The organism is Streptomyces sp. Mut1 (genome assembly GCF_030719295.1).
Taxonomy (GTDB): domain Bacteria; phylum Actinomycetota; class Actinomycetes; order Streptomycetales; family Streptomycetaceae; genus Streptomyces; species Streptomyces castrisilvae.
The window spans coordinates 518,334-979,706 of record NZ_CP120997.1 but is presented as its reverse complement, the minus strand read 5'-3'; the positions used below and the strand labels follow the sequence as shown (position 1 = coordinate 979,706).

390 protein-coding genes, 3 rRNA genes, 5 pseudogenes and 3 riboswitches (2 of these 401 running past the window's edge) are annotated in these 461,373 nt (G+C 72.2%); of the genes and pseudogenes, 209 read left to right on the top strand and 189 right to left on the bottom strand.

The genetic code is table 11. The features are described 5' to 3' along the window. Positions 1-170, top strand: partial view of a helix-turn-helix transcriptional regulator gene (locus P8A18_RS03920; protein WP_306051864.1) — the 3' portion only. Its footprint begins 670 nt before the window's first position; only the last 170 of its 840 coding nucleotides appear in the window; its start codon lies off the left edge, out of view; the stop codon is at positions 168-170. Between the two features lie 112 nt (positions 171-282). Here P8A18_RS03920 and P8A18_RS03915 read toward each other — a convergent pair whose 3' ends face one another. Further along, complete coding sequence (locus tag P8A18_RS03915; protein WP_306051863.1) at positions 283-1,446, bottom strand: putative PEP-binding protein; 1,164 nt, start codon at positions 1,444-1,446, stop codon at positions 283-285. Positions 1,447-1,512: 66 nt separating this feature from the next. Continuing rightward, a complete protein-coding gene (locus P8A18_RS03910) occupies positions 1,513-3,393 on the bottom strand; it encodes an FAD/NAD(P)-binding protein (RefSeq protein WP_371933758.1) in 1,881 nt (626 codons plus the stop codon). 361 nt (positions 3,394-3,754) lie between these two features. Here P8A18_RS03910 and P8A18_RS03905 point away from each other — a divergent pair, with 361 nt between their 5' ends. The 4 genes from P8A18_RS03905 to P8A18_RS03890 all read left to right on the top strand — a co-directional run bounded on the left by P8A18_RS03905 (position 3,755) and on the right by P8A18_RS03890 (position 6,326). Further along, positions 3,755-3,913: a hypothetical protein gene (locus P8A18_RS03905; RefSeq protein WP_306051861.1), complete on the top strand. Its 159-nt coding sequence runs from the start codon at positions 3,755-3,757 to the stop codon at positions 3,911-3,913. After that, positions 3,913-4,653, top strand: coding sequence for an RNA polymerase sigma factor (locus P8A18_RS03900; RefSeq protein ID WP_306051860.1), 741 nt, complete (start codon positions 3,913-3,915; stop codon positions 4,651-4,653). Before P8A18_RS03905 ends, P8A18_RS03900 begins: the two co-directional genes overlap by 1 nt. Continuing rightward, a complete protein-coding gene (locus tag P8A18_RS03895) occupies positions 4,650-5,921 on the top strand; it encodes a M48 family metallopeptidase (RefSeq protein ID WP_306051859.1) in 1,272 nt (423 codons plus the stop codon). The genes P8A18_RS03900 and P8A18_RS03895 overlap by 4 nt, the downstream gene beginning before the upstream one ends. A 255-nt stretch (positions 5,922-6,176) precedes the next feature. After that, complete coding sequence (locus P8A18_RS03890) at positions 6,177-6,326, top strand: SCO1431 family membrane protein (protein WP_018551289.1); 150 nt, start codon at positions 6,177-6,179, stop codon at positions 6,324-6,326. Between the two features lie 72 nt (positions 6,327-6,398). Here the strand turns inward: P8A18_RS03890 and P8A18_RS03885 are convergent, their stop codons facing one another. Further along, on the bottom strand, positions 6,399-7,673 hold the full coding sequence (locus P8A18_RS03885) for a glycoside hydrolase family 18 protein (protein WP_018551288.1): 1,275 nt from the start codon (positions 7,671-7,673) through the stop codon (positions 6,399-6,401). A gap of 383 nt (positions 7,674-8,056) precedes the next feature. Here P8A18_RS03885 and P8A18_RS03880 point away from each other — a divergent pair, with 383 nt between their 5' ends. Next, a complete protein-coding gene (locus P8A18_RS03880; protein WP_306051858.1) occupies positions 8,057-9,229 on the top strand; it encodes an acyl-CoA dehydrogenase family protein in 1,173 nt (390 codons plus the stop codon). Positions 9,230-9,620: 391 nt separating this feature from the next. On the opposite strand, the gene P8A18_RS03875 is transcribed toward P8A18_RS03880, so the two are convergent. Beyond that, on the bottom strand, positions 9,621-10,022 hold the full coding sequence (locus tag P8A18_RS03875; protein WP_306051857.1) for a hypothetical protein: 402 nt from the start codon (positions 10,020-10,022) through the stop codon (positions 9,621-9,623). 202 nt (positions 10,023-10,224) lie between these two features. Between P8A18_RS03875 and P8A18_RS03870 the strand changes: the two genes are divergently transcribed. The 4 genes from P8A18_RS03870 to fxsA all read left to right on the top strand — a co-directional run bounded on the left by P8A18_RS03870 (position 10,225) and on the right by fxsA (position 14,337). After that, positions 10,225-10,665 (top strand): Lrp/AsnC family transcriptional regulator, encoded by a 441-nt coding sequence (locus tag P8A18_RS03870; RefSeq protein WP_018103953.1) that lies wholly within the window; start codon positions 10,225-10,227, stop codon positions 10,663-10,665. A 73-nt stretch (positions 10,666-10,738) separates the two neighbouring features. After that, a complete protein-coding gene (locus P8A18_RS03865; protein WP_306051856.1) occupies positions 10,739-12,379 on the top strand; it encodes an amidohydrolase in 1,641 nt (546 codons plus the stop codon). 527 nt (positions 12,380-12,906) lie between these two features. Next, entirely contained in the window at positions 12,907-13,674 is a 768-nt protein-coding gene (locus P8A18_RS03860) for a polyprenol monophosphomannose synthase (RefSeq protein ID WP_306051855.1), read from the top strand. A gap of 72 nt (positions 13,675-13,746) precedes the next feature. Then, on the top strand, positions 13,747-14,337 hold the full coding sequence (gene fxsA, locus P8A18_RS03855; RefSeq protein ID WP_306051854.1) for an FxsA family membrane protein: 591 nt from the start codon (positions 13,747-13,749) through the stop codon (positions 14,335-14,337). Between the two features lie 103 nt (positions 14,338-14,440). Here fxsA and P8A18_RS03850 read toward each other — a convergent pair whose 3' ends face one another. The 4 genes from P8A18_RS03850 to yczE form a co-directional block, all read right to left on the bottom strand. After that, positions 14,441-14,815 carry an RNA polymerase-binding protein RbpA gene (locus P8A18_RS03850; protein ID WP_003959706.1) on the bottom strand — a complete coding sequence of 125 codons (375 nt, stop codon included), beginning with the start codon at positions 14,813-14,815 and terminating at the stop codon, positions 14,441-14,443. Between the two features lie 275 nt (positions 14,816-15,090). Next, complete coding sequence (locus P8A18_RS03845; RefSeq protein WP_018551282.1) at positions 15,091-16,464, bottom strand: MFS transporter; 1,374 nt, start codon at positions 16,462-16,464, stop codon at positions 15,091-15,093. A 31-nt stretch (positions 16,465-16,495) separates the two neighbouring features. Further along, positions 16,496-17,275: a glycerophosphodiester phosphodiesterase family protein gene (locus P8A18_RS03840; protein WP_306051852.1), complete on the bottom strand. Its 780-nt coding sequence runs from the start codon at positions 17,273-17,275 to the stop codon at positions 16,496-16,498. Further along, a complete protein-coding gene (yczE, locus tag P8A18_RS03835; RefSeq protein ID WP_306051850.1) occupies positions 17,272-17,934 on the bottom strand; it encodes a membrane protein YczE in 663 nt (220 codons plus the stop codon). Before yczE ends, P8A18_RS03840 begins: the two co-directional genes overlap by 4 nt. Before the next feature lie 100 nt (positions 17,935-18,034). On the opposite strand from yczE, the gene P8A18_RS03830 reads away from it, so the two are divergent. Beyond that, complete coding sequence (locus P8A18_RS03830) at positions 18,035-19,534, top strand: SCO1417 family PLP biosynthesis transcription factor (protein WP_306051848.1); 1,500 nt, start codon at positions 18,035-18,037, stop codon at positions 19,532-19,534. A gap of 54 nt (positions 19,535-19,588) precedes the next feature. Here P8A18_RS03830 and P8A18_RS03825 read toward each other — a convergent pair whose 3' ends face one another. Beyond that, the gene (locus P8A18_RS03825; protein WP_306051846.1) at positions 19,589-21,184 is read right to left on the bottom strand and encodes a P-loop NTPase family protein; all 1,596 of its coding nucleotides are present in this window, start codon (positions 21,182-21,184) and stop codon (positions 19,589-19,591) included. A 35-nt stretch (positions 21,185-21,219) separates the two neighbouring features. Then, on the bottom strand, positions 21,220-21,414 hold the full coding sequence (locus P8A18_RS03820) for a hypothetical protein (RefSeq protein WP_018103962.1): 195 nt from the start codon (positions 21,412-21,414) through the stop codon (positions 21,220-21,222). Between the two features lie 311 nt (positions 21,415-21,725). Between P8A18_RS03820 and P8A18_RS03815 the strand changes: the two genes are divergently transcribed. From P8A18_RS03815 to P8A18_RS03790, 6 genes are all read left to right on the top strand, one after another. Further along, positions 21,726-22,118: an ankyrin repeat domain-containing protein gene (locus P8A18_RS03815; protein WP_306051843.1), complete on the top strand. Its 393-nt coding sequence runs from the start codon at positions 21,726-21,728 to the stop codon at positions 22,116-22,118. A gap of 218 nt (positions 22,119-22,336) precedes the next feature. After that, complete coding sequence (locus P8A18_RS03810; protein ID WP_306051842.1) at positions 22,337-23,758, top strand: HEAT repeat domain-containing protein; 1,422 nt, start codon at positions 22,337-22,339, stop codon at positions 23,756-23,758. Positions 23,759-23,858: 100 nt separating this feature from the next. Then, positions 23,859-27,488 carry a hydantoinase B/oxoprolinase family protein gene (locus P8A18_RS03805; RefSeq protein ID WP_306051841.1) on the top strand — a complete coding sequence of 1,210 codons (3,630 nt, stop codon included), beginning with the start codon at positions 23,859-23,861 and terminating at the stop codon, positions 27,486-27,488. Positions 27,489-27,589: 101 nt separating this feature from the next. Next, the gene (locus tag P8A18_RS03800; protein ID WP_306051839.1) at positions 27,590-29,116 is read left to right on the top strand and encodes a hypothetical protein; all 1,527 of its coding nucleotides are present in this window, start codon (positions 27,590-27,592) and stop codon (positions 29,114-29,116) included. Positions 29,117-29,213: 97 nt separating this feature from the next. Beyond that, positions 29,214-30,134 carry a hypothetical protein gene (locus P8A18_RS03795; RefSeq protein WP_306051837.1) on the top strand — a complete coding sequence of 307 codons (921 nt, stop codon included), beginning with the start codon at positions 29,214-29,216 and terminating at the stop codon, positions 30,132-30,134. Between the two features lie 70 nt (positions 30,135-30,204). After that, positions 30,205-35,016, top strand: coding sequence for a hypothetical protein (locus P8A18_RS03790; RefSeq protein ID WP_306051835.1), 4,812 nt, complete (start codon positions 30,205-30,207; stop codon positions 35,014-35,016). 21 nt (positions 35,017-35,037) lie between these two features. Here the strand turns inward: P8A18_RS03790 and P8A18_RS03785 are convergent, their stop codons facing one another. Continuing rightward, positions 35,038-35,523, bottom strand: coding sequence for a hypothetical protein (locus tag P8A18_RS03785; protein ID WP_371933635.1), 486 nt, complete (start codon positions 35,521-35,523; stop codon positions 35,038-35,040). 400 nt (positions 35,524-35,923) lie between these two features. Between P8A18_RS03785 and P8A18_RS03780 the strand changes: the two genes are divergently transcribed. Genes P8A18_RS03780 through P8A18_RS03765 form a run of 4 tightly spaced genes read left to right on the top strand, consistent with a single transcriptional unit; the run spans position 35,924 to position 40,195 of the window. Next, on the top strand, positions 35,924-38,728 hold the full coding sequence (locus P8A18_RS03780) for a nitrate- and nitrite sensing domain-containing protein (RefSeq protein WP_306051833.1): 2,805 nt from the start codon (positions 35,924-35,926) through the stop codon (positions 38,726-38,728). Continuing rightward, a complete protein-coding gene (locus tag P8A18_RS03775) occupies positions 38,725-39,168 on the top strand; it encodes a roadblock/LC7 domain-containing protein (RefSeq protein ID WP_306051831.1) in 444 nt (147 codons plus the stop codon). The genes P8A18_RS03780 and P8A18_RS03775 overlap by 4 nt, the downstream gene beginning before the upstream one ends. Before the next feature lie 9 nt (positions 39,169-39,177). Further along, the gene (locus P8A18_RS03770; protein ID WP_306051829.1) at positions 39,178-39,600 is read left to right on the top strand and encodes a DUF742 domain-containing protein; all 423 of its coding nucleotides are present in this window, start codon (positions 39,178-39,180) and stop codon (positions 39,598-39,600) included. Continuing rightward, positions 39,581-40,195 (top strand): GTP-binding protein, encoded by a 615-nt coding sequence (locus P8A18_RS03765; RefSeq protein ID WP_306051827.1) that lies wholly within the window; start codon positions 39,581-39,583, stop codon positions 40,193-40,195. The genes P8A18_RS03770 and P8A18_RS03765 overlap by 20 nt, the downstream gene beginning before the upstream one ends. 21 nt (positions 40,196-40,216) lie before the next feature. Here P8A18_RS03765 and P8A18_RS03760 read toward each other — a convergent pair whose 3' ends face one another. Beyond that, positions 40,217-40,573 carry an Mpo1-like protein gene (locus P8A18_RS03760; RefSeq protein WP_306051825.1) on the bottom strand — a complete coding sequence of 119 codons (357 nt, stop codon included), beginning with the start codon at positions 40,571-40,573 and terminating at the stop codon, positions 40,217-40,219. A 120-nt stretch (positions 40,574-40,693) separates the two neighbouring features. Then, complete coding sequence (locus P8A18_RS03755) at positions 40,694-41,500, bottom strand: M15 family metallopeptidase (protein ID WP_306051823.1); 807 nt, start codon at positions 41,498-41,500, stop codon at positions 40,694-40,696. 111 nt (positions 41,501-41,611) lie between these two features. On the opposite strand from P8A18_RS03755, the gene P8A18_RS03750 reads away from it, so the two are divergent. Further along, positions 41,612-42,169, top strand: coding sequence for an NUDIX domain-containing protein (locus P8A18_RS03750; RefSeq protein WP_371933634.1), 558 nt, complete (start codon positions 41,612-41,614; stop codon positions 42,167-42,169). Positions 42,170-42,175: 6 nt separating this feature from the next. Here P8A18_RS03750 and P8A18_RS03745 read toward each other — a convergent pair whose 3' ends face one another. Continuing rightward, entirely contained in the window at positions 42,176-44,527 is a 2,352-nt protein-coding gene (locus tag P8A18_RS03745) for a glycoside hydrolase family 31 protein (RefSeq protein ID WP_306051819.1), read from the bottom strand. A 251-nt stretch (positions 44,528-44,778) separates the two neighbouring features. Here P8A18_RS03745 and P8A18_RS03740 point away from each other — a divergent pair, with 251 nt between their 5' ends. Together P8A18_RS03740 and P8A18_RS03735 are read left to right on the top strand one after the other, a co-directional pair. Beyond that, positions 44,779-46,755, top strand: coding sequence for an acetoacetate--CoA ligase (locus P8A18_RS03740; protein ID WP_306051817.1), 1,977 nt, complete (start codon positions 44,779-44,781; stop codon positions 46,753-46,755). 40 nt (positions 46,756-46,795) lie between these two features. Further along, on the top strand, positions 46,796-47,740 hold the full coding sequence (locus P8A18_RS03735; RefSeq protein ID WP_306051815.1) for a DUF8829 domain-containing protein: 945 nt from the start codon (positions 46,796-46,798) through the stop codon (positions 47,738-47,740). Between the two features lie 83 nt (positions 47,741-47,823). On the opposite strand, the gene ptsP is transcribed toward P8A18_RS03735, so the two are convergent. Together ptsP and P8A18_RS03725 are read right to left on the bottom strand one after the other, a co-directional pair. Next, on the bottom strand, positions 47,824-49,494 hold the full coding sequence (gene ptsP, locus P8A18_RS03730) for a phosphoenolpyruvate--protein phosphotransferase (RefSeq protein ID WP_306051813.1): 1,671 nt from the start codon (positions 49,492-49,494) through the stop codon (positions 47,824-47,826). 79 nt (positions 49,495-49,573) lie between these two features. Beyond that, the gene (locus tag P8A18_RS03725) at positions 49,574-50,023 is read right to left on the bottom strand and encodes a PTS sugar transporter subunit IIA (RefSeq protein WP_306051811.1); all 450 of its coding nucleotides are present in this window, start codon (positions 50,021-50,023) and stop codon (positions 49,574-49,576) included. Between the two features lie 695 nt (positions 50,024-50,718). Here P8A18_RS03725 and P8A18_RS03720 point away from each other — a divergent pair. From P8A18_RS03720 to P8A18_RS03660, 13 genes are all read left to right on the top strand, one after another. Next, positions 50,719-52,244: ribosomal RNA gene (locus P8A18_RS03720) — 16S ribosomal RNA — on the top strand. Between the two features lie 307 nt (positions 52,245-52,551). Next, a 23S ribosomal RNA gene (locus P8A18_RS03715) occupies positions 52,552-55,676 on the top strand. A 95-nt stretch (positions 55,677-55,771) separates the two neighbouring features. Beyond that, positions 55,772-55,888, top strand: a 5S ribosomal RNA gene (gene rrf, locus P8A18_RS03710). The 16S, 23S and 5S rRNA genes sit together here, the layout of an rRNA operon. Positions 55,889-56,035: 147 nt before the next feature. After that, positions 56,036-56,644: a cardiolipin synthase ClsA gene (gene clsA / locus P8A18_RS03705; protein WP_306051810.1), complete on the top strand. Its 609-nt coding sequence runs from the start codon at positions 56,036-56,038 to the stop codon at positions 56,642-56,644. A gap of 112 nt (positions 56,645-56,756) precedes the next feature. Further along, complete coding sequence (locus P8A18_RS03700; RefSeq protein WP_018555061.1) at positions 56,757-59,252, top strand: mannose-1-phosphate guanyltransferase; 2,496 nt, start codon at positions 56,757-56,759, stop codon at positions 59,250-59,252. Positions 59,253-59,374: 122 nt separating this feature from the next. After that, a complete protein-coding gene (locus P8A18_RS03695; RefSeq protein ID WP_306051808.1) occupies positions 59,375-60,277 on the top strand; it encodes a DUF881 domain-containing protein in 903 nt (300 codons plus the stop codon). Beyond that, positions 60,274-60,606 (top strand): small basic family protein, encoded by a 333-nt coding sequence (locus tag P8A18_RS03690; RefSeq protein WP_003970459.1) that lies wholly within the window; start codon positions 60,274-60,276, stop codon positions 60,604-60,606. The genes P8A18_RS03695 and P8A18_RS03690 overlap by 4 nt, the downstream gene beginning before the upstream one ends. A 5-nt stretch (positions 60,607-60,611) precedes the next feature. Continuing rightward, positions 60,612-61,400: a DUF881 domain-containing protein gene (locus P8A18_RS03685; protein ID WP_306051786.1), complete on the top strand. Its 789-nt coding sequence runs from the start codon at positions 60,612-60,614 to the stop codon at positions 61,398-61,400. A gap of 82 nt (positions 61,401-61,482) precedes the next feature. Then, positions 61,483-62,346 (top strand): FHA domain-containing protein, encoded by an 864-nt coding sequence (locus tag P8A18_RS03680; RefSeq protein ID WP_199783868.1) that lies wholly within the window; start codon positions 61,483-61,485, stop codon positions 62,344-62,346. Between the two features lie 43 nt (positions 62,347-62,389). After that, complete coding sequence (gene ftsR / locus P8A18_RS03675; protein ID WP_306051784.1) at positions 62,390-63,133, top strand: transcriptional regulator FtsR; 744 nt, start codon at positions 62,390-62,392, stop codon at positions 63,131-63,133. 53 nt (positions 63,134-63,186) lie between these two features. Then, positions 63,187-63,663: a bifunctional nuclease family protein gene (locus tag P8A18_RS03670; protein ID WP_003946924.1), complete on the top strand. Its 477-nt coding sequence runs from the start codon at positions 63,187-63,189 to the stop codon at positions 63,661-63,663. A 168-nt stretch (positions 63,664-63,831) separates the two neighbouring features. Further along, positions 63,832-64,449, top strand: a complete 618-nt coding sequence (locus tag P8A18_RS03665; protein ID WP_306051763.1) for a MerR family transcriptional regulator — start codon at positions 63,832-63,834, stop codon at positions 64,447-64,449. Between the two features lie 92 nt (positions 64,450-64,541). Beyond that, positions 64,542-66,002 carry a DNA polymerase IV gene (locus P8A18_RS03660; protein ID WP_306051761.1) on the top strand — a complete coding sequence of 487 codons (1,461 nt, stop codon included), beginning with the start codon at positions 64,542-64,544 and terminating at the stop codon, positions 66,000-66,002. Here the strand turns inward: P8A18_RS03660 and P8A18_RS03655 are convergent. Continuing rightward, positions 65,927-66,295, bottom strand: a complete 369-nt coding sequence (locus P8A18_RS03655) for a PRC-barrel domain-containing protein (RefSeq protein ID WP_306051759.1) — start codon at positions 66,293-66,295, stop codon at positions 65,927-65,929. The genes P8A18_RS03660 and P8A18_RS03655 overlap by 76 nt on opposite strands. 113 nt (positions 66,296-66,408) lie before the next feature. Beyond that, positions 66,409-66,505, top strand: a riboswitch (glycine riboswitch). 190 nt (positions 66,506-66,695) lie between these two features. Here P8A18_RS03655 and gcvP point away from each other — a divergent pair. Further along, positions 66,696-69,581, top strand: coding sequence for an aminomethyl-transferring glycine dehydrogenase (gene gcvP, locus P8A18_RS03650; RefSeq protein ID WP_306051757.1), 2,886 nt, complete (start codon positions 66,696-66,698; stop codon positions 69,579-69,581). Positions 69,582-69,666: 85 nt separating this feature from the next. On the opposite strand, the gene P8A18_RS03645 is transcribed toward gcvP, so the two are convergent. Continuing rightward, on the bottom strand, positions 69,667-69,873 hold the full coding sequence (locus tag P8A18_RS03645; RefSeq protein ID WP_026250277.1) for a DUF5999 family protein: 207 nt from the start codon (positions 69,871-69,873) through the stop codon (positions 69,667-69,669). A gap of 320 nt (positions 69,874-70,193) precedes the next feature. After that, a complete protein-coding gene (locus P8A18_RS03640) occupies positions 70,194-70,790 on the bottom strand; it encodes a hypothetical protein (RefSeq protein WP_306051755.1) in 597 nt (198 codons plus the stop codon). Positions 70,791-71,272: 482 nt separating this feature from the next. Between P8A18_RS03640 and P8A18_RS03635 the strand changes: the two genes are divergently transcribed. Then, positions 71,273-72,778, top strand: coding sequence for a glutamate-cysteine ligase family protein (locus P8A18_RS03635; protein ID WP_306051752.1), 1,506 nt, complete (start codon positions 71,273-71,275; stop codon positions 72,776-72,778). 66 nt (positions 72,779-72,844) lie between these two features. Here the strand turns inward: P8A18_RS03635 and P8A18_RS03630 are convergent, their stop codons facing one another. Beyond that, on the bottom strand, positions 72,845-74,629 hold the full coding sequence (locus P8A18_RS03630; protein ID WP_306051750.1) for a substrate-binding and VWA domain-containing protein: 1,785 nt from the start codon (positions 74,627-74,629) through the stop codon (positions 72,845-72,847). Between the two features lie 184 nt (positions 74,630-74,813). On the opposite strand from P8A18_RS03630, the gene P8A18_RS03625 reads away from it, so the two are divergent. Beyond that, entirely contained in the window at positions 74,814-75,593 is a 780-nt protein-coding gene (locus P8A18_RS03625; RefSeq protein WP_306051748.1) for a CPBP family intramembrane glutamic endopeptidase, read from the top strand. 53 nt (positions 75,594-75,646) lie between these two features. On the opposite strand, the gene P8A18_RS03620 is transcribed toward P8A18_RS03625, so the two are convergent. Continuing rightward, positions 75,647-76,465, bottom strand: coding sequence for a PhzF family protein (locus P8A18_RS03620; protein WP_306051746.1), 819 nt, complete (start codon positions 76,463-76,465; stop codon positions 75,647-75,649). Positions 76,466-76,626: 161 nt separating this feature from the next. On the opposite strand from P8A18_RS03620, the gene P8A18_RS03615 reads away from it, so the two are divergent. Both P8A18_RS03615 and P8A18_RS03610 read left to right on the top strand, forming a co-directional pair. Next, on the top strand, positions 76,627-77,319 hold the full coding sequence (locus P8A18_RS03615) for a HEAT repeat domain-containing protein (protein ID WP_306051744.1): 693 nt from the start codon (positions 76,627-76,629) through the stop codon (positions 77,317-77,319). Positions 77,320-77,325: 6 nt separating this feature from the next. Then, on the top strand, positions 77,326-78,333 hold the full coding sequence (locus P8A18_RS03610; protein WP_306051742.1) for a HEAT repeat domain-containing protein: 1,008 nt from the start codon (positions 77,326-77,328) through the stop codon (positions 78,331-78,333). Between the two features lie 141 nt (positions 78,334-78,474). Here the strand turns inward: P8A18_RS03610 and P8A18_RS03605 are convergent, their stop codons facing one another. Continuing rightward, positions 78,475-79,038, bottom strand: coding sequence for a DinB family protein (locus tag P8A18_RS03605; RefSeq protein WP_306051739.1), 564 nt, complete (start codon positions 79,036-79,038; stop codon positions 78,475-78,477). A gap of 262 nt (positions 79,039-79,300) precedes the next feature. On the opposite strand from P8A18_RS03605, the gene P8A18_RS03600 reads away from it, so the two are divergent. After that, the gene (locus P8A18_RS03600; protein WP_306051736.1) at positions 79,301-79,921 is read left to right on the top strand and encodes a PadR family transcriptional regulator; all 621 of its coding nucleotides are present in this window, start codon (positions 79,301-79,303) and stop codon (positions 79,919-79,921) included. A gap of 105 nt (positions 79,922-80,026) precedes the next feature. Here P8A18_RS03600 and P8A18_RS03595 read toward each other — a convergent pair whose 3' ends face one another. Both P8A18_RS03595 and P8A18_RS03590 read right to left on the bottom strand, forming a co-directional pair. Next, on the bottom strand, positions 80,027-80,458 hold the full coding sequence (locus P8A18_RS03595) for a type II toxin-antitoxin system Rv0910 family toxin (protein ID WP_306051734.1): 432 nt from the start codon (positions 80,456-80,458) through the stop codon (positions 80,027-80,029). A gap of 78 nt (positions 80,459-80,536) precedes the next feature. Further along, positions 80,537-80,737: a hypothetical protein gene (locus P8A18_RS03590; RefSeq protein ID WP_018555090.1), complete on the bottom strand. Its 201-nt coding sequence runs from the start codon at positions 80,735-80,737 to the stop codon at positions 80,537-80,539. A 191-nt stretch (positions 80,738-80,928) separates the two neighbouring features. Here P8A18_RS03590 and P8A18_RS03585 point away from each other — a divergent pair, with 191 nt between their 5' ends. Beyond that, complete coding sequence (locus P8A18_RS03585; RefSeq protein ID WP_306051731.1) at positions 80,929-81,942, top strand: EamA family transporter; 1,014 nt, start codon at positions 80,929-80,931, stop codon at positions 81,940-81,942. Positions 81,943-82,060: 118 nt separating this feature from the next. On the opposite strand, the gene P8A18_RS03580 is transcribed toward P8A18_RS03585, so the two are convergent. Then, positions 82,061-82,756 (bottom strand): pyridoxamine 5'-phosphate oxidase family protein, encoded by a 696-nt coding sequence (locus tag P8A18_RS03580; protein ID WP_306051728.1) that lies wholly within the window; start codon positions 82,754-82,756, stop codon positions 82,061-82,063. 35 nt (positions 82,757-82,791) lie between these two features. On the opposite strand from P8A18_RS03580, the gene P8A18_RS03575 reads away from it, so the two are divergent. Further along, positions 82,792-84,123 (top strand): aminotransferase class I/II-fold pyridoxal phosphate-dependent enzyme, encoded by a 1,332-nt coding sequence (locus tag P8A18_RS03575; protein WP_306051726.1) that lies wholly within the window; start codon positions 82,792-82,794, stop codon positions 84,121-84,123. Here P8A18_RS03575 and P8A18_RS03570 read toward each other — a convergent pair whose 3' ends face one another. Beyond that, positions 84,124-85,239, bottom strand: a complete 1,116-nt coding sequence (locus tag P8A18_RS03570) for a DMT family transporter (RefSeq protein ID WP_371933633.1) — start codon at positions 85,237-85,239, stop codon at positions 84,124-84,126. 74 nt (positions 85,240-85,313) lie between these two features. On the opposite strand from P8A18_RS03570, the gene P8A18_RS03565 reads away from it, so the two are divergent. Next, positions 85,314-86,240 carry a LysR family transcriptional regulator gene (locus tag P8A18_RS03565; protein WP_306051721.1) on the top strand — a complete coding sequence of 309 codons (927 nt, stop codon included), beginning with the start codon at positions 85,314-85,316 and terminating at the stop codon, positions 86,238-86,240. Positions 86,241-86,249: 9 nt separating this feature from the next. On the opposite strand, the gene P8A18_RS03560 is transcribed toward P8A18_RS03565, so the two are convergent. Beyond that, the gene (locus P8A18_RS03560; protein WP_306051719.1) at positions 86,250-86,726 is read right to left on the bottom strand and encodes a pyridoxamine 5'-phosphate oxidase family protein; all 477 of its coding nucleotides are present in this window, start codon (positions 86,724-86,726) and stop codon (positions 86,250-86,252) included. Between the two features lie 156 nt (positions 86,727-86,882). Between P8A18_RS03560 and P8A18_RS03555 the strand changes: the two genes are divergently transcribed. After that, complete coding sequence (locus P8A18_RS03555) at positions 86,883-87,539, top strand: cysteine hydrolase family protein (RefSeq protein WP_306051717.1); 657 nt, start codon at positions 86,883-86,885, stop codon at positions 87,537-87,539. Positions 87,540-87,564: 25 nt separating this feature from the next. Here P8A18_RS03555 and P8A18_RS03550 read toward each other — a convergent pair whose 3' ends face one another. The 3 genes from P8A18_RS03550 to P8A18_RS03540 form a co-directional block, all read right to left on the bottom strand. After that, positions 87,565-89,718 carry an alpha/beta fold hydrolase gene (locus tag P8A18_RS03550; RefSeq protein ID WP_306051715.1) on the bottom strand — a complete coding sequence of 718 codons (2,154 nt, stop codon included), beginning with the start codon at positions 89,716-89,718 and terminating at the stop codon, positions 87,565-87,567. 87 nt (positions 89,719-89,805) lie between these two features. After that, entirely contained in the window at positions 89,806-91,347 is a 1,542-nt protein-coding gene (locus P8A18_RS03545) for an MDR family MFS transporter (RefSeq protein ID WP_511101559.1), read from the bottom strand. Between the two features lie 169 nt (positions 91,348-91,516). After that, the gene (locus tag P8A18_RS03540) at positions 91,517-92,119 is read right to left on the bottom strand and encodes an acyl-CoA-like ligand-binding transcription factor (protein WP_306051710.1); all 603 of its coding nucleotides are present in this window, start codon (positions 92,117-92,119) and stop codon (positions 91,517-91,519) included. Positions 92,120-92,317: 198 nt separating this feature from the next. Between P8A18_RS03540 and P8A18_RS03535 the strand changes: the two genes are divergently transcribed. Further along, positions 92,318-93,148 carry an IclR family transcriptional regulator gene (locus tag P8A18_RS03535; RefSeq protein WP_306060661.1) on the top strand — a complete coding sequence of 277 codons (831 nt, stop codon included), beginning with the start codon at positions 92,318-92,320 and terminating at the stop codon, positions 93,146-93,148. A 211-nt stretch (positions 93,149-93,359) separates the two neighbouring features. Here P8A18_RS03535 and P8A18_RS03530 read toward each other — a convergent pair whose 3' ends face one another. After that, positions 93,360-93,932, bottom strand: a complete 573-nt coding sequence (locus P8A18_RS03530) for a flavin reductase family protein (protein WP_306051708.1) — start codon at positions 93,930-93,932, stop codon at positions 93,360-93,362. A 323-nt stretch (positions 93,933-94,255) separates the two neighbouring features. On the opposite strand from P8A18_RS03530, the gene P8A18_RS03525 reads away from it, so the two are divergent. The 7 genes from P8A18_RS03525 to P8A18_RS03495 are packed head-to-tail and all read left to right on the top strand — an operon-like array spanning position 94,256 to position 102,025. After that, positions 94,256-95,122, top strand: a complete 867-nt coding sequence (locus tag P8A18_RS03525) for an alpha/beta fold hydrolase (RefSeq protein ID WP_445978188.1) — start codon at positions 94,256-94,258, stop codon at positions 95,120-95,122. After that, positions 95,119-96,816, top strand: a complete 1,698-nt coding sequence (locus P8A18_RS03520) for an FAD-binding protein (RefSeq protein WP_306051705.1) — start codon at positions 95,119-95,121, stop codon at positions 96,814-96,816. The genes P8A18_RS03525 and P8A18_RS03520 overlap by 4 nt, the downstream gene beginning before the upstream one ends. Continuing rightward, positions 96,813-97,844: a ferredoxin--NADP reductase gene (locus tag P8A18_RS03515; protein WP_306051703.1), complete on the top strand. Its 1,032-nt coding sequence runs from the start codon at positions 96,813-96,815 to the stop codon at positions 97,842-97,844. Before P8A18_RS03520 ends, P8A18_RS03515 begins: the two co-directional genes overlap by 4 nt. A 55-nt stretch (positions 97,845-97,899) precedes the next feature. Beyond that, positions 97,900-98,808, top strand: a complete 909-nt coding sequence (locus tag P8A18_RS03510) for an acetaldehyde dehydrogenase (acetylating) (protein ID WP_306051700.1) — start codon at positions 97,900-97,902, stop codon at positions 98,806-98,808. Between the two features lie 28 nt (positions 98,809-98,836). Further along, positions 98,837-99,871 carry a 4-hydroxy-2-oxovalerate aldolase gene (dmpG, locus tag P8A18_RS03505; protein ID WP_306051698.1) on the top strand — a complete coding sequence of 345 codons (1,035 nt, stop codon included), beginning with the start codon at positions 98,837-98,839 and terminating at the stop codon, positions 99,869-99,871. 8 nt (positions 99,872-99,879) lie between these two features. Next, the gene (locus P8A18_RS03500) at positions 99,880-101,064 is read left to right on the top strand and encodes an acyl-CoA dehydrogenase family protein (RefSeq protein WP_306051695.1); all 1,185 of its coding nucleotides are present in this window, start codon (positions 99,880-99,882) and stop codon (positions 101,062-101,064) included. Between the two features lie 40 nt (positions 101,065-101,104). Then, positions 101,105-102,025, top strand: a complete 921-nt coding sequence (locus tag P8A18_RS03495; RefSeq protein ID WP_306051693.1) for a VOC family protein — start codon at positions 101,105-101,107, stop codon at positions 102,023-102,025. Between the two features lie 141 nt (positions 102,026-102,166). Here the strand turns inward: P8A18_RS03495 and P8A18_RS03490 are convergent, their stop codons facing one another. Both P8A18_RS03490 and P8A18_RS03485 read right to left on the bottom strand, forming a co-directional pair. Beyond that, on the bottom strand, positions 102,167-102,436 hold the full coding sequence (locus P8A18_RS03490; protein WP_306051690.1) for a ferredoxin: 270 nt from the start codon (positions 102,434-102,436) through the stop codon (positions 102,167-102,169). After that, a complete protein-coding gene (locus tag P8A18_RS03485; protein ID WP_306051689.1) occupies positions 102,433-103,590 on the bottom strand; it encodes a 3-ketosteroid-9-alpha-monooxygenase, oxygenase component in 1,158 nt (385 codons plus the stop codon). The genes P8A18_RS03490 and P8A18_RS03485 overlap by 4 nt, the downstream gene beginning before the upstream one ends. A gap of 333 nt (positions 103,591-103,923) precedes the next feature. On the opposite strand from P8A18_RS03485, the gene P8A18_RS03480 reads away from it, so the two are divergent. The 14 genes from P8A18_RS03480 to P8A18_RS03415 all read left to right on the top strand — a co-directional run bounded on the left by P8A18_RS03480 (position 103,924) and on the right by P8A18_RS03415 (position 119,139). Continuing rightward, positions 103,924-105,084, top strand: coding sequence for a steroid 3-ketoacyl-CoA thiolase (locus P8A18_RS03480; protein WP_306051687.1), 1,161 nt, complete (start codon positions 103,924-103,926; stop codon positions 105,082-105,084). 10 nt (positions 105,085-105,094) lie between these two features. After that, entirely contained in the window at positions 105,095-107,290 is a 2,196-nt protein-coding gene (locus P8A18_RS03475; protein WP_306051685.1) for an acyl-CoA dehydrogenase family protein, read from the top strand. Between the two features lies 1 nt (position 107,291). Beyond that, entirely contained in the window at positions 107,292-108,185 is an 894-nt protein-coding gene (locus P8A18_RS03470; RefSeq protein WP_306051683.1) for a MaoC/PaaZ C-terminal domain-containing protein, read from the top strand. Next, entirely contained in the window at positions 108,185-108,829 is a 645-nt protein-coding gene (locus tag P8A18_RS03465; protein ID WP_306051681.1) for a PaaI family thioesterase, read from the top strand. Before P8A18_RS03470 ends, P8A18_RS03465 begins: the two co-directional genes overlap by 1 nt. 13 nt (positions 108,830-108,842) lie before the next feature. Next, positions 108,843-109,604, top strand: a complete 762-nt coding sequence (locus P8A18_RS03460) for an SDR family NAD(P)-dependent oxidoreductase (protein ID WP_306051679.1) — start codon at positions 108,843-108,845, stop codon at positions 109,602-109,604. 272 nt (positions 109,605-109,876) lie between these two features. Beyond that, positions 109,877-111,535, top strand: a complete 1,659-nt coding sequence (gene casI / locus P8A18_RS03455; protein ID WP_306051677.1) for a steroid-22-oyl-CoA synthetase — start codon at positions 109,877-109,879, stop codon at positions 111,533-111,535. 45 nt (positions 111,536-111,580) lie between these two features. Beyond that, positions 111,581-112,747, top strand: a complete 1,167-nt coding sequence (locus tag P8A18_RS03450) for an acyl-CoA dehydrogenase family protein (RefSeq protein WP_306051675.1) — start codon at positions 111,581-111,583, stop codon at positions 112,745-112,747. Continuing rightward, complete coding sequence (locus P8A18_RS03445; RefSeq protein ID WP_306051673.1) at positions 112,744-113,715, top strand: bifunctional MaoC family dehydratase N-terminal/OB-fold nucleic acid binding domain-containing protein; 972 nt, start codon at positions 112,744-112,746, stop codon at positions 113,713-113,715. Before P8A18_RS03450 ends, P8A18_RS03445 begins: the two co-directional genes overlap by 4 nt. Beyond that, positions 113,715-114,833, top strand: a complete 1,119-nt coding sequence (locus P8A18_RS03440) for an acyl-CoA dehydrogenase family protein (protein WP_306051671.1) — start codon at positions 113,715-113,717, stop codon at positions 114,831-114,833. Before P8A18_RS03445 ends, P8A18_RS03440 begins: the two co-directional genes overlap by 1 nt. Next, on the top strand, positions 114,830-115,279 hold the full coding sequence (locus P8A18_RS03435; RefSeq protein ID WP_306051669.1) for a MaoC family dehydratase: 450 nt from the start codon (positions 114,830-114,832) through the stop codon (positions 115,277-115,279). Before P8A18_RS03440 ends, P8A18_RS03435 begins: the two co-directional genes overlap by 4 nt. Then, positions 115,276-116,457 carry a lipid-transfer protein gene (locus P8A18_RS03430; RefSeq protein WP_306051667.1) on the top strand — a complete coding sequence of 394 codons (1,182 nt, stop codon included), beginning with the start codon at positions 115,276-115,278 and terminating at the stop codon, positions 116,455-116,457. Before P8A18_RS03435 ends, P8A18_RS03430 begins: the two co-directional genes overlap by 4 nt. Beyond that, positions 116,454-117,290, top strand: coding sequence for a MaoC/PaaZ C-terminal domain-containing protein (locus P8A18_RS03425; RefSeq protein WP_306051665.1), 837 nt, complete (start codon positions 116,454-116,456; stop codon positions 117,288-117,290). The genes P8A18_RS03430 and P8A18_RS03425 overlap by 4 nt, the downstream gene beginning before the upstream one ends. Beyond that, positions 117,283-118,098: a 2-keto-4-pentenoate hydratase gene (locus P8A18_RS03420; RefSeq protein WP_306051663.1), complete on the top strand. Its 816-nt coding sequence runs from the start codon at positions 117,283-117,285 to the stop codon at positions 118,096-118,098. Before P8A18_RS03425 ends, P8A18_RS03420 begins: the two co-directional genes overlap by 8 nt. A gap of 99 nt (positions 118,099-118,197) precedes the next feature. After that, positions 118,198-119,139 (top strand): 3-oxoacyl-ACP reductase, encoded by a 942-nt coding sequence (locus P8A18_RS03415; protein WP_306051661.1) that lies wholly within the window; start codon positions 118,198-118,200, stop codon positions 119,137-119,139. A 49-nt stretch (positions 119,140-119,188) separates the two neighbouring features. Here P8A18_RS03415 and P8A18_RS03410 read toward each other — a convergent pair whose 3' ends face one another. Continuing rightward, positions 119,189-119,800 (bottom strand): TetR/AcrR family transcriptional regulator, encoded by a 612-nt coding sequence (locus P8A18_RS03410; RefSeq protein WP_306051659.1) that lies wholly within the window; start codon positions 119,798-119,800, stop codon positions 119,189-119,191. Between the two features lie 179 nt (positions 119,801-119,979). On the opposite strand from P8A18_RS03410, the gene P8A18_RS03405 reads away from it, so the two are divergent. The 4 genes from P8A18_RS03405 to hsaA all read left to right on the top strand — a co-directional run bounded on the left by P8A18_RS03405 (position 119,980) and on the right by hsaA (position 125,284). After that, positions 119,980-121,530: an FAD-binding protein gene (locus P8A18_RS03405; protein ID WP_306051657.1), complete on the top strand. Its 1,551-nt coding sequence runs from the start codon at positions 119,980-119,982 to the stop codon at positions 121,528-121,530. Between the two features lie 105 nt (positions 121,531-121,635). Further along, positions 121,636-122,430 (top strand): SDR family NAD(P)-dependent oxidoreductase, encoded by a 795-nt coding sequence (locus P8A18_RS03400; RefSeq protein ID WP_306051655.1) that lies wholly within the window; start codon positions 121,636-121,638, stop codon positions 122,428-122,430. A gap of 46 nt (positions 122,431-122,476) precedes the next feature. Next, positions 122,477-124,078 (top strand): FadD3 family acyl-CoA ligase, encoded by a 1,602-nt coding sequence (locus P8A18_RS03395; protein WP_306051653.1) that lies wholly within the window; start codon positions 122,477-122,479, stop codon positions 124,076-124,078. A 39-nt stretch (positions 124,079-124,117) separates the two neighbouring features. Next, positions 124,118-125,284 (top strand): 3-hydroxy-9,10-secoandrosta-1,3,5(10)-triene-9,17-dione monooxygenase oxygenase subunit, encoded by a 1,167-nt coding sequence (hsaA, locus tag P8A18_RS03390; RefSeq protein ID WP_306051652.1) that lies wholly within the window; start codon positions 124,118-124,120, stop codon positions 125,282-125,284. A gap of 16 nt (positions 125,285-125,300) precedes the next feature. Here hsaA and P8A18_RS03385 read toward each other — a convergent pair whose 3' ends face one another. The 7 genes from P8A18_RS03385 to P8A18_RS03355 all read right to left on the bottom strand — a co-directional run bounded on the left by P8A18_RS03385 (position 125,301) and on the right by P8A18_RS03355 (position 133,689). After that, entirely contained in the window at positions 125,301-127,811 is a 2,511-nt protein-coding gene (locus tag P8A18_RS03385) for an ABC transporter permease (RefSeq protein ID WP_306051650.1), read from the bottom strand. Then, positions 127,808-128,623 (bottom strand): ABC transporter ATP-binding protein, encoded by an 816-nt coding sequence (locus P8A18_RS03380; RefSeq protein WP_306060659.1) that lies wholly within the window; start codon positions 128,621-128,623, stop codon positions 127,808-127,810. The genes P8A18_RS03385 and P8A18_RS03380 overlap by 4 nt, the downstream gene beginning before the upstream one ends. Positions 128,624-128,752: 129 nt before the next feature. After that, positions 128,753-129,541, bottom strand: coding sequence for an SDR family oxidoreductase (locus tag P8A18_RS03375; protein ID WP_306051648.1), 789 nt, complete (start codon positions 129,539-129,541; stop codon positions 128,753-128,755). A gap of 38 nt (positions 129,542-129,579) precedes the next feature. Further along, a complete protein-coding gene (locus P8A18_RS03370) occupies positions 129,580-130,653 on the bottom strand; it encodes an acyl-CoA dehydrogenase family protein (RefSeq protein ID WP_306051646.1) in 1,074 nt (357 codons plus the stop codon). Next, positions 130,650-131,666, bottom strand: coding sequence for an acyl-CoA dehydrogenase family protein (locus tag P8A18_RS03365; RefSeq protein WP_306051644.1), 1,017 nt, complete (start codon positions 131,664-131,666; stop codon positions 130,650-130,652). Before P8A18_RS03365 ends, P8A18_RS03370 begins: the two co-directional genes overlap by 4 nt. Beyond that, positions 131,666-132,841, bottom strand: a complete 1,176-nt coding sequence (locus P8A18_RS03360) for an acyl-CoA dehydrogenase family protein (RefSeq protein WP_306051642.1) — start codon at positions 132,839-132,841, stop codon at positions 131,666-131,668. Before P8A18_RS03360 ends, P8A18_RS03365 begins: the two co-directional genes overlap by 1 nt. Beyond that, complete coding sequence (locus tag P8A18_RS03355; RefSeq protein ID WP_306051640.1) at positions 132,841-133,689, bottom strand: enoyl-CoA hydratase; 849 nt, start codon at positions 133,687-133,689, stop codon at positions 132,841-132,843. Before P8A18_RS03355 ends, P8A18_RS03360 begins: the two co-directional genes overlap by 1 nt. 48 nt (positions 133,690-133,737) lie before the next feature. Here P8A18_RS03355 and P8A18_RS03350 point away from each other — a divergent pair, with 48 nt between their 5' ends. From P8A18_RS03350 to P8A18_RS03325, 6 genes are all read left to right on the top strand, one after another. Beyond that, a complete protein-coding gene (locus P8A18_RS03350; protein WP_306051638.1) occupies positions 133,738-134,904 on the top strand; it encodes an acyl-CoA dehydrogenase family protein in 1,167 nt (388 codons plus the stop codon). Continuing rightward, positions 134,901-135,686, top strand: a complete 786-nt coding sequence (locus P8A18_RS03345; RefSeq protein ID WP_306051636.1) for an SDR family oxidoreductase — start codon at positions 134,901-134,903, stop codon at positions 135,684-135,686. Before P8A18_RS03350 ends, P8A18_RS03345 begins: the two co-directional genes overlap by 4 nt. Next, positions 135,683-136,285, top strand: a complete 603-nt coding sequence (locus tag P8A18_RS03340; protein WP_306051634.1) for a TetR/AcrR family transcriptional regulator — start codon at positions 135,683-135,685, stop codon at positions 136,283-136,285. Before P8A18_RS03345 ends, P8A18_RS03340 begins: the two co-directional genes overlap by 4 nt. A gap of 32 nt (positions 136,286-136,317) precedes the next feature. Then, positions 136,318-137,475, top strand: a complete 1,158-nt coding sequence (locus P8A18_RS03335) for an acetyl-CoA C-acetyltransferase (RefSeq protein ID WP_306051632.1) — start codon at positions 136,318-136,320, stop codon at positions 137,473-137,475. A 205-nt stretch (positions 137,476-137,680) separates the two neighbouring features. Further along, entirely contained in the window at positions 137,681-138,832 is a 1,152-nt protein-coding gene (locus tag P8A18_RS03330) for an eCIS core domain-containing protein (RefSeq protein ID WP_371933632.1), read from the top strand. 91 nt (positions 138,833-138,923) lie between these two features. Next, positions 138,924-139,883 (top strand): DUF4862 family protein, encoded by a 960-nt coding sequence (locus P8A18_RS03325; protein ID WP_306051630.1) that lies wholly within the window; start codon positions 138,924-138,926, stop codon positions 139,881-139,883. 112 nt (positions 139,884-139,995) lie between these two features. On the opposite strand, the gene P8A18_RS03320 is transcribed toward P8A18_RS03325, so the two are convergent. From P8A18_RS03320 to P8A18_RS03305, 4 genes are read right to left on the bottom strand one after another with little or no spacing between them, the layout of a single operon-like run. Further along, positions 139,996-141,045, bottom strand: a complete 1,050-nt coding sequence (locus P8A18_RS03320; RefSeq protein ID WP_306060654.1) for an NAD(P)H-dependent flavin oxidoreductase — start codon at positions 141,043-141,045, stop codon at positions 139,996-139,998. Between the two features lie 14 nt (positions 141,046-141,059). Further along, positions 141,060-141,839, bottom strand: coding sequence for a CoA-transferase subunit beta (locus P8A18_RS03315; protein WP_306051628.1), 780 nt, complete (start codon positions 141,837-141,839; stop codon positions 141,060-141,062). After that, on the bottom strand, positions 141,836-142,687 hold the full coding sequence (locus P8A18_RS03310; protein ID WP_306060652.1) for a CoA transferase subunit A: 852 nt from the start codon (positions 142,685-142,687) through the stop codon (positions 141,836-141,838). The genes P8A18_RS03315 and P8A18_RS03310 overlap by 4 nt, the downstream gene beginning before the upstream one ends. Before the next feature lie 14 nt (positions 142,688-142,701). Beyond that, on the bottom strand, positions 142,702-143,457 hold the full coding sequence (locus tag P8A18_RS03305; RefSeq protein WP_306051627.1) for an enoyl-CoA hydratase family protein: 756 nt from the start codon (positions 143,455-143,457) through the stop codon (positions 142,702-142,704). A gap of 158 nt (positions 143,458-143,615) precedes the next feature. On the opposite strand from P8A18_RS03305, the gene P8A18_RS03300 reads away from it, so the two are divergent. Then, complete coding sequence (locus P8A18_RS03300; protein WP_306051625.1) at positions 143,616-144,536, top strand: SDR family oxidoreductase; 921 nt, start codon at positions 143,616-143,618, stop codon at positions 144,534-144,536. 66 nt (positions 144,537-144,602) lie between these two features. Here P8A18_RS03300 and P8A18_RS03295 read toward each other — a convergent pair whose 3' ends face one another. Continuing rightward, positions 144,603-145,100: a nuclear transport factor 2 family protein gene (locus P8A18_RS03295; protein WP_306051623.1), complete on the bottom strand. Its 498-nt coding sequence runs from the start codon at positions 145,098-145,100 to the stop codon at positions 144,603-144,605. Further along, positions 145,097-145,966, bottom strand: a complete 870-nt coding sequence (locus P8A18_RS03290; RefSeq protein ID WP_306051621.1) for a TIGR03619 family F420-dependent LLM class oxidoreductase — start codon at positions 145,964-145,966, stop codon at positions 145,097-145,099. The genes P8A18_RS03295 and P8A18_RS03290 overlap by 4 nt, the downstream gene beginning before the upstream one ends. Before the next feature lie 196 nt (positions 145,967-146,162). On the opposite strand from P8A18_RS03290, the gene P8A18_RS03285 reads away from it, so the two are divergent. Next, a complete protein-coding gene (locus P8A18_RS03285; RefSeq protein WP_306051619.1) occupies positions 146,163-146,939 on the top strand; it encodes an SDR family oxidoreductase in 777 nt (258 codons plus the stop codon). A 186-nt stretch (positions 146,940-147,125) separates the two neighbouring features. Here the strand turns inward: P8A18_RS03285 and casG are convergent, their stop codons facing one another. Next, complete coding sequence (gene casG, locus P8A18_RS03280; protein WP_306051617.1) at positions 147,126-148,769, bottom strand: steroid-24-oyl-CoA synthetase; 1,644 nt, start codon at positions 148,767-148,769, stop codon at positions 147,126-147,128. 360 nt (positions 148,770-149,129) lie between these two features. Here casG and P8A18_RS03275 point away from each other — a divergent pair, with 360 nt between their 5' ends. From P8A18_RS03275 to P8A18_RS03245, 7 genes are read left to right on the top strand one after another with little or no spacing between them, the layout of a single operon-like run. Next, positions 149,130-150,743 (top strand): ABC transporter substrate-binding protein, encoded by a 1,614-nt coding sequence (locus P8A18_RS03275; RefSeq protein ID WP_306051615.1) that lies wholly within the window; start codon positions 149,130-149,132, stop codon positions 150,741-150,743. A gap of 43 nt (positions 150,744-150,786) precedes the next feature. After that, on the top strand, positions 150,787-151,755 hold the full coding sequence (locus P8A18_RS03270; protein ID WP_306051613.1) for an ABC transporter permease: 969 nt from the start codon (positions 150,787-150,789) through the stop codon (positions 151,753-151,755). Then, positions 151,748-152,782 carry an ABC transporter permease gene (locus P8A18_RS03265; protein ID WP_306051611.1) on the top strand — a complete coding sequence of 345 codons (1,035 nt, stop codon included), beginning with the start codon at positions 151,748-151,750 and terminating at the stop codon, positions 152,780-152,782. The genes P8A18_RS03270 and P8A18_RS03265 overlap by 8 nt, the downstream gene beginning before the upstream one ends. Next, on the top strand, positions 152,779-153,822 hold the full coding sequence (locus P8A18_RS03260; protein WP_306051609.1) for an ABC transporter ATP-binding protein: 1,044 nt from the start codon (positions 152,779-152,781) through the stop codon (positions 153,820-153,822). The genes P8A18_RS03265 and P8A18_RS03260 overlap by 4 nt, the downstream gene beginning before the upstream one ends. Further along, positions 153,819-154,826, top strand: coding sequence for an oligopeptide/dipeptide ABC transporter ATP-binding protein (locus P8A18_RS03255; protein ID WP_306051606.1), 1,008 nt, complete (start codon positions 153,819-153,821; stop codon positions 154,824-154,826). The genes P8A18_RS03260 and P8A18_RS03255 overlap by 4 nt, the downstream gene beginning before the upstream one ends. Then, a complete protein-coding gene (locus P8A18_RS03250) occupies positions 154,823-156,049 on the top strand; it encodes an NADH:flavin oxidoreductase (RefSeq protein ID WP_306051604.1) in 1,227 nt (408 codons plus the stop codon). Before P8A18_RS03255 ends, P8A18_RS03250 begins: the two co-directional genes overlap by 4 nt. Further along, positions 156,046-157,440, top strand: a complete 1,395-nt coding sequence (locus tag P8A18_RS03245) for an amidase (RefSeq protein ID WP_306051602.1) — start codon at positions 156,046-156,048, stop codon at positions 157,438-157,440. Before P8A18_RS03250 ends, P8A18_RS03245 begins: the two co-directional genes overlap by 4 nt. A gap of 55 nt (positions 157,441-157,495) precedes the next feature. Here the strand turns inward: P8A18_RS03245 and P8A18_RS03240 are convergent, their stop codons facing one another. Continuing rightward, positions 157,496-158,482, bottom strand: coding sequence for an alpha/beta hydrolase (locus P8A18_RS03240; protein ID WP_306051599.1), 987 nt, complete (start codon positions 158,480-158,482; stop codon positions 157,496-157,498). A gap of 264 nt (positions 158,483-158,746) precedes the next feature. Here P8A18_RS03240 and P8A18_RS03235 point away from each other — a divergent pair, with 264 nt between their 5' ends. Then, positions 158,747-159,547 carry an SAM-dependent methyltransferase gene (locus tag P8A18_RS03235; RefSeq protein ID WP_306051598.1) on the top strand — a complete coding sequence of 267 codons (801 nt, stop codon included), beginning with the start codon at positions 158,747-158,749 and terminating at the stop codon, positions 159,545-159,547. 239 nt (positions 159,548-159,786) lie between these two features. Here P8A18_RS03235 and P8A18_RS03230 read toward each other — a convergent pair whose 3' ends face one another. The 5 genes from P8A18_RS03230 to P8A18_RS03210 all read right to left on the bottom strand — a co-directional run bounded on the left by P8A18_RS03230 (position 159,787) and on the right by P8A18_RS03210 (position 167,321). After that, positions 159,787-161,967, bottom strand: coding sequence for an RICIN domain-containing protein (locus P8A18_RS03230; RefSeq protein ID WP_306051596.1), 2,181 nt, complete (start codon positions 161,965-161,967; stop codon positions 159,787-159,789). A 178-nt stretch (positions 161,968-162,145) separates the two neighbouring features. Then, entirely contained in the window at positions 162,146-163,951 is a 1,806-nt protein-coding gene (locus tag P8A18_RS03225; RefSeq protein ID WP_306060650.1) for a glycoside hydrolase family 35 protein, read from the bottom strand. 53 nt (positions 163,952-164,004) lie between these two features. Further along, positions 164,005-164,952, bottom strand: coding sequence for a carbohydrate ABC transporter permease (locus P8A18_RS03220; RefSeq protein ID WP_306051594.1), 948 nt, complete (start codon positions 164,950-164,952; stop codon positions 164,005-164,007). Next, positions 164,949-165,911 carry a carbohydrate ABC transporter permease gene (locus P8A18_RS03215; protein WP_371933631.1) on the bottom strand — a complete coding sequence of 321 codons (963 nt, stop codon included), beginning with the start codon at positions 165,909-165,911 and terminating at the stop codon, positions 164,949-164,951. Before P8A18_RS03215 ends, P8A18_RS03220 begins: the two co-directional genes overlap by 4 nt. A gap of 108 nt (positions 165,912-166,019) precedes the next feature. Next, the gene (locus P8A18_RS03210; protein WP_306051591.1) at positions 166,020-167,321 is read right to left on the bottom strand and encodes an ABC transporter substrate-binding protein; all 1,302 of its coding nucleotides are present in this window, start codon (positions 167,319-167,321) and stop codon (positions 166,020-166,022) included. Positions 167,322-167,555: 234 nt separating this feature from the next. Here P8A18_RS03210 and P8A18_RS03205 point away from each other — a divergent pair, with 234 nt between their 5' ends. The 11 genes from P8A18_RS03205 to P8A18_RS03155 all read left to right on the top strand — a co-directional run bounded on the left by P8A18_RS03205 (position 167,556) and on the right by P8A18_RS03155 (position 177,835). Beyond that, positions 167,556-168,602: a LacI family DNA-binding transcriptional regulator gene (locus P8A18_RS03205; RefSeq protein ID WP_306051588.1), complete on the top strand. Its 1,047-nt coding sequence runs from the start codon at positions 167,556-167,558 to the stop codon at positions 168,600-168,602. A gap of 521 nt (positions 168,603-169,123) precedes the next feature. Next, a complete protein-coding gene (locus P8A18_RS03200) occupies positions 169,124-169,504 on the top strand; it encodes a hypothetical protein (RefSeq protein WP_306051586.1) in 381 nt (126 codons plus the stop codon). A gap of 60 nt (positions 169,505-169,564) precedes the next feature. Then, a complete protein-coding gene (locus P8A18_RS03195) occupies positions 169,565-170,500 on the top strand; it encodes a 1-phosphofructokinase family hexose kinase (protein ID WP_306051584.1) in 936 nt (311 codons plus the stop codon). Next, a complete protein-coding gene (locus tag P8A18_RS03190; protein ID WP_306051582.1) occupies positions 170,481-171,323 on the top strand; it encodes a class II fructose-bisphosphate aldolase in 843 nt (280 codons plus the stop codon). The genes P8A18_RS03195 and P8A18_RS03190 overlap by 20 nt, the downstream gene beginning before the upstream one ends. Before the next feature lie 273 nt (positions 171,324-171,596). Continuing rightward, positions 171,597-172,457, top strand: coding sequence for a HipA family kinase (locus P8A18_RS03185; RefSeq protein ID WP_306051580.1), 861 nt, complete (start codon positions 171,597-171,599; stop codon positions 172,455-172,457). Next, positions 172,454-172,837, top strand: coding sequence for a DUF3037 domain-containing protein (locus P8A18_RS03180; RefSeq protein WP_018555172.1), 384 nt, complete (start codon positions 172,454-172,456; stop codon positions 172,835-172,837). The genes P8A18_RS03185 and P8A18_RS03180 overlap by 4 nt, the downstream gene beginning before the upstream one ends. 216 nt (positions 172,838-173,053) lie before the next feature. Beyond that, the gene (fabG, locus tag P8A18_RS03175) at positions 173,054-173,815 is read left to right on the top strand and encodes a 3-oxoacyl-ACP reductase FabG (protein ID WP_018555173.1); all 762 of its coding nucleotides are present in this window, start codon (positions 173,054-173,056) and stop codon (positions 173,813-173,815) included. A gap of 20 nt (positions 173,816-173,835) precedes the next feature. After that, on the top strand, positions 173,836-174,591 hold the full coding sequence (locus P8A18_RS03170) for an SDR family oxidoreductase (protein ID WP_026250290.1): 756 nt from the start codon (positions 173,836-173,838) through the stop codon (positions 174,589-174,591). Between the two features lie 118 nt (positions 174,592-174,709). Further along, positions 174,710-176,290: an ABC transporter substrate-binding protein gene (locus P8A18_RS03165; RefSeq protein ID WP_306060646.1), complete on the top strand. Its 1,581-nt coding sequence runs from the start codon at positions 174,710-174,712 to the stop codon at positions 176,288-176,290. A 100-nt stretch (positions 176,291-176,390) separates the two neighbouring features. After that, positions 176,391-177,074, top strand: a complete 684-nt coding sequence (locus P8A18_RS03160; RefSeq protein ID WP_306051578.1) for a uracil-DNA glycosylase — start codon at positions 176,391-176,393, stop codon at positions 177,072-177,074. Between the two features lie 275 nt (positions 177,075-177,349). Next, positions 177,350-177,835 (top strand): hypothetical protein, encoded by a 486-nt coding sequence (locus tag P8A18_RS03155; protein ID WP_018555177.1) that lies wholly within the window; start codon positions 177,350-177,352, stop codon positions 177,833-177,835. Positions 177,836-177,868: 33 nt separating this feature from the next. Here P8A18_RS03155 and P8A18_RS03150 read toward each other — a convergent pair whose 3' ends face one another. Continuing rightward, positions 177,869-178,300: a hypothetical protein gene (locus tag P8A18_RS03150; protein ID WP_306060644.1), complete on the bottom strand. Its 432-nt coding sequence runs from the start codon at positions 178,298-178,300 to the stop codon at positions 177,869-177,871. 168 nt (positions 178,301-178,468) lie between these two features. On the opposite strand from P8A18_RS03150, the gene P8A18_RS03145 reads away from it, so the two are divergent. Beyond that, the gene (locus P8A18_RS03145) at positions 178,469-179,368 is read left to right on the top strand and encodes a Gfo/Idh/MocA family protein (RefSeq protein WP_306051575.1); all 900 of its coding nucleotides are present in this window, start codon (positions 178,469-178,471) and stop codon (positions 179,366-179,368) included. A 78-nt stretch (positions 179,369-179,446) separates the two neighbouring features. On the opposite strand, the gene lnt is transcribed toward P8A18_RS03145, so the two are convergent. Together lnt and P8A18_RS03135 are read right to left on the bottom strand one after the other, a co-directional pair. Further along, positions 179,447-181,030: an apolipoprotein N-acyltransferase gene (gene lnt, locus P8A18_RS03140; RefSeq protein ID WP_306051573.1), complete on the bottom strand. Its 1,584-nt coding sequence runs from the start codon at positions 181,028-181,030 to the stop codon at positions 179,447-179,449. Between the two features lie 100 nt (positions 181,031-181,130). After that, a complete protein-coding gene (locus P8A18_RS03135) occupies positions 181,131-181,997 on the bottom strand; it encodes a universal stress protein (protein ID WP_306051571.1) in 867 nt (288 codons plus the stop codon). Positions 181,998-182,103: 106 nt separating this feature from the next. On the opposite strand from P8A18_RS03135, the gene P8A18_RS03130 reads away from it, so the two are divergent. The 4 genes from P8A18_RS03130 to P8A18_RS03115 all read left to right on the top strand — a co-directional run bounded on the left by P8A18_RS03130 (position 182,104) and on the right by P8A18_RS03115 (position 184,398). Then, complete coding sequence (locus P8A18_RS03130) at positions 182,104-182,481, top strand: hypothetical protein (protein WP_026250291.1); 378 nt, start codon at positions 182,104-182,106, stop codon at positions 182,479-182,481. Between the two features lie 100 nt (positions 182,482-182,581). Next, the gene (locus P8A18_RS03125) at positions 182,582-183,391 is read left to right on the top strand and encodes a hypothetical protein (RefSeq protein WP_306051568.1); all 810 of its coding nucleotides are present in this window, start codon (positions 182,582-182,584) and stop codon (positions 183,389-183,391) included. A gap of 206 nt (positions 183,392-183,597) precedes the next feature. Then, positions 183,598-183,747 (top strand): hypothetical protein, encoded by a 150-nt coding sequence (locus tag P8A18_RS03120; protein WP_018555184.1) that lies wholly within the window; start codon positions 183,598-183,600, stop codon positions 183,745-183,747. 162 nt (positions 183,748-183,909) lie between these two features. Then, the gene (locus tag P8A18_RS03115; RefSeq protein WP_306051566.1) at positions 183,910-184,398 is read left to right on the top strand and encodes a DinB family protein; all 489 of its coding nucleotides are present in this window, start codon (positions 183,910-183,912) and stop codon (positions 184,396-184,398) included. A 105-nt stretch (positions 184,399-184,503) separates the two neighbouring features. On the opposite strand, the gene P8A18_RS03110 is transcribed toward P8A18_RS03115, so the two are convergent. Together P8A18_RS03110 and P8A18_RS03105 are read right to left on the bottom strand one after the other, a co-directional pair. Continuing rightward, the gene (locus P8A18_RS03110) at positions 184,504-185,376 is read right to left on the bottom strand and encodes an undecaprenyl-diphosphate phosphatase (protein ID WP_306051564.1); all 873 of its coding nucleotides are present in this window, start codon (positions 185,374-185,376) and stop codon (positions 184,504-184,506) included. A gap of 183 nt (positions 185,377-185,559) precedes the next feature. Next, positions 185,560-186,276 (bottom strand): TVP38/TMEM64 family protein, encoded by a 717-nt coding sequence (locus tag P8A18_RS03105; RefSeq protein WP_306051562.1) that lies wholly within the window; start codon positions 186,274-186,276, stop codon positions 185,560-185,562. Between the two features lie 375 nt (positions 186,277-186,651). Here P8A18_RS03105 and tuf point away from each other — a divergent pair, with 375 nt between their 5' ends. Both tuf and P8A18_RS03095 read left to right on the top strand, forming a co-directional pair. Then, complete coding sequence (tuf, locus tag P8A18_RS03100) at positions 186,652-187,821, top strand: elongation factor Tu (protein WP_306051560.1); 1,170 nt, start codon at positions 186,652-186,654, stop codon at positions 187,819-187,821. A gap of 95 nt (positions 187,822-187,916) precedes the next feature. Then, entirely contained in the window at positions 187,917-188,762 is an 846-nt protein-coding gene (locus P8A18_RS03095; protein WP_306051558.1) for a spermidine synthase, read from the top strand. On the opposite strand, the gene P8A18_RS03090 is transcribed toward P8A18_RS03095, so the two are convergent. Together P8A18_RS03090 and P8A18_RS03085 are read right to left on the bottom strand one after the other, a co-directional pair. Further along, positions 188,724-190,037, bottom strand: coding sequence for an MFS transporter (locus tag P8A18_RS03090; RefSeq protein WP_306051556.1), 1,314 nt, complete (start codon positions 190,035-190,037; stop codon positions 188,724-188,726). The genes P8A18_RS03095 and P8A18_RS03090 overlap by 39 nt on opposite strands. 51 nt (positions 190,038-190,088) lie before the next feature. Beyond that, positions 190,089-191,162: a DUF8017 domain-containing protein gene (locus P8A18_RS03085; protein WP_306051554.1), complete on the bottom strand. Its 1,074-nt coding sequence runs from the start codon at positions 191,160-191,162 to the stop codon at positions 190,089-190,091. A gap of 146 nt (positions 191,163-191,308) precedes the next feature. Here P8A18_RS03085 and P8A18_RS03080 point away from each other — a divergent pair, with 146 nt between their 5' ends. Together P8A18_RS03080 and P8A18_RS03075 are read left to right on the top strand one after the other, a co-directional pair. Then, positions 191,309-191,746 (top strand): DUF4442 domain-containing protein, encoded by a 438-nt coding sequence (locus P8A18_RS03080; RefSeq protein ID WP_306060642.1) that lies wholly within the window; start codon positions 191,309-191,311, stop codon positions 191,744-191,746. A gap of 151 nt (positions 191,747-191,897) precedes the next feature. After that, complete coding sequence (locus P8A18_RS03075; protein WP_306051552.1) at positions 191,898-192,560, top strand: DedA family protein; 663 nt, start codon at positions 191,898-191,900, stop codon at positions 192,558-192,560. A gap of 15 nt (positions 192,561-192,575) precedes the next feature. On the opposite strand, the gene P8A18_RS03070 is transcribed toward P8A18_RS03075, so the two are convergent. Next, the gene (locus P8A18_RS03070) at positions 192,576-193,106 is read right to left on the bottom strand and encodes a gamma carbonic anhydrase family protein (protein ID WP_306051550.1); all 531 of its coding nucleotides are present in this window, start codon (positions 193,104-193,106) and stop codon (positions 192,576-192,578) included. A 165-nt stretch (positions 193,107-193,271) separates the two neighbouring features. Between P8A18_RS03070 and P8A18_RS03065 the strand changes: the two genes are divergently transcribed. Further along, the gene (locus tag P8A18_RS03065) at positions 193,272-194,009 is read left to right on the top strand and encodes an acyltransferase (RefSeq protein WP_306051548.1); all 738 of its coding nucleotides are present in this window, start codon (positions 193,272-193,274) and stop codon (positions 194,007-194,009) included. 13 nt (positions 194,010-194,022) lie between these two features. Here P8A18_RS03065 and P8A18_RS03060 read toward each other — a convergent pair whose 3' ends face one another. Beyond that, positions 194,023-194,886: a DMT family transporter gene (locus P8A18_RS03060; RefSeq protein ID WP_306051546.1), complete on the bottom strand. Its 864-nt coding sequence runs from the start codon at positions 194,884-194,886 to the stop codon at positions 194,023-194,025. A 93-nt stretch (positions 194,887-194,979) separates the two neighbouring features. Between P8A18_RS03060 and P8A18_RS03055 the strand changes: the two genes are divergently transcribed. Together P8A18_RS03055 and P8A18_RS03050 are read left to right on the top strand one after the other, a co-directional pair. Then, positions 194,980-195,552 carry a helix-turn-helix domain-containing protein gene (locus P8A18_RS03055; RefSeq protein ID WP_306051544.1) on the top strand — a complete coding sequence of 191 codons (573 nt, stop codon included), beginning with the start codon at positions 194,980-194,982 and terminating at the stop codon, positions 195,550-195,552. Positions 195,553-195,595: 43 nt separating this feature from the next. Continuing rightward, positions 195,596-196,165, top strand: a complete 570-nt coding sequence (locus P8A18_RS03050) for a YbaK/EbsC family protein (protein ID WP_306051541.1) — start codon at positions 195,596-195,598, stop codon at positions 196,163-196,165. Between the two features lie 59 nt (positions 196,166-196,224). Here the strand turns inward: P8A18_RS03050 and P8A18_RS03045 are convergent, their stop codons facing one another. Further along, entirely contained in the window at positions 196,225-196,632 is a 408-nt protein-coding gene (locus P8A18_RS03045) for a CoA-binding protein (protein ID WP_306051539.1), read from the bottom strand. A gap of 59 nt (positions 196,633-196,691) precedes the next feature. Between P8A18_RS03045 and P8A18_RS03040 the strand changes: the two genes are divergently transcribed. The 3 genes from P8A18_RS03040 (at position 196,692) to P8A18_RS03030 (ending at position 201,631) form a co-directional block, all read left to right on the top strand. Continuing rightward, positions 196,692-197,318, top strand: a complete 627-nt coding sequence (locus tag P8A18_RS03040; protein WP_306051537.1) for a YigZ family protein — start codon at positions 196,692-196,694, stop codon at positions 197,316-197,318. 99 nt (positions 197,319-197,417) lie between these two features. Continuing rightward, the gene (locus tag P8A18_RS03035; protein ID WP_306051534.1) at positions 197,418-198,584 is read left to right on the top strand and encodes an exonuclease SbcCD subunit D; all 1,167 of its coding nucleotides are present in this window, start codon (positions 197,418-197,420) and stop codon (positions 198,582-198,584) included. Continuing rightward, entirely contained in the window at positions 198,581-201,631 is a 3,051-nt protein-coding gene (locus P8A18_RS03030) for an AAA family ATPase (RefSeq protein ID WP_306051532.1), read from the top strand. Before P8A18_RS03035 ends, P8A18_RS03030 begins: the two co-directional genes overlap by 4 nt. On the opposite strand, the gene P8A18_RS03025 is transcribed toward P8A18_RS03030, so the two are convergent. Next, positions 201,621-202,067 carry an Lrp/AsnC family transcriptional regulator gene (locus P8A18_RS03025; protein ID WP_306051530.1) on the bottom strand — a complete coding sequence of 149 codons (447 nt, stop codon included), beginning with the start codon at positions 202,065-202,067 and terminating at the stop codon, positions 201,621-201,623. The genes P8A18_RS03030 and P8A18_RS03025 overlap by 11 nt on opposite strands. Positions 202,068-202,159: 92 nt before the next feature. Here P8A18_RS03025 and P8A18_RS03020 point away from each other — a divergent pair, with 92 nt between their 5' ends. Further along, positions 202,160-202,648, top strand: a complete 489-nt coding sequence (locus P8A18_RS03020) for a rhodanese-like domain-containing protein (protein WP_306051528.1) — start codon at positions 202,160-202,162, stop codon at positions 202,646-202,648. Between the two features lie 46 nt (positions 202,649-202,694). Here P8A18_RS03020 and P8A18_RS03015 read toward each other — a convergent pair whose 3' ends face one another. Next, positions 202,695-204,380, bottom strand: coding sequence for a DUF885 domain-containing protein (locus P8A18_RS03015; RefSeq protein WP_306051526.1), 1,686 nt, complete (start codon positions 204,378-204,380; stop codon positions 202,695-202,697). 38 nt (positions 204,381-204,418) lie between these two features. Continuing rightward, the gene (locus P8A18_RS03010; RefSeq protein WP_306051524.1) at positions 204,419-204,949 is read right to left on the bottom strand and encodes an Lrp/AsnC family transcriptional regulator; all 531 of its coding nucleotides are present in this window, start codon (positions 204,947-204,949) and stop codon (positions 204,419-204,421) included. 59 nt (positions 204,950-205,008) lie between these two features. On the opposite strand from P8A18_RS03010, the gene P8A18_RS03005 reads away from it, so the two are divergent. Next, positions 205,009-206,250, top strand: a complete 1,242-nt coding sequence (locus tag P8A18_RS03005) for a trans-sulfuration enzyme family protein (protein ID WP_306051522.1) — start codon at positions 205,009-205,011, stop codon at positions 206,248-206,250. Here P8A18_RS03005 and P8A18_RS03000 read toward each other — a convergent pair. From P8A18_RS03000 to pdxR, 4 genes are all read right to left on the bottom strand, one after another. Further along, on the bottom strand, positions 206,186-207,607 hold the full coding sequence (locus tag P8A18_RS03000) for a GNAT family N-acetyltransferase (protein ID WP_306051520.1): 1,422 nt from the start codon (positions 207,605-207,607) through the stop codon (positions 206,186-206,188). The genes P8A18_RS03005 and P8A18_RS03000 overlap by 65 nt on opposite strands. 290 nt (positions 207,608-207,897) lie before the next feature. Beyond that, positions 207,898-210,558 (bottom strand): DUF7824 domain-containing protein, encoded by a 2,661-nt coding sequence (locus tag P8A18_RS02995; protein WP_306051518.1) that lies wholly within the window; start codon positions 210,556-210,558, stop codon positions 207,898-207,900. Then, on the bottom strand, positions 210,555-211,928 hold the full coding sequence (locus P8A18_RS02990; protein WP_306051516.1) for an SWIM zinc finger family protein: 1,374 nt from the start codon (positions 211,926-211,928) through the stop codon (positions 210,555-210,557). The genes P8A18_RS02995 and P8A18_RS02990 overlap by 4 nt, the downstream gene beginning before the upstream one ends. A 46-nt stretch (positions 211,929-211,974) precedes the next feature. Beyond that, entirely contained in the window at positions 211,975-213,435 is a 1,461-nt protein-coding gene (gene pdxR / locus P8A18_RS02985) for a MocR-like pyridoxine biosynthesis transcription factor PdxR (protein WP_306051514.1), read from the bottom strand. A 47-nt stretch (positions 213,436-213,482) separates the two neighbouring features. Here pdxR and P8A18_RS02980 point away from each other — a divergent pair. Beyond that, positions 213,483-214,331: pseudogene (locus P8A18_RS02980) on the top strand (DMT family transporter); the annotation flags it as partial. A 57-nt stretch (positions 214,332-214,388) separates the two neighbouring features. On the opposite strand, the gene P8A18_RS02975 reads toward P8A18_RS02980, so the two are convergent. Continuing rightward, positions 214,389-215,219 carry an alpha/beta fold hydrolase gene (locus P8A18_RS02975; RefSeq protein ID WP_306051511.1) on the bottom strand — a complete coding sequence of 277 codons (831 nt, stop codon included), beginning with the start codon at positions 215,217-215,219 and terminating at the stop codon, positions 214,389-214,391. A gap of 502 nt (positions 215,220-215,721) precedes the next feature. Between P8A18_RS02975 and P8A18_RS02970 the strand changes: the two genes are divergently transcribed. Then, positions 215,722-216,489: a GntR family transcriptional regulator gene (locus tag P8A18_RS02970; protein WP_018555213.1), complete on the top strand. Its 768-nt coding sequence runs from the start codon at positions 215,722-215,724 to the stop codon at positions 216,487-216,489. 75 nt (positions 216,490-216,564) lie between these two features. Here P8A18_RS02970 and P8A18_RS02965 read toward each other — a convergent pair whose 3' ends face one another. From P8A18_RS02965 to P8A18_RS02955, 3 genes are all read right to left on the bottom strand, one after another. Continuing rightward, complete coding sequence (locus P8A18_RS02965) at positions 216,565-217,722, bottom strand: ROK family transcriptional regulator (RefSeq protein WP_306051509.1); 1,158 nt, start codon at positions 217,720-217,722, stop codon at positions 216,565-216,567. 98 nt (positions 217,723-217,820) lie between these two features. Then, complete coding sequence (locus P8A18_RS02960) at positions 217,821-218,471, bottom strand: response regulator transcription factor (RefSeq protein WP_306051507.1); 651 nt, start codon at positions 218,469-218,471, stop codon at positions 217,821-217,823. 4 nt (positions 218,472-218,475) lie between these two features. Further along, positions 218,476-219,648: a sensor histidine kinase gene (locus P8A18_RS02955; protein WP_306051505.1), complete on the bottom strand. Its 1,173-nt coding sequence runs from the start codon at positions 219,646-219,648 to the stop codon at positions 218,476-218,478. Positions 219,649-219,756: 108 nt separating this feature from the next. Between P8A18_RS02955 and P8A18_RS02950 the strand changes: the two genes are divergently transcribed. From P8A18_RS02950 to P8A18_RS02935, 4 genes are all read left to right on the top strand, one after another. Next, a complete protein-coding gene (locus P8A18_RS02950) occupies positions 219,757-220,710 on the top strand; it encodes an ABC transporter ATP-binding protein (RefSeq protein ID WP_306051503.1) in 954 nt (317 codons plus the stop codon). Positions 220,711-220,712: 2 nt separating this feature from the next. Beyond that, a complete protein-coding gene (locus P8A18_RS02945; protein ID WP_306051501.1) occupies positions 220,713-221,450 on the top strand; it encodes an ABC transporter permease in 738 nt (245 codons plus the stop codon). 398 nt (positions 221,451-221,848) lie between these two features. Beyond that, the gene (locus tag P8A18_RS02940) at positions 221,849-222,598 is read left to right on the top strand and encodes a methyltransferase domain-containing protein (protein WP_306051500.1); all 750 of its coding nucleotides are present in this window, start codon (positions 221,849-221,851) and stop codon (positions 222,596-222,598) included. Positions 222,599-222,709: 111 nt separating this feature from the next. Next, entirely contained in the window at positions 222,710-223,150 is a 441-nt protein-coding gene (locus P8A18_RS02935) for a hypothetical protein (RefSeq protein ID WP_306051498.1), read from the top strand. Positions 223,151-223,199: 49 nt separating this feature from the next. Here the strand turns inward: P8A18_RS02935 and mug are convergent, their stop codons facing one another. The 10 genes from mug to bioB form a co-directional block, all read right to left on the bottom strand. Then, positions 223,200-223,748: a G/U mismatch-specific DNA glycosylase gene (gene mug / locus P8A18_RS02930; protein WP_306051496.1), complete on the bottom strand. Its 549-nt coding sequence runs from the start codon at positions 223,746-223,748 to the stop codon at positions 223,200-223,202. Between the two features lie 25 nt (positions 223,749-223,773). Further along, positions 223,774-225,216 (bottom strand): adenylosuccinate lyase, encoded by a 1,443-nt coding sequence (gene purB, locus P8A18_RS02925; RefSeq protein ID WP_306051494.1) that lies wholly within the window; start codon positions 225,214-225,216, stop codon positions 223,774-223,776. Positions 225,217-225,275: 59 nt separating this feature from the next. Further along, on the bottom strand, positions 225,276-226,160 hold the full coding sequence (locus tag P8A18_RS02920; RefSeq protein WP_306051492.1) for an SGNH/GDSL hydrolase family protein: 885 nt from the start codon (positions 226,158-226,160) through the stop codon (positions 225,276-225,278). Positions 226,161-226,243: 83 nt separating this feature from the next. After that, positions 226,244-227,263, bottom strand: a complete 1,020-nt coding sequence (locus P8A18_RS02915) for a hemolysin family protein (protein ID WP_306051491.1) — start codon at positions 227,261-227,263, stop codon at positions 226,244-226,246. Continuing rightward, entirely contained in the window at positions 227,260-228,597 is a 1,338-nt protein-coding gene (locus P8A18_RS02910) for a hemolysin family protein (protein ID WP_306051489.1), read from the bottom strand. Before P8A18_RS02910 ends, P8A18_RS02915 begins: the two co-directional genes overlap by 4 nt. A 184-nt stretch (positions 228,598-228,781) precedes the next feature. Next, positions 228,782-229,201 carry a GNAT family N-acetyltransferase gene (locus P8A18_RS02905; protein ID WP_306051487.1) on the bottom strand — a complete coding sequence of 140 codons (420 nt, stop codon included), beginning with the start codon at positions 229,199-229,201 and terminating at the stop codon, positions 228,782-228,784. A 65-nt stretch (positions 229,202-229,266) separates the two neighbouring features. Further along, entirely contained in the window at positions 229,267-230,550 is a 1,284-nt protein-coding gene (locus P8A18_RS02900) for a cytochrome P450 (RefSeq protein ID WP_306051485.1), read from the bottom strand. 234 nt (positions 230,551-230,784) lie between these two features. Continuing rightward, a complete protein-coding gene (bioD, locus tag P8A18_RS02895; protein WP_306051483.1) occupies positions 230,785-231,474 on the bottom strand; it encodes a dethiobiotin synthase in 690 nt (229 codons plus the stop codon). Between the two features lies 1 nt (position 231,475). Further along, positions 231,476-232,780: an adenosylmethionine--8-amino-7-oxononanoate transaminase gene (locus P8A18_RS02890; RefSeq protein ID WP_306051481.1), complete on the bottom strand. Its 1,305-nt coding sequence runs from the start codon at positions 232,778-232,780 to the stop codon at positions 231,476-231,478. Then, positions 232,773-234,002 (bottom strand): biotin synthase BioB, encoded by a 1,230-nt coding sequence (gene bioB / locus P8A18_RS02885; protein ID WP_306051479.1) that lies wholly within the window; start codon positions 234,000-234,002, stop codon positions 232,773-232,775. The genes P8A18_RS02890 and bioB overlap by 8 nt, the downstream gene beginning before the upstream one ends. Positions 234,003-234,145: 143 nt before the next feature. Between bioB and P8A18_RS02880 the strand changes: the two genes are divergently transcribed. Then, entirely contained in the window at positions 234,146-235,288 is a 1,143-nt protein-coding gene (locus P8A18_RS02880) for an 8-amino-7-oxononanoate synthase (protein WP_306051477.1), read from the top strand. A 13-nt stretch (positions 235,289-235,301) separates the two neighbouring features. Here P8A18_RS02880 and P8A18_RS02875 read toward each other — a convergent pair whose 3' ends face one another. Further along, positions 235,302-235,493 (bottom strand): DUF397 domain-containing protein, encoded by a 192-nt coding sequence (locus P8A18_RS02875; protein WP_306051475.1) that lies wholly within the window; start codon positions 235,491-235,493, stop codon positions 235,302-235,304. 25 nt (positions 235,494-235,518) lie between these two features. Continuing rightward, positions 235,519-236,379, bottom strand: a complete 861-nt coding sequence (locus tag P8A18_RS02870; RefSeq protein WP_306051471.1) for a helix-turn-helix domain-containing protein — start codon at positions 236,377-236,379, stop codon at positions 235,519-235,521. 204 nt (positions 236,380-236,583) lie between these two features. On the opposite strand from P8A18_RS02870, the gene P8A18_RS02865 reads away from it, so the two are divergent. Beyond that, entirely contained in the window at positions 236,584-237,015 is a 432-nt protein-coding gene (locus P8A18_RS02865; RefSeq protein ID WP_306051468.1) for an ATP-binding protein, read from the top strand. 37 nt (positions 237,016-237,052) lie between these two features. On the opposite strand, the gene P8A18_RS02860 is transcribed toward P8A18_RS02865, so the two are convergent. The 14 genes and pseudogenes from P8A18_RS02860 to P8A18_RS02795 all read right to left on the bottom strand — a co-directional run bounded on the left by P8A18_RS02860 (position 237,053) and on the right by P8A18_RS02795 (position 255,148). After that, complete coding sequence (locus P8A18_RS02860) at positions 237,053-237,526, bottom strand: C40 family peptidase (protein ID WP_306051465.1); 474 nt, start codon at positions 237,524-237,526, stop codon at positions 237,053-237,055. A 3-nt stretch (positions 237,527-237,529) separates the two neighbouring features. Next, positions 237,530-237,702: riboswitch (cyclic di-AMP (ydaO/yuaA leader) on the bottom strand. A 311-nt stretch (positions 237,703-238,013) separates the two neighbouring features. Continuing rightward, positions 238,014-238,322: a hypothetical protein gene (locus tag P8A18_RS02855; protein WP_306051463.1), complete on the bottom strand. Its 309-nt coding sequence runs from the start codon at positions 238,320-238,322 to the stop codon at positions 238,014-238,016. A 7-nt stretch (positions 238,323-238,329) separates the two neighbouring features. After that, a pseudogene (locus tag P8A18_RS02850) lies at positions 238,330-238,902 on the bottom strand (ATP-dependent Clp protease proteolytic subunit); the annotation flags it as partial. A gap of 140 nt (positions 238,903-239,042) precedes the next feature. Beyond that, the gene (locus P8A18_RS02845) at positions 239,043-240,092 is read right to left on the bottom strand and encodes an NAD-dependent epimerase/dehydratase family protein (protein WP_306051461.1); all 1,050 of its coding nucleotides are present in this window, start codon (positions 240,090-240,092) and stop codon (positions 239,043-239,045) included. Positions 240,093-240,155: 63 nt separating this feature from the next. Beyond that, positions 240,156-240,869 carry a lysophospholipid acyltransferase family protein gene (locus tag P8A18_RS02840; protein WP_306051458.1) on the bottom strand — a complete coding sequence of 238 codons (714 nt, stop codon included), beginning with the start codon at positions 240,867-240,869 and terminating at the stop codon, positions 240,156-240,158. 128 nt (positions 240,870-240,997) lie between these two features. Beyond that, the gene (locus tag P8A18_RS02835) at positions 240,998-242,587 is read right to left on the bottom strand and encodes a sigma-70 family RNA polymerase sigma factor (RefSeq protein WP_306051456.1); all 1,590 of its coding nucleotides are present in this window, start codon (positions 242,585-242,587) and stop codon (positions 240,998-241,000) included. A gap of 166 nt (positions 242,588-242,753) precedes the next feature. Further along, entirely contained in the window at positions 242,754-244,898 is a 2,145-nt protein-coding gene (locus P8A18_RS02830; RefSeq protein WP_306051454.1) for a glycoside hydrolase family 6 protein, read from the bottom strand. 139 nt (positions 244,899-245,037) lie between these two features. Next, complete coding sequence (locus tag P8A18_RS02825; protein ID WP_306060640.1) at positions 245,038-247,800, bottom strand: glycoside hydrolase family 48 protein; 2,763 nt, start codon at positions 247,798-247,800, stop codon at positions 245,038-245,040. Positions 247,801-247,969: 169 nt separating this feature from the next. After that, positions 247,970-249,532: an endo-1,4-beta-xylanase gene (locus tag P8A18_RS02820; protein WP_306051452.1), complete on the bottom strand. Its 1,563-nt coding sequence runs from the start codon at positions 249,530-249,532 to the stop codon at positions 247,970-247,972. A 1,019-nt stretch (positions 249,533-250,551) separates the two neighbouring features. Then, entirely contained in the window at positions 250,552-250,710 is a 159-nt protein-coding gene (locus P8A18_RS02815; protein ID WP_018522815.1) for a hypothetical protein, read from the bottom strand. Between the two features lie 174 nt (positions 250,711-250,884). Further along, positions 250,885-251,835 carry a cytochrome c oxidase assembly protein gene (locus tag P8A18_RS02810; RefSeq protein ID WP_018555243.1) on the bottom strand — a complete coding sequence of 317 codons (951 nt, stop codon included), beginning with the start codon at positions 251,833-251,835 and terminating at the stop codon, positions 250,885-250,887. A 118-nt stretch (positions 251,836-251,953) separates the two neighbouring features. Beyond that, positions 251,954-252,979, bottom strand: a complete 1,026-nt coding sequence (locus P8A18_RS02805) for a 6-phosphofructokinase (RefSeq protein WP_306051448.1) — start codon at positions 252,977-252,979, stop codon at positions 251,954-251,956. Between the two features lie 167 nt (positions 252,980-253,146). Then, the gene (locus P8A18_RS02800; protein ID WP_306051445.1) at positions 253,147-253,875 is read right to left on the bottom strand and encodes a type 1 glutamine amidotransferase; all 729 of its coding nucleotides are present in this window, start codon (positions 253,873-253,875) and stop codon (positions 253,147-253,149) included. 34 nt (positions 253,876-253,909) lie between these two features. Next, the gene (locus P8A18_RS02795; RefSeq protein WP_136205529.1) at positions 253,910-255,148 is read right to left on the bottom strand and encodes a Mur ligase family protein; all 1,239 of its coding nucleotides are present in this window, start codon (positions 255,146-255,148) and stop codon (positions 253,910-253,912) included. A gap of 391 nt (positions 255,149-255,539) precedes the next feature. Between P8A18_RS02795 and P8A18_RS02790 the strand changes: the two genes are divergently transcribed. Beyond that, on the top strand, positions 255,540-256,706 hold the full coding sequence (locus P8A18_RS02790) for an alanine--tRNA ligase-related protein (protein WP_306051439.1): 1,167 nt from the start codon (positions 255,540-255,542) through the stop codon (positions 256,704-256,706). 49 nt (positions 256,707-256,755) lie between these two features. Here the strand turns inward: P8A18_RS02790 and P8A18_RS02785 are convergent, their stop codons facing one another. Then, a complete protein-coding gene (locus P8A18_RS02785) occupies positions 256,756-257,955 on the bottom strand; it encodes a right-handed parallel beta-helix repeat-containing protein (RefSeq protein WP_306051437.1) in 1,200 nt (399 codons plus the stop codon). A gap of 305 nt (positions 257,956-258,260) precedes the next feature. Between P8A18_RS02785 and def the strand changes: the two genes are divergently transcribed. Continuing rightward, positions 258,261-258,815, top strand: coding sequence for a peptide deformylase (def, locus tag P8A18_RS02780; RefSeq protein WP_306051435.1), 555 nt, complete (start codon positions 258,261-258,263; stop codon positions 258,813-258,815). Positions 258,816-258,826: 11 nt separating this feature from the next. On the opposite strand, the gene P8A18_RS02775 is transcribed toward def, so the two are convergent. Next, positions 258,827-259,477: a TetR/AcrR family transcriptional regulator gene (locus tag P8A18_RS02775; RefSeq protein ID WP_306051434.1), complete on the bottom strand. Its 651-nt coding sequence runs from the start codon at positions 259,475-259,477 to the stop codon at positions 258,827-258,829. A gap of 170 nt (positions 259,478-259,647) precedes the next feature. On the opposite strand from P8A18_RS02775, the gene P8A18_RS02770 reads away from it, so the two are divergent. Beyond that, a complete protein-coding gene (locus tag P8A18_RS02770) occupies positions 259,648-260,874 on the top strand; it encodes an acyl-CoA dehydrogenase family protein (protein WP_306051432.1) in 1,227 nt (408 codons plus the stop codon). A 156-nt stretch (positions 260,875-261,030) separates the two neighbouring features. Further along, positions 261,031-261,429 carry a hypothetical protein gene (locus P8A18_RS02765; RefSeq protein ID WP_306051429.1) on the top strand — a complete coding sequence of 133 codons (399 nt, stop codon included), beginning with the start codon at positions 261,031-261,033 and terminating at the stop codon, positions 261,427-261,429. Between the two features lie 31 nt (positions 261,430-261,460). On the opposite strand, the gene P8A18_RS02760 is transcribed toward P8A18_RS02765, so the two are convergent. Together P8A18_RS02760 and P8A18_RS02755 are read right to left on the bottom strand one after the other, a co-directional pair. Continuing rightward, entirely contained in the window at positions 261,461-261,949 is a 489-nt protein-coding gene (locus tag P8A18_RS02760; RefSeq protein WP_306051428.1) for a glutathione peroxidase, read from the bottom strand. A 34-nt stretch (positions 261,950-261,983) separates the two neighbouring features. Beyond that, complete coding sequence (locus P8A18_RS02755; protein ID WP_306051426.1) at positions 261,984-262,526, bottom strand: GNAT family N-acetyltransferase; 543 nt, start codon at positions 262,524-262,526, stop codon at positions 261,984-261,986. Between the two features lie 241 nt (positions 262,527-262,767). On the opposite strand from P8A18_RS02755, the gene P8A18_RS02750 reads away from it, so the two are divergent. Together P8A18_RS02750 and P8A18_RS02745 are read left to right on the top strand one after the other, a co-directional pair. Then, complete coding sequence (locus P8A18_RS02750) at positions 262,768-263,202, top strand: DUF7144 family membrane protein (protein WP_306051423.1); 435 nt, start codon at positions 262,768-262,770, stop codon at positions 263,200-263,202. Positions 263,203-263,382: 180 nt separating this feature from the next. Beyond that, positions 263,383-263,607, top strand: coding sequence for a DUF6011 domain-containing protein (locus P8A18_RS02745; protein ID WP_306051420.1), 225 nt, complete (start codon positions 263,383-263,385; stop codon positions 263,605-263,607). Between the two features lie 4 nt (positions 263,608-263,611). Here the strand turns inward: P8A18_RS02745 and P8A18_RS02740 are convergent, their stop codons facing one another. Beyond that, positions 263,612-264,496, bottom strand: a complete 885-nt coding sequence (locus tag P8A18_RS02740) for an acyl-CoA thioesterase (RefSeq protein WP_306051418.1) — start codon at positions 264,494-264,496, stop codon at positions 263,612-263,614. A gap of 40 nt (positions 264,497-264,536) precedes the next feature. Beyond that, positions 264,537-267,050 (bottom strand): DEAD/DEAH box helicase, encoded by a 2,514-nt coding sequence (locus tag P8A18_RS02735; protein ID WP_306051416.1) that lies wholly within the window; start codon positions 267,048-267,050, stop codon positions 264,537-264,539. A gap of 171 nt (positions 267,051-267,221) precedes the next feature. Between P8A18_RS02735 and P8A18_RS02730 the strand changes: the two genes are divergently transcribed. Then, positions 267,222-268,013 carry a metal-dependent hydrolase gene (locus P8A18_RS02730; protein ID WP_026250306.1) on the top strand — a complete coding sequence of 264 codons (792 nt, stop codon included), beginning with the start codon at positions 267,222-267,224 and terminating at the stop codon, positions 268,011-268,013. Positions 268,014-268,076: 63 nt separating this feature from the next. Here the strand turns inward: P8A18_RS02730 and P8A18_RS02725 are convergent, their stop codons facing one another. After that, the gene (locus P8A18_RS02725) at positions 268,077-269,858 is read right to left on the bottom strand and encodes an ABC transporter ATP-binding protein (RefSeq protein ID WP_306051414.1); all 1,782 of its coding nucleotides are present in this window, start codon (positions 269,856-269,858) and stop codon (positions 268,077-268,079) included. Next, a complete protein-coding gene (locus P8A18_RS02720; RefSeq protein WP_306051412.1) occupies positions 269,855-271,690 on the bottom strand; it encodes an ABC transporter transmembrane domain-containing protein in 1,836 nt (611 codons plus the stop codon). The genes P8A18_RS02725 and P8A18_RS02720 overlap by 4 nt, the downstream gene beginning before the upstream one ends. Positions 271,691-271,991: 301 nt before the next feature. Between P8A18_RS02720 and P8A18_RS02715 the strand changes: the two genes are divergently transcribed. After that, positions 271,992-272,711 carry a L,D-transpeptidase family protein gene (locus P8A18_RS02715; RefSeq protein WP_371933757.1) on the top strand — a complete coding sequence of 240 codons (720 nt, stop codon included), beginning with the start codon at positions 271,992-271,994 and terminating at the stop codon, positions 272,709-272,711. A gap of 19 nt (positions 272,712-272,730) precedes the next feature. On the opposite strand, the gene P8A18_RS02710 is transcribed toward P8A18_RS02715, so the two are convergent. Both P8A18_RS02710 and P8A18_RS02705 read right to left on the bottom strand, forming a co-directional pair. Beyond that, positions 272,731-275,706, bottom strand: coding sequence for an FAD-binding and (Fe-S)-binding domain-containing protein (locus P8A18_RS02710; RefSeq protein WP_306051407.1), 2,976 nt, complete (start codon positions 275,704-275,706; stop codon positions 272,731-272,733). Positions 275,707-275,762: 56 nt separating this feature from the next. After that, the gene (locus tag P8A18_RS02705) at positions 275,763-276,206 is read right to left on the bottom strand and encodes a MarR family winged helix-turn-helix transcriptional regulator (protein WP_018555349.1); all 444 of its coding nucleotides are present in this window, start codon (positions 276,204-276,206) and stop codon (positions 275,763-275,765) included. A gap of 205 nt (positions 276,207-276,411) precedes the next feature. Between P8A18_RS02705 and P8A18_RS02700 the strand changes: the two genes are divergently transcribed. Both P8A18_RS02700 and mltG read left to right on the top strand, forming a co-directional pair. Next, positions 276,412-278,220: an ABC transporter ATP-binding protein gene (locus P8A18_RS02700; protein ID WP_306051404.1), complete on the top strand. Its 1,809-nt coding sequence runs from the start codon at positions 276,412-276,414 to the stop codon at positions 278,218-278,220. 97 nt (positions 278,221-278,317) lie between these two features. After that, positions 278,318-279,166: an endolytic transglycosylase MltG gene (mltG, locus tag P8A18_RS02695; RefSeq protein WP_306051402.1), complete on the top strand. Its 849-nt coding sequence runs from the start codon at positions 278,318-278,320 to the stop codon at positions 279,164-279,166. A 16-nt stretch (positions 279,167-279,182) separates the two neighbouring features. On the opposite strand, the gene P8A18_RS02690 is transcribed toward mltG, so the two are convergent. Beyond that, positions 279,183-280,310 (bottom strand): NAD(P)-binding domain-containing protein, encoded by a 1,128-nt coding sequence (locus P8A18_RS02690; protein WP_306060638.1) that lies wholly within the window; start codon positions 280,308-280,310, stop codon positions 279,183-279,185. 134 nt (positions 280,311-280,444) lie between these two features. Here P8A18_RS02690 and P8A18_RS02685 point away from each other — a divergent pair, with 134 nt between their 5' ends. Beyond that, the gene (locus P8A18_RS02685) at positions 280,445-280,867 is read left to right on the top strand and encodes a secondary thiamine-phosphate synthase enzyme YjbQ (RefSeq protein ID WP_306051400.1); all 423 of its coding nucleotides are present in this window, start codon (positions 280,445-280,447) and stop codon (positions 280,865-280,867) included. A 144-nt stretch (positions 280,868-281,011) separates the two neighbouring features. On the opposite strand, the gene P8A18_RS02680 is transcribed toward P8A18_RS02685, so the two are convergent. Next, positions 281,012-281,677 (bottom strand): nitroreductase, encoded by a 666-nt coding sequence (locus P8A18_RS02680; protein ID WP_306051398.1) that lies wholly within the window; start codon positions 281,675-281,677, stop codon positions 281,012-281,014. Positions 281,678-281,951: 274 nt separating this feature from the next. Here P8A18_RS02680 and P8A18_RS02675 point away from each other — a divergent pair, with 274 nt between their 5' ends. The 10 genes from P8A18_RS02675 to P8A18_RS02630 all read left to right on the top strand — a co-directional run bounded on the left by P8A18_RS02675 (position 281,952) and on the right by P8A18_RS02630 (position 292,602). Further along, a complete protein-coding gene (locus P8A18_RS02675; RefSeq protein ID WP_306051396.1) occupies positions 281,952-282,080 on the top strand; it encodes a hypothetical protein in 129 nt (42 codons plus the stop codon). A 253-nt stretch (positions 282,081-282,333) separates the two neighbouring features. Further along, positions 282,334-283,356: a LacI family DNA-binding transcriptional regulator gene (locus tag P8A18_RS02670; protein WP_306051394.1), complete on the top strand. Its 1,023-nt coding sequence runs from the start codon at positions 282,334-282,336 to the stop codon at positions 283,354-283,356. 234 nt (positions 283,357-283,590) lie between these two features. Next, entirely contained in the window at positions 283,591-284,835 is a 1,245-nt protein-coding gene (locus P8A18_RS02665; protein ID WP_306060636.1) for an extracellular solute-binding protein, read from the top strand. A gap of 61 nt (positions 284,836-284,896) precedes the next feature. Further along, the gene (locus P8A18_RS02660; RefSeq protein ID WP_306051392.1) at positions 284,897-285,781 is read left to right on the top strand and encodes a carbohydrate ABC transporter permease; all 885 of its coding nucleotides are present in this window, start codon (positions 284,897-284,899) and stop codon (positions 285,779-285,781) included. Between the two features lie 11 nt (positions 285,782-285,792). Continuing rightward, positions 285,793-286,677, top strand: coding sequence for a carbohydrate ABC transporter permease (locus P8A18_RS02655; RefSeq protein ID WP_306051390.1), 885 nt, complete (start codon positions 285,793-285,795; stop codon positions 286,675-286,677). Positions 286,678-286,767: 90 nt separating this feature from the next. Continuing rightward, a complete protein-coding gene (locus P8A18_RS02650; RefSeq protein WP_306051388.1) occupies positions 286,768-288,915 on the top strand; it encodes a right-handed parallel beta-helix repeat-containing protein in 2,148 nt (715 codons plus the stop codon). A gap of 137 nt (positions 288,916-289,052) precedes the next feature. After that, positions 289,053-290,666, top strand: coding sequence for a glycoside hydrolase family 13 protein (locus tag P8A18_RS02645; RefSeq protein ID WP_306051386.1), 1,614 nt, complete (start codon positions 289,053-289,055; stop codon positions 290,664-290,666). Positions 290,667-290,785: 119 nt separating this feature from the next. Next, positions 290,786-291,181, top strand: a complete 396-nt coding sequence (locus P8A18_RS02640; protein WP_306051384.1) for an FKBP-type peptidyl-prolyl cis-trans isomerase — start codon at positions 290,786-290,788, stop codon at positions 291,179-291,181. Positions 291,182-291,271: 90 nt separating this feature from the next. Next, a complete protein-coding gene (locus P8A18_RS02635; protein WP_306051382.1) occupies positions 291,272-291,655 on the top strand; it encodes a BlaI/MecI/CopY family transcriptional regulator in 384 nt (127 codons plus the stop codon). Continuing rightward, the gene (locus tag P8A18_RS02630; RefSeq protein WP_306051380.1) at positions 291,652-292,602 is read left to right on the top strand and encodes a M56 family metallopeptidase; all 951 of its coding nucleotides are present in this window, start codon (positions 291,652-291,654) and stop codon (positions 292,600-292,602) included. The genes P8A18_RS02635 and P8A18_RS02630 overlap by 4 nt, the downstream gene beginning before the upstream one ends. 32 nt (positions 292,603-292,634) lie before the next feature. Here P8A18_RS02630 and P8A18_RS02625 read toward each other — a convergent pair whose 3' ends face one another. The 9 genes from P8A18_RS02625 to P8A18_RS02585 form a co-directional block, all read right to left on the bottom strand. After that, positions 292,635-293,465, bottom strand: coding sequence for an ABC transporter ATP-binding protein (locus tag P8A18_RS02625; protein WP_306051378.1), 831 nt, complete (start codon positions 293,463-293,465; stop codon positions 292,635-292,637). Then, positions 293,462-294,541 carry a FecCD family ABC transporter permease gene (locus P8A18_RS02620; RefSeq protein WP_306051376.1) on the bottom strand — a complete coding sequence of 360 codons (1,080 nt, stop codon included), beginning with the start codon at positions 294,539-294,541 and terminating at the stop codon, positions 293,462-293,464. Before P8A18_RS02620 ends, P8A18_RS02625 begins: the two co-directional genes overlap by 4 nt. After that, positions 294,538-295,545: a FecCD family ABC transporter permease gene (locus tag P8A18_RS02615; RefSeq protein WP_306051374.1), complete on the bottom strand. Its 1,008-nt coding sequence runs from the start codon at positions 295,543-295,545 to the stop codon at positions 294,538-294,540. The genes P8A18_RS02620 and P8A18_RS02615 overlap by 4 nt, the downstream gene beginning before the upstream one ends. A 55-nt stretch (positions 295,546-295,600) precedes the next feature. Continuing rightward, positions 295,601-296,644, bottom strand: a complete 1,044-nt coding sequence (locus P8A18_RS02610; protein ID WP_306051372.1) for an ABC transporter substrate-binding protein — start codon at positions 296,642-296,644, stop codon at positions 295,601-295,603. A 104-nt stretch (positions 296,645-296,748) separates the two neighbouring features. Further along, complete coding sequence (locus P8A18_RS02605; protein ID WP_371933756.1) at positions 296,749-297,474, bottom strand: ABC transporter permease; 726 nt, start codon at positions 297,472-297,474, stop codon at positions 296,749-296,751. A 76-nt stretch (positions 297,475-297,550) separates the two neighbouring features. Next, entirely contained in the window at positions 297,551-298,399 is an 849-nt protein-coding gene (gene efeU, locus P8A18_RS02600) for an iron uptake transporter permease EfeU (RefSeq protein WP_306051368.1), read from the bottom strand. 44 nt (positions 298,400-298,443) lie between these two features. Next, the gene (gene efeB, locus P8A18_RS02595; protein ID WP_306051366.1) at positions 298,444-299,682 is read right to left on the bottom strand and encodes an iron uptake transporter deferrochelatase/peroxidase subunit; all 1,239 of its coding nucleotides are present in this window, start codon (positions 299,680-299,682) and stop codon (positions 298,444-298,446) included. Between the two features lie 29 nt (positions 299,683-299,711). Then, positions 299,712-300,872: an iron uptake system protein EfeO gene (gene efeO / locus P8A18_RS02590; protein ID WP_306051364.1), complete on the bottom strand. Its 1,161-nt coding sequence runs from the start codon at positions 300,870-300,872 to the stop codon at positions 299,712-299,714. Positions 300,873-301,018: 146 nt separating this feature from the next. Beyond that, a complete protein-coding gene (locus P8A18_RS02585) occupies positions 301,019-301,840 on the bottom strand; it encodes an alpha/beta fold hydrolase (protein ID WP_306051362.1) in 822 nt (273 codons plus the stop codon). Between the two features lie 340 nt (positions 301,841-302,180). Here P8A18_RS02585 and P8A18_RS02580 point away from each other — a divergent pair, with 340 nt between their 5' ends. Beyond that, the gene (locus P8A18_RS02580; protein WP_306051361.1) at positions 302,181-303,014 is read left to right on the top strand and encodes a PIG-L family deacetylase; all 834 of its coding nucleotides are present in this window, start codon (positions 302,181-302,183) and stop codon (positions 303,012-303,014) included. Positions 303,015-303,099: 85 nt separating this feature from the next. On the opposite strand, the gene P8A18_RS02575 is transcribed toward P8A18_RS02580, so the two are convergent. The 5 genes from P8A18_RS02575 to P8A18_RS02555 all read right to left on the bottom strand — a co-directional run bounded on the left by P8A18_RS02575 (position 303,100) and on the right by P8A18_RS02555 (position 310,001). Next, entirely contained in the window at positions 303,100-304,215 is a 1,116-nt protein-coding gene (locus tag P8A18_RS02575; RefSeq protein ID WP_306051359.1) for a hypothetical protein, read from the bottom strand. 13 nt (positions 304,216-304,228) lie between these two features. Further along, positions 304,229-305,362, bottom strand: coding sequence for an SPFH domain-containing protein (locus P8A18_RS02570; protein WP_306051357.1), 1,134 nt, complete (start codon positions 305,360-305,362; stop codon positions 304,229-304,231). A 127-nt stretch (positions 305,363-305,489) separates the two neighbouring features. Beyond that, on the bottom strand, positions 305,490-308,012 hold the full coding sequence (locus tag P8A18_RS02565) for an ATP-dependent Clp protease ATP-binding subunit (RefSeq protein ID WP_306051355.1): 2,523 nt from the start codon (positions 308,010-308,012) through the stop codon (positions 305,490-305,492). A 269-nt stretch (positions 308,013-308,281) separates the two neighbouring features. After that, a complete protein-coding gene (locus P8A18_RS02560; protein WP_306051353.1) occupies positions 308,282-308,941 on the bottom strand; it encodes an HAD family hydrolase in 660 nt (219 codons plus the stop codon). 76 nt (positions 308,942-309,017) lie between these two features. Continuing rightward, complete coding sequence (locus P8A18_RS02555; protein ID WP_306051351.1) at positions 309,018-310,001, bottom strand: polysaccharide deacetylase family protein; 984 nt, start codon at positions 309,999-310,001, stop codon at positions 309,018-309,020. Positions 310,002-310,393: 392 nt separating this feature from the next. Between P8A18_RS02555 and P8A18_RS02550 the strand changes: the two genes are divergently transcribed. The 7 genes from P8A18_RS02550 to P8A18_RS02520 all read left to right on the top strand — a co-directional run bounded on the left by P8A18_RS02550 (position 310,394) and on the right by P8A18_RS02520 (position 319,610). Then, positions 310,394-311,566: a cellulose binding domain-containing protein gene (locus P8A18_RS02550; protein ID WP_306051349.1), complete on the top strand. Its 1,173-nt coding sequence runs from the start codon at positions 310,394-310,396 to the stop codon at positions 311,564-311,566. Between the two features lie 172 nt (positions 311,567-311,738). Beyond that, positions 311,739-311,951, top strand: coding sequence for a hypothetical protein (locus P8A18_RS02545; RefSeq protein WP_306051347.1), 213 nt, complete (start codon positions 311,739-311,741; stop codon positions 311,949-311,951). Further along, a complete protein-coding gene (locus tag P8A18_RS02540; RefSeq protein ID WP_306051345.1) occupies positions 311,948-312,727 on the top strand; it encodes an HAD family hydrolase in 780 nt (259 codons plus the stop codon). Before P8A18_RS02545 ends, P8A18_RS02540 begins: the two co-directional genes overlap by 4 nt. Next, a complete protein-coding gene (locus tag P8A18_RS02535) occupies positions 312,724-315,114 on the top strand; it encodes a glycoside hydrolase family 65 protein (protein WP_306051343.1) in 2,391 nt (796 codons plus the stop codon). Before P8A18_RS02540 ends, P8A18_RS02535 begins: the two co-directional genes overlap by 4 nt. Positions 315,115-315,243: 129 nt before the next feature. Then, the gene (locus tag P8A18_RS02530; protein ID WP_018555379.1) at positions 315,244-316,467 is read left to right on the top strand and encodes a chitinase; all 1,224 of its coding nucleotides are present in this window, start codon (positions 315,244-315,246) and stop codon (positions 316,465-316,467) included. Positions 316,468-316,644: 177 nt separating this feature from the next. Further along, positions 316,645-318,891: a serine/threonine-protein kinase gene (locus P8A18_RS02525; protein WP_306051341.1), complete on the top strand. Its 2,247-nt coding sequence runs from the start codon at positions 316,645-316,647 to the stop codon at positions 318,889-318,891. Positions 318,892-318,935: 44 nt separating this feature from the next. Continuing rightward, positions 318,936-319,610, top strand: a complete 675-nt coding sequence (locus P8A18_RS02520; RefSeq protein WP_371933630.1) for a response regulator — start codon at positions 318,936-318,938, stop codon at positions 319,608-319,610. A 16-nt stretch (positions 319,611-319,626) separates the two neighbouring features. On the opposite strand, the gene P8A18_RS02515 is transcribed toward P8A18_RS02520, so the two are convergent. From P8A18_RS02515 to P8A18_RS02505, 3 genes are read right to left on the bottom strand one after another with little or no spacing between them, the layout of a single operon-like run. Continuing rightward, complete coding sequence (locus P8A18_RS02515; RefSeq protein ID WP_306051337.1) at positions 319,627-320,850, bottom strand: sensor histidine kinase; 1,224 nt, start codon at positions 320,848-320,850, stop codon at positions 319,627-319,629. A 41-nt stretch (positions 320,851-320,891) separates the two neighbouring features. Beyond that, on the bottom strand, positions 320,892-322,259 hold the full coding sequence (locus tag P8A18_RS02510) for an FtsX-like permease family protein (protein ID WP_306060634.1): 1,368 nt from the start codon (positions 322,257-322,259) through the stop codon (positions 320,892-320,894). A 7-nt stretch (positions 322,260-322,266) separates the two neighbouring features. Further along, complete coding sequence (locus tag P8A18_RS02505) at positions 322,267-323,019, bottom strand: ABC transporter ATP-binding protein (protein WP_306051335.1); 753 nt, start codon at positions 323,017-323,019, stop codon at positions 322,267-322,269. A 141-nt stretch (positions 323,020-323,160) separates the two neighbouring features. On the opposite strand from P8A18_RS02505, the gene P8A18_RS02500 reads away from it, so the two are divergent. Beyond that, positions 323,161-323,778, top strand: coding sequence for a class I SAM-dependent methyltransferase (locus P8A18_RS02500; protein ID WP_306051333.1), 618 nt, complete (start codon positions 323,161-323,163; stop codon positions 323,776-323,778). Positions 323,779-324,097: 319 nt separating this feature from the next. Further along, positions 324,098-326,326: a catalase/peroxidase HPI gene (gene katG, locus P8A18_RS02495; RefSeq protein ID WP_306051331.1), complete on the top strand. Its 2,229-nt coding sequence runs from the start codon at positions 324,098-324,100 to the stop codon at positions 326,324-326,326. 59 nt (positions 326,327-326,385) lie between these two features. Here the strand turns inward: katG and P8A18_RS02490 are convergent, their stop codons facing one another. From P8A18_RS02490 to P8A18_RS02455, 8 genes are all read right to left on the bottom strand, one after another. Then, entirely contained in the window at positions 326,386-329,736 is a 3,351-nt protein-coding gene (locus P8A18_RS02490) for a GH92 family glycosyl hydrolase (RefSeq protein ID WP_511101550.1), read from the bottom strand. A gap of 213 nt (positions 329,737-329,949) precedes the next feature. Continuing rightward, positions 329,950-332,160, bottom strand: coding sequence for a HelD family protein (locus P8A18_RS02485; RefSeq protein ID WP_306051329.1), 2,211 nt, complete (start codon positions 332,158-332,160; stop codon positions 329,950-329,952). A gap of 337 nt (positions 332,161-332,497) precedes the next feature. After that, positions 332,498-336,418, bottom strand: coding sequence for a non-ribosomal peptide synthetase (locus P8A18_RS02480; protein ID WP_306051327.1), 3,921 nt, complete (start codon positions 336,416-336,418; stop codon positions 332,498-332,500). A gap of 79 nt (positions 336,419-336,497) precedes the next feature. After that, the gene (locus P8A18_RS02475) at positions 336,498-337,130 is read right to left on the bottom strand and encodes an isochorismatase family protein (RefSeq protein ID WP_018555392.1); all 633 of its coding nucleotides are present in this window, start codon (positions 337,128-337,130) and stop codon (positions 336,498-336,500) included. Between the two features lie 31 nt (positions 337,131-337,161). After that, positions 337,162-338,835: a (2,3-dihydroxybenzoyl)adenylate synthase gene (locus P8A18_RS02470; protein WP_306051325.1), complete on the bottom strand. Its 1,674-nt coding sequence runs from the start codon at positions 338,833-338,835 to the stop codon at positions 337,162-337,164. Next, a complete protein-coding gene (locus P8A18_RS02465; protein ID WP_306051323.1) occupies positions 338,832-340,043 on the bottom strand; it encodes an isochorismate synthase in 1,212 nt (403 codons plus the stop codon). The genes P8A18_RS02470 and P8A18_RS02465 overlap by 4 nt, the downstream gene beginning before the upstream one ends. Positions 340,044-340,103: 60 nt before the next feature. Further along, positions 340,104-340,901 (bottom strand): 2,3-dihydro-2,3-dihydroxybenzoate dehydrogenase, encoded by a 798-nt coding sequence (locus P8A18_RS02460; protein ID WP_306051321.1) that lies wholly within the window; start codon positions 340,899-340,901, stop codon positions 340,104-340,106. After that, complete coding sequence (locus P8A18_RS02455; RefSeq protein ID WP_306051319.1) at positions 340,898-341,185, bottom strand: hypothetical protein; 288 nt, start codon at positions 341,183-341,185, stop codon at positions 340,898-340,900. Before P8A18_RS02455 ends, P8A18_RS02460 begins: the two co-directional genes overlap by 4 nt. 351 nt (positions 341,186-341,536) lie before the next feature. Here P8A18_RS02455 and P8A18_RS02450 point away from each other — a divergent pair. After that, positions 341,537-341,799: pseudogene (locus P8A18_RS02450) on the top strand (ATP-binding cassette domain-containing protein); the annotation flags it as partial. Between the two features lie 127 nt (positions 341,800-341,926). On the opposite strand, the gene P8A18_RS02445 reads toward P8A18_RS02450, so the two are convergent. Further along, entirely contained in the window at positions 341,927-342,130 is a 204-nt protein-coding gene (locus P8A18_RS02445) for a hypothetical protein (RefSeq protein ID WP_306051317.1), read from the bottom strand. Then, positions 342,102-342,286, top strand: a riboswitch (cyclic di-AMP (ydaO/yuaA leader). It overlaps the preceding gene by 29 nt. 3 nt (positions 342,287-342,289) lie before the next feature. Between P8A18_RS02445 and P8A18_RS02440 the strand changes: the two genes are divergently transcribed. The 4 genes and pseudogenes from P8A18_RS02440 to P8A18_RS02425 all read left to right on the top strand — a co-directional run. Further along, on the top strand, positions 342,290-343,162 hold the full coding sequence (locus tag P8A18_RS02440; RefSeq protein ID WP_306051315.1) for a transglycosylase SLT domain-containing protein: 873 nt from the start codon (positions 342,290-342,292) through the stop codon (positions 343,160-343,162). Positions 343,163-343,330: 168 nt separating this feature from the next. Then, complete coding sequence (locus tag P8A18_RS02435; RefSeq protein ID WP_018555401.1) at positions 343,331-343,519, top strand: antitoxin; 189 nt, start codon at positions 343,331-343,333, stop codon at positions 343,517-343,519. Between the two features lie 136 nt (positions 343,520-343,655). Then, complete coding sequence (locus tag P8A18_RS02430; protein ID WP_306051313.1) at positions 343,656-346,223, top strand: SpoIIE family protein phosphatase; 2,568 nt, start codon at positions 343,656-343,658, stop codon at positions 346,221-346,223. A gap of 18 nt (positions 346,224-346,241) precedes the next feature. After that, positions 346,242-346,352 (top strand): annotated as a pseudogene (locus tag P8A18_RS02425) (DUF6059 family protein); the annotation flags it as partial. A 22-nt stretch (positions 346,353-346,374) separates the two neighbouring features. Here P8A18_RS02425 and P8A18_RS02420 read toward each other — a convergent pair. Together P8A18_RS02420 and P8A18_RS02415 are read right to left on the bottom strand one after the other, a co-directional pair. Continuing rightward, the gene (locus P8A18_RS02420) at positions 346,375-347,697 is read right to left on the bottom strand and encodes a geranylgeranyl reductase family protein (RefSeq protein ID WP_306051311.1); all 1,323 of its coding nucleotides are present in this window, start codon (positions 347,695-347,697) and stop codon (positions 346,375-346,377) included. A 419-nt stretch (positions 347,698-348,116) separates the two neighbouring features. Next, on the bottom strand, positions 348,117-348,602 hold the full coding sequence (locus tag P8A18_RS02415; RefSeq protein ID WP_306051309.1) for a potassium channel family protein: 486 nt from the start codon (positions 348,600-348,602) through the stop codon (positions 348,117-348,119). Positions 348,603-348,944: 342 nt separating this feature from the next. On the opposite strand from P8A18_RS02415, the gene P8A18_RS02410 reads away from it, so the two are divergent. Beyond that, positions 348,945-351,548: a SpoIIE family protein phosphatase gene (locus P8A18_RS02410; RefSeq protein WP_306060630.1), complete on the top strand. Its 2,604-nt coding sequence runs from the start codon at positions 348,945-348,947 to the stop codon at positions 351,546-351,548. Positions 351,549-351,626: 78 nt separating this feature from the next. Here the strand turns inward: P8A18_RS02410 and P8A18_RS02405 are convergent, their stop codons facing one another. Continuing rightward, positions 351,627-353,810 (bottom strand): discoidin domain-containing protein, encoded by a 2,184-nt coding sequence (locus tag P8A18_RS02405; protein ID WP_306051307.1) that lies wholly within the window; start codon positions 353,808-353,810, stop codon positions 351,627-351,629. A gap of 464 nt (positions 353,811-354,274) precedes the next feature. Between P8A18_RS02405 and P8A18_RS02400 the strand changes: the two genes are divergently transcribed. Continuing rightward, the gene (locus P8A18_RS02400; RefSeq protein WP_306051305.1) at positions 354,275-355,705 is read left to right on the top strand and encodes a helix-turn-helix domain-containing protein; all 1,431 of its coding nucleotides are present in this window, start codon (positions 354,275-354,277) and stop codon (positions 355,703-355,705) included. Between the two features lie 64 nt (positions 355,706-355,769). Here P8A18_RS02400 and P8A18_RS02395 read toward each other — a convergent pair whose 3' ends face one another. Continuing rightward, complete coding sequence (locus P8A18_RS02395) at positions 355,770-359,252, bottom strand: M28 family peptidase (protein ID WP_371933754.1); 3,483 nt, start codon at positions 359,250-359,252, stop codon at positions 355,770-355,772. Positions 359,253-359,686: 434 nt separating this feature from the next. Between P8A18_RS02395 and P8A18_RS02390 the strand changes: the two genes are divergently transcribed. Then, on the top strand, positions 359,687-360,610 hold the full coding sequence (locus P8A18_RS02390; protein WP_306051302.1) for an oxidoreductase: 924 nt from the start codon (positions 359,687-359,689) through the stop codon (positions 360,608-360,610). Position 360,611: 1 nt separating this feature from the next. After that, positions 360,612-361,604, top strand: coding sequence for an aldo/keto reductase (locus P8A18_RS02385; protein WP_026249251.1), 993 nt, complete (start codon positions 360,612-360,614; stop codon positions 361,602-361,604). Positions 361,605-361,614: 10 nt separating this feature from the next. Here the strand turns inward: P8A18_RS02385 and P8A18_RS02380 are convergent, their stop codons facing one another. From P8A18_RS02380 to P8A18_RS02365, 4 genes are all read right to left on the bottom strand, one after another. Beyond that, positions 361,615-362,919, bottom strand: coding sequence for a serine/threonine-protein kinase (locus tag P8A18_RS02380; protein ID WP_511101549.1), 1,305 nt, complete (start codon positions 362,917-362,919; stop codon positions 361,615-361,617). A gap of 132 nt (positions 362,920-363,051) precedes the next feature. Continuing rightward, positions 363,052-363,534: an Lrp/AsnC family transcriptional regulator gene (locus P8A18_RS02375; protein ID WP_018549772.1), complete on the bottom strand. Its 483-nt coding sequence runs from the start codon at positions 363,532-363,534 to the stop codon at positions 363,052-363,054. Positions 363,535-363,670: 136 nt separating this feature from the next. After that, the gene (locus P8A18_RS02370; protein WP_018549773.1) at positions 363,671-364,261 is read right to left on the bottom strand and encodes a lytic polysaccharide monooxygenase auxiliary activity family 9 protein; all 591 of its coding nucleotides are present in this window, start codon (positions 364,259-364,261) and stop codon (positions 363,671-363,673) included. Positions 364,262-364,537: 276 nt separating this feature from the next. Further along, a complete protein-coding gene (locus tag P8A18_RS02365; protein WP_306051298.1) occupies positions 364,538-365,620 on the bottom strand; it encodes a M64 family metallopeptidase in 1,083 nt (360 codons plus the stop codon). A 682-nt stretch (positions 365,621-366,302) separates the two neighbouring features. Here P8A18_RS02365 and P8A18_RS02360 point away from each other — a divergent pair. The 3 genes from P8A18_RS02360 to P8A18_RS02350 all read left to right on the top strand — a co-directional run bounded on the left by P8A18_RS02360 (position 366,303) and on the right by P8A18_RS02350 (position 370,688). After that, positions 366,303-367,721, top strand: a complete 1,419-nt coding sequence (locus P8A18_RS02360) for a tetratricopeptide repeat protein (protein ID WP_306051296.1) — start codon at positions 366,303-366,305, stop codon at positions 367,719-367,721. Positions 367,722-367,986: 265 nt separating this feature from the next. Continuing rightward, positions 367,987-369,501, top strand: a complete 1,515-nt coding sequence (locus tag P8A18_RS02355) for an FUSC family protein (protein ID WP_306051294.1) — start codon at positions 367,987-367,989, stop codon at positions 369,499-369,501. A 128-nt stretch (positions 369,502-369,629) separates the two neighbouring features. Further along, positions 369,630-370,688, top strand: a complete 1,059-nt coding sequence (locus tag P8A18_RS02350) for a lactonase family protein (RefSeq protein WP_306051292.1) — start codon at positions 369,630-369,632, stop codon at positions 370,686-370,688. A gap of 61 nt (positions 370,689-370,749) precedes the next feature. Here P8A18_RS02350 and P8A18_RS02345 read toward each other — a convergent pair whose 3' ends face one another. After that, a complete protein-coding gene (locus P8A18_RS02345; RefSeq protein WP_306051290.1) occupies positions 370,750-371,673 on the bottom strand; it encodes a sirohydrochlorin chelatase in 924 nt (307 codons plus the stop codon). Between the two features lie 127 nt (positions 371,674-371,800). Beyond that, entirely contained in the window at positions 371,801-372,835 is a 1,035-nt protein-coding gene (locus tag P8A18_RS02340) for an N-acetylglucosamine kinase (protein ID WP_306051288.1), read from the bottom strand. A gap of 83 nt (positions 372,836-372,918) precedes the next feature. Between P8A18_RS02340 and P8A18_RS02335 the strand changes: the two genes are divergently transcribed. Further along, positions 372,919-373,596 (top strand): uracil-DNA glycosylase, encoded by a 678-nt coding sequence (locus P8A18_RS02335; protein ID WP_026249254.1) that lies wholly within the window; start codon positions 372,919-372,921, stop codon positions 373,594-373,596. Between the two features lie 10 nt (positions 373,597-373,606). On the opposite strand, the gene P8A18_RS02330 is transcribed toward P8A18_RS02335, so the two are convergent. Continuing rightward, positions 373,607-374,695 (bottom strand): WD40/YVTN/BNR-like repeat-containing protein, encoded by a 1,089-nt coding sequence (locus P8A18_RS02330; RefSeq protein WP_306051286.1) that lies wholly within the window; start codon positions 374,693-374,695, stop codon positions 373,607-373,609. A 102-nt stretch (positions 374,696-374,797) separates the two neighbouring features. After that, positions 374,798-375,733 (bottom strand): substrate-binding domain-containing protein, encoded by a 936-nt coding sequence (locus tag P8A18_RS02325; protein WP_018549782.1) that lies wholly within the window; start codon positions 375,731-375,733, stop codon positions 374,798-374,800. A gap of 337 nt (positions 375,734-376,070) precedes the next feature. Between P8A18_RS02325 and P8A18_RS02320 the strand changes: the two genes are divergently transcribed. The 9 genes from P8A18_RS02320 (at position 376,071) to P8A18_RS02280 (ending at position 390,647) form a co-directional block, all read left to right on the top strand. Beyond that, complete coding sequence (locus P8A18_RS02320; protein ID WP_306060628.1) at positions 376,071-377,306, top strand: ABC transporter substrate-binding protein; 1,236 nt, start codon at positions 376,071-376,073, stop codon at positions 377,304-377,306. Positions 377,307-377,308: 2 nt separating this feature from the next. After that, complete coding sequence (locus P8A18_RS02315; RefSeq protein ID WP_018549784.1) at positions 377,309-378,238, top strand: carbohydrate ABC transporter permease; 930 nt, start codon at positions 377,309-377,311, stop codon at positions 378,236-378,238. A 4-nt stretch (positions 378,239-378,242) separates the two neighbouring features. Next, positions 378,243-379,136, top strand: a complete 894-nt coding sequence (locus P8A18_RS02310; protein WP_306051283.1) for a carbohydrate ABC transporter permease — start codon at positions 378,243-378,245, stop codon at positions 379,134-379,136. A gap of 52 nt (positions 379,137-379,188) precedes the next feature. Then, entirely contained in the window at positions 379,189-381,603 is a 2,415-nt protein-coding gene (locus tag P8A18_RS02305) for a beta-xylosidase/alpha-l-arabinosidase (protein WP_306051281.1), read from the top strand. A gap of 260 nt (positions 381,604-381,863) precedes the next feature. Continuing rightward, positions 381,864-385,046 carry a glycosyl hydrolase 115 family protein gene (locus P8A18_RS02300; protein WP_306051279.1) on the top strand — a complete coding sequence of 1,061 codons (3,183 nt, stop codon included), beginning with the start codon at positions 381,864-381,866 and terminating at the stop codon, positions 385,044-385,046. Positions 385,047-385,117: 71 nt separating this feature from the next. Beyond that, positions 385,118-385,498, top strand: coding sequence for a hypothetical protein (locus tag P8A18_RS02295; protein WP_306051277.1), 381 nt, complete (start codon positions 385,118-385,120; stop codon positions 385,496-385,498). Between the two features lie 94 nt (positions 385,499-385,592). Then, the gene (locus P8A18_RS02290; RefSeq protein ID WP_306051275.1) at positions 385,593-385,865 is read left to right on the top strand and encodes a DUF1876 domain-containing protein; all 273 of its coding nucleotides are present in this window, start codon (positions 385,593-385,595) and stop codon (positions 385,863-385,865) included. A 140-nt stretch (positions 385,866-386,005) separates the two neighbouring features. Then, positions 386,006-387,103, top strand: coding sequence for an NADH:flavin oxidoreductase/NADH oxidase (locus P8A18_RS02285; RefSeq protein WP_306051274.1), 1,098 nt, complete (start codon positions 386,006-386,008; stop codon positions 387,101-387,103). A 241-nt stretch (positions 387,104-387,344) separates the two neighbouring features. Beyond that, positions 387,345-390,647, top strand: coding sequence for a LamG-like jellyroll fold domain-containing protein (locus tag P8A18_RS02280; RefSeq protein WP_306051272.1), 3,303 nt, complete (start codon positions 387,345-387,347; stop codon positions 390,645-390,647). Positions 390,648-390,728: 81 nt separating this feature from the next. Here P8A18_RS02280 and P8A18_RS02275 read toward each other — a convergent pair whose 3' ends face one another. Then, a complete protein-coding gene (locus tag P8A18_RS02275; protein ID WP_306051270.1) occupies positions 390,729-391,748 on the bottom strand; it encodes a LacI family DNA-binding transcriptional regulator in 1,020 nt (339 codons plus the stop codon). A 165-nt stretch (positions 391,749-391,913) separates the two neighbouring features. On the opposite strand from P8A18_RS02275, the gene P8A18_RS02270 reads away from it, so the two are divergent. Then, positions 391,914-392,753 carry a phytanoyl-CoA dioxygenase family protein gene (locus tag P8A18_RS02270; RefSeq protein ID WP_306051268.1) on the top strand — a complete coding sequence of 280 codons (840 nt, stop codon included), beginning with the start codon at positions 391,914-391,916 and terminating at the stop codon, positions 392,751-392,753. 56 nt (positions 392,754-392,809) lie between these two features. On the opposite strand, the gene P8A18_RS02265 is transcribed toward P8A18_RS02270, so the two are convergent. Together P8A18_RS02265 and P8A18_RS02260 are read right to left on the bottom strand one after the other, a co-directional pair. Continuing rightward, positions 392,810-395,080 (bottom strand): AbfB domain-containing protein, encoded by a 2,271-nt coding sequence (locus P8A18_RS02265; protein ID WP_306060626.1) that lies wholly within the window; start codon positions 395,078-395,080, stop codon positions 392,810-392,812. Positions 395,081-395,229: 149 nt separating this feature from the next. Then, positions 395,230-397,674 carry an RICIN domain-containing protein gene (locus P8A18_RS02260; RefSeq protein WP_306051266.1) on the bottom strand — a complete coding sequence of 815 codons (2,445 nt, stop codon included), beginning with the start codon at positions 397,672-397,674 and terminating at the stop codon, positions 395,230-395,232. 514 nt (positions 397,675-398,188) lie between these two features. Here P8A18_RS02260 and P8A18_RS02255 point away from each other — a divergent pair. The 6 genes from P8A18_RS02255 to P8A18_RS02230 all read left to right on the top strand — a co-directional run bounded on the left by P8A18_RS02255 (position 398,189) and on the right by P8A18_RS02230 (position 405,462). Continuing rightward, entirely contained in the window at positions 398,189-399,274 is a 1,086-nt protein-coding gene (locus P8A18_RS02255; RefSeq protein ID WP_306051264.1) for an ABC transporter substrate-binding protein, read from the top strand. Between the two features lie 178 nt (positions 399,275-399,452). Next, positions 399,453-401,108, top strand: coding sequence for a sugar ABC transporter ATP-binding protein (locus tag P8A18_RS02250; RefSeq protein ID WP_306051262.1), 1,656 nt, complete (start codon positions 399,453-399,455; stop codon positions 401,106-401,108). Further along, the gene (locus P8A18_RS02245) at positions 401,105-402,079 is read left to right on the top strand and encodes an ABC transporter permease (RefSeq protein WP_306051260.1); all 975 of its coding nucleotides are present in this window, start codon (positions 401,105-401,107) and stop codon (positions 402,077-402,079) included. Before P8A18_RS02250 ends, P8A18_RS02245 begins: the two co-directional genes overlap by 4 nt. Continuing rightward, a complete protein-coding gene (locus P8A18_RS02240) occupies positions 402,076-403,134 on the top strand; it encodes an ABC transporter permease (protein ID WP_306051258.1) in 1,059 nt (352 codons plus the stop codon). The genes P8A18_RS02245 and P8A18_RS02240 overlap by 4 nt, the downstream gene beginning before the upstream one ends. 112 nt (positions 403,135-403,246) lie before the next feature. Beyond that, positions 403,247-404,281, top strand: coding sequence for a LacI family DNA-binding transcriptional regulator (locus P8A18_RS02235; protein WP_018549800.1), 1,035 nt, complete (start codon positions 403,247-403,249; stop codon positions 404,279-404,281). Between the two features lie 101 nt (positions 404,282-404,382). After that, complete coding sequence (locus tag P8A18_RS02230; RefSeq protein WP_306051255.1) at positions 404,383-405,462, top strand: aldose epimerase family protein; 1,080 nt, start codon at positions 404,383-404,385, stop codon at positions 405,460-405,462. A 15-nt stretch (positions 405,463-405,477) separates the two neighbouring features. Here the strand turns inward: P8A18_RS02230 and P8A18_RS02225 are convergent, their stop codons facing one another. After that, positions 405,478-406,062 (bottom strand): YdeI/OmpD-associated family protein, encoded by a 585-nt coding sequence (locus tag P8A18_RS02225; RefSeq protein ID WP_306051253.1) that lies wholly within the window; start codon positions 406,060-406,062, stop codon positions 405,478-405,480. A 170-nt stretch (positions 406,063-406,232) separates the two neighbouring features. Here P8A18_RS02225 and P8A18_RS02220 point away from each other — a divergent pair, with 170 nt between their 5' ends. Further along, complete coding sequence (locus P8A18_RS02220; RefSeq protein ID WP_306060624.1) at positions 406,233-406,583, top strand: ArsR/SmtB family transcription factor; 351 nt, start codon at positions 406,233-406,235, stop codon at positions 406,581-406,583. 206 nt (positions 406,584-406,789) lie between these two features. Here P8A18_RS02220 and P8A18_RS02215 read toward each other — a convergent pair whose 3' ends face one another. The 5 genes from P8A18_RS02215 to P8A18_RS02195 all read right to left on the bottom strand — a co-directional run bounded on the left by P8A18_RS02215 (position 406,790) and on the right by P8A18_RS02195 (position 410,220). After that, a complete protein-coding gene (locus tag P8A18_RS02215; RefSeq protein WP_306051251.1) occupies positions 406,790-406,969 on the bottom strand; it encodes a hypothetical protein in 180 nt (59 codons plus the stop codon). 70 nt (positions 406,970-407,039) lie between these two features. After that, a complete protein-coding gene (locus tag P8A18_RS02210; protein WP_306051250.1) occupies positions 407,040-407,741 on the bottom strand; it encodes an HAD family hydrolase in 702 nt (233 codons plus the stop codon). Between the two features lie 46 nt (positions 407,742-407,787). Further along, positions 407,788-408,480 carry a phosphatase PAP2 family protein gene (locus P8A18_RS02205; protein WP_306051248.1) on the bottom strand — a complete coding sequence of 231 codons (693 nt, stop codon included), beginning with the start codon at positions 408,478-408,480 and terminating at the stop codon, positions 407,788-407,790. A 130-nt stretch (positions 408,481-408,610) separates the two neighbouring features. Then, a complete protein-coding gene (locus tag P8A18_RS02200) occupies positions 408,611-409,546 on the bottom strand; it encodes a M56 family metallopeptidase (RefSeq protein ID WP_306051246.1) in 936 nt (311 codons plus the stop codon). Between the two features lie 86 nt (positions 409,547-409,632). After that, the gene (locus tag P8A18_RS02195; RefSeq protein ID WP_306051244.1) at positions 409,633-410,220 is read right to left on the bottom strand and encodes a DUF5134 domain-containing protein; all 588 of its coding nucleotides are present in this window, start codon (positions 410,218-410,220) and stop codon (positions 409,633-409,635) included. Between the two features lie 243 nt (positions 410,221-410,463). Here P8A18_RS02195 and P8A18_RS02190 point away from each other — a divergent pair, with 243 nt between their 5' ends. Next, positions 410,464-411,024 (top strand): GNAT family N-acetyltransferase, encoded by a 561-nt coding sequence (locus P8A18_RS02190; protein WP_306051242.1) that lies wholly within the window; start codon positions 410,464-410,466, stop codon positions 411,022-411,024. A 31-nt stretch (positions 411,025-411,055) separates the two neighbouring features. On the opposite strand, the gene P8A18_RS02185 is transcribed toward P8A18_RS02190, so the two are convergent. Beyond that, on the bottom strand, positions 411,056-411,739 hold the full coding sequence (locus P8A18_RS02185) for a glycerophosphodiester phosphodiesterase (protein WP_026249259.1): 684 nt from the start codon (positions 411,737-411,739) through the stop codon (positions 411,056-411,058). Positions 411,740-412,030: 291 nt separating this feature from the next. Here P8A18_RS02185 and P8A18_RS02180 point away from each other — a divergent pair, with 291 nt between their 5' ends. From P8A18_RS02180 to P8A18_RS02170, 3 genes are read left to right on the top strand one after another with little or no spacing between them, the layout of a single operon-like run. Beyond that, positions 412,031-413,428 (top strand): DUF6421 family protein, encoded by a 1,398-nt coding sequence (locus P8A18_RS02180; protein WP_306051240.1) that lies wholly within the window; start codon positions 412,031-412,033, stop codon positions 413,426-413,428. 26 nt (positions 413,429-413,454) lie between these two features. After that, entirely contained in the window at positions 413,455-414,222 is a 768-nt protein-coding gene (locus tag P8A18_RS02175; protein ID WP_018549812.1) for an SDR family NAD(P)-dependent oxidoreductase, read from the top strand. After that, positions 414,201-415,283, top strand: a complete 1,083-nt coding sequence (locus tag P8A18_RS02170) for a threonine aldolase family protein (RefSeq protein ID WP_306051237.1) — start codon at positions 414,201-414,203, stop codon at positions 415,281-415,283. Before P8A18_RS02175 ends, P8A18_RS02170 begins: the two co-directional genes overlap by 22 nt. A 70-nt stretch (positions 415,284-415,353) precedes the next feature. Here the strand turns inward: P8A18_RS02170 and P8A18_RS02165 are convergent, their stop codons facing one another. Then, a complete protein-coding gene (locus P8A18_RS02165; RefSeq protein WP_306051235.1) occupies positions 415,354-416,076 on the bottom strand; it encodes a lysophospholipid acyltransferase family protein in 723 nt (240 codons plus the stop codon). Between the two features lie 216 nt (positions 416,077-416,292). Between P8A18_RS02165 and P8A18_RS02160 the strand changes: the two genes are divergently transcribed. From P8A18_RS02160 to P8A18_RS02140, 6 genes are all read left to right on the top strand, one after another. Continuing rightward, positions 416,293-416,622, top strand: coding sequence for a TlpA family protein disulfide reductase (locus tag P8A18_RS02160; RefSeq protein WP_371933629.1), 330 nt, complete (start codon positions 416,293-416,295; stop codon positions 416,620-416,622). A gap of 9 nt (positions 416,623-416,631) precedes the next feature. Beyond that, the gene (locus tag P8A18_RS34250; protein WP_371933752.1) at positions 416,632-416,775 is read left to right on the top strand and encodes a putative leader peptide; all 144 of its coding nucleotides are present in this window, start codon (positions 416,632-416,634) and stop codon (positions 416,773-416,775) included. A gap of 43 nt (positions 416,776-416,818) precedes the next feature. Next, the gene (locus P8A18_RS02155; RefSeq protein ID WP_306051233.1) at positions 416,819-417,328 is read left to right on the top strand and encodes a flavin reductase family protein; all 510 of its coding nucleotides are present in this window, start codon (positions 416,819-416,821) and stop codon (positions 417,326-417,328) included. Between the two features lie 201 nt (positions 417,329-417,529). Then, positions 417,530-418,315 carry an electron transfer flavoprotein subunit beta/FixA family protein gene (locus P8A18_RS02150; protein ID WP_306051231.1) on the top strand — a complete coding sequence of 262 codons (786 nt, stop codon included), beginning with the start codon at positions 417,530-417,532 and terminating at the stop codon, positions 418,313-418,315. A gap of 59 nt (positions 418,316-418,374) precedes the next feature. Continuing rightward, on the top strand, positions 418,375-419,337 hold the full coding sequence (locus P8A18_RS02145) for an electron transfer flavoprotein subunit alpha/FixB family protein (protein WP_306051229.1): 963 nt from the start codon (positions 418,375-418,377) through the stop codon (positions 419,335-419,337). A 166-nt stretch (positions 419,338-419,503) separates the two neighbouring features. Beyond that, entirely contained in the window at positions 419,504-420,802 is a 1,299-nt protein-coding gene (locus P8A18_RS02140) for a DUF6986 family protein (RefSeq protein ID WP_306051227.1), read from the top strand. Between the two features lie 11 nt (positions 420,803-420,813). Here the strand turns inward: P8A18_RS02140 and P8A18_RS02135 are convergent, their stop codons facing one another. Beyond that, positions 420,814-421,842 carry a LacI family DNA-binding transcriptional regulator gene (locus P8A18_RS02135; RefSeq protein ID WP_306051225.1) on the bottom strand — a complete coding sequence of 343 codons (1,029 nt, stop codon included), beginning with the start codon at positions 421,840-421,842 and terminating at the stop codon, positions 420,814-420,816. A gap of 179 nt (positions 421,843-422,021) precedes the next feature. On the opposite strand from P8A18_RS02135, the gene P8A18_RS02130 reads away from it, so the two are divergent. Beyond that, positions 422,022-422,981, top strand: a complete 960-nt coding sequence (locus P8A18_RS02130) for an ROK family protein (protein WP_306051223.1) — start codon at positions 422,022-422,024, stop codon at positions 422,979-422,981. A 90-nt stretch (positions 422,982-423,071) separates the two neighbouring features. Here P8A18_RS02130 and P8A18_RS02125 read toward each other — a convergent pair whose 3' ends face one another. Together P8A18_RS02125 and P8A18_RS02120 are read right to left on the bottom strand one after the other, a co-directional pair. Next, positions 423,072-425,108: an NPCBM/NEW2 domain-containing protein gene (locus P8A18_RS02125; protein WP_306051221.1), complete on the bottom strand. Its 2,037-nt coding sequence runs from the start codon at positions 425,106-425,108 to the stop codon at positions 423,072-423,074. Between the two features lie 372 nt (positions 425,109-425,480). Continuing rightward, on the bottom strand, positions 425,481-425,876 hold the full coding sequence (locus tag P8A18_RS02120; RefSeq protein ID WP_306051219.1) for an excalibur calcium-binding domain-containing protein: 396 nt from the start codon (positions 425,874-425,876) through the stop codon (positions 425,481-425,483). A gap of 298 nt (positions 425,877-426,174) precedes the next feature. Here P8A18_RS02120 and P8A18_RS02115 point away from each other — a divergent pair, with 298 nt between their 5' ends. Continuing rightward, positions 426,175-426,441, top strand: coding sequence for a hypothetical protein (locus P8A18_RS02115; RefSeq protein WP_018550894.1), 267 nt, complete (start codon positions 426,175-426,177; stop codon positions 426,439-426,441). Positions 426,442-426,498: 57 nt separating this feature from the next. Here P8A18_RS02115 and P8A18_RS02110 read toward each other — a convergent pair whose 3' ends face one another. Continuing rightward, entirely contained in the window at positions 426,499-426,675 is a 177-nt protein-coding gene (locus P8A18_RS02110) for a DUF8839 family protein (protein ID WP_018550895.1), read from the bottom strand. Positions 426,676-426,858: 183 nt separating this feature from the next. On the opposite strand from P8A18_RS02110, the gene P8A18_RS02105 reads away from it, so the two are divergent. Next, the gene (locus P8A18_RS02105) at positions 426,859-427,896 is read left to right on the top strand and encodes an NUDIX hydrolase (protein WP_018550896.1); all 1,038 of its coding nucleotides are present in this window, start codon (positions 426,859-426,861) and stop codon (positions 427,894-427,896) included. On the opposite strand, the gene P8A18_RS02100 is transcribed toward P8A18_RS02105, so the two are convergent. Both P8A18_RS02100 and P8A18_RS02095 read right to left on the bottom strand, forming a co-directional pair. Then, entirely contained in the window at positions 427,855-428,565 is a 711-nt protein-coding gene (locus P8A18_RS02100; RefSeq protein WP_306051217.1) for an MBL fold metallo-hydrolase, read from the bottom strand. The genes P8A18_RS02105 and P8A18_RS02100 overlap by 42 nt on opposite strands. A gap of 87 nt (positions 428,566-428,652) precedes the next feature. Continuing rightward, entirely contained in the window at positions 428,653-430,017 is a 1,365-nt protein-coding gene (locus P8A18_RS02095) for a dipeptidase (protein ID WP_306051215.1), read from the bottom strand. Between the two features lie 184 nt (positions 430,018-430,201). On the opposite strand from P8A18_RS02095, the gene P8A18_RS02090 reads away from it, so the two are divergent. Beyond that, a complete protein-coding gene (locus P8A18_RS02090) occupies positions 430,202-431,416 on the top strand; it encodes a geranylgeranyl reductase family protein (protein ID WP_306051212.1) in 1,215 nt (404 codons plus the stop codon). 33 nt (positions 431,417-431,449) lie between these two features. Here the strand turns inward: P8A18_RS02090 and P8A18_RS02085 are convergent, their stop codons facing one another. Further along, positions 431,450-431,908, bottom strand: coding sequence for a nitroreductase family deazaflavin-dependent oxidoreductase (locus P8A18_RS02085; RefSeq protein WP_306051210.1), 459 nt, complete (start codon positions 431,906-431,908; stop codon positions 431,450-431,452). A 131-nt stretch (positions 431,909-432,039) separates the two neighbouring features. Between P8A18_RS02085 and P8A18_RS02080 the strand changes: the two genes are divergently transcribed. The 3 genes from P8A18_RS02080 to P8A18_RS02070 all read left to right on the top strand — a co-directional run bounded on the left by P8A18_RS02080 (position 432,040) and on the right by P8A18_RS02070 (position 434,849). Then, positions 432,040-432,786: a TetR/AcrR family transcriptional regulator gene (locus tag P8A18_RS02080; protein ID WP_306051209.1), complete on the top strand. Its 747-nt coding sequence runs from the start codon at positions 432,040-432,042 to the stop codon at positions 432,784-432,786. Positions 432,787-432,897: 111 nt separating this feature from the next. Next, positions 432,898-434,187, top strand: a complete 1,290-nt coding sequence (locus P8A18_RS02075; protein ID WP_306051207.1) for a sensor histidine kinase — start codon at positions 432,898-432,900, stop codon at positions 434,185-434,187. Further along, on the top strand, positions 434,184-434,849 hold the full coding sequence (locus P8A18_RS02070) for a response regulator (RefSeq protein WP_306051205.1): 666 nt from the start codon (positions 434,184-434,186) through the stop codon (positions 434,847-434,849). The genes P8A18_RS02075 and P8A18_RS02070 overlap by 4 nt, the downstream gene beginning before the upstream one ends. A 19-nt stretch (positions 434,850-434,868) precedes the next feature. Here P8A18_RS02070 and P8A18_RS02065 read toward each other — a convergent pair whose 3' ends face one another. The 3 genes from P8A18_RS02065 to P8A18_RS02055 form a co-directional block, all read right to left on the bottom strand. Then, positions 434,869-435,624 (bottom strand): maleylpyruvate isomerase family mycothiol-dependent enzyme, encoded by a 756-nt coding sequence (locus tag P8A18_RS02065; RefSeq protein WP_306051203.1) that lies wholly within the window; start codon positions 435,622-435,624, stop codon positions 434,869-434,871. A gap of 22 nt (positions 435,625-435,646) precedes the next feature. Continuing rightward, positions 435,647-436,018 (bottom strand): SCO4225 family membrane protein, encoded by a 372-nt coding sequence (locus P8A18_RS02060; protein WP_306051201.1) that lies wholly within the window; start codon positions 436,016-436,018, stop codon positions 435,647-435,649. A gap of 79 nt (positions 436,019-436,097) precedes the next feature. Next, positions 436,098-437,219 carry an MFS transporter gene (locus P8A18_RS02055; RefSeq protein WP_306051199.1) on the bottom strand — a complete coding sequence of 374 codons (1,122 nt, stop codon included), beginning with the start codon at positions 437,217-437,219 and terminating at the stop codon, positions 436,098-436,100. Positions 437,220-437,470: 251 nt separating this feature from the next. Here P8A18_RS02055 and P8A18_RS02050 point away from each other — a divergent pair, with 251 nt between their 5' ends. Next, positions 437,471-438,685, top strand: a complete 1,215-nt coding sequence (locus tag P8A18_RS02050; protein ID WP_018550907.1) for an ROK family protein — start codon at positions 437,471-437,473, stop codon at positions 438,683-438,685. Positions 438,686-438,688: 3 nt separating this feature from the next. Here P8A18_RS02050 and P8A18_RS02045 read toward each other — a convergent pair whose 3' ends face one another. Further along, positions 438,689-439,270, bottom strand: coding sequence for a DUF4865 family protein (locus tag P8A18_RS02045; RefSeq protein WP_306051196.1), 582 nt, complete (start codon positions 439,268-439,270; stop codon positions 438,689-438,691). Positions 439,271-439,280: 10 nt separating this feature from the next. Next, a complete protein-coding gene (locus P8A18_RS02040; RefSeq protein WP_306051194.1) occupies positions 439,281-439,859 on the bottom strand; it encodes a TetR/AcrR family transcriptional regulator in 579 nt (192 codons plus the stop codon). 179 nt (positions 439,860-440,038) lie between these two features. Between P8A18_RS02040 and P8A18_RS02035 the strand changes: the two genes are divergently transcribed. Beyond that, positions 440,039-440,326, top strand: coding sequence for an SHOCT domain-containing protein (locus P8A18_RS02035; RefSeq protein WP_306051192.1), 288 nt, complete (start codon positions 440,039-440,041; stop codon positions 440,324-440,326). Positions 440,327-440,386: 60 nt separating this feature from the next. Here P8A18_RS02035 and P8A18_RS02030 read toward each other — a convergent pair whose 3' ends face one another. Beyond that, complete coding sequence (locus tag P8A18_RS02030) at positions 440,387-440,905, bottom strand: ATP-binding protein (RefSeq protein WP_306051190.1); 519 nt, start codon at positions 440,903-440,905, stop codon at positions 440,387-440,389. 209 nt (positions 440,906-441,114) lie between these two features. Continuing rightward, complete coding sequence (locus P8A18_RS02025) at positions 441,115-441,432, bottom strand: hypothetical protein (RefSeq protein WP_306051188.1); 318 nt, start codon at positions 441,430-441,432, stop codon at positions 441,115-441,117. A gap of 228 nt (positions 441,433-441,660) precedes the next feature. Here P8A18_RS02025 and cds1 point away from each other — a divergent pair, with 228 nt between their 5' ends. Further along, positions 441,661-442,797: an L-cysteine desulfhydrase Cds1 gene (gene cds1 / locus P8A18_RS02020; protein WP_306051186.1), complete on the top strand. Its 1,137-nt coding sequence runs from the start codon at positions 441,661-441,663 to the stop codon at positions 442,795-442,797. A gap of 10 nt (positions 442,798-442,807) precedes the next feature. Here the strand turns inward: cds1 and P8A18_RS02015 are convergent, their stop codons facing one another. The 3 genes from P8A18_RS02015 to P8A18_RS02005 form a co-directional block, all read right to left on the bottom strand. Next, a complete protein-coding gene (locus P8A18_RS02015) occupies positions 442,808-443,287 on the bottom strand; it encodes an SRPBCC family protein (RefSeq protein WP_306051184.1) in 480 nt (159 codons plus the stop codon). A gap of 122 nt (positions 443,288-443,409) precedes the next feature. Further along, positions 443,410-443,862, bottom strand: coding sequence for an SRPBCC family protein (locus P8A18_RS02010; protein WP_306051182.1), 453 nt, complete (start codon positions 443,860-443,862; stop codon positions 443,410-443,412). Positions 443,863-443,917: 55 nt separating this feature from the next. Beyond that, positions 443,918-444,760 (bottom strand): DeoR/GlpR family DNA-binding transcription regulator, encoded by an 843-nt coding sequence (locus P8A18_RS02005; RefSeq protein WP_306051181.1) that lies wholly within the window; start codon positions 444,758-444,760, stop codon positions 443,918-443,920. A 269-nt stretch (positions 444,761-445,029) separates the two neighbouring features. On the opposite strand from P8A18_RS02005, the pseudogene P8A18_RS02000 reads away from it, so the two are divergent. Then, positions 445,030-447,296, top strand: a pseudogene (locus tag P8A18_RS02000) (hypothetical protein); the annotation flags it as partial. Here P8A18_RS02000 and P8A18_RS01995 read toward each other — a convergent pair. Together P8A18_RS01995 and P8A18_RS01990 are read right to left on the bottom strand one after the other, a co-directional pair. Continuing rightward, the gene (locus tag P8A18_RS01995; protein WP_306051180.1) at positions 447,269-449,689 is read right to left on the bottom strand and encodes a right-handed parallel beta-helix repeat-containing protein; all 2,421 of its coding nucleotides are present in this window, start codon (positions 449,687-449,689) and stop codon (positions 447,269-447,271) included. The pseudogene P8A18_RS02000 and the gene P8A18_RS01995 overlap by 28 nt on opposite strands. Positions 449,690-449,909: 220 nt before the next feature. Beyond that, complete coding sequence (locus tag P8A18_RS01990; protein ID WP_306051179.1) at positions 449,910-450,506, bottom strand: Rv1733c family protein; 597 nt, start codon at positions 450,504-450,506, stop codon at positions 449,910-449,912. Positions 450,507-450,742: 236 nt separating this feature from the next. On the opposite strand from P8A18_RS01990, the gene P8A18_RS01985 reads away from it, so the two are divergent. Then, on the top strand, positions 450,743-450,928 hold the full coding sequence (locus P8A18_RS01985) for a hypothetical protein (protein ID WP_306051177.1): 186 nt from the start codon (positions 450,743-450,745) through the stop codon (positions 450,926-450,928). A gap of 15 nt (positions 450,929-450,943) precedes the next feature. Here the strand turns inward: P8A18_RS01985 and P8A18_RS01980 are convergent, their stop codons facing one another. Further along, the gene (locus P8A18_RS01980) at positions 450,944-451,417 is read right to left on the bottom strand and encodes a DUF6643 family protein (RefSeq protein WP_306051176.1); all 474 of its coding nucleotides are present in this window, start codon (positions 451,415-451,417) and stop codon (positions 450,944-450,946) included. Between the two features lie 269 nt (positions 451,418-451,686). Between P8A18_RS01980 and P8A18_RS01975 the strand changes: the two genes are divergently transcribed. After that, positions 451,687-452,340, top strand: coding sequence for a hypothetical protein (locus P8A18_RS01975; RefSeq protein ID WP_306051174.1), 654 nt, complete (start codon positions 451,687-451,689; stop codon positions 452,338-452,340). On the opposite strand, the gene P8A18_RS01970 is transcribed toward P8A18_RS01975, so the two are convergent. The 7 genes from P8A18_RS01970 to P8A18_RS01940 form a co-directional block, all read right to left on the bottom strand. Then, on the bottom strand, positions 452,315-453,175 hold the full coding sequence (locus P8A18_RS01970; protein WP_306051172.1) for a hypothetical protein: 861 nt from the start codon (positions 453,173-453,175) through the stop codon (positions 452,315-452,317). The genes P8A18_RS01975 and P8A18_RS01970 overlap by 26 nt on opposite strands. Before the next feature lie 54 nt (positions 453,176-453,229). Continuing rightward, entirely contained in the window at positions 453,230-455,074 is a 1,845-nt protein-coding gene (locus P8A18_RS01965) for a N,N-dimethylformamidase beta subunit family domain-containing protein (protein ID WP_306060620.1), read from the bottom strand. A gap of 65 nt (positions 455,075-455,139) precedes the next feature. After that, the gene (locus tag P8A18_RS01960; RefSeq protein WP_306051170.1) at positions 455,140-456,585 is read right to left on the bottom strand and encodes a condensation domain-containing protein; all 1,446 of its coding nucleotides are present in this window, start codon (positions 456,583-456,585) and stop codon (positions 455,140-455,142) included. Continuing rightward, on the bottom strand, positions 456,582-456,848 hold the full coding sequence (locus P8A18_RS01955) for an acyl carrier protein (RefSeq protein ID WP_306051168.1): 267 nt from the start codon (positions 456,846-456,848) through the stop codon (positions 456,582-456,584). The genes P8A18_RS01960 and P8A18_RS01955 overlap by 4 nt, the downstream gene beginning before the upstream one ends. Further along, positions 456,845-457,069, bottom strand: a complete 225-nt coding sequence (locus P8A18_RS01950) for an MbtH family protein (protein WP_306051166.1) — start codon at positions 457,067-457,069, stop codon at positions 456,845-456,847. The genes P8A18_RS01955 and P8A18_RS01950 overlap by 4 nt, the downstream gene beginning before the upstream one ends. 4 nt (positions 457,070-457,073) lie before the next feature. Beyond that, positions 457,074-460,094: a non-ribosomal peptide synthetase gene (locus P8A18_RS01945; protein ID WP_306051164.1), complete on the bottom strand. Its 3,021-nt coding sequence runs from the start codon at positions 460,092-460,094 to the stop codon at positions 457,074-457,076. Next, positions 460,091-461,373: the 3' portion of a class I adenylate-forming enzyme family protein gene (locus tag P8A18_RS01940; protein ID WP_306051162.1), read on the bottom strand. It continues 223 nt past the right edge of the window; only the last 1,283 of its 1,506 coding nucleotides appear in the window; its start codon lies beyond the right edge, outside the window — the gene reads right to left on this strand; it ends in the stop codon at positions 460,091-460,093. Before P8A18_RS01940 ends, P8A18_RS01945 begins: the two co-directional genes overlap by 4 nt.

Genomic DNA, 461,373 nt, shown 5'->3' with positions numbered 1-461,373 from the left:
CGGAACTGGACGGCCCGTACCACCGGCCGCTGCACGCCGTCCCGTCCGGTGAGGCAGGGTTCGCCGACAGCGGGTTCGGGAGGGCTCCCTGTGCGGGCGACTGCCAGGCGGATCCGTGGGGCCGGGCCGGAGCGCATCGGCTGAGGGCCGTGCCGGAGGTGTCACCCTAGGCCCTGTCGGCACATTCCCGTCTGCCGGCCGACGCCATGCGCGCCCTCTCGCCGCACCGGCCCCGGACCCGAGTACGCCCAGTACGAGGGTCCGGGGCCGGCACGTCGAGAGTCACGACCTGAGGATCACCTGCTGGAGCTCGGCCGTGCACATCATGTAGCCGTCCGGGGTCGGCAGCTGCTCCAGGTAGTGGCCGAGGTCCGCCCCCAGCGCGAACACCCTCACCGGGGTGCCCGCCGCGCGCCCGGACTCCACCACCCTCCGTATGCCGTCGATGACGGCCGGGTGCCGGGTCTGATAGGACCCGGCGACCAGGTGGTTGCCCCGGTCCGCCGCGAGGTAGAACTGCACCAGGTCCTTCGTGCCGACGAACAGCTCGCTGGCCCCCGAGGCACAGATCTCCGCGGTGGCGTGCACCGCCGCGGGCGTCTCGATGAACGCGGACACCGGCATGTCGGCCGGCAGTTCCAGGTGCCTGCTCAGCGTGGCGAACTCCTCCGCGTCGTTGACGAAGGGAATCGAGAGGTGCACCCGGCCCACCTCGTCACCGAGCCGCTTGCGCAGGGATCCGAGCACCGCGTGCAGCGCGTCCCGGTAGGCGTCCGAACCCAGCAGCCAGCGGGCGCCGTGCAGGCCCAGTTCGGGGTTGGGTTCGACCGCGACCTGAGCCAGCTCGGTGACCCGGGCAGCGTGGTCGGAGCGGAGGTCGAGCAGCCGCAGGACGAGCCGTTGCTCGGGCAGGAGAGCCTCCACGAACCTGCACAGCCGGTCCGCGACGGCCTGCCCGTACGCCGTGATGTCGGCCGGGCTGCCGCCCACCGCGTCCAGCGGACGCAGGCCCGCCGCCAGGCAGAGGAACTCCTCCCGGATGAAGAAGGAGTCGACCCGCTTCGCGTCCGGACCGCAGGCGTTGATCGTGGCGATGTCCTGGAGATCCGCGATGACCGCGCAGGCCGAGCCCAGATCGTCCAGTGAGGGGTCCGCCGCCGGGCTCGCGGCCCGGGAAACCGTGCCGGACTCCACAACGATCGACTGGCTCTCCAGATGCAGCGTCACCTCGCCGGTGACGCCGGCGAGGTCGCTCTCGTCGACACGGAGCACGGGTATCCCCCTGCCGCGGCAGATGGACTGCATGTGCCCGGTCAGCCCGCCCGCGCCGCAGACGACCGCACGTGACGCCACCATTGCGTCGTAAAGGCCCGCTTCGAGGGAACTGGCGACGAGGATCGATCCCTGAAGTGGACTCCTTGTGCGGTTACAAGTGCCGCGCAGCACCTTCTCTGTTCCGTCGCTCAACAGGAACCCTTGAATTCGTCGCCCGCTCAACTGGTCCTCCGCGTCCTAGGAGTTCGCTATCCCGAGTTGTCTGCGCAGTTCCTTCGGCGTAACTGAGATGTCCGTGAGCCGTTCGACGGCTGCCCGGTTGACGACAACCCTCATCAGGCGGTCGCGCCGGGAGGCATCCACCGAAAGGCCAGGCGGTTCCGCCACGGCCCGAATACAGGAATCCAAACGGGAATCGATGAGTTCCCGCTCACTTCGAGTACGTGTGGCCAGCCTCCTCACCTCCAGAGTCACAGCTTCCTCGAATTCGGCCCGGTCCACTTCCTTGATATTGCTGGAACGGGCATAGTATTTGGCCAAGCTCTCGGCCAAAACGTCGTCGCTCGGTTCCAGCCGCCCGATGACATGTGCGGCAACCGCGATCGAGTGGTTCTTGATGGCCGCGAGATTGAAGGTGAACGCACCGGTCCGGCCGTTCCGGACCATCTCGTCGCCTTCCCTGAGCACACCGACCGCGAAGACGGGCCCGGCCGCCTCCCCGCCGGGCCCCAGCAGCGCCCCCCGTTCGTCGACCTCCAGACCGCGCCCGGTGCGCTCGTGGGGGACCGCCGTCCCCCGGCGCAGGAGGTTCCTCCAGAGCGGCCGGCCGACCCTGGCGTAGTCCGACTCCCTGCTGAAGTTGGAAATCACCAGGTCGGCCTCGATGGACCGGGTCCCGTTCCTGGCGTCGACGGAGACGGCCAGTCGCCCGGACTCCGTCGGCTTGATCCCGGCCACCTTGCCGACCACCAGTCGCACGGTCCCGTCCGCCGGGTGCATCGCGCGCTCGATGATCTCCATCGTGTACTCCACCGCGCCCACCCGGAAGGCGGCGATCGCGGTGCCGAACTCATCGAGCAGCCCCCGTAGTTCCGCGGAGGGAATCAGCTCGATGGCCTTGGGCAGATGCGGCTCCCACGCCTTGGCCACCCGCTCCGCGACCACGGTCGGGTGGATGCCGGGGTGCTCGCGGAGGACCGTCGAGCACGCGGCTTCCCACTCGCTCCGGACCCGGGCCAGGAACTCCTCACGATGGGCATACGGCTCCAGCAGTGTCTTCGGGCAGGGCAGCCGCACCACTTCGTGTTCATGGCCCGCGGGGTACGTACGGAACACCGTCCCGGTCCTGGAGACCAGATGGATCCTCCCCGTGTGGCCCTGGCGCAACAGCAGGCCCGCCGAGTCGTACGCGCTCAGCACGGACCCGACGATCGCCACGGTCGCCCCGGGCGGGAGCGTCGTCAGTTTCCGGACGCCGGCCGCGGAGTACGGGTTGCGCACGAAGGACTCGTGATCGAGCACCTCCGCGGCGAACGGCGGCTCCCTGAGCTCCAGGCCGGTCGCGAGGATGACGCGGTCGGCGAAGAGCACCGTCGTCTCCCGGTCCTGCCCGCCTCCGGAACCCTTCCCCGCGCCGTCCGGGGAGAAGTGGCGCACCGTCACATCGACGCCGGTCGGACGGACCTCCAGGTCGACCGCCTCGCCGTCCGCCTCGACGAGCACGACACCGGGACAGGCTTCCCGCCTGGCCTCGGCCAGCCGGTCGACCAGGTAGTCCTGGAAGATCCGCCGGGGTGCCGGTCCCTCCTCGGCGAATGTCATCCCGGCCCAGGGGGCCGGCCAGTCCCCGCGGTCGGCCTCCGAGTTGGCCCAGCGGATGAAGTCGTGGACGTCCTCACGGAAGGCCGACATCCGGCCCGCCTGGATGTTGAACACATGACCCCAGGGGTTGCCGTCGCGGTGGTAGGCGACACCCGCGCACCGGTAGTCGGAACGCCGCTCCAGCAGAATGACTTCCAGGGGGTCGCGCGCGAAACGGAGCAGTCGCATAGCGGTGGCGGCGCCGGCCAGGCCCGATCCGACAATGAGCACTCTTGGGCATAAACCTGTTCGAAGTATGGTGAAACCTCCCCGAAGAGGATGGGAATGCGGCTCTGCCGACTCACACCAGCCCCGGGCTTTCACGAAGCGGGCTGTCCGGCAGTCGGGCAGAAAAGCAGAAAGTGCCTTGACCAGCAGGAACAGGGACTATCGAGGCCCTTGTTCCGGCCATGGTCCGAGGCGCTTCCCGGGTGAAGCACTCTATCGGGCCCGGCGCCGGGTTCCGAGGGTGCTCGGGCTGCCGCGACGATGCGCCGCCCGGCCGAGGCGGGTGGGATCTGCCGGAGCCGCGCGCCGGTCGATCGCCGGCCGGACGTAAACGTATCGACGTCTCGGGGCTGTCCTCAGGTGTCCGTGAAAGCGACCCGGGAGGCTACCAGTGCTGCCCCTGTTCGAAGAGCCGGCTGTCCTGTCGGCGTGGTTCCCCGTCATCATCGAGGTGCTGCGTCTGCTGCGCTCCGCCCGTACCGTGCCGACCCCGGTCACGGTGATGGTCCTCGTGGACCGGGAGCCGCGTGGCGGGGAGGGAAAGAAGTGATGGGGACCGGTGACGAGGTGCGGCCGCCGCACGAGTTGATGCGGGACTTCGAGGAGTTCTTCGAGCGCATGTCCCCGAAGCTCGTCGCCCGCGCCTACGGGCTGTGCGGGAACATGCAGGACGCCGAGGACGTGGTGCAGGAGGCGTTCGCGGCCATTCTGCCCCAGTGGGAGCGGTACAGCAGGTACGAGACGCCCGAGGCCGTCGTACACCGCGCCATGTGCCAGCGGGTCTGGAAGTTGCGGCGAAGGCACACGCGTTGGCTCAAACGCATCGCGGATGTCCCCCGGCCCTGCCCTCGTCCCGACCCGCAGCTCAGCGTCGAGACCCGTGAAGTGCTCTGGGCGCTGCGGGAACTGCCGCTCCGTCAGCGCACCGTTGTCGACCTGCACGTGGATGAGTTCTCGGCGCAGGAGATCGCGGACAAGCTGGGTATCTCCGTCAAGACGGTGAGGGTCCACCTGTTCAAGGCGCGAGCGAGCCTCAGAGAGATCTGCGGGCAGACGGAGGAGCGGGAGGGTCGTCCCGGCCTCCTGCCCACAGCCGTCGGCCCGGCCCTCGGTGTTCTGCCGCTGAACCTGGACGAGGGTGAGGAGGAGGAGGCGGTGGCCGCTGTCCGCCGTGCCGAGGAAGAACTGCTCCGCCACTTCGAGGCGGACCGTGCCACCAGGAGCCGGATTCTGGCCGCCCTGCGGGAAGTCGCGGTCCGGCAGTCGTGGTCCGTGGAGGGGGCGGCATGACCTCGGCGCCGCCGCGGCTGCGGAAGTACCGGCTGACGAGCGCCCTGCGCAGGGCGGCCGCCCGTCTGGCGCTTCTCTGCCTGCATGCGACCGGCCCCTGTCTCCTGCTGGGCTACATACTGGCCTGGGCCGGACTGATGGTGTTGTGCGTCGAGGCCTCGGGGCCCGCCGGCGCGGGCTTGACGACCGCGGTCACCCACTGCCTGAAGCTGATGCTGTACGTGTCCGTTGCCACGGCGGCCATGGTGGGGCCCGTCGTTGTCCCACTCATCGGCGTGGTCCGTATCGTCCGTGAGGAAGAAGAGCCCCGCCCACCGGGTGCGGTGCCGCTCGAGCGGACGGACGCTCCGGAACTGTGGCGCCTGGTCGCCGATCTCGACCTGCTCCTCGGCACCCCCGGGGACACCAGGATCTGGCTCACGGCCTGCGTGAATGCCGAGATGGGGGTCCGGCCGCTGCTGGGCCGGCCCCGGAGCAAGACCCTCTACCTCGGTGCGCCGCTGCTGGCGGGGGTCGACCGCGAGGAACTGCGCGCGGTCCTGTGCCATGAGCTCGCCCACTGCGCCGGACGGCATCACGGATGCGGCGCCCTGGCCATCCGCACCTCCAGAATCCTGCGCGACGTGGGCCGGAAGCTGCCCGAGGCGATGACGGTCACGACGGACGTGGGCTGGTGCAATTGGCTGCTGAAGCGGAACACCCGCTTGCTGATCGCGCTGTTCGGCAGGTACCGGAAGCTGCATGACCGCCTCAGCCGGTCCGCCCGCCACCGGCAGGAGCTGGAAGCCGACCGGATCGCCGCGCTGTACGTGGGCCGGGCCTCGATGCGACGCGCGCTGTTGCGAGCCGCTGAGACGGCGGTGGCGTGGGAGGCGTTCCGGGGGACGATCCCGAGGACGGCCCGGAGCGGCTGGGGCGGGATCTACCGGTCCCTGGGCGACGCGCTGCCCGCACGCACGGGTCATCCGTCGCACCGGATCATGGGCCGGCGTACGTTCTCGCACCCCGCGCTCGGAGAACGCCTGGCAGCCCTCGGCCCGGAGGAGGACGACCCTCCGCGGGCCGGAGAACCCGGCCTGCGGCTTCTGTCATCGGCCGCCGGAGAAACCGGAGTGCGGTGGCCGAAGCTGCCGCGCCCGGACCCGCACGCCCCGGCCACTGCCGCCCGGACACAGAAGGAGCGGCCGCCGGTACCGGTGCGGGCGGCGCTGATGGTGCTCGTCGGAATCCTGTCCCAGTTCTCCCTCATCGCCCGCATTCTCGGGTGACGCGGCCGCGTGCACCGGGCGTTCCGAGGCGAGGGAGCGGCACTGTGGTCTGCGGCACAGACGGCGCCCCGCGATCCGTGCCGCCCGTGCGCTCCGCCCCAGCTCAGCGCGGGCTCGGGCGACTGCCGGAGCTGCCGTACGGCCCCGGGGGGAGTGACCGGCGTCTCTACCCCGGAGGCCGTTCGGGCTGGCACTGTGGTCGGGTCCCGGCAGGGTGCCGGGTACGTCTACTGCCGGCCGACCGAACGAGATGCCATGAGCGCGACTGCCGCCAACCTCACCGCCGCCCGCCGCCGCAACCGGACGGGCGGCCCCGACGACGGCCCCAAGCTGCTTGAGCACGTCATGGGCTGGACGCTCGTGGTCGTCGTCGCGATGCTCATCACCCAGCTCCATCTGCTCTAGTGCCCCGCCGGGACACGACAGGGGGCGAGGAGCCCGCCCGGCTCCCCGCCCCTTGTGATCCGTGCGTCGGCGTCAGCTGATCGCCTTGATCAGCTCGCCGTCGGTGGTGTCACCGCTGAGCTCCCAGAAGAAGGTGCCGCCCAGCCCCTGCTGGTTCTTGTACTCCATCTTGGTGCCGATGGTGGCCGGGGTGTCGTAGCTCCACCAGTTGCTGCCGCAGTGCGCGTACGCCGTGCCGGCGACCGTGCCGGTGGCGGGGCAGCTGTTCTTCAGGACCTTGTAGTCCTCGATGCCCGCCTCGTACGTGCCCGGGGCCGCGCCCGTCGCCGTACCGCCCGGCTCGTCCTGGGTGACGCCGGTCCAGCCGCGGCCGTAGAAGCCGATGCCGAGCAGCAGCTTCGATGCCGGGACGCCCTGGGCCTTCAGCTTCTCGATGGCCGCCTCGCTGTTGAAGCCCTCCTTGGGGATGCCCGTGTAGGAGGTGAGCGGGGAGTGCGGGGCCGTCGGACCCTGCGCGTCCCAGGCGCCGAAGAAGTCGTACGTCATCGGGTTGTACCAGTCGAGGTACTGCGCCGCGCCGCCGTAGTCGACGGAGTCGAGCTTGCCGCCCTCCGAGCCGTCCGCGCTGATCGCCGCGGTGACCAGGTTGTCCGTGCCGAACTTCGAGCGGAGCGCCGACAGCAGGTTGCCGTAGGCGTCGCGGCCGCTGGTGTCACAGGTCAGGCCGCAGTCGTTGGGGTACTCCCAGTCGATGTCGATGCCGTCGAAGACATCGGCCCAGCGCGGGTCCTCGACCAGGTTGTAGCAGGACTCGGCGAACGCGGCCGGGTTCTGGGCCGCCTCACCGAAGCCGCCCGACCAGGTCCAGCCGCCGAACGACCAGAGCACCTTGAGGTCGGGGTGCAGCTTCTTCAGCTTGCGCAGCTGGTTGAAGTTGCCGGCCAGGTCCTGGTCCCAGGTGTCCGCGACCCCGTCGACGGACTGGTCGGCGGTGTAGGTCTTCTCGTAGTCGGCGTAGGAGTCGCCGACCGTGCACTTGCCGCCCTGGACGTTGCCGAAGGCGTAGTTGATGTGCGTCAGCTTGTCGGCCGAGCCGGAGGTCTCGATGTTCTTGACGTGGTAATTGCGGTCGTAGACACCCCATTCGGTGAAGTATCCGACCACCTTGTCGCCGGCCGCTGTGGGGGCGGCGGGCGCTGCTGCCGGTGCGGCGGCCCGGGGTGCGGCGGGGGCCGCGCCGGCGGAGCCGGTGCCCGCGACGCCCAGCAGGGCGGCGCCCAGGGCAGCGGTGCACGCGGCGGCGGCGACAGCCCGCAGGCGGGCTCCCGGGCGGTGCAGTCCGGTCATTGGTTGCTCCTCGTGGGGGAGGGGACGTGCCGGTGGACGACCGGCTTTCGGCGCTCGCACATACTTGGCATGAACGCGGAAAGCCGGTTCGCTGGGAACCGTAGATGGACTAGACCAGTCGGGTCAATGGTTCGGACCAATCTCCGTGATCGTCGGGCTGTCCGCAGGTGTTGATCCGCACGTGCGGTCAACCGGTGACGGATGCCGTCCGATCGGGCATACTCGACCCGCCACAGCCGCCTGCCTGCACCTCTCGTAATCCGGGAGGGCAACATCGGCTGGGGAACAGTGATTTCGGGCATCGCCCGGAGATCCCCCGGCGGCGCCGCTCACACCCCGCGCGCGCGACCGCCGCAACGCCCGACAGGGAGGAGAGCGCCGTCATGTCCGACCGTGCCCCGCAGTGGGTCGAACGCCGTCTGCCCACCGAGGAGTCCAGCCAGCTCGTCGCACTCGTCCGCGACATCGTCCAGCGGGAGATCATGCCGCGGGCCGCCGAGGAGGAGGAAGCGGGCCGCTTCCCCCGCGAGGTCTTCACCCTGCTCTCCGAGTCCGGGCTGCTCGGCCTGCCCTACGACTCCGCCCACGGCGGCGGCGACCAGCCCTACGAGGTCTACCTCCAGGTCCTCGAAGAGCTCAGCGCCGCCCGGCTCACCGTCGGCCTCGGCGTCAGCGTCCACTCCCTGGCCTGTCACGCCCTCGCCGGCTACGGCACCAAGGACCAGCAGGCCGAACACCTCCCCGCGATGCTCTCCGGCGGCCTGCTGGGCGCCTACTGCCTCTCCGAGCCCGCCTCCGGCTCCGACGCCGCCTCGTTGCGCACCAAGGCCGTACGGGACGGCGACGACTGGGTCATCACCGGTACCAAGGCGTGGATCACGCACGGCGGCGTCGCGGACTTCTACACCGTGCTGGCCCGTACCGGCGTCGAGGGCCCGCGCGGCATCACCGCCTTCCTCGTCCCCGGCGACGCCGCCGGACTGAGCGCCGCCGTCCCCGAGAAGAAGATGGGCATGAAGGGCTCGCCCACCGCCCAGCTCCACTTCGACGGGGTGCGCGTCCCGGACGTGAACCGGATCGGTGAGGAGGGCCAGGGCTTCGCGATCGCCCTGTCCGCCCTCGACTCCGGCCGGCTCGGCATCGCCGCCTGTGCCATCGGCGTGGCCCAGGCCGCGCTGAACGAGGCCCTCGGCTACGCCACCGGGCGCGAACAGTTCGGCCGCCCCATCGCCGACTTCCAGGGGCTGCGGTTCATGCTGGCCGACATGGCCACCCGGATCGAGGCGGGCCGGGCGCTCTATCTGGAGGCCGCCCGGCTGCGGGACGCGGGCCGCCCCTTCTCCCGCCAGGCCGCCATGGCCAAGCTCTTCTGTACGGACGCCGCGATGCAGGTGACCGTCGACGCCGTCCAGGTGCTCGGCGGGTACGGCTACACGCAGGACTTCCCCGTCGAACGCCTCATGCGCGAGGCCAAGGTGCTCCAGATCGTCGAGGGCACCAATCAGATCCAGCGGATGGTCATCGCCCGCCACCTGGCGGGCCCTGAGTCCCGCTGACCCCGAGCGGCCGCTCCGCCCACACGGGCGTCGTCATGATCCGGTTCCAGTCCTGGTCATGACGGCCCGGCAGGGTCCGCCCGGTGCTCTCCCAGTGCCGCAGCAGTGCCCGGTAGATCGGCGGATCGCTCGACTGGGGCACCGGGCGCGGCGCGGAACGGGGCGGCTCGGACCGCGACGCCGGTACGGAACCGGATTGCGGAACCGATTCTTCGGGGGCCGGAACGGAGAGACGACGGCGACCGGGGCCGGCCGTGGAATGCAGCGGGGTCATACCGGGCCAACGCCGCGGGAGGCGGCCGGGTCACTGGCTGTTCGATTCGGGCGCGTGTTCACCCGGTTCTCCGCGGTGGCCGGGCCGCTCGCGCACCCCGGCCGGACGGGCGGCGGCTCAGGCGGCCTCGCGCCGCGGCTGCGCCGGCACCCTGATCGGGCGGGAGCCGGCACCACCGGCGTGCGAGAACGGCTGCATCCTCCAGTCCAGCCCCTGGGGGAGCGTCAACAGCAGGGCCGTCTCCTGCTCCTGGGACCCGGCCGTCTCGTCCGCGGGCCGCGCCCCGGCCGCCGAACGCCCCGTACCGGCGCACACGGTGAGCCCGAACGGATTCCACGGAGACGGGCACAGCGCGTGCTCCGGCAGCACGTCCTCATCGGCCAGCAGCGCGATGGGCTGCGCGCAGTCCGGGCAGAGGACCCGGTACATCTCGAATGTGTCGTACGTGTCGGCGGCGGCGTCCTCGAACGGATCGACGGGCTCCGGTTCGATACGTCCGGTGAGCTTCAGGCTGTGCATGGGAAATCCCCCCTCGGGTGGGCCGACATGGCGCCGTGGCCTCGGCCACAGCAAGCACTTCCCGCCGCCGATCGGCCGTAACCATTCCGTGTCCGACTACCGGTCCGTAAACCTGTGGCGTTGGTCACATGCCCGGCGCAGGTGCCGTCCCAAGGGCTGGGCAGCTGTGCCAGGAAGGACTCCTGGCCATAGATTGATCCATATGGAGGAGCTGGACCGTCACATCGTGGAGTTGCTCGTCAAGGACGGGCGGATGAGCTACACCGACCTGGGCAAGGCCACCGGCCTGTCCACCTCGGCGGTTCATCAGCGCGTCCGCAGGCTGGAGCAGCGCGGGGTGATCCGGGGCTACGCCGCGGTCGTCGACCCCGAGGCGGTCGGCCTGCCCCTGACCGCGTTCATCTCGGTCAAGCCCTTCGACCCGAGCGCACCGGACGACATCGCCGAACGGCTCGCCGGCGTCCCCGAGCTGGAGGCGTGCCACAGCGTCGCGGGTGACGAGAACTACATCCTCAAGGTCCGGGTCGCGACCCCGCTGGAGCTGGAGAACCTGCTGACGCGCATCCGCTCGCTCGCCGGGGTCTCCACCCGCACCACGGTCGTCCTCTCGACCCCCTACGAGGCACGCCCGCCGCAGATCTGAACGGGATGCGCCGGACACCCCCTTCAGGGGGTCGCGCACAGGGCCGGCCCCGGCAGGCGGGAGACTGGTCCCCATGACCGAGAGCACCGCCCCCCAGAGCGAACACCGCACCGTGCTGCTGCGCGGTGGAGACGTCCACAGCCCCGCCGACCCCTTCGCCACCGCCATGGTGGTCGAACGGGGCCATGTCGCCTGGGTCGGCTCGGAGGGGGCGGCCGACGCCTTCGCGAGCGGCGTCGACGAAGTGATCGACCTCGAAGGGGCCCTGGTCACTCCCGCGTTCACCGACGCCCACGTCCACACCACATCCACCGGACTGGCCCTCACCGGCCTCGACCTCTCCGGCGCCCGCACTCTCGGCGAGGCCCTCGCCCTGGTCCGCGCCCACATCGGCTCGCACCCCGCCGACCGGGTCGTCCTGGGGCACGGCTGGGACGCCACCCGCTGGCCCGAGGGGCGCCCGCCCTCGCGCGCCGAACTGGACGAGGCGGCAGGCGGCCGGCCCGTCTACCTGCCCCGCGTCGACGTGCACTCCGCGGCCGTCACCACCGCACTGCTCGACCTCGTCCCCGGCGTCACCGCGATGGCCGGATACCACCCCGAAGGCCCGCTGACCGCAGCCGCCCACCACGCGGTGCGCGCGGCCGCCCACGCCGCCGTGTCGCCGCGGCAGCGCGCCGACGCCCAGCGTGCCGCGCTGCGCCGCGCCGCGTCCCTCGGTATCGGCACGGTCCACGAGTGCGGCGGCCCGGACATCTCCGACGAGGACGACTTCACCGGGCTGCTGAAGCTCGCCGCCGGGCAGCCGGGGCCCCGCGTCTTCGGCTACTGGGCCGAGCAGGTGGGCAACGAGAAGGACGCCCTGCGCGTCCGCGAGCTGGGCGCGGTCGGGGCGGCCGGCGATCTCTTCGTGGACGGGTCGCTCGGCTCGCACACCGCCTGCCTGCACGAGCCGTACGCCGACGCCCCGCACCGCGGCACCGCCCACCTGGACGCCGCGCAGATCGCCGCCCACGTCGCCGCCTGCACCGAGGCGGGACTCCAGGCGGGTTTCCACGCCATCGGGGACGCGGCGCTCTCGGCGGTCGTCGCCGGCGTCAGGGCCGCCGCCGAGCAGATGGGCCTCGGCCGGGTGCGGGCCGCCCGGCACCGCGTCGAACACGCGGAGATGCTGACCCCCGAGACCGTCGCCGCCTTCGCGGAACTGGGGCTGACCGCCTCCGTCCAGCCCGCCTTCGACGCCGCCTGGGGCGGTGAGGAGGGCATGTACGCCCAGCGGCTGGGCGCCGGGCGGGCCGGCACCCTGAACCCGTACGCGGCCCTCCTGCGGGCTGGTGTGCCCCTCGCCTTCGGCTCCGACAGCCCGGTGACCCCGCTGGACCCGTGGGGGACCGTGCGGGCGGCCGCCTTCCACCGCACCCTCGAACACCGCGTCTCCGTGCGGGCCGGGTTCACCGCCCACACCCGGGGCGGCTGGCGGGCCGTCGGCCGCGACGACGCGGGGACCCTGGTGCCCGGCGCCCCGGCCGACTACGCGGTCTGGCGCACCGACGAGCTGGTGGTCCAGGCGCCGGACGACCGGGTCGCGCGCTGGTCGACGGATCCCAGGTCGGGGACGCCGGGGCTGCCGGACCTGAGCCCCGGGGCCGACCTCCCGGTGTGCCTGCGCACGGTGGTGTTCGGACAAACTGTCTACGTAAGGCCGAACGAGTGACGTGCGGACATTTCGTACCGCCGATCGAAGGTGGCTCAGCTCTCCCGCTACCTGGGGATCTTCAGGACTGACCAGGCAAGTTCGGTAAACGACGCAGGTCAGGCAACTATTGACAGAATGCGGCCATCGGCCGGTAGGTTCGGCCGAGTCCACCACAGGACGTCCGACCGGTTAAACCTCCACGCAGTCGTCGAACGCCGCTGGGTCACGGGGTGGTGTGCCGCACCGGCGCACCACCACTGACAGCCAGGTTCAGCGCCCGCGCCTCGGGGGCGAGGGAAGGTTTCAGCCGGACGGAGGGTGCGACCCGGGTGGGGCCCGGACGTTCAGTAGACAACGGCTCTAGGTCGACCCGCAGCCAGCGGGTCCCAGGTCGGCCCGAAGGACACCGGGCCCCGATCCGCACTTCTGTCCCTACTTCCGCTCTTCTGTCCGCCACGACTCCCACGCCACCCCGACCGGGTCGGCGATCCGGGCCGCCGCGCTCGATATGGTGTGCACCTGTGTACGGACGTGAGGGGCAGTAAGTGAACGACGGCGGTCAGCGGCAATTCGGCCCGCTCGGCAGTGTCTTGGTGATCATTCCGACCTACAACGAGGCCGAGAACATCAAGCCGATCGTCAGCCGGGTGCGCGCGGCCGTGCCGGAGGCCGACATCCTGGTCGCCGACGACAACAGCCCCGACGGCACCGGCAAGCTCGCCGACGAGCTGGCCGCCTCCGACGACCAGGTCCACGTCCTGCACCGCAAGGGCAAGGAAGGGCTCGGCGCGGCCTACCTCGCCGGCTTCCGGTGGGGCATGGAACACGAGTACGGCGTCCTGGTCGAGATGGACGCGGACGGCTCCCACCAGCCCGAGGAACTGCCCCGGCTGCTCACCGCGCTCAAGGGCGCGGACCTGGTCCTCGGCTCCCGCTGGGTGCCCGGCGGCCGGGTGGTCAACTGGCCCAAGTCCCGAGAGATCATCTCCCGCGGCGGCAGCACCTACTCCCGGCTGATGCTGGGGCTGCGCACGCGGGACGTCACCGGCGGCTACCGGGCCTTCCGCACCGGGACCCTCAAGGGCATCGGCCTGGACGAGGTCGCCTCGCAGGGCTACTGCTTCCAGGTCGACCTGGCCCGCCGCGCGGTCGAGGCCGGCTTCCATGTGGTCGAGGTGCCGATCACCTTCGTGGACCGCGAGGTCGGCGACTCCAAGATGAGCCGGGACATCCTCGTCGAGGCGCTCTGGCGCGTGACGGCGTGGGGCGTCACCAGCCGCACCAACCGGGCTCTCGGCCGCCGCACACCCTGACCCCCCCCGCCCACCCGTCCCGCGTCCGGCCCCCTTACGGCGTACGGACGCGCGGCCAGGCACACTGGGGGCATGACGACCGGCACACCGCCCCCGACCGCCCGCAGGCGCCCCCGCGCCCGGACCCTCGTACCCCTCGCCGTCGCCGCCTGGGCGGTGCTGGAGATCTGGCTGCTCATCCTGGTGGCGGACGTCGCGGGCGGGCTGACCGTCGTGATCCTGCTGGCCGCCGGGATCGTCCTCGGCGCCGCCGTGATCAAGCGGGCCGGCCGCCGCGCCTTCCGCAATCTCACCGAGACGCTCCAGCAGATGCCGGGGCAGCCGGGCGCCGACGGCTCCTCCTCTCCCGTCCCCCCGAGCGGCCGGGGCAACGGCTTCCTGATGCTCGGCGGACTGCTGATCATGATTCCGGGCATGGTCTCGGACGTGGCCGGGCTGCTGCTGCTCGTCCCGCCCGTCCGCTCGGCGCTCAGCCGGTACGCGGAGAAGTCACTGGAACGGCGCATGCGTGTGGCGGCCCCCGGCGGCTTCTCGGACGCCTTCCAGCAGGCCCGTATCCACCGCCCGGACGGCAAGGTCGTCCAGGGCGAGGTCATCCGCGACGAACCCTCGCCGCAGGACGCCCGCCCGGACGACGAGCCCCGCCCGCCGCTGACGCCGTGATCCCGGGCCGTCCCACGACGGCCCGTCCCACGACAAAGAGCCGCGGGCCGCGACACACGAGGTGTCGCGGCCCGCGGCTCTTTGTCGGCGCGGTGCTACCGGGTCAGGCAGACTTCCTGCTGTCCCGGGGATGCACGGCGATGTTCATCGCTCCGGAGCGCAGGACCGCCAGCCGCTCGGCCAGGACCTCTTCCAGTTCCTCACGCGTGCGCCGCTCCATGAGCATGTCCCAGTGCGTACGCGCAGGCTTGCCCTTCTTCTCCTCGGGGCCATCCCCGTCCACCAGGAGTGCCTGGGCGCCACACGCCTTGCACTCCCACTCCGGCGGAATTTCCGCCTCTACCGAGAACGGCATCTCGAATCGATGTCCGTTCTGGCATGCGTACTCCACCGCCTGGCGCGGGGCCAGATCGATGCCGCGGTCCGTCTCGTAGCTGGTAACCACGAGTCGCGTGCCGCGGAGAGCTCGCTCACTCATGAATCGTGCCTCCCGGGCTTGTCGCCCACAGGACAAGGTGTCGCTGTCGTCGTCAATCGGTCAACGTCCGGTCGATGGCAAAGATTCCCGTTGCCGGTCATGCGTCGCCCGTCGTGCCGCTGATTTTCAGGTTTCCCAGGGTTCAGGTACCCACCCATACCCGGTTTGTCACCTTTGGCGGAAGTTGTCACCCAACGGTGCGGAGACTTCCACTCGTAGTAACGGTCGCCCGGGGCAGGCCAAAGGCGTACACTACCGCCCTTTTACTTCAACGTCTAAATCCGCTCGGGTACGGGGTTTCCCGCAGCCGCCACCGCCTGCCTCACCGGCACCCGCGCGAGCAGCACCGAACCGATGACGAAGAAGATCACCAACGAGCCGATCGCGTCCCGGTAGCTGCCGGTCAGCTGGTACGCGAGGCCGAACACCAGGGGCCCCAGCCAGCTCAGCCCGCGGTCGCTCATCTCGTACGCCGAGAAGTACTCGGCCTCCTTGCCGCGCGGCACCAGATGCGAGAACAGGGAGCGCGACAGCGCCTGGCTGCCGCCGAGCACCAGGCCGATCGCTGCGGCCAGCAGGTAGAAGAAGACGGGCGAACCGGCGGGCAGGAAGTAACCGGCGACCAGGATCAGCGTCCAGATCACCAGCGAGCCGAGAATCGTGCGCTTCGCGCCGTACACCCGGGCCATCCGCCCCATCGCCAGCGCCCCCGCGACCGCCAGCACCTGCACCAGCAGCACCGCCGTGATCAGCGTCGTCTGGCCGAGGCCCAGTTCCTCGGAGCCGTACACCGAAGCCTGCGAGATCACCGTCTGCACGCCGTCGTTGTAGACGAGGTAGGCGAGGAGGAAGGACAGGGTCAGCGGGTGGCGCCGCATGTCGGACAGGGTCGCCCTCAGCTGCCGCCAGCCGGAGCCCGTCGCCCCCCGGCCGGCCCTCGGCACCCCCCGGTCGCGCAGCCGGAGCAGCGGTACGACGGTGAAGACGCCCCACCACACGCCCGCCGACGCCAGGCAGATCCGCACGGCCTCGGACTCGGAGAGGCCGAAGGAGTCGTGGCCCGAGTAAAGGATCAGGTTGAGGACGAGGACCAGCGCCCCGGAGGTGTAGCCGAACGCCCAGCCCCGGGAGGAGACCGCGTCCCGCTCGTCGGGCTCCGCGATCTGCGGCAGAAAGGCGTTGTACAGCATCATCGCGATCGCCGTCGCCGCGTTCGCCACGATGAGCAGGAAGGCGCCGAGCAGATAGCGGTGGCCGTCCAGGAAGAACATCGCGGTCGTCGCGGCCGCCCCGGTGTAGGCCGCGGCCGCGAGCAGCGGCTTCTTGCGGCCCGTACGGTCGGCCGCGGCGCCCACGATCGGCATCAGGACGACCGCGAGAACCAGCGAGGCCGAGACCGAGTACGCGAACAGCGATCCGGCGCGCACCGGGATGCCGAGCGGGTGGACGAAGCCGTCGGCGTCGGCCGCCGCCTTGGCGACCGACGTCAGATACGGCCCGAGGAAGACCGTGATGACGCTCGTGGAGTAGACGGAGCAGGCGAAGTCGTAGAAGTACCAGCCGCGCTGCTCCCGGCGCCGCTCGGCCGGGCCGTCCGGGCCCGTCGCGCCGCCCGCCGGTTCGGCGGTGTCTGCGGTCTCGGCGGTCATGGCGCCCCCTCGAAATCTCCCCGTGGAGACGTCACCCGGCCGGCGGCCGGGCCCAGGCCCCCCGGTCGCTCAGCACCGTGCGCAGCGTCTCGATGTGATCGGTCATGATGCCATCCACACCCAGGTCCAGGAGCGCGGCCATCCGCTCCGGTTCGTTCACCGTCCAGACGTGCACCTGGAGCCCGCGCGCGTGCGCCTCGCGCACGAAGCGCCGGTCGACGACGCGGACGCGGCCCTGGCGCTCGGGGACCTGCGCGCACACCGCGCCCGCCCGCAGCGCCGCCGGGATGCCGTACGAACGCAGCCGCAGCCCCAGGACGCCGCGCACGCCGTACGACGTGGCGAGGCGCGGGCCGCCCAGGCGGTGTGCCCTGGCGACCCGTGCCTCGGAGAACGAACCCACGCACACCCGGTCGTAGGCGTCCGTCGCGCGGATCAGCTCCATGAGCGGCTCCAGTGCGGCCTCCGCCTTGATGTCCACGTTCCACCGGGCCTCGGGGAACGCCTCCAGCAACTCCTCGAACAGCGGCAACGGCTCGCGCCCGGCGACCCGGGCCCGGCCTATCTCGCTCCACGGCAGCTCCGCCAGCCGGCCCGCCGCGTCCGTCACCCGGTCCAGCGTGGCGTCGTGGAAGGCCACCAGGCGGCCGTCCGCCGAGGCGTGCACATCGGTCTCGAAGTAGCGGTAACCGGCGTCGGCGGCCCGGCGGAAGGCGGCAGCGGTGTTCTCGATCCCGTCCGCGGCGCCGCCCCGGTGGGCGAAGGCGAGCGGGCCGGGATGGTCCAGATAGGGGTGGCGTTCGGAAGTCACCGCCGCAGTATGGACCGCCGGGGCGCCGGTGCGTCGGCCGAGGTGCCCTCGCCGCCCGGCAGCGCGAAGACGCGCAGGAAGACCTGGGCGAGCGGACCGATGGCCAGGGCGTACAGGACCGTGCCCACGCCGAGGGAGCCGCCGAGCAGGAACCCGGTGACCACGACCGCGACCTCGATCGCCGTGCGCACCAGCCGGATCGAGCGGCCGGACCGCCGGTGCAGCCCGGTCATCAGACCGTCCCGGGGGCCGGGCCCGAACCGGGCGGTGATGTAGAGACCCGTCGCCACACCGTTGAGCACGATCCCGGCGGCCATCACCCCGGACCGGGCCACCAGCCCGTGCACCTCGGGGACGAACGCGAGCGTGCCGTCCATCGCCAGCCCCACCACGAACACATTCGAGACCGTGCCGAGCCCCGGCCGCTGCCGCAGCGGGATCCACAGCAGCAGCACGATCGCGCCGATGATGATCGAGACCACGCCGATGCTGATCCCGGTGCGCTCGGCGAGCCCCTGGTGCAGCACACCCCACGGCTCCAGGCCGAGCCCGGCGGCGACCAGCAGCGCCGAACTCGCCCCGTACAGCGCGAGCCCCGCGTACAGCTGGACCAGCCGACGGGTGAGGTGCGCCCCTTGCGGGACCGGGGTGATGGACAAGTGGTGCCCCCTGATGTGGTGGTGTGGCTGCTTCGTGTCACTCTGTGGCAGGGGATTGGCCGCCAACCATGGCCAATCCGAGGAAGGTGGACTGATTCTCATGGCGCAGTGGACTTCGGCGGTCGGGGCGGCCCAGCTGGCCCGCCAGCTCCACGCCCAGCAGACCCGCCCGGCCGGCCCCGGCAGCCGCAGGCCGCCGGCCTACCGCGCACTCGCCGACGGCATCCGGCTGCTCGTCCTGGAGGGCAGGGTCGCCGTCGCGGCCCGGCTCCCGGCCGAACGGGAGCTGGCCCTCGCCCTCTCCGTCAGCCGCACCACGGTCGCCGCCGCCTACGAGGCGCTGCGGGCCGAGGGCTTCCTGGAGTCCCGGCGCGGGGCCGGCAGCTGGACGGCGGTGCCCGCGGGCAACCCGCTCCCGGCCCGCGGCCTGGAGCCGCTGCCGCCCGAGGCGCTGGGCTCCATGATCGACCTGGGATGCGCCTCGCTGCCCGCCCCCGAGCCCTGGCTGACCCGGGCCGTCCAGGGCGCGCTGGAGGAACTGCCCCCGTACGCGCACACGCACGGCGACTACCCGGCCGGGCTGCCCGCCCTGCGGCAGATGATCGCCGACCGGTACACCGGCGACGGCATCCCGACCATGCCCGAACAGATCATGGTCACCACCGGCGCGATGGGCGCGATCGACGCCATCTGCCACCTCTTCGCCGGCCGCGGCGAGCGGATCGCGGTGGAATCCCCGAGCTACGCCAACATCCTCCAGCTGATGCGGGAGGCGGGCGCCCGGCTGGTGCCGGTGGCCATGGAGGAGGGGCTCGGCGGCTGGGACCTGAACCGGTGGCGCCAGGTCCTGCGGGACGCGGCGCCCCGGCTCGCGTACGTCGTCGCGGACTTCCACAACCCCACCGGGGCGCTGGCCGGCGAGGACCGGCGCCGGGCGCTGGTGGACGCAGCCCGCTCGGCCGGCACGGTCCTGGTCGTCGACGAGACGATGAGGGAGCTGCACCTCGACGACGACGTGCGGATGCCGCGCCCGGTCTGCGCGTTCGACCCGGCCGGCAGCACCGTCCTGACCGTCGGATCGGCCAGCAAGGCGTTCTGGGCAGGTATGCGGATCGGCTGGGTGCGGGCCGCGCCGGACGTCATCCGCAGCCTGGTCGCCGCCCGCGCCTACGCCGACATGGGGACCCCGGTCCTCGAACAGCTGGCGATCAACTGGCTGATGCGCACCGGGGGCTGGGAGGAGGCCGTGCTGCTGCGCCGGGAGCAGGCCCGGGACAATCGCGACGCGCTCGTCGCGGCCGTGCGCCGCGAGCTGCCGGGGTGGGAGTTCTCCGTACCGGGCGGCGGGCTCACCCTCTGGGTGCGCACCGGCGGCCTGTCCGGCTCCCGGCTCGCGGTGGCCGGCGAAGGGGTCGGTGTACGGGTGCCGTCCGGGCCCAGGTTCGGGGTCGACGGCGCCTTCGAGGGGTACGTGCGGCTGCCGTTCACGGTCGGCGGGCCGGTGGCGGACGAGGCGGCCCAGCGGCTCGCGGCGGCCGCCCGGCTGGTCGGCGCGGGTGCGGGCGCCGGCGCCGAGGCCCCGCGTACCTTCGTGGCCTGAACGGCGAAGGAGGGCCCGCTCCACGGCCGGGCCCTCCTTCATCGGTCGCACGCCTCAGTCGCCGACGGCGATGCTCTCCACCCCGGCGGAGACGGCCATACTCTCCACCGGCATCTCCACCGGCTCCGGCACACCCGCCTCGACCGCCTGGCGCCGCTCCGGCAGCAGGCCGAGCACCGCCCTGCGCTGCGCCTCGCTGGTGGCGTCGTCGTAGGGGTCGGGGGTGGCCGGCACCTGGATGCGCAGGACCGGGCCGGTGCCGAACCGGGCGTAGCCGCGGCCGGGCGGGACGTCCGGGGGCGGGGTGGTGTGCGGCCCCGTGCCGAGCACGGACTCGATCTGGCCGGCGGAGCACTGGCCGAGCACCACCCGGGCCCGGGTGTGGGTGCGGACGGTCTCGCCGAGGCCGTCCAGGCTGTCGAACACCTCCGCGAGCACCACGATCACGTTGGCGGCCCTGCCGTGCCGCAGAGGCACCTGGAGCAGCTCCTGCGGGCCCGGTCCGCTGTCGCCGGGAGGCCGGCGCAGCGCGCTCGGGCGGTCCAGCAGAATCCAGAGCGGTCGCGTCACGTCCTCGGGGACGGGGTCGCCGGCCTGCCGGGCCCGGTTCGCCTCGATCAGCCGGCGTTCCGTCTCGTTGGCCGCCCACTCCAGGGTGGACAGCGCGCCGGCCGGTCCGCACTCCACGGCCAGGACGCCTTCGCGCCCGGTGAAGCACGCGTACTCGCCGGTGCCGCTGCCTTCGATGACCAGGATGTCGCCCTGCTGGAGCGCCTGGAGGGCGATGGACCGCAGCAGTGAGGTGGTGCCGCTGCCGGGCTGTCCCGCGACGAGCAGGTGCGGCTCGGTGGAGCGGGCGCCCGTGCGCCAGACGACGCCGGGGGCGTCACGCGTGGTGGTGCCGTCGTTCACCGGCACCGTGCGCCGCACCGCGTCCTCGTCCGTGAAGCCGAGGACGGTCTCGCCGGGGGCGGTGACGAAGCGCTGCGCGGTCAAGGAGGTGGGCAGGGAGTCGAGCACGCTCATCACGAGGCGGTTGCCCTCCTCGTCCCAGGCGAAGTGGTACTCCCGCCCGCGGCCCGACTTGGCGTGCAGCAGCTGTTCGATCCGGGCCCGGGACTCGGGCTCGGAGTCGGTGAAGTACGCGGGGTAGCTGATGTGGAGCCGTGAGACGCGGCCGTCGCCGTCGAACTCGTAACCGCTGAAGACCTGGTCCCACTCGCCGCCGTGGGTGAACAGCGGGCCGGGGTCCTCGGCCGCGGAGAAGTAGGGGACGAGGGCCTCGTACAGGGCCCGCAGGCGGGCGGTCTCCGCCTCGTCGGGGCCGGTCCTGACGGGGGTGCGGCCCCGTCCCTTCCATGCGGCTGCGCCCATCACCGCGACGAGGGCCAGCAGCGGCCCGTACGGGATGAGCGCGACCACGAGTACGCAGGCCGCGACGAGGAACAGCGTGGGACCACGCCGGTCCTTGGGCGTCGCGGCCCACTTGTGCCGTCCTGCGCCGGCCAGCAGCCGCAGACCGCGCGTGAGCGTGATCAGCGGATGGAGCACGTCGGTGGCGCTGTCGGCGGCCGTGCGCGCGATCTCGCGACTGCGAGTGATCGAAGCGCTGCCGCTGCTCAGAATGCGGGGGAGTGGTCGCCGGGCCACGTCTGTCTCCTGAAGGTCGGTGCGGGGGCGGAGGGTCAGAACTTGATCCCGCCCAGGAGTCCGGCCAGGCTCGCTCCGCCCGCGGTGATGCTCGGTGCGATGGCGGTGCCGGCCAGGTAGAAGCCGAACAGGGCGGTGACGAGGGCGTGCGACGCCTTGAGGCCGTCCTTCCTGAAGAACAGGAAGACGATGATGCCGAGGATGACGACGCCTGACATGGAAAGGATCATGAGTGGTTCTCCTGGTCGGGGGGACAGTCACCATGAGTCCTTCCAGGCTCACCCCAAGTATCCATAGGATAAAAGGCGTAATCGGGTGAAAAGGCGGATTATTCACTTGAACAGCGGACAAGAGGGGTGGGTGGGCGAGGGTCCCGGGGCCGTATCGGTCCGGCGCCACCCGGCGTGATTCCCCGCCCCCGGCGAGGAGGGCCACGGGCCCGTCAGCGGCAGTACCCTGTCGGTTCACTCGCACGGCCCCCGCCGTGTGTGTCCCGGCAGGCCGGCAGCGGCACGAACGGTTATGGAAGGCGGTCCACCCGATGAGCGAAACCCCCGATCCCGAGGTGGTGGAGCTGGCGACCAAGGTCTTCGACCTGGCGCGCGGCGGCGACGCGGACGCGCTGGCGGCCTATGTGGACGCCGGGGTGCCCGCCAACCTCACCAACGACCGGGGCGACACCCTGCTGATGCTCGCCGCCTACCACGGGCACGCCGCGGCCGTCACGGCCCTCGCCGCCCGCGGCGCCGACCCGGACCGGGCGAACGACCGGGGCCAGACCCCGCTCGCCGGAGCCGTCTTCAAGGGCGAGGAAACCGTGGTCCGGGCCCTGCTCGACGCCGGCGCAGATCCGGCCGCCGGAACACCCTCCGCACTGGACACCGCACGCATGTTCGGCAAGGCCGACCTGCTGGAACTCTTCGGCGCCCGCTGAACGGGATCGCCATAAATGTGGTCGCGGTGGCGAAATGGCTGGGTCATCATGACGTCGCGGGTCCGATTCGGGCCACCCGACGAGAGGCAGAGGAAGATGCTCTACACCAGGCAGAAGACGGCGGTCGGCGAATCCTGTTGCTGCGCGGCCTAGTGCTCACCCAGCACGTGGAACTGCACAGTCCCGGTTGCGTCGACAGCTTGATGTGAGGCTTTCCCATGTTTGATCCGTTCATAGCGCCGAGCGGCACCCTGCTCGGCCTGCTGCAGAGAGGTCGCGGCGACGGCACGCTCCACGCGCTCGCCGCACCGCGCTCCGAGGCCCTGGCGGCTCTCAACCACTGCGTACTCAGTGACCCCCGCCACGACTGGCAGGTGGAGAACCGCTCCCTGTACTACGCGCGCCTCTATCTCGATCTCGACGGCGGCATTGAGGAGATCGAGCGGCACCTGTCCGACCCCGAGGACCACCTCGACACGGACGACTCGCGTACCGGCCTGGCCCTGGCCGTCCTCGGCCACCTCGCCTCCTACGGACGGGACGACGCCCTCGTCCTCCTGCGCCGCTACGCCGCGACCGGCTCCAACTGGGCCTGGGCACTCGACGAACTGGCCCTGCGCGACGACGACGCGGGGCTCCGCTCCCTCGCCGTGCCCGTGCTCGCCCGTTTCCCCGACGACGCCGGCGGCCGCGCCGAGCTGGCCGCGACCGTGCGCGACGCCTACGAGCCCCGGCCCTGGCGCCTGTGGGCCGAAGACCCGCGCGAAGCGGTCGGCGCCCGGGTCCGGGCCGCCTCCGAACAGGGCTCCTTCGACCGCTGGCAGCGCCAGATGCGCCCCGGCGGCCCCCGCCCCGGGTGGAGCGTCCAGGCCGTCTTCGACTGGGCCGGGCAAGGGCTCGACCGGGGCAGTGCCCTGCATGTGCCGGCCGCCCGCTGCCTCGCCGCCGTCGCGGGCGCCGAGGACCGGCCCGTGATCGTCGAGGCCGCCCGCAGCGGCCCGGAAGCCGCCCGCTGCGCCTCGCTCCACTATCTCGCCGCCGAGGTCCGCGACCCCGTCGTCCTCGACCTGATCGAGGCCGCCGCAGCCGGCCCCCGGGGCCCCGTCGCCGATGCCGCCGTCGCCGCCTTCGAGCGGATGTGCGGCGAGCAGGCCGTGGACCGCGCCCGGCGCTGGGCCCGCAGGCCCGACGCGCTCGGCGCCTCCGCGGCCGGTGTGCTCGCCGGCCGCGGCGGACCGCAGGACGCCCCCTCGGTGCTCGGCGCCCTGCGGTCCGCCGTACGCGGCGACGGACCGGACGCGCCCCGGCTGTGGGCCCTGGTCGACGGCGCCGGCCGCCTCGGCATCGCCTGCGCCGCCCCCGTACTGCGCCACGTCTACCGCGAGACGTCCTCCTCCCAGCTGCGCGGCAGGGCCGCTCGGGCACTGGCCGCCACCGACCCGTCCTTCGCCACCGGATTCGCCGTCGAGTGCCTGTGGGACTGCGAGGAGACGACCCGCGAGGTCGCCGCGCTGCACGCCGAGACCGGCGACCTGAGAGTGGCCGAGCGGCTGCGCAGACTGGCCGCCGACCCCGCCGAGGAGGCCGAGGTCCAGTCGGCGGTACGCAGCAGGATCGGCCCGGACGCCCCGGCGCTCTGAAGCGCCGCGAGCCGCTGCGCGGGACGGGCGCCGGCGCACATTTCGCGACCGGCGCCGTGGCCTGTTCCGTGATCACCCGGCAGCGGGCCAAGATGGGGGCATGACCGGGCGCTGGGAATTCTGGATCGACCGTGGCGGCACGTTCACCGATGTGGTGGGACGGCGCCCCGACGGGCAACTCGTCACCCGCAAGCTCCTCTCGCACGACCCGGACCGCTACCGGGACGCCGCCGTGGCCGGAATCCGGCTCATGCTGGGGCTCGGAGCGGGCGAACCGGTCCCCGCCGACCGGGTCGCCGCCGTGAAGATGGGCACCACCGTCGCCACCAACGCCCTGCTGGAGCGGCGCGGCGAACCGACCGTCCTGGTCATCACCGAAGGCTTCCGGGACGCCCTGCGCATCGCGTACCAGAACCGCCCCCGCCTCTTCGACCGCCGCATCCTGCTCCCGGAAGCCGTGTACGACCGGGTCATCGAGGTCCCCGAGCGCATCGACGCCCACGGCCGGACCGTCGTGCCGCTGGACCGGGAGGCCGTGGCCGGGCGGTTGCGCGCCGCCCGGGAGGACGGGCTGAGCAGTGCGGCCGTCGTCCTGATGCACGGCTACCGCCACCCGGCCCACGAGCAGGCCGTCGCCGCCGAGGCCAGGGCCGCCGGATTCACCCAGATCAGCTGCTCCCACGAGGTCAGCCCGCTGATCAAGCTCGTCCCGCGCGGGGACACCACCGTCGTGGACGCCTATCTCTCACCGATCCTGCGCCGGTACGTCGACTCGGTCGCCGCCGAACTGCCCGGCATCCGGCTGATGTTCATGCAGTCCAACGGCGGCCTGCGCGAGGCAGCGCACTTCCGGGGCAAGGACGCGGTGCTCTCCGGACCCGCGGGCGGGGTCGTCGGCATGGTCCGCACCTCGGCGCAGGCCGGCCACGACCGGGTCATCGGTTTCGACATGGGCGGCACCTCCACCGACGTCTCGCACTTCGCGGGCGAGTTCGAACGCGAACTGGGCACCGAGGTCGCGGGCGCGCGGATGCGCGTCCCCATGATGAACATCCACACCGTCGCGGCCGGCGGCGGCTCGGTCCTGCACTTCGACGGCCGGCGCTACCGGGTCGGCCCCGACTCGGCCGGGGCGGTCCCGGGTCCCGCCTGCTACCGCAGGGGCGGGCCGCTGACCGTCACCGACGCCCAGGTCATGCTGGGCCGCATCCGGCCCGCGCATTTCCCCGCCGTCTTCGGGCCGGACGGCGACCAGCCCCTCGACGCGGACATCGTGCGCGAACGCTTCGAGGAACTCGCCGAGGACGTCGCGCGGGCCACCGGCACCAAGCGCACCGCGGCCGAGACCGCCGCCGGGTTCCTGGAGATCGCCGTGCTCGCCATGGCGGGCGCGGTCAAGAAGATCTCCGTGCAGCGCGGACACGACATCACCCGCTACGCCCTCACGGGCTTCGGCGGGGCCGGCGGCCAGCACGTCTGCGCCGTCGCCGACGCGCTCGGCGTCGACACGGTCCTCGTACCCCCGCTGGCCGGTGTGCTGTCCGCGTACGGCATCGGCCTCGCCGACGCCACCGCCATGCGCGAGCAGTCCTTCGAAGCCGCCCTGGAAGGCGGGGCGGTGACCCGGGTACGGGAACTCTGCGACGAGCTCGCCGCCCGCACCCGGGCCGACCTGCGCGCCGACGGAGTCCCCGACGAAGCGATCAGCACCCGGGCCCGGGTCCTGCTGCGGTACGAGGGCACCGACGCGAGCCTCCCCGTCGCCTTGGACACGGCGGCGGCCATGACCGAGGCGTTCACCCACGAGCACCGCTCCCGCTACGGCTTCACGGCGGACCGGCGGCTCATCGTGGAGACGGTCTCCGTCGAGGCCACCGGAACGGCCGGCGCGCACGCCGAGATCCGGCCGGCCGAGCGGGACGAGGACGCCCCCACCACGCCCCGCCCGCACGACACCGCGCGGATGTTCGCGGACGGCCGGTGGCAGGAGGCCCCGCTCCACCTCAGGACCGGCCTCAGGGCCACCGACACCGTCACCGGCCCCGCCGTCATCGCCGAGGCCGACGCCACCACCGTCGTGGACCCGGGCTGGCAGGCCGAACTCGCCGCCACCGGACACCTGGTCCTCACCCGGGCCCGCCCGCGCCCCGCCCGGCAGGCCGTCGGCACCCGCGTCGACCCGGTCATGCTGGAGGTCTTCAACAACCTCTTCATGTCGATCGCCGAGCAGATGGGCGTGACCCTGGAGAACACGGCCCGCTCCGTCAACATCAAGGAACGGCTCGACTTCTCCTGCGCGCTGTTCGACGCGCACGGCAACCTGATCGCCAACGCCCCGCACATCCCGGTGCACCTCGGCTCCATGGGGGAGTCCATCAAGGAGGTGCTCCACCGCAACGCCGAAACCATGCGCCCCGGCGACGTGTACGCCATCAACGACCCGTACCACGGTGGGACCCACCTGCCCGATGTCACCGTCGTGACGCCCGTGTTCGACGAGTCCGGCAGCACGCCGGTGCTGAAGTTCCTGGTGGCCTCGCGCGGCCACCACGCCGAGATCGGCGGCATCACCCCCGGCTCCATGCCCGCCTTCAGCCGCACCGTCGAGGAGGAGGGCGTCCTCTTCGACAACTGGCTCCTGGTGCGGGACGGCACCCTGCGCGAGGACGCCACCAGGCAACTCCTCACCACCGCCGCGTACCCCTCCCGCGACCCCGCGACCAACCTCGCCGACCTGCGCGCCCAGATCGCCGCCAACGAGAAGGGCATCGCCGAACTGCGCGCCATGGTCGAGCAGTTCGGCACCGAAGCCGTGGACGCCTACATGGGCCATGTGCAGGACAACGCCGAGGAGTCGGTACGCCGCATCATCGCCGGGCTGCACGACGGGCGCTACCGGTACGAGACCGACAACGGCGCCGTGATCGAGGTGACGCTCACCGTCGACCGCGAGGCGCGCAGCGCGGTGATCGACTTCACCGGCACCTCCCCGCAGCAGCCGGGCAACTTCAACGCCCCCACCTCGGTCGTCATGGCCGCCGTCCTCTACGTCTTCCGCACCCTGGTCGCCGAGGACATCCCGCTCAACAGCGGCTGCCTCACCCCGCTGGAGATCAGGGTCCCCGAGGGCTCCATGCTGGCGCCCGCCCCGCCCGCCGCCACGGTCGCCGGCAACGTCGAGACCTCGCAGGCCGTGACCGGTGCCCTCTACGCCGCCCTCGGCGTCCAGGCAGAGGGCTCCGGCACCATGAACAACCTCACCTTCGGCAACGACCGGGTGCAGTACTACGAGACGGTGGCCAGCGGATCGGGCGCGGGCGAGGACTTCGACGGCACCGACGCCGTACAGACCCACATGACCAACTCCCGCCTCACCGACCCCGAGATCCTGGAGTGGCGCTACCCGGTCCTGCTGGAGAGCTTCCGGGTACGGGAGGGCAGCGGGGGAGCGGGCCGCCACCACGGCGGCCGCGGGGTGGAACGCCGCATCCGCTTCCTCGAACCGGTCACGGTGGCCCTGCTCACCGGACACCGGCGGGTCCCGCCGTACGGCATGGCGGGCGGCGCGCCCGGCGCACTGGGCAGCCAGCACATCGAACACCCCGACGGCAGCCGCACCCCGCTCAAGGGCTGCGACAGCGCGGACACCGGCGCCGGGGACGTGCTCGTCCTGCGCACCCCCGGAGGCGGCGGATACGGGGAGCCGGCCGAGGACGCCGGGGGCGGCTGAGCGCCGGACGGCCGGGCGGCGGGGCGTGACCGACTCCGGGGCAGGCGGGCCCTTCTGCGCCGTTTCGACCGTTGTCAGTCCGAGGACCTAATCTGTGCAGCGTGACTTCGCCTGCCTACACGGACAACGCTGCGCCCCAGCTCAGCGCGGGGCCCCGGCCCGCACCGGGCCCGGCCGCCGACGAGGGGCTCTCGCGTCGGCTGCGCGCGCTCGCCTGCACCGCGCCGCTGCACGACCTGGACGTCCGCAAGGCGAACCTCGCCGGTGAGTACAGCGGCTACGCCATGGCCGAGGTCGCCCTCGCGGCCATCGACCACGTCACGCTCAACATGGACTTCGACACCGGCGCCGACCACGACCAGATAGTGACCAGGCTCCTCCCGCGCGTCGCCGCCCAGGCCCCCGGCCGCCCGGCCGCCGAGCACGAACGGGTCGCCCGCTGGGTCCTGGAGAACCTGATCAACGTCGGCAGCGTGGACCGTGGATTCCGCGCCGTCTACGGCACGTTCGGGCCCGACGGCGTCTACGTCCGCCGCGACTACGACTTCAAGCTCATCGAGGAGGTCCCCGGGCACGGCGGCAGCGTCTACCTCAGGGCCACCGACGAAGCGGTCAACGTCCTGGTCGGAGCCCTCGACACGGACGTCACCAGCGCCCAGATCGCCGCCGAGGTGAAGCTGGAGGTCCTGATCAGCCGGGGCAGGCTGGCCGACGCCCAGCTCGCCGCCGAGCAGGCCCGCTACCGGACCGTGCAGTACGCGGAGACCCTCCGCAAGACGCTCGACGCCACCCGGCGCAACGTCCGCGCGGTCGACTGGCTCAACACCGTGCCCGACATGATCGCCGAGGCGCTCGACCACGTAGCCGACCGCTACCGCCACGAGAACGCGATCCTCACCAACATCCGCAAGGCCCGCGACGAGGCCGAGGATCCCGAGCACAAGCGCCGCGCCGCCGAGCTGGTCGACATCGTCAAGGACTGCATCCGCCGCCACACCCAGCTCCAGTCCCGGCTGCTGGAGGCCGGCCCCCTCTTCCGCGCCGAACAGGACCGGCAGGCCTTCGCCGCACCCGCCGCCCGCACCGGCCTCGATCTGTACGGACAGCTCCTGGCCCCGCTGCTGCCGCTCCCCGTCGAACAGGCGACCCGGGCCACCGACGCCTTCTTCGCCCGGGGCACGGGCCTGCGCACCCCGGTCTCCGTCCGGGTGGGCGACCTGGTCGACCTGCTCCTGAGCCCGCCGCCGGCCCGCGAACACCTCGGCGCCGAGATGCCCGAGCCGGACCTCATCGCCACCCCGGACGACAGCCGGTTCAGTGAGGAGCAGCTGGCCGCCGCGATGGAACTGCTCGATCTGGAGCACGACGCGCCGCGCCGCCTGTCCGGGCTCCTGGCCGACGCCCGGCGGAGCGATTCCGACCTGCCCTACCTGGTCGCCCTGCTCGCGGTGCACGCCGCGAGCCCCCCGGTCGGCACCGCCTACCGCCAGGGCGAGCGCCGTCTGCTCTTCTCCGTGGACGACGGCACCCCGCTGGACGACGACGAGTTCGGCGGCGCCGACCTGATCGTGGGCACCGCCCTGCTCGACGCGGCCGGCATGGCGGCGGACCGCTCGGAGGCGTCATGACCTCCCGCCCACCTTTCCGTACGAGTGGCTCCGGGGCCCCGCACCGGCCCCTCCGCAGAACTCTTCACCGGACTTTCCGCAGCAAGGAGCGAGTGTCGTGAGCGACCACCGCGCAGAGCACACCGACGCGTGGAGCGAGCCCGCCGACCGGCCCGCCTCCGCCTACGAGCCCGACCGGGCCGCGCCCGCACCGGCCGCCGTCACCCCGGCGGACGCGGCCGACGCCGCCCGGCTCGTCGCCTTCGGCCTCCAGCCCAAGCTGCTGCCCGCCCGCGACGCCGAGTACGCCGAACTGCTGCGCCGCTACCGGGACGACACCGCCTTCGCCCGGCTCGCCGACGCCGTGGCCACCGGTCTCGGCCTCATCGTCCTGGAGGTCTCCCCCCGGGCCGGCATGGCCGTCACGGCGGGCGAGGACTCGGTCTTCGCCGTCCGCATGGGCGACTACGCCCGCCGCGCCTCGTCGGACTCCGCGGACCGCTTCCTGCACGGCCTCGCCCACCTCGCCGTCGCCGCCATGGCCTTCCCGCGCCCCGAGGACCTCGCCGACGACGCGTACATCGGCCGGATCACGGTCAACGGCGTCGACGCCTTCGTCCGCCAGGCGTGCAACCGCCTGGAGGAGCGCGCCGAGGAGCAGGGCGACAACACCGACCCGGTCAGCGAGGCCCCGGGCCTGGAGGCCGGCTGGCGCGTCTACGCCCGGCGCAGCGCCACCGGCGCGACGAAGGACGCCCGCCGGCTCGCCGGTTCCACCACCGGCATCATCGGCAAGGCCGTCGCCTTCCTCACCGACTCCGGCTTCCTCCAGCGCACCGGAGACGACGCCGGAGGCACCTACCGCACCACCGCCCGCTACCAGCTCCAGGTCCGCGACATGGCCGGCAGCGCCGCCATGGCCGAGCTCCTGGAGCTGGGCGTCGTCCCCGTCACCGACGGCAGCGCCACCCTGCTGCCGCCCCCGGACCCCGACGACCTGGAACTGGCGGCCGACGCGGGCCTGCCCTTCCACGGCTGACCACCGCCGGGCCGGCCGCCCCGCCCCGACGTCTTTCCCCCCGCTTCCCGAACGACGAGAGTCCGCCGCCATGTACGAGCTGTCCCGGGTCCGCCTCTACTCCATCGGACCTGCCGGCGCACGCTACGCCGACACCGTGCTCGACCTGCGCGGAGTGGGCGAGCCCGTGCCCCACCCCGCCCCGGCGCAGGCGGAGTTCTTCGAGGAGGAACCGGTCGGCCCGCCGCGCAGGCCCGCCCCGGCCGGCGTGCTCTTCCTGGAGAACGGCGGCGGCAAGTCCGTCCTGCTGAAGCTGATCTTCTCGGTGATGCTGCCGGGCCACCGCAACACCCTGGGCGGCGCCAGCTCCGGCGTCCTGCGCAAATTCCTGCTCGCCGACGACTGCGGCCATGTCGCGCTGGAGTGGCAGCACACGCTGACCGGCGAGTGCGTGGTCGTCGGCAAGGTCAGCGAGTGGCGCGGACGCCAGGTCTCCAACGACCCCCGGAAGTTCGCCGAGGCCTGGTACTCCTTCCGGCCAGGACCCGGGCTCGGCCTCGACTCGCTGCCCGTCGCGGAGTCCACCGCCGTCGGCCGCCCCGCCGAGGGCGTCTCCGGCGCCCGGGGCAGGCGCCGCACCATGAAGGGCTTCCGGGACGCGCTCACCGAGGCCGGCAAGTTCTACCAGCACCTCGACGTGCACTGGGAAGAGATCCACGACCGCTGGAACGAACACCTCGGCGAACTGGGCCTGGACCCCGAACTTTTCCGGTACCAGCGCGAGATGAACGCCGACGAGGGCGAGGCGGCCGGCCTCTTCGCGGTGAAGAAGGACTCCGACTTCACCGACCTGCTGCTGCGCGCCGTCACCGACACCCGTGACACGGACGGCCTCGCCGACCTGGTCAGCGGCTTCGGCAACAAACTGGGCCGCCGCGCCGAACTCACCGCGGAACGCGACTTCACCGCCGGCTCCGTCGACCTGCTCGGCCGCATCGTCGAGGCCGCCGGAACCCGTGCCCGCACCCGCGACATCCACGCCGGCGCCGAGCGCCGCACCCGCACCCTGGCCCGCAGGCTCTCCGCCCGCGCCGGCGAGGAACGCGGCCGGACGGCCGAGCTCGCCCAGCAGGTCACCGCCGCCGCCCACACCGTCACGGGCGCCGAGGAGACCCGCGGCCGTCTCGCCCTGATCGCCGCCGAACTCGCCTACCGGCACGCGTCGCTGGCCCTGACCGCCGCCGAGAAGAGCGCCGCCGCCGGGCGCCGCGAGCTGGGCGACGCCCGCACCCTGCACTCCGCCTGGCAGGCCGCCGAAGCCGTCCTGCGCCACCGCGCCGCCGCCGACCGCTCCGCGCGCGTCGCCGTGGCGATCCGGGAGGCCGAGCGCGACGCCGCCCCCGCGCTCGCCGCCCGCGCCAGTGCGGCGGCCGACCTCGTACGGGCCCTGCACACCGCCGCCGAAGCGGGTGAGAACCGGGCCAACGAGGAGGAAGAGCGCTCCGACACCCTCCAGAGCGCCGGCGAGGCCGCCCACCGCGACGCCACCACCGCCGCCACCGAGGCCCAGCGTGCCCGCAGCGAGGCCGGCCATCTGCGCCAGCGCCTGGCCGAGGTGGAGCAGGAGACCGCCGAGGCCGTCCGGGCCGGCTGGCTGGACGACACCGCACCCCACGCCGACCCGGCCAGGGCCGCCCTCGCCGCCAACGACGCCGAACAGGCCGCCGTGGCCTCCTGGGACACCGCCCGCGAGGCCGCCGGCGCCGCCGCGGACCTGGCCAGGCAGGCCACCGCCGACGAGAGCCGCGCCGAACTGGCGGCGGCGCGCGCCGCCGACGGCGCCCGAGCCGCCGAACAGGCCTACGAGGCCGAGCTGAGGGCCGCCGAGTCGATCGCCGCCGAGCCCCGCCTCGCCGAACTGCTCGGGCTGCCCGCCGACCGGACCGGCGGGGTGCCCAGGCCCCGGCAGGCCGCCGCCCCCGGGACCGGGCAGAGCGCCGACAACCAGCACCGGCACGACGAGGGCCCCGGCTTTGGACCTGCCGCCCCGGACGGAGCCGAACCCGCCCCGCACGGCGCGCCCGCAGCCACCGCCGCACGGACCGCCGAACAGGCCCTCACCGCCGACGAGTTCGACCGCGGCGCGGATGAGCTGCGCGACCTGCTCGACCAGGGCGTCGGCGCCGCCGAACGACGCCTGTTCGAACTGCGCACCGCGGCGGCCGACGACTCACGCATCCTGGGCGCCCTCGGCGACGGCGGCCTCCTGCCGCCGGGACCCGACGTGCTCGCCACCGTGGAATACCTCGGCGAGCAGGGCATCCCCGCCCTGCCCGGCTGGCGCTACCTCGCCCAGGCCGTCGACCCCGCCGACCACGCGGCCGTCCTCGCCGCCCGGCCCGAGCTCGTCGACGGCGTCGTCATCACCGACCCCGACGCGCACGCCCGCGCCCGCGAAGTCCTCGGCGCCGCGGCTCTGCTGCCGCGCTCCGCCGTCGCCGTCGGCACCGCGGCCGCCCTGCTCGCCCCGGTGCCGGACCCGGGCACCGGCCCCTACGCCGGCGGCGACGGGGTCTTCCTCGTACCGCCGAACCCGGCCATGCACGACGAGCACGCCGCCGACGAGGAGCGCCACGCCCTGCGGAGCCGGGCCGCCGCCCGCGACGAGGACATCCGGGTGCTCGCCGCCCGTCTCGGAGCCGACCGCGCGCTCGCCGCCCGCATCGGCTCCTGGCGCGCCGACTGCCCGCCCGGCATGCTCGCCGAGCTCGCCGAAGCCGCCGGATCCGCCCGCACGGCAGCCGAGACGGCCGAGGCCGCCCTCGCCGAGGCACGTACGGTCCGGGCCGAGGCCGACGAGGCCGCCGCCGACACCGCCCGCGTCCGCGAGGAGCGCCAGGAGGCCGCCCAGCGCGCCCGCCGGGCCGCCGACGCGCTCGCCGGACTCGCCTTCCGGCTCCGCGAACGGGCGGGCTGGCAGGCCAAGCTGCGCGAACTGACCGACGAGGCGGCGGAGTCCGAGGCCCGCGCCACCGTGTTCCTGGAGCGGGCCCGGATCGCCGACGAGGACCGCCGGGCCGCCCAGCGCGCCGCCGACGACGCCCGCCGCACCGCCCGCGCCCTGCGCGCCGAACGGGCCGAGATCGCCGGCGCTCCCGAGACGATCCCGGACCTCGGCGACGACGCCCCGCGGCAGGCCCTGCCCGCCCTGCGCGAGGCCTACCGCGCGGCCTCCCAGCTCTACGAGAAGGTCGGCGTCGGCGCCGACCTGCGCGCCGAACAGGCCCGCGCAGAGAGCGACGAGAGCGCCGCGCTCGCCGAGCTGGACCGGCTCACCAACAAGGTCCGCACCCGGGCCGCCCAGCTCCTGGAGGGCACCGACGGCGCCGACGGCCCGTCCCGGCAGGCCGCCGCCGCCCGCGCCGAGTCCCTCGTCCAGCTCCTGGAGACCCGTGCCTCCACGGCCAGCGAGCAGCTCGGCCGGCTGCGCGGAGAAGCCGAACGCCTGGCGCCCGCCGACGGCGAGAGCCTGCACACCGAACTGCCCGACGAGCAGGTGCCCGCCGACGCCGAACAGGCCCAGGCCCTCCTGCGCACCGCCACCGCCGAGCTGGCCTCCGCGACCGCCGCACTGGACACCGCCCGCGCCGCGCACACCGAGCTGCTCCACTCCCACCGCACCGCCGAGGACTCGGCGGGCGGCTTCGAGGAGACCGCCGCCCTGCTGCGCGACCTGCTCAGGGACCACGGCGCCGATGACGACCCGGAGAGCCCCGAGCCGTACCCCGGCAGCCTGGAGGAGGCCCGGCAGTCCGCCGCCGAGGCCCGCCGCTCCCTGCGCGGCTGCGCCGCCGACCTGTCCGCCGCCGAAGCGGCCGTACGGGAGGCGAGCGATGTCCTCGTACGGCACGCCAACTCCACCCGCTACGAGCAGGTCCGCACCCCCGCCCGCCAGCAGATCCGCGAGCTGCCCGCGGCGGCGCTTCCCGAGCACGCGGAGAAGTGGGCCACCGCCTTCGCACCCCGGCTGCGGGTCCTCACCGACGAGCTGGCCCAGCTGGAACGCAACCGCGACTCCATCGTCGACCGGCTGCGCGGCCTCGTGGAGTCCGCGCTCACCACGCTCCGCTCCGCCCAGCGGCTCTCCCGGCTCCCCGAGGGCCTGGGGGAGTGGTCCGGGCAGGAATTCCTCCGCATCCGCTTCGAGGAACCCGACCAGGCCACCCTGACCGAACGGCTCGGAGAGGTCATCGACGAGGCGACGAAGGCGGCCCTCAAGAAGAACTCCGACCTGCGCCGGGACGGGATGTCCCTGCTCCTGCGCGGTGTCGGGGCGGCCCTGGAGCCCAGGGGCATCGCGGTGGAGATCCTCAAGCCGGACGCCGTCCTGCGCGCCGAGCGCGTACCGGTCGGTCAGATGGGCGACGTCTTCTCCGGCGGCCAGCTCCTCACCGCGGCCATCGCCCTGTACTGCACGATGGCCGCCCTGCGCAGCAACGACCGGGGACGCGACCGCGCCCAGCACCGCCACGCGGGCACGCTCTTCCTGGACAATCCGATCGGCCGCGCCAACGCCACTTATCTGCTGGAGCTCCAGCGCGCGGTTTCCGACGCGCTGGGCGTGCAACTGCTGTACACCACCGGGCTGTTCGATACGACGGCCCTCGCGGAATTCCCGCTCGTGATCAGGTTGCGCAATGACGCGGACCTGCGGGCGGGCCTGAAATACATCAGCGTCGAGGAGCACCTGCGCCCCGGACTGCCGCAGCAGGACCCGGGCAGCGAGACCGTGCACGGAGAAATCACCGCCACCCGCATGTTCAAGCGCGGCGCTCCGGCCCCGCGGACGCTGCCCGCGCAGGCCGCCTCCGAGCCCGCCGAGGAGACCCGCACGGCTCCGTAGCCTCCGGGGCGGCGGGGAGCGTCAGGCCCGGGAGAGACGGCGGTCGGCGCTCCCGCGGCGTATCCGGGAGGCCTCCCGCTGCGCGGCACGGGCCGCCCGGCGCGCCCAGCGGCGTTCGCGGCGCAGCTGCCGGGCCGAGCTGCTGGGCATGGAGACGACGCCGTTGCGCTGGTTCCACACCTGGCGGGTGACCCAGACGTCCAGCACCGACCAGGTCGCGACCACCGTGCTCGCCACCCCGCTCAGCACCATCGGGAAGGACAGCCAGGACCCGGCCAGCGCGGTCAGGAAGGCGACCATCGCCAGAATCACCGTCAACGACATGATGAGCACCGCCCGGACCGCCGCCGTGCGCACCGGGTCCGGCATCCGCCGCCGCAGCGCCGGCTCCTCGACCCAGAGCGGCCGGCGCGGAACAGCCGCCCACTCCCACTCCCACTCGCCCACGCCCTCCGCCGCCCCGGCCTCCGCCGGCTCCGCCGCGTCACGACGTTCCTGTGTGTCCAAGGCCCTTCACTCCCACCGCTGTCCGACTTCAGGGTTGCTGCCCGGCATACACCCTTTCTACGCGGACGGTCCGTCCCGTCCTGCCGAGAGTGCCCCCGCAGTCCCCCTACCCCCGTACTGATGGACGAGTGGCCCGCGGTGAAGATTCCTCCCAGCCGTCACGAAACGAAGAATTCCAGCCAACCGGGACGGGAAGGAACGTGCCGGTCCCCCGGGCCTCTTCCGTCTCTTCCGTGAATTTCATCTCCAGGAATACCAGGACAAGTCATGGTCAACTCCCGGTAAGGCGGCCGAAAATCGTCCGGACGTGCCTTCGAGTTGTCTGTGTGTCGGTAGTAGGCTCGCGCCGTTTGTTGACGAAACACCATCCCCGCCCCGCGGGGGCGAGCTGGGGGAGGCCATGCGCTTTCGCGGAAAGTCCATCCGCAGGAAGATCGTGGCGTTGCTGCTCGTGCCGCTCGTCTCCCTCACCGCGCTGTGGGGATTCGCCACTTACCTCACGGGGCGCGAGGCCGGGAAACTGCTCAGTGCGAGCGCCATCGTGGAGAAGGTGGGCCACCCCCTGGAGGACACCGTCCGGGTCATCCAGAGCGAGCGCCGCCAGACCCTCGTCTTCCTCGCCGACCCGCGCGCCTCCGACGCCCTGCCCGTGCTGCGCAACCGGCGCGCCGCCACCGACCGGGTCGTCGCCGAGGTCAGCCGCAGCGCCGAGCAGAAGGACATCCGCGACGCGCTCGGCCCGAGCGCCGAGACCCAGCTCGCCTCGATACTCGGCGCCGTCGAGGGACTGGACGCCCTGCGCGACTCCGTCGACGAACGCACCATCGGCCGGCTCAAGGCGATGGCCTACTACAACCGCCTCATCGACCCCTGCTACCGCTTCCTGACCGGCCTGCACACCATGGAGAACGTCACCATGGACCAGCAGGTCCGGGCGCTGACCGGACTGTCCCGCGCCCGCGAGATGCTTTCCAGGGAAGACGCCCTGATCGCTTCGGGCCTGCTGGCGGGCCGCCTCACCGCCCCCGAACTCCGGCAGATCTCCGACCTCGTCGCCCAGCGCCAACTGCTGAACGAGATCAACCTCGACCTGCTCCCCGCCTCCGAACGCCGGCGCGTCCAGCAGTACTGGCAGGGCCCGGACAGCGAGCCGCTGCGCTCCGCCGAGGACAAGATCATCAGCCAGGGCCCCACCACCAGCCCGCGCGCCGTCGACGCCGCGCGCTGGCAGGAAGTCGCCCCGCCCGCCCTGGAACGGCTGGCCAACGACTCGACCGAGATGAACAACCGCTTCCAGGACCGCGGCAAACCCGCCGGCTACGGAGTCCTGATCAAGGCGGGCATCGCCGGCGTCCTCGGCTTCCTGGCCCTCCTCGTCTCCGTCTTCGTCTCCGTACGCATCGGCCGCGAACTCGTCCGCGACCTCTCCCGGCTGCGCAAGGACGCCCACGAGGTCTCCGGGGTACGCCTGCCGAGCGTGATGCGCCGGCTCGCCGCGGGCGAGCACGTCGATGTGGAGACCGAGTCCCCGCACCTCCAGTACGAGCGCGACGAGATCGGCCAGGTCGGCCAGGCCCTCAACACCCTGCAACGCGCCGCCGTCGAAGCCGCGGTCAAGCAGGCCGACATGCGCCGGGGCGTCTCGGAGGTCTTCGTCAACCTCGCCCGGCGCAACCAGGTCCTGCTGCACCGCCAGCTCACGCTCCTGGACACGATGGAGCGGCGCACGGAGGACACCGAGGAACTCGCCGACCTCTTCCGCCTCGACCACCTCACCACCCGCATGCGCCGCCACGCCGAGGGCCTGGTGATCCTCTCCGGGGCGGCCCCGTCCCGGCAGTGGCGCAAGCCCATCCAGCTGATGGACGTGGTGCGGGCCGCCGTCGCCGAGGTCGAGGACTACGAACGGATCGAGGTCCGCCGGCTGCCCCGCATCGGGGTGGGCGGCCCAGCCGTCGCCGACCTCACCCACCTGATCGCCGAACTCCTGGAGAACGCCACGGTGTTCTCGCCCCCGCACACCGCCGTCCAGGTGCTCGGCGAGCGGGTCGCCAACGGCTTCACCCTGGAGATCCACGACCGGGGGCTCGGCATGCCCCCCGACGTCCTCCTGGACGCCAACCTCCGGCTCGCCGAGACCCCCGAGTTCGAGCTCTCCGACACCGACCGCCTCGGCCTCTTCGTGGTCAGCCGGCTCGCCCAGCGCCAGAACGTCAGGGTCTCCCTCCAGACATCCCCGTACGGAGGCACCACCGCGGTGGTGTTCATCCCCGCCGCACTCCTCACGGACGCCCCCGAATCGCACGGCACCGGCTTCCGCCTGGACCGCAGGTCCGAGAAGGCCATCGCCGGCGGGCCGGGCGGCGATGCCGCGCTCCACGAGCCCGGCCCCGGACCCGTGCCGGGCCGCCCCGGCGGACTGTCCCCGGTCCCGACAGGACTGGTCGACCCGGCCGTGCTGGACGGGCCCGTCGAGCTCGAAGGCCCCGAGGGGCCCCTGGACTTCACCCGCGACCCGGTCCTCGAAGCGGTGGCCGGACCCGGGCTCGACCCCGTACTCGACGGAGTGTCCGACCTGGAGGACACCGAGAGCGAGCGCGGCGGCATCTTCCGCGCCCGCGAACTGCGCCGCGACGGCGACCGCGAGCAGCACCAGCAGGCAGCCGACCACCTCGCGGACTCCGACGGCGTCCGGGCGCTGCGTCCCGAGGGCATCCGGCCGCTGCCCCGTCGCCGCAGGCCGCCGACGCTGGTCGCGGACCGGGGCCGCCGGGTCGACGAGGCCGGCCGGGCGCACCCCGGCGCCGACGATCCCGAAGCGGTCCGCCCGGTTCCGCCCGTGGACCGGCGCCGCGCAACCGAGCCCCGGCAGCCCACCGGCTTCCGCGAACGCGCGGAGCCCGCCGAACCCGCGGTGCCCGCACCCCGTTCGCCCCGGCCCGCCGCGGACACGGTGGGCGGACTGCCCCGCCGCGTCCGGCAGGCCAGCCTCGTCGTGCAACTGCGCGAGGGACCGGACGGCGGCACGGCAGGACCGGACCCGGTGGCGGCCCCCGACGACATCGAGCGGGACGCGGAAGAGGTACGCAGCCGTATGGCCTCGCTCCAGCGCGGCTGGCAGCGAGGCCGCCAGCAGAACGCCGAGGACGTGACCGGCCACGGTGACACAGCACAAGGAACCACTCCGGGAGGGGACGGTCCATGACCGCACCGAACGCCGCAGCACCCGACTCCGCACGCCAGGGGTCCGGCGAACTGAACTGGCTCCTCGACGAACTCGTCGAGCGCGTCGCCAGCATCCGCAAGGCGCTGGTGCTCTCCAGCGACGGCCTGGCCACCGGCGCGTCCAAGGACCTGTCGCGCGAGGACAGCGAGCACCTGGCCGCCGTGGCCTCGGGCTTCCACAGCCTGGCCAAGGGCGTGGGCCGGCACTTCGACGCGGGCCGGGTCCGCCAGACCGTGGTCGAACTGGACGAGGCGTTCCTGTTCGTCACGGCGGCCGGCGACGGCAGCTGTCTCGCCGTGCTGGCCGAGTCCGAGTCGGACGTGGGGCAGGTGGCGTACGAGATGACGCTGATGGTCAAGCGCGTGGGCGCCCACCTGGCCAACGCGCCCCGGACGACCGGTCAGCCCTCCGGGGGGTGAGCGGACGGCATGAGCGCCGAATCGCCCGGCTCCCCGGACACCCCGGCAAGGCCGCGGGCCCCGCGCTGGTACGACGCCGACGCGGGGCCGGTCGTCCGCCCCTACGCGATGACCCGCGGGCGGACCAGCAGTGCGTCCCGCCACCGTCTCGACCTGATCGCGATCGTCGTGCCCGAACCCGCGGCCGACGACCCGGGCAGGGACCAGATGCTCTCCCCGGAGCATGTGGAGATCGTCGAACTCTGCAGTGAGCTGCCCCAGTCGATCGCCGAACTCGCCTCGGCCCTGGACCTCCCCGTGGGGGTGGTCCGGGTCCTGATCGGGGACCTCGTCGAGGACGAACTGGTGCATGTGACCCGTCCCGTTCCGCCGGCCGAGCTGCCGGACGTGAACATTCTCCGTGAGGTGATCAATGGCCTTCGGGCGCTCTAGCCGCAGCAGGCGGTCCGTGGAGCCCGTCACCCTCAAAATCCTGGTGGCGGGCGGCTTCGGCGTGGGCAAGACGACGCTGGTGGGCGCGGTCAGTGAGATCAGGCCGCTGCGCACGGAGGAGAGGCTGACCGAGGCGGGGCGTCCGGTGGACGACCTGGACGGCGTCGAGGCGAAGACCACGACGACGGTGGCCATGGACTTCGGGCGGATCACGCTCCGCGAGGACCTGGTGCTGTACCTCTTCGGCACGCCGGGGCAGGACCGCTTCTGGTTCCTGTGGGACGAGCTGGCCCAGGGTGCGCTGGGCGCGGTCGTCCTCGCGGACACCCGGCGCCTGGGGGACTGCTTCGCGGCGATCGACTACTTCGAGCGGCGCAAGATCCCGTTCGCGGTCGCGGTCAACTGCTTCGAGGGCACGGACCGCTTCCCGCCGGCGACGGTACGGGAGGCGCTCGACCTGGACCCGGAGGTGCCGCTCCTCACGTGCGACGCGCGGGACCGCCCGTCGGCGCGGGACGTACTGGTGGCCGTCGTCGAGCACGCGCTGTCCCGCGCGGACCGGGGGCGCGCGCCCGTGACGGCCCGGGTTCCGTGACGGCCCGGGTTCCGTGACCGCCTAGGCTTCCCGGCCGTTCTCGGCGAGCCACTTCGCGGCGGTCCGCGCCAGCTCGTGGTCGCGTCCGGCGAGCATCATCCGGATCATCTGCACATCGCCGCGCAGCGACCAGGCGGGGTGGCCGAAGGTGGCCGGGTTGTTCTTCTCGATCAGGAAATGGGCGGGCCAGGCCGTCCCGTAGCCGATCAGCGGCAGCGCGGCCGCGTACCGCTTGCGGCCGCGCGCCAGCCCGTACGCGGTGACGGCGAGGCCGGTCAGCGTGCCGGTGAGATGGACCCAGCGGGTCGCTGCCCGGGAGTGCATCGCGACGTAGTACGGCCAGAACTCTTCGTACGACTCGAACGTCTGCTGTGACATACGGGAACCGTAATGGCTGGACCGGCAACCGGAAACGGCCCGGCTGCGTCCGAAAGGAAGAAAGGGCGGCCGGAACCCACGGGGGTGGTCCCGGCCGCCTTTTCCGCTGCCCCCGGCGCCTCAGTGTCCGGCGACGGACCTCCGGGCCACCGGGAAGTCGAAATAGGTGTCGGGGAACAGCTCGGGCTGGAAGGTGTAGTGCCACCATTCCTCGGCCAGGTTCACGAAACCGGCTTCGGTGAGGGTCTCCTTGAGGAACTGCCGGTTGGCGCGCTGGACACCCTGGACGCGCGGGTCGTCCGTGTGCGAGAGCGTGTCGAAGCAGTCGAAGCCGGTGCCCATGTCGACCGAGTTGTCGGGGAAGCGCTCGGCCCGCGGCGCGTAACAGGGTGCGAGCCTCTCGCCCGGCCGGTACGGCCGGGTCGGCAGCGCGGGCAGCCGGACGAGGGTCAGGTCCACCGTGCTGCCCCGGCTGTGTCCGGACTTCTCCGCGATGTAGCCGTCCGCGAACAGCCGGGTCTTGTCGACCCGTGGATAGAACTCGGCCTTCATCGTCTGGTCGTCGAGGTCCTTCGCCCACCGCACGAAGTGGTCGACGGCCCGCTGCGGGCGGTAGCAGTCGTACACCTTCAGCGAGTACCCCTGCCGCAGCAGCCGGAGCTGGGCGCGGTGGAGGGCCTCGGCGGCCGGCCGGGTCAGGATGCAGAGGGACTGGCGGTAGCCGTCCACGGGCTCGCCCATGAAGTCGTGGGCGGTGGGGTAGCGCATCTCCTGCATGATCGTGGGGTCCACCGAACGCAGCGGGACGAACTCCCCGGGCGCCTTCGGCTCGGGCCGCGCCTGCGCCGCCGGGGCGGTGACGGTCACGGCGAGCAGGGCGGCGGCAGCGGCTGCCAGGGTACGGAATACGGTCGCGATACCTGTCATGAGCACATCCTCCAACGGCCGGTCCCGCCGGGAGGCCGATCCGGTACAGTCCGCGCGTGTCCGCCACCGTCTCCGCGCCCGGCCACCACGACTACGGGAGACACCCGGCCGGTGCGCGTACGGCGGGCGCCCGGCCGGCACGAGGAAACGGAGAATCCCGTGAAGCACTCCCACTGCGGCGGCTGCGGAGCCCCGTACACCGGCCTCGCGTCCCCCGACCACTGGCCCCGCACCTGCGCCGCCTGCGGTGACACCGCCTACCGCAACCCGCTCCCGGTCGCCGTCGCCCTGCTCCCCGTCACCGACGGGAACACCACCGGCCTGGTCGTCATCACCCGCACCATCGAACCCGCCCTCGGCGGCCTCGCGCTCCCCGGCGGCTTCATCGACCACACCGAGGACTGGAAACACGCGGTCGTACGCGAACTGCGCGAGGAGACCGGCATCGAGGCCCGCCCCGACGACGTCCGCCTCGCCGACGCCCTCAGCTCACCCGACGGGCACCTCCTCCTGTTCGGACTGCTCCCCGAACGGCCGGCCGCCGCCCTCCCGCCGTCCGCACCGACCGACGAGACGACCGGCCACACTCTCCTGCGCGCCCCCGCCCCACTCGCCTTCCCCCTCCACACCGAGGCCGCCGACGCCTGGTTCGCCGGCCGCTACCACTGACCCCGCTCACACCCCCCGCACCCGCACCGGCCGTTCCACACGGCCCTCCTCACCGTCACGCTCCACCACGACCCGCCCGTCCACCAGCCGCGTCGTGTACCGCTCGACCGTCACCGGCTCCCAGCCGTCACCCGCGTCCCCGACCACCGTCCCGCCACCGCCGCGCCCCACGACCGGGGCCCACACCTCCAGCTCCACCCCGCCGTCCGCGCCCCGCACCGGAATCACCGCCCCGGCCCGCGCGAGCACCGGCACCCGCGACAGCGGCGCCTCGACCACCACCTGCCCCGGCCCCTCGTACACCGCCCCGCTCACCGTGTCGTACCAGCGCCCCGGCGGCAGCCGCACCGCCCGCTCGGAAACCCCCGGCTCCAGCACCGGAGCCACCAGCAACGCGTCGCCCAGCAGATACGCGTCCTCGCAGTCGCGCAGCGCCCGGTCCCCGGGGGTCGACCACCACAGCGGACGGACGTACGGCGCCCCCGTCAGCCGGGCCAGCCGGGCCAGCGTCACCCAGTACGGGCGCAGCCGCTCCCGCTCCTCCAGCACCTCCCGCGCACCGGCCAGCACCACGGGCCCGAACTCCCACGGCTCCCGGCGGCCCGCGTCGATCGCCGCGTGCGTACGGAACAGCGGAAGGTACGCCCCCAGCTGGAACCACCGCAGATACAGCTCGGGCGACGGCGACCCGTCGAACCCGCCCACGTCGGGACCCGAGTACGGCACCCCGCACAGACCGAGACCCAGCACCAGCGCCAGCGACGCCCGCAGCCCCGGCCAGCCCGTCGCCACATCACCGGACCAGGTGCCCCCGTAGCGCTGCATCCCCGCCCAGCCGGAGCGCGAGAACAGGAACGGCCGCTCGTCCGGCCGCAGCCGGGCCAGCCCCTCGTACCCGGCACGCGCCATCGCCAGGCCGTACACGTTGTGCGCCTCGCGGTGATCCCCGCCGCGCCCCTCCAGCGCGTGCCGCGCCGAGCGGGGGAGCGACGGATCGCCGAACGGCGTGAACGACACCGGCTCGTTCATGTCGTGCCACACCCCGGAGAAACCCCGCGCCAGACGCTCCTCGTACAGTCCGCCCCACCACGCGCGCACGTCCGGATCGGTGAAGTCCGGATAGACGCACGCCCCCGGCCACACCTCCCCGCGCACCACCCGCCCCCGGGCATCCCGTACGAACGCGCCCGCGGCGCCCACCGCCCGGCCCGAGTCGTGGACCTCGTCCCCCGCCACCGCCGCGACCGCCGGGTCCACGATCGACACCAGCCGCACCCCGTCCTCCCGCAACTCCTTCGCCAGGCCGGGCAGATCGGGGAACCGCTCCCGGTCCACCGTGAACACCCGGTGCCCGTCGAAGTGGTCGATGTCCAGATGCAGCGCCGACAGCGCGAGCCCCCGCTCCCGGTACCCCGCCGCGACACGCCGCACCTCCCGCTCGCTCCCGAACCCCCACCGCGCGTGCTGCGGACCCAGCGCCCAGGACGGCGGCACCACGGCCGCCCCCGTCAGCGCCGACCAGCCCGCCAGCACCCGGGCCGGCGTGCCCGCCACCACCCAGCAGCGCAGCGGCCCCCCGTCCATCCGCACCTCCGACATCCCCGGCCGGTCGTGCCCGGACCCCGCCCCCTCCTTCCCCTCCCGCAACGACACCCGGCCCGACCAGGAGTTGTCGTGGAACACCAGATGAGTTCCCGCGTCCGAGACGACCACCTGCACCGGCATCGTCAGATACAGCGGATCGTCACCCGGCCCGAACCGCCCGCCCGGATCCGTGTTCCACAACCCGTACGACCCGTCCCGCAGCCGCGGCCCCGAAGCCCGCCCGCCGAGCCCGAAGAACCGCGCGTCCGCCGGCACCTCCGAGCGCTGCACCCACCGCGCGTCCCCGCCGCCCACCGGCTCCCACCACCTCGGCGGCAGCTCCCGGCGCAGCACCACCCCGCCCGGCGTCCGCAGCTCCACCGCCCCGTGCCGGGACACCGCGACCGTCAGCCGCTCCGACACCACCTGCCAGCCACCGTCCGTACCCGGCTCCAGCACCGCCCTCGGATCGGCACCGGGCGCCTCCCTCGGCAACGCGTACGACGGCAGCGGCTCCGCACCGTCCCACCCCCAGAACACCGCACCGCCCACCGCCACCCGGATCCGCAGCTCCGAACGGGCGAACCTCACCACACCGCCTCCCGGCCCCGGCTCCGCCCCCGTCACGGGCCCCGGCACCCGCGCCCGCTCGGGACCGCGCGAGGGCAGCGCCCGCGCGTCCGCACGCACCCGGCGCCACGCCGAGCGCACCGTGCGCAGCCCCCGCTTCGAACCGACCAGCTTCACCGAGCGCACCAGGTCACGACCGTTCATGCGGTCACCCTGCCACCCGCGAGGGCGCGAACAGGCCCCGTTCAACTTCCGTTCACCCGCGCCGGTCCGCGGCGCACCCGCGCCCGTACGTGCCCGGACCACATACCGGGACACGAGAGCATGTACGGGCAACCCTGGTGCGAGAGACGATCACATGGCATCGTCCGTGGCGTCGCCTCACGCGCACACCCCAGCCCGTGCGCGCGACCTGCGCACACACCGCGTACCCGCTACAGCCAGGGAGCCGCCCCATGACCTCAGCAGCCGACGAAGCCCCCCTGTGGCAGCCCGGCCCCGACCGCATCGCGGCCGCAGCCGTCACCCGCTTCCAGAGCTGGGCCGCCGAGCACCACGGCGCACCGGCCGAGGGCGGCTACGCCAGTCTGCACCGCTGGTCCGTCGACCACCTCGACACCTTCTGGAAAGCCGTCGCCGAATGGTTCGACGTGCGCTTCTCCACCCCGTACGAGCAGGTCATCGGCGAGCGCTCGATGCCGGGCGCCACCTGGTTCACCGGCGCCACCCTCAACTACGCCGAACACGCGCTGCGCACCGCCGAGGACCCGCTGCGCGCCGGAGCCCCCGCCCTGCTCCACGTGGACGAGAGCCATACCCAGGCCGTCACCTCCTGGTCCGAGCTGCGCCGCCAGGTCGGCTCACTCGCCGCCGAACTGCGCGCCCTCGGCGTCACCCCCGGGGACCGGGTCAGCGGCTACCTCCCCAACATCCCCCAGGCGATCACCGCCTTCCTCGCCACCGCAGCCGTCGGCGGCGTCTGGACCTCCTGCGCCCCCGACTTCGGCGCCCGCAGCGTCCTCGACCGCTTCCAGCAGGTCGAACCCGTCGTCCTGTTCACCGTCGACGGCTACCGCTACGGCGGCAAGGAACACGACCGCACGGAGACCGTCGCCGAACTGCGCCGCGAACTGCCCACCCTGCGCGCCGTCGTACACATCCCGCTGCTCGGCACCGACGCCCCCGAAGGCACCCTCGACTGGTCCGCGCTCACCGCCGCCGACACCGAACCGGTCTTCGAGCAGGTCCCCTTCGACCACCCGCTCTGGGTCCTCTACTCCTCGGGCACGACCGGCCTGCCCAAGGCCATCGTCCAGTCCCAGGGCGGCATCCTGCTCGAACACTTCAAGCAGATCGGCCTCCACTGCGACCTCGGCCCCGAGGACCGGTTCTTCTGGTACACCTCCACCGGCTGGATGATGTGGAACTTCCTCGTCTCCGGCCTCCTCACCGGCACCACCCTCGTGCTGTACGACGGCAGCCCCGGCTACCCCGACGTCAGCGCCCAGTGGCGCGTCGCCGAACAGACCGGGGCCACCCTGTTCGGCACCTCCGCCGCCTACGTCATGGCCTGCCGCAAGGCCGGCATCCACCCGGGACGCGACCTCGACCTCTCCCGCGTCCAGTGCGTGGCCACCACCGGCTCCCCGCTCCCGCCCGACGGCTTCCGCTGGCTCCACGACGAAGTCGCCGAGGACCTGTGGATCGCCTCCGTCAGCGGCGGCACCGACGTCTGCAGCTGCTTCGCCGGAGCGGTCCCCACCCTCCCCGTCCACATCGGCGAACTCCAGGCCGCCTGCCTCGGCACGGACCTCCAGTCCTGGGACCCGGCGGGGCGGCCGCTGACCGGCGAGGTCGGCGAACTCGTCGTCACCCAGCCCATGCCGTCCATGCCAGTCCGCTTCTGGAACGACCCCGACGGCAGCCGCTACCACGACAGCTACTTCGACGTGTACCCCGGCGCCTGGCGCCACGGCGACTGGATCACCATCACCGGCCGCGGCTCCGTCGTCATCCACGGCCGCTCCGACTCCACCCTCAACCGGCAGGGCGTCCGCATGGGCTCCGCCGACATCTACGAAGCCGTCGAACGACTCCCCGAGATCCGCGAATCCCTCGTCATCGGCCTGGAGGAGCCCGACGGCGGCTACTGGATGCCGCTCTTCGTCCACCTCGCGGAGGGCGCCGCCCTCGACGACGACCTGCGCGACAGCATCAAGCGCACCATCCGCGAGAACCTCTCACCGCGCCACGTCCCGGACGAGGTCATCGAGGTCCCCGGCATCCCGCACACCCTCACCGGCAAACGCATCGAGGTTCCGGTCAAACGCCTGCTCCAGGGAACGGCCCTGGACAAGGCCGTCAACCCCGGTTCGATCGACAACCTGGAGCTCCTCCACTTCTACGAGAAGCTCGCCCGCGAACGCCGCTGAACCCGCCACTGTCAGTGCCCATGACTACTCTGAGTGAGCAATGTTCGACAGCGCACTGGGGGAAGTCATGGCGCACACCAGGAACAAGCGGACCACCGTCCACGGACGGACCGGCACCACCATGCGACGCACGCTGCGCCGCGAAGCACCGACCACCATCGGCCTGCTGACCGATGAACAGGACTTCGCGGCGATGCGGCGCTACCGCACCTTCACCTTCGAGGACCACGGCGTCTACCTGAAGCAGGTGGAAGGCCTCCTCAGGACCCTCACCGCCCAGGGCGTGCACACGACGGTCGCCCTCTTCGACCCGCAGGAGTACGCGGAGTACTGCGCGGAGGCGGGAATCGCCCCCGACACTCCGGCCGGCCGCAGCCGCTTCACCGCGGAGATCGCCGCCTGCGGAGCCACCGTCGCCTACGCGGGCCAGCCGATGGACGCCCTGATCCCGGCCCTCGTCGGACGGGCGGTCCGCCGGGCCACCTGGGAGTACGCCACCATGCTGCTGGCCGGCCTCGGCGACTGCGCCGACTGCGGCCAGGACATCGGGCGCGCGGCCTTCGACCGCGCCTCCCACCTCCTGGAGCGCACCCTGGCGGCGGCCGGTCCCGGCACCCATCACCTGGTGTGCAGCACACCCACGCGGCACGAGCAGCTGCTCGCCGCCCTGCACACCGACCGGGACGGCACGGGACCGGCCTGCCTCGACTCCGCGGAGGGCGCCGAATTCGTCAGCGTGCTGGCCGTCGGTATCGCCTTGGAGAGCCACGGCGGAGTCGTCCTGCGGACCAGCGCGCCCGGCGCCCCGGACCGGGTGCACGGCTGGCGGCTCGACGGGGGATGCCTCGCCCCGCTGACCGCCGGCGAGGTCTTCAGCGCCTACTGCACCGACGCCGACACCGGTGAACCGGTCGCCCCGGAGTCCGGCGTGGAGTACTGCGCGGGCTTCGACATCGGTGCCGACGAGCCGGAGCAGCACCGCTGACACGGCGAAGGGGCTTCCCGCCTCTCCCGGCGGGAAGCCCCTTCCCCTCTCGTTCCGCCGGCTCTCGTGCTGCCGGCGCGGACCTACTCGCCCGACAGCACCGCCTGCGCCGCGAGGCGCGCTTCCTCGGCGGATTCCGTCGCACGCGCGGCCGACGCGGCCCGCTCGCACTGGGCGAGCGTGTACTTGGCCAGCGTGGTGCGCACATAAGGAATGGAGGCCGCGCCCATCGACAGCGACGTCACACCGAGACCGGTCAGCACACAGGCGAGCAGCGGATCGGAGGCCGCCTCACCGCACACACCGCAGCTCTTCCCCTCGGCCTTGGCCGCCTCGGCCGACATCGCGACCAGATCCAGCAGCGCGGGCTGCCACGGGTCCTGGAGCCGGGACACCGCACCCACCTGACGGTCGGCGGCGAAGGTGTACTGCGCCAGGTCGTTGGTGCCCAGCGACAGGAACTCGACCTCCTGCAGCACCGAGCGCGCCCGCAGCGCCGCGGACGGGATCTCGACCATCGCACCGAACTTCGCGTTCAGCCCGGCCGCACGGCACGCGTCGGCGAAGGCCTTGGCGTCGGCACGGTCGGCGACCATCGGAGCCATGACCTCAAGGTAGACGGGAAGCCCCTCGGCCGCCTTGGACAGCGCGGTCAGCTGGGTACGCAGCACGTCCGGGTGGTCCAGGAGGCTGCGCAGCCCGCGCACACCGAGCGCCGGGTTCGGCTCGTCCGCCGGCGTGAGGAAGTCGAGCGGCTTGTCCGCCCCGGCGTCCAGTACCCGCACCACGACCCGGCCCTCGGGGAAGGCCTCCAGCACCGCGCGGTACGCGGCGATCTGCTTCTCCTCGGACGGCGCCTGCGTGCTGTCGTCCAGGAAGAGGAACTCGGTACGGAACAGGCCCACGCCCTCCGCACCCGCCTCTACGGCCGCCGGCACGTCACCGGGACCGCCGACGTTGGCGAGCAGCGGCACCTTGTGCCCGTCCGACGTGGCGCCGGGACCGGTCGACGCCGACAGCGCGGCCTTGCGCGCGGCGGCGGCGCTCTCCATCTCCGCCCGCTTCGCGGCGCTCGGCTCGACGAAGATCTCGCCGGTGCTGCCGTCCACGGCGATCAGCGTGCCCTCGGCCAGCTCGCCGGCTCCGGGCAGCGCCACCACGGCGGGCACACCGAGCGCCCGCGCCAGAATCGCGCTGTGGCTGGTCGGCCCGCCCTCCTCGGTCACGAAGCCGAGTACCAGCGCCGGGTCCAGCAGCGCCGTGTCGGCGGGCGCGAGGTCACGCGCGATGAGGACGTACGGCTCGTCGCTGTCCGGCACACCGGGCATCGGCACACCGAGCAGACGGGCCACGATCCGGTTGCGCACGTCGTCCAGGTCGGCGACCCGGCCGGCCAGATATTCGCCGGCGCCCGCCAGCAGCGCCCGGTACGAGGCGAACGCGTCGTACACACCGCGCTCGGCGGTGCTCCCGACGGCGATGCGCCGTTCGACATCGGCGATGAGTTCGGGATCCTGGGCCATCATGGCCTGGGCCTCCAGCACGTGCTGGGCCTCACCACCGGCCAGGTTGCCGCGCGCGATGAGGTCGGCGGCCACAGCCTCCACGGCCTGCCGGGCCCGGCCCTGCTCGCGCTCCGCCTCCTCGGCGGGGATCTGCTTGGCCGGCGGTTCGAGCACCGCGGTGCCCATGTGCCGTACCTCGCCGATCGCCACACCGTGGCTCACGCCTACGCCTCGCAGCGTTGTCTCCATTTCACCCGTCTCCGGTCGTGCGGTGGCCGTTGCCTCCGCGGTGGTGGATATCCAGTCGGCTGTCACTGCGCCGATCGCGTTACTGCCAGCTGAACAGTGCGTCGCCGGCCGCCACTTCGCCGCTCTCCACGACGGCGCCGAGGGAATCGGCGGTCGCCTCCAGCGCCACGACCGGGCACACCGGCGACTTGCCGGCCGCCTCGACGGCGGCCGGGTTCCACCGGACGACGGCCTGGCCACGGGTGACGGTGTCGCCCTTGCTCACGAGCAGCTCGAAGCCCTCGCCGTTGAGCTGGACCGTGTCGATGCCGAGGTGCGTCAGCACACCGTGCCCGTCGCTGTCGACCACTACGAAAGCGTGCGGGTGCAGGGAGACGACGATCCCGTCGACGGGTGCGATGGCCTCGGAGGGCTCGCGCACGGGGTCGATGGCGGTACCGGGACCGACCATCGCCCCGGCGAAGACCGGGTCGGGTACGTCAGCGAGCCCGATGGCACGTCCGGTAAGAGGGGACGTCACAGTGGTCATGGGGGCCTCCCAGTGGAGCTTCGAAGGTGCCGCCGCGGCTTGATAGGAGGACGGCGTACTGCTCAGCAGACTAAGTCATAGGAAGTCCCGGTTCCGCCCGAGTCCTGACGGTTCGAGGACCTAGGGGCGCACCGGAAACGATTTGCCTCGACTCCCGGCAGCCTGTACTGTCGTACTCCTGCCTGGCCCCAACGCGACTTTGAGTCGGGGGTCGGCGGCGGCTATTGAGCCCAAACCCTAACCCGAAATCGGGCACCCGCATGTCTGCGGGGGGCCGGTCAGGGGGAGCGGAAAGGTTTGATACAGTCTGAATCGCCGGAAAGGGAAACGCGAAAGCGAAGAACTGGAAAGCGGAAAAGCACGGCCCGCTTCGACCGGGAATCGGACACGAAAGAGTCTGATAGAGTCGGAAACGCAAGACCGAAGGGAAGCGCCCGGAGGAAAGCCCCAGAAAATGTTCTGCGGTGAGTACAAAGGAAGCGTCCGTTCCTTGAGAACTCAACAGCGTGCCAAAAGTCAACGCCAGATATGTTGATACCCCGGCCTGCTTCGGTAGGTTGGTGGTTCCTTTGAAAAGTCCTACGAGGTCACTGACCTGGTAGGCAATTACACAGCGAGGACGCAGTGGACGACGGGTCTTATTCCGACCTTGTTGTTCCGCTCTCGTGATGTGTGGTCCCGATTACGGGAAAACATTCACGGAGAGTTTGATCCTGGCTCAGGACGAACGCTGGCGGCGTGCTTAACACATGCAAGTCGAACGATGAAGCCCTTCGGGGTGGATTAGTGGCGAACGGGTGAGTAACACGTGGGCAATCTGCCCTTCACTCTGGGACAAGCCCTGGAAACGGGGTCTAATACCGGATAATACTTTCCCTCTCCTGGGGGAAGGTTGAAAGCTCCGGCGGTGAAGGATGAGCCCGCGGCCTATCAGCTAGTTGGTGGGGTAATGGCCTACCAAGGCGACGACGGGTAGCCGGCCTGAGAGGGCGACCGGCCACACTGGGACTGAGACACGGCCCAGACTCCTACGGGAGGCAGCAGTGGGGAATATTGCACAATGGGCGAAAGCCTGATGCAGCGACGCCGCGTGAGGGATGACGGCCTTCGGGTTGTAAACCTCTTTCAGCAGGGAAGAAGCGAAAGTGACGGTACCTGCAGAAGAAGCGCCGGCTAACTACGTGCCAGCAGCCGCGGTAATACGTAGGGCGCAAGCGTTGTCCGGAATTATTGGGCGTAAAGAGCTCGTAGGCGGCTTGTTGCGTCGGTTGTGAAAGCCCGGGGCTTAACCCCGGGTCTGCAGTCGATACGGGCAGGCTAGAGTGTGGTAGGGGAGATCGGAATTCCTGGTGTAGCGGTGAAATGCGCAGATATCAGGAGGAACACCGGTGGCGAAGGCGGATCTCTGGGCCATTACTGACGCTGAGGAGCGAAAGCGTGGGGAGCGAACAGGATTAGATACCCTGGTAGTCCACGCCGTAAACGTTGGGAACTAGGTGTTGGCGACATTCCACGTCGTCGGTGCCGCAGCTAACGCATTAAGTTCCCCGCCTGGGGAGTACGGCCGCAAGGCTAAAACTCAAAGGAATTGACGGGGGCCCGCACAAGCAGCGGAGCATGTGGCTTAATTCGACGCAACGCGAAGAACCTTACCAAGGCTTGACATATACCGGAAAGCATCAGAGATGGTGCCCCCCTTGTGGTCGGTATACAGGTGGTGCATGGCTGTCGTCAGCTCGTGTCGTGAGATGTTGGGTTAAGTCCCGCAACGAGCGCAACCCTTGTTCTGTGTTGCCAGCATGCCCTTCGGGGTGATGGGGACTCACAGGAGACTGCCGGGGTCAACTCGGAGGAAGGTGGGGACGACGTCAAGTCATCATGCCCCTTATGTCTTGGGCTGCACACGTGCTACAATGGCCGGTACAATGAGCTGCGATGCCGCGAGGCGGAGCGAATCTCAAAAAGCCGGTCTCAGTTCGGATTGGGGTCTGCAACTCGACCCCATGAAGTCGGAGTTGCTAGTAATCGCAGATCAGCATTGCTGCGGTGAATACGTTCCCGGGCCTTGTACACACCGCCCGTCACGTCACGAAAGTCGGTAACACCCGAAGCCGGTGGCCCAACCCCTTGTGGGAGGGAGCTGTCGAAGGTGGGACTGGCGATTGGGACGAAGTCGTAACAAGGTAGCCGTACCGGAAGGTGCGGCTGGATCACCTCCTTTCTAAGGAGCATCTAGATTCCGCAAGGAATCCAGAGCCACAACGTCGGCAAATGTTCGACGGTGGTCAGCTCATGGGTGGAACGTTGACTATTCAGTATCCGGTGGCTCCATCGGGTCGTGAGTACTGCTCTTCGGGGCGTGGAAAACGAACCGGCGGGATTCCGGATACTGGGCACGCTGTTGGGTGTCTGAAGGTATGGCCGTAAGGCAGCCTTCAAACGCCGGCCCCAGTGCACTCGTTCGTAAGAACGGGGTGATGGGTGGCTGGTCGTTGCTTGAGAACTGCACAGTGGACGCGAGCATCTGTGGCCAAGTTTTTAAGGGCGCACGGTGGATGCCTTGGCACCAGGAACCGATGAAGGACGTGGGAGGCCACGATAGTCCCCGGGGAGTCGTCAACCAGACTTTGATCCGGGGGTTTCCGAATGGGGAAACCCGGCAGTCGTCATGGGCTGTCACCCGCTGCTGAACACATAGGCAGTGTGGAGGGAACGAGGGGAAGTGAAACATCTCAGTACCCTCAGGAAGAGAAAACAACCGTGATTCCGGGAGTAGTGGCGAGCGAAACTGGATCAGGCCAAACCGTTTACGTGTGATACCCGGCAGGGGTTGCGTGAGCGGGGTTGTGGGATCTCTTTTTCATAGTCTGCCGGCTGTGAGACGAGTCAGAAACCGTTGATGTAGGCGAAGGACATGCGAAAGGTCCGGCGTAGAGGGTAAGACCCCCGTAGCTGAAACATTGACGGCTCGTTTAAGAGACACCCAAGTAGCACGGGGCCCGAGAAATCCCGTGTGAATCTGGCGGGACCACCCGTTAAGCCTAAATATTCCCTGGTGACCGATAGCGGATAGTACCGTGAGGGAATGGTGAAAAGTACCGCGGGAGCGGAGTGAAATAGTACCTGAAACCGTGTGCCTACAAGCCGTGGGAGCGTCGCTGTATGTGCTTGCACATGCAGTCGTGACTGCGTGCCTTTTGAAGAATGAGCCTGCGAGTTTGCGGTGTGTTGCGAGGTTAACCCGTGTGGGGAAGCCGTAGCGAAAGCGAGTCCGAATAGGGCGGTTTAGTAGCGCGCTCAAGACCCGAAGCGGAGTGATCTAGCCATGGGCAGGTTGAAGCGGAGGTAAGACTTCGTGGAGGACCGAACCCACCAGGGTTGAAAACCTGGGGGATGACCTGTGGTTAGGGGTGAAAGGCCAATCAAACTCCGTGATAGCTGGTTCTCCCCGAAATGCATTTAGGTGCAGCGTCGTGTGTTTCTTGCCGGAGGTAGAGCACTGGATAGGCGATGGGCCCTACCGGGTTACTGACCTTAGCCAAACTCCGAATGCCGGTAAGTGAGAGCGCGGCAGTGAGACTGTGGGGGATAAGCTCCATGGTCGAGAGGGAAACAGCCCAGAGCATCGACTAAGGCCCCTAAGCGTACGCTAAGTGGGAAAGGATGTGGAGTCGCAGAGACAACCAGGAGGTTGGCTTAGAAGCAGCCACCCTTGAAAGAGTGCGTAATAGCTCACTGGTCAAGTGATTCCGCGCCGACAATGTAGCGGGGCTCAAGCGTACCGCCGAAGTCGTGTCATTCATACACATATCCTCAACGGGAGTATGGATGGGTAGGGGAGCGTCGTGTGCCGGGTGAAGCAGCCGCGGAAGCGAGTTGTGGACGGTTCACGAGTGAGAATGCAGGCATGAGTAGCGATACACACGTGAGAAACGTGTGCGCCGATTGACTAAGGGTTCCTGGGTCAAGCTGATCTGCCCAGGGTAAGTCGGGACCTAAGGCGAGGCCGACAGGCGTAGTCGATGGACAACCGGTTGATATTCCGGTACCCGCTTTGAAACGCCCAGTACTGAATCAGGCGATGCTAAGTCCGTGAAGCCGGCCCGATCTCTTCGGAGTTGAGGGTAGTGGTGGAGCCGATGAACCAGACTTGTAGTAGGTAAGCGATGGGGTGACGCAGGAAGGTAGTCCAGCCCGGGCGGTGGTTGTCCCGGGGTAAGGGTGTAGGCCGTGTGGTAGGTAAATCCGTCACACATTGAGGCTGAGACCTGATGCCGAGCCGATTGTGGTGAAGTGGATGATCCTATGCTGTCGAGAAAAGCCTCTAGCGAGTTTCATGGCGGCCCGTACCCTAAACCGACTCAGGTGGTCAGGTAGAGAATACCGAGGCGTTCGGGTGAACTATGGTTAAGGAACTCGGCAAAATGCCCCCGTAACTTCGGGAGAAGGGGGGCCATCACTGGTGAGGGAACTTGCTTCCTGAGCTGGGGGTGGCCGCAGAGACCAGCGAGAAGCGACTGTTTACTAAAAACACAGGTCCGTGCGAAGCCGTAAGGCGATGTATACGGACTGACGCCTGCCCGGTGCTGGAACGTTAAGGGGACCGGTTAGCTGCCTTTCGGGGTGGCGAAGCTGAGAACTTAAGCGCCAGTAAACGGCGGTGGTAACTATAACCATCCTAAGGTAGCGAAATTCCTTGTCGGGTAAGTTCCGACCTGCACGAATGGCGTAACGACTTCTCGACTGTCTCAACCATAGGCCCGGTGAAATTGCACTACGAGTAAAGATGCTCGTTTCGCGCAGCAGGACGGAAAGACCCCGGGACCTTTACTATAGTTTGATATTGGTGTTCGGTTCGGCTTGTGTAGGATAGGTGGGAGACTTTGAAGCGGCCACGCCAGTGGTTGTGGAGTCGCCGTTGAAATACCACTCTGGTCGTGCTGGATGTCTAACCTGGGTCCGTGATCCGGATCAGGGACAGTGTCTGATGGGTAGTTTAACTGGGGCGGTTGCCTCCTAAAGAGTAACGGAGGCGCCCAAAGGTTCCCTCAGCCTGGTTGGCAATCAGGTGTTGAGTGTAAGTGCACAAGGGAGCTTGACTGTGAGACCGACGGGTCGAGCAGGGACGAAAGTCGGGACTAGTGATCCGGCAGTGGCTTGTGGAAGCGCTGTCGCTCAACGGATAAAAGGTACCCCGGGGATAACAGGCTGATCTTCCCCAAGAGTCCATATCGACGGGATGGTTTGGCACCTCGATGTCGGCTCGTCGCATCCTGGGGCTGGAGTCGGTCCCAAGGGTTGGGCTGTTCGCCCATTAAAGCGGTACGCGAGCTGGGTTTAGAACGTCGTGAGACAGTTCGGTCCCTATCCGCTGTGCGCGTAGGAATATTGAGAAGGGCTGTCCCTAGTACGAGAGGACCGGGACGGACGAACCTCTGGTGTGCCAGTTGTCCTGCCAAGGGCATGGCTGGTTGGCTACGTTCGGAAAGGATAACCGCTGAAAGCATCTAAGCGGGAAGCCTGCTTCGAGATGAGTATTCCCACCAACTTGATTGGTTAAGGCTCCCAGTAGACGACTGGGTTGATAGGCCAGATGTGGAAGCCCGGTAACGGGTGGAGCTGACTGGTACTAATAGGCCGAGGGCTTGTCCTCAGTTGCTCGCGTCCACTGTGTTGGTTCTGAAATAACGAACTGCCGTGACTGTGTTTAATTAAACGCAGCGTCCGGTGTTGTTTATTTCATAGTGTTTCGGTGGTCATTGCGTTAGGGAAACGCCCGGTTACATTCCGAACCCGGAAGCTAAGCCTTTCAGCGCCGATGGTACTGCAGGGGGGACCCTGTGGGAGAGTAGGACGCCGCCGAACTCCTTTTAGGAAGAGCCCCGTGCCCTTGTGGCACGGGGCTCTTCTGCGTTTACGGCCCCCCTCGGTACCCCTGTGCACCCGCCTGACGGGGCTGAGGGTAGGGTCAGGGGGCATCATTGGCACGTTCTTGACACAGGAGGCCCCCGGGTGGAGGTCCAGGAGACCCGCGTGCAGACGGACCGGGTACTCACCATCCCCAACATCCTCAGCATGGCGCGCCTCGTCGGCGTACCTGTCTTCCTGTGGCTGATTCTCCGCCCCGAGTTCGGCGGGCCCAAGAGTGACGGCTGGGCATTGCTGGTCCTGATGTTCAGCGGCGTCAGCGACTACCTCGACGGCAAGCTCGCGCGCCGGTGGAACCAGATCAGCAGCCTCGGCCGGCTGCTCGACCCGGCCGCCGACCGTCTCTACATCCTTTCTACTCTCGTCGGGCTGACCTGGCGCGAGATCCTGCCCCTCTGGCTCACCGCCGCACTGCTTGCCCGCGAGCTGATGCTTCTCGTGATGGTGGGAATCCTGCGCCGTCACGGTTATCCGCCGCCCCAGGTGAACTTCCTGGGCAAGGCCGCCACGTTCAACCTCATGTACGCATTCCCCTTGTTGCTGCTCAGCGATGAAAGTGGTTGGCTGGCAGAGGTGGCCACCGTTTTCGGATGGGCGTTCGCAGGATGGGGTACAACGCTCTATTGGTGGGCAGGGATCCTCTACGTGGTTCAGGTCCGCCGACTCGTCAAGGCGGATGCAGTAGCCGATTGAGCTCGCTTCGTGTGTGCCGCGCAACGTCGCCGGCCCGCGGCTGATGTCACAGATGCTGCCCTGACGGGCGAAGTCGGCTCGACCGTCGTCTCTCAAGGAGGACGTTTCCGACATGAAGGCCGTCGTGATGGCTGGCGGCGAAGGCACTCGCCTTCGCCCCATGACCTCGAGCATGCCCAAGCCGCTCCTTCCCGTGGCCAACCGGCCGATCATGGAGCATGTGCTCCGACTGCTCAAACGGCACGGGCTCAATGAGACGGTCGTGACCGTCCAGTTCCTCGCCTCTTTGGTGAAGAACTATTTCGGAGACGGCGAAGAGCTCGGCATGGAGCTCAGCTACGCCAACGAGGAGAAGCCGCTCGGCACTGCGGGCAGCGTGAAGAATGCCGAAGAGGCGCTGAAGGACGACACCTTCCTCGTCATTTCCGGCGATGCGCTCACCGACTTCGACCTCACCGACCTCATCGCCTTTCACAAGGAAAAGGGCGGCCTGGTCACCGTCTGCCTCACGCGTGTTCCCAATCCTCTGGAATTCGGGATCACGATCGTGGACGAGGAGGGACAGGTCGAACGGTTCCTGGAAAAACCCACCTGGGGCCAGGTCTTCTCCGACACCGTCAACACGGGCATCTACGTCATGGAGCCCGAGGTCTTCAACTACGTCGAGGCCGACGTCTCCGTGGACTGGTCCGGAGACGTCTTCCCGCAGCTGATGAAGGAAGGCAAGCCCATCTACGGCTACGTCGCCGAGGGCTACTGGGAGGACGTCGGCACGCACGAGAGCTACGTGAAGGCCCAGGCCGACGTGCTGGAGCGCAAGGTCGACGTCGAGATCGACGGATTCGAGATCTCGCCCGGGGTCTGGGTGGCCGAAGGTGCGGACGTGCACCCCGACGCGGTGCTGCGGGGCCCGCTGTACATCGGCGACTACGCCAAGGTCGAGGCCGGCGTCGAGATCCGTGAGCACACGGTCATCGGGTCGAACGTCGTCGTGAAGAGCGGAGCCTTCCTGCACAAGGCCGTCGTCCACGACAACGTGTACATCGGAGACCACAGCAACCTGCGCGGCTGCGTGGTCGGCAAGAACACCGACATCATGCGAGCCTCCCGGATCGAGGACGGAGCCGTCATCGGTGACGAGTGCCTCGTCGGTGAGGAATCGATCATTCAGGGGAACGTGCGTGTCTACCCCTTCAAGACCATCGAGGCCGGTGCCTTCGTCAACACCTCGGTGATCTGGGAGTCCCGCGGACAGGCGCATCTCTTCGGGGCGCGCGGCGTCTCCGGAATCCTGAACGTCGAGATCACCCCGGAGCTTGCCGTCAGGCTGGCCGGCGCCTATGCGACGACCCTCAAGAAGGGCTCCACCGTCACCACGGCCCGGGACCACTCCCGGGGTGCCAGGGCCCTCAAACGGGCCGTGATCTCCGCCCTCCAGGCCAGTGCCATCGATGTCCGCGACCTGGAGAACGTACCGCTGCCCGTCGCGCGCCAGCAGACCGCGCGCGGAAGCGCCGGCGGAATCATGATCCGTACGTCCCAGGGCGTGCCCGACTCCGTCGACATCATGTTCTTCGACGAACGCGGCGCCGACCTCTCGCAGGCACGGCAGCGGAAGCTGGACCGGGTCTATGCCAGGCAGGAGTATCGGCGTGCCTTCCCGGGCGAGATCGGGGACATCTACTTCCCGTCCAGCGTCTTCGACTCGTACACCGGCGCACTCCTGCGGAACGTGGACACGACGGGGGTGGCGGACGCCCAGCTCAAGGTCGTTGTCGACGCCTCCAACGGCAGCGCCGGACTCGTGCTGCCGAGCCTCCTGGGACGGCTGGGCGTGGACGCGCTCACCATCAACCCCGGCCTGGACGAATCACGCCCCACCGAGTCGGCCGAGACCCGGCGTAACGGGCTCGTGCGCCTGGGGGAGATCGTCTCCTCGGCGCGGGCGGCCTTCGGCGTCCGGTTCGACCCCGTGGGCGAACGGCTCTCGCTGGTCGACGAGCGGGGCCGGATCGTGGAGGACGACCGGGCCCTGCTGGTCATGCTGGATCTCGTCGCCGCCGAGCGGCGCAGCGGACGGGTGGCGCTGCCGGTGACCACCACCAGGGTCGCCGAGCAGGTCGCCGCGTACCACGGAACCCAGGTCGAATGGACGACGACGTCGCCCGACGACCTGACCCGGGTGGGGCGTGAAGAAGGCACCATCTTCGGTGGAGACGGCCGCGGCGGCTTCATCGTTCCCGAATTCAGCAGCGTCTTCGACGGGACGGCCGCCTTCGTGCGGCTCATCGGGCTGGTGGCGCGCACTCAGCTCACGCTCAGCCAGATCGACGCCCGCATCCCGCACGCCCACGTCCTGCGCCGTGACCTCGCGACGCCATGGGCCGTGAAGGGCCTGGTGATGCGGCGGGTCGTCGAGGCCGCAGGGGACCGCGACGTCGATACGACGGACGGCGTACGGGTCGTGGAGGCGGACGGGCGCTGGGTGATGGTCCTGCCGGACAGGGCCGAAGCGGTCACCCACCTCTGGGCGGAAGGCCCCGACGACGAGTCGGCACAGGCGCTGCTCGACGAGTGGGCGGCGGTCGTCGACAGCGCGGGCGACTGAGGTCCGGCCCCCGGGACGGGTGAGCGGGCAGTCGGCCGGCACCGGCTGCCCGCTCCCGTGCCGGGCGGGCCATCGGTGGGGCCATTCGGCGTATGCCGCCGCGACATGCGACGATGTGCGGCATGTCGCAGCAGCCACCCGGTCGGAGCACGGCCCCGTCGCCCAAGCGCCCCGACGCGTCCATGCTGCTGCTGACCAACGTGATGGAGCACAGCCTCGACGACGGCTACGCCGAAGCGTCGGCCAGGCGCGCGGCCGAGGGGCAGGCGGGCATGCCCCGTACGCTCAAGGCGAAGCTCGGGTTCGCCGCGTGTCTGGTCCTGGCCGCCCTGGTTGTCACGCTCGGCGCCGCCCAGGCGCGGGTCGCGGCTCCGGTGCTGGCCAAGGAGCGCCAGGAACTCATCGACCGGATCGACGCGGAGACCGCGGCGGCCGACACCCTCGCCTCGCAGGTGGAGGAAGTCCGCGACGACGTGAGTGAACGCCAGCGCAAGGCCCTGCAGGAGCACGGGGGTGACCAGGGCGAGCTGGTGGCACTGCTCTCCGGGGCAACGCCCGTGCGCGGCCCGGGGGTCAAGGTCGTCGTCGACGACGCCGAGGACACCGCGCAGGGTGGCGGCGGCGCACGTGAGACCAGTAGCTTCTCCGACACAGGGCGGGTCAGGGACCGGGACATGCAGCGGGTCGTCAACGGGCTGTGGCAGTCGGGTGCCGAGGCCATCGCCATCAACGGGCAGCGGCTGACGGCCCTGTCGGCGATCCGGGCCGCGGGCGACGCCATACTGGTCGACAACAGACCGCTCGTGCCCCCGTACACGGTGCTCGCGGTGGGGGACGGCAAGAAGCTGGGCGCGGCCTTCCGGGACAGCGCCGACGGCCAGTACCTGCAGTCGCTGAAGGACACCTTCGACATCAGGACCAGCATCTCCGTCCAGGAGAAGGTGGACCTTCCGGCCGCCCCGAGCCTGATCGTACGGACAGCAGAGCCATACAAGGCTGCAGACACAGGGAAGGGCACATCGTGATCGCCGTACTGGGCCTCGTCGTGGGAGTCGTGGTCGGACTGTTGGTCCGGCCCGAAGTGCCGGCGGTCGTCGAGCCCTATCTCCCGATCGCCGTCGTCGCCGCACTCGACGCGGTCTTCGGCGGTCTGCGGGCCATGCTCGACGGCATCTTCGTCGACAAGGTCTTCGTGGTCTCGTTCCTCTCCAACGTCGTCGTGGCGGCCCTCATCGTCTTCCTGGGCGACAAACTGGGTGTCGGGGCGCAGCTCTCCACAGGTGTGGTGGTCGTGCTCGGCATCCGGATCTTCTCCAACGCCGCGGCCATCCGCCGGCACGTCTTCCGGGCCTGATGCCGATGAGCAACGACGCCCTCAACGACGGCGGCGAGCAGCCCGGCGAGCAGCAGGCGAACTCCTCCCGGGAGCTCACCGGGCGCCAGCGGCTGGTGGCCGGCATCTGGCCGCCCCGGGTCACCCGCGCCCAACTCGTCGTCGCCCTGCTGCTGTTCGTCCTCGGCCTCGGGCTCGCCATCCAAGTGCGGTCCAACAGCGACAACAGCGCCCTGCGTGGTGCCCGCCAGGAGGACCTGGTACGCATCCTGGACGAGGTGGACGAGCGCACGCAGCGGCTGGAGGACGAGAAGCAGCGCCTGGACGACCAGCGCACCGAACTGGAGAACAGCTCGGACCAGGCCGAGGAGGCCCGGAAGCAGACGGTCGAGAAGGAGCGGCAACTCGGCGTGCTCGCGGGTACCGTGGCCGCGCACGGCCCGGGTATCACCGTGACGGTCAACGACCCCGGTGGAGCCGTGCGGCCGGACATGCTCCTCGACGCCCTTCAGGAGCTGAGGGCGGCCGGTGCCGAGGCGGTCGAGGTCAACGGCGTACGCGTCGTGGCCAATACGTACTTCTCCGGCGACGGAGGTGCCGTCAAGGTCGACGGCCGTAAGATCTCCGCCCCGTACGTCTTCAAGGTCATCGGCAAGCCGCAGGATCTGGAACCGGCGCTCAACATCCCCGGAGGTGTGGTGCAGACGCTGGAGAAGGAGCAGGCCACCGTGCATGTGGCGCGGGCCGACGACATTGTCGTGGACGCCTTGCGACCGGCGGAGCGGCCTGACTACGCTCGGTCGTCGGGCCAGTGAGCCCCGGGAGCCCCGGCGCCGGGGGACACGAGCGGAAGGTTGCGGGGGGTCGCCGCATCGTAATCGTGGCGCGTGGTGGAAACTGTCGAGTGGATACGGACGTTGTGAAGATGTCCGGGTCGGCAGGTGTGTTCATTCAGGGTTCGTCCTGCCCCACGGGCGGGTCTGTTTCGGTCAAGGGGAATCGCCCGTGAAGTTGTTTGGGAAGTTGTTCGGCAAGAGCGCACGCGACGAGGCCGCACGGCATCGCGCGCCGCGCCATGGTCAGCCCGACGAGCAGGGTGCTGAGCGCCCGCTCTTCCGCGACCAGGTGGCGGGCCAGGGGGGTGACCACCCGGGCGGTTCCGGCGCGTCGTCCGTTGACCCTGCCGGTCCCGGCCGCATAGGTTTCGGAGCCCCGAGCCAGGAGGCTTCGTCCATGCCGGTCTGTACGAGGTGCGGGCACCGCAACGCCGAGGCCAGCCGTTTCTGCTCCAACTGCGGTGCGCCGCTGAGGGGCGGGGTCCCCGAGCGTGCCTCGGAGACGACGTCGACCATCTCCATCTCGGGGCTGGAGGCCTACGAGGCGGAGGCGACCGGCCAGACCGCCGTACCGTCGCTCTCGCCCGAGGCACAGGCGGCCGTCGACGCCCTGCCGCTCGGTTCGGCGCTCCTGGTGGTGCGGCGCGGCCCGAATTCCGGCAGCCGTTTCCTGCTGGACGGTGACCTGACGACGGCCGGCCGGCACCCGCAGAGCGACATCTTCCTCGACGATGTGACGGTCTCGCGCCGCCATGTGGAGTTCCGCCGCAATGCCGACGGCAGCTTCACGGTCGGGGATGTCGGCAGCCTCAACGGCACCTACGTCAACCGCGAGCGGATCGACTCCGTCGCCCTGTCCAACGGCGACGAGGTGCAGATCGGCAAGTACCGGCTGGTCTTCTACGCGAGCCAGCGCGGCATCTGACCCGCCCCCGGACCCCGTCCGGGGGGACCCCTCAGGAAGGTCCATGCTGAGAACACCGAGTGGCGGTGCCGGCAACGGCACCGCCGCCGACGACCGGCCGATGAGCATCGGCACGGTGCTCCTGCACCTGCGGGAGGAGTTTCCCGAGGTCACCATCTCCAAGATCCGCTTCCTGGAGGCCGAGGGGCTCGTCGAGCCGCAGCGGACCCCTTCGGGCTACCGGAAGTTCAGCCCCGCCGATGTCGGGCGGCTCGCCCAGGTGCTGCGGATGCAGCGGGACCACTACCTCCCGCTCAAGGTCATCCGCGAGCATCTGGACGCCCTCGCCCGGGGCGAACGGGTGGTCCTGCCGTCCCCGGACGGGGAGCGGCAGGACGCGGCGGACGGCGACTGGACGGGCGGCCCGGGGCGGGCCACGGCCGCTCGCATCGGCCGCGACGAGCTGCTCGTCGCCGCCGAGGTCACCGAGAGCGATCTCGACGCCTGGGAGTCCTACGGCCTTGTCGCACCGACGCCGGATGGCGGCTACGAGGCAGAGATGGTGACCGTCGCCAGGCTTGTGGCGGATCTGGGGCGATTCGGTCTGGAACCTCGTCACCTGAGGCCCATGCGGGCGGCCGCCGACCGGGAGGCGGGACTCATCGAGCAGGTCGTCGCGCCGCTGCGCCGGCACCGGAATCCGCAGACCAGAGCGCATGCCGAGGCCACCACCAAGGAGCTGGCGGAGCTCTCCGTACGGCTGCATTCCGCGCTCGTCCAGAGTGCTCTGCAGGTGCGGTTCAACTGATGCCGGCCGAGCCCGACTACCCAAACCTGCCGGGCACGTCCTAGGGTTGCTGTGTGAACGAGCTCGACGTTGTGGGTGTCCGGGTGGAAATGCCCTCCAACCAACCGATCGTGCTCCTGCGTGAAGTGGGAGGCGACCGGTACCTCCCCATTTGGATCGGTCCTGGTGAGGCGACCGCGATCGCCTTCGCTCAGCAGGGCATGGCTCCGGCCAGGCCGCTGACCCATGATCTCTTCAAGGATGTGCTTGAGGCCGTGGGCCAGGAGCTCACCGAGGTCCGCATCACGGACCTGCGCGAAGGGGTTTTCTACGCGGAGCTGGTCTTCGCCAGCGGCGTCGAGGTGAGCGCGCGTCCCTCGGACGCCATAGCGCTCGCCCTGCGCACCGGCACGCCGATCTACGGCAGTGACGGGGTGCTCGACGACGCGGGGATCGCGATCCCCGACGAGCAGGAGGACGAGGTGGAGAAGTTCCGCGAGTTCCTCGACCAGATCTCTCCGGAGGACTTCGGCACGAACAACAGCCAGTGACGTCCCCGGGGGCCGCCCGCCGGTACATCCGGAGAGCCTTTCCCCGCCGAGGGTCACGCGAAACCACCCTCAGGGTGATTATCACTCGGCGTGCCGAGTGTGGCGATCGTTGACGCACCCCGGGTGACTGCCTACCTTCGAGTGGGCAGGTCAAGGAGGGAGGTCGGCGTGAGAAGCAGCGGCGACGGTACGGCGGCGGGTGCGCCGTATCCGCAGCAGGGGAGTACAGCCGACCGCACCATGAGGCAGTCGGCAGTGCCGGCTGCGGTGGCAGGGGGCGGCGTGGCATCGGCCGACGACATCGGCTATCGCGGGCCGACGGCGTGCGCGGCGGCGGGGATCACTTATCGGCAGCTCGACTACTGGGCCCGTACCGGCCTGGTCGAGCCGAGCGTCCGCCCGGCGTACGGATCGGGCACACAGCGGCTCTACAGCTTCCGGGACGTCGTCCTGCTGAAGATCGTGAAGCGCTTCCTGGACACCGGTGTGGCACTCCAGAACATCCGCACCACGGTCCAGCACCTGCGGGCCCGCGGTTTCCAGGATCTGGAGCGCATGACGCTGATGAGCGACGGGGCGACGGTCTACGAGTGCTCCTCGCCCGCCGAGGTCGTGGACCTGCTCCAGGGGGGCCAGGGCGTCTTCGGCATCGCGGTCGGGGTGGTGTGGCGGGACGTGGACGCCGCGCTGTCGCAGCTGCACGGGGAGCGTGTGGACACCGGGGAGACCCTCATCGGGCACAACCCCACCGACGAGCTCGCGCGGCGCCGGAACCGGGCCGTCTGAGGCGCTGAGCGCCCGGCCCGGGGAGGTAATCGCGGGCCGGCGGGCCGTGGTGGCGCGGCGATTGTCAGTGCCGTAGGGCAGCATCGGCTGGTGTGAGAGCCGCGCCGACCATCCTGCACCTGGACATGGATGCCTTCTACGCCTCGGCGGAGCAGGCGGCGAAGCCGAGCCTGCGCGGCAAGCCGGTCGTGGTGGGCGGGCTCGGCCCCCGCGGGGTCGTCGCGACCGCCTCGTACGAGGCACGGCGGTTCGGGGTGCACTCGGCCATGCCGATGGCGCAGGCCAGACGGCTCGCGCCGAACGCCGCCTATCTGGTGCCGCGCTTCGCGTTGTACCGGTCCGTGAGCGACCAGGTCATGGAGCTGCTGGGCCGGCTCTCACCGCTGGTGGAGCCGCTCAGCCTGGACGAGGCCTTCGTGGACCTGGAAGCGGGCGGTACGGCCGACGACACCGCCTCGGCTCTGGAGATCGGGCGGCAGCTGCGCGAGGCGATCGAGGCCGTCACCGGACTGAGCGGTTCCGTGGGGCTGGCAGGCTCCAAGATGCTCGCCAAGATCGCCTCCGAGGAGGCGAAGCCCGACGGGATACGGGTGATCGAGCCCGGCACCGAGCGGGAACTGCTCGCGCCCATGCCGGTGCGTACGCTGCCGGGCGTCGGGCCCGCCACTGCGGACCATCTGCGCCGCGCCGGCATGACCACGGTGAACGATCTGGCCGAGGCGGGCGAGGCGGAGCTCGTACGGCTGCTGGGCAAGGCGCACGGCGGCTCCCTGCACCGGATGGCGTTCGGTTACGACGACCGGCCGGTGGTGTCCGAGCGCGACGCGAAATCGGTGTCGGTCGAGGACACCTTCGACATCGATCTGCACGACCGGGTCCGGGTGCGCACCGAGGTCGAGCGGCTGGCCGGCCGGTGCGTCCAGCGGCTGAGGGCCGCCGAGCGGTCGGGGCGCACGGTGGTGCTGAAGGTGCGCAGGTACGACTTCTCCACCCTGACCCGCTCGGAGACGCTGCGCGGGCCCACCGACGACCCCGCCGTGGTGCGGGAGGCCGCCGCACGGCTTCTGGAGGCCGTGGACACCACAGGGGGCGTACGGCTGCTCGGCGTCGGTGTCACCGGGCTCGCCGACTTCACCCAGGAGGACCTGTTCGCCCAGGCCGCGGGCGAGCGGGCCGAGGCCGGCCTCGCGGACGGGGCGGAGGAGGGGGCTCAGGCCACAGAGGAGGGTCAGGGGCGGGCGGACGCCGAGCCGGGACCGGAGAGCGCCGAGCAGCTCGCCGCGCGGCGCTGGCCGGCCGGACACGACGTACGGCACGACACCCATGGGCACGGCTGGGTGCAGGGGAGCGGGGTCGGCCGGGTGACCGTGCGGTTCGAGGAACCGGGATCGGAGCCCGGCCGGGTGCGTACGTTCCGGATCGACGATCCCGCGCTGCGGCCGGCCGAGCCGCTGCCGCTGGTGCGGGAGCCGCCGGACTACTCCTCCTGGCCGGCCAGCCTGCCGAAGTCGCGGTCCGGGGGCGGGGCGCCCGGGGCGGAGTCCAGACCGTAGTGCCGGTAGAGCTGGAGTTCCTGCTCGGGGGAGAGGTGCCGGCCCACCCCGAAGTCGGGTGCGTCCTTGATCAGCGAACGTTCGAAGGGGACCCGCAGGGTGTCCCCGACGCATTCGCTGGGCTCCAGCGGGACGAACGCGTCCCGGCTGAACAGACCGGTGCGTACGGCTGCCCACTCGGGCACTCCGGTCGCGTCGTCGAGGTACACCTCGTCCACGGTCCCGATCTTGGTGCCGTTGCGGTCGAAGGCCTTGCGGCCGATCAGACTGCGCGGGTCGATGTCGGTCTGCACGGTCCCTCCCACTGGTTGCGGCTGTCCACAGGGACTACAGAAATGCAGTTCCGTGGTGTTGGCCACTTGAGAATTCTCGTCGTGTACCCCGCTGGTAGGGTGGTTATGGCTGCTGACCCCGTGCGGGAGAGTCCTCCGGAGTCGATCCGGAGGCGCCGAAGGAGCAAATCCTCCCCGGAATCTCTCAGGCCCCCGTACCGCACGGACGAGGTCACTCTGGAAAGCAGGGCGGGTTGCGCGCGGCCGAGGGCCGGGTGGGGCCTCTCCCTCACCGACGGTGAAAGCCGGCGCCCATGGTGCCGGTGAAGCTCTCAGGTTGAGATGACAGAGGGGGAGGCCGTTCGGGCACCCCGCGCCGTGGTGCCCCTCGCAGGTCGTGACAGACCAGGAGGCCTCCACCATGACCCCCCGTCGCACCCCGCTCGCCCAGCTGGAGCAGGGCATTCCGTTCGAGCAGCGCCATATCGGCCCCGACGCCGAGGCGCAGGCGAAGATGCTCGCCCAGGTCGGTTACGGCTCGCTCGACGAGCTGACCGCGGCCGCCGTGCCCGACGTGATCAAGAGCGCCGAGGCGCTGCGGCTGCCGGGCGCCCGTACCGAGGCCGAGGTGCTCGCCGAGCTGCGCGGGCTCGCCGACCGCAACGAGGTCCTCGCCCCGATGATCGGGCTCGGCTACTACGGCACCTTCACCCCGCCGGTGATCCTGCGCAACGTCATGGAGAATCCCGCCTGGTACACGGCCTACACGCCGTACCAGCCCGAGATCTCCCAGGGCCGCCTCGAAGCCCTCCTGAACTTCCAGACGATGGTCGCCGAGCTCACCGGACTGCCCACCTCCGGCGCCTCCCTGCTCGACGAGGGAACGGCCGCCGCCGAGGCCATGGCGCTGGCCCGGCGCGTCGGCAAGGTCAAGAACGGCGTCTTCCTGGTCGACGCCGACACCCTGCCGCAGACCGTCGCCGTCATCGAGACCAGGGCCGAGCCCACCGGTGTCGAGGTCGTCGTCGCCGACCTCGCCGACGGCATCCCGGCCGAGATCGCCGAGCGCGGTGTCTTCGGCGTGCTGCTCCAGTACCCCGGCGCCTCCGGGGCGGTCCGGGACATCAAGCCCGTGATCGACCGGGCGCACGAGCTCGGCGCGATCGTCACCGTGGCCGCCGATCTGCTGGCCCTCACCCTGCTCACCTCGCCCGGCGACCTGGGCGCGGACCTCGCCGTCGGCACCACGCAGCGCTTCGGCGTGCCGATGGGCTTCGGCGGGCCGCACGCCGGCTTCATGGCGGTCCGCGACAAGTTCGCGCGCAGCCTCCCGGGGCGCCTCGTCGGCGTCTCCGTGGACGCCGACGGCAACAAGGCGTACCGACTGGCCCTCCAGACCCGCGAGCAGCACATCCGTCGCGAGAAGGCCACCAGCAACATCTGCACCGCACAGGTGCTGCTCGCCGTGATGGCCGGCATGTACGCCGTCTACCACGGCCCCGAGGGGCTGCGGACGATCGCCCGGCGCACCCACCGCTACGCCGCGATCCTCGCCGAGGGCCTGCGTACGTCCGGGGTGGACGTGGTCACCGGGGCGTACTTCGACACGCTCACCGTCCGTGTGCCCGGCAAGGCGGCCGGCGTCGTCTCCGACGCCCGTGAGCGCGGCGTGAACCTGCGCCTCGTCGACGCCGACACCGTCTCCCTCGCCTGCGACGAGACCACGACCCGTACCCAGGTCGCCGCGGTCTGGGCGGCCTTCGGTGCCGATGGGGACGTCGAGGCGCTGGACGCCGCCACCGAGGACGCGCTGCCCGGGGCGCTGCTGCGCACCGACGAGATCCTGACCCACCCGGTCTTCCACCAGCACCGGTCCGAGACCGCGATGCTGCGGTACCTGCGCAAGCTCGCCGATCGTGACTACGCGCTCGACCGCGGCATGATCCCGCTCGGCTCCTGCACCATGAAGCTGAACGCGACGGCCGAGATGGAGTCGATCACCTGGCCGGAGTTCGGCGCGCTGCACCCGTTCGCACCGGCCGAGCAGGCTCAGGGCTTCCTGACGCTCATCCGTGAGCTGGAGGAGCGGCTGGCGGAGGTCACCGGCTACGACGCGGTCTCGATCCAGCCGAACGCCGGCTCGCAGGGCGAGTTCGCGGGGCTGCTGGCCGTCCGCGCGTACCACCGCGCCAACGGCGACGAGAAGCGGACCGTGTGTCTGATTCCGTCCTCGGCGCACGGCACCAACGCCGCGAGCGCCGTGATGGCCGGTATGAAGGTCGTCGTCGTGAAGACCGCCGACGACGGCGAGGTCGACATCGACGACCTGCGTGCCAAGATCGCCCAGCACCGCGACGAGCTGGCCGTGCTCATGATCACCTACCCGTCGACACACGGTGTCTTCGAGGAGCACGTCGCCGACATCTGCGCCGAGGTGCACGACGCGGGCGGCCAGGTCTACGTCGACGGCGCCAACCTCAACGCGCTGGTCGGCCTCGCCAAGCCCGGCCGGTTCGGCGGCGACGTCTCGCACCTGAACCTGCACAAGACCTTCTGCATCCCGCACGGCGGCGGCGGCCCCGGCGTCGGCCCCGTCGGGGTGCGCGCGCATCTGGCGCCGTACCTGCCCAACCACCCGCTGCAGCCCGCGGCCGGCCCGAAGACGGGTGTCGGACCGATCTCGGCGGCTCCCTGGGGCTCGGCGGGCATCCTGCCGATCTCCTGGGCCTATGTGCGCCTGATGGGCGGCGAGGGGCTGAAGCGGGCGACGCAGGTCGCCGTGCTGGCCGCCAACTACATCGCCAAGCGCCTCGAACCGCACTACCCGATCCTGTACAACGGCCCGGCCGGACTGGTCGCCCACGAGTGCATCGTGGACCTGCGGCCGATCTCCAAGGCGACCGGCGTCAGCATCGACGACGTCGCCAAGCGGCTCATCGACTACGGCTTCCACTCGCCGACCATGTCGTTCCCGGTCGCCGGGACGCTGATGATCGAGCCGACCGAGAGCGAGGACCTCGCGGAGCTGGACCGCTTCTGCGACACGATGATCGCCATCCGTGCCGAGATCGAGAAGGTGGCTTCGGGGGAGTGGAGCGCGCAGGACAACCCGCTCACCAACGCTCCGCACACCGCGGCGGCGCTGGGCGGGGAGTGGGAGCACGGCTACAGCCGCGAGGTGGCGGTCTTCCCGGCCGGGGTCTCGGCCGCCGACAAGTACTGGCCGCCGGTACGCCGGATCGACGGTGCGTTCGGAGACCGTAACCTCGTCTGCTCGTGCCCGCCGCTGGACGAGTACGACAACTGAGGCATGAGCGGGAAGTGACGCGGACATGCGTCGGGGCCGGTGCGGAGATTCCTCCGGGCCGGCCCCCTTCCGTTCCGGGCGGCTCTCAGGCCGCCTTCATCACCCGGCTTGCCGCCAGAGGCCTGTGCGGGGCGATGATCTGCCCGTCCGGAAGCAGCTCACCGGTGTCCTCGAAGAGCAGGACGCCGTTGCACAGCAGGCTCCAGCCCTGTTCCGGGTGGTGTGCCACCTGGCGGGCGGCTTCCCGGTCGGGTGAGTCGGCTGTCGGGCAGGGTGGCTGATGCTGGCACATGGGTGGGTTCTTTCGCTGCGTCGAGTTGAGTGTCCCGCGGTGTGGCGAGGTCTGCATGGCCGCCCCCGTTTCGATCGGTCCGGTCCCAGTGTTGCCCTACGGCCGTCAATCCGCAGGGATTTCGCCGTAGCGCTAGCACTCCTCCCATGACGCATCACCCGGCCGGACGGTTCAACTCAACTGCACTGTCCCTTCGGGTGGTTCGGGGTGGCCGGATGGGACTAGTCCGGATGGGCCGGGGCGGCGCGGGCGCACCGCGCGCTGTGCCCCGCCGCCCGGGAGGGGAGACGGGGCACAGCGCGCGGACGGGGCCGCCGGCTTCAGGCGGGGGCCGGGGAGCCCAGGAGGGGGCCCGTGCCCGGCGTGACGCGGGTGGTGATCACGGGCAGCAGGTCGGCGGCCCGGTGCGGGCGGTGCGCCGCGATGCCCGGCGGGGCGGGGGCCAGCGGCACCAGCAGATCGGCCGGGCCGGGCGAGCCGCAGGACGCGTCGGCCTCGGGGTCGTCGTGCAGCCACAGGGCCAGCATGTAGAGGTCGGGGATGGACAGCAGCCTCGGCTGGTAAGGGTGGCTCATCCCCTCGGCCTGGCGCAGGGCGAGCTCCGTCGAGGCGATGTACGGGCCCTCGAAGAAGTGCGAGAAGGCCCAGCCGTCGGGCGTGAGCATGATGTCCGCAGCCGCTACCGCCCGCTCCGTGCTGCGGATCTGGAAGCGCCAGGCGGCGAGCCGGGTGGCGGGCGCGTCTCCGCCCGGGAGGAGGTCCAGCACGTGGACGGGCAGCGGGTGTTCGGGGCTCAGAGGTCCCTGTGCGGAACGCAGGGCGGGGGTACGGGCCTCGCGGACTGCGGTCGGTGAACCGAGCGCCGTGAGAACGCTTCGCAGCGCGGGCGCGGGGGCCAGGGGAACATGCAGCGGCATAATTGGGTCGCCTCTCACTTCGGAGACACGGTGGTGCGCGGGCGGGTGCAGACGGCGCTGTCGGCGTGCGGGGCCAGAGGAGGCCGGTGACTGAGCCGGTGCGTCAACTCTCTGCCTCGTCCGCGGAGTTTATACGACACGTGTTCACGCGGTGTTTCCACTAGCCGCCACGGCTATTGCTGGCAAGGCGGTATCCGGACTTTATTATGCGGAGATCGTGCTGATTCGGCGCGAGCGGCGCAGCCGCCGCCTCGGGTTTTTCCCGCACCGCGGACGGCCGAAACCCATCGGAGCTTTAAGAGCCCTCCGTAGGGGGAAACGGGTCTCGGCTTCATGCCGAGTGAATGTGCCGGAGGCCCCGGCGCTCAGATTACCGGGTGCGCGCCGTCCGCGGGGCGTTACGGATCACGTCCTGCGGGCATTATCGATCGTGATGCGAGCGGCCCCGGCCGCGTGCTGTCCACTTGAGGAGGGACCCTTCGATGGGGGAGAAGGTCGTCGCCGGCGCCTTTGATCTGTCCGATCGGCAGAAGTACCGGAGGAAGCTGCACCAGTGCCTGGAGGCGCTGTCCGGACTTCTGGCCGAGCGGCGGTTCGACCGGCCGCGCAACCTCATGGGCATGGAGATCGAGCTGAATCTCACGGGCTCCGACGCCATGCCGAAGATGTTGAATGGACAGGTCCTGGAGCGCATCGCGAGCCATGATTTCCAGACGGAACTGGGGATGTTCAATCTGGAGGTGAACATAGTCCCCCACCATCTGTCGGGGCGTGTTCTCGATCAGCTGGCCGAAGAGCTGAGGGCCGGGCTCGGATATGCCGACCGGAAGGCCGGTGAAGTCGATGCCGGGATCATGATGATCGGAATCCTTCCGACGCTCGGGCGTGACGACATGGTCCGGTCCAACCTCTCCGACGTGGACCGCTACGCCCTGCTGAACGATCAAATGGTCGCGGCCCGCGGCGAAGATTTCTCACTGGATATCGAAGGCGTCGAGCGGCTTGTCTGCACCTCCGGGTCGATCACTCCGGAGGCTGCCTGCACCTCGCTCCAGCTGCATCTCCAGGTGACTCCGGAGCGTTTCTCCGACGTGTGGAACGCGGCCCAGGCGGTCGCCGCCGTCCAGGTGGCCCTGGGTGCCAACTCGCCCTTCCTGTTCGGCCGCGAGGTGTGGCGGGAGTCCCGGCCGCCGCTGTTCGAGCAGGCCACCGACACCCGGCCGCCCGAACTGCGCAATCAGGGCGTACGGCCCCGGACCTGGTTCGGGGAGAAGTGGATCGGCTCGGTCCACGAACTCTTCGAGGAGAACCTCCGCTACTTCCCCCCGCTGCTGCCCATCTGCGACGAGGAGGAGCCGCTGCGCGTCCTCGCCGACGGCGGGGTGCCGCGCCTCTCGGAGCTGGTCCTCCACAACGGCACGGTCTACCGCTGGAACCGGCCGGTGTACGGGCTGGCGGACGGCGTCCCCCACCTCCGGGTCGAGAACCGGGTGCTGCCGGCGGGACCGACCGTCGCCGACGTCATGGCCAACACCGCGCTCTACTACGGACTGGTCCGGGCCCTCGCGGAGGAGTCCCGTCCGGTGTGGACCAGGATGCCGTTCGCCGCCGCCGCGGAGAACTTCGAGACCGCCTGCCGCCAGGGCATCGACGCCGAGCTGCTGTGGCCGCGACCGGGCCGCTCCGGGGGCCTCACCCGGGTACCGGTGGTGAAGCTGGTACGGGACGAGCTGCTGCCGCTGGCCGCCGCGGGGCTCGACGCCTGGAACATCGAGCCGGCCGACCGGGACCACTACCTGGGGATCATCGAGGAGCGGTGCAAGCGGCGGACGAACGGCGCGTCCTGGCAGGCGGACACCTACCACCGGGCGCGCGAGGCCGGACTCGACCGGGGTGCAGCGCTCGCCGCGATGACCCGGCGCTACGCCGAGCTGATGCAGGGCGGCGACCCCGTGCACAGCTGGCCGGTGGGCATCCCGGCGCCGTAACGGGACGGGCGGACCCCGGGCGGGGAGCCCGGCCGGGGGGCGGGGCGCGTCGCGCGCGCCCCGCCGCTACTCGGCCGAGCGGGCGTTCTGGCCGGCCGTCATCACGGCTTGCAGGATCACCGCCTGGATCTCCGCCGGGTCGGTCACCTGGTAGCCGCCACCACCGGTGACCCGGGCTATCTGGTCCACCTCTTCCCGGTCCGCCTCCGGGCCGACCGCGATGGCCAGCACCGGAACCGGCCGCTCCGGGTCGGCGATGGCCTTCAGCTCGTCGATCAGGGCGGAGCGCGAGATGGACCGCTCGTCCTGGTTCGAACCGTCGGTGAGGATCACGACCGCGTTGAACTTGCCCTTCACATACGTACGCTGCGCCTCCTTGTACGAGGCCAGGATCGTGTCGTACAGGCCGGTCGCGCCGTCCGGCACGGGCTGGAGCGCGGCGAACGCGGCGGCGAGCTTCTCCCGGTGGGTGCCGCCGCCCTTCTCCGTGGCACCGAGACGGGCGGTCGGCACCAGGCGACGGTAGTCCTTGTCGCCGTCGAGGGTGGTGGCGAACTCCCAGAGGCCGATCTCGTCGTTCGGTGTGAACTGGTTGAGCGCCTGGACCAGGGACGCCTTGGTGACGTCCATCCGGGACTGGTTGCGGCCCGGGACGATCGTGGCCATCGAGCCCGAGGCGTCGACGACGGTGGTGAGCCGCGCGCTCTGCACGGTGATCGTCCACATGCCGAGCGTCTCCTGGAGCGTCTCGTCCGACGGTGCGGGCGGCTGCTGCTCGGCGTAGGGCTGGGGTGCCCTGCCGCCCGCCGCCGCGACCACCGCCTTGTCCGCCGTGCCGTCCGTGGTGCGGAAGCCGTGCTCCCGGAGGGTGCGCAGGGAGCTGTCCTCGGACAGCAGCGTCATGAAGCGCAGCGCGGCCCGGCTCTCGTCCGTGGTCTGCTTCTGCTCGTTGACCAGTGTGAACGGATAGTCGAGCAGCGGGGTGCCGTCCTTCGGATAGAAGAGGCCGACCTTTCCGTCGCCCGTGGACTCGGCGTTGTGGGCGAAGGCGGCCTGCTCGGAGAGGAGCACCGCCTGGTTGCGCGCCGGATTGCCGTCCTCGGCGCCGGAGCCGTCCTGCGGCAGGGTCGCCACGACCTGGGTGTCTCCGTCGGACATCCGCTGGGCGAGCAGCTTCGCGGTGGCCGCGACCCTGGTGTCGCTGTCCCCGCCCTGCTTGTCGGCGGACGCGCCGATGGCGGCGAGAGCCAGCAGTCCGGTGGCGGAGCGCGCGGGGTCGGCCGAGCCGAGCCGGACCTTGTCGGACTCCATGGCCGCGCCGGTCAACTCGGCCCACGAGTACGTCTTCTTCGGCCAGCCGAGGCTCTTGGCGGCCTTGGGGACCACGGCCATCGTGACGGGGGAGGTGGCGATCGAGTCGCCCGGGGTGATCGCGACGGCGTCCCCGTCGCCCTTGGCCCGGCTCAGCCACAGATCGGAGTCGGGAAGCCATATCTGGTAGCCGGGGGTGCGGGTGCCACTGGCGAGCTCGTCCGCCACCTTGTACGAGTCGCGGGCCTCCACCTCCACGTCGAGGCAGTGGCCGTCGGAGCGCAGCTCGTCCTTGCGTGCCCGGTCGGCGACGGCACGCACGGCGGGAGCGATGTCCGGCGAGGTCATCATGGACAGGTGTACGGCGCTGTCCTCGCACGACTTCGAGAACGAGAGCAGCCCGCCCTGTGCCGCGATCGCCGTTCCCCCCGCCACGGCGAGAACGAGCATGGTGGCGATGACCACGGTGCGTCGCCGGCGCGGTGGACGGTCCCCGCCTCCGGTCGCGGCGTGGTCGTCGGGCAAGCTGTGACGTCCCATGTCGGTGGTGCCCCTCCTTGAGGATGAACAAGGAAATGGGGGACCACACCATCGGCAATGGTGCTCGTCCCCCGGCCTGTCGCGCATGATCTTCGTACCTGCATTCGAGACCCTAGCGGGGCGGCGAGGGGCTTGGGACGCGAATGCACAACTGAGAGCAGGTGTACAGGTGGAGGCGGGGCGTGTGGCTGATTCTTTTCCCCAGGAGGCCGTGTCACGACGGATTCTCCGGTCTGAGACGGTGCTCGTACTGGCGCTCTCGCTGGGTGCGAGCGGAGTCTCCGCCCTCATCAGTTTTGTCGGGTCACTGACGAAACCAGGGGGGTTGAAGGATCAGGCGGCCACCCTCAACAGCTCGTACGCTCCGGGACGCCCTTGGCTGGATCTCGCCTGGCAGCTCTTCGGAATCGCGACGGCTCTGGTGCCCGTGGCCCTCGTGGCGCATCTGCTGATCCGGGAAGGGGCCGGGCTGCGGGCCATCGGCTTCGACCGCACCCGGCCGGGGTGGGACCTGGCGCGCGGCACGGTGGTCGCGGCGGGCATCGGCAGCGCCGGGCTGGCGTTCTACCTCGTGGCCAGGGCCGCCGGTTTCAACCTCACCGTCGTCCCCGAGTCGCTGCCCGACGTCTGGTGGAAGTTCCCCGTCCTCATTCTCTCGGCGATCCAGAACTCGGTGCTGGAGGAAGTGATCGTCGTCGGCTACCTGCTGCGACGGCTGGGGCAGTTGGGGTGGACGCCGATGGCGGCGCTGGCCGCGAGTTCGGTGCTGCGCGGCTCGTACCACCTCTACCAGGGCATCGGCGGGTTCATCGGCAACATGGTCATGGGGGTCGTCTTCGTGCTGCTGTACCGCCGCTGGCAGCGCGTGGGACCGCTGGTCGCGGCGCACGCGCTCCTGGACATCGGCGCGTTCGTCGGGTACGCGCTGCTCGCCGGAAAGGTGGACTGGCTGCCCACGCCGTGAACGGCGGAGCGGCCGGCCGGGGGCGTGCGGGTGGTCCGTACGCCCCGGCGCCGTCAGGGGGCGACGAGAAGCTCGCCGTCCAGGACCGTGACCGCGTGGCCCGTCAGCAGGGTGCGCGGCCCGCGCAGCGAGGTGCGGACGAGCCCGGAGCGGGCGGAGGCCTGGAGTCCGGTCAGTTCGTCGCGGCCGAGCCGGGCCGACCAGAACGGGGCCAGCGCGGTGTGGGCGCTGCCCGTCACCGGGTCCTCGTCGATGCCCACCCGGGGGAAGAAGCCGCGCGACACGTAGTCGTACGCTCCGCCCGGCGCCGCGGCCGCCGTGGCGATGACGCCGCGCCGGGAACGGGCGGCCAGCGCCGCGAAGTCGGGGGCGAGGCCCCGTACGGTCGCCTCGTCCTCCAGCTCCACCAGCAGGTCGCCGATGTGCGGGCCGGTGTCGTGCACGGACAGCGTCTCGGCGCCGAGCGCCTCGGCGAGTCCGGCGGGAGCGGCCTCGGGAGTCAGCGGCGCGGTGGGGAAGTCGAGCGTGACCGCGCCGTCCGGGTGGGCGGTGGAGGTGAGCGTTCCGCACCGGGCGGTGAAACGCACGGTGCCGCTCGCGGCTTTGGTGGTGTGCAGGACATGGGCGGTGGCGAGGGTGGCGTGGCCGCACATGTCGACCTCGGTGACCGGTGTGAACCACCGCAGCGCCCAGTCCGCGGCGCCGCCCGGCGGCAGGGGGTGGGCGAACGCGGTCTCGGAGAGGTTCAGCTCGGCGGCGACCCGTTGCAGCGAGCTGTCCTCGGGGAAGCCTTCGGGGCCGAACAGCAGGACGCCCGCGGGGTTGCCGGTGAACGGGCGGTCGGTGAACGCGTCGACGGTACGAATCCTCATGCGCCGACCCTAGGCGCGGGCAGGGGCCGCCGAACAAGGCCAATTCCGGGTCGGTGGCCCGGAAGGCGCGCCGGTTGCCGCGACCGGTCTCCCTCCGCGGGCCCGGCTTGACCTTGTCACCGTGGCAAGCACTTCACTGTGCGGACGAGGAGGTGGTCCGGATGACCATGCACAACGAGGACACGACCACGGCGCGTGCGCTGCGAGGGCTGGGGCACGCCGACGCGTCGGTCCGGCTGCGGTCGGCGCTGGCGGTGGGTTCGAACCCGGACCCGCGGCTCGTGGAGCGCCTGGTCGACATGTGCGGCACGGAGCCGGACTTCTCCGTACGCGAGATGCTGACGTGGGCCCTGACCCGTCACTCACCGGCTCTGACGGTTCCCCGGCTCGTCGGCGAACTCCGCTCGCCGCTCGCCCAGGCACGCAGCCAGGCTCTCCACACGCTGTCCAAGACCGGGGACCTGGTCGCGGAAGGCACCGGGGACCGGCAGGCGTGGCCGGCGATCACCCGGGCCCTGCTCACCGACGCCGACGACGAGGTGGCACGGACCGCCTGGCGGGCGGCGGTCGCCCTCGTGCCCGGGGGCGAGGAGCCGGGGCTGGCCGAGACCCTGGCGGAACAGCTCGGGCGCGGCGGGCGGGAGACGCAGCTGAGCCTCAGCCGCGCGCTGACCGCGCTGGGCGAGGCGATCACCCCCGCCCTGAGCGCCGCGGCGACGCATCCCGATCCCGGTGTGCGGCAGCACGCCCTCGCCACGCAGCGGCTGCTCCGTGACCCGGACGCCGGGTTCGATTTCGCGATCGAGGAGGCGAAGCGCATCGTGGCCCTGGGCGGTTACGGACAGGAGGGGTGAAACGCGGTGCTGATCGGTGAGGTGGCACGCAGGTCCGGGGTCAGCGCCCGCATGCTCCGGCACTACGAGTCGCTCGGCCTGGTACGCCCCACGGGACGCAACGACGTCGGTTACCGGGAGTACTCCGGCGCGGACGTCCGGCGGATCTTCCACATCGAGAGCCTGCGGTCCCTCGGGCTGACGCTGCGCGAGGTCGGGCGAGCGCTGGACGATCCCGGCTTCAGCCCCTCGGAGCTGGTCGACGATCTCGTACGCCGGACGCGGGAGCGCATCGCGAGCGAGACGGAGCTGCTGACCCGGTTGAGCCGGATCGACGCCGCCGGGCCGGAGGGCTGGGAGGGGGTCCTCCGTACCGTCGCGCTCCTCCAGGCACTGGGGTCCAGCAGCCCCGGCACGCGCCAACGCGCCGCGCTGTCCTCGGTGGGCGAGGCGCCGGTGCCGGTGCGGGCCCTGGTGGACGCGGTCCTGAGCGAGCGGGACCCGGTCGTGGCCGGTGCGCTCCGGTGGGCCCTGGCCCAGGCCGGCGGCGGGCTCGTCCTGCTCGCGGCGGGCCTTGCGGCACCGGGGGCCGAGGTCCGTGCGCGGGCGGCCCAGGCCATCGCGGAAGTCCCGGGCGACACGGCGACCGCGCTGCTCCGCGAGGCCCTGGCCGACCCGGACCCCGTGGTCCGCGGGCACGCGGCTCCGGCGCTCGGGGTGCGGGGGGTGGACGACGCGGTGCCGGTGCTCATCGACATGGTCGCGGAGGAGGTCCGGGACGTGGACGCGGCCGACGCGCTGGGTGTGCTGGCCGTCGCCCCGGAGGCCGCCGAGCGCATCGCCGCCGGCCTCGTCGCCCGCCTCGCCGACGGCACGCTCGACCCGTCCGCCCGCCGCCGCCTCACGCAGGCGCTCGCGGACATCCCCGGCGCGACGGCGTCGCACGCGCTCGCGGAACTGGCACGGGACGAGGACCGGGGCGTGGCGCTGACGGCCGGGTACGTGCTCGGGCTGCGGGGCGGGGCGGACGAGTAGCCGTTCCTCGCGCTCACTCCTTCGTGCCCGCGGAGCCGGTGGCCCCGGCCTGGGTTCGCACGGGTTGCTGTCGCGGCAGCAGCCATGGGGCGTCACGGACTTCACGTAAGTCTCAGGAGGCCGACCGCCGGTTACCGAAATTCATATCCGGTGCGGTCCGGCTCCGTCCTGCCGGCGGTAGAGGTCGCGGAGGAGCGAGATCTCGGCGCCGTGGTGGATCAGTTCCCTGTTGACGTGCAGGACCCTGTTCTCCATGGGGTACCGCTCGGGACCCACCGTGGGCGGATTGTCCAGGTCGGCGTCCGAGAGCTTGCGGACCCCCGCGTTCCATCTCCCGTACATCTCATCGAGCTGTTCCAGCGCCTCGTCAGCGGTCCCCGCGTAGGCGAATGTCCGGGAGTCGACGTCCTGGCCGCCGAAGTACCATCCGACCCGGTAGCCCAGGCACGAGACGATGATGTGCGCCAGTCTCCAGGCAATCGTGGTCACCGGTGCCGGCTCCGGCGCAGGGGACGCGGAGTCCATCGTCCATTCCCCCGGGCCTTCCAGCGTCGGTGCGGACGCCGTGCCACGTGGGCGGATGCTCCAGCAGCCGGGCACCGGCTCCCAGAAGTACTCCTCGTCAGTAAGACCGTCCAGCCGTGGCCGCAGGTTCTTGCGCCAGTACCAATCCAACTGGTCCGCGAGCTGCTCGTTTCTTGTCATTGCCGCACCCTACAGACTCGTCGAGCAGGGTGATCGTCGCCGTCTGCGGCCGTCCTCCGCTGTCGCAACTTCCCGGCCAGTCATCCCTGAACGGCACAGAAGCCAATCGATCGTCCTTCGCCGGCAATCGATCGACACCCAATGGCGCAGGTCACCCGTGTCATGACGTCGGGGATTGCCATGCGAGCTATTCCGATATATCGTTGAGGCATCGCGACAGATCAGCGATACGTGAAGAGTCAACGTGAGAAGGAGAACGGTCATGCGTTCACATGGATACGAGCACGGACATGGTCATGGGCACGGACGCGGGCGCGGCCCGGGTGGGCCCGATGAGCGGCGGGGTGACTTCGAAGGGGGGCGGGCGGCATTCGGGCCGTTCGGTCCGCCGTTCGGAGGGGGCCCCTTCGGTGGCGGGCGTAATCGGGGCGGCGGCCGGGGGAGGGCGCGGCGCGGTGACGTGCGGGCGTCGATCCTGGCGCTGCTCAAGGACCGGGCGATGCACGGTTACGAGATGATCCAGGAGATCGGCGAGCGCAGCGGCGGGGCCTGGCGGCCCAGCCCGGGGTCGGTCTACCCGACCCTCCAGCTGCTGGAGGACGAGGGTCTGATCACCAGTGCGAGCGAGGGCGGCAAGAAGCTGTTCACGCTCACCGACACCGGTCGCACCGAGGCCGAGACGGGGCCCGAGGCGCCCTGGGAGGAGGCCGGGCGCGGCGTCGACTGGGAGGGCATGAACGAGGTCCGCCAGGCCGGCTTCGGTCTGATGGAGGCGTTCGGGCAGGTCTGGAAGACCGGCTCCGCCGATCAGCGTGAGAAGGCGCTCGCGGTCATCAACGACACCCGCAAGAAGCTGTATCTGATCCTCGCCGACGAGCACTGAGGCCAGGACCGGATCGTGGGCAGTGCGGCGGTCGCGGGGTGAGTGACGTGGAGGGGGCCCGGCGGCCTGGCCGCCGGGCCCCTTCCCGTGTGGGTGAGTGGCCGCTCAGGCGACGATCAGGCCGTCCAGCTTGCGCAGCGACTCGTTGAGCGCGGCCGTCGCCGAGTCCTTCAGCTTGCCGGCCATCAGTGAGACCGCCGCGCCCGTGAACTCGCCGTCGATGCGGACCGCGGTGGCGGCCCCGTCCGGGGTCAGTGCGTAGCGCATCACCAGGTTCACGCCCATCGGGCCCTTGCCCGTGGTCGTCAGCAGCCGGCCGGTCTCCAGTTCCGACACCGTCCACGTCACCTCGGCCGGGAAACCCATGAGCTTCATGTTCTCCTCGTAGGTCGCCGAGAGTTCCAGCGCGGCAGGGCCGCCCTTGGGGAAGCTGGTGTGCGTGGCGTTCCACTCCCCGTACCTGCTGAAGTCGGTCAGCTGGGCCCAGACCTTCTCGACCGGTGCTCCGATGCGCGCCTCTGCACTGACTTCGGCCATGCGACCACCCCTTCTCTACGGGTTACGGTGTCGCGGAACGTAGCCGTAGCGGCTGGAACATTCAATACTGATGAGGCGTCAGTTCTGTGCGGCCCGCTCGGGGCCCGTCCGCCAGATCAGTGCCGCGTCGAAGCGGTCGGACGCGCGCGGATGCGGGCCGTCGTCGTGGCAGTGGAACGCGGCCCAGAACAGATCCGCCGGCAGAGCGTCCAGGGGCGCGTGGACCCGGTAGACGTAATCGCGCCCGTCGAGCGCCGGCAGGGACACCAGCCAGCTCACCCCGGCTCCCTCCGTCGTGCCGCGAACAACCGCTCCCGCCTGTGGGACGTGTACGGGCGGGCCCCTGGTTGCTCCGTGGCCACGAGGATGCGCGTGTCCGTGCGCGTCAGGGGCGCCGGCGACATCGGAGTGTTACCCCGGTCAGGTGTCACCGGGGTGACGCTCCTGACCTCAGCTGTCATGATGTGCCGATGCACGCGTCTCAGGGGAGAAGCGCCGGCCTGGGACTCGCCCTCGCCTCGGCCTTCGCATTCGGCGGTTCCGGAGTGGCGGCCAAGCCGCTGATCGAGGCGGGGCTCGACCCGCTCCACGTGGTCTGGCTGCGCGTGGCGGGTGCCGCACTCGTCATGCTGCCCGTGGCCTGGCGCCACCGGCAGCTGGTGCGCAGCCGACCCGTGCTGCTGCTGGGTTTCGGGCTGCTCGCCGTTGCCGGGGTGCAGGCCTGCTACTTCGCCGCCATCTCCCGCATCCCGGTGGGTGTGGCGCTGCTTGTCGAGTATCTGGCGCCCGCGCTCGTCCTCGGCTGGGTCCGCTTCGTGCAGCGGCGTCCGGTGACCCGGGCGGCGGCGCTCGGCGTCGTGCTCGCGGTGGGTGGCCTCGCCTGCGTGGTCGAGGTGTGGGCCGGGCTGAGCTTCGACATCGTCGGCCTGCTGCTCGCACTCGGTGCGGCCTGCTGCCAGGTCGGCTACTTCGTCCTCTCCGACCAGGGCAGTGGCGAACCGTCGCCGGGTGGCGCGGAGCCCCCGCATCCGGTCGGGGTCATCGCCTACGGGCTGCTCATCGGAGCCCTCGTGCTCACCGTGGTCGCGCGCCCGTGGGGCATGGACTGGTCGGTGCTCGGCGGCGGCACGGCGATGGACGGCACCCAGGTGCCGGCCTGGCTGCTGCTGGTCTGGATCGTGCTGCTCGCCACCGTCGTCGCGTACGTGACCGGTGTGATCTCCGTACGCCTGCTGTCCCCGGCGGTCGCGGGTGTCGTCGCCTGCCTGGAGGCGGTCATCGCGACCGTGCTCGCCTGGGTGCTGCTCGGTGAGCACCTGGCCGCCCCGCAGCTCATCGGCGGTGCACTCGTCCTGACCGGTGCCTTCATCGCGCAGTCGGCCACCCCTCGGCCCCCGTCGGGCCCCGTCGCCTCGGGGCCGGGCGGTGCGGGCGCGGGGGCCGGTGAGGGCGCGCCCGGCGAGCGGGCCGCGGTGCGCCGCTAGGGTCCGGGCGGCCGGTCGTCGCGGGTCGTGCCCCCGTCGTCCGGGGTCCCTTCCGGTGTTCACGCAGCCGTCCGAGGGGCAGGTCCGCCGGGCGGCCCGTGGTGGCGGCGCTCGTGGGTCAGAGGGCGTTCAGATACGCGGGGACCTCGATCGCGGGGTCCAGGTCGTCCGCCGGGACCGGCGCGGCGAAGGCGGGGGCGACGGGGACGACGCCGGACCAGTGCGGCAGGCCGATGTCCTGGGGGTCGTCGTTCGGCCCGCCCGTGCGGATCTTGGCGGAGACCTCCCGCAGATCCAGCCGGATCACGGCCGTGGCCGCCAGCTCCTTGCCGTCGGCGGGCCGGGCGTCCTCCGAGCGGCCCGGCACCACCTGGTCCACGATCGCGTCGAGGGCGATGCGCCGCTCCTCCGGGTCGGTCACGGTGTACGCGGTGCCGTGGACGACCACGGAACGGTAGTTGAGCGAGTGATGGAAGGCCGAGCGGGCCAGGACCAGGCCGTCGACGTGTGTCACCGTCAGGCATACGGCCAGCCCCGCATCGTTTCCGTCCGCCGCCCGCAGCGGCCGCGAGCCCGTCGATCCGTGGACGTAGAGGCGTTCACCGACCCGGCCGAAGAGGGTCGGCAGGACGACGGGGGCGCCGTCGCGCACGAAGCCGAGGTGGCAGAGGTAGGCGGCGTCGAGTATCGAATGGACCGTTTCCCGGTCGTACGAGGCCCGCTCGCGCGACCGGGTGGGGATCGTGCGGCCGGTCGGCTCGTAGCCGGCCGCGGGCTCCGGTGGCGTGGTCTGCTGGGATACGGTCTCCGGCATTGCGGACTCCATTGCACTAGTGCATACTGTTGTTTGTGCTAGGAGAGTATCGGATCAGTGGGCGGCGTGCATCCGAAATTGCCGCCAGCGTGGAGCAGGGAGTCGGTTCCGGGGAGCTGATGCCCGGACAGGTGCTGCCGCCCATGCGGGAGTTGGCCGGTCGGCTGGAGGTGAACCCCAATACGGTCGCGGCGGCGTACCGCATCCTGCGTGAGCGCGGGGTGATCGAGACCGCCGGGCGCCGGGGCAGCCGGGTCAGGCCGCGCCCGGCGAGCACGCCGCGCGGGTCGATGCGGGTCGAGGCGCCGCCGGGGGTCCGGGATCTGGGCGAGGGGAATCCGGACCCGGCGCTGCTGCCGCGGCTCGGAGAGGCGTTCGCCGCGGTCGCGGAGGCGTACGCGCGAGAGCCCGGCATGTACGCGCGGGCGTCCGTCGACCCCGAGTTCGCCGCGCTCGCGCGCGCCGCCATGGACGCCGACGACGTCCCGGCCGGACCGGTGATAGCCACCTCCGGGTCGCTCGACGCAATCGAGCGGGTGCTCGTCGCCCATCTCCGGCCGGGGGACATGGTCGCGGTCGAGGACCCGGGCTGGGGCGGGCTGCTGGACCTGGTGCCCGCGCTCGGCATGCGTCCCGTACCGATGGCGCTGGACGACGACGGGCCGCTGCCGGACGCGCTCGACCAGGCGCTGCGGGCGGGTGCGCGGGCGGTCGTCGTCACGGACCGGGCGCAGAATCCGACGGGTGCGGCGATCTCCGCGGGGCGTGCGACGGAGCTGCGGGCGGTCCTCGCCAGATACCGGGGCGTCCTGCTCATCGAGGACGACCACGGGCACGCCATAGTCGACCTGCCCCTGTATCCGCTGGCAGGGGCCACGGACCGCTGGGCTTTCGTCCGCTCGGTGGCCAAGGCGTACGGGCCGGACCTGCGGGTCGCCGTGATGACCGGTGACGTGGTCACGGCCAACCGGGTGTCCGGGCGTCAGAGGCTGGGTCCCGGCTGGGTCAGCCGGCTGTTGCAGCGGACCGTGGTGCACCTGTGGCGTACGGACGCCGTGGACACACGCGAGGTGGCGCGGTCCTACGCCCGCCGCCGCGACGCGCTCGTGCGGGCACTGGCCGACCGGGGCGTCCAGGCGTACGGGCGCAGCGGGATGAACGTGTGGGTCCCGGTGAGCGACGAGACCGGGGCGGTGGCGCGGATGCTGCACGCGGGCTGGGCGGCGGCGCCCGGGGCGCGATTCCGTATCTCCGCGCCCCAGGGCATCCGGCTCACCGTCTCGCCGCTCTCCGACGCCGACATCGGGCCCCTGGCGGACGCGGTGGCGGACGCGGCGGGTCCCGCGAGTCCGCTGAGCTACGGGTAGCTACGGGTGAGGGGGTGAGTCGTGGGCGGATCGGTGCGGGGGCGGGGCGGCGGGTTCGCCGCGGGGAGGGGGCGAGGCGGCGCGGGGCCGGCTCTGGGTCAGCGCGGCGCCCGCCAGGACGATGAGCGCGCCCACGGGGGTGTTCCAGCTCAACTGCTCGCCGAGCACGGCCACTCCGGCGGCGGTGGCGATCACCGGAATGAAATACGTGACCATCTGCGCGGTCGTCGGCCCGACCTCGTTGACCAGGCCGTACTGGAGCAGCACCGCGACCCCTGTGCCCAGGGCTCCGAGGGCGACGACGGCCAGGGTGGGGAGCAGCGGGAAGCCGTCGGGGAGTGAGGTGAACAAGGGGGTGACCAGGGCGAGTTGGACCGTGCCGAGGAAGAGCTGACTGCCGGTGAGGGCGAGGGTGGACGAACCGCTGCCCGCCAGCGTCCGGCGCACGTAGATCCAGCCGACCGGATAGCTGAGCGAGGCCAGGAGTGCCATGGCCGTGCCGCTGAAGTCCAGCCCGGAGAAGCCCTGCCAGGCACCCAGCACCGTCAGGACGCCGAGGAAGCCGAGTCCGAGACCGGCGACGCGGCGGCGGGTCGGCCGGTCCTCCGAGAGGGCGACGAGTGACAGCGCCATGCCCCACAGGGGCGAGGTCGCGTTGCAGATGCCGGCCAGCGTCGACGGGATGCTCAGTTCGGCATAGGCGAAGAGGGAGAACGGGAGGGCGTTGAGGAAGAAGGCCGCGACGGCCAGATGGCCCCAGGTGCGTGCGGAGCGCGGCAGCCGCTCCCGCTTCACCACCATGACCACGGCCAGAACGGCGGTCCCCGAGAACAGCCGGCCGAACGTGACCTGGAACGGGGCGTACCCGTCGGTCCCGACCTTGATGAGGAGGAAGCTGAAACCCCAGATGAGCGAGAGCGCCGCGAAGCGCAGCCGCCAGTCCAGCGCCGGCCTGCGCGCCGGACCGGGAAGGGTGGCGGTCCGTGCCGGGGGCGGAGGGGCGGGTGTTCCGGGCGGAGGAGGGGGTGTCCGGGGCGGGGCAGCCGGCCTCCGGGGTGGGGGAGCCGGTGCCGGGGTCGGCTCGGTGGTGGGCCCGGGTGCGGGCGGTGCGCTCATGAGGTCCACGATGGCCACTCCCACCTCGTAGCACAAGTGAGAATTTGTGCGCGGATTCGCGTAGCATCGCTTATATGTTGAACCTGGAGCGCTTGCGCACCCTGGATGCCCTGGCCCGGCTCGGTTCGGTCAGTGGTGCCGCCGAGGGGCTGCACGTCACGACGTCGGCCGTGTCGCAGCAGATGGCGAAGCTGGAGCGGGAGGTGGGGCAGCAGCTTCTCGCCAAGAACGGGCGCGGGGTGCGGCTCACCGACGCGGGACGGCTGCTCGCCGACCACGCGGCCCGCATCCTCTCGCAGGTCGAGCTGGCCCAGTCCGACATCGAGGCCCAGCGGGGGGAGGTGGTGGGGGAGATCCGGCTCGGAGCCTTTCCGACGGCGGCCCGGGGCCTCTTTCCCGCGACGCTGCTGGCTCTGCGCGCCGGACATCCCGAGCTTCGGGTGCGGACTCTGGAGCTGGAGCCCGAGGCCGGTATCCGGGCGGTGCTCAGGGGCGACGTCGATCTGGCGGTGGTGCTGGACTGGAGCAACAAGCGGCTCCCGGTGCCCGGCGGCCTGACCAAGGCGGAACTTCTGGACGACGCCCCGGACATCGCGATGGCGGCCGGGCATCCGCTCGCCGGGCGGACCGAGGTCGATCTGGAGGACTTCGCGGAGGACGACTGGGTGTCCTGGCCGGAGGGTGAATTCTGTTACGACTGGCTGATGTTCACCCTCCGCTCCAAGGGCATCGAGCCCCGCATCGCCCACCTCGCGGGCGAGCACCACACACAGCTCGCGCTGATCGCCGCCGGTATGGGCGTCTGTGTGGCTCCCCGGCTGGGGCGCGGGCCGGTGCCCGAAGGGGTGCGGCTCGTGCCCGTGCGCCAGAAGATGCGGCGGCACGTCCACGCGGTGTGGCGCACGGACGCGGACCGGCGGCCGTCGATCCGGGCGGCGGTCGCGGCCCTGCGCGAGGCGGGCCGGGAGCTGGACGAACCTTGGAGGGAGGGGGGCCGGTAGCGGCGGCGGTCACCCGTTGTCCGGGCCGGGGAGTTTGCTGAAGTCCCAGCTGGTGATGGTGGTGGGGGTGAGGCGGAGCCAGGCGTGGCGGTTGTCGTGGGGCATTGTCTCCATGCCGAAGTACTTGGCCGCGAACAGCCTCTCGGGCGTGTCGAGTTCCGGGCAGGGCTTGCCGGTGCGGGGGGCCTCGCCGATGAAGGACGCGTCGCCCGCGAGTTCGACGCCGCGCAGCTCGCCGTACTCCACGCCGTCGTCGATCACCACGGAGACGCGCGGGTCGCGGCGCAGCTGTGACCACCGCAGGCTCCGGGTGATCGAGTAGAGCCAGAGCGAGCCGCCGTCCCAGCAGAACCAGAGCGCGCCGGCATGGGGGCGGCCGTCCGTGCCGACGGTGGCCACCCGGCAGGTCCGCTGCCCGGTGAGATAGGCGTCGCGCTCCTCGTCCGTCATCATGATCCGGCGGCCCCGACGCTGGGTGACGGCCATGGATTGCCTCCTGCTGCTGGTCGAGGGCGAGGGGGAACTGACTGGGTGTCAGGAATCATGGCCTCTCTTCCCTCGCCACGCAATGGGGGCTACCCTCGCGCGCCCCGGTCCGGCGCCGACCCCGGCCCGGCCGACCCGCCGCCGAGAGGGGCCGCAGTGCCGTCCAGGGAACAGCTCGCCGCGCAGACCGACCCGGCCACCACCGCACTGCTGACCGTGGAGTGCCAGGAGGGGGTGGTGGGACCCGACAGCGCACTGCCCGAACTCGCCGAGGCCGCGGTGGCGTCGGGTGCGCTGCGGCAGGTGGCCCGGCTCGTCGCCGGAGCCCACGAGGCCGGTGTCCAGGTGGTGCACGCGGTCGCCGAGCGCCGTCCCGACGGCCGGGGCGCCAACCGCAACGCCCGCCTCTTCCGCGCCGCCGGCCGGCTTCCCGTGCAGCAGTACCCCGGCACCGCGGCGGTCCGGATCGCCGCACCCATCGAGGTCACCGGTGAGGACCTCGTCGTCCGGCGGCTGCACGGGCTGTCCCCACTGGCGGGCACCGATGTGGACGCCCTCCTGCGCAACCTCGGCTGCCGCACCCTCGTGGTCACCGGGGTATCGGCCAACGTGGCCGTCCCCAACGCGGTCTTCGACGCGGTCAACCTCGGATACACCGCGGTCGTGCCGGCCGACGCCATCGCGGGGGTGCCCGCCGACTACACGTCTGTGATGGTCCGCAACACCCTGGCGCTCGTCGCGACGGTGACCACGACCGACGAACTGCTCGACCGCTGGCGCGACCCGGGGGCCGGGGCCGGCGCGCGGACATGACTCCCGGCTCCCGGCACCGCCCCGGTCACAGTCCCAGGGACTTCCGCAGGAAATCCAGCTCCAGCCGCAACAGCCCGCTCGCCGCGCCGTCCCGGCCGACCAGGTGACCGGCGCCGGACAACGGCAGCACCGTGTGGGGGCGCCCGGCGGCCAGGAGGGCGGCCGAGAACCGGAGCGTGTGGGCGACGGCCACGTTGTCGTCGGCGAGGCCGTGCACCAGCATGAGCGGACGGGCCAGGGCCGCGGCCTCCTCCAGCAGCGAGTTGCGCGCGTAGTTCTCCGGCAGCACGTCCGGGTGGCCCAGGAACCGTTCCTCCCAGTGCGTGTCGTAGAGCCTCCGGTCCGCGGGCGCCGCGCCCGCCACCGCCGCGTGGAAGACGTCCGGATGCCGCAGCACGGCGGCCGCCGCGAGGTATCCGCCGAACGACCAGCCGCGCATCGCGACCCGCGTCGTGTCCAGCTCCGGACGGTCCCCGGCGACCGCGTGCAGCGCGTCGATCTGATCCTCCAGGACAGCCGTCAGCCGGTCGCCGTGCACCGACTTCTCCCACGCCTCGCCCCGCCCCGGCGTGCCCCGCCCGTCCGTGACGAGCACCGCGAACCCCTGCTCCGCGAACCACTGGGCCACCGCCGTCCACCACGTCCGCACCTCCAGCACGACCTGCATGCCGTGACCGGCGTACGGGCTGAGCAGCACCGGCAGCGGACCCGAATCCGGGCGGTGCCAGGACGGCAGGTGGAGCCGGCTGCGCAGTTCCCGCCGGCCCGGGCGGAGCGCCAGTGGCCGGGGGGTGACGAGCGGTTCCTCGGCCAGGACGGCGATCCTGCCCACCTCGGCTCCGGAGCGCAGCACCGTCACCGTCTGCCCCTTCGGGGTCCTGCTGTCGAGCACCACGGTCGGGCCGCCGACCGCTGCGGTGTGCACACCGGGTGCGCCGGAGACCCGGACGGGGCCCTCGTCCCGGCCCGTGGTGTCGTACGACCAGACATGGATCTCGGTCGGTTCCCCGCCCGCCGTGAAATACACCCGCCCGTCCGCCGCGCCGATCACCTCGCGGACCTCCAGGCCCGGTGGTGTGACGGTGTCGCCGATGGCGAGGCCCTGGGTGTCGCCGCCGGGCCGCGCCGGGACGACGAGCGCCCCGTCGGACAGCCGCAGCGGGGTGCCGGGGCGCAGCGCGACCCAGGCGGGGTCGTGGGCGCGGTGCAGCGTCCGGGTCGCACCGGACTCCGCGTCCACCTCCAGGACGTGGACGGACCGCTGGTCCCTGGTCTGTACGCAGACCAGCGGGCCCCGGCCGTCCCAGCGCGCCGCCACGACGTACTCGAACGCCCGGTCCGTCCACGCCGCTTCGGGATGCCCCTCGCCCGCGGTCCCGGGGAGACGGACACCGACCCGCCCGCCCGAGACCCGCACCAGGTGCAGCGACACCTTCGCGTTGGCCGTACCGGCGGCCGGGTACGCCACCTCGCGGGGCGGCCGCCCCGGGTCGGAGGGGTCCGCGATGTACCGGCGTGCGACACCGGCCGTGTCCACGCGGGCCACCAGCAACGCGTCCCCGTCCGGGGACCACCAGTAGCCGCGCGAGCGGCCGATGGACTCCTGCGACACATAGTCGGACAGGCCGTACGTGACGTGTTCGCCGTCCGGTCCGGCGAGCGTCCGGTCGCCGGTGCCGTCGGCCCGTACCGTACGCAGCGCGCCCCCGGAGACGTACGCGATCAGGGAGCCGTCGGGCGAGGGGCGGGGGTCGACGACCGGTCCGGCCGTGCGGACCCGGCGGGGCGCGCCGCCGTCCGTGGCGACCACCCAGAGGGCGCCGCGGAGCGCGAAGGCCGCCAGACGCACGGAGGCGTCGGTGGCGTAGGAGACCACGCCGGACGAGGTCTCGCGGGCCCGCTCCCGCCGGGCCCGTTCCTCCGGCGGCAGCTCACCGGCCGGCTCGTCCGCGAGACCGGGCCCGAGCGGGTCGGCCAGGAGCCTTTCCGTGCCGTTCTCGTACAGCCAGAGCCGGCTCACCGGGTCGGTGCCCGACGTGCCCCGGACGAACAGCACCCGCGCGCCGTCGGGGGAGACGGTGAACTGCCGGGGCACCCCCAGCGAGAAACGCCGGGTGCGGGCGAACTGGTCGGGGAAGCGGTCGACGGCGGCGGCGCGGATGCCGGAGGGGTGGGTCATGGCGACACCATGGCAGGCGGAACGGCCCGCACGGCGTCCGGGGTCCGCCCGCCCCGGCACGGGGGAGGACGGACCCCGGGGAGGGGATCAGTGGGTCGGGGCCGCGGCTGCCTTCGCCGCGGCGCTCTCCTCCGCGAGCCGCTCCATGCCGCTCTGGGTACGCAGCGGCTTCTCCTTGATGAACAGGACCGCGATCAGCGCCAGGAACGCGAAGGGCGCGCCGATCAGGAAGACGTCGGCGGTCGCGACACCGTACGCGTGCTCGACCACCTGCCGCGCGGATTCCGGGAGCGTGGTGAGGTCGGGGACGCCGCTGCCGGCGCCTCCGTTGTCCGCCGCGCCGCCGAAGCCCTTCTTCATCTCGTCGGCCACCCGGTGGGCGAGGACGGCGCCCAGGGCGCTCGTACCGATGGCCCCGCCGAGGCTGCGGAAGAACGACAGCACCGAGGTGGCAGCGCCGAGTTCGGCGGCGGGGACGTCGTTCTGGGCGGCCAGCACGAGGTTCTGCATCAGCATGCCGACGCCGACGCCGAGCACCACCATGTAGACGCTGAGCAGGCCGAACGAGGAGTCGGAGCCGATCGTGGACAGCAGGCCCATGCCCGCGGTCATGATGATTCCGCCCGCGATGAGGAAGCCCTTCCACTTGCCCCGGGAGGAGATGATCTGCCCGGCCACGGTCGTGGAGACCATCAGGCCGAGGATCATCGGAAGGCTCATCAGGCCGGCGGTGGTCGGGGTCTTGCCCAGCGAGATCTGGAAGTACTGCGAGAGGAACACCGTGCCGCCGAACATGGCCACACCGACCAGCATGCTCGCCACCGTCGTCAGTGCCACGGTGCGGTTGCGGAAGATGTCCAGCGGGATGATCGGCTCCTGGACCCGGGACTCGACCCAGACAGCGGCGGCCAGCAGGACCACGCCCCCGGTGACGAGTGCGGCGGTCTGCCAGGAGGCCCAGTCGAAGCGGTTGCCGGCGAGGGTCACCCAGAGCAGCAGCGCGCTGACCCCGCTCATGATGAGGACGGCGCCGACGTAGTCGATCTTCACTTCGCGGCGGACCGTCGGCAGTTTCAGGGTCAGTTGGAGCAGGGCGATGGCGAGCAGCGCGAACGGGACCCCGATGAAGAAGCACCAGCGCCACCCCAGCCAGGAGGTGTCGACGAGCACACCCCCGATGAGCGGGCCCGCGACCGTGCCGACCGCGAAGACGGCGCCGAAGATGCCGGAGTAGCGGCCGAGTTCGCGCGGCGGGATGATCGCCGCCATCACGACCTGGGCGAGTGCGGTGAGACCGCCCGCGCCGATGCCCTGCACGACCCGGCTCACGATGAGCAGCCCGACACTGTGCGAGAAGCCCGCGACGAGCGAGCCGGCGATGAACATCGACAGGGAGAGCTGGATGAGCAGCTTCTTGTCGTACAGGTCGGAGAGCTTGCCCCAGATCGGGACCGTCGCCGTCATGGCGAGCAGTTCGGCCGTGACGACCCAGGTGTACGAGGACTGGCTGCCGTGCAGATCGGCGATGATCCTGGGCAGGGCGTTGGAGACGACGGTGGAGGCCAGGATGGCCACGAACATGCCGGCCATCAGGCCCGACATGGCCTGGAGTATCTGGCGGCGCGTCATGCCTGGCGCGGGCCCCTCGATCGCACCGGCGGCGCCGGTTTCGGGTGTGACGGCAGCGGTCATCGGCTGACGTTCCTCATTCTCTGGTGACTGGCTCCGCGGTCAGTGGTTCTGCGCGGAGGGGTGGTGCGGTGGGTGACGTGGGCCCGGCGGTGTGCGCCGGTCGCGCTCAGGTCCGCAGGCCGGCGGCCAGCGCGGCGAACGCCTCGCGGTACAGGCCCTGGAAGGTGCGCGTACGGCCCGACGCCACCCAGACCTCGACGGCGGCGCGCACGGCGGCCAGGGCCACATGCGCGAGCAGCCGTGGATAGAGGTCGGTCTCGGGGTCCTGGCCGAGGCGTTCGGCGACGACGGCGACCATCGCGGTCTCGTCGGCGCCCCGGGCGGCCAGGAAGTTCGGGAGCAGGGCGGGGCTTTTGCGAAGGACCGCCATCTGGAGCTCCCAGCGCTCGTGGTCCTCCTCGATCTGGGCGAGTTCCTGGGCGATGGCCTCGCTGAGGGCTTCGAGCGCCGAGAGGTGCTCCGGGGCGTTGAGCACGGCCCGGCGGGTCCGTTCGGCGTTCTCCTGGCCGGGGCGCGTGATCGCGTCCTCCAGGCACGGGAAGTAGTTGAAGAACGTGCGGACGGAGACGCCGACGGCATCGGTGACCGCTTCCACGGTCACGTGCTCGAAGCCGCGCTCGGCCGCCATGCGCAGCGCCGTGCCGGCCAGGGCGTCACGCGTGGCGCGCTTCTTGCGTTCACGCAGCCCCAGGGGCGGGTCGTCGCTCATGAAGGTGCATGCTATGCAATTTTGCAGCCTGGGCAAAATTCTGAACGGGCCGTCCGCATCCCTTCCCGGCGGCCTGGGCCGCTGTTACATTCCGGAAAACCAGAATTCATTTCAGTCTGTGACTGGAGGCTCCCCATGACGGCTGTCCATGATGCTCCTCACGTGCATGTGCCGGTTCGTCGCGAGCTGCCGCCGTCGATGGTCGAGCGGGTGACGCTGATCATGGACGTCTTCGAAGGCAGGACGGCCAGGCTGTCCCTGGAGGAGGTGGCCCGGTCCACCCAGCTGCCCAGGTCGACGGCGCACCGCATTCTCGACCAGCTGGTACGGCTGCGCTGGCTGGAGCACACCGGTCTCGGCTACGGGCTCGGGCGCCGCGCGCTCGGCCTCGGCGGCGGGGACGGCGCGCACAGCAGGATCAGGGAGGCCGCCGCCTCCCGGCTGCACCACCTCCAGATCAAGACCGGCCTCGTCGTCCACCTGGCCGTCCTGGACGGGGCCGAGGTGCACTACCTGGACAAGGTCGGCGGGCGCTTCGCCGCTGCCGTCCCCTCCCGGGTCGGCGGCCGGGCACCGGCCCACTCGACCGCGCTCGGCAAGGCGATGCTGGCCTGGCTGGAGCCGGAGGACGTCGAGGCCAGGGCCGCCGGGCTCACCGGCCGGCTGACCCGGCGCACCATCGCCGATCTCGGCACCCTGCACCAGGAGCTCAACCGGGTCCGGCGCCGTCACGGCCTCGCCTTCGAGCGCGGCGAGTGCTTCCCGGACATCGCGTGCGTGGCCGCCGCCGTCCGGGGCCCGGAGGGGCCGGTCGCCGCGATCTCCCTGGTGGGGGACGCCTGGTCGCCCCTGGAGAAGGTGGCCCCGCTCGTCGTGGACGCGGCACGGCAGGTGTCCGCCGAGCTGTTCCCGGAGCGGCAGACCCCGGTCCGGGGCGGGCGGCGGGCGGCGGCCGCACCCGAGGAGACGTGGTCGCCGCAGGCCATGGACAGCCTGCTCGCGGCGGGGCAGTACGGGGACTGGCAGTAGGGCGGGAGCGGGGCGGGAACGTATACGGCCCCACCGGTCCCGCCGGCCCGTACGCGTCCGGCACGCCCCGCCGGTCCCGCCGGCCCCTACGCGTGCGGCACGCCCCGCCGGTCCCGCTCGACCCCGCAGCCCCGTACGACGGCCGCCCGGCGTCGCCGGCCCCGTGAGCGCCCGCCCGGCGCTCTCGTCCCGTACCCGCCGCCCGGCGCCCTCACCCCCACAGGTCGCCCCACCCCCACGGGCCCGGAGGCGCCGGGGCCGCCGGGTCACCGATGCCGAAGCCGCCGCGGAAGAAAAGCATCGGACGGCCCTCCTCGCTCAGGGTCTCCAGGGCGAGGACCCGGCCCAGCACCACATCGTGGTCGCCCGCGCCGTGCACGTCGTACACATCGGCGTGCACCCGCGTGAGGACGCCCGGCAGGGACGGCGTCCCCCAGCGGGAGACCTCCCAGTCCAGCCCCTCGTACTTGCGGCCCTTGCTCGAACCGAACCGGCCGCAGAGATCCGTCTGCCCCTCGGCCAGGATGTTCACGGCGAACCGCCCCGCCTCCCTGATCCTCGGCCAGGCACGCCCCCGGTGGTCGGCGCAGAACAGCACCAGGGCCGGTTCCAGCGAGACGGAAGCGAACGACTGGCAGGCGAAGCCGGCCGGGACGCCGTCCCGGCCGAGGCCCGTCACCACCGTGACGCCGGAGGCGAAACTCCCCATCGTGCGCCGCATCCGCTGAGGGTTCGGCTCGGTCTCCTCGCATGCCTCGGGCGCGGACAGGGGCTCTGCGGTCATCGGGTTCACCTCGGGGGAACGGGGACGGGAACACTGCCCGGGACCGGGCAGGGGGCCGACCCTAGGACCGCCGTCCGGACCGCCGGGAATGTGCTCCCGATCAGTGGAACGACGCCGCGCAAGGCCCTCCGGGGGCCGCCGGAACCCGCCCGGCGACGGGCATCCCGCTGACCGAGACGTCCGCCGCGCCGCCCGGCACCCCGTGGTTACCGTCCAGGAACCGTTTACACGGCACCCATGGGCCGCCCGGCCACCGAAGACCATCGCCGGGCCCCTCGGGCCTTCAGGTCCACCGGACACCGAGCTCGACCGAGGCAGGGATGATGACGGAGCTCAGCCACGACTCCACACTCCGCGAACTCGCCACCGACCAAGGCGTGTTGCGTTACCACGAGGCCGGCGACGGCCCGCCCCTGCTCCTGCTGCACGGCTCGGGGCCCGGCGTCACCGGCTGGCGCAACTACCGCCACAACCTCGGGGTGTTCGCCGGGCACTTCCGCTGCCTCGTCCTGGAATTCCCCGGCTTCGGGGTCAGCGACCCCGCCGACGGACACCCGATGGCGACGGCCGCGTCCGCCGTGACCCGGTTCCTGGACGGGCTCGGACTCGACCGCGTCGACATCATCGGCAACTCGATGGGCGGCATCATCGGCACCCGCTTCGCCCTCGCACAGCCGGAACGGGTGCGGCGCCTGGTCACGATCGGCGGCATCGGCCGCAACCTCTTCAGCCCCGGCCCCGGCGAGGGCATCAAGCTGCTCTCCGAGTTCACCGACCACCCCACCCGCGAGGGCCTGGTCCGCTGGCTCGGCTCCATGGTGTACGACCGGTCGCTGGTGACCGAGGAGCTGATCGAGGAGCGGTGGGCACAGGCCACCGACCCCGAGACCCTCGCCGCCGCCCGCCGCATGTACGGCACCGAGGCGTTCGCCGCCCAGGCCGCCGCCGCTGCCGCTTCCGACACCGCGCCGTACTGGGCGATGCTCCACCGGCTGCGCGCGAAGACCCTGCTCACCTGGGGCCGCGACGACCGGGTCAGCCCGGTCGACATGGCACTGCTGCCGATGCGCACCATCCCCGACGCGGAACTGCACGTCTTCCCCGACTGCGGGCACTGGGTGATGATCGAACAGAAGGCCGCCTGGGAGAGCGCGGTACTCGCCTTCCTCACCCGTCAGGACGCGGCGTGAGCGCCCCGGCCCGGAGCGCCTGGGACGAGGAGTTCGACTTCGTCGTGGTCGGCAGCGGCGGAGGCGGCATGGCCGCCGCGCTGACCGCGGCCGACAGCGGCCTTTCCACCCTCGTGGTGGAGAAGGGCGCCAAGTACGGCGGCACCACCGCCATCTCCGGCGGCGGCATCTGGATCCCGAACAACCCCACGCTGCGCGCCAGGGGCCACGACGACAGCCGTGAATCCGTACGCCGCTACCTGGACCGGCTCACCGAGGACCGGGTGCCCGGCGCACGCCTCGACGCGTACATCGACCAGGGGCCCGCCGCGATGGAACTCCTCGGCCGGAGCCGGTGGATGCGGTTCTTCTGGGTCAAGGGCTACGCCGACTACCACCCCGAGTACGACGGCGGCCGCCCCCTCGGCCGGTCCGTCGAGGCGCTGCCCTTCGACACCCGCAAGCTCGGCGAGGACGAGAAGTACCAGCGGCCCAACAGCCTCAAGGGCCCGCTCGGACTGTGGATCACCGCGAAGGACTACCGCGACCTCGCCATGGTCAAGCGGACCTGGCGCGGACGCCGGGCCTCCCTGACCGCCGCCTGGCGGGTCTCCTCCAACATGATCCGCCGCCGCCACATGGCCACCGGGGGGCGCGCCCTGGTGGCCAGGATGCGCATGGCACTGAAGGACGCGGCCGTCCCCCTCTGGCTGCGCACTCCGATGACCGAACTCGTCACCGAGGGCGGCGCGGTCACCGGCATCGTCGTCCAGCGGGACGGCCGGACCGTCCGGGTCGGCGCCCGCCACGGAGTGCTCCTGGCCACCGGAGGGTTCGACCACAACCAGGAGATGCGCGAGAAGTACCTCCCCGAGGGCAGCCGCGCCGACCACAGCGCCGGCGCCGTCGAGAACGTCGGCGACGGCATCGTCGCCGGCCAGGAACTCGGCGCCGCACTCGACTTCATGGACGACGCCTGGTGGATGCCGTCCGTGCACCACCCGGCGGGCGCGACGATCCCGCTCGTCTCCGAGCGGTGCATCCCCCCGTCCGTGATCGTCTCCGGCGACGGCCACCGCTTCACCAACGAGTCGTCGCCGTACGTGAACTTCGTCCACGACCAGCTCGCCGGCGGGCACGTCCCCGCCTGGTTCGTCATGGACGCCAAGGCCCGTGCCCGCTACCCGTTCGCCCAGATCCTGCCCGGCGTGCCCTTCCCCAAGGCGTTCTACGAGAACGGCACCGTGCACCGCGCCGACACCGTCGCGGAACTGGCCCGGAAGACCGGCATACCCGAGGACACCCTCACCGCCACCGTCGCACGGTTCAACGGCTTCGCCAGGTCCGGCCAGGACACCGATTTCGGGCGCGGCGACAGCGCGTACGACCGCTACTACGGCGACCCGACGCTGAAGAACCCCAACCTGGACGAGATCGACAAGGCCCCCTACTACGCGGTCCGCATCGAGGTCGGCGACCTCGGGACCAAGGGCGGCCTGGTCTGCGACGAACACAGCAGGGTGCTGCGCGAGGACGGCACGGCCATCACCGGCCTGTACGCCACCGGCAACACCTCCGCCTCCGTGATGGCCAACGAGTACGCGGGACCGGGCGCCACCATCGGCCCGTCCATCGTCTTCGGCTACGTCGCCGCCCGGCACGCCGCCACCGCCTCCGCGCCCCGCCCGGCCGGCGCACCCGGAGGCACGCCATGAGCCCGGCTCCGCTGACCGTGCGCGTCGTGGAGGTGATCCGCGAGACGGCCGACGCCCACTCCCTCGTCCTGGAACCGGCCGACGGACACCGGGACGCGTTCGGCTACGCGCCGGGCCAGTTCCTCACCGTCCGGGTGCCGTCCGAGCGCCCCGGCGGAGCCGCCCGCTGCTACTCCCTGTGCAGCTCCCCGGTGCGCGACCGGCACCTCAAGGTCACCGTCAAGCGCACCGCCGGGGGGTACGCCTCCCACTGGATCTGCGACCACGTCACCGAGGGCGACACCCTGGAGGTCCTGCCGCCCGCCGGCACCTTCACCCCCGACTCGCTCGACGGCGACTTCCTGCTGCTCGCCGCGGGCAGCGGCATCACCCCGGTGATGTCGATCCTCACCTCCGCCCTGCACGCCGGGACCGGCCACGTCACCCTGATCTACGCCAACCGCGACGAGCGGTCCGTCATCTTCCACGACGAACTCGCCCGCCTGACAGCCGAATCCGGCGACCGGCTCACGGTGCTGCACTGGCTGGAGTCCGCCCGGGGCAGGCCCACCGCGTCCGGACTGCGGGCCCTGGCCGGTCCGTACGCCGGGCGGCCCGCGTTCGTCTGCGGGCCCGGCCCCTTCATGGACCTGGCCACCGGCGCGCTCACCGGCCTGGGGGTGCCGGCCCGGCTGATCACCGTGGAGCGGTTCACCTCGCTGGCCGGCGACCCGTTCGCCGAGCGCGCCCCGATGCCGTGGTCCGCCGCGCCCGTCAGCACCGCGGAGGTGGAACTGGACGGGGAGCGCCGCACCGTCGAGTGGCCGCGGGACACGCCCCTGCTGGACGTGCTGCTCGCCGCCGGCCTGGACGCCCCGTACTCCTGCCGCGAGGGCAGTTGCAGCGCCTGCGCCTGCGTCCTGGTCAAGGGCGAGGCGGCGATGGAGCGCAACGACGTCCTGGACGCCCAGGACCTCGCCGACGGGCTGATCCTCGCCTGCCAGGCCCGCCCGGTCAGCGACCGGCTGCACATCACCTACGACGGCTGACCACCGCACCCCCGACCGCTCCCCGTACCCACTCGACCCGGATGAGGTTCGAACCGTGACCAAGGCGACCGCCGCGATCGTCGGATCCGGCAACATCGGCACCGACCTGATGTACAAACTCCTGCGCTCGCAGTCCATCGAGCCACGCTGGATGATCGGCATCGACGCCGATAGCCCCGGCCTCAAGCGCGCCGCGGACCACGGCCTGCACACGAGCGCCGACGGCGTCGACGCCCTGCTGGACGGCGAGGACCGACCCGACCTGGTCTTCGAGGCCACCTCCGCGTACGTCCACCGGGCCAACGCGCCCAAGTACGCCGCGCTCGGCATCCAGGCCATCGACCTGACGCCCGCCGCGATCGGCCCGGCGGTCGTGCCCGCCGTCAACCTCGGCGACCACCTCGACGCGCCGAACGTCTCCCTCATCACCTGCGGCGGACAGGCCACCATCCCGGTCGTGCACGCCGTCTCCCGGGTCACCGACGTCCCGTACGCGGAGATCGTCGCGAGCGTCGCCTCGCCGTCCGCCGGGCCCGGAACCCGCGCCAACATCGACGAGTTCACCCTCACCACGAGCCGGGGCATCGAGACGATCGGCGGCGCCGCCAAGGGCAAGGCCATCATCATCCTCAACCCGGCCGAGCCGCCGATGCTGATGCAGGACACCGTCTTCTGCGCCGTCCCGGCCGACGTCGACCGGGACGCCGTCACGGCCTCCGTCCACGAGACCGTCGCCCGCGTCGCCGCGTACGTGCCCGGCTACCGGCTGCGCGCCGAGCCGCAGTTCGACGGGCCGACCGCGGTCAGCGGCGGCCTCGCCCGGGTCGCCGTCCTCATCGAGGTGGAGGGCGCGGGCGACTTCCTGCCGCCGTACTCCGGAAACCTCGACATCATGACCGCCGCCGCCACCCGGGTCGGCGAGGGCTTCGCCCAGCGGATCTCCGCCCGCCGTGCCGCTGCCTGACCCCCGCCCACCGAGGAGTACACGCGTCATGCCCTACAGCCCCGACCTGGACATCCGGGTCACCGACTCGTCCCTGCGGGACGGTTCGCACGCCAAGCAGCACCAGTTCACCGTCGACCACGTCACCTCCGTCGTCGCCGCCCTGGACGACGCCGGAGTGCCCGTCATCGAGGTCACCCACGGTGACGGCCTCGGCGGGTCCTCCTTCAACTACGGCTTCAGCCACACCCCCGAGCAGGAACTCATCAAGGCCGCCGTGAAGACCGCGCGCCGGGCGAAGATCGCCTTCCTGATGCTGCCGGGCCTCGGCCTCCAGGACGACATCCGCGAGGCCGCCGGCAACGGCGCCGCGATCTGCCGTATCGCCACCCACTGTACCGAGGCCGACATCTCGGTCCAGCACTTCGGCCTCGCGCGCGAACTCGGCCTGGAGACCGTCGGGTTCCTGATGATGTCGCACAGCAGCCCGCCCGAGGCCCTGGCCCGCCAGGCGCGCATCATGGCCGACGCGGGATGCCAGTGCGTGTACGTGGTCGACTCCGCGGGCGCCCTCGTCATGGAGCAGACGAGCGACCGCATCGCCGCCCTCGTCGCCGAACTGGGCACCGACGCCCAGGTCGGCTTCCACGGACACGAGAACCTGGGCCTCGGCGTCGCCAACTCCATCCTCGCGGTACGCGCCGGAGCCACCCAGATCGACGGCTCGACCCGGCGGTTCGGCGCGGGCGCCGGCAACACCCCCGTCGAGGGGTTCGCCGCCGTCGCCGAGAAGCTGGGCATCCGCACCGGCATCGACGTACTGAAGATCATCGACGCGGCCGAGGACGTGGTCCGGCCCGTCATGGACGGCGAGTGCCTGCTCGACCGCCTCTCCCTGACCATGGGCTACGCCGGGGTCTACTCCAGTTTCCTGAAGCACGCCGCCCGGCAGGCCGCCACCTACCAGGTCTCCGGCGCCGAAATCCTCATGGAGGCGGGCCGCCGCAAGCTCGTCGGCGGCCAGGAGGACCAGCTCATCGAGATCGCGGTCGCCCTCGCGGCGAAGAACTCTTCCGGGAAGTGAGAACAGCCATGTCCAACCCCGTACTCGAAGCCGTCGAGCAGCGCGCCGACGAGATCCGCGCGCTGGGCCCCGCCAACGAGGCGCTCGGCAGGCTGGACGACCAGGCGGCGAAGATCCTCAAGGACGTCGGCGCGATCCGCATGCTCCAGCCGAAGACGTACGGCGGCCTCGAACTGCACCCGCGCGAGTTCGCCGAGACCGTCATGAGGATCGCCTCCTGCGACGGCGCGACCGGCTGGGTCGCGGGCGTCGTCGGCGTCCACCCCTGGGAGATGGCGATGGCCGACCCCCGGGTGCAGGAGGAGATCTGGGGCGAGGACCCCGACACCTGGATCGCGTCCCCCTACGCCCCGATGGGCCTGCTCAGGCCCGTCGACGGCGGCTACGTCTTCAACGGCCGCTGGCAGTTCTCCTCCGGCACCGACCACTGCCGGTGGATCTTCCTCGGCGGCTTCCTCGCCGACGCCGAAGGCGACCGGCTCAGCCCCCCGCGGTCCGTGCACGTCATCCTGCCGCGCGCCGACTACGAGATCGTGGACGACTCCTGGGACGTCGTCGGGCTGCGCGGCACCGGCAGCAAGGACGTCGTCGTCAAGGACGCCTTCGTGCCCGCCCACCGCGTCATCGAGTACGCCAAGGTGGTCGACGGCTCGCTGGCCGCCGAGTCCGGGCTGACCAACCCCGCCTACCGGCTGCCCTTCTCCGCCGCCTTCCCGCTCGGCATCACCGCCGCGGTCATCGGCATCTGCGAGGGCGCCCTCGCCCACCACCTCACCTACCAGCGCACCCGGGTCCAGATCACCGGCCAGGCCGTGCGCGACGACCCGTACGTCCTCTACGCGATCAGCGACGCGGCCGCCGAGATCGCGGCCTCCCGCGCCGCGCTCCTGGACAACGTCTCGCAGATGTACGACGCGGTCGCGGCCGGCCGGGAGATCACCTTCGAGCGGCGCGCCGTCGGCCGCCGCGCCCAGGCCGCCGCCGCCTGGCGGGCCGTCCGCGCGGTGGACGAGATCGTCGCCCGCTCCGGCGGCAACGCGATGCGCCTGGACAACCCCATCCAGCGGTTCTGGCGCGACGCGCACACCGGGCTCGCGCACGCCATCCACGTACCCGGCTCGGTCTTCCACGCCGCCGCCCTCACCGAGATCGGCGTCGAGCCGCCGCAGGGGCCCATGCGCTCGATGATCTGAGGTCCCGGTCCGCAGCACGCCCGTTCAGAGAGGAACCCCCATGACACAGATCCGCGGACTCGGGTATCTCCGGGTCAGGACCCGCGACATCGACCGCTGGCGCGAACTCGCCGTGGACGCCCTCGGCTTCGCCGTGGGCTCCGGGCCCGACCCCGACGGCCTGTACCTGCGCATGGACGAACGCCGCTCCCGGCTCGTCGTCCTGCCCGGTGACACCGACCGGGTGCTGTCGGTCGGCTGGGAGGTGCGCGACCGCTTCGCCCTCGCCGCCGTCGGCCGCGCCGTCGAGGCATCCGGTACGCCCGTCAAGCCGCTCACCCGGGAGGAGGCCGACGACCGGGGCGTGGAGGAGGCCCTCACCTTCACCGACCCCGCCGGGGTGACCGTCGAGGTGTTCCACGCCCCGGTCCTCGACCACAGCCCCGTACTGACCGGTCTCGGCCAGCGCTTCGTCACCGGGGAACAGGGCATGGGCCACATCGTCGTACCCACCACCAGCCCGGACGAGACGATCGCCTTCTACACCGAGGTGCTGGGCTTCCTGCCGCGCGGGGCCATGCGGCTCGGCGGCGGCACGTCCTCGCGCCGGGTCCGCTTCATGGGCGTCAACCAACGCCACCACAGCCTCGCCGTCTGCCCCGCCCCGCACGGCGAGGCGCCCGGACTCGTCCATCTGATGGTCGAGGCGGACACCCTGGACGCGGTCGGCCGCGCCCTGGACAACGTGGCGAAGCACGGCTTCCCGCTGTCCTCCACCCTGGGCCGGCACACCAACGACAAGATGGTGTCGTTCTACGTACGTGCCCCGGGCGGCTGGGACGTCGAGTACGGCTGCGAGGGCATGCTCGTGGACGAACGGCACTACACCGCCGAGGAGATCACCGCCGACAGCTACTGGGGCCACGACTGGTCCGGCTCCGAACCGCTGGCCGCCTTCACCCCGCCGGGCCCGTCCGCGTGAGCGATGCGCCGGCCGCCGGTTCCGACACCGTCCGGGGCCGGCGCCCGCCGGGAGGTCGGCCCGGCAGCACGTAGGACGGTCACACCCCCCGAGCAGACCGTCGCTCGGGGGGTGTGACCGTCCTACGTGCTGCCGGGCGCCTCACCCCCGCCCGGCCGGGCCGCCACCGTCCACGACCTCGATCGCCCCGGTCAGCGCCGCCGCGCGGATCGTCTCGCGCAGCGCGCCGCAGCCCTCGAAGGCCGTGGCCGCCGTGTCGCGTTCCGCGCAGGCGGCCACGGCCGGGGCGTCCCACTGCACGCTCGTCTGCTGCCAGCTGCTCTTGCGCACCAGGACCCGCGCGGCGCACCGCTCGCAGGACAGCGGCCGCATCGGGGCGCCGTCGGCGAGCCGGTTGTCGACCCGCGTCACGCCGGCCCTCCCGCCGCCGCGGCCCTGCGGGCGAGGTTCGCCTCGACCTCCTTCTGCCACGCCTCGACGGGCCGGGTGGTGTCCAGCTCGAACTCGAAGCGGTCGGTCATCTCCGGCCGCACATCGGCCACGTCCACGTAGAACTGCTCGTACCAGCGCCGCAGCTGGTAGACCGGGCCGTCCTCCTCGCAGAGCAGCGGGTTGTCGATGCGCGCCTTGTTCTTCCAGATCTCGATGTCCTGCTCGAACCCGAGCTTGATGAACTGCGCCATCCCGGAAGCCAGCTGGTCGGCGGCCTCGCCCCGCATGGCGGGCGAGCGCCGCACGATGATCCCGTACTGGAGGATGAACCGGTCCGCGTCGACCGGATAGTGACAGTTGATCAGGACGCAGTCCACGTCGCCGGTCTCGTAGTGGTACGTCAGGTCGTCGATCATGAACGACGGGCCGTGGTACGAGGCGACCGAGGTGCTGCCGATCGTCTTCTGCTGCTTGCCGTCCTCCTGGGGCCGGGCGTCGGGGCGGCCGGTGGCGCGCATGCGCTGGGTGGCGGTGTGCCCCTCGAAGACGTTCTTGAAGTACGTCGGGAAGGAGTAGTGGACGTAGAAGAAGTGGGCCATGTCCACCACGTTGTCCACGACTTCGCGGCAGTTGGCGTCCACGACGGTCTCGTACCAGAGCCACTCGGTCCACTCGTCGCTCGTCGCGCCCCCGATGCGGGGGATACGCACGTCGTCGGGCGGCGGGTTGCCCTCCGGGTCGTTCCAGACGAAGAGCATCCCGTCCTGGTCCAGCGTCCGCCAGGCCGCCGTGCGGGCCCGCAGCGGCACCCGCTTGGAGTACGGGATCTGCTTGCAGCGGCCGTCGCCGCCCCAGCGCCAGTCGTGGAACGGGCAGGCGACCTGGTCGCCCTTGACGGTGCCCTGCGAGAGGTCGCCGCCCATGTGGCGGCAGTGGGCGTCCAGGACGTTGAGGGTGCCGTCACCCGCCTGGAACACCACGAGCTTCTGCCCGAAGGCGTGGACCGCGTGCGGCTTGCCGTCCTTGTACTTCTCCGACAGGCCCAGGCAGTGCCAGCCGCGTGCGAAACGGGCGGGTGCCGCGGTGGCCTCGATGGCCCTGACGTCGTCGTGTGCCGACTCGACTGCGCTCACGTTGCTCTCATCCCCTTCGAGGACCCTGGTCTCCGAGTCCCGGACGCTAGGCCCGCGTTCCGGTGCGCGGGCGGGGGAGTCCCACTGACCGGTACCCGGCTTCCCACGCCCGCCGGCGGCCCGTCCCGGTCGGTGGGACGGCGCACGCGCCCCGGCGCGGGGCGCGCGTACAGTCCGCCGCCCTGTCCGACGGCACACACCGCGAAGGAGCCCCGCGGAGAGGGGCCCCGGCCACTGAGCGGGATTGGCCCTTGCCTGTTTCGAGAATGAATTCTAGTTTTTTTAACTCCAGCGTCCCGGCCCCCACGGGCCCCGCACACCTTACGGAGAGCCATGACCGAGGCCGTCATCGTCGAAGCCGCGCGCACACCGGTCGGCCGGCGCCGCGGCGTCCTGTCCGGGCTCCACCCGGCGCAGCTCCTCGGGCTCGCCCAGAAGGGCCTGGTGGAGCGCGCCGGCATCGCACCGGACACCGTCGAACAGGTCATCGGCGGCTGCGTCACCCAGGCCGGCGAGCAGTCCAACAACGTGATCCGCACCGCCTGGCTGCACGCCGGGCTTCCGCAGATCACCGCCTGCACCTCCATCGACTGCGCCTGCGGCTCCTCCCAGCAGGCCGTCCACCTCGTCGCGGGCCTCATCGCCTCCGGCGCGATCGAGACCGGCATCGGCTGCGGCGTCGAGTCCATGAGCCGCGTCTTCCTCGGAGCCGCGCTCACCCCCGACAACGGCTCCCCGGTCCCGGAGGACTGGACCGTGGACATGCCCGACCAGTTCACCGCCGCTGAACGCATCGCCCGCAACCGCGGCATCACCAGGGCCGACGCCGACGCCCTCGGCCTCGCCTCCCAGCGGAAGGCCGCCCGCGCCTGGGCCGAAGGACGCTTCGACACACAGATCATCGAGGTCCGGGCCCCTGTCACCGGCCCCGAGGGCCCCACCGGGGCGACCGCGTCCGTCACCCGCGACCAGGGGCTGCGCGACACCACCCCCGAGGCGCTGGCCGCACTCCGCCCGGTCCTGCCCGACGGCATCCACACCGCGGGGAACTCCTCGCAGATCAGCGACGGCGCCGCCGCCGTCCTCCTGATGAGCCGCGAGCGCGCCGCCCGCGAAGGACTGCGCCCGCGCGCCCGGATCGTCGCCTCCGCCATGGTCGGCTCCGACCCGTACTACCACCTCGACGGCCCCGTCGCGGCGACCGAACGGGTCCTGCGCAGCGCCGGGATGACCCTCGCCGACATCGACCTCGTGGAGATCAACGAGGCGTTCGCCTCCGTCGTCCTGTCCTGGGCCCAGGTCCACAAGGCCGACCTGGACAAGGTCAACGTCAACGGCGGCGCCATCGCGCTCGGACACGCCGTCGGCTCCACCGGAGCCCGGCTGATCACCCAGGCCCTGCACGAGCTGGAGCGCACCGGCAGGTCCACCGCGCTGATCACCATGTGCGCCGGCGGCGCGCACGCGACCGCCACCATCATCGAACGCATCTGAGGGGCGCCCCATGACCATCGGACTCACCGAGGAGCACCTCGACCTGCGCGACGCCGTGCGCGCCTTCACCGCCCGGCACATCACCGAGGACACCCTCCACGCGGCCGCCGACGCCGACAAGGAGACCCTCCCCGCCCACTGGAGCGGCCTCGCCGCCCAGGGCCTGCTCGGGCTGCACCTGCCCGAGGAGGACGGCGGCGCCGGCTACGGACTCCTCGAACTCGCCGTCGTCACCGAGGAACTGGGCCGCGCCACCGCCCCCGGCCCCTTCCTGCCGACGGCCCTCGCATCGGCCGTCCTGCACACCGCCGGACACCGCACCCACCTCGCCCCGCTCGCCGCCGGCAGCACGCTCGGTGCGGTCGGGCTCGACGCGGGCACCCTCGCGCTGACCCGCGCCGCCGACGGCACGGTCACGGTCACCGGCACCTCGGGGCTCGTCGTCGGCGGCCACCTCGCCGACGTGTTCGTCCTGCCCGCGTCCGACGGCGCCACCACCACCTGGCTGGTGCTGCCCCGCGCCGTCGTCGACACCGCCGACGTCCGCAGCCACGACCTGACCCGCCGCTCGTCCCGCGTGACCGCGCGCTCCGTGCGCGTCCCGGCCGCCGACCTGCTCGGCCTCGACCCGCGGACGCCCCGCGACCTCGCCGCGGTCCTGTTCGCCGCCGAGGCCGCCGGCCTCGCCGACCACTGCGTCACCACCGCCGCCGATTACGCCCGGGTCCGCGAGCAGTTCGGCCACCCCATCGGCGCCTTCCAGGGCGTCAAACACCGCTGCGCCCGCATGCTCGCCCGGGCCGAACAGGCCCGCGCCTGCGCCTGGGACGCCGCCCGCGCGACCGCGCCGGGCGGCGCGGACGACCCCCGGGAGGCCTCGCTGACCGCCGCCGTCGCAGCGGCGGTCGCCGTCGACGCCGCCTTCGACGTGGCGAAGGACTGCGTCCAGGTGCTCGGCGGCATCGGCTTCACCTGGGAGCACCCGGCACACCTCGCGCTGCGCCGGGCCCAGACCCTGCGCATCACGCTCGGTCCCTCCGCCGCCTGGCGCCGCCGCGTCGCCGCCCTCACCCTGGACGGGGTCCGCCGCCCGCTGGGCGTCGAGCTGCCGCCGGAGGCCGAGGACGAGCGCGAGGGCATCCGTGCCGAACTCCGGGCGGCCCGGTCGCTGGAGGGCAAGGAGCGCACCGACCACCTCGCCGCCCACGGCTACACCGCGCCCCATCTGCCGGTGCCCTGGGGCAAGGGGGCGGGCCCGGTGACGCAGTTGGTCATCGCCGAGGAACTGGCGGCCGCCGGGCTCACCCCCGTGGACATGATCATCGGCGGCTGGGTGGTGCCCACCCTCATCGCCCACGGCGACCCGGCCCAGCGGGAGCGGTTCCTCGCCCCGAGCCTGCGCGGCGACCTCGCCTGGTGCCAGCTGTTCAGCGAACCGGGCGCCGGCTCCGACCTGGCCGGCCTCACCACCCGCGCCGAGAAGGTGGACGGCGGCTGGCGCGTCACCGGTCAGAAGGTGTGGACGTCCATGGCCGCCGACGCCCACTGGGGCGTCCTGCTCGCCCGTACCGACACCGACGTGCCCAAGCACAAGGGCATCTCCTACTTCCTCCTCGACATGACGAGCCCCGGCATCGACATCCGGCCGCTGCGGCAGATCACCGGCGACGCCGAGTTCAACGAGGTGTTCCTCGACGGGGTGTTCATCCCCGACGAACTCCTCGTGGCCGGCCCCGGCGACGGCTGGAAGCTCGCCAGGACCACCCTCGCCAACGAACGCGTCGCCCTGTCCCACGACTCGGTCGGCTCCGGCGCCGAAGCGCTGCTGGAGATCGCCGCGGCCCTGGACGGGCTCGACGACGAACAGCTCACCACGCTCGGCGGCCACCTCTGCGACGCGCAGACCGGCGCCGTCCTCGCCCTGCGTACCACTCTGCGCAGCGTCGCCGGGCAGCAGCCGGGCGCCGAGGCGTCCGTCGCCAAGCTGCTCGGCGTCGAACACCAGCAGCGGGTCTGGGAGACCTGCGTGGACTGGCAGGGCACCGCCGCGCTCAGCGGCGAGGGCGAACGCCACGACACCACCTGGATGTTCCTCAACTCCCGCTGCCTGTCCATCGCGGGCGGTACGACGGAGGTCCAGCTGAACATCATCGGCGAGCGCATGCTCGGCCTGCCCCGCGACCCCGAGCCCACCCGGAAAGGCTGACATGCCCATCGACCGCGACAAGGCGCTGACCGCGGACCCCGCCGTCCGCACGATCCACTGGACCACCCGCGACGTCCTCCTCTACCACCTGAGCCTGGGAGCGGGCGCCGACCCGGCCACCGGGCCCGAACTCCACCTGACCTACGAGAACGGCCTCACCGTGCTCCCCACCTTCGCCGTGGTGGCCGGCTCCGGGATCTCCGCGGGCGAGGCGGAGCCGCCCGGATTCCACCTGCCCGGCATCGACATCGACCTGCGGGCCGTCCTGCACGCCGGCCAGGAGCTGCGGGTCCACCGGCCGCTGCCCGCCTCCGGCACCGCGACGCTCACCTCCCGCGTGGCCGGGGTCCGGGACAAGGGCAAGGCGGCCCTCATCGTCCTGGAGTCCGCCGCGACCGGACCGGCCGGCGAACCGCTCTGGACCTCCACCACCCGGATCTGGGCGCGCGGCGAGGGCGGCTTCAGCCACGACCCCGGCCCCGACGAGGAGCCGGTGACACCGCCGGACCGCCCGGCCGACACCGTCGTCACCTCCCGCACCACACCCCAGCAGGCCCTGTGGTACCGGCTCAACGGCGACCTCAACCCCCTGCACGCCGACCCGGAGTTCGCCCGCGCGGCCGGGCTCGACCGGCCGATCCTGCACGGCCTCGCCACGTACGGCCTGGTCTGCAAGGCCCTGGTCGACGGGGTCCTGGACGGCGACGCCGGACGGCTCACCCACCTCGCCGTGCGCTTCGCGGGCCCCCTCGTCCCCGGCGAGTCCCTCACCACCTCCGTATGGCGCGACGGCCCGTCCGCCGAGGGCACCGAACGGCTCGTGCTGCACACGTCCTGCCCCGAACGCGACGGGGCGCCCGTGCTCACCCACGCGACGGCGACGGTGACCGCGTGATGAGCGACAGCCCCGCGCGCACCGCGCCCGCCGAAGGACCGCGCCTGGTCGCCGAACCGCACAAGGACGGTGTCGACGCCGCCGTGGCGGCGGCCCGCCGGGTCATCGACGCCCTGCTGCACACCGGGGACGGGACCGGCGCCGACATGGAGGAGATCGCCGGCCGGCTCGACGCCGTCGCGGACGGCCTCACCGAGGGGGCGCCCGCCCTGCGCGAACGCCTCGCCGAGATGTGGCGCGGCGAGGGAGTCACCCGTCACGACCCCGTCACCGGACCGGAGAACGCCCTCGCGCCCCCGCTCACCCTGCGCGGCCTGGAGGACGGCTCCGTCGAAGGCGTCGTCACGCTCGGCCTGCCCTACCAGGGCCCGCCGGGACACGTGCACGGCGGCATCTCGGCGCTCCTGCTCGACCACACCCTCGGGGTCGCCAACCACTGGGGCGGCACCTCCGGAATGACCGCCGAACTGACCCTGCGCTATCTGCGGCCCACCCCGCTGTTCGAACCGCTGACCGTCACCGGCCGGCAGGTGTCGGTGGACGGCCGGCGCATCCGTACGGTCGGCGAGATCACCGCCGGGGGCACCGCCCGCGTCACCGCCGAGGGGCTGTTCATCGCCAAACAGCTGCCCAGGCCGAGCTGAGGGGGCGGCAGAGATGGGACATCTCGACGGCAGGGTCGCGGTCGTCACCGGGGCCGGTCAGGGCGTCGGGCAGGGCATCGCCCTCGCCCTCGCCTCCGAAGGAGCCTCGGTGGCCGTCGTCGGCCGGACCGCGGCCAAGCTGGACGCCACCTGCGCGCTGCTGCGTGAACGCGGGGCGACGGCCGAACCCTTCGGGCTCGACGTCCTGGACACCGGGCGCATCCCCGCCGTGGTCGCGGACGTCGCCGAGCGCTTCGGCCGCGTCGACATCCTCGTCAACAACGCCTACAGCGGCTGCTACGGCCCGCTCCTGTCGCTGAGCGACGAGCAGTTCCGGCGGGGCTTCGAAAGCGGTCCGTTCGCGGCACTCGCCCTGATGAAGGCCGCGCACCCGCACCTGAAACGGGACGGCGGCGGCTCGGTCGTCAACCTCGTCACCTCCGCCATGGTCCGCTGGGACCTGAGCACCTACGGGGCGTACGCGGCCGCCAAGTCCGCGCTGCGCTCCCTGACCCGGGCCGCCGCGAGCGAGTGGGGCCGCGACGGAATCCGGGTCAACTCCATCGCCCCGCACGCCACCTCACCCGCCTACGCGGGCTGGCAGGAGGCCAACCCCGAGGAGGCCGCCGCGTTCTGCGAGTCCATCCCGCTGGGGTACGTGGGCGACTGCGAGCAGGACATCGGCCGGGCCGTGGCGATGCTGTGCGGCCCGGACGCCCGCTATCTGACCGGCGCCACGATCCCGCTCGACGGCGGCCAGGCCAACTTCGGCTGACCGGTCCGGCCCCGCCTCCCGGTCAGCGGGACAGCCCCGTCGCAGCGGCCCCGGCCGCGGCTAGCGTCGCCCCCGGCGCGGCACGGACCGGGGTCCGGCCGCCGGGCGGGCAGACCCCCCCCGGGGCGCCGGACCGGCCCGCGGACCCCCGCCGCCCGCCGGCCCGCGCCCCGCCCGCGCACCCTTCCGGCGCCACCGCCCCACACCACCCCGCGCACCCCGTCCGCGTACCGACACCGGCAGACCCGTCCACCGGGTGAGAGGGACCGACATTGCCACACGAGACGATCGCCGACCTGCTGCTCGCCCGCACCGGGGACGACCACCCGGGCCTGCTGACCCGTGGCAGGAGCTGGACCTGGGACGAGGTGGTCGAGGAGAGCGCCGTCCGGGCCGCCCTGGCCCGGGAACTGCACACCGACGGGCCCTTCCACATCGGCGTACTCCTGGACAACGTCCCCGAGTACGTCTTCTGGCTGGGCGCCGCCGCTCTGGCCGGCGCGGCCGTCGTCGGCATCAACCCGACCCGGCGGGGCGCCGAACTGGAGCGCGAGGTACGGCACACCGACTGCGCGATGATCGTCACCGACCGGGCCGGCCTCGCCCTGCTCGACGGGCTCGACATCGGCGTGGACCGCGACCGGTTCCTCGTGGTCGACACCCCGGAGTACCGGGAACTGCCCGTTCCGCCCGTCGGCCGGCCGGTGACCGCCGCGCCCGGAGTCACCGCCACCACCCCGATGCTGCTCCTGCTGACCTCGGGCACCACCGGCACCTCCAAGGCGGCGATCTGCTCGCAGGGCCGGCTCGCCGCGCTGGGCGCCGCCAACAGCGCCAAGTACGACATCACCCGCGCCGACACCTGCTACTGCCCGATGCCGCTGTTCCACGGCAACGCGCTGATGGCGCTGTGGGCCCCCGCCCTCAGCGCGGGCGCCACCATCGCCCTCACCCCCAAGTTCTCCGCCTCCGGATTCCTCCCCGACGTCCGCCACTTCGGAGCCACCTACTTCACGTACGTCGGCAAGGCCATCGGCTACGTCCTGGCCGGGCCCGAGACCCCTGGGGACGCCGACAATCGCCTCACCCACGCCTTCGGCACCGAGGCGTCCCCCGAGGACGCGACCCGTTTCCTGGACCGCTTCGGCTGCCGCCTCGTCGAGGGCTACGGCTCCAGCGAGGGCGCCGGCATGCTCAAGCGGGTCCCCGACGCGCCCACGGGCGCGCTCGGCACGCCGGCCCGGCCCGGCGTCCGCATTGTCCACCCCGCCACCCGGGAGACCTGCCCGCCCGCCCGGCTCGACGCCTACGGCCGGGTGTGCAACCCCGAGGAGGCCATCGGCGAGATCGTGGACACCGAGGGCGCCGCCCGCTTCGAGGGCTACTACAACAACGAGGCGGCCAACGCCGAACGCGTCCGCCACGGCTGGTACTGGACCGGCGACCTCGGTTACGTGGACGAGTCCGGCTACTTCTACTTCGCGGGCCGCTCCGGCGACTGGATCCGGGTCGACGGCGAGAACACCTCGGCCCTGCTCACCGAGCGCGTCCTGCGCAGGCACCGGGACGTGGTGGCCGCCGGAGTCTTCGGCGTGCCCGACCCGCGCTCCGGCGACCAGGTCATGGCCGCGCTCGAACTCCCGGGCGGCACCCGCTTCGAGGACCTGGACCTGCCCGGCTTCCTGGAGCGCCAGGAGGACCTGGGCAGCAAGGGCGTACCCCGCTTCGTCCGCGTCTCGCACGCCCTGCCCACCACCGGCTCCAACAAGCTCCGCAAGAAGGAGATGCAGTTGGACGGGTGGCGCACCGACGACCCGGTGTACCGCTGGGCGGGCCGCGGCCGGCCCGTGTACGAGCTGATGACCGAGGACGACAAGGCCGCGCTGCGCGGCGAGTTCCTGGCCAACGGGCGCGGACGCTTCCTGCCCTGACCCGCCCGGCACCCCCGCCGCCGCGACAACCGAGGAGAACCACACATGCAACTGCGCGAGAGCGCCGCGCACCAGGAGCTGCGGCGGGAACTGCGGGCGTACTTCGCGGGCCTGATGCCCGAGGACGAGCGCCGGCGCGTCGGCGAGGAGGGCGTGGGCGGCGACCGCTTCCGCGAGGTCGTCAAACGGCTCGGCTCCGACGGCTGGCTCGGCCTGGGCTGGCCCACCGAGTACGGCGGCCAGGGCCGGCCCGCCGAGGACCAGTACGTCTTCTTCGACGAGGTCCAGCGCGCGGGCCTGCCCTTCCCGTTCGTCACCGTCAACACCGTCGGGCCGACCCTCATGGCGCACGGCTCGGACGAGCACCGCAAGCGGTTCCTGCCCGGCATCCTCTCCGGCGACATCGTCTTCGCGATCGGCTACACCGAACCCGGGGCCGGCACCGACCTCGCCTCGCTGACGACCCGCGCGGTCCGCGACGGCGACGCGTACGTGGTCGACGGCAGCAAGATCTTCACCAGCGGCGCCAACACCGCCGACTACGTGTGGCTGGCCGCCCGCACCGACCCGGAAGCGCCCAAGCACAAGGGCATCTCCATCCTGATCGTGCCGACATCGGACGACGGCTTCTCCTGGAGCCCGATCCGTACCGTCGGCGGGCTGACCGTCACCGCGACGTACTACAGCGGGATCCGCGTCCCCGCCGGTGACGTGGTCGGCGCGGTGGACGGCGGCTGGCGGCTGATCACCGCCCAGCTCAACCACGAACGCATCGGCCTCGCGGCCCTCGGCGGCCGCATGATCCAGCTGTGGGAACGCGTCCTCGACCTGGCCCGGGAAGACGGTACGGCCGACATCCCCTGGGTCCGGGCGGAGTTCGCCCGCACGTACGCCCGGCTGGAGGCGATGCGGCTGATGAACTGGAAGATGACCGCGGCCGTCGCCGCGAACACCCTGACCGGTGCCGACGCGGGCGCCGCCAAGGTCTACGGCACCGAGACCCACATCGACGTCCAGCGCGGCCTCACCCAGATCCTCGGCGCGGCCGGCCGCATCCGCCCCGAGTCACCCGGCGCGGCCCTCGCCGGCCAGGTCGAACAGCTCTCCCGGCAGGGCATCGTCAACACCTTCGGCGGCGGCGTCAACGAGGTGCTGCGCGACATGGTCGCCACCCAGGGGCTCGGGCTGCCGCGCGCGGGGCGTGGCGCATGAGCGGCGAGGAGAGGCGAGCGGACTACGAGGAACGGCTCCAGGCCTTCACCGGCCGCGAACTGCGTCCGCGCACCCCGGGCCAGGACCCCGTCAACCAGCCGATGATCCGGCACTGGGCGGAGGCGATGGGCGACACCAACCCGGTGTACACGGACGCCGCCGCGGCCCGCGCCACCGGCCGCGACGGGGTGGTGGCACCCGCGTCGATGGTCCAGGCGTGGACCATGCGCGGATACGCCGCCACCGTGGACCCGCGACCCGGCGACGGGGACGGCTTCGAGGCGCTGGTGGCCCTGCTGGACGAGGGCGGCTACACCTCCGTGGTCGCCACCGACTCCGAGCTCACCTTCCTGCGGGAACTGGCACCCGGCGACCGCGTCGCCGTCCGCGAGACCGTCGAGTCCGTCTCGGCCGAGAAGCGGACCGGGCTCGGACCCGGGCGCTTCGTCACCACCCTGAAGACCTACACCGACGATGACGGGGAGACGGTCGCCACCCAGCGGTGGCGCACCCTGAGGTTTTGCCCGGCGGCAGCGGAAGAGGACCCCGCGCCCCCGCCCGCCCCGCGCCCGCGCCCCGCCGTCAACCGGGACAACGCCTTCTTCTTCGAGGGCGCGAAGGACCACCGGCTGCTCATCCAGCGCTGCGCCGACTGCTCCCGGCTGCGCCACCCGCCGGGCCCCTGCTGCCCCGCGTGCGGGTCGACGGACTGGGACACCGTCGAGGCCGGCGGACGCGGTGAGGTGTACAGCTTCGTCGTCAGCCACCACCCGAAGCACCCCGCGTTCGACACGCCGTACCTCGTGGCCGTCGTCGCGCTCGCCGAGGGCACCCGGCTCATCACCAACCTGACCGGTGTCGCCCCCGAGGACGTCACCATCGGCATGCCCGTCGTCCTTGACTGGCTCGACGCCGACCCCGATCCGACCCTGCCGGTGTTCCGGCCCGCCCCGACGGAGGCGCCCTGATGGATTTCTCCCTGGGAGAAGAACTCGAAGCCGTCCGTGACCTGGCCCGGGAGATCCTCACCGACCACGCCACGCCCGAGCGGCTGCGCGAGGCCGAGCGCTCCCCGTCCCGGGTGGACGAGCGGCTGTGGGCGGACCTGGCCTCGGCCGGACTGCTCGCCGCCGTGCTCCCCGAAGCCGACGGGGGCGCCGGACTCGGCATGGCCGGCCTCTGCGTCCTGCTCCAGGAACAGGGCCGGGTGGTGGCCCCGGTCCCGCTGTGGCCCGCGCTGACCGCCGCGCTCACCGTGGCCGCCCACGGCACGGCCGGGCAGCGCTCGGCCCTGCTGCCGGGCCTGGCGGACGGCGGTGCGCGGCTCACCGTCGCCCTTGAGGAGTTCGGCCCGGCCGGTCCGCTCGCACCCTGGACCACGGCGACCCAGGACGGTACCGGCTGGCTGCTCACCGGCGTCAAGGCCGTGGTGCCCGCCCCCGCCGGAGCGGCCCACGTCCTGGTCACCGCCGCGACGGACGCGGGACCCGGTGTCTTCCTGGTCGCCGCCGACGCCCCCGGGGCGGGCTGGGAGCACGCCGAGACCACCAGCCACGACCTGAGCGCCCACCTCACCCTGGACGGCGCGCCCGCCGAACCCGTCGGCACACCGGGCGGCACGGCCTGTGCGGACCTCGTGCGGTACGCCCGGCTCGCCCTGGCCGCAGTCCAGGCAGGGGTGGCGGAGGGAGCGCTCGGCCACGCGGCCGGGCATCTGCGCGAGCGCGCCCAGTTCGGCCGCCCGCTCGCCACCTTCCAGGCCGTGCAGCACCAGCTGGCCGACTGCTACATCGACATCGAGGCCATGCGGGTCACGCTGTGGTACGCCGTGGACGCGCTGGCCGAGCCGTTCGACGCCGATGCGGCGGACCGGGCCGCGCTCGTCGCCGAGTGGTGGGCCGCCGAAGGGGGACTCGACACCGTCCACCGGGTGCAGCACGTACACGGCGGCATCGGCGTCGACACCGACTACCCGGTCCACCGCCACTTCCTGTGGGGCAAGCAGATCTCCACCACGCTCGGCGGGGCGGGCGCGGGCCTGGACCATCTGGGGGTCCTGCTCACCGGCGGGGAGGTGACCGCATGAGCCCGCGGCGGGACACCGTGCTCCCGCCCACCCGCACGTACGACGAGGTGGCCGTCGGGGAGGTGCTTCCCGAGCTGGCGGTCCCGATCACCCGCACCCTGATCGTCGCCACCGCGCTCGCGAGCCGCGACTTCCAGGATGTGCACCACGACCCCGGACTCGCCCGGGAACGCGGCTCGAAGGACATCTTCATGAACATCCTGACCAGCAACGGCCTGGTCGACCGGTACGTCACCGGCTGGGCCGGCCCCGCCGCCGTCGTCAAGGCCATCCGCATCCGGCTCGGTGCCCCCAACCACCCCGGCGACACGATGGTGCTCACCGGCACCGTCACCGGGAAGTCCGGCACCGACCGCCATGTCGAGATCGCCGTCCGGGGCACCAACGGCGTGGGCGCCCACGTCACCGGCAGTGTGTCGGTGCAGCTGCCCGGGGAGGGCCGATGAGCAGGACTCCGCTGTCGGGGGCCGCCGCGGTGGCCGGGATCGGCGCCACCGAATTCTCCAAGAACTCCGGCCGCAGCGAACTCCGGCTGGCCTGCGAGGCGGTGCTCGCCGCCCTGGACGACGCGGGGCTGACCCCCGCCGACGTCGACGGGCTCGTCACCTTCACCGCCGAGACCAACTCCGAGGTCCATGTGGCCCGGAACACGGGGATGGGCGAGCTGACGTTCTTCTCCCGCATCGGCTACGGAGGCGGCGCGGCCTGCGCGACCGTGCAGCAGGCGGCCATGGCCGTCGCCACCGGGGCCGCCGAAGTGGTCGTCTGCTACCGGGCGTTCAACGAACGCTCCGGCGAGCGCTACGGGCTGGGGCAGGCCGACCGGCCCATGGACACCACCGCGGACCGGGCCGCCTACGCCTGGATGACACCGTTCGGGCTGAGCACCCCGGCCCAGTGGGTGGCCATGTTCGCCCGCCGCTACCTGCACGAGTACGGGGCCACCACCGACGACTTTGGCCGGGTCGCCGTCGTCGACCGCAAGCACGCCGCGAACAACCCGGCCGCCTGGTTCCACGGACGCCCCATCACCCTCCAGGACCACCGCGACTCCCGCTGGATCGCCGAGCCCCTGCGCCTGCTGGACTGCTGCCAGGAGACCGACGGCGGGCAGGCCCTCGTCATCGTCTCCGCCGAGCGCGCCCGTGACCTGCCCCACCCGCCGGCCGTGATCCGCTCCGCCGCCCAGGGACTCGGGGCCGACCAGCACATGATGACCAGCTACTACCGGCCCACCATCAGCGGCATCCCGGAAATGGGCCTGGTGGGAAGGCAGTTGTACGGGCAGAGCGGTCTTCGCCCCGGGGACATCGACGCGGCCGTGCTCTATGACCACTTCACCCCGCTGGTCCTTCCCCAGCTGGAGGAGCTGGGCTTCTGCGGGCGCGGCGAGGCGAAGGACTTCATCGCGGACGGCCACCTCGAACTCGGCGGCTCCCTGCCCTTCAACACCCATGGCGGACAGCTCGGCGAGGCGTATCTGCACGGCATGAACGGTGTCGCGGAGGGCGTCCGGCTGATCCGGGGCACCTCCGTCAACCAGCCCGGCCGGACCGACCACGTCCTGGTCACCGCCGGCACCGGAGTCCCCACCAGCGGGCTGATCCTGGGGGCCGACCGATGACCGGGTCCCCGTGGCAGGGCCGCGCGCTCGGCAGCCGTACCGTCTCCTGGAGCGCGCGGGACGCGATCCTCTACGCGCTCGCCGTCGGAGCCCCCGCCGAACGCCTCGACCTCGTGTACGAGGAGCGGCTGCGGGTGCTGCCGACCTTCGCCCTGACCCTGGCCCAGTGGGCGCCCGACGCGCTCGGCGCACTCGGTGCCTTCGACGTCACCACCGCCGTGCACGGCGGTCAGCGCCTCGTCGTGCACCGGCCGCTGGAGCCGGACGGGGAGCTGACCGCCGCCGCCCGCGTCTCCCAGGTGCGGGACAAGGGATCGGCCGCCGTGTTCGATGTGGAGGTGGACTGCGCGTACTTCACGGCCACCTGGTCCCTCTTCGCCCCCGGTGCCGGCGGCTTCGGCGGCGAACGCGGACCGGCGGCCCCGCGCCGCCCCGGCCGCCCGGCCGAGCACACCGCGACCGTCGCCACCCACTCCCGGCAGGCGGCCCTCTACCGGCTCCTCGGCGACCGGCACGCCATGCACATCGACCCCGGCGCGGCGAAGGCGGCCGGCCTGCCCCGGCCCTTCCTGCACGGGCTGTGCACCCTCGCCGCGAGCCTGCTGCCGCTGGCCGACCGCCTCGGCGCACACCCCGCCGACCTGGTGGAGCTGGACGCCCGGTTCGCCGCCCCCGTCTTCCCCGGAGACCGGCTCGGCGTACGGGCCTGGAACGACACGGGCGGTTCCGTCGTGCTCTTCGAGGCGTTGGCCGGGGACCGCGCGGTCCTGACCGGCGGACGGGCCCGCTTCGCCCCCGACGCGACCGCACCCGAGGAGACCCCCGATGCTTGAGACCGCCCGGCGCGCCGAGGCCGCCGACCTGCTGTGGGCCGCCCAGTGCGCGCGTACCCCCGTCGAGCCGCTGACCACCACGTACCCGGACATCGACGCGGCCGACGCCTACGAGATCCAGCTCATCAACATCCGCAGACAGCTCGCCCTGGGCCGTACCGTCCACGGGCACAAGGTCGGCCTGTCCTCCGAGGTCATGCAGCGGATGATGGGCGTGGACGAACCCGACTACGGCCATCTGCTGTCCGACATGGTGCTCAGCGAGGACACCCCCGTCGACACCGGCCGCTACTGCTTCCCCCGCATCGAGGTCGAGATCGGCTACGTGCTCGGCCGGAGCCTGCCCGGTGAGGGCTGCACCACCGCCGACGTCCTGGCCGCCACCGAGTACATCGTCCCCTCCATCGAACTCATCGACAGCCGGATCAAGGACTGGCGGATCGCGCTGGCCGACACCATCGCCGACAACGCCTCGTCCGCCGGGGTGCTCCTCGGCGCCGCCCGCGTACGGCCGGCCGAGCTGGATCCCGCCGACATCGCCGCCGTGCTGTACCGGGACGGCGAGGAGATCGCCCGGGGCAACACCAGCGCGGTCCTCGGGGACCCGACGGAGGCCGTCGCCTGGCTGGCCCGCAAGGTGGCCTCCTTCGGGGTGACGCTGGAAGCCGGCCACGTCGTCCTGCCCGGCTCGTGCACCGCGGCGGTCGACGTCCGGCCGGGCGAGACGTTCCGCGCCGACTTCGGGGGACTCGGCTCCGTGTCCGTCGCCTTCGCCCACTCAACGGGACAGGACGGCATGCAGAACTGAAATCAATACTAGTTTTCTGAGCCGAAGGCGCACCCCGGTCGCGAACACGGGGTGCGCCGCCCCATCCACCGGCTCGACGCCACACCGGAAAGAGGCAGCATGAGCGCGACGAACACCCCATCGGCGAGCACCCTGGAGGGGCGCACCGCCGTCGTCACCGGAGCCGGAGCGGGGCTCGGCCGCGCCGAGGCACTGGCCCTGGCGGGGCTCGGGGCCAATGTGGTGGTCAACGACATCGGCCCGGCCGCCGACGACGTGGCCGCCGAGATCAAGGAGCTGGGCAGCGGCGCGGTCGCGGTGACCGGCGACGTGGGGGACTGGTCGATGGGCGACCGCCTGGTCCAGGCCGCCGTGGAGAGCTTCGGCGGCCTGGACATCGTCGTCAACAACGCGGGCGTCCTGCGCGACAAGATGCTCTTCAACCTCAGCGAGTCCGACTGGGACGACGTCATCCGCATCCACCTCAAGGGGCACGCCGGGCTCTCCCGCGCCGCCGCGGTGCACTGGCGCACGGCGAGCAAGGCGTCCGGCACCCAGGTCTACGGCCGGGTCGTCAACACCTCCTCCGAGGCCTTCCTCTTCGGCGCCCCCGGCCAGCCCAACTACTCCGCGGCCAAGGCCGGCATCACCGCGCTGACCCTGGCCACCGCCCAGGGCCTGGCCCGCTACGGGGTGCGCGCCAACGCGATCTGCCCCCGGGCCCGCACCGCGATGACCGCCGAGGCCTTCGGCGAGGGCGACACCGCACCCGGCGGCCTGGACATCATGGCGCCCGAGCGCGTCGCCACCCTCGTCGCGCACCTGGCCTCCCCGGCCGCCGACAAGATCAACGGGCAGGTCTTCGTCGTCTACGGCGACATGGTCGCCCTGCTCGCCCCGCCCACCGTGGAGAAGAAGTTCACCGCCGCCGACGGCACGTTCACCCCCGAGGAGCTGGACGGCCTGCTGACGCCCCACTTCGAGGGCCGCGATCCGTACCGCGGCTTCGCCGCCTACAGCGTCGCCGGACTCGACACGACGGGCACCCAGCGGCAGCGCTGAAACGGCACACCGACGCACCGACCCGGCCGGCGCACCCGCGCGGGCCGGGTCAGTCCGCTTCCGGGGCCGGTGCGAGCAGCAGGTGACAGGCCATCCGCAGGTCGGCGTCGGCCTCCTGCGGGGTGAGCCGTTCGTTGAGCCGGGACTGAAGCACCCCGTACCAGAGCAGGATCAGCAGCCGCAGCCGGGCGACATGGTGTTCCGTGGGCTGCTCGACCTCCCAGGCCCGCAGCAGCAGGTCGAGGAAGCCCGAGTCGATCCGGGCCAGATCCGGCACGGTCGAGGCGCGGGCGGCGTTCGCGGACTGGATCATCGCGGTGGCCAGCGCCGGCCTGCGCAGCAGGTTACGGGTGGCGCTGCCCAGCGTCTCGAACACGGCGTCCTTCGGCGAGGTGCCCGCCGGGCGCTGTGGCACCCGCGCGGCGAACCCCTCGATCTGGTCGGCCATCAACGCGGTGAACAGGTGCGTCTTCGACGGGAAGTACCGGTACAGGGTGCCGATGGCCACCCCCGCGCCCTTCGCCACCTCGTGCATCTGCACGCGTTCGAGACCGGTCTCGGCGGCGAGGTCCGCCGCCGCCCGCAGGATGCTCTGACGGCGTGCGCGCTGGCGGGGCGAACTGGGCTCGGCCCCGGCTCTGGCCTCGGCGATTCTGGGCACGCGCCCCTCCTCCCGGCGTTCGGTTCATGTCAACGGCCTCCGACAATACGCGTCCCCGCCGCCCGCGTCAGGCGACGTCCGCCCCGGGTACCGGTCAGCGGGACCGGACCCTCCGAGGCCGCCCGGGAAGGGGTCTGCTGGCCCGGCACGACCACCGAGCGGCAGAAGGGGCACACCTCATGCGGGACGGCCAGGACTGGGACGCCACCCACGACGTGATCGTCGTCGGATCCGGAGCGGGAGCGATGACCGGGGCCCTGACGGCCGCCGGGGACGGCCTCGGCACCGTCGTACTGGAGCGGACCGCGCTGCTCGGCGGCACGTCCGCCTACTCCGGGGCCGCCTGCTGGCTGCCCGGCACCCAGGTGCAGGAACGCGCCGGCCTCGGCGACTCGGCCGAGGACGCCCGGGACTACCTGCGGACCCTGCTCGGCGACAGCGAGGCGGCACGCCGGGACGCCTTCCTGCGGCACGCGCCCGGCCTGGTCGCCCGGCTGGAGGACGACCCCGCCCTCGCCTTCCGCTGGCAGGCCTTCCCCGACTACGTCGCCGCCCCCGGCCGCATGGACGCGGGCCGCTCCTTCGTCCCGCTCGACCTGGACCCGGCCGAACTGGGCGACCTCGCCGGCCTGGTGCGCCCGGCCGTCGACCGGGACCGGGCCGGCCAGGGGCACCCCGACGCCCCGCTCACCCAGGGCCGCGCCCTGATCGGCCGCCTCCTGCTGGCCCTCACCCGCACCGGCAACGCCCACATCCGCACCCGGCACCACGTCACCGGGCTGATCACCGAGGACGGCCGGATCACCGGCGTCGAGGCCCGCACCCCGCACGGCACCGTCCGGATACGGGCCAGGCGCGGGGTCCTGCTGGCGGCCGGCGGCTTCGAGGGCGACGACACCCTGCGCACCGAGCACGGCGTGCCCGGCCGGGCGGCGTGGAGCATGGCGCCGGGCGGCACCAACACCGGGGAGCTGCTGCGCGCCGCCACCGGGGCGGGCGCCGCCACCGCGCTCCTGGACGAGGCCTGGTGGTGCCCGGGGACCGAACTGCCCGACGGATCGGCCGCCTTCACCCTCGGCCTGCGCGGCGGCCTGATGGTGGACGGCTCGGGGCGGCGGTTCGCCAACGAGTCCCTGCCCTACGACCGCATGGGCCGCGCCATCGCGGCTGCCGGGGGAGCGGACGCCTCCGTCCACCTGGTCTTCGACTCCCGGGAGGGCGGCGCCCTGCCCGCCATCACCGTGCCGCCCACCGCACCGGCCGAGCACCTGGCGGCCGGCACCTGGGCGCGGGCGGATTCGCCGGCCGGACTCGCCGGGCTCATCGGGGTGCCGGCCGCCGCCCTCACCGCGACCCTCGCCCGCTTCAACGGGTTCGCCGCGTCCGGCACCGACGAGGACCACCACCGCGGCGAGGACCCGTACGACCTGTTCTTCGCGAACCGGGCCGGCGCCCCCGGGCCCAACCCGTGCCTGGTCCCGCTCGACCGTCCGCCGTACTACGCGGCCCGGCTGGTCCTCGCCGACCTCGGCACCAAGGGCGGCCTGCGCACGGATCCCGACGCGCGCGTCCTGGACACGGCGGGCCGCCCGCTGCCCGGCCTGTACGCCGCCGGCAACACCAGCGCCTCCTTCACCGGCCGTGTCTACCCGGGCCCCGGTGTGCCCATCGGCACCGCCATGGTCTTCGCCTCGCTGGCCGTGCGGCACATGGCCGGCCGGGCCGTCTGACCCCGGGCCCCGGGCATCCCGGCCAGTGGGATGCCCGGGGCACACCCCCGTACACCCGCCCTACGGTCGCGGCACCGGGCCCGGCCGGCACGAGAGAGGCACTCGATGATCGACAAGAACCTGTACGGACCGTGGGCGGTTGTCGTGGGAGGGTCCGAGGGTGTGGGCGCCTCCTTCGCCCACCGGCTCGCGGACGCCGGGATCAACCTGGTCCTGATCGCCCGCAAGCCCGGCCCCCTGGAGGAGACCGCCGCCCGGGTACGCGCCCGGGGCGTCGAGGTCCGCACCCTCGCGCTCGACCTGCTCGACCCCGGGGCCCCGGACAAGGTCGCGGCGGCCACGGACGGACTGGAGGTCGGCCTGCTGGTCTTCAACGCCGGGGCCAACAGCTACGGCCACGACTTCGTCTCCGGCGACCTGGAGCGGGTGCAGGGCGTCCTGGACCTCAACATCACCGCGCAGCTCGCCCTGACCCACCACTTCGGGGCTTCGATGAAGGAGCGGGGCCGGGGCGGCATCCTGCTCGTCGGCTCACTCTCCGGCTACCTCGGACAGGCCCGCATCAGCGTCTACTCGGCGGCCAAGGCCTTCAGCCGGGTCTTCGCGGAGGGCCTGTGGCTGGAGCTGCGGCCGCACGGCGTGCACGTCCTGGAGCTGGTGCTCGGCGTGACCCGCACCCCCGCCATGGAGCGTGCCGGACTGCGCATGGACCTGCCGGGCCTGCGGGTCGCCGAACCGGACGACGTCGCCCGGGAGGGGCTGGAACACCTCGCCGACGGCCCCGTCCACATCGCGGGCGGCAATGCCCCGGCGGCCGAGAAGCGCAGCGGATTCCCGCGCGCCGAACTGGTGCTCGGGGCCGACGAGGCGTCCCGGCGGCTCCTGCCGCCGGCCTCCTGACACCCCCGGCCCGCCGCACCCCCGACCGCCCCCTCCCGGAGAGCAGATGAGCGAGACCGAGCACCCCCTCACGATTCCCGGCGCCCTCGCCCTCGCCGCCGCCCGCCACCCCGGCCGGGAAGCGGTCGTGTCCGGTGACACCCGGCTGACCTGGGCGCAGCTGCGCGACCGGGTCCACGCCGCCGTGAAGTCGCTGATCGCGCTCGGTGTCCGGCCCGGCGACCGGATCGCCGTCTGGGCACCCAACAGCCACCACTGGGTGGTCGCCGCGCTCGCCGCGACCTCGGCCGGGGCCGTGCTGGTCCCCGTCAACACCCGCTACCGGGGCGAGGAGGCGCGCCGGCTCCTGGAACGCGGCGGGGTGCGGCTGCTGTTCGTGGAGAACGGCTTCCTGGGCAAGGACTACCTCGCCATGCTCGGGGCGGGCCCGGACGCCGGCGAGGAGGGCCGGCCGGTGCCCGGACTGCCCGCCCTGGAACGGGCCGTGGTGTTCGACGACGACACCCGCGGGCGTCCCGGCACCCAGCCGTGGGACGGATTCCTGCGCGAGGGCGCGCACCTGCCCGACGCCGGGGCCGCCGCCCGGGGCGCCGCCGTACACCCCGACGACCCGTCCGACCTGCTCTTCACCTCGGGCACGACCGGCCGCCCCAAGGGCGCCCTGACCACGCACCGGCAGAACCTCACCACGTACCGGGCGTGGAGCAGCCGGACCGGGGTCACCGGAGACGACCGCTGCCTGGTCGTCAACCCGCTGTTCCACTGCTTCGGGTACAAGGCCGGGGTCCTGGCCTGCCTGGTGCGCGGCGCCACCATGGTCCTCCAGCCGGTCTTCGACGTGGAGCGGGTGCTGCGCGCCGTCGAGACCGAGCGGATCACCGTGCTCCCCGGCCCGCCCACCATCTACACCGAACTGCTGGACGCGCCCGCCCGGCACCGCCACGACCTGTCGTCGCTGCGGCTCGCGGTGACCGGCGCCGCCGTCGTGCCGGTCGCCCTCGTCCGGCGGATGCGGGCCGAACTCTTCCCCGACGTGCTCACCGCGTACGGGCTGACCGAGAGCTGCGGCACGGTCAGCGTCTGCTCGGCCGACGACGACGCCGAGACCGTCGCGCTCACCGCGGGCCGCCCCATCGACGGCACCGAAGTACGGATCGGGGACGCCGAGGGCACCCCGCGGCCCGCCGGACGGGACGGCCGCATCCTGGTGCGCGGCTTCCACGTCATGCTCGGCTATCTGGACGACCCGGCGGCGACCGCGGCGGCCGTCGACGCCGAAGGATGGCTCGACACGGGCGACATCGGCCACCTCGACCCACGCGGCAACCTGGTGATCACCGGACGCTCCAAGGACCTCTTCGTGGTCGGCGGCTTCAACGTCTACCCGGCGGAGGTCGAGCAGGTGCTCGCCGCCCACGACGCCGTGGCCGAGGCCGCCGTGGTCGGGATGCCCGACGCCCGCCTCGGCGAGGTCGGCCGCGCGTTCGTGACGGTCAGACCTGGCACCGGGGCAGCCCCGGACGATCTCATCGCCCACTGCCGCGAACGGATCGCCAACTTCAAGGTCCCGCGCGAGGTCGTGGTCCTCGGGAGCCTGCCGCGCAACGCCACGGGCAAGGTGGACAAGGCCGCCTTGCGGACGATCTGACCGCACCCCTCACGGTGCGTCGAGCGAGGGAGAGCGACGATGGGCAACGAGGTTCTGGAATCGGTACGCGCCCTGCTGCCGGGCATCGGGAAACGGGCCGTCACCACGGACGAGGAACGGCGGATACCGCAGGTCACCGTCCGTGAACTGGCCGATGCCGGGGTGTTCCGGATGCTCCAGCCGGCCCGCTACGGCGGCCTGGAGGGCGATCCGGCCGACTTCTACCAGGTGGTGCGGGCGATCTCCGCCGTCTGCTGCTCCACCGGCTGGGTGGCCTCCGTCCTCGGCGTGCACCCCTGGCAGTTGGGCCTGTTCCCCAAGCAGGCGCAGGAGGACGTGTGGGGTGCGGACCCGGACACCCGGATCTCCTCCTCGTACGCGCCGGTCGGCCGGCTCACCCCCGTCGACGGCGGCTACGAACTGGCCGGGCGGTGGAGCTTCTCCTCCGGCTGCGACCACGCCTCCTGGGCGCTGCTGGGCGCCCTCGTCGTCGGCGCGCAGGGCCGGCCCGTCGACTTCCTCACCGTTCTGGTGCCCCGCCGCGACTACCGGATCGAGGACATGTGGGACGTGGTCGGGCTCCGGGGCACCGCCAGCAACGACATCATCGTCGAGAAGGCGTTCGTACCGGCCCACCGGGTGCTGCGCAACTACGAGCAGGCCAGGCTGAAGGTGCCGGGACAGCAGGTCAACCCGGGCCCGCTCTACCGGCTGCCGTTCGGCGCGATCTTCACGAGCGCCATCACCGCGCCCGTGATCGGGGCGGTGTCTGGCGGCTACGACTCGTACGTGCGGCGGATGAAGGAGCGGGTACGCCTCAGCCTGGGCGGCGGCAGGTTCACCGAGGACCCCTTCGCCCAGGTCGCCATCGCCCGCGCCGCGTCCGACATCGACGCGACGGTGCTCCAGATGGACCGCAACCTGCGCGAACTGTCCGAACTCGCCGCCGGCGGCCGGGAGATACCCATGGAGCTGCGCCTGCGCACCCGCCGCGACCAGGTCCGGGGTACCGAACGGGCCGTCGCCGCGATCGACCTGCTCTTCAAGACCGCGGGCGGCAACGCGCTCAGGCGCGGCAACCCCGTCGAACGCGCCTGGCGCGACGCCCACGCGGGCAGCGTCCACGTCGCCAACGACGTGGAACGCGCGCTCGCCATGTACGGCCGGGGCGCCTTCGGCCTGACCGTCGAGGACAACCTCGTCTGAGCCCCGGCCGCGGGTATCAGCCCTGCCGTTCCCGGAGCGCCTTGCGCGCCGGCAGGGTGACGGCGGCCAGGGCGAGGCACACCGCGGCCGCGGCGAAGGACCCGTACAGGAGCGGGGGCACGTACGGGGCCTCGCCCGTCAGGCCGCGCGTCATCGGGATCAGGGTGGCCGAGGCGATGGCGGTGCCCAGGGCGACGCCGGCCACCGCCACCAGCAGCCCCTCCCAGCGCAGCATGTCCATCACCTGGCGCCTGGTGGCGCCGACGAGGCGGAGCATGCCCAGCTCACGACGGCGGTCGAGAACGGTCATCACGAGGGTGTTGGCGGCGGCGAGAGCGGCGAAACCGCCCAGGACCGCGGCCATCGTGTTGTTGGCCCAGGCGTTGAGCTCGCGGTCGGTGGTCCGCCCGGCCGCGTAGCCGGCCGCGTCGGTGACCGTGCCCAGCGGGGCGAGGGCCTCCGCGTTCCCGCCGCGTACCAGCAGCGTGGTGTCGAACCCCGAGGTGACGTGGGCGGCGAGCGACGCGCGGTCCATGGTGACGGCCGCCAGGCCGAGCCCCCGGCCGTACACGGCGACGACCTCGGGGCTGGTCCTGGTGCCGTCCGGAAGGTACATCGGCAGCTTGTCGCCGACCCCGGCCCCGGCCGACAGGGCGAGCGTCCGGTCGATGGCGATCCTGCCCTTGCCGATCCGGTCGAGACTGCCGCCGCGCACATCGAGGTCCTGCACCTGTGCGAGCCGCGCGCCGGAACCGGAGACGCCCTGGACCGACGAGCCCTCCAGCCACCGGTCGCCGCCCGACCCGACCGGCACGAGGACCTGTGTGCCGAGCAGACCCACCGCCGCCTCGACCCCGGGCGTGCGGGCGGCCCGGCGCACCGCGTCGGCGGGCAGTCCGGCGGGGTGGGTGACGACATGGTCCGCGATGACACCGGCGCGCAACTGCTTCGCCGCCACATGGCTCTCGCTCGTGTGCATGAAGGCGAGCGTCGACGCGAAGGCCATGGCCAGCACGATCGGGGTGATCGCGGAGGCCAGCCTGCGGGCGTTCGTACGGGAGTTGGCGGCGGCGAGTGTGGCCGCGGCGGCGCCGCGGGCGTCCAGCGCGAGCCCCAGCAGCGCCGCGCACAGCCGCGCCACCAGCGGGCCGAGCAGTGCCACGGCGAGCATGAACAGCATGACGACGCCGAGGGCGGCGTTGGCCGCGTCCTCCCCGGCCGAGCGGGCGGCGTAGACCGTGAAGAACCCGCCGCCGGCCAGCGCGCCCAGGCCCAGCACGGTACGGATCACACCGGGCCGCAGCTGCTCCACCGATGCCTCGGTGAGCGCCTGGCCCGGCTTGGTCTTCGCCGGCCGGCGTCCGGCGGCCCAGCCCGCGGTGAGCGCGGTCAGCAGCACCGTACCGACGGCGACGACGAGCGGAATCCAGGAGACACGCAGGTCCACCGGGCCCGGGACGGCCCCGCGGTCCTTCAGCTGCGCGAACCACCAGTGCGCGAGTCCGATCCCGGGCAGGCAGCCGATGATCCCGGCGAGCGGTGCGACGAGCAGCGCCTCGGAGGCGACCGCGCGGCGGATCTGCCGGGGGGTGGCACCGACGGCGCGCAGCAGCGCGAACTCCCGGGCGCGCTGGGCGACGGACAGCGCGACCGTGCCGGACGCCGTGAAGACGGCGACCATGGCGGCGATCCCGCCGAAGGAGCCGCCGAGCCCGGTGAGCGTCTCCCGGGCGTATCCGAGGCCGTGGTCCTCGACGGCGCCCCGGCCGTCGCCCGTGTGCACCCGGGCGCCGGTGCCGGAGAGTGCCTTCCGCACCCCGGCGGCGAGGGCGGTCCCGTCCGCGGGGGAGGCCCCCTCCTCCGCCAGGACGGCGATGGCGTCGGCCCTGCCGGGGTGCCCGGCGAGCACCGGGGACTGGGCGTCGGCGAACCAGCCCGTCGCTCCCTCGGCCACGTCGTCCCCGGCTCCGGCCCGCGCCAGCCCGGAGACGCGGAAGGCGGTCCGCCCGGTGGCGGTTTCGAGCGTGACGGTGTCGCCGACGCCCGCCCTCGCGGCCCGTGCGGCGGCGGCGTCGAGCACGACCTCGCCGGACCGGGGCGCGGCACCGGAGGTGAGTGCGGTGCCGGTGAAGGCGTGCGACCCCCAGCCGTGGCCCGTCAGCACGTCCTCGCCCAGGCGCGCCGGGAACGTGAAGTCCGCTACCGCGGCCCCGGCGCCGGGCACCCGGCCCGCCTTCCCCGCCAGCGCGGTGTCCACGCGTGCCGTGTCCGGGAGCGGGCTCGCCGACTCGGAGCGGCTGTCGCCGCTGCCCGTGACGAGGCGGGCGTACTGGTCCGCCGCCACGACGACCGGTGCCCGCGCGTACCGCTGGGCCGGCACGGACGCCCGGGAGCCCGTCTCCAGGAGGATGCCGCAGGCGGAGATGATCAGTGCCGCCATCATCAGCGCGACGAACGTGCCGGCGAACGACGCGGGCTTGAAGCGGACGGCCGCGCGGGCGAGTCCGTTGGGGACGAGGAGACTCACGCGGCGGCCCCCGCCATCGCGCCGGGGCGGGAGACGAGCGTGGCCATGCGTGCCGAGATCCGCTCCGCCGTGCCGCGTTCCAGGGAGTCGGCGAAGGCGCCGTCGGCGAGGAAGAGCACGCGGTCGGCCCAGGCGGCGGCGGCCGGGTCGTGGGTGACCATGACGACGGTGGCACCGAGGGTGTCGACCGCGTGCCGGAGCAGGCCGAGGACCTCGGCGGCGGTGACGGTGTCGAGGGCGCCGGTGGGCTCGTCGGCGAAGATCACGTCCGGTTCGGTGATCAGGGCGCGGGCGATGGCCACGCGCTGCTGCTGGCCGCCGGAGAGCTCGCCGGGCCGGCGCTTCGCCTTGTCGGCGAGTCCGACCCGCGCCAGGACCGCGGCCGCCCGGCGGCGGTCCTGGCGCTGCCCGGCCAGGCGCATGGGCAGGAGCACGTTCTGTTCCACGGTCAGCGACGGCAGCAGGTTGAAGGACTGGAAGACGAAGCCGAGGCGGCTGCGGCGCAGTTCGGTGAGGCTGTTCTCGCCCATGCCGGTGATCTCCGTACCGCCCAGGCGCACCGAGCCCTCCGACGGCCGGTCGAGGCCGGCGGCGCACTGAAGGAAGGTGGACTTGCCGGACCCGGACGGGCCCATCACCGCCGTGAACGAGCCCCGCGGCAGGACCAGATCGATGCCCGCGAGAGCGTGCACGGCGCCCGCGCCCCGGCCGTACCGCCTGCGCACACCGCGCAGTTCGACGGCCGGGCCCAGGGCGCCCCGGTCCTCGGGCCGGCCGTCCGCCTGCTGTTCTGTGCCGCCGCGCTGCCACATGTCCGTCCCTCTCACGATCCTTCGAGCCGATGATCCGACGCTACGGATCACGGCGATGACGGGCCATGACGGCTGCTGGCGGATCGGGGGTGGGGATAACCTGAGGCGCAGGCCGGAGCGGCGGCCGGCTCACCCCGGCCCGCCGGCCGCCTTCGCCGCCAGGTAGCGCGCCGGGAACTCCCCGCCGCCGTGCACCGCCAGGTCCGCGCCGCTGATGTATCCGGAGAGCCCGCTCGCGAGGAACAGACAGGCGCGCGCCACGTCCTGAGGAACCGCCATCCGTTCCATCGGGATGACCGACGCCACCGACGCCCCGCCGTCCGCGCCGTAGACCGAGGCGGCGCTCTCGGTGCGGATCAGGCCCGTGGTGATGTGGTTGACACGGACCGCCGGCGACCACTCCAGGGCGAGCGCCTTGGTGAGGGCCAGCAGCCCCGCCTTGGCGGCGGTGTACGCGGCGGTGCCGGGCTGCGGGTCATGGGCGGAGACGCTGCCGATGTTGATGACCGCGCCCCCGCCCCGCTGCGCCCGCATGACCCGGTGGGCCGGCTGCGCCACGTAGAACGGGGCGAGGAGGTTGAGCGCGACGATCTTCTCCACGAATCGCGGCGAGACGGTGGCCGCGTCCGCGTCCGGGGAGCCGCCCGCGTTGTTGACGAGGACGTCGAGCCGCCCGAACCGCTCCACCGCGGCGTCCACCAGCGCGGACGCCGCCTCCGGGTCGCGCACGTCGGCCGGGACGAAGACCGCCTCGCGGCCCCCGGCCGAGGGGAGGGCCCGCGGGGTGTTCCGTCCGCAGACCACCACGTCCGCCCCGGCGGCCAGGAACGCTTCGGCGACGGCCGCGCCGATGCCCTTGGTGCCTCCGGTGACCAGCACCACGTGTCCGGTGAAGTCCAGCGGGTTGCCGATGTCCATGATGTCGCGTTCTCCTGTTCCGGTCTGCCGGGAGCCGTTCACCGGGCGGCCAGGCCGATCCCGGCGGCGAGCCGTTCCCGGTGGCGCGCGGGCGCGCCGAACAGCTCGCCCGCCCCGTGCGCCCGCTTGAAGTAGCGGTGCGCGTCGTGCTCCCAGGTGATGCCGATCCCGCCGTGCAGCTGGATCATCTCGCCGGCGACCGCCGAGAACGCCTCGGAGCAGACGGACTGGGCGACGGCGGCCGCCCGGGGCAGTGCGCCCGGGTCCTCGTCGGCGGCGAACGCGGCACCCAGCGCCGCCGAACGCGCCGACTCCACCAGCACATAGGCGTCCGCCAGCCGGTGCTTGACCGCCTGGAACGAACCGATGGACCGGCCGAACTGCACCCGCTCCCGGGCGTATTCCACCGTCAGCTCAAGACAGCGCTCGGCCGCCCCGGCCTGCTCCGCCGCGAGGGCCGCGCAGGCCAGGTCCCGTACGTGCTCCAGGTGCCGCCCGCCGTCCCCGTCCCGGCCCAGCAGGCGTCCCTCGGCCCCGTCGAACACCCAGCGCGCCAGGGCCCGGGTGGAGTCCATGGCCACCGCGGGTTCCCGGCGGACCCCGGCGGCGCCCGGGGCCACCTCGAAGAGCGAGATCCCGGCGTCCGTGCGGGCCGCGACGACCAGCACGCCGATGTCCGGCCAGTCCAGGACGTACTCCTTCACCCCGGTCACCAGCCGGCGGCCGCCCGGACCCGGCACGGCGCGGGCGCGGACCGCCGCCCCGTCCCACGAGCCCCGCTCCGCCCAGGCCAGGGCGCCCACCGATGTGCCGTCGGCGAGCCCCGGCAGCAGCCGGCCGCACGCCTCCTCGTCGCCGGACGCCAGCAGGGCGCCCGCGGTGAGCACGGCGGAGCCCAGACAGGGCAGCGGGCTCAGGCTCCGGCCCAGCTCCTCCATCAGCACATGGACGTCCCGCGCCCCACCGCCCGCCCCGCCGTACGCCTCGGGCACGGCGAGCCCGGCGACCCCGATCTGCTCGGTCAACGGCGCCCAGGCAGCGGTGCCCTGATGGCGGGTCAGCAGCGACCGCACGGCCGCTCTCAGCTCTTCCTGCTCCCGCGTCAGCCTCATCGGACCGTGCTCCCCTCGGTGTCCGCCCGGTCGGCCAGTACGCGGGCCCGGCAGGCGGCCGGGGTGCCCCAGGCGTCGCGCAGCGGACGGGCCTTGCGTATCCACAGGGACAGGTCGAGTTCGTCGGTGTAGCCCACGGCCCCGTGCAGTTGCAGGGCGGTGCGCGCGGCCCCGTACGCGGCCTCGCCCGCGGTGACCTTGGCGGCGGCGATGTCGCGGCCCGCGCCCTCGTCGCCGGAGGCCAGGGCGAGCGCGGCGCCGTGCACCAGCGGCTCGGCGAACTCCAGGGCCAGCAGGGTGTCCGCCAGGCGGTGCTTGACGCTCTGGAAGGACCCGATCGCCACCCCGAACTGGGTGCGCGCGGTGACGTATTCGACGGTACGGGCCAGCAGTGTCCGGCCGACGCCGAGCGCCTGGGCCGCCGTGGCGAGCGCGGCGACCTCGGCCGCGTACGCGGCGGCGGCCGTCACCCCGGGGCCCCGGGCGAGGACCGCGCCGCCCGACGGCCGGGCGAGGCGCCGCCCCGGGTCGGCCGAGGGCTGCACGGGCCCCGGGCCGTCGGCCACCCGCAGCGTGTCGCCGTCCACGACGAACACCGTGCCGGCCGCGTCCGCGTCCAGCGCGTACGGGCCGAGCGCCGTCACGCACAGGGAGACCAGGGACGCGCCCGAAGCGATGGCGGGCAGGTGCCCGGCGGCGAGGGACTTGTCCCCGAGACGGTCCAGCAGGGCGGCGGCGGCCACCGTCTCGACCAGCGGCCCCGGGACGGCGTGCCGGCCCAGCGTCTCGAAGGCGACGGCCAGTTCGACGGGCAGCGGGCCGAGGCCCTCGTGCTCCGGGGGCACCGCGAGGGCGAAGAGCCCGGCCTCGGCGAGCCGCGCCCAGACGGCCCGCCCCGGCCCGTGGTCGCCGGCCGCCCAGGACCGGACCGTGGCCGGGACGCCGGACGAGGTGAGCAGGGCGTCGAGGGAGCGGGCGAACTCCCGCTGCTCGCTGTCGAGGAGGAAACGCATCAGCGGCGTCCCTTCGGAAGGCCGAGCAGCCGCTCGGCGATGATGTCGCGCTGGATCTCGTTGGTGCCCGCGTAGACCGGGCCCGCCAGCGCGAAGGTGTACCCCTCGGACCAGCCGCCGCCCTCCGGCGCCTCCGGGGCGTGGTCGGCGAGTTCGCCGAAGGGACCGAGCAGGTCGAGGGCCGTCTCGTGCAGGGCGATGTCCAGTTCGGACCAGTAGATCTTGTTGAGGCTGGAGGCGGCCCCGGCCCGGCCGCCCTCGCCGTGCAGGACACGGGAGGCACCCGCGTACGAGAACAGCCGGTAGGCGCGGGCGCCGATCACCGCGTCCGCGACCCGGTCGCGCAGCGCCGTGTCCGCGGGGTCGCCGTGCTCGCGCCACAGGCCGGTGAGCCGGCCGGCGGCGGCGGTGAAGCGGCCGGGGCTGCGCAGGGTGAGCCCGCGCTCGTTGCCGGTGGTGCTCATCGCGACCCGCCAGCCCTGCCCCGGTTCGCCGATGACGTCCGCGTCGGGGACGAACACCTCGTCCAGGAAGAGTTCGGCGAATGCGGGCTTCCCGTCGAGCCGCCCGATGGGCCGCACGGTGACGCCCTCGGCGTCCAGCGGGAACATCAGATAGGTCAGCCCCCGGTGCGGCCGGTCCGCGTCCGGGTCGCTGCGGAACAGGCCGAAGGCCCGGTCGGCGAAGGCCGCCCGCGACGACCAGGTCTTCTGCCCGCTGAGCAGCCAGCCGCCCTCGGTCCGTACCGCCGTCGAACGCAGCGACGCCAGGTCGGAGCCGGACTCCGGCTCGGACCAGGCCTGCGCCCAGATGACCTCGCCGCGCGCCATCGCGGGCAGGACGCGGGCCCGCTGCTCGGCGGTGCCGTGCTCGAAGAGGGTCGGGGCCAGCAGGCTGATGCCGTTCTGGCTGACCCGGCCCGGCGCCCCGGCCGCGTAGTACTCCTCCTCGAAGATCAGCCAGCGCAGCAGGGACGCGCCGCGTCCGCCGAACTCCTCGGGCCAGGAGACCACCGACCAGCGGTCGGCGGCCAGAACGGCCTCCCACTCCCGGTGTGCGGCGAAACCCCCGGCGGTCTCCAGGGAGGGCAGGGCGGTGGCGGGGACGTGTGCGGCGAGCCAGTCGCGTACCCCGGTACGGAACTCCTCGTCCGCCGGGTCGAAGTCGAGGTCCATCAGCCGCCCGCCTTCTTCATCGCCCGGATGTCCATGCCGCCCAGGGCGTCCGGCGCGGTCTCGGCGTTGTGGGCGTGCGCCAGGTGGTGCAGGCCGAACACCGAGTCCATGCCGGTGTGCATCCCCTGGAGGTCCTCGGCCTGATTGACCGCGCGCTTGGTCAGGGCCAGGCCCATGCGCGGCATCTCGGCGATGCGCAGCGCCAGTTCGTGGCTGCGGTCGGCCAGCTCCTCGCGGGGCACGACCCGGTTGACCATGCCCACCTCGTACGCGCGCCGGGCGCTCATCCGGTCGCCCGTGAACAGGAACTCCTTGGCGATCCGGGGCGGCATCACCCAGGGGTGGGCGAAGTACTCGACACCGGGGATGCCCATGCGGACCACCGGGTCGGCGAAGAACGCGTCCTCGGACGCCACGATCAGGTCGCACACCCAGGCCAGCATCAGACCGCCCGCCACGCACGCGCCCTGCACGGACGCGACGACCGGCTTCGGCAGTTCGCGCCAGCGCCGGCACATGCCGAGGTAGACCTCGGACTCGCGGGCGAAGCGGCTCTCCGCGCCCTCCTTGTCCGAGTGGTCCCACCACAGCCCCGCCCGCCGCTCGAACGGCAGATGCGCGTCGCGCCCGGGGGTGCCGATGTCGTGTCCGGCGGAGAAGTGCTTGCCCGCACCGGCCAGGACGACGGTCTTCACCTCGTTGTCCTCGGCCGCGCGGTAGAACGCCCGGTCCAGGGCGTAGGTCATCGCGGAGTTCTGCGCGTTGCGGTAGTCCGGGCGGTTCATGGTCACCGTCGCGACCGGGCCCCGCTTCTCGTAGCGCACCGGTTCGTCATGGGCAGCGGACATCGTGGCCTCTCCTTCCCTAACAAGTGTTTGGTAGATTAACGTACCCCCATGAGCAGCGTCGAGGAGTTCCGCACCGAGATCCGCGGCTGGCTGGCCGCCCGGCTCACCGGGTCCTTCGCGGACCTGCGGGGCCGGGGCGGCCCCGGCCGCGAGCACGAGGCCTTCGCCGAACGGCTGGCCTGGGAACGGCACATGGCCGCCGATGGCTGGACCTGTGTGGGCTGGCCGAAGGAGCACGGCGGCCGGGACGCGACCATCGAGCAGCAGGTCGCCTTCCACGAGGAATACGCCCTGGCCGACGCCCCCGCGCGGGTCAACCACATCGGCGAGCAACTGCTCGGGCCGACGCTGGTGGCCTTCGGCACGCCCGAGCAGCGGGCCAGGTTCCTGCCGCCGATCGTCGCCGCCGACGAGCTGTGGTGCCAGGGCTACAGCGAGCCCGACGCCGGCTCCGACCTGGCGAACGTCCGCACCAGGGCCGAGCGGGACGGGACGGACTGGGTCGTCACCGGGCAGAAGACCTGGACGTCACTGGCCCACGAGGCGCAGTGGTGCTTCGTCGTCGCCCGCACCGAACCGGGCTCCACCCGCCACCGGGGCCTGTCCTACCTCCTGGTCCCGCTGGACCAGCCCGGCGTCGAGATCCGGCCCATCACCCAGCTGACCGGCACCAGCGAATTCAACGAGGTCTTCTTCGACGGCGCCCGCACCCGCGCCGAGCACATCGTCGGCGCCCCCGGCGACGGCTGGCGCGTGGCCATGGCCACCCTCGGCTTCGAACGCGGCGTCTCCACCCTCGGCCAGCAGGTCGGCTTCCGCCGCGAGCTGGAGACCCTCATCGCCCTGGCCCGCCGCAACGGCGCCGCCGACGACCCGCTGATCCGTGACCGGCTCGCCCGCGCCTGGACCGGCCTGGAGACCATCCGCTGCAACGCCCTGCGCATGCTCGACGGCGTCGCGGCCGGCGCCCCCGGCCCCGAGGCGTCCATCGGGAAGATCTACTGGGCCACCTGGCACCGCGAACTCGGCGAACTCGCCATGAGCGTCCTGGGCGCCGGCGGGATGACCGCGCCCGACGAGCCCTACGAACTCGACGACTGGCAGCGGCTGTTCCTCTTCTCCCGCGCCGACACCATCTACGCCGGGTCCAACGAGATCCAGCGCAACATCATCGCCGAGCGCGTCCTCGGCCTCCCCAAGGAGCTGCGCCCATGACCTCCCAGCCGGCCTACGTAGCGGGCCACCACCTCCTGGACGGACGCACCGCGGTGATCACCGCGGCGGCCGGTGCCGGAATCGGCGGCGCGACCGCCCGCAAATTCCTGGAGGAGGGCGCCCGGATCGTCATCGGCGACGCCCATGAACGCCGGCTGCGGGAGAGCGCGCGGGCGCTCGCCGACGAGTTCGGCGCCGACCGGGTCGCCGCACTGCCCTGCGACGTCACCGACCAGACCCAGGTCGACGCCCTGTTCGCGCTCGCCGCCGAACGCCACGGCCGGCTCGACGTCGTCGTCAACAACGCCGGCCTCGGCGGCACCTCCGACCTCGTGGACATGACCGACGAGCAGTGGGCCAAAGTCCTCGACGTCACCCTCAACGGCACCTTCCGCTGCACCCGCACCGCCCTGCGCCACTTCAAGGACAGCGCCGCCGGGGGCGTCGTCGTCAACAACGCCTCCGTCATCGGCTGGCGCGCCCAGCGCGGCCAGGCCCACTACGCCGCCGCGAAGGCCGGCGTCATGGCGCTCACCCGCTGCGCCGCCCTGGAAGCCGCCGACTTCGGGGTACGCGTCAACGCCGTCGCCCCGAGCCTGGCCATGCACCCCCACCTGGTGAAGGTCACCACCCCCGGACTCCTCGCCGAACTCACCGAGCGCGAGGCCTTCGGCCGGTACGCCGAACCCTGGGAGATCGCCAACGTCATCGTCTTCCTGGCCAGCGGCTACTCCTCGTACATGACGGGCGAGACCGTCTCGGTGAGCAGCCAGAGGGCGTGAGCGCCATCGCCCCGAATCCCAACGCCGAGCGACGCGCCGAACTCCTCGCCACCGCGGCCCGGGTCTTCGCCGAGCAGGGCTACAACGCCACCACCGTCCGCCGCATCGCGGACGCCGCCGGGATGCTCGCGGGCAGCCTCTACTACCACTTCGACTCCAAGGAGGCGATGCTCGACGAGATCCTCACCGCCTTCCTGGACGAGCTGTGGGCGTGCTACGACACCGTGCTCGCCGCCGGACTCGGCCCCCGGGACACCCTCGGGGCACTCGTCACCCAGTCCTTCCGGCAGATCGACCGGCACGGTCCCGCGGTCGCCATCTACCAGAAGGAGTCCAAGCACCTCTCCGCCCAGCCGCGCTTCGCCCATCTCGCCGGATCGCAGCCGAAGTTCGAGCACGCCTGGCTGCGCACCCTGGAACGCGGCGTCGCGGAACGGGACTTCCGGGCCGACCTGGACGTCCGGCTCGTCTACCGGTTCGTCCGCGACACCGTCTGGGTCGCCGCCTCCTGGTACCGGCCCGGCGGCGTCCACAGCGCACAGGAGATCGCCCGCCAGTACCTGTCCATGGTTCTCGCCGGCATCACCACGCGCGGCTGACCCACCATCACGTTCACCACGAAGGAGCAGTCATGGCCGAGGCCTACATCATCGAAGCGGTCCGCACCCCGGTCGGCCGGCGCAAGGGCGGTCTGTCCGCCGTCCACCCCGCCGACCTCGGCGCCCATGTCATCAAGGCGCTGGTCGAGCGCGGCGGCATCGACCCGGCCGCCGTGGACGACGTCGTCTTCGGCTGCCTGGACACGGTCGGCCCGCAGGCCGGGGACATCGCCCGCACCGCCTGGCTCGCCGCCGGTCTGCCCGAGGAGGTGCCGGGCACCACCGTCGACCGGCAGTGCGGCTCGTCCCAGCAGGCCGTCCACTTCGCCGCCCAGGGCGTCATGTCCGGCACCCAGGACCTGGTCGTCGCCGGCGGCACGCAGAACATGTCGATGATCCCGATCGCGTTCGCCAGCCGGCAGGCCGCCGAACCCCTCGGCCTCACCGACGGCCCCTATCTCGGCTCCCAGGGATGGCGGGCCCGGTACGGCGACGCGCCCGTCAACCAGTTCCACGGCGCCGAACTCATCGCCGAGAAGTGGGGCATCTCCCGCGAGGACATGGAGCACTTCGCGCTCCGCTCGCACCGGCGTGCCCTGCGCGCCATCGACGAGGGCCGCTTCGCCCGCGAGACCGTGGCGTACGGGGACGTCACCGTGGACGAGGGGCCGCGCCGCGACACCTCGCTGGAGAAGATGGCGGGGCTCAAGCCGGTGGTGGAGGGCGGCCGGCTGACCGCGGGCGTCTCCTCGCAGGTCTCCGATGGCGCGTCCGCGCTGCTCATCGCGTCCGAGCGGGCCGTCGCCGAGCACGGCCTGACGCCCAGGGCCCGGATCCACCACCTCTCGGTGCGCGGCGAGGACCCGATCCGGATGCTGTCCGCGCCGATCCCGGCGACCGCGTACGCGCTGAAGAAGGCCGGCATGTCCATCGGAGACATGGACCTGGTGGAGATCAACGAGGCGTTCGCCCCGGTCGTCCTGGCCTGGCTGAAGGAGACCGGCGCCGACCCGGACAAGGTCAATGTCAACGGCGGCGCCATCGCGCTCGGCCACCCGCTCGGCGCCACCGGCACCAAGCTGATGACGACCCTCCTGCACGAACTGGAGCGCACGGGCGGCCGCTACGGCCTCCAGACCATGTGCGAGGGCGGCGGCCAGGCCAACGTCACGATCATCGAGCGCCTCTGACCGAACCGGCGGCCGGCCGGACCGCCCCGCCTCGCCGGGGCGGTCCGGCGCGCACCTCATCCGCGCGAGGGAGACGATCCGGGCCCCGAAGCCCTTGCGGTGCTGCGAGACTTGGGCGGGGACAGGTCCGCGGTGGGGGATCGGCATGCGCGGCCGGCCCGCCACACGGGCCGTCAGTTCCCGCCCGGCGCTCGGAAGGAAGACGATGCACGTGAACGAGACAGCCAAGGCATCCGAGGACAACAAGCGCTCCTCCGGCACCGCGAGAACCGTGACGCCGCGTGGGGGGACACCGGCCGGGCTGTCCGCGCTGCAGAGCACGGTGGGCAACGCGGTCGTCATCCAGAGGCTGCGGCAGGCGGGCCACCCCTGGGCGCAGGAGGAGCACCAGCACGATGCGGGCTGTGGCCATCAGCGGTCCGAACAGCCCTCGGTGCAGCGGTCGGCCGTCCACGATGTCCTGCGCGCCCCGGGCCGCCCCCTCGACGACGCCACGCGCACCGATATGGAAGCGCGCCTCGGGGCCGACTTCTCCGCCGTGCGCGTTCACACCGACAGCGCTGCCAGGGCCTCGGCGGCCGAGGTCGGCGCCCGTGCCTACACCTCGGGCAACCATGTCGTCATCGGCGACGGCGGCGCCGACAAGCACACCCTGGCCCACGAACTCACGCACGTGATCCAGCAGAGCAGGGGCGCGGTCGCGGGCACCGACAACGGCGCGGGACTGAAGGTCTCCGACCCCTCCGACCGCTACGAGCGCGAAGCCGTGAGCAACGCCCGACGGGTGATGAGCGGGCCCGGACCCCTCCAGCGGACGGCGGCCGTCCGCCCGGACAGCACGGCCCGGCGTCCGGACATGACCACCGCCGCCGTGCAGCGCGTCCACTACGGGGAGGGAGAAGACGTCACGGCCCATCCGAACTTCTCGGTGACCCTGCGGGCGACACTCAACGGGACTGCGATCGGAACGTTCAGCAGTGAGACCACCGCGTACTCACCCAAGGACCACGCGGAGGACCAACTGCTCGACGAACTGGACGCGACCATCGGCGGCCTCTACCCGAACGCTCAGATCGCGGCAGCCCTGGCGGCGGGCGGCCAGACGCACACGCTCCGGATAGACCTCTCGGCGAGCCCCTGCTCCAGCAGCCACGGAACGACGACGAAGACGGGCGGGGAGGGCTGCGCCGAGCGGCTCGCCGAGCTCGCCAGAAACGGCTACCTGGGCCACACCTTCACCATCACGGTGGTCGCCGACCACCTGTACGGCAGGAGCAACGCGGACCGGGCGAATTCCGTCCGGGCCATCAACGACATGAGGGCGGCGGGGATCAGCGTGCAGTGTCCGGGCGCCTGAACCGAACCGAGGCCGCGAGACGGGGCGCCCCGTGGCGTGGCCAACCCGGACCTAGACATCTGACGTCTTACCTTGGATAGGATGCGGGGCCATGGACATCGAACCGCCCGCCGCTCTCGTAGGTGCCTACGCGGCCCTGCCTTCGCTCCGCGCCGACCAGGAACGCTTCTACGAGGGGCTCGCCGACGGAGGCGTCGCCGACGGGCTGGAGATCCCGTTCCGTGACGGCCTCGGTGACGACGCCCGGTGGCTGGCCGCGCGGATGCGTGGCCGTTTCACCCGTTCGGTGATCACACTGATCCCCGGCACGATGGCGCGCGTGGGAGCCTCGGGTGCTTTCGGGCTGGCCTCCGGGGACCACGACGGCCGGCAGGCCGCGCTCGGCTTCCTCCGTGAGGCCCGCATCGCCGCCGAGGAGTTGAACCAGCTCACGGGTGAGCAGTCGGTCTCCGTACTCCACATCCACACCGCGCCCTCGGTGACGGCCGTCCCGGAGATGTTCGCCCGTTCGCTCGACGAGATCGCGGCAGGCGAGAGCGCCACGGGCGGCTGGTCCACCCGGCTCGTCCTGGAGCACTGCGACGCGTACACGCCGGACGTCCCGGGTGAGAAGCGGTTCCTGTCCCTGGAGGACGAGATCCCCCTCGCGCGTGAAGGCGGGATCGGCGTCGCCGTCAACTGGGGCCGGTCGGCGATCGAGGCACAGGACCCGGGCCGGCCGCTCGCCCAGATCACCCGGCTCGCCTCCGAGGGCCTGCTGGCGGGCATCATGTTCTCCGGCGCCGGCCCGGCCGCCAACGAGTACGGGGGGCCGTGGGCGGACGCGCATCTGCCTCTCACCGAGGACGAGCCCGCATCCCTCATGGACGCCGACGAGGTACGCCGTTGCCTCCGCGCGGCAGAAGGCGCGATCTCCTACGCGGGGGCCAAGATCCAGGTGCCCGGTGGCGCCCCGGTCGCCGAGAGTCTCGCGATGGTGGGCCGCGTCATGCGGCTCCTGCCCGGGGCCTCGTCGGCGCCGGATACCGCCGGAGCCGTCGTACGGCCGTGAGCCCGTCCCGGTGGCGGGCCGGGTCCGAGGGGGGACGGTCCGGATCTCCGGGCCGCCCCCTCGCGCGCACGCCAACCGTCGGCCGGCCCTCTCGCGACGCGCACCAGGAGCGTCAGTCCGCCCCCGGCAGGGCCTTCAGCGTCGCCCGCGCCTCGTCCATGACCCGCTCGACCAGTTCCGCGCAGGACGGCAGGTCGCCGATGAGCCCGGCGACCTGGCCCGAGGCCATCACGCCGATGTCCGTGCGGCCCTCCACCAGCGAGGCCTTGAGCAGCATCGGAGTGTTGGCGGCCAGCAGCACCTGACTCCAGGTCAGGTCCTTGCCGTGCTTCATCGCGAGCCCGTCGCGCACCAGCTGCGGCCAGCTCGCACCGGACTCGCGGCGGAACGCCGAGGCGTGCCGCACCGCCCGCAGCAGCGAGGCGGCGCGGCCGGAACGCTCCAGCGAATCGACCATGGCGGTCCGCAGCATCCGGTGCGGCAGGCCGTCCACCTGGTCGGTGACCGTGACGTCCTTGACGGTGGCGGCGAGGTACTTCGCCTTCACCTGGCCGGGAACGGTGCTGTCGGAGGTGAGCAGGAAGCGCGTGCCCATCCCGATCCCGGCCGCCCCGTAGGCGAGCGCGGCGACCAGGCCGCGGCCGTCGTGGAAGCCGCCCGCCGCGATCACCGGGATGCCCACGGCGTCCACGACCTGGGGGAGCAGCACCGTGGTGGCCACCTCGCCCGTGTGGCCGCCGCCCTCGCCGCCCTGGACCATCACCGCGTCCGCACCCCAGGCGGCGACCTTCTCCGCGTGCCGGCGGGCGCCGACGGAGGGGATGACGACGATACCGGCGTCCTTGAGGCGGGCGATCAGGTCCTTGGAGGGGGCGAGCGCGAAGGAGGCGACCCGCACCCCCTCCTCGATCATGATCCCGACCCGCTCGCCCGCGTCGCCCGCGTCCGCCCGGAGATTGACGCCGAACGGCGCGTCCGTACGGGACTTGACCTCGCGGATCGCCGCACGCAGCTGCTCGACGCCCATCGTCGCGGAAGCCAGGATGCCGAGCGCCCCCGCCCGCGCGGACGCGGACACCAGACGGGGGCCGGCCACCCAGCCCATGCCCGTCTGCACGATCGGATACCGCACCCCGGTCAGCTCGGTGAGCGCGGTCGGCATCGGCGCCGGCCCGGTCATGCCGGGACCTCCCGCTCGCGCAGCCCCTTCGGGTCGATCACCTCGCGGATCAGCCGCAGTTCGGCCTCGGTGGGCTCGCGGGTGAGCGGCACGTCGTCGGGGACGGACAGGGCGAAGCCGGTGGCCGCGGTGACCTGGTCGACGCCGATGCCCGGGTGCAGGGAGCGGATGCGCATGGTGCGGTCGGGGGTCTCGAAGTCGAAGACGCCCAGATCGGTGATGACGCCCGGGATGCGGTGGTAGCGGGTCGCGGACGGACCGGCCGCCGCCGCCCGGTCGTAGCCGACCCCGCTCACCATGTCGACATGCTCCACGAACACCCGCGCCGAGTGCTTGGGCACCCAGTAACTCGTCGGGTTGTTCAAGGTGTTGACGGGCGCCCCGCGCACCCCCAGCAACTGCCGGGTGGGCCGGGCCCAGTCGCCGATGCAGGAGATGTTCTGGTTGCCGTGCCGGTCGAGCTGGCTGGCGCCCATCATCACGTGACGGCGGCCGGTTGCGGTGAGCGTCAGGTGCTGGCGGAACGGCAGCCAGCCCTCGACGCTCCCCGGCCGCGCCCCGATCGCCGGGGTGTCGCCCATCAGCAGGGCCTCCCCGTCGGTCAGCAGCAGGTCGGGGGAGAAGGTCAGCTTCGCCAGGCGGGCGCCGACCGCCGGGACGGTGCCCATCGGGCTGGCGAGGATCTCCCCGGCGTCCCGCCAGGCCTCGGCGCACGCCACCACGCAGTACTCGGCGCGGCTGGCCGGGGCGGCGGCGCCGGTCTCGGTGCGGCTCATGCTTCCTCCTCCTGGTGGAACGCGGTGACGGCGGCCTGGTAGGCGGCCTCGTCCCCGGACAGGAACCGGGCGACGAAGGCGGGCCACGCCTCGGGGTCCCGGGCGGCCCGCACGTAGGCGCGCTGGAAGGACTCGTCGCGGTCGTGGTCGGGCACGCAAGAGGTGAAGTGCGCGCCGTTCGGCGTCTCGACCACCCCGTCCACGAACAGCCGCTTCACCAGCAGCGTCTGCGGACCGTGCTCCTTCAGCAGATCCGCCGTCTCCACGATCCGCTCGCAGGAGACGTAACTCTGGTCCGCGGCCTCGCAGAACAGGTCGTCGAAGTACGGGTCGGGGCCCAGGTACTGGCCGTTGCCCTGCGCGTCGCAGCGGTTGAGGTGGACCAGGGCCGCGTCCAGCCGCAGCGCCGGTGCCGCGACCAGCTTCTCCCCGTCCTCGTACGGTGAGGTGACCGTGCGCAGGGCCGGGTTGACCTCCATCAGGTCCGAGCCGAGACCGGCGCGCACCGGCATGAACGGCAGCCGCTGCGCGCCCGCCGTCAGGCCCCACATCATCATGGCCTCGTCCAGCTCGACCATCTCGAACGCGCCGCGCTGCCGGGCCGCCGTGAAGTGCGGCTCCAGCGGGACCGAGTCGAGCGTGCCGAACGCCGTGACCAGCTTGCGGATCCGCCCGGCCGCCGCGAGCAGGCCGACGTCCGGCCCGCCGTACGACACCACGGTCAGATCGGTGATGTCCGACCGTAGCAGCGCCCGGACCAGGGCCATCGGCTTGCGGCGCGAGCCCCAGCCGCCGATCCCGACCGTCATGCCGCTCTCCAGCCGGCCGACGACGTCGTCGGCCGTCATCGTCTTGTCCTGTGTCACGCCTGCTGCTCCTTGTCCGTGCCGAAGGTGTCGCGCACCCGGTCGGCCACGCCGCTGAGACCGGCCTCGAAGGTGAAGCCCTGCTCGAAGCGGTAGCTGCGGCGTACGTCGACGGGGTCGATGCCGTTGATGGCGGCCTTGGCCAGCCGGATCAGGTAGCCGTCCTTGGCGGCGATCTCCCGGGCCAGGTCGAGGGCGGCCGCCGCCAGCCGGTCGCCCGGGACGACGCTCCACACCGAGCCGTGCCGGTGCAGCTCGTGCGCCGTGACCGTGCGGGAGGTGTAGTACAGCGCCCGCATCAGGTGCTGCGGGACCAGCCGGGCCAGATGCGTGGCCGCGCCGAGCGCGCCCCGGTCCAGCTCGGGCAGGCCGAAGGTCGCGTCCTCACTGGCCACGATCGCGTCGGCGTTGCCCGCCAGGCCGATGCCGCCGCCCAGGCAGAAGCCGTGCACGGCGGCGACCACCGGGACCTCGCAGTCGTACACCGCCGCGAACGCCTCGTAGCAGCCGCGGTTGGCGCCGATCAGTGCCTCGGGGCCGGTGGCGCGCTGCATCTCCTTGATGTCCACGCCCGCGTTGAAGCCGCGGCCTTCGGCGGTGAGGACCACACACCGGATGTCCGGGTCGGAGCCGGCGGCCCGGACCGCCGCCGCGAGGTCGTACCAGCCCCGCACGGGCAGGGCGTTGACCGGGGGGAAGTCCACGGTGACGAGGGCGATGCCCTCTTCCGGGACGGAGGTGGAGACACCCATGAGCAGATCAGCTACCTTTCCACCTAACGTTTGTTTGGTTCAACGTAGCAGTGATGCGGGCGCGGCGGGAGAGCGTCATACCACTCAGTGGTGACCGGCACCGCCCGGTGGTGACGGCCCCCGCTCCCCGCTGACCCGCCGATGGAAGGGACACCCTCATGACCTCATCGACCGCTCTGTGCACCGGACGCGTCGCCGCCGTGACCGGCGCGGGCCGGGGCCTCGGCCGCGCCCACGCCCTGGCCCTCGCCGCCGAGGGCGCGAAGGTCGTCGTCAACGACCTGGGCGTGGGCATCGACGGCTCGGGTACGGCCACCGGGCCCGCCCAGGAGGTCGTGGAGCGCATCCGCGCGGCCGGCGGCGAGGCCGTCGCGCACAACGGCGACATCGCCACCGACGCGGGCGCGGCCTCCCTCGTCGCCACCGCGCTCGACACCTTCGGCCGGCTCGACACGCTCGTCAACAACGCCGGATTCCTCCGCGACCGGATGCTGGTCAACCTGGACGAGGACGACTGGGACGCGGTCATGCGCGTCCACCTCAAGGGCCACTTCCTGCCGCTCAGGCACGCGGCGGCGCACTGGCGCGCCGAGGCGAAGGCCGGCCGCACCCCCTGCGCCCGCGTGATCAACACCAGCTCCGGGGCGGGGCTGCTGGGCAGCGTCGGCCAGGGCAACTACGCCGCGGCCAAGGCCGGGATCGTCGGACTGACCCTGGTGGCCGCCGCCGAGATGGGCAGGTACGGGGTCCAGGTCAACGCCATCGCCCCCGCCGCCCGCACCCGGATGACGGAGGACACCTTCGCGCAGACCATGGCGGCGCCCGCCGAGGGGGAGTTCGACGCGATGGCCCCGGAGAACGTCTCGCCGCTCGTCGTCTGGCTCGGCTCCCCGGCCTGCGAGGGGGTCAGCGGCCGGGTCTTCGAGACCGAGGGCGGCCGGATCACCGTGATGGAGGGCTGGCGGCCGGGCCCCACCGCGGACAAGGGCGCCCGGTGGAGCCCGGCCGAGGCCGGAGAAGCGGCGCTGAAGCTCCTCGGCCGGGCCGAGGCTCCGCAGCCGGTGTACGGGGCGCGCTGACGGCGTACGCGCACGCGGCGGGGCCCGGGTGACCGTCTGTCACCCGGGCCCCGCCCGCCGGGGGAGTCAGCCGCCCGCCGGGTCCCCGCGCACGCCCCGGGCCAGCAGCACGGGGGACTCCGCCCGGCCGTCCAGGACGCGGTTGGTGCGGGTGACCACCTGCCAGCCCGCACCCCCCGGCGTACGGCACAGCCGCCAGTGGTTGGCGGTCGCCCGGCGCACGACGTACCGGCCCGCCTCGTGCACCACCATCAGCGAATGGCACACCGCCACCGCCTCGTCGCCCTGCACGGTGATGTGCGGCGGGCCCACCACATGCGCGCAGCCCTGCTGTATCCAGCCCCGGTGCGCGGGGGAGCGCACCATCTCGCCGATCCGCTCCCGGCCCGCGAGGTAGAGCTCGTCGATGTCGTACACCCCGTCCGGGGCCCAGAGCGCGGCCACCGCGTCCGCCTCGCCGCTGTCCACCAGCGGTCCGTACGAGGCCATCGCGCGGGCCACGGCGCGCTCGTCCTCCAGCAGCCCCAGCCGCGCTTCCAGGGCGGCGATCCGGTCCTCGCTCATGCCCGCGCCCCCGCCGGGAGGTCCGCGACGACGGCGAGCGCCTCCAGCTGTTCGGCGTAATGGGCCGCCGACCGGGCGCTCAACGACACGCTGACCAGCGTGGCACCGGCATCGGACACCTTCCGCAACGCCTCGGCCGTACCGTGCGCGTCGCCGGACGGGTCCAGCGGGCGGCCCGCGCTCAGCACCACCTCGAAGCCCTCCGGCAGTGAGGCGGCGCCCACCATCTCGCCCAGCCGGTCGAGCGGCAGCCCGAACGGCACCCAGCCGTCGCCGTACGCGAGTGCCCGGCGCAGCGAGCGCGGCGTACGCCCCCCGATCCACAGCGGCACCCGGTCCTGCACCGCGTGCGGCTCCACCACCAGCCCCTCGTAGTCGAAGTGCTCACCGTGGTAGGCGGGTTCACGCCGGGACAGCGAGGCCCGCAGTGCGGCGAGCGCGTCGTCCGCGAGGGCGCCCCGGCCCTCGAAGGCCGCCCCGAGCAGCCGGAACTCCTCCTCCAGACTGCCCACCCCCAGACCCAGGACGACCCGCCCGCCCGAGACGCGGTCCAGGGTGCCGTAGCGCTTCGCGATCTCCAGCGGATGGTGGTAGCCGAGGACCAGGACCTGGGTGGCGAACCTGATCCGGCTGGTCCGGGCGGCCAGATGACCGAAGGTGGACAGCGGGTCCCAGTAGGTGCCGCCGCGCTGCTGTGCGATGTCCGCCGGCACCGCGACATGCTCCGAGCAGGTCAGATGGTCGAAGCCGAGCCGGTCGGCGGCCTCGGCGACCGCCCCCAGCTCCTCGATGCCGGCGGTGCGTTCCCAGGGGGAGTGGACGCCGGGGACGGCCGTGACGACGGGACTGTTGATGCCGAGCCGCATGGGGAAACCTCTCTCGGGCCGGACGGTAGGGGCAGCGAGACGCCATCCAAGCCGCCCCGCCGCGCGTGCGGAGGCCGGGTCCCGGTGGGCGGGAAACCCGGCACCGGGCGCCCGTCCGGTCAGCGGGACGGCGCGCGACCGCTCCGGCCCGCAGCTCCTACGGTGCGAGAGCCATTCACCGAGCCGAGGAGTACCCATGCCGCGCAATGTCGTCGTCACCGGATCGGGTTCCGGGATCGGTGCCGCCCTCACCGCACTGCTCCGCGCCCGGGGCGACCGGGTGATCGGGGTGGACCTGCGGGGCGGCGACCTGGACGCCGACCTGTCCACGCCCGAAGGGCGCGCCGCCGCCGCCGGGGCCGCGTCCCGGGCGGCCGGCTCCGTGGTCGACGCGGTCGTCACCTGCGCCGGCACCGCCGAACCGGGGCGCTCCATGGTGACCGTCAACTACTTCGGCACCACCGAGTTCCTGACGGCCCTGCGGCCGGCCCTCGCGGCGGCCGAGCGGCCCCGGGTCGTGGCCATCGGCTCCATCTCCGGCACCCGGACAGCCGACCCGGACGTCGTCGCCGCCTGCCTCGCGGGCGACGAGACCACGGCCCTGGCGCACGCCGACCGCGCGGTGGCCGAGGGCCGTGCGCGACAGCTGTACCCCTCGTCCAAGTCCGCGCTCGCCCAGTGGGCGAGGCGCACCGCGGTCGCCGAGGGCTGGGCGGACGCCGGAATCGCGCTGAACGTGGTGGCGCCCGGCATCGTCCTCACCCAGATGAGCTCGGGCCTCTTCGACGACCCCGGGATGCGCGAGGTCATGGACGCGGCGGTCCCCATGCCTCTCAACGGCTACCTGGAGCCCGAGGACGTCGCCCGCGCCGTGCTGTTCCTCGCCTCCGAGGCCAACAGCCACATCACCGGGCAGGTGGTGTACGTCGACGGGGGCGCCGAAGCGACCCTGCGCGGCCCCGGCGTCTTCTGAGCCCGCCCGCAGGGGCCCGCCGGGCTCCGGAAGAGCGGCCACGGTGGACCGGCCCCGGAAGCACGAGGCCCCGCAAGCGCCGCGCACCGTAGAACACGAGGCCCCGCAAGCACCGCGCACCGCAGAACACGAGGCCCCGGCCGCCGAGTCCACCTCTGGCTGCCGGGGCCCACGCCTTCTCCGGGATCAGACCCGCACCTTGTGCCGGATCACCTTGCCCGTCGCGTTGCGCGGGAGCTCGTCGGCGGTCAGCCGCCACCGCGTGGGCACTTTGAAGTAGGACAGCTCGCGCGCCACGTACTCCCGCAGCGCCTCCTCGGTGACCGCCGAGCCGGCGCCCAGGACCACGACCGCCGCGACCTCCTGGCCGAGGTCGGGATGCGACGTCCCCAGCACCAGGCACTCGCGCACGTCCGGGTGCTCCGCGAGCACCGTCTCGATCTCGGCCGGATAGATGTTCTCGCCGCCCCGGATGATCAGGTCCGACCGGCGGCTGCCGAGATGGAGCCGGCCCTCGCGCAGCTGCCCCAGGTCGCCGGTGCGCAGCCAGCGGTCGGGCCCGATCGCCGCCGCGGTCGCCGCGGGGTCCCGCCAGTAGCCCAGCATGTTGTACTGGCTGCGCACCCAGACCTCGCCCTCCTCGCCCTCCCCGAGCACCTGGCCCAGCGGGTCGCGGATCTCCAGCGTGACCCCCGTGACGGGCCGGCCGAGGGTGCCGGGCGCGGCGGCCAGCTCCTGCGGGCTCGCGGCGGCGACCGCGGTGCACGTCTCGGTCAGCCCGTAGCTGTCCACCAGCGAGTCCTTCGCGAACGGCAGGCTCTCGCGCAGCCGCTCCTTGAACGCGGTCGACGACGGCGCGGAGGCCAGCGCGAACGCGGTCAGCGAGGAGGTGTCGTAGCGGTGCGCCCCGCCGTGTTCCAGCATCCGGTGGGCCATGGTGGGCACCGCGCCCCAGTTGGTGACGCGCTCCCGCTCGACCATGCTCAGCACGGCGTCCACATCGAACGCCCCCTGGTACAGCGCGATCCGGCTTCCCGTGGCGAGGCGCGGCACGGCCAGGTTGTGCAGGCTCGCGATGTGGAACAGCGGCAGCGTCAGCAGGTAGACGCGGTCCTGCGGCGCCGTCGGATCGCCCAGGGCCTGGGCCAGCGCCTCGTTCAGGCGGTGGTATTCGACCACGGCCAGCAGATTGCGGTGGGTGTGCACGGCCCCCTTGGGGCGGCCGGAGGTGCCCGAGGTGTAGAGGATGACGGCCGGATCGTCCTCGGCCACATCGGCGGAGGGCAGCGGGGCGTCCGGGTGGGCCGCCGCGAAGCGGCTGATGTCGTCCTCCATGGAGAGCACCGGCACCCCGCAGCCGGTCAGCTTCGCCGCCCGTCGCGCGTCGGCCACCACGAGTGCGGGCTCCGCGTTGTCCAGGCCGTGCGCCAGTTCGCGCTCGGTCCACCAGGCGTTGAACCCGACCGCGACCGCGCCGATGGACACGGTGGCCCAGAACGTGGTGATCCACGCCGGTGAGTTGGCCGCGGCGATGGCCACCCGGTCGCCCTTCGCGACGCCGTACTCCTCACGCAGTACCCGGGCCAGCGACGCGGCCTGCCGCGCGTGCTCGGCGAAGGTGATCCGGCGGTCCGCCGTGACGATGAAGTCACGGCCGGCGTGGGCGACGGAGGCGTGCAGCACCTCGTGCAGGGCCCGATGGCGGTGCGTGAACACCGGCAGCCGGCTGCCCAGCACCTCGTCGTCGGCAAGCTCGAACCGGCCGCCGGGGCCGGTGAGTGCGGCCACCTGGGCGAGGGCGGCGGCGCGGTGATCCGTTTCGCTGGGCATCGGGACTCCTGGGCGTCGTGAACTCCACTGGGATCGCGGACGACGCCAGTCTCGGCAGCCGGGGGCCCTCGCTCCCCGGCTGATTCCGGTCACTGGGACACCGTCCCACGGGCCGGCGAAGAGCGGAAGCGCCCCCGCACCCCCCGCGCTCACACCCCCGGCCCGGGTTCCCGCTGAGTGGGATGCGCCACGGCGGCCGGATTTCGCCGGCCATAGCGTCCCCCCACGATCCGCCCCCGGGCACCCGCCCTCCGGCGTATCCGCACCCGCTCATCCCGCCCGCCTCCCGGGCACCGCTCTTCCCGCCCCCTCGGGCACCTGTTCTTCCCGACTTCGGGCTCCGGACAACTGGAGGATGCAATGAAGCGAACACCACGGGTCAGAGCCCGACTCGCCGCCGTCCTGGCCGCGGCGGCCCTGATCACCTCCGCCTGTGCCTCACCCGACGACGGGGCCGGCGGCAAGGAGCAGAAGACCGAACGCGGGCGGTACACGTTCGGCAGCATCGGTGAACAGCCGAAGGGCGGCACCCCGGTCCGCGGCGGCACCCTGCGCTTCGCGGACTACGGCGAGGCCCGCAGCCTCAGCCCCGCCGTCACCTTCGCGACCGGCGCCTCCGGCGGCTCGGCCCTGGCCGCCGTCTACGACGTACTGATGCGCTACGACACCGCGGCGAACAAGTACGAACCGTGGCTGGCCGAGTCGCTGGAGAGCAGCGCCGACCTGAAGACCTGGACCCTGAAGCTCCGCGACGGCGTCGACTTCTCCGACGGCACCCCGCTCGACGCCGACGCCGTCGTCGCCAGCATCGCCTGGTACCAGAAGAACAAGGGCGCCGACACCGCGCTCCTGGCCCCGAACCTCGCGAAGACCGAGGCCACCGACGAGCACACCGTCGTCTTCACCCTCCGCAGCCCCTGGGCCACCTTCCCCGCGATGCTCGCCCAGGCACCCGGCATGATCGTCGCGCCGGCCGCGTACGCCACGAAGACCTTCCGCCCGATCGGCGCAGGGCCCTTCACACTCGGTTCGTACGCCCCGCAGGAGGAGATGGTCCTCAAGGCGAACAAGAAGTACTGGAAGGGCGCGCCCCACCTCGACGCGCTGCGCTTCACCTGGCCGCAGGCCGACCGCGCCAAGCTGGAGGCACTGAACGACGGCACCGCCGACGTGACGTACATGCGCAGCCCCGACGTCGTGGACGACGCGGTGAAGGAGGGCCACCCGGGGGAGCTGACCCTCACCGGCCTCGGCAACATGATCACCATCAACACCCGCAGCGGCCGGCCGGGCAGCGACCTGCGCGTCCGCAAGGCGATGGCGCTGGCGCTCGACCCGAAGCTCGACACCGAACGCGCCTACGACGGCAAGGGCCTGCCGGGCCAGGAGATCTTCCCGCCCGAATCACGCCTGCACTCGAAGACCGAGCCCCTCGGCATCGACCTCGAACAGGCGAAGAAGCTCCTCGCCGAGGCCAGGAAGGACGGCTACGACGGCAAGCTCACCTACATGGACGGCACCGACCCCGTCTCCCGGTCCAAGGCCGTCGTCACCAAGGCGATGCTGGAACGCGTCGGCTTCGAGGTGAAGCTCGACATGGTCCCCTCCATCGCGGACCGGGTCGCGAAGACCTATGTGGACCACGACTTCGACATCAGCCGGGGCGCGGCCAGCATCTCCGAGAGCGACCCCTACCACCGCCTCCAGAGCGTCCTGAACTCCGAGAGCTACGGCAACCCCGGCGGCTACGCCAACAAGAAGATGGACGCGCTGCTCGTCGAGTTGCAGGCCGCCGACTCGGACGCGGAGACCCAGCGGATTCTGGACGACGTCCAGACCCTCTTCAACGAGGACGTCCCCCTGGTCAACCTCGGCGCCAGCGCCGGCTTCACCGCCTGGGGCAAGAACGTCCACGGCATCGTTCCGACCGACGAGTACATGGCCCTCTTCGGCGAGGCATGGATCAGCAAGTGACCCCGTCGACCGGCCTGCCGCCCCCGGCGGAACTGGAGGAACCATGAGCCCCGCCGCACTGCGCCGCCTCGCCCTGCGGGGCCTGGAACTGGTGGGCGTGCTCCTCGTCGCGAGCATCGGGGTGTTCTCCCTGGTGGTCCTGATGCCGTCGGACCCGGCCGTCGACATCCTCGGAGCGGGGCACTCGCCCGCCGAGTACGCCGAGGTCCGCCACGACCTCGGTCTCGACCAGCCGCTCGTCACCCGCTACTTCGACTGGCTGGGCAACGCCCTCACCGGAGACCTCGGCCACTCCGTCGTACCGCCGCAGAGCGGTGTCACCGACCGGGTGCTGTCCGCACTGCCCGTCAGCTTCGAGATCGCGGTGCTCGGACTGCTGATCGCCCTGGTCCTCGCGGTGCCGCTGGCCATGTGGTCGGCGTACCGGGAGGGTTCGGCGGCCGACCGGATCATCGGCGCCGGCACCTTCGGCGTGCTGTCCGTGCCGAGCTTCCTGGCCGGTCTGCTGCTGGTGCTTCTGCTGGTCGACTCGGCCGGCTGGTTCCCGCGCACCGAGTGGGTGCGGATCGGGGACGGAGACCTGGTGGGCAACCTGCACCACGCCTTCCTGCCGGCCCTGACCGTGGGGCTCGCCGAACTCGCCATGTTCACCCGGGTCCTGCGCGGCGACCTCATCGTCACCCTGCGCGAGGACTACATCCTCGCCGCCCGCGCCAAGGGCATGAACCCGCTGCGCGTCCTGTTCTCCGACGCCCTGCGCCCCTCCTCGTTCTCCCTGGTCACCCTTCTCGGGCTCAGCCTGGGCCGGCTCATCGGGAGCACCGTCGTCGTGGAGTACCTGTTCTCGCTGCCCGGCATGGGAACGCTCATCGTCAACGCGGCGGGCCAGGGCGACTACCCGATGGTCCAGGGCGCGGTGCTCACCGTCGCCGTGATCTACGTGGTGATCAACGCCGGCATCGACCTCTCCTACGGCTACCTGGATCCGAGGACGCGACGTGTCCATGTCTGAGATCGTTCCGCGTGCGCGGACCGCCTTCCCGCTGCCGCTGCTCACCGCCCTGGCCCTGACCGCCGCCGGCCTCGTCCTGCTGGTGTACGGGGCACGCACGGGCCGGCTCGTCCCGCTCGCCAGGACCGCCGTCGCCCTGGCCGGCCTCGGTCTGACGCTCGCCGGCGCCTCCCGGCTCGGGAAGCGGTGGGCGGGGCCCGGCTTCGACGTGGTGTTCTGGTTCGGCGCGGGCTGGCTGGTGCTGCTCGGCCTCGCGATGCTCGCCGCGCCCTGGCTGCCGCTCGCCGAGGACCGGGACGTCGCGACGACGGTCGCCGAACCCGTCTTCGGCGGACCGGTGTTCGCGGGCAGCCACCCGCTGGGCACCAACGCCTTCGGGCTCGACCTGCTGGCCCGGTCCCTGTACGGCGCCCGCTCCTCGCTGCTCATCTCCCTGTCGGCGGTCGCCATCGGTACGGTCGTCGGCGGCGCGATCGGCATGGCCGCCGGCTACTTCGGGAAGGCCGCCGACCGGGTCGTGGGCATGGCCACCAACTCGCTGCTCGCCGTGCCCCCGCTGATCCTGCTCATCGCCCTGGCGACCGTCCTCCAGCCGCACCTGCGCAACATCGCCTTCTCGCTGGCCCTGCTCACGATCCCCGGCATGGTCCGGCTCGCCCGCGCCACGACCATGGCGTACGCCAACCGCGAATTCGTCGTCGCCGCCCGCGCCATGGGAGCCACCCGCTCCCGCATCCTCCTGCGCGAACTGCTGCCCAACGTCCTGCTGCCCCTGCTGTCGCTGGCCGTCGTCATGATCTCGGTCCTCATCGTCGCCGAGGCGTCCCTCAGCTTCCTCGGACTCGGCATCCAGCCACCCGAACCCACCTGGGGAAACATGATCGCCGAAGGGGAGGGCCGGGTGTTCGAGCAGCACCCGCACATCGTGCTCGTACCCGGCGCGTTCCTCTTCCTCACCGTCTTCGCCTTCAACATCGTCGGCGAGAAGGCTCGCGGGCGCTGGGACTCCCGGAGCGTGAAACTGTGACCACCGAGCCCCTGTCCGAAGCGCCCCCGGCCCCCACGGACACCGAAGCCCCCGCCCTCCTCACCGCCACCGACGTGCGGACCGTCTTCCACACCCCCCGGGGCCCCGTGCAGGCCGTCGACGGCGTCTGCCTGGCCCTGCGCGAGGGCGAGACCCTCGGCATCGTCGGGGAGTCCGGCTCGGGCAAGTCCGTCCTCGGCCGCACCCTCATGGGCCTGATCACCGACGGCCCCGCCACCACCGTCTCCGGCACCGTCCTGCTCGGCGGCCAGGACGTCCACGCCCTCGGACCGGCGGGCCGCAGGGCCCTGTGGGGCACCGAGGTCGCCATGGTCTTCCAGGACCCGATGACCTCGCTCAACCCCGTGAAGAAGGTCGGCACCCACCTGTCCGAGAGCGTCCGGCTGCACCAGGGGCTGAACCGTACGGCGGCCCGGGAACGCGCCGTCGACCTGCTCCGGCAGGTCGGCATCCCCGAGCCGGCCCGCCGCGCCCGCCAGTACCCGCACGAACTCTCCGGCGGGATGCGGCAGCGCGTCGTCATCGCCATGGCCCTGGCCTGCGGGCCGCGCCTGCTCATCGCCGACGAACCGACCACCGCGCTCGACGTCACCGTGCAGAAACAGATCCTCGACCTGCTCCAGGCCCTGACCCGGGACCTCGGCATGGCGATGATCCTGATCAGCCACGACCTCGCCACGGTCGCCGGCCGCACCGGCCGGGTCGCGGTGATGTACGCCGGCCGCCTCGTCGAATACGCCCCCACCGCCGCCGTGTTCGACCACCCCAGGCACCCGTACAGCAGCGCCCTCATCGCCTCCGTGCCGCGCATCGACCAGCCCCCGCACACCCTGCTGCCGACCATCGAGGGCCGCCCGCCCCATCTGCTGAACCCGCCCCCAGGCTGCCGCTTCGCCCCCCGCTGCGGCCACGCGAGCGACCGCTGCGCCACCGAGTCCCCCCGGCTCACCGGGGCCCCCGGCTCCGGTGCCGTCGCCTGCCACCACCCCCTGGGAGCCGCCGAGGAGGCCGCCGTATGACGAGCACCCGACCCACCGCGCCCGCGCTCAGCGCCGAGGACCTCGTCGTGGAGTACCCGGCCGGCCGAGGGCAGAAGGTGCACGCCGTCTCCGGGGTCGGCCTGGAGGTCGCTGCGGGCGAAACCCTCGGCATCCTCGGCGAGTCCGGCTGCGGAAAGTCCACCGTAGGCCGCTCCCTGATCCAGCTGCCGCCCCCGGACTCCGGCACCGTACGCCTCGGCGACGTGACCCTGACCGGGCTCGCCCCCAGGGAACTGCGCCGGGCCCGCGCCCGGATGCAGATCATCATGCAGGACCCGGTCTCCGCCCTGAACCCCCGCCGCCGCGTCAAGGACCTGGTGTGGGAGGGCCCTTCGATCTGGGGGAGCGGCGAGGACACCCGCGACAAGGACGAGCGGATCGACACCGCACTGCGCGACGTCGGCCTCGACCCGGCGACCGTACGCGAGCGCAGACCGCACGAACTCTCCGGCGGCCAGTGCCAGCGGGTCTGCGTCGCCCGCGCCCTGCTCCTCGACCCCGAGGTGCTGATCTGCGACGAACCCGTCTCCAGCCTCGACGTGTCCGTCCAGGCACAGATCCTCAACCTGCTGGAGACGACGGTGCGCCGGCGCGGGCTGAGCATGGTGTTCATCGCCCACGACGTCGCCGTGGTGAAGAACATCAGCGACCGCGTCATGGTGATGTACCTCGGCAAGGTCTGCGAGGTCCTGCCCTCCGACGGCATGCACCACGAGGCCGTCCACCCCTACACCCGGCTGCTGCTCGCCTCGCTCCCCGAGGTCCAGCGCGGCCCACAACCGGCCGGAGCGCCCGAGCCCGGACCGGCCGGGGCCGCCGCCGAACTCCCGTCCCCGCTGAACCCGCCGTCCGGCTGCCGCTTCCGCACCCGCTGCCCGCTCGCCACCGCCCGGTGCGCCGAGCGGGAGCCGGCGCTCAGGGAGATCCGCCCCGGCCACCGGATCGCCTGCCACCACGCCCCGCCCGAGAGGAACCCCGTATGACCACCACCGAGACCCCCGATGTCCTGGCGCCCGCCCGGCTCGGCCCGCTCGAACTCCGCAACCGGGTCATCAAGGCCGCGACCTACGAAGGGCTCAGCCACAAGTCCCTGGTGACCAAGGACCTCGTCGACTTCCACGTCGCCTACGCCAAGGGCGGCGTCGGCATGACGACCGTCGCCTACTGCGCCGTCGCCAAGGAAGGGCGCACCGACCGCCACCAGATCCACTGGACCGACGAGGCGATGCCCGGCCTGCGCGCGCTCACCGAAGCCGTCCACGCCGAGGGCGCCGCGGTCAGCGCGCAGATCGGCCACGGCGGCCCCGTCGCCAACCCCAAGGGCAACGGCGCCCCCGCGCTCTCCCCGTCCCGGCACTTCCACGCCACCACCATCAGCTGGGCCCGGGAGGCGACCCTCGACGACATCCGGCGCGTCACCGAGGCCCACGCCGAGGCCGCCCGCCGCGCCGTCGACGCGGGCTTCGACGCCGTCGAGGTCCACCTCGGCCACAACTACCTGGCCAGCTCCTTCCTCAGCCCGAAGATCAACCACCGCACCGACGCCTACGGCGGCAGCCTCAAGAACCGGGCCAGGTTCGCCCGGGAGATCATGCGGGCCGTCCACGACGCGGTGGGCGGCCGGATCGCCGTCATCGCCAAGATGAACATGGACGACGGGGTGCCCGGCGGCTTCTGGCTGGACGAGGCCATCCCCGTCACGCAGTGGCTCGAACAGGACGGCACGGTCGACGCCCTGGAGATGACCGCGGGCAGCTCCCTGCTCAACCCGATGTACCTCTTCAAGGGCGACGCCCCGCTGGACGACTTCTCCGCGATCATGCCGCAGCCCATCAAGCTCGGCGTCAAGCTCGTCGGCAAGCGGTTCCTGCGCAGCTACCCCTACCGCGACGGCTACCTCCTGGAGGACGCCCGCCAGATCCGGGCCGCGGTGAAGCTCCCGATGATCCTGCTCGGCGGCATCACCACCAAGCCCGTCATGGACCTGGCGATGCGGGAGGGCTTCGAGTTCGTCGCGATGGCCCGCGCCCTGCTGCGCGAGCCCGACCTGGTCAACCGCATGCACGACGACGCCACCACACCCTCCCTGTGCATCCACTGCAACAAGTGCATGCCGACCAACTTCACCGGCACCCGCTGCGTCCTGGTCGACCGGAACACCACCCGCCGCGAAACCTGGGGCAAGCCCGCCGGGTACGTGTCATGAGCCGCCGTGACGCCGTCGCCACGGCCGGAGCGGTCCGCAGCGGCGCCACCGACGCAGCCACCGTCACCGAACAGGCCATCGCCCGCATCGAGAAGGACAACCCCCGCCTGGGCGCGGTAATCCACACCAGGTTCGACGCCGCACGCGCCGAGGTGGCGGCCGGACTCCCCGACGGCCCGCTGCACGGCGTCCCGGTCCTGGTCAAGGACCTCGGCACCGACGTCGCCGGCCTGCCCGCGATCAGTGGCAGCCGCCTCTTCGCCACCGCCACCGCCCGCCACGACAGCGAACTCGTGGCCCGCTACCGGCGCGCCGGAGCCGTCGTCCTCGGCACCACCAACACCCCCGAATTCGGGCTCAACGCCTCCACCGAACCCGCCCTCTTCGGCCCCACCCGCAACCCCTGGGACACCGAACGCTCCCCGGGCGGCTCCAGCGGCGGTTCGGCGGCGGCCGTCGCCGCCGGGATGGTCCCGGTCGCGCACGCCAGCGACGGCGGCGGCTCGATCCGCATCCCGGCCGCCGCCTGCGGCCTGTTCGGCCTCAAGCCCAGCCGGGGACGCGTCTCGCCCGCGCCCCGCCCCACCACCCTCTCCGGCCTCGTCTCCGTCCACCACGCGCTCACCACGACCGTCCGGGACAGCGCCCTGCTCCTCGACGTCGCCGCCGGCCCCCTGCCCGGCGACGCCTACGCCGCCCCGGCCCCGGCGGCCCCCTTCTCCGAACTCGCCCGCCGCGACCCGGGCCGGCTGCGGATCGGCCTGCTCACCGCCCTCCCCGAAGGACCCGAGGTCCACCCCGAGTGCGCGCAGGCGGCCCGCGCCGCCGCCCTGCTGTGCGAACACCTCGGCCACGACGTCACCGAGACCACCGCCCGCTACCGTCCCGGCGACGTGGCCGCCACCTCCGCCGTCCTGATGGGCGCGGACCTGGTCGCCCAGATCGAGAGCCGCCTCACCGCCCTCGGCAGACCCCTCGCCGACGACGACATCGAACCCTTCACCCGCGTCGTGTACGACACCTACCGGGCCCTGGCGGCGGCCGACGTCAGCCGCGCACTGCGCCGCGCCCAGGAGATCGGCTGGGAGACCGGGGCAGCCTTCGACCACTTCGACGTCCTGCTCAGCCCGACCCTCGCCCGGCCCACCCCGCTGCTCGGCACCCTGGACACCGCGGTCCCGGAGACCATCTACCGCCACGCCTCCGTCAGTTCCGCCTTCACCAGCGTCTACAACGTGACCGGGATGCCGGCCATGTCCGTCCCCTTCGGCCGGGACAGCCGGGGCCTGCCCCTCGGCGTCCAGTTCGGCGCCCCGCTCGGCGCGGAGGGCACACTGCTCGCCCTGGCGGCCCAGCTGGAGGCGGAGGCGCCCTGGGACACGGCGCCCTGAGGCGGACGGGCCGCAGGATCCCCGGCCGGCCGTGACCGCCTCACACCCGGCGGCCTCACCCGGGAAGGGCCGCGAGCCATTCGGTCAACAGGCCGTTGACCTCATCGGGGCGTTCCTGCTGGATCCAGTGACCGCAGCCTTCGAGCAGGTGCGAGCCGGACAGGGCGGGAAGGGTGGAGGGGTACGCGTCGATGGCGTCCGCCATCCACGTGGTGGAGGCGTCCAGGGTGCCGCCGACGAACAACGACGGCTGCTCGACCGGGGCTCCGCGGTGGGGTGCGAGGTCCTCCCAGTCACGGTCCATGTTCCGGTAGCGGTTGAGCGCCCCCGTCAGACCGGTGCGCTCGAACTCCCCGGCGTACACGTCGAGATCGTCCTCGCTCAGCCACGCGGGCAGCCGGCCGGCCGGAAAGCGGTCACGCAGCCGGCCGCCGCGCGCGACGAAATGCGGGTCCGGGGCGCCCGGGGCCGGCATGGTGTCGGCGGACAACGCCGCGTAGAAACCGGCGAGCCAGCCGCGCACCCCGGGCTCGATCTCCGCCTCGGCGCGGCCGGGCTCCTGGAAGTAGGAGACGTAGAACTCCTCTTCGGGGCCGCCGATCCGGCCGAAGACGTCGGTCGGGCGGGGGCCGCCCGGCGGTGCGTACGGAACGCTCAGCAGACCGACCGCGCGGAACACCTCGGGGTGGAGCAGGGCGGAAGCGGCGGCGATGTTGGAACCCCAGTCGTGACCGACGACCACCGCCTTCTCCTCGCCGAGGGCGCGCACCACGCAGATGTTGTCCTCCACCAGATCGAGCATCCGGTAGGCGTCGGCCGCGGCGGGCCGCGAGGAGCGGCCGTAGCCCCGTACGTCGATCGCCACCGCGCGGTAGCCGGCGGCGGCGAGGGCCGGGAGCTGGTGGCGCCAGGAGTACCAGGACTCGGGAAAGCCGTGCACGAGCAGGACCAGGGGGCCGGTGCCCTGCTCCACCAGATGCAGGCGCCCGGCCGGGCTGTCGACGGTGCGGTGGCGGAAGCCGGCGGTCGGTTCGGGCTGCAAGGGTCTCTCCTCGGGTCATGGGCGGGCGGTCGCGCTTACGTGCCGATCATGCGACGGGCGGTCCATCGGCGCGATCGGCGTTGCCGTTCCGGCAAACTCGCGGCGGCGGGGCGGCGCCGTCCTCCACCCGCGCAAAGGCTTTCCCCCTGTCCCGCAGGGGAGTTGCTCCCCCTCAGGCTGGTGCGGATGTTGCACGTGAGGAAATATGGGCATGCGCGGTACGGAGTGTGTCCGTGCCGCCGTCGTACGACGCTAAGAGGGCCGATGACTGACGGGCAGGGCATTCAGATGGCGGTGGACGGAATCGACACGGGTACGCCGCATTCGGCGCGGGTGTGGAACTTCTGGCTGGGCGGCAAGGACAACTACGAGGTGGACCGCCGCCTCGGGGCGACGATGGAGGAGCTGTACCCGCAGATCATCGAGATAGCGCGCGCCTCCCGGGCGTTCCAGGCACGCGCGGTGCGCTATCTGACCGCCGAGGCGGGGGTGCGGCAGTTCCTGGACCTCGGCACCGGCCTGCCGACGGCGAACGCCACGCACGAGGTCGCCCAGGGCGTCGAGCCGACGGCACGCATCGTGTACGTGGACAACGACCCGATCGTTCTCGCCCATGCCCGAGCCCTGCTGACGAGTCGGCCCGAAGGGGCCACGGACTATGTGCACGCGGATCTGAGGGACGCGAAGACGGTGCTGCGCGAGGCCGCCCGCACACTGGACCTCGACCGGCCGGTGGCCGTGATGGTGCTCTCGACGCTGGGACATCTGGCGGACGCCGACGAGGCCGCGGCGCTGCTCCGCAGCTACTTGGACGCGCTGCCCGCGGGCAGCCACCTGATGTTGTGCGACACCATCGAGACCCCGGAGACACGGGCCGGGTCCGACGAGTACGCCAGTGGCGGCGCCATGCCGTACATCTCGCGCCCCAAGGAGATCATCGCGACCTTCGCGGACGGACTCGAACTGGTGGAGCCCGGCTTCGGCTCGATCAGCCTGTGGCGCCCCGAGGAGCCGGTCGTCACCGACCCGGTCGACCAGTGGGGATTCGTGGCCGCCAAGCGGTAGCCGCCGCCTGCTCGGCCGATGCCGGCGCCCTCGTCGTACGGCACCGCGATCATCCTCAGTCACTGTGCGGACTTCATGCCGGAGGCCGGCAGCGAGGGGCGCGGTGCGGGCGGTCGGGGTGCGGTTCTTCGGTGTGCGGTGTCCCGGGTCCGGCACGGTGGTGGCGGAACGCGCACCGTGCCGGACGCTGTGGGGGCCGGTGCGCGGTCATCGGACCGCGCACCGGGAGGGACGGGAGTTCAGCCGATGGTCCAGCGCTGCGGGGAGGCCCCTGTGTCGGCCTGCTGGGTGACGAGTGCGCCGTCGGAGCCGGAGGCTGTGGTGAGGGCCAGTCCGCTGTTGGCGGAGGTCAGGGTGTAGGTGCCGTCGCTGCGCAGGGTAGCCTTCCAGCGCTGGTTGACACCGCCGTGGCAGGTCCACAGGATGATCTTGCCGCCGGCGGTGGAGGATCCGTCACTGACGTCGGCGCACAGTCCTGACTCGACGCCGGCGATTTCGTAGCTGCCGTCGGTCTGCCGGGTGAAGCGCCACTTCTGGTTGTCGCCTCCGTTGGACGCGTAGGTGGTCAGCTGGGTGCCGGCCGTGGTGCTGTGGCCGGGGACGTCCAGGGCCTTGCCGCCCGTGGTGAGGGTGTGGACGCCGTCGAGCGTGGCGGGCGCGGTGCCGGCCGGGGTGAGGGCCAGGGTCTGCTGGGCGGCGGTGCGGGCGTTTCCGACCCCGCCGGAGGGGGCGGTCCAGAAGCGGGCGGGGGCGGTTTCGGCCGTACCGGAGGAGACGCCGAGGACAAGACCGCTGTAGCGGTTGACCAGGCGGTACGTGCCACCCGTGGCGTTGCGGACGACGAACCATTGCTGGCCCACGGTCGGATCGTTCGCTCCCGCCGCGGTGGCGGTGGGCGCGGTTCCCCAGGCCCGCTGCGCGGGTGACGTCCCGACCCCCAGCAGAGCGCTGGTGCTGGTGTTGGCGATGCGGTAGGAGCCGTCTCCGTTGGAGGCGAAGGACCAGATGTCGGGGTTGGCGCCGCCGGCGTTCTGGGACGTGGTCGCGGTGCTGCCGGAGACCTGGGCGAGGGCGCGGCTGTCGGCGCCGGTGATCCGGTAGGTCTTGGAGGTGTCGACCGGGGCGGCAGGGCTGTCGGTCCTGATGGAGAGGTTGACGTACTCGGCGGAGGAACCGCCGGAGCAGCCGAAGGAGCAGTAGGAGCGGAAGTCGCGGCCCACGATGCCGGAGCTGGTCCTGTTGGCGCCGTCGAGGAACCAGCGGTACCAGGAGGCATTGGTGTAGCTGCCGGTGTCGCCGATCAGCCGCCACTTCTGTGTGGTCAGGTCGTCGGTGGCGTAGAACTGCTGCGGGGCGTTGCCCGACTGGTCCACCGCCTGCGGCTCACCGATGTAGAGCCCCAGATAGGCATTCCATGTGATGTCCATGACAAATAGGGGCGACGTGGGCGGCGTCCTGCCGGCAGCGACCTGTTCAGCGACCGTGCCGGTGGCGGCCGGGTCGTACTCCTTGTCGACGGGGGTGTAGCCGGAGCTGTTGGTGCTGGTGGGCACCATGTTGCTCTCCTTGCCGCCGACACCGGGCTGGGACCAGGCGCCGTTGTACCACTTCTGCCAGCTGTCCGGCGCCATCTTGGCGGAGATGGGGGCGCGTGCGACGTGGGCGTGGAATGCCTTCCAGCCGCCGTTCTTGTCGACGACGCGGGAACCGTAGAAGACGTAGAAGAACCCGGAGGCGGTGTCGACGAACAGCCGCTGGTCGCCGTCGCCGTAGTGGTAGGTCTTCTGCGGGAAGGCGGAGGTGTCGCCGCGCTTGGTGCTGTAGGGGCTGGTGATCGCGTGGTCCTTGATGGTCCACGTCTTGCCCTGGTCGGTGGAGACGGTGTAGTCGATGGCGTCGTAGTGCACGCCGTCACCGAAGGGCTGGGGGGTGAACTCGTTGTGGACCAGGCCGTACCAGTCGCCGGTGTCGGGGTCGACCCAGACACCCGCGAGGTCGCAGAAATTGCGCTGGGAGTAGCTGGACCCGGCGGGCGGATCGGTGGCGGTCCTGCCGGTGGGGCTGTTGTCGCAGCGTGAGGTCGTGTCGTTGTTCTTGTCGTTGGAGTCGGCCGGGTTGACCGCGTCGCTGATGGGGTGCCGGGTCGCGCTGTCGAAGTCGGCGCCGGAGTAGAAGGACCAGGCGCGGCCTTCGCTCGCCCCGTAGAGGGCGTGGGCCTGCTGGTAGTAGAAGGTGCCGTCCTTGTCGATGTAGGGGAAGGCGGGGGTGTCGTCGGGGCGGTTCCACGTGCCCTTCGAACCGACGTCGACCGTGTAGGACGGGGCTGCCGATACGGGTGAGGCAGCCAGCGCGGCCCCGCCGGCTGCGGCAAGAGCCGCGGCCACGAGTGCGCTCACCACCTTTTTACGTGTAGCTGTCATGGCTTCTCCTTGTGGGTTTTCGCCGGGTGCGCCGGGTGCGCGACCGTCGTCGGGTGCGGGGTGACCGTGAAGGGGGATGCGGGCGGGGGCCAGATGGTCCTCACGGGAACGGGAACGGGGACGGGGACGGGCACGGTGCCGGCTCCTCTCGGGGACGGAAGGAATGGAGTGAGCGGGGTCAGCCGAAGGTTTCGATGTACTCCTCAGGAGCGCCGAGTTCGGGACGGTCGACGAGCTCGATCCGGTCACCGAGGCGCTCCAGCTCCAGGACGGTGAGCGTGTTGTCGCCCGTACGCAGGAAAGGACGCGGCAGGTAGAGGGTGTGCTGGGGACCGATCTCCCAGTAGCGGCCCAGCAGGTTGCCGTTGATCCAGCAGAAGCCTTTGCCGAAGCCGGGCAGGGCGACGAACGTGTCGGCCGTGCGGTCCAGGGTCAGGGAAGCGGTGGCGAAGCCGGTCGTGCCGGCGGGCGGGGCGGCGGAGGCGGTGCGCGCGAGTTCCTGTGGTGTCCATGTGTCGAGCGGTATCCGGTGCATGCTCCAGCCGTGCACGAGGCGGCGTTCCACCCGTAGTCCACCGAGGATTCCCTTGCCCTGGCCGAGCAGCGGTCCGTAGTTGATCCGGCCCTGGTTCTCCACCAGGAGTTCCAGGCGGGCCCGTTGTCCGTTCCCAGCGACCTGGCAGGAGGCTGTCTCCTGGTCCAGTACTCCGACCAGGGTGCCGTCGAGGAACACGTGGGCCCGGTCGTGCAGGCCGGTGACCGTCACTTCGTGTTCGCCGGCGGGCAGCAGCGGATGTGCGGTGTAGAGCACCAGCCCGGATGCCTGGCCCAGCTCCTCGAAGCTGAGCGGCAGCGGCGCGTGGACCGGCTCGCTCACCGTGCGCAGTGCGTCGAGCAGCGCGGATCCCTGGGTCAGGGGCAGGGTTCGGGGTTCCAGGAGCGGTGGGTCGGCCGGCACCGGAGGGGTGGTCGCGTCCGGGCCGAGCAGCCGGTCCCGCACCGCGTGGAACTTGGGTGTGAGCGCTCCGTGTTCGGCGACAGCCGCGTCGGAGTCGTAGCTGGTCACGGTCGGCTGGAGCCGGTCTCCGTTGTGGTTGGCACCGGACCACAGGCCGAAGTTGGTTCCGCCGTGCGCCATGTAGAGGCTCACCGAGCCCCCGGCGTCCAGGATGCGGGCCACGGTGTCGGCGGCACCCGCGGCGGGACGGACGTGGTGGTTCTCGCCCCAGTGGTCGAACCAGCCGTTCCAGAACTCGGCACAGAAGAACGGTTCCGCCTCGCGGCGTGAGCGCAGCAGCGCGGCCGCTTGCTCGGGCCGGGAGCCGAAGGTGACGGCAGCCAGGTGGCCGGGGAGAGTGCCGCCGTCGAGCATCAGGTCGGTGGGGCCGTCCGCGGTGTAGAGCAGCTCGGTGATGCCGCGGGCTACCAGGGCGTCGCGGATGAAGCGCAGATACCCGGTGTCGTCGCCGTGGCTGCCGTATTCGTTCTCGATCTGTACGGCGACGACCGGTCCGCCATTGCAGTGCTGGAGTGCGGCGATGCGAGGGATCAGTTCGTCGAACCATCGGCTGACGGCACTCAGGAATGGTGGGTAGGAGGTGCGCAGCCGCATGCCGGGGGTGCCGGTCAGCCAGGCGGGCAGCCCGCCGTTGTCCCATTCCGCGCAGATGTACGGGCCCGGGCGGACGATCACGTCGAGGCCCTGCCCCTGTGCCAGCCGGATGAAGCGCTCCAGGTCGTGCCAGCCCTCGAAGCGGATGGCGCCGGGGGCGCGTTCGTGGAAGTTCCACGGAACGTAGGTGTCGACGGTGTTGAGTCCGAGCGCGGCGAGCCGCTCCAGGCGGTCCGCCCACTGTTCGGGGTGGACACGGAAGTAGTGCAGCGAGCCGGAGAGCACGCGGTGGGGGAGGCCTCGGCGCAGCAGGGTGCCGGTGCGGTGGGTCAGGGCCGGCTGCGCACGGCGGGGCCGGGCTCCGGGCGGCACACGGTCCGCGTCGGTCTCGGTGCGGTGGGCGCCGGGAGGGTGGGCCTGGGTGGTCACTTGACGGCTCCGGCGGTCATGCCCGCGCGCCAGAAGCGCTGCAGGGCGAGGAAGGCGAGAAGGAGGGGGACGACGGACACCAGGGATCCGATGACCACCAGGGGCGGCGGCACGGCGACGTGGCTGGCGTTCCAGCCCACCAGGCCCACGGTGACCGGCTGCAGGCGGTCGTCGCCGAGAACCATGGCCGGCAGCAGGTAGTTGTTCCAGATCTCCACGAACTGGAACAGGAAGATGGTGACCAGTGCGGGCAGCAGCATCCGGACCACGATGCCGCGGAAGATCCGCAGCTCGCCGGCGCCGTCGAGCCGCCCGGCCTCCAGTACTTCGTCCGGGACGGTCTGCGACGCGAAGACCCGGGCCAGGTAGACCCCGAAGGGGCTGACCACACTGGGCAGCAGAACGGCCAGCGGGTTGTCGATGAGCCCGACGCTGGAGAACATCAGGTACAGCGGCAGGGTGAACAGTACTTTCGGGATCAGGACGGCCGCCAGCACCAGTCCGAAGACGGCTCCCCTGCCGGGGAAGTCGAATTTGGCCAGGGCGTATCCGGCGAGTGCGGAGAACAACGTCCCCAATAGCGCCCCGACACCGCAGTACATCAGGCTGTTGAGCATCCAGCGCCAGAAGATCCCGCCGTCCTGCTCGCCGAGCCGGACGATGTTGTCCCACAGCCCGAATCCGTCGAACCACAGGCCGCTGCCGCTGAACTGCTCACCGAACGGCTTGGTCGCCGAGACCAGCAGCCACCACAGGGGGAAGAGGAAATAGACGGCGGACAGTCCCAGGAGTGCGGTGACCGTGACACGGCTGGTGACAGTGGTCTCGCGCCGGGACGCCCTGCGGTTCGGGGCCGGCCGGAGGGACGGGGACCTGTGTGGTGTCTGTGCGGGCCGGGTGCCCGGCGCCGCCGGGTCGGTCCTCGCCGTGCTGATGGCGCTCATGCGGACTCCCGTCGGCCGGTAATCTTGAAGAACGTGATCGAAACGACCCCGACCAGCAGCGCGAGGATCACCGACTGGGCGGCCGCGTAGGGGTAGTTGCCCGCAGCTACGGCGCTCTGGGCCGACATGATCGGTGTGAAGGCCGACGAGATGGATCCGGCGGACACGGGTTGCAGGACGGCGGGCTCGTTGAACAGCTGGGCCGAGCCGATCACCGAGAAGACGGTGGTGAGTACGAGGGCACCGCGCACGGCCGGGACCTTGATGCTCCACGCCGTCCGGAAGGCGCCGGCACCGTCCACCCGCGCCGCCTCCAGCACCTCGGCGGGGATGGACTGCAGGGCCGCGTAGATGATGATCGTGTTGTAGCCGGCCCAGCTCCACGTGACGATGTTGGCGACGGACCAGAGCACCACGTCCGAGCCGAAGAAGGGCATGGTGACCCCGGCGTGTGCCAGGAGGCGGTTGACCGGGCTGGAGAGCGGCGAGTACATGAAGGACCAGATGAGGGCCGCGCTCACCCCGGGAACCGCGTACGGGAGGAACCCGGCGAGGCGGAAGAAGCCCTTGCCGCGGGCCGACTTGGCGTCCAGGAGGAGCGCGAGCCCGAGCGCCAGGCCCAGCATCACCGGCACCTGGACCACTCCGAAGAGCGCGACCCGGCCCAGTGAACCGATGAAGGCGTCGTCGTGCAGGGCCCGCGTGTAGTTGCCCAGCGGATCGAACACCTTGGTGGGAGCGGTCAGCCCGAGGCCGGAGCGCCGGATGGTGGAGAGACTGCTGACCGCGGCGTAGATGATCGGCGCCAGATACATTCCCGCGAACAGGACGAGGAAAGGCGCGCAGAACAGAAGCGGCTTGGCGGCGCGGGAGAGCGGCCGGTGCCGGACGGGCCGTCCGGAGGCGCGAGCGCCGGGCGGTGCGGCGGCGACCGCTCCCGGTGCGCTGGAATGGGACACGTGCGGATTCCTTCGTCGGGTGGGCTGCCTTGCGGTGGTCAGCGGCGCGGTACGCCCCGGCCGACGGCGGGGAGGGATCGGCCGGGGTGTACCGCTGCTTTCCCCTTGCTACGGAGTGGTCTTCAGGCCCTGCTTGCCCATCTCGGCGAGGGTCTTCTTCTGTGCGTCGCTCAGCGCGTCGGCGATGGAGCTCTTGCCTGCCCACGCCTTGCCGAGGCCGTCGTCCAGATCCGCCGCCGTCTTGGTCATCAGCGGTCCCCAGGTCCAGTCCGTCCCGACCTGCGCGGCGGCCTCGGCGAAGACCGGGTAGATGTTCTGCCCGCCGAAGTAGGGGTCTGCCTTGTTGAGCTGCGGCAGATCGAGGAGCTTCTTGGCCGCCGGGTAGAGCGCGGCCTTCTCGATCAGCGTGCCGTAGGTGGTGGGGTCGGTGCTCAGCCAGTGGGCGAACTCCCAGGCGGCCTTCGTGTCGTCGCAGCCCTTGAGGACGGCCGTGGCCGAGCCTCCCGCGTTCCCCGCCTTCGGGGCGTTCGCGTCCCACTGCGGCATCGGGGCCACGGCCCACTGCCCGGCCCCGGCCTTCGTGCCGCCCTTGATGACACCCGCCTGCCAGACCGCGCCGACCACCGTGGCGATGTCGCCGTTGCCCAGGCCGGTGTACCACCCCTGGTCGTACATCGGCGCGTTGCTGATCAGGTGGTCGTCGGCCAGACCCTGCCAGTAGTCGGCGATCTTCTTGTTGCCCGGCGAGTCCATCGTGACCTGCCAGGCATCGCCCTTGGTGGCGAACCAGCCCGCGTCCGCCTGCCACGCGAGGCCCGCGTAGTCGTAGTTGAGGTAGGGCGAGGACACGTAGTGCTTGGGGTCGGCGGCGTGGATCTTCTCGGCCGCGGTCCGGTATTCGGCCCAGGTGGCCGGGGGCTTGAGGCCGAGCTTGTCGAAGACCTTCTTGTTGTAGAACAGCGCCATCGGGCCGGTGTCGACCGGAGCGCCGAAGACCTGCTCGCCCAGGCTGACCGACTTCCAGGCGGCTTCCTGGAAATCCGCCTGGTCATCCGCGCTCACTTCGGCGGACACGTCCTGCAGCGCGCCCTGCGCCGCGAAGCTCGGCAGCGTCTCGTACCCCAGCTGTGCCAGACAGGGTGCGTTGCCGGCCTTCACGGCGTTCAGCATCTTCTGGTAGCCGCCCTTGGCTCCCGGCTGCACCGCCTGGTAGGTGACCTTGATGTCCGGGTGGGACGCGTTGAACGCCTTGACGGCCTGGGCGTAGCCGGGCGCCCACCCCCAGAATGTGACCGATGACTTGCCGTCTGCGGAGGACGAGCCGTCGTCCGATCCGCCGCAGCCGGCGGCGGTAAGTGTGAGGGCGAGGGCTCCGACCGCGCTCGCCACCCGGGCAACAGTGCTCTTCACAGCGTCTCCTCTGCGATGCGGCCAGCCCTGAAGGAAGGGCCGTGGGTGGCCCATAGAAGCTGGCCCGCGACGGGAATCAGTCGTTCCGACGCGCTCCATGGGCCGGAACTATGGCAGAAATTGTTACCGGTGCCAATGCTTCGGCGACGACAACCTCCCGGGGTGAGGGGCATGTGCCTGTTCGCGATGCCGCCCTCCATACACTTCTGGGGAGGTACGGGCAGGAAGGAACCCATGGGCAAGCAGGAAGCGCGCGCGGCACGCCAACCGGGCATGAGGGATGTGGCGCAGTTGGCCGGTGTATCGGCGCAGACCGTGTCGCGCGTGCTCGCCAACCACCCCAACGTGCAGGAGCGCACCCGGGCCAAAGTGCTGAGCGCGGTGCAGCAGCTGGGCTACCGCCGCAACAACGCCGCCCGGATGCTCTCCTCCGGCCTCAGCCGGACCATCGGTGTCGTCACGCTCCAGACCACGTTCTACTCGCGGGCGGCAGTCACGGCGGGTATCGAGTACGCGGCGCACGCCGCCGGATACGCGGTCAGCACGGCCACCACCGCCTCGCTGGACACCTCCGCCATCGAGGCAGCGCTTTCCCGGCTGGCCGACCAGGGCGTCGACGGCGTCATCCTGTCCGTGCCGCTGATCCACAGCAGCCCCCGTATCGAGCAGCTGACCCGGGCCGTTCCCACGATCACCATCGACGGCTCCCGGACCGACACGACCGAGGTCATCGCCATCGACCAGGCGTACGCGGCACGCCTGGCCACCCAGCACCTCCTGGACCTCGGCCACGAGACCGTCTGGCACATCGCGGGGCCCGAGCAGTGGCTGGAGGCAGCCGGCCGGCGCGACGGATGGCGCGAAACGCTGGAAGCCGCGGGCCGGGCGGCGCCCCCCGAGCTGGAGGGTGACTGGTCGCCCGCCTCCGGCTACCGCAACGGCCTCATCGTCGGCCGCATCCCGGACGCCACCGCCGTCTTCGTCGCAAGCGACGAAATGGCCTTCGGAGTGATCCGCGCCCTCACCGAACTCGGCCGCCGTGTCCCCGAGGACGTGTCCCTGGTCGGCATGGACGACATCGACCTCGCCGCGTACTGCACCCCTCCGCTGACCACCATCGCCCAGCCCTTCGCCCGTACCGGCGAACTCGCGGTCGCCCAGCTTCTGCGCCGCCCGGCCGATCCCGGCGGCACGGCCGGCCCGCAGAACCTGGAACCCGTACTGGTACTGCGCGCCAGCACCGCACCCCCGCGGGCCCGAGGCGCGGGGCGCACCAGCTGACGTCCGGGCGCACCTTCGACTCGCGACACAGGGACACAACCTCAAGGGGCACCTGAGGTCACACCCTCGCCGCACCCCGGCGCCGAGGCCTCCGGCGGCGCCGGGGTGATCCAGCGGACCCGCCCCCACTGGCGGCGGCAATCCGCGGTGGGTGCTCAGCGCCGCTCGGGGCCGCCGTACGACCGCCTCCCGAAGAGCCGGTCCACCCCGCCGTCGTGCTTCCACCGCCGACGGCACCCTCGCCACCCCGCGGCGCGACATCGGCTCGACACCGCGGCGGTGGGTGCTGGGCTCAACCCGCCCCGGGGTGGCGACGTCCGGGCCGTCCGCCGCCCCGCTTCAGCCCTGGCAGTCGGCCGTTCACCGAGCGAAGGTAACGGTCCGATAACCCATCTTGGCCCACGCCCGGCCGCAACCGATACTGGCGCATGCTCGATTCCGCTCGAAAGTCGCTCGTTTCGAGCAACTTTCAGCATCAGCCTTCCAGTGCAGTCCCCGTCCGAAGAAGAAGGACCCCGCGCATGGCCGATTCGATCGAATCCCGCACCACCACGGAAATCGCGTCACCACCCGGCACCCGGCGGCGCGCGGCGGCTCTCGTCCCGCAGGCGCGGAACGTGCTCCCCCGCGGCGGAGAGCGGGTGGCCGTGGTCGGCCGCGGAACGTCCTGGTTCATGGCCCTGCCGCGCGGCCACCTGGAGTCGGCCGGCCCGCTGCCCGCCGGGACGCGTCCCCTGTCCCGTGCCATCCAGGACGCGGAACGGGCGGTGGCCGCACCGCTGGATCCGCAGCTGTGCGACGCCGGGCCGCTGACCTTCCCCGGCGCCGGCTGGACGTACGGCCTGGACCCGGACCGCCCCCGCGACCCGACCCGCTCAGTGATCCTCGACGCCCATGCCTGACGTACTCGTGAAGCGCGGTCGCGTGCGCGACGGCAGCGGGGCGGAGAGGAGCCGGACACCGTGATCGTCACCGTCACCCTCAACGCCGCGCTCGACGTCACCTACGAGGTCGAGGCCTTGATCCCGCACGGGTCGCACCGGGTGACCGGTGTCCCCCACAGGCGCGCCGGCGGCAAGGGCGTCAACGTCGCCCGAGTGCTGGCCGCGCTCGGTCGCCCCGCCCTCGTCACCGGTTTCGCCGGCGGACCGACGGGCCGGGCCATCCGCGACGATCTCCGCGCTGCCGGACTCGCGGACGCCCTGGTGCCAGTGGCGGACGACTCCCGCCGTACGCTCACCGTGGTCTCCCGCCGGGACGGCGACGCGACCGTCTTCAACGAGCCCGGGGCGACAGTGAGCACCGCCGAATGGGACGGCTTCGTGGACCGCTTCCCCCGCCTCGTGCAGGACGCCCACGTCGTAGTGCTCTCCGGCAGCCTGCCGCCGGGACTGCCGTCCGACGCCTACGCCGACCTGATCCGGGCATCCCACCAGGCGGGCGCGGCGACGGTCCTCGACACCAGCGGCAGCGCCCTGCTGGACGCCCTGAGCGCGGGTCCGGACGTCGTCAAACCCAACGCCGCCGAACTCCTCGAAGCAACGGGCCGGCAGGACGTGGCCCGGGCCGCGGCCGACCTGCGCACGCACGGCGCGAAGGCGGTGGTCGTCTCCCAGGGGCCCGAGGGCCTGCTCGCGGTCACACGGACGGGGAGCTGGCACGCGGTCCCACCGGAGCGCTTGTCGGGCAATCCCACCGGCGCGGGTGACGCCTGCGTGGCCGCGCTCGCCGCGGGTCTGGCGGACGGCCTGACCTGGGAGGCGGTCCTGCGGGAGGCGGTCGCCCTCTCCGCCGCGGCCGTGCCGTGCCCCCTGGCCGGCGACTTCGACGCCCGCCTCCATCACCGTTTCCGTACCCACGTCGCTCTGGAGAAGATCCATGCCGCTCATACCTACTGACGACATCGTCGGCCCGGCCCACGAGGCAGGAAGGGGGGTCGGCGCGTTCAACGTCGTGCAGCTGGAACACGCCGAGGCCATCGTGGCCGGGGCCGAACGGGCCGGACAGCCGGTCATCCTCCAGATCAGCGAGAACACCGCGCGCTACCACCGCGCCCTGGCGCCCCTCGGCCACGCCTCGCTGGCCATCGCCCGCTCCTCACGTGTCCCGGTCGCCGTCCACCTCGATCACGCGGAGTCCGTGGACCTGGTCCGCGAAGCCGTCGAACTCGGCTTCACCTCGGTCATGTTCGACGCCTCCAAGCTGCCGTACGGCGAGAATCTCGCCGCCACCCGTGAGGTGACGCGGTACTGCCACCGGGCGGACGTGTGGGTCGAGGCCGAACTCGGCGAGGTCGGTGGCAAGGACGGCGCCCACGCTCCCGGCGTACGGACCGACCCCGAGGAGGCAGTCGCCTTCACCGCGGCCACGGCGGTCGACGCCCTGGCCGTCGCAGTGGGCAGTTCACACGCCATGGCAACCCGTGACGCCGCCGTCGACCTCACGCTGATCGCGCGGCTGCGCGAGGTGCTCGACGTGCCGCTGGTGCTGCACGGCTCGTCCGGTGTGGATGACGACGGTCTGGCCGAGGCGGTCGCCGCAGGCATGACCAAGGTGAACATCTCCACCCACCTCAACACACTCTTCACCCGGGCCACGCGCCGCGAACTCGCCGCGAACGCTGCCCTGACCGACCCCCGCACCTACCTGGGCGCCGCCCGTGCGGCGGTCGAGAGCGAGGTGGCCCGGCTCCTGGAACTCCTCACCGTCCGCGGACGGTGAGAGTGCGGGCACGTGTGAAGGCCCTGCCGCCTGGCTCGCGGGCCGGACGCTCGTCGCCGGCTATCACCCTCGGTTACGATGCTCCCTTCGTGCCGGAAGCCGGCAGCCAGGGGCGCGGCACCATCGACGGTCTGCTTGGGGAGCGGGGGGACCGGCTCGCCGGCCGAAACTCCCCGGATTCTCCCCAGCGCCGTTGACCCGTGATTCGTGCCGCTCCGCTGCGGAGCATTGGTCCGTGGATTGTAAGGCTGAAGAGATGGGTGGCCCGGGAAAGTGCTGGAAGAGGTCGTAGCGACCCGCTATGTCACGCCCCTGCGTGAAGGCGGCTCGCTCCCCGGGATCGTCGAGGCCGACGATCTCGGTACGTACGTCATGAAATTCACCGGAGCCGGACAGGGGCGCAAGACCCTCGTCGCGGAGGTGATCTGCGGGCAGCTCGGGCGGCGGCTCGGGCTGCGTGTGCCCGAACTCGTGCGGATCCAGCTGGACCCGGTCATCGGGCTCGCCGAGCCCGACCAGGAGGTGCAGGAGCTGCTCAAGGCCAGCGGCGGCCTCAACCTGGGGATGGATTTCCTGCCCGGCTCGCTCGGCTTCGACGCGCTCGCCTACGAGGTGGACCCGCGCGAGGCCGGACGGGTCGTCTGGTTCGACGCGCTGATCAACAACGTCGACCGGTCATGGCGCAATCCGAACATGCTGGTCTGGCACGGCGACCTCTGGCTCATCGACCACGGCGCCACCATGATCTGGCACCACAACTGGCCCGGCGCCCAGGCGTCCGCCGCCAAGCCGTACAACGCGTCCGACCACGCGCTCGCCCCCTTCGGGCCCGACATCGCCTCGGCCGCGGCCGAGCTGGCGCCGCTGGTCACCCCCGCACTCCTCGCCGAGGTCGCGGCCGAGGTCCCCGACGAGTGGCTGGTGGACGAGCCGGGCTTCGACTCGACGGACCGGCTGCGCCGGGCCTACGTGGACGCGCTGCTCGCGCGGGCCGCCACCATCCATGAGCGGATCGTCCTGGACGCGCCCACCCCCGACAAGCCGTCCCAGGCCCCGGGCTGGATCACCGAACGCCTGGCCCCGCGCCACGACCAGCAGAGCGACGAGCACAGCGACCAGGGCGGCCGGGCATGAACGAGCGCGATGTCTTCGAGTACGCCCTGCTGCGCGTGGTGCCCCGCGTCCAGCGCGGCGAGTGCTTCAACGCCGGGGTGGTGGTCTACTGCCGCGCGAAGGGCTTCGTGGCCGCCCGCACCGAACTCGACGAGGGAAAGCTGAGGGCGCTGGACCCCGGCGCCGACGTGACCGGGGTGCGGGCCGCGCTGCACGCCGTCGAGGGGATCTGCCGCGGCGGCAGGGACGCGGGCCAGGCGGCCGGCGACGACGCCGGGCGGCGGTTCCGCTGGCTGATCGCGCCGCGCTCGACCGTCGTACAGCCCGGCCCCGTGCACAGCGGCCTCACCGCCGACCCCGCCGCCGAGGTGGAGCGGCTGCTCGACCTGCTGGTGCGCTGACACGGCCCCGTTGCCGCCGTCCGCGCACGGCGTGACGGCGGCCCGGCGGAGTGTGACATGCGCCGCTGCGCCCGTGGGCCGTTGACACCGGGTGCCAGGGCTTCTAGCGTCTCGTCTGCTGAAGGTACTAAGCGGTTGCTCAGTTATCGGGGCGGTTCTCGCGGGGAACGTCCCGACGTCCGCTGAGCCGCGATCCAAGGGCGAGGAGAGCCAAGCATGTCCACCAGCGAGCAGCGCGTAGCCATCGTGACGGGAGCGGCCCGGGGCATCGGTGCCGCCACCGCGGTCCGTCTGGCGGCCGAGGGCCGCGCCGTCGCCGTACTCGACCTCGACGAGGCGGCCTGCAAGGACACGGTCGAGAAGATCACCGCCGCCGGGGGCAGGGCCCTCGCCGTCGGCTGTGACGTGTCGGACAGCGCCCAGGTGGAAGCCGCCGTCGCCCGGGTCGCCGCCGAGCTCGGCGCCCCGACCATCCTCGTCAACAACGCGGGTGTGCTCCGCGACAACCTGCTCTTCAAGATGAGCGAGTCCGACTGGGACATCGTGATGAACGTGCACCTCAAGGGCGCGTTCCTGATGGCCAAGGCCGTCCAGAAGCACATGGTGGACGCCAAGTTCGGCAGGATCGTGTCGCTGTCCTCCTCCTCGGCGCTCGGCAACCGCGGCCAGGCCAACTACGCGGCGGTCAAGGCGGGGCTCCAGGGCTTCACCAAGACCCTCGCCAAGGAGCTCGGCAAGTTCGGCGTCACCGCCAACGCAGTCGCGCCCGGTTTCATCGTCACCGAGATGACCGCGCAGACCGCGGCCCGGGTCGGCATGGGCTTCGAGGAGTTCCAGGCGGCCGCCGCCACCCAGATCCCGGTGCAGCGCGTCGGCTTCCCCGAGGACATCGCCAACGCCATCGCCTTCTTCACGGGCGACGACGCGGGCTTCGTCTCCGGACAGGTCATGTACGTCGCCGGCGGACCGCTCAACTGACCCGAAGGGCTGCGGACATCATGACTGTGCAGGACAGCGGCAAGGTCGCGCTGATCACCGGCGCGAGCCGGGGCATCGGATACGGCATCGCTCAGGCCCTCGTCGCGCGCGGCGACCGGGTGTGCATCACCGGGCGCGGCGAGGACGCCCTGAAGGAGGCCGTCGAGGCACTCGGCGCGGACCGGGTCATCGGCGTCGCCGGCAAGGCGCACGACGAGGCGCACCAGGAGGCGGCCGTCGCCCGCACCATGGAGGCGTTCGGCCGGGTCGACTTCCTGGTCAACAACGCCGGCACCAACCCGGTGTTCGGGCCGATGGCGGAGCTGGACCTCGGCGTCGCCCGCAAGGTCTTCGAGACCAACGTCGTCTCGGCGCTCGGCTTCGCCCAGCAGACCTGGAAGGCCTGGCAGAAGGAGAACGGCGGGGCGATCGTCAACATCGCCTCCGTCGCCGGCGTCTCCGCCTCGCCCTTCATCGGCGCGTACGGGATGAGCAAGGCGGCCATGGTCAACCTGACCCTTCAGCTGGCGCACGAGTTCGCGCCGGTGGTCCGGGTCAACGCCATCGCGCCCGCGGTCGTCAAGACCCGGTTCGCCCAGGCGCTGTACGAGGGCCGTGAGGCGGAGGCGGCAGCCGCCTATCCGCTGGGCAGGCTCGGGGTGCCGGAGGACATCGGCGGCGCCGCGGCCTTCCTCACCTCCGGTCAGTCCGACTGGATCACCGGGCAGACCCTGGTGGTCGACGGCGGCATTTTCCTGAATGCCGGCGTGGGCTGAGATCGGCCTGGGCCGATATGGCCCTGATTGCCTCAAGCGCCCTGCCGGACCGGTCGATTGACCCGGCGGGGCGCTGCGGTATCGTCTGCCGACCCATGGCTGATCGAGGAGCGTGCACGTGTTCTACCGGGCCAGTCTGCAGGCTGCTGCAGCCCTTGCGTCCCTGTCCTTGCTCGCCGGCTGCGGGCTGCTGCCCGGCGGCGGCTCGGACGTGGATCAGAAGCTCGCCGTCGGGACGACGAGTGAGCCTTCGACCCTCGATCCGGCAGCGGCATGGGACGGCTCCTGGGAGCTGATGCGCAATGTGTTCCAGACGCTGGTGAGCTTCCCCACCGGTAGTACGAAGCCCGAGCCGGACGCGGCGGAGGAATGCAGGTTCACCGACCGCACCAGCACTGCCTACCGGTGCAAGCTCCGCAAGGGGCTGAAGTTCTCCAACGGGGACAAGCTCGACGCCGAGGCCGTGAAGTACTCCATCGACCGGATCTCGGAGATCGGGGTCAAGGGCGGACCGGTCGGCATGCTGGGCTCGCTCGACCGGGTGGAGACCAAGGGCGACGACGTCGTCATCTTCAACCTGAAGAAGCCGGACGCCACCTTCCCGTTCATCCTGGCGACCCCGGCCATGTCGCTGGTGGCGCCGGGCGCCTACTCGAAGCACAAGATCCGCACCGACGGCAAGGTCACCGGCTCCGGCCCCTACCTGCTGGACTCCTACAAGCAGGGCGACCGCTCGGAGCTGGTGAGGAACCCCGACTACAAGGGGTTCGCCGACCGCAAGAACGACGCCGTGACCATCCGGTACTTCAAGGAGTCCGGCGCCATGGTGGCCGCGCTCAAGAAGAACGAGATCGACGCCACCTACCGCGGTCTGTCCGCCGAGGACGTCGTCAGCATCGAGGACAACCAGGACAAGGACAGCACGCTCCAGATCGTGGAGTCCGTCGGCGCCGACATCCGCTTCCTCGTCTTCAACCCGGACGACCCGGCCGCCGGGAAACCGGCCGTCCGCCGGGCGATAGCCCAGCTGGTGGACCGTGACGCGCTGGTCGCCAAGGTCTACCGGGGTACGGCCGAACCGCTGTACTCGATGGTCCCCAAGGGCATCGCCGGGCACACCACCAGCTTCTTCGACACCTTCGGCGACCCCAGCAAGGACAAGGCCCGCCAGATCCTCGCCGACGCGGACATCACCACGCCCGTCCCGCTGACCTTCTGGTTCACGACCGACCGCTACGGTTCGTCCACGGCCCCCGAGTTCGACGAGCTCAAGCGCCAGCTCGATGCCTCCGGGCTCTTCCGCGTCACACTGAAGAGCAGGCCCTGGAAGACCTTCCAGGAGGGCTTCACCAAGGGCGAGTACCCGGTCTTCGGCCGCGGCTGGTTCCCCGACTTCCCGGACCCGGACAACTTCATCGCCCCGTTCGTCGGCAAGGACAGCGTCACCGGCATGCCGTACGTGAAGGACGAGATCACCAAGCAGCTGCTGCCCCAGTCCCGCAAGGTCAGCGACCGCGGCGCCGTCGGCGAGGAGTTCGAGCGGGCCCAGAAGATCCTGGTGGACGACGTGCGGCTGCTGCCGCTGTGGCAGGGCAAGCTGTACGTCGCGGCGGGCGAGGACATCGGCGGCGGCGAGCGCGCGCTCGACCCGCAGACCGTCATGCAGATGTGGGAGCTGTACCGCAAGGCCAGCTGGTAGCCGCGCGTGAGCGGGCTCCGGCCCGCTCACGCACCTCGTTGTCAGTGGCGCCCGGTAGGTTCTGGCAGCAAGAACGGATCGCTACCGGAGGTTGTTTCACGTGACCGACACCGACCTGCTGCCCGAGTCCTGGCGCGGCGTCCTCGGCGAAGAGCTGCAGAAGCCGTACTTCAAGGAGCTCACCGAATTCGTCGAGGAGGAGCGGTCCGCCGGACCGGTCTACCCGCCCCGGGAGCAGGTGTTCGCGGCGCTGGACGCGACCCCGTACGACCAGGTGAAGGTCCTGGTCCTCGGCCAGGACCCCTACCACGGCGAGGGCCAGGGACACGGCCTCTGCTTCTCCGTCCGGCCGGGTGTGAAGACGCCGCCCTCGCTGCGCAACATCTACAAGGAGATGAAGGAGGAGCTCGGCCTGCCCGTCCCGGACAACGGATATCTCATGCCGTGGGCCGAGCAGGGCGTCCTGCTGCTCAACGCCGTGCTGACCGTCCGCGCGGGCGAGGCCAACTCCCACAAGGGCAAGGGCTGGGAGAAGGTCACGGACGCGGTGATCCGCGCCGTCGCCGCCCACCCCGACCCGGCCGTCTTCGTGCTCTGGGGGAACTACGCGCAGAAGAAGCTCCCGCTCATCGACACCGAGCGCCACGTGGTGGTGAAGGGGGCCCACCCCTCACCGCTGTCCGCGAAGAAGTTCTTCGGCTCCCGCCCGTTCACCCGGATAAACGAGGCCGTCGCCCAGCAGGGCCACCAGCCCATCGACTGGCGCATCCCCGACCTGGGCTGAGCCGCCCGTGGGCCGAGCCTCACCGTGATCGCCCGCCCCGGCGGCCAGGGACTGTCCCGCATTCCCGGTGGATCAGCGCGCGGCGTCGGATGCGGTGCACCGCAAGGCGGAGAGACACCCGCATACTGGACGTATTCGGGCGTTTCGACAGCGCGGCGAGGTGCCGTAGCCGGCGTCGTGCGCCCGCCAGGAATTGCGGGACAGCCCTCGGCGTCGACACCGGATGACCGGCCGCGACGGCCGGGTGCGGGCGCAGAGGTGTGAAGGAGGCCGTGGTGACGGAGCAGCAGGAGATGTCGGAGGACGTCTTCATGACCAGGATCGGCCAGGCGGTCATGCTGCTGCACGGTGGCGACCGCGAAGAGGCCCGCAACCGCTTCGGCGCGCTCTGGGCGGAGATCGGCGAGGACGGTGACGCGCTGCACCGCTGCACGCTGGCGCACTACCTGGCCGATACGCAGGACGACCCGGCCGACGAGCTGGCCTGGGACCTCCGGGCGCTGACCGCCGCCCGGTCCCTGACCGACGCGCGCGCGGCAGGACACCGGGACGCGCTCGCGGTGCGCGCCTTCTACCCCTCGCTGCACCTCAACCTGGCGGCGGACTACGTGAAGCTCCGTCGCCCCGCGGCCGCCCGGCTCCATCTGGACCGGGCCAGGGCGGCCTCGGACGTGCTCGCGGACGACGGCGCGGACGACGGATACGGGGGAGGCGTCCGCGCGGCCATCGGCAGGCTGGAGCGGCGGCTGCGGGAGTGGTGACGCGCGCCCCCGTGGCCCGTCGCCGCCCTCCCGTCACCGGCCGTACGTGTCGTCGCAGATCCGGGACTGCGGGCTGCCCGCCGGCCAGTTCCCGTACCCCCGCCCCAGGGCACACACCCCGTTCCCGGTGACGGGCGCGGGCAGGGCGGGGGCCGGTACGGAGGGGACGGCCCGGGGCGGCTGGGGCTTGGCCGGCGCGCCGCCGCCCCGCTGTCGCGGAGTGCCGGGCCCGCCGGGCCGCGCGGCAGGGGGCGCCGCCGGGCGGTGGGAGGCGGCGGACGGGGCGGCGGAGGGTTTCGCCTTCGGCGCCGCCTCCAGGGTGTCGTGGACCGGGGGCCGGGCGGTCTGCGGGGAGAGGTCGTGGGCCGGCCGGCTGGTCTCCGGGCGCGGCGGCGCGGCCGGCTGCGGCTGGACGGACATACACCCCGACAGGGCCGCGATCGCCACCCCGGCCAGGAGCTTCACGGTGGTTCTGGTTCGCTGCACCTGGTCAACTCTGGGTGCGGAACCGCCCCCGGGTGGGCCGGAATGCCGGGATTGGCCCGCACGAGTGATCACGCGCCCGCGTATGCTGCCGGACGGCGCGCCGACGGGACCGCGGCGTACGGCGCCCTCCAGCGAGAGGAAGACTCTGTGAAGGTCGGCTGCATCGGGCTCGGCGACATCGCGCAGAAGGCGTACCTGCCGGTACTCGGCACCCTGCCGGAGGTCGAACTGCATCTGCAGACCCGCACCCCGGCCACCCTGGCCTCGGTCGCAGCCGCCCACCGCATCCCCGCCGGGCAGTGCCACCGGGACCTCGACTCGCTGCTCGCCCAGGGGCTGGACGCGGCGTTCGTGCACGCGCCGACCGCCGTGCACCCCGAGATCGCGAGCCGGCTGCTCGAAGCGGGCGTCCCGACCTACGTGGACAAGCCCCTCGCGTACACCCTGGAGGAGTCCACCCGCCTGGTGGAGCTCGCCGAGGCGCGCGGCGTCGGCCTCGCGGTCGGCTTCAACCGGCGGCTGGCACCGGGGTACGCGCAGTGCGCGGAGCAGCCGCGCGAGCTGATCCTCATGCAGAAGAACCGGGTCGGGCTCCCCGAGGAGCCCCGGGCCATGGTGCTGGACGACTTCATCCACGTCGTGGACACACTGCGCTTCCTCGTGCCGGGACCGGTCGAGCGCACCGTGGTGAGCGGAAGGCTGGCCGACGGTCTGCTGCACCACGTCGTGCTCCAGCTGTCCGGTGACGGCTTCACGGCCATCGGCGCGATGAACCGGCTCAGCGGCTCCACCGAGGAGCGACTCGAAGTCTCCGGGCAGGACACCAAGCGCGAGGTCCTCAACCTCGCGGAGGTCATCGACCACCAGGGACAGCCGACCGTGCAGCGGCGCGGCGACTGGGTGCCGGTGGCCCGTCAGCGCGGCATCGAGCAGAGCGTGCTGGCGTTCCTGGACGCCGTACGCGAGGGCAGGCAGCTCAGCGCCAGGGACGCCCTGGAGACCCACGAACTGTGCGAGCGCGTCCTGCGCGACCTGGACGTCGCCTAAGGGCTGTCCGGCGTCACATCCCCGTCGTTCGCCAGGAGGACGGGTCGCGCGGCGGCATACGGGGACGTGACGCCGGCTCTAGGATCCGGCGGAGGCGGCCACCCCCACCGCCCGCGTACGCCCCCGGCCGCGCAGAGCCCGTACGCCCTCGAACGCGCAGTACACGGCCAGCACGCCCAGCGCCCCGTACAGCGGCCAGTCGCCCAGGCGTACGTACAGCGTCGTGCCCCGGGCCAGCGGCACCCCGTACACCGCGGTGCCGCTGGTGTCCGTACCGAGCGGGGCGCCGACGGCCTCGCCCCGGGGGCCGTACACCGCGCTCACGCCCGTGAGGGTGGCGTGCACCATCGGGCGGCCGCTCTCCGCCGCCCGCAGCGCGCCGAGCGAGGCGTGCTGGCCGGGGGCCCAGCCCTGCTGGAACGACGACGTGGAGGACTGGGCGACCAGGAGCTGGACCCCGTCCCGGACGAGCCGGCGGCTCATGTCGGGGAACGCGGACTCGAAGCAGACCAGCGGGCCGAGCCGCAGGCCGTCCGCTCCGGGCAGCCGCATCGTCACCGGACCCGTGCCGCGCAGCCGGTCCTCACCCGCCGCCCGGCCCATCGAGGTCGCCCAGCCGAGAGCCGACCTGGCCGGGATGTACTCGCCGAACGGGACGAGCCGCATCTTGTCGTAACGGTCCCCGGTCAGCCCGCGCGGACCCACCAGGACCGCGGACTTGAAGATCCCGGTCCGCCCCGCCCCATCGGTCTGCCGGGCGTCCACGTTCACCAGCAGGTCGGCGCCCACCGTCCGCGACAGCGCGGCGAGCCGGGCCGCGACGTCGGGCCGCCGGGCCGGATCGACACCGAGACTGCTCTCGCCCCACACCACCAGGTCCAGATCCCGCCCCGCCAGTGAGCGTGTCAGCTCCTCGCCGCGCGCCAGCCGCCGCTGCACGCTGCCCGGACCCTCCACCAGGCCGGGCTGCACGACGGCGATCCGGGCCGTCCCCGACCACTCCGGCCGCGGCGCCCACATCCACGCCGAACCGACGGCCAGGGCGCCCACCACGAGCGAGACGACGGCCGCGGCGCGGGCGGCGGAGTGCGTGACCAGCACGGTGAGCGCGGTGTTCACCGCCACCACCAGCAGGCTCACCAGCCACGTCCCGCCCACCGAGGCCAGCCGGAGCGCGGGCGCCACCTGCCACTGGCTCGCTCCGAGCAGCCCCCAGGGGCCGCCCAGCGCCTCCCAGGAACGGACCAGTTCGATCATCAGCCAGCCGCACGGGACCACGACCACCGCCGCGGCCACCGCGACCCCGGTCATCTGCCCCCGCAGCAGCCGGCCCACCAGCAGCCCCCACGGCGCCCACAGCAGACCGAGCAGGGCCGCCAGGATCACGATGAACACATGGAGGCTCGGCATCAGCCAGTGGTGCACGGCGAGCATGTAGCCCGTCCCGCCCAGCCACCCGTCGAGCGCCGCCCGGCGAGCCGTGGGGGCGGACCGGATCAGCAACAGGAGCGGCACCAGGCAGACATAGGCGAACCACCAGAGCGAAGGCGCCGGAAAGGCGAGCGCCGGCAGCGCACCGGCCACCAGCGCGGCGGCCGCACGCCACGATGCCCGGTCGAGCATCCGTGCGCCCCGCTCGCGCCACCCGGCCCACGAGTCCATGCCGCGCCTCCTCGTCCCGCCTCCGGCAGGTCGGTCCCCGTCCGGTTCCGCACTACTTCCCCAGTGTGGGGCAGCGGAAGCGGACCCGGCCGGCCGGCCGTCAGCAGGGGACCACGGCGACCGGGCCCATGGCGTGCGTGAGCGTCGTGTGCGCCACCGGTGAGAGCCCGAGCCCCAGGGACTCGCCGCCCCGCCGCCGCCCGATCACAGTCAGCGCGGCGGTCGCTGACGCGGTGACCAGGGTGCGGGTCGCGGAGCCGTTGACGGGTTCCTTCATGACCTCGACCTGCGGGTAGGCCGCGCGCCGGCCGGCGGTCAGCTCGGCCAGCGAACGCTCCGCCGCGTCCGCGGCCGCGTCCCGGTCGAAGACCGGACCGCCGGAGAGCATCGACGAGAACATCGTCCAGCCGTGCACGATCCGCAGCCGGGCGCCCGGACGCACCGCCGCCGTCTCGAACGCGAAGTCCAGCACCTCTTCACTGCTCTCGTCGGCGGCGACCCCGGCGACGATGTCCCGGACCCCCTCGCCGGACGCCCGCTCCGGATCGTCACCGGCCCGGCCGCCGTGCACGATCACCACGGGGCACTTCGCCATCGAGGCCGTCGCCAGGCTGTTGGACCCCAGCATCAGGGAGCGGAACCCGCCGAGGCCGCGCGAACCGAGCACCAGGAGCGAGGCGTCCCGGCTCAGCGAGACCAGCGCGGCCGACGGGAAGTCGAGCGGTGCGAGCGTCGAGGGCCGCAGCCCGGGAGCCGTCCGGGCCACCTGGCGCACGGCCGCCGCCAGCAGCTCCCGCGCCTCCTGCTCCTGCGCCTCCTGCCCGGTGCGCCGGCCCAGCTGCCGGACATGCACGACGAGCAGCGGCAGCTCCCGTACGACCGCCTCGCGGGCCGCCCAGTCCAGCGCTTCCACGCTGTGCGAGGAACCGTCGACCGCCGCGATCACGGGAAGCTCGGTGCCGCTCATGGGTTCCTCTCCGCCGTCCGGACCTGTTGCGTACGTTACGGCGGACCTTGGCCGGATGCCGAGGCGGGAGAGGCCGTCCGGGCCCGCCTGCACCTATGCTCGCGGGATGGAGCAGAGCGAAGTCGTGAAGCGTGTGGTCGGCATCCTCACCGAAGCGGGAGAGATGCGCCGGCTCTTGGAGGAGAACCCCGACCGCGACGACCCCAGCACCGATTCCACCGTCGTCACCGCCCTCCTCAACGAGACGATGCCGCGGATCGCGATCCCGGAGGACGCCACCGTCGAGGACGTGGTGGTCCTGGTCGGCCGGGAGGTCGGCGGCGCGGTGGAGCAGCTCGTCGGCGCGTTCACGCTGGCGTTCGCGATGCTGGCGCAGGTGCACGACGCGGGGCAGATGGACGTGACCTCGGCGGACGTGCTTCAGGACCTGGCCCTGCGCGCCGAGCAGTTCGGCGCCGAGGGCCCCGACGAGACGGACCTCTGACCACGGCGGACCGACCGGCGGGGGTACTCCGACCGGCGTACCCCCGCCGCCTTCCCGCGTACGACGACGGGCGGGCAGCCCCCGGGAGATGCTCCGCACCATGGACCACCGGACCGCTCCAGCACCCGCCCCGCCCGTCCGCGCCGCCGCCCGCTCCCGCACCCGGCGTGACGGCACGCCGCGGATCGAACGCCTCTGTCACGCCACCGGAGCCCTGCTCATCGGCTCCGGCCTCCTGCACCTGTTCGTCCTCGCCGTCGACGGGGGGCCGTGGGAGGGGCCGGTCTCCTGGCGCAAGCCCATCACCTTCGGAGTCTCCTTCGGCCCGACCCTGCTCGCGGTCGTGTGGATCTCCTCCTACCTGCGGATGGGCGCCCGCCTCCGGGCCGTGCTGCTGGGCGTGTTCGCCGCCGACTGCGTGCTGGAGGTCGCCGGAATCACCGTGCAGGCCTGGCGCGGGGTGCCGTCCCACTTCAACATGGAGACCCCCTTCGACACCGCGGTCTCGATGTCGCTGGCCTTCGGCGGGGCGGTGCTGGTCGCCGTCCTGTCGACGCTCACGGCGGCCGCGTTCGCCCGCCGCCCGGACGGACCGGCCGGCATGGCCCTCGCCCTGCGGGCCGGCTTCGCGATCCTCGGCGTCGGACTGCTCTCGGGGGCCGCCATGATCGCGCGGGGCGTGTATCTGACGCGTACGGGGCACCAGTTGGCCGGTTACGCCTCCACCGCGCCCCTCAAACCCCTGCACGGGGTGAGCCTGCACGCCGTACTGGTGCTCCCCGTGCTGGCCCGCGTCCTGGACACCACCTCCTGGAGCACGCGGACCCGGCTGCGCGCCGTGCGCACGGCCGTGGGCGCTTACGCACTGGCCGTGGCGGCCGCGCTGGTGTGGGCGGCCGCCACCTACTGATCGGCCGGGGAGGCGAATGCGCGGGCGCCCACGGCGACGGCGGCGACCGCCGGACCGGGAGCAGCGGATAGTCTCTGCGGGCCCCGTCAAAACCGGTGCCCCGGCGCGTCCGTGGGACCGGGACGGCGCCGCGCCCCCGCAGCCACGGTCCCCGGACCGGCGGCCCGGGGGCCTCCCACACCGACTGAGATGCAACAGGAGACTCGATGGCTGATACCCCGCCGCGTCAGGTTCAACGGCGCTCGGACGACAGCGCGGCGGCCGACGCCCAGGGCGGTGCGGAGGCCGTACCGGCACCGCGCTACCAGGGCCTGTTCGTCGAGCCCGACCTTCCGCCGTTCGCCGAGACCGACTGAGAGCCGCGCGGCACGGCCCTGCCGCCCCGCCCCCATGGGCACCGGGCGGCAGGGCCATCGACGGACTCAGGACCGCGCACGCGGAGTGGCCACGACCTTCCGTCGTCGCGCAGTGCGCCGGCTGCTGCCGCGGTTGTCAGTGGCTGCTGCAACCATGCGCCCATGAACTCGGACGGCGCGGAAAAGAAGACTCTGTCGGCGTTCCTCGCGGCACAGCGAGCCGGCGTGCTGGCCATCGTCGACGGGCTTGACACACAGGCACTGACCACGTCGGTTCTGCCCTCCGGCTGGACACCCCTCGGACTCATGGAACACCTGGGACATGCCGAGAGGTACTGGTTCCAGGAGATCGTCACCGGAGCAGCCGAGCCGTTGCCATGGCCCGATGAACATGCCCCCCTGACGACACCACGAGAGCCGCAGGTGGTTTTCGCCTTCTACGAAGACCAGTGCCGCCGTTCCGACGCCGTGATCGCCCGCACACCGTTGTCCGCAGCCCCGGCGGGCCGCCATCCCGAACCACTGGGAGACGAATTGGCCGAGCTGCGCGGGATCATCATGCATGTCATCGAAGAGACCGCCCGTCACGCCGGGCATCTGGACATCGCCCGCGAACTGCTCGACGGACGAACAGGACTTGGACCTCGCTGAGCACCGGTCCACGGCCCGGACCGGAGACCAGCCCCCACTGTCCCGACAGACCCCGGGGCCGCTGCCCCGACACCTGGCTCATGGTGTCGGGACATCGGCGTCCGCTCAGCCCGCCGACTCGCCGGCGTGCGGGCTCAGCGCCCCGGCGCCGATCAGGGCGAAGAGCAGCACGCCCAGGATGATCCGGTAGATGACGAAGGGCATGAAGCTCTTGGTGGTGATGAACTTCATGAACCACGCGATGACCGCGTACCCGACACCGAACGCGATGAAGGTCGCGAAGATGGTCGGGCCCCACGAGACATGGCCCTCGCCCGCGTCCTTCAGCTCGAAGACGCCCGAGGCGAGCACCGCCGGGACGGCGAGCAGGAACGAGTAACGCGCCGCCGCCTCACGGGTGTAGCCCATCAGCAGACCGCCGCTGATCGTGGCGCCGGAGCGGGAGACGCCCGGGACCAGGGCCATGGCCTGGCAGAAGCCGTAGATCAGGCCGTCCTTGACGCCCAGTTCCTTCAGGGTCTTGCGCTGCTTGATGGCGCGGTGCTTGCCGCCCGTCTCGTCCCGGGCGGCCAGCCGGTCCGCGACGCCGAGGACGATGCCCATGACGATCAGCGTGGTGGCGATCAGCCGCAGATCGCGGAACGGGCCCTCGATCTGGTCCTTGAACGTCACACCGAGCACGCCGATGGGGATGGAACCGACGATGACGAGCCAGCCCATCTGCGCGTCGTGGTCCCCGCGCATCGAACGGTTCGTCAGCGACCTGAACCACGCCGAGACGATCCGGACGATGTCCTTGCGGAAGTAGATGAGGACCGCGGCCTCCGTCCCGATCTGGGTGATCGCGGTGAACGCCGCACCCGGGTCGTGCCAGCCGGCGAACGCCGCGGTGAGCCGCAGATGGGCGCTGGAGGAGATCGGCAGGAACTCGGTCAGTCCCTGTACGAGGCCGAGGACGAATGATTCGAACCAGCTCATGGGGCGTCGGCCATCCCGGGGTGCTCGTGCGGCGGCCGACGGCGTCGGCGGCGGGCGGATTGCGGTCGTGCGAGGACAGGGCCGCGCCGGGCCCCGCTTCGTCTGTCGGTCGCGGGCAGCGTATCGCCCCCGGGTGAACAGCCGACGACACCCCCCGCGCGGCCAGGCCCGTCGCGGGGGCCCTCACGGCCGGCGCCGGCGCCCCGGGCGGTGACGGCGGCGCCACGCGATCACGGCCGCGCCGGCCCCCGTCAGCACGATGAATCCCATCGCCACGAGGAACGCGGGCGAGGTGGGCGAGGAGGCCTCGCTGCCCGCCACGACGTACGCGGCCGTGTTCGGGATCGAGCCAAGACCGGTGGCCACCAGGAACGGCGGATAGCCCATGCGGGAGACGGCGGCACAGTAGTTGGCGGCGGCGAACGGCACCCCGGGGAAGAGGCGCAGCGCCAGCATCGAACGGAAGCCGTGCCGGCTCAGCTGCCCGTCCGCCGCCCGCAGCCAGCGTCCGCGCACCAGCGTGCGCAGCGCGTCCTGGCCCAGCACCCGGCCCAGCATGAAGGAGATTCCCGCGCCCAGCACGGTGCCCGCGAGCGCGGCCGCGAGACCGGCCTGCGAGCCGAACAGCGCGCCCGCCGCGAGGTTGAGCAGCGGCCGGGGCGCGAAGGCCACCGTGCAGACGCCGTACGCGAGTCCGAAGAGCGCGACCGTCGCGGCGCCACCGCTCAGCCGCGCGGGCGGGCCGGACATCAGCAGCCGTTGCGGCTCCATGAGCAGCATCACCGTCGTGGCGGCCAGCAGCACCGCGACGAGCAGCGAGAGCCGGGACCACGGCGAGAGCAGCACCCGTGTACAGCGCACGGTGAGACCGGGGGCGGGGCGGGGGACGGGGTCGAGCATTCGGGGAGAGTAACCGACATACGTGTGTGATCGCCGTAATGCGTCACCGGACACCGCCCGGCGCGCTGGTCGCCCCCGGACCGCCAATACCCCTGGCCCCCGACGTAATTCGCTCGACGGGCCGGCGGGCCGTCGGAGATGATCGGGCCATGTTCCGGTACACCTTCCTCGCAGCGCGGTCCGCAGTCGCGGACGCGCCGAAGGCTGCCGTGAACACCTTCGCAGTCGCAGTCGCCGCAGCGCTCACCGCTGCCGCGGCGCCCTACGGCGGCGCCCGAAGCTGACCCTCCCCCGACTGTCCGGCGGACCCCGCAAGGGGAGGGTCGGCCGGGCCCCGGGGTCCTCACGTCACGCTTCGCATCCAAGGAACGAACCATGCCCAAGACGGCCTACGTGCGCACCAAGCCGCACCTCAACATCGGCACCATGGGTCACGTCGACCACGGCAAGACGACCCTGACCGCCGCCATCACCAAAGTCCTCAGCGACCGGGGCACCGGCACCTTCGTCCCCTTCGACCGCATCGACCGGGCGCCGGAGGAGGCGCAGCGCGGCATCACCATCAACATCGCGCACATCGAGTACGAGACCGGCACGCGGCACTACGCCCACGTCGACATGCCGGGCCACGCCGACTACATCAAGAACATGGTCACGGGCGCCGCGCAGCTCGACGGGGCGATCCTCGTCGTCTCCGCGCTCGACGGGATCATGCCGCAGACCGCGGAGCACGTGCTGCTCGCCCGCCAGGTGGGCGTGGACCACATCGTCGTCGCGCTGAACAAGGCGGACGCCGGTGACCCCGAGCTGACCGACCTGGTCGAGCTGGAGGTGCGCGAGCTGCTGTCCGCGCACGGCTACGGCGGCGACACCGTGCCCGTCGTGCGGGTGTCGGGCCTGCGGGCGCTGGAGGGCGACCCGCGCTGGACCGGGGCCATCGAGGCGCTGCTCGACGCCGTCGACACGTACGTACCGATGCCGGTGCGCTACACCGACGCGCCGTTCCTGCTGTCGGTGGAGAACGTCCTGACCATCACCGGCCGGGGCACGGTCGTCACCGGAGCCGTGGAGCGCGGCACGGTCCGCGTCGGTGACAGGGTGTCGGTGCTCGGCGCGGACATCGAGACGGTCGTCACCGGCCTGGAGACCTTCGGCAAGCCGATGGAGTCCGCCGAGGCCGGGGACAACGTCGCGCTGCTCCTGCGCGGCGTCGAGCGCGACCGGGTGCGCCGGGGCCATGTGGTCGCGGCGCCGGGCAGCGTCACCCCGAGCCGTCGTTTCACCGCGCGGGTGTACGTCCTGTCGGGGCGCGAGGGCGGCCGCACCACCCCGGTCGCCACCGGGTACCGCCCGCAGTTCTACATCCGCACGGCCGACGTGGTCGGCGACGTGGACCTCGGCGAAGCGGCTGTCGCGCGGCCCGGCGACACGGTCACCATGACCGTCGAGCTGGGACGGGACATCCCGCTGGAGCCGGGCCTCGGCTTCGCCATCCGCGAGGGCGGCCGCACGGTCGGCGCGGGCACCGTCACGGAACTGCTCTGAGCCGTACGGGCGTTCGGGGCCCGCCTCGCCCGGAACCGGGGGAGGCGGGCCCGCCCGCGTACGGGGCGGCCGGCCGCGGCCCGCACAATGGGGGAGTGAACGAGTCGATACCCGTCATCCGCGACGTGGACCACGGCACCGCCCGACTGCTCCCTGACGTGGACCGGGAACGGGCCTGGCTGCTCACGGTCGACGGCGCACCGCAGTCGTACGTGGACCTCGACGCGCCCGAGCACCTGGAATTCGAGTACGCCCGGCGCCTCGGCCACGTCGTGGACTGCGCGGCCCGGCCGGGCGAGCCGCTGGACGTCCTGCACCTCGGCGGGGGCGGCCTCACGCTGCCCCGCTATGTCGCCGCCACCCGGCCCGGCTCCCGGCAGGAGGTCGCGGACGCGGACCGGCGGCTGATCGCCCTCGTCGCCGAGCACCTGCCGCTGCCGGACCGCAGCGGCATCACCGTTCACGCGGCGGACGCCCGCGCCCGGCTGGAGGCGACCGCCCCCGGCTCGCTGGACCTTCTGGTCGCGGACGTGTTCGGCGGCTCACGGGTGCCCGCCCACCTCACCTCCGTCCCGTACGCCGGGGCGGCGGCGCGAGCGCTGCGCCCGGACGGGATCTACGCCGCCAATCTCGCCGACGGACCGCCGTTCGGCTTCCTGCGCTCGCAGCTGGCCACCTTCGCGACCGTCTTCGGTGAGCTGGCGCTGATCGCGGAGCCGGGCGTGCTGCGCGGCCGGCGCTTCGGCAACGTGGTGCTCGTCGCCTCCCGCTCCCCGTTCGACACGGCGGCGCTGACCCGCCGCTGCGCGGCCGACGCGTTCGCGGCGCGGGTGGAGTACGGCGACGCGCTGGCCGCGTTCGTCAAGGGCGCCCGGCCGGTCGGTGACGAGGAGGCGGTCGCCTCACCCGAGCCGCCCGACGGGGCCTTCAGCCTCGGCTGACGCGGGCGGCACGACCGGTGCGGCGGCCACCTCGACGGACACGGTCCGCCGGGTCAGGTTCCGTACGTCCGGCACGAACAGCACCGCGGCCGTGACCAGGACGACCAGGCCCGCGCACCCCCACAGTGCCTGGCCGCGTCCGACCAGTGACTCGACGGGGCCGGCCAGCGCGGTGGCGACCGGCACCATGGCCACCGAGCCGAACCAGTCGTAGGCCGAGACGCGGGAGAGCTTCTCCTCCGGGATCTCCTGGTGCATGGCCGTCATCCAGGAGACGCCGAACACCTCGATCGCCGTACCGCTGACGAACATCACCACGCAGAGCCAGCCCGCGGACAGCGGCACGGCGAGCCCGGCCGACGGCAGGGCCAGCGGGAAGACGCAGAGGGTCCCGGCCAGCAGCAGCCGGCGCGGCTTCCACCGCGTCATCAGCAGCGCCCCGGCCAGGTTGCCGGCACCGAACGCGGCCAGCGCGAAGCCCCAGGGCCGGGCGCCGCCCAGTGAGTCGCGGGCGACCAGCGGCCCGTAGACCGCCTCGGCGGCCCCGACGGCGGCGACGACCACGGAGAACTGGGCCACGATGGCCCAGAGCCACGGCCGGCCGGTGAACTCCTGCCAGCCGTCCCGCAGGTCCGCGAGCAGCCCGCCCCCGGGCTCCCGCGGCGGGATGTGGCTGACGTCGAGGAAGGCGCGCAGGGCTCCGGCCACCGCGAAGGCGGCGGCGTCCACGGCGAGTACCCAGCCCGGGTCCATCGCCGCGATCATCGCGCCGCCGAGAGCCGCGCCGCCGATGGCCGCGCCCTGGGTGGACATCCGGAACAGGGCGAAGGCGCGGCTCGCCTGCTCACCGCTGACGCTCGACATCAGCATGCCCTCGGCCGCCGGGCCGAAGAACGCCTGCCCGGTGCCGCACAGCGCGGTGAGCACCATCATCTGCCACAGCTGGGGGTCGCCGGCCAGGACCAGCAGGGCGAAGAGGCCCTGCGAGACACAGTTGAGGGTGTTGGCCGCGACCATCACCCGGTGGCGCGGCAGCCGGTCCGCGATGGCCCCGCCGATCAACAGGAAGAGGACCAGCGGAACCGTCCTGGCCGCCGCCACGAGACCCACGTCGCCGCCGTCGCCGCCGCCCTGCAGAACCGCGAACGCCGCCGCGATCAGCGCGCCGTGGGTACCCAGGCCCGTGATGATCGAAGCGGCGGTCAGCAGCCGGTAATTGCGGCCCGCGGGGGCGGGACGAGCGGAGGGGGGTACGGGGGCGGCTGCGTCGGTCACTCAGGGACTATCGCGGCCGCGCCCCGGTTGCGCAAATGCGTTTCCGCCAGGTCAGGAATCGGTTTCGGTGATCTCCACCAGGCGCACCGTGCTCAGGATCTTCTGGACCGTCGCCTCCGGCACCTCGTCATCGACCCCGGCGGCGGCGTACAGCACCCAGGAGGAGAACGCGCCGGCGCTGTTCTTGAAGGTGAACGCGTACGTCTTGCCGTCGCTGGTGCACTTCGTCTTCTTGGTGACGTTGGGCGCGGTGGCGGTGACCAGGCTTCCCGTGAGCCCCGACTTGGTCGTGTACTGCTTGGCCTTGCTGATCTTGATGGTCTTCTTCGGCATGTGCTGAGCGAACGCCCCCCACGCCCAGGTGCCCGCCTCGTTACGGGCGTTCACATCGGCGTCCTTGGCGCCCTCCGCGCCCCGGGTGCCGGTGCCGGCCAGGCTGTACTTGTCCTCGGTGCCGTCCTTGTCGTCGTCCTCGGTGCACCATTCCCGCTTGAGGTCCGCCGACCCGGTGAACCCGATGAGCGGCGAGCCGTCGCCCTTCTCCTCGTCCTCGAAGTACGAGAGGATGCCGGGGGCGGACACCTCCCAGTCGCCGGGCACGTCGAACTGGGTGCCCCACTTGGGGTTCGTCACGACCTTCCAGCCCGCGATCTGCGGCTTGGCCTCCGCGTCGTCGCCGCGCGGGTTCGCCACGGGCGAGGAGGCGGAGTCGGACGGCTTGGCCGGCGCGGACGACTTCTTGCCGTCGGCGACGTTCTTGCCGTCCTTGTCGTCGTCCTTGTTCAGCACCACGACACCGGTGACGGCCGCGGCCACCACGACGGCGGTCGCCGCGATGATGGCCACCAGGGTCGTCTTCTTCTTGTCGTTGCCGGGCTGCGGTGCGCCGGGACCGGACACCGCGTACTGCGGAACGGTCGGCTGCTGGTACGGGTTGGGCTGGCCGTAGCCCCCCGGTCCGCCCTGCTGCGGATATCCGTAACCCGGCTGCTGCTCGGGGCCCGGCTGCTGATATCCCGGCTGCTGATAGGGATTCGGCTGCTGGTACCCCGGCTGCTGGTACGGGTTCTGGTTCTGGTCCTGCGGGTTCTGCTCGCCCCCGGGCGGCTGCTGTCCTGGCCACATGGCGAGTAACGATAGAGGTGCCGTGCCGGGGGTGCTACGCCCGCCCCCGTGTGCGAACGGTGAAGACGCGTGCGACCGCTGCGCCGCCGGGGCATGGCCAAAGTCTTCTACTCATGAGTAACATCTCGCGCATGAGCGCTGAACAGATGACCGCGGGCGAGATGCTCGCCGCCACCGTCCCCATGGTCCGGACCCTCAACCTCGAATTCCTGGAGTCCACCGCGGACCGTGCGGTGGTCCGCATGCCGGACCAGGCCGACTACCACAACCACGTCGGCGGCCCGCACGCCGGAGCGATGTTCACGCTGGCGGAGTCGGCGAGCGGCGCCATCGTCATCGCCGCCTTCGGCGACCAGCTGACGCGGGCCGTGCCGCTCGCGGTGAGCGCCGAGATCGGCTACAAGAAGCTGGCCATGGGCGAGGTCACCGCGACCGCCACCCTCGGCCGCCCCGCCGCCGAGGTCGTCGCCGAACTCGACGCCGGCGAGCGCCCCGAGTTCCCGGTGTCCGTACAGATCCGGCGCGCGGACGGCGCCGTGACCGGTGAGATGACCGTCGTCTGGACGCTGCGCCCGAACTCCTGACCCCCGTACGGGCCGAAGGGCCGCCGCGCACCCGGCAGGGGCGGGGCGGCCCTTCGCGCTGTCCGCCCCCATGAGGCGCCGGGTAGGCTTTCCGCGGTGCGCCGATGAGTTGTCCGGCGGGCGACAGGACATCACTACGGAGGAACCGGCGTTGCACATCCAGGAATGGCTGGAGACCGTCCCCGCGATCAGCGTCTACCTCCTGGTGGGCGTCGTCATCGGGCTGGAGAGCCTGGGCATCCCGCTGCCCGGTGAGATCGTCCTGATCAGCGCGGCGCTGCTGGCCGCGAGCCACGACGGCATCAACCCCTGGATCCTGGGTGCCTGCGCCACGGCCGGGGCCGTCATCGGCGACTCGATCGGCTACGCCATCGGCCGCAAGGGCGGGAGACCACTGCTGGCCTGGCTCGGCGGGAAGTTCCCCCGGCACTTCGGCGAGAGCCAGATCGCCCTGGCGGAGCGCTCGTTCCAGAAGTGGGGCATGTGGGCCGTGTTCTTCGGACGCTTCGTCGCCCTGCTGCGCATCTTCGCCGGTCCGCTGGCCGGTGTCCTGCACATGCCGTACTGGAAGTTCCTGACCGCCAACGTCCTCGGCGGCATCGCCTGGGCCGGCGGCACCACGGCCGTCATCTACTCCGTGGGCGTCGTCGCCGAGGCCTGGCTCAAGCGGTTCTCCTACCTGGGCCTGGGCATCGCGGTGCTGATCGGGCTGGCCTCGATGCTGGTCCTGAAGAACCGTGCCAAGAAGGCCGCCGCCGCGCACTCCACGGCGGCCGCCGAGCCGGAAGCGGGAACGGTGCCGGTCGCCGACTGACCCGGCGGCCGGTCCTCAGCCCTCGCAGGCCGCGCGGTGGGCCTTGGCCAGCTCCACATAGCCGACCGCGTTGAAGCGGACCCCCTCCAGCTCCTCCTCGGTCAGCTGCCGCTTGACCTTCGCCGGTACGCCCGCCACCAGTGACCCCGGCGGGACGCGCATCCCCTGCGGGACGAGGGCCTGGGCCGCGATCAGTGAGCCCGCGCCGATGTGGGCGCCGTTGAGGACGGTGGCCCCCATGCCGACCAGGACGTCGTCCTCGATGGTGCAGCCGTGCAGGACGGCGTTGTGCCCGACCGAAACCCGCTCGCCGACCGTCACCGTGAAGCCGGGGTCGACGTGGACGCTGCAGTTGTCCTGGATGTTGGAGTCCGCACCGATGACGACGGGGCCGCAGTCGGCGCGCAGCACCGCCTGGTACCAGAGGCTGGAGCCCGCCGCCATGGTGACGTCACCGATCGCCACCGAGGTCGGCGCGGTGAACGCGTCCGCGTCGATGGACGGCTCCTTGCCGCCCAGGCCCATGATCAACGCCTGCTCCGCCATCGCGTTCCTCCGTGCTCCGGTGCCGTGGGTCGCGGCTCTCCGGTGGGAGCCGGCCGTCCGCCGGGGAAACGGTATGCGACGTACCGGGGCGCCACCGGTCTGTTGGGGTGAAGATCACAGGCCGGTGACGCCGACGCCCCGGTGGGTGCGGACTACCGTGAGCGCGTGCCCAAGAACAGAGACGTGTTCTCCTCGCTGACCGCCTGGCGGCGGCGCGCCCTGTCCGGGGCCGTCCACCGCTGCTGGCGCTGGGCGCGGGAGGCGGGCGCGGTCACCGCCGAGCAGCCCGGCCGTCTGCGGTTCGCCCGGATCGGCGAGGGCACCCGGCTGGCCTTCCCGCAGGGCACCGTCTTCGGCGAGCCCTGGATCGAGCTGGGCGACCACTGCGTCATCGGCGAACAGGTCACGCTGACCGCCGGACTCATGCCCGACCTGGACCTGGGCCCCGAACCCATCCTGACCCTGGGCAACGGGGTGGTGCTGGGGCGCGGCAGCCACATCGTCGCCGATACGACGGTGGGCATCGGCTCGGACACGTACTGCGGGCCGTACGTCTACATCACCTCGACCAACCACAGCTACGACGACCCGCACGAGCCGGTCGGCAAGCAGTGGCCCCGGATGGAGCCGGTGTCCATCGGGCCGGGCTGCTGGATCGGGACCGGGGCGGTGATCCTGCCGGGCGCACGCCTCGGGCGCAACGTGGTCGTGGCGGCCGGCGCCGTGGTCCGCGGCGAGGTGCCCGACCGCGCCGTGGTGGCCGGCGCGCCCGCCCGGGTCGTACGGAGCTGGCACCCGGAGAAGGGCTGGCAGCCGCCCCTGCGGACGCCGGCCCCGGTGCCGATCCCCGCGGGTGTCACCCCCGAACAGCTGCTGGCCGTCGCCGAGCTCGAAGAGCGCTGACCGCCCGCCCGGTTCACCCGGTCGCGAGCAGCACCGTACCCACCAGGGCGAGCCCGGCACCCGCCGCCTGTACCCCGCGCAGCCGCTCCCCGATCAAGCCCCGCGCGGCCAGGGCCGTGACCACCGGGTAGAGCGAGGCGAGGACCGCGGCGACGGTGACCGGGCCGTGGTGGGCGGCCATCGAGTAGGTGCCGTTGGCCGCGACGTCCGCGAGGCCCACGAACGCCAGCGCGGGCAGCGCCGCCCGGATCGCCGGTCCGCCCTCTTCGGGCAGTGCGCGCCCGCCGCGCCGCACGGAGGCATACAGGGCGGTGCCACCCACCACCGTGTTGGTGACCCGCTGCACGAACAGCGCGAGGAACAGCCCGGTCACCGTGGCCGACGCCTCGGCGATCAACGACATCACGGCCCCGAAGCCGAAGGCCGCCACCAGCGTCAGCAGGATCGCGCGCCGCTGCACCGGCGCCCCGCGCAGCTGCGGGCCGCCCGCCAGCACGATGCCCGTGACGGCGACCGCGACCCCGGCGAACTGCAGGAGCCCCGGGCGCTCCCCGGCGATCAGCCCCACGCTCACCGGGACGGCGACGCCGAGCGAACCGAGCGGGGACACCACTCCCATCGGGCCGAGAGCGAGCGCCTTGTAGAAGCAGAGCATCGCCACCGGTCCCACGACACCCGCCGCGACCGCGAACCAGAGCCGCGGACCGGCCTCGCTCCAGCCGCCCGTGGCGGCCACGATCACGCCGAGCACCGTCACCGCCATGAGCTGCGAGACCACGACGACGGTGAGCGCGGGTATGCGCCGGGTCAGCAGACCGCCCCCGAAGTCGGCCAGCCCCCACAGGAGGCTGGTGGCCAGGGCGAACAGTGCTGTCATCAGGGGCCTCGCAGTACAGTGCGGCGAACGGTTGGGTGCACCACACCGTAGTGCAGGATGCTCGACGGCGGCATACAAAATATTGGACGGAATGTGACTGACCTCGATCAGCTGACCCAGTCCCTCGCGCGGAACCTCAAGCGCTGGCGCGGTGAGCGCGGCTTCACCCTGGACACGCTGGCCGCCCGCGCGGGAGTCAGCCGCGGCATGATCATCCAGATCGAGCAGGCCCGCACCAACCCGAGCGTCGGCACGACGGTCAAGCTCGCCGACGCGCTGGGCGTCAGCATCACCACGCTGCTCGACTACGAACAGGGCTCCCCGGTCCGCCTCGTCCCCGCCGACCAGGCCGTACGCCTGTGGTCGACCGAGGCGGGCAGCGCCACCACCCTGCTGGTCGGCACGGAGGCCCGGGGCCCCCTCGAACTCTGGTCCTGGCGGCTGATGCCCGGCGACGGCAGCCGGTCCGACCCGCACCCCGAGGGCACGGTCGAACTGCTCCACGTCACCACGGGCACCCTCACCCTCGTCGTCGCCGACACCCCGTACGCGGTGGCCGCAGGCACCTCCGCCACCTTCGAGGCCCACCACCCGCACGCCTACCGCAACGAGGGCACCGAACCGGTCGAACTCACCATGGCCGTGAGCATTCCGCCCGTCAGATGATACGGGGTCCGACCGGGCAAGCGGCGCTGTTAGCGTGACGCGCATGCGCGCACCCATCGGTTCCTTCGAGAACGCCAGCCCCGCCGCCGACCGTCAGGACCTGCTCACCGCCCCGGTGGCGAAGGCGGTGGGCACGGGCTGGGGAGGCATCCCCGCCGAGCAGGTCATCCACGTGGACACCGACCCCGAGATCGCCGACACCGCGGTCTTCGTCGCACACCACGGAGCCGACCTGCTGAACCACTCGGCGAACTGCGTCGTCCTCTCGGGCAAGCGCGGCAGCGAGGTCACACTCGCGGCCTGCGTCGTCCTGTCGCATTCCCGCGTCGACGTGAACGGCGTCGCGCGCAAGCACCTCGGCCTGCGCAAGGCCCGTTTCGCCTCGATGGACACGGCGGTCGGCGAGACCGGCATGGAGTACGGCGGCATCACCCCCATCGGCCTCCCGGCCGCCTGGCCGCTGCTGATCGACTCCGCCGTCGTGGACGAGGAGTGGGTCCTGATCGGCAGCGGCTCGCGCCGCGGCAAGCTCATCGTCACCGGCAAGGCGCTCGCCGCGCTGCCGGGCGCGGTGGTGCTCGAAGGGCTCGGCGTCCGCGCGGAAGTGTCCTAGGGCCTGTCTTCAAACTGCCGTCGTCGCCCGGCCGGCAGACGGGAATGTGACGACAGGTCCTAGCCGAGCCTCGGGATCTCGATGGCCGGGCAGCGGTCCATGACCATGTCGAGCCCGGCCGCCCGGGTCCGTTCGTACGCCTCCTCGTCGATCACGCCCAACTGGAACCAGACGGCCCGGGCACCGGCCGCGACCGCCTCGTCCGCCACCGCGCCGGCCAGATCGCTGTTGACGAAGACGTCCACCACATCCACCGGGAACGGGATGTCCGCCAGCGAGGCGTACCCCTGTTCGCCGTGCACCCGCTCCGCCTTGGGGTGCACCGGCACCACCCGCTTGCCGAAGCGCTGGAGGACCTCGGCCACCCCGTAGGCCGCGCGCGAACGGTTGGCGGACAGCCCCACCACGGCCCAGGTGTCGCCGGTGTCTTCCAGAATCCTGCGGATCGTCTCCGTGTCTGCGTACATGAACCGGACAACCGGCGGCCCGCCCCGGCCATTCCCGCAGGTACGCATAGGGTGGCGGGATGCAGGAGCAGTACCGGACCGTCGCCCGCGCGGGCGTGCACGAGAGCGAGATCAACCGCTCCCGTTTCCTCTGCGCGCTCGCACCCGCGGCAACCGAGGAGGAGGCGCAGGAGTTCGTCGCCCGCGTCCGCAGGGAACATCCGACCGCCACGCACAACTGCTACGCCTACGTGATCGGCGCAGACGCCTCCGTACAGAAGGCGAGCGACGACGGCGAGCCCGGAGGCACCGCGGGCGTCCCCATGCTCCAGATGCTCACGCGCCGCGAGGTCTGCTACGTCGTCGCCGTCGTCACCCGCTACTACGGCGGCGTGAAACTCGGCGCCGGCGGGCTGATCCGGGCCTACGGGGGAGTCGTCGGCGAAGCACTCGACGCGCTCGGCACCCGTACCCGCCGGCGCTACCGCCTCGCCACCGTCACGGTCGGCCACCAACGGGCCGGCCGGCTGGAGAACGAACTGCGGGCCACCGGCAGGACCGTGCGCGAGGTGCGGTACGGGGCCGAGGTGACCATCGGGATCGGGCTTCCGGAAGCCGAGATCGAGGACTTCCGCCGCTGGCTGGCCGACGCGACGGCGGGCGAGGCGCGGGTGGAACTGGGCGGCGAGGCGTACGGCGACGCCTGACGCGGCTGCCCGCCCCCGCCGCTCCCCGGGTGATGGGAGACTGTGGGGCGTGAGGGCACAGGGGCGGAGGAAGCGAACCATGCGGGTCGGAGCCGGGTCTTGAGGATTTTGCACACATCGGACTGGCACCTGGGCCGGTCGTTCCACCGGGTCCCCCTGCTCGACGCGCAGGCCGCCTACCTGGACCACCTGGTGGCCACCGTGGACGCGCACGAGGTCGACGTCGTGCTCGTGGCGGGTGATGTGTACGACAGGGCGGTGCCCCCGCTCGGCGCCGTCCAGCTCTTCGACGACGCCCTGCACCGGCTCGCCGAGGCCGGAGCGGCGACGGTGATGATCTCCGGCAACCACGACTCGGCCCGCCGGCTCGGCGTCGGGGCCGGGCTCATCGGCCGGGCCGGCATCCACCTGCGGACCGACCCCGCGCACTGCGCCACCCCCGTCCTGCTTCCGGACGCGCACGGAGACGTGGCGTTCTACGGGCTCCCGTACCTCGAACCCGCCCTGGTCAAGGACGTGTTCAAGGCGGAGCGCGCCGGGCACGAGGCCGTGCTGGGCGCCGCCATGGACCGGGTCCGCGCCGACCTCGCCGAGCGCCCCGCATCCACCCGGTCCGTGGTCCTCGCCCACGCCTTCGTCGCCGGCGGCGAGCCCAGCGACAGCGAACGCGACATCACCGTCGGCGGCGTCGCCGCCGTCCCCGCCGGGGTCTTCGACGGCGTGGACTACGCCGCGCTCGGCCACCTGCACGGCTGCCAGGCCGTCACGGACCGGGTCCGCTACTCCGGGTCCCCCCTCGCGTACTCCTTCTCCGAGGCCGGCCACCGCAAGACCATGTGGCTCATCGACCTGGACGCCGACGGCGCGGTCACCGGCGAACGGATCGACTGCCCGGTGCCCCGCTCCCTCGCCCGGCTCCGCGGCCGGCTCGACGACCTCCTGGAGGACCCGGCGCTGGACCGCCACGAGGAGGCGTGGGTGGAGGCGACGCTCACCGACTCCGTCCGCCCGCCCGACCCGATGGCCCGGCTCACCGAGCGCTTCCCCCACACCCTCGGCCTCGTCTTCGAACCGGACCAGGCACCCGAGGACCCGCACACCTCCTACGCCGGCCGCCTGCGCGGACGCGACGACCAGAACATCGCGGAGGACTTCGTGGCCCACGTCCGCGGCGGGTACGGCACCGACGAACAGGAGCGGGCGGTGCTGCGCCGCGCCTTCGACCACGTACGGGTCGAGGACGGCGTCCGCGAGGTGAACCGGTGAGGCTGCACACCCTTCACATCACCGCGTTCGGCCCGTTCGCAACGGTCCAGGAGATCGACTTCGACGCCCTTTCCACCGCCGGTCTCTTCCTCCTGCACGGACCGACCGGCGCGGGGAAGACCTCCGTCCTGGACGCCGTCTGCTACGCCCTGTACGGCGCCGTCCCCGGCGCCCGGCAGGGCCCCGGCACCTCGCTGCGCAGCGACCACGCCCCCGCGGACCTGCCGACCGAGGTCCGCCTCGAACTCACCGTCGGCGGACGGCGCCTGGAGATCACCCGGCGCCCCGCCCAGCCCCGCCCCAAGAAGCGCGGCGGCGGCCACACCACGGAGAAGGCACAGAGCCTGCTGCGCGCCCACGACCCCGAGGACGGGTGGCAGGCGCTCAGCCGCTCGCACCAGGAGATCGGCGAGGAGATCACCCAGCTCATCGGGATGAGCCGCGAGCAGTTCTGCCAGGTCGTGCTCCTGCCGCAGGGCGACTTCGCCCGCTTCCTGCGCGCCGACGCCGAGGCACGCGGCCGGCTTCTCGGCAGACTCTTCGACACCCGCCGCTTCGCGGCCGTCGAAGAACGCCTGGCCGAGCTGCGCCGCGCCGCCGAGGCCCAGGTCAGGGCCGGTGACGACCAGATCCTCGCCCTCGCCCAGCGCATCGCCCAGGCGGCCGGCCCGGCCGCGTACGAGTCCCCGCTGCCCGACGCCCAGCCCGGCGAACCCGGTCTCGCGGACGCGGTCCTCGGCTGGGCCGCGACCGCCCGCTGCGGCGCCCGCGAACGCCTCGGCATCGCCGAGTCGGTGCTGGCCACGGCGGAGAGCCGGCACACCGCGGCCCGCCACGCCCTGGACGCCGAACGGGAACTGGCCGCGCTCCAGGAGCGGTACGCCGAGACCCGCCGCCGCGCGGACGCCGTGGAGGCCGGGCGCGCCGCGCACGACGAGGCGCGGGAGCGGCTGGGGCGCGCCCGCAAGGCCGACCTCGTCGCACCCGCGCTGGAGCTGCGCACGGAGGCCGAGCGCGCGTCCCGGAGGGCGAACGAGGCCCGGGACCGCTCCCGGGGGCGGCTGCCGGACACACTGGCCGACGCGGGGGCCGAACAGCTGACCGCCCTGGAGCGCAGGCTCCGCGAGGAACTGGGCGGCCTGGAATCCGCGCGTCGCGCCGAACACCGCAACGCCGAAATCGACGGCGAACGCGCCGCTCTGGAACGGCAGGCCGCCGCCGACGACGAACTGATCCGGGACACCGAGAGCTGGCTCGCCGGCTGGGAGACCACCCGGCAGGACCTCCAGGCCCGCATCGACGCGGCACTGGAGGCCGCGACCCGTACCGAAGCGCTGGCCCGCCGGCTCGACCCCGCCCGCCGCCGTCTGGACGCGGCGCGCCGCCGCGACGCCCTCGCCACACAGGTGACCGCCGCGGGGGAGCGGCTCGCCGAGGCCCGTGAACACGCCATCGGGACCGGCGAGCACCGGCTCGACCTGCGTGAACGCCGGCTGCGCGGCATCGCGGCCGAACTGGCCCGGGGCCTGGCCGAGGGCGAGCCCTGCGCGGTGTGCGGCTCGGCGGACCACCCCGCCCCGGCCCGCGCCGGCGACGGACACGTCGACCGGGCGGCGGAGGAGGCGGCCGAGACCGCGCACCGGAGCGCCGAGCGGGCCAGGGCCGAAGCGGAGCAGGCACTCGCGGTCGTACAGGAGCGGCACGAAGCGGCCCGCGCGCAGGCCGCCGGAACCGACGGCGCCGAGACCGCGACGGAAGCGGACGCCGCCGGGCCCACGGTGGACGCGCTCGCCGCCCTCGTGGACGCGCTGACCGGCGAGCACACCGAGGCCTACCGCACCGCCGCCGGGGCGCATGCCGCGCGCGAGGCCCTGACGGCGGCCGAACGCGAGCAGCGCCGCCGCGCCGACGACCGGCAGCAGGCCGACCGCCGCGCCGCCGCCCGCACCTCCCGGCGCGAGGGACTGGACAGCGAACAGGCCGCCCTGGACGAGATGCTGGACCGGGCCCGCGCCGGCTACGCGAGCGTCGCCGAGCACACCGCGGTCCTCCAGGAACGGGTCGCCCTCCTCGTGGAGGCGGCGGGCACGGTGCGCGAGGAGGAGAGCGCGGCGGCACGGCTCAAGGAGGCCGACGACCGGCTCGCGGACGCCGCGTTCCGGGCCGGTTTCGACACGCCCCGGGCCGCCGCGGCGACGCTCCTGGACGAGGCGGGCCAGCGTACGCTCCAGCACCGGATCGACGCCTGGCAGGCCGAGGCGGCCGCGGTCGCCGACCGGCTCGCCGAGACCGGCGCCCGCGCGGCGGCCGACCGGCCGCCGGCCGCTTGGGAAGAGGCCCGGCAGGCGTACGACCGGGCCGAGCGGGCGCTGCGGGAGGCCGCGGCCGGCCTCGACGCCGCCCGGGAGCGCTGCGCCGAACTCGGCAGGCTCTCGCGCCGCGCGGCGGACGAGGTGCGCGCGCTGGGGCCCGTACGCGAGGAGCACGAACGGGTCGCACGGCTCGCCGGGCTCACCGCCGGCACGTCGGCGGACAACGCGCGCAAGATGCGCCTGGAGTCGTATGTGCTCGCGGCCCGGCTGGAGCAGGTCGCGGCGGCCGCCACCGCCCGGTTGCGGCGCATGTCCTCCGGCCGCTACCAGCTGGTCCACTCCGACGCCCGCACCGGAGGCCGCAGGGCAGGGCTCGGCCTGCACGTCATCGACGCCTGGACCGGCCGCGAGCGCGACACGGCGACGCTCTCGGGCGGCGAGACGTTCTTCGCCTCGCTGGCCCTGGCGCTGGGCCTCGCCGACGTGGTCACCGACGAGGCCGGCGGCGTACGGCTGGACACCCTCTTCATCGACGAGGGGTTCGGCAGCCTCGACGACCAGACCCTCGACGAAGTGCTCGACGTGCTCGACTCGCTGCGCGAACGGGACCGCAGCGTCGGCATCGTCAGCCATGTCGCGGACCTGCGCCGCCGCATCCCCGTCCAGCTCGAAGTGGTGAAGGAGCGGCACGGATCGGCCGTGCGGCTGCGGGCCGCCGACGGGCTCAGCGACTGACCGGGCGCCCGGTCAGGGGCGAGGAGTAGACGACGCTGGTGGTGACGGAGCCGAGCGCGCCGATCTTCCCGGAGACGGCTTCCAGATGCCGCATGGAGCGGGCCGTCACCTTCAGTACGAAGCAGTCGTCGCCGGTGACGTGATGGGCCTCCACGACCTCCGGCGTGGTCTCCAGGAGGTCGTGGAACGGCTTGTAGTTGCCGTTCGGATACCGCAGCCGTACGAAGGCGAGGACCGGCAGCCCGAGGCGTTCCGGATCGACCACGGCCGCGTACCCGCTGATGATCCCGGCCTCCTCCAGCCGGCGGACCCGCTCCGTCACGGCGCTCGGCGACATGGCCACCGCCCGTGCGAGTTCCGCGAACGAGGCCCGGCCCTCACGCTGGAGCACATCGAGGATGCGCCAGTCGGTGGCGTCCGGTGAATAGTCGCTCATGCGGACAGACAACCGTGGAATCCACGGCTGATCAAGACGGGTGCCGGGGATCACGCCTTCCGGGCCGGGGCGGCCGACCGTAGATTTCCGGCATGAGCCACCAGCCAGGCGCCACCGCCACCCACCCCGTCCTGCGCGTACCGCCCGCCGCCCCGGCCGACGCGGTCGCCCATTTCCGGGCCTCGCTCGCCTTCCACACCGACGTCTCGGACGTCGCCGCCGCCCTGCACACCGGCGGCGACCCCGGATTCGTCCTGCTCGACTCCCGCTCCGCCGAGTCCTGGGACCAGGGGCACATCCCCGGAGCGGTGCACCTGCCGACGGCGCTCGTCGCCGAACGGGCGCCGCACCTCCTCGACCCCGCCGTGCCGGTGGTCACCTACTGCTGGGGGCCCGGCTGCAACGGCGCCGCCCGAGCCGCACTCGCCCTCGCCCGACTCGGCTACCAGGTCAAGGAGATGCTCGGCGGCTTCGAGTACTGGGCGCGCGAGGGCTTCGGGTACGAGACACGGGAGGGCGAGGGCCGGCGCGCGGCCGATCCGCTCACCGCCCCGGCCGACGCCGGGCGCTGCGGCTGCTGACGCCGGCCGGTCCCCGGACACCGCCCGGGGACCGGCCGCCGGCGGATCAGAGCTTCGACAGCTCGTCCACCAGATCGTCCAGACCCAGCGGGCCCTGGGAGAGGGCCGCCATGTGCCACGCCTTGAGGTCGAAGGCGTCACCGTGCGCCGCGCGGGCGTTCTCCCGGCCCAGCAGCCAGGCGCGCTCGCCCAGCTTGTAGCCGATCGCCTGGCCCGGCATCGAGAGGTAGCGGGTCAGCTCGCTCTCCACGAAGTCGGCGGGCCGGCCGCTGTGGTTGCCGAAGAACTCCTGGGCCAGCTCCGGCGTCCACCGCTCACCGGGGTGGAACGGCGAATCGGCCGGGATCTCCAGACCCACGTGCATGCCGATGTCCACGATCACCCGGCAGGCGCGCATCATCTGCGCGTCCAGGTAACCGAGCCGGCGCTCCGCGTCGGGCAGGAAACCCAGCTCGTCCATCAGCCGCTCCGCGTACAGCGCCCAGCCCTCGGCGTTGGCGCTGACGATGCCGATGGACGCCTGGTAGCGCGAAAGGCTTTCCGCCACGTGCGCCCACTGGGCGAGCTGGAGGTGATGGCCGGGCACACCCTCGTGGTACCAGGTGGACACCAGGTCGTACACCGGGAACCGGGTCTCGCCCATGGTCGGCAGCCAGGTGCGGCCGGGCCGGGAGAAGTCCTCCGACGGGCCCGTGTAGTACGGGGCGGCGGCGCCGCCGGGCGGGGCGATCCGGGACTCCACCCGGCGGACCCGCTCGGCCAGTTCGAAGTGCGTCCCGTCCAGGGCGTCGATCGCCTCGTCCATCAGGCCCTGGAGCCACGCCTGCACCTCGTCCACACCCTCGATGTGCTTGCCGTGCACATCGAGGTGGGCCAGCGCCTCCCACGGCCCGGCGCCGGGCAGCACCTTCTCGGCCTCGGTCTTCATCTCCGCGAGCAGCCGGTGGTACTCCGACCAGCCGTACGCGTACGCCTCGTCCAGGTCCAGGTCGGTGCCGTTGAAGTAGCGCGACCAGCGGGCGTACCGCTCACGGCCCACCGTGTCCGGCTCGCCCTCGACCGCGGGGGCGTACACCTCGCGCATCCACTGCCGCAGCCCGTCCAGGGCCCCGGCCGCCTGGGCGGCGGCGTCGTCCAGCTCCGCGCGCAGGGCGTCCGGGCCCGCGGCGGCGAAGTCCTGGAAGAAGCCCTTCGAACCGTCCCCGACCCACTCGTCGAGCTGCCCGACGAAGGTGGCGGTGGCGCGCGGGCCGCCGTACAGCTTGCGTTCGAGACCGAGCGCGAGGGACTCCTGATAACCGGCCAGAGCGGCCGGGACCGCCCGCAGGCGCTCCACGACGGCCGCCCAGTCCTCGTCCGTCTCGGTCGGCGTCACCGTGAACACCTCACGGAGCGAGTGGGCGGGGGAATGCAGATTGGAAACGGCCCGCAGAGCCTCGTCGGCCTCGTGCACGGCGAGTTCGGCCGTCAGGCGCTCGCGCAGCAGACGGCCGCAGCGGCGCTCGGAGTCCTCCGCCGCGCCGGGCAGCTGCTCCGCGCGGTCGAGCCGGGCGAGGGTGTCCCGGGCCAGCGCGGCCAGCTGCTCCTGGCCGGCGGGGGAGAAGTCGGGAAGGCGGCGCGAGCTTGCCGCGACACCGAGGTAGGTGCCGGAAATCGGGTCGAGTTCGATGAATGCGTCGACGTAGGCGTCGGCGACCTGACGGGGCAGCGCGCTGCTGGAAGAGTCTGACATGTGGACATCCTCGTACGGCGAGGGGGCCCACGTCACCATCAATCGGCGGGACGGACCTGCCCCGCGGCCGGACCGGCTGCCTGCCCGGCCGCTTCCGGCAGGGGCGGGAGCAGCGGGCCGCAGTCCCACTGCTGGAATATCAGCCGCGTCTCCACCCGGGCGACCTCGCGGCGGGAGGTGAACTCGTCCAGCACCAGCCGCTGCAGATCCGCGGTGTCCGCCACCGCCACATGCACCAGATAGTCGTCCGGGCCCGTCAGATGGAACAGGGCACGCGACTCGGGCAGCGACCTGATCCGTTCGACGAACGGCCCGATGAGCTCGCGGCGGTGCGGACGCACCTGCACGGAGAGCAGCGCCTCAAGACCCCGGCCGAGCCGGGCCGGGTCCAGGCGCAGCTGGTGCCCGAGGATGACACCCGTGCGGCGCAGCCGGGTCACCCGGTCCAGACAGGTCGAGGGAGCGACGCCGACCTCGGCCGCCAGCTCCCGGTACGTGGTCCGGGCGTCGTTCTGCAACAGCCGCAGAATATGCAGGTCCACCGTGTCGAGGACGACGGATTCGGTCATTCGCCGAACGTAGCACGGGCATGGGGCCACTGGTCCCGGCGAGCGTTCAGAGTACGGCCATGGACACCGAATCCGCGCTGCCGTCCGCGACGACAACCCCGTCCCGGGCGCTCGCCACCGAAGCCGTGCACGCCGGGCGCGACGACCTCGCGGCCCTCGGCCTGCACGCCGCGCCGATCGACTTGTCGACCACCTACCCCTCCTACGACTCCAGGGCGGAGGCGGAGAGGATCGACACCTTCGCCACCACCGGGGCCCGCCTCGACGGACCGCCCGTCTACGCACGGCTCGACAACCCGACGACCGCACGCTTCGAGACGGCCCTGGCCCGCCTCGAAGGGACCGCGAGCGCGGTGTCCTTCGCCAGCGGAATGGCCGCGCTGACCGCCGTGCTGCTGGCCCGCGCGAGCGCGGGGCTGCGCCATGTGGTGGCGGTACGCCCTCTGTACGGGTGCAGCGACCACCTCCTGGGCGCGGGGCTCCTCGGCACCGAGGTGACGTGGACGGACCCGGCGGGCATCGCCGACGCCATCCGGCCCGACACGGGCCTGGTGATCGTGGAGACGCCCGCCAACCCGACCCTCGCCGAGGTGGACATCCGGGCCGTCGCGCACTCCTGCGGCTCCGTGCCGCTGCTGGTCGACAACACCTTCGCCACTCCGGTCCTCCAGCGGCCCGTCGAGCACGGGGCCCGGATCGTGCTGCACAGCGCGACCAAGTACCTGGGCGGTCACGGCGATGTGATGGGCGGGGTCGTCGCCTGTGACGAGGAGTTCGCCGCTGTGCTGCGCCGGGTCCGCTTCGCCACCGGCGGCGTCCTGCACCCCATGGCCGGCTACCTGCTGCTGCGCGGCCTCGCCACCCTGCCGGTGCGCGTCCGGGCGGCCTCCGCGAGCGCCGCCGAACTCGCCCGCAGGCTCTGCGCCGACCCGCGGATCGCCCGCGTCCACTACCCCGAACTGGGCGGTGCCATGGTCTCGTTCGAGGTCTACGGGGACCCGCACCAGGTGATCGCGGGGGTACGGCTGATCACACCCGCCGTCAGCCTCGGCAGTGTCGACACCCTCATCCAGCACCCGGCCTCCATCAGCCACCGCATCGTGGACGAGGGAGACCGGCAGGCTTCCGGCGTCGGCGACCGGCTGCTGCGCATGTCGGTCGGCCTTGAGGACGTCGAGGACCTGTGGGCCGACCTGTGCCAGGCCCTGAGCGGCGAGGAGCCCGGGGCGAGGAGCGTCAGCGCTCGGCCTGCTCGTACGGCGGCAGGGAGCGCGCCGGGGGCGCGTCAAGGCGTGCGGTGATGACGAGGGTGCCTTCCTCGATCTGGTAGTCGAGCGGCAGCGAGAGCGCGCGCATGGCGGCGACCATGCCGGTGTTCGACGCCTGGGTGACGGCGTAGACGTTGTCGCAGCCTGCCTCGACGGCGAGCGCCACGAGCCGGGCGAGCAGTTCGGATCCGATGCCGCGGCGCTGCCAGTCGTCCTCGACGAGCAGGGCGACCTCGGTCTCGTCGCCGTCCCAGAGCAGGTGTCCGAGGGCGACCAGCCTTCCGGAGGCCGTCTGCACGGCCAGGGTGCGGCCGAAGCGCGGGCTCAGCAGGTGGTCGAGGTAGCGGTCGGCGTCGCGGACCGGGCCGTGGTAGCGCAGCCGCAGGGTCTGCTCGGAGCAGCGCCCGTGCATGGCCACGGCCGCTTCGAGGTCGGCACGGTCCGCCCGGCGCACGGTGATCTCGTTGCCCTCGGGCAGGGTGAGCACCTGCTCGCCGCGCGGGACCCGGGGGCCGAGCCGGGCATCGAGCTCCACCAGAGCCCGCGCCCGCGCGAACTCCGTGGGCGTGAACGGGAGGTAGGGCCGCTCGACGGTGATGACCCCGCCGGACGGGTCGCGCAGCCGCATCGACGTGTTCTCCAGGACGCCTTCCACGGGTGCGGTCTCGCCCGTGGCGCGTCCGGTGACGGACACGGCGGGCAGCGAGTGGATCGTGCACCGGCCGAGCAGCTGACGCAGCGCGAGGGGCAGTTCGGCGGCGTCCAGGGCGGTACGGGTGGCGAGGCCGAGCACCCGCGTGGGGGCGTCGACCAGGTCGTGGGCGTCGGCCCGCTCGGTCCAGGTGGAGCGGCCCCCGGCGGCGGAGATCGCCCGGCTCAGCTGCTGGGCGGGCAGCGAGGCGGGCGCCCGCAGCAGGAACTCGTCGACGGTGCCCTGCGCCAGCGGGTGCGTCTGGAGGGTCAGGATGTCGATCCCGTGCCGGGCCAGCACGGTGCACAGCGCGGCCAGGCTGCCCGGCGCGTCCCGCACGGTGGTCCGCATCCGCCACAGCACGGTGTCCCCGGGGGCGGTGCCGATGCCGGTGCCGACCGCGCCGGGGGCTGTGGCCGGGGTTGTGGCCGGGGTCAGGTCCGGGTTCGGGTCCGGGTTCGGGACGTCGGCCGGGGGCGCGTGGCTGTGACGCCGTGCCCACCAGGTGTGGAACGCGGCGGTCGCGGTCAGCGCCACGGCGGAGGCGATGAGCAGATACGGTCCGTCCGGCTGGTGCCCGATCAGGTTGGCGATCGCGTCGGCGACGGCCACCGCCGTGAAGAGCGCGGCGAGTTCGATCAGGTCCCGCCGCCAGTGGTGCGGGCGGCGGGCACTCTTCGCGGATGTCACATCAGTCATGGCATCCACTGTGACCGCACCGTGTTGCCTGATCACGAACGCTCTGTGACCGATGGGTTAAGTGCCCATTCAGCGGCCTATCGTCGGTTTGGGGCGAGTTGGCCGGGTGATTCGACGGAGCGGAGAGACGGGGGTGTGCGGGGTGCGGGTGCGGGCGCGGCTGCGGCTGCGGTGCCGGCCCGGGGCGGCACCCGGTGGTGTGGCCCCGGGGAACGGTGCCGCCCCGGCGGTTGCGGGCGTCGGCCGGTTGCCGCCCCCGGCCGGTTGGCCGGCCCGTCCGTCCGACGCCGTCAGGCCGCCTCCGGCGTGCAGGCTGCCTCCAGGCGTATCGCCTGGCGCACCACCTGCGTCGTCCCGCCCCGTGCGGCGACTGCGGCGAGACCCGGGACCGGGCCGCTCGCCGGCGGGCCACAGCGTTCCGCGCACTCGGCGGCCACGGCGAGCAGATCGCTCAGGCCCCGGGGCGCCCGCTCGCGGGCCAGCAACGCGGGCAGCACCGCCACCAGCACCGACAGCACGGTCCGGTACGCGCCCGTATCGGCTGCCGTACGCGCCGCGTCCGCCAGCCGCCCCGCCTTCACCGCCTCGTCTTCGAGGAGCGCGGTCAGCTCGCTGCCCAGCAGCTCCGCGTCGAGCCGGCCCCGGGCGGCGAGAACCAGCAGGGCGTCCACCGCGGCGAGCCGGTCCTCCGCGTACCGCGCGCCCAGCCCGTATCCGAGGGCGAGATGCGTCGCCCCGGCCGCGGGTCCACCGGCCTCGGCGAGCGCGGGCAGCAGCCGGCCCCCGCCCCGCTGCTCCTCCACGCACGTCGTGACCGAGGGCAGCAGCCAGGCCGCGAGCGTCTCACCGTCCTCGGGCAGGGTGGCGATCCAGCGCGGCGACCAGACGTCCCAGTGGTAGCAGCGCTGATTGCGGGGCGAGTGCGGGCGCCCGAGCCAGTGGAAGGCGCGGGGGAACCTCTGCTGGACGACCCGGTTCTCCCTCGTGGCCAGCAGCCGGCGTCGTACCTCGGTCACCGTCTGCCGCAGCCAGTCCCGGGCGACGGGCACATCCGTCGCCACCGGGCGGGGGACCACGGCCGCCACGGGCTCGTCCTCCCGCAGCCAGGCCGCCAGGCGGTCGCCCTCGGCGGTGCCGAGCGCGGCAGCCTGGGCGGCGGCCTCCTCCTCGCCGGTGCGCCTCACGCGCAGCAGGGCCTGAGCGAAGTCGACCGGCGCCGCCGTGACCCCCAGCGCCTGGTAACGGCGCAGCCGTTCGACCAGCTCCGGCGCGTCGATGGTGCCTGTGTCCCAGGTGGGCGTGGCCAGCAGATGAGGCAGCCGGCCGGTCCGTATCTCGGCGGCGGCCTCCCACAGACGTGCGTACAGGATTCCGTCGAGCGCCGCGTGACAGCAGCTGCCCGCCGCCGACCGGCCGGCCTGTCCGTCGCGCACGGCCCGCTGGGAGATCCGCCCGAGCAGGGACGCCGTGACGATGTGCAGATCGTCGTGGTCGCGGGACATACGCCGGTCGACCTCGTCCCGGGGGAGGGACGCCCACCACTGTCCGCCGAGCGCGCCCTCCAGGGCCTCGGCCAGCTCCTTCCGCCCGGTGTGGGCGCACCGGATCAAGCCGTCCAGTGCCCGTTCGAACGCGGTGACGTCGTCCGGGGCCGACCGGAGCAGGGCCACCACCTCCTCGGTCAGCTCGGCGAGGGAGACCGGGGCGGGTCCGAGCCGGCGGGGAACCGGGGGCGGGGGCAGGATCTCTTCGTAGGCGCCGCCCGCCGATTCGACCGAGGGCAGCTCCCCGAACACGGCGAGGGCGGATCGCCGCTGCATCGGGCCCAGTCGCGAAGCCATCAGGGCGGCTTCCTCCCGCACGGCCGGGGAGGCGGCGGGAAGAGCGCGGGCGACCAGCTTGAGCGCCCGCTCCTGCGTATCGGTGTCGGGGTGCGCGAAGACTTCGGCGATCACCGGCAGCAGCTCGTCGGCCGTCGAAGGGTCCCGGCGCAGGACCTTCCCCAGGTGCACCAGCTGGGCGCGCACGAGCTTCTTCTCGGTGCGGAACAGCACCGCGCCGGAGACCTCGGCCAGCTGCCGGAGGGAGAGCGCACCCTGCGTGTCGAGCCGGGCCAGTACCTCCTGAGCGTGTCCGGCCACCGTCGACGGGGCGTCGGCCGCCATCGCCATCCAGTCGGCGGCCCGCTCCGCCTCCTCCTGAGCCGTGGGTTCGAGACCACGGAGCACCAGCAGGCAGAAGCGCAGATCGATGGGTTTCCCGCCGCGCAGCAGACGCGTGACGCAACTGTCGAGCAGGGTGCCTCGGTCGAGCACACCCCGCGCCGCGAGAGCGGTCAGCGCGGCCGGCCAGTACCCGGCGGGGGAGCGGCTGTCGACCCAGGCCACCGCCGACGGAAGCTCCGGCATGGTCAGCAGATGCGGGACCAGCACGTCGAGATGGGTGTCCGCCCGCAGGGCGTCGACGAGCGGCACCCGCGGCTCCGACCGCCACGTCGTACCGTTGACCCGCTCGGCCCAGGCACGGACCATGCCGTCGGACGCGGGCAGTGGGCAGTCCGCTCTGCGGGACAGCTCCACGACGAGCCGGTATTCGGCATCGGACTCCACGGCGCGCGCGGCCAGCCGCCGGGCGAGGTCGGCGAGCCAGGCCGGATCGCGGTCGCCGAGCACCTCCAGCACCCATGGGTACGGCGAATGCGTCCAGTCACGCATGTCCCTGGCACCGAGCCAGGCCGCGCAGCCCGCCGCCCCGTTGTGGCAGGCCGCGCCGGCCACCAGCACGGCCTTGCGGACTCTGGTGCGCTCGCCCCAGGACCAGCCCCGTGCCTCTTTGCGCAGCACCTTCAACTCGTCGAGCGCCGCTCTGCGTTCCCCCCGGTCCAACCGGGCCAGCAGCGGGCGGATGTCGTCCAGGCGCCCTTCTCGTACCGCGTCCATCAGCGTGTTCATCGCGCACCTCCGGCGACCGTCGCGCCACGGCGCACCATCCGGACGGCCAGCGCGTGCTTGCACGGGCCGCGGCGGCCCCGGTAGTCCGCCCACCACTGGCAGGTGCAGCTCAGCGCGCCCGACCGCTCCCGCACCTGGTAGCGCTGGTCGCCCGAGCGCACCGCCGCGACCTCGCCGTCCAGGACGACCGCGCCCTCCCGGGCCAGCTGCCGCGCGGCCACCAGCCGCGGGTTGTGCCGCTCGGCGCGGTCCGCGTCGTAGGGCAGCTCGCGGTGGAAGTACGCCGCGTCCGCGAGGTCGTACCCCACCCGCCCGGCCGTGCCCAGCCGGACGAGCGCGGCCCGTACCCGCTCCACCGGCAGGCCCGCCTGCTCCGCCAGCCGGTCCGGTTCGATCCGGGGCTCCCAGGCCAGCAGGACGGAGACCAGCTCGGCATCGGCGGAGGCGTCGTCCGTGGCGAGCGCCTCCAGCACCCCGCCCTCACCGGAGAAGCCGCGCGAGGCATCGGGCGACAGCGTCAGGGTCAGCCGCATTCCGGGCAGCACCACCTCCCAGGCGCTCGCGGTGGCGGCGCCGTCGGCCACCGGCCCGTACACGCGCAGCGCCGACGCGTACCGAAGGACCCGCTGCAATGTCACCAGCCGTTGGGGCCCGGGGAGGCAGACGGCGCCGGCCGCCGGCCGGGTCGTGGGGCGCAGGGTCTGTCCGACCGGCACCACCCACTGCGCGCCCCGCGAGGCAGGTCCGGACGACCTGGGCAGCGACCGCAGGAACCGTACGGCCTCCGCGGCGGGGAGCTCCGCCCGCAGATCGAAGGCGGCGGAGGCCACCTGGGCCTCGGCGAAGCCACGCAGCCATCGGTTCGGCAGCGGGACCTTCTTCTCCACGACTGGACCGTCCATCGTGGTGACCGCCATCTCCTGCGGGCCCACCCGCAGATGCAGCGGGTCGTCACCCGCTATCCGCGAAAGGGCCTCCCGCAGCGGATTGTTCACATCCACATTGGTCGTGCCGTGACCCGTTCCGACCCCTTCCAAACCTTCACTCAGCACGTCGAGCCGTGCGTACACCCCGCAGCATCCGGAGAACGACTCGAAGCGCAGCCGGTCGCCGTTGCCCGTCACCACCGGGTCCAGCGAGGACAGCAGGGTCCGCTGGTAATAGCGCGCGGCGGCGACGTCCGCCACGCAGAGGAGCCCGCGGGCCGCGATCTGAGGCGAGGCGAGGAAGCCCTCGAAGAACCGGGGATGGGGTTCGAAGCCACGCGGCGTGGAGCCGCCCGCGGTCTCCAGGCCGAGCAACTGACCGGCCTGTGAGGAAGCCAGGGCGGACGGACGTGAGTAGGCCAGGGCCTGCACGGTTCGGGTCATGGGAAAACGGTAGGACCCCCCACTGACAATCGGCCTCCGCCGCAGGTCAACAGGGGTTCTGCCGGGGGCAGGCGGCCAGTGTGCGCACCCCGCGGAGGATGTCCGCCGGAGCCAGGTGGGCGTAGCCGAGTACCAGGCGTACGCAGCCGTCCGCAGGCCGCCGCGTCCCGTAGTCGCGCAACAGGCGTACGGCGATCCCGGCATCGGCCGCGCGGGCGGCGAACTCCTCCTCCGGTCCCCACCGTTCGGGCAGCCGGGCGATGATGTGCAGGCCCGCCGCGATGCCGCTCACCTCGGTGCCGGGAAAGTGCTCGGCCAGCGCCCGCGTCAGTACGTCCCGCCGCTCGCGGTAGGCGCGCTGGCAGCGCCTCAGCTGGCGGTCGTAGCCCCCGCTCGTCACGAAACCGGCGAGAACCGCCTGGTCGAGAGCCGGGTTGCCGAGGTCCATCGTCCGCTTCCGGTCGACGAGTTCGCCGGTCATGTCGGCGGGCGCGATCAGCCAGCCCAGCCGCAGCCCGGGTGCCAGCGACTTGCTCACCGAGCCCGTGTAGGCGACGCGCTCGGGGTCGAGCCCCTGAAGGGCGCCGACGGGAGCGCGGTCGTAGCGGAAGTCACCGTCGTAGTCGTCCTCCACCACCAGCCCGTCCGCCTCGCGCGCCCACTCCAGGAGCCGGCTGCGCCGAGCGGCGGAGTAGGCCACTCCGGTCGGGAACTGATGGGCCGGGGTCGTGACCACGGCGCGCACACCGGAGCGCACCAGCGGCTCCACGGCCAGGCCCTCGTCGTCGAGCGGCACCGGGGCGGTCGCCATACCGGCGGACGCGAAGAGCGCCGCGTGCTCCGGGCTCCCCGGGTCCTCCACGCCCACCGTGCGCATGCCGCGCCCGTGCAGGACGAACCCGAGCAGCGTCGTCGCCTGAGCCACCCCGGAACAGATCAGGAGCCGTTCGGGATCGGCGACGACCCCACGCCGCCGGGTCAGCAGGGCCGCGAGGGCGTTGCGCAGCTCCGGCAGACCGCGCGGGTCCGGATAGCCGAGAGCGCGGTGCGGCAGCCGGCCGAGCACCGAGCGGTGGGCTGCCGCCCAGGCACTGCGCGGGAAGAGGGAGAGATCCGGTGTGCCCGGCCGGAAGTCGACGCGGACGCCGAGGGCGCGCGGGGCGAGGTCCCGCGCGCCGCCCGCCGCCGCCCGCGCGGACCCGCTCACCCAGGTCCCGGCCCCACGCCCGCTGCGCAGATAGCTTTCGGCGGTCAGCTGTTCGTACGCCTCGGTCACCAGGCCGCGCGAGACACGCAGATCGGCGGCCAGCTCACGGCTGGACGGCAGCCGGGTCCCCGGTGCCAGACGGCCGGAACGGACCGCCTCGCGCAGGGCCGACTGGAGCGCCCGGCCACGGCCCCGGGCCGGAGCGGATGCCACCGGCAACAGCAACTCCCAGGCCGTGGAAACCGGTTCCCGGCCTTGGCCGTCGGCCTCTGAGCGCGTATTGGTCCCCGAAGACGTCATGAAAGTGGACCTTAAACCGGGCCGCCCGGCTCCCTAGCGTCGGTGCCATGAACGTGACCTATGTGCGCGGGGCTCTCTCGGCCGCCGTCGCCTGCCTCCTCGTCGGCGCCTCCTTCACCGCCAACAGCGTCCTTGGCGACTACCCGTACGCGGGAGGCCAGGCGCTGCGCTACGGCCTCGCGGCGCTGCTTCTCCTGCCCCTGCTCCGCCGTGAGGGGGAGCCGAGGCCCGCCGCCACGCTGCGCGCGCTCTCGGGGCGCCAGTGGAGGCGGCTCGCGCTGCTCGCGGCGGTCGGCATGGTCGGCTTCAACCTCGCCGTGCTGGCCGCCGAACGCTCTGCCGAACCAGCGGTTCCGGGTGTCTTCGTCGGCTGCGCGCCGATTCTCGTGGCGGTGCTCGTGCCGCTGCTCGACGGCCGCCGTCCCACTCGTGCCGTGCTGTACGCGGCTGCCCTGGTCGCAGCGGGTGCCTTTACGGTCCAGGGCTGGGGGCGTACGGACCTGGCGGGCATCCTGTGCTCCGTGGGCGCGCTCGCCGGTGAGGTGGGCTTCGCCGTACTCGCGGTGCCGGTGCTGCGCCCGCTGGGCCCGAAGCTGTTGTCCGCGACGGTCTGCGTGATCGCCGCGGCCGAGTCGGCGGTCCTGGGGCTGGTGCTGGACGGCGGCGGCTTCCTGCGGGTGCCGACCGGAGCCGAGGCGGCGGCGCTGATCTGGCAGGCGGCCGTGGTGACCGTCATCGGTTTCGTCTGCTGGTACATGGGGATGCAGCGCATCGGCGCCGAGCGCGCCACGCTCTTCTCCGGCCTGATCCCGGTCTCCGCCGCACTCACCGCCCCGCTGGTGGGAACCGGTTCCTACGGTGTCGCCCAGGCAGCCGGCTCCTGCCTGGTCGGGCTCGGTGTGGCGATCGGGTCGGGCGTGCTGGGGCGGCGCGGCGGGGAACGGGAGGCGGCTTCAGCGGCTGGTGTCGAGGATCACCCGGGCCACGAGCGCGGGGTCGTCGTTCATCGGGACGTGGCCGCAGCCGGGCAGCCGGACGAGCCGTGCGCCGGGAATGCTGTGCTTCGCCCTGATTCCCTGGCGTCGCAGGAGGAGCCGGTCGCGGCCGCCCCAGGCGATGGTGACCGGTAGTCCGGGCAGGTCGGCGGTGAACCGCACGCCGCGGCCGACGGCCAGGGTCTGGTGGAAGCCGGTCGCCTCGCGCAGCGCCAGGGTCTCGGAGACCGCCGCCTCTGGCGAACGGCGACCGGGCCGGGCGTAGATGGTGCTGGTCAGCGCCGTGCGACCGGCCGCCGTGCGGGAGAGCCGCTCGATCAGGGGCAGCGGCATCGACTGTGCGGCCAGCCGCATGGCGCGCAGGGTCCCGAACGCGTAGACGCGCTCGCGCTCGCTCCAGAACCCCGCGGGCGAGAGCGCGGTCACCGAACGGGCGAGATCGCGACGCCCCATCTCCAGCGCCAGCAGCCCGCCGAGGGAGTTGCCCGCCACATGGGGGCGGTCCACATCGAGCGTCGCGCAGAAGGCTCCGAGCAGCGGCGCCACGGTCGCGAGATCGTACGGAACGCCGTCGGGCAGCGCCGGGGAGGCCCCGAAACCGGGCAGGTCGACGGCTATCACCTCCCGCTCCACGGCCAGGATCGACGCCACCGGGTCCCAGGCCTGACGGTGGTGACCGATGCCGTGCAGGAGCAGCAACGGCTCCCCGGAGCCGGTCCGTTCGTACGCCACGGACACGGTCCGGGGCCCTTGGGGCGACTCGATGCTGAACGAGACCGTGCTGGTCATGGCAGTGCCCCCGGGGGTTGCGGTCGCGACACGGGGAGCCGTGCCCGCGAGCGGCTTAGACGTGGCGTCAACAACAATTACCGCCAGGTAGCTTCCAGTTCAAGAGGTCGCACGCCGCGAGCACGCCCCTGTGGGCCCCCGTCCGCCGGGGCCGCGCATCTCGGCGCTCCGGGGCCTCTCCCGCTCCCACTGTCGGCCGCCGCTCCGCGACGCGGACCGCCCCCTGACCTCTTTCAGCCGATTCGGTCGATTCCAGCCATTCGAATCAGAACTGTTCAGTAACCCCACGCACCCGCCCCGACGTGGGGCTTTGTGCTACGCGCGGTTCTCCGGTCCGCGAACGTCCTGTGAACGCTCTGCGGCAGACCCCCTATTCACAGCGTCACAGACGCAGGATTGGTCTTGACCAAGGGGGTGTGCCGTCCTAAGGTTCCAACGTTAAGACAGGAACCTTTAATAAATAACGTCGCGGAAAAGCCGCTGGGCGATTGCGGAGGACAGGGTGGGGACCACGCAGCTGGAAACGGTGCAGGAGCCGAAGTACTGGCACCTCAAGACCGTGCTCAGTGAGGCACTCGACTCGGACTTTGCGGTGGGGGAGATCCTCCCCAACGAGCGCGAGCTCGCCGCCCGGTTCGGTGTCGCCAGGGCAACGCTCCGGCAGGCTCTGGAGCAACTCGAACTCGAAGGCAGGCTGCACCGCCGCCGCGGCGTCGGCACCACGGTCGCCCCGCCGCGCGTGGGCGTCGCGGTGTCGACGGGCCGGCACGACTGGACCGGCGGCGAGGCCGACGAGGCCTGGCAGTCGGTGGACTGCGAGAGCGCTCCCGCCCCGGCCGCGATCGCCGCGACGCTGAACGTGGGTGGCGAGGAGCCCCTGCACATCGTCCGCCGCATCCGGCTGAGCCACGGCCAGGTGGTCGCGGCGGAGCTGCTGTACGTGCCGTCGTCCTCCGTGCCGGAGCTGTCCGGCATAGACGCCCCGTCCGGCGCGGCCAGGGCCCGCAATGTCGTACGCGAACTGCACCGGCTCGGCCTCGACGGCCAGGACCGCTCCGTCGAGCTGGGTTCCGCCCGCGCCGACGACGCCAAGGAGCTCGACCGGCTTCCCGGCGCCCCCGTCCTCGTGGTCACCACCCGCTACCTCGCCGCGGGCGGCACCGCCGCCGTATCGGTCGCCACATACCGGGCGGACACCTGCCGGCTCACCTTCGGCGACTCCGGCGACCTGGAGATCAGCCACTCCGCCGAGGAGCGCGTGGCCTCCTGACGCCCACCGTCACCGGACCAGCCGTCCGGCGCCGGACCGCATATCCCACAGCACGCACCACCCGGCCCGTCGCACTCAGCGGCGGGCCGTGACCGTTCCCTCCACGGCGAAGAGCTCCTCCTCGACGTGGTCGAGCGCGAGCCGCAGCGCACCGGTCGCCACCGCGGCCTCGCCGAGGAGCGAGAGGGCCACCCGAGGGGGCCGCAGACAGTAGCGGGCCAGCTCACCGCGGAGCGGGTCCAGGACCCCGTCCAGGCCGGCGGCCCAGCCCCCGATCACCACCAGCTCGGGATCGAGCGCCAGCACCAGCGCCGCCACGTCGTGGACCAGCCGCTGAATGAACCGCTCCACCGCGGCCTGAGCCTGCTCGTCACCGTGCCGCGCCTTCGCGAACACCGCCGCGACGGCGTGCTCGTCCAGCGGGTCCAGCGGGGTGTCCGTCGTCGACAGCAGGTGCTCCGGCGTGACGTCCCGGCCCAGCAGGTGCAGCGCACCGATCTCCCCGGCCGCGCCCCCGAACCCGCGGTGCAGCCGCCCCCCGATCAGGGAACCCGCTCCCGGGCTCAGCCCCGCCAGCACGAACACGATGTCGTCGGACTCCGTGGCCGCACCCTTCCAGTGCTCGGCGACGGCAGCCGCGTTGGCGTCGTTCTCCACGAGAACGGGGCAGCGGAAGGAACGCCTCAGCCGCTCGCCCAGGGCCAGGCCCGTCCAGTCCGGCAGCGCGGTACCCAGCCGGACGGTGCCGTCGGCCTCCACGATGCCCGGACTGCCCACCCCCACCGCCCGCAGGCTGCTGCGGGCCACGCCGGTGCGCCGCAGGACGTCTGCGACCACCGCCCGTACCCGGTCGAGGCGGTCGTCGGCACTCGCCGTCTCCGACACCTCCCGGGAACCGGCGCCGATGATGCGGCCGTCCAGCCCCGACAGGAGGGCCGACACACGATGCGGGCCGATCTCGATGCCCAGCAGGTACCCCGCCTCGGCCCGGAACCGGAACCGCCGCGCCGGACGTCCCTGGCGGCGCGCCTCGGGCCCGTCGGGAGCGCACTCGACCACCAGCCCCGCTTCGAAGAGCCCCTCCACGACGCCCTCGACCGTCGGACGGGACAGCCCCGTGATGCGGGTCAGGTCCGTCAGGGTCGAGGAGGACGCACCCCTGAGGGCATGCAGTACCACCGCGGAATTGATCCGACGCAACAGCGACGGGTCCCCACCGGTCAGCCGGCCCACGGTGTGTCCTCCCAGCTCGTGCGCATGTCAGGCGGATCGTACTCGCTGCTCAGGGGTAGGGCGACCGTGGGCGGCGATGCCGTTCCCGAAGGCCGGGATCAACCGGGAGAGACGAACCCGGACTCATAGGCGGCGATCACCGCCTGGGTGCGGTCACGCGCGCCCAACTTCGCGAGCACGGCGCTGACATGAGACTTCACCGTCTCCACCCCCACCACGAGTTTGTCGGCGATTTCGGCATTGGTCAGGCCCCGGGCCATCAGCCGCAGCACCGTGGCCTCACGCTCGGTGAGCGAGGCCCGCCTCAGCAGCTCGCGCGCCTTGTTCGTGCCGTATTCGGCGGCGAGCCGCCGGACCGCCGCCGGAAACAGCAGAGACTCCCCCTCCGCCACCAGCCGTACGGCGTGGACGATCTCGGCCGGCCGGGCCCGCTTGAGGAGGAACCCGTCCGCCCCCGCGCGCAGCGCCTCGTAGACGTACTCGTCGTTCTCGAATGTCGTCACCACCAGGATCTTCGGAGGCTCGGGCACGGTGCGCAGCACCACCCTGGTGGCCTCTATGCCGTCCATGAGCGGCATGCGGACATCCATCGCCACCACATCGGGTCGCAGCTGCCTCACCAGGGGGATGACCGCGGCGCCGTCACCCGCCTCACCCACCACCTCGATATCGGGCTGGGCCTCCAGGACTGCCCGCAGCCCCGTGCGGACCAGGGGCTCGTCGTCGACCAGAAGAACGGTTACCGGCATCACGTCAGCCTATTCCGTACAGCGGAAGGCTCGCCTGCACCCTCCATTCCCCGTCGGACGGACCTGTCCTGGCCTTTCCGCCCAGGAGAGCCGCTCGCTCCCGGATGCCCCGCAGCCCGCTCCCGCTGCCCGGAGCACCGGCCGCGCCCGTGAGCGGATTGCTCACCTCCAGCTCCAGCCGGCCGCCCGCGACCCGGATGCGGACGCGGACCGGGACGGCCCCCGAGTGCCGCAGGACGTTGGTGAGGGACTCCTGAAGGATGCGATACCCCTCCCGGGACACCGGCCCCGGCACCTGCTCCAGTGCCCCGGTCACCTTCGCGTCGACCTTCGCCCCCGACCCCCGCGCCGAGTCCAGCAGACGGTCGGCCTCGATCAGCGAGGGCCGCTGCCCCGGCGGCGCATCAGCCTCGCGCAGTACCCTCAGCACCCTCTCCAGGTCCTCCAGGGCGTTCCGTCCCGTCTCCTCGATCGCCGCCAGGGCCCGGTCCGTGAAGTCCGGGTCGTGCGTCGCCCGCGCCGCGCCCGCCTGCACCACGGCGACGGTCAGGGCGTGTCCGATCGAGTCGTGCAGCTCGCGTGCGATCCGATTGCGCTCCAGGAGCTGTTCGGTGCGCTCCTCCAGCGCGGTCAGCCGCTGTACCGGCGTCGGTCCCAGCAACCACCGCGCCGCCGCGGTGATCATCTCGCCACAGCTCACCACCACGGCGAACAGCATCACGACGGGCACGGGCGACAGGATGGCAGCCCACCAATGCGTCCCCAGCCCGGTGGCGAACCCCTGCTCGGTAGGCGCCGAACCGAACGAGGACCGGACGAGGTCGACGGCCGTCGTCGACAACAACACGGTGGCCAGCCCGGCGAGCCCCGCACCGAGCAGCCGTACTTCGAGCCAGAGCGCGGTTCTCCAGCGCTCCGACCATGAATCCGACGGCGCCACCGAGATGGTGGCGGCCGGGTCACCGCGCTCCGCGGGGGTGAGCAGCAGCTGAGCCTGGAGACCCTCCGCGAGGCGCATGCCCGGTATCAGGCCGACCATCGCCGCCAGAACCAGCGGCACCCAAGGCGTGTCCATCGAGATGAACAGCCACACGCTCACGACGGCACCGGGCATGAGCAGGTGCAGCCAGCGGGTGTAGGTGACCGAGGCGGTCAGCGGGCGAAGGAACTGGTACATGCCGCCCATCGTGCCAGTGGGGCCGGCAGGGCAACTCCCCCGAGCGAGGGAGATGATCCACACGCGTGGGGGAGGAGCCGGGCCGGCCACGGCGGCGAAGCTGAGGACATGACCAGCATCGATGTCCACGAGCTCACCAAGGACTACGGCGCGACCCGCGCTGTGGACCGCCTTGCCTTCCAGGTACGGCCCGGCCGTGTGACCGGCTTCCTCGGCCCCAACGGCGCCGGGAAATCCACCACCATGCGGCTGGTGCTCGGCCTGGACCGCCCCACGAGCGGAACGGCGACGATCGGCGGACAGCCGTACGCGGCTCTGACCGACCCGCTGCGACGCGTCGGAGCCCTGCTCGATCCGCAAGCCGCCCACGGCGCGCGGACTGCGCGCAACCACCTGCTGGCCCTTGCCGCGAGCAACGGCCTGGGCGCGACCAGGGTCGAGGAGGTGTTGGAGGAGACGGGTCTCGGCAAGGTGGGCGGTCGCCGGATCAAGACGTTCTCCCTCGGGATGCGCCAGCGCCTGGGCATAGCGACCGCTCTGCTCGGGGACCCGGAAGTCATCATGCTGGACGAACCGTCGAATGGGCTGGATCCCGAAGGCATCGTGTGGATCCGCGAGCTGCTGAAGCGACTCGCCCGTGAGGGCCGCACGGTGCTGGTCTCCAGCCATCTGATGAACGAGACATCCTCGTTCGCCGACCATCTGATCGTTCTGGGCAGGGGCCGGCTGCTCGCCGATCTCCCGATGCGGGAGTTCCTGGACTCCCGTGGCAGGACCCGGGTGCGGATCCGCACGACCGAATCCGCTCGGCTCGGTGCGCTGCTGCGCCGCGAGGGATACCGAGCCGCGCAGAGCGAGGACGCCCGTTGGACTGTCGACGAGGTGACGGCCGAGGAAATAGGAGCGATGGCCGCGAGGGAAGGCATCCCGGTCGTGGAGCTCACAGATGAGCGGCCCACGCTGGAGCAGGCCTATCTGGCCCTCACCGCCGACACCACGGAATTCGCGTCCGCCGCCCGGACCCCAGCGCTGTCTTCGTCAACCAACGGTCAGGAGGCCTGACCATGTCGGCCACCGCTGTTCTGCGCTCGGAATGGATCAAGATCAGGTCGGTGCGGTCCGTATTCGGATCGCTGGCGGCTGTCCTGCTCGTGACGATTGCGGTCACGATTCTCACCGCTGCCACCGTCGGCCGGGCAGAGGCGGACGGTGCCGATGCCGAGCTCCTCTTCGGTGCCTTCTACGCCCTGAACTTCGGCCAGATCGCCGCCATCAGCTTCGGTGCGACGGCGATCTCGACCGAATACGCGAACGGCGCGTTGCGCATGTCGCTAGCGGCGGTCCCGCGCCGCACCCTCTTCTACGTGGCCAAGGTGTCCCTGGTCGGCGCGGCCGCGCTGGCCGTCGGGCTCGTCACCAGCTTCGGCGCGTTTGCCGCGGGCCAACTGTTCATGGGGGAGTACGCGATCGGGCTGAGCGAACCGGGGGCACTGCGGGCAGCGTTCGGGGGCGGCATCTACCTGGCGCTCATGGCCCTGTTCGCGGCCGGACTGACGTTCCTGCTGCGGAGTGCGGTCGCGGTTCTCAGCACGCTCATACCCTTCATCCTCATCGTCTCGTTCGTGGTCGGCGATGTCGTCGGCGGCGCCGCGGACTACCTGCCGGACCGAGCCGGTCAGCTGGTGCTGCACCAGCACCCCGAGGGCAGCATCGGCCCCTGGACGGGCCTGGCCGTCACCGCGGCCTGGGCCGCCGTCGCCCTGCTCGCCGGCTGGTGGGCGGTGAGGCGCCGGGACGCCTAGGCACGGTCCGGCGGATACCTTCGGATCCGCTGACCGCTGACTGATGGGTGCCGTTGACCGAAGCCCAACGGCCACGGACGGAGACGGAGCCGTTGCTGCCCGACCGGACCGGACCGGACCGATCCGACGCCGCCCCAGGCCCATTGATCCCGCCCCTCAACCGTCAGCGCGGCGGCGGTAGGTGCTGAGCGAGGCGCCGGCCCCAGCCGTCGCCTCGCTCATGAATCGCTCCACCACCTCGTCGACATAGGGCGGCACCCAGCCGCCTTGATCGAACCCACTGGCCCGGCCCTCGCCTGTCCGGCACCGATCACCGGAGGCAACGGGCGGGCCGAAACCCAGTCGCCCGCCCGGCCGATGGAGTGGCAGCCTTCGGGGCCATGGACAAGGAGATGGACATGGACGCAGACGTGTGGAACGAGCAGGTGGCGCGAGGCTACGACGAGTCGTCCGCGCACATGTACGCGCCCGAAGTCCTGGGCCCCGCGGTTTCCTTCCTTGAGCACCGAGCGGGTGGGAACCCAGCTCTGGAGTTCGCGGTCGGAACAGGACGGGTCGCTCTTCCTCTGAGCGCGTGCGGCGTTCGGGTCGCGGGGATCGAGAAGTCGGAACCCATGGCTCGGGAACTGGGCGACAAGCCTGGCGGTGACGACGTGGCCGTGACGATCGGAGACATGACGACCGCAAGGGCGCCCGGCCTCTTCGGCCTTGTCTACGTGGTCTACAACTCGATCACCTGCCTGCTCACACAGGAGGAACAGGTCGCGTGCTTCCGCAACGCGGCCAGGCACCTCGACCCCGGGGGCCGCTTCGTGATCGAGGTGTTCGTACCCGAACTGCAGCGCCTGCCGCCGGGTGAGACCGCGAGGCCCTTTCACATCGGCGACCAGCACGTAGGTTTCGACACATACGACTTGGTGAACCAGTGGCAGGTCTCGCACCACTACACGATCGCCGACGGGCGGGGCTCCACCTTCTCGTCGCCCCATCGATATGTCTGGCCCTCTGAACTCGACTTGATGGGGCAGCTCGCCGGCCTGGAGCTGTCCGAGCGGTGGGCCGACTGGAAGGAGGCACCTTTCACCGCGTCCAGCAGGTCGCACGTCTCTGTGTGGCAGAAGCCGCTCCACGGCCCGTTCGCTCGCTGACGGGGCATTGACGCCCCTCGCCTCCTTCGCGCCGGGGAACGAGGTGGCTGAAATCATCTCAAAGTTCGGAGCGACGCTCCGATTGTCAGTGGGGAGGGGTTTACTGACGGCATGACCACCGCACATCACCTCCGCCTCATCGACGGGATGCGCACCCGAGAGTTTCCGGCGGAACGTGTCCGATCGGGTTCGGGAGTCAGCGGGCCCGGCTACCACACGGCGTTCCTGCACATGGACGACGACGCCTGGGAAGACGACGAAGCCGGCCGGCTGGAGCGCCGGGCTCAGTGCCTCGCGGACCACGAGGCGCTGGTCACGCTGCTCGGGAGCCGCTGGGGTGCGCCGCAGATGATCAGCCTGTGGAGTGCCCAGGAGCGGATGATGTCCGGTGAGGAGATACCCGCCCCGTGGGCCGACACCGTGGCGGGATGCGAGTATCTGCGGATGTGGCGCACGGAGGAGGAACGCTGGGTCGCGCTGGCGCTCTACTTGGAGGACGAGGGTTCCGGATGCGAGCTGAGCGTGCTCGTGACGGAGATCGATCCGCCCTGACCCGCAGAAACCGAGCGCGCGTGCCGACTACGGGATCCAGCCACCCGGACTACGCGGTGCCGTCCTCGTCCACGGCCGTCCGCAGGCGTTTGTACTCCTCGGCCATGGTCTGAGCGGTCCAGTGGGCGTTGAGGCCGCTGGGGTTGGGCAGCGCCCAGACGCGGGCCCCGCCTGTCGTCCGCTCCTGAGGGCCGATGCGGGCACGGCGGTCGCCGAACGCCGTGCGGTAGGCGGTGATGCCGACCACGGCCAGCCACCGTGGCCGCAGCCGCTCGACCTTGGAGGTCAGGATCTGTCCTCCGGCCCGGAATTCCTCGGCGGACAGTTCGTCGGCTCGGGCCGTGGCCCTGGCGACGACGTTGGTGATGCCCAGCCCGTACTGAAGCAGCTCGGCCTGGTCGGCGGGGCGCAACTGCCGTGGTGTGAAACCCGACAGGTGGAGCACGGGCCAGAAGCGGTTGCCGGGGAAAGCGAAGTGGTGGCCCGTGGCACCCGTCGTCAGGCTCGGGTTGATCCCGCAGAACAGCACGCGCAGGCCGCCCGCGACCACGTCGGGAACAACACGGTCACGGGCAGCTTGGAGGTCCTCGGGCGTCATCGGCCGGAAGGGAGGGTCGTCACGGTCAGAGGATCGAGCCCGGGGTGTATCCCGCGGCCTCCGGGTGCTGCTTGGTGATCTCCTCGATCCGGGAGACGAGCGCGGTGACCTGGTCGCCCGCCGCACCGGTGAAGGAGAGCTTGTCCGCCATCAGCTCGTCGAGCTGGGCGCGGTCGAGCGGGATGCGCTCGTCGGCCGCGAGCTTGTCCAGCAGCTCGTTGCGCTCGGTGCCCTGCTCACGCATGGCCAGGGCGGAGGCGACGGCGTTCTCCTTGATGGCCTCATGGGCGACCTCGCGGCCGACACCCGCGCGCACCGCGCCCATCAGCACCTTGGTCGTGGCGAGGAAGGGAAGGTAGCGGTCCAGCTCGCGGGCCACGACGGCGGGGAAGGCGCCGAATTCGTCGAGCACCGTCAGGAACGTCTCCACCAGCCCGTCGAACGCGAAGAACGCGTCCGGCAGGGCCACCCGGCGGACCACCGAGCAGGAGACGTCGCCCTCGTTCCACTGGTCGCCCGCCAGCTCACCGGTCATCGACGCGTAGCCGCGCAGGATGACCATGAGGCCGTTGACGCGCTCGCAGGAGCGGGTGTTCATCTTGTGGGGCATCGCGGACGAGCCGACCTGACCCGGCTTGAACCCCTCGGTCACCAGCTCGTGGCCGGCCATCAGCCGGATGGTCTTCGCGACCGAGGAGGGCGCCGCCGCCAGCTGGACCAGGGCGGTCACGACGTCGTAGTCGAGCGAGCGGGGATAGACCTGGCCGACCGAGGTGAAGGCCTGGGCGAAGCCCAGGTGGCCGGCGATGCGCTGTTCGAGCTCGGCCAGCTTCCCGGCATCGCCGCCCAGCAGGTCGAGCATGTCCTGCGCCGTGCCGACCGGGCCCTTGATGCCGCGGAGGGGGTAGCGCTCCAGCAGGTCTTCGAGCCGGCCGTAGGCCACCAGCAGCTCGTCGGCCGCGGTCGCGAAGCGCTTGCCGAGGGTCGTGGCCTGGGCGGCGACGTTGTGGGAGCGGCCGGCGACGACCAGCTCGCGGTATTCGGCAGCGAGCTTCCCGAGCCGGGCCAGGACGGCCACCGTGCGGTCGCGCATCAGTTCCAGGGAGAGCCGGATCTGGAGCTGCTCGACGTTCTCGGTGAGGTCGCGGGAGGTCATGCCCTTGTGGACGTGCTCATGACCGGCGAGGGCGTTGAACTCCTCGATCCGGGCCTTCACGTCGTGCCGGGTGACCTTCTCGCGCTCGGCGATCGAGGCCAGGTCGACCTGGTCGACCACGCGCTCGTAATCGGCGAGGGCGGCGTCGGGTACCTCGATCCCGAGGTCCTTCTGGGCGCGCAGCACCGCCAGCCACAGCTGACGTTCCAGCTTCACCTTCTGCTCGGGGGACCAGAGGACGGCCAGCTCCGTGGAGGCGTAGCGGCCGGCCAGGACATTGGGGATGCGAGGCTTCGCAGACACAGCAGTCACGTGTCCTGATTCTACTGGCGGTTCGTGCAGCTCAGCGCCGCGGTCTGGTTTGTGGATTGCTACGAACGCGACGCGTCCGATGCCCCCCGCTCGCCGCTGTCCACGTTGCCGTGGTCCAGACGGCGCCACGAGGCCACCGGAGCCGAGGCGCCGCCCTCCTCGGGGGTGACCCAGAAAGCCCGGCCCAGCTCGGCGCTGAACTGCGCCCCCGCCCGGCCGTCGCCCGACGAGCGCCCCGTCAGACGCCTCCCGATCCACGGCAGCAGATGCCGGCGGGCGAAGCGCACATCGTCCACGCGCCGGGCGGCCCAGCGAGGCGGGACGGCGGTGGGCAGTACGGCCTGCCAGTCGCTCTCCGGCGGCAGCCCCAGCGCCTGCCAGACCGCCTCGGCCACCCTGCGGTGCCCCTCGGCGGTCAGATGCAGCCGGTCGACGTCCCACAGCCGGGGGTCGCCCAGGGCCGGTGCGCCGTAGAGGTCGACGACGACCGCGTCATGCCGGGCGGCCAGCTCCTCGACCAGGGCGAAAAGCTCCTCCATGCGTGGCCGGAACCGCTCCATCACCGGGCCGTTGCGCCCGGGGCTGCGCATCAGCACCAGCTTCCTGCACGACGGCGCCAGGCGCTCCACCGCCTCCTCCAGCCGCCCGCGGACCATGCCCATGTCGCACTTGGGGCGCAGGGTGTCGTTGAGGCCGCCGACCAGCGTCACCACATCGGCCCGCATGGCCGCCGCCACGTCCACCTGCTCGTCCACGATTTGGCCGATGAGCTTGCCGCGTACCGCGAGATTGGCGTACCGGAAGCCGGGCGTGCGGGCGGCGAGCCGGGAGGCGAGCACATCGGCCCAGCCCCGGTACGAACCGTCGGGCAGCAGGTCCGACATGCCCTCGGTGAACGAGTCGCCGACCGCGACAAGGCTGGTGTATGTGGCATTCATTTCCATGGCGATGCGATCGTATCGCGGTGCCCTCCGGCCCTGCCGGGGGAACAGGTGGCTCCGGGCGAGGGGCCCGGAGCCACCGGGATTCAGCGGGCCTGGGGGCGGCCCACCAGTTCCCGCAGAACGTCCTCCATCGTCACCATGCCCGCCAGCCGGCCGTCCTCGTCGAGCACCGCCGCCAGGTGCGTGCGGCTGCGCCGCAGCGCGGTCAGCGCGTCGTCGAGCGGCGTGGCCGCCCGGATCCGGGCGATCGGCCGCATCGAGCTGACCGGGAACGGCATGTCGCGCGGGGTGACGTCGAGGGCGTCCTTCACATGGAGGTACCCGAGGATGCGCTGCTCCGCGTCCATCACGGGGAAGCGCGAGAACCCCGTCTCGTACGAGAGCTGCTCCAGCTCCTCGGGGGTCGCCCCGACCCGGATGTACATCACCCGGTCCACCGGCAGCACCACGTCCCGCACCGGCCGGCGGCCCAGCTCCAGCGCGTGGTGCAGCCGCTCGGCCGCCCGGTCGTCGACCAGACCCGCATCGCCCGCGTCCTTCACCAGACGGGCCAGCTCGTCGTCGGAGAAGGTGGCCGACACCTCGTCCTTCGTCTCCACCCGCAGGAGCTTCAGCAGCGCGTTGGCGAACGCGTTGATCGCGAAGATCACCGGACGCAGCGCCCGTGCCAGCGCCACCAGCGGCGGGCCGAGCAGCAGCGCGGAGCGCACCGGCTCGGCCAGCGCGATGTTCTTCGGCACCATTTCGCCGAGCAGCATGTGCAGATAGGTCGCCACCGACAGCGCGATCACGAACGAGATCGGATGGACCAGCCCGTGCGGCACGCCCACGGTGTCGAAGACCGGCTCCAGCAGATGCGCGATGGCGGGCTCGGCGACGATACCGAGGACCAGCGTGCACAGCGTGATGCCGAGCTGCGCTGCCGCGAGCAGCGCCGAGACGTGTTCGAGGCCCCAGATGACGCTGCGCGCCCGCCGGTTCCCCGCTTCGGCCTGCGGCTCGATCTGGCTGCGGCGTACGGAGATGAGGGCGAATTCCGCGCCGACGAAGAAGGCGTTCACGACGAGCGTCAGCAGGCCGATGAAAAGCTGTACGACGGTCATCGCTCATCCTCCGACGAGTCGTGGGCACCGGTGAGCGGTGCGTGCAGCAGCGCCCGCGCGGCGCGGCGTCCGGAGGCGTCCACCACGTCGAGCCGCCAGCCGCCCAGCTCGATGGAGTCACCCACCGTGGGGATGCGGCCCACCTGAGTCGCGATCAGGCCGGCGAGGGTCTCGTAGGGGCCGTCCGGCACTCTCAGCCCGATCCGCTCCAGCTGGTCGGTGCGTGCGGCGCCGTCGGCCGACCACAGGACGCGTCCGTCGGCGTCCTCACCGGCCGGTGCCAGGTCCGGTGTCTCGTGCGGGTCGTGCTCGTCCCGTACCTCCCCGACGACCTCCTCGACGATGTCCTCCAGCGTCACGACACCCGCCGTGCCGCCGTACTCGTCGATCACGACCGCCATCGCGAGCTTGCCGGACAGCCGGTCGAGCAGCCGGTCCACGGTCAGCGTCTCCGGGACGAGCACCGGTTCGCGCAGCATCTCGGAGACCCGCTTGCGGGGCCGCTGCTCGGCGGGGACCGCCAGGACGTCCTTGATGTGGGCGACGCCCACCACGGTGTCGAGGCTGCCCCGGTACACGGGGAAGCGGGAAAGCCCGGTGGCCCGTGTCGCGTTGGCGACGTCCTCGGCGGTCGCGTCCACCTCCAGCGCGGTGACCTGCACGCGGGGGGTCATCACGTTCTCCGCGGTGAGTTCCGGCAGGTTGAGGGTACGGACGAACAGTTCGGCGGTGTCCGCCTCCAGGGCGCCCTGCTTGGCGGAGTGCCTGGCCAGCGCCATCAGCTCCTGCGGGCTGCGCGCGGAGGCCAGCTCCTCGGCGGGTTCGAGCCCGAAACGGCGCACGATGCGGTTCGCCGTGTTGTTGAGGTGGCTGATGAAGGGCCGGAACACCGCCGTGAAGGCCCGCTGCGGGGTGGCGACCGCCTTCGCCACCGCGAGCGGCGAGGAGATGGCCCAGTTCTTGGGGACCAGCTCGCCGACGACCATCAGGAACACGGTGGACAGGGCGGTACCGATGACGAGCGCCACGGACGACGCCGCGCCGGCCGACAGCCCGACGGCCTCGACCGGTCCCCGGATCAGTTTCGCGATGGACGATTCGGAGAGCATGCCGACGACCAGATTGGTGACCGTGATGCCGAGCTGGGCCCCGGACAGCTGGAAGGTGAGGCTGCGCACGGCCTTCATGGCACTCGCGGCACCGCGTTCACCCTGCTCGACCGCTCTCTCCAGCTGGCCGCGCTCGACCGTGGTCAGGGAGAACTCAGCCGCGACGAAGGCGCCACAGGCGAGGGAGAGCAGTACGGCGACGAGCAGCAGAAGCACTTCGGTCATCGGTTCACCTCCGTCCCATGATCGGGCAGGGACTGGCTGACCGCGCGACGTCGGCGGGTTCTGCTACTGGGAGGCTCGCCCATGGGCGGTGGCTCACACCTTTCGTCAGGAGGGGGAGTTCCGGAGCGTGAACGCCGGGACCTCATGGTAAAGGATCGGCAAAGTGGGGAGGTGGGCCCGGTTCCTACAGCGGTTTCACCCAGCGCCGCCAGTGGTCCTCGCGGAGGTAGCCGGCCCCCTGCCAGGCATGGTGCGCGCGTTCGTTCCTCTCCAGGACCATGGCATCCACCCGCCGGCCGCCCAGTGCGGCGAACCGTTGCGCCGCCGCGTCCAGCAGGGCGGTGGCGATGCCCTGCCGGCGGTGATCCGGGTGCACGGCCAGCCGGTAGGCGGAGCACCGCCAGCCGTCGAACCCGGCGATGACCGTTCCCACCAGCGTGCCGTCCCGCTCCGCGAGGAGCAGCGCCTCGGGATCGCGGGAGATGAGGCGGGCCACCCCGTCGTGGTCGTCGCTGATGCTCGTACCCTCGGCCGCCGTGCGCCAGAACCGCAGGACGGCATCGATGTCCGGCAGGGCGGCGTGGCGGATGCGGAGATCGTTCATGGGGCGAGCCAACCAGAGGGCGGTTCCCTCGTGCGAGCGGTTTCCGCTTCCCACGGCGGGGAAGCTCAGCGCAGACGTACCGGCAGTGAGTCGATGCCGTAGACGATCGACAGCTTGCGGAAGGTGAGGTCCTGCGGCGGAACGGCGAGCCGCATGTCCGGGAACCGCCTGGCCAGGGCCGGGTAGACGGAGCGCAGCTCCATCCGGGCCAGCTCCGCGCCGATGCAGCGATGGATGCCGTGCCCGAAGGCGAGGTGTCCGGCCGGAGTGACCCGGTCCACGTCGAAGCCCCCGTCGTCCGTGACATACGCGGGGTCCCGGTTGGCCCCGCTCAGCGAGCAGAGCACCATGTCGCCGCGCGGAATGACCACCCCGGCGATCTCGATGTCCTCGCGGGCGAACCGGGGGAAGGCGATCTGCACGGCGGAGACGTAACGCAGCACCTCCTCCACGAACGGAGCCGTCACACCGTCGTCCGTGCGCAGCCGGGCCAGGACGTCGGGGTTGCGCAGCAGCACGAGGGAGCCGAGCGCGATCGTGCTCGCCGTGGTCTCGAAGCCGCCGGTGAGCACGCCGTCGGCGAGGCCCGCGAGTTCCTCGTCGTCGACGCTGTCCCCGTGCTCCCGCACGATCATGCCGAGCAGGCCGTCGCCGGGGTTGCGGCGCTGCGCCCTGACGACACCGCGGAAGTAGTCGAGCGACGCGGACATGGCCCCGAAGGGCGCCGTCGTGCCGGCGAACAGGTCGAAGCGGTCCATCGCCAGCTGCTGGAAGTCGTCCCGGTCCTCGTAGGGCACCCCGAGCAGTTCGCAGATGGTCAGGGAGGGGACGGGCAGCGCGAACGCGTGCACCAGGTCGACCGGTCCGGGCGCGGCCGCCATCGCGTCCAGGCGTTCCCCGACAATGGCGTCGATCCTGGGCGCCAGGCGGCGCAGCCTGCGCATCGTGAACTCGGGGGTCAGGATGCGGCGCAGCCGCGTATGCACCGGTGGATCGCTGAACCCCAGCCCACCGGGGCTGTGTTCGGCGACTATGCCCGCGTTGCCCGCCAGGTGGGCGAAGTCGGTGCTGAAGCCCTCGGCGGAGCCGAGCACAGCCTTGGACTCCTCGTAGCCGGTGACCACCCAGGCGTCCATGCCGAAGGGCAACGCCACCTTGGAGACCGGTGCGGTCGCCCGTGCGGTGGCCAGCCCCCGCACCGGATCCAGGCCGTCCCGGCGCAGCGGCATCAGCAACTGTTCGGGAAGCAGCTTCATCGTGGAGGACCCGAGTCCGTGCTTCTGGATCCTGGCCAGATAGCTGCGTCCGAGCCGGGCGGTGAGGCGGGAACGGAACGTCGTCGTACTCAATGTCACTCCATGAGTCGTCGCGAATTCTGGTCGGTTGGCGCCTCGGGCGCCAGGACGTGGCCGACTGCGGTGACTTCGGCTACCTGACCAGGAATTATGACCACTTGTTCGAGCAGGCGGGTGCCGGGGTGCCGAATATGTCCCCGATACTTCGGCGGTGCGGGACGCGACAGCCCCGCGCCTTTGCCGACGCCCCTTCGCCTTGCCGCGCCGTCCGGGCCTGCCGCCCCGCCCTCAGCCCTGGGGCCGGTTCCCGCCCAGCGGCTCAGCCAGCCAACTTCTCGACCGCAACCGGAAGTCCGCCGGTGCGAGCGACCCCGCCCCCTGCGGTACGACACCCAGCAGCGGCGCGCCCGCGGCGACCGGCAGATCCGCCACATTGCAGCGCGCCGCCAGATCGGGATCGGCCGGCATGCTGCCGATCACCACCCCGAGGCAGTCCAGCCCGCGGGCCCGCAGCGCCTCCGAGGTCAGGGCCGTGGAGTTCAGAGTGCCCAGTCCGGCCGGGGCCACCACCAGGACCGGAGCGGCCAGCAGCCGGGCCGCGTCGGCCAGGGTCGCGCCCTCGTCGTCGAACCGTACGAGCAGCCCGCCCGCCCCCTCGACCAGCACCAGGTCGTGATCGACCGCCAGCTTCTCGGCCGCCTCGGCGATCTCGTACGGCCGTACCGGCGTCATCCCGGCCCGTCGTGCGGCCGTCGCGGGCGCCAACGGCTCGGGGAAACGCGCCAGCTCCACCGCCGTCACATGGCCGCCCGCCAGCCGTGCCACCTCGGCGGCGTCGCCGGGCTCGCCCGGCTCCAGGCCCGTCTGGGCCGGCTTGAGCACCGCCACCCCGCGGCCCGCGGCCGCCGCCGCCACGGCCGCCGTCACGATCGTCTTGCCGATCTCCGTGCCGGTGCCCGTCACCACCAGAACGCCCACGTCAGCCCTCCCGCGCCGCCGCGCACACGGCGCGGCAGATCCGTGCCACATCGTCGTCACCGGTCACATACGGCGGCATGGTGTACACGAGGTCGCGGAACGGCCGCAGCCACACCCCTTCGCGCACCGCCGCCCGCGTCGCCGCCGCCATGTCCACCTCGTGATCGAGCTGTACGACACCGATGGCGCCGAGCACCCGCACGTCGCGCACCGATGGCAGCTCCCGGGCCGCCGCCAGCCCTGCGCGCAGTCCGGCCTCGATGCGCTTGACCTCCTGCTCCCAGTCCTGGCCGAGCAGCAGGTCGATGGAGGCGCAGGCCACCGCCGACGCTAGGGGGTTGCCCATGAACGTCGGACCGTGGGCCAGCACCGGCACCTCGCCGCGCGAGATCCCCTCGGCCACCTCACCGGTGCACAGCGTCGCCGCCATCGTCAGATAGCCGCCGGTCAGCGCCTTGCCCACGCACATCACATCGGGGGACACCCCGGCGTGCCCGGCGGCGAACAGCTTCCCCGTACGGCCGAAGCCCGTCGCGATCTCGTCGAACACGAGCAGTACGCCGTACGCGTCGCACGCCTCGCGCAGCACGCGCAGATACGCGGGGGAGTGGAAGCGCATCCCGCCCGCCCCCTGGACCACCGGTTCCACGATCACCGCGGCCAGCTCGTCGGCGTGCCGCTCGATCAGGTCGCGCAGGTGCGCCGCGTACGCCGGGTCGGGCTCCGCGTCGTACCCGGCGGGCGGTTCGTCGGCGAAGACCTGGCGGGGCAGCGCACCCGACCACAGCTCGTGCATCCCGCCCTCGGGGTCGCACACCGACATCGGCTGCCAGGTGTCCCCGTGGTAGCCGCCGCGCCAGGTCAGCAGCCGCTTCTTGGCCGGCCGCCCGGCCGAGCGCCAGTACTGGAGGCACATCTTCACGGCGACCTCGACCGAAACGGAGCCCGAGTCGGCGAGGAAGACGTGTCGCAGCGGCTCCGGGGTGATCTCCACCAGCCGGGTCGCCAGCCGGACGGCGGGCTCGTGCGTGAGCCCGCCGAACATCACATGGCTCATCCGGTCCAGCTGGCCGCGTGCCGCGTCGTTCAGCACCGGATGGTTGTACCCGTGCACCGCGGACCACCACGACGACATCCCGTCGACCAACTCGTGCTGCCCGTGCGCCGGTTCCGCGAGGCGGAGCCGGACCCCGGACGCGGACTCCACGACCAGCGGCTCCTGCCGGCCCGGCATCGGGCCGTACGGATGCCAGACGTGCGCCCGGTCCAGGTCCCGGAGCGCGCCGGGGGAGAGCGGCTCAGGCATTGGGGGCGAGATCCGTACCCGCGCCGCGGCGCCGGACCGCCACCAGGTCCGTGCGGGCCCCCGGCACCTGCGCGTCCTGGGCCTCCTGCGCGGCGGCGGGCGCGGACTCCGGCTCCGGGGCCTCGCCGCACGGCGCGCAGCCGCCGGAGTGCGAGCCGCAGCTCCCGGCCTCCGGAGCACAGCCGCCGGAGTGCGAGCCGCAGCCGGCGGCCGCGTCCGCACGGTGGCGGGGAAGCGTCGTCGTACCCGCGCCCTCGACTTCGAAACCGGCGTCCGCGATCATGTCCAGGTCGGCCTGACCGGCCTGGCCCTCACTGGTCAGATAGTCGCCCAGGAAGATCGAGTTGACCAGGTGCAGGGCGAGCGGCTGCATCGAGCGCAGATGCACCTCGCGCCCGCCCGCGAGCCGTACCTCCACGTCCGGGCAGACGAACCGCACCATCGCCAGGATGCGCAGACACCGCTGCGGCGTCAGGTTCCACTCCTTGGCGAGCGGGGTGCCCTCGAACGGGATCAGGAAGTTGACGGGAACCGAGTCCGGGTCCAGCTCGCGCAGCGAGAAGACGACGTCGACCAGATCGGCGTCGCTCTCGCCCATGCCCGCGATCAGCCCGGAGCACGCGGAGAGACCGGCGGCCTGCGCCTGGTGCACCGTGTCGACCCGGTCGGCATAGGTGTGGGTGGTCGTGATCTCCCCGTACGTCCCCTCGGACGTGTTGAGGTTGTGGTTGTACGCGTCGGCGCCCGCCGACCGCAGCCGGTCGGCCTGGCCCGCGGAGAGCAGACCGAGGCAGGCGCACACCTCGACGCCCTCGTTCTGCTCCTTGATGGCCTCGATCGTCTGCGACACCCGGGCGACGTCCCGGTCCGTCGGGCCCCGGCCGCTGGCCACCAGACAGACGCGCTTGGCGCCGCCGGCCACCCCGGCGGCGGCCGCCTTCGACGCCTCGTCGGGCTTCAGCCAGGTGTACTTGAGGATCTCGGCCTTGGAACCCAGCCGCTGCGAACAGTACGAGCAGTCCTCGGGACACAGCCCGGACTTCAGATTGACCAGATAGTTCAGCTTCACCCGCCGCCCGAACCACTGACGGCGCACCTTGCCCGCCGCGGCCACCACGTCGAGGAGTTCGTCGTCCGGGGTCGCCAGTACGGCGAGCGCTTCTTCACGGGTCGGCAGCTCGCGCCGCAGCCCCTTGTCCACCAGCGTGTTCAGGAGGTCCATGGCGATGATCCTGACGTACGGCACCACCCGGAGCCAAGGAGGATCCGGACAACAGAGCTCACCGAGGGTGTGTGCATTGCCACACCGTGGCTTGTCGAGGCCACGGTTAGGGTCTGTGAGCTGCCTACAAAAGGGACCCGCCCATGCCCGCCACCCCGTTCGACTGGATCGACGACGAGGCGCGCCGGCGCGCGGACGCCGGGCTCGTGCGCGGGCTACGGCCCCGGGACGCCGAAGCGGAACTCCTGGACCTCGCGAGCAACGACTACCTCGGCCTGACCCGGCACCCCGAGGTGACCGCCGCCGCGGCCGATGCGGCGCGCCGCTGGGGCGGAGGGGCCACCGGCTCCCGTCTCGTCACGGGCTCGACCGCGCTCCACGCGGAACTGGAACGTGAGCTCGCCGCGTTCTGCGGGTTCGAGGCGGCTCTCGTCCTCTCCTCCGGTTACGCCGCCAACCTCGCGGCTCTCACCGCGCTCACCGGCCGCGGCTCCCTGATCGCGTCGGACGCGGGCAACCACGCCTCCATCGTCGACGGCTGCCGGCTCTCCCGGGCCGAGACCGCCGTCGTCCCGCACGCCGATCCCGAAGCGGTCCGCAAGGCGCTGCACGGCCACCCGGGCCGGAAGCTCGCCGTCACCGACTCGGTCTTCTCCGTCGACGGCGACGCCGCGCCGCTGGCCGCACTGGCCGACGTCTGCCGCGCGGAGAACGCCGCACTCCTCGTGGACGACGCGCACGGCCTGGGGGTCCTCGGGGAAGGCGGGCGAGGCGCGCTCGCCGCCGCCTCCCTCTCGGGCGGCGACGACATTGTCGCCACGCTCACCCTCTCCAAGTCCCTGGGCAGCCAGGGCGGCGCGGTCCTCGGCCCCGCCCGGGTCATCGACCACCTCGTCAACACCGCCCGCACGTTCATCTTCGACACCGGGCTCGCCCCCGCCGCCGCCGGAGCGGCCCTCGGCGCACTGCGGCTGCTGTGCCGCGAACCGGAACGCGCGCTCAGGGCGCGTACGGTCGCCACCGCGCTGTACGGCGGACTGACCTCGGCCGGACTGACCGCCGTACGTCCCGACGCGGCCGTGGTCTCGGTCCGCGCGCCCTCGCCCGACGCCGCCGTCCGCTGGGCCGCCGACTGCCGGGCGGCCGGCATGGCGGTCGGCTGCTTCCGGCCGCCGTCCGTGCCCGACGGCATCTCCCGGCTGCGGCTCACCGCCCGCGCCGACCTGACGGACGAGCAGATCGCGCGGGCGGTGGCGACCGTACGGCGGACCGCTCCGCGGGCGTGAGGCGGGGCTCGGCTCAGATCTTCAGATCGGTGACGAACGACGTCCAGGCCGTGGTGGAGAACGTCAGAGGCGGCCTGGACACGTCCTTGGAGTCGCGCACGGCCAGCCGCCTGTCGAACGGGGCGGTCTCCACGCAGTTGTTCATGCCCGTGCTGCGGCTGCTGCGCCGCCACCGTAACGCCTGCTGTGCGGGGCAATCCGACATGACGATTCCTCCGGGCAGTGGGGGGTCAGCGATCGTCGCGGTCGATCGCGGCGATCAGATCCAGCGAGTGCTCCGGCGACAGCGCGTGTGTCTGAAGGGTGCGGAAGGCCGAGCTGTACGCCGCAAGGTCTTCTTTCCGTTCCAGATAGAGGCTACTCGTCAGGTGGTCAAGAACGACCACGTCAAGGTCAGAAGCAGTCGGAAAGGAAAAGATAACGAAAGGGCTGGTTAGGCTCACATAGCCACCGACCGAGAACGGCAGTATCTGAAGTCGCACATGTGGCAGTTGCGACACCCGTGCGAGATGGCGCAACTGCTCGCGCATCACTCGCCGGCCTCCCACCTCCCGGCGCAGCACCGCCTCGTCGAGCACCGCGCTCAGCCGTAGCGGCGGATCGCTGCGCAGCACTCCCTGCCGGGTCAGCCGTACCTCCACTAGCGAGTCCACCTGGCCGGTCGGAAGCCCGTCGAGGGAGGCCCGGGTCACCGCGCGGGCGTAGTCGGCCGTCTGCAGCAGACCGGGCACCACCGAGGTCTCCAGCGTGCGGGCCGTGCGCGCCTGTGACTCCAGGCTGATGAAGTCGCGGTACTGCGGGGGGATGAGACCACGGTACGCGTGCCACCAGCCGGCGCCGCCCCCGCCCGCCGAACCGGCGAGCGCGCCCAGCACTTCGCGCAGCTTGGGGTCCTGCATGCCGTACGCGTCCAGCAGCCGTTGCACGTCCTCGGGCCGCACCCCGCTGACGCCTGTCTCGATGCGGCTCACCTTCGACTGGTGCCAGCCGAGCAGTCCCGCGGCCTCCCGGCTCGTGAGACCCGACGCGTGGCGCAGACTCCGCAGCTCCTCCCCGAGCTTGCGGCGCCGCACCGCAGGACCGTGCTGCATCTGATGGCTCCCTCCCGCTGCCTGCCGAGGGGACAGTGTGGCGCCCGCGCGGGTCCGAGTGGGGAGAGTTCACCGGTTTGAGCGACAGATATATGCATATCTTGGTGGATCGCCGTCGCAGGGGGCAGCATCGATGGCAATCTGGCGCCAAGTACAACCGGACCGCTCGCCGGCCCGGAACAGGTGGGAAAGGGACGGCTCGCCATGGCAGACCATCAAGAGGCACGTGTCACTCTGCCGAGCGAGCCGGCCTCGGTCGCCGAGGCCCGCAGGTACGTGGGCCGGGTCCTGGCCGAATGGGGCCTGCCCGAGGGCGCGGAGACGGCCGAGACCGTACGGCTCATTGTCTCGGAGCTCGCCACCAACGCCGTCCTGCACACGTTCGGTCTTTCACCCACGTTCACCGTGGACCTGCGGCTGGAGCGCGAGGAACAGCTGCGCCTCGGCGTGACGGACAGCCATCCGCGCCGGCCCCAGCGGCTGCCCGCAGCGGTCCAGCAGGACAACGGACGCGGCCTGGTCATCATCCGCTCCCTCGCCAAGGAGTACGGCGGCCGGCTGTCCGTCACGCCCGCGCCCGACGGCGGCAAGACCGTCTGGGTCGCGCTCCCCTGGCACGTCCCCGTCCAGCCCTGACGTCCGAAGCGCCCACGCGCCCGGCCGGGGCCGGGCGTCAGCCGACCCGGCCGTAGTAGACGCTCTTGGTCCAGATCTTCTCCAGGCGGACCACGGCGCCGGTCTTCGGCGAGTGCCAGATCTTGCCGCTGCCGGCGTAGATCCCCACGTGGTAGACACCGCTGCCGGAATGGAAGAAGACCAGGTCGCCGCGCTGCCGCTGGGAGGCGGAGATGTGGCGGGTCTTGTTGTACTGCTGCTGGGCCGTGCGGGGGAGTTGCTTGCCGGCCTTCTTGAACGAGTACAGCGTCAGCCCCGAACAGTCGAAGCGGCTGGGGCCGGTGGCGCCCCACCGGTAGGGCGCCCCCTTCTTCGACGCGGCGATGTTCAGGGCCTTCATCGAATGACCGGCGGCCTGGGCCTCGGGGGCGGCGCCGGGGACGAACAGCGTGCCGCCGACGGCGGCGAGCGTCATGGCCGAGGCCGTAGTGGCCCGGACGAGCAGAGACGGGACATGAACCTGCGCACTCATGCGCAACCCTTCGTCAGCCGCCTGTGAAGGATGACCTGTCGGGTTCGGGCTGGCGAAGTCGCCCGGCCGCACAAGGCGGCTTCACCCCGAGGGACCTCCGGAAAACCGGTCGTCCCGTAGTGCTCGGGTCCTCCACTCCTGCCGATCCACTCCTGTCGACCAGGCATCCGGACGGCGGCAGGACTCGGCGTCCGCCCGGACCGCCCCGCCGCGGTGGCGGGGGCTTGTCGTCCCAGGGATCTTGACTCACCGAGTGCCGGATTTCCGAGGTGAAACGGCCATAAGTGAAGATCCTCACGGATCGCCCGTTCAGGTGGACAGACGGGCTTCAACCGGTCCGCGAGCCCCTCCCGGCCGTCGCCGTACCAGCGGTGTCGCGAAAGATCCCGGCCCCCGTGCATCACGAAAACGCAAGTCGAGCGGTCGCTCGCGCGAGTCAATGCCTACGCCGAACGAGCGAGGAAAATCGGTTCGCCCGTCGGGCGTGTCAACTCGGCGGGCCGGGTGGCAGGATCACCCGCGCCGCCCGCCGCTCCCCGTCCAGCGCCCGCAGCGCCCTCGTCAACGTGGTGGTGTGGATGCGGGTTTCACCGCGCCGGTGCATCAGAGCGAGCGCGTCACGCTGGGCCGCCGCGTGCGAGGCCAGCGCCTGCGCGGCGCGCAGGGCCGCGTAGGTGTCGTCGTTCCGCGCCGGATTGATCCGGCCCATCTGGTCGATGACGTGCAGATAGTGGTCGATGAACTCGCACTCGGCCCGCGTCAGGGCAGGCAGCGGGGAGAACTCCGGTGAGGGCATCGCCGGTTCACCGCTCGGTGTGCGGCGGCACCGGGACGCGGCTGTGCACGATGTGGTCGACCAGGCCGTAGGCTCGCGCGCCCTCCGCGTCGAGGATGAGATCGCGCTCGGTGTCCCGGACGACCTGTTCGGCGCTGTGCCCCGTATGACGGGCCAGCATGCCGGCCATCGTCTCGCGCATCCGGGCCAGTTCCCGCGCCTCGATCTCCAGGTTGGACGGCTGGCCCCGGACGGGTTCGGCCAGTCCCGGCCGGCTCACCACCACCTGGGCGCCGGGCAGGATGTGCCGCCGCCCCGGGGCGCCCGCGGCGAGCAGCACGGCCGCGCCGGCGCCCGCCCGGCCGAGGCAGAAGGTCTCCACCTCGCAGCTGAGGAAGGCCACCGTGTCGTAGAGCGCGGTCATCGCACCGAACGAGCCGCCCGGCGAGTTGATGTACAGCGAGACGGGCCGGTCGGGCGCGTCGTGCTCCAGGTACATCAACTGCGCCACCAGGTCGTTGGCCGCCGTGTCGTCCAGCGCGGTGCCGAGGAAGACGATGCGCTCGCCCAGCAGCTTGGAGTACGGGTCGAGGGTGCGGCTCCACCGCGTCCGCTCCCGGCGAACGGCACCGCTTCGGTATCGCCGCCGAACACCGCGGGCACCACGGGCCGGACGCCTGACGCCGCAGCGTCGCGCCCCGGCGGACGGCGCCCCACCGCGCCGCCCGCCGACGGGCCGGCTCAGACCGCCCGGTCGTGCTCCCGCAGCCAGGCGTCCTCCGCCGTGTAGTCGAAAAGACCCGTGCCGTACGACCGGACCATCGCGGGATAGGCGTCCTGCCAGTCACGCCCCGCCAGCTGCGCGGTGATCCACGCGACGGTCTCCGGCAGCGACTCGGCGTACCCCGTCACCGGCCGGTACCCGAGCTCCCGCTCGGCGGCCGTCATGTCGTAGACGATGGGGAGCGGCACGCTCCAGGGCGTCGAGCCGACGCCTTCGTCCGAGGGGGCGCCCGGCATGAGCACCGTCTCCGTGCTCCGGCCCAGCACCGCGTCCACGGCCTCGCCGATCTCCGCGACCGTCGGGGCCTGCGGATCCGCGGCGTTCAGCACCCGGGAGCCGGGCCTGAGGGCGGCCAGCCGGATCAGCTCGGCGACGTTGGCCGCGTGCACGGGATGGAAGCGTGACTTGCCTTCGTACGCCAGCACGCGACGGGTCCGGCCGTCCAGCGCCCGCTTGACGAAGTACAGCTCGCGCGGCGAGCGGCAGTGCGGGCCGTGGACCGCGCCGGCCCGCAGCAGTGTGACGGGCAGTGTGCCGCCCGCAGCGAGGAGATCGCGCTCCAGACGGATCTTGCGGGTCGCGTACGTGTCCTCGCCCGGTGCGACGGTGGGCTGCGACTCGGGGATCGGCACCGGGTAGCGGGGCGATCCGTCCGGCTCCGCCAGGGTGTCGAAACTGCGGCCCTGCCCGTCCTCGTACACCGCGCCGCTGGAGACGACCACCGCCGAACCGATCCGGTCCGCGAGCCCGGTCAGCTGCCGGGCGTGCTGCCGCCCGTACGCCACCATGTCGACCAGGACGTCACAGCCCGGCCCCAGCGCCGCCGCGAGCGTGCCGTCCTCGTCGCGGTCCAGCGCCACCGTCCGGACCTCTCCGCCCCACTCCTGGTCACGGCCCCCGCCGCGCGAGACCGCCGTCACCTCCCAGCCGTCCGCGACGAGCGAGCGCACAGTGGCCCGCCCGATCTGTCCCGCCGCTCCCAGTACCCATGCCTGTCCTCTGCTCATGCAGCGAAGCTAGATCGGTTCCAAGGCCCCGGCCAGGAAGGTTCACCGATCGCGAATCCGCCCTCAGCGTCGCAGTTTCGGGAACCTGCCCGGCTGCCGCGCCTGGGCGGCTTCCTTCACCTTGGCCGCGTACTCGTCGACGTACTCCTGACCGGAGAGGCCGAGGATCGCGTACATGATCTCGTCGGTCACCGCGCGGACCGCCGTCTTCTGGTTCTCCAGGCCCGCGTAGCGGGAGAAGTCCAGCGGTTCGCCGAAGCGGATGGTGACCTGCTTGATGCGGGGGAGGACCTTGCCGGGCGGCTGGATCTCGAAGGTGCCGACCATGGCGCACGGCACCACCGGCACCTGGGCGCGGATGGCCATCACCGCGACCCCCACCTTGCCCTTGTAGAGCCGGCCGTCGTGCGAGCGGGTCCCCTCCGGATAGATGCCCAGCAGCTCTCCCCGGCCCAGGACCCCGAGCCCCTCGCGGATCGCGGCCTGCCCCGCCTCCTTGCCCGAGCGGTCCACGGGGATCTGCCCGGCGCTGCGGAAGAACGCGGCGGTCAGCCGGCCCTTCACCCCGGGACCGGTGAAGTACTCCGCCTTGGCGAGGAAGGTGATGCGCCGCTTGATGATCGAGGGCATCAGGAAGTGGTCGGAGAACGACAGGTGGTTTCCGGCGACGATCGCGGCGCCGTCGTCCGGGATATGCTCCGCGCCCTCGATAACCGGCCGGAACAGCAGCCTCAACAGCGGCCCGATGACGACGTACTTGAGGACGTAGTAGAACACGGTCTCTCCCCGGTCTGCTGGTCAGCGGCTCAGCGAAGCGGCGTGCGGACGATCGGCTCCGCCCGCGGCGGCCGATCGTAGCCCGGTGGGACATGTACCCCGCGCTCACGCCCGAAAGCCGGGGCCCCTCACAGCCCCGTGCCGAAGTCCTGGGTCCAGACGATGCCGCCGGAGCTGTTCTGGATGCCCACGCCCAGCTCCTTGAACGCGCAGTTCAGAATGTTCGCGCGGTGACCGGGGCTGTTCATCCAGGAGTTCATCACATCGGCCGGTGTGCGCTGCCCCTTGGCTATGTTCTCGCCGTACGTGCTCCACCGGTAGCCGGCGGCGGTGATCCGGTCTCCGGGGCCCGAGCCGTCCTGCGAGGTGTGCGAGAAGTAGTCGTGCGCGGCCATGTCCTCGGAATGCCGCTGTGCGGCGGTCGCCAGCTGCGCGTTGCCGCTCACCGGCCCGCAGCCCTCCTTGGCGCGTTCGGTGTTGACCAGCGCCACCACCTGCTGCGCGTCGGAGGCCGGGCTCGGCGCGGGCTGGGGCGGGGCCGGGCGGGTGGTGTGCGAGGACGGGGCCGTCGGGGGGCGGCTGCTCGCGGTGGCCGTCTTCTTCGGCTTCGGCTTGGCCTTCGTCTTCGTGGGGGTGGGGCTCGCGCTGCTGCTGGGGGACGGCGAGGAGGAGGCGGACGGCGACGGGGAGGGGGAGGGGCCGGACGAGGCCGGCGCGGGGGCGACGTCGGCCGAAGGGGCGGACGCCACCCGCGTCGCCTCGCCGCTTTCGCCCGTCGACAGATGGACGACCGCGCCCCCGGCGCCCAGGGCCCCCACCGCGACCACCGAGGCCACCACGGCGTTGCGCCGGCGCCGCCGCGTCTGGTCGCGCCGGAGCTCGGCCCGTCCCATCCGGCCGGGCACCGGCGTGGCGTACGCCACCTCGGCGAGCCGCGCCGTGTGTCCGGCGCCCGCCACCGCGAGCGGCACCAGCGCCAGCCCGACCAGCAGCCCCTCGGCCGGGACCAGCCCCGCGCCGAACCCCGAGCAGACCGTGCAGCCGCGGGCGTGCCGCGCGATGCGTTTGCGCCACAGCGGCGAGGGCACCCCGTCCCACCCGACGAGGATGTCCTCCAGCAGCACACACCGGGGCTGCGCGGCCAGCGCGCCCACCACCACCCTCGCGGTGTCCAGCTGCGCCTTCATCCGCTGCACACGCACGGCGGTGTGCTCGGGGGAGAGGTTCATCGCGGCCGCCACCTCGGCCCGGGACAGCTCCCCGGCCGCTTCGAGCCACCACAGCGAAAGCAGTGCCCGGTCGTCCTCGTCCACCCAGCGGGTCGCCTCGGCGACCTGCCGGCGCTGTCCGGACAGACCGAGCCGCAATATGGTCACATCGACGAAATCGGCACCGGGGTCGGCGGTGTCACGGCCGGTGGCCAGCGGCTCGGCGGGGATGGGCGCGGTCTGCCGCTCCCGCCAGTGCCCGCGTATCTCGTTCATCGCGATGGCCACCAGCCAGGAGCGGAAACGCTCCGGCGTCCGCAGGCCGGGCAGTGCGCGCAGCATGCGTAGGACGGTCTCCTGCACGACGTCGTCCACGTCCGCGTGCCCGTTCAGCGCACGCCCGACGATGTTGTACAGCAGCGGCAGATAGTCCGCGACGAGCTGGTCCTTGGCGTCGGCGTCCCCGGCCCGCGCCGCCTTGATCAACGCCCTCTCGCGGTCCTTGCCCATGCTGTGCTCACTCTTCCCGAGTCCTGTTCCGGCTTCACGCACACCTGGGAGATGCGGCCCGGCGGGGACCATAACAAAAACCGGTCGATCACTTGTGCGCAATGGGTCCGGCCCCGCCATGTGGATGGCGGGGCCGGACGGAGTCACCGGATCATCCGGCGGGTGATCAGGGCGCGGTGCCCCAGGAGAGCGCACCGGCCACGTAGACGCCGACCTTCGACGCGTCGGTGAAGCTGGTGGAGGTCGAGTAGCTGTAGTCGTCCGCCTCGTTGAAGTTGGACCAGTCACTCTTGTTCAGCCGCAGCTGCATCTCACCGGTGGAGGCACCGGCCGCGAGGCTGCCACTGCCGAAGGAGACCTCCAGGTAGTGGCTGGCACCTGCCTCCGAGCCGCCCGTCTTCACACCGAGCGTCAGGTTGCCGCAGCCCAGGACCGCGTAGTCGCACGCGGTGCCGAAGGTGGACGAACCGGACTCCGGGGTGAACCAGTAGCGCAGCTTCACCGTGGACAGGTCGACCGCGGTGCTGCCGGTGTTGACCAGCTGGAGACCCATCCGGATCTGGTTGTCGGTCGCGGAGGAGTCATTGTTCTTGTACTGGACCTTCAGGGCGCCCGTTCCGGTGCCGCCACCCGCGGAGGTGGTGGCCGAGAGGGCCGAAGAGGCCGCCGAGACGTTGCCGGCCGCGTCCTTCGCCTTGACCGTGTAGCTGTAGGCGGTCGAGGCCGAAAGGCCCGTGTCGGTGTACGAGGTCGTGGTGGAGGTGCCCACCTGGACGCCGTCGCGGTACACGGTGTAGCCCGTCACGCCGGTGTCGTCGCTCGACGCCGTCCAGGACAGCGAGACGCTGCTGCTGGTCTTCGCCGTGGCCGTCAGGCCGGTCGGCGCGGTCGGCGCCTGGGTGTCGTCGTCGCCGCCGTTGTCACCGCCGCCGTTGTCGCCACCGCCGTTGTTGTCGATCGCCGGGTAGGCGTTGCGCACCAGCTCCTGGAACTGCGCGGAGAACCAGTGGCCCGCGACCGGGGAGTTCGGCAGCGCACCGCTCATGCTGTTGCCGTTGCGGCCGTTACCGGTGTACGTGGGGTCGCACATCCGGTCGAAGCCCTTGCCCTCGTCGTTGTCCTCGGGCTGGCTGCTGCCGTCCGACTCCCCCGGGGGCTTCGCCCACACGTAGGCGTCGATCCCGGGCTCCGGGGCGGTGGTGGGCCGCTCACCGATGCCGGCACCGGTCTGGTTGCACCAGTTTCCGGCGTGGATGCGCCGGTCGACCCGGCCGCCGTCCACGTACGCGTCCACGCTGGTCAGCGGGCCCGCCGAGGTGGGCCGGTCGGAGCCGCCCCAGCCGTTGCGGGCGGTGTCGATCAGCATGCCGATGTTCGAGTTGAAGCCCTCGCTCACCAGCAGGGTGCGCAGGGCCTGGGCGAACGACAGCTCATCGACGTAGTAGTTCCAGTCGACCCACTTCGACTGGCGCACGGTGGTGCCGTTCACCGAGTCGGTGACGTCGAAGTTCGGCTCCTTGAGAGCCGAGTAGTTGGCCGTGTTCACAATGAAGCCGGCGACGTCGTCGACCGTGGCGCCCTCGGAGGTGGCCGCCTTCTTGAACTCGGTCGCGGCCGGGCCCATGTTGGAGTCCCAGCCCAGCCAGCCGTGGTGAGCCGCGTCCACGTAGTTGTAGACGTTGGGAATGGCACCCAGGGTGTGCAGGGCGTAGCCGACACCCTTCTCGTAGTTGCCGTTGGCCTTCATCACCGCGCAGGCGTCGGTCGAGCCCTCGGTACCGCCCGCGTTGGTGACGAGGTTGGGCAGCGAGTCGGGCTCGATGATCGTGACGATGCGCAGGTCGGCGTAGGCCGGGTCGGCGAGGATCTCGGAGATCGGGTCGATGTACTCCGTCTTGTACCGGTCGAGCTCCGTGGGGCCGAGCTCGCCGTTGGACGCCAGCGCCGCGCAGTCGCGCCCCGGCAGGTCGTAGATGACGACCTGGAAGAGGTTCGCACCCTGGTCGAGGGCGGTGTCCAGGTGCTCGCGCAGGCTCATCGCCTCGGACGAGCCGCCGATGGCCGCGATACGGTCCATCCAGACGAAGCCCGGGGTGTCGGCGATGGCGGCGCCGCCCGGCTCGGCGGCGGCCTTGGCGGACCAGTCGGGGTTCACGTAGGCCGTGGCGCCGACGTAGGGGTTGTCGACCCGGGCAGCCGCCGCGTCGGCGGTGGTGGGGATGGCCACCGCCAGGGCTGCGCCCATGGCCAGGGCGGAGACTGCGGCCAGCCTCCTGTGTAGCCCTTGCTTGATGGTGCCTCTGGTACTCATGCGGCTCCGTGCTCCTCTCGTACGTCTGCGGAAACTCCCCGCAGACGGGTTCATGGGGGGTGCTGCCCGATGGCGGGCTCAGCGGGGTGAGTGATAGACCCGCCATCGGGAGTGGTGGGGTGACCGGTGTCTCAGCCGGTCAGGGCTCGACTCCCCAGGCCAGGGCGCCCGCGACGAAGGCGCCGACCTTGGAGGAGTCCGCGTACGTGGTGTTGGTGGCCCGGCTGTAGTCGTCGCTCTCGTCGAAGTTCGACCAGTCGCTCTTGTTGATCCGCAGCTGGATCTCGCCCGTGGAGGCGCCGGCGGCCAGGGTGCCCGCCCCGCCCGTGAAGCCGATCTCCAGATAGCGGTCGGCACCGGCCTTCGGGCTCGGGACGGCGACCACCGTGTGCGTGATGTTGGACGAGCCGAGCGCGGCGTAGTCGCAGTACGTGCCGAAGGTGCTCGGACCGCCGTCGGCGGTGAACCAGTACCGCAGCTTCACCGTCGTCAGGTCGACCGGGGCGCTGCCGGTGTTCACCAGCTGGAGGGCCGGCCGGATCTGGTTGTCGCCCGCGGCGGAGTCGGTGTTCTTGTACTGCACCTTGACCGCGCCGGTCCCGGTCGAGCCGTCCGCCTTCGTGGTGGCGAGGACCGCGTCGGACAGCGCCGATGTGTTGCCGCCGGCGTCCCGCGCCGCGACCGCGTAGGTGTACTCGGTGGCTGCGGCGAGCCCGGTGTCGGTGAACGCCGGCCCGGTCGGGTTGCCGGCCAGCACACCGTTGCGGTACACGTCGTAGCCGGTCACCGCCACGTTGTCGGTGGCGGCCGACCAGGAGAGCGAGACGCTGTCCTTGGTGGTCGCGGACACGGTGACGCCCGCCGGGGACGTGGGGGGCTCGGTGTCGCCGCCCGGCTCACCGCCGCCGCCCTCCACCAGCAGCTCCGCGTAGATCGCGAAGGCGAGCGCGAGCGCCGCCTGCGCCCAGAACCGGTGGTAGGTGAAGGTGGGGGCGTCGCCGCCGTCGAGGTAGGCCTGCACCTTCGGCCAGTCCGGGTCGTCCTTGTACCAGCTGCGGATGCCGATGAAGGTCGAACCGGGCTGGATCGGGTCGCCGTTGGGCATGGTGCCCGACCAGCCGGAGGGGATGTACACCTCGTCGTCGAAGCGGTTGTAGTCGAGCCGCGTCTCCGGGACCGAGATGCCCTTGTCCGTGGTGTTCAGCGCCATCGCGTCCAGCAGCGCCTTCGCCAGCGCCGCCGCGTCCTCGTCACCCGACTTGGCGGCGTAGTAGGTGAGCGTCTTGACGTACGCGGCGCCCACGCCGACGTCGTTGGCGTAGTCCACGACCGAGACGTGCAGACCGGCGTTGTCGCCGGGCGAGGCCGCGTCCCAGGTGTCCGGCTGTCCGGTCCAGTTCAGGGTGGAGGGGAAGCGGAAGCTCCCGTCGGCGCCCACCGTCGTCTCGCTCGACGCCCAGGCGACCCACTTGGACAGCACCGCCTCGGCGGCCGCGTTGCCGGTGACGTAGTAGTACGCGGCGACCCGTTCCATGCCCCAGGCCTGGAAGCCGAACCAGTTGTTGCTCGCCGGGTCGTGGTAGACCGGCTGCCAGTCGTACGCCATCCCGTAGAAGGTCGGCGTCCCGGCCGGGGGCCGGCTGTAGCTGCCCTCCCAGCTGTTGGTGCAGCCGCCCGCGAGGGCGCCCTCGCTGGACTGGAGCCAGGTCAGGAACTCCAGCTGCCGGGTCAGGCTCTTGGACCAGTCCGACTTGGCGGTCGCGGACTTCGGGGTCAGCGACGGCACGTTGGACAGCGCCCACGCGGCCAGCGGGTTCTGGTAGCCCTGGTGCGAGGCGCCGTCACCGATGCGCCACGCCCAGCCGCCGCCGCTGCCCGCCGCGGCCCCGCCCCAGGCGTAGTACCACGACAGCAGGTAGTGCTGGGAGTCCCGGCCGGACGCCGCGGGGCAGGAGTTCGGGTCGGTGCAGTCGCCGATCCGCTTGAAGTACTTGTCGAACATGGCGTACCGCAGGTAGTCGCCCATCTTGGCGGCCTTCGCCACCGAGTCCGCGACCTGGCTCTCCTTGCCCTGCTCCGAGGCCCAGCGGTACGCCCAGTAGGCAGCCTGCACCGCGCGGGCGTCGGCGTCCGGCGCGTTGGTGTACTTCCACTGCTCGGCGTAGGCGGAGTCCCCGACGAACAGGTCGAGGTAGCCGTTGGGGCCGCCGTACTCGAAGAGGTCGGTGGTCGGCTGCGGGACCGTCTCCCACACCGACTCCTGCGCACCGCGCTGGTAGGTGTTGATGAAGGAGGCGCCGGCGCCGGGCCCCGACTCGCCGCCGGTTCCCGGCTTGTTGCCGTAGCCGTAGACGTTGTCCAGGTCCATCAGCCAGTGCATGCCGTAGATGTCCATCGTCCCGTAGGACGAGGCGAGTTCGGACGAAAGGGGGTCGGTGCCCACCGGGACGTTGCCGTCCAGGGCGGAGGGGTAGCCGTCCGGCAGCGGGTGCTCCGGCGCGTAGGTCGCGGGCGCCGACGGGTTGTAGGAATCGCTGGTGGACTGGTCGGCGTGCTGCGGGATGATGGTCTTCTCCGCCACCGCCCAGGCCGCGTTGAAGGGGGCCCAGTCACTCGTCACCCGCCCGTACGCCGCCTCCAGCCACATCCAGAAGCTGACGGCCTCCGACGTGGTCTGGTGGCCGTGGTCGGGAGCCTCGACCATCAGGGTCTCGACCGAGTGGTAGGGGAGACCGTCGGGGCTGAAGTAGCCGTTGGCGGCTTCCTTGATCTTGCCGTACTGGGTGAGGAAGGCCTGGGTGTACGGGTCGTCGCCCGCGGCGGCGGCCCGGGCGCCGGTACCGGACTGTGCCGGGGCCGGCTTGGCGACGGCCGTGCCCTGCACCAGGCCCAGGGCGAGCACGCTGCCGCCCAGGGCGCTGCTGAACGTTCTCCGTGATATCGACACAAATCCTCCAGTGGCGGGTGTCGTCGGGGGAGGGGAGGAGGGGAATCCGTGGGGACGGGGGTGCGGTGAATGCGGGGGAGGAGCAGGGGGAGGGAGGGGAGAGGAGCCGGTGGCGGCCCGGGGGTCAGGGCTCGATGCCCCAGACCAGGTCGCCGCCGGCGTACACGGTGATCTTCGAGGCGTCCGCGTACGAGGTGCCGGTGCCGTAGCTGTAGTCGTCCGACTCGTCGAAGTTCGACCAGTCCGTCTTGCTCAGGCGCAGCTGGATCTCGCCGGTCGACGCGCCGGGGGCCAGGCTCCCGCTCGTGAAGCCCACTTCGAGGTAGTGGTCGGCCCCGGCCTTCGGGGTGCTCGCCGCGACCACCCGGTGCGTGACCGTGGAGCAGTCGAGGGGCGACCAGTCGCACCAACTGCCGTACGTCGTAGCGCCGTTGTCACCGGAGAACCAGTAGCGGACGGTCACCGACGGCAGGCTCACCGCGCCGGTGCCGGTGTTCACGAGTTGGAGACCGGGCTTGATCTGGTTGTCACCGGCCGAGGCGTCGCTGCTGCGGTACTGCACCTTCAGCGTGCCGGGGGTGGAACCGTCGTCGCCTCCGTCGTCCCCGCCGTCGTCGCCCCCGCCCGGCTCGCCGCCCAGCGCGGTGCGCACGGCGTCGTAGGCGGGCTTCGGGGCCAGGTCGTCGTCGTACAGATTGGCGGCGCCCTCGCCGGGGAAGGTGCTCGGCACCCAGGAGTACTTGTCCGTGTAGTCCCAGATGGTGATGCCGACGCAGCGCCCGACCGCGAGGCAGGCGTCGACCACCTGTCCGTAGTACGAGGACTGGGTGGCGAGCTTGGCGGCATCGGCCGGAAGCTGCATGCGCACGTCAAGTTCGGTGACGGCTACATCGAGTCCGAGATCGGCGAAGCGCTGCATGTTCGCCTGCATCTGGTACGGGAAGCCGTACTGGATCGCCAGGTGCGCCTGCATCCCGACCCCGTCGAGCGGTACGCCCTCGTCGAGCAGCTCGCTCACCAGGTCGTACATGGCGTCGCTCTTCGCGCCCATGCCCTCGATGTTGTAGTCGTTGATGTAGAGCTTGGCGTCCGGGTCGGCGGCGTGCGCCGCGCGCAGGGCGGTGGCGATGTAGTCGCTGCCCATCGCCGTGTAGAACGGGCTCGTGCGGAAGGTTCCGTCCTCGTTGAACGGCTCGTTCACGACGTCCCAGGCGGCCACCTCGCCGCGGTAGTGGGTGGCCTCCGCGGTGATGTGGTCGGTCATGGCCGTCTCGACCTGCGCGGACGGCAGTGAGCCGACCCAGCCGGGCAGCTGGCTGTGCCAGACCAGGGTGTGTCCGCGCACGGTCTGGCCGTGCTGCTGGGCGAAGTCGGTGATCACGTCGCCCTTGGTGAAGTCGAACCGGCCCTGTACGGGCTCGATGGTGTCCCACTTCATGGAGTTGCCCGGGGTGATCTGCCCGAACTCGGAGCCCAGGATCTCCGCGTACGCGGCATCGGGCAGCTCGGGGTTGTCGGTGGCGGAACCGAAATACCTGCCCTGGGCGGCGGCGAGGTCGTGCAAAGTGTCCTGCGGGGCGGCTGACGCCGGCCCGCCCGCCAGACCGGTGGCAAGGGCGAGAGTGCCGACCAGGAGGGCCGGGAGTCCTCCGGTGCGACGGGGCCTACAGCGCTTCACCAAGCTCATGACGAACGCCTTCCTCTGCCGGGCAGCGTGGATCGTCGCGGGGTGCGCGGCTGCGCCCCGCAACGCCCTTACCGCCAACCGGTGTTGGGGGAGAAGGGAGGGGGTGGAGTGTGCAAGTCTTGATTGTGGGAGCGCTCCCAAGGTGGCGTGGCGACAGGCACCTGTCAAGAGTTAATCGCAACTGCCTTACGGGCACGTGAACGCGGCCACATGCCGAACGGGCCTGTAGCGCAGCGTTGTTGACGCGTGGGTAGGGAACGGCCGGCGCCCGCCGGGGCGCCCGCCGCCACCCCTGTCCGGCGCCGGCCCGGGGCGCCTGGGGAAGGGGCGGCAGGGCCCCGCTTCGCGTGTTCGCGATCGCACGCGCGGGGTCGGGTGCGGGCGCCTTCGGGGCCGGGGCGCGGAAGCGGCGGCGTACACGTGCGGTGACGGACGGCGAGGCCGGCCGTCGCCGCCGTACCGGCGCGGGGAAGGGGGGCCCGCACTCCCGGACCGGACGCGAAGCGGCAGGAGAGCGACGCCCTGAGCGCCGATGAGAGCCCCGCCCGCGGCCCTCGCGTCCACGGCCCGCGGCGGCCGTCCGTGTGCGGATGGTGACGGAAAGTGGCCGAAGTGAGGTGTGATGCCCGAGGGATGAGCGACCCCCTCGCGGTGCCCGGAAGCCGCTGCCGCCGTACGCGAAGGTGTACGTGCGCGGGCGCCGCGCCCACGGGCCGACCGGGCCCGCGAGGTGATCGGAGAGCCTCGCCGGGCCGCCCGCGAGCGGGTCCGCGGGCGGCGTCCGCAGGGGCGCGACGGACGGATTCGGGCCCCGCCGGGCGGGCACCGTATACGGCCGTTCACCCCGGCGTCATGCCGCGCGGGACCGCGGCCGCGCGGCCGGAGACGCCGTCGCGGAGGCGGCCGGAACACGCGCACACCACCCTCACGGGCGGGCCGGGTGCGCCGCCCGCGCCAAGGGCCTGTCCGGTCGTGCTCCGCCGGACAGGCCCCAGGAGGTGTCGGAACCGCTCTCCCGGTCAGGTCTCCCGGGTCGCGGCCATCCCTATCGTGATCAGTCCCAGCAGCACCCAGCCGAACCACAGCCAGCCGTTGCTTCCCAGTGCCACCGTGTAGGCGGTCACCGCCACCAGAGCGCCTGCGGTGAGCATTCCCATCGTCTTCGTGGATCCGGACATGCGCGCACCCTCCTAGGTACCGTCCGGAGTTCCCCGTCCGCGCCCCGCCGTCCGGCACACACGCTCCGACCGCCGTCGCGCCCGCGCTCCGCGCGGACGACGGGGGAACTCCGGACAGGACCTCATCGGCCGCGCGGCCGTGACTCCATCGTCACCCGGATGGCGCCTCCGCCGCTACTGTCCGCGCGCCTGCAACGACGCGAGATAGGCGTTGTACGCCTGAAGCTCCTGATCGCCGTCCCGGTCCGCGGCCCGGTCCGAGCGCTTCGCCGTCCGCTGCTCCGAGCGGTACCACTGGAACACCAGGGCCACCAGGACCAGCACCGAGGGGATCTCGCTGAACGCCCAGGCGATGCCGCCCGCCGCGCTCTGGTCGGACAGCGCGTCGATGCCGAGCGAGGCCGGAGGGTTCTTGTACACCTCCACCATCGGCTGGGACGCCATCATGAGCGCGATCCCGAAGAAGGCGTGGAACGGCATCCCGGCGAACAGCTCCAGCATCCGCATCACATACCCCGGCCGGTGCGGTCCGGGGTCGACGCCCATGATCGGCCAGAAGAAGACCAGACCGACCGCCAGGAAGTGGACCATCATCCCCAGGTGCCCGGCCGTCGAACCCATCAGATAGTCGAAGAGCGGGGTGAAGTACAGCGCGTACAGGCTGGCGATGAACAGCGGGATCGTGAACGCGGGATGCGTGACGACCTTCATGTACCGGCTGTGCAGCAGCATCAGGAGCAGCTCGCGCGGCCCCTTCGAACCACGCCGCGCCACCGGGAGCGCACGCAGCGCGAGCGTCACGGGAGCGCCCAGCAGCAGCAGGATCGGCGACAGCATGCTGATCACCATGTGCTGCACCATGTGCACGCTGAACATGACCATGCCGTAGTCGTTGAGCCGGGTGCACATCACCAGGGCGATGGTCAGCACCCCGACGACGAAGAGGACCGTGCGCGCCACCGGCCACTCGTCCCCGCGTCTGCGCAGCCGCAGCACCCCGTACCCGTACAGGAGCACGGCGAGGACACAGCCGGTCAGGAAGAACGGGTCCGCGGAGAGGTGGAGCCCCCGTCCCAGCGTGAACGGCGGCAGGTCCATGTTCATGCCGTGCCCGCTGTGATCCATCTGTTCACTCCCGATGGGAACGCCGGGACGTCCCTGTTTCGTGCTGGTTGTCCCGACCAGAGTAGAGCTGCCCCCGGCCGCGGATGCGGCCGGGGGCAGTCTCGGGTCGTGGTGTCGCTCAGAGCACGCACTCCACCTCGGCGTACCGCTCGGCGGGCACCGTCTTCAGCGTCTCCACGGCATGCGCCAGCGGGACCATGACGATGTCCGTGCCGCGCAGCGCCGTCATCATGCCGAACTCGCCGCGGTGCGCGGCCTCCACCGCGTGCCAGCCGAAGCGGGTCGCGAGGACCCTGTCGTACGCGGTCGGGGTGCCGCCGCGCTGCACATGGCCGAGGATCACCGGGCGGGCCTCCTTGCCGAGCCGCTGCTCCAGCTCGATGGAGAGCTGGGTCGCCACGCCCGTGAAGCGCTCGTGCCCGTAGACGTCCTTGACGCCCGACTCGAACTCCATGGAGCCCTCGCGCGGCTTCGCGCCCTCGGCGACCACCACGATCGCGAACTTCTTGCCGGCCGAGAAGCGGCGGCCCACCAGCTCCGTCAGCTCGTCGATGTCGAAGGGGCGCTCGGGGACGACGACGGCGTGCGCACCGGCCGCCATGCCCGAGTGCAGGGCGATCCAGCCGGTGTGCCGGCCCATGACCTCGACGATCATGACCCGCTGGTGCGACTCGGCGGTGGTCTTCAGCCGGTCGAGCGCCTCGGTGGCGACTCCGACGGCGGTGTCGAAGCCGAAGGTGACGTCGGTGGAGGCGATGTCGTTGTCGATGGTCTTCGGCACGCCCACGATCGGCAGCCCCGCCTCGGACAGCAGGTTCGCCGCCTTGAGGGTGCCCTCGCCGCCGATCGGAATGATCGCGTCGAGACCGAGATCCCGGACGTGGCCCCTGGCCTGCTCGATGCCGCCGCGCAGATGCGCGGGCTGGACCCGGGAGGAGCCGAGGATGGTGCCGCCGCGGGCGAGGATGCCGCCGACCGCGTCCAGGTCGAGCTTGCGGTAGTCGCACTCCAGGAGGCCCCGCCAGCCGTCGTGGAAGCCGATGACCTCGTCGCCGTGGTCGACCACAGCGCGGTGGACGACGGACCGGATGACCGCATTGAGGCCGGGGCAGTCGCCGCCGGAGGTGAGCACACCAATTCGCATTGCCCGGGAAACCTTTGCAACGTGGGCCGACGACCGGACCACGTCGTCCGGTTGGATCCCCGCCACCCTACCGGCGCAGGGTGGCGGGACCGAACCGGGCGTCCGCCTGCTGGACTCCGCTCAACTGAGCCCGATCGGCCTCATCGGACCGATTCGAAAAGGCCTGGTCAGGCGGGCTGTGTGGCCGCTGCGATGCGCTCCGCGCGCAGCGCCTCGTACCACCGGTCGTCGGTGGGCGGAAGAGCGTTCACATCGAGCGCCAGCTTCAGCAGCAGGTCCGCGATCAGCGGGTTCCGCGCCATCACGGGACCGTGCATATAGGTGCCGAAGACCGTGTCGTTGTACGCGCCCTCCGTGCCGTCGCCCGTGCCGTTGCCCCGGCCGAACCGCACCCGCGCGAACGGCCGCGCCGTCGGGCCGAGATGCGTGACGCCCTGGTGGTTCTCGAAGCCGGTCAGCGGCGGAAGACCGAGGTGTGGGTCGATGTCCCCCAGCACGTCGCCGACGCACCGCTCACCCTCGCCGCGGGTCGAGACCACGTCCAGGAGACCGAGGCCCTGCTCGCGCTCACCGAGGTCGTTGACGAACTCGTGGCCGAGGATCTGGTAGCCGGCGCAGACCGAGAAGATGATCGCGCCGTTGGACGCGGCCCGGCTGAGGCCGCCGTCACGGCGCAGCCGCTCCGCCGCGAGCCGCTGCGGCCGGTCCTCGCCGCCGCCGATCAGATAGATGTCCCCGGACGTGGGGACCGGCTGGTCGCTGCGGACATCGACGCGCGACACGTCGAGACCGCGCTGACGGGCCCGGCGCTCTACCATCAGGGCGTTGCCCTGATCGCCGTAGGTGCTCAGCAGGTCCGGGTAGACCCACACCAGCCGCAGGCTGTTGTTGCTCATGCTTCGTCCTCTCCGGAGGGGGCCGGGGCCGGGGTCAGTTGCCGACACGACGGCGCAGATCCTGGAAGGCGGTGTAGTTGGCGATGACCTCGATGCGTCCCGGCGGTGCCTGCTGCACGGCCTCATCGAGGTTCTCGCAGACCCGGAAGTCGAGTCCGGCCACTTCGAGCCGGACCGCGAGGTCCAGCTTGCGGTCGCCGAGCACGAAGATCGGGTGGCCCGCGAGCTGGGTGTAGTCGACGTCCCACAGCCACGAGGTGTCCGTGCCGTCCGCGCCGCGCGCGTTGACCGACAGGATCACCGGGGTGGGCGGCGGGTCGATCAGGGAGAACGTCTCCAGCCAGCCCGCCGGGTTCTTCGCCAGCAGGAGCCGCAGCTCACGGCCGAGGAAGCTCACCACGTCGTAGCGGCCGGCGACGGCCTGCACCTGGTACATGCGCTCCAGGGCCACCTGGGGCGGCACACCGAAGACGGCGGCGACGGCCGCCGAACTCGTCGCGTTGGCCTTGTTGGCGCGGCCGGGGAGCTGGAGGTGGATCGGCCACGCCGAACCGTGCGGGTCGAGGACGTAGTCCCCGTGCAGGACCCAGCTCGGCGGCGGGCGGCGGAAACCGCACTCGCCGCAGAACCAGTCGTCGCCGGGGCGCTGCATGACACCGCCGCAGGACGGGCAGGACCAGGCGTCGTCCTTCCACGCCTGGCCGGCTGCCACCCACACCACATTGGGGGAGGAGGAGGCCGCCCAGACGATCAGCGGGTCGTCGGCGTTGGCGACGATCACGGCCTTGGAGCCGGACAGTCCCTCGCGCCACTTCTCGGCCAGCATCCGCGTCTCCGCGGCCCGGTCCAGCTGGTCGCGCGAGAGGTTGAGCAGCGCGATCACCTTGGGCGTCGTGTCGCGGGCGACCCCCGCGAGGTACTTCTCGTCGACCTCGATCACGCCGTACTGCGCGTCGGAGCCGCCGGCCAGGGCCGAGGTGATGCCCGCGGGCATGTTGGCGCCCAGCGCGTTCGAGACGACCGGGCCCGCGGCCCGCAGCGCCTCGGCGATCAGCCGTGTGGTGGTCGTCTTGCCGTTCGTCGCCGACACGAGGATCACGTCCAGGTGCTGCGCCAGCCGCCCGAGCAGGTCGGGGTCGAGCTTGAGCGCCACCCGGCCGCCGATCACCGATCCGCTGCCCCGCCCGGCTGCCCGCGACACCGCCGCAGCGGCCTTGCCCGCCGTCACGGCCAGCTTGGCCCGCGGCGACAACGGCTCCGTGTTGCCTGCCATCGTCCTAGATCCTCCTTGCATCGGTCCGCCGCCCAGCCTATCGATGTCCGGCGCGGTGACGGCACCGCGGCACCGTCCGGCACGTGGAGTTCCCGTGGAATGAGCGGCGCGCGGGAGCGCCATCGCGTGGTCCGCGGGTGCGCCGGCCCGGAATTCCGGGTGCGCCGGCGGCCGGGAGCGCGTTACCGTCGCCGTTATGAACGTCATCGGCCCGATCACCACCGCGACCGCGCGAGCGCCCGGCTCGCCGGTTGCCGCCGTCTGACATTCCCCTCCCCCGGCGACCGGAAACGGTCCGTCGGTAGTGCCGCGGTATTCGTGCCCCGGCCGGGTGACCGAACGGGTCCCGTTCTCCGGTGCCTCCCCGCTGCGACGCGAAGGAGTCATCCCCATGGATACGGAACAGCTGACCCGCACATTCGTCGAGTACTTCGAGGACCGCGGCCACCACCGCGTCGTCGGCTCGACCCTGCTGCCGCCGCCCGGCGACCCCGTGCTCTTCACCACGTCCGGCATGCACCCGCTCACCCCGTACCTGGAGGGCCGCCCCCACCCCGGGGGCAGCCGGCTCGTCAACGTACAGCGCTGTCTGCGGACCACCGACCTGGACGAGGTCGGGGACGCCACCCACCTGACCGTCTTCGAGATGCTCGGCACCTGGTCGCTGGGCGACTACGACGGCCCGTGCAGCCTCGACTGGGGATACGGGCTGCTCACCGAGGGGCTGGGGGTCGACCCCGGACGGCTGCACGCCACGGTGTACGCGGGTGACGGCCGGACCGGGCGGGACACGGCCTCCCTGCGGATGTGGCAGGACCTCGGTGTCCCCGTCGAGCTCACCGTGGAGGACAACTGGTGGTCCAACGGCCCGGTCGGACCCTGCGGCCCCGACTCGGAGATCTTCCTGTGGAGCGGTGAGGGACCGCCCGTCTCCACCCCCACCCGGGACGAGCGGTGGGTGGAGGTGTGGAACCACGTCACGATGAGCCACCGCCGGCTCGACGACGGCTCGCTCGTGCCGCTGCCCCGGCGCAATGTCGACACCGGGCTCGGTCTTGAGCGGCTGGCCACGCTGCTCCAGGGCAGGCGGTCGGTCTTCGAGTGCGACGCCTTCGACCCCTGGCGCCGCCTCGTGCCGGGCCCGTGGCCGCTGGACGAGGTGTCGCTGCGGCTGGTCTGCGACCATCTGCGGTCCGCCGTCGTCGTCATCGGGGACGGGGTGCGCCCGGCCGCCACCGGGCGGGGGTACGTGCTGCGGCGCCTGCTGCGGCGGGTGCTGACCGTGCTCCGGCGCGACGATCCCTCGCGCACCCTCGGGGACCTGCCGCCCGAACTGGTCCGGCACACCCTGGACCACTTCCGGCAGGACCTGGACCCCGGTGTGGTGCCGCGGGTGCTGGCCGAGGAGGAGCGCCGGTTCACCGGGCTCCTGGAACGGGGCCGTCGGGTGCTCGCCCGGCCCCGCTTCCGGGGGTCGCTGACCGACGAGGACTTCCACTACCTCCACGACACGCACGGTCTGCCGCGCGAACTGATCACGAGTCTGCGGGAGGGGTGAGGGGGAGCGGTGCCCGGGGGTATGCCGTACCCCCGGGCCCCGCGGCCGGTCACGGCGTGACGACGTTCCCGCCGAACGACACCACGAGGCGGCCGTCCGAGGCGAACGACCACTGCATGGCGCCCTCGTACGCGGAGCACCGGGAGCCGTTCGATCCCGACCAGAACTGGTTGGAGCTGTCCGCGTCCCCGACGGTCTTGTCGTTGGAGCCGCTGCCGCCACGGCAGGAGGTGTTGTCGCGGAACACCGAAGTCCCCTTGTCGAAGGAGAAGTTGCGCTCCTCGTTGTCGATGCCGATGTTGTCCGACACGGTCATCGAGCCGGGGTTGTTGTTGTACGTGAACCCGTGGTGTCCGTTGTTGTAGGCGATGTTGCGCCGCACGATGTGGTCGACCGCGATGCCGTCGCCGCCGAGCTTGAAGCCGTTGCGGTCGCCGTCGTCGTTCACGGTCCCGTCGGAGAGGGTGCCGTTGTCGTAGGAGAGCGAGTCCTCGATGGTCACCCGGCCGATCGGGCCGGTGTCCTTCTTGGTGTAGAGGTCCCAGCCGTCGTCGATGTTGTTGTGGGAGACGGTGTAGCGGAAGACGTTGCCGGGGCCCGAGGTGAGCTTGGAGGCGAAGCCGTCGGCGTCCTCGCCGTCGGAGTCGGCGTTGTCGTGCGACTCCGAGCTCAGGATGAGGTTGTCGGCGGGCCACTCGTCGTCGGGGGTGCTGGAGGAGATCCGGGAGATCTGCAGGCCCGAGTCGTGGTTGAAGCGCGTCACGACGTGCTCGATGACGTTGTTGCTGCCGCCGACGAAGATGCCGTTGTCACCCGCGTGCTCGACCGTGATGCCGTCGATGTGCCAGTAGGCGCCGTTCACCGCGAGCCCGCGGTTGGCCGGGTCCTCGCTCATCTCCGAGAAGTTCAGCACCGGTTGCTCGCCCGGGTAGGCGGCCATCGTGGTGCGGGCGCCCGACGTGCCGTCGTTGCCCGGCTCGATGGTGACCGTCTGCCCGTAGTGGTACGTGCCGCCGCGCAGGTAGATCGTCCCTCCGGAGCCGACCCGGCCGATCGCCGAGGACAGCGTGGTGGGGTCCGACTCCGTGCCCGCCGCGTCGGCGGTGCCGTCCGGCGCCACGTACAGCGCTGCGGCGGCCGGTCGCACGGAGGCCGTCTCGTGCGCCGGGGCGGCCTGCGCGGTGGCGCCCAGGGTGGCGAGCGAGCCGGCCAGCAGGCCGGCACATGCGAGAACGGTTTTGATCTGCATCGTTCGACTCCAGGTGGGGGGAGGGTGTGGCGCGGACTGGCGCCCGGCCCGGTGCAAGCGCTTTCCATCGACCGTAGAGTGATGCCATGGGCACGTCAACGGTCATGCATGTGTGCGTTGGTCAGAGACATGAACGTGTGGAAGTCGCTGAGCGCCCGAACCGTTCACGTTCGGCGCCCGCATCACGCATCACATGTGCGGCCGCGGGGCCGGCCCCGGAGTCCGGCCGGGTGACCGGAGCGCGGGAGTTGACGGGGGCGGGGGCGGGGTGCCCGGCATGTCCGGGCGGTCGTGCGGAACGTACGATGACCGCCATGCGAAACCGCCCGATCCCCGGCAGTTCCGGAATCGTCCGGACCATGAGCCTGCTCGGCGACCCGGTCCTGCACGCGGCGTGCGAACCGGTCACGGACTTCGGTCCCGCGCTCGCCCGGCTCGTCGAGGACATGTACGCCACGATGTACGAGGCGCGGGGCGTCGGGCTCGCCGCCAACCAGATCGGTGTGCCGTCAAGGGTGTTCGTCTTCGACTGCCCCGACGACGAGGACGTGCGCCACCTGGGCCACGTGGTCAACCCCGTACTGGTCGAGGCGGACGGTGTCACCGTGCGCGGACCCGAGGGCTGCCTCTCGCTCCCGGGCCTGGAGGCCGGCACGCCGCGCTTCGACCACGCCGTGGTGGAGGGGGTGACGGTGGAGGGCGAGCCGGTGCGGATCGCCGGGACCGGCTTCTTCGCGCGCTGCCTCCAGCACGAGTGCGACCACCTCGACGGCCGGGTCTACCCCGACCGGCTGACCGGTCTGCGCCGGGTTCGGGTGCTGCGCGCGGCCCGCCGGGCACCCTGGGGGCGCACCGCCTGACCGGTGGCCCGTCAGAAGCCGGGGCCGCCCGAGCGGTCGCCGGCGGCGGCCAGCCTGCCCCAGAGTAGATCGGCCAGGCTCCGCACCAACTGCTCGCGGGAGCACGGGCGTTCGCCCAGCCACCAGTCGCCCGCCGCGTGCATCATGCCGACGATGCCATGGCCCCAGATGCGGGCCATGGCCTGGCTGTCCGGGCCGAGGTCCACCCGCTCGGCGATGACGGCCGCGAGCTCCTCGCCCAGGCGGCGCAGCAGCGGCGCGGAGTGCCGGCCGACGTCGAAACCCTGCTCGGGGGAGGGGGTGGCGTCGTCGGACGGGTGCATCAGGAAGCGGTAGACCTGAGGGCGTGCCTCGATGGCCGCGAGATAGGTGTCGAGGGTCGACTCAACCCGTTCGCGGCGGTCGGCGGGCGCGTCGAGGGCGGCGCGCAGGGCGCTCAGCAGGGCGTCGGTGTGCCGCTTGGCGAGGGCGCGGTAGAGACCGCCCTTGTCGCCGAAGTGCCGGTAGAGGATGGGCTTGGTGATTCCCGCCTCGGCCGCGATGGCGTTCATCGAGGCCCCGGGGCCGTCCCTGAGTACCACGCGGTCGGCGGCCTCCAGCAGCTCACGGCGGCGGCGCTCCGCCGAGGTCCGCTGGCGCTCCGCCTGTCGTGTGGTCTCCATGTCGTTTCTCCCACCCCTGGCCGTGCCTGTCCGTCCTGCCTGCGCAACGTAACACCCTGTCCGGCGCGGCGCGGATGGCGTCTCGCGTGGTTGACAGAGGCTACTTGCCGGTAACAGACTGTTGTTACCGCAAGTAACGAGGCGTTTCGAGGTAGCACGTGGAGGGGAACATGGCGGAGTTCACGCTCGAACTCAACGATGACCAGAAGGAGGTCCGTGACTGGCTTCACGGCTTTGCCGCTGACGTGATCCGTCCGGCCGCTTCGGAGTGGGACGAGCGTGAGGAAACGCCCTGGCCCGTCATCCAGGAGGCGGCGAAGGTCGGGATCTACTCCCTCGACTTCTACGCCCAGCAGTTCTTCGATCCTACGGGGCTCGGCATCCCGATGGCCATGGAGGAACTGTTCTGGGGCGACGCCGGCATCGCCCTGTCGATCGTCGGTACGGGCCTGGCGGCCGTCGGCGTCCTCGCCAACGGCACCGAGGAACAGATCGGCACCTGGATCCCGCAGATGTACGGCGACGCCGACGACGTCAAGGTCGCCGCCTTCTGCTCCTCCGAGCCCGACGCCGGCTCCGACGTCGCCTCGATGCGCACCCGCGCGGTCTACGACCAGGCCAAGGACGAGTGGGTGCTCAACGGCACCAAGACCTGGGCGACCAACGGCGGCATCGCCAACGTCCACGTGGTCGTCGCCGTCGTCGACCCCGAACTCGGCTCCAAGGGGCACGCCTCCTTCATCGTCCCGCCGGACACCCCCGGCCTGTCGCAGGGCCAGAAGTTCAAGAAGCACGGCATCCGCGCCTCGCACACCGCCGAAGTCGTCCTTGAGGACGTGCGCGTCCCCGGTCACTGCCTGCTCGGCGGCAAGGAGAAGCTCGACCAGCGCCTCGCCCGCGCCCGCGAGCGTGCCGCCTCAGGCGGCGAGCGTGTGAAGAACGCGGCGATGGCCACCTTCGAGGCCTCCCGCCCGGCCGTCGGCGCCATGGCCGTCGGCACCGCCCGTGCCGCGTACGAGGTGGCGCTGGACTACGCCAGGACCCGGACCCAGTTCGGCCGCCCGATCATCGACAACCAGGGCATCGCCTTCCAGCTCGCCGACATGCGCACCCAGATCGACGCGGCCCGCCTCCTGGTCTGGCGCGCCTCCTGGATGGCCACCGCCGGCAAGCCCTTCGAGTCCGCCGAGGGCTCCATGTCCAAGCTCTACGCGAGCGAGACCGCCAAGAAGGTCACCGCCCAGGCGATCCAGATCCTCGGTGGCAACGGCTACACCCGTGAATACCCGGTCGAGCGCATGCACCGGGACGCCGCGATCTACACGATCTTCGAGGGAACGAGCGAGATCCAGCGCCTGGTCATCGCCCGCACCCTCTCCGGCATGCCGATCCGCTGACGGCCCTCAGCGGCCCGGAGCACGAACCGACCCCCGCCCCCGGCACCACGTGCCGGGGGCGGGGGGTTCGCGTGTACCGCTCACGATGGTGTGCACCTGCCATGTACCTGTAGATTCCCCGTGGAGATCGTGACCGGGTGATGAAGGGGGCAGAGCATGGTGGGGACCGGTGGAATACGGCTCGCGGCGGCCGCCGCTGCGGCGTTCGGGCTCGTCGTCACCGCCCAGGGAACGGCGTCCGCCGCGCCCCGGACGGTCGACGCGACATTCGGCGGCTACGGGGAATGGAACGCCGACCCCTACGGCGGCGCCCCCGGCGACTCGATCCGCGCCTGCGACACCTCGGCCGACGGCTGGAGCATCGAGGTGAAGCTCGACATCGGCGGGGACGGCACCTGGGACCGCACCGCCACCACCCGTGGCCACACCGCGCCCTACTGCACGTCGTGGAAGACCGGCAACATCAAGGAGGGCACCCCCGTCCGCATCCAGGTGGCGAACGTGAACGGCGGTGCCACCTACCCCAAGGGCTCCCTGCTGCTGAGCCGCGCCTGAGGCCGGCGCCCCCTGGACCGGGAGCCGTGCCTCAAGCCGGGAGCTGCGCCTCGATCGCGGCCACCAGCTCCGGGGCCTCCGGCTCCGTACGCGGACGGACACGGGCCACCGGCTCACCGGCCGGCGAGATCAGGAACTTCTCGAAATTCCACTGGACGTCCCCGGCCTCGCCGTCCGCGTCCGCGAGCCGCGTCAGCTCCGCGTACAGCGGGTGCCGGCCGGCACCGTTGACGTCGGTCTTCTCCAGCAGCGGGAAGGTCACCCCGTACGTCGTCGAGCAGAACGTCCGGATCTCCTCCGCGCTCCCCGGCTCCTGGCCGGCGAACTGGTTGCACGGCACGCCGAGCACGGTCAGACCGCGGTCCCCGTACTCCTTCTGGAGGCGCTCCAGCCCGGCGTACTGCGGGGTCAGACCGCACTGCGATGCGACGTTCACCAGCAGCACCGCCCGGCCGCTGTAGGCGCCCAGGGTGGTCGGCTCGCCGCTGAGGGTGCGGAGCGGGATGTCGTACAGCGTCATGAAGGTCTCCTCGTCGGTGTCTTCCCGCCCATTCTTACGCCCGGGGCTCCCGGGGTACGAAGCCGGCCGCCTTGTAGTAGAAGGTCGTCGGCTTCAGGACCCCGCCCGGGTCCGCCGCGTAGTCCGGGACGGACCCGCACTCCGTCCAGCCGGCCGACCGGTACAGCCCTTCCGCCAGGCCCCCGCTCTCCGTGTCCAGGACCAGCAGCGTGATGCCGTCCTCACCGGCCGCGCGCTCGACCGCGTCCAGCAGCTCCCGGCCGAGACCGCGGCCGCGGGCGGACGGGCGGACCATCAGCTTGGTCACCTCCGCGCGGTGGCGGGCATTGGGCAGGGGCGCCCTGACCAGGCCGACCGTCCCGGCGATGCGTTCCCCGTCCCGGGCCAGCCACACCTGCAGCCGACCCGCGTCCACGGCGGCGGCCCGCTCCCGCCACCAGTCCGCGGCGGCACCCCGGTCCAGGGGCGCGAGGAAACCCACCGACGAACCGCCGCCGACGGTCTCCACCAGCAGAGCGGCCAGCTCATCGGCGTACGTGACCAGCTCGGGTCCGGACACCTGGACGATCTCGGTCATGGGGCGGGTCCTTTCACGGTGACGGCGGGATGCGGCGCCGACGACGCCTCGACCATCCCTCCGCGCGGACCGGCAATGCGGCCGCGCGATCATAACTCCAGGTCGGCGCGGGTGCGAGCAGCCCCGCACAGCTACTGCCCGCCGTTCTGCCGGACACGCGTGCCCATGCCACGCTGGAATCGGGACGCCTGGTGGGCACACCTCTCCTGCCGGGTGACCGAGCCAGTAAAGGAGGCCCCAGATGGCCGGCACCGGCAGTGCGGCACGGACGACCCGCGGCACCAGCGGCTCACACCATCCGTTCAGAGCGGGCTGGACGGCGTTCGCGGCGGTCCTGATGATCTTCGGCGGGGCCATGGCGGTCCTCCAGGGAATCTCCGCCATCGCCAAGGACGACGTGTTCGTCGCCACGCGCGACTACGTCTTCCAGTTCAATCTGGCGGGCTGGGGCTGGATCCACCTCATCCTCGGCATCGTCATCGTGCTCGCGGGCTTCGCCCTGTTCACCGGGGCCCTGTGGGCGCGGGTCGTGGGCGTCGTGCTCGCCGGACTCGGCGCACTCGCCAACTTCGCCTGGCTGCCGCACTACCCGCTGTGGTCCATCGTGCTCATCGCCATCGACGTCTTCATCATCTGGGCGCTGTGCTCGGACTCCGACCGCCGCGAAAGGGCCTGACGGCGCCTCACGGCTCCGTCGGCGGCACAAGCGTGCCGCCCGGCACGGACTCGGAGCCGCAGCGCGCGGCCGGCCTTCGGTGGCGCGGGCCGGCGGCAGGACCAGGACACCCGCCGCCGGGCGTTCCCGCGGCGGGTGTCCCCCGTACGGCCAGGACCGGGCAGCTGGGAGGATGACCGCGTGGAGTCACCCGAAGCCGTCCCCGCGGCCGAGCCGCTGCCCGGCACCGCCGCGGCCACCGGCCCCCGCACCGTGCGCTGCCGCCTCTGCGGACGGCCGCTCACCGGCACAGCGTCCCGCCGCACCGGCCTCGGCCCCTCCTGCGACGCCAAACTGCACCCCGCGCCGCCCGCCATCCGCCACCGGCGGCACGAGGTCGAGCAGGACGTGCTGCCCGGCACCTGAGGTGCTACACGGACGAGGCGCCGCCCAGCCGCCGGAACAGCCCCTCCTGCACCACCGACACCAGCAGATCGCCCGCACGGTCGTAGATCCGGCCGCGCGCCAGCCCCCGCCCACCCGTGGCGATCGGCGACTCCTGGTCGTACAGGAACCACTCGTCCGCCCGGAACGGCCTGTGGAACCACATGGCATGGTCCAGGCTCGCCATGTCGAAGCCACGCGGCCCCCACAACGGCTCCACCGGGATGCGGACCGCGTCCAGCAGCGTCATGTCACTCGCGTACGTCAGCGCACACGTGTGCACCAGCGGGTCGTCGCCCAGCGGACCCACCGCGCGCATCCACACAGCGCTGCGCGGGTCGGCGTCCTTGACCTCCTCCCGCGTCCAGCGCAGCCGGTCGACGTAGCGGATGTCGAACGGCTGACGCCGCGCCATCCGCTCCAGGGCCTCCGGCAGACCGCCCAGGTGCTCGCGCACCTCTTCGGCGACCGTCGGCAGCTCCTCGGGACCGGGCACGACGCGGGCCGGCGGCAGCTGGTGCTCGAAGCCCGCCTCCTCGGGACGGTGGAACGACGCCGTCAGGTTGAAGATCGTCCGGCCCTGCTGCACGGCCGTCACGCGGCGGGTGGTGAACGACCTGCCGTCCCTGACCCGCTCGACGTCGTAGACGATCGGCACGCCCGGACGGCCCGGACGCAGGAAATAGGCGTGCAGCGAGTGCACCGGCCGGTCCCCGTCCGTGGTGCGGCCGGCGGCCACCAGCGCCTGCCCCGCCACCTGCCCGCCGAAGACCCGTTGCAGGGACTCGTCGGGGCTGCGGCCGCGGAAGATGTTCACCTCGATCCGCTCCAGGTCGAGCAGATCGACCAGGCTCTCGGCGGGGTTCGTCATGCCGTTCCTCTCCACTCTCGCGGTGACATCGCGCGTCCGCTCACAGCTGGCCCACGGAGGTGACCCGCACGACCGCCCGGCCCTCTTCGTCCGACGCCGCGAGGTCGACCTCGGCGCTGATGCCCCAGTCGTGGTCGCCATTCGGGTCGGCGAACGTCTGACGGACCCGCCACAGACCGTGCTCGGCGTCCTCGTCGATCTTCAGCAGCTTCGGCCCGCGCGCGTCGGGACCGGTGCCCAGCTCCTCGTACTCGTCCCAGTACGCGTCCATCGCCTCGCCCCACGCGTCCTCGTCCCAGCCCGCGTCCTTGTCCAGCTCGCCGAGGTCACGCACCCGGTCCAGCGCGGCCAGCTCGACCCGGCGGAACATCGCGTTGCGCACCAGGACCCGGAAGGCGCGGGCGTTCGCCGTGACCGGCTTGACCTCGTCGGCCCGCTCCTGCGCCTGCTCGGCCGTCTCCACCTCGGGGTTGGCCAGCTGCTCCCACTCGTCGAGAAGACTGGAGTCCACCTGACGGACCATCTCCCCGAGCCAGGCGATCAGATCCTCCAGGTCCTCGGACTTGATGTCGTCCGGGATGGTGTGCTCCAGCGCCTTGTACGCGCTCGCCAGATAGCGCAGCACGATCCCCTCGGTGCGCGCCAGCTCGTAGTTGGAGGTGAACTCCGTGAACGTCATGGCCCGTTCGTACATGTCACGGATCACCGACTTCGGCGACACCGGATGGTCGCCCACCCACGGGTGGCTGCGCCGGTAGACGTCGTACGCGTGCCACAGCAGCTCGCTCAGCGGCTTCGGGTACGTCACCTCCTGGAGCAGCTCCATCCGCTCCTCGTACTCGATCCCGTCGGCCTTCATCTGCCCGACCGCCTCGCCGCGCGCCTTGTTCTGCTGTGCGGCCAGGATCTGGCGCGGGTCGTCCAGCGTCGATTCCACGACCGAGACCATGTCCAGCGCGTACGACGGCGAGTCCGGGTCCAGCAGCTCGAACGCGGCGAGCGCGAACGTGGACAGCGGCTGGTTCAGCGCGAAGTCCTGCTGGAGGTCGACGGTCAGCCGCACGATACGGCCCTCCGCGTCCGGCTGGTCCAGCTGCTCCACCACGCCACCGTCCAGCAGCGAACGGTAGATCGCGATGGCCCGGCGGATATGGCGCAGCTGCGCCCGGCGCGGCTCGTGGTTGTCCTCCAGCAGATGCCGCATGGCCTCGAAGGCGTTGCCCGGCCGGGCGATCACGGACAGCAGCATCGTGTGCGTGACCCGGAAACGGGAGGTCAGCGGCTCCGGATCGGACTGGATCAGCTTGTCGAAGGTGGTCTCCGACCAGGCCACGAAGCCCTCGGGAGCCTTCTTGCGGACGACCTTGCGCTTCTTCTTCGGGTCGTCGCCGGCCTTCTTGACCGCCTTCTCGTTCTCGATGACGTGCTCGGGCGCCTGGGCTACGACGAAGCCCGCCGTGTCGAAACCCGCCCGCCCGGCCCGGCCGGCGATCTGATGGAACTCACGGGCCCGCAGCGTCCGCACACGGGTGCCGTCGTACTTGGTGAGGGCGGTGAACAGCACGGTGCGGATGGGCACGTTGACACCGACGCCGAGCGTGTCCGTACCGCAGATCACCTTCAGCAGACCGGCCTGCGCCAGCTTCTCCACCAGCCGACGGTACTTCGGGAGCATGCCGGCGTGGTGCACACCGATGCCGTGCCGCACATAACGCGAGAGGTTCTGGCCGAACTTGGTGGTGAAGCGGAAGTTGCCGATCAGATCGGCGATCTTCTCCTTCTCCTCCTTGGTGCACATGTTGATGCTCATCAGCGACTGCGCCCGCTCCACCGCGGCGGCCTGGGTGAAGTGCACGATGTACACCGGCGACTGCCTGGTCTCCAGGAGCTCGGTCAGCGTCTCGGTGATCGGCGTCAGCCGGTACTCGTAGCTCAGCGGCACCGGACGGGTCGCCGAGCGGACCACGGAGGTGGGGCGGCCGGTACGCCGCGTCAGGTCCTCCTCGAACATCCGCACGTCGCCGAGCGTCGCCGACATCAGGATGAACTGCGCCTGCGGCAGCTCCAGGATCGGGATCTGCCAGGCCCAGCCCCGGTCCCCCTCCGCGTAGAAGTGGAACTCGTCCATCACGACCTGGCCGATGTCCGCGTACTTCCCGTCACGCAGCGCGATGGAGGCCAGCACCTCGGCGGTGCAGCAGATCACCGGGGCGTCGGCGTTGACCGAGGCGTCCCCGGTGAGCATGCCGACGTTCTCCGTGCCGAACAGCTTGCACAGGTCGAAGAACTTCTCCGAGACCAGCGCCTTGATCGGGGCGGTGTAGAAGGTGACCTTGTCCTGGGCCAGGGCGGTGAAGTGCGCACCCGCCGCGACCAGGCTCTTCCCGGACCCGGTGGGCGTGGAAAGGATCACGTTGGCCCCGGAGACCACCTCGATCAGCGCCTCCTCCTGAGCGGGGTAGAGGGTGATCCCCTGCGTCTCGGTCCAGGACGAGAAGGCCTCGAAGAGGGCGTCGGGATCGTCGGTCGGGGGCAGCTGATCAATAAGGGTCACGCCCCCCATCTTGCCTGCCTTCGGCCCCGATGAGGGAACCGGACGACAGCGGGAAGATCACGGACGATACGCTGCCCTCTCAACTCGGCCGCGCCGCAACGGCGGTGGCCGGGCCTCGCGCGCAGGCACCGCCTGGCGCACTCGGCGACACCCACGGGGGGCTCAGCAGTCATGATGGGACCGGCACACTCACTGTCCGGGGCAGCGGCCTGGCTGGGGGTGGGTGCCGCCGCGGCTGCCGCCGGCCACCCCATGCCGTGGCCCGTCCTCGTCGTCGGCGCGCTGATCAGCGCGGGCGCGGCGCTCGCCCCCGACCTCGACCACAAGTCGGCGACCATCTCGCGTGCCTTCGGGCCGGTCTCACGCACCCTGTGCGAGATCGTCGACAAGCTCTCGCACGCCGTCTACAAGGCCACCCGGATGCGGGGCGACTCCACGCGCAACGGCGGCCACCGTACCCTGACCCACACCTGGGCGTGGGCGGTCCTGATCGGCGCCGGCGCCTCCGGCGCGGCGTTCACCGGCGGCCGCTGGGCCGTGCTGGGCATCCTCTTCGTCCACCTGGTCCTCGCCGTCGAAGGCCTGCTGTGGCGGGCCGCCCGGGTCTCCAGCGACGTCCTGGTCTGGCTGCTGGGGGCGACCAGCGCGTGGATCCTCGCCGGCATCCTCGACCAGCCGGGCAACGGCTCCGACTGGCTCTTCACCGACCCCGGGCAGGAATACCTCTGGCTCGGGCTGCCCATCGTGCTCGGCGCCCTCATCCACGACATCGGTGACGCGCTGACCGTGTCCGGCTGCCCGATCCTGTGGCCGATCCCGGTCGGCCGCAAGCGCTGGTACCCCATCGGCCCGCCGAAGGCCATGCGTTTCAAGGCCGGCAGCTGGGTGGAGATCAAGGTGTTGATGCCGGTGTTCATGGTGCTCGGGGGAGTGGGCGCGGCGTTCGCGATGAACGTCATCTGACACCAGTGCCCCGGGGGCCGGCCGGTCGGCCGGCCCCCGGGAACGTCCACGGACCCCGGACCGTCAGCCGTGCCAGGACCGCCACAGCGCCGCGTACGCGCCGTCCGCCGCCACCAGCTCGTCATGACTGCCCAGCTCGCTGATCCGGCCCTCCTCGACCACGGCGATCATGTCCGCGTCGTGCGCGGTGTGCAGCCGGTGCGCGATCGCGATGACCGTACGCCCGTCCAGCACCCGGGCCAGCGAGCGTTCCAGATGCCGGGCCGCGCGCGGATCGAGCAGCGAGGTCGCCTCGTCCAGGACCAGCGTGTGCGGGTCGGCCAGGACCAGCCGGGCCAGCGCGATCTGCTGCGCCTGTGCCGGTGTGATCACCAGACCGCCCGAGCCGACCTCGGCGTCGAGCCCCGCCTCCAGGGCCCTCGCCCAGCCGTCCGCGTCCACCGCCGCGAGCGACGCCCACAGCTCCGCGTCCTCGGCGTTCGTACGGGCCAGCAGCAGGTTGTCCCGCAGCGAACCGACGAACACATGGTGCTCCTGGTTGACCAGCGCCACATGCGAACGGACCCGCTCCGTCGCCATCCGCGCCAACTGCGCGCCCCCGAGCGTGATCTCACCGGTCCGCGGGGCGTAGATCCCCGCCAGCAGCCGCCCCAGCGTCGACTTGCCCGCACCCGACGGGCCGACCAGCGCCAGCCGCGTACCCGGCGCGACGTCCAGCGACACCCGGTGCAGCACATCGACCCCGTCCACGTACCCGAACCGCACCTCGTCGGCGCGCACGTCCCGGCCGTCCGGGGCCACCGAGGCATCGCCCGCGTCCGGCTCGATCTCCCGGACACCCACCAGACGCGCCAGCGACACCTGGGCGACCTGCAACTCGTCGTACCAGCGCAGGATCAGACCGATCGGGTCCACCATCATCTGGGCGAGCAGCGCACCGGTCGTGACCTGGCCGACGGTCAGATAGCCCTCGATGACGAACCAGCCGCCCAGCAGCAGGACCGCGCCCAGAATCGTCGCGTACGTGGCGTTGATGACGGGAAAGAGCACGGAGCGCAGGAACATCGTGTAGCGCTCCCAGGCGGTCCACTCCTTCACGCGCCGGTCCGACAGGGCGATCCGGCGCGCGCCCAGCCGGTGCGCCTCCACGGTCCGCCCCGCGTCCACCGTCTCCGCGAGCACAGCCGCGACCGCCGCGTAACCGGCGGCCTCCGAGCGGTACGCCGAGGGCGCCCGGCGGAAGTACCAGCGGCAGCCGATCAGCAGCGCCGGCACCGCCACGAGCACCGCCAGCGCCAGCGGGGGAGCGGTGATGGTGAGGGCGGCGATGAGCAGCCCCGCCCACACCACGCCGATGGTCAGCTGCGGCACCGCCTCGCGCATCGCGTTGGCCAGCCGGTCGATGTCCGTCGTGATCCGGGACAGCAGGTCACCCGTGCCGGCCCGCTCCAGCACACCCGGGGGCAGCCGCACCGAGCGCACGAGGAAGTCCTCGCGCAGATCGGCGAGCATCTCCTCACCCAGCATCGCGCTGCGCAGCCGCATCATGCGGGTGGCCACCGTCTGCACGACCAGCGCGACCGCGAAGACGGCAGCCGTGCGCTCCAGACGCAGGTCGGTGGCGCCCTCGGACAGATCCTCGACGAGACCGCCCAGCAGGTACGGACCGACGATCGAGGCGGTCACCGCGAGCGTGTTGAGCAGGGTCACCACGATGAACGGGCGCCGGTGGCGGCGGATCAGCCCCCGCACATAGGCGCGTACCGTCGCGGGGCTGCCGACCGGCAGGGTCGTGGCCGACTCCGGGGCCGCCGGGTCGTGGGCCGGTGGGGCCATGCCGATCATGCCCGCTCCTCGATTTCCTCGCTCGTGCCGATCTCTTCGTCGCGGCCCGCCGCGGCCGCCGGCTCCTCGCCGGTATCGCGTGTGACGACGTCCCGGTACCGCTTCTCGGAGAGCAGCAGCTCACGGTGTGTACCGGCGGCCACCACCGAGCCCCCGTGGACCAGCGCCACCCGGTCCGCCAGGTCCAGCAGCAGCGGCGACGAGGAGAAGGCGACGGTCGTACGGTCCGTGCGCAGCGCCTTCACGCCCGCGGCGACCCGCGCCTCGGTGTGCGAGTCGACGGCGGACGTGGGTTCGTCGAGGACGAGGGCGTCCGGGTCGGTGATCAACGACCGGGCCAGCGCGAGCCGCTGACGCTGTCCGCCGGAGAGCGACCGGCCGCGTTCGGTGATCCGGGTGTCCAGCGGCTCGACGTCCGAGCCGGGGGACGCCTGCGCCAGGGCGGCCAGTACGTCGTCGCACTGGGCGGCCGACAGGGCGGCCCGAGCCGTGACCCTGCCGGACGACGGCACGTCGAGCAGCTCACGCAGGGTGCCCGAGAGCAGCACCGGATCCTTGTCCTGGACCAGGACGGCGGTCCGCGCCGCGTCCAGATCCAGCTCGTCCAGGGGTACGCCGCCCAGCAGGACGGACGGCGGCCCGGAGGCGGCCGATTCCTCGCCCGCCTCTTCCCGCTCCTCGGGCTGGGCATGCCCGCCGAGCCGTTCCGCCAGCCTGCCCGCCTCGTCGGGATCGCCGCAGACCACGGCGGTGAACAGCCCCTGGGGCGCGAGCAGCCCGGTGACCGGGTCGTACAGGTCGCCCGTCGGGACGGTGTCGGCCGTGGCCGCACGAGCGGTCCGGCTCAGCGACAGCACCCGCACCGCCCGCTGCGCCGAGGGCCGGGAGAAGGAATACGCCATGGCGATCTCCTCGAAGTGACGCAGCGGGAACAGGGTCAGGGTCGCCGCGCTGTACACCGTCACCAGCTGGCCGACCTCGACCTTCCCGTCCCTCGCCAGCGAGGCCCCGTAGACGACCAGGACGAGCAGCAGCACGCCCGGCAGCAGGACCTGGACCGCGGAGATGAGCGACCACATCCGGGCGTTGTGCACCGCGGCCTTGCGGACTTCCTGGGAAGCGCGCCGGTAGCGGTCCAGGAACAGGTCCTCGCCGCCGATGCCCCGCAGCACGCGCAGCCCGGCCACGGTGTCCGAGGCCAGCTCGGTGGCCTTGCCCGCCTTTTCGCGCTGGACGTCGGCACGGCGGGTGGCGCGGGGCAGCAACGGCAGCACGGACAGGGCCAGGAAGGGCATGGCGATCGCCACGAGAATGCCCAGGGAGGGCAGGTAGAGGAGGAGTCCGACGCTGATGACGACCAGCACCGTCGCGGCGGCCAGGAAGCGGGAGAGGGACTCGACGAACCACCCGATCTTCTCCACGTCACCGGTGGAGACCGCCACCACCTCGCCCGCGGCGACCCTGCGGGTCAGCGCCGAGCCCAGCTCGGCGGTCTTGCGGGACAGCAGCTGCTGGACCCGGGCCGCGGCGGTGATCCAGTTGGTGACGGCGCTGCGGTGGAGCATCGTGTCGCTCACCGAGGTCAGCACACCGAGAAGCGCGGTCAGGCCGCCGGCCAGCGCGAGCCGTCCGCCCGACCGGTCGATGACCGCCTGGACGGCCAGTCCGACGCCGAGCGGGTAGCCCGCGATGGAGCACTGGTGCAGGAGGCCCCAGAGCAGGGACTTGAGCTGCCCACGGATCTGATTGCGGCCCAGCCAGTACAGAAAGCGAGGGCCCGAACGGACATCGGGATCGCCGGGATCCAGGTACGGAAGATCGCGAATGTGCATGACGTCCCAAAGGAATCGAAAGAGGCCGGGACCCGCGAGGGGCCCCGGGACGCATCGGGTGAAACACCGGGCCGCCCGCGGGGATTCGCAGGCGGGGAACCAAACCGTGCAAGCCTCGCGTATCACCGGGGACGCGGCAAACGCTTTTATCGCGGCCCGGCCGGGGACGGGACCGGCTGTGCGGGCCCGGCCGCGGACGGGTAAAGATTCGGCACGCTTTCGCCGGGCCCCCCTCGGGCGGGCGAAGGCGCACGTCACCAAGTGCGAGCATGGGCGGATGCATATAGCCGGTGCGGTACGAGTGGTGGTCTCGGCGGCCGCCTGTGGTGTCCTGCTCACGACCCTGACGTCCTGCGGCGACAGCCAGGACACGAAGAAGCGCGGCGCCGGGCGGTCGGCCGCCGCGGAGAAGGGCAAGCAGAAGGAGCAGACCACCGGCCTGAAGCGCATCCCCGATGTGGGCGACCGGCTCCAGTCGCAGATCCCGGCCGAGTCCCGGCAGGTCGTCGCCGTCTACGGCGCGGGCAAGGACTCCGCCGACTCCACCGTCGTGCTCTACACCAAGTCCGGCTCCACGTGGGACAAGGTCGCCGGCTGGAAGGCGCACAACGGCAAGAAGGGCTGGGCGTCCAACCACCACGAGGACGACAAGCGCAGCCCGGTCGGCGTCTTCACCCTCAGCGACGCGGGCGGTGTGCTGGCCGACCCCGGCGCCCTCCTCCCGTACACGCGGTCGGCGTCCATCCAGGCCCCGCACTACTGGGCGAAGTCCCACTGGCACGACTTCGACTACGTCATCGCCATCGACTACAACCGGGTCAAGGGCACCCCGCCCAACGACCCGACGCGCCCGCAGGGCCAGTCGAAGGGCGGCAGCATCTGGCTGCACATGGACCACGGCAGCGGGACTTCGGCGTGTGTGAGTGTGTCGAAGCCGGCCATGGAGAAGCTGCTGCGCACCTTGGACCCGAAGCAGCACCCGGTCGTGGTGATGGGCGACCGGGCGAGCCTGAGCGCCTGACAGGCCGCCACCGTACGCTTCAGCCGGAGCCGGAGCCGGAGCCGGAGCCGGAGCCGGAGCCGGAGCCGGAGCCTGGGCGGGTTGCCCATTCGAGCTCCATGAGCGCCGAGTGGTAGGAACGGCCCGTCGCCCGGTCCATTCCGATCTCGCACATCCGGTTGGCCGAGAGATACGCGTCGTACTCCCGGGGCCGGACCTCGGCGCCCTCCTTCGCCGTGGCGGACGCCGTCAGCTCCTCGTGCAGCATCCCCCGGTCGCCCGCGAAGCCGCAGCACGCGGCATCGTCGGGGATCACTGCCTCGTGCGCGCAGGCCTCCGCGACCGCGCGCAACCGGTCCACATCGTCCAGGTGCTCCATGGAGCAGGTCGGGTGCAGCACGGCGGAACCGGTCCGACGCAGCACCGTGAGTCCGGGCAGGAGCTCGTCCGCCGCCCAGACCAGGGAGTCGACCACCGTCAGCTCGCGGTGCAACTTCCGGTTGTCCTCGGTGAGGTACGGGACGACCTCGTGGGCGATGCCCAGCGTGCAGGAGGAGGCGTCGACCACCAGGGGCAGCTTTCCACCGGCCGTCCAGCCCCAGGCGGCCTCCACGATCCGGTTGGCCATGACGGCGTTGCCCGCGTTGTACCCCTTGGAATGCCAGATGGTCGCGCAGCAGGTCCCATGGACATCGTCCGGGATCCAGACCGGCTTGCCCGCACGGGCCGAAACAGCGACCACGGCCTGCGGCAGCGAAGGGCCCTGATACCCGTCCGGGCTGCCGAAGATGCGGTTGACGCAGGCCGGGTAGTAGACCGCGCTCGCCCCTGCCCGGGACGTGCGCGGCAGCTTCCGGGATGCCGCCCCGGGGATTTCCGGAAGCCACTCGGGGACGAGATCCGGGTTTACCGCGCGGCGGGCGAGACGCGTGACACCCTGAAGCAGCCGGTCGTCGATCCGGCTCGCCGCGGCCACGGCCAGCCGTGCCGCCGTCTCCGCGGCGCGGAAATGCTTCGCGGCGAGGGCGGCGATCCGCTCCTCGCGCCGGGAGTGACGCTGATGACGGAAGTCCTTCATCATGGCGCCGGTGTCGATCCCGACCGGACAGGCGAGCTTGCAGGTCGAGTCACCGGCACAGGTGTCCACGGCGTCGTACCCGTAGGCGTCCACCAGACCCGTCTCCACGGGCGAGCCGCCGGGCTGGCGCATCATCTCCCGCCGCAGCACGATGCGTTGACGCGGCGAGGTGGTCAGGTCGTGGCTGGGGCAGGTCGGTTCGCAGAAGCCGCACTCGATGCAGGGGTCGGCGACCGGCTCGACCTTGGGAATCGTCTTCAGCCCACGCAGGTGCGCCTTCGGATCACGGTCGAGGACGATCCGTGGGGCCAGGATGCCGTCCGGGTCGATGACCTGCTTCGTACGCCACATCAGCTCGGTCGCCCGCGGGCCCCACTCCAGTTCGAGGAAGGGGGCGATATTGCGTCCCGTGGCGTGCTCCGCCTTGAGCGATCCGTCGAACTGCTCCACCGTCAGCCGGCAGAAGTCGGCCATGAACGCGGCGTATCGGTCGACGTCCGCCGGCCGCGCCGCGTCGAAGGCCAGCAGGAAATGGAGGTTGCCGTGTGCGGCGTGGCCCGCGACGGCGGCGTCGAAGCCGTGCTCGGCCTGGAGCGCGAGCAGTGCCTCGCAGGCGTCGGCCAGCCGGGAGGGCGGGACGGCGAAGTCCTCCGTGATCAGCGTCGTGCCCGAGGGGCGGGAGCCGCCGACCGCGGTGACGAAGGCCTTGCGGGCCTTCCAGTAGCCGGAGATGGTCCGGGCGTCCCGGGTGAACTCATTGGTCACGGAGGTGACCGGACGGACCAGGTCGAGCCGGCGTACGACCTCGGCCGCCGCCCGCTCGTACGCCTCCTGGCCCTCGTCGTCCGGGGCCCGGAACTCCACCAGCAGCGCGGCGGTCTCCTTCGGCAGTCCGGCCCAGTCGGCGGGCACCCCCTGCACGCTGACGGAGGCCCGCAGGGTGTTCCCGTCCATCACCTCGACGGCGATGGCGCCCGCCTCGTTGAACAGCGGGACGGCGGCGGCCGCGGCGGTCAGCGAGGGGAAGAACAGCAGCCCCGTCGAGATCCGGCGGTCCAGCGGCAGCGTGTCGAAGACGACCTCGGAGATGAAGCCGAAGGTGCCCTCGGACCCGACCATCAGCCCGCGCAGGATCTCCACCGGGGTCGAGCCGTCGAGGAACGCGTCGAGCCGGTAGCCGTTGGTGTTCTTGATCTCGTACTTGGCCCGGATGCGGGCCGTGAGCGCGGCATCGGCCTCGATCTCCGCCTTCAGCGCCAGCAGCCCCTCGCACAGCCGCGGCTCGGCACGGGCCAGATCCTCGTCGGCCGCCGGGTCGCCGGTGTCCACGACCGTGCCGCTGGGCAGCACGCAGGTGAGCGAGGCGACCGTGCGATACGAATTACGGGTGGTGCCGGCGGTCATCCCGGAGGCGTTGTTGGCGACGACTCCGCCGATCGTGCAGGCGATGGCGCTGGCCGGGTCGGGCCCGAGCAGCCGGCCGTACCGGGAGAGAGCCGCGTTGGCGCGCACCACCGTCGTCCCCGGGCGGATACGGGCACGGGCACCGTCGTCCAGGACCTCGATGCCCGCCCAGTTCCGCCGGACGTCGACGAGGATGTCCTCACCCTGCGCCTGGCCGTTGAGGCTGGTCCCCGCGGCGCGGAAGACGACGTTGCGGCCCTTGCCGTGGGCGTACGACAGGATCGCGGAGATGTCGTCGATGTCCTCGGGGACGACGACCACCTGCGGCACGAACCGGTACGGACTGGCGTCGGAGGCGTACTTCACCAGGTCGGAGATCTTCCAGAGCACCTTGTGCGCGCCGAGCAGGGCGGTCAGCTCGCCGCGGAGCGGTTCCGGCGTGCCTTGCGCCCGGCCGTCGGGAACACGGTCGTGGGACGGCGGGCGTGCCGCAGTGGGGCGCAGGATGTCGGGATTCGGCTCCAGCAGCGGCATGGTCAGGTCTCCTCGGCGGTTTGGCGGTTCGGCGGCTCGGCGCTGCGTCCCGTGGGTCAGCAGCGGCGCTCCGGCATTCCGTTGACGAGAGCGGTCAGCAGTCCGCCGAGCACCTCGCGCTGATCGGCGGTCAATGGAGCCAGGATCTCCTCTGCGGCTGCCCGGCGCGCGTCGCGCAGCGAACGGAGTGTGGCGATGCCCTCGTCCGTGATCTCGATCCGGACCACTCTGCGGCTGTCCGGATCAGGGATGCGCCGCACCCGGCCGCCGGCCTCCAGAGCGTCCACCAACGTGGTGACCGCGCGCGGGACGACATCGAGGCGCTGTGCGAGATCCGCCATCCGGGGCGGACCGTCGTAGTGCGCCACGGTGCGCAGCAGCCGGAACTGCGCGGGCGTGATATCGATCGGCTCCAGCTGGCGGCTCTGAATGCGCTGGAGCCTGCGCGTCAGCCGCAGCAGCTGTTCGGCGAGCAGGCCGTCGGGGTCGGAAGAATCCATGGGAGGGAGACTATCAGGACTCCGCTCATTGTGAGTAGAGGTAACAATGGACTATGCTCTCATTCGGCTCGACCGTCGGGGTCGCGATTTCCGCGCCCGGACAGCCGTGCCCCCGCCCTGCCCCACGTACCGCGGACGCGCGTGACCGTCACGGACGGCCGTGCACCGCCCCAGCCCCGTAGCCGCACGCCCGACGAAGGAGCCCATGAAACCCGACGAACCCACGTGGACACCCCCGCCCAGGGATGCCGACCGGCCGCCCGCCGAGCTGCGCCGCATCCTCCGCCTCTTCCGGCCGTACCGCGGCCGCCTCGCCGTGGTCGGACTGCTCGTCGGCGCCTCGTCGCTGGTCTCGGTCGCCTCGCCGTTCCTGCTGCGCGAGATCCTGGACACCGCCATCCCGCAGGGGCGGACCGGGCTGCTCTCGCTGCTCGCTCTCGGCATGATCCTGACCGCCGTGATGAACAGCGTCTTCGGCGTGCTGCAGACCCTCATCTCGACCACGGTCGGCCAGCGAGTGATGCACGACCTGCGCACCGCCGTCTACGCCCAGCTGCAGCGGATGCCGCTCGCCTTCTTCACCAGGACCCGTACGGGTGAGGTCCAGTCCCGGATCGCCAACGACATCGGGGGCATGCAGGCGACGGTCACCTCGACGGCCACCTCACTGGTCTCCAACCTCACCGCGGTCATCGCCACCGTCGTCGCCATGCTGGCGCTCGACTGGCGGCTCACCGTCGTCTCGCTCCTCCTGCTGCCGGTCTTCGTCTGGATCAGCCGCCGGGTGGGCCGCGAGCGCAAGAAGATCACCACCCAGCGCCAGAAGCAGATGGCCACCATGGCGGCCACCGTCACCGAGTCGCTCTCCGTCAGCGGCATCCTGCTCGGCCGCACGATGGGCCGCTCCGACTCACTCACCCGGGACTTCGCCGAGGAGTCCGAACGCCTGGTCGACCTCGAAGTGCGCTCCAGCATGGCCGGACGCTGGCGGATGTCGACGATCGGCATCGTCATGGCCGCCATGCCGGCCGTCATCTACTGGGCCGCGGGCATCGCCCTCCAGTCCGGCGGTCCCGCCGTCTCCATCGGCACGCTCGTCGCCTTCGTCTCGCTCCAGCAGGGCCTGTTCCGTCCGGCCGTGAGCCTGCTCTCCACCGGGGTGCAGATGCAGACGTCGCTCGCGCTCTTCCAGCGGATCTTCGAGTACCTCGACCTCACCGTGGACATCACGGAGCCGGAGAATCCGGTGCGCCTGGAGAAGATCCGGGGCGAGGTCCGCTTCGAGGACGTCGACTTCAGTTACGACGAGACCAGCGGCCCGACCCTCAGCGGCGTCGACATCACGGTGCCCGCGGGCGCCGGACTCGCCGTCGTCGGTGCCACCGGTTCCGGCAAGTCCACCCTCAGCTACCTCGTGCCCCGGCTCTACGACGTGACCGGAGGCCGGGTGACGCTCGACGGGATCGATGTCCGTGAGCTGGACTTCGACACCCTCGCCCGCGCGGTCGGCGTGGTCTCCCAGGAGACGTACCTCTTCCACGCCTCGGTCGCCGAGAACCTGCGCTTCGCGAAGCCGGACGCGACGGACGAGGAGATCGAGGCGGCGGCCCGCGCGGCCCAGATCCACGACCACATCGCCTCACTGCCCGACGGATACGACACCCTCGTCGGTGAACGCGGCTACCGCTTCTCCGGAGGCGAGAAGCAGCGCCTGGCCATCGCGCGCACGATCCTGCGCGACCCCCCGGTGCTGATCCTCGACGAAGCGACGAGCGCGCTGGACACCCGTACCGAAGGCGCCGTGCAGGAGGCGATCGACGCCCTCTCCGCCGGACGCACCACCATCACCATCGCCCACCGCCTCTCCACCGTCCGCGACGCCGACCAGATCGTCGTCCTGGACTCCGGCCGCGCGGCGGAGCGCGGCACCCACGAGGAACTGCTCCAGCAGGACGGGCGGTACGCCGCCCTGGTCCGCAGAGACACGGAGCCGGCCCCGGTGGCGGCGGGCTGACCGGCGGCGGCCGGTCCCGGCTCGTGCTGTGCCGGGGGGCATGCCGTCGAGAAGCGGGGTCCCCGCTGCGGGGACCGGCGGGGGATAGCGTGCCCGCATGGCGCACGAGACCCCGGACAACCGGCCTCACCGCAGACTTCGTCCGACCCGGCGCGGCCGTCTGGTGCTGCTCATCGGCGCCGTGCTCGTGCTCGCGGTGGCCGCCGCCGTGCTCGTCCCCCTGCTGACGAGGGAACCCCGTACCGAACAGCCCCGCACGCTGGTGATCCCCGAGGGATGGCGGGCCACGCAGGTCTACGCGGCCGTCGACAAGGCCCTCGGCCGGCCCGCCGGCACCACCGCGAAGACCGTGGCGACGGCGGACCTCCCGCTCCCCGCCGCAGCGAAGGGCAACCCCGAGGGCTACCTCTTCCCGGCGACGTACCCCGTCACCTCCGCGACGACCCCGCAGAGCCTGCTGCGCTACATGGTCGACACGGCGGTCGAGCGCTTCGGCGCGGACCACATCACGGCCGGAGCGCGGCGCAACGACGTCACCGTCTACCAGACGGTGACCATCGCCTCCATCGTCCAGGCCGAGGCGGACACCGAAGCGGACATGGGCAAGGTGGCCCGGGTCATCCACAACCGGCTCGCCCGCGGGATGCCGCTCCAGATGGACTCCACCCTCAACTACGCGATGAACCGCAGCACGCTGGACACCACCACGGGTGACACCAAGATCGACAGCCCCTACAACAGCTACGAGCACAAGGGCCTCCCGCCCACCCCCATCGGCAACCCGGGGGAGCAGGCGATGACATCGGCGATCGGCCCGACCCCCGGCCCCTGGCTGTACTTCGTGACGGTGGCCCCCGGCGACACCCGTTTCACCGACGACTACGCGGAGCAGCAGCGCAACGTGGCGGAGTTCAACCGCAACCGCAGGAGTGAGGGGGAGGGCTGACGGGGAACGCCGGGATTCACGCGGCCGACGCGACCTCGGCAGCGGCCCCGATCCCGTCCACCGCTCCCGCACCCTCCTGCTCCCGTTCCCTCTCCCGCCGGAGTAGTTCCCCGATGGCCCGGACGGCGGCTCGTCCGGCGCGGTTGGCGCCGATGGTGCTGGCGGACGGCCCGTACCCGACGAGGTGGACGCGCTCGTCCCGCACGGCTCGCGTGCCCTCGACCCGGATGCCGCCCCCGCGCTCCCGCAGCCGCAGCGGGGCGAGATGGTCGACGGCGGCGCGGAAGCCGGTCGCCCAGAGGATGACATCGGCCTCGACAGCGCGGCCGTCGTCCCAGGCGACGCCGTCCGGCGTGATCCGGTCGATCATCGGCAGCCGGTCGAGCACCCCGGACTCACGGGCGTGCCGGACGGCGTCGGTGACGGGCAGCCCGGTGACGCTCACCACGCTCTGCGGTGGCAGCCCGCGCCGGACCCGTTCCTCCACCATCGCCACGGCGGCCCGTCCCTGCTCCGCGCCGAACGGCCCGTCCCGGAACACCGGCGGCCGACGCGTCACCCAGTACGTCTCGGCCGCCACCTCGGCGATCTCCATCAGATGCTGCGTACCGGAGGCGCCACCGCCCACGACGACGACTCGCTGCCCGGCGAACTCGGCGGGCCCCGGGTAGTCGGCCGTATGCAGTTGCCGGCCCCGGAACGTCTCCTGCCCGGGGTAACGAGGCCAGAACGGCCGGTCCCATGTGCCCGTGGCGTTGATCAGGGAGCGCGTCGCGTACGTGCCTTCGGAGGTCTCCACGAGCAGCCGCCCGTCCTCCCCCTCACGTACGGCGCTCACCTCGACCGGCCGGTGCACCCGCAGCCCGAACGTGCGCTCGTACCGCGTGAAATACTCGCCGATCACCTCGGACGAGGGCCGCTCGTCGTCCGCGCCGGTCAGCTCCATCCCGGGCAGCGAGTGCATGCCGTGCACCTTGCCGTAGGTGAGCGACGGCCACCGGAACTGCCACGCGCCGCCCGGAGCGGGCGCGTGGTCGAGGACCACGAAGTCACGGTCCGGCTCCAGTCCGCCGCGTCGCAGGTGGTAGGCGCCGGACAGACCCGCCTGCCCGGCCCCGATGACTACGACGTCCACCGACCGCATCCCGAAATCGTTCACGCTTCTACCAACTCCGGAAGCCCGCCGGAACTTCCCGCGACGGGCCGGCCACGGCCGAAGCACCCGACGCGCACACGCGATCAGCGGCATCGGACCCGGAGAGCGGCAGGATGGGCGCCATGTCTTCTCCCTTCACCACCACCGTCCTGCACCTCACCACGGGCTCGACGGAGACCGTCACCGACCTGACATCGGACTGCGAGCAGTTCCTCACTCGCGCGGCCGCCGGCCGTGACGGCCTCCTCAACATCTTCGTCCCGCACGCCACCGCCGGAATCGCCATCCTGGAGACCGGCGCGGGCAGCGACGACGACCTCCTGGCGGCCCTGCGCACGCTGCTCCCCGCCGACGACCGCTGGCAGCACCGCCACGGCACCCCGGGCCACGGCCGCGACCACGTGGTCCCGGCCCTGATCCCCCCACACGCGACGCTGCCGGTGATCGCGGGACGACTGGAGCTGGGAACCTGGCAGTCGGTGTGCCTGGTGGACACGAACGTCTCTAATGACAACCGTCAGGTTCGGCTGAGCTTCCTGGGATGAGCGGGATCGCTCCCGGGGGCCGTGTCACCGATGCCGCGCACCATGCGTGCGCCGACGGGACAACGGAGAGGATTCCGCACGGCACGGCCCCCCGATTCTGTGCCGCGCCTGGCCGGAGGAGGCGCGGCACGAGAACACAGCGCCTCACGCTCCGATGAAGCTGACGGTTTCCGTCATGTCCGCCCGCCCGGTACGCAGCGGTGGCACGCCTTCCTCCTCGAATCCCACCGCGACTCCGCAGAACAGCACGAGCCCCTCATCGGCTCCGACGATCTCGCTCACGGTCCTGCGATACATCGTCCACATCACCTGGGGGCAGCTGTGCAACCCCTCCGCCCTCAACAGCAGCATGATCGTCTGGAGATGCATCCCCGCGTCCCCCCACTGACCGGGCCCCATCGCCTGATCGAGGTAGCAGAAAAGCACGACCGGAGCCCCGAACGCCTGCGAGTTCAAGGCGGCGATCCTCATGGGCCTGTCGGGGTCGTGGCGTTCGATCCGCAGCGCCTCGTACCGCTGAGCAGCGGCGGCGGAAAAGCGGTCCACGTACGGTGAGGCCAGTTCAGCCGGGTACATCGGATACTGCCGCTCGTCCCCCGGGTCTCCCGCCAGCGCTCTGGCTGTCGCGCGGTTCTTCAGCTCGGCCAGGGGCTCGCCGGTCACGACATACACATGCCACGGCTGGAGGTTTCCACTGGACGGAGCCCGTGTCGCAGCGGCCAGTACGCGTTCGAGTGTCGCCTTGGGCACCGGCTCATCGCTGAACGCCCGTACAGCCCGGCGGCTGTCCACGGCCTCATACACATCCACGTCTGCTCTTCCTCCCGCTCGACGGAGAGCCGCCCCTCCACCGTCCTCAGCACACACACGAGGCAACAGGTGATCCGGATCGTACTTCCGTCTTCCGTCTTCCGTCTGGCGGTCGCCCTGTGGACCGGGGCGCCGGGGCGACCGGCCTCCGCGTGTTCCTGCGGCTCCAACGTCCAGCAGGAACCGAACAGATGGAGCACACGTCTCTCGCACTTTGACTTCTGACGAGCCACAGGGGCATGCGACCTCCACCGGGCTGAGCTCGCAGTCCGCCGTGTCCGTGGATCTGCCGACGGTCAACGAATGCTGGGGCTGGCCCGAAGGCGGCTGGCTGTTCCCCGAAGCCATCGCGGCCAGACCGCGCTTCCTCTGCTTCCTGTTCTTCGTCCTGCACGCCGGCTAAGGGGCAGGTACCGAAGCGCTTCAGGAGCCCAGCAGCGGCCGTGTGACAGCCGCTCGCAGGGCGTCGTGGACCGCATCCGGCGTGCTCGACGTCGTCGCGGCGGATGCGGCGGCAGCGCTGTACGCGCGGCTGGGCTGCGCGTTGACGGCCACGGTTGAGCAGCGGCCAGGGCGCGACGGCGGCGAGGTGACAGTGACATCGTAAGTTTGCGTTGGCTTGATAATTTTTTGCGGGCTCGTTGTATCGTGCTCTCATGACAACGAAGTTGATCCAGGTGGCAGAGTTCGCCGGCGTGAGCCAGTTGACGGTCCGGCGCGTGCTGAACAGCAGCCCGAGCGTGGCCCCGGCGACGCGGGAGCGGGTTCTGCGGGCGTTGGATGTTCTGGGTCTACAGCGTCCGGCGGCCGCGGCGAACGAGCGCTCGCCCCTGGTGGGCCTCGTGGTCCCGGACCTTCAGAACCCGGTGTTTCCGTCCTTCGTGGAGGCCCTTGCGGGGCGCCTGAACAAGCGGGGATACGTACCGGTTCTTTGCACACGCACAGCGGATGGCGTCTCCGAGGCCAACTATGTCGAGATGCTGCTGGCGCAGAACATCGGCGGGATCGTGTTCGTCGGTTCCAGCTACACGGACGTCGGCGCGGAGCAGGGTGCGGCGCTGAAGGAGCGGCAGGTGCCGATGGTGCTGGTCAACGTCGCCGATGAGAATCCGGATCTGGTGCAGATCTCGGCCGATGACACGCAGGCCGTACAGCAGGCAATGCTGCACCTGGAAGGCATGGGGCATGAGCGCATCGGGCTCGTGATCGGTCCCGGCGGCCACGTTCCGTCCGTCCGCAAGCTGCGCGGGTTCGCGGAGTTCTGGCGGGCCAGGGGGGTTGGCCAGGAGTGGTGGCTGCCCTGGGTCGGGCACACGCTGTTCTCGCTGGAGGCGGGTGCCCGTGCCATCTCCGACCTCCTGGGCCAGGGGGTGACCGCAGTGGTTTGCGGAAGCGACACGCTCGCGCTGGGGGTCGTGCGGGGTGCTCGCCGGGAGGGGCTGCGGGTCCCGGAGGATCTGTCGGTGGTGGGTTTCGACGACTCCGCCTTCATGAGCGCGGTCGATCCCCCGCTGACCACGTGCCGGCAACCGGTCGCCGCGATGGCCGAAGCTGCGGTCGGGGCTCTCACGGAGCAGATCCAGAACCGCCGGACCGCGCCCGGTCTGACCCTGTTCCAGGCGGAGCTGATCGTCCGGTCATCCACCGCTAGACCGAGTGATGCCAGGTCACGGCCGTAATTATCAATGTTTTGCAACTTGTCATTGACTTTTTACATGAGTGACTTCTACCTTCTGCGTATCCGCTGGCGCTTCGGTTGACCGGGTCGCGAGCGCAGCGCATCCAAGGAAGGCAGAACTGTCATGGGCGGAACGCGGAGTCGCCGCAGACTCATCGGCGTGGGCATAGCCTGCGTCCTCACCGGAGGGCTTGCCGCTTGCGGCGGCTCGACGTCCTCGGGCGGCAAGGACGGTGTGGTCACCATCTCGGTGAACGGCATGCCGCCCAAGACCCAGCCGGTGGACCGCAAGTACTTCGAGGACGACGTCAAGGCCTTCGAGAAGGAACACCCGAAGATCAAGATCGATGCCCGCGAGGGGCAGATGGACCCCAAGACCTTCTCCGCGAAGCTTGCCGGGGGTCAGCTGGAGGACGTCTACTACGTCTACTTCACCGACCCCGCGGGTCTCATCCAGCGGCGTCAGGGCGCGGCGATCACCGATTACGTCAAGAACACGCCGCGCGTCAAGGACATCAAGCCCGAGTACCTGAAGGTGTTCACCGGGCCCGACGGGAAGCTGTACGGGCTGCCGAACGGGCAGTACTCGCTCGGCCTGATCTACAACCGCGCCCTGTTCAAGAAGGCCGGCCTCGACCCGGACAAGCCGCCCACCACATGGGAAGGGGTCCGTGCGGCCGCCAAGAAGATCACCGCGCTGGGCGACGGGACCGTCGGATACGCCGACTACAGCAAGAACAACCAGGGCGGCTGGCACTTCACGTCGTGGGTCTACTCGATGGGGGGTGACATCGCCGCCCAGAAGGACGGGAAGTGGAAGGCGGCCTTCGACAGCAAGGCCGGCCACGACGCGCTCCAGATGCTGCACGACATGCGCTGGACCGACAACTCCATGGGGACACGGCAGCTGCTGCAGATCGATGACGTCCAGAAGATGATGGGTTCCGGCAAGCTCGGTATGTACATGGCGGGGCCGGACAACATCCCCACGATCGTCAAGCAGTTCGAGCGCGAGTACAGCGAGTACGGCGTGGCCGCGATGCCCGGCAAGGCCACCCTCGGCGGCGGCAACGGCTTCATGTTCAACCCCAAGGCGTCCCCCGAGAAGATCGAGGCCGGCATCGAGTGGGTCCTGTGGAAGTACCTCAACCCGGACCGCACGGAGTTCGAGGACAAGCGGGCCTCCGGCAATGATGTGCCCATCGGGCTGCCTCTGGACCGCCTCTTCAACGGCGCGGCCGAAACCGAGCAGGACCGCGCACACGAGAAGTACGCCAACGTGCCGCAGGAGAACTACGAGCCGTTCGTCGAGCGGAACGCACTGCTGGACCAGAAGGTCGAACCGCCGAACGCGCAGCAGATCTACACCGTCCTCGACGGAGTCATGCAGGCGGTCCTGACCAAGAAGGACGCCGATCTCGACCAGCTCCTCGTGGACGCGTCCAAGAAGGTCGACACCATCCTCGCGACGGTCCGTTGACATGGCGGCTCCGACCCTCACCCGGGAACCGAAGTCCCCTCCGACGCCGCGGAAGACCGGCATGAACAACCCGAGCAGGCGTCGGCGCCGCCTCAGCGAGCACCTCGTTGCCTACAGTTTCCTCGGAGCGGGCGTCCTCTGCTTCGCCCTCTTCTCCTGGTACCCGATCGTCCGCGGCTGGCTGCTCGGCTTCCAGGAAGTGACGTTCTCCCAGCCCGCCACCTGGGTGGGCTGGGACAACTACCGCCGGCTCTTCGCCGACCCGCTCTTCGTGACGGCGTGGAAGAACACCGGGTACTTCACCCTCCTCGCCCTCGTCTTCGGGTTCGCCGCGCCCTTCCTCACCGCGGTCGTCCTCAACGAGTTCCGCCACGCGCGTTCCTACCTGCGCATGACCGTCTACCTCCCGGTCATGCTGCCGCCCATCGTCACCATGCTGCTCTGGCGCTGGTTCTACGACCCGGGCCCAGGCCTCTTCAACAACGTTCTGGAGACCTTCCACCTGCCGGCCCAGCAGTGGCTCGAGTCGGAGAACATCTCGATGATCTCCCTCGTGCTGGTCTCCACCTGGGCCAACATGGGAACCACGACCCTCATCTACCTCGCGGCGCTCGGCTCGATCCCCGGTGAGGTGTACGAGGCGGCCGAGCTCGACGGCGCCTCCATCCGCCAGCGGCTGTGGCACGTGACGATCCCGCAGATGCGGTTCATCCTCATGATCACCCTGCTGCTCCAGATCATCGGCACCATGCAGGTCTTCATCGAACCGTACGTACTCACCGGCGGCGGACCCGACGACGCCACGGTGACGGTCCTGCTGCTGCTCTACCGCTACGCGTTCGTCTACAACGACTTCGGCATGGCCAGCGCCATGAGCACCGTGCTCTTCATCGTCCTCGGACTCTTCGCGGCGGTCTACCTACGGCTGACCCGCGGCAAGGGCTGAAAGGAACGACCATGCCCGAATCCCGCGAACGCACTCTCATCGCCCCCGCCGAGATGAACCGGCGCACCGGCCGCTTCCTCTACTGGTTCGTGCTGTGCTCGACCGTCCTCGGTTTCACCCTCGCTTTCGTCTTCCCCCTGTACTGGATGGCCGGCGGAGCGCTCAAGTCCTCCTCCGAACTGGCCGACCAGAACCCCACCCTCATCCCGCACAGCTGGCACCCGGAGTCCTACTCCGAGGCATGGGCGAACGTGGGCCTGAGCGACTACTTCCTCAACACCCTGCTCCTGGCCGCCGGAGCCTGGCTCACCCAGCTGCTCGTCGACGTGGCCGCGGCCTACGCCCTGTCCAAACTGCGCCCGGCCCTCGGCAACATCGTCCTGGGCATGATGCTGGCCACTCTCATGCTGCCGGTCTCCGCCCTGCTGGTGCCGACGTACCTGACCGTCACCGACGTGCCGCTGTTCGGCGTCAACCTGATCAATACGCCCTGGGCGATCTGGCTGCCGGCCTGCGCGAACGCCTTCAACATCTTCATCCTGAAACGCTTCTTCGACCAGATTCCCACCGAACTCCTCGACTCCGCACGCATGGACGGCGCCGGACCGCTGCGCGTCCTGGTGTCCGTCGTCCTGCCGCTGTCCCGGCCAGTACTGGCAGTGGTGTCGATCTTCGCCGTCGTCGGGGTGTGGAAGGACTTCCTCTGGCCGCTGCTGGTGCTCCCGGACCCGGCACGCCAGCCCATCACCGTCGCACTCAACCGGCTCGCCGAGTTCATGCCCGCCAACCAGCTCCTGGCCGGCATGGTCATGGCCTCGATCCCGCTGCTGGTGATCTTCCTGATCTTCCAGCGGCACATCATCGCGGGCCTCACCGCGGGCAGCCTCAAGGGCTGACCCGGCACCGCCGGGGCCGAACCCCTCCACGCCCGACAACAACCCCCACAGACCGGGCCCCCCCATACCTTCCTGGAAGGACACACCGCCGTGCCCGAATTCCGCACCGCAAGGCTCCTCAAGCCCACCGCCGCCGTATCCGCTGCCCTGCTGCTGGCCCTGACGGGAGCCGTCTCCTACAGCCTGGCCACCCCGCCGCCCGCCTACGCGGCCACCTCCACGCTGGAGGCGGAGTCCGCCACCCTGTCCGGTGGCGCCGTCGCCGAGCAGGAGCATGCCGGGTACACCGGCAGTGGTTACGTCGGCGGGCTGACCGACGGCAACAAGGGCCGCGCGGCCATCGCCGCCGCGCTCCCGTCCGCGTACGCCGGAGCCGGGACCGTGACCATCCGCTACGCCAACGGCACCGGTTCGGCCAAGACGCTGACCCTGACCGCGGGCGGGACGTCCCAGCAGATCTCCCTGCCGGCGACCGGCGACTGGGGGAGCTGGTCCACCATCGATGTGCCGGTCACCTTCACCCAGGGAACCAACACCCTGACCCTGGCCTTCACCGACAACGACAGCGGCAACGTCAATATCGACCACCTCAAGGGGACCACCCCCGAGGCCCCCACCGACCCCGGCGACCCGGGTGACCCGGACCCGAGCGGCGTCGGCGCCTCCCTGCCGTTCACCACGTACGAGGCCGAAGCCGGCACCACCAACGGCTCGACCATCGGCCCCGACCGCACCTACCTCACCGTCGCCTCCGAAGCCTCCGGCCGCAAGGCCGTCGAGCTGGCCCGGACCGGCGACTACGTCGAGATCGAACTCACCGAGCCCGCCGACGCCATCAACCTCCGCTACTCCCTGCCCGACAGCGGCGACGGCAAGGGCATCGACGCCACCCTCAGCGTCTACGCCGACGGCGAGGCCCTGCCCGACCTCCAGCTCACCTCCCGCTACGCCTGGGTGTACGGCGCCTACCCCTACACCAACAGCCCCGGCGAGGGGCAGGCCCACCGCTTCTTCGACGAAACCCGCACCCACTTCGGCCGCACCCTGCCGGCGGGTACCGTCCTGCGCCTGCAGAAGGACGCCACGGACACGGCCGCCTCCTACACCATCGACCTCCTGGAGACGGAGCGGACCGAGGCGGCCGCCGCCCTGCCCAGCGGTTACGTGTCCGCCGAGGACCTCGGCGTCACGCCGGGCAGCCAGGACGTCACGGCCGCCCTCAACAGCGCGCTGCAACAGGCGAAGAGCCAGGACAAGGGCCTCTTCCTGCCCGCCGGCACCTACGTCATCTCCGACCGGGTCAACCTCACCGGGGTGAAGCTGCGCGGCGCAGGCGTGTGGCACACCGTTCTACGCGGCACCGGGCTCAAGGGCGGGCTGTTCGGCCAGGGCGGCACCAGCACGATCGAAGACCTCATGATCGACGGCCAGAACACCGTCCGCGACGACGCCGGCGGGCAGGCCGCCATCGAGGGCGACTTCGGCACCGGATCGACCATCAAGAACGTGTGGATCCAGCACACCAAGGTCGGCCTGTGGATCTCCGGACCCACCACCGGCCTCCGGGCCACCGACCTGCGCATCCGCAACACCTACGCCGACGGTGTGAACCTGCACGGTGCGGTGAAGGACACGGTCGTCTCCAACAGCAGCATCCGCGGCACCGGCGACGACGCCCTGGCCATGTGGTCGGACGGAGCGGCGGTGACCAACAGCGCGTTCCGTGACAACACCGTGCAGTTGCCCATGCTCGCCAATGGCGCCGCCGTCTACGGCGGAAGCGGCAACAGCGTCGAGAACAACCTCATCTCCGACACCGTCGTCGCGGCGGCCGGTATCGCCGTCTCCACCCGCTTCGGCGAACCCTTCAGCGGCACCACCACCGTCTCCGGCAACCACCTGCGCCGCACCGGCAGCATGGAGGTGAACTGGAACTCCCAGCTCGGCGCCCTGTGGATCTATGCCGACGTCCACGACATCACCCAGCCCGTCGTTCTGACGGACAACACCGTCGAGGACTCCACCTACAGCGGACTGCTCGTCACCTGGCAGAAGCAGGTCTCCGACCTGCGCGTGGACGGACTCACCATCAACAGGACCGGCGCGAACGGCATCGAGGGCAACGCCGCGGGCAACGGCACCTTCGCCAACACCAAGATCAGCGGAACCCCCGGCGCCCCCCTCAACATGACCGGCGGCTTCACGATCCAGCGCGGAAGCGGCAACTCCGGCTGGTAACCCCTGACCGACCGCGGGCCCGGCACGCCTCCCCGACCGGCCGGGCCCGCGGCCACCACGATCCGAGAGCCGCGGGCCCGGCCCGGTCCGCCGACCGGGCCCGCGCACTGTTCGCACCACCCACGAAGGCAGGCATCATGACCCCGCGCACCACCGAATGGTGGCGTCACGCAGCCATCTACCAGGTCTACCCGCGCAGTTTCGCCGACGGAAACGGCGACGGCACAGGCGACCTGGCCGGCGTGCGCTCCCGGCTGGGCTACCTCCAGCGCCTGGGCGTCGAGGCCATCTGGTTCTCCCCCTGGTACCTGACCCCCATGGCGGACGCCGGCTACGACGTCACCGACTTCCGGCGGATCGACCCCCGCTTCGGCACCCTCGCCGAAGCCGAGAAGCTCATCGGCGAAGCCCACGAGCTGGGCATCCGCATCATCGTCGACATCGTCCCCAACCACGTCTCCAACGAGCACGCCTGGTTCGAGGCGGCCCTCCAGTCCCCACCCGGCTCACCGGAACGCGACCTGTTCTGGTTCCGCGAGGGCCGCGGCGAGCACGGCGAACTGCCGCCCAACGAGTGGCAGTCCATCTTCGGCGGCCCTGCCTGGACCCGTCTTCCCGACGGCCAGTGGTACCTGCACCTCTTCGCTCCCGAACAGCCCGACCTCAACTGGCGCAGCCCCCTCGTACGCGCCGAGTACGAGGATGTCCTGCGCTTCTGGTTCGACCGCGGCGTAGACGGCATCCGAGTCGACTCGGCCGCCATGTGCAGCAAGGATCCCGCGCTGCCCGATTACGACCACAGCGTCTTCCCCCACCCCCATCCCTACGTCGACCTCGACGAGAACCACGACATCTACCGAGGCTGGCGGGCCGTGGCCGACTCCTACGCCGAGCCCCGCGCGCTGATCGGAGAGGTCTGGCTGGCCGACCCCGTCCGGTTCGCCCACTACCTGCGCCCCGACGAACTGCACACCGCCTTCAATTTCGACTTCCTCGGATGCCGCTGGGACGCGGCTGCCCTGCGCGCGTGCATCGACCAGACCCTTGCGGCCCACGCGGATGTGGGCGCCCCCAGCACCTGGGTGCTGTCCAACCACGACGTCACCCGGCACGTCACCCGCTACGGCCGTCCCGACACCAGCACCGCCGGCGGCATCCGCCAGTACAACCCGGTCGTCGACGAGGACCTCGGCCGCCACCGTGCACGCGCCGCGGCTCTCCTCACCATGGCCCTCCCCGGAGCCGTCTACATCTACCAGGGCGACGAACTCGGCCTCCCGGAAGCCGAGGGCATCCCCGCGGACCGGCGCGACGACCCGATCTACCACCGTACGAACGGCGAAGACCCCGGCCGCGACGGCTGCCGCGTCCCGCTGCCGTGGAGCGGCGGCCAGGAGCCCTACGGTTTCAGCCCCGACACGGAGGCCGGCCCCTGGCTGCCGCAGCCGGCCTCCTGGGCACAGCTCAGTGTCGCCGCTCAGGAGAACGACCCCGACTCCATGCTGAACCTCTACCGAAGGGCCCTCGCCCTGCGCGCGGCGGAACCCGCCCTCGGTGACGGACCGGTGACGTGGCTCGACTTCCCGCCGGGAGTCCTCGCCTTCACCCGCGGGGACGACTTCGCGTGCGTCGTCAACCTGTCCGCGACTCCGGCCGAACTCCCCGAGCACGTCCGGGTACTCATCACCTCTCACCCCCTCAGCGACGGACTCCTGCCGCCCGACGGCAGCGCCTGGCTCCGCACCGCCTGACCGTGCGGCGGGCGGTGGGCCTGTCCGGCACGGCCGGTAGCGTGATCACCTGCCGCATGGAACGTCCATGTGTCCGGCCGGCCCGGCGAGGGCTTCCGGCGGCGAGCGAGAGGACCGCGATGAGCGAACCGACCAAGCCCGTAGTCGTGGTTCCGGAGGGTGCCGCGCCCACGGAGCCGGTGATCCGGGACCTCGTGGTCGGGGACGGTCCCGAGGCGCAGCCGGGCAGGGTGGTCCAGGTCCACTACGTGGGGGTCACGTTCGCGTCCGGGAGGGAGTTCGACTCCTCCTGGGAGGGGAACCGGCCGTTCAAGTTCGCCGTGGGCGGCGGCAAGGCCATCAAGGGCCTCGACCGGGGCGTGAGGGGAATGAGGGCCGGCGGCCGGCGCGAGATCATCGTGCCCCCGCGTCTCGGCTACGGCAAGCAGTCGCCCTCCGCCTCGATCCCGCCGGGCTCGACCCTGGTCTTCGTCGTGGACCTGCTCACGGTGGTGGGCGGGCCCGGCCGGGCCTGAACCCGGCGCGGTCGCCGGCGGGCTCCTCGTCGCCCTTCCACGGGGCGGTAGATTGGCCGTGCCACCGAGTGCGGGAGGACGGGAGGGACAGTGCCCAAGGAGCGTCGGGACGAGAGACGTCAGCACGGCGAACTCGTCGCGGACGTGCTGGCGGTGCTGTGGGAGGCAGGCAGGCCGATGACAGCGCAGCAGGTGAACGCGATGCTCGGCCGGGGGGTGGCCAGGACCACGATGGCCACCATCCTGAGCCGTCTCTACGAGAAGGGCACGCTGCGGCGCGTCCCGGTGACACGTGGTTTCGCCTATGAGCCCGTACAGGACGAGGCGGGGCTCGTCGCGGTCCGCATGCGGCGGGAGCTGGAGAGCGACTCCCGCCGTGACCTGGTGCTGAAGCGGTTCGTCTCGTCCCTCTCCGAGGACGACGAAGCGACCTTGCGGCGGCTGCTCCTGGAAGCCGGGGGCGAACCCGGGTGACGTACGTCCTGGCCGCGGTCGTGACGGCCCTCGCCCTGCCGTGGGCCGGGGCGGCCCTCGCGCGGCGTCTCGCCGACCGGCTGGCGCCCCGCTGGGCCTGCTGGACGCTGACCTGCGCGGCGGTCCTGCTGGCCGGCGGGACGATATCCGTGCTGGTCGGGCTGTTCCACGTGCCGTTCCTCGCATCGCTGGAGCGGCTGCCGCTGTCGCGCGTGCTGGACGAATGGCCGGCGGCGGTGCCCGTCGCCTGCGCGGCCGGAATCGTGATGCTCGCGCAACTGGTGCTGCTGGTGCGGCGCTGGGCCCGGCACCGTTCACTGCTCAGGCGTGCCTGGCTGTCGGCGGACGAAGGCACGGGCGACGGGGACCTGCTGGTGGTCCCCGGCACCGACGTGGACGCCTTCGCGCTCCCCGGATACCGGGGGCGCGGCGGCCGGGTCGTCGTGACGTCCGGGATGGTGCGGTCGCTGAAATCGGGCGAGCGCGAGGTGCTGCTGGCGCACGAACGGGCGCACCTCGCCGGGCGTCACCATCTGCTGTCGGCGGTCGTCGACCTGGCCGCGGTCGTGCACCCCGCGATCGGGGGGCTGCGCGAGACGCTGGCCTTCCACCTGGAGAGGTGGGCGGACGAGGAGGCCGCCGCGGCCGTGGGGGACCGGCGGGCGACCGCCGCGGCGATCGCCCGCGCGGCCCTGGCGGGCGCCGCCCACGGCCGTGCGGCCGGGTATCCGCTGCTGTCGGCCACGAGCGGCCCGGTGCCGCGGCGCGTCCAGGCCCTGCTTCTTCCCGAGCCCGCGGCCCCGCGCGGGGGTGTACGTCGCGCGGGCGTCGTCGCCGGGGCGGGGACGGTGCTCGTGACGGCGGTCGCCGCCCTCGCGCTGGCCTACGGGCTCCACGAATACGTGGAGTACGCGGCGCGACGGCTGGTCGGAGCGTCGTCGGGCTGACCGGGCGTGCGCGTCCCGGCGAGGGCTTCGCGTCAGTGAGCGTGCGTCTTCTCCGCCGGGGCGGGCTGCCAGCTGTAGCCGGGGACGACGAGCCGGCCACCGGTGATGGGGTCCGGGATGATGACGGAGGACAGCCCGAACACCTCCTGGACCATGTCGGTGGTGACGACCTCGTCGGGCGCCCCCTCGGCGACGATGCGGCCGTCCTTCATGGCGACGAGGTGGTCGGCGTAGCGGATGGCCTGGTTGAGATCGTGGAGGACGGCGACGACCGTGCGGCCGCGTTCGAGATTGAGACGGCGCACGAGGTCCAGGACTTCCACCTGGTGGGCGACGTCCAAGTACGTCGTGGGCTCGTCGAGCAGCAGCAGTTCGGTGTCCTGCGCCAGGGCCATGGCGATCCACACGCGCTGGCGCTGACCGCCGGACAGCTCATCCACCGGCCGGTCGGCGAGGCCGGCCGTGTTCGTACGCTCCAGAGCCTCCGCCACGGCGTGCTCGTCGGCTTGTGACCACTGCTGCCACCACTTCTGGTGAGGCTGACGGCCGCGCGCGACGAGGTCGGCGACGGTGATGCCGTCGGGCGGCGTGGGGGACTGCGGCAGGACACCGATGGTCCGGCCGATCTGCTTGGCGGGGAAGCCGGTCAGTTCGCGACCGTCCAGCAGCACGGCGCCGCGCCGCGGCTTGAGGAGGCGGCCGAGCGCCCGCAGGAGGGTGGACTTGCCGCAGGCGTTGGGCCCGACGACGATGGTGACCTTGCCATCCGGTATCTCCAGGTCCAGGCCCTCGACGACGGTGCGGTCCTCGTAGGCCAGGGTCAGATCGTGCGCCGAGAGGCGGCTGGCGGACGGGCGGCTCATGACGCGGTGCCTCCGGAACGGCTGCGGGTACGGACGATGAGCCACATCAGGTACGGGGCACCCACCACGGCGGTGAGGACGCCGGTCGGCAGCTCGATCGGGGAGAACAGGCGGCGGGCCAGCAGGTCCGCGATCACGACGATCAGCGCGCCCGCCAGTGCCGAGGACAGCAGCGGGGTCTGAGCGGTGCGGGTGAGCCGGCGCGCGATCTGCGGGGCGAGCAGTGCGACGAAGTCGACCGGTCCCACCGCGCCGGTGGCCACCGAGGCCAGGACCACGCCGAGCGCGGTCAGCCCGAGCCGGGACCGGCCCAGACGTACACCGAGCGAGGTCGCGGTGTCGTCGTCGAAGGACGCGCTACGCTGTGCCCGCGCGGCCCACACGGCCGCCGGCACACCGATCAGGAGCACGACGACGAGCGGTCCCGCCTCCTCGTAACCACGGCTGTTGAGCGAGCCGGTCAGCCAGACCTTGGCCTGCTGGGCCACCAGATAGTCGCCCTTGGTCAGCAGCAGCTGGGTCAGCGAACCGAGCGCGACCGACACACCGATGCCGACCAGTACGAAGCGGGAGGAGTGCAGCCCGCCGCGCCACGCGAACACGTACACGAGCAGGGCCGCGGCCATGCCACCGGCTACGGAGACATAGGGCAGCGCGTCGGCGGCGACGGCGTTGAAGCTCAGCGCGGCCACCGTGGCCGCCCCCGCCCCGTGTGTGACGCCGATGACGTCGGGGCTGGCCAGCGGGTTGCGGGCGACGGTCTGCACCAGCGCCCCCGCGACGCCGAACGCGGCCCCCGCGAGCAGTCCCACGACCAGCCGAGGCAACCGCAGCGTGCCCACCACGAGTTCGTCGGGGCTGGGGCGGCCGAACAGGACGCGGACGACCTCCGCCGGCGCGACGAACGATTCACCGACACACAGGTACGCCACGACCGCGCAAGCGAGCAGCACCGTCAGGGTCACGGCGACGAGGACGGTCCGGCGGTGTAGGAGGAAGCTCACGCGTCCGCGCCGCAGCACCGCGTGCCCGGCGGGGCGCAGGCGGGTGGTGGCGACGGCTTCGGAGTGGCTCACGCGGCCACCACCGAGCGGCGCCGGACCAGCGCGATCAGGAACGGTACGCCGATCAGGGCGGTCATGACGGCCACCGGCACCTCCGAGGGCGGAAAGAGGATACGGCCGAGCACGTCGGAGCCGAGGAGCATCACCGGGCCCAGCATGGCCGCCAGGGGCAGAACCCAGCGGTGGGCCGTGCCCACCAGCGCACGGGCGATGTGCGGGACGGCCAGGCCGGTGAACGCGATCGGGCCGACCGAGGCCACCGCGGCCCCGGTGAGCACGGTCGCTCCGAGCGCCCCCAGCGCCCGCAGCAGCGCCACGTTGTTGCCGAGGTTCCTGGCCGCGTCGTCACCCAGCGCGAGGGCGTCCAGACCCCGCGCCATCGCGGCGACCAGGACGATGCCGACCAGGATGAACGGCCATACCTGGCCGATCACTTCGCCGTCGCGCCCGCTGATCGAGCCGACCTGCCAGAAGCGGAACTCGTCGAGAGCGCGCGCGTTGGTGGTGGCGATCCCCGACACGAGCGAGGCGAGGAACGCGTTCATCGCGGCCCCCGCGAGCGCGAGTTTGATCGGCGAAGCTCCGCCCCGCCCGCCGCTGGCGACCGCGTACACACCGACCCCGGCCAGTGCCGCGCCGGCGAACGCGAACCACACGTAACCGCCCAGCGAGTGCACACCGAAGAACGCGATCGCGGCCACCACGCCCACCGACGCGCCCTGGCTGACGCCGAGGATGCCCGGTTCCGCGATGGGGTTGCGGGTGATGCCCTGCATGACCGTCCCCGCGAGGGCGAGCGCGGCGCCCGCGAGGACGCCGATGACCGTCCGGGGCACCCGAAGGGCCCGGACCACCTGGGCATCGTCGCTGCCGCCGCTGTGGAACAGGGCCTGGAGCGCGTCGCCGGGCGCGATCTGGCGGCTGCCCACGGTGAGGCTCAGCAGGACGGCGGCCAGCAGCATCACCGCACCGGCCAGCAGCCAGCCCGCCCGCCGGCGGGGGTCAGGGACTGGCATGCGTCGCGCTCACTCTCTGTTCCACTCTTCCCGGTCCTTCAGCGATGCTCTGCCGTCAGTCCGTCAGGCGCTTCTGGAGGTCGTCGAGCACCTCGTCGGCGGCGGTGACGCCGAGACCCAGGTACCAGGTCTCGTCCGGCACGTCGTAGGCGTGCCCGTCCTTGACCGCCTTCAGGTTCTTCCACAGGGGGTTGGCCTGCGCCTTGCTCTTGTCGGTGGCCTTCGCCTCGCCGTAGACGCCCGTGAAGATGTAGTCGGCGTCGGCCTGGTCGATGTTCTCGGCGCTGACCTCGGCGGCCAGATCCGCGATGTCCTGGTTCTTGGGGCGCGGGATGCCGACGTCCTTGAGGATCGTGCCGATGAACGAGGCGTTGGCGTAGAGCCGGATCACACCGTCGGGCAGATAGCGGACCATCGACACGGTCGGCTTGTCGGCCCCCAGCTTGTCCCCGAGGGCCTCGGCCTTCTTCTTGTACGAGGCGAGGTTCGCCTCGGCCTGCGCCGTCTTGTCCAGTGCCGCGGCGTTGAGGAGGTAGTTCTCCTTCCAGGTGAAGCCGGGACGGATGGAGAAGACGGTGGGCGCGATCTTGGACAGCTCGTCGTAGGAATTGGCGGCGCGCAGCTGGCTGCCCAGGATCAGGTCGGGCTTGAGCGCGGCGATCGCCTCCAGATTGAGGCTGTTGATGGTGCCGATGTTCTTCGGCGAGCCCGCGTCCTTCTTGAGGTACGACGGGAGTTCCGGCGAACCCTCGGTCGGGGCGAGGCCGACCGGCTTCACGCCGAGCGAGACGACGTTGTCGAGCTCACCGACGTCCAGCACGACCACACGCTCGGGCCGCGCCTTGATCTCGGTGCTGCCCATGGCGTGTTTGACCGTGCGGGGCCACTGGCCCGGCGCGGCGTCCGTGCCGAGCGCCGCCGTCTTCGCCGCCGCGTCGCCGAAGTCCTTGCCGCCCTTGGCGACCGACTTCGAGTCCTTCGTCCCCGACCCCTGGGCGGACGAGCCGCTCCCGGAGGAATCGGCGCCGCACGCGGCCAGTGACAGTGCGGCGGCGACGGCGAGAGCGACTGCGGCGGTACCGCGGCGCCGATGTGACATGAGAGTGACCCCTAGCTGTGATTTACCTTTGAGGGTTTAGGCGAGGCTTACCTTAAGCGAACGCTGTACACGGCACGCAAGCGGGTGCGAAGCGGACCGTCCCGTCACGCCCGGTCGCGGCGGGGCGCGGTGATCCGGGCGCGGGCGACCAGTTCGAGCGTGACGGTGACAGCGAGGGCTTGTACGGCCATGAGGGCGATGAGGACGAAGAGCTGGACGGCTCCGGCCGTGAGCACGTCCGCTCCGCCCAGGAGCATGCCGACGAACGCGCCGGGCAGGGTGACCAGACCGACGGTGCGGGTCTGGTCCAGGCCGGGGACGAGGGCCTCGGACGCGGCCGGGCGGGCGATCTCGATCCGGATGTCGCGTTCCGCCATGCCGAGCGCGAATCCCGCCTCGACCTCACCGTGCCGTTGCTCCAGGGCGGCCAGGCTCTGGCGCCCGGCCAGGACGGTCGCGGTGAGCGCGCCACCGATCAGGATGCCGGTCACCGGGATGAGCGTGATGCCGCGCGGCGGGAGCAGACCGGTGGCCAGCAGAAGGAGGACTGCGGGCAGGACCCCGGCCGCGATGGGCAGGGCGGCCCACCACCAGGTGCCGTTGGAGGTGATCCGGCGGCCGGCGGTGCGTACGGCGACGGCGTACATCAGCAGCACGAAGCCGAGCAGGGCGGCGCCATGGTGGATGACCCAGCCGATCACGGCGGAGACCGCGGCCAGTTGGACGGCCGCGCGCACCCCGGCGGTCAGCACTTCGCGGGCGCGGCCGAGGCCCTGATCCGGTGAGAGCCGCGCCAGTGCCGTGACCGTGACGGCGGTGGCCAGGAGCATGGCCAGGACCCAGCCGAGCACGGCGTTGACCGGCAGCAGCGCGGCGGAGGCGGAGTGGTGCACGGGTTCCCGCGCGTCAGTCGGTGCTCAGCCGGCTCGCCGGCCGCGGCGCGTCCGCCGGCGGGGCGGTGCGTTGGGGGGCGAGGAAGACCGCCATGACGGGGACGAGGTAGAGCAGCCAGACGATGACCTGGAGGACGGTCGGGTCGGGCTGGAAGTTGAAGACGCCCTTGAGCAGGGTGCCGTACCAGGAGTCGGGCGGGACGGTACCGCTGATGTCGAAGGCGAGGGTGCGCAGGCCGGGCAGGACATCGCCCTCCTGGAGGTCGTGGATGCCGTAGGCGAGGACGCCGGCGGCGACGAGGACGAGCATGGCCCCCGTCCAGCGGAAGAACTTGGCCAGGTTGATGCGCAGGGTGCCCTTGTAGAACAGCCAGCCCAGGACCACCGAGGTGGCGAGGCCGAGGAGGGCGCCGACGAGCGGGCGGACCCCGTCGCCGCTGGCCTGCACGGCGGTCCAGATGAACAGGGAGGTCTCCAGCCCCTCGCGGCCGACCGCGAAGAGGGCGGTGGCGACCAGGGCCCCGGTGCCGAGTGCGAGGGCGGCGTCGAGCCTGTCGTGGAGTTCGCTCTTGAGGTGGCGGGCGGTGCGGCGCATCCAGAACACCATCCAGGTGACCAGGCCGACGGAGAGGATGGAGAGGGTGCCGCCGAGGATCTCCTGCGCCTGGAAGGTGAGGGCGGAGGACCCGAACTGGAGCAGGGCGCCGAAGGCGAGCGAGAGCGCGACGGCGATGGCCACGCCCGTCCACACGGGGGTGAGCCGGTTCTTGTTGCCGGTCTTGACGAGGTAGGCGATGAGGATGCAGACGACGAGGCCGGCCTCCAGACCCTCGCGCAGTCCTATCAGGTAGTTGCCGAACACGCGGGTTCCTTTCCCGGGTTGAAGCTGTGGGGCGCCGTGGTGTGTCAGGTGAACAGCGCCCGGCCCCACCAGTCGTCCGTGTCGCGGACGCCTGGCGGGACGGCGAACAGGGCCGAACCCACGTGCTGGATGTACTCGTTGAGGGCGTCGGAGCGCGCCAGGCCGCTCTGGACGGGGATGAACCCGGTGCGCGGATCGCGCTGGTAGGCGAGGAAGAACAGGCCGGCCTCCAGGCGCCCGAGGCCGTCGGTCCCATCGGTGAAGGAGTAGCCGCGCCGCAGGATGGTCGCCCCGTGATTGGAGTCCGGGTGCGCGAGCCGGACGTGCGAGTCCGGCTTCATGGCTTTGAGGAACGGCTCGTCGTGCTCCTTGGCCCTGGTGACCGCGGCGCCCTCCTGCTTGTCGCGGCCGAAGACGTCTTCCTGCTCCTGGAGCGAGGTGCGGTCCCAGGTCTCGATGTTCATCCGGATGCGGCGGGCGACCAGGTAGGAGCCGCCCGCCATCCAGGCGGCGCCGGGCTGCTGTGCGGCCCAGACGTGCCGGTCGAGGCCGGCGGTGTCGGTGCCCGAGACATTGCGTGTGCCGTCCTTGAAGCCGAACAGGTTGCGCGGTGTCTGCGCGTCGGGCGTGGTCGACGACGTCTTGCCGAAGCCGAGTTGCGACCAGCGCACCGCGACCTTTCCGAACCCGATCCGGGCCAGATTGCGGATGGCGTGCACGGCGACCTGCGGATCGTCCGCGCACGCCTGTACGCACAGGTCCCCGTTGCTGCGGACCGGGTCCAGGTTGTCGCCGGGGAACTTCGGCAGGTCGACCAGCGCGGACGGCCGCCTTTTCGCCAGGCCGAACCGGTGGTCGAAGAGGCTGGGCCCGAAGCCGACGGTCAGCGTGAGGCGGGACGGCGGCAGGCCGAGTGCCTCGCCGGTGTCGTCGGGCGGCGCCTCCGGGACGCCTCCGTACGCGCCGTCGCCGACCGCGTGTCCCGCCGTCATCCGCTCGGCGGCGCGGGTCCAGTCCTTGAGCACGCGGATCAGCTCGGCGCGGTCGTCCGTCTTCACGTCGAAGGCCGCGAAGTGCAGCCGGTCCTGCACCGCGGTGGCGATGCCGGCCTGATGGGGGCCGTGGAAGGGGACGGAGCCGCCACCGGACGGGCCGTTGTCCCCTCCGCCGCCGGCCGCGACCGCCACGCCGCCCGCCGCCGCGGCGCCGAGAGCGAGCCCGGCGCCGCCCCAGCCGAGCACCGCGCGCCGGGAGAAGGCTGCCTCGCGCTGTTGATCGGACATACCCGTTCCTGCCTGTGGTGCGGTGGGGTTCACTTCGCGACGGCGGCGGCGAGCTTGGACAGCGGCTCGGCCAGCGCGTTGACCCCGTCGGAGAGGTCCTTGCGCTCGGCCTCGGAGACCTTGTCGTAGGACCGGTAGGTGTAGGAGTCCTGGTCCGCGCCGTCGTCGGTGCGGTAGACGTCCAGCTGCTTGGTCAGGGACGCGAACTGCTTGTCGAGTTCCCTGGCGAGCGAGGAGTCGTTCTTCCGCGCGATCGGCTTCAGCAGGTCGTACGACTTGCGCGCGCCCTCCAGGTTGGCCTTGAAGTCGACCAGGTCGGTGTGGGAGTAGCGTTCCTCCTCGCCGGTGACCTTGTTGAGCGCGACCTCGTCCAGCAGGCTCTTCGCGCCGTTGGCCATGGACGTCGGGGTGATCTCCGCGGTACCGACCTTCTTCACCCAGGCGTCCAGGTCCGTCATCAGCCGGCCGGCGAGTTCCTTCTCCCGGTCACCGATCTTCTTGTCCTGCCACAGCGCCTTCTCCAGGCGGTGCCAGCCGGTCCAGTCCGTCTCGGGGTCCTGGCCGTCCTCCAGGCCGTCCTCACGGACGTCGACCTTGGGATCGATGTCACCGAAGGACTCGGCGACCGGCTCGGTGCGCTCCCACCCGATCCGGGACGGCGCGTACAGCTTCTTCGCCTTCTCGACGTCACCGGCCTCGACCGCGGCGGCGAACGCCTTGGCCTTCGGCAGGGTCTGCTCGGCCTGCGCCAGTACGTAGGAGCGGTAGGCGGCGACCGCGGCGTCGGCTTCCGGACTGCGCTCGGCGGCCGCGTTCCTGCCGGTGAGCTTCACCTTCTGGCGGATGCCGTCGCCCTTCATGCCGGGCTTGCACGCGATCTCGTAGTCGCCCGGCCCGAGTTCGGTGACCAGGGTCGCCTTGGTGCCGGGGCCCAGGTTCTCCCGCTCCGCCGCGATCCGGTCGTCGGGGAACAGGACGTACACCTCGGTGACCCTGGAGCCCTTGTTCTCCAGCGCCAGGCTCACGTGCCCGGCCGGGAACTCGGTCGTGGAGACCTTGCACGCGGAGTCCGACGCGGTCACGGAGACCGCGCCGTCCTCACCCGACGCCTTCTGCGTGCAGCCCGACAGCGTCACGGCGACGGCTATCGCCGCGGTGCCGAGGAGAAGGGGACGGGGTCTGGCGGACATGGGGGTGCCTCAATTCACGCGGGTGGGCCGAGAGCGCGGGCACAGATGCCCGGCCGCAGGGGAGTCTACGCACATGTAGACGGTGAGGGAAGGCTGCCCTTATCTCGGCGATCCCGGACTGCGTGAAGGTCTTCGGCCCCGGCCGGTCACCCCTGTCGGTCACCGGCCGTCAGGCAGGCCAGCAGCCGGCCCGGCGCGTCTTCCTGGAGGAGGTGGCCGGCGCCCTCGATCCAGTGCAGTTCGGAGTGCGGGACGCGTTCGTGCAGCCACTCGGCGTACTGGGGAGGGAGGATACGGTCCTCGCGGCCCCAGATGAGCCGTACCGGGATCGAGATGCCGCCCAGCAGGTGCTCGTACGCGGCGGTGTCCGCCTGCCTGATCTGGGTGTACTGACGGTAGAACGCCGCCTGCCCCGCCTCCCGCCGCCACGGCTCGAGGAAGGCCTCAAGAACCCCCGGCCGGAAGCCGGCCTGCGTCGCGTGCCGCAGATGACTGGCGACCAGCGCCTCGTGCGCGTAACCCGGCAGCTCGCGGAAGACCTCCTCGTGCTCCAGGAAGAGCCGGAAGAGCCCGCGCTCCCACTCACCGCCGCTCACCGCGTCGAACAGGGTCAGGTCCCGGTAGTCCCTCTCCTCCAGCAGCAGGGTCCGCAGCGCCACCGCACCGCCGATGTCGTGCGCCACCACGCTGGGGCTCGGCAGTCCCCAGTGGTCGAGGAGCCGCGCGAAGTTCACGGAGTGCGCCGCCAGGCTCAGGTCCTGGCCCTCCCGCTGCTCCGACTGGCCGAAGCCGAGATGGTCGAAGAAGAAGACCTCGCGGGTGCGGCCGAGCGCGGGAGCGATGTCCCGCCAGAGGAACGAGGAGTACGGCGTGCCGTGCACCAGCACGAGTGGTTCCCCGCTGCCCACCGATCCCCACCGCATCACCCCTCCGGGCGTCTCGAATTCCTCGTCCAGCGTCCAGTCCATCACTTTTCTCCCCTTCTGCCTCGTGAGCACCACCTTCCACGCGGAGTGCGATTCGATGCCTCACCGGCGGGAATCCGCATTCCTTCCGGAGCCCGCGGCGGCCTGCCCGGCCCCCGCTGTCCCTCGTACGCGTTGAAATTCCGGCGCGGAGGAGGCGAATCGGCCGCGACGGGAACAGGGGGTCCGGGCGGGGCGGTTGCATCGACCGAGGGCCGGCGCCGCACGGGCGGGGCACACGGGGACCGCGAGGTCGTCCGCCCGCCGGGCGTCCGGGCCCCACGATCGCGCGGCGCCCGCCGCGCACTCGGACCTTGATGTATCTCCGCAGGAGGACTGTGTCATGACTGACCGGCCGTTGACGCTCATGGCAGTGCACGCCCACCCCGACGACGAGGCGACCGGAACGGGAGGGGTCCTCGCGCGGTACGCGGCGGAAGGAATCCGCACGGTTCTTGTGACATGTACCGACGGCGGCTGCGGTGACGGGCCGGGGGGCGTCAAGCCGGGGGAGCCCGGTCACGACCCGGCGGCCGTCGCCCTCATGCGACGCGAGGAACTGGAGGCGAGCTGTGAAGTCCTGAAGGTCAGTGACCTGGAGATGCTGGACTACGCCGACTCCGGGATGACCGGCTGGCCGAGCAACGACGCCCCCGGCTCCTTCTGGCGGACCCCCGTGGCGGAAGGAGCCGCCCGGCTCGCGGAGCTCATGCGCCACTACCGGCCCGACGTGGTCGTCACCTACGACGAGAACGGTTTCTACGGTCACCCCGACCACATCCAGGCCAACCGCATCACGACGGCGGCGCTGGAGATGACCGACCTGACGCCGAAGGTGTACTGGACGACGGCACCGCGCTCGATGATGCAGCGCTTCGGGGAGACCATGCGCGAGTTCGGCACGGACGTGCCCGAGCCGGATCCCGCCGAGGAGGCCGCGATGGCCGAGATCGGGCTCCCCGACGACGAGATCACCACGTGGGTGGACACCTCGGAGTTCAGCGGCCAGAAGTTCGACGCGCTGGCCGCGCACGCCAGTCAGGGGGAGAACATCTTCTTCCTCAAGATGGGCAAGGAGAGGTTCGGCGCGTTGATGGGCGTGGAGACCTTCGTACGGGTCAAGGACACCACCGGAGCGTCCGTACCCGAGAACGACCTCTTCGCCGGACTGCGCTGACCGCCCGGCAGGACGCGACAGCCCCGCCGGAACGATCCGGCGGGGCAGCGCGTCGCCGGCCGAGGCCGGCCAGGACACCGCGCCTCTACCTGCGCATCACCAGGAGGACGATCAGCGCGGCGATGACCAGCCCGCTCACCACCGCCGCGGCGATCTTGGCCTTGCTGTACGGGCGTTCGCCGATGACCTCGGCGGTGCGGGCGTTCACCATGACCTGCCAGCTGGTGCCCGCGTACAGATAGGTCAGGAACCACACGGGCAGCAGCATCAGCTTGAACGTGAGCGCGGAGTACTGCGTGTCCAGCGAGGTGACCCGTTGCTCGTCACCGCCGATGTCCGACCGGCAGTCGGACTTGATGACCGTGGCCATCCGCTCCTTGGCCGTCACCAGCCCGTCCTCGGGCTCCACGTCGTACCGTACGGTCCGGAAGCCCGCCAGGTACTCCGGCTGGAACGGCTTCGCCTCCTCCAGCGGCCACGGCGTGAGCTTGTCCAGCTGCTCGTGGCCGACGTGGCTGGTCCCGGCGACGAGGACGTCGTCGAAGGCGCGGCTCACCGTCCCGGAGACGTTGGACCAGCGGGTGCGGCGCACCTGGCGGGTCTTGGTGACGCTCCTGCCGTCCTCCGTGGTGGTGTACGTCTCGGTGACGTAGTAGTGGGTACCACGCTGGCCCCGGTAGCTGGTGGCCGTCTGGGCGTCGTACGTCCAGTGCGGCAGATAGCTGCCCTTGAACGTCTCCGCCTCGCTGACCTTCTTCAGCCGCGAGGGCGCGAACCAGCGGGACGACGTCCATGAGCGCAGCGCGTCCCGGGCCGCGTCCCGGTCCAGGCCGAAGGGGACCACGGCCTCCGGCTGCACCCGCTCCGTGGCCTCCGGGTCCGCGACCAGCGCCGTGGCACAGAACTGGCAGTTCACGGAGAGGTCGTCGCTCTCGGTGTGGGCGCCGCAGCCCGGACAGAGATAGGTCCGCATGCCGCCCGCGACGGGGCTCCGCGGCTTGGCGGGCAGCGCGGCCAGCTCGTCGAAACCGTGCTCGCGGACCTCGCGCGCCGCCGTGGCCACCGCCTGCTCGTGACCGCAGTACGGGCAGCGCATGGCGTCGGAGCCCGGTGCGAACTCCACCGTGGCGCCGCATGCCTGGCAGGGGTAGGAACGGGAACCCGTGCCGGCGGCCCCGGCCTCCTGCTCTTCGGTGTTCAACGTCGTCCCTCCCTCAGGCCTGTGGCGGAAGCGGCGGAGGGACGGCAGCGAAGAGCCCGCCCACGTCGGGTATCTGTTCGGCGGGCAGCCAGCCGGACATCCCGTCCTTCCAGATCAGCGTCGCCCTGGTCAGGGTGCCCGCGCTCACCAGACCGGACAGCGCCGCACGGTCGTAGGGCCCCTGCTGGGTGCCGTTGACACCGATGAACCACTGCTCCTGCACGGGCAGCGGCGGCGGGCCTGCCGCCGGGGCGGGAGAAGGGGCGGGTGCGGGAGCCGCGGGCTGCGGCTGCGGGGTGAGAGCGGCGGCCATCCGCTGGCCCGCGGCCATCCCGAGCCCCAGGCCCATGCCCTCGCCGACACCGTTGCCCGGCGTGCCCGCGGCGGTGGAGAGCGCGTCGCCCGCCCGGAACTGGGTGTACTGGTCGAGATTGCCCGCGATCCCCATCCGGGAACGGGTGTCGATGGCCTCCTCGACCTCCGGAGGCAGCGAGATGTTCTCGATGATGAACTTGGGGACGGCGATACCGACCGGCTTCAGCTCCTCGGAGAGCACCCCCGCGAGCCTGGTGCCGATGGCCTCCTGCTGGGTCGCCAGATCCAGCATCGGCACACCCGCCGTCGCGAGCGCGCTGCCCAGCTTGCCGACGATCAGCTGGCGCAGATACTGCTGCACCTCCTCGGTGCGGAACTGCGGGTCCGTACCCGCCAGTTCGCGCAGCAGCGCCGCCGGGTCGACCACCTGCGCCGCGTAGGCGCCGAAGGCCCGCAGCCGCACCATGCCGAACTCGGGGTCGCGGACGATGACGGGGTTCTGCGTACCCCACTTCATGTCCGTGAACTGGCGGGTGGTGACGAAGTACACCTCGGCCTTGAACGGCGAGTCGAAGCCGTACTTCCAGCCCTTGAGCGTGGACAGCAGCGGCATGTTCTGCGTCTGGAGGGTGTACGTGCCCGGCTGGAAGACGTCCGCTATCCGGCCCTCGTTGACGAAGACCGCGGTCTGCGATTCCCGCACGACGAGCTTGGCGCCCATCTTGATCTCGTTGTCGTGGCGCGGGAACCGCCACACGATGGTGTCCCGGCTGTCGTCGGTCCACTCGATGATGTCGATGAATTCCCCGCGGATGCTGTCGAACAGCCCCATGGAACCTCCCCCGTTCGTTGCTGCGCCCCACTCGCGATTCGTCAGGGAACGATAGCAACCAGCAACGACAGGGCCTCCCCGGCCGCACTCCGGCTCCGGTGGCGTGCGGCCGGGGTCTTGTCCCGGATCAGGACGGGGGAGCCGCCGGCTCCGGCTCCGTGGCGGCGTCGCCCTTGCGGACCGTGCAGTGGAGCGAGTCGTTCACCACGTCGGCGACGATCGTGTCGCCGGGCTCGGCGTCACCGCCGAGCAGCAGGGACGCGACCCGGTTGTCCAGTTCTGTCTGGATCGTGCGGCGCAGCGGCCGGGCACCGAAGGCCGGCTGGTAGCCGTGGGCGACGACGAGCTTCTTCGCCGCCTCGGTGACCTCCAGCGTCATGCCCTGTGCGTGGACGCGGTGCTTGCTGCGGTCCAGGAGGTGGTCGACGATCTCCGACAGGTCCTCCTCGGTGAGGCTGTGGAAGACGATGATGTCGTCGATGCGATTGAGGAACTCGGGCAGGAAACGTCCCCGCAGCTCCTCCATCAGCTGGTCCTTGAGCTCGGCCGCGTCGCCCTCGTGGTCGAGGATGCGGTGGGCGCCGATGTTGGACGTCATGATGACGACGCAGTGCCGGAAGCCGACCGTGCGGCCCTGACCGTCCGTGAGGCGCCCGTCGTCCAGGATCTGGAGCAGGGTGTTGAAGACGTCCGGGTGCGCCTTCTCGATCTCGTCGAACAGCACCACGCTGTACGGCTGCCGGCGGACCTTCTCGGTGAGCTGGCCGGCCTCCTCGTAACCGACGTACCCGGGAGGCGCCCCGACGAGCCGGGCGACGGTGTGCTTCTCCTGGAACTCGCTCATGTCGAACCGGATCATCCGGTCCTCGTCGCCGAAGAGCAGAGCGGCGAGCGTCTTGGCGAGTTCGGTCTTGCCGACGCCGGTGGGTCCCAGGAAGAGGAAGGAGCCCACGGGGCGGTCCGGGTCGCCCATGCCGGCCCGGTTGCGGCGCACGGCCTCGGACACCGCCGTGACCGCCTCGTTCTGGCCGACGATCCTGGAGTGCATCTCCTCCTCCAGCCGGAGGAGCTTCTCCTTCTCGCCGGCGGTCAGCCGGGAGACGGGAATGCCGGTACGGCGGGAGACGATGTCCGCGATGTCGGCGGCGGTGACGGAGACGACGCCCTCGCGCCGCTCCTCGATGCCCGCGAGCTCGCCCTCGGCCCGTGCGATCTGCCGCTTGAGGTCGGAGGCCTTCTCGAACTCCTCGCCCGCGACGGCCTCGTCCTTCTCCCGCCGCAGCTTCGCGAGCCGGTCCTCCCGGCTGATCACCTCGGTGGAGCGGCCGGCGCTGCGCAGCCGCACCCGGGCTCCGGCCTGGTCCATCAGGTCGATCGCCTTGTCGGGGAGAAAGCGGTCGCTGACATAGCGGTCGGAGAGCTCCGCCGCCGCCGTGAGGGCGCCGTCGGCGAAGCGGACCTGGTGATGCGCCTCGTACGCGTCCCGCAGCCCTTCGAGGATCTGCACGGTCTCCTCGACGGTCGGCTCCGGGATCAGGACCGGCTGGAAGCGGCGTTCGAGGGCGGCGTCCTTCTCGATGTGCTTGCGGTACTCGTCGATGGTGGTCGCGCCGACCACGTGCAGCTCGCCGCGGGCGAGGGCGGGCTTGAGCATGTTGCCGGCGTCCATCGAGCCCTCGCCGGTCGCGCCGGCACCGACGACCGTGTGCAGCTCGTCGATGAACAGGACGATGTCGCCCTGAGCCTTCTGGACGTCCTCGATGACCTTCTTCAGACGCTCCTCGAACTGACCCCGGTACTGCGCACCGGCCACCAGCCCGGACAGGTCGAGGGAGACGACCCGCTTGTCCTTGAGGGTGTCGGGCACCTCGCCCGCCACGATGCGCTGCGCGAGGCCCTCCACGATCGCGGTCTTGCCGACGCCGGGCTCACCGATCAGGACCGGGTTGTTCTTGGAACGCCGGGAGAGGATCTCGATGGTCTGCTCGATCTCCTCGGCCCGCCCGACCACGGGGTCGAGCTTCCCCGCCTTCGCCTCCTCGGTGAGGTCCCGGCCGAACTCGTCGAGGGTGGTGGCCGGCTCCTTCGGGGCCGAAGCGGCTCCCTCCGGGCCGAAGGCCCCCTGGTCGGCGGCGCCGCGCAGCTTCGAGACGTCCAGGTCCTCGGCGCGCAGGAAGCGGGAGGCCCCGGAGTCGGGGTCGCCCAGGAGGGCGCCGAGGATGTGCTCGGGGCCGATGTAGGACACACCGGCGGCCTGCGAGCGGGCGTGGGCGAGAGCGAGGGTGCGCTTGGCGGCCGGGGTGAGGCCGGGCTCCGAGGACGGCTCGGCGGACTGTGCGGGCAGCACCTCGGCGATCCGGTCCGCGAGGGTGTCGGGGTCCACACCGCCCTGGACGAGGAGCCTGCGGGAGGGCTCGACCCGGGTGGCGGCCCACAGCAGGTGCTCGGTGTCGAGGTCGGACGTCCCGTCCTCGGCCGCCTTGCGGGTGGCCAGGTTGAGCAGTTCGTGCGAGGACTCCGTGAGCAGCCTTCCGATGGGCACGCGCTGCACGGCCGGGGGTGAGGAGGCCGGTGACATGCCGAAGAACCGGTTCAGCATCTCGCTGAACGGATCGGAGGAACCGAGGGGTGAACCGAACGCCATCGACATGCCGAAGCTCCTGGTCAGAGGCTGAGGGGTTTCACCGCGGAAACCCGGGGTCCGTTGCTCCGAGAAACGGGCGGTGGGCCGGGGTACCCGCGAAGGGCCGCAGCGCGGCGTGAAACCACCGGCTCCACTCGCGTGGCTATATGTCCGTTTTCATCGGATTCACGGAACGAGCTTCGCATGAGCCCGCACAGCGCACGACCGGTGGATGCCGCCGGGGCGATCCCTCGGCCCGGCGGCATCCGGGGCCCCGGACGGCGGGGTGCGTGCGTTCAGCGGGCGGCGGCGGCCAGCAGCTCCGGCAGGTCGCGCATGTCGTTGAACACGACCGTGCCGGGCCCTTCCAGCCGTTTGGCCGGAGTGAGGCCGCCGCAGTACCCGAAGGCGCGCATGCCCGCGGACCGGGCCGCCTGGACCCCGTACGCGCTGTCCTCGATCACCGCGCACCGTTCCGGGCGCACCCCCATGGAGCGTGCGGCGTGCTCGAAGAGGTCGGGGGCGGGCTTGCCCCGGCTGACGTCGTTCGCGCTGAAGATCCGGTCCGCGAAGTGGTGCCTCAGACCGGTGATCTCCAGGCTTCGCCGGATGCCGGTGTGGCTGCTGTTCGACGCGACGCAGGTGCTGCTGGTGAGGCCGTCCAGGACCTCGCCGATGCCGTCGACGGCGGCCAGCTCGGCCTCGAACGCCGCGTCGTACAGATGCTCGTACTGGTTCTGCCAGTCCTTCTCCAGGCTCCGCCCGAGCCGTTCCTCGATGGCGGCCGTGTACACCTCGACGGACGAGCCGACGAACCGCTCGATGATCTCGGCCTCGGTGAACGAACACCCCAGATCGGCCATGATCAGTGCGTCCACCTTGACGCACAGTTTCTCGCTGTCCACCAGTACGCCGTCACAGTCGAAGATCACCAGGTCTATCGGGTTCAGCGTCATGTGCGGCAGCCTAGAGGGGGCCGGTGTGCGCCTCGCACACCGGCCCGGGGCGTTGCGGAACCGGCGTTCCGGGTGGTCAGGACGTCGCGCACGACACCGTCGGCCAGGTCCAGTTGCCGTTGGTCTGGATCGTCACCCCCCAGGTGTTTCCGTTGCCGTTGGGCTTCGCGGTGAGGACCTGGGCGCTGGGGTAGGCGGCGCTGATGTTCCAGGTGGCGAGGACCTTCTCGGGGGCGGGGAGCCGCATGGTGACGGTCCAGTCGGCGGAGCCGGTGACGGACACGTCGAGGTTGTAGCGGTCGCCCCACTGCTGGCCGGCGGACAGGGTCGCCGTGCAGCTGCCGGGGTTCCCGCCTCCGCCGCTGCTGCCGTCGGGTGCGACGGCCCGCCCGGTCTGCGGGGAGATCATGCCCGGGCACAGGCCGCGGGAGGCGAGCGACGCCGCGATCCGGGGGATCGCGGCGAGCGTGTTGTCCGGCCACTCGTGCATCAGGATGACCTGACCGTCGGAGAGCCGGCCCACGGCCTGCACGATCGCGTCGGTGCTCGCGCCGTTCCAGTCCTGCGAGTCGACGTCCCAGATCACTTCCGTGAGGCCGTACTTGGCCTCGACGGCCTTGAGGGTGGAGTTGGTCTCCCCGTACGGCGGCCGGAACAGCTTCGGCGTCCCGCCGCCCGCGCCGGCGATGGCCTGCTGGGTCCGGGAGACCTCCGAGTCGATCTGGGCCTGGCTCTGCTGGATGAGGTGGGGGTGGGTGTAGCTGTGGTTGCCGACCCACATGCCGGCGTTGATCTCCGCCTGCACCTGGCCCGGGTACGAGGCCGCGAACTGCCCCTCGTTGAACATGGTGGCCCGTAAGCCGTTCTGTCGGAGGGCGTTGAGCAGGGCGGGGGTGTGGTCGTTGGAGGGGCCGTCGTCGAAGGTGAGGCCCACATAGCCGGTGCAGGCGGCGGCCTGCGCGGGGGCGGAGGCCGTGGCGGTCAGGCCCAGGGAACTCGCGGCGGCGAGAGCGAGGCCCACTGCCAGGGCAGCGGGGCGGCGACGGAGACGGAAGCGCATCGGGGTCCTCCTGGTGACGGGGTGCCGGGTTCGGCCGCGCCGGGAGAGCGGCCGGCCGGGCGGTGGCCGGGGGAGCGGTGCCGAGTTTTCGGTCGGCCTCGATGGCTGTCAATAGTTTCGGCATGTATTTCGAAATCTTCGACCGGGCTGCGCCGCTCGCCGTGAGGCTGCATTCCAGTTCAGAGGACACCTGTGACTCCTCCGACCTGTGGGGAGATGGTGGGCCGGTGGAAACTCCACTCGGTGGTGGGGTAGTGATGGTTCGAAACTTTCGGAGGTTGTCTTCACGTTGTGGCGCCGTTATTGACAGTGCGCCGTCAAGGCGATGTGATGAATGGGAGCGCTCCCATTCATCACATCGCCCCGAGTTCCCGACCTCCGAGGAGACGCACATGCCGATCACTTCCCCGCGTTTACCGCGCAGACCCTGGACAGCGGCCGGTGCCGCTCTCGCGCTGGCCCTGTCCCTCTTCGCCGCGGTGCCCGCCAGTGGCTCGGACCTGGCGTCCGGATGCCAGGTCGACTACACCGTCAACGAGTGGACCGGCGGCTACACCGCCGAGGTGCGCCTCACCAACACCGGTCCCGACCTCGACAGCTGGCGTCTGACCTGGACGTACGACGACGACCGGCAGGTCACGTCGGCCTGGGGCGCCACCGTCACACAGGACGGCCACGCGGTGACCGCCGTCAACGCCGCCTGGAACGGGGCGCTGGCCAGTGGCGGCACCGTCGACTTCGGCGTGCAGGGGACCGGGCGGACCGGCGGCTCGGTGCCCACGGACTTCGCGCTCAACGACGTGTCGTGCGGCGGTGACGGCACCTCGCCGCCCACCACCCCGCCCACCACACCGCCTCCCACCACCCCGCCCTCCGCGGAGTGCGGGGATGCCGCCGTCTGCGAGGACTTCGAGAACCAGACGGGCCCGGCCCCCGCGGGCGACTGGCAGTTCACCGCGCCCGACTGCCAGGGCACGGGCACGGCCGCCGTCGACACGGAGATCGCGCACAGCGGCACCCGGTCGCTGCGGCTGGACGGGCGGGCCGGCTACTGCAACCACGCCTTCGTGGCCTCCACCGCGGACCTGTCGTCGGTCGGCCCGGTGCTGCACGTCCGCATGTGGGTGCGGCACACCACCCCGCTCCCGGCCGCGCACGTCACCTTCGTATCGATGCCCGACAGCTCCCAGGACGGCAAGGCGCTGAGGATCGGCGGGCAGAACGGCGCCCTCCAGTGGAACCGGGAGACCGACGACGCCACGCTCCCGGCGCAGAGCCCGGTCGGAGTGGGGCTGAGCAGGCCCCTGCCGACGGACAGCTGGCAGTGCCTGCGGTTCGCGGTCGACACCTCGGCGCCGGGACTCGACACCTGGCTCGACGACGAGCAGGTGCCGGGACTGCACGCCGACGGAGTGCCGACGCAGGACATCGACGCCCAGTGGCTCTCCCGGACCACACCGCCGCGCCCCACCGCCCTGCGGCTGGGCTGGGAGAGTTACGGAACCGGCGACGACACCCTCTGGTTCGACGACGTGGTCGTCGGCTCGGCCCCGGTCGGCTGCTGACGGCCGGCGGCGCCCGCGAGGACCCGGCGCGGTCGCCCCCGGTTGCGGTGCCACGGGTACACGCCACGCTGGAAGAGCCGTGACCACCTCGCTCGACGCGAGGCGGTCGCGGCCGAGGCCGAGGAGGAAGGGCACCCGAGCGCCGTACAGGAAGTGGCCGTACAGGAAGTGGGTGGGCAGCATGAAGGCTGCCGTCTTCGCGGGACCGGGCAGCGGTGCCCGGCGGGACGCGGGTGACGTGATCGGGCGGGGCGATCTCGTCACCGTCCGGGAAACGGGGCCGCACGGCCCCGGCCGGACCATCGGCGCACAAGCCCCCTTGCGCGCGGCCGGCGGGCCGCAGCCGGCGGGCGCGCGGGTCCCCGGCCCTCCGGCCGTCGCATGAACGGGCTCCGCGACCGGTCCGGGCCGCCGCGCGCGGTCGTCCTCGACGCCGACGGGGTGCTCCTCGACTCGGCCGTCGTCCACGCCGCCGCGTGGAAGACCGCGTTCGACGCCTGCCTCGCCGGGCCGGCGTCCGACGGACCGGGGGCGGCCTGGACCCCCTTCGACGCGGACGCCGAATACCGCCGCTTCGTCGACGGCAGGTCCCGGTACGACGGGGCCGAGGCGTTCCTGGTCTCCCGGGACATCCATCTCCCACCCGGGCACCCCGACGACCCGCCCGGCTGCGACACCGTCTGGGCCGTCGCCGCCCGCAAGGAAGCGGAGTTCCGCAACGCCCTGGCCGACGGCGCCGTCGTCGCGTTCCCGGACGCCGAGGAGGCACTGGCCGCCCTGCGCACGCGCGGCGTTCCCTGCGTCGCCGTCTCGGCGTCCCGGCACGCCCGGACGCTGCTCGCGTACACCGGACTCGACCAGTTCCTGGCAGCCGTCGTGGACGGCGAGGACGCCGCCCGGCTCGCGCTCCCCGGAAAGCCGCACCCCGCGCTCTTCCTGCACGCGGCCGACCACCTCGGCACCCTCCCCGGCGACACCGCGGTGGTGGAGGACGCGCTCGCCGGAGTGCGGGCGGCCCATCGCGGAGGCTTCGGATGCGTGACCGCTGTGGACCGGAGCCCGGACGGGAACGGCTCACAAGCCCTGCGGCAGGAGGGCGCCGACCTGGTGGTCCCCGACCTCATGGCGATGGTGCGGCACATCTGGGGAGAGGCGCGATGACCGCCGGGTGGACGTGGGGCTACAGGCGGTACGAGCCGGAGCGCGAGCGGCTGGTCGAGTCGCTCTGCACGCTCGGCAACGGCAGATTCGCCACCCGGGGCTCCGCCCCGGAGTGCCCCGCCGGCCCCGTCCACTACCCGGGTACGTACCTGGCCGGCTGCTTCGACCGACGGACCTCGGCCGTCGCCGGCCGGAGCGTCGAGAACGAGGACATGGTCAACCTGCCCAACTGGACGCTCCTGCGCTACCGCTGCCTCCCCGACGACGGGCCGCCCGGCGACTGGCTGACGCCCGACTCCGAGGACCTGCGGCACTACGAGGCGGGGCTGGACCTGCGCGCAGGAACGCTCACCCGGCAGCTGTACTTCCGGGACGCGCGGGGGCGCGGGCTGCGCGTCGGCCACACGCGGATCGTGCACATGGGGGACCCGCACCTCGCGGCCCAGCGCAGCACGTTCCGCGCCTACGGGTGGAGCGGCGCCGTCGAGGTGGAGTCCGTCCTGGACGGCGCGGTCAGCAACGCCGGGGTGGAGCGGTACCGGGACCTGGAGAGGCACCACCTCGCGGACCACGCGAGCGGATACGAGCCCGACGGGACCGCCTGGCTCTCCTGCCGCACGTACGATCCCGGCATCCGTCTCGCCCTGGCCGTCCGTACCGTCACTACCCCCGAGGTGCCCGCCGCGGAGACCGCCGCACCGACCCGCACCGTCCAGACCTACCGCCTCCCCGTCGTCCCGCGCCGCTCGGTTTCCGTGGTGAAGACGATGGCCCTGCACACCTCGACGGACCGGCCCGACGGCGACCCGCGCGCGGAGGCCTGCGACGCGCTCACCCGGACACCGGACTTCCCCCGGCTGCTCGCCACGCACGAGGCGTCCTGGCGGCGCCTGTGGGAACAGGGCGAACTGGACGTCCCCGGCGAGGAGGGGCGCATCCTGCGGCTGCACCTCTTCCACCTCCTGCAGACGCTTTCGCCGCACACCGCGGAACTCGATGCCGGGGTCCCGGCGCGCGGCCTGCACGGCGAGGCCTACCGTGGCCACATCTTCTGGGACGAGCTGTTCGTCCTGCCGCACCTGAACCTGCACTTCCCCGAAGTGGCGCGGGCCCTGCTCATGTACCGCCACCGCCGCCTCCCGGCCGCCCGCGCGGCGGCCCGCGACGCCGGAGGCCAAGGGGCCATGTACCCGTGGCAGAGCGCGAGTTCGGGCCGCGAGGAGACGCAGGAACTGCACCTCAACCCCCGCTCGGGGCGCTGGCTCCCGGACCATTCACGGCTCCAGCGCCACGTCGGCTCGGCCATCGCCTACAACGTGTGGCGGTACGCGCAGACCACCGGGGACCGCGGGTTCCTGCACGCGGAGGGGGCCGAGATCCTCCTGGAGGTCGCCCGCTTCTGGGCCGGGGCCGCCGCCTTCGACCCGGGACTGCGGCGCTACCGGATTCGCGGGGTCGTCGGCCCGGACGAGTACCACGACGCCTATCCCGACGCGGCGGAACCGGGCATCGACGACAACGCGTACACGAACGTGACCGCGGCCTGGGTCCTCGCCCGGGGCCTCGACCTCCTGGACGACCTGCCGCCCGCACGGAAGGCGGAGCTGCGCGAGGACCTGTCGCTGGACGACGAGGAACTGGGGCGCTGGGAGGAGGTGTCCCGCCGTCTCCACATCCCCTACCACCAGGGGGTGATCAGCCAGTTCGACGGCTGGGGCGACCTGGCGGAACTCGACTGGGAGGGGTACCGGGAGCGTTACGGCGACATCCGCAGGCTCGACCGGATCCTGGAGGCGGAAGGCGACACCGTCAACCGCTACCAGGCCTCCAAGCAGGCCGACACGCTGATGCTCGGCTACCTCTTCCGGCCCAGGGAACTGCGCGAGCTGTTCGCCCGGCTCGGCTGTCCCCTGGACGACGAGACCTGGCGCGCCACCGTCGCGTACCACCTGCGCCGCACCAGCCACGGATCGACGCTCAGCAGCCTCGTCCACGGCTGGGTGGAGGCCCGGGGGAAGGGCGCCGACGCCTGGCGTTTCTGCGAGGAGGCGCTGCTCGGAGATGTGGCCGACCTCCAGGGCGGTACGACGGGCGAGGGCATCCACCTCGGGGCGATGGCGGGCACGGTCGACCTGGTGGAGCGGGGGATCACCGGTCTGGAGGCGGTGCCGGAAGGGCTGCGCGTGGAGCCGGTGGCCCTGGCGCAGATCCCCCGGTTCTCCTTCACGGTCTGCTTCCGCGGCCACCGGGGCGTCCGCGTCCGTATGCTCCCCGGGCGCCTGGCCATCCAGGTGCCGGACTCGCCGGGGGGTCCGCTTCCCGTCGTCCTGCCGGACGGGCGCCGGTCCGCCGTCCGGCCGGGCGAGGAGCGCTGGTTCCGGCTCTGAGCGGCCGTGCCCGGGGCCGGCGGGCGGGCCGGTCAACGTTCAAGAGAAAGCAATGGTCTAGGCCAACGCATTGACGTGAATGCGTCACCCTCCGATTCTTGGCGGCACCTTCTCCCGTCAGGAGTCTCCATGAAGCGTTTTCGCGCTCTGCTCTGCGGTGCGGCCACCGCCGCCCTGGCCACCGCGGGACTCGCCGCCTTCGCCGCGCAGCAGGCTTCCGGTGCGCCCGCCGGCGCCACCGCGCTCAGCGACCGCTGGTACGCCGCGGCGCCCTATCTGATGCCGCACGACAACAACCCGCCGGACGCCGGCGCCATCATGGACGCCACCGGCCTGAAGGCGTTCCAGCTCGCCTTCATCCTCGCGCCCGACGGCGGAGGGTGCAGCCCGACCTGGGACGGTACGTCGCCGGTCTCGTCGGACACCGCCGTAGGGTCCGTCATCAGCGCGATCCGCGCCAAGGGCGGCGACGTCTCGGTCTCCATCGGCGGATACGGGGGCACCAAACTCGGCCAGACCTGCTCCGACGCCGCCTCCACCGCCGCCGCCTACCAGCAGGTCATCACCAAGTACCAGCTGAAGGCCATCGACTTCGACCTGGAGGAGCCGGAGTACGAGAACACGGCCGCCATCGCCCGAGAGATCGGCGCGGCCAAGATCCTCCAGCAGAACAACCCCGGCCTCTACGTCTCGGTCACCACGGCCGGAACCGCCGACGGCACCGGCTGGTTCGGCAAGCAGATGCTCAACGAGGCCAAGGCGCAGGGCTTCACGCCGAACAACTTCTCGATCATGCCGTTCGACGGCGGGTTCAACGGGGCTGCCGCGCAGACGAGCGCCCTGACGAACTTCAACACCGTCCTCCAGTCCACCTTCGGCTGGGACGCGGCGACCGCGTACGCGCACGAGGGCTTCTCCGGGATGAACGGCCGCAGCGACACCGGCGAGTACTTCACCCAGGCCGACTTCCAGACCGTGCTGGACTTCGCCACCAGCCACCACATGGACCGCTTCACCTTCTGGTCGCTCAACCGCGACCGGCAGTGCACCCCGCCGGACAACAACGGCAAGACCTCCGGCACGTGCAGCAGCGTGGCCCAGTCGGACTGGGACTTCGCGAAGTTCTCGGTGAAGTTCGCCGGCGTCACCCCGCCGACCACCACCCCGCCGACCACCCCGCCCCCGACCGGCGGCGACTGCGCCGCGGGCGCGTGGAACAGCGGCGCCGTCTACACGGGCGGCGACACCGTCTCCTACGGCGGCCACACCTGGAAGGCGAAGTGGTGGACGCAGAACGAGACGCCCGGCAGCACGGGTGAATGGGGGGTCTGGGAAGACCTCGGCGCCTGCTGAAGGGGCGCCCCGGAGGGCCCGGCCGGCGCGCGAGGGCGCGCCGGCCCCGCCCCGCCGCCGGATTCGGATGTCACCCGCTTTGCTCTGCCGGACCGACCTGCGACTAGTTTGGGTCCAGGACATATACAGGCAGGCCCGGGGCGGCAGAGGTGCCCGGGGGACGAGAGGTCGGGAAGAGTGTCGCTGCGCGCAGGCGATCCGGCGGAGATCGGTGGTTATCCGCTTGAGGCGCGCCTCGGCTCAGGAGGCATGGGCACCGTCTTTCTGGCCCGTACGAGTTCTGGGCGGCCCGTCGCGATCAAGCTGATCCACCAGCAGTTCGCGAGTGACAGCGAATTCCGCATCCGCTTCCGCCAGGAGGTCGCGGCGGCGAGAAGGGTGAGCGGGGCGTTCACCGCCGCCGTGGTCGACGCCGCACCCGAGGCCGACCATCCGTGGATGGCGACGGCGTACATCGAGGGGCCGACGCTCGCACAGCGCATCGCCGACGACGGCCCGCTGCGCGGGGCCGGGCTGCGGAGCCTCGCCATCGGCCTCGCGGAGGCGCTGCGTGACATCCACCGGGTGGGTGTCGTCCACCGCGACCTGAAGCCGTCGAACGTCGTACTGTCCGCCGAGGGGCCGCGCGTCATCGACTTCGGCATCTCGCGCGCCGCCGACCAGCAGACGCTCACGATGACCGGACGCGTCATCGGTACCCCGCCCTTCATGTCGCCCGAGCAGTTGCAGGCGCCCAGGGGTGTGGGGCCGCGCTCCGACGTCTTCTCGCTGGCGACGCTGCTGGTGTACGCGGCGACGGGACGCGGCCCCTTCGACGCGGACAGCCCCTACCTGACCGCCTATCAGGTCGTCCACGAGGAACCGTCGCTGGACGCCGTACCGGCCGCTCTGCGGACGGTCGTCGAACCGTGCCTGGGCAAGGAGCCCGAGGGCCGCCCCTCGGCGGACGAACTCCTCGAACTGCTGCGGGACCTGCCGTCCGAGCTGGGCGAGAGCGCGGCGGACGGGCCCGGGGCCGCGGCCGGCCGTACCCGCGACGTCCTCACCGAGCACCACCTCGCGACACGGGACACCCCCGCGCCGAAGGCCCCGGCCACGGACGTCTCCGGCGCCGGAAACTCCCGCACCGCCATCGGCCGTCGGCTGCGCGGCCGGTGGCGGCCCGTGCTCGCGGCCGCCGTCGCCGTCGCGGCGATCGGCGGGGGAGTCACCGCGTTGCAGGCGGGCGGTATCGGCGGCAGCGACACCGAGGACCACGGCAACAGGACGACCGCGGCGCCGGGGGCCGCGCTGCCGGACGGCTTCACGCCCTGGCACAGGACCGTGCTGGGCGGGCGCAAGGACATTCCCGACGAGCTGCGGTGCGTCGCACGGGGCGACGGGGTGTTCTGCGGAGGCGGGGGCGTCGTCGCGGCGCGGATCAGCGCCAAGGACGGCTCCCGCGCGTGGACGGCGCTGAGCCCCGGCATCCCCGTCCAGGGCATGCACCTGGTGGGCGCCACCGACGACACGGTGCTCGGCTACCGGTTCGCCGCCGAGGACGCCCCGCAGGACCCGGACACCGAGGTGGTGGCCATCGACGCGGACAGCGGCCGGGAGCTGTGGTCCGCCCCGGCCGGCGGCCGGTCGACCGCTGTCACGGGCCGGACCGAGGACGCCGTGCTGATGGGCGACGCCGTCGTGACGGTCGACGCGACCGACACTGCCTTCGAGGCCCGGGACGCGCACAGCGGCGAGATCGCCTGGACGCAGCCGTTCCCCGCCGGTGAGCAGTGCGCTCCCGTCCCGATGGGCGCTGACCTCCTCGCGATGTGCGCGACGGACGCGGAGCTGTCCGCCTCGTCCGTACGCCACCCCACCCTCTACCCGGTCGACCGCACCTCGGGGACCTGGGGCGAGGCCATCGAGGTCGACGGCCCCGCCGTGCCGATGGGCGACGCCGACGGCAGGCTCGTCCTCCTCCAGGAACACTGGGAGGGGGCGGCGATGACCGGATACGACGGGGTGGTGCGCGTCGACCCTGCGTCGGGGAAGGCCGCCTACACCCGGCTGTCCACGACGTACGGGGGAACGCCCGGTATGGCGGGCGGCACCGTGTACGTGAGCGGGCAGACCGGTCTCGTCACGGCGCTCGACCCCGCGACCGGCCGGAAGAAGTGGTCCCGGCAGACGAGCGTGGAGGGCGCGTCGGGCCCCGCGGCGGGAGACGGGGCGCTGTACTTCAGCTCCGCCACCGGCCGGGTCGTGGCGCTGTCGCCGGCCGACGGCACATCGCTGTGGACGACCGACCCGCGGGCCGACGGGCTGACCGGCGAGCAGGGCGCGAGCCCGCGCGTGACCGTCGCGGGGGGCGCGCTGATCGTGGCGGCGGCCGGCAACACCGTTTTCGCGTTCGACGCGCGGAACCCGCCGAAGCCGGGCTGACGCAGGGGCGGGCGGGTACGGGAGCGCGGGCGCCCGCCCCGATAATGGGGGGCGTGATCAACAGGCGACTGCGCGTGGTGCTGGCCGAGGACTCCGTCGTCCTGCGCGACGGCATGGTCGAGCTGCTCGGCGCCCGCGGCTGCGAGGTGGCGGCCACCGCGGGGACGGCGCCCGAACTGCTCGCGGCGGTGGCCGAACACCGGCCCGATGTGGCCGTGGTGGACATCCGGATGCCGCCCACACACACCGACGAGGGCATCCGCGCCGCCGTCGAGATCCGTGAGCGTACGCCCGCGACCGGCATCCTGGTCTTCTCCCAGCACATCGAGACCGCCCTCGCCGCCCGGCTGCTGGCCGGCGGCGCGGCGGGCATCGGATATCTCCTGAAGGAACGCGTCGCCCGGACCTCCGACCTCGTGGACGCCCTGCACCGGGTCGCCGCCGGGGGCACGGCCCTCGACCCGGAGGTCGTCACCGGGCTGATGCGGGGCGGGCGGCGCGATCGGGTGGACGCCCTGACAGCGCGCGAACGCGAGGTACTGGAGCTGATGGCGCAGGGGCACTCCAACCGCTCCATCGCCACCCGGCTCGTGGTGTCGGAACGGGCGGTGGAGAAACATGTCGCCGCCGTCTTCACCAAGTTCGGGCTGCGGGCGACGGCCACCGACAACCGCCGGGTGAAGGCGGTCCTGGCCTACCTGGGGCTGGGCGCGGACTGACCCGGCCCGGCCGCCGTCACACGTGCGTGGGCAGCTCGGCGGTGACCGTGGTCGGGCCGCCCGCCGGGCTGTCGATCCGCAGCGCCCCGTCCACCGCCGCGAGCCGTTCGGCCAGCCCGGTCAGGCCGCTGCCCGCGCCGGGCGCCGCACCGCCCCGCCCGTCGTCGCGCACGGTCAGCCGGATACGGCCGTCGGACGCGTGCGCCGTGAGTTCGGCCGAGCGGGCACCGCTGTGCCTGGCGACATTGGTGAGCAGCTCGGCGGCGCAGAAGTAGACGGCCTGTTCGATCACCTGGTCCGGGCGCTCCCGCAGCTCCAGGCGGACGGTGACCGGCACCGGCGAGGTGGCCGTGAGGGCGGGCAGTGCCTGACCGAGGCCGCCGTCCAGCGCCACGGGGTGGATGCCCCGGGTGAGCCGGCGCAGCTCGGTGATGGTCTCGTCGGTCTGGTCGCGGGCCCGGCCCAGCAGGGAGCGCAGCCGCCCCACGTCCGGTCCGGCGGCGGGGGCGAGCGCGTCCTCGGTCAGGGAGAGCGTGATGGCCAGGGCGACCAGCCGGGCCTGGGTGCCGTCGTGCAGATCGCGCTCCAGGCGGCGGAGCCGGTCGCTGTTCCCCACGAGAAGGGTGGCGCGGGCGCTCTCCAGCTCCCTCACCCGCCGCTGGGCGCGGGCCGGGCCGAGCAACGACCGGGCGAGCCACCGGTTCGCCCCGCTGAGCGCCCGCAGCGCACCGGGCATCGCCCACAGCAGCACCACACCCAGCACGACCGCCCCGGCATCCAGCCACACGGCGGGCCGCGCGTCCGGCTCCAGCAGACGGCCCCACAGCGGAAAGCCGGTCAGCCAGACGCAGGCCGGCACAAGCACCACGGCGACGACGAAGCCCGCCACCCCCAGCGGCAGCCGCAGCACCAGATACAGCAGCGTCCGCCAGGCCACCGGGTCGGTCAGCACCGCACGGCCCCGGGCGAGCACCCCCTTCGGTCGCGGCAGTCCGCCCGGCGGCTCGACCGGCTCGCCGAGCAGCCACCCGGTCAGCCGCCTGTGCAGCGTGCCGAAACCCCGCGCACCCATCAGCGCGGCGGCCACGAACGGCAGGCCGAGCACCGTGAGCGAGAGCAGCACGCCCGCGTACAGCACGGCCAGCGCGTAGACACCGCCGACCAGGGCGAGCGGCAGCCCGGCGGCGGCGAAGACCCACTCGCCGCCCCGGACACGGAAATACCGGCGCCGCTCAGCCATCCACATCTGCGGGCGCCCCGGCCGCCGGGCCCCGGCCGCGCTCAGTCACGGGCACCGCCCGCCTGCTCCGCCGCAGGACCACGCACGGCCCGCAGCCCCGTGCCCAGGATCACCGGGGCGGTCAGCGCCACCGCGCCGGCGACGAGCCACCCGGCGCCACCCGGGACGGACGGCACCGCCGACCCGGTCACCGCGATGCTGAAGGCCGCCGACGCGGCGCCCGCGACCGCCGCGCCGAGCAGGACACCCACCGCGGCCGTCAGTACCGCTTCCACCGTCAGCATGCGCATCAGCTGCGACCAGGTGGCCCCGACCAGCCGGAGCAGGGCGAACTCGCGGCGCCGCTCGGCGGTCACGGCGACCAGGGTGTTGACCGTGGACACCGCCGCGAAACACAGCAGCAGGGCGAGCTCGGCCTGCCGGAGCCAGACATCCGTGTCCGATGTGACGCTGCCGGTGGCCGCGCCCGAGGCGTGCTCGGCGGTGGTTGTCATGATCGTCATGGTGCCCGACAGACCCACGAGCAGCGCGACCGGCACCACGGCCGACGAAAGACGCCGCGCGTATCCGCGCAGGTTCGCGTCGGCCGACCAGCCCGTACGGGGCGCCAGGACCCGCACCGGCAGACCCAGCACGGCCACCAGGACACGTGCCGCGAGCGGCCCCACCAGGGCGACCCCGATCAGCAGTACCAGCGAACCCAGCAGCGCCGCCTGCCCCGCCTTGTCCAGCTCACCGGACGGCCGGGTCGCCGCCAGCCGCAGCAGGAACCCGCCGCCCACCAGCGCACCCGCTCCGGCGAGCAGCCGCGGCACACCCGTCCGCCCCTGCTCCGTCGACCCGGCGGTGAGCGCGGCGGCCGGCGCGAGCCGGGTGACACGCCGCGCCGCGACGGCCGAGGCCACCAGCGCGACGACGAACGCGGCGGCCGACGCCACCAGCATCGGGACCGGTGTCCACGGGACCCCGACGCCCGGCGCCGCCATCCCGCGCCCTTGCAGCTCGGCGAGGAGGAGACGGGCCGCGACCGCGCCCCCGGCCCAGCCCGGCACCGTCACCAGCACCGTGACCGCGACGACCTGACAACGGACCAGCCGCCGCGCCTGCCGGGGCGTCGCCGCGACCGTACGCAGCAGCGCCAGCTCACGGTGCTGCTGACGCAGCGCGAAGCCCAGCGCGTTGACCACCACGAAGAACGCGACGAGCACCGCGATCTCCCCGAAGGCACCGGCGATCACCATCAGGCCGGGCCCCTCGACCGCGTCCCGGGCGGCCTCGGGCGTCGCGAGACCGGTGGCGAACAGCGAGCCGAACAGCGTCACCGTGGCGATGGCGAGAAGGAGCGCGACCGCCAGACCGGCGAAGGCCGCCGGCTGCCGCCGGATCCGGCCGAGAGCGAGCAGGACGATCACGGGCTCAGCCGCCCAGACGGCTCAGGCGCTCGCCGACCTGAGCGGCGGTCGGCCGCACCAGCTCGTCCACCAGCAGACCGTCGGCGAGCAGCAGCACCCGGTCCGCGTACGCGGCGGCCACCGGATCGTGCGTCACCATCACACAGGTCTGCCCCTCCTGGTCCACCCCGGCGCGCAGCAGATCCAGGATCTCGCGCCCCGTGGACCGGTCCAGCGCCCCGGTCGGCTCGTCCGCGAACAGCACCTCCGGGTGCGACACCAGCGCTCGGGCGATCGCCACCCGCTGCTGCTGCCCACCGGACAACTGCCCCGGCCGGTACCGCTCCCGCCCGGCGAGCCCCACCCGGGCGAGCGCCTCCCGGACCTGTTCCCGGCCGGGCCGCTCACCGGCCAGCCGGCCGGGCAGCTCGACGTTCTGCTCGACCGTCATCGCCGGCATGAGGTTGAACGCCTGGAACACGAACCCGACCCGGCCGCGCCGCAGTTCCGCCAGCCGCCGCTCCGGCAGCCGGGACACCTCCGTACCGCCCCACCGGACGGAGCCCCGCGTGGGCCGGTCCATCCCCGCCAGGCAGTGCAGCAACGTGGTCTTGCCGGAGCCCGAAGGACCCATCACCGCCGTGAACGTACCGGGGGAGAGGTCCACGGAGACTCCGCGCAGCGCCCGGACGGCGGCGGTGCCGCGCCCGTACTCGCGGTGCAGGTCCTGCGCTCGGACGGCGGTCTGGGTCCCGGTGTGTGTCGCTGTCTCAGCCATGTCCCCCATCCTGGGCCGACGGGGCGCCCGGATCGATCGTGCCTGCCCCCGGATCGGGGGTACGGGAAACCGAACCATGGCCGGGGCCGTGAGCCCCGCCCCCGCTCCGGCAGGCCCCCCGCCCCGTCTACAGTGGGCCGCATGAACCGCTGGACCGAGCTGACCGGAGACACGTCGGGGGAGGACTACGCCGCCCGATTCGCGGCCCTGGCCCGCAGCGGCAAGGACATGCACGGGGAGGCGCGGTTCTGCTCGGCCCTCGTGCCCTCCGCAGCGCGCGTGCTGGACGCCGGATGCGGCACCGGGCGGGTCACGATCCGGCTCGCGGAGCTCGGGTACGACTGCGTCGGGGTGGACGTCGACCCGTCGATGCTGGCCGTGGCGCGGAAGCAGGCACCGCACCTGCCCTGGTTCCGGGCCGACCTCGCCGCGTTCGACCCGGCGGCCCTCGGCATCGGGACGGGCTTCGACCTCGTCGTCGCCGCGGGCAACGTCTTCGCGCTGCTCGCCCCCGGCACCGAGGCCACCGTCGTCCGGCGCCTGTCGGCGGCCCTGCGCCCCGGCGGCCTGCTGGTCGCGGGCTTCGGTCTGGACGAGGCCCACCTGCCCGTGGAGCCCGCCCTCACGCTCGCGGAGTACGACGACTGCTGCTCCGCCTCCGGTCTCGCCCCGGTCGACCGCTTCGCGACATGGGACGCCGCCCCGTACGACGGCGGCGGCTACGCCGTCAGCGTCCACCGCAGGCCGGAGACGATCTAGCCGGACAACGGCTCCAGCGTCGCGCACAGCGTGGACGGGAAGGCGGGCTCCACACGTCGGACGTCGGCGCAGCCGTGGTCACGAGCCCGTTCCACCTACGCGACTCGGCCCTGCGCGCGGGCGGGCGATCATGGCAGCGCGGGAGGTGCGGACCCTGATCATTCCAGTGTGTGTGTCGTATTGACTTGGATTAGGTCCATCGTAGGATCGGTTCCGGTCGATGCCAGGGCAGGACAACACCAGGGCCGAGACGGGTCCGGCCGCTTCACCCTCCGCAGTCCGGGAGAGCCGTGATCCGCCCCCGCCCGGAAGGAAATCCATGACTGAGAACCACGACGCGATCGTCACCGACCCCAAGTCGGAGGAGGCCGGCGGCTGCCCCGTCGCCCACGGTCGCGCGCCGCACCCGACCCAGGGCGGCGGAAACCGCCAGTGGTGGCCGGAGCGGCTCAACGTGCGGATCCTTGCCAAGAACCCCGCCGTGGCCAACCCGCTCGGCGAGGACTTCGACTACGCCGAGGCCTTCAACGCCCTTGACCTGCCCGCCGTCAAGCGGGACATCGCCGAGGTGCTGACGACCTCGCAGGACTGGTGGCCCGCCGACTTCGGCAACTACGGCCCCTTCATGGTCCGCATGGCCTGGCACAGCGCCGGCACCTACCGCATCAGCGACGGCCGCGGCGGCGCCGGCTCCGGCCAGCAGCGCTTCGCCCCGCTCAACAGCTGGCCGGACAACGCGAGCCTGGACAAGGCGCGGCGCCTGCTGTGGCCGGTGAAGAAGAAGTACGGCAAGAACATCTCCTGGGCCGACCTCCTCGTCCTCACCGGCAACGTCGCCCTGGAGACCATGGGCTTCAAGACCTTCGGTTTCGGCGGTGGACGTGCCGACGTGTGGGAGCCCGACGAGGACGTGTACTGGGGCCCCGAGACCACCTGGCTCGGCGACGAGCGGTACACCGGCGACCGGGAGCTGGAGAACCCCCTCGGCGCCGTGCAGATGGGCCTCATCTACGTCAACCCCGAGGGCCCCAACGGCAACCCGGACCCGATCGCCGCGGCCCGCGACATCCGCGAGACGTTCCGCCGGATGGCGATGAACGACGAGGAGACCGTCGCATTGATCGCCGGCGGCCACACCTTCGGCAAGACGCACGGCGCCGGACCCGCCGACCACGTGGGCCCCGACCCCGAGGCCGCCCCGATGGAACGCCAGGGCCTCGGCTGGGAGAGCACCCACGGCACGGGCAAGGGCGGCGACGCCATCACCAGCGGCCTCGAAGGCATCTGGACGGACACCCCGACGACCTGGGACAACAGCTTCTTCAACATCCTGTTCGGGTACGAGTGGGAGCTGTTCAAGAGCCCCGCGGGCGCCCACCAGTGGCGTCCCAAGGACGGCGGCGGCGCCGGCACCGTGCCCGACGCGCACGACCCGTCCAGGAGCCACGCCCCCACCATGCTGACCACCGACCTCTCGCTCCGGTTCGACCCGGCGTACGAGGAGATCTCTCGGCGCTTCCACGAGAACCCCGAGGAGTTCGCCGACGCCTTCGCCCGCGCCTGGTACAAGCTGACCCACCGCGACATGGGCCCGGTCGTCCGCTACCTCGGCCCCGAGGTCCCCGCGGAGACCCTGGTCTGGCAGGACCCGCTGCCGGCCCGCACCCACGAGCTGATCGAGGCCGCCGACATCGCCGCGCTCAAGGAGAAGGTCCTCGCCACGGACCTGTCGGTGTCCGAACTGGTCTCCACCGCGTGGGCCTCCGCCTCGTCCTTCCGGGGCAGCGACAAGCGCGGCGGCGCGAATGGCGCACGCATCCGCCTCGAACCGCAGAACGGCTGGGAGGCCAACGACCCGGACCGCCTCGCGGGCGTCCTGCGCACCCTCCAGTCCGTCCAGGAGTCCTTCAACTCCGCGCAGCAGGGCGGCAAGCAGGTCTCCCTCGCCGACCTGATCGTCCTCGCGGGCGCCGCCGGGATCGAGAAGGCGGCCAAGGCGGCCGGCACCGACATCGAGGTCCCGTTCACCCCGGGCCGGGTCGACGCCACGCAGGAGCAGACCGACGTGGAGTCCTTCGTCGAGCTGGAGCCGGCCGCCGACGGCTTCCGCAACTACCTCGGCAAGGGCAGCCGGCTGCCCGCCGAGTACCTGCTGCTCGACCGGGCGAACCTGCTGAACCTGAGCGCGCCGGAGATGACGGTCCTCGTCGGCGGTCTGCGCGTGCTCGGCGCCAACCACCAGCAGACCTCGCACGGCGTGCTCACCGACGCCCCGGGGACCCTCACCAACGACTTCTTCGTCAACCTGCTCGACATGGGGACGACCTGGAAGCCGGCCGCCGACGACCGGAGCGCCTTCGAGGGCCGCGACGCCGCAGGCGCGGTCCGCTGGACCGGCACCCGCGCCGACCTGGTCTTCGGGTCGAACTCCGAACTGCGCGCGGTCGCCGAGGTCTACGCGAGCGACGACGCGAAGGAGAAGTTCGTGAGCGACTTCGTCGCCGCCTGGGACAAGGTCATGAACCTCGACCGGTTCGACCTGGTCTGAGTACGCCGTAGGGGCCGGCCCCACGCATGGGGCCGGCCCCTACCGCCGCACAGGTCCGGTCAGGCGGTGGCCACCGCGAAGACGTGGATGATCCCGCCCTCCGTCTCGCCCGGCAGCGTTACGCTCGCGAGCCGCTTACCGGCCTGGAGGGCGATCGGCGCGGTCGCGAAGAGCTCGGTGCCCACCGGGTCCTTCCCGCCGCCCTGCACATCGCGGTACTCGGTGTGCACCGCGACCGTGTTGCCGAACGACGGCTGCTGCGTGCCGCCGCCCAGCGTCCAGTCGCTGAAGCCGATCTCCGCCCGCTGCGTGGTGCCGTCGGTGTACGTCAGCGTCACCGTCCCCGACGCCTCGCCCTCGGCGGCGCTCCCGAGGAAGGCGAGCTTCGTGTCGCCCTGCGAGGCGGGGACGTTCAGCACCTGCGGGTCCGCGCCGGCCACCTCGATGTTGTCCGGGTCACCGGCACCCACCTGCGGCCAGGCGAAGTCGAAACCGCCCGACGAGACCGTGCCGCCCGGCTCCGCACCCGCCGCCGCGAGCGCCTTCGCCGAGTAACTCCAGCCCTCGCCGTCGAAGTTGGCCTGCGGATTCCCGTCGTCCGCCGAGATCCCGGTGCTGTTGCGGTTCCACAGCAGGCCGTCGCGCTCGGCGACCGTCACCGCCGCCGATGTCTTCGGCAGCTCCTCACCCGTCGAGGACTTCAGGGTCACCGGGACCGTGTAGTAGCCCTCGGCGGTGTCCGTCCCGGCCGACACGGTCAGTTTCGCCTGCGCCGCGCCGCGTGCGGGCACCGTGAAGTCGCCCTCGGACGGGGTGACCGTGATCCCGGCGGGCGGATCGGCCGTCCAGTGCACGGTGGTCGCCTTCGTCTCCAGGCTCTGCACCTTGACGACCGTCCGCGCGCCTTCGGAGCCCGGCTCGGTCTTCAGCTGGTCGGGGGAGGCGCCCGTGAAGTACTTCAGCCCGCCGCCGGGGAAGGACGGCGGCGCGTCTGCCGGGGCGCTGCCCCAGGTGGTGTCGGCCGTCGTGCCGAGGGTGAAGTCGAGGCGGCCGCCCCGGGTGACGAGCGAGTCCGGGACCCACGGCTTCGTGGACGTACGGCCGTCGACCTTCAGGCCGTGGATGTACATGTGGCCGGCCGAGGCCGCGGGCGCGTCGACCGTGATCGTCCTGCCGTGCCCGGTGTGCACCACCGCGTGCGGGAACAGCGGGGCGGTGAGCGTCAGATCGGCGCGGCTCGGGTTCTGCGGGTACATGCCCAGCGCGGAGAAGACGTACCAGGACGACATGGTGCCCGCGTCGTCGTTGCCCGGGATGCCGCCGGGGCCGTCGGTCCACAGCTGGTCCAGCTCCGCGCGGACCGTCTCCTGTGTCTTGTACGGAGCGCCGAAGTAGTTGTACAGGTAAGGCGCGTTGATGTCCGGCTCGTTCGTCGGGTCGTAGCGCGTGGGGTCCTTCGCCGAGAAGTCGAACGTGCCGTCCGGACCGCGGAAGAACGCGTCGAGCCGCTCCGCCGCGCGCTCGTTGCCGCCCATGGCGCCCGCGAGGCCGGCCACGTCCGAGTAGACCATCCAGGTGTACCGGGCGCTGGTGCCCTCGACGAAACCGCTGCCGGTGCCCGGCGTGAAGGTGCCCGCCCAGCTGCCGTCGGACTTCCGGTCGCGTATGTAGCCGCCGTCCTCGGTGGCGTTGGCGTCGAAGACGTTGGTCCAGTTGCCCGACCGGTCCAGGAACCTCTTCGCGTCCGCCGTCCGCCCCAGCCGCCGGGAGAGCTCCGCGAGGCCGAAGTCGGCCGCGGCGTCCTCCAGCGTCTCGGCCGCACCGCCCCAGCAGTGGCAGTTGTCCGCCGGTACGTAGCCCAGCTCCAGGTACTTGTCGAGGGCGGGCCGCTGGCCCACGCACTCGACGTTGCAGCCCGCGCTGTCCGAGTCGTTCGCGGTCGGCACGGTCGCCGCCCTCACCAGGGACTTCAGCGCGCCCCTGACGTCGAAGTCACGGCCGCCGAACGCGTAGATCCCGGCGAGCGCCGCGTCCGACGGGTCGCCGGACATCACGCTCGTCTTGCCGTTCTCCAGCAGCCAGCGGTCCCACTCCCCGTCGCGCTGGTTCGCGTAGTTGAAGAGGGACTGGGCGTAGTCGCTGCCCGCCCTCGGGTTGAGCAGGGCCATGAGCTGCACCTGCGCCCGGTACTGGTCCCAGCCGGAGAAGGTGCCGTACTGCGCCTTCTGCCCCTTGGCGAGCCGGTGCGGTTTCCGGTCGGCGCCGAGATAGCGGCCGTCCACGTCGCTGGTGAGGGTCGGCTCCAGCATGGAGTGGTAGAGCGCGGTGTAGAACGTGGTGCGCCGGGCCTCGGTGCCTCCGCCGATCTCGATCGACTTCAGTGCCTTGTTCCAGTTGGCGGCGGCCTGCCGCTTCACGGAGTCGAAGCTCCGGCCGGGCCCGTTCTCCGCGCGGAGGTTGGCCTCGGCGTTCTTCTGGCTCACGTACGAGACGGCGACCCTGGCGCGCGCCAGGGTGGTTCCGTCCGCAAACGTGACGTACGCGCCGGAGCCCTTGCCCTCCACGGCGTTGCCGGACGCGCTGTAGCCCGTACCGCCGGAGGCGGAGGTGGAACCGGGGGAGAGTGTGCCGTCCTTCCAGGTGCCGACCTTCGCGAAGGGCTTGTCGAAGTGGGCGGTGAAATACAGCGTGTACAGGTCCTTGCGGTTGTTCGCGCTCTGCGGCCCGCAGAAGTTGCCCGCCGTGACCGAACCCGTCACGGTCCGCTCGGCCCGGTTGATGCGCACGGTGGCGCCGGTGCTTCCGGTCTCCGAGTTGGAGGTGCGGAAGAGCATGCTGGCGGGCTTGCCGGCGGGGAAGCCGAACTGCCCCGATCCGGTGCGGGCGGTGGTGGTGAGCGCAGCCGACGCGCCACTGGCCAGGCCGACCTCGTAGTAGCCGGCGGACGCCGTCTCGTCGTCGTGCGAGAAGTCGCTCGCGTACTTCGCGTCGGTGGTGTCCGAGGTGGGGGAGGAGTCCACGTCGCCCACGTACGGCATGATCGGGATGTCGCCGTTGGCGCCGGAGCAGCCGACGCCGTTGAGATGGGTGAGGCTGAAGCCGCGGATCTTCTTCGCGTCGTACTGGTAGCCGCCGGGTGCGGGCGTCGAGACCTGCTTGCCCCGCGAGTTCTGCGGACTCCACGCCAGCATGCCGAACGGCTGGACCGCGCCCGGGTAGGTGTTGCCGGCGTTCGACGAGCCGATGAGGGGGTCGACGTACGACACCGGGTTTCTGACGGTGTCCCCGCCGGGCGAGGCGGACGCGGGGGCGGCCGCGGCCACCAGGCCCATCACGGCCATGGCGGCGGCGGTGACGGATCCGACGGCCCGGATTCCGGTGTGCGTGCGACGGTTGTGCGTCTGTGGCACCGTTCCTGCCCTTCGTATGTGACGGACGGTCAACGCGGCGGGGAACGGGCGTCGTGGCCGCAGCGGAACGGCGTCGCCCCGACAACGTTGTCAACGACGTGAGGATGCTCCTCCTGTGGCTCCGGGGTGTCAAGGCTTCCCGGAACCCGTCCGTCCGGGCCGGGCTGTCCGCGTACAACAGCCCGGCCCGCGAAGCCGGTTGCCCGGCGGCCGTCAGCGCAGAGAGGCGGGAAGCGCCTCGCGGTGCACGATCCCCAGCCGCTGCGTGGCCCGGGTCAGCGCCACATACAGATCGCTGGTCCCGAACCGGCCGGGCTCCACGACCAGCACGTGGTCGAATTCGAGGCCCTTGGCCTGCCGGGGGCCGAGCAGGACCACCGTCCGGGTCAGATCGGGCTCGGCGCCGGCCGCGACCCCGTCCAGCGGGGCGGCGATCTCCTCGTGCAGCTCACGTGGCGCGATCACCGCGAGGCGTCCCTCCTCCGGTGTCAGCTCGGCGACCGCCCGCGCCACCGCGCCCGCCAGGTCGTCGCCGGCGTCCCGGACCCACGGCACCTCCCCGGTGGACCGCACCGAGCCGGGCGGCTCGAACGAGGGGTCGTCGGCCCGCAGCACCTTCGCCGCGACCGCCATGATCTCGGCGGGCGTACGGTAGTTGACCCCGAGCCGTACGTGCTCGAAACGATCGCCCACGTACGGATCGAGGATCTCCTTCCACGAGCCGATCCCCGCCTCCTCCGAGGTCTGCGCCGGGTCGCCCACCAGGGTCAGCGACCGGGTCGGGGAACGGCGCATCAGCAGCCGCCACGCCATCGGCGACAGCTCCTGCGCCTCGTCCACGATGATGTGCCCGAACGCCCAGGTCCGGTCGGCGGCGGCACGTTCAGCCGCGCTGCGGTGATCGGCCTCCTCCTGCCGCTCCGCCATCCGTTCGGCGTCGATGATGTCGTGCGCGGCGAGCACCTCCGACTCCTCGTCCTCGAACTCGAAGGACTCCGAGCCCCTGGACAGCTCCAGCACCCCCTGGGCGTACGCGATCCGCTCCTGGCGCTCGGCCTCGGCCGCCGCCCGCTCGGCGCTGTCGTCCACCCCGAGGAGTTCGGCCGCCTCGTCCAGCAGCGGTACGTCGGCAGGTGTCCAGCCGCCCTCGCCCGGCGCGCGCCGGATGGCCTCGGCGTCCTCGGCCGGCAGGTGGACCGGCTCGGCGAGGTAGTCGGCGAGGAAGCCCTCCGGGGCGAGGGGCGGCCACAGCGTGTCGATCGCGACGTGCACCTCCCGGCTGACGGCGACGCCCTTGCCGAGCTGGGCGATGTCGTCGGGGCCGAGGAAGTTGGGGCCGCCGTACGGGTCGGCGCCGATGCGCTCGGTGAGCTGCGCGGTCAGCGCGTCGATGATCCGGAAGGCGAAGTGCGGCCGGGCGAGGTTGTACGACAGCCGGGTGTCGCGCGCCGCCTGCCGGGCCTCGTAGGCGATCTCCCAGTCCAGGACCAGGTCGCCGTCGTCGTGCGCGATGACCAGCGGCGCGCCGGGCTCGGGCAGCCGCTGCCGGTCGCGCACGGCCAGGGCCAGCGCCTCGGCCATGGCCGCGCCGCCCTTCACCGCCGCGGCGCGGGGCGTGTCGGTGCCGCGGGCGTGGACCCCGGGGAACAGCTCGGCCTGGGTGGCGAGCAGGACACCGGTCTCGCCGAGCGCGGGCAGCACCTCGCCGATGTAGCTCAGGAACGCCGGATTGGGGCCCACGATCAGGACGGCGCGCTTGGCGAGCAGCTCGCGGTGCTCGTACAGCAGGAACGCCGCCCGGTGCAGCGCCACCGCCGTCTTGCCGGTGCCGGGGCCGCCCTCGACCACGAGGACACCGCGGTGCGGGGCGCGGATGATGCGGTCCTGCTCGGCCTGGATGGTCCGTACGATGTCGGCCATGCGTCCGGTGCGCGCGGAGTTCACGGCGGCGAGCAGGACGGTGTCGCCGCTCGGGTCCTCGAAGCCGGTGCGCTCCCGGTCCCGGACGTCGAGGATCTCGTCGTGCAGCTCGGTGACGGTGCGGCCCTCGGTGGTGATGTGCCGGCGCCTGCGCAGACCCATCGGAGTGTGACCGGTGGCGAGGTAGAAGGGACGGGCGACCGGTGCGCGCCAGTCGATCAGCATGGGCGTGTGATCGGTGTTGTCCTCGCGGATTCCGATACGGCCGATATGGTGCGCGGCGCCGTCCGAGAGATCGATGCGGCCGAAACAGAGCGAACCGTCGACCGCGTTCAGAGCGGCGAGCAGACCCGAGCGCTCGGAGACGAGCACATCACGTTCGAGCCGGGCCTGGAGGCCGTTGCCGACGGGCGTCAGGGCGTCCTGGACCCGCTCGGCGGTGACACCGCGCAGCACATCGACACGGTCGTAGACCCGGTCGACGAATTCCTGCTCCTTCTGCAATTCGGCACTTTCCCGAGTTGACAAAATTGCTCCCTGACGGCTAAGGTGTTTCTTAGTGGCCCCCCTTGAGGGGCCTTTTCTGTGGGCGCACAGAACCCCCCAATATAGTCGTGAAATTCCCCGGTCCGCAATTGCGGACCGGGGAATCTTCTTTGCGCGGGGGCGCTCGTGCTGCCCGCCGCCCGCCGGCTACGTGGACGCCACTACCAGGAGTTCAACGGCGGCCGCGACTCTCTGTGCAGGCGCACGGAACCGGCCGGCGGTCTGGTGGAGTCGCTGTCCCCGGGCACCGCCGTCCCCTCCTGGCCCGGTGCCGGGCGGGGACGGCGGCGGCGGATCAGGCGTCCGGTGCTGCCAGCCGCGCCGCGAGCACGGGAGCGATGACGTCGAGCTGCCGGTCCCGCATCACCTGCGCGTGGGTGCAGTCCAGGTCGTGGTTGACCACGGTGCCCGTCACATGCGCCCGCCAGGCCCGGTGGCTGAGCCAGTGCTCCGCGCGGGGCGCCGCCGCGGTGAAGAACAGCAGGTCGCCCTCGTACCGCCGGTGCGTGTGCTCACGCATCATGCGGGCGTGGTTGGGCACGATGTCGACGATCCGGGACAGCGTGTGGTCCCCGAGACCGGCCAGCGGACTGCCCGCCCGGCGCAGCGTGGCCAGGACATCGCCACGGGTGCGTTCACCACCGCGCTCGAAGCCCGCCATGCGCAGCACCGCCGTGAGGGCGTCGCCCTCCCCGGGCGCCGGGCGCCCGCGCCACTGCTCGGCGGGGAACGCGTCCAGCAGCGCCAGCAGTTCGACCTTCTGGCCGCTCTCCTGGAGCAGCACCGCCACCGCGTGGGCGAGCACCCCGCCGACCGACCAGCCGAGCAGCCGGTAGGGGCCGTCGCCCTGCACAGAGCGGATGCGGTCCACATGGCCGGCGGCCTCCTCCTCCAGGGTGCGCGGGAGCGGTTCGCCGCGGACCAGCCCACGGGCCTGGATGCCGTACACCGGCTGGTGCGGTCCCAGCCGGGCCGACAGACCGGCGTAGGCCCACGCGATGCCGCCCGCCGGGTGGATGGCGAACAGGGGAGCGCGGTCGCCGGTCCCGCGCAGCGGCAGGACGGCTCCCAGCGCGTCCCCCGACGCCGGCCCGGCGGCGTCGATCCGGGCGGCGAGCGCCTCCGGCGTGGACGCCTCGAACAGCGAACCGACCGTCAGCGCGGCGCCGAACTCCTCCCGCACCCGCGCCACGAGCCGCACCGCGAGCAGCGAGGTGCCGCCCAGGTCGAAGAACGCGTCGTCCGGGCCGGCTTCCGCCACCCCGAGCACCTCCGCGAACAGCGCGGTCAGCGCCTCCTCGCGGGTGCCCTTCGCCGGGCGCGCACCGGCACCGCCGGTGTGGACGGGGGCGGGCAGCCCCCGGCGGTCCAGCTTGCCGCTGGGGCCCAGCGGGAACGCGTCGAGCGCGACCACCGCCGCCGGCACCAGGTGCTCCGGAAGCTGCCGCGTCAGTGCGGCCCGTACGTCCGAGGGGTCGGCGGTCCCCGTCACGTACCCGACGAGCCGCTGGTCGTCCGGCCGGTCCTCGCGCACCAGGGCACAGGCGCCGTCCACGCCGGGGTGGGCGGCCAGGGCGGCCTCGATCTCGCCGAGTTCGACGCGCTGCCCGCGCAGCTTGACCTGGTCGTCGGTGCGGCCGAGGTATTCGAGCTCGCCCTCCTCGGTCCAGCGCGCCAGGTCGCCCGTGCGGTACATGCGCGCGGCGGGCGGTCCGAAGGGGTCGGCGACGAAGCGGGCCGCGGTGAGCGCCGGGCGGTTCAGATAGCCGTCGGCCAACTGCCGCCCGCCCAGGCAGAGTTCTCCCGCCACACCCGGCGGGCAGGGCCGCAGCGCGTCGTCCAGCACATACGGCCGGGTGTTCCACACGGGCCGGCCGATCGGCACCGGACCGGCGCCGTCCGGGGCGCACGGGTGGAAGGTGACATCGACGGCGGCCTCCGTCGGCCCGTACAGATTGTGCAGGGCGACCTGCGGCAGGGCGCGCCCGAAGGCGTGGGCCGTCTCCCGGGGCAGCTCCTCGCCGCTGGAGAACACGCGGCGCAGCCCCGCGCACCGGCCGGCGTCCGCACCGGCCAGGAAGGCCCGGAGCATCGACGGCACGAAATGGCAGACGGTCACGGACTGTTCGCGGATCAGCCGGGCCAGGTACCCGGGGTCCTTGTGACCCCCGGGCTCGGCGACGACGAGCGCGGCCCCCGCACGCAGCGGCCAGAACAACTCCCATACCGACACGTCGAACGACGACGGCGTCTTGTGCAGCACCCGGTCGCCGGGACCCAGCGGATAGGCGTCCTGCATCCAGCGCAGCCGGTTGTCGATCGCCCGGTGCGGGACGACGACGCCCTTGGGACGGCCGGTGGAGCCCGAGGTGTGGATGACGTACGCCGGGTGCGCGGGCGTCAGCGGGCGCGGCGGATCGGTCCACAGGTATCCGGAGACGTCCAGCCCCGCCAGGACCACCGGGGGAGTCCCCGTGTCCGCGGGGAGGCGGTCCGCGCGGTCCGTGACGGCGCAGACCGGCTCCGCGTCCCGGAGCATGTGCGTGATCCGCTCCGACGGGTGGTCCGGGTCCAGCGGCAGATAGGCGGCCCCGGTCTTCAGCACGGCGAGCAGCGAGACGACGAGCTCCGCCGAGCGGGGCACGGCCACCGCCACCACCGCCCCGGGCCGGGCGCCCAGGGTCCGCAGATGGCGGGCCAGCCGGTTGGCCCGGGTGTTCAGCTCCGCGTAGGTGAGCGAGACATCCCCGTGGACCAGAGCGGTCGCGTCCGGGGTGCGGACGGCCTGCGCCTCGACCGGGCCGATCAGGGTCGTCGGCGGCAGCTCGCGGCCGGTGCGGACGAACCGGTCGCGGACCAGCTCCAGTTCGGCCGGTGTGGCGATGCCGTGCGCGGCGAGCGGGGTGCGGGGGCCCGCGTCGGCCAGCCGCTCCACCAGACGCAGGAAGCGCTCCTGGTGTGCGGCGAGCGCCCCCTCGTCGTACAGCGCCGGATTGGCGTCGTGGTCGATGATCAGGCCCCGGCCGTCGCCGCGGTCGTAGATGTTGACGGTCAGGTCGTCCACCGGGCCGGCGGACAGATTGCGGGACCGGGCCCGCGCCCCGGCGAAGTCCACGTCGTAGACGAACGGCATCGCGTTGACGAGCGGGCCGACCAGCGCCCGGTTCTCGCCGAGCAGCCGCAGATCGCGGCGGATGTCCTCGTAGCGGTAACGCTGATGGCGGCGGACCGTCCGGATCCCGAGGACCACCTCGCGCACCAGCTCACCGAAGGCCGCCTCCGGCTCGACGGCCACCCGCAGCGGCAGCACGTTCGTCACCATGCCGGGAACCCGCAGCGCCACCGGGCCGACCCGGCCCATCATCGGCAGCCCGAGCACCACATCGCGGCGGCCCGTGGCCCGGGACACGTACAGCGCCTGCGCGGCGATCAGCACCTCGGGCCAGGTCGCGCGCAGTTGCGCGGCCAGCTCCCGCACCCGCCCGGTGGCCCGCGGGCCCAGATGGGCGGTGCGCCGCAGGGACGTACGGGAGGGCAGCGCGCCCCGGCCCGCGAGCCTCGGCGCCTCGGGCCCGTCGGCGAACGCGGCCGACCAGTGGGCACGGTCCGCTTCGAACGCGTCCGACTCCCGGTACGCGGCGTCCTGCGCGACCAGACCGGCCAGCGTGCCGAAGCTGCGCGGGGCGGGGGCCTCGCCCCGGGCGAGCGCCGAATACACCTCGGCGGTGCGCCGCACGAGGAGCGAGTGGCCGAAGCCGTCCACGACGAGGTGGTGGACGCGCTGGTACCAGAGCCAGCGCTCGTCGCCGAGCCGGAACAGCGCGTACCCGAACAGCGGCCCCGCCGCCAGGTCGCACGGCCGGGCCAGATCCGCCCGCATCCACGCCAGCGCCTGCCCCCGTCCGTCCGGCACCTCCCGCAGATCGCGCACGGTCAGGGGCAGTTGGACGGAGGCGGCGATGTGCTGGCGGGGCCCGTCGGGCCCGTCCTTCACACACACGCGCAGCGCGTCCGTCTCGGCGACGACCCGGCGCAGCGCGGTGGCGAAGACCCCGGGATCGACCGGCCCGTCGATCTCCAGGTACTCGGCGGTGTTCTGCGCCGGGCTCAGCGGATCGAGCGACTGCGCGTACCACATGCCCAACTGGGCCGCCGTCAGCGGCAGACCGCCCTTCGACGCACGGGCCGCCGTCCCGCCGGCGAGCAGGACCGTCATGAGACACCCACCCCCGGCAGCGGGGACCGGGCTTCGGCGCGGTGCCGCGCGTACGCGGTCGGGGCGGGAGCCACGGCGCTCAGACCTCCTTCAGAAGCAGATCGGTGGTCGTCACGACCGCGCAGCGCCCCGCCGCCCAGCGCAGCGCCATGTCGTGGTCCGCGCGCGAGAAGTCCGCGACGGCGTCGGCCACCACGAACGCCTGGATGTCCCGCATCCACGCGTCGGCCGCGCTCATCAGCACCCCGATGTGCGCGTACACCCCGGTGATCACCAGCTGGTCGCGTTCCTCCTTGCGGATCAGCGCCTCCAGATCGGTGCGGGCGAACGCGCTGTACTTCCACTTGGTGAGGACGGTGTCGCCGGGCGCGGGCGCGACCGCTTCCGGAGTCGCCAGAGCCTCCGGGTCATCGGCCACGCCCGGCCCCCAGAAGTCGAGCTGGAGCCCGCGCTCCTCGGGGGTCTGGCCGCCGCGCTGTGCCGAGTAGACGACCGGGATCCCGGCGCGGCGGTAGGTCTCGATGATGCGCGCCGTGTTCTCCAGCATGCCGGTCAGCGGCTGCTCGCCGGGGCGGTAGGCGCTCAGGAAGTGATTCTGCAGGTCGTGTACGAGCAGCACGGCGCGCATCGGGTCGACGGTCCAGCCGACACGGTTCACGGGGAGTTCGTCCGCGCCCGGCAGGGCGTAGGGGGCGATGGCGGGGAGTGCCATGAGGAGGCCTTTCGTGCCGCTCGGGGCGGGCTCAGTGCTGCTCGGCGGAGGGGGAGGCGGGCGCGGACGGGGCCGGTCCCGCGGGGGATTCGGAGCGCAGGCCCTTCTTGCTGACCTTGCCGATTCCGGTCTGCGGGAAGACGTCGACGAACTCGACGAGGTCGGGGATCTTGTACGCGGCGACGCCGCGCTCGCGCACATGCCGTTTCACGGCCAGGGCCCCGAGCGGTCCGGAGTCCTCGCGCAGGATCACATAGGCGAGGGTGCGCTCGCCGAGATACGCGTCGGCCACACCGACCACCGACACGTCGTGCACGGCCGGGTGGGCGAGGATGATGTTCTCGATCTCCTCCGGCGCGACCTTCTCGCCGCCCCGGTTGATCTGGTCCTTCGCCCGGCCCTCGACCACGAGATGCCCGCCCGGGGTGCGGCGCACGATGTCGCCCGTGCGGTAGAAGCCGTCCTCGGTGAACGCCGACCTGTTGTGCTCGGGAGCGCGCCAGTAGCCGCGGATCGTGTACGGGCCCCGGGTGAGCAGGTGCCCGAAGTCCCCCTCGGCCACCTCGTGTCCGGCGTCGTCCACGATGCGGATCTCGTCGTCCTCGGAGATCGGCCGGCCCTGGGTGGTGACCACGGTCTCCTGGTCGTCGTCCAGCCGGGTGTAGTTGACGAGGCCCTCGGCCATGCCGAAGACCTGCATCAGCCGGCACCCGAGCGCGGGCTCCAAGCGGCGGGCCGCCGTCTCGCTGTACTTGGCGCCGCCGACCAGGACCAGCTCCAGGCTGGAGAGGTCCTGCCCGGCGCCCGGGGCGGCCTCGGTCCACAGCAGGGCGAGCGGCGGCACCATGCCCGTCATCGTGACGCGCTCCCGCTCGACGAGGGGGAACGCCGTCGCGGGGTCGGGGCGCGGGCACAGGACGACCGTGCCGCCGGCGTACAGCGTGCCGAGCCAGCCGGGCGAACTCATCGGGAAGTTGTGCGCGGCGGGCAGGACGACGAGGTAGCGGGTGTCCGCGTCGACGCCGCAGATCTCGTTGGAGCCGCGCAGCGAGTAGATGTAGTCGTCGTGTGTACGGGGGATGAGCTTGGGGACCCCGGTGGTGCCGCCGGACAGCTGGAGGAAGGCCAGGTCGTGCGGCTCGGGGCCGTCCTCGGGCGCCGCGGTCTCCTCGCACGGTACGTCGGACAGGGCGGTGTGCTTCCCCGGGTCGCCGACGACGAACACGTGCTTCAGGGTGGGCGTTCGCTCCTGTACGGCGGTCGCCAGCGCGCGGTGGTCGAACCCGGCGTGCCGGTCCGGGATCACGTAGGCGACGGCCTCGGCGAACGAGCAGAAGTAGCCGATCTCCGTCTCCCGGTGGGCGGGCAGCGCGTAGACGGGCAGCGCGCCGATCCGGAAGAGGGCGAAGACGACCTCGGCGAACTCGGCGATGTTCGGCAGCTGGACGACGACCCGGTCGCCCTTGGCTATCCCGCGCGCCCGGAATCCGGCCGCGAGGCGGGCCGCGCGCTCGTCCAGTTCGCGATAGGTCCAGGCGCGGCGCTCGGGGGCCGGGTCGATCAGCGCCACGCGGTCGCCGTGGGCCTCGGCCCGTTCGCGCAGCATGCCGGAGAACGTCTCGCCGCGCCAGTGCCCGGCCGCCCGGTAGCGGGCGGCGAACCCGGCCGGCCAGGTCGGGGCGTCTTCGTGCGGTGCGGTGCTCACAGGGCGGCTCCCACGGCGTTGAGGAACGTACGGAACTTGGCGCCGGTCTCTGCGGTCTCGGCTTCCGGCGAGGACGCGGCGACCACCCCCGCCCCGGCGAACAGCCGCAGCGAGCGGCCCTCCGCCTCGGCGCAGCGGATCGTCACCACCCACTCACCGTCGCCGTCCGCGTCCTGCCAGCCCACCATGCCGGTGTAGGCGCCCCGTTCGAAGGGCTCGGACCGGGCGATGACGGCCCGCGCCACGTCGGTGGGCGTGCCGCACACGGCGGGCGTGGGGTGCAGCGCGGAGGCGAGGGCGAGCGAGGTGGTGGCGGGGTCGGTGAGGGTTGCGGTGACGGTCGTGGACAGGTGCCACATGGCCTCCGTCCGTACCAGCGTGGGCTGTTCGGGCACGTCCAGGCCGGTGCAGAAGGGGGCGAGGGCCTCGCGCACGGCATCGACGACGACGGCGTGCTCGTGGAGGTCCTTGGGCGACTCCAGCAGCGCGGCGGCCCGCCGCACGTCCTCGGCGAGGTCGTTGCTGCGGGGTGCGGAGCCGGCCAGCGGGTTGGCGGTGAGCCGGCCTCCGGTGCGGGCGACGAGGAGTTCGGGGCTGGCGCCGATGAGGGTGCGGCCGGGGCCGCTGGGCACGGCGAAGGTGTAGCCGCCCGGGTCGTGGCGGGCGAGCCGGCGCAGCATGGCGGGCAGATCGAGGTCCTGGGAGGAGGTCAGTTCCAGGGTGCGCGCGAGGACGACCTTGTCGAACTCGCCCGCCCGCATCCGCCGGACCGCCGCGTCCACCGCGGCACCGTAACCGGCCGCCGACGGGACCTCCCGGGTCTGCCAGGTGCCGGGCCCGGCGGCCGGGACGGGCAGGGCGACGAACGGGTCGTCGCGCAGGGCGGATGCCCGGCGCACGGTCTGCGGGACGGCCAGCGCGGCCGGTGCCTGCGGGTCGAAGGGCAGCGAACCCATGACGACCGGCGCCGCGTTCCCGGCCCGCCGGGCGGCGTCCAGGGCCTCCTGTACGCGGACGGCTGGCGGCCGGTCGTCGTGCGGGACCTCGGCGGCGGTGCCGGTGCCGAGCAGGGTGCGGCCGGGCGAGGCGAGGAAGCGGTCCGTGCCGGGCCGGTAGGCGTCCAGGAGTGCGGTGGCCGGACCGGATGAGGGGGAGTGCGGTGGGGCGGCCTGGGGCGGGGCGGAGGGTACGCGCAGTGAGGCAGACATCGTGGTGGTCTCCAGTGGGGGAGGGCTGCGAGCCGCTGTCAATGACGTGGTGCGTGCAGGTCAGGCCCGCAGGGTGGCGCCGCCGTCGACGTAGAGGTCGTGCAGGGTGATGTGGCGGGCGCGGTCGGACACGAGGAAGGCGACGGCCTCGGCGATGTCCGAGGGGTCGGCGATCCGGCCGAGCGGTATGCCCGTGCGGTAGCTCGCCAGGTCCCCGGCGATGACGCGCCGGGCCGCGGGCCCGTCGTCCCGCTCCTCGCCGGCCGGCCACATCCCGCGCTGCATGTCGGTGAGGGTGGAGCCCGGTGACACGGTGTTGCACCGCACGCCCAGGGGCGCCAGCTCAAGGCCGAGGCATTTGGTGAACATGACGGACGCGGCCTTCGACGCGGCGTAGGCCGCCATGGTCGTCCTGGGTATGCCCGCCGCGTTGGAGGCGACCGTGACGATGCTGCCCGCGCCGCGCCCTGCCATCCGGCGCGAGACGGCCCGCGAGACGTGGAACACCCCGTTGGTGTTGACGGCGAACGTCGCCGCCCAGTCCTCGTCCGTCAGCTCGCCGACCGGCGAACAGCGCAGTATCCCGGCGACGTTGACCGCGATGTCGAGTGCGCCGACGGTCTCCTCGGCATCGGCGACGAGGGCCTCCACGGCCGCCGCGTCCGTGACGTCGAGGACCCGCGCGACGACGCTCCCGCCGTGTTCGCGGGCGAGCGCGTCGATGCCTTCGCGGTCCACGTCGGTCGCCAGCACCCGGCAGCCGCGTTCGACGAGGACCCGCACGACCGCCTCGCCTATGCCGCGGCCCGCTCCCGTCACGAGGGCCAGCCGGCCGCTGAGTTCCTGGGCGGTGCTCACTTGACCATCGCCTTCCGGATGTCGTCGCGCACGGAGACGGCCGCCTGCGCGCCGCCGGGGCTCGTCCACCTGGTGCCGTCGATCACGGTCGCCTGGTGGACGCTCACCGCCGTTCCGGTCGCATCCGTCACCCGAGTCGTCGTCGCCTTGCCCGCGTGGGCGGACGCGTCCGGTTTGCCGGACGGCCCGCGGGTGCTCGGGGCGAGACCGCTGAAGCCGGCCGGCGAGACCGCCACGGCCGGGCGCAGGAGACGACGGGAGGAAGGGGTGGGATGCGGCGCCATGGCCTGGGATCTCCGTGTGTATGCGAGGGGCGAGTGGGTCCGGGCGGGCGTTCCGTAGCAACCGACAGGGGAGCGGTACAGAGCGATTGACGTCGTCTCAGGGCAGGGATGTGCCCCGGGAGCCGCCGAAATCCGCTCGGGACACTTAGGTTAGGCTAACCATATGTCGATCGTGCAAGGGGGACGGCCCAAATCAAGGACCCGCTCCAGTGAAATCCTGCTGAGGGAAGGGTGTTTCGTCCGCTGGGCGGCCATCGGGCTCGTACTCCCGCCGCCGCCCCTCGTTCCGCTCTCCCTCGTCATCGGCGCCAGCTCGGCCGGCGGCACCCGGCACCGCCTCACCGGCGAACCGGGCGCCCCGTCGTTGCGGACGTCGGTCGCGCCGTGCCCGCCGGACAGGCCGTCGCCGTCGTGGGCCCCAACGGATGCGGCAAGTCGACCCTGTTGCGCACCACCGCCCGGCTCCGCCGCCCCGCACCGGGCGCGGTGAACGCGTCGGCCGGCTCTCCGGCGGTCAGTGCCGGCGGTGCCGGCTCGCGAGGGTCCTCGCCCGGCGGACGCCGCTCACCCTGCTCGGCGAACCCACCGGCGCCCTCGGCCCCGGCCACGCCATGATGTCCCAATTGCCCACTTATGGATCAAAAGCCAAAAAGGGGCATTTCGGGGGTATTTAATGGTGCCTAAAGGTGTGAACACCGGGTAAATCGCCCCTTTCGGGCGCAGTGGCCAGCGTCACGTTTGTCATCCCTGACGCATGATCCGGTGTCGCGGTTCCCAGACGCGCCAAGAAAGTTGACTTCCGTCGGCGCCGCCGATGATGAGCATTTCCTTTGATTGATCTTGCAAAACAATTGTGATCACCAATTCCGGGCTTGTTCCGGCCGTCGTTTCTCGCTTACGGTCACCGACATCCAATCCGGATGGAACGCCGAATCCTGCCGCCATCCGGGAACCCGACCACTCACGTACGGCAGGAGCGGGGGACCCAGGTTTGCCGCCGGTCCGGTATCCGGAGCGGCTAGGGGTGAAGTCGCCATGTGCGGCCGGACATCTCCAGTCCGAACCCGACAGCTCACCTCGCAGGCGGCGGAGAGGAAATGCGCCATGCCCTTCCCGGGTAAGCACCGTCGTGCCAAGTCCACGTCCCTGACCCGCGGTTTCATCGCCGTGAGCGCGGGCGGAGCCGTTCTCGCGCTCCCCCTGATGACCGCCGGAACAGCTTCCGCGGCCCCCGCGAAGACCGCCGTCACCGAAAAGGCCGCCACCCCGACGTCCGTCGCGGGCAAGGAAATTGCTGTACGCAAGGCCACGCCCACCACCTATTCCGTGGTGTCCGGCGATTCCCTTTACAAGATCGCTCAGGGGCATTCCCTCAGCGGTGGCTGGGAGCGCCTGTACAAGGACAACCGGAACGTCGTCGGCAGCAACCCCGACCTCATTCACCCGGGTCTGAAGCTGACCATCGGTGCCACGTCGCAGGCCGCCGCACCCAAGGCCGCGACGAAGAGCGAATTCAAGGCGGAGACCGCCGAGAAGAAGGCCGACACCACCACGCGGACCGAGAGCGCCGACCGTGCCGACCGCTCGGAGCGCACGACGGTGCCCGTCGCCGAGAAGACCGCCGCGGCCACCGAGACGCAGACGGCCACCGCGTACACCGACGACCTCGACGGCTGGATCAAGGAATCCCTCGCCGTCATGGCCGAGAACGGCATCCCCGGCAGCTACGACGGGATCTACCGCAACATCATCCGCGAGTCCTCGGGCAACCCGTTCGCGATCAACAACTGGGACTCCAACGCTGTCGCCGGCACGCCCTCCAAGGGCCTGCTCCAGGTGATCCAGCCCACCTTCGACGCCTACCACGTGCCCGGCACCTCGATGGACATCTACGACCCGGTCGCCAACATCACGGCCGCGTGCAACTACGCCGCCGCCACCTACGGCTCGATGGACAACGTCTTCGGCGCCTACTGATCTCAGCGGCCCCGCGCTCGGGGCGGAGTCGTGAGCAGGGGTGGAAGGAAGCGACACGCTTCCTTCCACCCCTTTTCGCATGGCTGCCGGCGGGACCGCCCGCCCCGGGGTGCGGCAGCCGGGCAACGCGTGGATGCTGGGATGGTCAGCGTTCCAAGGAGGACAGTCATGAGCATGCTCGACAAGATCAAGGGCATGATCAAGGGGCATCCGGACCAGGCCCGCCAGGGAGTCGAGAAGGGCGGCGACTTCGTCGACAAGAGGACCGGTGGGAAGTACGGCAAGCAGGTCGATTCCGCCCAGAAGAAGCTCAATGACCAACTCGGTGACAGCCACCCGCGCAACGACGAGCGGTAGGCACCGGCACTCCTGAGCGGTGGACGCAGGATCAAGGCGTCCACCGCTCGGGCACGCCCCCGCATGCCCCGTGCCCCCGCCCGGACCGGACGCGTCCGACGTGCGCCGACCGGCACCCCGGGAGCATGCTGGCTGGGTGACCTGGTACGGCGCGGCCGGGCGGACGCCGCTCGGCCCGAGCGACGCCCCGTCCGGGAGACTGCGGGACGGCCGGGCACCGGACGATCTGTCGCTGGTGCTCGCCCAGTCCGTCGTGAACGCCGTCGGAGCCGTCGGCGGACAGGCCGGCGGTGTCTACCTGCGCTCCGGGACCCCCGGCCTGCTGCGGCTCGCCGTTCTGGCGGGACTGCCCGGCCCGCTCTTCCGCCCCTGGTGGCGGATGCACGTGAACCGGCCCTTCCCGGTCGCCGAGGCCTTCCGCTCGGGCAGCCCCGTCTACCTCTCGGACGCCGAGGACGCCATGCGGCGCTTCCCGCAGCTCATGGCCGGTCTGCCCTTCCCGTTCGGCTCCCTCTACGTACCCGTCCTCCGCGGCCGCGCACCCATCGGTGTCCTGGTCGTCCTGCGCGCGGCGACCGGGGACGAGCCGGTGCGGCCCGAGGACCTCCACCGGATCCAGGACATCGCCGATGAGCTGGGCGCCGCCCTGACCGGCCTGGCGGACGGCGGCACCTGCCTGGAGTGGGAGGAGGAGCCGCTGCCCGTCCAGCTGCCCGCCGAGAGCTCCCCGCCGGTACGGATCGGCCGCTTCGAGTGGAACCTCGACACCGGCGCCGTCAGGGCGGACGACGGCCTCGGCGCGATCCTCGGCACCGGCCGCGGCGGCTTCCCCGGCACCATCGAGGCCCTGGCGGCCAGGCTCGCCCCGGAGGACGTGTACGGCCTGTGGGCGCTCGCCCGGCAGGCGGCGGGCTCGGCGGGCCCCGTCGTCCGCAGGATGCGGCTGCGCGGCCCCGACGGGCGCTCCCACCTGCTGGAGGTCTCCGGGCGCCGGGACGAGGACGCCGGCCCCGGCGGGCACCTGACCGGCTTCCTGGTGGACCTGGGCATCGGCCCGGTCGTCCCCGAGGCAGCCGACCGGCTGCCGCGCGGCATCTTCTCGGTCGACCGCTACGGCCGGATCACCTACCTGAACCGGCTGGCCGAGGAGCTGCTCGGCCGGGCCCGCGCCGAACTGGTCGGGCGGGTGTTCTGGGAGGTCCTGCCCGCGTTCGCGAACCCCGCCTACGAGGACCACTACCGGGCCGCGATGATCTCCGACGCCCCGGTCCACTTCCTGGCCCGCCGCAATCCGCCGCCCTGGCTCGCCGTCTCCCTCTACCCCGGCCACGACGGGCTGACCGCCGTCCTCACCCCCACCGAGGAGCCGGCCTACGCCCCCGGCTCCGTCGCCTCGCCCGGCCTGGGCCTCGGCTCCCCGGCCGACCGGTCCGCCGCGCTCTACCGCCCGGTCGCCCTGGCCATCGCCCTCACCGAGGCCGTCACCGCCCGGCAGGTCTCCCGCGTGGTCACCGAGGAACTGCTCCCCGCCTTCGGCGGCCGGCAACTGGCGATCTACCTCCTCAAGGAGGGCCACCTCTACCTGGAGTGGGAGACGGGCTTCCCCCAGGGCTTCCTCGACCGGTTCGACGCCGTCGGCCTGGACGCCCGCATCCCCGGCGTGGAGACCCTCACCACCGGGCGCCCCATCTTCTTCGAGTCGATGCAGCACCTGGCCGCCGCCTACCCGGGCATCCCCATGGACGCCGACGTCGGCGCCCGCGCCTTCCTGCCGCTGATCGCCTCCGGCCGCCACGTCGGCTCCTGCATCCTCGGCTTCGACCAGCCGCGCGGCTTCAGCCCGGAGGAGCGTACGGTCCTGACCGCACTGGCCGGACTGATCGCGCAGGCACTGGAGCGGGCCCAGCGCTACGACGCCGAGGCCGCCCTCGCCCGCGGCCTCCAGGGCGCCCTGCTGCCGCACCGGCTGCCCGTCGTGCCCGGCGTCGGCACCGAGGGCCGCTACCTCGCCGGCACCCAGGGCATGGACGTCGGGGGCGACTGGTACGACGTGATCGAGACCGGCAGCCGGCTCGCCCTGGTCATCGGGGACGTCCAGGGCCACGGAGTCGCCGCAGCCGCGACCATGGGCCAGCTCCGCAGCGCCGTCCGGGCCTTCGCGCTCGGCGGCCACGACCCGCAGGAGGTCATGAGCGGCACCAACCGCCTGCTCATCGACCTCGACACCGGGCAGTTCGCGAGCTGCTGCTACATCGTGATGGACCCGGCCACCGGCCGCACGCACGCCGTGCGCGCCGGACACCCCCAGCCCGTCCTGCGCCACCCCCACGGCACCGCCGAGGTCCTGGAGCTGCCGGGCGGCATCGTGCTCGGCGTCGACGCCGACGCGTCCTACCCCGTCACCGAACTGCACCTGGAGCCGGGCGCCCTGCTCGCCCTGTACACCGACGGGCTCGTCGAGGAGGCGGGCATCGACATCGACATCGGCGTCGAGCGGCTGCGCGGCACGATCGCCGGCCTCGGCCCGGCCCCGCTCACCGAGACCGCGGACCAGGTGATCCGCCGGGCCCGACAGGCCCCCGACCGCCCCGACGACATCGCCCTGCTCCTCGCCGCCCGCTGGACCGGGCAGGACGGCGACGCCGATGCCGGCCGGGCGGGCCCGGCGCACACGGGCCCCGCGGGCGGCTTCGGAACCCCTTGACCGGCCCGAAGGCGCCGAGGGCGGCCTCGTACCGGCCACCCCGAGCGGCTGTGCCCCGAAGTCCCGCTCAGCGAGGCGGAGAAGACCTGGGGACGGCAACTGCTCGAAGTGCCCGGGGCGGACGTGTAGCCGGCCCGGCCCCACGGGGCGGTCAGCGGCGCCGGGGACCGGGGGCGGGGACGAGACGGACCGCCGTGTTCAGCACATGGTCGATCGCGTCGCGCGAGGGGTGCTGGGTGAGGTTGGTGAGGAGCCTGGCCAGGGTGTTGAGCAGGGCCGGTGAGCCCATCACGTAGCGGTTGAGCACCGGCTGGAAGCCCGAGCGGCTGAAGACCAGGTCGGCCGCCGTGTTGCCGAGCCGGTAGTAGCGGCCCCAGCGGCGGTTCATCTCGGCCGGATAATGGCGCAGCGCCCGCTCCCGCCTCGGGCCCGGCGGCAGCGCGAGCGCGAGCGCCGTCGTCTCGGCGGCGACCTCACCCGCCTCCATGGCCTGCCCGATGCCCTCGCCGTTCCACGGGCTGACCATGCCTCCGGAGTCGCCGACGAGCAGGAGCCCCCGCGTGTACAGGGGATGGCGGTTGAAGCCCAGCGGGAGGGCGGCACTGCGCACGGGTCCCTCGGCGTTCTCCTCCCGCAGCCCCCACTCCGCGGGCGTACGGGCCAGCCACCGGTCCAGCGTCGCGCGCAGGTCCGCGCTGCCGTGGCGGCGGTGGGGGAGCGCGCCGAGGCCGACGTTGACCCGGCCGTCGCCCATCGGGAAGATCCAGCCGTACCCCGGCAGATAGTGGTCGCTGCGGGGGAAGCGCAGATCGGCCCAGAGTTCGAGGAACTCCTCCCGGGAGCGCTCGGGGCTGCGGTAGTACCGCCGGGCGGCCGTCGCGATCTGCCGTCCGGGGTCCCGCTGGAGCCCCATGGCCAGGGCGATCCGGGCCGAGGCGCCGTCGGCGGCGATCACGACCGGCGCCCGGTGCGCCACCGGCCCGGCCTCCGACGCGGCCGTCACCCCGGTGATCCGGCCCGCCCGGTCGGTCACCGGCTCCCTGACCTTCACCCCGGTACGCAGCCGGGCCCCGGCGGCGACGGCGTGCCGGGCCAGGATGTCGTCGAAGTCGTGCCGGCTGCGGGTGAGCCCGAAATCCGGGAAGCCGCCCAGCGCGGGCCAGTCGATCTGCACCTGCCGGTCACCGGCCACCCAGCGCATGCCCCGCGACCGGGTCCACCCCGGGGCCTTGATGTCGACGCCCATCCGGATCAGCTGGTGCACCGCGCGCGGGGTCAGGCCGTCCCCGCACACCTTCTCGCGGGGGAAACGGGACTTCTCCAGCAGCAGCACATCGACACCGGCCCTGGCGAGGTGGTAGGCGGCCGACGAACCGGCCGGCCCCGCCCCCACCACGATCACCTGTGCCTCCTCGGCACCGCCGCCGGCGGTCTCCTCGTCCGACGGCGACCGCTCTGCACGCGTCTCCCGCATGGGGCTCCCTTCCTCGGTCGGCACCGCCGCCCGAGGACGACGGCCCAGTACACCGACATCCTGCCGGGTCACCCCGCTCCCCGGGAGGGTGATCAACAAGGTCCCGGAGAACGCCGCCCACGGGCCGCCGGGAATCGGAAGGGCATACGAGAACCGCCCGTCCGTCCGCCCGCGTGCGGCGGGCCCGACGACGGAGGGGCGGCGGTGCGACGCGGTCAGTAGGGCAGTGGGCGCCCGGACGGCGTGCGCAGATCGAGGGGCGGCGGACGTTGCGGAAGCTGAGGACGCCGGACGACTCTGATGCGGCCCACTGCCACCACCTCCTGTCGGTAACCGGACCTATGCCCGGCCCGGAGCCGTTCACACGTCACCGGGCCGGCCGGCGTGGTCCGGCGGGCCGCACACCGCCGGCGCACCGCTCAGCCCCGCGGCCCGTGACCCGCGTCGGCGAGCATCCGCTCGATGCGGTCGAACCGCTCGTGCAGCAGCTGCTCGGTCTCGTCCCGCATCGCACGCGCGGCGTGCTCGGCCTCGCGCGCGAGCCGGTGGCGGCGCCGCTGCTCGTGCCCCACGAACCAGGTCGCGAGGGCCGCCGTGACCATCCCGTACGTCGTGATGCCGACGCCCATCACGGCGACGGCGACGATCCGCCCCCACAACGTCACCGGGAAGAAATCGCCGTAACCCACGGTCGTCGCGGTCTCCGCCGACCACCACAGCGCCTTGGGGTACGAGGTGATGGTGGCGTGCGGGGCGTGCCGCTCGGCCACCAGCACCACCCACGAGCCCACCAGCACGGTCAGGGCGAGCAGCACCGTCGCCCAGCCCGCCGCCTTGAGGTGCAGCGAACGGTTCTCCCGGCCGAGCAGCAGCTCGACCGCCTTGGTCAGGAATACAGGCACCATTTCGCCGATCATGCGGCGCGGGCGGCCCCCGGGGCGGACGGGCGCGCGTCCGTCCGCCCCGCGTCACCCGATCGCACCGGCCGGGCCCGCCCCCGCCCGGTCCGGGTCGCTCACGCCGATCGCACTCCGGTAATCCGTGTTAAACCTGAATACGTGGGTGGTACAGGTCGATTCCGGGCGTGGTCTCACCGCTCCGCCCGGCGGCCGCATCGACACGATGGCGGCCGCCCAGGCGGTGACGAACCCGCGCCCTCCGGGCCGCCCCACGTGCGGACCCCGCCAGGGCGCCGGCTGCGCGCCCTGTTCAGTGTCCGCACGGTGGCGGGCCAGTTCTTCGTCCTCATGCTGAGCATCGTCGTCCTGCTCGTCTCGGCGGCCGTCGTCGCCCTGGTGGTGCAGGGCAGGCGCGACAGCATGAGCGCGGCCCGTGCCCAGTCGCTGAGCGTCGCGCAGGCCTTCGCCCACGCGCCCGGCGTCGCCGCCGCGCTGGACAGCAAGGACCCCACCAAGGTCCTCCAGCCGCGCGCCGAGGAGATCCGGCAGAGCACCGGCGTGGAGTACGTCATCGTGGCCGGCACCAACGGCATCCGGTACACCCACCGCGACATCGCGCTCATCGGCAAGAAGATCCCCGGCCCCTACGAGGAGGCCCTGGCGGGACGCTCCGTCACCCGTACGGTCTCCGCGAGCCGGGGCAGGTCGGTCGCCTCCGCCGTACCCGTCCGGCGCAGGGACGGATCGGTGGCCGGACTGGTGGCCGTGGGCATCAGGGTCGAGGCCGTGAACCGGTTGGCGTACCCGAGCATGCCGCTCACCATCGGCGCCGGAGTGGCCGCCCTCGCCCTCACCACGGCAGGCGCTGCCCTGGTGAGCCGCCGCCTGCGCCGCCAGACACGCGGCCTGGGCCCGGCCGAGATGACCCGGATGTACGAACACCACGACGCGGTGCTGCACGCCGTGCGCGAGGGCGTCCTCATCATCGGCGCCGACCACCGGCTGCTGCTGGCCAACGACGAGGCACGGCGCCTGCTCGACCTGCCCGCGGACGCGGAGGGCCGCGCGGTCACCGACCTCGGCCTGGACCCCGGGACCGGCGAACTCCTGGCCTCCGGACAGGTCGCCACGGACGAGCTGCGGCCCGCGGGGGACCGGCTGCTCGCCGTCAACCTCCGCCCCACCGAGGAGCGCGGCGGCCAGCCCGGCATGGTCGCCACCCTGCGCGACACCACGGAACTGCGGGCCGTCACCGGACGGGCGGAGACCGTACGCGAGCGGCTGACGCTGCTCTACCGGGCGGGCGCCCTGATCGGCACCACTCTCGACGTCACCACCACCGCGCAGGAACTCGCGGACGTCGCGACCCCCGGATTCGCCGACTGCGTGACGGTCGACCTCGCCGACTCCGTCCTGCGCGGCGAGGAGCCGCGGCTGCCCGTCGGCGACGTCATGAACCTGCGCCGCACCGCCGTGCGCAGCGTCGGCGACGACCATCCGCTCTACCCGGCGGGGCAAGTCATCGGCTTCGTTCCGACCACCCCGGAGTCCCTCGGCACCACCGTCGGGCACACCTGGATCGTGTCCGACCTGACCACCTCCCAGCGGTGGCGCGACCCCGACCCCGAGCACGCGGCAGACATCCTGGAGCACGGATTCCACTCGCTGCTCTCCGTCCCCCTGCGGGCCCGCGGTGTCATCCTCGGCGTGGCCAACTTCTGGCGCGCGCAGAACGAGTCGTCCTTCGACCTGGACGACCTCTCCTTCGCCGAGGAACTGGTGGCCCGTGCCGCCGTGAGCGTCGACAACGCCTGGCGCTACACCCGCGAGCACGAGATGGCCGTCACCCTTCAGCGCAGCCTCCTTCCGCGCGGGCTGCCCGAGCAGAACGCCCTGGACGTCGCCTACCGCTACCTGCCGGCACAGGCCGGCGTGGGCGGCGACTGGTTCGACGTGATCCCGCTGTCCGGCGCACGGGTCGCCCTCGTCGTCGGCGACGTCGTCGGACACGGCCTGCACGCCGCGGCCACCATGGGCCGGCTGCGCACCACCGTGCTCAACTTCTCGACGCTGGACCTGGCACCCGACGAACTCCTCGGCCACCTGGACGAGCTGGTCGTCAGGATGGACCAGGACGAGGGGACGGGCGGCGGCGCGATCACCGGCGCCACCTGCCTGTACGCGATCTACGACGCCGTCTCCGGACGCTTCACGATCGCTCGGGCCGGCCACCCGGGGCCCGCGCTCGTGCTGCCCGACGGCACGGTGAGCTTCCCCGAGATGCCGGCCGGGCTGCCCCTCGGGATCGGCGGCATGCCCTTCGAGATGACCGAGTTCCAGGTGCCCGAGGGAAGCCGTCTGGTCCTGTACACGGACGGCCTGGTGGAGCGCCGCGACCGCGACATCGACGACGGCCTCGAACTCCTGCGCCGCTCGCTCACCGACCGCGACCGGACACCGGAGGAGACCTGCGACGACGTGCTGGACGCCATGATGCCCAGCCACCCCGGCGACGACGTCGCCCTGCTGGTCGCCCGCACCCGCACGCTGGACCCGTCCCGGCGCATCCAGTGGGACGTCCCCCCGGACCCCGCCGCCGTCGCGGGCGTCCGCAAGCAGGCCATCCGCTGGCTGTCCGACCAGGGTCTCGACGAGGAGGGGTTCGTCACCGAACTCATCCTGAGCGAACTCGTCACCAACGCCATCCGCTACGGCTCCGAGCCCATCAAGGTCCGGCTGCTCCACGACCGGTCCCTGATCTGCGAGGTGTCGGACTGCAGCAGCACCTCCCCGCACCTGCGCTACGCCGCCACGACGGACGAGGGCGGCCGTGGCCTCTTCCTGGTCGCCCAGTTCGCCGAGCGCTGGGGCGCCAGGTACACCGACCGGGGCAAGGTCATCTGGTCCGAGCAGACGCTCGGCGGCCCGCCCCCGGCCCAGTGGCCCCTGTGACGGCGACGCGGGGCCCGGCACACCGCCGGGCCCCGCGCCGTTCACTCACCTCGTACACCAGGTGTCATGCGCCTTCCGTCACGGGAAGGAGACGACCTGCGACGGAATGGTGTCGGTCCCCGAGGTGGGCGACCCTGTGCTGTTGATGACGTGGTTGTACTGTCCCTGGCCGCCGAGGGAGACGACGATCAGGTCGTGGAACTTCACGCCGGGCTTGACCGGGGCTTCGAAGCCGTGGTCCTGGCGGATGCTCGGGTCGACGTTGAAGTAGCAGTAGCTGCCGAGTCCCCAGCCCTCGTGGGTGGTGACGGAGTCGTCGACCTTGTAGGCGGCGAAGCCCTTGGTGTCACCGTTCTGGATGGCGTCCTGGTTGGGAACGTCGTACGCCTTCTCGTTCTGGAAGAAGATCGTCCTGCCGTTCTCGCCGGACCAGCGGACGTCGTACTTGTTGAAGTGCTCCACGAAGAGGCCGGTGGCCAGGACGTTGTCGCCGTTGACCTGGAGGCCGTAGTCGGACCGGTTGGTGTCCCAGCCGATGCCCTCGCCGTGGTCGGCGCGCCACAGCCAGGTGTGGTCGATGATCGTGTCGTTGCTGTTGATCACCATGCCCGTGGTCGCCTTGCCGGCGCCCGCGCCGCCGACGCGGATGAAGACGTCCTGGACGCTGGTCGGGTTGGCCGCGTGGCCGGCCGACGCGCCGTCGGGGCCGACCTGGACGAGCACCTGGGAGTTCTGCGGACCGGCGTCGACGAGGAGCCCGGCGAGCTTGACGCCGTCCACGTCACCGACCTTGATGGCGGTGACCCCGTTGTCCGGGATGATCGTGGCGAGGCCGAGGCCGAGCACGACGGTGTCGGCGCGGTCGATGTTGATCGTCTGGTCCACGTGGTAGATGCCCGGCGTGAACAGCAGGTGCAGGCCCTGCTGGACGGCCGCGTTGATGGTGGCGGCGGAGGCACCCGGCTTGACGACGTAGAACTGGCTCAGCGGGATCGAATCACCCTGCGGGGTGCCGTTCCAGGAGACACCGCGCGCGTTGGTGCGCTTGGCCGGGACGAAGACCTTGTAGTCGTTGCCGTCCAGGTAGAGGAACGGCTTCTCGCGGGAGACGGGGGTGGTGTCGAGCGTGGTGTAGGGAGGCTCGGGGAAGCTCTGCGCGGGGGCGCCCTCGACGCCGGAGAACGTCATGTTCCAGACGCCGTTGCCCCAGCTGCCGATGGTGCTGTCGCGGGTGTACCACTGCTGCTGCGAGTACGGTGCGACCTGGCCGTCGATCTTGCTGTCGGCGATGTACCCGCCGCTCGCCCAGCCGTAGCCGTCGGGCGCCAGGTTGAGCCCGCCCTTGACGTGCATCCGGCGGAACGGAGCCGCCTGCGAGACGGCCCAGCGGTCGGTGCCGTTGACCGGGTTGAGCGCGAGGTTCTCGGCCGAACGCCAGAAGTTCTGTGTGGCGTTGCCGTCGAACCAGCCGGCGTCGACGGTGACGTCACCGTTGAACGTGGTGTCGTCCGGCTTGAGACCGAGACCGGCGATCGAGGTGTAGAAGCCGATCTGGGCGTTGATGTTGTTGTACGTGCCGGGCTTGAACATCAGCGCGTAGCGGCCGGTGCCGAACTGCGCCGACTCCTGCTGGTGGAAGATCTCGTCGACCTTGCCCTGGATGTTGGGGGTCGACGGGTCGAACACCAGGACGTTCGGGCCGAGATCGCCGCCACCGGGGATCTGCTGACCGCCGTCTCCGCCCGTGGTGCCGAACACCTGGAATTCCCAGAGCGAGTAGCCGTACTGGGTGGCGCGGGTGGTTCCGGTCAGCCGGACGTAGCGGGCGGTGCCGGAGACGTTCAGCGTCTCGTCGCCACCGGGGCCCGTGGTGGTCGAGTAGGCGGTGCTCCACGTGTTGTCGTCCGTGGAGAACTCGATGCGGTAGCTCGTGGCGTAGGCGGCTTCCCACTTCAGCGCGATCTGGCTGACCGACGCGGAGGTGCCCAGGTCGACCTTGAGCCACTGCGGGTCGGAGAAGGCGCTCGCCCAGCGGGTGCCGTTGTCTCCGTCCACGGCGGCGGTCGCGGGGGTACCGGCGCCCTCCTGGCTGGAAGCGGTCACCGTCTTGCCCTGGGAGAGCAGGGAGGGGGCCGCGCTGGCGTCGGTCGACGGCACGAAGGCCAGGAGCGAGACGACGAGACCGGCGACGGCGGCCAGCACGCCGGTACGTCTTCTTCCGGACGAGGACGCGGGTCTGTGGAGCAAGGGGGGTCCATACATGGGGCAATGTCTCCTGAGTCGCGGAACGGGTGCACGACACGAAGCTGGAGAGCGCTCTCTCCGGCAGTTGGGGATACTTCTCCCTCGCTCACCCGGCGTCAATAGGTGTGCAACAACCGCTTTTTCAAGCGTCGTTGAAGACAACAGTTGACGACGGGTACGCGATGAGTATCCGTATTCGGGCCGCCTTGAGGCTGGTTGGCCGTAGGGGTGGCCGCGCCGTCGATTCAGGGGATGACGGAGCGTGTACGGGGAGTGAGCGCGGCGGAACGAGCCGTTGCCACCGCAATCACGCGACGCGCGCGGCGGGGCCGCGGCCCCGGACACCGCCGGCCGGCGCGGCTGTTACCGGACACGTGACCGCCGTCCCGGGGACAGCGGGCCCCGAGGGTCGCTATCCTCCGGTGCATGAGCCGTGAGTGTGGCGCACAGCGCGCCGCTGACCAGGCACGACGGGGTTCCGGATGAGCGCGGCGACGGGCCCCGTCGCGGCGGGGAGCCGGAGCGGGCAGGCATGGCAGGCGTTCGGCGCCCGGCTGCGTCACTGGCGCTGGCGGGCCGGACTCACCCAGGCCCAGGTGGGCCTCCGGGTCGGCTACGACCACACCGCCATCAGCAAACTCGAACACGGCAGCCGCAGGACCCCGCTCCCGCTGGCCCGCCGCCTGGACGACCTGCTGGCGGCCGGCGGAGACCTCCTGGCCGCCTGTGAGGAGGCCGAGGCGCGGGAACGGGCGGAGGCCGCGCCCGCCGAGCCGGGCCCGGTCCGGCAGGGGCCGCTGCCCGGCGAGCCCGCGGGCGGAACACTCACGGCGATGCTCCCGCCCGGGACCGTCCTGCCCACGCGGCTGCCCGCGTACGGCCTGGTCTGCCCGGTGCACGGGCGGGACGGCTGCGCGGTCCCGGCGCTGCCCGACGTTATTGCCCTGCACGCCCGGTTCTGCGCCATCGGCCCGGACACCTCGCCCCACCCGGCCCTGGACACCGACACCGTGCACGCGCTGACCGCGCTGCTCGCCGTCTGCCTGCGCGCCGACGAGGAGCACGCCTGGCCGGGGGCGACCGCCGTGGTCGAACGCACCCTGCACGCGATGCTCCGCTGGATGGCCCTCCCGGCCGGCTCGTACCGGGGCCGACTCGCGCCGCTGGCCGCCGAGTACGCCCAGTCGGCGGGCTGCCTGCGGCTGCTGTGGGGGCGTAACGGGACGGCGATGGCCTGGCTCGACCGGTCGCTGCTGTGGGCGGCGATGGCCGGCTACGTGGGGGCGCAGGTGGCGGCCCTCAGCGACATGAGCACCCTGGCCCGGCTGGAGGGCGACGGGCCCTCGGCGCTCGCATACGGCGAAGCCATCCGGAGGGTCGCGGCGGACCGGCCCTGGGCGGGCGCCATGAGCGATCTGTACCAGGCGCGCGGCCACGCGGTCCGCGGCGACGCCGACCGCACCCTGCACCACATCGGCCGCGCCTGGGCCCGGATGGACCGGGCCGGCGAGCGCGACGAGGCGGAGGCCCCGTGGCTCTCCGTCGCCTCCGTGCGCCTGCGGGTGGAGTCGGGCGCCGCCGGTGCGCTGCGCGATCTCGCCGCGGCCACCGGGGAACGGCGCTTCGCGCTCCGCGCCCTCGACGCGGCCGGTACGGCGATCAGGCTGCTGCCGCCAGGCATGCACTCGGCCCGGCTGCTGTTCCTGGCGCGGACGGCCGACGCCTACGTGTGCGCGGGCGAGCCGGCCGCCGCCGCGGCCGTCGCCGGGCCCGTCCTGGAGAACACCGAGGTGCACCCCTCGACCCTGCTCGGCCAGGAGCTGCGCGGGCTGTACACCCGGCTGGCCGGCCGCCCCGGCGACCGCTCCGAGACCGACGACTTCGTCCGCAGACTGGCCGCGGCGGTCCGCTGAGGGCGCACGACAGCGGGGGCGGGACGTGTGGACCACGCCCCGCCCCCGCCCCCCCGTCGCCGGATCAGCTCACATCGAGGGCCACATCGTCCAGCACGAAGCTGGTCTGCAGGTAGGCGTCCTCGTTACTGGTGAACCCGAGCGTCAACGTCTGACCGGCGGCCGAGCCGACGTCGAAGGTCTGCAGGACATAGCCGTTGCTCGCGTCGAGATTCGAGTACGTGGCCAGCGTCCGGGACCCCAGCTTGACGGTGAAGGTGTCGTACGCCTGTCCCCACGCCGACTCAGCGGTGTCGGTGCGCAGGTAGAACGACAGCCGGTACGTCGAGCAGCCGGCGGGCACGGTCACCGACTGCGTGGCGGTGTCGCTGTGCGTGCTGCCCCAGCCGCCGAACCATGCCTGGTACGCACCGCTGTGCGCGGGCTTCTCGGAGGTCCGGTTGTTGATGACACCGGCCGTCTGCGTCCAGGGCGCCGTCCCGTTCTCGAAGCCGCCGTTGGCCACGACCTGCCGCGGCTGGCAGCTGCCGCCGCCCCCGACCACGAGCGAGTACGTGGTGGTGTGGGTGGCGGTGCCGGTACCCGTCACGGTGAGCGTGTACGTACCCGCCGTGGCCTGCGCTCCGGCCGATACGGTCATCGTGGACGAGGACCCCGACTGCACCGAGGACGGCGCGAAGGAGACCGTGACACCGCTCGGCGCGCCCGTGGCCGTCAGCCGCACGTTCTGCGCGGAGCCGCTGGTGGTGGCCGTGGACACGGTGGCGGTCGCGGACCCGCCCGGCTGGACGTTCCCGGAGACCGGGTTCACCGAGACGGAGAAGTCGTCGGCCGGGGCGGTGGTGCCGACCGCTGTCTTCCACAGCGTGTAGGCGATCCCGTCGGCGCTGCGGTCGAGCGCGGTGGCGTTGATGTTGGAGGTGGTGTCGCAGGACTGGTGGTAGCAGGGGTCGTAGGAACGGCCCGCAGTGCCGCCCCACTTGGCAGCCTGGGCCGAGGTCTTGGTGTCACTGGCGCCGGTCGCGTACCCCGAGGTGGCGATGCCGCCCTGCTGGAAGGAGTAGTCGTCGGAGCGTCCCTGGCCCTCGACGTTCTCCTCCGGGGCGAGCCCGAGGGAGGTCCAGTACTCCTTCATCGGGGCGGAGGCGGAGGAGTTCAGGTTGTTGATGAAGTAGCCGCCGTTGGTCGAGGCGACCATGTCGAAGTTGTAGTAGGCCTTGATGGCACTGCGCTGGGCCGAAGTGAGCTGCCCGACGTAGTACTTGGAGCCCTGGAGGCCCTGTTCCTCGCCGTTCCACCAGGCGAAGCGGACGTGCTTGGTCATCGTGGGGTTCTGCTGGGCCAGCGCGAGGGCGTTCTCCAGCAGGGTCGCGGAGCCGGAGCCGTTGTCGTTGATTCCGGGCCCGGCGGACACGCTGTCCAGGTGGGCGCCGAACATCACGGTGCTGTCGGCGGGGCCGCCCGGCCAGTCCGCGATCAGGTTGTTGCCCGGGTAGGAGCAGGTGGTGCAGGTCTGCTCGCTGACGGTGTAACCGGCCGCCTGGAGCTTGCCCTTCACATAGGCGAGCGAGGCGGTGTAGCCGCTGCTGCCGGCCCGCCGGTTGCCGCCGTTCTGTGAGGCGATGGTCTGGAACTGGGCGAGGTGGGCCTGCACTTGGGCGACGCTGATGTCGGGCGGTGTGCCGCCGGGGCTGCCGCCTCCGTCGGTGACGGTCAGCGTGTACTGGGCGGTGTGCTCCTGGGTGCCCGCGCCCTTCACGGTGAAGGTGTACGACCCGGGCGCCGCGGCGGACGTGGTCGAGACCGTCATGGCCGACGTCGAGCCGGACTGAACGGAGGAGGGGCTGAAGGAGACGCTGACGCCGCCGGGCAGACCGCTCGCGGAGAGGTTCACCGTCTGGGCGCTGCCGGAGGAGACGGTCGTGCGCACGGTGGCGGTGACCGCGTTGCCCGCCTTCACCGAGCCGGAGGCCGGGTCGAGGGAGAGCGAGAAGTCGTTGTTCGCGCTCGGTGTGCAGGCCGGGTCACCGCTCTGGGCGGGGACACTGATCGCGTCCCACGCCGCCTTCGTGCGGCTGTGCAGCACACAGGTGGCGTCGAGGTTCTTGGCCGCGGTGAGGGTGGCCGTGCGGTAGCGCTTGTAGGTCATGCCGCTGGTCTTGAGGAGCATCCCGCCGTAGAAGACCTTGCCGGCGCTCTGGATGCCCACGCCGGTGACCGTGGAGTTGTTGCAGGTGGGGCTGGAGGGCTTGCCGCCGCCGGGGTTCGAGCCCTCGGCCAGCAGGTAGAACCAGTGGTTCAGCGGACCGGCCGCCGCGTGCTCCTCGGTGTTGGGTATGGAGGCGCTGTAGCAGTTCGGGTCGCCGATCTGGCCGGGGTTGTACATGATCCGGATCGGCCCGTTGCCGACGAGGTTGATCTTCTCGCCGACGGTGTAGTCCGGGTCGTCGTAGGGGGCCGGCTCATTGGTGTACGCCTCGGTCAGCGCGCCCATGATGTCGCCGGTGGCCTCGCCGAGCCCGGACTCGTTGTTGGCGCCGCCCGGTGTGTACTGGTCGATGCCGTGGCCGAACTCGTGGCCCACGACGTCCATGGCGCCGATCCACTGGTTGGCCTGGTTGTGGCCGATGGAGATGGAGGAGCCGTTCCAGTAGGCGTTGATGTCGTTGAGGCCGACCTTGACGGGCCAGCTGCGGCCGTTGCCGTCGTGGCCGTTGCGCCCGAGCCAGTCGCGCAGCATGTCCCACTCGTGCTGGGCCGCCCACATGACGTCGACGCAGCCGGTCTCCTTGCTGGAGGCGCTGCCCGTGCCCCAGGAGTCGGTCGACTTGGTGAAGACGCCGCCGGTGCTGTAGTCGGCGCAGCTCAGCCCCGGGCGGCTCGGGTCACGCAGTGAGTAACTGCCGCCGGAGTTCGTGGTGTTGATGGAGAGCGGGGAGGGGCCGTTCCACTGGCTGTTGCCCGTGCCCGCCTTGACGTCGTCGTAGCTGTCCAGGACCGCCCCGGTGCCCGCGTCGACGAAGACGTGCAGCCGGCTCGGCGCCTTCTCGCTCCGGCCGGTGAGCACGGTCTCCCAAGCGAGCCGGGAGCGCTTGCCGGTGGCCCGTACGACGAGCCGGTGGCTCTCGACCCGCTCCACCGAACGCAGTTGCTTGCGGGAGGTGGCCTCGGCCGACTTCGCCGAGACCGTCGCGGTGGTGGGCACGTTGATGCGCCGCGACAGGGCCGACTGCGAGCCGCGGACCCGGCCCTTGGCGTCGGCCACCACGACGGCGTCCCCGCCGACGACCGGCAGGCCGCGGTAGGTGCGCTCGTACGCGACGGAGTAGAGGCCGTTGATCCACGGGGTCACCGTGCGGCGCTCGTAGCGCTCCTCCGGGCCCTTGGCCAGGGTGTCGAGACCGCTGTCGGCCGCCCGGTCGGCGGCCGAGACGGCGGTGGTGAGCGCTGTGGGAACCGGGGGCGGTGACGGTTCCGCGGATGCTGACTGGCCGCTGACGGCGACCAGCATTCCGGCGAGGACGGCCAGGGTTGTCCCGGCCGTCAAGGGTCTGCGTTTCATCGAGGCTCCTCGTCTTCGTGGGGACCTCGGTCACGGGCAGTGGCGTGGGGAGACGCGCCCGCCCGTGCGGCAGCGTGGGCCGTCCGTCCGGGTGGTGTCCGTGAGCGAGCGACCGAACACTCACATGCCGTCATGACCCCGTCAACGAACTGCGGGCGCCTGGAAGGGAGTTGGCAAGTCTGGTCAAGTCGCCCCGCGACAACGCGCGGAAACCCGCGCGACTGCACGTCTGCGCGGGGGGTGTTGGTGCGGGGGTGGACAGGCGGCGAGGCGGACGTTATCCTGCACTCTCACCAAATCGGTGATCAACACGCGACTGTCGAGGCGATCGTATCGCTGAATCGGCAATTACGCAAGCCGTCCTGGCGACCCCTCATACGGTGGCCCCTCGGCCCCTCTCCACAAGGAAGGCATCAGCCTTGACCTCGCACTCCCTCGGCGCAGCGGCCGCAGGCACCTGGCGGCTCGGCGACCTGACCGTCAACCGCATCGGGTTCGGCGCCATGCGGCTGACCCAGAACGGCGCGGCCTTCAGCAACGAGCGCACCCCGCACGACCGGGACCGGGCCGTCGCCGTGCTGCGCCGCGCCGTCGAACTCGGCGTGAACCACATCGACACGGCGGCCTTCTACTTCTCGCCCCTGCGCTCGGCCAACGAGCTGATCAACCGGGCGCTCGGCCCCTACCCGGACGACCTGGTCATCACCACCAAGGTCGGCCCCGGGCGAGGCCCCTCGGGTGACTGGCTGGACTGGGCCCGGCCCGAGCAACTGCGCGGCCAGGTCCAGGAGAACATCCGCCAGCTCGGCCGCGACCACCTCGACGTGGTGAACCTGCGGATGAACGGGCCCGCCCCGATCGGCGACCGGTTCGCCGCCCTGGCCGAACTGCGCGAGGAGGGACTCGTCCGCCATCTGGGCCTGTCCAATGTCTGGCCCGAGCAGATAGCCGAGGCCCGCGCCATCGCCCCGGTCGTCTGCGTGCAGAACCGCTACGGCATTGGCGAGCGGCGCCCCGACTCCCAGGAGGTGCTGCGCATCTGCGCCGAGCTGGGCATCGCCTTCGTCCCCTTCTACGCCATCGCGGGCGCCGGCCGCGAGTCCGGGGCCACCGCCGCCGAGCACGAGGCGCTGCTCGACGTCGCCCGTGCCCATGACGCGTCGCCCGCCCAGGTCCGGCTGGCGTGGACCCTCCAGCAGGGCCCGCACGTCCTGGCCATCCCGGGCACCGGCGACCCCGCCCACCTGGAGGCCAACGTGGCGGCGGGCACCCTGCGGCTCACCGACGATGAGATGCGCCGGCTGACCGCGCTCGGGCAGCCCGCCGGACACGGACACCCGTAGCATGATCCCCATGGAGCAGCGCGAACTGGGCAGGACCGGACGGGACGTATCGGTCGTCGGACAAGGAACCTGGCAACTCGGCGGGGACTGGGGTGAGGTCCGCGAGGCGGACGCCCTCGGGGTGCTCGACGCGGCCGTCGAAGCGGGTGTCACCTTCTTCGACACGGCGGACGTGTACGGGGACGGGCGGAGCGAACAGCTCATCGGCCGCTATCTCAAGGAGCGGCCCGATGCCGGGGTCTTCGTCGCCACGAAGATGGGACGCCGGGCCGATCAGGTGCCGGAGAACTACACCCTGGACAACTTCCGTGCGTGGAACGACCGTTCCCGCGCCAATCTCGGGGTCGACACCCTCGACCTCGTACAGCTGCACTGCCCGCCCACCGCGGTCTACGCGTCCGACGAGGTGTACGACGCCCTCGACACGCTGGTGGCCGAGCGGCGGATCGCGGCGTACGCGGTGAGCGTGGAGACGTGCGCCGAGGCGCTGACGGCCATCGCCCGCCCCGGTGTCGCGAGCGTGCAGATCATCCTCAACCCGTTCCGCCTCAAGCCGCTGGACGAGGTCCTTCCGGCGGCGCGGGCAGCCGGAGTCGGCATCATCGCCCGGGTGCCGCTCGCCTCCGGGCTGCTGTCGGGCAAGTACACCGCGGACACCGTCTTCGCCGCCGGTGACCACCGCACGTACAACCGGCACGGCGAGGCGTTCGACCAGGGCGAGACGTTCTCCGGCGTCGACTTCGAGACCGGTGTGGCCGCCGCCGCGGAGTTCGCCGGGCTCGCTCCCGAGGGCGCGACGCCGGCCCAGACAGCGCTGCGCTGGATCATCCAGCAGCCGGGCGTCACCAGCGTCATCCCCGGAGCGCGCTCCACGGAGCAGGCACGGGCCAACGCGGCCGCCGCCGCGCTCGACCCGCTGCCGCAGAGCACGCTGGACGCGGTGCGCGACCTCTACGACCGCAGGATTCGCGCGGCGGTCCACGGCCGCTGGTAGGAGGCTCCGGTCACTGCTCGGCCCCGGGAGTCTCCGGCGCGCCGGACGACGTGCCGCCGTCCGGCTTGGTGGCCGACCCGGTGTCGGGGGCGAACAGGCTCATCCCCAGGTACACGGCGGCCAGGAAGGCGATCACGCCCGCGATGGCGCTGGCCACCCGGGGCCGGCGCCGGATCGCCTCACCGGCGGTGCGCCGCTTGGCGTTTCCGGCCCGGGGGGCCGCGCGCCGGCCGTGCCCGGAGGCCTGCGGCAGCCGGTACGTCGTCGGGGCGCCGGACTCCGCTCCTGCGGCCGGCGCGGCGGGGCGCGGGGCGGGCGGCGTCTGGTAGGCGGCGGGGGGCGGCGCCAGGGCCGGGGCCGGCTGATGCAGCGGCAGGGCCTCGGCCCGGCCCCGCCAGGCGTCGCCGTGGAACCAGTCGGCGACCTGCTGGGCGGTGGGCCGGTCCTCCGGCTGCTTGGCGAGCAGACCCAGGAGGTAGGCGTCGAAGGCGGCGGATACGTCGACGCCGCGCTGCCGCAGCGGCACGGGCGGCGTGTCCACGTGCTGGTAGAGGGTGGCGGTGGCGGTGTCCGAGCGGAACGGCGGCTGCCCGAGCAGCAGTTGGTAGATGACGCAGCCGAGCGAGTACATGTCGGACGCGGCGTCCGCCGTGCGGCCGAGCGCCCGCTCCGGGGCGAGGTAGAGGCTCGTCCCGACGATGTGGCCCGTGGTCGTCAGCGCGGCGGAGGGGTCGTCGACGAACTGGGCGATGCCGAAGTCGCCGATCTTGACGGTTCCCTCGCCGTCCAGCATCAGGTTCCCGGGCTTGATGTCGCGGTGGACGATGCCCTGCCGGTGCGCCGCGGCCAGCCCGGCGGCGGCCTGCCCGGCGATGCGCGCGGCCTGCTCGGGGCCCAGCCGCTCCTGGGCCAGCAGCAGATCGGCGAGGCTTCTGCCCTCGACGAGTTCCATGACGAGGAAGAGCCGGTCCTCCCAGGCCCCGAAGTCGAAGACCGCCACCAGATGGGGGTGGCTCAGCCGGGCGGCGGTCTGGGCCTCCAGCCGGAACCGGGCGGTGGCCGACTCGTCGGCGTGTTCCCCCAGCAGAAGCTTCACGGCGACCGCACGGCCGAGAACCTCGTCGGTGGCCCGCCAGACCTCACCCATGCCGCCCCGGCCGATGGCGGATATCAGCCGGTACCGACCAGCAACCAGCACCTGTGCACACCTGTCTCGAATAGTCGGGCCTCTCGGGCAGCCCGGACGGAGGGCCGCTTCGACTGCCGCGGCGGCGGCCTCGTCGGGGACGAGGGCGGGGTGGGGGGAGCGCGGCAAGATCAGGATATCCGGCGCGCGGAGCGCCGACGACCGGCGGTCACCGCCTTGGCCGGGGAGGCGCGGTGACGGGCCGCCGGGGCCGGGTCCGCCAGGTGCGGCCGGCGGGGGGAGTCCGGTGACGGGCGGTCGTCACCGGCCGCCGGCCGCGGCCCGGCCCACGGACTCGACCAGGGGCAGCAGCCGGTGCGGCACGCGTTCGCGCAGCGCCACATCGGTGCGGGTCCTGACCACGCCGGGCAGCCGGATGAGTCGCTGGATGACGTCCTCCAGGTGCCCGTTGTCCCGCGCGACGACCCGGGTCAGCAGGTCGCCGCCGCCCGTGGTCGAGAAGGCCTCGACGATCTCCGGCACGGCGGCGAGCGCCTCGCCGACGTCGTCGAGGTGTCCCTGCGTGACCTCCAGGTGCACGAAGGCCAGGACCGGGTGGCCGAGCGCGGCGGGGGAGAGGAAGGGACCGCTCCCGGTGATCACACCGTCCCGTTCCAGCCGGTCGATCCGGGCCTGCAGGGTGCCCCGGGCGATGGCCAGGATGCGCGCGTACTCGCGCACGCTCGTCTGCGGCTGTTCGATGAGCAGTCGCAGGATACGGGTGTCGAGTGCGTCCACCGCCATGCTTCGCCGGCCTCTTTCGGTGTCGTTCGGGCCAGCGACTGTACCAACGGCCTATGTGTGCGCCAGGCCGCCCTGCCGTTGTCTCGGCCGGATGTGCCCCGCGCACGGGCGGGTGGCGCGGGGCACGGGCCGGACGTCAGAACTGGACGTCGGAGCAGGCGTAGAAGGCGTTGCCCGTGTCGGAGATCGTCCAGACACCGAGGATCAGGTGCTTGCCGGACTTCTGCGGCAGCGTGCCGGAATGGCTGACCGTCGAACCCGGCAGCTTCCCGCCGAAGGGCACGGTCAGGAACGGCTGCGGCTCCAGGTCGGCCCGGGTGAGCGGCTGGGTGGGGTCGTAGCCGTCCTTGGTGATGTAGTAGCGGAAGTCGGTCGTGGCGTGGCGGGCCTCGATCCGCCAGTTGAAGGTGTAGTTCTGACCGGCCGTGACCTGCGTGGCGGGCCAGGCTCCGCCGCGAGGGTCGTCCAGTTCGGAGAAGCGGCCGATGCCGCCCGAGCAGATGTGGCCGTCGGCCGGGCCGCGGGTGGGGAACCCCTTGGGACCCTCGACGCTCGGCGGCTCCCACTGGATCTGCCCGCAGTGCTTGACGGTGCCGATCCCGCAGAGCTGCTGACGGCTGATCGGGGAGTCGGTGTAGCCGTGGCTCTGGGCGGTGCCCGAGGTGGCCAGCAGGGCCGCGCCGACCAGCCCCAGGCCGGCCAGTAAGGAAGTGATCTTTCTGCGCATACGTCGCTCCTGGAGATGTGGGGTGATGTCCGGAGAGTGCTGCGGTCTAGACCAAGGGTGAGCGTAGCGATGGCAACTTGACATGTCTAGACCAGAGGCGCCATCGGGCTCGCCCCGTGCGGTCAGGGCGTCACTCCCGCCACGACGGCCGTCGCGGGACGGGTTGCCCCGTCCCGCGACGGTCCGCCGCGTCCCCGGTGGCCGGCGGACGGAGCCGGCCGCACGGACGGGTCCGCACGGCGGCCGGCTGCCCCGCATCTCGGACCCGGCGGTGTTCTACCGGCGGGACGCCTTGACCTTCCAGGTCAGCCGCTCGGTGGCCTCGGCGAGGACCTTGGGGTCGCGGATCGACTTCGTACGGTCCACCGACTCGACGGTGACCGTGTGCGTCCTGCCGTCCTTGGGCACGCCCAGCTGGGCGGGGGCGGCGGTGAGGCCCTGGGCGCGCTTCACCCGGACCCCGTCGACGTACCAGCGCAGTTCCGGCGCCGCCAGTCCGGTGAGCGCGGCCCGCGTCACCTTGATCCGGTCGGTCCTGAGGACCGTGGAGCCCGTGGGTGTGCTGCTGCTCAGCACGTTGGCCTCGCGGTAGAAGCCCGCGATCATGGCCTCGCGCCCGGGGAGGTTGAATTCGCTGACGTCCAGGGCCCGCATGATCGAGTTGGCGGTCGGGCGGTAGATCCCGAACGGGTAGTAGCTGCTGCCCTCGTACGTGCCGACGGTGCCGCCCGTGGGATCGGCCTCGCCGAGCCATCGGTACCACTTGCTCCGGCCGGCGGCCATCTGCCCCGCGGTGAGAATGCTGGAGTTGATGTCCGGGAGCTCGCCGCCCGTCCAGGTGCCGTAGCTGTCATAGGTGTACTCGTCCGCCAGCAGGCCCACCGAATGGGCCATTTCATGCGCGGCGATCATGCTCGACTGCTCGTTGTCCGACGACAGGGTCGAGACGCCGTCGAACGGGTAGCCCTCGGCCTCCAGGCCCGAGTAGCCGGCGCCGCCGTACTTCGTCGAGTGGGAGACGACGACGACCAGGTCGGCGTCCGGCGCCTTCGCCGCGTACGACGCGACCTTGTCGATGTCGGCGCAGATCAGCCGCTCGGTCTGCGAGCACCAGAAGTAGCTGCCGAGAGCGGTGTCCTTGACGACGTCGGCGGTGGGGTCCCCGCTGATGCCGGACTCGGCGGAGACCGCGTCCACCGTCCACACGTTCATCAGGCCCTGGTAGCTGGCGTAGGGCTCGATGGCGGTGATGTCCGCCCACTTGGCGGCGGCCGCGGAGTGGAAGGCGTCCTGCTCGCCGGCCGTGTAGCCGTCGCCGACGATCACCACGTCGAGCCGGTCGTCCGAGGAGCCGGTCACGGACAGCCGGCCGACGGCCCCGTCCGTCGTCGAAGCGGCGGGCGCCGTGCTCCGGGCCGCGGACGCGCCCCGTCTCCGTGCGGAGCGGGACCTCGGTCCGGTGCCCCGCGCCGCCCGGCTCGGGGAAGTACTCGACGCCGACGCGCGGTTCCCTTGTGGGCTCCGGGTCCGCGGCCGACGCGGGAGCGGCGAGAGCCGCCCCCAGGGCGGCCATGAGCGCGACGCTCATGGATATGGCGGCCGTCCTCTTTGTGTGCATGTCAATCCTCACTCTGGTGTCCGGCTCGGAAGTGATGCGGGGCGGGCGACGGCATGCGGACGGGCAGGGGGGCTCTCGTCACGGGCGAGCCGGAACGGCCGGTCCGGCGCGATGCGGCCATCCGCCGAGACCCGCCGTGCCCGAACTCGGCGCCCCCGCACCCGTTCCGAAATAAGTCCTGGGTTCAATATGCTTGATGCGCCGTTTAACTTAGGTTCTGCGAAGGGAGCCGCACAACGGGGCAGGGGGTGCTCGGGAGGTTGCATTTGGGTAACTGGCCGTGCCGCGACCGATCGGACGGGGGCGCCGCTCCACGGTCCCGGCGGGCGCCGGCGCCTATGGGAATATGCGAGTCGCCGCGGGCGGTGAGTCCGGACACCGGACGGGGCCGATCCACCGGTGGACGAGAGACGAGAGGCTGTCATGGCGCGAGCCGACGGAGTATCGGTCAACAGTGACGGAACGACCCGCTCCGAGGCCGGGCGGCCGGAGGAGCCGAGGGACCCCGCGGCGATCGGCCGGCGGGTGAAGCGCCTGCGCAAGGAGCGTCGGCTGACCCAGCGGCAGCTTGCCGAGCCCGAGTACACCGCCGCGTACGTCTCGACTCTGGAGGCCGGCAAGGTGCGGCCCTCCGAGGCCGCTCTGCGGCACATCGCCGAGCGGCTCGGGGTCGCCGAGGAGGAACTCGCCACGGGCCGGCCCACCCATCTCGTCGCGGACCTGCGTGGCGGGCTCGCCGACGCGCAGCGGGTGCTGGCGGTGGGCGACGCCGCGGACGCGCGGGCCGCCTACGAGGAGATCCTGCGCAGGGCCGACGAGTACGAACTCGCCCTGGAGCGGGGAGCCGCGCTCACCGGCCTCGGGGAATGCGCCCTGGAGACGGGCGAGCTCGCCGAGGCCGTCGGCCGGTTCGAGGCGGCCGAACTCGCACTGGCCCGCGAACCCCTCCCGGCCCGCGCGCGTGCGGTCCGGGGCAGGTCGATCGCGCACTACCTGGCGGGCGAACTGCGCTACTCCTGCTATCTGCTGGAAAGCGCGATCGACGAGCTGAACACATCGGGGCTGCACGATCCGGGCGCGCTGCTCCAGCTGTACACGGCCTCGATCGCCCCGTACATGGACATGGGCGCCCACGCCCGAGCCGCGCAGGCCGCCGAACTCGCGCTCGCCCTGGTGCCCCAGGTGTCCGACCCCGCACTCGTCGCCGGCATGCACCGCACCGTGGCCCGCACTCTGATCGCCGAAGGCAGGGCCGACGCCGCCCAGACCTCGTTGGCACGGGCCACCGAGCTCTACGAACAACTGCAGATCCGCACCGAACTCGCCCACTGCCACTGGATGCGGGGCTACGTCTGCGCCCAGGACGGCGACCTCGTCCAGGCGGAGGCGGCGCTGCGGACCGCCCGCTCGATGCTGGTCTCCAAGCGCGCGGCCCTGTACGTCTCCCAGGTGGAGGTCGAACTCGCCGACGTCCTGCGCAGGAGCGGGAAGTCGGCGCAGGCGGCGGAGCTGCTGGGGAGCCTGCTGGTCGGCCTCCAGCACGGCCGCGGCGCGCTGCACGCCGGCGGGGCCCACCGATTGCTCGGGCTGATCGCCGAGGAGGCCGGCGACGCCGAGTCCGCCGAGCTGCACTACGCCACCGCGCTCTCCCTGCTCGAACAGACCGGAGCCGCCGGAGACCTCGCGGACATCTGCCGGCTCCTCGGCGACCTGATGCGCCACGAGGGCCGTACGGAGGAGGCGCTGAACGCGTACCGGACCGGGCTCGGACACCGTGCCGAGCCCGGGACCACCACGCTCGGCCCCGCTCCCGCCCGCCCGCCGTTCACCTCCTGGACCTGAGGGGCCGGGCGGGCCGGCTGCCGCGGCTCCGAGGCGGCGGCCGTTCGCGCGGCCGTTCGCGCGGGGCTGGTCCGTTGGCTCTGCCGCGGCCGAGATGGGCCACCGGATTCTGTGCCATTGGTTCAATGAATCGGGCCCCGTTTGAACCATTCGCCCGTCAGATGCTCAGATATGTCAGTCAATGGCGCTGCGGGTCCCGAGAGGACCCATGCGGCGCCTTTCTCATGTCTGGGCTGGTCCAGGTGCGAAGAAGGGGCGGGGCAACTTGCTGAAGAGGGCGTTCGTGGCACCGGATCCGGGGCGGATCCGGCTCCGGTTCGCGTCCCGGGCCGTACTCGGCATCGGGCTCGCCGTCGCGCTGTGCGGGGCGGCCGGGCACTCACTGGTGGCGGCCATCGCCGGTGGCCTGGCCGCGCTGCTCGCGCTGTTCACGGTGACCGACGCGACGGTGCGCGGGCAGGCGGCGACGACCGCGCTTCTCCCCGTCGTGGGCTTCCCGGTGCTCGCGCTCGCCGCCGTACTGCACGATCTGCCCGTCGCCCGCGGCCTGGCGTTCCTCGCTGTCGTGGGGGCGGGTGTGTACGCGCGGCGGTGGGGACCTCGCGGGCACTCGCTCGGAGTGTTCGCCTTCATGTCCTACTTCTCGGCCCAGTTCCTGCACACCGTGCCGGGCCGGCTGCCCGAGCTGTACGCGGCCGTACTGCTGTCGCTGGCCGCGTCGTCTGTGGTGCGGTTCGGTGTGTGGTGCTACGAGCGGCGGCTCGCGGCGCCCGTGGCCGTCGCCCCGCCCACCGGGGGAGCGGGGCTCGGGCGGATCACGACGCGGCAGGCCGTGCAGGCGACGTCGGGGGCCGCGTTCGCGCTGATGGCGGGCCAGGTGCTCTCCGACCAGCGCTGGTACTGGGCGGTCGGAGCCACCTGGTGGGTGTTCGTGGCCACGACCTCGCGGGGCGAGACCATCGTGCGCGGCTTCCGGCGCTTCCTGGGGACGGTCCTCGGGATCGGCCTGGGCTTCGCCGTCGCGGTGCCGCTGCACCACGAGCCCGTCGTGGCCGCGCTGGTCGTGGCGCTGAGCGTGTTCGGCATCTTCTACACCGCCGCGGTCTCCTACACCTGGATGATGCTGGCCGTGACCGTGATGGCGAGCATGCTGTACGGGCTGCTCGGCGTGCTCGACACGGATCTGCTCGTCCTGCGGGTGACGGAGACGACGGCCGGGGCGGCCGGCGCCCTGCTGGCGGTGATGTTCGTGCTTCCGGTGACCACGCACGCGGTGACCGAGGCATGGGTGGAGCGGGCGCTGCGCTGCGTCCACACCTGCACGGCGCGGGCCGCCGCCCGGCTCGCCGGGAGCGCGGACGCCGACCCGCACCGGAGCGTTGCCGAACTGGAGGCGATCCTCGGCAGGGTGCGCCTGTCGCTCGCCCCGCTGGTGCACCCGCTCAACCCGCTGCGGGCCCGCAAGCGACGGGCACGGCACGTGCTCGCGCTGCTCGACGACTGCGCGCGCGAGGTACGCGGACTGGCCTTTGTCGCCGCCGACCCGGAGGCCTCGCACGATGCCCGCCTCGCCGCCGCCTGCTGGCGCGTCGAGAGCGCGGTGGAGGCGCTGACCGCCCCGGGGCGGCCCGCCCGCACCACGGTCGCCGCGGCCCTCCCGGCGCACCCCGCGGTGACCGAGCCCGCCCTCGCCCACCTGCACGGCCTGGAGCGCGCGCTCGCCGAACTCGCCGCCCCGCTGCACAGCCCGCCGCGCGCGCCCCTGGGCGCCACCGCCTGATCCGGCGGCCCGAGGCGTCCCACGATCCGGCACCCTTGGTCTGGACCACGCCGGGCACTGCTACCGTCGCGGCGGAAGATCACGACGGCCGGGACCGCCGTGATCAGTCGGCGGAGAGGAGCAGTGCGGTGGACAGCAGCAACGGCGCGGGCCGGGCCTTCATCGGGTCGTTCACCTCGGCGGGCGGGCGGGGTATCACCGTCGCCGCCGTGGACGAGGAGACCGGGGCGCTCACGGTCCTCGGCGCGACGGACGCCGTACCCGACCCCTCCTACCTGGCGCTCGGCCGGGGCGTAGGTCCCGGCGGCACCGTCCTCTACACGGTCAGCGAGACCGAGCCCGGCGCGGCCGCCGCTCTCGACATCACCGGGGACGTCCCGCGCCCGCTCGGTGCGACCCGGCCGGTGGACGGCGACGGCCCCACCCACCTCGCCCTCGCGGCCGGCCGCCTGATCACCGCCAACTACGGCTCGGGCAGCGTCAGCGTCCTGCCCGTCACCGACGACGGCGCGCTCGGCCCCGTCGCGGCCGTCCTCGCCCACAAGGGCAGCGGCCCCGTCGCGGACCGCCAGCAGGGCCCGCACGCCCACCAGGTGCTCCCCGACCCGTCGGAAAACTGGGTGCTCGCCGTCGACCTCGGCACCGACTCGGTGCGGATCTACGCGTTCGACCCGGCCACCGGCGAACTCCGCCCGCACGGGGAGACGGCGCTGCGCCCCGGCACCGGCCCCCGCCACCTGGCGTTCCACCCCTCGGGCCGCCACGCCTACGTGCTGAACGAGCTGGAGCCCACCCTCACCGTGTGCCGGTGGGACGCCGCCACCGGCGTTCTGGAACCGGTCGGCGAGACACCCGTCCTGCCCGACGGCGTGACCGGCGCGAGCTACGCGTCCGAGGTCGTCGTCGCCCGTGACGGCCGCTTCCTGTGGGCGGCCAACCGTGGCCACGACAGCATCTCCGTACTCGCGCTCGACGCGTCCGGCGAGCAGGCGTCCCTGGTCACGACCGTGAGCTGCGGCGGGCACTGGCCCCGCGACCTCGCGCTCGACCCCACCGGGCGCCGGCTGTACGCGGCCAACGAGCGCAGCGGGAACATCGCCTGGTTCACCGTGGACCCGGAGACCGGCACCCCCGTCCACGGGGGCTCCCTGGACGCCCCGGCGGCCTCCTGCGTGATCTTCGCCTGACCGGCCCTAGGCCCCGGTGGCGGACTGCCGTCCGCCACCGGGGCCTCACACGTCCATGGGATCAGCGGGCCTGCGCCCCCTGCGGCACCGGGGGAGCGATACCCAGGGCCGAGGTGTACATCGACAGCACCAGCTTGCCGATCGCCGGGTACGCGCCCAGCGGCTCGGCGCTCGCGCAGCCGGCCTCCTTCGCCGCGGCGTCCAGCAGGCCGTCCGCCAGCTCCGGACCCACCAGGTACGGAGCCACCGCCAGCTGCAACGAACCGGAGCCCTTCAGCTGCTCGGCGATCGCGGCGACCGAACCCTCCACGTCCAGCGCGGCGGCCATCACCGGCACCGCGAGCCGGGCCGCCAGCAGCATGCCCGTGATCCCCGCGGCCTGCACGGCCTCCTCGCCGCCCACCGTGGCGAGCACGATCCCGTCGGCGGCCGTCGCCACCGTGAACAGCCTGGCCCGGTCCGCACGGGCGAGCCCGGCCTCGGACAGACGCACATGCAGCGCCTCGGCCAGCAGCGGGTGCGGACCGAGCACGTCGGTCAGCTCCGCCGGGGCCTCGCTGTCGGTGATCGCCAGACGTATCCGCTGCACCAGCGCGCTGTCCGGACCCGCGAGCAGCGGAACCACCACGGCGGCCGGGCCCTCGGGCTCGGCGACCTCACGGCCCACGGCAAGCGCCTGCTCGTAGCGCGCGGTGCGCTCGGCGGCGGAATGCGCGATCACGGAGGTGAGAGCCGGGTACTCGGCGTCGTCGCCGTCGACATAGCCGATCAGGGCGTTGAGGCCGGGCAGCTCGGAACGGGCGATGCTGATGACCTCTTCGGCCAGACTGCGGCTCTCCGAGGAAGGGGTACCGGGAACGGCGAGAACGAGCGCGGCAGCGCCCTCGGGTGCGACCACGGGCTCCGGGCGGCGGTGCCGTCCGGACTGGCGAGGTCGCGGCATTCGTACAGGCAGGCCGGAAGCGGGCCCAGTGGGGGTGCTCATGGCGCCGCATGCTACTGGTTTTGGATACGCCTCCGCGCGGGGAGGGTCCGGTCGAGCGGCCTCTGTCCGTATTTATCCGATCAGCGGCTTACCTGGCAACTGTCCTGATCTGTCGTCAGTGGCCCGGTCACCGTTCCCCGAGGTCACCGGCACGGTGCCCCGGCAGACAGAGCAGCGTCGGATGGTGCGGGAGCCGCAGACCGCCGGTGGCCAGCCCCTGGGCGATGCGCAGCGCACCGATCAGGGGATCACCCGAACCGGGGACCGCCCGTGCCCCCGGCAGCAGCCGCGCCAACTCCTCGCGCAGCGGCACGAGCAACGGCTCGCCCATCCGGAACAGCCCGCCCGTCAGCGCGACTTCGTACCCTTCCTCGTCCGCCGCAGCCTCGGGGCACACCGCCGCGGCCGCCTCCGCGATGTGTGTCCCGGCGGCCCGCAGGATGCCCTCGGCGACCGGGTCGTGCGCCGCGCACCCGGCCACCTCCGGGGCGAAGGAGGCCAGCACGGCGGGCCGGTCGGCGCGCGGGTAGAGCAGTCCGGGCAGCTCCGGCGGCGGGCCGAACACCGCCTCCAGCCGCTCCAGCAGTGCCGCCGAGCCGCCGCGCCGCCCGTCGTGGGCCCGCATCGCCGCGTCGAGCCCGGCCCGCCCGATCCAGGCGCCGCCGCCGCTGTCGCCCAGCAGATGCCCCCAGCCGTCCGCCCGCCGCCACCGCGTCAGATCCGTGCCCAGCGCGATCAGCCCGGTGCCGGCGGCCACCACCGCTCCGGCCCGCTGGCCGACCGCTCCGGCGTACGCGGTCACCGCGTCGGCCGCGAGCGCGATCCGGCGCACCCCCAGCGCTTCCTCCAGGGCGGCCGGCAGCTCGGCGCGCAGCCGGTCGCCGAGCGTGGTCATGCCCGCGGCGCCCACCGCGGCGGCGGTGATCCGGCCGCCGCCGCCGTGCCGGGCGAGCAGCTCGCGGGCCGCGGGCAGTGCCTGCTCCAGCAGATGGGCGGCCTCGATCCCGCCGGCGCCGGTACGCACCGGCTCGCCGCACACGACGGTGCCCAGCGGGGCGGCCGCGTCCGGGCCGGCCAGTGCCACCCGGAGTCCGGAGCCGCCCGAGTCCACCCCGAGGACGTACGCGCCGGGTGCCGCGGCCGCGTGCCCGTGTGACGTCATGGACCGGCTCCCGGGAGACGAAGGGGAAGGACGGCAGCACCCTATCCCCGGGGCACCGCGTTGCGCCGGTAGGGTGATCTTCCGTGACAGCAAGACCGTTGAACGAAGTTGTCGAGCCCGGCTGGGCCGAGGCCCTTGCCCCCGTGGCGGGGCGCGTCGCCGCGATGGGCGATTTCCTGCGCGCGGAGGTCGCGGCAGGCCGCACCTATCTCCCGTCCGGGGCGAACGTGCTGCGCGCGTTCCAGCAGCCCTTCGACGAGGTGCGGGTGCTGATCGTCGGTCAGGACCCCTACCCGACACCGGGCATGGCCATCGGGCTGAGCTTCGCCGTCGCCCCCGAGGTCCGCAGGCTCCCCGGCAGCCTGGAGAACATCTACCGCGAGCTCAACACCGACCTGGGGCTGCCCCGCCCGTCGAACGGTGACCTGACGCCGTGGACGCGCCAGGGCGTGCTGCTGCTGAACAGGGCGCTGACCACCGCGCCCCGCTCGCCCGGCGCGCACCGAGGCAAGGGCTGGGAGGAGGTGACCGAACAGGCCATCCGCGCCCTGGTCGCCCGGGGCAAGCCGCTGGTGTCGGTGCTGTGGGGGCGCGACGCCCGCAATCTGCGGCCGCTCCTCGGTGACCTGCCGGCCATCGAGTCCGCGCACCCCTCCCCGATGTCCGCCGACCGCGGGTTCTTCGGGTCCAGGCCGTTCAGCCGGGTCAACGAACTCCTGGTGGCCCGGGGCGCGGAGCCGGTGGACTGGCGGCTTCCGTAAGGGGGAGACCTCACACCTCGACGGCCGCCGCCCGCACGCACAGCACGTCCGGCAGGTGGGAGGCGAGCTGCCGCCAGGTGTCCCCGTCGTCCGCGCTCGCGTACAGCTCGCCGTTGCGGTTGCCGAAGTAGACGCCGGCCGGGTCCGCGTCGTCCGTGCAGAGCGCGTCGCGCAGCACCGTGCCGTAGTGGGCGCTCTCGGGCAGGCCCGTCGACAGGGGCTCCCAGTGGGCGCCCGCGTCGGTCGTCCGGAAGACCCGGCAGCGGTGCTCGGCGGGCACCCGGTCGGCATCCGCGTTGATCGGGAAGACGTACGCCGTGTCCGCGCGGTGCGGGTGTGCGGCCACGGCGAAACCGAAGTCGGAGGGCAGGCCCGCGCCGATGTCCGTCCAGTGGCCCCCGGAGTCGTCGCTGCGGAAGACGCCCCAGTGGTTCTGGAGGTAGAGGCGGTCGGGGTCGACGGCGTCCCGGCCGACCTTGTGCACGCACTGGCCGAACTCCGGGTCCTGCTCGGGCAGGAAAACGGCCGAGACCCCCTTGTTGGCCGGGTCCCAGCTCTCGCCGCCGTCGGTGGTCCTGAACACCCCGGCGGTGGAGACCGCGACGGTCACCGAGCGGGCGTCCCGTTCGTCCGTCAGGATCGTGTGCAGCCCCTCGCCCCCGCCGCCCGGCACCCACCGGGAACGGGTCGGGTGCTCCCAGAGCGGGCGCACCAGCTCGAACGACTCACCGCCGTCCCCGGACCGGAACAGGGCGGCCGGCTCGGTGCCCGCGTACACGACCCCCGGCGCCTCGGGTCCCGCCGGCTGCAACTGCCACACCCGCTCCAGCGAGGCGCCCGTGAACTCCGGGAACCTCACGGCCGGCTTCCTCGGCTCGGCCCAGCTCGCGCCCAGGTCGTCGGAGTGGAACACGGAGGGGCCCCAGTGCGCGCTGTCCCCGCCGACGAGCAGCCGGGGCGTGCCGCCCCTGGTGTCGATGGCGACCGAGTAGATCGCCTGCGCGTTGAAGTGCGGCCCGTCGAACTCCCATGTGCCGCCGCGTCCGCGACCGATGAAGAGCCCCTTGCGGGTGCCCACGGTGAGCAATACCCCGGTCATGACCGAACCTCCCGAAACGCCGTTGTGCCGGATATCCGCCAGTCTGCACCGGGGTACTGACAGGGGCGTGGACGACGGCTCGGGGTGTTGGCGGTCCGGGCGTCAGCGGCAGGGCGGCGCCGTGCTGCTGCGGACCACCAGATTGGTGGCGAGATCGACACGGGTCGTCGCGGGCTGCCGGCCGCGGCCGAGGTCGAGGACCAGGCGGGCCGCGGTCTCGGCCATCTCGATCAGGGGCTGGCGCACCGTGGTCAGCGGCGGCCCGATCCACCGGGTGAGCGGCAGATCGTCGAAGCCGACCACGCTCAGGTCCTCCGGAATGCGCAGACCCAGCTCGCGCGCCGCCTCGTACACGCCGAGCGCCTGGAGGTCGTTGCCGGCGAAGACGGCGGTCGGCCGGTCCGCCGAGCGCAGCAGCTCCATGCCCGCCGCGTACCCCGCCTCGTGCTGGAACTCGCCCTCGCGGATGAGCGAGGGGTCGATCGGCAGGCCCGCCGTCTCCAGGGCCGCGCGGTAGCCGTCCACCCGGGCCCGGCTGCACATCATCCGCGACGGGCCGCTGACGACGCCGATCCTGCGGTGCCCGAGCCCGGTGAGGTGGCGGGTGGCGGCGAGACCGCCCTGCCAGTTCGTCGTCCCCACCGACGGGATGTCGTCGCCCGGATCACCGGCCGGGTCGACCACCGCGAAGGGGATGCTGCGGCTGGTGAGCTGGGCGCGCTGGGCGGCGGTGAGGTCCGAAAGGACCAGGATCACCCCGACCGGCCGGCGGGCCAGCACCCCGTCCACCCAGGTCTGCCCGGGGCTGAGGCGGCCCGCGCTCTCCGAGAGGACCAGGCTCAGGCCCTCCTCGCGCGCCACGTTCTCGACGCCGCGCACGACCTCCATCGCCCAGGAGCTGTCCAGCTCGTGGAAGACCAGGTCGATCAGTTGCGACTGGGTGGTGGAGCCGCGTCTGCGGCGGTAGCCGTGCAGCAGCAACAGCTCCTCCACCTTGGTGCGCGTGCTGGGCGCGACATCGGCACGCCCGTTCAGCACCTTCGAAACTGTCGGAGCCGAGACTCCGGCCGCTCGGGCGATTTCCGCCAGCGTGGCGGCGCCGTCCGACGACGCTCCGGTAGGCGCATTCTCCTGATGTGACTGGACGTTTGCGGGGCTCATACAGCGAATCGTAACCGCCGGACCCCCGAAGAGAGGGGCGGGCCCCTCGGGAAAATTCGCTCCCCCCGACCTCTTGACTGGCCCGAAACCCGACCGTACGGTTCCGGCAACATTCGCAAGCAACTCCGAAACATTCGACAGAGGTGCGGTCATGCGGTCGGGAACTTTCACTCAGGGCAGGCGCGCGGCGAGATGGACCGCGGCCGGTGTGGCCATGGTCATGGCGGGGGTACTGGCGGGCTGCGGATCGGACGACGACGGCGGCACCCTCACCGCGTATGTCTACGGCGACGACGCCGTCAAGATCCAGGAAGCGGCGGTCAAGGAGTTCAACAAGACCTCGAAGGTCAAGGTCAAGCTGATCCCGGTCCCGGGCACCGAGTACGTCAACAAGCTGCGCAGCGCCATGGGCTCGCCCAGCGCCCCGGACATCTTCTACAACTGGGGCGCCGGCTCCATCAAGCCGTACCGCGACGCGGGCCAGCTGGTCGACCTCACCTCGGCCGTGAAGAACGACGCCGTCCTCAAGGACGGCTTCCTCCCGTCCATCGTCGAGGCGGGCAGCCTCGACGGAAAGATCTACGGGGTGCCGATGCGCGGCATGCAGCCCGTGATGCTCTTCTACAACAAGACCCTCTTCGCCGAGAACAAGGTCGAGGTCCCCAAGACGTGGGAGGACCTGCAGAAGGCCATCACGACCTTCAAGAGCAAGGGCATCACCCCCTTCGCCCTCGGCGGCTCGGACAAGTGGCCCGAGCTGATGTGGATGGAGTACCTGCTCGACCGGATCGGCGGCCCCGACGTCTTCCGGAAGATCCAGAACGGCGACCGCTCGGCGTGGGGCGACCCGGCCGTCCTCAAGGCGGCCCAGACCGTCAGGCAGCTCGTGGACGACGGAGCGTTCGGCAAGAACTTCAACTCCGTCGACTACGGCAACGGCGGCGCCCCCACCCTGCTCAACAAGGGCAAGGCGGCCATGCACCTGATGGGCTCGTGGGAGTACTCGACCCAGCTCGGCAAGGCGCCGAAGTTCGCCGAGGAAGACCTCGGCTGGGCCAACTTCCCGACCGTGGCCGGCGGAGTCGGTGACCCGGCCGACGTGGTGGGCAACCCCACCAACTACTGGTCGATCAACTCCCGTACCAAGTACAAGGACGAGGCCATAGCCTTCCTGAAGACCATGGCCTCCAAGTCCTACGCCCAGGCCCTGGTCGACAACGGCGACGTGCCCACCACGTCCAACGCCGCCTCCATGCTGAGCGGCTCGCCCAACCCCCAGTTCGCCACCGACCAGTACGAGATGGTCCAGAAGGCCCCGAGCTTCACCCTCTCCTGGGACCAGGCGCTGGAGTCCAAGTACGCCACCCCGCTGCTCACCCAGATCAGCAAGCTGTTCGCCGGCAAGTCCACGCCCGAGCAGTTCGTCGCCGCGATGAAGGCCGTCAAGTAACGATGCCCCACGTCTCTTCGTACACAAAGGTGCGCGGAGGAAGGAAGGCGGCCGCCGGAAACGTCGGCCGCCCCCCGGTCGCCTGGGCCCTGCCCGGCATCGTCTTCTTCGCCCTTTTCGCCATCGTCCCGCTGGCGATCGCCGTCTATCTCTCCTTCTGCCACTGGGACGGGCTGAACTCCCCGACCTCCGTCGGCACGGCCAACTGGACCCGGCTCTTCAAGGACCCGGAGTTCCGCCAGGCCGCCTGGCTCAGCCTGCTCCTCACCACGATCAGCTGGGCCTTCCAGACCCCGGTGGCCCTGCTGCTCGGCGTCTGGGCGGCCGGCCGGCAGCGCAGCCGCGCCGTGCTCTCGGCGGTCTTCTTCGTCCCGCTGCTGCTCTCCACCACGGCCATCGCGATGCTCTTCCACGCGCTGCTCGACCCGAACTTCGGTGTGATCAAGGAGATCGGGCCCTGGTTCGGCATCGACCCGAACGTCCTCGGCTCCTCCACCGGCGCCCTGCTGACCGTGGCCTTCGTCGGCGGCTGGCAGTTCATGCCCTTCCACACCCTGATCTACCAGGGCGGCACCCGGCAGATCCCGCAGGTCCTCTACCAGGCCGCCGAGATCGACGGCGCCGGCATGTTCCGGCAGTTCTTCCACATCACCCTGCCGCAGCTGCGCAACACCATCACCACCTCGTCGGTCCTGATGATCGTCGGCTCGCTGACCTACTTCGACACCGTGCTCATCATGACCAAGGGCGGCCCCGGCACCGACACCACCGTGCTGCCGTACCTGATGTACCGCACCGGTTTCCAGACCTACGACCTCGGGTACGCCGCCGCGATCGCGACAGCCCTGGTCGTCGTGGCCACCGCCCTCTCGCTGATCCTGGTCCGCTTCAGCGGCTTCGGGAACATGCGCTCCACCCGGGAAGGTATGTGACGAGATGTCGATCGACACCCGCCCCGAGGCGCGCCCCGCACAGCCCGTGAACCGCCCCCGCCCGGCCGTCGCCCGGCGCCGCCGCACGTGGGGCAACCCGCTGGCCGGGCTCGGCTCGCTGGTCTGGCTCGTGCTGGTGATCGTCCCGCTCTACACGCTCGTCTCCTCCTCGCTCATGCACCAGGACGAGGCGCTGAACGGCGATCCGCTGGCCTTCCCGACCAACCCCACGCTCGACAACTACCGCACGGTGCTGGACAGCGGCTTCTCCACGATGCTCACCAACACGGCGATCGTCGCCGTGGCCACGGTGGCGATCGTGCTGGTGCTCGCGGTGCCCGTCGCCTACGTCGCGGTACGTACCCGCAGCCGGCTCTCCGGCCTCGCCTTCCGCACCTTCCTGCTCGGCGTCGCCATCCCCGCGCAGGCCGTGATCGTGCCGCTCTACCTGCTCATCAGCAAGATGGGCCTGTACGACAGCCTGCCCGCGATCATCCTGCCGACCGCCGCCTTCGCGATGCCCGTCGCGGTGCTCATCCTCAGCGGCACCATGCGCGACGTCTCCGAGGAGATGTACGAGGCGATGGCGCTCGACGGCGCGTCGCCCCTGCGGATGCTCTGGCAGCTGGCGATCCCGATGTCCAAGGCGGGCATCAGCACGGTCGCCATCTACACCGCCCTCCAGGCGTGGAACGGCTTCCTCTTCCCGCTGATCCTGACCCAGTCGGAGGAGAACCGGGTGCTGACCCTCGGTCTCTTCAACTTCATGTCCCAGTTCGGGGTCAACATCCCGGCCGTGCTGGCCGCGATCGTGCTCTCCGTCGTGCCGATCTTCGCCGTGTACCTCGTGGCACGCAAGGCACTGGTCAACGGACTGATGGGGGTGGGCGGCAAGTAACGCACCCATGCCGCCGCGTACCACCGCACTCTTGAGAGGAATCCCCGCCGCCATGGCAAACCCCCCTGTTCCGCACGCCCGCAGCACCGAAGCGGCCACCACCGTCGACGGTCCGTGGCAGGACCCCGCGCTCGCCCCCGAGGAGCGGGTGGCCGATCTCGTCTCCCGGATGACCCTCCAGGAGAAGACCGCCCAGCTCTACGGAATCTGGGTGGGCGCCGACGCCGACGGGGACGGGGTCGCCCCGCACCAGAACGAGATGGTCGGCGCGATCGACTGGGACGCGCTGATCCCGCGCGGCCTCGGCCAGCTGACCCGCCCCTTCGGCACCGCACCCGTGGACCCCGCCGTGGGCGCGATCTCCCTGGCGCGGGCCCAGCAGGCCATCGTGGACGCCGGACGGTTCGGCATTCCGGCACTCGCCCACGAGGAGTGCCTCGCCGGATTCACCGCCTGGGGCGCCACCGCCTACCCGGTCCCGCTCTCCTGGGGCGCGGCCTGGAACCCGGAGCTGGTCACCGAGATGGCCCACCGGATCGGCAGCGACATGCGGTCCGTCGGCATCCACCAGGGCCTCGCCCCGGTCCTGGACGTGGTGCGCGACCTGCGCTGGGGCCGCGTCGAGGAGACCATCGGCGAGGACCCCTACCTGGTCGCCACCATCGGCACCGCCTATGTGCGGGGCCTGGAATCCGCCGGCATCGTCGCCACCCTCAAGCACTTCGCCGGGTACGCGGCCTCGGCCGGCGCGCGCAACCTCTCACCGGTCAGGGCCGGAGCCAGGGAACTGGCCGACGTCGTCCTGCCGCCCTTCGAGATGGCACTGCGCGAAGGCGGGGCCCGCTCCGTCATGCACTCCTACACGGAGATCGACGGAGTGCCGTCGGCGGCGGACCCCGCCCTGCTGACCGGACTCCTCCGCGACACCTGGGGCTTCGAAGGCACCGTCGTCGCCGACTACTTCGCCATCGGCTTCCTGGAGACCCTGCACAAGGTCGCCGAGGACCGCGCGGACGCCGCCCGCCTCGCGCTGCGCGCCGGAGTCGACGTGGAGCTGCCCACCGTCCGCAGCTACGGTGACGAGCTCGCCGCCGCCGTGCGGGCCGGTACGGTCCCCGAGGAACTCGTCGACCGCGCGCTGCGCCGCGTGCTCCTGCAGAAGTGCGAACTCGGGCTGCTCGACCCCGACTGGGCCCCGCTGCCCGCACTCCTGCGGGACGGCGACCCGGAGCAGGCGCGCGAGACCATCGACCTGGACCCGCCGCGCAACCGGGCCCTCGCCCGCGAACTGGCCGAACAGGCCGTGGTGCTGCTCGCCAACCCCGGGAACGTGCTGCCGCTGGGCGGCAGGGGACGGATCGCCGTGGTCGGGCCGCGCGCCGACGACGCGCTGGCCATGCTCGGCTGCTACTCCTTCCCCAGCCACGTCGGCGTCCTGCACCCCGAGACCGCCATGGGCATCGACATCCCGACCGTCCTCGAATCGCTGCGCGGTGAGTTCCCCGGTGCCGAGGTCACCGGAGCACCCGGCTGCGACGTGGACGGCACGGACACCTCGGGCATCGCCGCCGCGGCGGACCTGGCCGCGGACGCGGACGTCTGCGTCGCCGTGCTGGGGGACCGGGCCGGACTGTTCGGGCGCGGCACATCGGGGGAGGGCTGCGACGCCGACGACCTCGCGCTGCCGGGCGTCCAGGGCGAACTGCTCGACGCGCTGCTGGACAGCGGCACCCCGGTCGTCCTGGTGCTGCTGACCGGCCGCCCGTACGCGCTCGGCCGCTGGGCGGACCGCACCGCCGCCGTGGTGCAGGCGTTCTTCCCCGGTGAGGAGGGCGGCCCGGCCCTCGCCGGCGTGCTCTCCGGCCGGGTCAGCCCCTCCGGCCGGCTCCCGGTCGGCGTCCCGCGCCACCCGGGCGGCCAGCCCTGGACGTACCTCCAGCCGCCGCTGGGCCTCGCCAACGGGGTCAGCAACCTGGACCCGACGCCGCTGTACCCCTTCGGCCACGGACTGACGTACACCTCCTTCGCCTGGGAGCCCGGCGCCCCGGCCCCCGAGGAGATCCCCACGGACGGCGGCGTGGACCTCGCGCTGACCGTCCGCAACACCGGTGACCGTGCGGGGGTGGAGGTCGTGCAGCTGTACGTGCACGACCCGGTCGCCCAGACCACCCGCCCCGACAGCCGGCTCATCGGCTATGCCCGGGTCCCGCTCGACGCGGGCGAGGAGGCGCGCGTGCGCTTCCGGTTCCACGCCGATCTGGCCTCCTTCACCGGCATCGGCGGCCGGAGGGTGGTCGAACCCGGTGCGCTGGAGCTGCGGCTCGCGGCGTCCAGCGGCGCCGAGGACATCCGGCACACCGTGCACCTGCGCCTCACAGGCCCCGAGCGCACGCTCGACCACGGGCGCCGGCTGGTGTGCGAGGCCGTGACCGAACCCGTGACGGCCGCCGCCCCCGTACGGGGCTGACGGCCCTTCACCCCCACCCCCGGAGCGGGGGCCGTGCGGCGCTCACCGCATTCCGCCGCCGCTCCACGCCGGGCACCTTCCCGCGCCCGTGCCCCCGGCCCTTTCGCCGGATGTGCGGGGAGGTGCCCGAAACTTTCGAGAAAGAGGGCGCGGCCAACCTCTTCGACGGGAACCACCAGGCCAAGCCCCCCTACAGCGCCCTGCGCGACGGCCTGCCGCTCGCCGCGGGCCGGCACTGAGCACCGGACAAGGAGAGCAGGATGGACAACGACACCCCGCGGCCCGCCAGCCGCCGATCGGTCCTCGGACTCGGTCTCGGGCTCACCGCCCTCACCGCGACACCGCTCGGTTCCCTCGTCGGCCTGTCCGCCGAGGCATCGGCCACCGGGCACGGCCCCGCAGCCCGGCCGACCGACCCCGGCGCCTACATCTCGTTCACCGCCGCGCGCGGCAGCTTCCCGCTGGTCCGGAACGGGCGCGCGACGCCCGTCCTGGTCAGCGACCACGACTGGGCGGGCGTCGTCCGGGTCGCCGGCGACCTTTGCGACGACATCGCACGCGTCACCGGCATCCGCCCCGCCCTCGCGCACGGGGCGGTCCCGAAGGCCCGCGAGATCACGATCATCGGGACCGTGGGCCGCAGCCCCCTGATCGACCGGCTGGTCGCCGACGGCAGGCTCGACGTGTCCTCGATCCGGGGCAAGTGGGAGACCAGCCTCCAGACCGTCGTGGACCGGCCGCTGCCGGGCGTGGACCGCGCGTTCGTCATCGCGGGCAGCGACCAGCGCGGCACCGTCTTCGGCGCGTACGACGTCTCACGCGGGATCGGCGTCTCCCCCTGGTACTGGTGGGACGACGTCGTCCCCGTACACCGCGACGAGATCCACGTCCTGCCCGGGCGGCACACCCAGGGCACCCCTGCCGTGAAGTACCGGGGCTTCTTCATCAACGACGAGAACCCCGCCCTCGGCACCTGGGCGCCCGCCCACTTCGGCCCCGGCAAGGCGCCCGGCTTCGAGGGCGGCTTCAACGCCGACTTCTACGCCCGGGTCTTCGAGGTCATGCTCCGGCTGAAGGCCAACTACCTGTGGCCGGCCGTCTGGGGCCGCGCCTTCGCCGAGGACGACCCGCTCAACCACGCCACCGCCAAGGCGTACGGCGTCGTCATGGGCACCTCGCACGAGGCGCCCATGATGCGCGGCATCGAGGAGTGGAACCGGCACGCGGTCGCCGCCGTACGCGACAGCGAAGGCAACATCACCACCCCCGGCCACGACCCGTACGGCGGCACCGGCGAGTGGTCCTTCCGCCGCAACGCCGAAGCGCTCAAGGCGTACTGGGCCGAGGGCATCCGGCGGATGAAGGACGAGGACTTCGAGGGCGTCGTCACCCTCGGCATGCGCGGCAACGGCGACGTCAGCCTCCCCGACGGCGACGGCATCGAGCTGATGACCGAGATCATCGCCACCCAGCGCGGGATCCTGGCCGAGGTGTCCGGCAGGGACATCACCACGATCCCGCAGGTCTGGACGCTCTACAAGGAGGTCCAGCACTACTGGGACCGGGGGCTGCGGGTCCCCGACGACATCACGGTGGTCCTCACCGACGACAACTGGGCCAACATCCGCAAGCTCCCCGACCTGGAGAACGACCCCAGGGAGGGCGGCTACGGCCTGTACTACCACTTCGACTACGTCGGGGCGGGCCGCAACTACAAGTGGGTGGACACCTCCTCCCTGCCCAACATGTGGGACCAGCTCCACCAGTGCGCCGCCTACGGCAACCACGGACTGTGGGTGACCAACGCCGGCGACCTCAAGGGCAACGAACTGCCCACGCAGTTCTTCCTGGAGTACGCCTGGAACCCGGAGCGCTGGTCCCTGGACCGGCTGCCGGAGTGGGAGGAGGCCTACGCCCGGCAGAACTTCGGCGAGAAGCAGGCCGCCGGGATCGCCTCCGTGCTGCGCGACTACGCCCGGCTCCAGTCGCGCCGCAAGCCCGAACTGCTCAACCGCCGGATCACCCTCGACCCGGCCAAGGACCCGGCGACCGACGAATCGGCGGTCGTCAACGACGACCAGGCATCCCCCTTCAGCCTCGTCCACTACCGCGAGCTGGAACGCGTCACCGAGGAGTGGCGGCTCCTCGGCGAGCGGGCCGGACGGATCGGGCGCCGCCTGCCGGCCTCTGCCCAGGACGCCTGGTACGAACTCGTCGGCTACGAGGTGGAGGCCACCGCCAACCTGTACGCGCTGCGCGAGGCGGAGTTCACCAACCTCCACTACGCCGCCCAGGGCCGGGCCCTCACCAACGACCTGGCAGCCACCGCCGAGGCGCGGCTCGCCGACGACCTCGCCCTGGCCGACCGCTTCAACACCCGTATCGCCGGAGGCAAGTGGCAGGGCTTCCAGACCCAGCCGCACATCGACTACGGCGACGTCGAGCGCTACGGCCCCAACGCCCCCTGGCAGCAGCCCGAGATCGACAACGTCGCACTCAAGGACGTGCTCTTCCCGGCGGTCAAGCGCATCGACCTGCCCGCACGGGCCGAGCTGGGCGTGGCCGTCGACGGTTCCACGGCCTGGTGGCCGCACGAGCGGACCCGCGCCGTGCTGCCGGTCTTCAGCCCGTACCAGACCCGGCCCGCTCAGTACATCGAGGTGTTCAACCGGGGCCGCGCCCCGTTCGACTACCGGGTGCGGACCGGGGCGCCCTGGCTGAGCGCGGACCGGGTCCGCGGCCGGGTCACCGCCCAGGACCGGATCACCCTGCGCGTCGACTGGGACCGGGCGCCCAAGGGCGTCACCGAGGTACCGGTGACGGTCACCGGACCCGGCGGCGCGAAAGTCGTGGTCACCGCGGTCGTCGACCGTCCGGCCCTCTCCCGCGCCCGCCTCGACGGCTTCGTGGAGGCCGGCGGATACGTCTCCATCGAGGCCGACCACTACAGCCGTGCCGTCGGCGGCCGGGGCATCAGCTGGCAGCGCATCCCCGGCATCGGGCGGACCGGCGCCGGGATGGAGCCCTTCCCGGTCACCGCCGCCCGGCAGACACCCGGCGGCCGGGGCCCGCGGCTGGAGTACCGGGTCAGCCTCTTCACCACCGGACCGCTCACCGTCCACGCCCACCTCTCACCCCGCAACAACCCGCTGCCGACCGACGGCCTGACGTACGCCGTCTCCTTCGACGACACCACCCCGCAACGGGTGAACGTCACGAAGGCCACGGGTGCCGACGACGGGACCATGAACGCCCAGTGGGCCCGCAACACCTCCGACAACGTCAACATCACCAGCACCGTCCACCGCGTCGCGACGCCCGGTGTGCATGTGCTGAAATTCTGGATGGTCGACCCGACGGTGGTGCTCCAGAACCTGGTGGTCGACACCGGCGGCCTCGAACCCAGCTACCTCGGCCCGCCGGAGAGCCTCCGGCTGCGCTGAGCCCGGGGGTCCGGGCCGGTCCCGCCCGGCCGGTGCGTGCCGGGCGGGACGAGGGAAGAGAGAGCGGATCGATGACGAGCGAGAACGCGGACACCGGGATCCGGGAGATCGCCCCCGCCGGGGCGGAGGTCGGGATCACCGTCGCCACGCCGTCCGGGGAGCACTCCTTCCGGTGCACTCCGGCCCGCGCCCGGGAGCTGGCCACCGCCCTCGGCCTCGCGGCGGACGAGGCCGAGAGCGGTCCGGCGGACCCCGTCACCGTCAGGGCTGACGAACTGCGCCGGGGCGATGTACGCGACGGCGACCGCGTCATGACGGTGGAAGCCGTCCGGACCGACGGGGGCACCGCCCACGTCACCTGGACCTCGGGCGCCGGGCGCAGCTGGAACCAGACGTACGGCGCGGACGCCCGCATCCCGCTCCGCCGCCGGGGCCGCCTGCCCGGCGCCTGAGCCCGCGCGAAGCCCCGGGAGCCCGCCCCGCCCGGTCGCGCGTCATCACCGCGGCGGGCGCACCCTGGAGAGGAGACCTCCGGAGGTGAGAGCCATGACACGAACCGCTGTCGGATGGCACATCGAGCTGGAATTCGAGGAAGACACCCACCGCACCCGCGCCGCCGCCCTGGTGCGGCTCTCCGACGGTCAGGAGGTACGCGCCCACGGTTACGCGAGCCGCCATCCCTCCGACGCGGAACAGCCCCGGGTGGGGGAGGAGGTCGCGGGAGCGCGCGCACTGAACGAACTGGCGATGAAGCTGCTGACCAAGGCCCACGACGAGATCGACGAGGCCTCCGGCCGCACCTCGTACCCGCTGACCTGACGGCGCCGGCCCGACGGCGGCACCACAGGCGGGCACGCGTGCACGGCTCCTTGTACGAAGGACGTCGTAATTTGACGGCCTTCGTAGTACGGGATGTATCGTACTAGCGATCCTTCCGTACCGGCGAAACGGAGTCCGTCGTGAGTGCCCTCTTCGAGCCCTACACCCTCAGGTCGCTTGTCGTGCCCAACCGGGTGTGGATGGCACCGATGTGCCAGTACAGCGCCGAGCCGGTGGGGCCCGGGGCGGGCGTGCCCACGGACTGGCATTTCGCCCACCTCGCGGCCCGCGCCACGGGCGGCACCGGCCTGATCCTCACGGAGGCGACGGCTGTGAGCCCCGAAGGGCGCATCAGCCCCGCCGACCTCGGCATCTGGAACGACACCCAGGCCGCCGCGTTCCGCCGGATCACCGACTTCGTCAAGGCGCAGGGCTCCGCGGTCGGCATCCAGCTCGCCCACGCAGGCCGCAAGGCGTCCACCGCCGCGCCCTGGACCGGCGGGGGGCCGGTCGGCGCGGACGCCCACGGCTGGACCCCGGTCGCCCCCAGCCCGTTGCCGTTCGACACCGGCCACCCGGTGCCGCACGAGCTGACCGCCGACGAGATCCGGGGTGTCGTCGACGACTTCCGCGAGGCCGCCCGCCGCACCGTCGAGGCGGGGTTCCAGGTCGCCGAGGTGCACGGCGCGCACGGCTACCTCATCGGCCAGTTCCTCTCACCGCACAGCAACCACCGCACCGACGAGTACGGCGGCAGCTACCAGAACCGCGTCCGCTTCGCCCTGGAGGTGGTCGACGCGGTGCGCGAGGTGTGGCCCGAGGACCTGCCCGTCTTCTTCCGTATCTCCGCCACGGACTGGCTCACGGAGAACCCCGAGGACGAGCGGGAGGGCTGGACGGCGGACGAGACCGTGCGCCTGGCCGGGGAACTCCGGGCCCACGGCGTCGACCTGCTGGACGTCTCCACCGGAGGCAACGCCCCCCGCGCCCGCATCGCGACCGGCCCCGGCTACCAGGTCCCCTTCGCGGAGCGGGTGAAGCGGGAGACCTCGCTGCCCGTCGCGGCCGTCGGCCTCATCACCGACCCGCAGCACGCCGAGAAGATCCTCACCGAGGGCCGCGCGGACGCCGTGCTCCTCGGACGCGAACTGCTGCGCAATCCCTCGTGGGCCCTGGGCGCGGCCCGCGAACTGAGCGGCACGGTGCGCGCCCCCGAGCAGTACGGATACGCGATCTGACCGCACCGCCCCGGCGGTCCCGTCCGCGCCTTCCGCCCCTCTCCGCCCCCTTCGCACCCATGGTGTGCGAAGGGGGCGGTCTGCGTGGACCTCCCGGCGGCCGCCCCGGCCGCCGATTTCTATCGTTGAAAAATCCCCGTGCACGACTGTTGTTTTGCGTTTGATGCTGTGGCTCAATGTTCGATTGTGTGCTGTGCCTCACAGGTTCGAGGCACTTCAGCTCTCTCGACAGGACGACGCCTTGAGACGACAAACGCCCCGCCCCCGCGCTCTGTTCAGGTCAGCGGCCTGCGCTGCCGCGCTCCTGATCCCCCTCGGTGCCACCCTGGTCCCGGCCGCCGCGGCCGCGCCCGCGGCTGCCGCCGGTACCGCCTCCGCGACCACCTTCAAGGCCGGTGACCCGGCCACCACCGTCCACGGGCTGAAGGGCGAGTACTTCAGCATGTCCGCGCCCGGCGCGCGGGACTTCGACAAGCTCGGCGGCGTCGCCCTCGACCCGCAGATCAACTTCCCCGGTCTCACGGGCACGTTCGAGTCCACCACCGGCCGCACCGAGAACACCACGGCCCGCTGGACGGGCAACATCACCGCGCCCGAGGACGGCGACTACACCTTCTCCGCGATCGGCGACAACGGCTTCCGGCTCTTCATCGACGGCGAGGCCGTCATCGACCACTGGGAGCCGGACTGGGACAACGAGCAGACCAGCGAGCCGATATCGCTCAAGGCCGGCGAGCCGCACACGTTCAAGCTGGAGATGTTCCAGGACATCGGCGGCGCCAACATGTTCCTGCGCTGGTCCAGCGCGAAGCTCGCCAAGCAGCTCGTCCCGGAGTCCGCCTTCACCCCGCCCGCCGACTTCGAGGTCTACCCGGTCGGGCTCGGCGTCGCGGACGACGGCCAGAGGCTCCGGCTGGCCTTCGAGGACAAGGTCAGCGACTACGCCGGCCTGAAGGACCACCTCACCATCGAGGCCGACACCACGCCGATGCCGGTCAAGTCCGTCAAGCGGGCCCCCGGCAACGCCAAGCAGCTCGTCGTCACCCTCGCCGCCGCCGTCCAGAAGGACCAGCGGGTCACGGTCGCGTACGACGGCGAAGCCGGTCTCAAGTCCGGCCGCGAGACCGTCCCGGAGATCAACCGCACGGCCACCAACCTCTCCACGCACCGCCTCACCACCACCTGGGGCGACAAGGTCGACCGCAACAACCCGTTGCCCGAATACCCCAGGCCGCAGCAGGTGCGCGACGCGTGGAAGAACCTCAACGGCCCCTGGGAGTTCGCCGGGGCCAAGGCGGGGGAGAAGCCCGTCTTCGGCAAGAAGCTCGGTGAGCGCATCACCGTGCCCTTCCCGGTCGAATCGCAGCTCTCCGGCCTGGAGCGCCACGAGGACCACATGTTCTACCGCAAGCTCGTCACCGTCCCGAAGAACTGGGCCGTCAAGAGTGACAAGCACGGCAAGGGCAAGGGCAAGAGCAACCGGCTGAAGCTCAACTTCGGCGCCGTCGACTACGAGGCGACCGTCTGGGTCAACGGCAAGAAGGTCGCCGAGCACACCGGCGGCTACACCGCCTTCAGCGCCGACATCACCGACGCGGTCAAGGGCAGCGGCCAGCAGGAGATCGTGGTCGCGGTCACCGACACCACCGGGGCCGACCAGCCCACCGGCAAGCAGTCGGCGAACCCCGGCGGCATCTTCTACACCGCCTCCTCCGGCATCTGGCAGACCGTCTGGATGGAGCCCGTCGCCCCGGCAGCCGTCGACTCCCTGACGACCACTCCCGACATCGACAAGGGCCGCCTCGCCCTGACGGCCAACTCCGCGGACGCCTCGAAGTCCGCCCAGGTCACCGCCGTCGCCCGGGACAAGAAGGGCAAGGTCGTCGGCAGGGTCACCGGCCCGGCCAACCGCGAGCTGAGCCTGCCGGTCGCGGGGCAGCACCTGTGGACGCCGGACGACCCCTACCTGTACGACCTGGAGGTCACCCTCAAGGACGGCAGCTCCAAGGACACCGTCGACAGCTACTTCGGCATGCGCTCCTTCGGCGTCGCCGAGGTCGGCGGCTACCAGAAGCTCGTCCTCAACGGGAAGCCGTTCTTCTCCCTCGCCCAGCTCGACCAGGGCTTCTACCCGGACGGCCTGAACACCGCGCCCAGCGACAAGGCCCTCGTCTTCGACCTGAAGGCGCAGAAGGACCTCGGCTTCAACTCCGTCCGCAAGCACATCAAGGTCGAGCCCGCGCGCTGGTACTACCACGCCGACCAGCTCGGTCTGCTGGTGTGGCAGGACTTCGTCTCCGGCAACCTCACCGGCGAGAAGGGCCACAAGGCCTTCCTCGACCAGGGCGCCGAGATGATGACCCAGCTGCACAACTACCCCTCCATCGGCGCCTGGATCGTCTTCAACGAAGGCTGGGGCGAGTGGGACCGCACCGAGACCGGCAGGATCACCGAGCAGGTCCAGGCCGCCGACCCCTCCCGTGTCGTCAACGCCCACAGCGGAGTCAACTGCTGCAACTCCAAGGGTGACTCGGGCAAGGGCGACATCATCGACCACCACGACTACAACAACACCGACCCCGCCTTCCCGGACGCGAACCGCGCCGCGATGGACGGCGAGCACGGCGGCTTCACCCTGCGGATGCCCGGCCACATGTGGCCCGGCGCGCCCACCGCGATCTACAGCGGTGTCGCCGACAAGGCCGCGCTGACCGCCAAGTACGTCGAGAACACCCGCGACTACTACCTGGAGGCGGCCGGCGCCGAACTCTCCGGCTCCATCTACACCCAGGTGACCGACCTGGAGAACGAGCTCAACGGCCTCTGGACGTACGACCGCCGCGAGATCAAGGTCGACGCCGCCCAGGTGCGGAAGATCAACCGCCAGGTCATCGCCGCCGGCGCGGCGGCCGGCACGAAGACACCGGTCAAGGGCGGCGCCGCCTGGTCCCTGGACGAGAACAAGGGCACCAAGGCCGCCGACAGCGGCCCGAACCACAAGAACCTCACCCTCTTCGAGGGCACGTCCTGGACGGCCGGGGTGCACGGCTCCGCGCTGAAGTTCGACGGCGAGGGCCAGTACGCCGAGACCGACGGCCCGGTCGTCGACACCACCGGCGACTACACCGTCTCCGCGTGGGTGTCCCTGGACGCGCTCCCGGGCAACTACGCCACCGTCGTCAGCCAGGACGGCCGACGCCAGGAGAACCCCTTCTACCTCCAGTACGGGCAGGGCGCGTTCGCCTTCTCCACCCCCGGCGCCCACCGGGCCCGGCTGGAGATCACCCCCGAACTCGGCCGGTGGTACCACCTGGTCGGCGTCCGCAGCGGTGACGAGATCAAGCTGTACGTGGACGGCAAGCTCGCCGCCACCGCGCCGGCCGGGTCCGCCGACGTCAGCAGCGGCGCCCTCTCCCTCGGCCGCGCCAAGTGGTCGGGCGGCAACACCGACTTCCTCAACGGCTCCGTGGACCAGGTGCGGGTGTACGACAAGGCGCTCACCGACCAGGAGGTGACCGCTCTGCACGACGGCGAACAGCCGTAGGGCCCCGGCCCCCGGGACCGCTCCCGGCGGTGCGCGGCGACAGCCCGCACCGCCGGGAGCTTCCGCCTGCCCCGGAGCGCTCTACCCGGCGGACGCCGGGCCCCCGGAGCTCTCCCGGACCAGCAGCCGGTGCGGGACGACGATCCGGCGCGCGGGCAGCGCGGCCAGCCGGCCGAGCACGCGCTCGCTCAGGCACTGCACCGCCCGCTCCGCGATCTGCGCCCGGTCCGGGGCGACCGTGGTGAGCGAAGGGGTGGCGAACAGCCCGTCCTCGATGTCGTCGAACCCCACCAGCGCCAGCTCATCGGGCACCCGCACCCCCTGCTCGGCGGCCACCCGCAGCGCCCCGAGCGCCAGTTCGTCGCTGAAGCAGAACACCGCGTCCGGGCGCTCGGGCAGGAGCAGCAGTTCGCGCATCGCCCGCGCCCCCTCGCCCCGGTGCAGGTCGGCCACCTCGGCCTCGGCGGCCGGGCTCAGCCCCGCCTCCCGCAGCCCCAGCCGGAAGCCCTCGGCCCGGAGTTCGGCCGTGCCGTGCCCCAGCGCCGACTGGAGCCCGATGGCGGCGATCCTCCGGCGGCCCAGAGCGACGAGGTGACGGGCGGCGTCCCGGGCCGCCGCCACGTTGTCCAGCGCCACGTGGTCGATGGACCCCAGCGGGTCCAGCTCGCCGAGGACGACCAGCGGCAGACCGCCCGCGAGCGAGGCCAGCTCGGCGGGGGGCGTCGACCACGGGCTGACGATCATCCCGTCCACCTGGTGCCCCTCGGAGCCGTCCAGCAGCCGCCGCTCCAGCTCCGCCCGGCCCCCGGTCCGCTCCAGGAGCACCGTCCAGCCGCGCTCCTGGGCCGCGTCGATGAGGAGCCCCGTCAGCGCGCCGAAATAGGGGGAGTGGATCTCCGGGACGACCACGCCGATGAGCCCGGTGCGGCCCTGCCGGAGGTTGCGGGCGGCCAGGTTGGGCCGGTACCCCAGCTCCTCCACTGCGGCCAGCACCCGGGCCCGGGTCGCCGGCGCGACGGCGGCCGCGTTGCTCACGACGTTGGAGACGGTCCTGACGGACACGCCCGCGAGCGCGGCGACGTCCTTGAGTCTCGCTGCCACGGTCGCTGCTCCTGCTCTCGGCCTGCGGGGCGGCGGGCCGCACCCTTTGCGCAGTGACCGTAACAGGTGGCGCCGAACCCGTCCGCGCAGACTCTTGCCACGTTGGTTGCAACGTTGCAATATGGCGTTGCCACACCGCGCCCCGCCCGACGGAAGGACCACGCCATGCATGAGGCCGCGACCACCACCGCCCCGTTCCCGCACCCCGAAGCGGCGGTGCGGGACCTGTACACGGCCGGGATCACCGCGTGCCGGGGCGCTTTCAGCCCGCGGTGGGCGGACCGGATGCGCGAGGACATCGACGCCGCCTTCGCCGAGGCGCGCGGCCGGGAGGGCGGCGCCGTGGGGCGCGGCCCGCACCGCTACTACGTGGAGATCCACCCGGAGCAGCTGCGCGGCTTCGTGGACCTCGTGGACCACCCCTGGGTGCGCGCCGTCAGCGAGGCGGTCCTGGGCCCGGACTACCGCATCGTCGAGCTGGGTTTCGACGTGCCGCTGGCCGGAGCGGTCAACCAGCCCTGGCACCGCGACTTCCCCATGCCCGGGGCCACGCGCGAGGAGCGCCGGCTCACCTCGCTCGCCTTCAACCTGACCGCCGTCGACACGCGGGAGGACATGGGCCCCTTCGAGATCGCGCCCGGCACGCAGTGGGACGACGACGCCCGCTTCGGGCACGCCATGTTCCCGCGCCGCGAGGACTACCCGCGCTACGAGGCCCTGGCCGAGCGCAAGTACCCCCGAAGGGGCGATATCTCGGCCCGCTCGGCCCTGACCGTCCACCGGGGCACGGCCAACCGGTCGGACGACCCCCGCCCGGTCCTGGTGCTGGGTGTCGACGCCCCGGGCGCGGGCAACGACGGTCACCACGACATGGCGGTCACCCGGGAGTTCTGGGCCGCCCTGCCCGAGCGGGTCCGGGCGCACCTGGGCTGCCCGGTGGTCGACCGGCTCACGCCCATCGTCCAGAAGCACACCATCGAGGGACTGGTCATGGGCGACGCATGACGGTGCCGGGGCCCGGCGGCGGACCCGCCCGGCCCCGGCACGCGCCCCGCTCCGGATCAGGGGGCCCAGGGCGCCTCCACCGCCCACGTCGTGTCCTCGGTGAAGGTGGCCGGGTTGTCCCAGGCGTGCCCGCCGCCGGGGGTGGCCAGCCATACCTCCGACTCGATGTGGCGCAGATAGCTGCCCGGCAGATTCGCGCTGGTCAGCCGCACACCTGCGGTACCGGCGACCGCGCACCAGGTGGCGTCGGCCCGGTAGAGCGCGGATCCGTCGTTGGCCTCGCGGCGGACCCGGAAGTCCCGGTGGCGCAGGTATTCGCCCGGGTAGTTGCGCGACTCGAACGAGTAGCAGTTGCCGTTCGCCAGACCGGGGACGATTTTCCACGTGGCGTCGTTCTTGAGCAGCGCGCCGCTGTCGTCGCCGACGACCTCGGTGAAGGCCAGCGAGTCCTGGTGGCGCAGATACTTGTCGGTGTAGCCGGGGGTGGTGACCCGCAGCGACTTGTACTGCCCGGTGGGCAGGGCCACCGGAGGGGCCGGGTTCCTGGAGGCGTCGATGAGGGCCCGGTTCGCGGCCCGCACCCGGGCCGCGTCCACCTTGACGACCTGGCGGTCGTAGGTGAGCAGCCCGTTCGCCTCGTTCTCCACGTCGGTGATCTCCGTGTAGACCGAGGCGGACAGGCCCGCCGGGAGCTGGCCGACGCGGATCGCGTCGATCAGCCCCACGAACCGGTCGTTCAGCGCGGAGACGCTCGGCTGGTCCTCGTAGCTGAAGCCTCCGCCGGGGAACCACTCGTGACCGGGGACCTTGTAGCCCAGGCCGCCGAACTCGCCGAGGACGGCCGCCCGGGTGGCGGTCGGCGCGGTGTTGCCGGGGCCGACATAGACGTGGTTGTCGATCACGTCGCCGTTGCCGCCGTCGACCGAGCCGCAGCAGTTGACCCCGCTCATGTTGTCGACGAGCCGGGTCGGGTCGTACGCCTTCACCTCGTCGGCGATCCTCGCCTGGTCGTACTGTCCCCAGCCCTCGTTCTGGTCGACCCACATCACCAGGGAGGGCGAGCTGCGGTGCTGGTCGATGACCGCGTGGAACTCGCTCTCCCACTGGGTGCGGGCCGCTCCGTCGGGGCTCTTTCCGGTGTCCATGGCCGGCATGTCCTGCCAGACCAGCAGTCCCAGCTTGTCCGCCCAGTAGAACCAGCGCTGCGGTTCTACCTTGATGTGCTTGCGGACCATGTTGAAGCCGAGGTCCTTGTGCGCCTGGAGGTCCGACTTGAGGGCATCGTCGGTCGGCGCGGTGTAGATGCCGTCCGGCCAGTAGCCCTGGTCCAGGGTGCCCGTCTGGAAGACGAACTCCCCGTTGAGCACCGGGCGCATCACGTTGTCGACCTTCGCGACGGCGATCGAGCGCATACCCGTGTAGCTGCCGACCGAGTCGGTCACGGCGGTCCCGTCGAGCAGGTCCGCCTTCACGTCGTACAGGAACGGGTCGTCCGGACTCCACAGACGCGGGTCCGGCACCGGTACGGCGAAGGCGGAGCCGGCCGGTCCGGTGGCCGTGCCGACCACGGTGCCGCCGCTGGAGACGGTCACCCTGGCCGTACGCCCGGCCGCCGACGCGGCCCGCACCGTCACCCGCAGGGTGCTGTCATCCAGGTCCGGGGTCATGTCCAGGCGGGTGATGTGGGCCTCGGCGACCGGTTCCAGCCAGACCGTCTGCCAGATGCCGGAGGCCGCGGTGTAGAAGATCCCGCCCCCGTCGTGCGGCTGCACATCGTTGACGCGCTGTTTGCCGACGGCCTGCCCGCCGGTCTGCGTCGGGTCGTAGACGGAGACCACGACCGTGTTCGTGCCGCCGTTCAGCTGCGGGGTGATGTCGTACGCGAACGAGTCGTACCCGCCCTTGTGCGCGCCCACCTGGGTGCCGTTGACCCAGACCGTGGTCTGCCAGTCGGAGGCGCCGAAGTTGAGCTCGACCCGGCGGCCGTCCCAGTCGGAGGGGACGGTGAAGGCGCGCTTGTACCAGAGCTTGTCGTTCTCGGTGATCCTGCGCTGGATGCCCGAGAGCGCGGACTCGGCGACGAACGGCACCCGGATCCGATCGGGGAACGAGTCCGGCTGCCCGGCGTCCCGCCCGGTCACCGCGAAGTCCCAGATGCCGTTGAGGTTGGACCAGTCGGGCCGGGTCAGCTGCGGGCGCGGGTACTCGGGCAGCGGCTTGTCGACCGGCACCTGGGCGGTCCAGGGTGTCGTCATCGGCGGGGCCTTGGGCGACCAGGACGCGGCACCGGCCGGCGCCGCACCGACCCCGACCAGCGCGGAGGACACCAGCGCCAGCAGCCCGGTCGTCGCGATCGTCCGTCTCCACCACGGCCTTCGGCCGGGCTCACGTAAACGGCTCACAGGTTCGTCTCCTTGATTCGGTTGGGCCCCCGGGGACGGGAGCGGCATGGGGGGAGTGCGCGGGGCACCGGGAATCAGACGAGCTGCCAGAGGTGGTCGTCGGTGCCGTTGTCGGCGAACTGCACGACGTGGGCGCTGTCGGCGGTGGACATCCCGTCCACCCCGAGCACCTTGCCGGAGTGCCGGTTGCGGATGCGGTACCAGCCGTCGCCGTCCGGGACGAGCTGCCAGAGGTGGTCGTCGGTGCCGTTGTCCTCGAACTGCACGACGTGGGCGCTGTCCGCGGTGGACATCCCGTCCACACCGAGCACCTTGCCCGAGTGGTGGTTGCGGATGCGGTACCAGCCGTCGCCCTCGGCGACCAGCCGCCAGTCGTGGTCGTCGGTGCCCGTGTCGCCGAACTGCACGACGTGGGCGCTGTCCGCGGTGGACATCCCGTCCACACCCAGGACCTTGCCGGAGTGCCGGTTGCGGACGCGGTACCAGCGGTCGGCGAGCCAGGGCCGCCCGTCCGGGGCGGCGGTGGGGAACGACGTGATGCGCAGCCTCGCCGCCCCCATCGGGACGAGCGTGACGTCCTGGACCGGTTCGCCGCTGCGCGCCGGGGAGTCCTGGAGCGGGGCGACGACCCGCTCGTCGTCCGCCGTCCATTCCGGGACGCGGCGGGCCTTCGCGGTGATCGTCAGGGGGGTGCCGTCGAGCGTGAAGGGGTTGTCGTCCCCGAGGCGCCGGACCGTGCGGGGGCGCAGGGAGGCGGCCGGATCCTCCGCGTCCAGGACGAGCCCGTAGTTCCACGGCCCGGTGGCGTGGACCGCGTACTGAGGGAACCGGTCGGTGCCGCCGATGCGCTCGTACCTCTCGCCGATGCGCAGGGAGTACGTGAGCGGGCCCCGGTCCACGCTGACGGAGCCGCGGTTGTGTTCCCAGGTGCGGACGGTGGTCCGCTGCGGGAAGCGCAGGGTGACCCGGTCCCCGTCCGCCCAGGTGCGGTCGATCCGGGTGAAGGCCGGGCCCGCCGGAGCGTCCACACCCTGTCCGTTCACCGCGATCTCGGGGGCCTCGCACCAGGCGGGTACGCGCAGCACCAGCGGGAAGCCCAGCGGCTTCGGCGCCTTCAGGGTCAGGGTGACCGTCTCGGTGAAGGGGTAGCCGGTCTCCTCGGTGAACGTGACCTCGGTGCCGTCGGCCACCTTCGCGGTCACCTCGCAGGCGGCGTACATCGCGGCGGCGAGACCCCCGTCGGGGGTGGCGAGCCACAGCTCCCCGGTGAAGTACGGCCAGCCCATGCCGTAGTTGTGCGGGCAGCAGCGGTACTGGTCGACGCCGGGCAGGAACGCCTGCATGGCGAAACCGTTCTGGAACTGGCGCCGGGACTTGGGCACGTCGTCCAGGTCGACGCCGTTGGCGCTCGTGATGTAGTGGACCGCCTTGCCCGAGGGGTCCAGCGAGGCGGGCAGCGAGTTGAACGCCAGCTCCTCGCAGCGGTCGGCCCACAGCGGGTCGCCGGTGATCCGGGTCAGCAGCTGGTGGCTGGCCATGAACTCGACGATGCCGCAGGTCTCGAAGCCCTGCCGGGGGTCGCCGTGCCCGGGGCGCGCGTTCTCGTCCCCGGCGAAGCCGCCGCCGGGGAACTGGCCGTACTGGTCCATGGCCCTGCCGTACGTCCCGTACGTGTCCCGGGTGCCCTGGGCCGAACCGCTGCGCAGCGCGTACTGGGCCGGCTCGCGGAAGCCCTGCGCGATGTTCACGTTGTGCGCGTCGACCAGGTTGTCGCCCCAGTCGGCACCGTACGCGTGGATCTTGTCCGCGAGGTCCAGCAGGAAGGTGTCACCGGTCCGGTTGAACAGCCAGAACACGCTGTCGAGACCATCGCCCCAGCGCAGCGCGATCCAGCTGGTGTCGAAGGCGCCGGGGCCCTGGGCGTTCATGTAGCGGAAGAACCGGCTCAGGAAGGGGATGATCCGGTTGTCGCCTGAGTACTCCTGCCAGGAGCGCAGGGCCTGCACCAGCGGCAGGAACGGCCAGAAGTCCGGGCCGCCGTTCAGCGACGTGCGCAGTGCTTTCGGGCCGAAGAACCCGTCGGACTGCTGGGTGGCGAGGATCGCGTCGAACCAGCGGCGCACCGCCGCCAGGGCCGTCGCGTCGCCCGTGACGATCGCCAGGTCGGTGTAGCCGCGCAGCCAGTACGGCACCTCCTCCCAGCCGCCGAGGTCCGGGCGGACCCAGCCGGTGGCCGTGAAGTCCAGGAAGTGCGAGAACTCCTCGTAGCGGCCGCACAACCCGTCGAGCTGGAGTTTCAGCTGTCCGGCGAGCCAGCCCCGCGCGGTGACCCGGCCGGGCGGGAGCCGCAGGAAGGCGGTCGGGTGCAGGGGAGCGGCGTTGGGGGAGTAGTGGCCGCCGCGGGCCGGGTCCACCCGGTGTCCGGCGGCCGTCGCGGTGGACGACCAGCGGCCGGCCGCCGTGGTGGCGGCGACGGTGGCGAGGGCGCCGGTCATGAGTTGTCTGCGGTTCAGGGGCATGGGGGAGGGCTCCTGCTCTGCCGGGCATGGGGCTCCGGCTCAAGAAAGGCGCATCAGACAAGGGGGGCCGCCACGGCGCAGCGGTCCGGACCGGCTGCGCGCACGACGAAGAGCGCCGTCGCGATCCGGGGAGGGCGGGGCGGCACTTTCTATGCAACGTTGGAAAATGGGGTTCCGGCGGTATGACAGCACGCCGCCGAGCGGCTGTCCAGGGGCCCGGCAGTATCCCGTGGGCCGGGGCGGTCCGGGCGGGACGGGCGGCTCCGACACATTTTGGAAACGCATCGACAACGCTCTTGCCGCCCGTGCCGCGCCGCCTATATAACGTTGTAAACCGAGCCGCCGAGAGGCCGCGCAGGCTCTCACGACCACAGTTTGTGCAGCTAGGGGCCGTCTCCTAGCGGGGCCGTGAGTGCAGTGACATCAGCCGCCGTGCAGCGGCCGATGCATCGTCCAGCCATGACCGACCGCACGCCCCTCGGCGTGCCGTCATCCCGCCAAGGAGCTCCCGCGCATGATGATCCAGCGCCGATCCCGTACCCTCGCCGTGGCCTGCCTCCTCGCCGCCACCGCCACGCTGGCCGCCTCCGGCTGCTCCAAGTCGGAGTCCTCGGACTCCGCGAACGCGGACAGCAGCCAGGGCGCCCAGGCGGCCAAGACCCCCGAGTCCTCGTCCGGTTCCGGCTGCTCGCTGGAGGCGTACGGGGCACCGAAGCTCGACCTGAAGAACGCGGTGGTCGGCTTCTCCCAGTCGGAGAAGGAGGCCAACCCCTTCCGTATCGCCGAGACCCAGTCCATCAAGGACGAGGCCAAGAAGATCGGCGTCAAGAAGCTGCTCACCACCAACGCTCAGTCGCAGCTGTCCAAGCAGATCAGCGACATCCAGGACATGCTGTCCCAGGGCGCGCAGTTCCTCATCGTCGCCCCGCTCAACTCGGACGGCCTGGAGCCGGCGCTGAAGGCCGCCGCCGCCAAGAAGGTCCCGGTCCTCACCATCGACCGCAAGCTCAACTCCACCGCCTGCAAGGACTACGTGGCCTTCCTGGGCTCCGACTTCGTGGAGCAGGGCAAGCGCGCGGCGGACGCGATGATCGAGTCCACCGGAGGCAAGGGCAAGGTCGCCATCCTCCTCGGCTCGTCGGGCAACAACGTCACCACCGACCGCACCAAGGGCTTCGTCGACCAGCTCAAGGCCAAGGCCCCCGACATGGAGATCGTCGCCCAGCAGACCGGTGAGTTCGCCCGTGACAAGGGCCAGCAGGTGATGGAACAGCTCATCCAGTCCAAGCCCGACATCACCGCCGTCTACGCGGAGAACGACGAGATGGGCCTCGGCGCCGTCACCGCGCTGAAGGCCGCGGGCAAGAAGCCCGGCAAGGACGTCAAGGTCGTCTCCGTCGACGGCACCCGCAACGCCGTCCAGGCCATCGTCAACGGCGACTACAACGCCGTCATCGAGTCCAACCCGCGCTTCGGTCCGCTGGCCTTCGCGACCGCCCAGAAGTTCTACGGCGGCGAGGAGATCCCGGAGAACGTCATCATCACCGACCGCGCCTACAACGAGGCGAACGCCAAGGAATCGCTCGGCGGCGCGTTCTGATCCGACCCGGCCCCACCTGTCCGTAAGGGCGTGTCCCGGACACGCCCCGGCACCACCGGGCGCCGGCCCGCGGGCCGCGCACCCGGCCCCGTCGGCCCCACCGCCGCCGTGACGCTCCCACCCGTCACGGCGGCGACCGGGCCCACACCCTTGGAAGAGCGGAAGGCCAAGACCAGCCATGGCACCACCCGAAGCAGTACCGCAGCCGCCGGAGCCGGCCGCCGGCGTGCGGGGGACCACCCCGCCCGCCGCCGCCCTTGTGAAGGAGGCCGACCCGGCGCCCGCCGTCCTGGAGGCCCGCTCGGTGAGCAAGCGGTTCCCGGGCGTCGTCGCCCTCGACGGCGTCTCCTTCTCCCTGCGCGCCGGCGAGACCCACGCCCTGGTGGGGGAGAACGGAGCCGGGAAGTCCACCCTCATCAAGGTGCTGACCGGCGTCTACCGGCCCGACGAGGGAGAACTGCGGCTGGCCGGCGAACAGATCGCCTTCGCCCGGCCGTTCGAGGCCCAGCAGGCCGGGATCTCCACGATCTACCAGGAGGTGAACCTCGTCCCGCTGATGAGCGTGGCGCGCAACATCTTCCTCGGCCGCGAGCCCAGGAACCGGCTCGGCCTGATCGACTTCGCCCGGATGCACCGCGAGACCACCGGACTCCTCGACGGCTTCGGCGTCCGCGTCGACCCCAGGCGGCCGCTGCACACGCTGGGCATCGGCACCCAGCAGATGGTCGCGCTGGCCCGCGCCGTCTCCGTCAACGCCCAGGTCGTCATCATGGACGAACCCACCTCCTCGCTGGAGCCGCGCGAGGTCGAGACCCTCTTCCGGGTCATCGAGGACCTGCGCGGACGCGGCATCGCCGTGCTCTACGTCAGCCACCGCATGGACGAGCTCTACCGGATCTGCGACCGGGTCACCGTCCTGCGCGACGGCCACCACATCCACACCGGCGACCTCGCCGACCTGGACCGGATGCAACTCGTCTCGATGATGCTCGGGCGCGATATGGCAGAGGTCCGCCGCGAGGGGCTCACCCACTTCGACTCCGAGGGCCACGAGGTGGCGCGCACCCCCGTGCTCACCGCGACCGGCCTCTCCCGCGACCACCAACTGCACGACATATCACTGGAGTTGTACGCGGGCGAGGTCCTCGGCCTCGGCGGGCTCCTCGGCTCCGGGCGCAGCGAGACCGCGAAGGCCCTCTCCGGCGCGCTGGGCCTGGACTCCGGCGAGGTGAGCATCGGCGGACGCACCCTGCGCCGGCTCACCTCCGCGGCCGCCATCCGCTCCGGCATCAGCCTGCTGCCCGAGGACCGCAAGGCCGAGGGCATCGTCCCGGGCCTTTCGGTCCGCGAGAACATCGTGCTGGCCGCGATGCCCCGCCTCTCCCGCGCCGGCATCGTCTCCCGCGCCAAGCAGGACCGCATCGTCGACATCTTCATGAAGCGCCTCCGGATCAAGGCGGCGAGCCCCGAGCAGAAGGTCGGCGAACTCTCCGGCGGCAACCAGCAGAAGGTCCTGCTGGCCCGCTGGCTCTGCCTGGAACCCAAGGTCCTGCTGCTGGACGAACCCACCCGCGGCATCGACGTCGGCGCCAAGGCGGAGGTCCAGAGCCTCATCGACGACCTCGCCCGCGAGGGCCTCGCCGTCCTGCTCATCTCCTCCGACATCGAGGAACTGATCGAGGGCGCCGACCGCATCGTCGTCCTGCGCGGCGGCGCGGTCGCGGGCGAACTGGCGGGCGACGAGGTGGCCGAGAGCCATCTGCTCGAAGTGCTCGCCGACCACTCTCCGGCACCCGAGGACAAGGCGCCGGCCGCCAAGGAGGACCCCCGATGACCCAGGCCGCAGTCTCCACCCCCGCAGCCCGGCCGCTCGCCCGGCTGCGCGACCCCGCCTGGTACCAGGAGTACGGCGTCTACCTCGCCGTCGCGGTCGTCCTGCTCTTCAACGCGCTGTTCACCGAGCACTTCATGACCGTGGACAACCTCCGCACCCAGCTCGTCCAGGTCGCCCCCATCGTCATCGTCGCCCTCGGCATGGCGCTCGTCATCGGCACCGAGGGCGTCGACCTCTCCGTCGGCTCGACCATGGCCCTGGCCGCCGCGCTGCTGCCGCTCTACCTCGGCTACGGACTGGTGCCCGCCCTCGTCATGGCGCTGCTGGCCGGCGCCCTGGTCGGAGCGGTCAACGGCACCCTGGTCTCACTCGTCGGCCTCCAGCCCATCGTCGCCACCCTCGCCCTGTTCGTCGGCGGCCGCGGCCTCGCCCTGGTCATGGCGGACAGCCAGCTCAAGCAGATCGTCAACCCCGACCTGCTGTCCCTGGGCACCGGCTCCTTCCTCGGTATCCCGCTGGTCGTCCTCATCGCCGGCGTCCTCGCCGGCGCCGTGGCCTTCCTCGTCACCCGCACCACCTTCGGCCGCCAGGTCGTCGCCATCGGCGGCAACCGGTCCGCCGCCGCCCTGGCGGGTCTCCCCGTACGACGGGTGCTCATCGGTGTGTACATGCTCTGCGGAGTGCTGGCCGCCCTCGCGGGCATCCTGGCCACCGCCAGGCTCACCGCCAGCGACCCCTCCTCGCTCGGCACGCTCATGGAACTCTCCGCCATCACGGCGGTCGTGGTGGGCGGCACCCCGCTCAACGGCGGCTCCATCCGCGTCCTCGGCACCGTCGCCGGCGCCCTGCTGATGCAGCTGCTGCGCGCCACCCTCATCAAGCACGACCTGCCCGACTCCACCGCACAGATCGCCCAGGCGGCCATCATCATCGCCGCCGTCTACGTCGCCCGGGAGCGTCGGTCCCGATGAACGAAACCTCACCTGCCCCGGTGGCCTCCGCACCGGCACCGCGCAAGACCCCCGCGACGGGCGGCGGCAAGCCCGCCACCAAGGCCGCAACGCGGTCCCTGACCGGCCGGCGGATCGCCGAACTCCTGCAACGCCAGGGCGTGCTGGTCGTCCTGCTCACCGTCGTGATCGTCGCGTCCTTCATCTACCCGTCCTTCCACACCCTGGACAACGCCCGCGGAGTGACCGTCCAGGCCTCGTTCCTGGCCGTGGTCGCGCTCGGGATGACCATGGTCATCATCACCGGGGGCATCGACCTCTCCGTCGGTTCCGTCTTCGCGCTCGGCGGGGTGCTCGCCGCCTGGGCCTCCCAATGGGGCTTCCTGCCCGCCCTGTTGACGCCACTCGTGGTGTGCGGTGCGATCGGCCTGCTCAACGGATTCCTGGTGGCACGCGCCGGAATGGCGCCCTTCATCGTCACCCTCGCCACCCTGCTCGGGGCGCGCGGCCTGCTCCTCGCGATCACCGACGAGGGCGCCACCACCTACCTGGTCCCCAAGGACTCGGCCTTCGCCGAGCTGGGCCAGGGCAGCGTCTGGGGCTTCGGCTACCCGATCCTGGTCGCCCTCGCCCTCTTCGGCGCCGGCGGACTCCTCCTGCAACGCACCTCGTTCGGGCAGACGATCTTCGCCGTCGGCGGCAGCAGCGACGCGGCCACGCTGATGGGGCTGCCCGTCGCGCGGACCAAGATGCTCGTCTACACGCTCAGCGGACTGCTGGCCGGGCTCGCCGGCGCGCTCAACGCCGCCCGGCTCTCCTCCGGGGTCACCATCCTCGGCGTGGGCATGGAACTCGACGCGATCTCCGCCGTCGTGATCGGCGGCACCCTCCTCATCGGCGGCGCCGGATCGATCAGCGGAACGCTCTGGGGCGTCCTGCTGCTCCAGGTCATCCAGAACCTGATCAACCAGATCGGCACACTGAACTCCTCGTACCAGTCGGTCGTCAGTGGCGGGTTCCTTATCGTTGTCGTCGTGGCCCAGCGCTATCTGGCGCGCGGCCGCAGAACCACCTGAACCGGTGCCGGGGCCGCCGCCGCGGCCCCGGCACCGTTCGAGCCGATCGAGCCGAACCGGCACAGCCGGGCCACCGCGCGACACCGCGCGACAAGTCGATTCAGGGAGTGCCGTGGGCGTCAGCCTCAAGGACGTTGCGCAACGGGCGGGCGTGTCCATCAAGACCGTGTCCAACGTGGTGAACAACTATCAGCACGTCACACCGAAGATGCGGGCCAGAGTGCAGCAGGCCATCGACGAGCTCGGCTACCGGCCGAACCTCACCGCCCGCCATCTGCGCAAGGGCCGCACCGGGATCATCGCGCTCGCCGTCCCCGAGTTCGGCAACCCCTACTTCGCGGAGCTGGCCGGCGCCGTCGTCGATGCGGCCGCCCGGCACGACTACACCGTGCTGGTCGACCACACCGGCGGACTGCGCGAGAAGGAACTGCTGGTCAGTCAGGGCTTCCGGTCCCATGTCATCGACGGGCTCATCCTCAGCCCGATCCACCTGGAGACCGAGGACCTGATGGCGCGCGCCGACACCGCGCCCCTCGTCCTGCTCGGCGAGCGCGAGTACGAGGCCCCGTACGACCACATCGCGATCGACAACGTCGCGGCGGCGCGCGAGGCCGTACGCCACCTCTTGGGCCTCGGCCACCGCCGGATCGCCTTCCTCGGCTCCCGCACAGGACGCGAACGCCAGCCCGCCCATCTGCGGCTGCGCGGCTGGCGCGAGGAGCTGGCCGCCGCCGGCGTCGAGCCGGACGAGTCGCTGGTCGTCGTCACCGACGGATACGGCCGCGAGGACGGCGCCTCCGCCATGGCCGCGCTCCTGGACCGGGGCGAGCGGCCCGACGCCGTGTTCGCGTACAACGACCTCATCGCCATCGGCGCGATGCGCACCCTCACCGAGCGCGGCCTGCGCATCCCCGAGGATGTCGCGGTCGTCGGTTTCGACGACATCGAGGAGAGCCTCTACGGGGCCACGACGCTGACCACCGTGGCGCCCGACAAGGAGGCCATCGCCCGGCTCGCCGTCGACAGCCTGGTCGAGCGGCTCTCCGGCGACCAGGTCAGCGAACCCCGGCGGCCCCGGCCCGGCTACCGGCTCGTCATCCGCGAATCCACCGTTCCCCGGCCCGCCGCCGGCCGGGCCGCGCCGTAGACACCGCCCGGACTGCCCGCCACCCCTGGGGAGTCCGGCGCATACGTCCCCGGTCCGCCCGTCCAGCCGCTTCGGCCGTCCGATCGCCCCAAGGATCCTTGATGCCTCGCCCCACCGTGAACCGCAAACCGTTCGGCGCCCATGGGCCCACGGACGTCGACGTCCTGACGCTCGACTCCGGCACCGGAGTCCGGGCCGAGATCCTTACCTACGGCGGCATCCTGCACCGTCTCACCGTGCCCGACACCACCGGTGACCCCGCGTCGGTCGTGCGCTCGCTGCCGTCCCTGGACGACTACACGGGCAAGAACCCCTTCTTCGGCGCGCTCGTCGGGCGCTACGCCAACCGCATCGCGCACGGCAGGTTCACCCTCGACGGCACGGAGTACCAGGTCCCCGCCACCGACCGGGGCCACGCCCTGCACGGCGGCCCCGACGGATTCCACACCCGCGTCTGGGAGGCCGCGGCCGACGCCACCGACGAGGCAGCCACCGTACGGCTCACCCTGCACAGCCCCGACGGCGACATGGGGTTCCCCGGCGCGCTGGACGTCACCGTGACGTACACCCTCGACACGGCCGGCACCCTCGCGCTCGACTACGAGGCGACCACCGACCGCGCCACCGTCGTCAACCTCACCAACCACGCCTACTTCGACCTCGCGGGCGAGGGCGACATCCTCGGCCACACCCTCCAGGTGGACGCGGAACGCTACCTGCCGGTCGACGAGGACGGCATCCCCGAGGCTCCGGCCGCACCCGTCCGGGGCACCCCGTTCGACCTGACCGCACCGCGGACCCTCGCGGAACGCCTCGCGCTCCCGCACGAGCAGCTGCGCCGGGCCGGCGGCTTCGACCACTGCTGGGTCCTCAACGGCCCGGACACGCCCGCCGGACCGCGCCGCGCGGCCCGCCTCGCCGCACCCGGCGCCGGACGGGTCATGGAGGTGTGGACCACCGAACCCGGCATCCAGGTCTACACCGCCAACCAGCTGGACGGCACCCTGGCCACCGCCGACGGCGGCCGCCACGACCGGCACAGCGCCGTCTGCCTGGAGACCCAGCACCTGCCCGACTCGCCCAACCGCCCGGACCACCCCGGCACGGTCCTGCGCCCGGACGAGACCTTCCGCAGCCGCACCGAGTTCCGCTTCCCGCACCTGCGGGACCTGCCCGGATGAGGTGGGCCGGGCCCGTCAGGTGACCTTGCGGCCCTCGGCCATGGCGGCCACCGCCCTGCGCAGCCGCGCCTGCCTGACCTCGGGCGTGGACGCCGTCATGAGGCGCAGCAGCACCAGATAGCGGTCGGACCTGCCGAGCCGCCCGAAGAAGTCCCCCGCCGCCTCGTCCGCCGCCAGCGCGGCGGCGAGATCGGCGGGAACGGTGGCCAGGCTCTGCGAGGGGTACGCGGCCTCCCACCGCCCGTCCGCGCGCGCCGCCTCGACCTCCGCGAGGCCCGGCGCGCGCATCCGCCCCGCCTCGACGAGCGCCTCCACCTTCTCCACGTTGACCAGCGACCAGACGCTGCGCGGACGGCGGGGCGTGATCCGCTGGAGGTAGTACACCTCGTCGCAGGACTTGCGCTGCCCGGTGATCCAGCCGAAGCAGAGGACGGCGTCGGTGTACTCGTCGGCCGTCACCGACGCCACGCCCGAATTCCGCTTGGCGACCTTCAGCCAGAGGCCCGGCCGGTCGGCATGATGCTCCTCCAGCCACGCTTCGAGGTTTTCGGCACACGCGAAGGTCCGGGCGTTCTCCGGGGTGTCGGCCGTGCTCGTCATCCTGCTGCGCCTTCCGCTCGGCACCGGACCCGCTGCCCGGCCACCCATGCCACGCTAGGCAGCCTTTAGGACAGATTCCGTCCTCTACATCAAATTACGATGAGCCTCGTATTATGGGAGTCCCGGACGGAGCGACGAGACGGAGAGCCACCGTGACCTCTGCCAGCACCATGGCCCCGGCGGCGGGCGCGCGCACCCTGGCCCACCCCGCGCGCCAGGAGATCAGGCTCGAAGCGGTCCTGCACGCCCTCTCGGACCCGGTACGGCTGTGCGTCGTCCGGGAACTCGCGGCGGCCGAGGGCGAGCTCACCTGCTCCTGTTTCGACCTGCCGGTCACCAAGTCCACCACCACGCACCACTTCCGGGTGCTCCGCGAGAGCGGCATCGTCCGGCAGACCTACCGGGGCACCGCCAAGATGAACGGGCTCAGGCGCGACGACCTGGAGGCGCTGTTCCCCGGTCTGCTCACCGGCATCCTCGAAGCGGCGGAGCTCCAGGCCGGCCGCCTCGGCGGGAGCTGACCGGGCGCGCCCGCATCCCGCCCCGGGCTCCGCACGGGCGGAGCCCGGTAATTCATTGACCGATCAGCCACGACGGGACATGCTGTAGCCCCGCCCGGCCCGCCACCGCCCGCAGGCGCCCTTCGGGGCCCATGCGCGGCCGTACCGGCCGGAGTGCCGTGCCCCGGTTCCGGCGACGCAGGGGATCGCCGGAACCGGCGCGCGCCTCAGGCGGCGGACCTGGAATTGCCCTTGGTGGCGGCGGCCCACTCGACCAGCAGACGCTGGTACTGCTCCTCGTCCTCCGGGGACAGGTGGCCGCCCGAGCGCCGCCACAGGTCGCGAATGTCTTCATTCACCACTGCGGCTGAGCGTACGGAGCTGGACGGGCACGAAGTCGGGGACATACCTACCAGGCTACGGCCCCGATGTGACAATCCGACCCATTGCGCGTCAGGGACATCTCTCACATCTCTGTCAGGCAACCATCGCGGTCAGTCCGAGCTCCCGCAGCCCGTCGGGCCGCTCGTCGACCGGTGCATGCTGCACGAACCGCACCTCGCAGCCCAGTGCGGCGGCCCCACCGTCCGCCACCCGGTCGTCGCCGACCATCACCACATCCGTCGGATGCTGTCCCAGAAGTGTGCAGGCCGTGTGAAAGAGGCGCGCGTCCGGCTTCTGGACGCCGTGCTCGAAGGAGAGGACGTACGCGTCCACGTACGGGTCCAGGCCGTGCGCCCGGAACACCGGCCGCAGGTCCCAGCCGATGTTGCTGACGACCCCGATCCCGGCCCCGGCCTCACGCAGCCCCTCCAGCACCTGTGCCGCGTCCGGGTAGGGGCGCCAGGCGTCCGGCGACAGATGGCGTTCGTACAGGACGTCGTACAGCCCCGGGTCGGGCAGGGCGACCTGGCGGGCCAGACCGGTGTACACCGCGCGGTGCAGCTCCGCGTTCTCGTCGCGGTGCGCCCAGCCTTCCGCCAGCTCCTCGGGCATCCGCCGCGGACTGGGGCCGCCGGGCAGCGCGCCGGCCGCCTCCAGCTCCGTCGCGTACCGCTCGAAGTCCGCATCGGTCACGCGTACCCCCCGCTCGGCGAGGGCCCCGGCGAGCCAGGAACGGACGGATTCGATCCGGAACAGCGTCCCGGAGAAGTCGAAGAGCACACCCTTGATCGGCATGGCACCGATCCTCGCCCACGGGGTGGAGGCGGGCAAGAGGCCCTGTTCAGGCCACCCGGCCGGGGCCGGAACGGGCGGCGTACCGCTCGAAGCCGCGGACCGCGAGGGCCACCAGCGCCGCTCCCAGAAGCCACCCGCCCAGCACGTCGGACGGCCAGTGCACCCCCAGATACACCCGGGTGAGACCGACCCCGGCCACCGAGACGGCCGCCGCTCCCACGGCCGCCCGCCACAGCGGGCCCCGGACCCCGGACCGGTGCAGCAGCCACAGCAGGAGACCGCAGCTCACCGTCGCCGTCATCGCGTGCCCGGAGGGGTAGGCGGCGTACGTGGCGGAGTCCACCGGGTCCGGCCACCGGGGGCGGTCCCGGCCGACCGCGGCCTTGACGCCCTGCTGGAGGAGCGAGGAGAGCACGGTCGTGGCCGCGACCCAGACCGCGAGCGGCCGGGCACCGCGCCACCACAGGGTCACCACCGCGACCGCGACCAGGGCGCGCATCGTCCACGGGTCCCACAGCCAGTCCGTCAACAGCCGGTTGACATGGACGAGGCCGGGCTCGGCCACCGCCCGCCGGTGCAGCGACCGGGCGACCGAGCGGTCCAGGTCCATGAGCGGCTGCCACCGGGCCACGACCAGGGCCGTCAGCGCCCCGGCGAGCACCGTGCAGACGGCCCCCGCGCGGGCGACCGGCGAAGAGGCGCGGGCGCGGTCCACGAGGGAGCGCGGCGACACATGCATGGCACGATCCTCGCCGAGCCCGCCACCCGAGTCCATCCCAGCACGCTGGACGGCACACGGTTCGGCCCGGCCCGTCGGGGATCACACCCGGCTCGCCGGACACCCAACGGCCCCGCTCACCGGCCCCCGCTCACCCCAGCGCGCTGAGCCCCGGCACGAACGCGACCAGCAGCGGCACCACGGGTACGAAGGCCGCCGCGGCGGTCAGCCGCAGCCGGCGGGCGGCCGTGAGCCGGCCCGCCGGGGCCAGCAGCCGGTTCACCCGCAGCGGCAGCTCCGCGTCCCCGGCCGGGCAGGGGCCGAACACACCCCGGTCCTCGTTGAGTTCGACCAGGGCGAGGGCGATCGTCAGCCGGCCGAAGCGCCGCGAGGCCACATCGTCGGCCGCCAGCTCGACCAGCCGGTGCATCTCGCCTCGGAACGCCGCGAACACCGGGACCTGCGGGAAGCCCGAGGCCAGCGCCTCCGAGCAGTTGAGCAGCCAGTCGTGCCGTGCCTGCGCGTGGCCCTGCTCATGGGCCAGGACCGCGTCGAGCTGCCGCCCTTTCAGGCGCCCGAGCGCGGCCGTGGTGATGACCAGCTGGGGCGCGGCCCCCGGCAGCCACCAGGCGTCCGGGCGCTCGCCCTCAAGGACCACGAGACGTCCGCTCCCCGGCTCCTCGCCGGGCATCAGAGGGGCGCGCACCAGGAGTTCGGCCCGCCGCTGCCTGCGCCGCAGGTGCGCCCGGTGGATCTCCCGGGCCAGCATGGCCGCCGTCCACACCCCGCCGAAGGCCAGCAGCACCGCCATCACCGCCGACCACGGCCCGTCGTCCGCGAGCGCGTACGCCTCGACGACGCCGTGCGGCGCGGGCGCGAAGACATGGCCGCGCACCGCCTGCCACGCCGCGGCGGCGCTGAACGTCATGGACAGGCCGAACGACAGCAGCACCCCGGCCACCACGCACTGCCAGACCCACAACGCCACCACGGGCTCGCGCTCGGGCCACTCGGCCCGCGCCATCAGTCGCGGAGTCACGACGGCGGCCAGTGCACCGAGCAGCAGCAGCGCTAGGGAGACCCACATGGCGTCAGCCTATGAGGGCCGCGCCACACACGGGTACGGCTGCGCGCGCCAAGTGACGCACGCCACGATTGCTCCCGCCCGCCGTCTCACAGAGTGAGCAGCATCGCGAACATGGCTATGCCCATGGTCAGCCGGCAGGCCGGTGCGAGCTCGGGCGCCACCCCCCACGCGGGCGCCGGCCCGCCGCCCGCGCCCACGGAGGCCGCGGTGGCCATCGGTATGAGCCGGGCGCCCGAGCGCAGCACGTACACGGCGTAGTAGACGAGGAGCAGCCCGGTCAGCACGGGTATGCCACCCGCGGCGGCCATGCCGTGCGAGCCCATCGTGTGCGCGCCGTGGCCCGAGCCGCCGGCCCCGGCCATCACGACGGCCATGTAGACCATCGCCGATGAGCCGACCAGATGGTGCAGGTGGTGGCCGTCGCGCCGGGAGAACCACAGGGCACGCAGGGCCGCCACCCCGAACAGCACCGCGTACACGCTCCATCCCCAGGCGGGCGGGGCGACCGCGGCGGCCGGAATCGCCATCGCGGCCATGCCGAAGCCCATCAGCGCCTCCGCCCGCGCGGTTCTGCGGTCCTCCGCACTGCCCGCCCGGGTCCGCAGCAGGCAGTACGCGCCCGTCACCGCGCACAATGTCATCAGCAGCCATCCGGACACCGCCGGTCCGTGCACAGCGCCCTCCCCCCGAGCGAATCGACATGCCGTCGACCAGAGGATGCCCGGGGACGGCGGCCCGTATGCGGCTCACGGGAGTGCGGGGGAGCGCGCGCCGGAGGTGTTCTCGCGATACGCATGGTGCCCGCGCCCCTCGCACCGCCGTGGTGAGCCCCGTGAAACCGCCCGGGGACGGATATGGCCCCGGGCGTTACGCTTCTGCGGCACCGCCCTTGCAGAGAAACCGGAGAAGCCCCCGCCATGGACACCGCACCGCCCCGGGAATCGGGAGAGCTGACCTTCCGCGACGCGACGGACGCGGACGTCACCGCGCTCGTGGAGCTGATCGAGTCGGCGTACCGGGGCGACAGCAGCCGCGCCGGATGGACCACCGAGGCGGACATCCTCCAGGGCCGGCGCACCGACCCGCAGGGGGTGCGCGAGGTGGTGGGCGGCTCCGGCAGCCGGCTCCTCGTGGTGGAGCGCGACGGCGCTCTGATCGCCTGCTGTCAGCTCGAACACCGGGGCGAGGCCGCCTACTTCGGTATGTTCGCGGTCCGTCCCGCGCTCCAGGGCGCCGGCCTCGGCAAGGTGATCATCGCCGAGGCCGAGCGCACCGTCCGGGAGACCTGGGGCGTGCGGGAGATGCACATGACGGTGATCTCCGTACGCGAGGAGCTCATCGCCTGGTACGAGCGCCGCGGCTACCGCCGCACGGGCGAGCTGACTCCGTTCCCCTACGGCAACGAGCGCTTCGGCATCCCCCAGCGCGACGACCTCGTTTTCGAGCTGCTCATCAAGGAGCTGCCGCGGGAGGTCTGACGCGTGCCTACGCGGTGAAGCGGCCCGCTGCCTACGCGGTGAAGCGGCCCGCGCGGCGGATCTCGGGGTGGTCGGTGGTCACGCCGTCGAGCCCGAGCCCGCGGGCCAGCCGCAACTGGTCCTGCGTATTGACCGTCCAGCCCACCACCGTCAGCCCCTCGGCGTGAGCCTTCTCCACCAGCTCCAGGGTGATGCGCCGGATGTTCAGCACCAGCCGGGTGGCCCCCACCGCCTTCGCACGGTCCACCAGGTCGCCGCCCCACCTGCTGGCCACCAGGGCTGTCCGCACCCCCGGAACCAGCTGCGCGATCTCGGCGATCGCCTCGTCGTGGAACGAGATCACCTCGACGCGGGCGACCAGATCACGTTCCCGCATGACCCCGGCCAGCGTGCGCGCGGCGGCCACGTCCTTGATCTCCGCCTGGATCGGGGAGCGCACGGCGTCCAGGACCTCCTCGAAGACCGGGACGCGTTCACCCTGACCCGCGTCCAGCGCGCGCAGCTCGGCAAGGGTCTTCTCCGCGATGGGGCCCGAGCCGTCGGTCGTCCGGTCCACCTCGGCGTCGTGCATGACGGCCAGCGCGCCGTCCTTGCTCAGATGAAGGTCCAGCTCGATCAGGTCCATGCCGGCCTGCTCGGCGTGCACGAACGAGCGCAGAGTGTTCTCCGGCTCGACCCCCGCCACCCCGCGATGACCGATGGTGAGAAAAGACAAGGCACGCTCACTTCCGTCGACGCTTGCTTCCCGCGCGCTGCTGATACCGCACGGCGCGGCGCCATGGCCGCATCGGCAGCCTAATGTCCCGGGCCCGGCTCGCGGCGGAAGGGCGCAGGCTCTCCGCCCCAGGGCGTGTGCCCACCGAAGAGGCTGTCGAAGCGCCGTGCGGCAGGAAAAACAGCGGTGACCATGGGGAATCACGGGATATTTTCCACAGCTCCACTTGTCCTGGAGAGTCGCACATGGATACGGTTGACAGACGCGAGGTTCTCCCGTGGAGGAAGTGTTATGACGGAAATTCTTGTGCACGAAGCCGCATCCGGCGGCATAGCTGCCGCACCGCGGGTGGTCGAGCACCCGGCCTGGCCCGCGCTGAAGAATGCCGTGGAGGAGATCCGCCCCTGGCAGTCGAAGGACGGTTCCATCGACTTCGAGGCCGAGGGCGCGCCCACCGAGGCGCTCGCCGAGGCCGCTGTCGCCCGGGTGACAGCCGCGGTCGAAGAACTCTCCCCGCTCCTGCCGCACGACGCCGCCTACCACCGCGCGCTCGTCACCGACCTGCGCCGCTGGGCCGCCGACGGCTTCGGCGTACCCGACTTCCTGGACTCCCTGCTGGCCTTCCAGCCGGCCAGGGACCGCGCCGACGGGCTCCAGCACCTGGTCGTCTTCGCCATGTACACCCAGAACGGCAACCCCGACCGCAACCTCGAAGCGGTCGTGCTGCGCATGGTCTGGCCCGAGTGGCTCGCCGACCTGGAGGCCACCCGCTACGACAACCCGCTGTTCTGCGGCATCACCTTCGAGGACTTCACCTCCGGTTACGACACCAACTCCGCGGTGCTCTTCCCGGAGACCATCGCCGTGCGCGAGGCCCCCGAGCGCTTCAGCTGGGGCGGCATCTTCTGCGACCGCGAGGCCGCCCGCTTCCGCCGTGTCACCGAGGCCTCCGTCGATCTCCTCGGCGTCGAGCTGCCCGACGACATCCGCGCGATGATCGACGACCAGCAGCGCTGCGAGCAGGCCTTCGTGCTCTGGGACATGGTCCACGACCGCACCCACAGCCATGGCGACCTGCCGTTCGACCCCTTCATGATCAAGCAGCGCCAGCCGTTCTGGATGTACGGCCTCGAAGAGCTGCGCTGCGACCTCACCGCCTTCAAGGAGGCCGTGAAGCTGGAGGCCGAGGGCAACGCCCACGGCCGCGACGTGCAGTACGCCGTGCTCTTCGACCGGATGTTCCGCTTCCCGGTCACCGGCGAGCGCGTCCGCAACTACGACGGCCTCGGCGGCCAGCTCCTCTTCGCCTACCTCCACAAGCACGACGTCGTGCGCTGGACCGACAACACGCTCAGGATCGACTGGGAGCGGGCCCCGCAGGTCACCAACCAGCTCTGCGCCGAGATCGAGAAGCTCTACCGGGACGGCATCGACCGCCCCAAGCTCGTCCACTGGTTCGCGGCGTACGACCTCGTCTCCACCTACCTCGCCCCGCACCCCGGCTCCCGCTGGGCCAAGGGCCCGGACGCGCTGGACCTCTCCCAGCCGCCGCGGAAACTCGTGGACGACGTGCTTCCCGACGAGTTTCCCCTGAGCATGTTCTATGAGGCCCTCTCCAAGAAGCTGAAGAACGTGATCGCCTCCACCAAGGGCATCACCGCCTCGGACGCGGGGAAGGCTGCCGCGTGAGCACAGGTCACAAGGAGGCGGAGGCCATGAACGGAACTAGCACGGGCGATGCGAACGGTGCGCTCGAAGGCGCCGTGGTCGCCGTCGCGGGAGCGGCGGGCCCGGCGGGCCGGGCCACCCTGCTCAGGCTCGCCGAGGCGGGCGCGGTCGTCGTCGCGGCGGACTCGCACCCCACCAGGCTCGCCGAGGCCGTCGACGCGGCCCGCTACGCCCACGGCGGGGCCACCGTCACCGGCGACACCGTCGACCTGCTCGACCTCGCCGCCACCCGCGAGTGGGCGGCCAAGACCGAGAAGGAGTTCGGCCGGATCGACGGAGTCGTCCACCTGGTGGGCGGCTGGCGCGGCAGCGCGAGCTTCGCGGAGACCGACCCCGCCGACTGGACGCTGCTGGAGAAGCTGCTGATCCGCACGGTCCAGCACACCTCGCTCGCCTTCTACGACGGTCTGGCGCGCAGCGACCGCGGCCGCTACCTGCTGACCAGCGCGGCAGGGGCCGGCAAGCCCACCGCGGGCAACGCCGCGTACGCCGCCTCCAAGGCCGCGGCCGAGGCGTGGACCCTCGCGCTCGCCGACGCCTTCCGCAAGGCGGGGGGCGAGGACGGCCCCCGCAGCGCGGCTGCGATCCTGGTCGTGAAGGCACTGGTGCACGACGCGATGCGCGCCGAGCGCCCGAATGCGAAGTTCGCGGGCTTCACCGACGTCAAGGAACTGGCCGATGCCATCGTCGGCGTCTGGGACCGGCCCGCCCCGGAAGTGAACGGAAAGCGCCTGTGGCTGACCCCGCAACCGTAAAGACCGACGCGCGTCGCCACCACGACCCGCGGGTACGCGGATTCGCCAGCGACAACTACGCGGGGACCCACCCGGAGATCCTCGCGGCACTGGCCCTCGCCAACGGCGGTCACCAGATCGCCTACGGCGAGGACGACTACACGGGCCACCTCCAGCGGGTGATGCACAGCCACTTCGGCCCCACCGCCGAAGCCTTCCCGGTCTTCAACGGAACCGGCGCCAACGTGGTGTCGCTCCAGGCCATGACCGACCGCTGGGGCGCCGTGATCTGCGCCGAGTCCGCCCACATCAACGTCGACGAGGGCGGGGCGCCCGAGCGGGTCGGCGGCCTCAAACTGCTGACCGTCCCCACCGAGGACGGCAAGCTCACCCCGGAGCTCATCGACCGGCAGGCGTACGGCTGGGACGACGAGCACCGCGCCATGCCGCAGGTCGTCTCGATCACGCAGAACACCGAGCTCGGCACCGTCTACACACCCGACGAGATCCGCGCCATCTGCGAGCACGCCCACGGGCACGGCATGAAGGTCCACCTCGACGGGGCCCGCATAGCCAACGCGTCGGCGTCCCTGGATGTGCCGATGCGCACGTTCACCAACACCGTCGGCGTTGACGTCCTCTCCTTCGGAGGAACGAAGAACGGGGCGATCTTCGGCGAGGCCGTCGTCGTCCTGAACCCCGAGGCCGTCCGCGCGATGAAGCATCTGCGCAAGCTGTCGATGCAGCTCGCCTCCAAGATGCGCTTCGTCTCCGTCCAGCTGGAGGCACTGCTCGCGGGCGACCTGTGGCTGCGCAACGCCCGGCACGCGAACGCGATGGCCCAGCGGCTCGCCGAGGGCGTGCGCGCGGTGGGCGGCGTGGAGATCCTCTACCCCGTCCAGGCCAACGCGGTCTTCGCGCGGCTGCCGCACGCGGTGAGCGAGCGGCTGCAGAAGCGCTTCCGCTTCTACTTCTGGGACGAGCAGGCCGGCGATGTGCGCTGGATGTGCGCCTTCGACACCACCGAGGAGGACGTCGACGGCTTCCTCCTCGCGCTCAAGGAGGAGCTGGCGGCCGCGTAGCGGCGGAGTACGCCTCCGGGGTGCGGACGGTCGTCCGCACCCCGGAGTGACGTTTCGGCGACCCGCGCCGTCAGCTGCGCTCGCGCACCTCGGCCGGCGTCGGAGCCGTACCGCCCAGGTGGGCGGGCACCCACCAGGTGTCACTGGCGTCCTTCGGGCGCACCGGATAGGCGCGCTGGGCCGCCTCCAGCAGCTCCTGCACGCGCTCGCGCAGCCGCCGCGTGATGGCGCCCGCGTACTGGTCGGTGGGGGCCTCCACGGGCTCGCCCACCCGCAGGGTCACCGGGATGTGGTTGCGCTTGAAGTTGCGCGGCCGGCCCTTGGTCCACAGCCGCTGCGTGCCCCACAGCGCCATCGGGATCAGCGGAACCCCCGCCTCCTGCGCCAGGCGCGCCGCGCCCGACTTGAAGCTCTTCAGCGTGAACGACTCCGAGATCGTCGCCTCGGGGAACACTCCGACGATCTCCCCGGAACGCAGCGAGGCCAGCGCGTGCGCGTACGCGTCCTCGCCCTGTTCGCGGTCCACGGGAATGTGCTTCATGCCGCGCATCAGCGGTCCGGAGACCTTGTGCCGGAAAACGGATTCCTTGGCCATGAAGCGGACCAGCCGCTTCTGCGGGAGTGCCGCGAGTCCGGTGAAGATGAAGTCCAGATAACTGATGTGGTTGCTGACCAGAACAGCGCCGCCGGTCTTCGGGATGTGCTCCGAACCCTGAGTGTCGATCTTCAGGTCGAGCGCCTTGAAAAACGTGCGAGCGGCGCCGATGACCGGTCGATAGACGAGTTCTGCCATCTGGGGAAGACCCTTTCTTCAGCGCCTGTGGAGGGTTCTCCCGGCGGAAGTTACGCAGCCGTAGGTTTTCGGCATTGGCCCGATCGTGCCCCATGCGCGACGCGGTGGCCAGTCTCGGCGGGCCCGGGGCGCGAGATTCTCGTCACGTGGCGCGGCCGGGGAATGTCCGGGCGGCCGGAGACGCTGACCCTCTGCGTAGAACTCTGACAGGAGGCCATGGTGGACGGGCAGGCGCATGCGGACAGGCTGGACGCGGCCCAACTCGGCGCGGAACTGGGGGAGCGGGCCACTCTCGTCCAGTTCTCCACCGCCTTCTGCCAGCCCTGCCGGGCCACCCGTCGCACCCTCGCCGAGGTGGCCGGGATGGTCGAAGGGGTGGCCCATGTGGAGATCGACGCGGAGGCGCATCTCACGCTCGTACGCGACCTGGACATCAGCCGGACCCCGACCGTGCTGGTCCTCGACGCCGGCGGCCGCATCGTCCGACGGGCCGTCGGGCAGCCGCGCACCGCCGATGTCGTCGCCGCGCTCGGGCGGGCGATGTGACGGCCCGTGATGCTTCTCCCACCTCGTGGGACGCCCTTGACTGCACCGCCCATGCATCGTCACTCTGACGCTATGCCGTCAGAACTCCTGCTCCATGGCCGGGTGCACATCGACCTCGTCCGCACCGCCGGCGCCTGCTGTCCGGATGCCTGAACATCCACGGCCCCGCATCCCTGACGTGCATAAGGATCTCCCCATGACGGCATCACCCGGGCTCGGCGAGCCCCGCACCGCGTCCCCGGATCTCCTGCGCTCGGTGTTCCGCCGGCATGCCGCGGGAGTCGCCGTGATCACCGCGGCCGGCGACCGTCCGGTCGGCTTCACCGCCACCTCGCTCAGCTCCGTGGCCGCCGAGCCGCCCCTCGTCTCCTTCGGCGTCGGCACCTCGTCCTCCAGCTGGCCGGTCATCGCCGAGGCCGAGCACGTCGGCGTGCACATACTCGGCGAGCACCAGCGGGAGCTGGCCGCCACCTTCGCCCGCAGCGGCGCCGACCGCTTCGGCCCGTCCACCTTTTGGCGCAGCGGCCCGGAAGGCGTTCCGCTGCTCGACGGCGTGCTGGCCTGGCTGGTCTGCCGGGTGGTGGCCCGGGTTCCGGCGGGTGACCACCGCATTGTGATAGCGCAGGTCGTCGAGGGAGATCCGGTGGGCGGCGGTGACCGGCCGCTGGTCTATCACCGGGGCGCGTTCACGGCTCTGCGAGACTGAGGGCACCCGGCTGGTTCCCGGGCGTCGCGCGTTGGGCAGATCACAGTGCAAAGCGCTTGCTCATTGGGTACACGCTGGGTGTACTGGCGAGTAATATTACGGTCGGAGCGTCGGTCGCCCCGACCGGAAATCGCCCCATCAGGCGCCTATGCTGCGTGCAACAAGGCAGCCCGGAAATGACGATGCAGTAGGAGAGCCGGCGTGAGCTTGAGGATCGTTGTCTGTGTGAAGTACGTGCCCGACGCGACCGGTGACCGGCATTTCGCCGATGACCTGACGTTGGACCGTGAGGATGTCGACGGTCTGCTGTCGGAGCTGGACGAGTACGCGGTCGAGCAGGCGTTGCAGATCGCGGACGCGGCGGACGATGCGGAGGTCACCGTGTTGACGGTGGGTCCGGAGGATGCCAAGGACGCGTTGCGCAAGGCGTTGTCGATGGGTGCGGACAGGGCGGTTCACGTCGAGGACGACGATCTGCACGGTTCGGATGTGATCGGTACGTCGCTGGTGCTGGCGAAGGCTGTCGAGGAGACGGGTTACGACCTGGTGATCTCGGGGATGGCGTCGACGGACGGGACGATGGGTGTGGTTCCGGCGCTGCTGGCGGAGCGGCTGGGTGTGCCGCAGGTGACGTTGCTGTCGCAGGTGTCGGTGGAGGGCGGTGTCGTCCGGGGCCGGCGTGATGGTGACAGTGCGTCGGAGGAGCTGGAGGCGTCGTTGCCGGCGGTGGTGTCGGTGACCGACCAGTCCGGTGAGGCCCGGTATCCGTCGTTCAAGGGGATCATGGCGGCGAAGAAGAAGCCGGTGAAGTCCCTGGACCTGGACGACCTGGGTATCGACGCGGACGAGGTGGGTCTGGCGGGTTCCTGGACCGCGGTCGACTCCGCGGCCGAGCGTCCGGCCCGCACCGCGGGCACGATCGTGAAGGACGAGGGCGAGGGCGGCAAGCAGCTGGCCGGGTTCCTTGCGGGCCAGAAGTTCATCTGAGCCCCGGCTGTTGCCTCACCATCCCCGCCTACCTCGCACACGCAGGAGATTGAAGTCCCATGGCTGAAGTTCTCGTCTATGTCGACCACGTGGACGGTGCCGTCCGCAAGCCCACCCTGGAGCTGCTGACGCTCGCCCGCCGCATCGGTGAGCCCGTCGCCGTCGCCCTGGGCAACGGTGCCGCGGACACGGCCGCCGCGCTCGCCGAGCACGGCGCGGTCAGGGTGCTGACCGCCGACGCCCCCGAGTTCGCCGACTACCTCGTCGTGCCGAAGGTGGACGCGCTCCAGGCCGCCTACGACGCGGTGTCCCCGGCCGCCGTGCTGCTGCCCTCCTCCGCGGAGGCCAAGGAGATCGCGGCCCGCCTCGCGGTCCGTATCGGCTCCGGCATCATCACCGACGCCGTCGACCTGGAAGCCGGCGATCAGGGCCCGGTCGCCACGCAGTCCGCGTTCGCCGCCTCGTTCACCACCAAGTCCCGTGTCTCCAAGGGCGTTCCGGTCATCACGGTCAAGCCGAACTCCGCCGCGGTCGAGGCCGCTCCGGCCGCCGGTGCCGTCGAGGCCCTCACGGTCTCCTTCTCGGAGCAGGCCACCGGCACCAAGGTCCTCTCCCGCACCCCGCGCGAGTCGACGGGGCGTCCGGAGCTGACGGAGGCCGCGATCGTGGTCTCGGGCGGCCGCGGTGTCAACGGCGCGGAGAACTTCGCGGTCATCGAGGCCCTCGCCGACTCGCTCGGCGCTGCCGTAGGTGCCTCGCGCGCGGCGGTGGACGCCGGCTGGTACCCGCACACCAACCAGGTCGGCCAGACCGGCAAGTCCGTCTCGCCGCAGCTGTACATCGCCTCGGGCATCTCCGGCGCGATCCAGCACCGGGCGGGGATGCAGACCTCGAAGACGATCGTCGCGGTCAACAAGGACTCCGAGGCCCCGATCTTCGACCTCGTGGACTACGGCGTCGTCGGCGACCTCTTCGACGTCGTCCCCCAGCTGACCGAGGAGATCAACACCCGCAAGGGCTGACCCTCAGGACAGCGCGTGAACGACGGCCCGGGGCCGCACGGTGAACCACCGTGCGGCCCCGCGCCGTTCCCGGTCACCGTTGACGCCGGTCCGCCGTCCTTATAACTTCACTATACGGATTGTTGATTCCGGGAAGCGGAAACTGTAGAGCGTGGAGGGTGCGGACATGGGTCAGCAGGAGAAGGTGGCGGCGAGCCTCGCCGGTGCGGTCAGCGACGGGATCAGTGCCTCCCTCACGGCGGTGGACGCCGAACTCGCCCGCCGCTACCCCGGCGACCCCGGCACCCGCCAGCCCGTCCACACGGTCTACGTACCGGGCGACACCTTCACGGCCGGCACGCTGCGCACCTGGGGCGACGAAGCGCTGAAGGCGCTCGACGAGCACGCCCCCGACGCGGCCGCCCTCGCCGCGGTCCTCGGCATCCCGGACGAACTCGCCGGGCCGGTCCACGACCGGGTGCGCGCCAAGCTGGAGCGCGAGCCGGTCGAGGACCTCCGGATCGACTTCGAGGACGGCTACGGGCCCCGCTCCGACGCCGAGGAGGACGAGACGGCGGCCCGCGCGGCCCGGCTCGTCGCGGATGCGTACGCGCGGGGCACGGCGGCCCCGTACATGGGCATCCGGATGAAGTGCATGGAGGCCGCGGTGCGCGACCGCGGCATCCGCACCACGGACGTCTTCCTCACCGGCCTGATCCGGGCGGGCGGCCTGCCCGAAGGGCTCGTCCTCACTCTGCCCAAGGTGACGTACCCCGAGCAGGTCACCGCCTTCGTCCAGCTGCTCGAAGCCTTCGAGCAGACGCACGGGCTGCCGTCCGGACGCATCGGCTTCGAGATCCAGATCGAGACCAGCCAGTCCATCCTCGCCGCCGACGGCACCGCCGCCGTGGCCCGGATGATCGACGCGGCCCAGGGGCGCGCGACCGGTCTGCACTACGGAACCTTCGACTACAGCGCGTGCGTCGGCGTCAGCGCCGCCTACCAGGCGAGCGACCACCCGGCGGCCGACCACGCCAAGGCCGTCATGCAGGTGGCCGCCGCGGGCACCGGCGTCCGCGTCAGCGACGGCTCGACCAACGTCCTGCCCGTCGGCCCCACCCCCCGCGTCCACGAGGCGTGGCGGCTGCACTACGGCCTCACGCGGCGCGCCCTGGCCCGTGCCTACTACCAGGGCTGGGACATGCACCCGGGCCACCTGCCCACGCGTTACGCGGCCGTCTACACGTTCTACCGCGAGGGCCTGGAACAGGCCGCCTCCCGGCTCGCCGCGTACGTGGCCAAGGCGGGCGGTGACGTCATGGACGAGCCCGCCACCGCCAAGGCGCTCAGCGGCTATCTGCTGCGCGGTATCGACTGCGGCGCCCTGGACACCGCGGAGGTGGCCCGCCTGACCGGCCTGACCCGCGCGGACCTCGACGCCTTCGCCTCGCCCCGGCGCGGCACCCTGACGGTCACCGCGCCCTGAGAAAGCGCCGCTCAGGCCGGCGGCAGCTCGCCCGAACCCCGCGCGATCAGCCGGGTCGGGAGCTCCACGCGCGCCGGCGTGTGGTCCGCCCCGTCGAGACGCCGGAAGAGGTGCTCGGCGGCGGTGCGGCCCACGGCCGCGGCGTCCTGGGAGATGACGGTGATGCCGAGCAGGTCGGCCAGCTCGATGTCGTCGAATCCGACCAGGGCGGCCCGCCGCTCGCGCTCCGCCAGGACGCGGACCGCGGTCACCGTCACCCGGTTGTTGCCCGAGAAGAGGGCCGTCACGGGCTCCGGGCCGCCGAGCATCTTCTCGGCGGCCGCGCGGACCCGGTCCGGCTCCGTGGAGCCCAGCGACACCCAGGATTCCTCGACGGTTATCCCGGCGTCCGCCATCGCGGCGTGGTAGCCGCGCAGCCGCTCGGTCGCGGTATGGATGCGCGGCTGGTCGCCGATGAAACCGATCCGGCGGTGGCCGTGCGCGATCAGATGGGCGACGCCCTCACGGGCGCCGCCGAAGCTGTCCGAGAGCACCATGTCCGCCTCGATCCGCCCGGCCGGGCGGTCCACGAAGACCGTCGCGATCCCGGCCTTGATCTCCGGCTCCAGGTAGCGGTGGTCGTCGGCGGCCGGAATCACGATCAGCCCGTCGACCCGGCGCGCGCACAGGGCGAGGACCAGCTCCTGTTCCCGCTCCGGGTCCTCGGCGCTCGAACCGTTGATCAGCAGGGCGCCGTGCGCGCGGGCCACCTCCTCCACCGCGCGGCTCAGCGGTCCGTAGAAGGGGTCCGCCAGATCCTCCAGGACCAGGCCGATCGAGGCGGTGCGGCCCTTGCGCAGCACGCGGGCGCTGTCGTTGCGGCGGAAGCCCAGCGCGTCGATGGCCTCCTGGACCCGGCGCTCGGTGTCGGGCGTGACGCCCGGCTCGCTGTTGACCACCCGCGAGACCGTCTTGAGGCCCACCCCGGCTCGGGCGGCCACGTCCTTCATGGTGGGCCGGTTGCCGTAACGGGGCTCGGGATGACGGGTGGTCTCGGCCACGGTGCGCTGTCCTGTCGTCGGTGCGGGCGGTCCGGCGGGGCCGCGACGGCTGCCGCGGAGGGGTCCCGGAGGGTGTGGCGTCGAGCATAGGCCCTGGACAACGTTGTCAAGGGAATGGAGACTGGGCAGACTGTCTGCTTGAGCCGCAGGTCCCGCCCTCACCACCCGGAGCCACACCGATGCATACCGACCTCGTCGCCGCCCTCGATATCGGAGGCACCAAGATCGCCGGTGCGTTGGTGGACCGGGACGGCACGCTCGTCGTACGGGCACAGCGTCCGACGCCCGCCCGGGAGAGCGGCGAGCGGGTCATGGAGGCGGTGAACGGCGTCCTGGCCGAGCTGGCCGCCTCGCCGCGCTGGGGCGAGGCCACGGCTGTCGGCATCGGCAGCGCGGGCCCGGTGGACGCGGCCGGCGGGACGGTCAGCCCGGTCAACGTGCCCGGCTGGCGGGGCTTCCCGCTGGTGGAGCGGGTCGGCGACGCCACGGGCGGCCTTCCGGTCACGCTGGTCGGCGACGGGGTGGCCATCACCGCCGCGGAGCACTGGCTCGGCGCGGCCCGCGGCCACGACAACGCGCTGTGCATGGTCGTCTCGACCGGTGTCGGCGGGGGGCTCGTCCTCGGCGGCGCCCTCCACCCGGGCCCCAGCGGCAACGCCGGCCACATCGGGCACATCAGCGTGGACCTCGACGGCGACCCGTGCCCGTGCGGGGCGCGCGGCTGCGTCGAGCGCATAGCGAGCGGCCCCAACATCGCCCGCCGCGCGCTGGAGAACGGCTGGCGGCCCGGCCCGGACGGGGACGCGTCCGCGGTGGCCGTCGCGGCGGCGGCACGGGCGGGCGACCCGGTCGCCGTGGCCTCCTTCGAGCGCGCCGCGCAGGCGCTGGCCGCCGGGATCGCCGCGACGGCGACCCTGGTCGATGTCGACATCGCGGTGATCGGCGGCGGCGTGGCCGGCGCCGGCGATCTGCTGTTCGCGCCGCTGCGTAGCGCCCTGCGCCGGTACGCCACGCTGTCGTTCGTGCAGCAGCTGACGGTGGCGCCCGCCGTCATGGGCAACGACGCGGGGCTGGTCGGCGCGGCGGCGGCCGCCCTCGCCACGCGCACGGGCGCGGGCATACCGGCCAGGGCCCACTGAGGACGGGGCGCCCGGCCGGCCCCTCACGGCCGGACCGGGCGCCCCGTCATCCGGGCGGCGGGGCGCGGCCGTCACCCACGCCCGCCGGGTTCAGCAGGTGATGCGCAGGTCCGCCCAGTCCGCGTGGTCGGAGTCGACGCCGTCACCTCCGTCCGTGACCACCAGGCGGACGACCTGTGCCCCGCTCACGTCCGCCGAGAGCGACTGGGGCGCCATCGCGTTGGTCAGTACCCCGGTGGACGCGGCCTTCGTGCCGTCCGCCCAGATCTCGAACGTCACGGTTCCCGCGGCCCCCTTCTCGTCGTCGACCCCGACCTGGGCCGTCACGGTGGGGCACGCGCCGCCCGCGTAGTACTCGACGCTGCTGGCCGCGTGCACCCCGAGCCCCTTGGCGAACCCCTCGCCGCCGATGGTCAGCGGGTGACCGTCGCCCGCCGCGCTCTCCCCGTTGCTGGTGTCCTTCTCGACGGGCCCGTAGCCGTTGGACGCGCTGAGCTGCGGCAGATCGCTGAGGTGGCCGCCGCCGGCCGGGGGCGCGACCACCACATGGGCACGGACCGGAACGGAGGAGGCCACCCGCTTCCCGGTGAGGGAGCGGTAGCGCGTGGTGATCGTGAGGTCGTAGCCGCCGGGCGGCGCGTCGGCCGGAGGTGTCACCCGCCAGCGGGTGGTCAGCGCCCGGCCCGTGGGCAGGGCCGCCGTCCCGGTCGCCGAAGCCGCCTTCACCTGCCAGCCGGCCGGCCCGGTGAGCGCGGCCGACACCGTGAGCGCGGGCGTGCGGCCCAGGTCGGTCACCTCGGTCGTCAGCGTGGCCGTGCGGCCCGCCTGAACCAACGGGCTTCCCTCCAGGGCGAGTTCCACGGCGGGCGGATGGGCGGCCCAGCGGTGGTCGGCGGCCACGCGCAGCAGCACCGTGCCATGGGCCGGCACGGTCGCCGAGAGGCTGCCCGCCGTGTTGCGGGTGGTGTGCTCCCACAGGTCGCGCACGGTGTACGCGGAGGCCTGCGGCAGGCCCACCGCGGCGGCCGTCGTGGAGACGCGCTGGGCGCTGTCCGTCTCGTTGAACAGCGCCACCACCCGGCTGCCGTCCCGCATCTCCTTGGCGACGACCCAGCGTCCGCCGTCCGATGACAGCACCTCACCCTGTCTGCCCAGCGGATCCTGGTCGACGGCGATGACCTCCTCGTTGGAGAGGATGTCGAACGTCTCCTGCGTGGCCGTGCGCAGATCGGAGCCGATGAGCAGCGGGGCCGCCATCACCGACCACATCGAGAAGTGGGTGCGGTACTCGGTGTCCGTCATCCCGCCGTTCCCGACCTCCAGCATGTCGGGGTCGTTCCAGTGGCCGGGGCCGGCCGCGGCGGCGAGCGGGAGGTTCTGCTTCATGATCGACAGCATGCTGCCCCAGCTGTCGTTGATGTCGCCCGTGGTGCGCCAGAGGTTGCCCAGTCCGGCGGCCCACTCCCAGGGCTTGTTCTGGCCCCATTCGCAGATGCTGTAGACGATCGGACGGCCGGTCGCGGCCAGCGCGTCCCGCATCGTCGTATAGCGCTCCTTCGCGTCCACGCCCTGGTTGTTGCAGTTGTCGTACTTCAGATAGTCGACGCCCCAGTCGGCGAACTGCTGGGCGTCGCTGAACTCGTGGCCGAGCGCGCCGGGGAGGCCCACGCTGTCGCAGGTCCTGGTACCGGCGCTGGTGTAGATCCCGAGCTTGAGCCCCTTCGAGTGGACGTAGTCGGCGACGGCTTTGATGCCGTTGGGGAACCGCACCGGATCGGCTTCCAGCTTGCCGTCGGCATCGCGCTGCGGTACGGCCCAGCAGTCGTCCAGATTGACGTACTCGTATCCGGCGTCCTTGAGCCCCTTCTCGACGAAGATGTCGGCGATGCCCTTGACCATCGACTCGTCGAACTCGGCGCGGCAATGCGTGGAGTTCCAGTTGTTGAACCCCATGGGCGGGGTGAGGGCGAGCCCGTTCGCGGCCTGTGCGCCGGCCGTCGCCGCGGGGGCGGGGGAGTGCGCGGCGGCGGGCACCACGGCTCCGGCCGTGCACAACAGGCCCGCGGTGAGGGCTCCGAGGATTCTGTGGCGGCTCGCGCGGGTGGGACGGCTTGGAAGATGACGCATCGTTACGTTCCTCCGTACTCGTGCCGGATCATGTGGCGACATGTGCATGCCAGGCGAGCGATTACGTTAGAGCGTGTTGAAGTCTGTTGGAAGGGGGTGGGTGCCGATGGTTTGTATCTCGTCAAAGCCCTTGACTGTGTCCCTTGATGAGACCGGGATCCAATCGCACGTTCGGTTGTGTTCGCTTGCCTCGGGGGCCGGGATCGTCACGGCGTGCTCGTACGACGGATCGGATCTGCCCGGCGGGTTCGCGGGGCGTCGGATGTCCCGTCGGAGCCGGCAAGGGGTGACGGGGAGCCCGGTCCTGCCGCCGGCGGGCGGTCGGCGGCAGGACCGAGAGGCGATGGCGCCCGGAACGCGCGGGTCCCTGCCCTATTCGCAGGCGACGCCGTCCCCGTCACGGTCGAGGTGGCGGCCGTAACCGGGCTCGCCCCGGTGGATGGGGGCCGCGCCGGCCGTGCGTACGGCGGTGCAGTTCGCGTAGTACGGGGAACTGCCGCCGCCCGAGCCGGAGCCGCCCGAGCCCGGGTCGTCCGCGCTGCCGGCGGGGTCCTCGGGTGCGACGGTGACCTCGATGGTCCTGGTCTTCGTGACGGTGGGCGCCGGCTTCGGGCTCGCCGTGACGGTCTCGGTCACCGCGGGCTCGGGCGCGGTGGTGCGGGTCACCGTGGCGGTGACGGCCGGCGCGGGCGACGACTTCGCCGCCGCCTCGGCGTCCGAGCCGGAGCTCTGAGCGGCGCCGCCCACGCCGATGCCGATGACGAACACGACGGCGGCGGCCGGAAGGACGATACGTTTCCGCGCCCAGCGGGGTGCGCTGCCGGCGGGCGCCGGGCCTAACGGCGTGGGCTGCGGCGGCTGCCCCCAAGGCGGCGGCTGCGGAGGCGGGTTGTGCGACATGGGTCCCCCCAGGAGATATATGGAGAGACGACCGTAGCCAGGCCGCAGGACGCAGGGGAGGCAGATAATCCGCTAGTGATGGAGTTGTGACCGAAGGGTGAAGCGCATGGGCCGCCACGGCCCGCGTGCCGCCGTCGATGTCAGTGGCGGGTGCGATCCTGCATGCATGGACGAGATCATGCGACGGCGGGTGTACGGCGCCGACCACGACGACCCCGACCCCGGCCCCCGGCCCGGCAGGGAGTACCGGGAGCTGGTGGGCGGGCCGCTCGACGGCCTGCTCCTCGACGTGACCGGCTGGACGCCGGTGGCCCTGGCCGACGGCTCCGCCCTGGTCACCGAGATCGGCGCGTACGGGCCGGGCGGCCGCGCCGAGTACGGGCCGCGCGCCGACGAGCCGGGCAAGTGGGACTGGCGCGGCGACACACCCTGAGTCCCGGCCGCCCCGCCGCTCCCGGGCGCGCGCCGACGGCGCCGTGCGTCCCGGGCCTCAGCGGCCCCGGTCCGACGCCTGCTGCGGCACGACCACGAGGAACGCGTCCTGCTCCAGGTCCATCACGACCTCGGCCGCGACCCCTTCGCCACGGCGGGCCGCCGCGAACTCCTCCGCGGGCCAACTGCCCCGGGGACCCCCGGCGGGGAACTGCTCAAGCACGGTGCGACGCATGGTCCACCCCCTGTCGTTCCATTTCTGCTGTCCGCTCCAACGACGTGCGGCCCCCGCCGTTACGGCCGGGGAGGCGGTCCGGTGTCCGGTTCGGTGTCCCGTTCCGCAATGCATCGCCTCCACCGTGTTTTCGCGGCGGGGTGTTGCGGGCAAGCCACAGGGGGCTACGGAAGAGGGGGAACCGTGATCATCTGGGTCAACGGTGCGTTCGGCGCGGGCAAGACCGGCGCCGCGCGTGAACTGATCGATCTGATCCCGAACAGCACCTTGTACGACCCGGAACTGACCGGGACGGGGCTGCGGAATCTGCTGCCCCAGAAGAAGCTTGCCGAGGTGACCGACTTCCAGGACCTGCCGATCTGGCGGCGCCTCGTGGTGGACACAGCGGCCGCCCTGCTCGCCGAGATGGGCGGGGTGCTGGTGGTGCCGATGACGCTGCTGCGACAGGAGTACCGCGACGAGATATTCGGCGGGCTCGCCGCCCGTCGCATCGCGGTCCGCCATGTGCTGCTCTCACCTGCCGAAACGATTTTGCGTCAGCGCATCGCCCAACGGGCCGAATTCCCCGGCGAAGCGGAGGGCGTGGACCCGACCGGCCGCTGGGCGTACGACCGCATCGAGCCGTACCGCTCGGCCCTCGACTGGATCACCGGGGATGCCCACACCATCGACAACAGCGCGCTCACACCGCGCGAGACGGCGGAGCGCATCGCGGAGGCCGTACGCACCGGGGCGGCCCCGGCCTGTGGCATCGTGCAAACCCCCGACCCGACCGCGGAGACCGTCGCGGCCGGGGTGCTGCTCTTCGACGAACACGACCGGTTCCTGCTCGTCGACCCCACGTACAAACCGGGCTGGGAGTTCCCCGGCGGCGTGGTGGAGGCCGGCGAAGCCCCCGCCCAGGCCGGGATCAGGGAGGTGGCCGAGGAGATAGGCATCCACCTCGAACGGGTCCCCAAGCTGCTCGTCATCGACTGGGAAGCGCCCGATCCCCCCGGATACGGAGGGCTGCGGCTGCTCTTCGACGGCGGACTGCTGCCGCAGGCGGACGCCGCACGGCTGCTGCTGCCCGGCTCCGAACTGCGCGGCTGGCGGTTCGTCACCGAGGCGGAGGCGGCGACCCTGCTGCCGCCCACCCGTTACGAACGGCTGTGCTGGGCGCTCAGGGCCCGTGAGCGCTCAGCCGTGCTCAACCTGGAGGCGGGCGTCCCGGTCGGCTGAGGCCCGCATGACCGCAGCGGCGTCCTCGGTGAGCGGATCGCCGTGGCCGAAGCAGACCGTGGCCGCGTCCAGCTCCGCCAGCCGCCGGAACGAGGCCATGGCCTGCTGCCGGTCGATGTTGAAGACGCCGAGCATCACCTGCCCCACCCCGGCCACGCAGTCACCCGTGAACAGCACGCCGTGCCGCGGCAGATGCAGACCGATGGACCCCGGGGTGTGGCCGGGGGAGTGGACCACCCGGGCTCCGCCCGCGAAGGGCAGCACCGCCCCGTCGGACAGCTCGGTGCCGACCCGGGTCGGCGGAGCCGGTGGCACCGTCAGCGCGCGCTCGTACAGCGGGCGTTCCCAGTCCAGGAGCACCGGTTCACCGATCTCCTCCTCGCCCCGGATCACCGGTGCGTCCAGCCGGTGCGCCAGGATTTCGGCGCCGTGACGGCCGGCCAGCTCCTGGGCCGCGCCGTAGTGGTCGCGATGGCCGTGGGTGATCACGATGCGGGCGATGCGGGCGGGGTCGTGGCCGAGCCCGCGCACCGCCTCCTCGATGGCCGGGGCCGCGTTCACGTCGCCCGCGTCGATCAGGGTCAGTTCCGCCCCGTCGCGCCAGAGGTACGCCTGACCGATCGGGAAGCGGAACATGTGCAGCTGGGGGAGCACCTCGACGAGATCCATGCGGCGAACGTACGCGGCGGTGTCCGGCCGCCGCACGGATCTACGCTCTCGGCGAGCTTCGCTCAGCGCGTAGCCCGCGCCCGGGGGTCAGACGGCCTTGGAGGCCGCGTAGTTGCGCAGGAACAGCGCCTCGGTCACCGAGAGCCGCTCCAGTTCCCCGGGCGACACGCTCTCGTTCACCGCGTGGATCCGGGCCTCCGGCTCGCTCAGCCCGATGAGCAGGATCTCCGCGTCCGGGTACAGCTCGGCCAGGGTGTTGCAGAGCGGGATCGAGCCGCCCATGCCGGAGGACTGCATCTCCTGGCCCGGGTAGGCGATCCGCATGGCGTCGGCCATCGCCGTGTACGCCGGGCTCGCTATGTCGGCGCGGAACGGCTGGCCCTGGCCGACCTGCTCGACGGAGACCTTCGCGCCCCACGGGGCGTGCGCCAGGAGATGGGCGGTCAGCAGCTTCGTCGCCTCGTCCGCGTTGTGGCCGGGTGGCACCCGAAGGCTGATCTGCGCGCGGGCGCTCGCCTGTACGGAGGGCGTCGCGCCGACCACGGCGGGGCAGTCGATCCCGATCACGGTGACGGCGGGACGCGCCCAGATCCGGTCGGCGACCGTGCCCGTGCCGATCAGGCCGACCCCGTCGAGGACCTGGGCGTCCTTGCGGAACTCCTCCTCCGGGTACTGCAGACCGTCCCACTCCGTGTCCGCGGTCAGGCCGTCGACCGTGGTCGAGCCGTCCTCGGCGCGCAGTGAGGCGAGCAGCTGGATCATCGCGGCGAGCGCGTCGGGGGCGGCGCCGCCGAACTGCCCGGAGTGGAGGTTGCCCTCCAGGGTGTCGAGCTGGACCCGCAGCATCGTCATACCGCGCAGCGTCGAGGTGACGGTCGGCAGCCCCACCCGGAAGTTGCCGGTGTCACCGATCACGATGGTGTCGGCGGCGAGCAGTCCGGGGTGCGCCTCGGCGTACCGCTCCAGACCGCCGGTGCCCTGCTCCTCGGAGCCCTCGACGATCACCTTGACCGAGACGGGGACCCCGCCGTCCGCCTTGAGGGCGCGCAGCGCGAGCAGGTGCATGATGAAGCCGCCCTTGCAGTCGGCCGTGCCCCGGCCGAACCAGCGGCCCTCACGCTCCGTCAGCTCGAACGGCGGCGAGAGCCAGGCGGACTCGTCGAGCGGCGGCTGCACGTCGTAGTGCGCGTAGAGCAGCACGGTCGGCGCGCCGGCCGGGCCGGGCAGGAAGCCGTAGACGGACTGGGTGCCGTCGGGGGTGTCGAGCAGGGCGACGTCCTCGAAGCCCTCGGCGCGCAGGGCCTGCGCGACCCACGCGGCGGCCGCCTCGCACTCGCTCTTCGGATACACTGCGGGGTCCGCCACCGACTGGAAGGCCACCAGCTCGGTCAGCTCCGCCTTGGCGCGGGGCATCAGCGAGGCGACGGTCTCGGGAATCGGATGGCCGGTCATGGGGCACGCTCCTGGTAGGTGCGACGTTATGTGTACGTTTCCGGGTACTTGCCCGCCTGGAGTGCGGCGTTGCGGGTACGTCGGAGACTCGGGCGATCCTCCCACAGCGGGGGTCGGCCGCAACGCGCCGTAGGATGCCGTGAGCAGCTTGGGCCACTGGTGGGATCGGGAGCAGAAGCACATCGTGAGCAGCGAGAACGCAGACGCCGGACATGAGCACGAAGAGTCGTCCGTGTGGGACGTCGTCGTAGTCGGCGCCGGACCGGGGGGAGCCTCCGCGGCATACGCGGCGGCGGTAGCCGGCCGCAAGGTACTGCTCCTGGAGAAGGCGGAACTGCCCCGCTACAAAACGTGCGGCGGCGGCATCATCGGGTATTCGCGCGACTCGCTGCCGCCCGGATTCGAACTGCCCCTGCGGGACCGCATCCACGCGGTCACCTTTTCGCTCAACGGCAGGCTGGCGCGCACGCGCCGCTCCCGGCGGATGCTCTTCGGGCTCATCAACCGCCCCGAGTTCGACGCCGGACTGGTCGAGCAGGCGCAGAAGGCCGGTGCGGAGCTGCGCACCGGGGCGACCGTCAGCCGTGTCGAGCAGCACGGCGCCGCGGTGCCCGATCGGCGCACGGTCGCGGTCGTGCTGTCCGGCGGCGAGACCGTCCTGGCCCGCGCGGTGGTCGGCGCGGACGGCAGTGCCGGGCGGATAGGAGCACATGTCGGGGTGAAGCTCGACCAGGTCGACCTCGGCCTGGAGGCGGAGATCCCGGTCCCGCCGACGGTCGCCGAGGACTGGGCAGGCCGCGTCCTGATCGACTGGGGCCCCATGCCGGGCAGTTACGGCTGGGTCTTCCCCAAGGGCGACACGCTGACGGTCGGTGTGATCTCCGCCCGCGGCGACGGCGCCGGCACCAAGCGGTATCTGGAGGACTTCATCGCGCGGCTCGGCCTGGCCGGCTTCGAGCCGAAGATCTCCTCCGGTCATCTGACGCGCTGCCGCAGCGACGACTCGCCGCTCTCGCGCGGCCGTGTGCTGGTGTGCGGTGACGCGGCGGGCCTGCTGGAGCCGTGGACCCGTGAGGGCATCTCGTTCGCGCTGCGCTCGGGCCGGCTCGCCGGTGAGTGGGCGGTGCGCGTCGCGGAGTCGCACGACGCGGTGGACGCCCGCCGCCAGGCCCTCAACTACGCGTTCGCCATCAAGGCCGGGCTCGGCGTCGAGATGAGCGTGGGGCGGCGCATGCTGAAGCTCTTCGAGCGGCGCCCCGGTCTGCTGCACGCGGTGCTGACGGGTTTCCGCCCGGCGTGGAACGCGTTCGCCGGCATCACTCGCGGTACGACGTCGCTGGCCGAGCTGGTCCGTTCGCACCCGCTGGCCCAGCGGGCGCTTTCCGCGCTGGACCGGTAGCGGCCACCGGGGGCTGACGCGCCGGCCGGTGCGTCAGCCCGCCCTGGTGATCCGGAAGACGGGGTGGTCGGGGCAGGCCGCCAGGATCTCGGCGTCCGTGGACTTCGCGGTGACGCCCTTGAAGTACTGGTTGACCTCCCAGCCCCAGCGCTCCAGGTAGGCGCGGACGACGGCCGCCTTGTGCGCGTCGTCCGCGATCTCCACGGCCGTGAAGGCGTGCGTTTTGCGGCCGGCGCGCAGCTCGCCGCCGCCGGCCGCCCGCATGTTGCGCACCCACTGGGAGTGGCCCCGGGCGGAGACCAGGTACTGCGTGCCCTCGTAGGTGTGGGGGTTGACCGGGATGCGCTGCATCCGGCCGCTCTTGCGGCCCCGCACCGACAGCTCCTGCGAACCGAGCAGGCTGATTCCGTGCCGCGCGAGCCAGCCGACGACGCCGTTGAAGCGGACGTTGAGCGGGCTGCCCTGCAGGTAGTACGGCTGCGACTGCGTCATGTCGATGACCCCCACGGTTTTGGAGAGCGGTGCTCTCGCTTGAGATCAGTGTGCACGGAAGTGGTGCTCAAAAGCAAGAGCACTGCTCTCGTTATTGGTCGCTGCTCTGATCGCGTGGCAGAATGGTCCCCATGAGCGCTATCCGAGGAGCCAGGGAACGGGCCCGCATCGAAGTCACCGCCGCCATCAAGGACGAGGCGAGGAAACAGCTCGCCGCCGAGGGCGCGGCAAAGCTCTCGCTGCGCGCCGTCGCGCGCGAACTGGGCATGGTCTCCTCCGCCCTCTACCGCTACTTCCCCAGCCGCGACGACCTGCTGACCGCCCTGATCGTCGACGCGTACGACGCCATCGGCGAAGCCGCCGAACGGGCACACCGCACCACCGCCGGCACCACGGACACCCCCGCGTCACCCGGCACCGGCCTGGCCCGCTGGGTCGCCGTGGCCCGTGCCGTACGCGACTGGGCGCTGGCCCACCCCCACGAGTACGCGCTGATCTACGGTTCGCCCGTGCCCGGCTACACGGCGCCGCAGGACACCATTGCCCCCGCCGCCCGCGTCGGCCTCGTGCTCATCGCCGTCGTTGAGGAGGCCCGCCACGCGGAGGGCCTCGCGCTCCCGCCGCTCGCCGACGAGCTGCGCCCCGAGGCCGAACGGCTGGCCGCCGAGCTGACCGCCGACCTGACGCCCGGCCTGACCTCGGGCCTGGCCCCCGCGGTCGCCGCCCCGCTCGTCGCGGCCTGGGCGCAGCTGTTCGGGCTGATCTCCTTCGAGGTCTTCGGCCAGTTCAACCGGGTGGTGGAGGCCCGTGAAATCTTCTTCCGGCACGCCGTCACGGAACTCGCCCGTACGGTCGGCCTGCTCGGCAGGCGCGGCTGAGGGCGCGGCCCCGGGCGTACCGCACCCCTTCGCCGTACTCCCCGGGGAGTACGGGTGATCACCACGCCCGGCGGACGCCCGCACGGCGGTCCGCCGTCTAGCGTGGACGGTATGGAAGAGCAGCGCCCCATGACAGGCGGCGGACCCCGGGGCATCAGGCACCGGGGCGGCCCGCCGCGCCGGTTCCACCGGGGCGGGCCGCCGGGCTGGGTCACCGCCGGGCGCGGGCGGTCCGCCGCCCGGCTGCCCTGGCCGTCGACGCTGCTGATCGGTCTGGTCGTCATGATCGGCTCGAACGTCGTGTCCCGCGGCCAGCTCCACGACAAGGTCCCGCTCGACCTCCTCGGCCGGCTGCTCCTCCTCGCCGCCGTCGCGGTCCTGCTGCCGCGTCACCGTCATCCCGTCGTGGCCGTCTTCGGCGCCTCGGCCGCCACGACGGTCTACCTCGCCGCCGGATACCCCTACGGACCGGTCTTCCTGACGGTCGCCGTCGGCTGCTTCAGCGCCGTGGTCGCCGGGCACCGCAAGGCGGCGTGGACCGCGGTCGGCATGATCTGGGTGGCACACCTCCTGGTCGCGCACTGGCTCTACCGTTGGCTTCCGCCCGGCGACGACACCGCGTCCCGGTGGGGGCAGGAAGTGGGCGTCGCGGCCTGGGTGGTGGCCGTCGTCGCGGCCGCCGAGTTCGTCCGGGTGCGCCGCGAGCAGTGGGCCGCCCAGCGCGCGGAGCGCGAGGCCGCGGAGAAGCGGCGGGCCGACGAGGAGCGCCTGCGCATGGCCCGGGAGCTGCACGACGTACTCGCGCACAGCATCTCCGTCATCAACGTCCAGGCGGGCGTCGGGCTCGCCCTGCTCGACACCGACCCGGAGCAGGCCCGCACGGCGCTCACCACCATCAAGGCCGCCGGCAAGGAGGCGCTCGGCGAGGTGCGGCAGGTCCTGGACACCCTGCGCGCCCCCGGCGACGCGCCCAGGTCCCCGGCCCCCGGGCTCGACCGGCTGCCGGAACTGGTCGAGCAGGCGGCGAGCGCCGGCCTCACCGTCACCGTGGAGAGTGGCGGCGCACGCGGGGCCGTACCGCCGGGGGCCGGCCTGGCCGCCTTCCGGATCGTCCAGGAGGCGCTGACCAACGTGGTGCGGCACTCGGGCTCACGTACCGCACACGTACGGATCGCCCACGAGTCCCGGCGCCTGGTGCTCCGCGTGGACGACGAAGGACCGGCCACCGGCACGGACGCCGGGGGCAGCGGCAACGGCCTGGCCGGGATGCGGGAACGGGCCGCCGCGCTGGGCGGCACAGTGGAGGCGGGAACCCGGCCCGACGGGGGTTTCCGGGTACGGGCCGAGCTGCCGCTGCCCGCGGCGGGTGAGGGAGCCCGGAGCGACGAGGGGACATCGTGATGCGTGTACTGCTGGCCGACGATCAGCTGCTGGTCCGGGCGGGGTTCCGGGCGCTGCTGGACGCCCAGCCGGACATCGAGGTGGTGGGCGAGGCCGCCGACGGCGCCGAGGCCGTCCGCCTGGTGCGGGAACTGCGGCCGGACACCGTGCTGATGGACATCCGCATGCCGCACCTCGACGGCCTCGCCGCCACGCGCGCCATCACCGGCGACCCCGCGCTCGACTTGGTGAAGGTGGTCATCCTCACCACCTTCGAGCTGGACGAGTACGTCTTCGAGGCGATCCGGGCCGGTGCTTCCGGCTTCCTGGTCAAGGACGCCGAGCCGGACGAACTGCTGCGGGCCGTGCGGGCGGTGGCCGCGGGTGACGCGCTGCTCTCGCCGAGCGTCACCCGCCGGCTCATCGCCGAGTTCGCCGCCCGGTCCAAGGAGCCCGCCGCCGCGACCGCGCTGGGCGAACTCACCGAACGGGAGCGGGAGGTGATGGCGCTGGTCGGCATCGGCCTGTCCAACGAGGAGATCGCCCGCCGGCTCTTCGTCAGCCCCCTCACCGCGAAGACACATGTCAGCCGGACCATGGTGAAGCTCGGCGCCCGCGACCGGGCCCAACTGGTGGTGCTGGCTTACGAGTCGGGCCTGGTCCGGCCGGGCTGGCTGGGCTGACGGGCGGCGGCGTCAGCCGTCAGGACCAGGTGATCGAGGAGTTGTCGCGCCAGATCCGCGCCGCCTCACCGTCACCCGCGACGGTGAGGCCGGTGAGCGGCAGCCGGTTCCAGAGCGCCGGGTAGAGCGTCCCGGCCGGGGCGCTCAGCTCGCAGTCCACGGGCGTCGAGGGGGCCGGCCCTTCCTCGCGCACCGCCGAGGGCGGCCCGGCGGAGAGACGTACCGTCCATACGGTGTCCGTGTCCGTCGCCCGGATCCGCAGGGTGCGCGGTGTTGTGGTGCGCACCCTGCTCTTCGGGCGGGCGTGCATGCCCAGCAGCAGTTCGTCGATGCCGTCCAGCGCGTGGGCGGGGGCGATGGGGGAGAGCGGGCCGCCGCGCGCGGACTCGGCGTCCACCCGGTGGATCGTCGTCTCGTGCGCCTGGCGGCGGGCCCAGAAGGCGAGCGGGGACGGGGCGGAGAGGAACGTCCAGCACTCCAGGTCCCGCGGCGCGTCGGCCAGCGTGTCCACGAGGAACCGGTGGCCGTCGCGGAAGCGGTCCAGCAACTCCGGTCCGTCCAGCTCCGGTTCCCCGGCGTCGGGAACGTACGAGGTGTGCCCCTCCGCGACGAAGGCGGCGGCCCAGGCGTGGACCATCGCGGTGTGCCTGAGCAGATCGCGCACCTGCCAGCCCGGACAGGTCGGTACCGGCGCCTCCGTACCCGCTTCCTCGGCCGCGTCCGCGAGCAGGCGGCCCTCGGTGGCCAAAGCCTCGATGTGCTCCGTGATTTTCATGGCACGGGATTGTGCCAGCAGATCAGGCGCCCTGGGCGTGGACCGTACGGCTCCGGCCGGAGCCGCCGCGGACGAGCCGCGCGAACCAGCCCACCGCGAGCGACTGCACCAGCACGGACACCGCCAGCGCCAGATACATGAACCAGGCGGGCCCGAACGACTCCGCCCCCGCCATCGAGCCGCCGAGGAGGAAGACGAATATGGTCGGCGCCGCCAGGAGGAACAGCCAGATGCCCGCGAACGAGGCGTCCTCGTGTGTGACGAACAAGGTGTCCACCAGGACGAACACCGCCGTCGCGGCGACCACGCCGAGGTAGACGAGCGAGGCGGCGTTCTTGAAGGTGAGCCGTGCGAGCGTGCTGAGGTGGCGGTGGTTCATGGTGGGCCTGTTCATTGCGTGCTCCCCGTGGACGACTGTGTCTCCATCGTGCGTCGGGGGAGCCGCGCCTGCCTGAGTACCGCTACTCATTCGATCAGGTGTGCGCCGTCTTGCGGGCGCCGTACCCCAGGGCCGCCGCCGCACCGGCCAGTACGGCCACCGTGGTCAGGGCCACCGGCAGGGAGAACCAGTCGGCCAGGAAGCCGATCGCGGGCGGCCCGAGCAGCATGCCGCCGTAGCCGAGCGTGGAGGCGGCGGCGACCCCGCTGGGGCCGGCCAGCTCGCCCGCCCTGCCGACCGCCACCGGGAAGATGTTGGCGAGGCCGAGACCGGTGACGGCGAAGCCGAGGAGCGCGAGCCAGGCGGTCGGGGCGAGCGAGCCCAGGAGCATGCCGGCGCCCGCGGTGACGCCGCCCGCCACCAGCGTGCGGGTCTGGCCGAGCCGTTCCAGGAGGGTGGTGCCGCTGAGCCGGCCCGCCGTCATGGCGAGCGCGAACAGCGAGTAGCCGGCGGCGGCCACCCCGGGGCGGGCGTGCAGGTCCTGCTCCAGGTGGAGCGCGCCCCAGTCGGCCAGGGCGCCTTCACCGTACGCGGTGCAGAGCGCGATCACGCCGAACAGGAGCACCACCTTGCGGGCCCGTCCGGTCAGGCGCTCGGCGGGCTTCCCGGCACCGGCCGGTGCCGGATCGGCCCTGTGCGGCGGGTGTTGGAGCAGGACCGGGCCCGCCAGGGCGGTGACGACCAGTCCGATTCCGGTCAGGAAGAAGAGGTGCAGGGCGGGCGAGAGGCCGCCCGCGACGAGCCCGCCGAGCCCCGCGCCGATCATCCCGCCGAGGCTGAACGCGGCGTGGAAGCCGGGCATCACGGGGCGGCGCAGGGCGGCGACCAGGTCCACCGCCGCGCTGTTCATCGCCACGTTCATGCCGCCGTACGCGGCGCCGAAGACCAGCAGCACCAGCCCGAGGGAGAGGGCGGAGTGCGTCTGGGCGGGCAGCGCGATGCTGAGGGACAGCAGGACACCGCAGACCACGGTCACCGCATGGCTGCCGTACCGGCGGCAGAGCCGGCCGGTGAGCATCATGGTGATCACGGCACCTGCGGATACGCCGAGGAGCGCGAGGCCGAGGGTGGAGGCCGAGGCGCCGGTCTGGTGCTTGATGGCCGGGATGCGGACCACCCAGCCGGCGAAGAGGAAACCGTCGAGGGCGAAGAACACGGTCAGCGCGGTACGGAGACGGGCCGGCGGGAGTGGAGCGGTGTTGCCGCCCGGTCCCCCCGGTAGTGCCGTCCGCAGTTTGTTTAGTTGCGGCACAAACTCAGCATAGGGGCCCGCCGACAGCCGGCGCAAGACAGGTGTCCCGCCCGGCCCGAACCGTGCGGCCGCCCCGCGCGGCGTGGCGTCGCACCCGGGGCAAGTCGGCCACCACGGCGTCGGAACCACCCCGGGATCATGGGAGACTCGCCCCCATGAACGGCAAGGTGACCACCACCCGGACGAAGTTGGAGAGGGGCCGCAGCGCGCTCGGACCCGCCCTGGAACTAGTCCATACCGGACGCGCGCCCACGCGCGCCGTCCTCACCTCCGAGCTGGGGGTCACCCGGGCCACGGCGGGCGCGGTCGCCGCGGAGCTGGAGGCGCTCGGCCTCATCCGGGTCGATTCGAGCCCCGGTTCGGCGGCGGGCTCCCAGGGCCGGCCCTCGCACCGGCTGGCGGTACGGGAGTCCGGGCCGGTGGCCGTCGCCGCCCAGGTGCACGCGGACGGCTTCCGCGCCGCGCTCGTCGGACTCGGCGGCCGGCTCGTCGCGACCGCGCCCGGCAGCGTCACCATCACCGCCGACCCCGCCCAGGTCATCGGTGAGGTCGTGGACGACTGCGCGCGGCTGCTGCGGGACAGCGGACTGCGGTGCGTGGGGGCCGGACTCGCGGTGCCGTCCGCCGTCGCCGAACCGGAGGGCAACGCCCTCAACCCGCTCCACATCGCCTGGCCCGCGGGCGCCCCGGTCAGCGAGATCTTCGCCACATGCGTCCGTGAAGCGGGCATCGAGGGACCGGCGTTCACCGGAAACGACGTCAACCTCGCCGCACTCGCCGAACACCGCCACGGAGCCGGGCGCGAGGCCCAGCACCTGCTGTGCGTCGCCACCGGCCACCGCGGTGTCGGCGGCGCGCTCGTCCTGGACGGCCGCCTCCACACCGGGAGTTCGGGCCTCGCCCTGGAGGTCGGCCATCTCACGGTCAACGCCGAGGGCCGCCCCTGTCACTGCGGCGGCCGCGGCTGCCTGGACGTCGAGACCGACCCGCTCGCCTTCCTCACCGCGGCCGGGCGCACCCCCGGCCCCGAGGAGTCCCTCCTCAAGCAGTCCGGTGACCTGCTGCGCAACGAGTACGAGGACCCCGCGGTGCGCAACGCCGCCGAGGAGCTGATCGACCGGCTCGGCCTGGGACTCGCCGGTCTCGTCAACATCCTCAACCCGGACCGGATCATCCTCGGCGGGCTGCACCGCGCGCTGCTCGACGCCGACCCGGAGCGGCTGCGGGCCGTGGTGGCCGACCGCAGCCTGTGGGGGCGCAGTGGGAGCGTGCCGATCCTGCCCTGCACCCTCGACCACAACAGCCTGGTCGGGGCGGCGGAGCTGGCCTGGCAGCCGGTCCTGGACGACCCGCTGGGCGCGCTGGCCTGAGACCTACCACTGACGTCCCGTCCCGAGCCGGTCCGCTTCAGGCCGGCTGATGTGCAGCACCTGGTAGCGGTCGCCGGGTGCGTCGGGCGCGGGGTGGTCCCAGAGCGTGAAGTGGAGGAGTTCCCAGTGGCGGGGGTCGGCGGCCAGGGCCGTGGCGACCGCGCCGGGAGCCTTCGCGAGCCGCCGGCTCTCCGTCAGGGCGGCTTCGACCGCGTCCGCCGGGGACGCCGAGGGCGGCATGGGGGAGCGGCGGCGGGTCGCCGTGCGGGGGAATGCGTCCGGGACCGGACCCTCCTCGTACGACAGGCCCGTCCAGTGCTGTACCTCCGGGCGCCCGAAGTCCTGGACGACGCCCTGGAAACCGGGTCCCCAGAGGAAGGCGTTCATGCCCTCGGGCCGGGACCACAGGTAGAAAGGGGCGTACTGGTTGACCGGCGAGTCCCCGCCCCGCTCCCGCATCAGATATGCCTTGAGGCCGAGCCCTGGGAAGTCGTCCAGGAGGTGGCCCCTGGTCGCCACCCGGTGCCGGATGACGCCCATGTCGTAATCGGCGGGCAGGGTGATCTCGTACTGCATCGCGTGCATCGGGGGCTCCTCAGATGTGCAGGACGGGTTCGACGGGCGGTCCCAGGAGGGCGAGCAGGCCGCGGACGCCCGCGTCGAAGGCATCCGCCGAGCCCGAGGCGCGGGCCAGCACATAGCCGCCCTGAACCGTCGCGACGATCGTCGCCGCGAGGTCGTCGGGCGTGATGCCGGGGGTGAACTCGCCCCGGTCCAGGCCCTCGCGGACGATCGCGGCGAGCCGTTCGCGCAGCCAGGCGATCGTCTCGTCCACCGGCGCCCGCAGCTCATCGCTCGCGATCACCTCCGGATCCATCGTCAGCCGACCCACCGGGCAGCCGCGCAGGACATCGCGCTCGCGCAGCAGATAGGCCGAGATCCGCTCGTACGCCGACCCGGGCGCGTCGAGCACCCGGCCCGCCGCCTCCCGCATCTCCTCGGCCGTGCGGCCGATGGCGGCGAGTGCCAGGTCCGGCTTGCCGGTGAAGTGGTGGTACATGCTGCCCTGGCCCGCGCCCGCGTGCTGCTGGATGGCCTTGGGGCTCGTCCCCACGTATCCGCGCTCCCACAGGAGCTCCCGAGTGGCTTCGATCAGACGGTCCTGAGTGCCCATACAAGGAGTGTACATACTAGTAGGTACAGATACAGGTGCAGAGCCTGGAGCGGGGCCGCGGCGGTACTCCCTGCGCGGTACGCGCACCGCCGCCCGGTGTACGACGACGCGCGGCCCCCGCCGCGACAGGCTGGAGAGCGACGGAAGAGATGTGAGAGCGAACCGAGGAGCTGACCGAGATGAACACCCTGGCTTTCGACGGCGGACCCGGGCCCTGGATCCTGTTCGTCCCGCTCGTCTGGGCGGCCGTCGTCCTCACCGTCGTCACGGTCCTGCGCCGCACACTGCCGCGCGGCCGGCGCGGTCCCTGGCAGACGCGGGCCGTGCCGGAAGGGCCGGCCGGACACTCGCCGATCGCCGTGCTCGGGCGGCGCTTCGCCGCCGGGGAGATCGACGAGGACGAGTACTGGCGGCGGCTGTCCGTGCTCGACGAGCAGTTCGGCCCCCGCGCGGGCGGCGCCGGGTGACCGGACGGTGTGACGGACAGGAGCGGGGCACCCTCGTGGGGGCGCCCCGCTCCTGTCGTGTCAGCCCATCACGGCCGACCGTGCCGTCGAGGGTGGCGCCCCGTCCGGCATCGTGAGGCCGCTCAGATCGAACGGCCCGTCGGTCGTCGCCCCGTACAGCACATGTGACGGCTGGGTGAGCCGGGAGGGTGTGGGAAGCGTGAACCAGACGGCCTTCCCCGCCCCGTCCCGGGGGCGGACGCCCCAGCTCTCGCTGACCGCGGCGATCAGTGCGAGTCCGCGCCCCGACGTACTGGAGTCGTCGGCCTCGCGCACGGTGGGCATCCGTGGGTCGTGGTCATGGACGGACACCGTCAGCCGTTCGAGCAGCAACTCGATCTCGACGGTGCATGATTTGTCCGGCTGCGCATGCCGGTGGACGTTGGTCAGGAGTTCGGTGACGCCCAGCGCTGTCTGGTCGATGAGAGAATCGAGATGCCAGTAGCGCAGCTGCGCCGAGATGATTCTGCGGACCTGACCGATCCGCGACGGCAGGGCTTGGAGCTCCACCGTGCAGTGCCTGCTTGGCTCGCTGATCACGGCTGCGACTCCCCGAAATAGGTCCGGAAGAAGACGAAGGAACGGATCCAGCACATGGCTCGCTGCTGAGTCCGGGCCCGGCGGCCTGGGTCACAGTGTCACCGCCGGTACACCATGAGTGACGTGACTCCAATGTCGCTCAGCGCATACCGGTCCGCAACTCGCGGTTTCCCCGCGGGCCCGCCCCGCTCCGCCCCGCCCCCGCTCCGTCAGCCCCGCCGGCCCCCCGCGCTGTACAACGCCGCCAGGAACCGGTGTGCGGGAGGCTCGTCACCGGGTTTGCCGTCGGGCCGCCGCATCGTCAGCCGGTACCGCGTCCCGTTGACCCGCGCCACCGTCGCGTCCGCACCCGCGAACCACGGTCTGCCCGCGCTCACCGTCCCCACCGGCGCACTGTCGATCTCGCGCCCGTAGCTCGTCAGAAGGGCCACCCGGCCGTCCTTGACGGTCACCTGCCCGGCCCTGGTGACCGAGCGCGCCCAACGGTCGATACGTACACCCGTGGCACTGAACTCCGTTTCGGACATGGCCCCTTCGCCCCCTTCAACATGCCTCTGAGACGAAGTGTGCCCATCTCGGACCCGGTGCACCAGAGCGGGACCGTGGATAAACGGCGTATTCGCGCCGAGTGGCACCGCCTGCGCCCGCCCGTGACACCAAGGCAGCCCTATGGACCATCAAAGTCAACGTTTGCGCAGGTGGGGGGCATATCGTGGGCCCCGCCCAGACCGGGTCGCACGAGGAGAGGCGCGCAGATGGACACCAGCGAGCACGGGCACGGCGGCGACGCCGTGGCAACCGTCGACATCGACCGATCCGACCCGGCCTACCGCGCCTGGCTCAAGGAGGCCGTCCGCAAGGTCCAGGCCGACGCCAACCGCTCCGCCGACACCCATCTGCTGCGTTTCCCGCTGCCCGAGACGTGGGGTATCGACCTCTACCTCAAGGACGAGTCCACCCACCCCACGGGCAGCCTCAAACACCGGCTGGCGCGTTCGCTGTTCCTCTACGGGCTCTGCAACGGCTGGATCCGGCCGGGCAAACCGGTCATCGAGGCATCGAGCGGTTCCACCGCCGTCTCGGAGGCGTACTTCGCCAAACTGATCGGGGTGCCGTTCATCGCCGTGATGCCCCGGACCACCAGCCCGGAGAAGTGCCGGCTCATCGAATTCCACGGCGGGCGCTGCCACTTCGTCGACGACTCGCGCCTGATCTACGAGGAGTCCGCACGGCTCGCCGCGGAGGGCGGCGGTCACTACATGGATCAGTTCACCTACGCCGAGCGGGCCACCGACTGGCGGGGCAACAACAACATCGCGGAGTCGATCTACCAGCAGCTGAGGCTCGAACGGTATCCGGAGCCCACCTGGATCGTCGCCACCGCCGGCACCGGCGGCACATCGGCGACCATCGCCCGCTACGTGCACTACATGCAGCACGACACCCGGATCTGTGTGCCCGACCCGGAGAACTCCTGCTTCTTCGACGGCTGGACCCACCACGACCCGCTCGCCACCAGCGACTGTGGCTCACGCATCGAGGGCATCGGCCGGCCGCGCATGGAACCGAGCTTCGTTCCCGGCGCCATCGACCGGATGATGAAGGTCCCGGACGCGGCGAGCGTCGCGGCCGTGCGCGCACTGGAGCGGGCCATCGGGCGCAAGGCGGGCGGCTCCACCGGCACCGGGCTGTGGAGCGCGTTCAAACTGGTCGCCGAGATGGTCGCCCGGGGCGAGGGAGGCAGCGTCGTCACCCTGTTCTGCGACCCCGGCGACCGCTACCTCGACAAGTACTACTCCGACTCCTGGCTGGCCGCGCAGGGCCTGGACATCGCCCCGTACACCCGGACCATCGACCACTTCCTGATCACCGGAAGCTGGCCGGAGGCCTGAACACCGGCGGTCAGGCGGGCGCCGCCGCCAGCCGCCGGCCGAGGTCGCGCACCGCGTCCCGGAACGAGCGGCCCACTGCCCGCCGGGCCCGCCGCAGGACGAACCGGAACAGCGGCGAGCCGTCGGCGGCGAACGTCCACCGCACCTGGGTACCGGTACCGGCGGGGGTCAGCCGCCACTCCTCCACCAGCGCCTTCATCCCGGGGGCGTTGGTGGTGTCCACCCGGTACGCGTACCGCTCGCCGGGCTCCGTCGCGATGACCGTCTCGCGGAACGTGATCCCGCCCCGCAGCCGTACCTCGCGTCCTGCCCCCGCCTCCACGGGCACGGCGGCCGTCACGGCGGTGAACCAGGCCGGCCAGCCCTCGACATCGTCGGCGAGCGCCCGGTACACCACATCCGGGGGAGCGGACACCTCGGCGGTGAAGACGAGCCGCACCGGAGCGACCCGGGCGAAACCGAGGCTCTCGGAGCGAAGACGATGTGCCATGGATCGCACCTCCCGAACGGCCGACGGCAACGGCGCACACCATAGCTGGCTACCCGTCAGATGTCCTTACCCGTACCGGACATGTGCCGATCCCGGACCGGTGCCGGGGCGGCCGTGCACCCTCAGCCGTACCGCCCGGCCGGCTGGTCCAGTACGGAGTCGAGCACCCGGCCGAAGACCCGGCGGCCCGCACCGGCGATCACCGGGTCGGCCCAGCGCGGCAGCAGCCGCACGCTCATCTCCTCCACCCACACCACATGGGAGCCGGCCCGGTTCGGATACACGTCGATCGACGCCCGGCCCAGCACCACCCGGCCGCGCTTCTCCAGCCGGCACATGCCCGCCCGGCCCCCGGCCGGCGGCGACCAGCGGACCACTTCCATCGGATCGTCGAACGCCAGCGGCCCCACTCCGGTCCGCGCCACGAACACCGTCCCGACCCGGTTCGGCAGCCCCGTCGGCACCGTGATCGACGTCAGCGGCACCAGCGCGGCATGCCTCTCCCAGTCCGTCACCCGGCGCCAGGACTCGGCTGCGGGCAACGGGGTGAAACGCTCGATCCGGAAGACGGCCACACCACGATCCTAGGCCGTGACAGGTCCGTCGCGAGCGGAGCGGAATCCCGCGTCCTCAGCCTTCGGCGGGCTCTTCGCTCCCGCCCCGGCCCGCGACCAGCAGACCGGGCAGACGCTCCTCGATCTCCTCGCGGGCGCCCGCGGACAGGCCCGCGTCCGTCACGAGCGTGCTCACCTCGTCCAGCGAGGCGAACGAGCTGAGCCCCACCGTCCCCCACTTCGTGTGGTCGGCGACCACCACCACCCGCCGCGCCGACTGCACGAACCGGCGGTTCGTCTCCGCCTCCGCGAGATTCGGCGTGGACAGTCCCGCCTCCACCGAGATCCCGTGGACGCCGAGGAAGAGCACATCGAAGTGGAGCGAGGCGATCGCCCGGTCCGCGACCGGGCCGACCAGCGAATCGGACGGCGTACGCACCCCACCCGTGAGCACGACCGTCGCCGCCCCCGGCCGGCCCCCCGGGCCACCCGGCCGCTGCGCCGCGTGGAACACATCGGCGACCCGCACCGAATTCGTCACCACGGTCAGCTCCGGCACGTCCAGCAGATGCTGCGCCAGCGCGTACGTCGTGGTGCCGCCGGACAGGGCGATCGCACTGCCGGGCACGGCCATCGCGGCCGCCGCGCGGGCGATGTCCTCCTTGGCGGTCAGCTCCAGCGTCGACTTCGCCTCGAAACCGGGCTCGTGCGTGCTCGCCTCGACGACCGGGACAGCACCGCCGTGCACCTTCTCGATCACACCCTGCCGGGCCAGGGCGTCCAGATCCCGGCGCACGGTCATGTCGGAGACGTTCAGCCGCCGGGTCAGCTCATTGACCCGCACCCCGCCCCGCCGGCGCACCTCGTCCAGGATCAGCGCACGCCGCTGCTCCGCGAGCAGATTCTGATTCTCGCTCAACGCCGGGCCTTGCCCTTCCCTCTGGCCGTACAGGAGTCCGTATCGACGGTGTCATCCTGCCACGCGGTGTCGCATGGCGGCGCACGGGGGAGATTCGGTAGGAAGGACGCGGCCACCCGGGCCCCGCCGCGAGCGCGGTGACCGGGCATCAGCCGCCTTTCCCCCTGCGAGAGCGAGTCGCCGTGCCACCTCCCACCGAGCCCCCACGTGCCACCGGGCCCGCACTCGAATTACTGGTACACGGGGTGGGCGGCACCGCCCCCCAGGAAATGCTCGTCGAGCCGCGCACGGTCCGCGTCACCGGGGACACCACCGCGGCCATCTACCGGCGCTCCGCCGACGTCGACGCCGAACAGCACCCCGAGCGGTACCGCGAGGAGCCCATCGCGGAGGCCTACTGCTGGTCCAACCTCACCTCGGGCAACGGCTCCCGCGCGCTGTGGCTGCTGCTCCTGCCGTTCATGGTGGTCAACCTCGCCCACTGGATGCGCCCCACCGCCCGGCGCCGCCCCCGCGCGATCCGGCTGTACGGGGTCCTCGTGCGGCTCATCGCGCTCAGCCTCACCGTGCTGCTGACCGCCGCCGCCTGCGAAGTCGCCCTCGACCTCACCGCCTGGCAGTGCGCGGGCGTCCCCGACTGCTCCGGCCGGCGGTCCTGGCTGGGCTTCCTCTCCGCGGCGCAGGGCGGCTGGTGGTCCCAGCCCGGCCGCCGCCTCGCCCTGGCCGCGCTGGTGCCCACCGCGCTGGTCGGGCTGCTCTGGTTCCTGTCCAACCGGACCTGGAGCGCCTACGAGTCCCAGCGGCCGCTGACCGAGCCCGACCCCGACGACGACGGGACTCCCGCCCCGGAGCCCATGCGCCCCGCACTGGGGCGGCCGGGATTCTGGTACGGCCGCAGGCTCGTCGCCCGGCTGCGCGCCGCCCACACCGCCGCCGGCTTCCTGACCGTCACCGCCTCCGTCACCGGCGCCGCCGCCCGTCACGACCGCGCGGTCACCGGACCCGTACCCGCCGTGTTCGGACGGCTGATCGAGGCGGCGCTCGTCCTCGGCGCGATCGTCGTGCTCTGGGTGATCTGCCGCAGGGGCCGCAGCGAACGGCGCCTCGACAACCGGCTCGACCGGGCCGTCATCACCTGCCTCCCCGGCACCGCCCTCGCCCTCCTCGTGCTCGCCGCCGTGCACGCCGCCTGGTCGCGCCCCGGCTGGGCCTCATCGGGCACGCTCCCCGGCGACTTCACGTTCCCCGCGGTCACCCTCGCCCAGGGCGTACTCGTCGTCCTGCTCGCCGTGGTCTCCCTCGACCTGTACCGGCGCTGCCCCGAGCCCCGCACCGTGATGCGCGGCCTCGGCGGACCCGCCGTCGCGATGCTCGCGTGCGCGCTCGGCGGTGTGATGACGGGGGGTGTCGCCCAGCGCGTCGCCGACTGGCTCGACGGACCCGGCAGCCCCGGCATGGGGCGCGGCGCCCTCATAGAGGGCCCACCGGTCCTGCTCAGCTGGCAGGCCTCCGTCATCCCCGTCCTCCTCGTACTGCTCCTGGTGCCGGCCCTCGTGCTCGGCGTACGGACGTGGCTGGCCGCCCGCCGGCTGGGACCGGTGATCGACGAGGAGTACGGGGAGACATGCCCCGACCCGTCGCGGACCGAGCGGATCGCCCGCATCCGGGCCACGGCCGCGCTCACCGACTCGGCGCCCGGCATGGTGGGCCTGGTCTCCGGCGCCACCCTGCTGCTCGGCGCGGGGGCCGTGGCCGGGGCCTGGGCCACCGGAGAGGTACCGGGGCTCGCCCTGGACGGCAGTAGCCCGTTCGTGGAATCGGTGGCCGAGGCGGCCCAGTCCACCGGCTCCTGGCTCGTGGGCTTCGGCTTCCTCGTCTTCGTCGCCTGCGGCCGGCGCGCCTACCGCGACGCCTCCGCCCGGCGCACGATCGGCATCCTCTGGGACGTCGGCACCTTCTGGCCGCGCGCCGCCCACCCCTTCGCCCCGCCCTGCTACGCGGAGCGCGCAGTGCCCGACCTGGCGTCCCGCATGTCCGGCTGGACCGCCCGCACCCGCGGCCGCCTCGTCATCTCCGGCCACTCCCAGGGCAGCGTCCTCGCCGCGTCCGCGGTCTGGCAGCTCCCCGCCAGGACCCGCGCCCAAGTCGCCCTGCTCACCTACGGATCACCGATCGAGCGCCTCTACGCGCGATGGTTCCCCGCCTACTTCGGGCCCGGACAGCTCCACGGGCTGCACCGCTCGGTGCACTGCTGGCGCAATCTGTGGCGGGCCACCGACCCCATCGGCGGCGAGATCAGGCTCGGCCGGGAGTCCGGTCCCGAGGTGGACCGCGGCCCGCTCAAGGACCCGCTGGTCTACGGGCGGACGCCCGAGCACCCGCTGCCCGAGCCGGTGCTCGGCCACGGCGACTACCAGGCCGACCCCGTCTTCGCCGAGGAACGCGCCGCGCTCCTGGAACGGCTCGGCCCCGTCCTGCCCCACCAGGCCGACCAGCCGCGCGAGGACGTCAGGGCAGCTCCGGGAGGTCCTCCGGATACAGCAGAGTGAGATCGTCCGTGCTCGGATCGGCGAGCTGGGCGACCCGGCCGGCGTGCCGCTCGACCATCGACTCGAAGGTCTGGCGAGCGGTGCGCCCGTTGCCGAAGGCCGGGCCCTTCGGCAGCTCCGAGAAGTACTTCAGCAGCGCCTCACCCGTCCCGGACGCCAGGCTGTACTCCTGCTCCCGGGTCTGCTGCTCGACGATCCGCAGCAGCTCGGCGGGGTCGTAGTCGCTGAAGGTGATGGTCCGGGAGAAGCGGGACGCCACCCCGGGGTTGACGGTGAGGAACCGCTCCATCTCGTGGGTGTACCCGGCGACGATGACGACCACGGCGTCCCGGTGGTCCTCCATCAGCTTCACCAGCGTGTCGATGGCCTCCCGGCCGAAGTCCCGGCCGGAGTCCTCGGGGGACAGCGCGTACGCCTCGTCGACGAACAGAACCCCGCCGCGCGCCCGGTCGAACGCCTCCTGGGTGCGGATGGCGGTGGAACCGATGTGCTCACCGACCAGGTCGACCCGGGACACCTCGACCAGGTGTCCCCGCTCCAGCACCCCGAGCGAGGCCAGGATCTCGCCGTACAGCCGGGCCACCGTGGTCTTGCCGGTACCGGGGGAGCCGGTGAAGACGAGATGGCGGCGGACCGACGCCGCCTTCAGACCCGCCTCCCGGCGCCTGCGCCCCACCTCGATCATGTCGGTGAGGGCCCGCACCTCGCGCTTGACGCTGTCGAGCCCGACCAGCGCGTCCAGCTCGCCCAGGACCTCCCCGGAGGTGCGCGAGGGCTCGGCCGGCGCCGCCACCGCGGGCGGTTCCACGGGGCGCGGCGAGGGGACCGATCCGAGCAGCCCCGGGGTCGACTGCGTCGCCGTCAGGACGGTGGCCGGCGGGGGAGTGGCGGTCCGCAGACCGCTCTCGTCGCTGGTGCAGTCCTCCACGGCCGGACCGCCCCCCTGCCCCGTGTTCTCGGGGAACTCGTAGCCGCCGCGGGCGCAGCGCTCGGTGCGGCACCGGGTCAGCGTCGTCCGGCAGCCCTCCATCACATGGAAGCCGTACCCTTCGCTGCCCGTGACCCGGCAGCCGTTGAACGTGCCCCGGCCCTCGGCCGAGACATAGAAGCCGGCCTCGGCGGGCGAGGTCACCGTGCAGCGTTCGATCACCGGGTCGGCGCCCTTGGTGACGATCACGCCGGTCTGCGCCGCGTCGATGGTGCAGTTGTTGAGCGTGCCGCCGCTTCCGTGGTCCCGGAACCAGGCGCCGGTCGACGCCTCCCGGATGCGGCAGTCGTCGAGCTGCGCGGTCGCCCCGTCGCTGACCGACACCGCCGTGTTGCGGACCTGGGAGAGATCGCTGTCCACGACATCGGCGCGCGAACCCCGGTCGAGGACGAACAGGGCGTCCGGCACGTCGTGGACGCGGCAGGAGTCCAGTATCACCGTGGCCCCGTCGCTGACCCAGACCGCCGGGTAGTCGCCCGTACTGTCGTGGATCTCGCACTGGTTGGCGTCGACCCGGGTGCCGGGGTCCCAGACGGAGAGCCCGTTGCGGCCGAAGCGGCGCACCGTCGAGCGGGTCAGCGTGAGCACCGCCCGCGAACGCAGGTCCACCGCGTTCTCCGGGATGTCGTGGATGTCGCAGTCGGCCAGCGTGAGCACCGCGTCGGTGTCCAGCGTGACTCCGTCCGCCGATGTGCGGTGCACCGTGCAGTCGGTGAGATGGGCGTAGCCGCGGGCGGTCACCTGTATCCCGCTGCCCTTGATCTCGTAAATCTCGCAGCCCACGGCCTCCAGGGCACTGCCCTCGCCGGTGACGGACAGACCGGCGCCCGAGGCGTGGTGGACCCGGCAGCGCTCCAGCCGGGGGCGCCCGCCGTCGCGCACGGCGAACCCGGACTGACCGGCCGAGACGACCTCGCACTCCTCGAACACCCCGCCGGCGCCGTCGAGTACGGCGATGCCGACGCCCGCCGGATTGTCGACCGTGCAGCGGCGCACGGAGGGCCGGGCGGCACCCCGCACCTCGATACCGGCGGCCGAGCGGGTCACGATCCGCACGTCCGCTATCTCCGGGGCGCCCTCCTCGATCAGCAGGGCGGGGGCTGCGGAGTCCTGTCCCTCCACATGGAGGTCCTGGACGACGGCGGAGGCGCGCAGCGTCAGCGGCACCCCGTCGACGGGGGCGATGCGCACCGAACCGACGGAGCCCTCGGGACCGCGCAGCGTCACGGCGCGGGCGATGACCAGATTCTCCCGGTACGTGCCGGGGGCGACGGTGAGCACATCACCGTCCGCCGCTGCTTCCAGCGCAGCCGTGAGGGAGGCGTATTCGCCCGTGCGGCGCCGCCACCGCGATGTGCCGGTGTGCGTCACCTGGACCGTGCCCTGTGCCATGGCGCTGTCGTGCCCCCGCCTCGTGCGTGTGTGTTGCCCGTGTCACCGGCCTCGCGGCAGCGACCAGCCGGGGTCCGCCGGCCGGAGAGCGACGGGCGGGCCGGTCCACCGTAGCGCGCGCGGCGGGCGGGAGTTGACCCGATCCGCAGGTCCCGGCATCCGCCCGGCGGACTTTGCGGACACGGCATAGGGCGTTTCGTTTGGATCCAAACGACCCGCCCTAGCTTCCGGCGCCGGTTCTTCCCCAGTCGGGGCCGACCGCTGCCCAGGCCCGGTCGAGCTCCGTACAACGCCGCCGGGTCATGCGCCGGACGATCAGTCGCCGGCCGCACTCGATCAGCAGGGCGGCCAGCATCGCGGCGCCGAAACCGGCCAGCACGGCATGGGTGTGCGCCGTCGGCGCGTCCATCGGCCGCAGCGCGGGGCTGCCCTTCCGGTCGGTCCAGACGCGGACCTTCGCCCCCGGCTTCGCGTCGCGCGAGTCGGTCGAGACCACGGTGCTGCGCGTGGTCCCGTCCGGTGCGTGCCACCGGGCGACAACAGCGGTCTGTGCGACGCGGCCGCTGGATATCTCGGGGTCGGCGCCGAGACGGGAGGCGGCCACCCGGCGCACCACGACAGCGGTGGTGAGATGGCGCTCCGCTCGCTGGGCGCGCACCGCCGCCTGGAGCGCGCCGTCGGTCCGCGCACCGCAGAGCCAGCCGAGCGCCGGCGCCGCCACCACCAGCAGGAGAAACGCCGTCAGCGCCAGCCACGCCTCGGCCCGGTCCGTGGCACGGCGCAGCGGATTGTGGCGCCAGCGCCAGACACCGGTCATCGCTCGCACGGTCCCGCACCCCCTTCCGTCCGTATCGGCCCTGCCCCGTACGGTGCGGCCCACACGTTGGGGCCGCGAGGAGCCCGTGGCCCCACTCCGACCAACGCGCCGCCGGCCGCCGTGGGTTCCCGGCTCCGAGGACGTAATCGGCCGGGCGCGGAGCGGGTCGCCGTGCGGCGGCAGGCCGGCCGCGCGCCAGAGGGTCGGCGGGCGGACGCAGAGCGGGGATGCGGGCGTTGCGTGACGACCGTGACCCCGGCGCCGACCAGCATCCCGCGGCGGCCCCCGTCGAGTCCCCATGGCTCGACGACGGCCTCACCCTCCGCGTACCCGGCCGGCGCTTCGACCGGGTGGACGCGGACGGTGCTCAGCACGGGGCGGAGGGAGCGCCCCTTCGGCAGGGGTCCCCGGGCCCGGCCTGACCCGGACGAAAGGCCCTAGTAGCCCCGGCCGCCCTGGTAGGGGCGGCCGTACGGGTCCTCGTACGGCGACTGCGCGGGGGCGGGCCGCGGCGCCGCCGGGCGCATCGACTCGTAGCCCGTGCCCGGGGCCGGACGCTGCTGCTGCGGGGGCGCCTGGTACATCCCGCGGCCGCCGGCGGGCTGCTGCGGAATGTAGGGCGCCGGCGCGTGCTGCAGCTGCGCGGGCTGCATCGGGGTGTAGCCCTGCTGGGCCGCCGGCTGGGGGTAGCCGTACGACTGCTGGGGCTGGGACGGCGCCGCGGGAAGCGCCGGGAGAGCCGCGGGAAGCGCCGGCAGGTAGCTGTTGCCGGTGTCGTACGCGGCAGGCACTCGGATCGGTGCGATCTGAGGGGTGCCCCGCTCCGCGACCAGAGAGTCGTAGATCGGAGTATCGGGGAACGACGGCGCGGCGTAGTATCCGCCGCCGTAGGTGGAGCGGGGGGAGGTCATGCCTCCTAAGTTAAGCCCACGATGTGCCAATTGGGGAGTCCCAATTTCCCGGTCATCGGATTTACTGAGTTTTTGACTGTCTGAGCTGCTGAAACCCCGGCGGTGCTCCCTTTGTCGGAGCCCTTTCCGCGGTAACGCCCGCGGGCCCCGATACCGACTCCGAAGATCGCACTCATTCGGGCCACCGGGCGCGCGAGGACAACACGTGGACGGCAGAGTGGGGCGCACCACTGCCGCAGCGCCCTCCAAGGCGTCCACCAGGAGGTTCCGTGCACGACAAGCCGCTCCTCAAGAGTGCCGGTGAACTGTTGCGCCGACGACACGGCTCCTCGCGCACATCTGTGAAGGAGCCGGACAGATTCGGAGTGGACATGCCACTGGTGGGCGGATTCCTCTCCGGCACCCTCACACCGGACGAAGAGGCACGACTCGCCGACGAAGTCGCCGAGTTGCTGCCGCACCGCTGGGACCTGCCCAACAAAACCGTGGAGAGGCTGACCCCTCTCATCGATCACCTGGGCGGCCAGAAAGAGCTGATGGTCTGGCTCGACCGCCATCCCGGTCTGCCCCGGCACATGGCGCGGATCTACGTACTCATGGGCAACCTGGACCGGTACAGCGACGACCCCGCCGTCCTTGACGCGGTACGCCGGGCCAGGGCCCGGACCCCGTACCCGGAGGGCCTGCGGGAGCACCTGACACCGGCCACCACGGACGCCACGCTGGCCGGACTGGGCTCCGCGATCGAGGGCCTGCTCAGCGACGGGCGCGAGGACGACGCCACCGCACTCGCCCTGGCGACCGCCGACTGGCTGCGCGGTGCGGTGCGGGACACGGAGAACCCCGGCGCGGAACTGCGCGAGGTCGGCGAACTCATGGACCACCTCTACCGGGACATCAGCGAGTCCGGCGCCCGCTCCTGACCGGCGCCGCGGGGCGCTCGAACGCCTGGGCGATCCCGGCGGCGCAGAAGCACGCGGAGCCCACCGCGCTCGCCCAGTTGGCGACCCCCGCGTCGATCGCCCGGTCCGTCGCGTGGCAGACGTAGGCGCCTGCGGCGGACACCGCGAACAGCACCGAGCCCGTCTGGTTGACCACGACGATCCACCACCCCAGATCGTGCGGCAGCAGGCGGGCCCTGCCCCGGCAGACCTCGATCAGCGAGAGGTGCCCCGAGATCAGGAAGAGCGTGCATCCGATCGCGTCCGGCGCCCAGACGAGCCGGTCGGACTGCGCCGACGACAGGTGCCGCAGAAAGGCGTCCGCCAGGCCGACGCCGAACACCACGGTCCCGGCCAGCAGCGCGAAGGTCGCCAGCCACCCGATGGAGAGCGGATCGTAGGACCACCAGCGCCAGGCACGGACGGCGGCTTCGCCCGGCGCGGAGGCGCCGGTGAGGTCACGGGCGTTCACAGCTTGCAGGAACGAGGCCCAGCCTCCCGCCACGAACACGACGCCGCCGAGCAGGTAGATCACGCCGCACGTCAGGGGCGCGAGCGCGCGCGTCTGCGAGAACAGCGCACCGGCCATGAAGAGGGCGCCTCCCGCCGTGAAGGAGAGCGACACCACGACGTTGAGCAGACGCAGCCGCCGGCGCAGGTGTTCCGGCCCCGTGTGCAGCAGGGGCTGCCCCTGCTGCGTGGCACCGACCACGACGAAGCCCCGCTTGCGGGCGTGCCGCGGTGTGTCCCAGGCCAGTTGCGGGGCGAAGGCGCCGGCGAGCGACGTACGGCGGACGTGCGGCTCCTTTGCGACCATGACCCGACCCTACGGAGCCGGGCCCCCGGGGCCGGGGAACCCGCGCACCCGTTTTCACACCACCGGCGTGGACTCCGGCGGATGGCTGACGAGGAGACCGTCGTGCGTCGCCGCCAGCAGCCGCCCCGCGTACGAGGCGAGGGCTCTGGCGGAGGGGAAGGGACCGGCCGGGGTGAAGGGGGCGTCGGTGGTGACCGGCGGGCGGGTGAGCAGTCCGTCGGGACCGGCGGCGTACAGGCGTGCGTTGAGCACGGTCAGCGAGGACGCCTTGCCCGCGGGGCCCAGCGCCGTCCACCGCGCGTCGGGGCGGAGCGCCGGACGGTGGTGCAGGGTGTCGTCGTGCGAGGTCACCGCGAACAGCGTGTTGTCGCACATCGCCAGGGCCGTCGTCCCGGCCGGGACCCTCCCCGCCGGGGTCCAGGGGGCCGGCACGGACACCGGAGCGCGTACGAACAGCCGGTCGTCGGCGCCGACGGCCAGCAGGGCCAGCGGCGTCGGGTGACACGCCTCACGCGGGGCGGCCAGACACCGGATCTCGGGCGCGGCACCCGGGGCCGCGGGGCAGACGGACCACGGCAGGTTCTGGTCGGACGGCTCACGGTGGAGCAGGGTCCTGCCGTCCTCGGCCACGGCGAAGAGCAGCCCCTCGCAGGCGGCGAGCGCCCGCAGCCGGGGCGCCTGCCCGACGGTGTGCCAGGAGGGCTGCGGAGTCCTGCCGCCGAGCCGGTCCAGCACGTTGCGGGTGATCCGGTCCACGACCGGATCGGCCAGCGCACGCCCCCAGTTGATGGTGGCCGCGTTGAAGACCGTGCCGGCGCCCAGCCGGAAGACCCCCATGGTGGCCCAGCCGCCCTGCCCGTACGTGCGCCAGTGACGCAGGTCGGCGGTGGCGAGGACGGCGAAGGAGCGCGGGGTGCCGTCGCGGCCCGTGGCGCGGGGCACACCGGCCGACCAGTCGAGTTCGGCGGCGTCCGTCTCGTACCCGAGGGCGCCCCGGGCGAAGGTGTCCCCGTCGCGGAGCCCGGTCCCTTCGAAGACCCAGTGACCGGCGAACCGCACCGTGTAGGACTCGCGGCCTATGAGGCCCATGCCCTCGCCCCAGGAACCGGCGCCGTTGCGGAAGCTGACGCCGGTCATGGAGTTCTCGGGGCGGTCGACGGGCGAGCTGGACCACTCGACGGTGGTGCGGCGCGGGTCCAGGGCGCGGACGGGGTCGGCCGCGGCGTCGCGGTGGCAGACCATCGTGCGGCCCCCGTCCTCCAGGCGCATCTGCCACCAGGCCGTATTTCCGGCGAAGAAGGCCAGGTTGCCGCCCTTGCGGGCGAAGGTCTCGACGCTGTCGCGCATCCCGGCCGACCAGTACTCGTCGTGCCCGTTGACCACCAGTAGCCGGTAGGAGGACAGGAGTTCGCCGCCGTCGTCCAGATCGAGGCCGGAGCAGAACTCGACCGGGTATCCCGCCCCGGGGAGCCAGCGCAGCAGCGGTTCCTCCCAGCGCTCGGGCGGCGGACCTCCCCCCGGATCGGTGAAGGACACCCGTGCGGCGCGGCCCGGCTCCTCGGCGTAGTAGAGGCTGCGGCCCGGCTGCCCCGCGCGGTGGTAGGCACGCCAGGTGGCGAAGGGGATGGAGACGAGCACCGACGAGGTGGCCGCGGGCCGCGCCGCGCGGACGACGAACCACACCTCGTGTTCGGCGTCCCGCTCGGGCTCCGGCTCCTCGGGGCGGTCGTCGTGGAAGCGGGCCACGTACAGCGAACTGGGCCACTGCCGCGGGATGTCGAGCGTCCACTCGGTCCCGCGCACCACCGCGCGGGCCATCGGACGCCCCGCGACGGCGTCGGTCACGACGACATGACCGGTCAGCGGGGTGCCGTCGCCCGCGGTCACCCCGAAACGCATGCTCCCGCCCTGGACACAGGACGTCGTGTCCGCGTGGGCCGTCGGACGCGGGACGAGGGGCGTGCTCATCGGACGGCTCCCTCGGCCGCGAGGAGCCCAGGCAGCTCCGCCAGCAGGGGCGGCTCTCCGGCCGACGCGGTCACGACGACCTCCTCGATGGCGCGCAGATGGGCATGGATGGTGTCCGGCGGCAGGAACGCGGTGTCGGCGGTCAGGGTGACGGTGAGCGCGCTGTCGTCCCCGCTCACGTGCAGGCAGTACCGGCAGGCGACGCGGTCCTGGGTGGCGGGGAAGTCGAGGACGCTGCGGCGCCGGAGCGCGGCGAGTTCGTCCGGAAGCGGCGCCCGGCCGGGCGCCGCCGGGCGTTCCACCAGACGCATGTCGTTGAAGCAGCAGTACGGATGCACCTCGGTGCCGCGCTCCACGGCCGCCCGCTCCAGCAGGGCGTCCCAGTCGGCGGGGTCGTACGCGGCGGCCCGGTACCCGGCGAGCGCGGCCGGCCAGGCGCCCGCCAGAAGATCGGTGAAGCCGGCGCCCGGGCCCGCCACCTCGTCCATGCGCAGCACGAACAGCGCGTCCTGGGACAGCGTGGTGACCAGGGTGCGGTGGCCCTCGGCCGCGCGGTTGCCCGCGATCGGCATGACCGCCGCGACCGGGTGCCCCTGACCGGCGGCGACCAGGGCGGCCGAGGCGGTCAGGAGCACCGTCGAGCCGCTGACCCGGTGCGCGGCGGCCAGCGCGTCGACGGCCCGGGGGAGCGCGGCGGAGACCAGCCGGCCCGTCCAGAAACGGGGAGTGCGCGGCTCGGCGACCGGGGTGGGGAACATCGTCGGGGGCGCCGCGCGGAGCCCTCTCTCCCAGTGCGCGAGTGCCGCCCGGCCCGAGCGGCGGCCGGCCGGGGACGCCTGATGGTGCGCGAGATCGAGAGGGTTCCCGGCGCGGGCGGGACCGGCCGACCCGCGGCGGGCCAGCAGCCGCAGATCACGGACCAGGACCTCGGCGGCGTGCCCGTCGGCGGCCAGATGGCACAGCGCCAGCACCACATGCGTGATCCGCCCCTCGTGGCGTACGGCACCGAACCGTACGGGCCACTCGTCCGCGTAGTCGAAACGGCGGGCGACCAGGGACGACAGCAGGGCATCGGCCGCCCCCGGGGCCTCGGCCGGTTCGGGCACGTCGTGGACGCGTACCTCCAGCAGCCCCTGGGAGTAAAGGCGTTGGCGCGGCTCTCCGCCGTCGCCGGACGCGATCCGGGTGCGCAGCGCCTCGTGGCGGACGACGAGCGCGGCGAGCGCGCCCGTCAGCCGGTGCAGGTCCACCACAGCGCCCCGGTCGGCGAGCGGCAGGACCCGGCCGATGTTGAAGTAGTGGTCGTTGGGCGCGGTGCGCCCGATCGCGTGCCAGATCGCACGCTGGCCCCAGGTGAGCGGGGCGTCGCCGGTCCGGCCGCCCGCGAAGGGGACGGCGACCGCCGGGTCCGGGACGAGCGTGTCCCCGGCCGCCGCCGTCACGGCGTGCCCCCGGCGGCCAGACTCCGAACCCGCTCGGTGAGCCCGGCGAGACCCTCGGTGTACAGCGCCCGGTCGCCGAGGTCGATGAGCACGCCGTACTCGGACTCCAGGCTGTCGGCGAGCCGCAGCAGGGAGAGCGAGCTGACGCCGAGCGCGGCCAGGGGCTCGGTGGAGCCGACGAGACCGGCGGCGTCGATCCGGCCGTCCGTCGCCCGCTCGACGAGCCGGGCGATGTTGTACGGGGTCGGGGCGGGCGCGGTCACCTGGCACCGCCCGCCTGCCGGGCCGCCTCGTCGGCCAGACGGCGGCGCAGGCTGAGGGGCCGGATGTCCGGCCACACCCGGTCGACGTGCGCGACGCACTCCTCCTCGGTGCCGCTGAAGCCCTCGGCCCGCCAGCCCGCGGGCAGTTCGGTGCCTTCCTGCCAGAGGGCGTGCTGCTCCTCGTCGTTGACGGCCACGAGGTAGCGGATCTGATCCGTCATGGTGTTACTCCTTGCGCAGGGCGGTGACGGCGGCGGCGACGCCGCGCACGGTGGGGGCGTCGAAGAAGACGTCGAACGGGAGGTCCACACCCAGGGTGCGGTGGATACGGGCGGCGATCGCGGTGATGGTCAGGGAATGGCCCCCGAGGTCGAACAGGTCCTCGTCGGGGCCCAGATCGTCCAGCTCCAGGACCTCCCGCCAGATGGCGAGCACCGCGTCGGCGGCGGGGCCGGAGCAGGGCCCCCCGTCGTCACCGGCCGTGGGCCCGCGCTCCGGGACCGGCTCCGGGAGCGCGGCCCGGTCCAGCTTGCCGTTCGGTGTGAGCGGGAAGACCTCCAGCACCGTGTAGGTGGCGGGCACGGCGGCGGCGGGGAGCGCGGCGGCGAGATGGGCGCGCAGTTCCTCCGCCGTGGGCGGCGGGCCGGCCGGGACGACATAGGCGCTCAGCCTGCGGTCGCCTTCCGCCCCGTGGACCGCGGCGGCGGCCCGCGCGACCGAGGGATGCGACGTCAGCCGCGCCTCGATCTCGCCCAGTTCGATACGGTGGCCGCGCAGCTTGATCTGGGTGTCCGAGCGGCCGAGGCAGACGAGGCCGCCGCCGGGCAGGCGCCGGACGAGGTCGCCCGTGCGGTAGAGGCGGGCCCCGGGCGGACCGTACGGGTCCGGGACGAAACGTGTGGCGGTCAGGCCGGGACGGGCCCGGTAGCCATGGGCCAGGCCCGCGCCGCCGAGGTACAGCTCACCCGGCAGCCCGTACGGGACGGGGCGCAGCCGCTCGTCCAGGACGTAGGCGCGGGTGTTGGCGAGCGGTTCGCCGATGAGGACCTCTCCGCCGTCGCTCACGGCGGGCTCCGCCAGGGTGGACCAGATGGTCGTCTCGGTCGGCCCGTAGACGTTCACCAGCCGTTTGCTGACGGCGCCCAGGTCCGTGGCCAGGGCGGGCGGCAGCGCCTCGCCGCCGGTCAGCGCCGTGAGCCCCGCCGCGTGCCCGCCGAGACCCGCGTCGAGGAGCATCCGCCACCCGCTGGGCGTCGCCTGGACGTGCGTGACCTCCTCGCGGCCGATGAGTCCGAGGAGCGCGGGCCCGTCGCGGTGGCCGCCCTCCGGCACGAGGACGACGCGGCCTGCGCTGATGAGGGGCAGGAGCAGTTCGACGGCGGAGATGTCGAAGGACAGCGAGGTGAGCCCCAGCCAGCGGTCATCGGGCCGGGAGCCCAGATGGTCGCGCAGGGCGCCCAGGACGTTGGCGAGCGCGGAGTGGGGCACCTCCACGCCCTTGGGCCGCCCGGTCGATCCGGAGGTGTAGAGCACATAGGCGGGATGGCCGGGCGTCGGGCCCGACGGCAGCGCCGGGGTGTCCGGGCCGGCGGGTGCGAGAGCGGCCGGGGCGAGGTCGCCGGGGCCTTCGGGGCGCGTCGTGACGCGGAGCGCGAGGCGGGAGTCGGACCTGATGAACGCCAGCCGCTCGGCCGGGTAGCCGGGGTCGAGCGGCAGATAGGCGGCCCCGAGGGCCAGCGAGGCGAGGACGGCCACCAACTGGTCGCGCCCGCGCGGCAGCTCGATCCCGACGAGCGTGCCGGGGCCCGCACCGTGGCGGGCCAGCGCGTCGGCCGCGTGCGCGACGAGCGCGGAGAGTTCACCGTAGGTCAGGGTCTCGTCGCCGCAGACCACGGCGATCGCGTCCGGACGGGCCGCCACCGCCTCGGCGAACAGCTCGGGCACGGTGCGCCGGGCGAGTCCGGGGCGCGGCTCCGGCGCGGCCAGCTGCGCGGCCCGCTCCCGGGGCGCCAGCAGGGGCAGGTCGGCGACCGGCGTCCCCGGCTCGGCCAGCGCGCCGTCGAGAAGGGTCGTCCAGTGGTCCGCGACGCGTCGTGCCCCGTCGGCGGTGAGCGCGGCGGCGCGGAACTGGAGACTGACCTCCACCTCGGAACCGCAGTCGACGAGCTGGAGGTGCACGAGGTTGCGCGCGGTGCCGCAGAAGCCGAGCAGGCGGACCTCGGCGCGCACCCCGGCACCGAAATCGGGGCGCGGCCGGGAAGCGGCCAGGCGCCGGTAGCTGAGCGAGAGCGGGGTGAGCGCGGTGCGCGGGGTCAGCCCGCGCACCGAGCGGCCCAGCGGGACGGTCCGGTGCCGGTACAGGGCGCGCAGCTCGGCGCGCACCGTCCGGGCCCAGACCGCGAACGGCGCGTCGAGGTCGGCCGTGGTGAACAGGGGCAGCTCGTTGACGGCCGGCCCCACGCCCCGAGCCGCGCCGGGCTGACGCAGCGACAGCTCGATGGCCGTCACCGGGGCGGGGTCGCCGTAGCGCGCGAGCAGCGCGTGCCAGGACGCGGTGAGGAGTTCGAAGCGGGTGAGCCCGAGCCGCCCGGCCGTCGCGCCCAGGCGCGCGGCCCGGTCGGGCCCGAGGCTCCACGCGGTCTCCGCGCCGGGCGCGGGCGCGGTGCCGGGCACGGAGGAGACCACGAGCCCCGGCAGCGGGGGCGCGGCCGGGTCGTGCCAGCGGGCCGCCCAGTACGCCTCGGCCTCCGCGAGGGCGTCGCGGGACGGAGCGCCTTCCGGCAGCGGGGCGGCAGGGGCGAGCGGACCGCCCCGGTAGGCGGCGGCCAGGTCGTCGATCAGCCGGTCCTTGGACTCGCCGTCGAAGACGAGGTGATGGACGGTCAGGACCAGGACATGCCGTACGGGGGACAGCCGGACGAGCAGGAAGCGGTGCGGCGGACCGTGGACGAGGTCGAAGGGCAGGGCCCGTTCCCGGGCGAGAAGCGCGTCGAGTTCACCGGCGGCGCACTCGGCGGTGCGCGGGTGCGACGGTCCGGTGCCGGGCCCCGGGGTGCCGTCGGCGGCGAACACCGTGGTGAGGGCCGGGTGATGGGCGGCGACGGCGGAGCAGGCCCGGACCAGGCGGTCGGCGTCCAGCGGGCCGTCGAGGTGTACGGCCAGGGTCAGGTGATAGGCGGAAGCGGTGTCCAGGGTGCGCTCGGTGAGCCAGACGCCGTGCTGGGCGGAGCTGAGGGTCGCGTTCACAGGATGGCCTCGGAGTCGTCTTGGGCGAGGATGCGGCGCAGTTCGCGCTTGAGGACCTTGCCGGCCTCATTGCGCGGCAGGGCGTCGCGGAACAGCACGGTGGCGGGCAGTTCGTGGACGGCCAGCAGGTCGAGCAGGAAGGCCCGCAGGGCGCCGGCGGTCAGGCCGTCGTCGTCGGCGACGACCACGGCGGCGACGACGCTTCCCAGCACCGGGTGCGGCACCCCGAAGGCGGCGGCGTCGCGGACCTGCGGATGGGCGTGCAGGGCGTCCTCCACCTGGAGGGTGGAGACCTTGTGGGCGCCCGACTTGACGACGTCGCGCTCCCGGTCGAGCAGACGCAGGAAACCCTCCTCGTCCACCCGGCCCAGGTCGCCCATGCGTATCCAGCGCCCCTGGAAGACCTCGGCGTCCGCCTCACCCACGTACTCCCGGGGGGTCGCGGCCGAACGCAGCCACAGCTCGCCCGGCTGCCCCGCCGCGACCGGCGCGCCCCCGGGCGTGGTCACCCGCAGGTCGGCCAGCGAGGCGGGACGGCCGGGCGAGTCGGGGCGCGCCGGGTCGAACAGCAGGGTGATCTGTGCGGGCGCCGCCTCGGTCGAGGTGTAGTAGTTGACGATCTGCGCCTTCGGGAAGGCCCGGCCGAGGCCGAGCGCGACCGGCTGGGGCAGGGCGGCGGCCGTGGAACCGACCAGGCGCACGGCGTCCCGCGCGCCCGAAGATCCCGCGTCGGCGAGGGCGGGCGACGCCAGCAGTTCGATCGCCATCGCGGGGACGAGGAAGACGCTCCCGATGTCGTGCTCCGACAGCAGGCGCAGGAAGCGGGCCGGGGTGAACTGCGGGGCGGTGACACAGGCGGCGTACGCGTTCAGCGCGTTGACCAGCATGGTCTGGCCGGCGTTCGTGCCGACCGGGAAGGCGTGCAGGAAGGCGGACGAGTGACGCAGCGGCCGCCTGCGCTCGTCCGAGGTGCACCCGTACGCCAGGTTGGAGTGGCGGGCGCCGACCGCCTTCGGGGTGCCGGTGGTGCCGGAGGTGTAGAGGATCTGGGCGAGGTCACCGGGCGCGGGTTCGGGCAGGTCCGGCCGGGAGGGGTGGCCGTCGGCGTCGGACTCCGTCAGCACGGCGGTCCCGCCGGGCAGCGCGGGCAGGGGGTCCCCCGCGCCGTGCAGCAGGAAGCGGGCCCCCGTATCCGCGAGCACGTAAGCCGTGGTGGCCGGCGCGGACCGGTCGGACAGCGGGACGGCCACCCCGCCCGCGCGCAGCACCGCGAGGAAGG

Excerpts from the sequence above, each read along its gene's own strand:
- P8A18_RS03040 (WP_306051537.1), top strand. The coding sequence starts at position 196,692 with ATGCAGGAGCAGTACCGGACCGTCGCCCGCGCGGGCGTGCACGAGAGC.
- P8A18_RS03370 (WP_306051646.1), bottom strand. The coding sequence starts at position 130,653 with ATGAGGCTGACGCGGGAGCAGGAAGAGCTGAGAGCGGCCGTGCGGTCG.
- P8A18_RS02720 (WP_306051412.1), bottom strand. The coding sequence starts at position 271,690 with ATGCACATTCGCGATCTTCCGTACCTGGATCCCGGCGATCCCGATGTC.
- P8A18_RS01980 (WP_306051176.1), bottom strand. The coding sequence starts at position 451,417 with ATGACCTCCCCCCGCTCCACCTACGGCGGCGGATACTACGCCGCGCCG.
- P8A18_RS03885 (WP_018551288.1), bottom strand. The coding sequence starts at position 7,673 with ATGACCGGACTGCACCGCCCGGGAGCCCGCCTGCGGGCTGTCGCCGCC.
- efeB (WP_306051366.1), bottom strand. The coding sequence starts at position 299,682 with ATGTCCGATCAACAGCGCGAGGCAGCCTTCTCCCGGCGCGCGGTGCTC.
- ftsR (WP_306051784.1), top strand. The coding sequence starts at position 62,390 with ATGCTGAGAACACCGAGTGGCGGTGCCGGCAACGGCACCGCCGCCGAC.
- P8A18_RS02800 (WP_306051445.1), bottom strand. The coding sequence starts at position 253,875 with ATGAGCAACAACAGCCTGCGGCTGGTGTGGGTCTACCCGGACCTGCTG.
- P8A18_RS02910 (WP_306051489.1), bottom strand. The coding sequence starts at position 228,597 with ATGACCGAAGTGCTTCTGCTGCTCGTCGCCGTACTGCTCTCCCTCGCC.
- fxsA (WP_306051854.1), top strand. The coding sequence starts at position 13,747 with ATGACGACCGGCACACCGCCCCCGACCGCCCGCAGGCGCCCCCGCGCC.
- P8A18_RS03760 (WP_306051825.1), bottom strand. The coding sequence starts at position 40,573 with ATGTCACAGCAGACGTTCGAGTCGTACGAAGAGTTCTGGCCGTACTAC.
- P8A18_RS02565 (WP_306051355.1), bottom strand. The coding sequence starts at position 308,012 with ATGTCGATGGCGTTCGGTTCACCCCTCGGTTCCTCCGATCCGTTCAGC.
- P8A18_RS02950 (WP_306051503.1), top strand. The coding sequence starts at position 219,757 with ATGACCAGCATCGATGTCCACGAGCTCACCAAGGACTACGGCGCGACC.
- P8A18_RS02710 (WP_306051407.1), bottom strand. The coding sequence starts at position 275,706 with ATGCCGCTGCTGGAGCCGAATCCCGACATCCTGCGCCCCACTGCGGCA.
- P8A18_RS03395 (WP_306051653.1), top strand. The coding sequence starts at position 122,477 with ATGAGCGAGACCGAGCACCCCCTCACGATTCCCGGCGCCCTCGCCCTC.
- P8A18_RS02655 (WP_306051390.1), top strand. The coding sequence starts at position 285,793 with ATGCCCGAATCCCGCGAACGCACTCTCATCGCCCCCGCCGAGATGAAC.
- P8A18_RS03070 (WP_306051550.1), bottom strand. The coding sequence starts at position 193,106 with ATGGCGGAGCAGGCGTTGATCATGGGCCTGGGCGGCAAGGAGCCGTCC.
- P8A18_RS02730 (WP_026250306.1), top strand. The coding sequence starts at position 267,222 with ATGATGGGACCGGCACACTCACTGTCCGGGGCAGCGGCCTGGCTGGGG.
- def (WP_306051435.1), top strand. The coding sequence starts at position 258,261 with ATGACCGCCATGCGAAACCGCCCGATCCCCGGCAGTTCCGGAATCGTC.
- P8A18_RS02370 (WP_018549773.1), bottom strand. The coding sequence starts at position 364,261 with ATGCGCAGAAAGATCACTTCCTTACTGGCCGGCCTGGGGCTGGTCGGC.
- P8A18_RS02330 (WP_306051286.1), bottom strand. The coding sequence starts at position 374,695 with ATGACCGGGGTATTGCTCACCGTGGGCACCCGCAAGGGGCTCTTCATC.
- P8A18_RS03465 (WP_306051681.1), top strand. The coding sequence starts at position 108,185 with ATGAGCGACAGCCCCGCGCGCACCGCGCCCGCCGAAGGACCGCGCCTG.
- P8A18_RS02360 (WP_306051296.1), top strand. The coding sequence starts at position 366,303 with ATGGCGCGAGCCGACGGAGTATCGGTCAACAGTGACGGAACGACCCGC.
- P8A18_RS02615 (WP_306051374.1), bottom strand. The coding sequence starts at position 295,545 with ATGCCAGTCCCTGACCCCCGCCGGCGGGCGGGCTGGCTGCTGGCCGGT.
- P8A18_RS02145 (WP_306051229.1), top strand. The coding sequence starts at position 418,375 with ATGGCTGAAGTTCTCGTCTATGTCGACCACGTGGACGGTGCCGTCCGC.
- P8A18_RS02505 (WP_306051335.1), bottom strand. The coding sequence starts at position 323,019 with ATGGCTGAGACAGCGACACACACCGGGACCCAGACCGCCGTCCGAGCG.
- P8A18_RS03740 (WP_306051817.1), top strand. The coding sequence starts at position 44,779 with ATGACCTCAGCAGCCGACGAAGCCCCCCTGTGGCAGCCCGGCCCCGAC.
- P8A18_RS02040 (WP_306051194.1), bottom strand. The coding sequence starts at position 439,859 with ATGGGCACTCAGGACCGTCTGATCGAAGCCACTCGGGAGCTCCTGTGG.
- P8A18_RS02015 (WP_306051184.1), bottom strand. The coding sequence starts at position 443,287 with ATGGCACATCGTCTTCGCTCCGAGAGCCTCGGTTTCGCCCGGGTCGCT.
- P8A18_RS03000 (WP_306051520.1), bottom strand. The coding sequence starts at position 207,607 with ATGACTGATGTGACATCCGCGAAGAGTGCCCGCCGCCCGCACCACTGG.
- P8A18_RS03600 (WP_306051736.1), top strand. The coding sequence starts at position 79,301 with ATGCGTTCACATGGATACGAGCACGGACATGGTCATGGGCACGGACGC.
- P8A18_RS03110 (WP_306051564.1), bottom strand. The coding sequence starts at position 185,376 with ATGAGCTGGTTCGAATCATTCGTCCTCGGCCTCGTACAGGGACTGACC.
- P8A18_RS02440 (WP_306051315.1), top strand. The coding sequence starts at position 342,290 with ATGCCCTTCCCGGGTAAGCACCGTCGTGCCAAGTCCACGTCCCTGACC.
- P8A18_RS02025 (WP_306051188.1), bottom strand. The coding sequence starts at position 441,432 with ATGTCCGAAACGGAGTTCAGTGCCACGGGTGTACGTATCGACCGTTGG.
- pdxR (WP_306051514.1), bottom strand. The coding sequence starts at position 213,435 with ATGACGTCTTCGGGGACCAATACGCGCTCAGAGGCCGACGGCCAAGGC.
- P8A18_RS02475 (WP_018555392.1), bottom strand. The coding sequence starts at position 337,130 with ATGGCACTCCCCGCCATCGCCCCCTACGCCCTGCCGGGCGCGGACGAA.
- P8A18_RS02200 (WP_306051246.1), bottom strand. The coding sequence starts at position 409,546 with ATGTGGGTCTCCCTAGCGCTGCTGCTGCTCGGTGCACTGGCCGCCGTC.
- P8A18_RS03700 (WP_018555061.1), top strand. The coding sequence starts at position 56,757 with ATGAAGGCCGTCGTGATGGCTGGCGGCGAAGGCACTCGCCTTCGCCCC.
- P8A18_RS34250 (WP_371933752.1), top strand. The coding sequence starts at position 416,632 with ATGCTTCTCCCACCTCGTGGGACGCCCTTGACTGCACCGCCCATGCAT.
- P8A18_RS02065 (WP_306051203.1), bottom strand. The coding sequence starts at position 435,624 with ATGAAAATCACGGAGCACATCGAGGCTTTGGCCACCGAGGGCCGCCTG.
- P8A18_RS02940 (WP_306051500.1), top strand. The coding sequence starts at position 221,849 with ATGGACGCAGACGTGTGGAACGAGCAGGTGGCGCGAGGCTACGACGAG.
- P8A18_RS03585 (WP_306051731.1), top strand. The coding sequence starts at position 80,929 with ATGCACGCGTCTCAGGGGAGAAGCGCCGGCCTGGGACTCGCCCTCGCC.
- P8A18_RS02555 (WP_306051351.1), bottom strand. The coding sequence starts at position 310,001 with ATGCGCTTCCGTCTCCGTCGCCGCCCCGCTGCCCTGGCAGTGGGCCTC.
- P8A18_RS02415 (WP_306051309.1), bottom strand. The coding sequence starts at position 348,602 with ATGGTGCCTGTATTCCTGACCAAGGCGGTCGAGCTGCTGCTCGGCCGG.
- P8A18_RS02875 (WP_306051475.1), bottom strand. The coding sequence starts at position 235,493 with ATGTCGGATTGCCCCGCACAGCAGGCGTTACGGTGGCGGCGCAGCAGC.
- P8A18_RS02245 (WP_306051260.1), top strand. The coding sequence starts at position 401,105 with ATGACCCAGGCCGCAGTCTCCACCCCCGCAGCCCGGCCGCTCGCCCGG.
- P8A18_RS03060 (WP_306051546.1), bottom strand. The coding sequence starts at position 194,886 with ATGACAGCACTGTTCGCCCTGGCCACCAGCCTCCTGTGGGGGCTGGCC.
- P8A18_RS02180 (WP_306051240.1), top strand. The coding sequence starts at position 412,031 with ATGACGGAAATTCTTGTGCACGAAGCCGCATCCGGCGGCATAGCTGCC.
- P8A18_RS03895 (WP_306051859.1), top strand. The coding sequence starts at position 4,650 with ATGACCTCGGCGCCGCCGCGGCTGCGGAAGTACCGGCTGACGAGCGCC.
- P8A18_RS02420 (WP_306051311.1), bottom strand. The coding sequence starts at position 347,697 with ATGCGGGAGACGCGTGCAGAGCGGTCGCCGTCGGACGAGGAGACCGCC.
- P8A18_RS02880 (WP_306051477.1), top strand. The coding sequence starts at position 234,146 with ATGCCCGCCACCCCGTTCGACTGGATCGACGACGAGGCGCGCCGGCGC.
- P8A18_RS03050 (WP_306051541.1), top strand. The coding sequence starts at position 195,596 with ATGCGCGCACCCATCGGTTCCTTCGAGAACGCCAGCCCCGCCGCCGAC.
- P8A18_RS02890 (WP_306051481.1), bottom strand. The coding sequence starts at position 232,780 with ATGCCTGAGCCGCTCTCCCCCGGCGCGCTCCGGGACCTGGACCGGGCG.
- P8A18_RS02045 (WP_306051196.1), bottom strand. The coding sequence starts at position 439,270 with ATGCACGCGATGCAGTACGAGATCACCCTGCCCGCCGATTACGACATG.
- P8A18_RS03865 (WP_306051856.1), top strand. The coding sequence starts at position 10,739 with ATGACCGAGAGCACCGCCCCCCAGAGCGAACACCGCACCGTGCTGCTG.
- P8A18_RS02860 (WP_306051465.1), bottom strand. The coding sequence starts at position 237,526 with ATGAGTGCGCAGGTTCATGTCCCGTCTCTGCTCGTCCGGGCCACTACG.
- P8A18_RS02845 (WP_306051461.1), bottom strand. The coding sequence starts at position 240,092 with ATGAGCAGAGGACAGGCATGGGTACTGGGAGCGGCGGGACAGATCGGG.
- P8A18_RS03380 (WP_306060659.1), bottom strand. The coding sequence starts at position 128,623 with ATGTGGCAGCGCGGCGGCACAGAACAGCAGGCGGACGGCCGGCCCGAG.
- P8A18_RS02755 (WP_306051426.1), bottom strand. The coding sequence starts at position 262,526 with ATGACCGAGATCGTCCAGGTGTCCGGACCCGAGCTGGTCACGTACGCC.
- P8A18_RS03180 (WP_018555172.1), top strand. The coding sequence starts at position 172,454 with ATGAACGAGCGCGATGTCTTCGAGTACGCCCTGCTGCGCGTGGTGCCC.
- P8A18_RS03310 (WP_306060652.1), bottom strand. The coding sequence starts at position 142,687 with ATGACGGCCGACGACGTCGTCGGCCGGCTGGAGAGCGGCATGACGGTC.
- P8A18_RS02775 (WP_306051434.1), bottom strand. The coding sequence starts at position 259,477 with ATGGAGACCACACGACAGGCGGAGCGCCAGCGGACCTCGGCGGAGCGC.
- ptsP (WP_306051813.1), bottom strand. The coding sequence starts at position 49,494 with ATGGAGACAACGCTGCGAGGCGTAGGCGTGAGCCACGGTGTGGCGATC.
- gcvP (WP_306051757.1), top strand. The coding sequence starts at position 66,696 with ATGACCCCCCGTCGCACCCCGCTCGCCCAGCTGGAGCAGGGCATTCCG.
- P8A18_RS03850 (WP_003959706.1), bottom strand. The coding sequence starts at position 14,815 with ATGAGTGAGCGAGCTCTCCGCGGCACGCGACTCGTGGTTACCAGCTAC.
- P8A18_RS02115 (WP_018550894.1), top strand. The coding sequence starts at position 426,175 with ATGGACGAGATCATGCGACGGCGGGTGTACGGCGCCGACCACGACGAC.
- P8A18_RS02445 (WP_306051317.1), bottom strand. The coding sequence starts at position 342,130 with ATGGCGGCAGGATTCGGCGTTCCATCCGGATTGGATGTCGGTGACCGT.
- P8A18_RS03320 (WP_306060654.1), bottom strand. The coding sequence starts at position 141,045 with ATGCCGACCGCGCTCACCGAGCTGACCGGGGTGCGGTATCCGATCGTG.
- P8A18_RS03105 (WP_306051562.1), bottom strand. The coding sequence starts at position 186,276 with ATGCTCGACCCCGTCCCCCGCCCCGCCCCCGGTCTCACCGTGCGCTGT.
- P8A18_RS03420 (WP_306051663.1), top strand. The coding sequence starts at position 117,283 with ATGCTTGAGACCGCCCGGCGCGCCGAGGCCGCCGACCTGCTGTGGGCC.
- P8A18_RS03405 (WP_306051657.1), top strand. The coding sequence starts at position 119,980 with ATGCGGGACGGCCAGGACTGGGACGCCACCCACGACGTGATCGTCGTC.
- P8A18_RS02085 (WP_306051210.1), bottom strand. The coding sequence starts at position 431,908 with ATGACGCAGTCGCAGCCGTACTACCTGCAGGGCAGCCCGCTCAACGTC.
- P8A18_RS03270 (WP_306051613.1), top strand. The coding sequence starts at position 150,787 with ATGAGCCCCGCCGCACTGCGCCGCCTCGCCCTGCGGGGCCTGGAACTG.
- P8A18_RS02915 (WP_306051491.1), bottom strand. The coding sequence starts at position 227,263 with ATGACCGTCGTACAGCTTTTCATCGGCCTGCTGACGCTCGTCGTGAAC.
- P8A18_RS03470 (WP_306051683.1), top strand. The coding sequence starts at position 107,292 with ATGCCCATCGACCGCGACAAGGCGCTGACCGCGGACCCCGCCGTCCGC.
- P8A18_RS02645 (WP_306051386.1), top strand. The coding sequence starts at position 289,053 with ATGACCCCGCGCACCACCGAATGGTGGCGTCACGCAGCCATCTACCAG.
- casG (WP_306051617.1), bottom strand. The coding sequence starts at position 148,769 with ATGCCCAGCGAAACGGATCACCGCGCCGCCGCCCTCGCCCAGGTGGCC.
- P8A18_RS02075 (WP_306051207.1), top strand. The coding sequence starts at position 432,898 with ATGGAAGAGCAGCGCCCCATGACAGGCGGCGGACCCCGGGGCATCAGG.
- P8A18_RS02385 (WP_026249251.1), top strand. The coding sequence starts at position 360,612 with ATGATCCCCATGGAGCAGCGCGAACTGGGCAGGACCGGACGGGACGTA.
- P8A18_RS03450 (WP_306051675.1), top strand. The coding sequence starts at position 111,581 with ATGCAACTGCGCGAGAGCGCCGCGCACCAGGAGCTGCGGCGGGAACTG.
- P8A18_RS02230 (WP_306051255.1), top strand. The coding sequence starts at position 404,383 with ATGCCTCGCCCCACCGTGAACCGCAAACCGTTCGGCGCCCATGGGCCC.
- P8A18_RS03900 (WP_306051860.1), top strand. The coding sequence starts at position 3,913 with ATGGGGACCGGTGACGAGGTGCGGCCGCCGCACGAGTTGATGCGGGAC.
- P8A18_RS02095 (WP_306051215.1), bottom strand. The coding sequence starts at position 430,017 with ATGACCGGCCATCCGATTCCCGAGACCGTCGCCTCGCTGATGCCCCGC.
- P8A18_RS03285 (WP_306051619.1), top strand. The coding sequence starts at position 146,163 with ATGCCGCGCAATGTCGTCGTCACCGGATCGGGTTCCGGGATCGGTGCC.
- P8A18_RS02835 (WP_306051456.1), bottom strand. The coding sequence starts at position 242,587 with ATGGGCAAGGACCGCGAGAGGGCGTTGATCAAGGCGGCGCGGGCCGGG.
- P8A18_RS02175 (WP_018549812.1), top strand. The coding sequence starts at position 413,455 with ATGAACGGAACTAGCACGGGCGATGCGAACGGTGCGCTCGAAGGCGCC.
- P8A18_RS03335 (WP_306051632.1), top strand. The coding sequence starts at position 136,318 with ATGGCCGAGGCCTACATCATCGAAGCGGTCCGCACCCCGGTCGGCCGG.
- P8A18_RS02550 (WP_306051349.1), top strand. The coding sequence starts at position 310,394 with ATGCCGATCACTTCCCCGCGTTTACCGCGCAGACCCTGGACAGCGGCC.
- P8A18_RS02345 (WP_306051290.1), bottom strand. The coding sequence starts at position 371,673 with ATGAGCACCCCCACTGGGCCCGCTTCCGGCCTGCCTGTACGAATGCCG.
- P8A18_RS03085 (WP_306051554.1), bottom strand. The coding sequence starts at position 191,162 with ATGTGGCCAGGACAGCAGCCGCCCGGGGGCGAGCAGAACCCGCAGGAC.
- P8A18_RS02210 (WP_306051250.1), bottom strand. The coding sequence starts at position 407,741 with ATGCCGATCAAGGGTGTGCTCTTCGACTTCTCCGGGACGCTGTTCCGG.
- P8A18_RS03305 (WP_306051627.1), bottom strand. The coding sequence starts at position 143,457 with ATGGGTGTCTCCACCTCCGTCCCGGAAGAGGGCATCGCCCTCGTCACC.
- P8A18_RS02740 (WP_306051418.1), bottom strand. The coding sequence starts at position 264,496 with ATGACGAACCCCGCCGAGAGCCTGGTCGATCTGCTCGACCTGGAGCGG.
- P8A18_RS03765 (WP_306051827.1), top strand. The coding sequence starts at position 39,581 with ATGGCCTTCGGGCGCTCTAGCCGCAGCAGGCGGTCCGTGGAGCCCGTC.
- P8A18_RS03545 (WP_511101559.1), bottom strand. The coding sequence starts at position 91,347 with ATGACGCGCCGCCAGATACTCCAGGCCATGTCGGGCCTGATGGCCGGC.
- P8A18_RS02540 (WP_306051345.1), top strand. The coding sequence starts at position 311,948 with ATGAACGGGCTCCGCGACCGGTCCGGGCCGCCGCGCGCGGTCGTCCTC.
- P8A18_RS03365 (WP_306051644.1), bottom strand. The coding sequence starts at position 131,666 with ATGCGTTTCCTCCTCGACAGCGAGCAGCGGGAGTTCGCCCGCTCCCTC.
- P8A18_RS02945 (WP_306051501.1), top strand. The coding sequence starts at position 220,713 with ATGTCGGCCACCGCTGTTCTGCGCTCGGAATGGATCAAGATCAGGTCG.
- P8A18_RS02340 (WP_306051288.1), bottom strand. The coding sequence starts at position 372,835 with ATGACGTCACACGGGCACGCGGCCGCGGCACCCGGCGCGTACGTCCTC.
- P8A18_RS02080 (WP_306051209.1), top strand. The coding sequence starts at position 432,040 with ATGAGCGCTATCCGAGGAGCCAGGGAACGGGCCCGCATCGAAGTCACC.
- P8A18_RS03875 (WP_306051857.1), bottom strand. The coding sequence starts at position 10,022 with ATGCACAGCCTGAAGCTCACCGGACGTATCGAACCGGAGCCCGTCGAT.
- P8A18_RS03820 (WP_018103962.1), bottom strand. The coding sequence starts at position 21,414 with ATGATCCTTTCCATGTCAGGCGTCGTCATCCTCGGCATCATCGTCTTC.
- P8A18_RS03685 (WP_306051786.1), top strand. The coding sequence starts at position 60,612 with ATGAGCAACGACGCCCTCAACGACGGCGGCGAGCAGCCCGGCGAGCAG.
- P8A18_RS03745 (WP_306051819.1), bottom strand. The coding sequence starts at position 44,527 with ATGAACGGTCGTGACCTGGTGCGCTCGGTGAAGCTGGTCGGTTCGAAG.
- P8A18_RS02855 (WP_306051463.1), bottom strand. The coding sequence starts at position 238,322 with ATGCCCTCACCGGAGTTCTCCCCGCTGCCTGCCCTGACGCGGGCCGAG.
- P8A18_RS02975 (WP_306051511.1), bottom strand. The coding sequence starts at position 215,219 with ATGACCAGCACGGTCTCGTTCAGCATCGAGTCGCCCCAAGGGCCCCGG.
- P8A18_RS02255 (WP_306051264.1), top strand. The coding sequence starts at position 398,189 with ATGATGATCCAGCGCCGATCCCGTACCCTCGCCGTGGCCTGCCTCCTC.
- P8A18_RS02480 (WP_306051327.1), bottom strand. The coding sequence starts at position 336,418 with ATGACGGTCCTGCTCGCCGGCGGGACGGCGGCCCGTGCGTCGAAGGGC.
- P8A18_RS03290 (WP_306051621.1), bottom strand. The coding sequence starts at position 145,966 with ATGCGGCTCGGCATCAACAGTCCCGTCGTCACGGCCGTCCCCGGCGTC.
- P8A18_RS03735 (WP_306051815.1), top strand. The coding sequence starts at position 46,796 with ATGTTCGACAGCGCACTGGGGGAAGTCATGGCGCACACCAGGAACAAG.
- P8A18_RS03045 (WP_306051539.1), bottom strand. The coding sequence starts at position 196,632 with ATGTACGCAGACACGGAGACGATCCGCAGGATTCTGGAAGACACCGGC.
- P8A18_RS02225 (WP_306051253.1), bottom strand. The coding sequence starts at position 406,062 with ATGACGAGCACGGCCGACACCCCGGAGAACGCCCGGACCTTCGCGTGT.
- P8A18_RS02725 (WP_306051414.1), bottom strand. The coding sequence starts at position 269,858 with ATGATCGGCATGGCCCCACCGGCCCACGACCCGGCGGCCCCGGAGTCG.
- P8A18_RS02110 (WP_018550895.1), bottom strand. The coding sequence starts at position 426,675 with ATGCGTCGCACCGTGCTTGAGCAGTTCCCCGCCGGGGGTCCCCGGGGC.
- P8A18_RS03565 (WP_306051721.1), top strand. The coding sequence starts at position 85,314 with ATGTTGAACCTGGAGCGCTTGCGCACCCTGGATGCCCTGGCCCGGCTC.
- P8A18_RS02990 (WP_306051516.1), bottom strand. The coding sequence starts at position 211,928 with ATGACCCGAACCGTGCAGGCCCTGGCCTACTCACGTCCGTCCGCCCTG.
- dmpG (WP_306051698.1), top strand. The coding sequence starts at position 98,837 with ATGCCCTACAGCCCCGACCTGGACATCCGGGTCACCGACTCGTCCCTG.
- P8A18_RS03135 (WP_306051571.1), bottom strand. The coding sequence starts at position 181,997 with ATGAGCGGCACCGAGCTTCCCGTGATCGCGGCGGTCGACGGTTCCTCG.
- P8A18_RS03570 (WP_371933633.1), bottom strand. The coding sequence starts at position 85,239 with ATGAGCGCACCGCCCGCACCCGGGCCCACCACCGAGCCGACCCCGGCA.
- P8A18_RS03425 (WP_306051665.1), top strand. The coding sequence starts at position 116,454 with ATGACCGGGTCCCCGTGGCAGGGCCGCGCGCTCGGCAGCCGTACCGTC.
- P8A18_RS03550 (WP_306051715.1), bottom strand. The coding sequence starts at position 89,718 with ATGACCCACCCCTCCGGCATCCGCGCCGCCGCCGTCGACCGCTTCCCC.
- P8A18_RS02805 (WP_306051448.1), bottom strand. The coding sequence starts at position 252,979 with ATGCGAATTGGTGTGCTCACCTCCGGCGGCGACTGCCCCGGCCTCAAT.
- P8A18_RS03325 (WP_306051630.1), top strand. The coding sequence starts at position 138,924 with ATGGACATCGAACCGCCCGCCGCTCTCGTAGGTGCCTACGCGGCCCTG.
- P8A18_RS02300 (WP_306051279.1), top strand. The coding sequence starts at position 381,864 with ATGGACAACGACACCCCGCGGCCCGCCAGCCGCCGATCGGTCCTCGGA.
- P8A18_RS03275 (WP_306051615.1), top strand. The coding sequence starts at position 149,130 with ATGAAGCGAACACCACGGGTCAGAGCCCGACTCGCCGCCGTCCTGGCC.
- hsaA (WP_306051652.1), top strand. The coding sequence starts at position 124,118 with ATGGGCAACGAGGTTCTGGAATCGGTACGCGCCCTGCTGCCGGGCATC.
- P8A18_RS02250 (WP_306051262.1), top strand. The coding sequence starts at position 399,453 with ATGGCACCACCCGAAGCAGTACCGCAGCCGCCGGAGCCGGCCGCCGGC.
- P8A18_RS03300 (WP_306051625.1), top strand. The coding sequence starts at position 143,616 with ATGACCTCATCGACCGCTCTGTGCACCGGACGCGTCGCCGCCGTGACC.
- P8A18_RS03265 (WP_306051611.1), top strand. The coding sequence starts at position 151,748 with ATGTCTGAGATCGTTCCGCGTGCGCGGACCGCCTTCCCGCTGCCGCTG.
- P8A18_RS02435 (WP_018555401.1), top strand. The coding sequence starts at position 343,331 with ATGAGCATGCTCGACAAGATCAAGGGCATGATCAAGGGGCATCCGGAC.
- P8A18_RS03200 (WP_306051586.1), top strand. The coding sequence starts at position 169,124 with ATGGCCGATTCGATCGAATCCCGCACCACCACGGAAATCGCGTCACCA.
- P8A18_RS03595 (WP_306051734.1), bottom strand. The coding sequence starts at position 80,458 with ATGGCCGAAGTCAGTGCAGAGGCGCGCATCGGAGCACCGGTCGAGAAG.
- P8A18_RS03515 (WP_306051703.1), top strand. The coding sequence starts at position 96,813 with ATGAGCCCGGCTCCGCTGACCGTGCGCGTCGTGGAGGTGATCCGCGAG.
- P8A18_RS03540 (WP_306051710.1), bottom strand. The coding sequence starts at position 92,119 with ATGAGCGACGACCCGCCCCTGGGGCTGCGTGAACGCAAGAAGCGCGCC.
- P8A18_RS02500 (WP_306051333.1), top strand. The coding sequence starts at position 323,161 with ATGAACCGCTGGACCGAGCTGACCGGAGACACGTCGGGGGAGGACTAC.
- P8A18_RS02295 (WP_306051277.1), top strand. The coding sequence starts at position 385,118 with ATGACGAGCGAGAACGCGGACACCGGGATCCGGGAGATCGCCCCCGCC.
- P8A18_RS02580 (WP_306051361.1), top strand. The coding sequence starts at position 302,181 with ATGACTGACCGGCCGTTGACGCTCATGGCAGTGCACGCCCACCCCGAC.
- P8A18_RS03020 (WP_306051528.1), top strand. The coding sequence starts at position 202,160 with ATGAGCCACCAGCCAGGCGCCACCGCCACCCACCCCGTCCTGCGCGTA.
- P8A18_RS03245 (WP_306051602.1), top strand. The coding sequence starts at position 156,046 with ATGAGCCGCCGTGACGCCGTCGCCACGGCCGGAGCGGTCCGCAGCGGC.
- P8A18_RS02585 (WP_306051362.1), bottom strand. The coding sequence starts at position 301,840 with ATGGACTGGACGCTGGACGAGGAATTCGAGACGCCCGGAGGGGTGATG.
- P8A18_RS01970 (WP_306051172.1), bottom strand. The coding sequence starts at position 453,175 with ATGGTCGCAAAGGAGCCGCACGTCCGCCGTACGTCGCTCGCCGGCGCC.
- P8A18_RS02785 (WP_306051437.1), bottom strand. The coding sequence starts at position 257,955 with ATGCAGATCAAAACCGTTCTCGCATGTGCCGGCCTGCTGGCCGGCTCG.
- P8A18_RS02400 (WP_306051305.1), top strand. The coding sequence starts at position 354,275 with ATGAGCGCGGCGACGGGCCCCGTCGCGGCGGGGAGCCGGAGCGGGCAG.
- P8A18_RS02605 (WP_371933756.1), bottom strand. The coding sequence starts at position 297,474 with ATGCTCCTGGCCACCGCCGTCACGGTCACGGCACTGGCGCGGCTCTCA.
- P8A18_RS01965 (WP_306060620.1), bottom strand. The coding sequence starts at position 455,074 with ATGCGTTTCGGGGTGACCGCGGGCGACGGCACCCCGCTGACCGGTCAT.
- P8A18_RS02690 (WP_306060638.1), bottom strand. The coding sequence starts at position 280,310 with ATGCGGTCGGTGGACGTCGTAGTCATCGGGGCCGGGCAGGCGGGTCTG.
- P8A18_RS03190 (WP_306051582.1), top strand. The coding sequence starts at position 170,481 with ATGCCGCTCATACCTACTGACGACATCGTCGGCCCGGCCCACGAGGCA.
- P8A18_RS02905 (WP_306051487.1), bottom strand. The coding sequence starts at position 229,201 with ATGAACGATCTCCGCATCCGCCACGCCGCCCTGCCGGACATCGATGCC.
- P8A18_RS03535 (WP_306060661.1), top strand. The coding sequence starts at position 92,318 with ATGGTCGAGCGGGTGACGCTGATCATGGACGTCTTCGAAGGCAGGACG.
- P8A18_RS02375 (WP_018549772.1), bottom strand. The coding sequence starts at position 363,534 with ATGGCGGTGGACGCACTCGACACCCGTATCCTGCGACTGCTCATCGAA.
- P8A18_RS03445 (WP_306051673.1), top strand. The coding sequence starts at position 112,744 with ATGAGCGGCGAGGAGAGGCGAGCGGACTACGAGGAACGGCTCCAGGCC.
- P8A18_RS02770 (WP_306051432.1), top strand. The coding sequence starts at position 259,648 with ATGGCGGAGTTCACGCTCGAACTCAACGATGACCAGAAGGAGGTCCGT.
- P8A18_RS02705 (WP_018555349.1), bottom strand. The coding sequence starts at position 276,206 with ATGGATTCTTCCGACCCCGACGGCCTGCTCGCCGAACAGCTGCTGCGG.
- P8A18_RS03755 (WP_306051823.1), bottom strand. The coding sequence starts at position 41,500 with ATGACAGGTATCGCGACCGTATTCCGTACCCTGGCAGCCGCTGCCGCC.
- P8A18_RS02960 (WP_306051507.1), bottom strand. The coding sequence starts at position 218,471 with ATGCCGGTAACCGTTCTTCTGGTCGACGACGAGCCCCTGGTCCGCACG.
- mug (WP_306051496.1), bottom strand. The coding sequence starts at position 223,748 with ATGACGCCCGAGGACCTCCAAGCTGCCCGTGACCGTGTTGTTCCCGAC.
- P8A18_RS01950 (WP_306051166.1), bottom strand. The coding sequence starts at position 457,069 with ATGACGGATCAGATCCGCTACCTCGTGGCCGTCAACGACGAGGAGCAG.
- P8A18_RS02240 (WP_306051258.1), top strand. The coding sequence starts at position 402,076 with ATGAACGAAACCTCACCTGCCCCGGTGGCCTCCGCACCGGCACCGCGC.
- P8A18_RS03845 (WP_018551282.1), bottom strand. The coding sequence starts at position 16,464 with ATGACCGCCGAGACCGCAGACACCGCCGAACCGGCGGGCGGCGCGACG.
- P8A18_RS03870 (WP_018103953.1), top strand. The coding sequence starts at position 10,225 with ATGGAGGAGCTGGACCGTCACATCGTGGAGTTGCTCGTCAAGGACGGG.
- P8A18_RS03430 (WP_306051667.1), top strand. The coding sequence starts at position 115,276 with ATGAGCAGGACTCCGCTGTCGGGGGCCGCCGCGGTGGCCGGGATCGGC.
- P8A18_RS02955 (WP_306051505.1), bottom strand. The coding sequence starts at position 219,648 with ATGTACCAGTTCCTTCGCCCGCTGACCGCCTCGGTCACCTACACCCGC.
- P8A18_RS03460 (WP_306051679.1), top strand. The coding sequence starts at position 108,843 with ATGGGACATCTCGACGGCAGGGTCGCGGTCGTCACCGGGGCCGGTCAG.
- P8A18_RS02570 (WP_306051357.1), bottom strand. The coding sequence starts at position 305,362 with ATGGGGCTGTTCGACAGCATCCGCGGGGAATTCATCGACATCATCGAG.
- P8A18_RS03770 (WP_306051829.1), top strand. The coding sequence starts at position 39,178 with ATGAGCGCCGAATCGCCCGGCTCCCCGGACACCCCGGCAAGGCCGCGG.
- P8A18_RS03880 (WP_306051858.1), top strand. The coding sequence starts at position 8,057 with ATGTCCGACCGTGCCCCGCAGTGGGTCGAACGCCGTCTGCCCACCGAG.
- P8A18_RS02870 (WP_306051471.1), bottom strand. The coding sequence starts at position 236,379 with ATGCAGCACGGTCCTGCGGTGCGGCGCCGCAAGCTCGGGGAGGAGCTG.
- P8A18_RS02130 (WP_306051223.1), top strand. The coding sequence starts at position 422,022 with ATGCATACCGACCTCGTCGCCGCCCTCGATATCGGAGGCACCAAGATC.
- P8A18_RS03125 (WP_306051568.1), top strand. The coding sequence starts at position 182,582 with ATGGACCACCGGACCGCTCCAGCACCCGCCCCGCCCGTCCGCGCCGCC.
- P8A18_RS02760 (WP_306051428.1), bottom strand. The coding sequence starts at position 261,949 with ATGACGCTGTACGACATCCCGCTCCGCACCCTCAGCGGCGAGCCGACC.
- P8A18_RS02260 (WP_306051266.1), bottom strand. The coding sequence starts at position 397,674 with ATGCCCCTGAACCGCAGACAACTCATGACCGGCGCCCTCGCCACCGTC.
- P8A18_RS03495 (WP_306051693.1), top strand. The coding sequence starts at position 101,105 with ATGACACAGATCCGCGGACTCGGGTATCTCCGGGTCAGGACCCGCGAC.
- P8A18_RS02455 (WP_306051319.1), bottom strand. The coding sequence starts at position 341,185 with ATGGCGCCGCATCCCACCCCTTCCTCCCGTCGTCTCCTGCGCCCGGCC.
- P8A18_RS01995 (WP_306051180.1), bottom strand. The coding sequence starts at position 449,689 with ATGGCACAGGGCACGGTCCAGGTGACGCACACCGGCACATCGCGGTGG.
- lnt (WP_306051573.1), bottom strand. The coding sequence starts at position 181,030 with ATGGACTCGTGGGCCGGGTGGCGCGAGCGGGGCGCACGGATGCTCGAC.
- P8A18_RS03810 (WP_306051842.1), top strand. The coding sequence starts at position 22,337 with ATGTTTGATCCGTTCATAGCGCCGAGCGGCACCCTGCTCGGCCTGCTG.
- P8A18_RS02520 (WP_371933630.1), top strand. The coding sequence starts at position 318,936 with ATGGGGGGCGTGATCAACAGGCGACTGCGCGTGGTGCTGGCCGAGGAC.
- tuf (WP_306051560.1), top strand. The coding sequence starts at position 186,652 with ATGCCCAAGACGGCCTACGTGCGCACCAAGCCGCACCTCAACATCGGC.
- P8A18_RS02820 (WP_306051452.1), bottom strand. The coding sequence starts at position 249,532 with ATGAGCTTGGTGAAGCGCTGTAGGCCCCGTCGCACCGGAGGACTCCCG.
- P8A18_RS02320 (WP_306060628.1), top strand. The coding sequence starts at position 376,071 with ATGGTCATGGCGGGGGTACTGGCGGGCTGCGGATCGGACGACGACGGC.
- P8A18_RS03360 (WP_306051642.1), bottom strand. The coding sequence starts at position 132,841 with ATGGACCTCGACTTCGACCCGGCGGACGAGGAGTTCCGTACCGGGGTA.
- P8A18_RS03005 (WP_306051522.1), top strand. The coding sequence starts at position 205,009 with ATGGACACCGAATCCGCGCTGCCGTCCGCGACGACAACCCCGTCCCGG.
- bioB (WP_306051479.1), bottom strand. The coding sequence starts at position 234,002 with ATGGACCTCCTGAACACGCTGGTGGACAAGGGGCTGCGGCGCGAGCTG.
- P8A18_RS03775 (WP_306051831.1), top strand. The coding sequence starts at position 38,725 with ATGACCGCACCGAACGCCGCAGCACCCGACTCCGCACGCCAGGGGTCC.
- P8A18_RS03640 (WP_306051755.1), bottom strand. The coding sequence starts at position 70,790 with ATGCCGCTGCATGTTCCCCTGGCCCCCGCGCCCGCGCTGCGAAGCGTT.
- P8A18_RS03815 (WP_306051843.1), top strand. The coding sequence starts at position 21,726 with ATGAGCGAAACCCCCGATCCCGAGGTGGTGGAGCTGGCGACCAAGGTC.
- P8A18_RS02660 (WP_306051392.1), top strand. The coding sequence starts at position 284,897 with ATGAACAACCCGAGCAGGCGTCGGCGCCGCCTCAGCGAGCACCTCGTT.
- P8A18_RS03315 (WP_306051628.1), bottom strand. The coding sequence starts at position 141,839 with ATGAGCCGCACCGAGACCGGCGCCGCCGCCCCGGCCAGCCGCGCCGAG.
- P8A18_RS02920 (WP_306051492.1), bottom strand. The coding sequence starts at position 226,160 with ATGGAAATGAATGCCACATACACCAGCCTTGTCGCGGTCGGCGACTCG.
- P8A18_RS02810 (WP_018555243.1), bottom strand. The coding sequence starts at position 251,835 with ATGGATCACAGCGGGCACGGCATGAACATGGACCTGCCGCCGTTCACG.
- P8A18_RS02270 (WP_306051268.1), top strand. The coding sequence starts at position 391,914 with ATGCATGAGGCCGCGACCACCACCGCCCCGTTCCCGCACCCCGAAGCG.
- P8A18_RS03375 (WP_306051648.1), bottom strand. The coding sequence starts at position 129,541 with ATGGACATCGGCAACCCGCTGGACTTCACCGGACACGTGGTGCTGGTC.
- P8A18_RS02190 (WP_306051242.1), top strand. The coding sequence starts at position 410,464 with ATGGACACCGCACCGCCCCGGGAATCGGGAGAGCTGACCTTCCGCGAC.
- P8A18_RS02670 (WP_306051394.1), top strand. The coding sequence starts at position 282,334 with ATGACAACGAAGTTGATCCAGGTGGCAGAGTTCGCCGGCGTGAGCCAG.
- P8A18_RS02465 (WP_306051323.1), bottom strand. The coding sequence starts at position 340,043 with ATGTCTGCCTCACTGCGCGTACCCTCCGCCCCGCCCCAGGCCGCCCCA.
- P8A18_RS03250 (WP_306051604.1), top strand. The coding sequence starts at position 154,823 with ATGACCACCACCGAGACCCCCGATGTCCTGGCGCCCGCCCGGCTCGGC.
- mltG (WP_306051402.1), top strand. The coding sequence starts at position 278,318 with ATGGCGCACGAGACCCCGGACAACCGGCCTCACCGCAGACTTCGTCCG.
- P8A18_RS02310 (WP_306051283.1), top strand. The coding sequence starts at position 378,243 with ATGTCGATCGACACCCGCCCCGAGGCGCGCCCCGCACAGCCCGTGAAC.
- cds1 (WP_306051186.1), top strand. The coding sequence starts at position 441,661 with ATGGACACCAGCGAGCACGGGCACGGCGGCGACGCCGTGGCAACCGTC.
- P8A18_RS03205 (WP_306051588.1), top strand. The coding sequence starts at position 167,556 with ATGGGCAAGCAGGAAGCGCGCGCGGCACGCCAACCGGGCATGAGGGAT.
- P8A18_RS02205 (WP_306051248.1), bottom strand. The coding sequence starts at position 408,480 with ATGCATGTGTCGCCGCGCTCCCTCGTGGACCGCGCCCGCGCCTCTTCG.
- P8A18_RS03560 (WP_306051719.1), bottom strand. The coding sequence starts at position 86,726 with ATGGCCGTCACCCAGCGTCGGGGCCGCCGGATCATGATGACGGACGAG.
- P8A18_RS02530 (WP_018555379.1), top strand. The coding sequence starts at position 315,244 with ATGAAGCGTTTTCGCGCTCTGCTCTGCGGTGCGGCCACCGCCGCCCTG.
- P8A18_RS02060 (WP_306051201.1), bottom strand. The coding sequence starts at position 436,018 with ATGAACAGGCCCACCATGAACCACCGCCACCTCAGCACGCTCGCACGG.
- P8A18_RS02685 (WP_306051400.1), top strand. The coding sequence starts at position 280,445 with ATGTCTTCTCCCTTCACCACCACCGTCCTGCACCTCACCACGGGCTCG.
- P8A18_RS03615 (WP_306051744.1), top strand. The coding sequence starts at position 76,627 with ATGACCATGCACAACGAGGACACGACCACGGCGCGTGCGCTGCGAGGG.
- P8A18_RS02315 (WP_018549784.1), top strand. The coding sequence starts at position 377,309 with ATGCCCCACGTCTCTTCGTACACAAAGGTGCGCGGAGGAAGGAAGGCG.
- P8A18_RS03500 (WP_306051695.1), top strand. The coding sequence starts at position 99,880 with ATGTCCAACCCCGTACTCGAAGCCGTCGAGCAGCGCGCCGACGAGATC.
- P8A18_RS03830 (WP_306051848.1), top strand. The coding sequence starts at position 18,035 with ATGGCGCAGTGGACTTCGGCGGTCGGGGCGGCCCAGCTGGCCCGCCAG.
- P8A18_RS03790 (WP_306051835.1), top strand. The coding sequence starts at position 30,205 with ATGTACGAGCTGTCCCGGGTCCGCCTCTACTCCATCGGACCTGCCGGC.
- P8A18_RS02405 (WP_306051307.1), bottom strand. The coding sequence starts at position 353,810 with ATGTATGGACCCCCCTTGCTCCACAGACCCGCGTCCTCGTCCGGAAGA.
- P8A18_RS03295 (WP_306051623.1), bottom strand. The coding sequence starts at position 145,100 with ATGAGCGAGGACCGGATCGCCGCCCTGGAAGCGCGGCTGGGGCTGCTG.
- P8A18_RS03645 (WP_026250277.1), bottom strand. The coding sequence starts at position 69,873 with ATGTGCCAGCATCAGCCACCCTGCCCGACAGCCGACTCACCCGACCGG.
- P8A18_RS03890 (WP_018551289.1), top strand. The coding sequence starts at position 6,177 with ATGAGCGCGACTGCCGCCAACCTCACCGCCGCCCGCCGCCGCAACCGG.
- P8A18_RS02935 (WP_306051498.1), top strand. The coding sequence starts at position 222,710 with ATGACCACCGCACATCACCTCCGCCTCATCGACGGGATGCGCACCCGA.
- P8A18_RS03530 (WP_306051708.1), bottom strand. The coding sequence starts at position 93,932 with ATGACCGCAGAGCCCCTGTCCGCGCCCGAGGCATGCGAGGAGACCGAG.
- P8A18_RS03635 (WP_306051752.1), top strand. The coding sequence starts at position 71,273 with ATGGGGGAGAAGGTCGTCGCCGGCGCCTTTGATCTGTCCGATCGGCAG.
- P8A18_RS03010 (WP_306051524.1), bottom strand. The coding sequence starts at position 204,949 with ATGACCGAATCCGTCGTCCTCGACACGGTGGACCTGCATATTCTGCGG.
- katG (WP_306051331.1), top strand. The coding sequence starts at position 324,098 with ATGACTGAGAACCACGACGCGATCGTCACCGACCCCAAGTCGGAGGAG.
- P8A18_RS02515 (WP_306051337.1), bottom strand. The coding sequence starts at position 320,850 with ATGGCTGAGCGGCGCCGGTATTTCCGTGTCCGGGGCGGCGAGTGGGTC.
- P8A18_RS02830 (WP_306051454.1), bottom strand. The coding sequence starts at position 244,898 with ATGAGTACCAGAGGCACCATCAAGCAAGGGCTACACAGGAGGCTGGCC.
- P8A18_RS02815 (WP_018522815.1), bottom strand. The coding sequence starts at position 250,710 with ATGTCCGGATCCACGAAGACGATGGGAATGCTCACCGCAGGCGCTCTG.
- P8A18_RS03580 (WP_306051728.1), bottom strand. The coding sequence starts at position 82,756 with ATGCCGGAGACCGTATCCCAGCAGACCACGCCACCGGAGCCCGCGGCC.
- P8A18_RS02155 (WP_306051233.1), top strand. The coding sequence starts at position 416,819 with ATGACGGCATCACCCGGGCTCGGCGAGCCCCGCACCGCGTCCCCGGAT.
- P8A18_RS02625 (WP_306051378.1), bottom strand. The coding sequence starts at position 293,465 with ATGAGCCGCCCGTCCGCCAGCCGCCTCTCGGCGCACGATCTGACCCTG.
- P8A18_RS02610 (WP_306051372.1), bottom strand. The coding sequence starts at position 296,644 with ATGTCACATCGGCGCCGCGGTACCGCCGCAGTCGCTCTCGCCGTCGCC.
- P8A18_RS03330 (WP_371933632.1), top strand. The coding sequence starts at position 137,681 with ATGCACGTGAACGAGACAGCCAAGGCATCCGAGGACAACAAGCGCTCC.
- P8A18_RS02125 (WP_306051221.1), bottom strand. The coding sequence starts at position 425,108 with ATGCGTCATCTTCCAAGCCGTCCCACCCGCGCGAGCCGCCACAGAATC.
- P8A18_RS03415 (WP_306051661.1), top strand. The coding sequence starts at position 118,198 with ATGAGCGCGACGAACACCCCATCGGCGAGCACCCTGGAGGGGCGCACC.
- P8A18_RS02750 (WP_306051423.1), top strand. The coding sequence starts at position 262,768 with ATGGCCGGCACCGGCAGTGCGGCACGGACGACCCGCGGCACCAGCGGC.
- fabG (WP_018555173.1), top strand. The coding sequence starts at position 173,054 with ATGTCCACCAGCGAGCAGCGCGTAGCCATCGTGACGGGAGCGGCCCGG.
- P8A18_RS02640 (WP_306051384.1), top strand. The coding sequence starts at position 290,786 with ATGAGCGAACCGACCAAGCCCGTAGTCGTGGTTCCGGAGGGTGCCGCG.
- P8A18_RS03475 (WP_306051685.1), top strand. The coding sequence starts at position 105,095 with ATGACCATCGGACTCACCGAGGAGCACCTCGACCTGCGCGACGCCGTG.
- P8A18_RS02790 (WP_306051439.1), top strand. The coding sequence starts at position 255,540 with ATGGATACGGAACAGCTGACCCGCACATTCGTCGAGTACTTCGAGGAC.
- P8A18_RS03120 (WP_018555184.1), top strand. The coding sequence starts at position 183,598 with ATGGCTGATACCCCGCCGCGTCAGGTTCAACGGCGCTCGGACGACAGC.
- P8A18_RS02290 (WP_306051275.1), top strand. The coding sequence starts at position 385,593 with ATGACACGAACCGCTGTCGGATGGCACATCGAGCTGGAATTCGAGGAA.
- P8A18_RS03255 (WP_306051606.1), top strand. The coding sequence starts at position 153,819 with ATGACGAGCACCCGACCCACCGCGCCCGCGCTCAGCGCCGAGGACCTC.
- P8A18_RS02700 (WP_306051404.1), top strand. The coding sequence starts at position 276,412 with ATGAAACCCGACGAACCCACGTGGACACCCCCGCCCAGGGATGCCGAC.
- P8A18_RS03355 (WP_306051640.1), bottom strand. The coding sequence starts at position 133,689 with ATGTCCGCTGCCCATGACGAACCGGTGCGCTACGAGAAGCGGGGCCCG.
- P8A18_RS03480 (WP_306051687.1), top strand. The coding sequence starts at position 103,924 with ATGACCGAGGCCGTCATCGTCGAAGCCGCGCGCACACCGGTCGGCCGG.
- P8A18_RS02165 (WP_306051235.1), bottom strand. The coding sequence starts at position 416,076 with ATGGCAGAACTCGTCTATCGACCGGTCATCGGCGCCGCTCGCACGTTT.
- P8A18_RS02215 (WP_306051251.1), bottom strand. The coding sequence starts at position 406,969 with ATGTCCCCGACTTCGTGCCCGTCCAGCTCCGTACGCTCAGCCGCAGTG.
- P8A18_RS02795 (WP_136205529.1), bottom strand. The coding sequence starts at position 255,148 with ATGGCAGGCAACACGGAGCCGTTGTCGCCGCGGGCCAAGCTGGCCGTG.
- P8A18_RS02140 (WP_306051227.1), top strand. The coding sequence starts at position 419,504 with ATGGGTCAGCAGGAGAAGGTGGCGGCGAGCCTCGCCGGTGCGGTCAGC.
- efeO (WP_306051364.1), bottom strand. The coding sequence starts at position 300,872 with ATGTCCGCCAGACCCCGTCCCCTTCTCCTCGGCACCGCGGCGATAGCC.
- P8A18_RS02410 (WP_306060630.1), top strand. The coding sequence starts at position 348,945 with ATGCTGAGCATCGTCGTCCTGCTCGTCTCGGCGGCCGTCGTCGCCCTG.
- P8A18_RS03115 (WP_306051566.1), top strand. The coding sequence starts at position 183,910 with ATGAACTCGGACGGCGCGGAAAAGAAGACTCTGTCGGCGTTCCTCGCG.
- P8A18_RS02035 (WP_306051192.1), top strand. The coding sequence starts at position 440,039 with ATGAACACCCTGGCTTTCGACGGCGGACCCGGGCCCTGGATCCTGTTC.
- P8A18_RS03805 (WP_306051841.1), top strand. The coding sequence starts at position 23,859 with ATGACCGGGCGCTGGGAATTCTGGATCGACCGTGGCGGCACGTTCACC.
- P8A18_RS03170 (WP_026250290.1), top strand. The coding sequence starts at position 173,836 with ATGACTGTGCAGGACAGCGGCAAGGTCGCGCTGATCACCGGCGCGAGC.
- P8A18_RS01990 (WP_306051179.1), bottom strand. The coding sequence starts at position 450,506 with ATGACCGGTGTCTGGCGCTGGCGCCACAATCCGCTGCGCCGTGCCACG.
- P8A18_RS03435 (WP_306051669.1), top strand. The coding sequence starts at position 114,830 with ATGAGCCCGCGGCGGGACACCGTGCTCCCGCCCACCCGCACGTACGAC.
- P8A18_RS03130 (WP_026250291.1), top strand. The coding sequence starts at position 182,104 with ATGGAGCAGAGCGAAGTCGTGAAGCGTGTGGTCGGCATCCTCACCGAA.
- P8A18_RS02535 (WP_306051343.1), top strand. The coding sequence starts at position 312,724 with ATGACCGCCGGGTGGACGTGGGGCTACAGGCGGTACGAGCCGGAGCGC.
- P8A18_RS03220 (WP_306051594.1), bottom strand. The coding sequence starts at position 164,952 with ATGAGCGCCATCAGCACGGCGAGGACCGACCCGGCGGCGCCGGGCACC.
- P8A18_RS03630 (WP_306051750.1), bottom strand. The coding sequence starts at position 74,629 with ATGGGACGTCACAGCTTGCCCGACGACCACGCCGCGACCGGAGGCGGG.
- P8A18_RS03440 (WP_306051671.1), top strand. The coding sequence starts at position 113,715 with ATGGATTTCTCCCTGGGAGAAGAACTCGAAGCCGTCCGTGACCTGGCC.
- P8A18_RS03350 (WP_306051638.1), top strand. The coding sequence starts at position 133,738 with ATGAGCAGCGTCGAGGAGTTCCGCACCGAGATCCGCGGCTGGCTGGCC.
- P8A18_RS02865 (WP_306051468.1), top strand. The coding sequence starts at position 236,584 with ATGGCAGACCATCAAGAGGCACGTGTCACTCTGCCGAGCGAGCCGGCC.
- P8A18_RS03725 (WP_306051811.1), bottom strand. The coding sequence starts at position 50,023 with ATGACCACTGTGACGTCCCCTCTTACCGGACGTGCCATCGGGCTCGCT.
- P8A18_RS03015 (WP_306051526.1), bottom strand. The coding sequence starts at position 204,380 with ATGTCAGACTCTTCCAGCAGCGCGCTGCCCCGTCAGGTCGCCGACGCC.
- P8A18_RS03080 (WP_306060642.1), top strand. The coding sequence starts at position 191,309 with ATGACCGCGGGCGAGATGCTCGCCGCCACCGTCCCCATGGTCCGGACC.
- P8A18_RS03025 (WP_306051530.1), bottom strand. The coding sequence starts at position 202,067 with ATGAGCGACTATTCACCGGACGCCACCGACTGGCGCATCCTCGATGTG.
- P8A18_RS03230 (WP_306051596.1), bottom strand. The coding sequence starts at position 161,967 with ATGACAGCTACACGTAAAAAGGTGGTGAGCGCACTCGTGGCCGCGGCT.
- P8A18_RS03525 (WP_445978188.1), top strand. The coding sequence starts at position 94,256 with ATGACGGAGCTCAGCCACGACTCCACACTCCGCGAACTCGCCACCGAC.
- P8A18_RS02995 (WP_306051518.1), bottom strand. The coding sequence starts at position 210,558 with ATGAACACGCTGATGGACGCGGTACGAGAAGGGCGCCTGGACGACATC.
- P8A18_RS02160 (WP_371933629.1), top strand. The coding sequence starts at position 416,293 with ATGGTGGACGGGCAGGCGCATGCGGACAGGCTGGACGCGGCCCAACTC.
- P8A18_RS03345 (WP_306051636.1), top strand. The coding sequence starts at position 134,901 with ATGACCTCCCAGCCGGCCTACGTAGCGGGCCACCACCTCCTGGACGGA.
- P8A18_RS02560 (WP_306051353.1), bottom strand. The coding sequence starts at position 308,941 with ATGACGCTGAACCCGATAGACCTGGTGATCTTCGACTGTGACGGCGTA.
- P8A18_RS03695 (WP_306051808.1), top strand. The coding sequence starts at position 59,375 with ATGTCGCAGCAGCCACCCGGTCGGAGCACGGCCCCGTCGCCCAAGCGC.
- P8A18_RS02220 (WP_306060624.1), top strand. The coding sequence starts at position 406,233 with ATGGCCCCGGCGGCGGGCGCGCGCACCCTGGCCCACCCCGCGCGCCAG.
- P8A18_RS03400 (WP_306051655.1), top strand. The coding sequence starts at position 121,636 with ATGATCGACAAGAACCTGTACGGACCGTGGGCGGTTGTCGTGGGAGGG.
- P8A18_RS03235 (WP_306051598.1), top strand. The coding sequence starts at position 158,747 with ATGACTGACGGGCAGGGCATTCAGATGGCGGTGGACGGAATCGACACG.
- P8A18_RS03780 (WP_306051833.1), top strand. The coding sequence starts at position 35,924 with ATGCGCTTTCGCGGAAAGTCCATCCGCAGGAAGATCGTGGCGTTGCTG.
- P8A18_RS03605 (WP_306051739.1), bottom strand. The coding sequence starts at position 79,038 with ATGACAAGAAACGAGCAGCTCGCGGACCAGTTGGATTGGTACTGGCGC.
- P8A18_RS02050 (WP_018550907.1), top strand. The coding sequence starts at position 437,471 with ATGAACGGCAAGGTGACCACCACCCGGACGAAGTTGGAGAGGGGCCGC.
- P8A18_RS03620 (WP_306051746.1), bottom strand. The coding sequence starts at position 76,465 with ATGAGGATTCGTACCGTCGACGCGTTCACCGACCGCCCGTTCACCGGC.
- P8A18_RS02100 (WP_306051217.1), bottom strand. The coding sequence starts at position 428,565 with ATGGATCTCGTCGAGGTGCTCCCCCAGCTGCACATGTTCCGCTTCCCG.
- P8A18_RS02305 (WP_306051281.1), top strand. The coding sequence starts at position 379,189 with ATGGCAAACCCCCCTGTTCCGCACGCCCGCAGCACCGAAGCGGCCACC.
- P8A18_RS02765 (WP_306051429.1), top strand. The coding sequence starts at position 261,031 with ATGGTGGGGACCGGTGGAATACGGCTCGCGGCGGCCGCCGCTGCGGCG.